Genomic DNA, 362,311 nt, shown 5'->3' on the forward strand with positions numbered 1-362,311 from the left:
GTAATGATGTAATCCTTGTCACATTACCCTTGCTTGATCTGTAAGGTTTGTCACAGGCGGGATGCGAGGCAGGACATGGCAGGCGAGGGCAAACGGGGCGAAAAGCTGATCATCGGGCAGCGTCTGAAGGTGCTGCGGCAATCGCTCGGGCTGACCCAGGCGCAGATGGCGAGTGAGCTTGGCGTCTCTGCCAGCTACATCACCCTGATCGAGGCCGACCAGCGCCCTGCCTCGGCGCAGTTTCTGATGAAACTCGCATCAATCTACGATCTGAATATCTCGGAACTCGCCCCGGCCAGTGACGCGCAGCTGGCCGCAGATTTCAACGCGGCGCTGAAAGATCCGCTCCTTCAGGCCGGGCAGATCCCGAAGGTCGAGATCGAGGCCGTGCTCCAGGCCTCGCCCCGGCTCGCACGCGCCTTCGTCCAGTTGCATGACCGCCACCGTGAGGCCGTCCTGCGCCCGATGGCGGATGACAACCCGCTGACCGATCGCGACAAGGTCGAGGTCCTCTCGGAAAGTTCGCGCCCGGCCGAGGCGGTGCGGGCCTGGTTCTACGCCCGCGGCAATCATGTCGACGCGCTCGACCGCGCCGCCGAGACGCTGGCGGCGGAATTGCAGCTCCACCGCAGCGAGCCGCATGTGGCGCTCTCGGCCCGGCTTTCGGCGCATGGCGTGCGAACCCGTATCCTGCCGGCGGATGTGATGGGCGGGCATCTCAGGCGGTTTGATCTGCATCGCAAGGAGCTGATGCTCTCTGAGCTGTTGCGCCAGTCAAGCCGGCGCTTTCAGATCGGCGTTCTGCTGGCGCGCCTGGAGCAGGAACCACTGATCGCGCGGCTCGTTGATGAGGCCGGGCTGACGGAGCCATCTGCTTTCACCCTGATGCGCGTCAGCCTTGCCAATTACTTCGCCGCAGCCCTGGTGATGCCCTATGCGCGTTTCCTCGGCGCCTGCGAAACAACGCGCTATGATGTCGAACTGTTGTCCCACCGCTTTGGCACCAGTTTCGAGCAGACGGCGCATCGCATGTCGACGCTGCAACGCGAGGGCGCGCGGGGCATCCCGTTCTTCTTCGTGCGGGTGGACCGCGCCGGGAACATCTCGAAACGCTTCTCGGCGGGGCGGTTCCCCTTCTCGCGCTTCGGCGGCACCTGCCCGCTCTGGAACATCCACGGCGCTTTCGAGACGCCCGATCAGGTACAGACGCAGCTGATCCGCATGCCCGAGGGCGCGAGCTATTTTTCGGTTGCGCGCACCGTGACCCGCGCAGGCGGCATGCAGGGGCAACCGGCGCAGCGGCTTGCGATCGGGCTTGGCTGCGATACCGCCTATGCGCCGCGGCTGATCTATGCGGATGGAATCGACCTTGTCAGATCGAAACCGGTTGAGATCGGGCTGAACTGCTATCTTTGCGAGCGTCGCGACTGCGCCGCCCGTGCCCATGCGCCGATCAACCGGCCGCTTGCGGTGAATGAACGCGAAAGAAGCCTCGCGATCTACCGCTTTGGCGAAGAGTAACATGCCGCCGGCATATCTCCGGCGGCATGATGATGTGATCTGATTATGCCGTCAGTTCTTTGCGGATGATCTCGGCACCGGCACCCAGAGCCTGCAATTTTGCCCTTGCGATATGGCGCGGCAGCGGTGCCATGCCGCAATTGGTACAGGGGCAAAGGTTTTCGGCATCTACGAATTGCAGCGCCTTGCGCAGCGTATTCGCCACTTCCTCCGGCGTCTCAACCCGTTCAGAAGCCACATCAATGGCCCCAACCATCACCTTCTTGCCCCGGATCAGGTCAATCAGATCCATCGGCACATGCGAATTATGGCATTCAAGCGAAACCATATCAATGCTTGACGCCTGCAGCTTCGGGAAGATCTTTTCATATTGGCGCCATTCGGTGCCGAGGGTCTTTTTCCAGTCCGTATTGGCCTTGATGCCGTAGCCATAGCAGATATGAACGGCGGTCTGGCATTTCAGGCCCTCAACCGCCCGCTCCAGTGTGGCAATCCCCCAGTCATTGACCTCATCGAAAAACACATTGAAAGCGGGCTCGTCAAACTGAATGATATCGACGCCTGCGGCTTCCAGTTCACGCGCCTCCTGATTCAGGATCGCAGCAAACTCCCAGGCAAGCTTTTCCCGGCTTTTGTAATGCGCATCATAGAGCGTGTCGATCATGGTCATCGGGCCGGGCAGCGCCCATTTGATCGGCTGATTCGTCTGCCGCCGCAGGAATTTTGCATCCTCGACAAAGACCGGTCTGCGGCGCGCCACGGCACCGGTGACGGTCGGCACGCTGGCATCATAACGATCCCGGATCCTGACGGTTTCTCGTTTCTCAAAGTCAACGCCTTCAAGATGTTCGATGAAAGTGGTGACGAAATGCTGACGGGTCTGTTCACCGTCGCTGACAATGTCGATGCCGGATTTCTGCTGATCGTCCAGCGCGAGGCGCAACGCATCCTGCCTGCCTTCGGCAAGCGTTGCCCCCTCAAGTTTCCAGGGCGACCAGAGTTTCTCGGGCTCGGCCAGCCAGGACGGTTTGGGAAGGCTGCCGGCAGTGGCAGTGGGGAGAAGTTTATTCATAGTGTGGAGCCTTTTATATTCTGTCAAAGCGCGAAACTGGCTGACCATTGCGAAAGCCTGGCCTGATACGGCCTGATAAAATGCTCTTCCGCGAATTTGGCCTGTTCCAGCGCCAGACGGCTGCGCTCTTCGCGGTCATAGACAATCCGCGTCAGAGAATAATCCTGATGCTTCAGGCTTGGGTGATAGCAGCTGCCCGCGGCGGCATTGGCGTTGTAGATTTCGGGGCGATAGATCTTCTGGAATGTCTCCATCATACTGATGGCGCTGATCATTTCCAGATTTGTATAATCAGCCAGAAGATCTCCCATGAAATAAAACGCCAGGGGGGCAACGGCGCCCGGCGGCATGAAACAGCGAACCGTCATGCCCATTTTTGCGAAATACCTGTCGGTCAGAGATGCTTCATCCTGCCTGTATTCAGCACCAAGAACAGGATGGGTGATATCGGTTCGAATATAGGTTCTGTTGCTTGATACGCTGAGACATATCACCGGTGTCTTGCTGAAGTTCCGGCGATAGACCTCAGATTTGACGAAACTCCTGAACAGATTTCCATGCAGGTCGCCAAAATCTTCCGGCTCGGTGAAGCCGGATTTTCCTTTGTTATGCTCCGGGAGCACTATGCTGAAATCATAATCCCGCACATAGGACGAGAAATTATTCCCCGCAGATCCATCAATGACATTGCCGATTTTGTGATCAAGGATGTTTGTCTTCAGAATTTCAATAATCGGAAACACACCCGCAGTTTCCGCATCCCCCATAGCCATATCGACGGATATGATCTCAACCCCGACGGAATACCGGTCACCTTTTGGGTTGTCCCAACCGGCCAGAGAATTGAATCTGTTGGTGATCATCGCCAGAGTGTTTCGCAAATTCTCGCGGCGGTGTGCCCCTCTGGCGAGATTGGCAAAATTGGTGGTGATGCGCGTATTTTCGGCCGGAATGTAATCCTCGTCGAAGCCAATCTTCGTAACCCTGAACGTGAAACCTTCTGTCATTGTGACATGCCTTCTGAGCGGCCTGAAAAGACAGGCCGGAAAACCACAGACACTCCGCGACGGATGTCGCGAAGCCGGCCCCGTGTGACAAATGTCACACGGGCCTTTGCAGTCACCTTTGCGGAACGGCCGCTCCCGACACGCCCACCGCGGCCGGAACAGGTGATCAATCCAGGCAGGTTTCCTGACTTGCGGGTCGTAACCTTGTCCGGCCTTCCCGGCGCAGAATGCGCGCCAGTGGCATTTCGGACAGGCTCGCCGCTCACAGTTGCGGGGGCAGCTCCGGATTTGGCATTGGCCTTACCGGATTCCCTTTTAACCGGGGCTTGCCCCCGGCACCTGAATCAATCGATAAAATCCTTTGGGGGCCCGGGAATGTCAACGATTTCAAAGGCAGATTATATTCATGAAAATCATGAGCGAAACCGGCAATGTAAGAGATCAGGTTCAGACGAAATTTTTTCAAAACACCCCTCGCGGCTGCACCTGTGCCGGAGCGTGCTTCTGCGCGCCAGGTGTATCTGAGGGAATTCATACGGTATTGTGTCGTTCCGGCGCATATTTAGCCGGTCTTTTTCACAGTTGGCGCAATCCGGTCAGCGAAATCACGAACTGTCCCTCGGACATCACCTGAAGCAGGCAGTCTGGCCCTCCGGTTTCAGGCCATATATGCTATAGCGCCTTGCATAGTCCTGCGATCTGACAGTCACGCAGAAGGATCTGCCTGTCTCGCTGTGGTCATCGACCTCCGTCCCGGCGTCTGAGCGGCTGGTCAATGTAAACCCGGCAGATTTGACCTGCGCTGCTCAGGGCGGTCTGGTGGCGCAAGCGGAAGGGGGCGCTACGGGGGCCCTGCGCGCGCCATAATCGCGGGCATTCCATGCGCCGCCACGGCGCCTGACACGACAACGCGACCGTTTACAGCGTCTTCAGACATATTTGCGATGCTCCGCGCGGCGCCGGTGAAATCTTTCTCGCCGTGTCTCTGGAATACAGCTAACATTTCCCCGGTCACGGGTATGTGATCCGTTGCCCGAATGGTTGTGGCACGGCTTACGATTGCAACAGGAGAACCGCAAATGGCGGAACAGGTGGCGGGGGCGGCCGACGCGGCTGCGCTTCACGGCGGCGGGGTCGATCTGACCACCATTGTCATTCTTCTGGCTGCGGCGGTGATCGCGGTGCCGCTGTTCAGGCGGCTCGGGCTTGGCTCGGTCCTGGGCTTTCTTGCCGCGGGGCTCTTGATCGGGCCATTCGGCCTCAGGGTGATCGAGGATGCCGAAGCGGTCATCCATGTCGCAGAACTCGGTGTTGTACTGTTTCTGTTTGTGATCGGGCTCGAGATGCAGCCCTCGCGGCTGTGGTCGATGCGCGGCGAGATTTTCGGGCTGGGGCTGATCCAGGTGGTCGGGGCCATCACGGTGCTGACCTGCGTCGGGCTGGCGCTTGGCTATCCGGCCTCGGCGAGCTTTGTCGCGGGCACCGGCTTTGTGCTGACCTCGACCGCGGTCGTCATGCAGATGCTGTCCGAGCGGCGGCAAATGGAGACCCCGGCCGGGCGGCGGATCATTTCGATCCTCCTGCTCGAGGATCTCGCCATCGTGCCGCTGCTGGCAATCGTCGCCTTTATCGCGCCTGGCGCCGAGGAAGCCACGATGATGGACCGGGTGCAGGACATCGGCGCCGGGCTTGGCTGTATCGTAGTGCTGGTTTTGGCCGGGCGCTATCTCCTTGATCCGATGTTTGGGTTTCTGGCGCGGTTTGGCGGGCGGGATGTGATGACGGCGGCCGCGTTGCTTGTCGTGCTGGCGGCGGCGCTTTTGATGCAGGCGGGCGGGCTTTCGATGGCGATGGGGGCTTTCCTCGCGGGCGTGCTCCTGTCGGAATCGAGCTATCGCCACCAGCTGGAAACCGATGTGGAGCCCTTCCGGGGCCTCTTGCTCGGCCTGTTTTTCATGGGGGTCGGGATGGCGCTGAACCTCACCGTGATCCGCGAGAATGCGGCGCTGATCGCCTTTTGCGTCCCCGTCTATATCATCCTGAAAATGCTGGTGATCTACAGCGTGGCCCGGCTTTTGAAAACGCCGGCACCCGAGGCGCGGGAACGCGCGGTCGTTATGGCCCAGGGCGGTGAATTTGCCTTCGTGCTCTATGGCACCGCGACACAGGTCGGGGTGTTGACGACGGAATGGAACGCGAACCTGACCGCGATTGTCATCTGCTCGATGGCACTGACCCCCCTGATGATGATCCTTTTTGACCGCTTTTCGCCGAAAGCCGTGGTTTCGATGGAAGGGGTCGAAGAAGCAAGCGGCCTGAACGCCAATATCCTGCTGATCGGCTTTGGCCGCTTTGGCCAGATGGTCAGCCAGCCGCTGCTGAAACGCGGCTATACGGTCTCGATCATCGATTCCGATGCGCAGGTGATCCGCGATGCGGCTGATTTCGGCTTCCGCGTCTGGTATGGCGATGGCACGCGCCTGGACATCCTCAGGAATGCCGGCGCGGCAGAGGCGAGCCTGATCGTCGCCGCCACCGATGACCGCGAGGCCACGCTGAAAATCGTCGAACTGGTGAAACACGAATTCCCGCTGGTGCCGGTCTTCGCCCGCGCCTGGGACCGGGAACATGCGGTTGCGCTGATGAAGGCAGATGCCGATTTCCAGATCCGTGAGACCCGCGATTCGGCGCTGGCTCTTGGCCACGCGGCACTGGTGCGGCTGGGCGACACCCCGGAAGAGGCCGATGATCTGATGCAGGATGTGCGGGCGAATGACATTCAGCGCCTCGCCATCGATTTCACCGAAGGCCTCGCGGCGGGTGCGGGCCTGATCCAGGGCAACAAGGATGCACCCTCGCATCACTGACGCGCCGGTTTACCCCTCGCGCAGTGTTGATCGGGGTTGATCGGACCCGCCGAGGGCCCGATCAAGGTCTTACTTGAAAATGTTCCCTTTATGTTCTATGTTCATCTTCATGAACAGAGGGGAGACCGCTATGGAAGCTGCCAGTTTCATCATGCCGGTGACGCCGCGCCAGATTGCCTATGCCCGCTCGCTGGCACTGCGCAACAAGACCCTCCTGCCCTGGGAGGTTCAGCAGGATCGCCGCAGTCTCAGCGCCTGGATCGAGGCGCAGGCGGGGCTGAAACCAGTGCAGGACAATCAGCCGACCTCGAAACAGGTCGCATTCGCCGAAAAGCTTGCCCGGATCAAACATCGCGCAGTGCCGGATGAATGCTTCCGCGACCGTCAGCTCCTGTCGCGCTGGATCGACAGCAACCGCTGAGATCTCAGCTGCCGCCCCCGGTGGCCAGCCCGAGAAAGGCGCGAAACACCCGGGCGGGGGGCGACAGCGCCCTGCCCTTCGACCAGCTCAGCCCGACATCCATGCTGGGCACCCCTTCGGCGACCGGGCGTTGTTCGATCCGCTGCCCTTCAAGCGACCAGGGCCGGTAGACCATATCGCTCAGGATGGTGACGCCCATGCCGCTCGCCACCATCGAGCGCACGGCTTCGACCGATGAAGTTTCGAAAATCACCCGGGGCCGGATGCCGAAACCTTGCCAGAACTTCGCCTGGGTGCGGTCGGCCTCATCCACCGTCAGCATGATATAGGGCTCGCGGATCACCGCCTCGACCGGCACCAGCGGCTCGGTCAGCAATGGGTGTTCAGTCGCCAGCCAGAGCCTGCGGCGCGAGCGGAACAAGGTCTCGAAATCCAGCTCCTCTTTATTGTCGAGGTTAGAGGTCAGCATCACCGCGATATCCAGATCGCCCGCCACAAGGGCAACCTCGATGGCCGGCCGTGGCATCTCATGCAATTCCAGCGTGATTCCGGGGTAAGACCGCCGGAACGCCGCCGCATGGCGCGCCATGAAATAGCCCGCCACCGTGTAGGACATGCCGAGGCGAAGCCGCCCCGTAGCGCCCGCCTCATCGCCAAGCGGACTGCGCACCGCATCCTCGACCGTGGCAAGGATTGTGCGGGCCCGCGAGAGGAACCGCGCCCCTTCGGGCGTCAGCACCATCCCCTTCGGGCTGCGCGACAAAAGCTTAACCCCAAGCCCGGCCTGCAAATCCTGGATCGCCGCGGTCACCGCCGATTGCGAGATATTCATTTCGATCGCAGCATGACTGATCTGCCCCGTCTCGGCGGCAGCGACGAAATATCTCAGCTGTTTCAGGGTCAGGGACATGCCCGGATTCTGTATCAGTTTTTCAGATATGCAATCGCGGAATTTCGTATTTGCCACAAAGGCCCGAGTCGCGCCACCATCCCTGAAAACCAATAGCAATACATAACACCAGGGAGGTGTGATGCCCGTCACGATCAATTGTGACATGGGTGAGAGCTTTGGGCTCTGGCGCATAGGTGACGATGCGGGGCTCATGCCGTTCATCGACATCGCCAATGTGGCCTGTGGCTTTCACGCCAGTGATTTCAATCACATGCGCATAACCGTGCAGCTTGCAAAGGCGCATGGTGTCAGGGTCGGCGCGCATCCTTCGCTGCCGGATCTGCAAGGTTTCGGGCGGCGCGAGATGAAGATCGGCCGCGAGGAAATGGCCAATGCGCTGATCTATCAGATCGGAGCGCTGGCGGGATTTCTGCGCGCGGAGGGGGTCGAACTCAACCATATCAAACCGCATGGCAGCCTCTTCGGCATGGCGGCGCGGCAGGAAGAAATCGCCCATGCGATTTGCGATGCGGCCGATATTTTCCAGGTGCCGGTTCTCGGCATGACCGGCACGCTGCATGAAACCGTCTATCCGGCGCGCGGCCATCGCATGATTGCCGAATTCTACGGCGATCTCGATTACCGCCCCGATGGCAGCCTGATCGTGACCCGCGAACATGACGCGAAAGACCCGGATGAGATGGCAAAACGCTGCCTGCGGGCCATCACCGAAGGCAAGGGCATCGCGACGGACGGCTCGTTCTTTCCGACCCGCTGCGAGACCATCTGCATCCATTCCGACACGCCCAATGCGGTCGACATCGCCCGCGCGGTGCGCGCCGTCCTCCAAACCCTTGTCTGAGAGGCAAACCCATGGCCCAGATCCTGTCCCCCCTGCCCGGCACGTTCTACCGCTCCGCCTCGCCTGACCAGCCGCCTTTCAAGGCCGATGGCGATGATGTGGCGGTCGGCGATGTGATCGGGCTGATCGAGGTGATGAAGAGCTTTCACGAGGTGAAATCCGATGTCGCCGGCAAGAATGTGCAATTCGTGACCGATAATGAAGAGCCGGTGATGGCCGGTGCCGTGCTCGCGGACCTGTCGTGATGATCCGCAAACTGCTGGTTGCCAATCGCGGTGAGATTGCTGTGCGGATCATCCGCGCGGCGCGGGATCTTGGCATCGCGACGGTTGCGGTCCATTCCGAAGCCGACCGCGACAGCCTGCATGTGCAGCTGGCCGATGAGGCGGTGAATATCGGGCCACCGGCGGCAAAGAAAAGCTACCTCTCGGTGTCTGCCATCCTGAAGGCCGCCAGCGATACCGGCGCCGATGCGGTGCATCCGGGCTATGGGTTTCTCGCCGAGAATGCCGATTTCGCCGATGCGGTGGTGGCCGATGGCCTGACCTGGGTCGGGCCGTCAGGCGCCGCGATCCGGCTGATGGGCGATAAGGTCTCGGCCCGGATCGCCGCAGACAAGGCGGGCGTGCCGGTGGTGCCGGGCTCGATGGGGCGGGTGGCCTCGATCATCGAGGCGCGTGACATCCTCAAAGAGACCGGTTTTCCGGTGATGATCAAGGCCGCCGCAGGTGGTGGCGGGCGCGGTATCCGCATCGCGAATGATCAGACGGAATTTGAAGCAGCCTTCCCCCAGGCCGCAGCCGAGGCGCTGGCCGCCTTTGGCGATGGCGGCCTCTATATGGAAAAGGTGATCGGCCAGGCGCGCCATATTGAGGTGCAGATCCTTGGTGACGGCGCCCGCGCGATCCATTGCTATGAGCGCGAATGCTCGTTGCAGCGTCGCCGTCAGAAGGTCTGGGAAGAGGCGCCCTCCATGGCGCTTTCGCCCGCGCTCAGGGCAGAGCTTTGCGCCAGCGCGGTGCGGCTGGCCGAGGCGGTGAACTATTCCGGCGCCGGTACGATTGAATACCTCTATGATGATGCCGCCGACCGGTTCTACTTCATCGAGATGAACACCCGTATCCAGGTGGAACATCCGGTGACCGAGATGATCACCGGCATCGACCTGGTGGCGGCAATGCTGCGGATCGCGGGGGGCGAAGCGCTCTGGATCAAGCAGCAGGATGTGCAGATCCGCGGCCATGCCATCGAGGTGCGGCTGAATGCCGAAGACCCCGCGAAGGGCTTTGCCCCCTTCCCCGGTACGATCTCGGACCTGCGCCTGCCCGGCGGGCCGGGGGTGCGCTTCGATTCCATGCTTTATGCGGGCTATACCGTTCCGCCATTTTACGACTCTCTGCTGGCGAAACTGATTGTCCATGCCGACAGCCGCGAGGCCGCCATCACCCGCCTCACCCGCGCTTTGTCCGAGACCAGGATCGAGGGCTGCAAGACCACGAAACCCCTGTTCCTCGCTCTGGCGGCTGACGCGTCGGTCCGCGCGGGCGCGTTCCACACCCGCTGGCTCGAAGGCTGGCTTGATGCAAATTCCGACCGGCTCAGCCCGGACACCTGATCAGGAGGGACCATGTCGATCCGTTTCAGCTTCGGGGGCGATGAGCATATTTTCGGCGAGGTTTCCGAAGGCATGTCGCTCGAATCCTTCTTCACCTCGCTCTCTATGACCAATGCGGTGCGGGAAGCGCAGATCAGCGGCGTGACCGAGATCTGCCCCGCCAATGCAAGCTTTCAGGTCAAATTCGACCCCGACCGCATCAAGCCAGCCGATCTGATGCGCGAGTTGCAGTCGATGGAGGCCGCTGCCGCCAGATCCGATGCCAGCCTGAAAACCCGCATCATCGAGATCCCGGTCCTTTACAATGACCCCTGGACCCATGAGACACTGATGCGCTTTCGCGAGCGCCACCAGGATCCGTCGAAAACCGACCTGGAATATGCGGCGGATGTGAACGGGCTCGGCACTGTCGGGAATTTCATCGAGGCGCATTCCAGCCAGCCCTGGTTCGTCTCGATGGTCGGCTTCGTCGCCGGGCTGCCGTTTCTTTACCAGATGGTCGAGCGCGAGCGTCAGCTCCAGGTTCCGAAATACCTCCGCCCCCGCACCGACACGCCGAAGCTGACGGTTGGGCATGGCGGGTGTTTTTCCTGCATCTATTCGGTGCGCGGCGCCGGTGGTTATCAGATGTTCGGTGTCACGCCGATGCCGATCTATGACCCGGCGCAAAAGGTGAATTACCTGAAGGACGAGATGTGCCTCTTCCGCCCCGGCGATATCGTGAAATGGAAGCCGGTGACCCGCGATCAGTATGACGCGGCGATCGAAGAGGTGGATGCGAACCGGTTCGAGCCGGTGATCCGCCAGACCAGTTTCAGCCTCTCGGAGTACAACAAGGATATGGCAGGCACCAAAGCCCGGCTGATGGAGGCGCTCAATGGCCGTTAAGATCATCAGCCCCGGCCTGTCGACCACCGTCCAGGACCTTGGCCGGCCCGGCTATTACCATCTCGGCATCCCGCTTTCGGGCGGCATGGACCGGTTTGCGCTGCGCGCCGCCAATATGCTGGTGGGCAATGACGAAAGCGCGGCTGTGCTCGAGGCCGTCTTCATGGGGCCGGAGGTGGAATTCACCACGGCTGCGACGGTCGCGGTCACCGGCGCCAGTTTGCCCCCCAAACTGAACGGCGCGGAACTCGCGACCTGGGAGGCTTTCCCGGTCAGACCCGGCGACCGGCTGTCCTTCGGCTTCCTGAAATCCGGCGCGCGGGTCTATATCGCGGTCTCGGGCGGCATTGATGTGCCCGTGACGCTGGGCTCGCGTTCGACCTATACGCTCGGCGCGCTTGGCGGGCATGAGGGGCGGGCGCTGAAAGCCGGCGACGAGTTGCCGCTTGGCGAGGGCACCGGCGGCAAGGGCACGGGCGGTAAGGGATCGCTACCCGAGGCGCTGCGCCGTCAGCCCGGCAATCCGGCGGAACTCAGGATGCTGCCGGGACTTTACTGGCACCGCATCACGGCGGAGGCGGGCAAACAGTTCTTTGCAGACACCTGGAAAGTCGCGCCCGAGGCGGACCGGATCGGCTATCGGTTCAAAGGCGGCACACCGCTGGATTTCGTGCCCCGCGAGCAGCCGTTCGGCGCGGGGTCGAACCCCTCGAACATCGTTGATGCCTGCTATCCTTACGGCTCGATCCAGGTCCCGGGCGGGACCGAACCCATCGTGCTGCACCGCGATGCGGTCTCGGGCGGCGGTTATATGATGCTGGGCTGTGTCATCTCGGCAGATATGGACCTGATCGGCCAGTTGCAGCCGCATTCTCCCGCGCGGTTCACCGAGGTCTCGATGGATCAGGCGCTGGCCGCGCGCCATGACCGTAAGGCGGCGCTGGCGCGGCTGCGCGCGCATCTCGGGCGCTGAGAGATGGAGCGGGGGCGCAATATGATCAACAGAGCCCCCGCCTCAACCGCGCCCGCGCGCCTCTTTCGGGGTCATGCCGAACCGGGCGCGAAAGGCGCGGGAAAACTGCGCCTGATCGGTGAACCCCCGCGTCCAGGCAATCTCGCCAATCGAGCGGCGGTCGCCAGGGGTCGCCAGATCCTCCTGCGCCGCCGTCAGCCGCATATCGCGGATCCAGGCGCCAAGCGTGGTGTTGGTGTCGCGCAGGACTTCATGCAGGTAACGCACCGAGATGCCGCAGCCCGCCGCCACCCTGTCCGGCCCAAGATCGGGGTCGTCGAGATGGCGGCGCACAAAGCCCTCGATCCGCATCAGATGACCGGCCCGGACCGAAGACACGCCCGATTGCATCACCCGGTCATCAGCCTGGATCGCCAGCGCCAGCAGATCCGCGAGCTGTCGTCCCACGGTCGAGCGGGTCTCCTCGCTCATCGCGTCGTAACGCGCCGGGATCAGATGGACCATATCGGTGAAAAACCCGCTCGCGCCATTGGTCGCGTCGAATTCCAGGCTGCAGAACCGGTCGGGCGCGCGGATGCGACCGCCGAGCATATCGGCCGTCACCTTCATCACCCAGAGGTCGGCCGGATCGTCATGGCTGAAATCATAGGGCTCATGGCTGCGTTCGATGAACCAGGCACCGGGATTGGCGCGGATCTCCTTGCCGCCCTGGCTGAACCGCACCTCGGAGCGCGCCGGAATGGTGATCAGATATTCCTCAGGCCCTGGCTCGCGGAAATGGCGCGGCAGGCGGCGGTAGAGGAGCGAGTCAGAGGTCAGGCGCGACAGCGAGACCTGGCCCAGCTGCCAGTTGGTGATCACCCCGTCAAAGGCCTCGGGGCGGCGGAAGGTCAGGTCGAGCGGAAAGTAGGCACGCGCGATGGTATCATGCCAGTGGCGGCTCCTGCCGGCAAGGTCGACCCCTTCGGTCGTGATGGTGGTTTTCATTATTGTGCTCCCCGTTGCGACCATCAGGCCATGGGGAAAACCACCTGTAAAGTGCGGCGTCTCAGACCGGCGATGCGGTGCACTCAGACGCAAAACTCCATGCGTCACCAGCAAAGACAGGGCGCAAAAAGCGGCATTAGCCTTTGCCCTACAGTGGTGCAACAGACGCCGCGTGACAGGGAGATCACTCGATTCGACCGGGCATTCCGCCCGAACGAAGTCCTGTTGCGTGGCCTCCAACGGGAGGTTCTGCAATGACGGATCCCACAGGCAAACAGGTCGAGGTTGACCCGATCACCCTTTCGGTGGTGCGCGGTATCCTTGAGACGACACAGCGCGAGATGACACTGTCTTTGGAAAAGACCGCGCGGTCTTCGGTCTTCAACCTGGCGCATGATTATTCGACGGCAGTCTTCAATCACCGGCCCGAGATGATCCTTCAGGGCCAGGATATTCCGATCCATCTCGGATCGCTGATCCCGGCGATGAAGGTGGTGGCGAAATATTTCGACGGAGAGATCAATGAGGGTGATCTTTTCATCCATAACGATCCGGCCTGGGGTGGCAGCCACGCGATCGACACCTGTTTCTACCGCCCGGTGTTCTGGCAAGGGCGGCTGAAATACTGGACCGTCTGCAAGGGCCATCTGACCGATGTCGGCGGGCCGGTTCCGGCGGGCTATAACCCGAACGCGAAAGAGATCTATGCCGAATGCCTGCGTATTCCGCCGGTCAAGATCTGGGATCGCGGTCAGCCACGCAAAGACGTGCTCAACATGATCCTGACCAATATGCGCGCGCGCCGCGATCAGGAGGGCGACTTCAACGCCCTGATCGGCGCCTGCCAGGTTGGCGAACGCGCGCTGATCCGGATGCTCGAGAAATACGGCGAAGCGCAGGTCGATGCCTGTATCGACATGCTTCTGAATATGGCCGAGAAACAGATGCGCAGCCTGATCTCTGACGTGCCCGATGGCAGTTATGAGGGGATGGCGATCCTCGAGGATGCCGGCCATGGCTATGGCGATTTCGAGATCCATGCGAAGGTCACCATCACCGGCGACAATTGCCATATCGCGATCTCGTCGCCGCCGCAGATCCCCTATTTCATCAACTCTTACGAAGGGAACAGCCATTCCGGCGTCTATCTCGGGCTGATGATGTTCGCACAGCTGCCGCCGCCCTATAATGAAGGGCTCTATCGCTGCGTCTCGGTCGATTTCGGCCCCAAAGGCACCATCTGCAACGCCCAGGAACCGGCGCCGCATATGAACTGCACCACGACGCCGATGGAGACGCTGACCGATGCGGTGCGTCTGGCGTTTGAAAAAGCCGTGCCGTCGAAGGTTTCCGCCTCCTGGGGGCACGCGAACGGGCTGAACATCGCGGGCTGGGACAAGCGCCATGATGAGGAATATGTCACCATGGTTCTCGCCACGATCATTTCGGGCGCGGGCGCCACGCCCAGCCAGGACGGCTGGCACGCCTGCGGGCCGGAATGCTGCTTCGGTGCGCTGACCTCCGGCGATGTCGAACTGCTGGAATACAGCTACCCGATCATCATCCACCGCTATTCGCTGATGGAAGACAGCGGCGGCGCGGGCAAGTTCCGCGGCGGGTCCGGCACCGCCTGGGAGGTGGAGCCTCTGAACAACGACATGACCTTCATCACCTTTGGCGAGGGACGCCGCATTCCGGCTGTGGGTGCAGCAGGTGCGGGATCGACCATTATCGACACCAAGGTCGGGCGGCTGGAACTGGTGAAGGACGGTGTTGAGACCACCATCCGCGAAAACATCATCGAGGTGATCAGACCCGGTGACCGCATCACCAACAAGAACCCGGGCGGCGGCGGCTATGGCGACCCGATGCTGCGCGCCGTCGAAAGCGTTGTGACGGATGTGAAAAACGGCCTCGTCTCGATCCGGGGCGCGAAGGAGGATTACGGCGTCATCATCTCTGACCCTGACACGCTGAGCGTGGATAGGGGTGCAACCGAAGCCCTGCGCGCGACCCGTCGTGCCCAGGCTGCGAAATAAGGGAGGATAAGGCTGTGAAATCTCAATACAGACTTGGCATCGACGCCGGCGGCACCTTCACCGATTTCGTGCTGGCCGACAGGTCCGGGCAGGTGCGGCTTTTCAAGGCGCTGTCCACGCCGCAGGATCCGACGCTCGCCATCAAAAACGGCCTCGCGATCATCGCGGAGGAGCTCGGCGTGCCCGCCGATCAGATCATCCCGAATTGCGATCTTTGTATCAATGGGACGACCGTCGGCCTTAACGCGCTGATCCAGCATAAGGGTGCGAAAACCGGGCTGATCTGCACCGCCGGCCATGAAGACAGCCTGGAAATCCGGCTGGGCCATAAGGAAGACGGTTATCGCTACGACCCGGAATATCCGCCCGCGACGATGCTGGTGCCGCGTTACCTGCGGCGCGGCGTCAGCGAACGCGTGCTTTCGGCGGGCGAAGTGCGAGTGCCCCTGAACGAGGCCGATATCCGGGCCGCCTGCGAGATCTTCCGCGCCGAAGGGATCAACACGGTGGCGATCAGTTTCGTCTGGTCGGTGCTGCATCCGGATCACGAACGCCGGGCCGGCGAGATCGTGCGCGAGATGATGCCCGGCGTGATCCTGACACTGGGGAGCGAGCTTTACCCCCAGGTGCGCGAATACACCCGCACCTCGACGGCAGTGGTGAATGCCTATCTCGCACCGATCATGAAACGTTATGTCGAGGCGGTGGACGGCTACTTCCGCTCGCTCGGCGCAAAGCAACCGGTGCGCTACTACCAGTCGAATGGCGGTCTCGCAGTTGGCCAGGTGATGACGGACCGGTCGGTCTATGCGATCAATTCCGGGCCAGCTTCGGCGCCGGTCGCGGGGCAATATGTCTGCGCGCCCTTTGGCAGGAAAGACGTGATCACCGTCGATATGGGGGGCACCTCTTTCGACATCACACTGACGAAAGACGGCTCGACCAATATCAACAAGAACATCGACTTCCTGCGTTACCGGATCGGGGTGCCGATGATCCAGGTCGAGACTTTGGGCGCCGGTGGCGGATCTGTCGGCTGGATCGACGAGATGGGGCTGATGCAGATGGGGCCGCAATCAGCGGGCTCCAGCCCCGGGCCGGCCTGTTACGGTCAGGGCGGGACCGAGCCGACGGTATCGGATGCGAACCTGGTGCTGGGCTATCTGAACCCCGAGGGCCTCGTGGGGGGCCGCCTGCCGCTGGATGCCGAAAAGGCCGCAGCGGCGGTGAAGACGCGGCTCGCGGACCCGCTGAATATGAGCCTGGAGCGCGCCGCCTATGGCATGTTCACCATCGTCAACGCCAATATGGTGAATGGCATCCGGCGGGTGACGGTTGAGCGCGGCTATGACCCGCGCGATTTCGTGCTGGTCGGTGCCGGAGGGGCGACAGCGGCGCATATCACGGCGCTGGCGGATGCGATCGGGATCGACACGATCGTGCTGCCGAAACTCGCCTCCGGGCTTTGCGCCTTTGGCCAGATCATCTCGGATGTGAAATACAACTACATGGCCACCTCGCCGTTGCGGCTGGATGCGACCGGCGCGCCCGCAAAGATCGACGCGCTGTTCGGCCAGATTGAGGCCCAGGGGCTGGAGCACCTGCGCTCTGACGGCTTTGATCAGACGACCAGCCGGGTCAAACGCAGCCTCGATATGCGCTATGTCGGCCAGGTCCATGAATGCACCGTGGAAATCGACACTTTTGTGGTCGATGACACCAGCATCGCGCGGATCAAAGACGCGTTCCACCGCCGCCATGAACAGCTCTACACCTATGCCGAGCCGCATTCGGTGGTCGAGGTCGTCAATATCGAAAGCACGGTTTACGGGCTGGTCGACAAACCGGCGCGGATGACGATTGCGGCGGGCAAAGGGGCCGACAGCGCGGTGAAATCCCACCGTGATGCGGTGTTCCGGGCAGACGGCAGCCGGGTGCAAACCCCGATCTATGACGGTGCGAAACTGGGCGCGGGCGACCGTATCACCGGCCCCGCCGTGATCGAGGAAATCACCACCACCATAGTCATCGAGCCGGGCTGGACGGCCAGTCTCGACCAAAGCGGGTCCTATCTGATCACCAAAGGGCCAGATCATCAAAGGAATGGGGCAAAATGAGCGAACTCAGCGCAGACGGGGTTTCGGTCGCCTTTGCAGGGCTGAAAGCCCTGTCAGAGGTCAGCCTTCAGCTCAGATCCGGTCAGATCCTCGGGCTGATCGGGCCGAATGGCGCGGGCAAGACCACCCTCGTCAATGTGCTGACGGGGTTTCAGGCCCCGACCTCTGGCGCTGTCCTTCTGGACGGCGCCAGCCTCTCGGGGCTTGAGGCGCATGAGCTGCGGCGGCGCGGCGTTGCCCGCACCTTCCAGGGCGGCCGGCTGTTTCGTGACCTGCCGGTGATCGACAATCTGGAAGTCACCGGACTTGGCCTCGGCCTGTCGCGCGCCGCCGCAATCCGCGAGGCCGGGGAGATGCTCGACTGGATCGGCATATCAGCCCTGGCCGACCGCATCGCCGGCACCCTGCCCTATACCGACGAGCGCCGCGTCGCCATTGGCCGCGCTTTGATGCGGGCGCCGGACTTCCTGTTGCTGGACGAACCTGCGGCCGGGATGAGTGCCGAGGAGGCCCGCGACCTCTCCGACCTGATCCGTCGCATCGCCCGCGAACGGGGCTGCGGTGTTTTGCTGATCGAGCATAATGTCGGCCTTGTTCTGGGGGTCTGTGACCATATCGTCGTGCTCGACTCCGGCGCCGTGATCGAGACTGGCCCGCCCGCCGCCATCCGCGCAAGCGAGAGGGTGCGCCACGCCTATATGGGCACCGCCGCCGATACCGGTCTGCCAGTTCAGGAGGCGCTGGTATGAGCCTGTTGAAGGTGTCGGATATCGGGGTGCGCTATTCCCGCCTGACCGCTGTCAGAAATGTCAGCTTCACCCTGGAAGAAGGCGAAGTGCTCTTTATCACCGGTCCGAACGGGGCGGGGAAAAGCTCGCTCCTGCGTGCGATTGCCGGGGTGACGCCGCCCGCCGGCGGCCGCATCGACTTTGCCGGGCGCGATATTACCGGACTTGTGCCAGAGACAATCGCGCGGCTTGGGCTGTCGATGGTGCCCGAGGGCCGCGATGTCTTCGCAAGCCTGACCATCGAGGAAAACCTGATGGTCGGCACCGGGATGCATTCGGGCGGGAACGGCTGGCGCGCCCGGGCGGCGGCGGAACTCGAGACGGTCTATGCGACCTTCCCGATCCTGAAAGAGCGCCGTCATTCCCAGGCCGGTCTGCTCTCGGGGGGACAACAGCAGATGCTGGTGATCGGGCGCGCGCTGATGACGCATCCGCGGCTGATCGCGATTGATGAGCCCTCACTCGGCCTCGCGCCGAACATCACCGATCAGGTTTACGAGCGCCTGATCGCTTTGCAGCAGGAACGCCGCCTGACGCTGCTGATCGTCGAGCAAAGCTCGACCCGCGCGATGCTGGTCGGGGGCCGCATGATGCTGATGCGGGGGGGCGAGATCGTGCTGGACGGTGACGCGCGCGCGCCTGGCAAAAGCGAGGCCATAGAGGCCGCCTATTTCGGATATGGAGAACAGGTATGAGCGCGCTTCAGATCATCTTCGACGCGCTGTCTCTGGGCTCGCTTTACGCGCTTGGCGCCCTGGGGATCGCGCTGATCTTCGGGGTGATGCGGCTGGTGAATTTCGCCCATGGCGATGTGATCGCCTTTTGCGTTTTCGCGCTTTTATGGCCCTCGGTCGATGCCATCGCCATTGTTTTCGCAGGCAATCTGCCCTGGTTCCTGCTGATCCCTTTCGTGCTGGCGATGGGAGCAGGGCTTTCGGTCCTTTGCGAACTGGTCGTCTTTCGCAGGTTTCGCAACACCAACCCGGCAACCATGATGATCGCCTCTTTCGCGCTTGGGTTTGTCATCCGCTATTTCCTGCTGATGCTGTTTTCCAGCCGGCCGAAATCCATCGCGCTGCTTCCTGAACTGAGCCAGCCGGTCACCGTCCTCGGTGCCCGCATGCCGCTGTTGCAGCTGATCACCATCCTCGTGACGGTGGGCGTTCTGCTTGGGCTGACCATCTTCCTGCGACGCACCCGCTTCGGGCTTGAGATGCGGGCGGCGGCCGAGAATTTCACCATGGCGCGGATGCTGGGTGTGCGCGCCAACCGGGTGATCATGGTCGCCTTCGCGCTGTCGGGGGCGCTGGCCGGGGCCATTGCGCTGATCCTCGGCAGCCAGACCGGCACCGCCAATATCGTGATGGGTGCCAATGTCATGCTGATGGCCTTTATCGCGACCGTGATCGGCGGCATGGGCAGCCTTGCCGGCGCGGTGCTTGCAGGCTTTTTGCTGGGCGCCACCGCGACGCTTTTGCAAGCACTTCTGCCCCCCGAGGCCCGCGCCTTCCGCGATGCCTTTGTCTATGGCGCGGTGATCCTTGTGCTGATCTTCCGCCCGCAGGGGATCCTGAGCGCAGGCGGCATGAAGGAAAGGGTGTAAGTCATGCGTCAGACCTCCTCCCTGACCATTTTGCGCAGATCCCTTGCGACCCCGGTGATCCTGATCCTGCTGCTCGTCGCCTTCGCGATCCTGTCCTGGGCGGTCGGGTCGCGCCCCTTCAACCAGACGATCATCGACATGCTGGTGCAGGTGACGCTGGTGACCGGGCTTTACATCTTCATCGGCAATTCGGGCGTGATCAGTTTCGGCCATGCCGCTTTTGCCTGCCTTGGCGGCTATGTCGTGGCCTGGACCACGATCAGACCGATAATGAAGAAAAACGCCATGCCCGGCCTGCCCGACTGGCTGATGAGCATGGAGATCGGCTGGTGGGCCGCCGCTGGCCTCGCCGCGCTCTGGGCCGCGCTCTGGGCAGGCATCTTCGGCGCAATCCTGATGCGGCTCTCCGGCATCGCCGCCTCGATTGCCACTTTCGCGATGCTCGCGATGATCAATGCGATCTATTCCAACTGGTCGGGCGTGACCGGCGGCACCTCGTCGATTGTCGGCATCCCGATCATCCGCTCGGTCTGGCCCTATCTGGGGGTCGCGAGCCTCGCCGTGATCGTGGCCTGGGCCTATTCGATCTCGCGCCAGGGGCTGATCCTCAGGGCCGCGCGCGACGAGCCGACCGCCGCCCGCGCCTCGGGCGTCGATATCCCCCGCGCGCGGCTGATCGCTTTCATCCTTTCCGGCGCGGTGATGGGCGCCGGCGGCGCCATGCTCGCGCTGTCGATCGGGGTGGTGACGCCGAACTCCTTCTATCTCGGGCTCACCTTCACCACGCTTTCGATGCTGGTGGTCGGCGGCATGGCGTCATTGTCGGGGGCGGTTCTGGGCGTGCTGATCCTGTCATCCCTGATCCAGGCTCTGCGCTGGCTCGAGGCGGGGGTGCAGATCGGTGACACGACCTTCGCGCTGCCCGGCGGCGTGCAGGAGATCGGGCTTGGCCTGGTGATGATCCTGATCCTGATGTTCCGCCCGGCTGGCATCATGGGCAACCGCGAATTGAACCTCCCCAGGCGGCGCTGACCGTGAGGGGCATGACAGGCGACGGCTGAACCGTCGCGATAACCCAAGCAACAGGGAGCCTGAAAATGAAAAAACTGATGACCATGCTGGCCGCGTCCACCTGCATTGCCGGCCCGGCACTGGCAGATGACGAGCGGATCGTGGTGGGCTTTGCCACCGCCCAGACCGGTTTCATGCAGGGCTATGACAAGCCCGCCGAAGACGCGGCGATGATCCGCATCAGGGAGATCAACGAGGCGGGCGGCCTTCTGGGCAAACAGATCGAGGTGGTGACCGCCGACACCAAAACCGATATGGCCGAAGGCGCGAAGGCCGGGCTTTCGGTCGTGGATCAGGGCGCGGATCTGGTCGTGGTCTCCTGCGATTATGACTTCGGCGCGCCTGCCGCACTTGCGGCGGAAAGCCTCGGGGTGATTTCCTTCTTCATCTGCGCGGAATCGGTGAAGGCAGGCATCCAGGGGGTCGGGCCGAACAGCTTTTCGGCCTCGGTTCTGGCACCGGTCCAGGGCGCGACCATGGCAGAATGGTCCTATAAGGAAAAAGGCGCACGGAGCTATTACCGCCTGCTCGACACCTGGACCGAATATAACAAAGGGATCTGTGACGGCTTTGACTGGATGCTGCCACAATTGCCGGAGGCAAAGCTGGTCGGCGAGGATACGTTCGTGAACGAGGATGCCTCCATCGCGGCACAGATCTCGCGGATCAAGGCGCTGCCGGAAGAGCCCGATGCGATCATGCTCTGCTCGATGATGCCGGGCTTTGTCTCGGCGGTGAAACAGATCCGCGCGGCGGGGATCAATTCGATGCTCCTGAACGGCTCGGGCGCCGATGGCAGCTACTGGATGTCGGCGGTGCCCGATCTGTCGAATTTCTACGTGCCGGCGCAGGGTTCGGTCTTCGGCGATGACCCGAGTGCCGATGTGAACGCCTTTGTGAAGAAATATGCAGAGGCCACCGGCGCGCCCCCCGCGACGCAATATACCTTCCCGGGCTATGTGATGATCGACGTCTGGGCAAAGGCGGTCGAGCGCGCCGGCACCACCGAGACCGCAGCCGTTGTCGCCGAGCTGGAGAAGATGAATGAAGAGCCGACCCTCTTCGGCCCGCGCACCTTCACCGCCGAGCTGCACCACCAGAACAAGGCCGAATATCGCATCATCGGCACCGAAAACGGCAAGCCGGCCGTGGTCGGCACCTGGACGATCTCGGAACCCGTGCCGCTGGATGCCCTGCTGAAATAGCCGCTTCTGCGGGCCGGAGCGCAGGCTTCGGCCCGAAATTTACGCAAAAGACCGAAGAAAGCCGGTATCCCCCCGGTTCCGGCTTCCCTTCGGATCGCAGCCGCGTTACCGTTATGTCAAATACCGGCAGCCACGCCCCGTTCTGATCGCGTTATCCACGCAGATCGGCGCGGGGTTTTTTGCATTTTTGGGGCGTGATGAAACGCAGCATCGATATCGGCATCCTGCAATCGCAGAGCGGCAATTACGCCGCCCTTTCGGTCATCAGCCGGGCAGGACTGTTGCGCGGCGTGGCCGAGGTCAATGCGAGCCCCGATTACGACCTGTGCTTCCGCGTCTGTGGGCGCGACCCCGAAGGCCGCACCGACCGCTATGCACCTTTGTGCCGCGAGATCCTGCGCGAAACCGGGGCGCGCCATATCTTCGGCTGTGTCACCTCGTCCAGCCGCAAAGAGGTGATCCCCGAGCTGGAACGCTTTGACGGCGTGCTCTGGTACCCGCTGCCCTATGAGGGGTTCGAGGCCTCGGAACGCGTGGCCTATCTGCATTCCTGCCCGAACCAGCATCTGCTGCCGCTGCTGGACTGGGCGCTGCCCGCGCTCGGGCGGCGCGGCTATCTGGTCGGCTCGAATTACATCTGGGGCTGGGAAATCGCGCAGATCGCGCGCGAACGGATCGCGGCGCTTGGCGGCGAGGTGGCGGGCGATCGCTATCTGGCGCTTGGGGATTGCGATTCCAGTCATATCATCAATGAGATCGCGGCTTTGCAGCCTGATTTCATCCTGAATTCCCTTGTCGGGGAAAGCGATTATGCCTTCCTGTCGCAGCTCCGGGATCTGCGCGACAGGACCGGGGCGCGGCTGCAGGTGCTGTCGTGCAATTTCACCGAATGCGAGATCGAAAGCAGCCAGGGCGGGGCCGAGGGTCTGATCGCGGCCGGCCCCTGGTTCGAGCCTGGCGAGGGGCGCGGCGGCTCGATTGCCGAGGTGGCGCGCCGCTCGGTACATGAGCTCGCGCGGCTGTTGCATGGCCGCCCCGGGGCCGAGCGGCTGAGCCTTGCAGACCTGCTTCGCGATGCGCCGGGCGCGGCGCGCTCCCGCCTCGATCCGACCCATTTCCACGCTGCGCAGCCGGTGGTGATCGCACAGATCCGGGAGGGGCGCTTTCACGAGATCCTGCGCCATGCGCCGCGCGCCGCCGACCCCTATCTGACCGCACGCGACCGGGATCTGCCCTCTGCCCCGATCTTGCGGGTGGTGTCATGACGCGGCTCCGCACCGAAAACCTCGGCAATGCGCTGGCCTTTGTGCTGCACCGGCCGCATCCCGCGATCCAGGGGCTGACGCGCCAGCTCCGGGTCATCGGGCTTGAGCTGCGCGAGGTCTGGCCCGATCTGCCTGCCGAGGCGATCAGTGCCGATTTCATCTTTTACGATGCCGATACCGGCCATGACGAGCAATTCCCCTGGGCGCCGGGGGCCTCGCCCATGCCGATGATCGCGCTGATCGGGTCCGAGGCACCGGGGCGGCTGAACTGGGCGCTGACCATGGGCGCCCATGCGCAGCTTCTGAAACCCGTGAGCGACAAGGGCGTCTATGCAGCGCTTCTGGTGGCGCGGGCGAATTACGACCGGGCGCGCGCCTCGGATGCGCTGATAGCGGATCTGGAAGACCGGCTTTCGGCGCGGCAGACCGTGGTCCAGGCCGTGATGATCTTCGTCCTGCGCGGCAAGTCCGAAGCCGAGGCCTATGAGCTTTTGCGCCAGACCGCCATGGCCTGGCGCGTCACCATCGAGATCGCTGCCGCAAGGCTGGTGGCCAATCACCGGGCGGAATCCCCGGGCAAAGAGGACCGCAAATGACCGCCGCTGCCCCTATCGCAACCGCGCCCGCCGACAAAGCGCCGTCGGTGCTGCGCCGCCTTTTGGGGCGCAAACTGGCGCTGTTCGGCTTTCTGATCATCGTGATCTGCGTCGGCGGCGCGGTCTTCGCCAACTGGCTGGCACCCTTCGATCCGAATGAGCAGTTTTTCGACGGCCTGACCCTCGAGGGCGCGCCGCTGCCGCCCGGACCGGTCTATTGGTTCGGAACCGACCTTCTGGGCCGCGATCTGCTGTCGCGGCTGTTATACGGCGCGCAGACCTCGCTGATCATCGGGCTGGTGGCCAATGGCGCGGCTTTGTTCATCGGCACGCTGGTCGGGGTCACCGCGGGCTATTTCCGGGGTGTCATCGGCACGGTCCTGATGCGGTTCACCGATCTGATGATGGCCTTTCCGGCGCTGTTGCTGGCGATTTGCCTGGCCGCGATCTTTCAGCCGTCTTTGTGGATCGTGGCCCTGGTGATCGCTTTCGTGAACTGGGTGCAGACCGCCCGTGTGGTCTTTACCCAGACCTCCTCGCTGGCCGAGCGCGATTTCATCGCGGCCGAAAAAACGCTGGGCGCCGGGCATGGACGGATCCTCTTTCGCCACATCCTGCCGCATCTTCTGCCCACGCTGATCGTCTGGGGCACATTGGGGATCTCGACCACCGTGCTTCTGGAGGCGACGTTGTCCTTCCTTGGCGTGGGTGTGCAGCCGCCGATCCCGTCCTGGGGCAATATCATCTTTGAAAACCAGACCTGGTTCCAGGCCGCGCCCTGGCTGGTGTTTATCCCCGGCGCCGCGATCCTTCTGCTCGCGCTCGCCTTCAACCTGGTCGGAGACGCTTTGCGTGACATTCTCGACCCGACACAACAGGGGCGCGACTGATGCTGGCCTATATCCTGCGCCGCCTTGCGCTCTCGGCGCTGATCCTCCTTGGGGTCTCGTTCATCACCTTCGTTCTGCTTTACGTGCTGCCCGCCGACCCGGTGCGCCAGATCGCGGGGCGGTCCGCCACCCCCGAAACGGTCGCAAGCATCCGGCGCCAGCTGGGCCTCGATCAGCCCTTCGTCGTGCAATATGGCCATTATCTGTGGAACCTGCTGCAAGGCGATCTGGGCAGGTCATATCTGCAAAAGACCGAAGTGGCGGCGCTGATCACCTCGCGCCTGCCTGCGACGCTCTTGCTGATGCTGGCGGCGATCACCTGCGAGCTCGTGATCGGCCTGACGCTTGGCGTCATCGCGGCGCTTTACCGGGGCCGCGCGCTCGACAATGTGCTGATGCTCTCAAGCTTTGTCACGGTATCCGCGCCGCAATTCGTGGTGGCGCTGCTGCTCCTTTATGTCTTCGCGGTCAAGCTTGGCTGGTTCCCGATCGGCGGCTATGGCACATTCGCGCATCTGGTGCTGCCGGCGCTGACTTTGGGGATCCTCGGTTCGGGCTGGTATGCGCGGATCATGCGGTCTTCGATGCTGGACGTGCTGCGCGCCGATTTCATCCGCACCGCCCGGGCCAAGGGTCTGGGGCGCGGGCGGATCATCCTTGGCCATGCCATCCCCAATGCCATCCTGCCGGTGATCGCCATGATCGGCATTGATATCGGCATCTTCATGTCCGGGATCGTGGTGGTGGAAAGCGTCTTTGGCTGGCCCGGCATCGGCCAGCTGGCCTGGCAGGCGATCCAGCGCGTCGACATCCCGATCATCATGGGCGTCACGCTTGTCTCGGCCTTTGCCATCGTGATCGGCAATCTGCTTGCCGACCTGATTTCCCCGCTTATCGACCCGCGCATCAAACTGCGCTGACCAAACCAACAGGAGAGAAACAATGAAAAAACTGATCCTTTCTACGGCCCTTGCCACCATGATGGCCATGAGCCCGACGCTGGCCGAGACCCCCACCCCGGGCGGCAATATGATCGTGACCTACAAAGACGATGTCGCGACGCTCGACCCGGCCATCGGCTATGACTGGCAGAACTGGTCGATGATCAAATCGGTCTTTGACGGGCTGATGGATTATGAGCCGGGCACCACCACGCTGCGCCCCGGTCTGGCCGAAAGCTACGAGATTTCCGAAGACGGGCTGACCTATACGTTCAAACTCCGCCCTGGCGTGAAGTTCCACAATGGCCGTGAGATGACCTCGGAAGACGTGGTCTACTCGATCAACCGCGTGGTGGATCCGGCAACGCAATCACCGGGCCAGGGTTTTTTCGGCATGATCGACGGCTTTGACGCCACCGCCGCTGACGGCTCGGCGCTGACCGGCGTTTCGGCGCCGGATGCCGCGACGGTGGTGTTCAGACTGTCGCGTCCCGATGCGACCTTCCTCCATGTCATGGCGCTGAACTTCTCTTATGTGGTGCCGAAAGAGGTGGTCGAGGCCGAGGGTGCCGATTTCGGCAAAAAGCCGGTCGGGACCGGCGCGTTTAAACTGACGGAATGGACGCTTGGCCAGCGCCTCGTCTTCGAGAAAAACGCGGATTACTGGATTTCAGGCGTTCCCTATCTCGACAGCTTCACGGTTGAGGTCGGCCAGGAGCCGGTCGTGGCGCTGTTGCGGGCGCAAAACGGCGAAGTGGATATTCCCGGCGACGGCATCCCGCCCGCGAAATTCGTCGAGGTGATGAGCGACCCGGCCCAGGCCGCGAATGTGGTCGAAGGCGGCCAGCTCCATACCGGCTATGTCACGATGAACGTCACCGCAGCCCCCTTTGACAGGGTCGAGGTGCGTCGCGCGGTCAATATGGCAATCAACAAGGACCGCATCGTCCAGGTGATCAATGGCCGTGCGGTTCCGGCGAACCAGCCTCTGCCGCCCTCGATGCCCGGCTATACCAAAGACTATGCGGGCTATGCCTATGACGTCGACGCGGCAAAGGCGCTGCTGAGCGAGGCCGGCTACGCAGACGGGTTCGAGACCGAGCTTTACGTGATGAACACCGATCCGAACCCGCGGATCGCGCAGGCGATCCAGCAGGATCTGAAGGCCATCGGCATCACCGCCAATATCCGCTCGCTCGCCCAGGCCAATGTGATCGAGGCCGGCGGCGCCGGTACCGCTCCGATGATCTGGTCCGGTGGCATGGCCTGGATCGCCGACTTCCCCGATCCCTCGAACTTCTACGGCCCGATCCTCGGCTGTGGCGGCGCGGTCGAAGGCGGCTGGAACTGGTCGAAATACTGCAATGCCGATCTCGACGCGCTGGCGGCGAAAGCCGACAGCACCGTTGATCCGGCGAAAGCGGATGAGCGCCTGAAACTCTGGTCCGATGTCTATATGGGCGTGATGGAAGATGCCCCCTGGGCGCCGGTGTTCAACGAACAGCGCTTTACGCTGAAATCGCCGCGTATGGGCGGGGCGGATGCGCTTTATGTCGATCCGGTCTCGATCCCGGTCAATTACGATTACGTCTATATCAAGGAGTGAGCACGGATCATGTGTAAGCACTGCAATCATACGATCCACGCCCATCAGCACCATTTCGGCTGGGACAATTCTTTCGCGCCCGCCCTGAAAGCCGCTCCGGGTGAGACGATCCTGTTCCAGTGCCTCGACAGTTCCGGGGGCCAGCTTGGCCCCCGCTCGACTGTCGCGGATGTGGCGGCGCTGGATTTTGGCAAGATCAACCCGGTCTCCGGGCCGGTCTTTGTCGATGGCGCAAAGCCGGGGGACGTGCTGAAGGTCACGATTGACAGCTTCACGCCGCAACAGCGCGACGGCGCAGGCTTTGGCTGGACCGCAAATATCCCGGGCTTCGGCCTTCTGACCGACCAGTTCGAAGAGCCGGCGCTGAATGTCTGGAAATTCGATGCGACCAGCCTGGAACCCGCCCTGTTCGGCCGTCACGCCCGTGTTCCGCTGAAACCCTTCGCCGGCACCATCGGCAATGCGCTGGCCGAGGCAGGGCATCATTCGATCGTGCCGCCGCGCCGGGTGGGCGGCAATCTCGACATCCGTGATCTGAGCGCCGGAACAACACTTTACCTGCCGGTCGAGGTCGAAGGCGCGCTGTTTTCCGTAGGGGACACCCATGCGGCCCAGGGCGATGGCGAGGTCTGCGGCACTGCGATTGAAAGCCCGTTCGATGTGGTACTGACCCTTGACCTGATCAAAGGCCAGCCGCTGAAAACCCCGCGCTTCACCACACCAGGGCCGGTCACGCGCCATCTTGACGCGAAAGGCTATGAAGCGACGACGGGCATCGGACCCGATCTCTGGACGGCGGCGAAGGATGCGGTTTCGGCGATGATCGACCTGCTCTGCGTGACGCAGAAACTCGAGCCGGTCGACGCCTATATGCTCTGTTCGGTCTGCGGCGATCTCAGAATCTCCGAGATTGTCGATATGCCGAATGTTGTGGTCAGCTTCTACTTCCCGCGTGCGGTTTTCGAATGACCATGCCCGCGCTTTCCCCCGCTGATGATGTGGTGCTTTCGCTGCGGGACCTAAAGGTCTCGGCACGCTCCGACCAGGGGCTGATCCCCCTTATCGAGGGACTGAGCCTTGAGCTCAGACGCGGCGAGACCCTGGCGATTGCGGGGGAAAGCGGCTCGGGGAAGTCGATCACCTCGCTCGCCATCATGGGGTTGTTGCCGCAGCCAGCGGTCAGGGTCACCGGCGGCACGATCCATCTGGGCGAGACCGAGCTGACCGGCCTTTCCGAGGCAAAGATGCAACGCCTGCGTGGTGCCCGGATCGCCATGATCTTTCAGGAGCCGATGACGGCCCTGAACCCGGTCATGTCCATCGGCCGCCAGCTGACCGAGGCGATCCGGGCGCATGAGGCGCTGTCGATGCGCGAGGCCCGCGCCCGTGCGCTTGAGGCGCTGAAGGCGGTGCGGCTGTCGCAGCCCGAGCGCAGGCTGGAGCAATTCCCGCATGAGCTTTCCGGGGGCATGCGGCAGCGCGTGATGATCGCCATGGCGATTGCGCTGAAACCCGATGTGCTGATCGCCGATGAGCCGACCACGGCGCTGGATGTGACGGTGCAGCGCGAAGTGCTGGATCTGATCCGCGATCTGCAACGCGATCTGGGCACGGCGGTCATTCTGATCACGCATGACATGGGCGTGGTCGCCGAAATGGCCGACCGGGTGATCGTGATGCAAAAGGGCCGGGTCGTAGAGACCGCCCCGACGATCGACCTCTTCGACGCCCCCCGCGAAACCTATACGCGTGAGCTGCTCGCCGCCGTGCCAAGGATCGGCGGGGGGCCGGCGCGGACCGCGACGGCGACAGAGGATGTGCTGGTGCGCTACCAGGACGTCTCGGTCCGCTTTCCGATCCGCCAGGGGTTGCTCGGTCGGGTGACGGCGCAGGTTCATGCGGTTGAACAGGTTTCGCTGGAGATTTTCAAAGGCGAGACGCTGTCGCTGGTCGGCGAATCCGGCTGCGGGAAATCGACCATGGCGCGGGCGCTGGTCGGTCTCGTGCCCCATAGCGGGCGGATCGAGGTCGCAGGCCGCGCATTGGCAGAGCTTGACGGACCCGCGCGCAAGGCGCTGCGCCGGGATTTGCAGATCGTCTTCCAGGACCCGATGGCGGCGCTTGATGCGCGGATGACGGTCGGCGAACTGATCCGCGAGCCGCTGCTGATCCATGGTATCGGCACGGCTGCAGAACAGCGCGCAAGGGTCTGTGACCTGCTGGAGCGGGTTGGTCTGACGGCTGCGGTCTATAATCGCTACCCGCATCAGTTTTCCGGCGGTCAGCGGCAGCGGATCTGCATCGCCCGCGCGCTGGCGCTGAAGCCGAAACTGATCGTCTGCGATGAAAGCGTCGCTGCGCTGGATGTGTCGATCCAGGCGAAGGTGCTGGAGCTGCTGCGCGATCTGCAGCGCGAGATGGGGGTGAGTTTCCTCTTCATCAGCCATGACATGGCGGTGGTCGAGAATGTCTCGGACCGGGTGGCGGTGATGTATCTTGGCCAGATTGTCGAGATGGGCTCGCGCGCGCAGCTGTTTGGCAACCCGCAGCACCCCTATACGCAGCGTCTTCTGGCCGCTGTGCCGGTGCCCGATCCGAAACGCCCGCGCGCGGCAGCGGCCCGCATGGCGGGCGAGATCCCGAGCCCGGTCTGGCCTTTGGGCCAGGGACCGGCCCGCGTGCGACTGGAAGATATCGGCGGCGGCCACCTCGTCGCGCGGTAAGCGCCGCGTTACGCCCCGCGCGCGCGCCGCGCCGCCTCTTGCAGCGCGGTAAAGACCTGAAAGCGCCGCTCATGCAGCGCTTTCACCCCGCCGCCCGCCGGCTGATGCGCCTCTCCGGGTGCGGACAATCCGGCCATGGCGGCGCGCATATCGGGGAAGAGCCCCCCCGCCACCGCGCCCAGCGTGGCCGAACCCAGCAGCACCGGCTCATCCGAGGCCGAGCCCATCACCACCCGCCCGGTGGCATCGGCCAGGATCTGGCGGATCAGCCGCGATTCCCCGGCGCCGCCGGAAATCACGATGTTTTCGACCCTGGCCCCGGCCGCATCCTGCACATCAAGGATCTGCCTGAGCCCGTAAGCCACGCCGCAGATCCCGGCGAGGTAAAGCGCCTCGAGATTTTCCAGGTCGCGCTCCATCCCGAGGCCGGCGATCACCGCGCGGGCATGCGGATCGGCATGGGGCGCGCGGTTGCCAAGGAATTCCGGCACCACATGCAGCTCCCCCGCCAGCGCTGCCGCCTGTGACAGATCAGGCGCGCGGGCAAGGATCCGCTGCGTCAGCCAGAGCGCCAGTGACTGGCCCCCGGCCTGGGCCTCCGCCCTGGCCCCGGCGCTTGCGGGGTGGAAGTCGAGCAGCTGGTCAATCGCCGCCCCCGCCGCCGACTGCCCGCCTTCGCTGAGCCAGAGTCCCGGAACCATGGCATTGAAATACGGGCCCCAGACCCCGGGCACGAAAACCGGCTCCGCGGTCGAGGTCATGGTGCAGGACGAGGTGCCGAAAACATAGGCCATATGGGTCAGGGGCGAGCCCTCGATCCCGACCGTGCCGATACCACCGGCATGGGCGTCAATCATCCCCGCCGCAACCGGCGTGCCGGGCGCAAGGCCGAGATCCGCCGCCGCCGCCGCCGTCAGCCCCTGGCCAAGGGCGGTTCCCGGCGGCACCACATGCGTCCCGATACGGGTGAACTGCTCATCGGCCAGCTCTTCCAGCCCGATCTGGCGGAAGTAAGACGGATCCCAGCGGTTTTCATGTGCCAGATAGGTCCATTTGCAGGTGACGGTACAGGTCGAACGCGCCTCATCCCCGGTCGCTTTCCAGGTCAGGAAATCCGCCAGATCAAAGAAATGCCGCGCGCCCGCGAAGACCTGCGGCCGGTTTTCTTTCAGCCATAAAAGCTTGGGCGTCTCCATCTCGGGCGAGATTTTGCCGCCGACATAGGCCAGAACCGCATGGCCCTGTGCGTTGATCCGTTCGGCCTGATCGACCGCGCGGTGATCCATCCAGACGATCACATCGCGCGCCGGGTCTTCCGACGGGCCCACGGGCAGCGACACGCCGCCCTCGCCCAGAACCACCAGCGAACAGGTCGCATCAAAGCCGATCCCGGCGACGAGGGCAGGATCTGCCCCCGCCATCACCTCGCGCACGGATTCTGCCACCGCTCCCCAGATCTGCGCGCTGGATTGTTCGACCATCGCCCCCGGCCCGCGCCAGAGCGTGATCTCGCGCTTTGCTGATGCGAGCAGGCGGCCGGTCTGGTCAAACAGCCCGGCACGGGCGCTGCCGGTGCCGACATCGACACCGATCAGATATTTGGGTTCGGTGGTCATGGCAGTGCCTCAGAGATCAAAGGTCGCGGGCAGGATCACCAGATCGCGGATCGTCACGGTCCGGGGACGGGTCAGCATGAAGAGAACCGCTTCCGCCACTTCTTTCGCCTGCATCAGGCTGCCATTGGCCAGCGCCTCATCCATCTTCGCTTTCGGCCAGGCATCCAGCAGCGCGGTCACGACCGGGCCGGGCAGCACCGCGCCGACCCTGACGCCATGCGGCGCGACCTGGCGGCGGGTGGCATGGACAAAGCCCTGAACCGCAAATTTCGAGGCGGTATAGACCGGCTCCCAGATCACCGGCACCACGCCCGCGACCGAGGAGGTGAAGAGGATATCCCCGGATTTCTGTGCGATCAGATGCGGCAGCACCGCATGGACAGACCGGAAAGCCGCGTTGATGTTCAGGTTCAGCATCCGGTCCCAGGCGTCGGGGTCGCCCTCGGCCACCGGACCGCCGATATAGGCGCCGGCATTGGCGTAGAAGACATCCAGCCGCCCGGCGAGTTCAAGGATCTTCGGCAGGATCGCCGAGACCTGTTTGCCATCCAGCAGATCCACGACCAAAGGCAGCGCATTCGGACCCATTTCGGCGCAAAGCTGCTTAAGCCGGTCTTCGGCGCGGTCAATCAGCACCACTTTCGCGCCGGCATCGACCAGGGTGCGGGCGCATTCCAGCCCGATCCCCGAGGCCGCTCCGGTGATCGCAACCACCTTGCCCTGCATTGATTCAGCCATTTCTTAACTCCTGTATATCAGTCCCGGCCACAGCCGTGTCTCAGCCGCGCCCATGGGTCGCACGCGACTGCCGGGCAAGGGAATCGACAATCACCGCTATGGCAAGCACAGCCCCGGTGATCATGTAACGCAGGCTCGACGACAGGTTCAGAAGCGTCAGCCCGTTGGAAATCGCCTGGATCACGATGATGCCCAAAAGCGCCGCCCAGGCAGAACCGCGCCCGCCAAAGAGCGATGTGCCCCCGATCACCGCCGCCGCAATGGCGTTGAGGTTCACATCCCCCGTTCCTGCCTGCTGGCTGGAAGAGGCAAGACGCCCTGCCGCCAGCACCCCGCCCAGAGCGGCCAGGGTGGAACACAGCATGAAGGCCGAATAGTAGATCCGCCGCACATTGATGCCCGACCGCCGCGCCGCCTCGCGGTTGCCGCCGACCGCGAAAAGCGAACGGCCCCATTTGGTGCGGGTCAGCGCATATTGCATCGCAACGACAAGGCCGACGAACAGCCCGAACATCCACGGCACGCCGCGGCCAAGGTTCAGATACCAGACCGCAAATTGCAGCGCCGCCGTCAGCACGACCGCCTTGATCAGCAAAAGGCTCAGCGGTATCGCGGTCAGCCCGGCGGCGCGGCGGCGTTTCGCGGTGTTCAGCCCGCCAAAGAGCACGACAAGCCCCGGGATCAGCGCGAGGCCATGCGACAGCCAGGCCGGCATGACCAGAAGCTGGCCAAAGGCCACCAGCGGCGAGGAAAACGGCAGGTTGATCGAGCCGGTCGGCCCAAGAATGTAAAGCTGCATCCCCAGAATGGCGAGAAGCCCCGCGAGGGTCGCCACGAAACTCGGCATGCCAAGCCTTGTATAAAGCGTGGCATAGACAAAGCCGATCACCATGCCCGCAAGCAAAGCCGCGCCAATTGCCACTGGCAAAGGCAGGCCCATATTCACCCAGATCACACCCACCAGGGCTGAGGCGAAACCGCTCATCGAGCCCACGGAAAGGTCGATCTCTCCCAGCATCAGCACGCAGACGATGCCAAGCGAGATCACCCCCACTGTCGCGCAGTCAAAAAGCAGGTTCACAAGGTTATTCGGCAGCAGGAACACCGGGTTCAGGCTGGAGAAAACCACCGAGATCACCACCAGCCCGACCGCGACCGGCAGGATGCCCAGATCGCCCGCCCGCACCCGGTCGATGAAGAGCCGCACCGCACCGGTAAGGCTGTCATCGTTTCTGACCCGCTCATCGGCGCGGTCAAGCGGTTTGGGGGCGAGTTTCACGTCACTCATGATGCTCCTCCGCCGCCTTGCGGCTTGCGCGGCGCGAGACCGCATTTTCCGACGCGCCGGTGATGGCGGCGACCAGCTCCTGGTTGCTGGACCCGGGCGTGAAGACCCCGCCGTTCTTCCCCAGCCTCAGCACCACGATCCGGTCCGCCACCGCGCGGACATCTTCCATATTATGGCTGATGACGATCACACCGAGCCCGCGCGCGCGCACCCGGTCGATCAGGTTCAGAACCTCGGCCGTCTGCGCCACGCCAAGCGCCGCCGTCGGCTCGTCCAGCATGATGATCTTCGGATCCGTCAGCAGCGAGCGCGCAATCGCCACCGTCTGGCGCTGCCCGCCCGAAAGCGAGGCGACGGGTTCGCGCACCGAAGGGATCCGCGCCGCAAGTTCACGCAGCAGCGTCCAGGCCCGGACCTCCATCTGCACCTCGTCAAGGCGCCAGGGGCTCAGCTCATGGCCGAGAAACAGGTTCGAGACGACATCGAGGTTTTCGCACAAAGCGAGGTCCTGGAAGACGGTTGCAATTCCCAGATCCAGCGCTTTGGCCGGGCTGTCGAGGGTCACGGGTTTCCCCATGAACCGCACCTCGCCCGCCGAGGGCTGATGCACCCCCGCCAGCACCTTCACCAGCGTCGATTTACCGGCACCATTATCGCCGACCAGCGCCACGACCTCACCGGCATGGACTTCGAGTTCGATATCGCTCAGTGCCGACACGGCCCCGAAATTCTTTGAAACACCTGTGAGCTGCAACAGCAGCTCCCCTTTCGGGGGATTGTCGTCACTCATCGCTGCACCTTCCGCAACAGAATGAGGCCCGACCGCCAGGGAGCGCGGCGGTCGGGCCAGAGCACGGGACCTTACTCGGTGATCCCAAGCGCCTTGCAGCCTTCGGCATATTCGCCGGTGCAGATCTGCTCAGCGGTCTGGATCCCCTTGTCGAAGATCTCGGCCTTGATGTTTTCCTTCGTCACCACGGCGGGAACGAAGAGCTCGGACGGCGTGTCATAAAGCGTGGTCTTTGCCTCGGGCGTCTCGCCATTGAGGAAGGTGACCGCGATATTCGCCGCAGCCGCCGCCACGATCTCGGAGGGTTTCGAGATCGTGTTATACTGGTCGCCCGAAATGATCAGCTGCAAGGCCGCGATGGTCGCGTCATTGCCAGTCACGGGGGGAACCGGGCTCACGCCGCCCGCCTTGAAGGCCGCAACCGCACCGCCGCCGGTGCCGTCATTCGCCGCGACCACGCCGGTAATTTCGGCGCCGAAACGGGTGATCTGGCCTGCCGCCCATTCCTGCGCCTTCGGCGGCGCCCAGTCGGGCGTGTCAAACTCGGCAAGCGTTTTGTAGGGCGATTCCTTCAGCGCGCGGTGGATGCCGTCGCGGATCAGGCCGGCTGCCGCATCGGTGGGCGAGCCGTTGATCTGCAACACCCCTGCCCCATCCGCGACGCCCGAGGCTTTCAGATGATCGGTCAGCGATTTCGCGATGGCGTAGCCAATGCCTTCATTGTCGAAAGACACATAGAAATCAGCCGGCGTTGCCGGGATCGGACGGTCATAGGCGATGACCTTGACGCCCTGTGCCTGCGCCAGCGTCACGAGGCCCGCTGCCGCCGCCGAGTCGACCGGATCCAGCACGATAACCTTAGCGCCCTGCGTCAGCAGCGCGTTGAACTGCTGCTGTTGCAGCGCCACATCGGCATTGGCGTTCTGGTAGATCACCTCGCAAGACGGGCAAAGCTTGTCCATCTCGGCCTTGAAGCCGGGGAAGTCATGCTCTTCATAGCGGGTCGAGGCCTGGTCGGGCATCAGGAAGCCCACCACACCCGAAGGCTCCGCCAGGGCAGCAGTACCAAGCAACATGGCCAGCGCTGTCGCCATTACGGGCGCCGTTGCGGGCAAGGCATGAAATTTCATCTCGTCTCTCCTCCACATGGGCGGGCGGCCCATGCCCCCGCTGATCGCCAACACGGCCAATCCTGCTCCGGAGGGTGAGGCCGACGAGGAGAAATGCGCCGCCAGAAAACACCGGTGATCCGGCGCATTTCTGACTTTGCTGATATCCTCCCCAGGCTCCCGAAACCGGGCCGGTGGCGCAGATTATTCGTGTTCCATCGGTGTAGCCCTCCTGCTCAACCGATGTAGCAAGAGGTTGTGTCAGCGCGTTGAAACTGTCAAGCTGCATTTCCAGGGAATGAGGAAACCGTGACAACACCCCGGCCAAAACCTGCGCCGACGCGTGCGCGGCGCACCACGATTTACGATCTGGCGGTGCTGGTGGGCGCTTCGCCGACGGCGGTCAGCGCGGTGCTGAACGGCACCTGGAAAAAGCGGCGCATCTCTGCCTCGCTCGCCGAACGCATCACCCGCACGGCCGAAGAACAGGGCTATGCGCTGAACCTTCAGGCCAGCGGCCTGCGGCGGGAAAAGTCGCGGCTGATCGGGATGATCGTGCCGAAATACGACAACCGCTATTTCGGGTCTATCGTTGAACGCTTCGAGGCGATGGCGCGCGCGCGCGAGCTTTTCCCCATCATTACCTGCACGATGCGCGACCCCGCGCTGGAGATTCAGGCCGCGCGCGAGATGATCTCGCATCAGGTCGATTGCCTGATTGCGACCGGCGCCACCGATCCCGACCGGATCACCGCGATCTGCGAGGCGGCGGGGGTGCGCTCGCTCAATCTCGATCTCCCCGGGAGCCGCGCGCCTTCGGTGATCTCGGATAATTTTGGCGGCGCGCTGGCACTGACACGGCGGATCCTTGCCGCCTCGGCCAGCCAGCGCCATCGCGGCGAGCCGATCCCCTTCATCGGCGGGCGGGCGAGCGATCACAACACATCCGAGCGGATCCGGGGCTTTCGTGCCGCCCATGAAGAGGCCGGGATCATCGTGGATGAGACGATGATTCTCGCCACCGGCTATGCGCCGGACCGGGCAATCACCGCGCTGGAAGTGCTGGCGAAGCGGCGTGGTCAGCTGCCGCGCGCCATATTCGTCAATTCGACCATCGCGCTGGAAGGCGTTTTGCACTGGACACGCTCCAGCGGGCATTTCGGCTCTGTCGCGCCGCATGTGGGCTGTTTCGACTGGGATCCGCTGGCGGCGGTGCTGACGGAAAATATCGTTATGGTGCAACAGGATGTGCCGGCGATGCTGGAGGCACTGTTCCGCCTGATCGACGCCGATGACCCTGCGCCGGGGCTGAGCGAGATCCCCACCCATTTCGCGCCGCAGCCCTTCGCGGGCACTGCCGCAACAGCAGGCGCCGACTGAGCGAACTGCCATGCAACACCGGCGCGCCATAAATCCCAGGGCCTCTTGTCAGGAAATACCGGGGCGGCTACCGCTTGCCCGGGAACAGACCCCTGTCCAACCAGCCAAGGGTGACCAGTCTTGGAAAAAAAGCGGCTCGGCGAACTCGTTGGCGCATTTATGACGCTGCGGCCCCGGCTTCTGGCCGTGGCCCAGGCGCGGCTGGGCAACCGCGCGCTGGCCGAAGACCTGGTCCAGGACACCTGGATCCGGCTGGAAACGGCACAAAGCGACAGCGGCATAGCGAATGCGGCGGGTTTCGTGTCTCAGGTCACCAAAAACGGCATCCGCGATCATTTCCGCAAGGAACGGCGCCGGGCAGAGATCGACGCCGAGGTGCAGGATCTGCTGTGGGAACAAACCGATGAGGTCTCGGCCGAGCGCGCCGTGATGGGGCGTGACATGCTGGCCCGGGTGCAGGCGGCACTGGAGGAACTCCCGGAAAAGACCCGGCGCATCTTTCTGTTGAACCGGATCGACGGGGTGCCGCATCGCAAGATTGCACAACGTCTCGAAATGAGCGACGAAGCCGTCTATTATCACATCCGCCGCGCGCTGGAGCATCTTGCCGATCTGCGCGACGCCATGAACGATTGATCCGCCTTGCCCGTGCCGGTCTGTTCCGGTGGGGTCGGGGCGCCAACGGGTTATCGCTGAGCCACAGGAATGAGTGACGCCGCCCCCCGGACCAAGGCCGATGCAAAGCTCGCCCGTGAGGCGCGGGACTGGGTCGTGCGCCTTGCCTCGGGCGAGGTGGCCCCCGCAGAGCTGCAACAGTTCCGCGCCTGGAAGGCACAGTCAGAGGCCCATGCCCGTGCCTTTGCCGGGGAACGCCGTTTCTGGCAAGAGCTTGATGGCCTGGGCGCCACACCCGGGCCCGTCCCGCTGGCGGCAAAACCTGCCGCAGCCCGGATCGGACGGCGCGGCTTTCTGGCCGGAGGCATCGCCGCAGGCGCCGGAGCATGGGCGCTGGATCTGCCGCATCGCTGGCAGGACTGGACCGCCGATCTTCATACCGGCTTTGGCGAGATGGCGGGGATGACTCTTCCCGATGGCACGATCGCCACGCTGAACACCGACAGCGCGCTGGCGCTGGAATTCACGCGGGGGCAGCGACAGGTCAGGCTCCTGCGCGGCGAGGCCGAGTTCCGGGTGCCGGCCGGAACCAGCCCCCTGCGGGTCACGGCGCTGAATGGCGTAACCGAGGCCCAGGCCAGCCTGTTCTCGGTCGGGCTTGCAGATCGCGAGGCGCGCGTCACGGTGTCTGAGGGCCAGGTGCGGGTCAGCGCCGCTCTGGGCCAGGCGCTCGATCTTGGCGCATCGGAACAGGCGGTCTATGGCGCGGGCCTGGCGGTGGCCGCGCTCGGCCCGATCGACCGCGAGATTGCCTTCGCCTGGCGCGAGGGGCGGATCATCTTTGAGGGCCGCCGCTTTGACCAGGCGGTGAGCGAACTCGCGCGTTATGTGCCCGAAAAGGTGATGCTCGGGCCCGGCGTTGATGCCGCCCTGCCGGTCAGCGCAGTCTTTTCGACCAGCGCCGCGCATGAAGCCATCGGGGCGCTGGCATTGACCCAGGACCTCTCGGTCAGGCGCATTCCGCAGGTCATGATCTTGCTGAGCTGAGCCGCCGCAGGCGCTCAATGCTCGGTCCGCAAAATTATTTCATTTTTGTCTTTAGGCAAAACCCGGCCTCACCCGTCACTGATAGGAAGGGTCCAGGCAGGCCAATACCCACGCTCTTCGCTTCGCCGGCCCCGGCAATGGGGTCCGTTGCAATGACAGAAAGGGTAAGGGTCTGATGCCTGCCAGTTTCCTCCATTTCCGGCGCGCGGCCGCGCGGCGCCTGACCGTTCTTTTCTCGGGGACTGCGCTCAGTCTTGGTGTGCTGGCAGGTGGCCCGGCGCTTATGATGCTGACCGCGCCTGCGGTCCTGGCGCAGAATGCGGCCACGCACCGGCTGGATATTGCGGCCAAGCCGCTGGGTCAGGCGCTGCGCGATCTGGCGCGGCAGACCGGGCTGCAGATCGCCTATCGGACCTCGGTCGCGGCGGGGACGCAGGCCCCGGCGATCAGCGGGACCATGTCGGCGGAACAGGCGCTGTCGCGACTTCTGGCAGGATCCGGGCTGAATTACAGCTTCACCGGCGCCACGACCGTGACCATTCTCGGCAGCGCCTCCGACGCCTCAGATGTCGGCGGCACTGTGGACGGCGCGCAGAACCTCGGGACGATCCTGCTGGTCACTGACCCGACCACCACAGAGGGCAGCAATTCCTATACCACGGGTGCCGCAACCGGCTCGACCGGCCTGCCGATGAGCCTGAAGGAAACGCCGCAATCGGTGAGCGTGATCACCAGTCAGCGGCTGAAAGACCAGAATCTCGGCACCACACAGCAGATGCTGTCCTACACGACCGGCGTGCATTCGGCGATTTTCGAGACCGACCGCGACAATACCTGGTCGCGCGGGCAATGGGTCTCCAGCTATATCGTGGATGGTGTGGTGATCGATGGCGGCATCGGCTTCATGTCCGGGGTTGGCCTGCAATCCTCGACCTCGACCTATGACCATGCCGAGGTGGTGCGCGGCGCGACCGGCCTGCTGACCGGCCCCGGCGACCCCTCTGCCGCCGTGCGGATGGAGCGCAAGAAGGCCACCGCAACCGAGCTGACCGGCAGCATTGAGACACGCTATGGCAGCTGGAACCGCATGGGTCTGGGGCTGGATGTCTCGAACAGGCTGAATGAAAGCGGGTCTTTGCGCGGGCGTCTGGTCGTCGACCTATACAGCGGCGACAGTTTCCGCGACCGATACAGCGTTGATAAACAAACGATCTATGGCACGCTGGCCTGGGATATAGATGACGCGACCACGCTGTCTTTCAGCTATGAACATCGCAATCACGACCCGAAGGGCTCGGAATGGAGCGCCTTCCCGACGCTCTTCGCTGATGGCACGCCGACGCTTTTCCCGCGCAACTGGTCGAGCGCGCCTTACTGGGCCTATTGGTCGAGCAAACAGGATATGGCAACGATCCGGGCCGATCATGATTTCGGCGGCGGCTGGACCGGCAATGCAACGCTGAGCGCCGTCACCCGCAGCTATTCGGCGGAAAATACCCGCTTCTATGGCCGCCCCGATCCGGTCACCGGCCTTGGCATGACGCTGTTTGCCCGCAAGGCCGAGGAATGGGCGCGCCAGATCGCGCTGGATGCCTCGGTCTCTGGCCCGGTCCAGGCCTTTGGCCGCGACCATACGCTGAATTTCGGCGTCCATGCCGGGCGTGACTGGGGCAAGGCCGATGATTACGACATCGTCGGCACCCAGCCCACGATGGGCAGCGTCTATGATTGGGACGGAAGCCTGCCCCGCCCGCAATTCACCCTGCCCCAGGCCGGGGAGTGGAAGAAAAAGGCGACCGAATATTCCGCCTATGGTGCGGCCCGGCTCTCGCTTGCCGATCCGCTGACCGCGATCCTCGGCTTGCGTTATACCGACTGGAGCGCGGATACCCGCAACTTCAGGGAATTCACCCCCTATTTTGGCCTCGTCTATGACGTGACCGAAGATGTTTCGGTCTTTGCCAGCTATACCCAGATCTTCAGACCGCAGAGCTATCGCGACATCAACCGCAATTATCTCGACCCGGTTCAGGGCAAAAGCGAAGAGGTCGGCATCAAAGGCGAATGGTATGAGGGGCGCCTGAACGCCTCGCTGTCCTACTACCGCACCTATCAGGACAATGTCGCGACCGGCGCCGAAGATGCCAGTGGCAATCCGGTCTATGTGCCCGGCAGCACCGATCAGGCCTATTACGGCGCGATGGGCCAGACCACGCGGGGCGTCGAGCTCGAGGTCTCGGGCGAGATCGCGCCCGGCTGGAACCTGTTCTTCGGTGCGGCGAAGATGAAGGCCACCAATCCCGATGGCAGCCAGGCCAACAGCTTCCTGCCGGAAAATACCCTGAAGATCTTCACCACGTACAATCTGCCGGGCGAACACAGCCAGTGGACCATCGGCGGCGGCGCGCGCTGGCAGAGCGAAAGCTGGAACAGGCTGGGCGTTCCGGGTGTCGGGTCGGTGCGGAATTCGCAGCGTTCTTTCGCGGTAGTGGATGCGATGCTGCGCTATGACATCAACGACAAATGGTCGGCACAGCTCAACATCAACAACCTCTTCGATGAGAGCTATTACCATTCCGCCAGCGTCGCAGGCGTCTATGGCGAGCCGCGCAATGCGATGTTCACCCTGACATCGCGCTTCTGATTCCAGGCCCCGGCGCTTGCCGCCGGGGCTTTCAGACCACTCGCAAAGGCAGATTTTCCATGACTTTTCTCTCACGCAGGGGGCTCGTGCTGGCAATGCTCCTCTTCACCGCATCGCCCCTGCTGGCCGAGGGCATTCCCCAGATGCAGCCGGCCGAATTCGCGCCCGCCGCCACCCGCACCAGCGCCATTCCCGGCGGCTATGAGGTGCTCTCGGTGCCCGAACTGGGCGCGGTGTTTGCCGCCTCGGTGCCGGATTTCACCGATGGCGCGGCGGGTGATGTCTATATGCTCGATGCAGACACCCTCGCCCCGATCCGGCGCATTCAGCTCAAACGCCGTCCCTTCGCGCTGGCGGTCGATCACGCGCGGGGCTTGCTTTACGCCGGCAATACCAAAGACGGATCCCTGTCGGTGATCGATGCGCGCAGCGGCCTGTTCCTGCGCATGATCCAGCTCGGGAAAACCGGAGCCAATGGCAAGATGGAACATACCCGCATGATCGAGGTCGATCAGGCAACGGGCCGCGTTTTTGTCACCGGCCCGACCGATGAGGGCATCGTCTGGATCATCGACGGCGCGACCGGCGAGGTCACCTCGCGCACCGATAAAGCCGTGATCTGGGCGGCGGGTCTGGCGTTTGACGGGCGTGACCGCCTCTATGTCGGAGGTGGCGGGGCCGAGGAAATCCTCGTCCTGAACGCGGAAACCGGCGAGAAGATCACCACCTTCTCGACCGGTGACACCGCCCCCGGCCAGGGCGATAAATCCGCGCATTTCATGGTGAACCTCTCGCTGGATGCGGCGGGTGGCCGGCTCTTTGCGGTCGACAGCCATGAGGGCAGGCTCTACGTCTTCAACACCGCTGATGGCAGTATTCTGGCCCAGGTGCCGATTGGTCCCGGCGCGCTGGATGTGATCTGGAACCCGCTGCGCGATGAGGCCTATGTCACCTGGTATGGCATCAACAGCCAGATACGCGACGGCACCGGCGGCATCACCGTGGTCAATACCAAAGACTACAGCGTCACCCGTGATCTCGCGGTCAAGACCTTCCCGAGCAATCTTGCGCTGGACGAGAGCGGCCAGGTCCTGTTCGCCTCGGTCTCGGAACCGTCGAATGACAAGCATCCGGATCATGCCCCGGGCACAATCGGATCGGTGATCCGGCTGGATCTGGCGATCCTTGGCGATCTGATGGCGGCGAAGACCCCCTGACCCCGACCGGAGGCCGCCCGCAGCCGCCCTGCCCTTACGCCCGCGCCTTTGGCGCGGGCCATGTCACTTCAGCGCAGCAGGGGAACAATTTTCCCGTCAGTAGCATGATACTACCCCCATGACCCGGTTCTGTCCTTTGCTGTGCGAAAGCAAGGAGACACTATGGCCCGGATGATTCATACCATGATCCGCGTGCTGGACGAAGCCCGTTCGCTCGCATTCTACGACCAGGCATTCGGCCTGAAAGTGGTGGAACGCCTCGATTTTGAGACCTTCACCCTGATCTATCTCGCCAATGCCGAAACCGGGTTCGAACTGGAACTGACCGTCAACAAGGGCCGTGTTGACCCCTATAACCTCGGCGATGGCTACGGCCATCTCGCGGTCTCGGTCACTGATGTGAATGCAGAACATGCGCGCCTGGAAGCTGCCGGCCTTGCCCCGCGCAAACTGGTCGATTTCGCGCCTGGCGGCGACGTCATCGCCCGGTTTTTCTTTATCGCCGATCCCGACGGTTACCAGATCGAAGTGCTGCAGCGCGCGGGGCGCTACCAATAATCTGAAACGGCAGCCCTGCGCGGAAGAGGAGCCGCGCCGGGAACTCCCAGCCGACTGAAAAAGCAAGGAGGAGACTATGACGACCCTGACCGCAAATCGCGGACTGAGGGGGAACGCCCTCACCCGTCGCCAGCTGATCTCGCGCAGCTTTGCCGCAAGCGCGGGAATGATCATCGGCGCGGGCTTTATCGCCGCCCCCGATGCCGCCTGGGCCTATGAGGCGACCACGCTGAAGCCCGAGACCATGGCCACGCTGGTGCGTATGGCCCGCGATATCTACCCCCATGACCGCATCGCCGATGAATTCTATGTCATTGCCGTCAAAGGCTATGACACGGCCGAAGCCGCCCCGGGGGTTGAAGCCGGGATTGCCGCGCTGAATGCCGCCGCGCAGGGCGCCGGACATGCGGATTACCTGTCCATCGGGTGGGAGGATGACCGGGTTGCCCTGCTGCGCGGGATGGAGAACTCCGCTTTCTTCCAGCAGATCCGCGGCGGCCTTGTGACGGGGCTTTATAACCAGAAGGCCGTCTGGCCGATCTTTGGCTATGAGGGTGAATCCTTCAGCCAGGGCGGTTATCTGCATCGCGGTTTTGACGATATCAGCTGGCTCTGAGGGGGGCGGATCAATGGTTGCGAAATTTGAACTGGACGACGATTCCGTCGTTCTGATCATCGGCACAGGCTCGGGCGGCGGTGTTCTGGCGAATGAACTGGCGCAAAAGGGCGTCAAGGTCGTCTCGCTGGAGGCCGGCGGGCGTTATATGCCCGAAGATTACATCAATGACGAATGGGACAGCTTTGCTCAGCTGGCCTGGACCGACACGCGCACCACATCGGGCGACTGGCGGGTGGCGAAGGATTTCTCGGGCCTGCCGGCCTGGATCGTCAAGGCCGTGGGCGGCACCTCGATCCACTGGGCAGGGGCGAGCCTGCGCTTCCAGGAGCATGAATGGAAGCCACGGACCAATTATGGCCATGTGACGGGGGCGAACCTGCTCGACTGGCCGATTGATGGCGCGGAAATGGCGCCCTGGTATGAAAAGGCCGAGACCAAACTTGGCGTGACCCGCACCGGCGACCGCCCGGGCCTGCCCGGCAACAACAATTACAAAGTGCTGGAAAAGGGCGCGAAGGCGCTTGGCTATAAGGAGGTCCATACCGGCCGCATGGCGATCAATTCGGTCGATTACGATGACCGTCTCGCCTGCCAGCAGACCGGGTTCTGTTTCCAGGGCTGCAAATGGGGCGCGAAATGGTCCTCGGCCTATACCGATATCCCGAAGGGTGAGGCGACCGGCAATCTTGAGGTCCGCGACCGCTGCCACGCGCTGAAGATCGAGCATGACGACAAAGGCCGCGTCACCGGCGTGCTTTATGCCGACAAGGATGGCAATCACCACTTCCAGAAGGCCCGCGTGGTCTGCGTGGCGGGCAATTCCATCGAAAGCCCCCGGATCCTTTTGAATTCGGCGTCTTCGATGTTCCCGGACGGGCTCGCGAATTCCTCGGGCCAGGTCGGACGCAACTATCTGCGCCATGTCACCGGATCGGTTTACGGCGTGTTTGAGAAGCCGGTGAAGATGTGGCGCGGCACCACCATGGCCGGGATCGTGCAGGACGAGGCACGCCTTGACCCCTCGCGCGGGTTCGTCGGCGGCTATGAGCTGGAGACCCTTGCGCTTGGCATTCCCTTCATGGCGGCCTTCCTTGATCCGGGCGGCTGGGGGCGCAGCTTCACCTCGGCGATGGATGGCTATGAGAACATGGCCGGGATGTGGATCGTGGGCGAGGATATGCCGCAGGAGACCAACCGCATCACGCTGTCGGCCACCGCTGTCGACCAGTTCGGCCTGCCCGCGCCGAATGTGCATTTCGATGATCACCCCAATGATATCGCGATGCGCAATCACGCCTATGCACGGGGCGAGGCGATCTACCGCGCCGCCGGGGCAACCCGCACCCTGCCGACGCCGCCCTATCCGTCGACGCATAACCTCGGCACCAACCGGATGTCGGAAAATCCGCGGGACGGCGTGGTGAACAAACACGGCCAAAGCCATGACATCCCGAACCTTTTCATCTCGGATGGCAGCCAGTTCACCTCCGGCGCGGCCGAGAACCCGACTTTGACCATCGTCGCCCTTGCGATCCGTCAGGCCGAGTTCATCGCCGGCGAGCTGTCGAAGCAGAACCTCTGAAAGAGAAAGGGCGGAACCTCGGTTCCGCCCTTTTCCTTACTCGCCCAGCGTTGCGAGATACGCCAGCAGATCCGCGCGTTCCTCGGGCTTTTTCAGCCCGGCAAAGGTCATCTTATTGCCCGGCAGCACGGTTTTCGGGGCCTCGATAAAGGCGTCGATCTCTTCCACCGTCCAGATATGGCCCTCTTCGCCCCAGGCCTTCATCGCGTTGGAATAGGCATAGCCCTCGACCGAGGCCGTCTTGCGCCCGATGATCCCGAAGAGATTCGGCCCGGCTTTCGGGGGCGCATCCGCCGCAAAGGCATGGCAGGCGAAGCATTTCTTCGCGACTTTCTCGCCCTGTTCCGCATCACCGGCAAAGGCGGCCTGAACGAGGAACAAAGACATCAACAGGGACAAAACGGGGGTCTTCACGGACAGCACTCCTGGCAAAAGCTCGGGCAATCGGGGGATCAGTGGGTCTGGCCGCAGCCGCAGCTGCCTTGCCAGTTGCGGGCGGTGGGCGTCTGGCCAAGCCCTGGGTTCAGGCTGTTGGTCGGATCGAGGCTCTGGTAAAATCCGGCCAGCTGCGGCGGCGCCTTGTAGAGATGCCCGACATTATGTTCCGCCGGGTATTGGGCGCCGCGCCGGTCCAGGATCTTCCACATCGCATGTTCCAGGCCAAGGCAATCGGTGCCCTTTTTCGCCACATAATCCTGATGGAAGACATGGCAAAAGAAATGCCCGTAATAGAGCTTGTGCGCGATCTGCACCTCAAGCTCCGGCGGCAGGGTTTCGACCCAGTCACGGTCGTTGCGCCGCAAAGCGATGTCGAGCGCGACAATATCCTCGACCTCGCGCTTATGCACGGCGCGGTAGCGGTTGGCAGCCCCGGCCACGGCAAAGCGGTGCAGGAAGGCGGCAGCGCCCTCGCTGGCCGTGGCCTCGAACATATCGCCACTGGTGGAAGGGAAGCGGCGCGCAAGGTAATCACGGGCCTCCGCGATGCCCTGGCCGCCCATCCGCAGAAAGAGGTGATGGTCAAAGCGCGCGCGAAAATCGCGCAGCCGGGACGGCAGATGGTTCGGGAAAAGCCGCGACAGCGCCTGCGCGATCCGGTCCGACAGCGTGGTGCCGAGGCCCAGCCGTTCGGTCCAGCCATCGATCTTTGATTTCAGCGCGAAGACGCCGGAAATGCGCTGCGTGCCAAGCCGGCGGATCAGAAGGAATGTATCCTTGCCGTAGCGCTCAGCAATATCCCAGGCGGTGCCGTGGATATATTCGCCGGCAACCGGCAGGCTGTTGAACCCGGCCAGCATATCGCGGCGGATCGTGGTCAGCTCATCCGGGTCATTGGTGCCGATGCAGAATACGGCGGTCTCGGTTTCGGCCTCGAATGTATCAAGCCGCACCGCAAAAACCGCGAGCCTGCCGGCCGATCCCGACGCCTCGTGCAACCGCCGCTGATCGGCATTGAACCGTGCCGGCGTGTCCGCATCAACGTCGCGGACATGGCCAGCATAGTCCCGGTCCGAGCCCCAGGCCTCGCCCGGAGCGGGTGCCGGCAGGTCGCCTGCTTCAACCCGTGCGAGGATCGTTTCGGGGTCATCGCCAAGATCAAAGCCCAGATGGTTGACCAGCACGACCGTGCCATCCGCCCGCACCTCGGCATAAAGCGCCATTTCGGTATAGGCCGGGCCGCGCCGGATCAGCGCGCCGCCCGAATTGTTGCAGATCCCCCCCAGCACCGAGGCGCCGATGCAGCTTGACCCGATCACCGAATGCGGCTCGCGGCCCAGAGGTTTCAGCGTGCGTTCCAGCCCGTCCAGCGTCGATCCGGGCAGACAGAGCACCTGTTTGCCAGCGTCGATCAGATGGATCCCCCGCAGCCGCATGACGCTGATCAGCACCACGGGGCGGTCATAACCATCCCCCCAGGGGGTCGATCCGCCGGTAAGGCCGGTATTTGCCGCCTGAAAGATCACCACCCGGCCCGCCGCGATCACGGCATTCAGGGCGCGCCACATCTCGATCAGAGATCCGGGGCAAAGCACCGCCTCGACCTGGCCGCCGCCATAGCGGATGCCGCGCGTGAAACGCCGCGTGGCCCGCGCGCCGGTCAGCACATGACCGGACCCGATCAGCTGACGCAGCCCTGCCAGCAGCTCACCCGTGTCGCGCATCTCTGTCTCCCACCCGGTTCCCGGCCGCCATCATGGCCCGGTCCGGTGCGGAATGGGTAGTATCATATTGTCCGCAAAGCGTTTTTGGGCCGGACGTTCTGCAACGGGCCTTATCAGGCCACAGCGCGGCTGACCGGCATCTGGGCGGCGCGGCGTGTTTCCATGCGCACCAGACAGGTGCAGCGCAAAAGCGAAGCGAAATTCCCCGGCTCGCCGTGGAACTCCAGCACCTCGCGATGCAGCGTCGAGAGAAACGCCCCGGTCGATTCCCCCTGTTCGCGGGCGATCTCGTCAAGGATCGTCCAGAACGCAGCCTCAAGCCGCACCGAGGTGCTTTGCCCGTTCAGGCGGATGCGGCGGGTGACCGGCACATAACGGTCCGGATCCTGCCTGGCGAATAATTCACACATCTGATCCGGTCCTCCTCCCGTTTGATGCTGCCTCAGTCTATGCCTGCCCGGGGCGGGGCGTCCAGCGCAGGAATCGGCAAAACCGCAATCTGGCCTGAACAAGACGCCATAAGACGCGGCCCTCAGTCAGGATGGATCCAGCGATACCCGATCCCGGCCTCGGTCCGGATCGCACTGGCATCAAAGCCTGCCAGGTCGAGCTTTTGCCGCAGCTGCCCGATAAAGACCCGCAGATAAACGATATCCTCGACATGCGCCGGCCCCCAGACCCTGAGCAGAAGCTGGCGATGGGTCACGATCCGGTCCGGCTGCTCCAAGAGCGCGAGCAACAGATCAAATTCTTTCGGGGTCAGTTTTACCGGAGCCCCCAGCACGGTAACCTCGCGCAGATCGCGCGACAGTGCGAGGCTGCCGCTGCGCAGCAAGGCTGCCGGCCCCGCCGTCCCGCCTGCGGCGGCGCGTCTTGGCCGCAATGTGGCACGCAACCGCGCCAGCAGCTCGCCAATGGCAAAGGGTTTGGCCACGAAATCATTGGCGCCCAGATCCAGCGCGAGGATCTTCTCCATCTCCTGATCATGGGCTGAAAGCACGATCACCGGCAGGTCCGAGCTGGCCCGGAGCTGCTCGATCACCGTCTTGCCGTTCATATCCGGCAGCCCGAGATCAAGCACCATCAGATCGGGCCTGTGCTGCGCAACCGCCTCCAGCGCGCCGGCACCGGTTGCGGCAAGGGTGGTGTCATAGCCTGATGCCGTCAGCGCATGAACAAGGAAGCGCTGGATCTGCGGCTCGTCATCGACCACGAGGATAAGCTGGCGCGCGGTCATATCGGGCCGCCCCCGCCCGCAGAGGCCGCCGGCAGGATCAGGGCGAGCCGCGCGCCGGGGCCGGGCCGGGCCTCCAGCCGTCCGCCAAGGAGCTGCGCGATCCCCTTGCAGATCGGCAGGCCGAGGCCGCTTTTCTCTTCGCCCCGGGTCAGATCGGGGGTGGCGAGCCAGGCCAGCACGGCCTCGGGCAGGCCTGGTCCCTGGTCCTGGACCTCCAGTCTGATATCGGGGCCGTCCGTTGCGCCGGTGACCAGAACCGGCCCCGGCGCATAGGCTTTCGCGTTTTCGATCAGGCTGAACACCACCTGTTCGACCAGCCCCGCCTCGGCCATCACAAGCGGCAGGTCGGGAAGATCGGCGGTGATCGCGGCGCCCGGAAAGGCGCGCTGCGCGCGACTGGCGGCGGCCCGGGCGCAATCCGCCGGTTCAACCGGGTGCAGCGCGACCGAAGCCCCCGTCAGCAGCCGCGTCATCTGCAACAGGTTTTCGACATAGCGCGCCAGCCGCGTGGCCTCTTCGGATGTGGCGCTCAGCAGATCTTCCTGGGCCTCGGGCGGCAGGCTGCCCCGCAGGTCGCGCAAAGTGGTGACCGATCCGAGAATGGTTGCAAGCGGCGTGCGCAGATCATGCGACAGCGACGAGAGCAGCGCGGCGCGCAGCGCCTGGCGGTCGGAAATCTCGCGCTCTTCACTGGCTTTTCGGCCCAGTTCCAGCCGCTCCAGCGCGGCACCGGCCTGGCGCAGCACATTGTCGATGGCCTGTTCGCGGTAGCCGGTATCGCGGTCGACGGCCTCGGGCAGCCGGTGCCCGATCGCATGGCGCGCCGCCGCGCCCAGAGGCAGCGGATGGAAGGTCAGATGCGACCCGGTCCAGCCATCGGCAATCGCCATCTCGACCCGGCCCCGGATCAGCGCCTGTTCCGCCGCCTGCAGATCCGCCTCGCGCGGCGTCAGGCTTCCCGGCGCCGGGACCAGCCCGGTGGCGCTGCGGCTCAGCAGCGCAACCGGCGCGTCAGAAAGGGTGGTCACATGGCGGATCACCGTGTCGAGGATCTGCCCCTCGCTGCCTGCCCGGCCAAGCGCACCGCTGGCCGAGGACAGGACCTCAAGCACCACCGCCCGGTCCCGCGCGCTGTCGACCTGTTCGCGCATTCGCCCGGCGAGGAACCCGGTCAGACCCGCCGCCGTCAGGAAAGCCAGCAATACAATCATATCCTGGGGCTGTGCCGCCATCAGGCTGAAATGCGGCTCGACGAAGAAGAAATTGAACACCGCCAGCGCCACCAGCGCCGAACCGAGTCCGGGCCAGAAGCCAAAAGCGGCGGCATTGACCAGGACCGCCATCAGCAATAGCAAAAGTGCGACGATCTCGCTCATCCAGCCGCGCGATGGCACCACAATCGCCGTCACCAGGACCAGCACCAGCACCGCCGCCAGGATCTGCTGCGGACGTTTCGACAGGGGACCGGCCGGACGCGGGCCGGAAACGGGAGGATCGACAAACACAGGCTCCATGTGCTGATCAAACCCTGGCCACCGGATTTGTCCACAATCTTTATGCGATCCTTATGCCGCCCGGCGCTTTCCCCATCGCTTCCTTACACGGCGAAGCACAGATCTGTGAAACCGTCACGAGGCTTCTGCCACAGCCCCGACGGACAGGAGAAAGACGATGCAGAATATTGCGCTGACCGCCGCGCCGGAAAAGCCGCACGACACGCCGCATGCCTCCCCTGGCGAAGGGCACAGCGCCCGCAAGCCCGCCATGGCGGCGCTTACCCTTGGCGTGCTTGGCGTGGTTTACGGCGATATCGGCACCTCGCCGCTCTATGCGCTGCGCGAGGCGATGGTGGCGAGCGGTGCCATTCCCGGCCATGTGCCGGCCGAGAATATCTTCGGGGTGATCTCGCTGATCATCTGGACGCTGACGCTGATTGTATCGGTGAAATATGTCGGCATCCTTTTGCGCGCCGATAATGACGGCGAGGGCGGCACGCTGTCGCTGCTGGCGCTGGCGCAGCGCGCGCTTGGCCAGATGCGCGGCCGCAGGGCGCTGATCCTCGTGGTGCTCGGGATCCTCGGCGCCGCACTGTTTTCCGGCGATGCGGTGATCACACCGGCGGTCTCGGTTCTGTCTGCCGTCGAAGGGCTGAAGCTGATCGCGCCGGGCACAGCGCCCTTTGTCGAGCCGGTTGCCATGGCGGTGATCATCCTGCTGTTCTGGGTGCAAAAACACGGCACCGATTTTGTGTCGCGCTTTTTCGGCCCCGTCATGCTTTTGTGGTTTCTGGTGCTGGCGGCGGGCGGGCTCTGGCGGCTTTGCGAGGCGCCTGAGGTGCTCTCTGCCCTGTCGCCACATCACGCTTTGCAGTTCCTGCTGGCGCATCAGGGTGTTGCGCTGGCAGTTCTGGGTTCGGTCTTTCTGGCCGTCACCGGGGCCGAGGCGCTTTACGCCGATATGGGCCATTTCGGTGCCAAACCCATCCGGATCGGCTGGTTTTACCTGACCTTCCCGGCTTTGGTGCTGAACTACCTTGGCCAGGGGGCCGAACTTCTGACCCGCCCCGAAGCCCTGGAAAGCCCGTTCTACCTTATGTTCCCGCCGCAGCTGCTGGTGCCGATGGTGGTGCTGGCGATGCTCGCCACGGTGATCGCCTCGCAGGCGGTGATCACCGGCGCGTTTTCCCTGGCGCAACAGGCGATCCAGCTCAGGCTTTTGCCGCGGCTGAAGATCCGCCAGACCTCCGAGGAACAACAGGGCCAGATCTACCTGCCGCTGATCAACGGGCTTTTGATGTTCGGGGTGCTGGCGCTGGTGCTGACCTTTGGCAGTTCCTCGGCGCTGGCGGCGGCTTACGGGATCTCGGTCTCGGGGGCGATGCTGGTGACCTCGCTTCTGGCCGTGGTGGTGGTGCGCTGGCACTGGCGCTGGCCGGTGATCGCCATCCTCGCCGTGATGGGCCCGCTGGTCGCGCTGGAAGTGGTTTTCTTTGGCTCGAACCTGATGAAGGTGGCGGATGGCGGCTATGTGCCGCTGGCCCTTGCCGGAGCACTGCTGGTCGTCATGCTGATCTGGCGGCGCGGCACTGCCATTGTCCAGGCGAAAGATGCCGAGGGGCAATTGCCGCTGGCGGCGCTGGTGACCAAGCTGGGCAGTGACCGCATTGCGAAGGTTCCGGGCACCGCCGTCTTCCTGACCGCCTCGCCCGAAAACGCGCCGGTTGCGCTTTTGCACAGTCTGAAACATTTTCGGGCGCTGCATGAGCAGAATATCATCCTCTCGATCGTCACCCGCGACCTGCCCCGGCTGAGCGATGAGACCAGGCTGAGATATGAAGAGATCGCCCCGGGCTTTCGCCGCATCATCCTGCAATATGGCTATGCCGAAGACCCGGATGTGCCGCGCGCCCTGATGCTGGCGCGGCAAAAGGGGCTGAAATTCGACATCATGTCGACCTCCTTCATCCTGTCGCGCCGCAGCCTGCGCCCGTCTGTGCGGCCCCGGATGCCGATGTGGCAGGCGCGGCTTTTCATCTGGATGTCGCGCAATGCCGCCAGCGCTCAGGATTATTTCCGCATTCCCGCCGGGCGTGTGGTCGAGATCGGCACCCAGGTGAGCCTCTGAAGTCTGCCTCTGACTGGCGCAGAGCTCCCGCCCGGCTTAAGTCTGGCTTAAGCCGGGCGCGGCATGGCCCGCCACGGTCCGCCGGAAAAATGGCCCGCCGGAAAAATGGGGAAGCGATGCGGCTCTTGATTGTCGAGGATGACGACCTTTTGCGCGACGGGCTCAGCGTCGGGCTGCGGCTGGCCGGGTTCTCGCCCGATGCCGTGGGGTCGGTGGCCGATGCCAGGGCGGCGCTGACGGCGGGAAGTTTCGAGGCGATGGTGCTGGATCTGATGCTGCCCGATGGCTCCGGTCTTGACCTTCTGCGCGAAATGCGGGCGGCGGAGAGCGATCTGCCGGTCCTTCTGCTGACCGCGCGCGACCGGCTCGAGGATAAGGTCGCGGGCCTTGATGCCGGCGCCGATGATTACCTTGGCAAACCGTTCGAGCTGGACGAGCTTGCGGCCCGGCTGCGCGCGATCCTCCGGCGCCGCCAGGGCCGGGCGGAAAGCCATCTCAGCTGGAACGGGTTTGTGCTCGACCCCGCCCGGATGCGCGGCACCATTGCCGGGCGCGAGGTGATCTTTCCCAATCGCGAATTCACCCTGATCCAGGCCCTGATGGAACGCCCCGGCGCGATCCTTGGAAAATCCTTCCTCGAAGACCGGCTTTATGGCTGGCAGGAAGAGGTCGGCTCGAACACGGTCGAAGTGCATATCCATAAGCTCCGCACCAAACTCGGCGCCGATTTCATCGAGACGGTGCGGGGCGCGGGATACCGGCTGGCCCCCGAGGGCGAGGTATGATGTCGTCGATCCGGATGCGGCTCTTCCTGATCCTGCTGGCGGCGACCGGGGCGGTCTGGCTCTCGGCGGTGGTCTGGATCCAGTATACCACCCGCACCGAGGTCAATCATGTGCTGGACCGGCGCCTTCAGGAATCGGCGCATATGGTGGCCTCGCTGATCGCGCGCAATGGCGGCGTTGTGGGAGAGGCAGTGGAAACGCTGGCCCATGCCCGCCCGCATATCCTGCCCGAAGACGGGCCCGAGGGCTATTCACGTGAGCTGATCTGCCAGGTCTGGGGCTTTGACGGCCGGCTGAAGAGCGAATCCGATGGCGCGCCGAAGACCCGGCTTGCCGATGATGCGGCAGGGTTTTCCGAGCGCGAGGTCGATGGCGAGACCTGGCGTGTCTATTCCCATATCGACCCCGAGATGGGCGTCCGTGTCATGGTCGGCGATGCGCTTTCGATGCGCGAGCGGCTGGTGCATGGGGTGATCCTTGGCCTGCTGGTGCCGGCTTTGGCCATTCTGCCGGTGCTGGCGGCGCTGATCTGGTTCGCGGTCGGGCGCGGCCTTGCGCCGCTTGACCGGCTGGCGCGGGGGCTGACGCTGCGCCCGGCGACCGATCTCTCGGCCATAGACCCCGCCCCCGGCCCGCGCGAATTGCGCCCGATGGTCACCGCCCTGAACGGGCTTTTTCGCCGGGTCGAGGCCGCACGAGAACGCGAACGCAGCTTTACCGCCTTTGCCGCGCATGAGCTTAAGACGCCGCTTGCCGGGCTGAAAACCCAGGCCCAGGTCGCGGTGATCGCCCCTGATGAGGCGACACGCAACCGCGCGCTGGCGCAGATCTCGACCGGGGTGGCCAGAACCGACCGTATGGTGCGCCAGCTTCTCGATATGACCGCCGCAGAGAATGCCGATGGCAGCGGGCCGGATCAGGATGGCGCGCGGCTCCTTGCCGATCTGGCCGAGGGGCTGCAGGGGCTGGCGGCACAGCGCGGCGTGGCGCTTGAGATCCGGGGCACAACCGGGCTCTGGCATACGGCGCATGCGATGCTGCTGGCGCCTGCTTTGCGCAATCTGATCGAGAATGCGATCCTCGCATCTCCTGCCGGTGGCATGGTCGAGGCAGGTCTTGCGCGCGCAGGTAATGAGGTGCGCTTCACCGTGCTGGATCGTGGCCCCGGCATCCCTGACGCCGACCGCGCCCATGTGACGGAACGGTTCTGGCGCGGCGCGTCCAGCCCTTCGGGCCAGGGCAGCGGGCTGGGCCTGGCCATCGTCGCGGCGGTGATGGAGCGGATGGGCGGCAGATTATGTCTCTCGCCCCGGGAGGGCGGCGGTGAGCGGGCAGAGTTGATCCTGCCCGCCTGAGCGGCCCGTTACCTGACCCGCCCGGTTATCTGACCGCTCTGATCAGATGATCCGCACGCGGGTGCCCACCGGCACCACGGCAAAGAGCTGTTCGATATGCTCATTGTAAAGCCCGACGCAGCCCGACGAGGACGGTCGCCCGATCTTGCGGGTGTCGTGGGTGCCGTGGATCAGATAGGCGGGCCAGCTGAGATACATCGCATGGGTGCCCAGCGGATTGTCCTTGCCCGGTGGCAGATAGGCCGGCAGCGAGGGGTCACGGCGGCGCATATCGGCGGTCGGCGTCCAGTCCGGCCCGACACGTTTGCGCACGACCTCGGTATAGCCGCGTTTCGTCAGCTCTTCGGTCAGCGGCACCGAAGTCGGGAACAGCCGGTAATCCTGGCCATTCCCCGACCAGTAATGCAGCGCACGCGAGCCGAAATCCGCGACGATGACACCCGAGCCGAGGCTGTCGAAATGGTCACGCCAGTCCTGCATCTGAAAGCCCGAGGAATTGTGCCGCGGATAGGCCGGCAGCGCCTGGGTTTCGGCGCGCAAAAGCCCGGGCGCCGCCAGGGCGGTTAGCCCGGCGGCGGCGGTCAGCAGGGCGCGGCGGCGGGTGGGGTTGGTGCTCATCTCGGTCTCCTTGGCAGGCATTCGGGGCATGAATTGGCGTCAGACACAGGCTTTAGGCCCATTGCCGCCCGGATCACCCGCCGCGCTTAACCGAAGCTTAAGCCTGCCGCCTCAGCGCACCACGATTTTGGCACCGATGGTCACTCTGGCGTGAAGATCGATGACATCCTGGTTCAGCATCCGGATGCAGCCGGCCGAAACCGCGCGCCCCACCGAGGTCGGATCATTGGTGCCATGCACCCGGTAATAGGTGTCGCGCCCATCCTTTTGCATATAAAGCGCCCGTGCGCCGAGCGGGTTCGAAATGCCGCCGGGCACGCCGTCCTTATATTTCAGGTAACGGCCCGGATTGCGCTTGACCATATCCGCGGTCGGAATCCAGCGCGGCCAGGCCTGTTTGCGGTCGATCACCGCATCCCCGCCGTCAAACCGCATCGCGTCGGGGCCAACCCCGACAGCATAGCGCAGCGCCTTGCCCTCGGGCATCACGAAATAAAGCGCGCGCGCCCCCTGATCGACGATGATGGTGCCAGGCGCCTCGCTGGTCTGGAATTCGACCACGCGGCGGACATGATCCGGGTTCATCTTTGCAGGGTCGATGCCGGCAATGATCTGGCCGCCATCTTCACGCGCGGCATACATCGCGGCGACATCACCGCTGACCGGTGCAAAGGCGATGCGCTTTTGCGCCTCGGCCCGTTCGGCTTCGGCCTTTGCTTCAGCGGCGGCAGCAGCGGCAACGGGATCGACAGGGATCGGCTCCACCGGCACACAGGCGGCAAAGGCAATAAGCGACAGCGCAAGGAAGGCGGCGCTGGACAGGTTCGGCATGGGACTACTCCGGTGGATTTCGCGCGGGTCTTGCCCGCATAGCTTAAGCAGAACTTAAATGCCTCAGGCCTGTCGCATCTGGGCGGCACGTGCGATCCATATGCCACAAAGCACGATCACCCCGCCAAGGGCCTGGCTCAGGGTCAGGGCCTCGTCCAGCACCGCCCAGGCCAGCAGCGCGGCAATGACCGGCTGGAGCAAAAGCGTCAGCGAGGAAAAGATCGCCGGCAGGAAGGCCAGTGCCCAGGCGATCAGGCTTTGGCCGCCGGCCTGGCTGATCCAGGACAGGCCGACCAGCACGCCCCAGCCCGCAAGCGTCAGGGGGATCAGGCTCGGGTCGGTGATCAGCGCGAAGGGGAAGACGGCGATCGCGGCGGCGGCGGTGCTCCAGAGCATGATCACGCCGGTGGCAAAGCGCTGCCGCGCCCGGCCAAGCATCAGGATATAGGCGGCGTAAAGCATGGCGGCGAAAATCGCGATACCGTCGCCCCTGAGATCGCCACCGCGCAAAGCCTCCGGCCCGCCCTTGAGCACAACAACCCCGACAATCGTGACTGCCAGCGCCAGGGCAAACAGCCGCCCCGGCGGTTTTTTCAGCACGATCCAGGCGAAAAGCGCCACGAAAACCGGCGCCATATTCACCAGGAGCGTCGAATTCGCGACCGACGTCAGATGCAGCGAGATATGCCAGGCCACCAGCTCGGCGCCAAGGATCACGCCGGGCAGGCTGATCTCGACCCGGTCGCGCAGGGTTTTCGGCTGCCCGGCACCGCTTGACCGGCCACCGCCCGCCATAAGCGCGAGCGGGATCAGCGCCAGCGCCAGCCGCCAGAAGGCGGTCGAGACCGAACCGACCTCAGACAGCCGCACCCAGATCGGCGAGCAGCCGATCAGCACGCCCCCCAAAAGCAGCCCCGGCAGGGCAAAGCGGGTCGGTTCGGTGGGGATTTGCATGGCGAAAGGGTCCGGATCCGGCGCTCCGACAGCGCCGCTGACCGCTTTGTCACTTGCCGCGCGGGCGAAGACAAGCCCGCTTGCCCGTCATGATTGCCGGGCTGATTGTCGTGAAACTGCTGCCCCGATGCTGCGCCCCTGTTACAATGCCTGGTCAGGTTCCGCCCATCTTCCCGATGAGGCATCCGGTCATGAAAAAACTCCTTCCCGCGCTGGCGCTGCTGGCAACCAGCACCGCAGCTTTCGCCAATCCGGTCCAGATCACCTGGTGGCACGGCATGGGTGGCGCCAATGAACAGGTGATCAATCAGGTCGCCGGGAAATTCAACGAGGCGCAATCCGCCTGCGCCATCACGCCGGTCTCGAAAGGCACCTATGAAGAAGCCCTCGCGTCCGGGATCGCGGCTTTCCGTTCGGGCGAGCAGCCGAATATCCTCCAGGTGTTTGACGCCGGTGCCGCCACCATCATCAATGCCAAAGGCGCCACTATCCCTGCCGAAGACCTGCTGATCCAGAATGGCCACAGCTTTGATCGCGATGCCTTTATCGACGGCATCCGCTATTTCTATGCCGATACTGAGGGCAAGTTCATCGGGATGCCGTTCAATTCCTCGGCGCCGATCATGTATCTGAACACCGGGGCTTTCGCGAAAGCGGGCGTCGAGGCGCCGAAGACCTGGGCCGAATTCGAAGCCGTCGCGCCGAAGCTGAAAGAGGCGGGCTATATCCCGCTGACCGCCAGCCAGCTGACCTGGCAGCTTTTCGAGAATTTCTACTCGCGCAACAACATCCAGATGGCCACGAACCAGAATGGCTATGACGGGTTCGGCGGCACCGAGCTGCGCGCTACCGCCCCTGAGATGATCGCCTTCTGGACCCGCCTCGCCGCCTGGCACAAAGACGGTCTCTTCGGCTTTTACGGCGCCGGCTGGGCCGACAACCAGAAGCCTTTCGAAGAGGGCAAGGTTGCGATGTGGATCGGATCTTCGGGCTCGTTCGGCGGGCTGTCGAAAACCGCGACCATGCCCTTCTCGGCCACCTTCATGCCCTGGGACGAGACCGCGTCGGATGGCAATAAATCCACCTTCATCGGCGGTGCGGCGCTGTTTGCCATGTCCGGCAAGCCCGATGACCAGAACAAATGCTCGGCGGATTTCTTCAACTTCCTGACCACGACCGATGTGCAGGCCTTCTACCACCAGGCCACCGGCTATGTGCCGATCACCAGGGCCGCCTATGAGAAATCAAAGGCCGATGGCTGGTATGAGGAGAACCCGGTCGCCGAAGTTGGCATCCTGCAATTGCTGGAGCCGCAGGGCGAATGGTCGAAAGGTTACCGGCTTGGCTTTTACCCGCAGATCCGCGTGATCGAAGAGCGCGAATTCAACAAGATCTTCTCGGGTGAGACAACCGTCGAAGACGCGTTCAAAGCCATCGAGACCGAAGGCAATGAGCTTCTCGCCCGTTTCTCGAAAACCTCGGGCTGATCATCGCGCATGACCGGCCGGGCCTGCTGTTTTGCGGGCCCGGCTTTCGCCGTTTCTTTCCACCCGCTTCTCTCCCCCTGTGAAAGCCCAAGATGCGTGACGCCACCCATCATCCCGCGCCCCCCGGTCTGATCCGGCGCTGGCTGAGCCGCCCCGGCCCCGCGCCCGAACCCGCAAAGCGGGTGCAATTCGACCAGCCGCTTTTGCCCTGGCTGTTCCTCGCGCCGCAGCTCGCGGTGATTTTCGTGTTTTTCTACTGGCCTTCGGTCCAGGCGATCACCTCGTCTTTCTATATCGAGGACCCGTTCGGGTTCGGGTCGACCTTTGTCGGCATCGACAATTACAAGGACGCGCTCGGCTCGCGCGAATATCAGCGGATCGCGGGGTTTACGGCGCTGTTCACCGTGCTGGTGACGGCGTTCTCGCTGGGCCTCGGGCTTCTCTTCGCGGTCAAGGCCGATAAGGTGATCCGGGGCCGCACCAGCTATCGCACCGCGCTGATTGCGGTCTATGCGATCGCGCCGCCGGTGGCCGGGCTGATGGGGATGATGCTGTTCGATCAGCATATCGGGCCTTTCGTGCGCCTCGCGGCCTGGTTCGGCTATGACATGAAGGTGGGCATCAATTACTGGGACACCGCCTTCGCGATGATCCTGGTTTCCGTGTGGAAACAGGTGCCCTACAACTTCATCTTCTTCCTCTCGGGCCTGCAAAGCATCCCGGCCAGCGTGCGCGAAGCCTCGGTGATCGATTGCCGCAACGGCTTTACCCGGTTCCGCACCGCGATCCTGCCATTGCTGGCGCCGACCGCGTTTTTCCTCCTGATCATCAACATCACCTATGCGCTGTTCGACACTTTCGCGGTGATCGATGTGATGGTGAAGGACAAGCCGGCGAACAACCCGATGACGCTGGTCTACAAGGTCTACAATGATGGCTTCCGCGGCAATGATATCGGCGGATCAGCGGCGCAATCGGTGATCCTGATGGTCATCGTGCTGGTGCTGACACTGATCCAGTTCCGCTGGCTGGAACGCCGCGTGCATTACGGGTGATGCGATGAACCGGATCAAACCCTTCGACCACATCATCCTCATCCTCGGCACACTCTTCATGTGCGTGCCGGTGCTGGTCGCAGTGATGACCTCGACCCATTCTGCGGTCGATATCCATATGAACGGCCTCTACCTCACCCCCGGCGATAACGCGGTCGGGACCTACCAGACCGTGCTGACCCGGCAGGGCGGCTTCACCGGCCAGGTGACTGGCCTGACGATGCTGATGAATTCGCTGATCCTCGGGATCGGGTTCGCGGTGGGCAAGATCGTGCTCTCGATGGCCGCCGCTTACGCCCTGGTCTATTTCCGCTTTCGGTTTGCGACTTTCCTCTTCTGGATCATCTTCACGACGCTTCTCCTGCCGCTGGAGGTCCGGATCATGCCCTCCTACCAGGTCATGTCCTCGCTGGGGCTTCTGAACAGCTATACCGGGCTGATCGTGCCGCTGCTGGCCTCGGCCACCGGCACCTTTTACTTCCGCCAGTTCTTCAAATCCGTCCCGGACGAATTGCTGGAGGCCGCGCGGATCGATGGCGCAGGCCCGTGGAAGTTCCTGATCGATATTCTGATCCCCTTGTCGAAAACCATGATGGCGGCGATCTTCATCATCATGTTCGTCTATGGCTGGAACCAGTATCTCTGGCCGATGCTGATGACGACCGAGGAACGGTTCTTCACCCTGATGCGCGGCATCAAGCAGATCCTCCAGGTCTGGATCGGTTCGCAGATCCCCGATTACAACGAAGCCTTCGCCCTTGCCGTTCTGGCCCTGCTGCCGCCCGTGATCGTGGTGGTGGTGTTCCAGCGCTGGTTCATCAGGGGCCTGACGGAAAGCGATAAATAATGGCCTCGATCACAATCACCGACGTCTCGAAAACCTATCCGGGGGCGAAGGCACCATCGGTATCGGGCATCAGTCTTGCGATCCGGGATGGCGAGCTCATCGTTCTGGTCGGCCCTTCGGGCTGCGGCAAATCCACCTTGCTGCGCATGGTGGCGGGGCTGGAAGACATCTCGGGCGGCGAGGTGAAGATCGGGGATCGCGTGGTGAACCGCATCGATCCCGCCGACCGCGATATCGCGATGGTGTTCCAGAATTACGCCCTCTACCCGCATATGACGGTGCGCGAGAATATGGCTTATGGGCTGAAGAACCGCCGCACGCCGGGACCCGAGATCGAGGCCCGCGTCACCGAGGCCGCCCGCATGCTGGAGCTCGGCCCCTATCTCGACCGCAAGCCCCGCGCGCTTTCGGGCGGACAGCGCCAGCGCGTCGCGATGGGCCGCGCGGTGGTGCGCCAGCCCTCGGCCTTCCTCTTTGACGAGCCGCTGTCGAACCTAGATGCGAAACTGCGGGTGACGATGCGCGGCGAGATCCGGCGGCTGCAAAAGCGGCTTGGCACCACCTCGCTTTATGTGACGCATGACCAGCTGGAAGCGATGACGCTTGCCGACCGGCTGGTGGTGCTGAACGAGGGCAGGATCGAACAGGTCGGTGCGCCGCTGGATATCTATCTGCGCCCGGCCTCGACCTTTGTCGCCTCTTTCATCGGTGCGCCGGCGATGAACCTGCTCGACGCGGAGCTCGACGGTGCACGGCTGCGCCTTGGCACATCGGTGATCGAGCTGGGGCAGCTGCCGGGCGCGAAGGGTGCCGTGACACTGGGGATCCGCGCCGAAGATCTGGTGCCATCGGCTACTGGCCTGCCCTTCCGCACCGATTTCATCGAAGAGCTGGGCGCGCAGCGTCTGGTGCATGGCCATATCGACGGCCAGCCGCTGGTGCTGACGCTTGATCCAGCCATGCAGATCGACAGTGAGATGCGGCTTTCGGTGGCGGCGGCAAAGCTGCATCTGTTCGAGACCAGCACCGGCAAACGCATCGCCACAGCCGCCCGCTCCGGGCTGGCCGTGCCGCAACCCGCATAATCAGGGCCGCATAATCACAACCGGACTATCAGAGCCCCTCGCGGCGCAGCACTTCGGCAATATAGGTGCGTTTCTCGGTTTCGAGTTCATCTGCGATCCCGACCTCTTCCAGAAAATCAAAGCCCTGAGAGGCCGCGATCAGCAAGAGCGACATCCGGCTGACGTCGAGATCCGCAGGAAAATCCCCCAAAGCCACCCCTTCGGTGAGGCTGGTGCAGATCTCATTGCGCATCTTGCCGACACCTTCGACTATCGCCACGCGCACCGCGGAATCGCGACGGGTTTCCCAGGCCTCGCTCCAGAGCCGTTCTGCGACCCTCAAAAGCGGATCGTCCTCGCCAAGGATCTGCGCCTTGCAGCCCGAAAGCACCGTGATCAGCCTTTCGCGCGGCGATAATTTGCGCAAGGCGGCGACGAGTTGCGGCTCCAGCCGGCTCCAGACCTCGCGCACGGCCTCGGCGCGCAGGGCTTCGGCCGAATCGAAATGGTGGTGAATCTGGCCGGGCGAACATTGCAGCTGGCAGGCGATCCGTCGCACCGTCGCCGCCGCAAGCCCTTCCTGCGCAACCAGTTCGACCACGGCATTCATGATCTGCTCACGCCGTTCCTCGCGCGACATATAGGCCAAATCATTGCCTCCGATTTCAGCATTTCATTCGTTTTAGCAGGTCATGGCGCAAAAACAAGCTGGACACGTGTTCAAGTTGGACATATGCCCAGAACAAACCTGACTCCTCCTCCCTGCTTTTCAGGACATCCTATGCCCGTTTCGATTTTCCGTGCCCTGGCCGTTGTTGCCGGCATATCCCTGCTCTCAACCACGTCCCTCCTGGCACAGGAGGGCGGGATGCCGCCGGCCTCGGTGGGTGTGGTGATGGTTCAGCCCGAAAGCATCCCCGTAACCTCCGAGCTTCCGGGTCGGGTCTCGGCCACGCAGGTGGCCGATGTCCGCCCGCGTGTGGGCGGCATCATCGAGACCCGGGTGTTCGAACAGGGCAGCCTTGTGACGGCGGGCGATGTGCTGTTCCGCCTTGACAGTGCCAGCTATGAAATCGCGGTCGAAGCGGCAAAGGCCTCTGTTGCCCGTGCCGAGGCCGTGCTGGCCGAGGCCGAGGCGACCGAGCGGCGCTATGCCTCGCTCAATGAGCGCAATATCACCAGCCAGGCCGAATTCGAGACGGCGACCGCAACGCGCCTCCAGGCCGCCGCCGCGCTGGCCGAAGCCAAAGCACAGCTGCGCGCCGCCGAGATCAACCTGAGCTATACCGAGGTCAAGGCGCCGATTTCGGGCCGTATCGGCCGCGCCCAGGTGACCGAAGGCGCGCTGGTTTCGGCCCAGGGCGAGGTGCTGACCACGATCCAGCAGCTTGACCCGGTCTATGCCGATATGCAGCAGCCGGTGTCTGAACTGCTGCGTCTGCGCCAGGCGCTGGATTCGGGCGAACTGACCCAGGTCGAGCCGGGCGCCGCCCGGGTGGTTCTTCTGCTGGATGACGGTTCGCAATATGCCCATCCCGGCAAGCTTTTGTTCGCCGAAGCCTCGGTCGAACGGTCTTCGGGCCAGGTGACGCTGCGGGCTGAATTCCCCAATCCGGATGGCATCCTGCTGCCGGGCATGTATGTGCGTGTCTCGGTCGAACAGGCCACCGAAGCGGCGGCCTTCGCCATTCCGGGCCAGGCGGTACAGCGCGATGCTTCGGGCAAGGCCATGGTCTATGTTGTGACCAATGGCGCAGCCGAGCTGCGCACGGTCGGCCTTGGCCGGTCGGTCGGCAACCGCGTCACCGTGCATGAGGGCCTGACTGCCGGCGATATGCTGATCGTTGACGGGTTCCAGAAAATGGGCCCCGGCGCGCCGGTTTCTCCGGTCTGCTGGGCAGACCCCTCGACCGGTGATACCCCCCCCGATGTCTGCGCAAAAGCGCTCGCTGCTCCGGCAGAAGCCAGCACGAACTGAGACCTGATCCATGGCAAAGTTTTTTATCGACAACCCGGTCCTTGCCTGGGTCATCGCGATCTTCATAACCTTGGCGGGGGCGCTGTCGCTGCCGATGCTGCCGGTCTCGCAATATCCTGATGTTGCGCCGCCGCAGGTCTCGATCTCGACCCGTTTCGCGGGCGCTTCGCCCGAAGATCTGTATCGGCAGGTCACCCAGCCCATCGAGGAAGAGCTGAACGGCATCCCCGGCATGCTCTACTTTCAGAGCACCTCGGAATCGACCGGCGCGGTGACCATCGACGTCACCTTCGAGGCCGGGACCGAAGTGGCCCAGGCCGTGGTCGACACGCAGAACCGTCTGCGCCGGGTCGAATCCGCCCTGCCGCAGCAGGTACAGCAACAGGGCGTTCTGGTCGAAGAGGCCGGCGCGGGCTTTCTGATGCTGGTGGCACTGACCGCGACACCGGACTCGGGTCTCGATGCCGTGGCCCTTGGCGACTATATTTCGCGCAATGTCGTCAACGAGTTGCGCCGTGTGCCCGGCGTCGGCCGTGCCCAGGTCTTCGCGACCGAACGCGCGCTTCGCGTCTGGATCGACCCGGCGAAACTGGTGGGTCTGGATCTTTCCGTGACCGACATCACCTCGGCCATTGCCGAACAGAACGCCCAGGTCGCGGCAGGTTCCATCGGCGCCGAACCCGCGCCCGAGGGCACCCAGATCCAGGCGACGCTGCTGGTGACCGGCCAGCTTTCCAACCCCGAGCAATTCGGCAATATCGTGCTGCGCTCGGCCGAAGGTGGCGGCCTGGTGCAGTTGAAAGACGTCGCGCGCATCGAGATCGATGCCGAGATGTATGCGTTCAAGACCTTCCTCAACGGTCAGGAAACCGCCGCCATCGGCATCCAGCTGTCGCCGACCGGCAATGCGCTGGACACCGCCAATGGTGTGCGCGACGTGATGGAACGCCTCGAGCCGCTCTTCCCCGAGGGGATCGGCTATGAGATCCCCTATGACACCACGCCCTTCGTCTCGGCCTCGATCCACAAAGTGGTGATGACGCTGCTGGAGGCCGTGGGTCTGGTCTTCGTCGTGATGTTCGTCTTCCTGCAGAATTTCCGCTATACCGTGATCCCGACCCTCGTGGTGCCGATCGCGCTGGCCGGGACGCTGGCGGTGATGCTGGCGGCGGGCTTCTCGATCAACGTGCTGACCATGTTCGCGATGATCCTTGCCATCGGTATTCTGGTCGATGACGCCATCGTGGTCGTCGAAAACGTCGAGCGGATCATGTCCGAAGAAGGGCTGCCGCCGAAAGAGGCCTCGAAAAAGGCAATGGGGCAGATTTCCGGCGCGATTGTCGGGATCACGCTGGCGCTGATGGCGGTGTTCATTCCGCTGGCCTTCTTCCCCGGCTCGGTCGGCATCATCTACCAGCAATTCTCGCTGACGATGGTTGTGTCGATCGCCTTCTCGGCCTTCCTTGCGCTGTCCTTGACACCGGCGCTGTGTGCAACCTTCCTCAAGCCGATCCCCAAAGGGCATGGTCATGCGAAACGCGGCCTCTTTGGCTGGTTCAACCGCAATTTCGACCGCGCCACCAAAGGCTATACCGGCGCGGTCGGCGGGCTGACGCGGCGTGCGGGGCGGATGATGATCATCTATGTCGCCCTGGTGGCGGGCCTTGGCTGGTTCTATGTCAAAATCCCGTCGGCTTTCCTGCCCGATGAGGATCAGGGCTTCCTGATCGCCAACCTCCAGGCCCCGCCCGGCGCCACCACCTACCGTCTGCGCGAAGTCACCAAACAGGCCGAAGGCTTTGCTCTTGGCATGGACGGCGTCGATTCCATTGTCGTGATCCAGGGCTTTTCCTTCTTTGGCCAGGGGCCGAATTCGGGCCTTGCCTTCGTGACCCTGAACGACTGGGCCGAGCGCAAGACGCCGGAGCTTTCGGCGCCGGGCCTTGCGGGTAAGCTTTCGGGAATGCTGTTCTCGATCCGCGATTCCATCGCTTTCGCGCTGTCGCCGCCGCCGATCCAGGGGCTGGGGACGAGTTCAGGCTTTGCCTTCCGGCTGCAGGACCGCGCCAATATGGGCAATGCGGCGCTGCAGGATGCGGCGAACCAGATCCTTGCCGGCGCAGCCGACAGCCCGATCCTTGGCCAGATGTATGTCGAAGGCCTTCCCGCCGGCCCGCAGCTCAGCCTGCGTGTCGACCGTGAAAAGGCCAATGCTTTCGGCGTGACCTTTGGCGAGATCAACCGCACCATCTCGGTCGCGCTTGGCTCGGGCTATGTGAATGACTTCCCGAATGAAGGGAAAATGCAGCGCGTCATGGTCCAGGCCGAGGCCTCAAGCCGGATGAACATCGAAGACGTGATGAAGATCAACGTCCGCAATGTGCAGGGCGGTATGGTGCCACTGTCATCCTTTGCCACCGCCGAATGGGGCTACGGCCCGACGCAGATCGTCGGCTATAACGGCTACCCCGCGCTGAGGATCAATGGCGAGGCGGCACCGGGCTATTCGTCAGGCGAGGCCATCGCCGAGATGGAGCGTCTGGCCGGCGAGCTTCCCACCGGTTTCGCCTATGAATGGACCGGCCAGTCGAAGCAGGAGATCGAAAGCGGCAGCCAGGCCCCGATGCTGATCGGCCTGTCGATCCTCTTCGTCTTCCTCTGCCTTGCCGGTCTTTACGGCAGCTGGTCGATCCCGCTCTCGGTCATGCTGATCGTCCCGATGGGCGCCATCGGTTCGGTCGCGGCGGTGATGTGGGCGGGGCTGTCAAATGACGTCTTCTTTACCGTGGGCCTGATCACGATTGTCGGGCTCTCGGCCAAGAACGCCATTCTGATCGTCGAGGTCGCGAAAGACCTGATCGCCGAAGGTCAGGAGCTGATGGCAGCCACCATCGAGGCCTGCCGTCTGCGCTTCCGCCCGATCCTGATGACGTCCCTTGCCTTCACCATGGGCGTCGTGCCGATGGCGATTGCGACCGGCCCTTCGGCGGCCAGCCAGAACGCCATCGGGATCAATGTGGTCGGCGGGATGATCGCGGCCACGGTCCTCGGTGTGCTCTTCGCGCCAATCTTCTTCGTCTTCGTGATGAAACTCTTCGGGACGCATAAACGTCTCAAAAAGACGGGTTCCGCCAATGATACCCAAGGATCTGTCCATCCGGCGGAATAACCCTGGCGGGGGCATGGCAGAGCATGCCCCCGTCGCTTTCTTTGCTTTCCCACTCCGGCCCCATAACAAAAAGACCGCATCCATGAGCAGCACCCAATTCCGGCCCCGCCTCGGGCGTTACCTCGCGATCCTGCCGCTGACGCTGGCGCTTTCGGCCTGTGTCACGACAGAATATACCGCGCCGACCGCAGACACCGCCGCCGCTTTCGCAACCGGCGCCCCTGCCCGCAGCGCCAATGGTGCCTGGTGGCTCAGCTTCCAGGACAGGACCATGGACGGGCTGATCACGACGGCCCTTGCGCGCAACCTCTCGATCCATGAGGCGGTCGCAGCGATTGACGAGGCAGGCGCCGGTGTGGCCGCTGCCCGCGCAGCCAGCCTGCCTCAGGCCAGCGCAGGTGCCGGCGCGACGCGGGGCGACAGCCAGGGATCGGGCGCGATCACGGAAAGCACTTCCGCGACGCTTTCGACCTCGTGGATGTTTGACATTTTCGGCGGCAACCGCTCGGCCCGCGCTGCGGCCATTGCCGAACTCGAGGCCTCGAAGCTTTCCGAAGAGGCCGCGCGCCGCGCTGTCACCGCCGCTGTGGCCACGACCTATATCGACCTGCGCTATTATCAGCAAAGCATCGCTTTGACCCGGCAAAGCATCAGCAGCCGGCGCGAGACGCTGCGCCTGACCCAGGACATGCTGGAAGTCGGCCAGGCCAGCCGCCTTGACGTGCTTCAGGCCGAACAGGCCGTGGCCCAGGCCGAAGCGAGCCTGCCTGTCCTCGAGACCGGGTTCGATCAGGCGGTGAACCGGCTCGCGACGCTGACGGCCTCGCGCACCGCCACTCTGCGCCCGCAGCTGCAAAAAGGCGGCGCGCAGCCCTCCGCGCGCTCGAAACCCTCGGTCGGCTTCCCGGCCGATGTGATCCGCGCCCGTCCCGATGTGCAGATTGCCGAGCGCGGTCTTGCTGCTGCTGTCGCGCGGATCGGTGTCGCCGAGGCAGAATTCTGGCCTTCGGTCAGCCTTTCGGGCTCGATCCGGCCGATGAATGTCAGGGGCGGCGGCGCCCCGACCTCCTGGTCGTTCGGCCCCGCGATCAACCTGCCGATCTTCACCGGCGGCGCCAACAGGGCCAATCTGAAAGCCGCAGAATCGCGGGCGGTCCAGGCCCATATCCGCTGGCAGGCCGAAGTGCTCGACGCGGTGGAAGAGGTCGAGAACGGCCTTTCCGCCTGGCGTCGCGGCGGCACCAATGTGGCGGCACAGCGCAAGCTGGTCTCGACCGCGCAAGAGACGGTGACACTGGCCCGCGATGCCTGGCAGGCCGGACAGACCGATTTCTTCACCGTGCTGGATGCCGAACGCACCGCGCTTACCGCGCGCACCGCGCTGGCGGGCGCCGTGCGGGATCAGGCAACGGCCTATGTTGCGGTCTCGATCGCGGCTGCCGCTCCGATGAAGTGAGGCGGGATCCGGGTTTTCATAGAGCTGTAACCGGGGTTATGGTTTCATAACCCCGGTACAGGCCCGCATTTCCGGCCTGTACCGGCCCCGGATGACCTGCGAAGTGGCCCTTAATGCGCCCTGCCCTGATCCTCGTGCTCGTGCTGGCGGTGCTGGCCTGCGCCCCGCGCCCCGGGGCAGATGTGCTTTTGCCCCTGGCTGAGGGTACCGTGCCCGACGCCACGACCCGGCGCGTCTGGATGGTCACCACCCGCGCCCGCGATCCGGTCAATGCCTGGAGTTTCGGCCCGGGCCGCGCCCCGGCCCCGAGCTATGGCTATTTCGACATCTCGGTCCCACCCGGCCATAAGCCCGGCGCGATTGAATGGCCGAAAGGGCGCCCTGATCCGGCGAAGGACTTTGTCACGCTCGACCAGGCCAGCCTGTCCGCGCGCGCACTTTTGCAGGATGTGGGCAAGGGCCAGACCGGGCTTTATATCCATGGCTTCAACACCTCTTTCCAGGAGGCGCTGTACCGCCTCGCCCAGCTTTCGGCCGATGCCCATCTTCCGGGCAATCCGGTGCTGTTCTCCTGGCCGTCCGAGGCCCATGTCGCGGGTTATATCGCCGATCGCGATGCGGCAGATTACGCGCGCTCGGCGCTGACGGGGCTCCTGTCGGATCTCACCCGCGGGCGGCGCAGCACCGAGCCGGTGATGGTGCTTGGTCATTCCATGGGCGGGCGCCTGACGATGGAGGCCTTGCGACAACTGAAACTTGAAGGCCGCAGCGATGTGCTGGACCGGCTGGAGGTGATCCTGGCCGCGCCCGATATCGATCTCGATGTGTTTCGCGAACAGATGGCGGTGATCGGGAAACTGAAGCATCCGCTGACGGTGCTGGTCTCATCCGATGACAAGGCACTGGCCTTTTCTGCGCGCCTGGCGGCACGGCGGGGAAGGCTCGGGATGGTCGATGTAGATGACCCCGCGATCCGCAAAATGGCGCAGCGGATGGGAATCCGCATCATTGATATCACCGATCTGCCCAGCGATGACCCGGCCCATAGCCGCTATGTCAGCCTTTTGTCCGGGGCAGGGGAAAACGTGGTGACCAATCTGTTTCAGGGGCTGCGCCAGGCCGGGGCCTTTGCCCTGGATCAGCTGGGGCTCTGATCCCCCTGCCCTGCCGCCAGGGGGCTGGCCCCGGGAAACGAGATTTCAACCCGCGCCATGCCATCCGCGATCCGGCGGGTGATGTCGGCCCCGATGGCCGAGGCCAGTTCTGCGCTGATCGTCAGACCCAGTCCGGTTCCCGTTGATCCCGGCCGTTTGGCAAAAGCCTGATCATGGAATTCCGTGCCGCTGGTCGGGTTTTCGATCAGCACTGTAACCCGGGCGCCCGGCGCTTCGCGGATCCGCAGCAACACCTGGCCGCTGCCATGCTCCACCGCATTCTCGATCAGATTGCGCAACAGGATCGCAAGCGCATCGGGATCGGCGGCAACCTGCACCGCCTCGAGATCGCCGTCATCGAACCGGATCTGCCCGGCCCCGGTCTCGCGCAGCAAAAGCCGGGTGATCCGGATCAGATCTGCCGGCCCGCGCCCAAGCCCCAGGCCCGCCTCGGAACGCGAGAGCTGCAAGAGCCGCTCCACCCGCCGCGTCAGCGCATCAAGCATCGGCAGCGTCGCGCGGGCATCGGCATCCTGCGAGAGATCAAGCCGGGCGCGGATCGCGGCGACCGGTGTGCGCAATTCATGCGAAGCATTGGCGATAAAGGCGCGTTCGGCGTCGCGCAGCGCACTGACGCGCGCGATATACTGGTTCAGCCCATGGGCCAGCGGATGCAGTTCATCGGGCAGCCCGGCCTCGGGCACCGGCGAAAGATCGGCGGGCGGCCGTCCTGCAATCCCGGCGGTCAGATCTTCCAGCGGCGCAAACCCCTTTGCCAGGCTCTGGCGCAGGCCCCAGACCAGCAGGAGGACCATCGGCAGGATCAGCACCAGAAAGGCCGAGGCCGCCTCAAGCATTTCCTCGCGCCGCCAGGCCTCATTATGGGCGACCTCGATCACGGCGTTTTCCGCCGTCACCCGCAGAACCCGCCAGCCATTCGCATTATGGAAACCATCACTGGCAAGCGCGGGCCAGGGTTCTGCCGGCACCGGATCCCCCGCCCGCAGGATCCGCAGCACCCGTTCGCCATTCCCGGGATCGACGCCGATATTGCGGGGGATCACCTGACCGGGGCTCGCCTCGATGTAAAGCACCGTGGTTTCCGCCATGGTCTGGAGCTCTTCATCCAGCATCTCATTGATTTCATGGTCCAGAAACAGCGTCGCCAGCGCAATCGCCCCAAGCCAGGCCAAAAGCACGAGCCACAGCACGCGCCGGGACAGACGGCGACGGATCGACCAGGATTTGCGGCCCGCGCCGCTCATGTCAGCACATATCCGAGGCCGCGCCTTGTCTCGATCATCCCGGCACCGATCTTTTGCCTGAGCCGCGAAATATAGACCTCGACCGCGTTCCCTTCGATGGTCGCGTCGAAATTATAGAGCGCTTCTTCCAGCGCGGGTTTTCCCAGCACCCGCCCCCGCGCGCCCAGAAGCGCGTCAAACAGCGCCCATTCGCGCGAGGTCAGGCGGATCTCCTCAGCGCCGCGCCAGAGCCGTGCCGCCGCGCGGTCGACCTCGATCCCGCCGATCTGCAACCGGGTCTCCGGCAGGAACTGCCCGCGCCGCGCATGGGCGCGGATGCGCGCCGACAGCTCGGCCAGATCAAAGGGTTTGACGACATAATCATCGGCACCGGCATCAAGCCCCGCGATCCGGTCGCTGATCTGGTCGAGCGCGGTCGCGATGATCACCGGCGTCCGGTCGCCCGCCCTGCGGCGCTCGCGCAGAACCGACAGGCCGGAACCATCGGGCAGGCCCAGATCGAGGATCACGCAGGCATAATCTCCGACCGCCAGCGCGGCCAGCGCGCCCGCGGCATCAGCGGCATGATCAACCGCATGGCCCGCAGCGCTCAGATGACGCAGCACGGAACCGGCGAGATCAGGGGAATCCTCGACAAGAAGCAGGCGCATATTGGCTGCATAGCCTGCGGCTGCGGCTGAGGCGAGAGAATTGCGGGCGCATCAGACACCTGCGCAGAAAAACGATTTCGCAGGCAAGGCTGCAAGCCAGGCGCAAGGTTCGGAGGCGACAAGCCGGGGATAAGTGGCCCGCATGTGGTCAATGTTTACCAGGACCCGGCCCCAGCCGGCGCCAGAAAGACAGGCATATGTCGCTTTTCGAATCCCTCCGGCGTCTTCCGCGCCCTGTTGTCCCGCATCTCGTGCTGAACGTCGCCGTGGCCTCCTTTGTGATGCTGGCGCTCAATCACGGCTTCTGGACGCGGCTGATGGCGGAATTTCCCGCCGCGCCCGGCCGGGTGGTGATGTTCGGCCTCGGGGTCTGGGCGCTGACGCTGCTGACGCTTGAACTGCTGGGCCCCGGGCGCCTGCAAAAGCCGGTGGCGGCGGTGCTGATCCTCCTCGCCGCCACCGCCAGCTATTATGAGCGCAATTTCGGCGTGCTGATCGACCGCGAGATGGTGCGCAATATCTTTGAGACCACGGTCACGGAATCGCGCCATCTGATCACGCTGCGGATGGCCGCCGAAATCTTTGTAACCGGCGTGCTGCCGGCAGCGCTGGTCTTCTGGCCGCGTGTCTGCCGTGTGGGGCTGGTGCATCAGCTCTGGCGCTGGCCCTTGGGCGTGGCCCTGAGCTTTGCGCTGATGACCGGCGCCTTGTTCAGCCATTACAAGGATTACTCGGCCATGCTGCGCGAACGTCATGACCTGATGGGGTCCTATCAGCCCGGCGCCAGCCTGACCGCCGGCATTCGCTATGCACGCGAGCAATGGAAGACCGCCGACCCCACCGCCGCGCCTTATGGCCGGGATGCGAAACCGGGCGAGGCGCTGGCGCGCGCAGACAAGCCCGTCTTGCTGGTGGTCTTTGTCGGAGAGACGGCGCGGGCGCAGAATTTCGGGCTCAACGGCTATGCGCGGAACACCACGTCGGAGCTCGCAAAGCGCGATGTGATCGCCTTTACCGATGCCTCCTCCTGCGGCACTTCGACTGCCGTGTCTGTGCCTTGCATGTTCTCGGGCCTCGGCAAGGCCAGCTACAGCCGCGAGGGCGCGCTTGGCCGCGAGAATCTGATGGACATCCTTGGCCATGCCGGGATCACCCCGCTTTGGGTCGACAATAATACCGGCGATCAGAATGTGGCCGGTCGCACCGGCTGGGCGCGGGTCGATGCCAGCCTTGCGCCCGAAGCCTGCGCGGTCGAATGCACGGATGAAGCACTTTTGCCGGTAATCCGCGACCAGCTGGCAAAGATCGACCGCGATACGGTGCTGGTTCTGCATATGATCGGCAGCCATGGCCCCGCCTATTACCTGCGCTACGGGCCGGAGCGCGCGGGCTTCGCCCCCGCCTGTGAGAGCGCGCAATTCTCGGATTGCACCGCAGAGGAGATCGTCAACGCCTATGACAATTCGATCCTCGAGACCGATCACGTCCTGGCCAGCACCATCGACATGCTGGCTGCGGCGCAGAATGTGATCCCGGCCATGGTCTTTATGTCGGACCATGGTGAATCACTGGGGGAAAACGGCCTCTACCTGCATGCCGCACCCTCGTTCATGGCGCCCGCCGAACAGACGAAAGTGCCCTTCGTCCTCTGGCTGGATCCGCGCTTCTCAGGCGCGATGGGGCTCGACACCACCTGCCTTGCGCAAGAGGCGGCACAGCCGGTCAGCCATGACAATTTCTTCCATACCGTGCTGGGGCTGATGGACATCAACACCTCGGCCCGTGACGCCGCGCTGGATCTGACCGCGCCCTGCCGCAACCCGGGCCTTATGTGAGGCGGATGCCATCGTCGCCGAAGACCAGTTCGGCCCCGGCGATGGCCTCCGCGAAATCGCGGTCATGGGTCACGGCAAGGATGGTGGTGCCCTGCGCCGCCTCGGCGCGGATCAGACGGATCACCTTTTGCCGGTTGATCCGGTCCAGCCCGCGCTGGATCTCGTCAAGCAGCAAAAGGCGCGGCCCATGTGCGATGGCCGAAGCCAGCGCGACCAGCCGTTTCTCGCCGGCATCAAGGTCAAGCGGATGCTGCGCCGCGAGGCCCGTAATCCCAAGCCTCTCCAGCGCCTGAGCGGCCAGCGCGGCGGGGTCGGGCAGGTAGAGATTGCGGGCAGTCAGCGCCACCTCGTCCTGAACCTTCGTGCGCAGGAAATGGCGGTCTGAGGATTGTGCGACCATGCCCGCAACCCGGGCCAGATCGCGGGCCTCCGGGCCTGCCGGATCGACACCCGCGACCGAGATCCTGCCCGCAAGCGGCTGTTCCAGCCCCGCGAAAAGCCGCAAAAGACTGCTTTTGCCGCGGCCGTTGGGGCCAAGCACCGCCACCACCGTCCCCGGGGCAAATCGCAGCGAAAGACGCTCGAAAAGCCGGGCCTGGCCGGGATAGCCGAAGCTCAGATCCTCTGCGATCACCGTATCTTCGCGCGTCATGCCGGTTGTCCTGCCAGAAAAATACGCTCGGGCAGCGGCGTCGCGAACAGCGCCTCGGTTGTCAGCGGGCCGTGCATCTCACCCTGATCCAGCAGCAAATGGCGATCGACAAGCCCTGCCATCCAGGATTGCCAGCCGATATCAAGGAAGATCACCGCCATCTCCCAGGGCAGGCTGCGCAGATGCCCGGCCAGGGCATCGCGGCTTTCGGCATCGAGATCGGTCATCGGCTCGTCCAGGATCAGCAGGCGCGGCCGCATCGCAAGCGCGCCGGCCAGCGCCGCGCGCTGCGTTTCACCCCCCGAGAGCCGGCGGCAATCGCGCTCTGCGAGATGGGTCAGGTTCAGGAAATGCAGGGCTTCTGCGGTGCGCGCACGGATCTCGGCCACCGGCAGGCCAAGGTTTTCCGGCCCGAATGCCACCTCTTCACGCAGGCTGTAGCCGCGCCCGCTGAGCTGCAGATGCGGCCGCTGCCCCACGATCTGCACAAGGCGCGCATGATCCGCGCGCGACATGGAATTCAGTGCCTCTCCCTGCCAGTAAAGCCCGCCCTCTGTTGTCAGAAACCCCGCAAGGCCGCGCGCCAGCGTGGTCTTGCCCATGCCGTTTCCGGCCAGGATCGAGAGCCGCTCTCCCGGCGCCAGGGCGAAAGACAACCCCCTGAACAAAGGGGGCTTGCCCGGCCAGGAAAAAGAAAGATCGCTTACGTTCAGCGCCATAGCAGCAAAAGCCCCAGTTGCAGCAGCGCCAGCGCCAGAAGGCCCCGGCGCAGCCAGATCTCGCGCGCCGTCTCTTCGACCGGGTCGATCAGCCCGCGCTTCGGGCTGGCGCGAAAGCCGCGCATCTCCAGCGCCTCGGCGCGGATCGGGGCTTCGGTGATCAGCCCGCGCACCAGCGGATTGACCATGCCAGCCAGCATCCGGAACCGTTCGCGCAGGGTGCTGCGCGCCGACAGGCCGCGCATCTGCAGACTGTCGCGGATCTGCCGCGCCTCCTGGCCGACGCTTTCCACCAGCGACAGCGGCGCCGTCAGCAGATAAGAGACCGAGGGTCTGACCCCTGCCCCGTCCAGCGCCCGCGCCAGATCTGAAGGGCGCGTGGTCATCACGAAAATCAGGCTCACCGACAGCAAAAGCGCCAGCCGCGAAAAGACCAGCAGCGCATAGCGCAGCCCTTCGGGGTAGCAGGCAAAGGGGCCGCAAATGCCGGGCGGCCCCCGCTCGATCAGGAAGCCATGCACGAGGCCAAGCGCGAGCCCGACCGGCGACATCAGAACCAGCAGCCGCAGCCCCAGGGCGCGACCAAAGCCAAGCCCTGCCGCCCCCGCCAGCGCAAGGCACAGCGCCCCCAGCAGCACCGGCGCCGGCCAGAGGGGCAGCATCGCTGCCACCACCGCCAGCACCGCAAGCCGCGTCAGCGGGCTGGCGCGCCGCCAGAGAGTGTCAGGGCCCGGCCTGTACATGGCAAAAGCCGCTCAGGCCCGGCTATGGGCGAGGAAGGGCCAGTCCGAGCTTGCCCGACCGGGCAGGCCGCGCACGATCCCCCAGACCAGCACCGCCGTCAGCACCTTATCGGCGATGTTCCAGCCCAGCACGGTGGTCAGCACCGAGGGGAACAGATCCTGGCCGAGCCTGAGCAGATAGGCGGTCAGGAAATCGGCGCCCGAGCCGGTGACGCCGCCGAAGAGGTAGATCCGGATCGGCACCGCGACAAAGGCGAGCGCGATGGTGATGATCACGCCGGACAGCGCCGCCTGCCAGATCTCGCGGAAAAAGCCCGCACGCGCCAGGAGGCCGGCGACCACCCCGATCACCAGCGCGACCGGGGCAAAGAAGGCGACAGTCGGCCCCTGGATCAGCCCCCAGAGCAGATTGGTCAGGAGCCCCGTCAGCCCGCCGATCACCGGCCCGGCCAGCACTGCCGCCAGCACGGTCCCGATCGAGTCGAGGAAGATCGGCAGTTTCAGAAACGAGGCCGTCTGGCCAAGCGCGATGTTCAGCGCAATACCGATGGCGGCCAGCACCAGATTGCGGGTGGAGAAAAGTCCGGATGTCATTGGGATGGCTCCTCGGGGTTGGGGCGGTGCGCATGGGTCCCGTCGGTCGCGGGGTGAATGACGAGTTCGTCATAACCGGACAGGGCGCAGGGTTCGCGGGTGAAAACCAGGTCATCAAGCAAAAGGACGGTGATCTCGGCGGTGGTATAGACCGCCGATTCCGACAGCAGATGGCCGCCAAAAGCGCGGCCCTCACCATCGGTTATGGTCAGATGCAGATGCTCGCCATCGGGGTCGATGGTTCCGGTCAGCGAGGTGATCTCGAAATGCCCCTCGTAAAGCGTGCCACCGGCTGTGTTCGCATGGCGGATCTGCACCCGGGTCAGGCTGCCGACGCAGGTGACGACCGAAATGGCGGCGGCCCCGCTATGGCGCTGAAAGGCATGGAGGGCGGCGATGAGATCGGCGCCGGGCGGCAGACGGAACACGCCAAAGCGGCCCCGCGAGATTCCGGATGTGTAAGGAAAGGCCGCGGCAGAGGCTGGCTGTGAAGACTGACGTGTCAAAATCGCTCCTGAAGATGCGGACTGCGGCATGGCCAGTGTAATATCGATAGTCGGGGCCTTGCCCTGACGGGGCGGTTATGCTGCCTTACTGCTGTGATGCTCGTCGAAGATGACAAATCTGTCAATTCTTCTAACATTCTGCAATTCAACAGGAATATTCTCTGACAGGGGCTTGTGGCAGCGGCTGTGACCCATTGCATTGCCGCGCCCGGGGGCTAGTATCGCGCCGATATGATCAAATGACAGGATCGGCCTATGTCTATCAGTCTCGCGCTGGCTCAGCCCGGCAGCAGTGAACCATCGCAACAGGACGGGGTGATTGTGCTTTTGCGCAATGGCAAGGGTGCTCTGGGCCCGAAAGCGGCCGCGCTGGATGCCGCGACCGGAGGGGCGATCAGCCGGGCGGCGCTGGCGCCGCGCTTTACCGGCAAGGCCGGGGACTGCATTGACCTGCTGGCGCCGCAGGGGCTGAAAGCGCGCCGGGTGGTGGTGCTGGATCTCGGGCCGGCGGATCAGCTTACGGGTCTGGTTGCCAGCCGCGCGGGCTCGGCGCTTGCGAAACATCTCGAGACCGAGGCAGAGACGGCAGCGCTGATGCTGTTTGAAACGGCACCCGCGGCGCTGGATGATGCCGGGGTGCTGGCGCAGATCGTGCTGGGGATGCGGCTTCAGAATTACCGCTTTGAACTGATGGCGAAGACGGAAAAGCCCTTTGATCTGGCGCTGACCGTCGAGGCGGCGGCGAGCCCTGCGCTGGCCCGCGGCGCCGCCCAGGCCGAAGGCGTCTGCCTGGCCCGCAGCCTGGTGAATTACCCGGCGAGCCATCTGAACCCGGACAATTTCGCCGATTTCCTGGGCCCGCTGCGCGAGGCCGGGATCGGGATCGAAGTGCTGGAACAGGCCGATCTCGAGCGGCTTGGCATGGGCGCGGTGCTGGCGGTCGGCAATGGTTCGGCCCGCCCGCCGCGGGTGATCGTGCTGACCTGGGCGGGGGCGGAAGGGCAGCCGCTCGCGCTGGTGGGCAAGGGCATGTGTTTTGATGCGGGCGGGCTTTGCATCAAGACCGGGCCGCAGATGTTCTCGATGAAAGGCGATATGGGCGGGGCGGCGGCTGTGATCGGCACCATGCTGGCGCTGGCGCGGCAGAAGGCGGCGGTGCATGTGGTCGGCGTGCTGGGCGTGGCGGAGAATATGCTCTCGGGCACGTCCTATAAGCCGGGCGATGTGGTCACCACCATGTCGGGCCGCACGGTCGAGGTGTTTGACACCGATTGCGAAGGCCGGATGGTGCTGGCCGATGTGCTGCATTACACCGCGACCCGGTTCAATCCGACAGCCATCGTCGATCTCGCGACCCTGACCTATTCGGTGATGCGCGGGCTTGGCCATGTCTTTGCCGGGCTTTTTGCCACCCATGACGCACTGGCCGATCCGCTGCTGGCCGCCGGCGAGGCGGTGGGCGAGCGGTTCTGGCGCCTGCCTCTTGACCCCGCCTATGATGAGAGCCTGATCTCACCGATTGCCGATTTGCGCCAGCATGGCCGGGATCTGGAGGATGGCGATGCTCCGGTGGCTGCGGCCTTCCTGAAGCATTTCGCGGAAGGGGTGCCCTATGTCCATCTCGACATCGCCGGGAAAGAGCTGATCGACGAGGATCGTCTGCATGCGCGGGCGGGCGGTGCTGGCTTTGGGGTGCAATTGCTGGAGGAATGGATTTCTTCCGGCGCGGCGGCGCGGTTCACGGCGGGCTGAGCTTCTGGCTGGCAGCCGGAGGGGTTTTGCACCCCTCCGGACCTCCCCGCAGAGTATTTGGATCAAGAGGAAAGGACGGGACGGGAGGGGGCGAAGCCCTCTGTCAGTTTTCCAGCATGACCAGGTGGCCCGGTGAGACTTCTTCGTAGCGCCGGGCTGGCGGTTTGAAGTCAAGGGGGCGGATCGGGGTTTTCAGCTCTTTGACCTGCTGGTTGCGGCGCAGATGGCGGCGCCCTGGATCGGGGACCGTGACCGCGCCGATCAGCTGGCGGGTATAGGCGTGGCGTGGGCGCTCCATGATTTCGGCGCGCGGGCCGATTTCGACGATCTCGCCCATATACATCACCGCGATCCGGTGGCTGACCCGTTCGACCACGGCGATGTCATGGCTGATGAACAGGAAAGCGATGCCGAGCCGGTCCTGGATATCGAGAAGCAGGTTCACCACCTGTGCCTTGACCGAGACATCCAGTGCCGAGACGGATTCATCCGCGATGATCAGTTTCGGGTCGAGCATCAGCGCGCGGGCGATACAGACGCGCTGACGCTGGCCGCCCGAAAACTCATGCGGGTAGCGTTCCAGCATGGCGCGGGTCAGGCCGACCTGTTCCATCAGCCTTGCGGCCTTTGCCCGGGCGTCAGTGGCGCTGCCCATCCGGTGTTCGGTGAAGGGTTCGACCAGCGCATCGCCCACCGTCATGCGGGGGTTCATACTCGCCAGCGGATCCTGCGGGATCATCTGGATCTCGCGCCGCCTGAGCCGCATCGCCTCGGGGCGGAGCGCGAAGAGCTCATCGCCGCCCATCTTCACCGAGCCGGTCGAGCGGTTGTTCAGCCGGATGATCGATTTGCCGGTTGTCGATTTGCCGCAACCGGATTCACCGACCAGCGAGAGGGTCTCGCCCGGGAAGATGCGGAAGGAGACGTTTTCCACCGCATGGATCTGCGCCACGCGGCGGTTGAACAATCCGCCGCGCATGTCAAACCGGGTGACGAGATTCTGGACGTCAAGGATCGGCGCGCGCATGTCCGGGCTGCTTTGCAGTGGCAGCGCCGCGCCTGCGATACCGCTGGACATATCGACCAGCGGGAAGCGCAGGGGCGCGGGCTTTCCGGTCATGCTGCCCAGCACCGGGACCGAGGCGAGCAGTGCCTTTGTATAAGGCTCGCGCGGGGCAGCGAAGATCTCTGCCGTCGGCCCCTGTTCGACCGACCGGCCGCGCAGCATCACAACGGTGCGGTCGGCCATTTCCGCCACCACCCCCATATCATGGGTGATGAACAGCATCGCCATACCATATTCGGCCTGGAGATCTTTCAAAAGGTCAAGGATCTCGCCCTGCACCGTCACATCCAGCGCCGTGGTCGGCTCATCCGCGATCAGGAGTTTCGGGCGCGAGGCCAGCGCCATCGCGATCATCACGCGCTGGCGCATGCCGCCGGAAAACGCATGCGGATAATCATCCATCCGCCGCGCCGCATTGGGGATGCGGACCCGTTCAAGAAGCGCAATCGCCTGTTTGCGCGCCTCGGCTTTTGGCATCGGATGATGCGAGGTCAGCGCCTCGATGATCTGATCGCCCACCCGGTAGATCGGGTGCAGCGAGGTCATCGGCTCCTGGAAGATCATCGCCGCCGCCTGGCCGCGAATATGGCGGATCATCCCCGCCTCATCCAGTTTCAGCACGTCATGGCCGGCCAGGCGGATCTCGCCCTCAACGCGCGAGGTGGCCGGGTCCAGAAGGCCCATGACCGAAAGCGAGGTCACGCTTTTGCCGGATCCGGATTCGCCGACCAGCGCCACGGTCTCGCCGGGGCTGATGTCGAAGGAAAGGCCCTCGATCACCGAGGTCCAGCTGTTGCGGGCGCCGAGGAATGAGACCGAGAGGTCGCGGATCGACAGGATCGGCGCGGTTGTTTCGGGTGTCACGGTCATGCGCGGCGCATCCTCGGGTCGATCAGCAGGCAAAGGAGGTCGACCACCGCATTGGCCACCACCACGAAGAAAGAGGCGTAAAGCACGGTCGCCATGATCATCGGCAGATCAAGCACTTTCAGCGCCTGATAGGTCAGCCGTCCGACACCGTTGATGCCAAAGACCACCTCGGTCAGAACGGCCGCGCCGCCAACCAGCACGCCGAAATCCATGCCGAACATGATGACGATCGGGATGATCGCGGAACGGGTCGCGTGTTTCAGCAGCACCTTACGCCCGGTGAGCCCCTTGGCGCGGGCGGTGCGGATGAAATCCTCCTGATAGGTCTCGATGATGCCGGTCCTCAGCATCCGGCCGTAAAGCCCGATATAGAGGAAGGCGAGCGTGAGCCAGGGGAAGACCATGGAACGGAACCAGAGGCCCGGATCCTGCGAAAACGGCGTATAGCCAAGCGCCGGAACCCAGGAAAACGCCCAGGTGTCATGCAGCCGGTTTTGTGTGACCAGATTGACCATCTCGCCGACCCAGAAGACCGGCATGGCCACCGCCATCATCGAGATCCCCATCAGGATCTTGTCGGGCCAGCGCCCACGGAACGCCGCCGCCGTGATACCCGTCAGAATACCGCCGAGCATCCACAGGATGGCTGCGCCCGAGACCAGTGACAGCGTTGCAGGTGCCGCCGCCATCACCGTCGGCACGATCTGCTGGCCCCGGTTGGCGAAAGAGGTCAGATCCCGGGTGATGAAGAGCTTCTCCATCATCAGCCCGTATTGAACGTAAAGCGGGCGGTCGAGGCCGAAGTCTTTGCGCACCGCCTCGATGGTTTCCTGCGCGGCATTGCGGCCCGCGATACGGGCGGCAGGGTCCGAGGCGGGGGTTGCGAAGAAGATCAGGAAGGTGATGACGGAGATCCCGAACATCACCACGACCATGCGCAGGAGCCGCTTGAGAATGGCTGCGATCATCTCAGCGCCCCCTTGCCGATTTCGGGTCGAGCACGTCGCGAAGCACATCCCCGAACAGGTTCAGGAGAAGCACAGTGACCATGATTGCGAAGCCCGGCGCCAGCGACACCCAGGGCCGCGAATACAAGAGCGTCTGCCCGTCCTGAAGGATTGTCCCCCAGCTGGCATTCGGCGGCTGCACGCCCACCGACAGGAAGGACAGCGAGCTTTCGGTCACGATATTCAGCGCCATCAGCATCGGCGCGAACACGATCAGCGTGGTCGAGACATTGGGCAGGATATGGCGCAGGAGGATCTTCCAGCGGCGGATGCCGAGCCCGCGCGCGGCCATGATGAATTCGGACTGATTGATCGCCATAACGCGGCCGCGAATGGGGCGGGCGACATAGGGCACATAGACGAGGCCGATGATCAGGATGGGCACGATCAGACTGCCCGAGGATATCTCGAACGGCCCGAGCGCGAAACTCTTGCCGATCATCACGATGGAAAGCGAGATCGCCAGCAAATAGACCGGAAAGGCCCAGATCATATCGATCAGGTTTGACAGAACGCCATCAACCACGCCGCCCGAATAGCCGGCGGCAATCCCGATGATCGCGGCGAAGAACAGGCAGATCAGCGTCGAGGCGCCGGCGATCAGCAGCGAATTGCGACCCCCGTAAAGCATCCGCGCTGCAACATCGCGGCCCTGACCATCGGCGCCCAGCATATATTGCGGCCCCCAGGTCGGCCCGATGGGCGTGACGCCAAGGCCAAGGCCCTCGGTCGATTGTTGCATCACAGGCGTGGGCTTGCCGTCGATTTTGATCTTTGCAGACAGGCCCGAGCGGAACGGATCCGTCCCCGAGACATGTTTCGCATAGACCGGCGCGAGCAAAGTCGCGACCACGATCAGCATCAGGAGCCCCGCGGAAATCATGGCGGTCGGGCTGGCGATCAGCCCCTGGAAGACCCGCTTCCAGGGACCGCGCCGCGCACCCGTCTCCTCCCCGGCGGCTGCCGCCGGGGAAAGAGCGTGACTGTCGGTTTCAGGCAACATCGCGAAAGGTCACTGAACCCAGGCCGTGCCGACCAGCCAATGGAACTGGCTGGTGAACTCGTAATTGCCAACACGGGCCGAGATCAGGTCGACATCTTTCGGGGTGAACATCGGGATCGCCGGGGCGAGCTTCATGAAGTCATAGTCGATATCGCCCCATTCCCTCAGCGCGGCCTCTTGATCGGTCGAACCAAGCGCCATCGCCGCTTTCATACGGTCATCAAGGCCCTTATCGCAGATCCCCGACATATTGACCGAGCTGTCCGAACCCGGCGTAAAGCTGTCGCAGCCGAAGAGAACATTGAGGAAGTTCGACGGTGCCGGGTAATCCTGATACCATTGCGTCACCGAGATCTGCACATTGTTATTGGTGTTCTGGATATAGGTGAACTGGATATCGCCCGAGATCGACTGCACGGTGGCGTCATAGCCAAGGTCGGTCAGCACGGTCTGCAGATAGGTGCCAACACCGCGCGAGGTCACGGAATCGTCGGTCACCACGGTGACTTTCTGACCCTTGGTGCCCGAAGCCTCAACCAGCTCCAGCGCCTTGTCCATATCGGGGGCAGACCAGAACTCGCCCGGATCGGCGGTATAGTCGCAGCGGTCGACATGGCCGGGCATATCCGGCGGCAGGATGGTGCAGACGGGGGTCGCCAGCGCCGGGCCGCCGAAGATCGAGACCAGCGCATCGCGGTCAACGGCGTAGTTGATCGCCTGACGGGCCTCGAGGCTGTTGAAAGGCGCGATATTGACGTTCAGCGGCGCATACCACCAGGCCACCAGCGGCGAGACGCGCAGCTGATCGGGATGCGAGACGCTGAGTTCCGCCAGACGGTCGGTCGGGACCGGCTCATACATGAAATCGGCCTGGCCATTCAGGATCGCATTGACCGCAGCCTCTTCGGTGCCGCCGAATGTGTATTCGATCCGGTCAACATAGCCCTTGGGCTGGGCCTCTTTGCTCCATTCCTGGAAATGCGGATTGCGCACCATGATCAGCGAGGCGTTCGGGTCATAGCTTTCGAACGCATAGGTGCCGGTGCCGGGGATCGGCTCATTGCCGGCATCTTTCGTGATCGTGTCGGCGGGCACGATCGAGGCATGCGGCACGGCGATCTTGTAGAGGAACTCGGCATCCGGGGCGACGAGGTTGATGGTGATGGTATTGGTCGCAGCATCCCCGATCACGCCGCCTTCCAGCGTGCAGGTAGCCGCCTCGGCGAGACACTTATCGGCACCGACGATACCATTATAGAAGCTGCCCGAGGTCGGGCTTGAAACCTTGAAGATGCGCTGGAACGAGGCCACGACGTCTTCGACCGTCAGATCCTTGCCATTCGAGAATTTGATCCCCTGGCGCAGCTTGAAGGTGTAGGTCTTGCCGTCATTCGACAGCACCGGCATGTCTTCCGCCAGATCCGGCACCACTTCGGCGCTTTCCGGCCCGTTGACCTTTTTGAACGCCATCAGACCATCATGGGTCCAGATGAACAGCGGCCAGTAACGCGCGGTATAATTGATCATCGGATCAAGGGTGCCCTCGGAGGAAACACCGAGAAGCTTGAGCGTGCCACCGTAATGGCTCTCATCGGCGAAGGCCGGCATCGCGGCGCCAAGCGCCAGCGCCGCCGTGCCACACAAAATCCGTCCGCGCATCCGCGACATCAGAGACAGCGATTCACTCATGGTAAGAGACTCCCTCGGGGTGAAATGGCGGTCATTGCCGCCGTGATGGGCCGGCCTTGAGGCCAGAGTTTAACAGGTTCAGCGGGCGGCGTCGCATTCCGCAAGGAAGGCGGCAACCAGAGTTATACAAGCGTCGAATTCCTCGACATGCGGCATATGGCTCGCATTCGGGAAGATATGCCAGCGGGTATCGGGAATATTCTCGGCGAAGGGTTGAATCGTCGCCGGGGTAGCCTCGTCATAGGCCCCGGATATAAGCAGCACCGGCACGGTGATCCTGTGGACCCGGTCGCTGACATCCCAGTCTTTCAGGCTGCCGGTGATGTGGAATTCATTCGGGCCGATCATCAGATTATAGACATGCGCATCTGCCGCCATCGCGCGATTGGTGCGCAGCACCTCCTCGGGCGCGGGGTCGAGACGGCAGACATGGCGGGCGTTGAAGGCTTTGGTCGCCAGGGCGTAATCGGGGTGATCGGTGGTGCCTGCGGCCTCATGCAGGTCAAGAACCGCCCGGACATCAGCCGGCAGATCCGCACGCAGCCGGGCAGTCTCGCTGATCCATATGGGCATCGAGGCCGGGCTGTCGGCGAGGATCAGCGACACAAGGCCAGGGGGCTGCGTCACGCCGAATTCGGCGCCCAGCATCCCGCCCCAGGACTGGCCAAGTAGATGATAGCGCGACAGCCCCAGATGCGCGATCAGGGTCCGGAGTTCATTGAGAAACAGATCGACCGTCCAGAAATCGGCCCCCTTTTCGGGCAGCCGCGTCGAATTGCCATTGCCGATCTGATCGTAATGGATGACGGCGCGCCCGGTTTCAGCAATCGCTGCGAAGCTTTCGACATAATCCCAGGTACAGCCCGGCCCGCCATGCGCCACGATCAGCGGCGGCAGGTCTGATCCCAGGTCACCGGCGATGCGATACCAGGTCTCATAAGGCCCGAAAGCAGCAAAGCCTTCGGTGATTTTCGCGGTTGTATACATGCCAGTTCCCCTCCGGTTATCCCGGAAAATCCCCTTCCGCCCTGCCAAATTCAGTCATGGCGGACATAGTCGAGCCCCCGCGCCAGCCAGCAGCCAAGGCCAAAGCCAGTCACCCGACCTGAAGCGTCGCGCCGGATCCGCAGCGTCCAGTCGCCCGGCGCCGGCGCATCCATCGCGCGCCTTGTGCGGATCAGCCAGGTATCGGGGCCGGCGGCCAGAACCGGCTCCATCCGCCCCGCGCCAAGCCGGCCGGAAAAGAGGGCAAAGACCGCCCCGTCCTGCGCCTCGAGCCGCAGCGAAGTGCCGGTTTCCGCGCAATGATACTGCCCCGCAATCTCTGCGCCATCGGCCGTTTCAAGCGGCGCAAGCGGCACCAGCAGAGTGTCGATATTGTCGCGCAACCGGCGCATATGCAGCCGGTCGCCCCGGCGTTCCAGCCGCACCTCCTCCGAGGCGAGGACGCCCGGTGCGGCCTGGTGCAGGGTCTCGGGCCCGGTGGCGAAATTCAGCTTCACCGCCGTAGCCGCCGGTTCCAGCCGCGCGATCAGCCCGGTCTCGGGGCAAAGCCACTGGCTCTCCCAGCCGGGCTCAACCGGCAGCGGCGCGGGCTCGGCCTGGCCAAGCGCCGCACGCATCAGAAAGAGCGCCGCATCATGGGCCGAGGCCTCGTGGTTGAACATCACCACCACCGAGATCCGCGCCTCAGCCGCATGGAAGCGCTGCGCCCGAAATCCCCGGAGCGCGCCGCCATGGCCGGTCAGCGCCACGCCGCCAAGCGTCTCATGCACGAGGCCAAAGCTGTAAAATGCGGGATTGCCATCGCTGAACGCGACCGGCGCCGAGAGGCGGCGATAGATCCCGTTTTCGTCGTCGCGCGTCGCGTCGATCCAGGCCTCATAGGCCAGCATATCATCAAGCGAAGCCGAGATCCCGGCATCCCCCACCCAGAAAACACCGTTATCCGCCGGGAAAAAACCGGTCGAATCAGTGCCTTCATAGCCGGTGACACCGTCTTCGGGCTGTCTGGTATCAGAGGTCAGGGTCGCGGTCTTCATCCCCGCCGGCCCCCAGATATGCTGATGATACAGATCAATCAGCGCACGACCATTCGCCTTGCGGATCAGTTCGGGCAAGAGGCGGAAGTTGCAGTTGCAATAGGAATAGCCGGTCCCGGGTGCGAAATGGCCCTTGCGGATCGCGGCGACCATCGGCACGGCCTCATCCTCCGAAAAGACCTGCTCGGCGGTCGCGCCCTCGACCACTGTCATCGCCCAGTAATCGCGCAGCCCCGACTGGTTGTGACACATCTGGCGGACCAGCGGGCGCGGGCTTTCCAGACCCGGAAGGAAGTCAGGCAGCACGGCGTCCAGCGCCTCGGGCGCCCCGAATTCCGCGAGAACCGCGCCACAGGTGAACTGTTTCGAGATCGAACAGATCGGCAGGCGTGTCGCCCGCGTCATGGGCTGATGGCGGTCCAGACTGGCATAGCCCCAGGCCCGCGCGGCCACCTCGCGCCCGTCCTGCAAGACAACCGCAACGCCTCCCGGCCCGGCAAAACGGCGCGGCAACAGATCGAGGGCTTTTGCAAGCGGGAGGGGAGAAGTGCTGGTCATGATCTGCGCATCTATTGCCGGAAACCGGCAGAGTTCAAGAGGGTGACTGCCGCCCTCCCGGTGCCCGCAGAGAAGGTTACGGCATCTCCTGCGACCAGGGAGAAATCGGCCATTGCCGAAATTGGATAGTCAGACCCGGAGGAGAGGCGAATAGTGGCCGGATCAAAATCAAAAAACTCGCATCCAACAGGGAAACATCACCATGAGGAAAACCTCTCCGCCACTGCTGATGAATCGCCGCCGCCTGCTGACCACCGGCGCCGTTGCTCTGGCTGCACCGGCTCTTCTGCCGCGCAGCGCCTTCAGCCAGACCCATAAGACCATCAAAATCGGCGGCGCGGTGCCGCTTTCCGGTCCGGTCGCCTATTGGGGCCACTCGACTGCCCAGGGCTTTACCGACGGGGCTGCCGTGATCAATGCCGCCGGCGGCGTCATGATCAATGGCGAGCCGCATATGCTTGAGGTCATCGACTATGACACCAAGGGCGAGGTCGCCGACAGCCGCGCCGCCACCCTGCGCCTCGTCGAGCAGGACAAGGTGAAATATGTCTATAGCCAGGCCGCCGCCTCGACGGTTGGCATGTTGCAGGTGACCGAACCCGCCGGCGTGTTGTCGATTGTCGCCTGCTGGGGCTATCTTGAGCTATTCGGCAAGGACTACCCGCTGCATTTCCGCGCCGAAATGTCGGATTATGAACAAGGGTTCGCCTACCTCCCCTTCATGCAGGAAAAATACGGCAAGGACGCACTGAAGACGGCCGCTTTCATTGGCCCGAATGACCAGGACGGCACCGATTGCCATGCCTCTTACAAGCGGCTGATGGATTATTACGGCATCACCCAGAAATCGGCCGAATTCTACAATTGGGAAGACACCGATTTCTATCCCATCGTCGCGAAGACCATTTCTGACCGGCCCGATTTTATCGTAACCTCGCCCTCGCCCCCCGGCATCACCGCCTCGATCGTCAAGGCAGCGCGCGAGCTGGGCTATACCGGCCCGATCTCGTCGCCGGCCGCGTCCGAAACCACGACGATCCTTGAGGTTGCGGGCGAACATGCCGACGGCGTCGTGCTGCCGGTGACCAATGTCTCGCCTTCGACCGACACACAGAAAGCCATCGAGAAGCGCTTTATGGACCGCTTTGGCACTTTCAACGCGCTGGCAGGCAACTATTCCTGGTGGATCTATTCGCTGAAAGCCGCCTGGGAGATGGCGGGCACCGCCGAAGACACCAAAGCCGTCGCCGAGGCGCTGGCGCAGGTGCAGCTGGATGACACCTATGTCGGCCATGTGAAATGGGGCGGCGAGAAGTCTTTCGGCGTGGCGCGCCAGGGCATTTACGACTGTTACACCACCACCATCGACAAGGGCGTGGCCCAGGTCGAAGACGTGCGATTCCCCGCCCTTCCCGACGATTACTGATCATTCTGGCAATGCTGCCGGCCCGGGGTGATCCGGGCCGGTAAAGGCGGCAGGCGCGGTCTGTCGTCTGTATTCTGTGCGGCCTCCGGAGTATTCCACGCATGAGCGACTTTCTGCAAATGGGCCTGACCGGCCTGAGCCTCGGCCTGATGTATGCGCTGATCGCCATCGGGTTGACGCTGATTTTCGGGGTGATGCGCATCATCCAATATGCGCATGGCGAGATGTTCATGCTGGGCGCCTTTGCCCTGTATTACTGGCATGCAGAGCTGGGCCTGCCCTATTGGGCGGGGGTGGCGTTTTCCGCCGGGCTGATCTTCTGCCTTGGCGCGGTCTTGCAGGTGGTGCTGTTCAAGCCCTTGCAGGGTAAGAACATTCTCTACTCGCTCGCGGTGTCTCTGGGATTGGTCCTGATCATCTCGGGCTCGGGTCAGCTCCTGTTCGGGACCACGACCAAGGGCATCCCTTCCGCTGTTTCCGGCGGCATGCTGATCGGCGGCGCCTATCTGTCCTATGAGCGGATCGTGATTTCGGCGGTTTCCATCGGGCTGATCATCGCGCTCTGGGCCTTCCTGCGCCATTCGGTCACCGGCTTTGCCATTCGCGCCGTGGCCGAAGACCCGCAGACCGCCGCATTGCAGGGGATCCGTACCGACCGCATCCACTGGATCGCCTTTGGCATCGGATCGGCCATGGCGGCGATTGCGGGCTGTATGATGGGCACGCTTCTGTCGATCGTGCCGACCATGGGCTTTCTGGCCACGATCAAGGCCTTCATGATCGTGATCATGGGGGGGCTCGGATCGGTGATCGGTGCGCTGGTTGGCGGGCTGATCCTTGGCATGATCGACTCGGTGATCACCACCACCATCTCGGGCGATATCGCGATCATCCTGAGCTTCGTGGTGATCTTCCTGATCCTCGTCTTCCGGCCCTCGGGGCTCTTTGGCCAGAACTGGGACTAAGGGGGCGATCATGGATAAATCAGACATCATCGCCAGGCCGAACCGCCTTGTCTGGGGCGGGCTCCTCGCCCTCGCCCTCGTCGCACCGGCGCTGGTCGGCTTCGACCTCTACATGATCCATGTCGGCATCACGATCAGCTTCAACGTGGCGCTGGCCACCAGCCTCTGGATGATCTGGTCGCTGGGCGTGATCTCTTTCGCCCATGCCGGTTTCATGGGGATCGGCGCCTATGCCTCGGCGCTGGTGCTGACGAAACTGGGGCTTTCGATGTGGTATGGCCTGTGGATCGGCGCCGCAGTCTCTGCGCTATTCGCCATGCTGATCGCGGTGCCCCTGATGCGGACGCGAGCGGTGTATTTCTTCATGGCCTCCTGGGCGGTGGGCGAGGTGATCAAACGCAACTTCGCCTATTTCAAGGATTTCTTCGGCGGCTGGGACGGGGTCTTCGACATCAAACCGCCGGTCCTCGACCTTGGCTTCCTGCAAATCGACTTTGCGAACCGCATCGCCTATTACTATCTGGCGCTGTTCTTCGTCTCGCTTACGGTCTGGATCATCTACCGCATGAACGCGTCGCGCACCGGCACGATCTGGTGGGCGATCCATGAAAACGAGCTGCTGGCGCAACATACCGGCATCAATGTCTTCCGCCAGAAGGTCGTCTGTTTCACCATCGCCTGCACCCTCGTCGGCGTGATCGGCGCGCTTTACGCGCATTACCAGACCTATATCAGCCCCAAAAGTTTCGACATCTGGAAGTCGGAATTCGCGCTGGTGCATCTGATCGTCGGCGGGCTGACCACAGTTGGCGGGCCGGTCGCGGGCGCGATCTCTCTGACCATGGTCGATGAGGCTTTGCGCGCGACCGGCTATTTCCGCACCATCTTCTTCGGTGTCGTGCTGATCGCCTCGGTCCTGCTTCTGCCAGGCGGGCTTGAGACGGTCCCCGCCCGTATCCGCAAGCTCTTCAACCGCAATTCGCAGAAGTGAGGCCTCGTCATGCATGAATTAGAGGCGCGTGGCCTTCAGATGAAATTCGGCGGGGTGACCGCGATTGCCGGCCTCGACCTGACGGTCGAGGAAGGTGAGATCCGCGGGCTGATCGGCCCGAATGGCGCCGGCAAGACCACGTTTTTCAACGCCTGTTCCGGGCGCTATCCGGTAACGGCCGGGGAAATCCGCTACCGGGGCCAGAAGATCAGCGGCATGAAACCGCATCAGATCGCGGCAGAGGGGCTGGTCAGGACCTTCCAGCATGTGACGCTGTTCAAACAGTTTTCCGTGCTGAAAAACGTGGTGGCCGGGAATTACCTCCATTCCCGCCATTCCTATTGGGGATCGCTGCTGCGCACCCGCAAAACGCGCGAGGCCGAGGCCGGATCGGTCGCCCGCGCGCGTGAAATCCTTGATTTCGTGGGGCTGGGGGCGCTGATGGATCAACAGGCCTCCACCCTGGCACATGGGCATCAGAAGATGCTCGGTATCGCCATCGCGCTGGCCGCCGAGCCGAAGATGCTGCTTCTCGACGAGCCCTGCGCCGGCATGAACAGCGATGAGAGCCGCGAGATGATCCATCTCGTCCGCCGCATCCGCGAAACCGGCATCACCATCATGCTGATCGAACATGACATGAAGGTGGTGATGGGGCTGTGCGACCGCATCACGGTCCTGAATTTCGGCAATGAGATCGCCGACGGCACGCCCGAAGCGGTGCGCGCCAATGCGCAGGTGCGCGAAGCCTATCTGGGGAGCCAGGCCCATGTTGCTTGAGATACGCGATCTGTGGGTCCATTACGGCAAGGTCGAGGCGGTCAAAGGCGTCTCGATGGCGCTGGAAGAGGGCGGCGTCATCACCCTGATCGGGGCGAATGGCGCGGGAAAAAGCTCGATCCTGAAGGCGGTTTCGGGGCTGGAAAAACCGTCGCGCGGCGAGGTGCGTTTCAATGGCCAGGTGATCACCGGGCGTCCCGCTCATGAGATCGTCGGCCTTGGCATCGTCAATGTCCCCGAAGGGCGCAAGCTCTTCAAGCTGATGACGGTGAAGGAAAATCTGCGTATCGGCGCCTATCTCGACAGCGACCGCGCGCGGATCGCAAAGGGGATCGAAGAGGTGTTCGACCGCTTCCCCATCCTGCGCGAGAAACAGAACCAGCCGGCGGGAAAGCTTTCGGGCGGGCAACAGCAGATGGTCGCAATCGGTCGGGCGCTGATGGCAAGGCCGAAGGTTCTTCTGATGGACGAGCCGTCGCTGGGCCTTTCGCCGGTGATGATCGACGAGATCGCGGCGCTGATCCGTGAATTGCGCGCCTCTGGCCTGTCGATCGTGCTGGTCGAACAGAATGCAAGCCTTGCGCTGCAGCTTTCCGATCATGGTTACGTGCTCGAAACCGGGGCGATTGCGCTGCAGGGCCGGTCCGCCGATCTGCTGACCGACCCCGAAGTCGCCCGCGCCTATCTCGGCGCCTGAGGAAAAGACGATGAATGATATTCCGCCCCCCGGCGACGATTTCGCGATGCTCGGCTATGTCGATCTCGACGGGCTGATCCGGGGCAAATACGCGACAAGTGCCAAGCTTAAATCCTGGCAGGAAAAGGGTGGTGCCTTTTGCTCGGTGGTGCTGGGCTGGGACAGCCGCGACGCGCTGTATCAGAACCGGCATACCGGCTGGCACACCGGCTATCATGATGACCCGATCCGGGTGGTGCCGGGGCCGGGCCGGGTGATGCCCGGCGACGGGCGGCGGTTTCACCTGGTCGAATATGCCGATGGGCCGGGCGCGGCCCTTTGCCCGCGCAGGCTGGCGGGGCGGGTGCTGGACGAGGCCCGCGCCATGGGATTCACCGCGCTGGCCGGGTTTGAATATGAATTCTACGTTTTTCGCGAAACACCCGCCTCGGCGCTGGCCAAGGGCTATCGCGGCCTCACCCCCCTGAGCCCGACAACCGGCGGCTATTCGGTGCAGCGGATGGCGGTCGAAGACGGGTTCTTCTCGGGGCTGATGGCACTGGCGCGTCAGCTGGGAACGCCGCTGGAGGCGATCCATCCCGAAGCCGGTGAAGGCGCCATGGAATTCGCCTTCACGCCGTCAGAACCGCTGGAAGGCGCCGATCGGGCGGCGATTTTCAAGGCGTTTTCAAGGGCCTGGGGCAATCAGAACGGCCTGAGCCTGTGCTATATGGCAAAACCGCTGAACGGCTTGCCCGGCTGCGGTGGCCATACGCATCTGTCTTTGTGGCAAGGGGAGCAGTCGGCCTTCTATGACCCTGACGGCGAAGGTGGCCTGTCGCAGACCGCGCGCCATTTCATCGCGGGCCAGCTGAAATACATGCCTGAACTGCTGGCGCTTTACGCCCCGACGATCAATTCCTTCACCCGCCTTGCGCCAGGGTTCTGGGCGCCGACCGGTGCGACCTGGGGTTTCGACAACCGCACCTGCAGCCTGCGCGTCGTCGGCGACAGCGCGAAGTCGATCCGGGTCGAGATGCGGCCCCCGGCGGCGGATGCGAACCCTTATCTGGTGCTGGCCGCCGCTTTGGCCTCGGGCCTGCAAGGGATCCGCGAAGGCCTCGACCCCGGCCCGGCGCTCAAAGGCAATGGCTATGAGGCGGACCTGCCACCCGAACGCCGCTTTCCGGCCTCTCTCGCCGAGGCCGCCGCCCGATTGCGTGGATCGGATATGGCGCGCGCCTGGTTTGGTGACGCCTTTACCGACCATTTCGCCACCTCACGCGAGGCAGAGGTCGCGGCACAACGCGCCTGGGTCTCGGACTGGGAACTGAACCGTTACTTTGAGATGATCTGATGACCTACGCCCTGACTGCCCGCTGGACCTACCCGACCACCATCCATGCCGGAGCCGGCAAGATCGCCGGTATTGGCGCCCATACCATTGCGGCAGGCATCCGGCGCCCGCTGGTTGTCACCGATAAGGGCCTGGCGCATCTGCCCTTTATCACCGCCGCGCTGGCGGCGCTGACAGCTGCCGGCCTTGCGCCCGCGCTGTTTTCCGATGTGCAGGGTAACCCGACCGATCTGAACCTCGAAGCCGGGATCGAAGCCTTCCGCAAAGGCGCGCATGACGGGGTGATCGTGATCGGCGGCGGCTCGGCGATGGATGTCGGCAAGCTGGTCGCGCTGATGGAGGGGCAGACCATTCCGGTCTGGGATCTCGAAGATATCGGCGACTGGTGGACCCGTGCCGATGCCAACCGTATCCATCCGATCATCGCGGTGCCGACCACCGCCGGGACCGGGTCCGAGGTCGGGCGGGCGGCGGTTCTCACCAACACGACCGACCATACCAAGAAGATCATCTTCCACCCGAAGATGCTGCCAGTCCTGGTGATCGGCGATCCGGAGCTGGCGCTCGGCCTGCCGCCCGCACTGACGGCGGCAACGGGCATGGACGCTTTCACCCATTGTTTCGAGACCTTCTGCGTCGAGAGCTTTCATCCGATGGCGGATGGTATCGCGCTGGAAGGCCTCAGGATTATCCGCGACGCCCTGCCGCGCGCGGTGAAGAACGGCCAGGATCTCGAGGCGCGGACGATGATGTTTGCCGCCGCGATGATGGGGGGCGTGGCGTTCCAGAAAGGTCTCGGCGCGGTGCATTCGCTGGCGCATCCGCTGGGGGCGATCCATGACATCCAGCATGGTCTCGCCAATGCGGTGATCCTGCCCTATGTGGTCGCCTTCAACCGCCCGGCGATTGAGGCGAAAGTCGCCCGTGTCGCGCATAGCCTTGAAATCGAAGGTGGTTTTGATGGGTTCATGGCCTGGCTCCTCGACTTCCGACGCGAGCTGGGCATCCCGCATACCCTGGCGGAACTTGGCGCGACGGCAGAGCGCGCGGATGAGATCGCCGCGAAAGCGCTGGCAGATCCTTCGACCGGGGCGAACCCGCGCAAAATGGATCAGGATGATTTCCGCCGCCTCTACCTCGCCGCGCTGAGCGGTGATCTCACGATTTCATAAGGGAGGAAGCCCGATGTTCACCAGCCTGAATGGACAAAGCGCCATCGTCACCGGCGCGTCAAAGGGCATCGGGCGCGGCATCGCCCGCGCACTGGCCGCAAGCGGTGCGCAAGTGACCCTGGTCGCGCGCGGCATTCCGGCGCTGGAGGCGGTGCGGGATGCCATCCTCGCGGATCTGCCGGGCGCGAAACTGCGGCTTGCCAGCTGCGACATTGCCGACTGGGCCGCCGTGAAAGCCATGGTCGATGAGGCGGCGGCAGCGCAGGGCGGGCTCGATATCCTCTGCGCCAATGGCGGCATCTATCCGCAGACGACGATGGAGGCGATGGAGCCTTCCGAATGGGATCAGGTCATGGCGGTGAACACGCGGTCTTCCTTTCTGGCCGTGAAAGCCGCGCAGCCGCATTTCCGGAAGGCGGGCGCGGGTCGCGTCGTGCTGACCTCGTCGATCACCGGCCCGATCACCGGCTATCGCGGCTGGACCCATTATGGCGCCTCCAAGGCGGCACAGCTTGGCTTCATGCGCTCCGCCGCGATGGAGCTGGCGAAGGATAAGGTCACCATCAACGCCGTTCTGCCCGGCAATATCATCACCGAAGGCTTCGAGGGCAACGGGCCGGAATACCTGGCCGCGATGGAGGCTTCGGTGCCGCTGGGGCGGCTTGGGACGGTCGATGACATCGCCAATGCGGTGCTGTTCCTCGCCTCGGATCTTGCCGGCTATATCACTGCGCAGACCATCGTGATCGATGGCGGCCAGGTGGTGCCGGAATCGCTCGATGCGATGGCATAGGAACAGACGCAGATGTCAGACACCGTTCAGGTCAATCGCTGGCGCCGCTATTCTGACTGGGACGAGCGCCCCTTGCGGCTGGATCGCTTCGCAAAGGAAGATCCGGCCAATGGCTTTGCCGCCTTCAAAAGCCCGGCCGATCCGAAACCGGGGCTGACGCTCAGCGGCGGCCGGATTGCCTCGATGGATGGCGTTCTGGCGCATGATTTCGACATGATAGACGCCTTTATCGCCGAATATCACCTCGACCCGGCCATCGCCCCCGAGGCGATGGCAATGGGTTCGGGCGAGGTCGCGCGGATGCTTGTCGATATGCATGTCCCGCGCGAGACGCTGGTGCGGCTGGCGCATGGCATGACGCCTGCAAAACTGGTCGATGTGGTGTCGCAGCTGAACGCGATGGAAATCGCCTTCGCCTATTCGAAAATGCGCCCCAGAAAGACCCCCGGCAACCAGGCCCATGTGACCAATGCGAAAGACGATCCGCTGCAACTGGCCGCCGATGCGGCGGTGGCGGCGGGGCATGGGTTTGACGAGGTCGAGACCACGATGCGCGTCGCCCGCTGCGCCTGGTCGAATGCGCTGGCCTGCCTCGTGGGGTCGTCGGTCGGCGAATGGGGGACCCTGTTCCAGTGTTCTTCGGAAGAGGCCGAAGAGCTGCGGATCGGCATGGCGGGCTTTACCTCTTACGCCGAAACCGTGTCGGTCTATGGCACAGAACGCAGCTTTACCGATGGCGATGATACGCCCTGGTCCAAGGCTTTCCTGGTGGCCGCCTATGCCTCGCGCGGGATCAAGGCGCGCTGTACCTCGGGCGGCGGGTCAGAACTGCTGATGGGGTATCACGAGGCGAAGTCGCTCTTGTATCTCGAAGCCCGCTGCCTGTGTCTGCAACGTGGCATGGGGGTGCAGGGCACCCAGAATGGTGGCATCGACGGCGCCCCGATCACCGCATCGATCGCAGGCGGCATGCGCGAGATGATGGCGGAAAACCTGCTCGCGGTCTGGCTGGATCTGGAATGCGCATCGGGAAATGACGCGCGCGCAACCGAATCGGAAATCCGCGTCGGCGCCAAGATCCTGCCCTATCTGATCGCGGGCTCGGACCTGATCTGCTCGGGCTTTGGCTCGATCCTGAAATATGACAATTCCTTTAACCCATCGCTGTTCAACGGCGAGGAGATGGAGGATTTCCTCACGCTGCAACGCGATTTCGAGGCCGATGGCGGGCTGACCCCAATCCCCGAAGCCGAGGCGCTGTCGCTGCGCATCCGGGCAGTCGGGGCGATTTCGGCAGTATTGGAAGAACTCGGGCTGGCATCACCGACAGAGGCGATGAAGACCAGCGTCATCGCGGCATCGGGCTCGCGCGAGACACAGACCTTTTCCACCGGCGAGACGGCGCGGATCTCGGAAGAAATCCAGGCGCGCGGCATCAATGTGATCGACGTGATTCAGGCGCTGGCAAAGCGCGGCTTCCACCCCGAGGCCGAAAATCTTTTGAAAATCGTCAAGCTGCGGGTCTCGGGCGATTACCTGCAGACCTCGTCGATCATCCGCCAGGGCCGTATCCTTTCGGCGGTCAATGACCCCAATGATTACGCGGGCCCCGGCACCGGCTATCGGATGACCGAGGCCCGCCGCGATGAGATCAACGAGATCCGCGACCTGATCGGCCAGTCCGAGGTGCTCTCGGACCAGGCCCGCCACCGGCGCGGCGAAAGCCGCCGCATCGCCTATGCGCCCCAGGGCGCGGCCCCGAAAGGCGCGGCCCCGCATGAGGTGGTGATCGGCATTTCGCCCGCCTTTGGCCTGCAACTTTACCAGACCACCGCCGGGCTGGCGCTCTCGGATGTGCTGGCGGCCCTGATCCGGGGCATCACCGCCGGGGGCGGCGTGGCGCGGATCCTCAGGATGCATCATACGGCGGATACGTCTTTTCTGGGGCTGACAGCGGCGGAAATGTCGGGTTCGGGCTTTGGCATCGGCATCCAGGCCAAGGGGACGGCGGTGATCCATCAGCGCGGCCGGATGCCGCATAACAATCTGGAACTCTTCTCGAACGCGCCGATCACCACCCTCGCGCATTATGAGAACATGGGCCGGAATGCCGCGCGATGGACCCATGGCGAACGCCCCGAGCCGGTCTCGGTGCCGACCGATGGCCAGGCCCTCGGGGCGCGGTTCCACGCCCAGGTCGCGCTGATCTATGCGATTGAAACCGGCCTGACCGATCCGAACCGCGCGCCCGAAGACATCACCGTGACCTTTCTGGATGCGGGCCCGGAGACAGGGGAAATGCCATGACCACCAGACCGACCCGCCCCCTGACACGGGCCGATTTCCCCCTGGCCGAGACCGCGCCCGAAAAGGTGCGGGGCGCACGCGGCAAGCCACTTGACGCGCTGACGCTGGACGCGGTGATGGCGGGCGAGGTCACCATCGAAGACCTGCGCATCACGCCGCAGGCGCTGCTGGCCCAGGCCGAGATTGCCCGTGACGCGGGCCGCGCGGCGCTGGCCGCGAATTTCGAACGCGCCGCCGAACTGGTCCATGTGCCGCAGGATCTCATCATGGAGACCTATGAGATGCTGCGGCCGGGGCGCGTGAAAGACAGCGCCACGCTGCGCGCCCGGGCCGCGATGCTGCGCCATGACCACGGCGCCGAAAAGCTGGCGGAGTTCCTCGAGACTGCCGCGATCCATTACCAGCGCCGCGGTCTGATGCCCGGCTGAAAGGAGGTCCGCGATGCGGCTTGACGGAAAAATCGCCTTTGTCACCGGGGCCGGATCGGGGATCGGGCGCGGCTCGGCCAAGGCGCTGGCCGGGGCGGGGGCGATGGTGGTGGTGACCGACCGCGATGGTGCCGCCGCCGGTCTGGTGGCCGCAGAGATCACCGCCTCCGGCCAGCGCGCCGAGGCGATGGCGCTCGACATGACCGACACGGCTGCGATCCGCGCAGCGATCCATGAGGTCATCACCCGCCACGGGCGCATCGACGTGCTGCATTCCCATGCCGGCATCCAGATCGAAGGCCGGCTCGATCAGGTGAGCCCGGATCAGATGGATGCTTCATGGGTGATGAATGTGCGTTCGCATTTCGTGGCGGCACAGGCGGTGATCACGCAGATGCAGGCGCAGAAAAGCGGCTCGATCATCATCACCGCCTCAAATTCCGGGGTGCAATATGATGCCGGGATGATCGCCTATGCGGTGACGAAACATGCCGCCGTCGCCATGGTGAAACAGATGGCGAAGGATTTCGCGAAAGACGGCATCCGGGTCAATGCGCTTTGCCCCGGTTTCATCGACACCCCGTTCAACGCCGGGTTTGAACGCCAGATGGGCGGGCGGGCCGGGCTTGAGGCCTATATCTCCACCGCGATCCCCGCCGGGCGTTTCGGCACGGTCGAAGAGGTCGCGGCGGCGGTGCTTTACCTCGCCTCGGACCAGTCGCGTTTCGTCACCGGTCTCGCGCTGGTCGCCGATGGGGGGGAATGTCTCTGACAGGGCACTGAAGACGTCGCTGAGCGCGACCGGTTTCCCGTTCCGGCTGCTTTCGGCATTCCGCTTCGGGTCCGGTGATGCCGGAAGGAGCACTGCCTGACAGGTGTTTTCCTGTCACGCAGCCCGCCACCGGGGCGACCGGAAGAGGGTCCTGGCAGTCATCGCCAGGATGAGGCGCGAGCGCCCCCTTTCGATGCCGCAACAGAGGGTCTGTGCCATGCCCCTGACGATTCTGATCCGGCCGGGGGCCTCTTCGATCCGTTTGCGCTGCCTGATCGACAGAGCATAACCTTGTGTCGCGTTGTATGGCCGTCGAACGTTGGATATCGCGGTTTCTGCGCAGCGCGCGGCGCGACGCGCGGCCTGGCGCCGGTCAGCGACAAACGCGACCGCATCGAAGCCCTTATCCGCCCCCGGGGTCAGCCGCCGGGGCGGATAAGGTAGCCCGTCGTCACCACCGCGGATCTGAATGAAAGTCTCCCCAGAGATGATGGTCTCGTGGCCAATGATTGACTGAAGGCCATTGAAGTCGGTGCGCCCGTCGACATCGGCCTCTCCGATGCAAGACTCCCACGCCTTTGCGAAGCGGCGCGCGGCTTTTGACTTAGCGCGCGCGGTTGGCACAATGCCAGTGCCGGTCAGCGCGGTCGCCAGTGCCATCTTCTTCAGCTTGGTGAGGCGTCGCAGGCGTCGCGACCGCTCGAACTGCCGCGTCGGTGCTGCCGCCTCGTGGCGCAAGTCGGGGAAACAGGCCTCGGTTTCCCCGGCCATGACGCGGTCGATCCGCGTGAGACGGTCTTGGTCGATTTCGGCCGACAGCTTGCGGGTCTGCCCGAACCCGGTCACGGGGCCGAGTTCGAGACTGGCATAGTCCGGGGGTCCGGGGGGTATTCGCTCAGCTTTTGATTTTCGCACCGCCGGGATCATACCAGGGACCGAACTGGACCCGTGCCGGATAGCGCTTCATCGCGACCTCGACCTCCCAGGTGCCTGTCTCAAGCCACTCCCTTTTGACACCATCGGGATGCGACACGTAGGCGAGGCCAAGCGAGGCGCCGACCCGGTGGCCATAGGCCCCGGACATCACCGATCCGACCAGTTCCCCGTCACGCGTCACCGGCTCGTAATGGAAAAGCATCGGCGCGTCGGCACCGCCTTCCAGCTGAACCTGCACAAGACGGCGGCGCACGGGGCCTTCGGATTTTTGCGCCAGCAGCGCGTCGCGGCCAATGAAGCCGCCCTCTTTCTCCAACGCCACAGCAAAGCCGAGACCGCCGTTATAAGGCGTGTCTTCCTCGCCGATGTCATGGCCCCAGTGCCGGTAGCCCTTTTCCATCCGGAGCGAGTTCAGCGCGAAATAGCCGGCGGGTTTCAGCCCGAGATCCCTGCCCGCCTCCGCCAGCACCTCCCAGACATGGCCTGCGAATTCCGCATCGATCAGCAGCTCGAACCCAAGTTCACCAACAAAGGTCAGGCGGCTTGCGCGCACCCTTGCATAGCCAAGATCGATCTCGCGCGAGGTGCCGAAGGGGAAGCCTTCGTTCGAGAAATCATCGGGCGAGAGCCGCGTGAGCAGTTCGCGCGATTTGGGGCCCATCACTGCCAGCATCGGCGTGGCCGAGGTGATGTCGCTGATATGGACGCGTGCCCCTTCGGGCAGATTGCGGCGGAACCAGCTGATGTCGCGGCGCTGCGATACGGCCACCGTGATCACAAGGAACTCGGTTTCAGAGACACGGATCACCGTTACATCGGCCTCTATCCCGCCCCGCGGGTTCAGCCATTGGGTATAGACGATCCTGCCGGTCTCAACATCGCAGTTTCCGGCGCAGATCCGGTTCAGCGCTGACAGCGCATCCGGCCCTTCGACGCGGTATTTCACGAAGCAGCTGTAATCAAAGACCGAGACATTTTCGGCGGTGTTACGGCATTCGGCGGCGACATTCTTAAACCAGCTGGGCTGGTGGTAGGAATACTCGATCGTCGCGAGCTCCTCGGGCGTGCCGAAAAAGCCGGGGCGCTCCCATCCGGCGAGTTCGGTCATGAAGGCGCCTGCCTCCAGCATCCGGTCGTGGAAGGGCGAGCGCCGCACACCGCGCGCGGTTTCAAACTGTTTGCCCGGCCAGTGCATGTCGAAAAGCGTGCCGATGGTCTCGACCGAGCGGTCTTCGAGATATTTGCGGTTGCGCTGGAATTTCTGCGTCCGGCGCACATCGACATCGATCAGCTCGACCGGCGGATGGCCATCGGCGATCCAGGAGGCCATCGATTTGCCGACCCCACCCGAGGACAGAATGCCGATCGAGTTGAAGCCGGTGGCCGAGAACAGGCCGCTGATCTCGGCGGTCTCGCCGAGGTGATAGCGGTTGTCGGGGGTAAAGGCTTCCGGGCCATTGAAGAACAGCTGGATCCCGGTTTTTTGCAGAACCGGCACCCGGTCCATCGCCATTTCAAGATAGGGGGAGATATGTTCGATATCTTCGGGGATCGCGTCAAAGCAGAAGCTTTCCGCGATACCTTTCTGACCCCAGGGTTTGGCGCCCGGCTCGAAAAAGCCGACCAGCAGCTTGCCGGCGTCTTCTTTGTAATAGCTCCACTCATCGGCCATGAACATGACCGGCAGATCGCGCTTAAGCTCGGGGATCGCCTCGGTCACGACATAGAAGTGCTCGGCCGCATGCAATGGCAGGGTGACACCGATATCTGCGGCCAGATCGCGCGACCACATGCCGCCGGTGATCACCACCTTCGCGGCGGCGATCGGGCCGAATTCGGTCATCACGCCAGAGGCGCGGCCATTCTCATGCAGAATTTTGGTGACGGTGACCCCTTCAAGGATCTTCGCGCCGCCCATCCTTGCGCCTTTGGCATAGGCCATGGTCACATCGGCGGGGTTCACCTGACCGTCATCAGGGAACCAGAAGCCGCCGACCAGCCCTTCGGTCGAGATCGGGTCCCAGCGTTCCTTTACGGCTTCGGGCGTCAGCGCCTCGACCGGCAGGCCGAAGTTGCGTCCCATCGAAGCGCCGCGCGCCAGCTCTTCATAGCGCGCCTGGGTTTTTGCCAGACGCAGCGACCCGTTGCGCTTGAAGCCGGTGGCCTGACCGGTTTCCTCTTCCAGCCGGCCAAAGAGCTCGCCGGTATATTGCGCGAGCTCGGTCATCCGCTGCGACGCGCGCAGCTGCGTCACCAGCCCGGCGGCATGCCAGGTGGTGCCGCAGGTCAGCTGTTTGCGTTCCAGCAGCACAACGTCGGTGATGCCGAGCTTCGTCAGGTGATAGGCGATCGAACAGCCGGCAATACCGCCGCCAATGATGACGACCTCTGCCTTCGATGGGATATGCATGCCAGGTCTCAGCGGTTGGTGTGGATATAGTCGGCCATCAGCGAGAGCATCTCGAACATGACGACCATGGCGTTTTGCGCGGTGACCTTGTTCGGATTGTCCTTGGTCGGGATCAGGCAGACCACGTCGCCACCGACCACATTCAGACCGCGCAGACCCTGGAGCATACGGACGGCCTCGCCGATCCGGATGCCGGGATAGCCAGGCTCCAGGTTCGATGCCCCCGGCGCGTCGCAGGGGTCAAGGCTGTCGAGATCGAAAGTGATGTAAACCGGGGTATCGCCGATCCGCTCACGCAGGATCTCGACCACGCCTTTCCAGCCGATCTCCTCGACCTCATCCATGCCGACGATCCGGTAGCCCAGCTCGTCCGAGGTGTTCAGCGAGCCGGCGGTTCCGACATTCGCACGGATGCCGATCTGGGTCGATCTGGAGGCATCGACATGGCCTTCCTCGACCAGATAAGCGCCCCAATGCGCCGCCGAGCGCTTGTTGCCCAGCCAGTGCGGCAGATGCATCAGCGTGTCGGTATGGCTGTCGAAATGCACCAAAGCCACTTTTTGGCCGCCGGTCAGCGAGGAATGCGCGCCGGCGCAGGCCTTGACCAGCGGTCCGGTGATCGAATGATCGCCCCCCATGGCGACAACGCGGGTGCCGGCTTTCTCGAACTGCGCCGCATAGGCCTCGATATGCTCAACCGAGACGTCATTGTTCATCGCTTCGGGCAGCGGGGTATCGCCGGCATCATTGATGGTGACGAGATCCCAGGGCGTGATCCCGAAGCGGCCATGGCTGCGGCGATAAAGGGCCGAGATATTCCGGACCGCGCGCGGGCCGAGATGCTGGTCGCGCTCGGTCGAGCCATTGCCGGAGCTGTGCGGCACGCCGATCAGGGCGATATCGGCAGCAGCGGGATCTTCGTTCCATTCGCAGCGGAAGAAGGTCGGGATACCATGCCAGTACCAGCGGCCCACATCCTTTTTGGCCTGTTCGATGTCGAAATCAGCCATGTCGTTCTCCTTGAGGGTATTGGGCATTGCCGGGGGCGCGTGGCCCCTGCCAGTCAGCCTGGCGGTCAATGCGAGATCTGTGAGAGGAAGGCGCGCGCCCGGTCAGATTTCGGCGCAGCAAAGAACTCTTCGGGCGGGGCCACTTCGATGATGCGACCGGCATCCATGAAGACAACGCGGTCCGCGACCTTGCGGGCAAACGCCATCTCATGGGTGACGCAGATCATGGTCATGCCCTCGGCCGCCAGCTCGCCCATTACATCCAGCACTTCGCCGACCATTTCCGGGTCAAGCGCCGATGTCGGCTCGTCAAACAGCATGACCTTGGGCTTCATGCACAGCGCGCGTGCGATGGCGACCCGCTGCTGCTGGCCGCCCGAGAGCTGGATCGGAAATTTCCAGGCCTGATCCAGGATATGGACCCGGGCGAGGTATTCCTCCGCCATCTTCCGCGCCTCGCGGTCGCTCACCCCGCTGGCGAGCTTTGGCGCGAGGATGCAGTTTTCCAGCACGGTGAGATGCGGGAAGAGATTGAAATTCTGGAACACCATGCCTGCGGTGCGCCGGACCTTCAGCACGTCTTTTGCCGCGCCCACCTCCAGCCCGTCGAGCCGGATTTCACCGCTGTCATGCGGCTCCAGATGGTTCACACAGCGGATCAGCGTGGATTTCCCCGAGCCCGACGGGCCACAGATCACCACTTTCTCTCCCTGGGCGATATCAAGGCTGACATCTTTCAGCGCGTGGAAGGCGCCGTAGTTCTTATTGACGTTTTTCAGGCTGATCATCTCTTACCACCCCCTGCTGCGGCGGGCTTCGGCCAGCACCGCGGCCTCGGTGCGGCTTGACCAGCGGAACCGGCGCTCGACCAGTTTTTGCAGGCCCATCAGGCTATAGACCATAACCAGATACCAGGTCAGTGCGACGGCGTAATATTCCGAGAACTGGAAGGTGCGCGCGACATTGATCTGGGTGACCGTCATCAGCTCCTGGAGCGAGATGATCGAGGCAAGCGAGGTCAGTTTCAACAGCGTGATGAATTCGTTCATCGTCGGCGGCAGCGCCACGCGCAGCGCCTGGGGCAGCATGATATAGCGGTAGATATGCGACCTCTTCAGGCCGATCGCCTGTCCTGCCGCCATCTGCCCGCCATCAACCGCCGAAAGCGCGGAACGGTTGATTTCGACCTGATAGGCGGATTCGTTCAGCGAAAGCGCGATCCAGGCTGCAAGGAAGGGCGTGAACCATTCCTCACGGAAGATCGGAAAGATCTGCGGCAGCGCGTTCCAGACGAACAAAAGCTGCAACAATGTCGGCACCGCCCGGAAAAAACCGACATAGGCGGTGATCAGTTTGCGCAGGGCCGAGGGTGGCCCGTTCAGAACCACCGCCAGCGGCAGCGCGATCAGGATCGCAGTCATATGCGCGGCGACGGTCAGCCCAAGCGTAAGCAATGCGCCGCGCAGGAAGGGCCATGAAAACAGGGCCTCCCAATAGGTTGAGGGATCGAAATTCATGGCCGTTCAGTCTTTGCCCTTATTCGCCGATGCCGTTCAGCTGGCCTGGCGAAAGGTTCCATTTCTCTACGATTTTCAGCAGTTCACCATTGGCGACCAGCGCCTTCACCGTCTCGCCGACCTTCGCGGTTTCGACATCATCCTTGCGCAAATAGACCGAGAAAGGTTCGAATACCTCGGCTGGCATGGTGAAAACCACTTCGAACTTGCCGGGATCCTGCATCTCGCGAAAGGCGATTTCGGTGTCCTGGGTCACGACATAGGCGGCACGCCCGACCAGCAATTGCTGGATCGCATCGCTTTGTTTCGGATACTGCTGGATCCTGGTCGGAGCATGGCCCGCAGCTTCCATCTCGGCATTCAGAGCTTCCATCCGGCCGGGATATGAGGTGCCGGATTGCACCGCGACGGTTTTGCCCGCCAGTTCGGCGATATCAGAGACGGCAGGTGCCCCTTTGCCCGCGATCAGCACGGTGGCCGTGTCAAGATAGGGCACGGCATTGAAGGTCTTCAGCCGGTCCTCACGCAGCACGGTGCCGGAAATCACCGCGTCGCAACGTCCGGCTTCGAGACTGGGCAGGAGGCCTGCAAAATCCATGCTGACAAAGCTGACGCCAACATCCCAATGCGCAGCCAGCGCCCGCGCCACATCAATATCGACGCCGCTCGGATCCTTGTCGGCAGCGTCCGCCATGAATTCCATTGGCGGGAAAGTCGGATCAACGCAGACCGAAAAACCGTCGGCGGCAAACTCTGGCACGGTCTGGGCGGCAAGCGGCGATGCAACTGCGACAATGGCTGCAGCCAACGCCCCCCGGGCCGGCATTTTCCGTTTTGCGGTGCGCGTAATCATGAAATTGCTCCCTGTTCTGATTTTCTCAGAGCGTGGAGTTGTTCCGCGATCCCGTCAACTGTAATTTCGCCATTTACGAACTTTTTTCTCCAATAACGTAATAAATTCGTTCACGCCGGAGGCGGCGTCATGATGAACACCGCTATCGTGGGAAAAGAAGAGGACGGGTTGCGAAAGCTGTGAAGACGTCTCGGGTCGAAAGTCAGGGAATCGCCCTGGTGAAGAATGGCCTCTTCGCCCTCAATATTCAGGGCAAGATCGCCACTGATGACCAAAACCAGCTCTTCCTCGGACCGCAGTGAATAGAGCTGATCGCCCGCAGTTCCCCCCGGCGCGATTTCCGACCAGATCGCCTGCATCTTTACCCCATGGCTGGGGGTGAGCAGGTGATCGGAAACGCCTATCCCGCCGAATTTGATCGGCTGCCGCGCCTCAGCCCGCACCAGAACATTCGGAGAGGGCGCGAAAAGGTCACCCACCGGCAGGCTCAGCGCGTCGCAAAGGCTGACAAGCGATGCCACCGAGGGGGAGGTTTTGTCGCGCTCGATATCGCTCAGGAAGCCCTTGGCGAGGCCGGTCTTTTGCGAAACATCGTTCAGGGTCAGATCAAGGGCCCTTCTGCGCGCCCGTAAGATCGCGCCGAACTGATGCACATCCCGCCGGGCAGCGCTTTCCATGATGTCAGTTGCTGCCTCTGCTCGTTCGGTGGGACCTCTGGCCATAGGGGAGATACTCCTTACAAATTTCGCTGACAACGAACAGGTTTCGGCGCAATTTCCCGCAACTGCAAGCCCTGCTGATCAGGAATCAGGATCGGGAACCATGATCTCCCCCGCCCGGGCAGGGGCCGCCGGTTGTCATCCCACGGCCCGGTCACCTGATTGCTGCGCAAACCATCTGCATTGATGATCGCATTGATGCGGTGGCGCCGCATGAGGATGAGTTTCGCCCCGGTGATGATATTGCTACGTTCCAGCTTCTCTTCTTTGCGCAAAGCGTCCAGTCGTTCCTGCCATGCGGAACGTGCCATCAGAAGCGGGCCGAGCAGCCCGAACGCCCGGTAAGGGCTTTGGCATAACAGTCCGGGCCCCGGCTCAGACAGCCCGGCCAGACCCGGGGGGCCACCTCTTTGACCTCGACAAAGACCACATCCCCCCCCGTCGGCAGGTTTTCAGGCCAGGGCCAGAGCGCCCCGACGTTGCGGCCGATCCGCTTCAGCCGCTTAACCAGATCATCGGCATCGGAATCCCGCGGGTGAAGCCCCAGGACTTTAAGGCTGCGCAGACTGCTGATCAGGCTGATCATCCTGCCTGTCGCTCTCTCCTGATGCTGGTCAACTTGTCGCCTGTCATTGATCCGCCCTGACGCGCCGGAACCGAGGTCTTGCGCAGCCTCAGCCGCTGGTCGTTCAGGTCGGGCGCTCCAGACAGGGGTCGGGCTTCACGGGCCGGACACCTTCGCGCCGGATGACGAAGGCACCCCTGTCATCGACGCAGCCAACCCGAGACACGCCTTCATCAAGAGATTCACCCCCCAACGGGGCCCGGTGCAGCGCAATGCGCAAAGCTCTGCGCCAGCCCGCTTTGCCCAGCCCGCCGAAACAGGCAAAGCTCAAACCCGGAATCTCGCGCGCGCTGGATAAAAGCCGGGACAAATGTCAGGGCGTCTGTGGATGCAGCTCAGAACATCGCGTCCTCCCTGTTTCCAGAATTGCCAGGCAAGGCGTCTGCTCGTCCAGGGGCTATTCAAATCCTGTCGCTGCGGCGCTGTCCGGTATTAAGTCACAGTGACAAGGCGAGCTATGCGCGGCCCCCGGCTTGTGCTGCGCTTCGAAGCTGGCGATTTGACCCTCCTCCCATGTCGGGACGCCCTGGGTCGGATCGCTGCAGCGGCCGGGATCGTTCGCGCGGACTGATTTCGACGGGGGAGGCATCATCATGCCAGGGGCCGGGTTACGCAGCAATGCCAATCCGGCCCGATACATATAGCTCCGTAAAGCAGGCCAGCAAGCAGGCCCAAACCAAAGATTGTTTGACAAACTATAGTATATATAGATACCCTTTGGTCATCCTGTGTCAGGATCTATTGCAGGGGCATCCGGTCAATGGCGATTTTTCCTCTGATGTGGCTCGCGGGCGCCGCAATCGCTGCTATCTGTTTTCTGACGGGCTTTGATCAGGTTCTGCTGATTCAGGGGATTGTGACCTTTCTCTATCTGCTGACACTCATTCGTTGGCGCCGCCGCACGCGCATGGGGCGTATTTCAGATAAGACACCCCACCCGCCGGAAGAGCCCGACCTGACGGATCCTGACGGGAGCGTCGCGTTTCACGAGACTTGCCGCCAGTTCGGCGGCGGTGCGCCGGATGATCTTCAGCCGAGGCTGCTGCGCAAGGCCATACAGATGGAGCAGCGCAAGCTTCGCCTTCAGGTCTCAACACTCTGATATCCGGGCGATTCAACCCGGTTGTGCCGAATATCAGATCTCACCTGACCAGTTGAAATCCGCATCTCTGTCAAGTTTGAGCAGCGCCATCAGGCAATGCTGGACATTATCCACCCGGATCTCGTTGTTATAGGTCTCGGTGCGCAATCCTCCCATGACCGCCTCGGGCCGGCTGATGTAGAAACCATCGACCCTCCTGTCGCGGAACTGCAACTGCCGGATCGCGCGCAAGCCGCGTCGCAAGGCTGTCGCGTAACGCTCTGCGCGTGCGCTGTCGCCGAGCCGCTGCGCCAGGCGCCAGGCGTCGGCAAGCCCTTCCATATAGACCCCGGTCGAGGAGGCATGCGGCGGCCCGAAATCCGGGCGTTCGGGATTGTAGAACCGGCCCTGGAAATCCGGATGCAGCCGCCCGCCCCATTGCTGCATATGCAAGATCCAGTCATTTCGGCTGAACACGAACGCCGCCAGCTCCGATGCACCGAGATCTTCCCAGAGCATGACACAGGCCTGGCTGTGCCAGGGAACGAAGGCCGGGTTCGGATCCGCCAGATGCCAGTCGCGATAATAGCGAAAACTGGTCATACAGCGGCGGGCCAGATCCGGATCGCGGGTCTTACGGTGCAGCGTCGCCAGAAACAGCAGCGCCTCACCCGGGTAGAAATTCTGATTGTCGTTGCGATCCGGCGGCTTCAGGAAAGTGCGAAAGGCGCCATCCTCCTGCCAGAGATGAAAGATGCCGGTGCAAAGCGCCGTAAAAGCTGCCTCATAGCCGGCAGGCTGGATGAGACCGGCCTCGCGAAACTCAAGGATCGCCAGTGCCGCCAGCGCCATGGCCCCGAGCTTTGCCTTGCCTTCGAAAATGATCATGCCGAGACCATCTTCTTCCGCGTAAAACCGGTCGAGGTTATAGGCCAGACTGGCCTGCGCGCCGGTGGCATCCGCGGGTGATCCGCTGCGCATCGCAATCCGGCCGAGCGCCACGGTGGCCATGAACTGGCGTATTGTATTATCTGCTTTCGACTCGGCGCCCCGGCTCGGCCAGTATTTATAGGTCATCCGGCCATCGGGGTGCAGATTTTGCCGCATCCATCCGATCAGCCCGTCAATCGTCTGCTGCAACAGAGGCGCATCAATTGTTTCCGCCGGCTGAATCTGCCCGCCGCGCCAGAGCCTGATGCATCTGTCTTCGGGAATAAGCAGCAGGAACTGATCGGCGCTGAAGCGGCGGATCCGGGCGGCCCGCGCATAGGCTTCGGGCGTGACGCGTTTCAGTTTCGCAAGCCGTTCAATCTCGCGAAGAGGCGCGCGGTTTGTGGCAATCGCACGGGTTGGCGCGACCCGTGTCAGCTTGCCGCCTGACAGGATCTCCATGCCGACAAGCCCGCGCAGGCTGTTCGGAAAGGCCGTGGCCAGCGCCTCCGGTGTGACGGGATGCCAGTCATGCGTCACGCAGATCTCCAGCGCATCCGGCTGCGGCGTCCCGGGAAGATCGGCCTGCGCCAGAGCGATGGCGGTCGCCAGATCCTCGGCCTCATACCAACCGGCTGCGATCTGACGTCCCGCGCAACGCCAGGCCAGCCAGACCGGCGCGCCTGGAACAAGGCCAAAGGTGTCCCTGCCATTGAAACTGTCAAGGACCTGAAGGTCAGACACCGTCGCGCTGGCCTGCATCATTTCTGTCACGAGAACGGTCCCTGTATTCTGTGTCGTCGTATTCTGTGTCTTCTGCACCAGCAGTCTTCCGACAAAATCCTGCCAGCTACAAATAAAATGAGCTGCCGCATGGGGGTGCGGCAGCTCAGTATCAGAAGCGGGGGGTTGTTCCGCTCCTGAGGGTGCTCCCGGTTACGAGAGCAGGGCGCCTGCGTGGCTGTCATCTTCCAGGAGGGTGCTGCTACCCCCGAAGAGACCACCAAGAAGGCCACCATTCCCGCCCAGCAGGCCACCGACAAGGCCGCCAACCAGACCATTATCTCCCAGCAAGCCGCCAACCAGGCCATCGTCGCCCAGCAGACCACCAACGAGGCCGTTGTCACCAAGGACCGGCTCCAGAAGACCGCCCAGGAGATCACCTTCACCGCCGAGGAGACCGCCCAGCAGGCCGTTGTCACCAAGGACCGGATCCAGAAGGCCACCGAGGAGATCACCTTCGCCGCCGAGAAGACCGCCGACCAGGCCGTGGTCACCAAGGATGCCGTCCAGCAGACCACCGCTTGCGCCACCCAACAGCCCGCCGAGGAGGCCACCGCCGCCCAGAAGACCACCAAGCAGGCCGGTATCCCCGAGCAGGCCACCCAACAGACCGCCGTCACCGCCCAGCAGGCCGCCGAGAAGACCGTCATCGCCGAGAACTGCGTCAAGGAGACCGCCGCCGTCACCGCCGAGGAGACCACCCAGCAGACCACCCTCGCCACCGAGGAGACCGCCCAGCAGACCACCCTCGCCGCCGAGGAGACCGCCCAGAAGACCACCCTCACCACCGAGGAGACCGCCCAACAGACCGCCTTCACCGCCCAGGAGACCACCAAGCAGGCCGTTCTCTCCGATGAGGCCGCCGAGCAGGCCACCGTCGCCGCCAACGACACCGCCGAGCAGGCCACCCAGCAGACCGTCATCCCCCAACAGATCGCCCAGAAGGCCGTCGAGCAAACCGGTCAGCAATCCGCCGCCGCCGCCTTCACCGCCCCCAAGGACACCTGCGAGCAGACCGTCGACCAGGGTCGAAACCGCACCAAGCACATCGCCGCTGGTCAGCCCTGTCACTGCGCCGTCAAGGCCGCCGAGCAGGTTCTCAAGCAGGTCCTGCACCCCTTCCAGGGCCTCGCCAACCAGGGCGCCTTCCTGCAGCAGGGCCGCATCAACCGCGGTGAGGACTGCGCCGAGCGCTCCGGCAACGTCGAGGCTGTCCAATGCGCCCAGGGCTTCGGCAAGACCAGCTGCCAGAGCCGCAGCCGCCACCGCGGTGCCGCCTTCCAGATGCGGGATCAGGCCACCGGCATCGCCGCTTGCCGGATCGCCGCCCAGGATACCCTCGACCAGAGCGGCCAGAAGGTTGCCTGCACCGGCCAGAGGCGTGCCGTTTTCAAGCCCTTCAAGCAGAGCTGCCAGCCCGGCTTCAACGCTGGAGACCAGCTCACCCACCGCGTCTCCGGCCGTGTCGAGCAGGCCATTCTCACCACCCAGAACGGCTGCAACCGTATCGAGCAGAGCGTTCACGGCCTGGTTCACATCGGCATTGCCGAGGCCATTCAGAGCGTCGCTGATGCCGTTCAGCAGGGCTGGAGCGATTGTGCTGACACCTTCGAGAACTTCGCCAAGAACCGAGTTCCCATCGCCATCGCCATCGCCATCGCCATCGCCGTCGCCATCGCCATCGCCATCGCCATCGCCGTCGCCGTCGCCATCGCCGTCGCCATCGCCGTCGCCATCGCCGTCGCCATCGCCATCGCCGTCGCCATCGCCATCGCCGTCGCCATCGCCGGGCGCGGCATTGCTGCTGCCCGAAGAGGCGAGGATCCCGATGCCAGCCAGGCCGGCGGCACCAAGCGCGATCATTTCCTCATTGCTCATGGCCGTGCCGATGCCATCGACAGCTTCTTCGACGGTCTGCGAATTGCCATCAACACCGCTGAACGTGCCATCTTCATAGAGCAGACGGCTCACTTCGCCATTCGGTCCTTTGACGAAGAAGTCAGTGATAATGATGCTTTTGCCGTCCACCAGCCGAACAACCAGGGTGTCGCCCTCACGGACGAATTTCTGTACCTGGTCCTGCCGGGCGGTCACCCGGAAGTCAGTGGGCTTGTCAGCGTTGATGCGAATGGGTCCCATCGTTCTTCGTCCTAGATTGGTTTGTTACGTTTGTTGGATCAGGCGGCGCTTTCTGCGCCCGCTGTCTCATGGATGTGCCGCAGCCCACTTCCGACTAGTGCGGCCCCCAGAACCGCAGCACATCCCGCCCCCTGGGCGATGAAGAGGGCGAGCAACCAGCCCCCGCCCAAAGCAAAAACAACCCCTGCCACAAGAATTTCCGTAAGCACCGCGAGAGCGAGTATAAAAATTATCATCTCATCATACCCTTGGTTGATTATGGCATCGTAGGGGTTAGCATGACGCTACGAAAGTATGTATGATTGATATTGGGTAGGTATGTCAATCAGGATGAGGGCAAGGACCCTGGCCGGGCAGCCCCTGGTGCTATCGGAATGCCCAGGATTTCCCTGCCCTGGTGGACATCTCTTGAAAATCGCCCGCATCCAGGGGTTCCTGGTTGTGATTTGCCTGATAAAACAACCTCAGGAAGAACAGTGCTTCCCGAAAAAGGAAACAATTGGCCCCTTGTCATTCGGTATTTTGCTGACACAAGCCGCCTGCAAGGGGCTGAGAGTTGAAGAATGAGCCGCGAAGAAACACATTCGGCAGATCTTAAGGAGTATGACGTGATTCCTCCCCAAGTGGTGCACCAGCCGGCACAGACCAAGGCGGATGCCGCCGGCAACATCCTGGATCTGCTCGCTGCGGTTATCGCGACCGACAGCCGCGCCACGGCAATATTTGCGGATAGTGGAGACCTCCTGCTTGCAAATGCAGTGGCGGGAGCCGCGAAAGTCGCGCAATGGCACAGGTTCGGCAGATCGGCGGATTGGGCAGGCGCACGCGATGAAGCGCAGACACGCGGAAGCTGCAGCGTCAGCCCCGGCCATGAAGAGACTGCGGATCTGCATGTCATTCCGGCGGAGAACGGGCTCGCCCGCTATTATCTGATGCGCGTCACCAGTGGCGCCATGTCTGCCGGGGACCGCTCGCTTTCAGAGCGCATCACCGATATGGCCCATGATCTGCGCGCGCCGCTGCAATCGCTGATCATTGCGGCGGACGGTCTCGCCGACGCCAAAACGCAGGATGGGCGAGAGGCCGAGCTTGGTTCGCTCGCACAGCTTGCCATTGATCAGGTCGCCAATCTGCTGGAAACGGTGCGGATGGACGGGGTATCGGCAGATACGGAACCGCGGGTCGATTTCGACCTGGTCGCCGTTGTGCGCGATACGGTCCGGTTGCTCGACCCGATCTGCCGGCGCAGCAATAACTTCATCCTGGCCGAGCTGCCCGAAGGTGAGGCCTGGCATAGCGGTGCGCCACATCTGTTGCGCGCGGTGCTGCAAAACCTGATCACCAACGCGAACCGTTTCAATATGAACGGCCCCATTACCGTAAGACTGAAAATCGCGGCCACCGAAGGCAGCTTTGAAAGTCTTGTAACGCTGGAAGTCGAGGATGTCGGACCAGGCTTTTCTGAGGCCGAGCGCAAGCTGGTGCTCAGCCCCGGCACCGGCGGACGGCCCCTCCCCCCGGGCAGCAAAGACGGGTATGGGCTTGGGCTTGGCATTGTGTCCCGGGCGGTCAGCCGCCTGCGCGGCCGGATCGAGCTGGGACAGGGCAAAGAACGTGGCGCCCTTTTCCGCATCACCTTTCCGCTTACCGGCGCCAGGGCGCGAGACGATCAGCGCGGGGATCAGAACACGGACCGTCCGGAATTTATCAGCCTTGCCGGGCTCAGGATCCTTGTCGTCGAGGACAATCCGGTAAATCTGGCAATCCTGTTGCGGACATTGACGGATGCCGGCGCGGAAGTTGAGGGCGTCGTCAACGGTATGGATGCGCTGCTGCGGGTCAGATCGAAAAGAGATCAGATCGATGTTGTGCTGCTGGACGTCACTTTGCCCGATATTGACGGGATCGAGGTGGCGCGCCAGATTCGCAGCGAGGAAAGCGCCGGAGAACATCTTCTTATCGTCGGGCTTACGGCGCATGTCGGCTCGGTGATCCACGGATCCGGCCTCGCCGCGGGGATGGATCATATCCTTATCAAACCCGTGCGCCCGTCGGAATTACGCCTCGCTCTCAGGGATGCGAAAGAAGGGACACGGCCCCGCCAACAGGCCATCAACAGAATGCAGACACCCGAGACCATGCTGAACAACGCCCTTGTCCTTGAACTGACCGGAGAAATGGGGCGCCCTGCAACGCTTGTCTTCATGCAGCGCGCGCTTGAAGAGGCGCGCGAGGTCTTTGACCTCGCCCGCAGTCCGGAAATTCCCGACAATCTGCGGGCACGGATCCATTCCGCGATCGGATCTGCCGGTCTTACCGGGCTGGCAGGGGTCGAATATGCCCTCCGGCGCCTGCAGATCGACGCGCGCGAGGGGCTATGCGATGCCGCAACGCTGGATCTTGCGGAAGAGATGGCACATAGTACGGAAGTTCGGCTGCAGCAGTTTGCAGCCGAAAGCTGACTGTAGTCCCGGTCATAAGTCTTAAGTTTTGTTCGACCGGCGAGGTCGCTGCCAAAAAAGAGAACCTGTTCAACCGCAGCGCCGGGGCGCTGCTTAAAGTCTTGACAATTTCCTCTTCTGAGCATGTGATTTTATGGACGTTTATCCAATCGTCGCAGTCGGCGGTATTCACCTGACAGGGCCACTCTGACAGGCAACGAGAGAGACATGATGAGTGAAAACAATCCGGCACCTGCGCCGCTCAGTGTGCTCATCGCCGATGACCATACCCTGATCCTCGAAATCATCGGCCTCGTGCTGGAGAACAGCCCGGATATCAGGCTCAGCACCGCGATCTCGATCGATGGCGCGATAGAACAACTGAAGAAAAACGGCGAATTCGACCTCATCCTGCTGGATCTCGACATGCCCGGGATGCATGGAGTCGAAACGCTGAAGCAGATCACCGCATTGAATGCGGGAAAGCCGGTCGGCATCATCACCGGCGGCCCTACGCCGCGTGTTGTCGATGAGATGACCCGGAATGGCGCGGCCGGTCTGGTTCCAAAGACCACTTCGATGAAAAGCCTCACAAATGCCATTCGCTTCATGGCGGCAGGAGAGCGCTACTTCCCGCTGGAGCTGATCCAGGAGAACAAGGCCACCCAGAAGGCTTTCGTCTCGCCCCTTTCAGACCGCGAGGTCTCGGTGCTCAATCTCCTGGCCGATGGCATGCCCAACCGGGAAATCGGCGAAAATCTCGGGCTGGCCGAAGCGACCGTCAAAATGCATGTGAAATCGATCTGCCGCAAACTGGGCGTCACAAACCGGACCCAGGCGGTTATCCAGGCGCGCAATCTGAAATTGGCCTGAACCCATTCTGTCCGGCGGCAGCGGCAGACCAGCTGCCGCTGCCGGATTTCTCAGAATGACGTGCTGAAACTGATACCGAAGCTCTGCCTGTCATCGCCATCCCGGTAATCGACCGGTTTGGCCACAAAGAGCGACACCGGTATATTGCCCAGATCAAGTGTCAGCGAAACTCCGACCGAGCTGCGGATATACTTTCCGTCATCGACAGTGCCGCCCAGCGTATCATCCAGCCCCCAGGCAGACCCGATATCCGCAAAGACGCCGACGCGCCCCGTGGTGCCAAGCAGCTGGTCAATCTCACGCTGCAACTCGACACTGGTCACATAGTAATTATTGGCGCCGAGGAACCAGTCGCCGTCCTTCGGGCCAATGCCACGCGGCGCGAAGCCCCTGAAATCGGCCCCACCGACGAAGAAGCGGTCAACCGCGCGCGTATTATGACCGTCCTGGCCGGAAACAATACCGCCGCGCAACCCGACCAGCAGCGATGTCTTCTCGGCCAGCGCAAAGCGCGCATCTGCCTCGATCCGGGTCTCATAGGTCTTCTGATCGGTGCCAAGCCCCCAGAAATACTGGTCCAGCGACAGCGAAAGCCCGGTCACAAAGCCAGCCCCGCCATTCTTCGAGGGGTTGGAGGAATAGCTGACGCCAAGACGGACATAGGGCGCATCAATGACCCCCATCTCACGGCCAAAAAGCACGCTGGAGCCCGCCGCCACATCCGACATATCGTCGCGACGATAGCCAACCCCCAGTTCGGCCCGGCCGCCCGAGGCAAAGGGCAGCGCCAGATAGGGCTCGACCAGCACCCGTTTTGCAACGAAGCCCTGATCACTGTAGCTGGTCTTGCGCATCTCGGTATCAATCCCGAAATCCAGATCGCCAAAGGCATCCGCGTGATAAAGCGATGTGCGGAATGACTGCACCTCTTCGGCGAACCGCAGATCAATCGAGCCAAAGGTGCCCGGGAACAGGTTGTAGCGTTCGAAGTAAAGGTTGAGCGTCGCGCCATCGCGGCTGTCATAGGCCAGACCGACCTCAACCCGGCCGGGGCGGTCATTCAGTTCGCTGACCTCGACCACAAGGGTCGCGCCCTCGCCCCGCACCTCGACGCTGCGAAACTGGCCGCTGCTCATCAGGCATTCCTGAACCGCGCTCATATCGGAGGAATCATACTCGCCCGCTACGACCTCACAGGCAGCCGCAATATCATCAGCGGCAATGAATTCGGCACCCCGGACCTCAACCGCCGAATAGGGCCGTGCCTGAAGGCTGCCGACAAAAACGGATCCGGCAGCCGCCGCGATCAGAACAGCAGGCGCGGCCCGTTGCAGGTTCAGGAAGACAGCCATCGGATATTCCCCTCAGTGGCAGCTGAAGATGAGATCGGGAATCGGCAGAGGGGATTCCCGCAATCCGACGTCTGATAAATCAATCACACGTTGTCTGCACCCGATTCCTGCCGCGTGTCAGGTGTAAATTGTCAGATCGTCAGAGTTTGATGGCAGAAATACGGGTGATGATCCCCAGATCAACGCCAAAGGTCTGCCCCAGCGACTGCACAAAGCTGCCCGCGAAATTATACGTCACCTGCACGGTGACAAAGCCATTCGCATCCGGCGCATCAGGGCAAGGCAGAACCGTCAGATCCGCCGGGTCAAGCAGCACCGATTGCCCGATCAGAACCCCCATCAGGATCTCGTCATCGGCCAGGGACTTGCAAACATCTGCGGGCGGCGTTGTGCGGCTCAGACGGCCGATGGATTGTCGCGCAAGTTCATGCGCCAGCTGCTGGACATCACTTGCCGTCGCAATCAGAAAACTCACGAAGACAATAAGGAAGAGAAAGGCGAGAAACAGCGGGAAGATAATCACAAATTCGATGGTGATCGCACCATCTTCGCGCTTCGCCCAGGACCTGGCGGCTCTGAAGAGATCCGGTTTCACGGTGTAAGCCCCGCCTGCGGTGTTTTTGCCGGAGGCAAATATCTTGCCCCCTTATCCGGCATGAAAACATCTGCCGGATAGGCAATCATAGCGGCAAGATTTCTGGCGGAGGCGCATCCCGCTTCACCGGGGCCACCTTTGCACGTCACATTTACCCCGGTCACCCGAACCACCCGGATGATCCCCTGCGGCTCTGATTGCGGCAATTCGCGCAGATCATCATCCTGGATAAAGCGGACCCGGGCAGGATAGGCGGCAAAAATCTGGCTGAGCGTCTTGCGCCGGCCTGCATCGCGTTCGGGCAGGCGGTTTTTGGGCACAGAAACCACCAGCGTATCCTGGCTGGTCAGACCCAGTTTATCCAGAAAGCTGCGGATCCGCTTTTGTTCGGCTGCCCCGATATCAGTCGAGCAGGACAGGAAGGAATAGGGCAGAACGGCCTCATGCGTTTGCGCAGAGAGACGCTCGGTCGGGCCTTGCGGCAATGCCGTGCCACAGGCTGCCAGAAGCCCTGCTGTCAGAAAGGGCGCGAGAATGCGGGTGACTCTGATCTGCACTGTCGGTTCCTATTGCAGCATGAACCCGCCCCGACGGACCTTTGACTGGCCCTTTTCGCCGGGACGGATCGTTTTGCTCATTTGTCCGGTCACAAGCTGCTCAATGGCACCACTTGCGGGCTTCAGCTCATCGACCGGAGTGCGCAGGTTGTTCGGGCTGGTCGGCTTCACCAGATAGGGGGTCACGATGATGACCAGTTCGGTTTCGCCCTTCTTAAAGCTCGAGGACCTGAACAGCGCCCCAAGGATCGGAAGATTGACGAGACCGGGGATACCGCTCAGCGATTGTGCGGTATCGGCCTGGAACATGCCGGCAATGGCAAAGCTCTGACCGCTGCCGAGCTCCACCGTGGTTGTCGCGCTGCGCTCGGACAGCGCGCGCCCGTCCGGAGAGGAATTGGCCTCATCAACTGCGCGCACCCTGGTGTTGATCTGCAGCTGGATCTGGTTCTGATCAAAGACGGTCGGGGTGAATTCAAGCTCGACACCGATGGATTCGAAGGTCGTCGAGATCTTTCCGTCCGCATCGGTGTTCCTGTAGGGGATCCGTCCCCCGGCCAGAAAGGTCGCCGCCTCACCGGAGCGGGCCGTCAGGTTCGGCTCAGACAGGATGGTGACCAGCCCGTTGCGCGCGAGGGCGTCCAGCACCAGGTTGATATTGCGGTTGCCCGCGCCGACACTTATGTCGACCCCTCCGGGGCGCGAAGAAACACGCGGCTGCCCGGCATCACGCGCGGCGGTCAGGCTGAGGCCGAGATCCTCGCTGATGGTGCGGGAGACTTCGGCGATCCGAACCTGAAGATTGACCTGAGAGGCCGCTTCAACTTCGAGCCGGTTGACGATGATTGCGCCATCGCCAAGCAATGCCGCCACCACATCGGCGGCGGTTTCGGCATCGGCGATGCTGCGCACGCGGCCACTGAGAAACACCGCGCCCTCGACCGTTTTCACCGAGACCGAGCCACCGCTGATCGAGCTTTGCGCGGCCGAGGCAAGCCGGGCGGCATCGATTCCGACAGAGATAGTGGTGCTGAGAATCTGCTCGTCATTCTCTCCCAGGACGAAGAGGTTGGACTCGCCGATATTGCGGCCGACGATGTAGAGATAGCGGGCCGATTGCAGATCAATCTCGGCAACGTCCGGATTGGAAAGGAAAACTGCGGTCGCAGGCTCTTCGAGCTTGATGAATTTCGCTTCGGAGACATTCAGGGAAAGCCCCCCGCGTCCCGCGCTCCAGACTTCCTGGGCAAAGCCCGGCGTCACTGCGGCAACGGTCAGAAAAAACGACATCACGGCCGAGAGCCCCATGCCTGCCATTAATCTTTCTCCCCCGCAGTCGCGTTATTACGCCGTTGTCTGTCACATCGTATCGGCCACAGCGCGATACGCGAATACCATAACGCGATATCCAGTGGGATTACAAATACCACTGGTTGTATCACCTACAATTAAATCACCGCAGCTGAGCGCGCAAAATCGGTCTCGTCAGATAGCTCAGCACCGAGCGCCGGCCTGATTCAATATCGACCTGCGCCACCATGCCGGGGCGGATCGGCAGTTCCTCGCCATTTCGTTCAAGGTAGCTTTTCTCGGTGGTGACCATCACCCGGTAGAAGGCCTGGATACCGTTTGCCGTTTCTTCTTCGACCGTATCACCGCTGATCTGCGAGACCGTCCCCCTCAGATCCCCATAGATCGAGAAATCATAGGCGGTGATCTTTACGCTCGCAGGCATTCCAGGCGCGATAAAGGCCACATCCCGCGGAGAAACCTTTGTCTCGATCATCAGCTGATCGTCGACAGGGGTCACTTCCATGATCGATTCGCCGGGCTGAACAACACCGCCCAGCGTGGTGATATTGACGTTGTTGACGCGCCCCGAAACCGGCGATCTGATCTCGGTCCGGTCAAGCTGGTCCTGTTTCTGGATCATCTGCTGCTCCAGCACCACAAGCCGCCCCTTTTTCGCAACCAGATCGCGGTAGGCTTCCTGCACATAGTTGTTGCGCAATTCGCTGATCCGCCCCTGCAGCTCGGCCTCCTGCTGCTGAAGACGCAGCAGATCGACCTTGCTCACCGATCCTTGTTTTGCCAGCGGCTCGGTGATGTCGATCTGGCCAATGATCGCGGCGCGTTCGGCCTCGGCGGCGGCGATGGATTCATTCAGCTTGGTGCGGCGGGCCTGAAACAGCCGCAGCTCATTGGCCCGGGCCTCGCCATCCGCAGCACCGCTGAATTCAATCTTGTCGCTTTCCATCACCTCGGCTTCGAGACGGGCGATTTCGGCCCGCAGCGTGTCGATCTCGGCAGTTGTTTCCAGAAAGGCCGAGCGAAACCGCGTCGCATCAATCCTGGCGATGATCTGCCCTTCCTGGACGATGTCACCTTCATGCACCAGCAGTTCCGACAGAATGCCGCCTTCGAGGCTCTGGATCGTCTGCATCCGGCGCAGAGGAACCACGGTTCCGTCGCCACGGGTGATTTCATTGATCTGCGCAAAAGCGGACCAGATCACCGCGATCAGCAGCGATGCCGACACAAGCCAGACCGTGTGCCGGGCCGTCACCATGGATTTACGGCGAAAGCTGCCGTCGAGATAATCAGGGTTGAAATCCGTCTGGGTCATTTGACAGCCTTCACCTGCTGGGTCGACGAGGCGCGCGCAAGATCCATGATCTTGCCAAGCGCATCATCATGCGCGATTGCGCCATCTTTCAGAACAACCGCGCGCTCTGTCAGCGCCAGCAGTTCCCGCTTATGCGTCGCAATGATCGCGGTGCGGCCTGCCAGCCAGGTTTTCAGGAATTGCACGACATGCTGTTCGGTCATGTGGTCAAATGCAGCCGTGGGCTCGTCCAGGATCACCACCCTCGGATCCTGCAAAATGATCCGGGCAAGGCCGATGGCCTGACGCTGCCCCCCCGAGACATTGGCATTGCTGTAAAGCGCCATATCGAGACCGCGGACATGGCGCCGGACATGGCGTCCCAGCCCGACGGCATCCAGCGCCTCGAACAGCTCGTCATCACTGTGAAGCCCGTGATCCAGCTGGAGGTTCTCGCGCAGAGTGCCCTGAAAGAGGGCCGCGCTTTGCGGCAGATAGCCGATCTGGCGGCGCCGGTCGATCGGATCGATCTGCGCCAGTGACAGGTTGTCGAGCAGAACCGAGCCCGATGCCGGATCTGTGAGCCCGGCGATCAGCCGCAGGAAGGTCGATTTGCCTGCGCCGTTGCCTCCCAGAAGCGCGATATGTTCGCCCGCTCTGATGGTGAGGCTTTTGATATTCAGAACCTCACCGCTTTCCTTGTCATGGGCATAGGTGGCATCCGTCACCTGATAGCTGCCGCCAATCTGCTGGGCGCGCAGATAATGGCGGTCCGCCGGGCGTTCGACCGGCATTTCCATAATCTTGTCCAGGTTGTCCATCGCGGCCCGGACCTGCTGCCAGCGGGTCAGAAGCCCGGCAACCTGCCCCAGCGGCGCCAGCGCCCGGCTGGTCAGAAGCGTGCAGGCGATCAGACTGCCGGTCGTCATATTGCCGGCCGAGATCTGATAGACCCCGACCACCACGACAAGCCCGTAGCAGAGCTGCTGCGTGGAAGCCGCAATCTGCATCAGGAATGTGGTCTGCTCGCGGGCCTTCACGCCGGTTTCGGCCATGGTCGCTGTCAGCTGCACATAGGCACGGTGCAGGCGCCCCTCGGCGCGCGCCGCCTTCACCGTTTCCAGATTGGAAACCGCCTCCAGCAGAAGGCCGTTCAGGGCAGCGCTTTCCCGGGTATTCTGGCGGGAGAGCGTTGCCAGCTTGCGCTGCATCAGAAGCCCCGGCCCTACCATCAGCACCCCGCCGAACAATACGACAAAGGCAACCGGGCCGCCGATATAGGCGATGATGCCGATAAAGATCAGCACGAAGGGAATGTCACAGATCGCCGAAACTGTGCCCGAGGTGAAAAACTCGCGTACGGTCGAGAAATCCCGGACCTGGTTGGCAAAGACCCCGGTCGAACGCGGCTGGTGCGACAGGCGAAGATTTGCGACCTGTTCAAACAGCCGTGCCGAGAGCGTCAGATCAAGATCACGCCCCGACAGGTCGATCAGCCGCGAGCGCATCATCCGCAGGACGAATTCCAGTAAAATGGCAAGACCGACACCGCTGGCCAGAATCCACAGCGTATCGAACACCTGGTTCGGCACGACACGGTCATAGACCTGCATCGAAAACATCGCAGTCGAGACCGCCAGCAGCGAGGCCACAAAGCTCGCAAGGAAAACATCCCGGTAGATGGACATGTTTCCAAGCACGGCACCGATGATCCAGTGCCGCCTGTCGGGATCGGTCTCGCCAAGCCGCTGCGAGACCACATCGACCGGTTTTGAGGCGAGGAAACGACCGCCATAGGCCTCTTCCAACTCGGCCCGGCTTTTATGCACGCGGCCGCCACCCGTCTCCGGCAGCACGAGGACAGCGCTGGTCTCATCCAGCTGTTCGAGCAGGGCGACTTCATTATCCTTGCCAAAGACAAGAACCGGCAGCGCTTCGGGCGGGATTGAGGAGAGCGGGCCGCTGGCAATCCGGCAGCTCAGATTTACACGGCGCAGGGCCCGCGCGCTTGCGGTGATGCTGAGACCGCCATGTGCCTCTCGCGGCAGGCCATCGCTCAGTCTTTCGACCGAAGCCGCAATACCATGCGCCCGACAAAGCTCTATCAGGCCGAGAACGAGCGCGTCCCTGTTGTCGCTGGCAGCCATACTGTCCCGCCTGAGTGCTGGAGGTCTTTAACGTTGGATCAACGGGTACCAAACAAAAGAGAGCCTAACATACCAACGGAGTGTGCTGCAGCATATTCCGTATGTTTGCGTTCTTTGTATGTCTCAATTTTGTCCATTTCGGCTTCGTAGTGATCGCGCCCCGTGGTCAGAAGGTCGATCAACTCTCTTTTCCCGCCGATAAACTGCTGCTCATAGGCGTCCAGAACCTCAGCCGCCCGGTCGAGCTGGCGCTGCTGCGAGGCCTCATTGCCCTGCAAAACGCGAATCTGTTCGACGTAAACCCGAACCGTATTCTGAAGATCGCGCTCTGCCGCTTTCAGCCGGGCTTCGGCTGCGGCCTTGTCCTGTTCAGCCGCGACCACTGCGCGTCCGCTGAAACTGCTGGAATTCAGGTCGACGCCCGCCGTGATTCCCACCGCGCCGCTGCGACCGCGCCCGCCGGTCAGGTCCTGGCGGCCCTGAGCCTGAAGGGTGATCTTCGGCTTGTTGGACGCCTTGGCTGCCTTGATCCCCTGAATTGCTATATCGAGATCGGCTTTCGCCTCGACATAGGCCGGAGCGATAACGACTGCCGCAATGATATTCGCGCTGGACGCAAACTGATCGGTGAAGGCAAGGTTCGGCGGAATGCCCGGATTGACCACCGGCTTACCCAAGAGGAATTCCAGCTGTGACGATGTGATCGTGCGATCCGCCTGCAACTGCGTCATCCGCTCTTCCGCACGGGCGATTTCCAGCAGCGCGCGTGCAATTTCGGAACTGTCCGAAAGCCCCGCCGAGACCCGGCTGCGCGAGAATCCTTCAATCCGGTTTGCGAAGTCGATATAGACCTGCGTTTTCGCGATCTTGAGATCGAGCGTTTCAAGTTCCAGATACAGTTCAGAGATCTCGAGGCTGAGATCCTCAACCGCCATTTTCAGCTGCGCCACGACCTTGATCCGGCTCAGCGAGGCGGCCGCGATCCTGCTTTTGACCAGCCCCCAGTCGATCAGAACCTGCGAGACAGTCACTGTCAGAGCCGGATCATCATCGGTCGTGCTGGTGGCCCCCGAAACACTGAGCTGGGGCCGCTTGCCGTCTTTCGCGATCTCGATATTGGTCGTTTCGCGCGCAACGGCGTGTTGCAGCGCCTCGACCGTCGGGTCGCGCTCGGTCCCGATCCTGACCGCCTCTTTCAGAGACTGAGCCAGAACCGGTGACACCAAAAACGCACCGACAAAAAATGCGAGAGCACCGGAACGGGCATGCCGGAACAGGGATGGAGCAAGGATCATGTACAAATGCGCCGGTCAGCCTTCCGGCGGGGTGTAGATCAGATCACCCATCAATGCCGAAAGAAAATCCGGGCCTGTGTCATGCAGCGTGCTGCCATCCGCCGCGTCGGCCAGCAGAGAAACAGGCGCGGAAGCCGTGTCGTCGGCAAACAGATCGGTCTCAGCGCGGTCCGGATCAAGAATGGCCGCAAGAAGATCCGCAATATCCGGGTCTGCCGGTGCAGCAGCGTCGACCGGGGTCGGTACCCCTTCCGCAACGGGTTCTTCTGTAACGGTTTCCTCCGGCACCGGCACCGGCACCGGCGCTGAAGCTGCCGCAGGTGCAGGTGCGACGTCATCGTCATTGCCGCCGCGGAGCATAATTCCAACGGCCGGGAACATAGAAGCCCCGAAAATTGCGCCGTCCATCGGCATGCCCGCAAAGAACGTGCCGCCACCGGCGTCTCCGCCTGCGGAGGACCCGGCATCCGCCGGTTCACCGCCCCCGACATTGACCTCGACCACGGTCTCACCGTCCCGAAGTGCGCCCGAAGGTTCCGGTGTCTGGGCTTTTTCCTCAACTTCCGCGACGGCGGTCTGCGCAGCAGGATCTGCCGGAACAAAGGGTTCCGGCGCAATCAGCCCGGTCACTTCGACCGCACCGGCCGATCCGCCATCACGCAGCCGGCTGTATTCTCCGGCAGGGCCGATGACGAAGAAATCCCTGATCATGACCTCCTGCCCGTCCAGGAGTGTAACTTTCAGATCCGCCCCGGATTTCTCGTAGAAGGCGACTCCGGCAGCGCCGCCACCGAAGTATACTTCGGACGGAACCGAGAGCCTGACATCATTCGAAACGCTGCGGGTCGCAGCACCGGACTGGCCGCTAGCCGCCGTAAATATCTCAACCATGGATATGGCCCTCCGGGGATTTTGTCACTGGCATAGGTCAGTCGGTCGATTCCCGCAATGCCATATAGAAGGCAAACCCGACACGCCTCTTACCCCGGTTCGCCTGATAAAAAGGCTGCCGCAAAGAGCGGCAGCCAAGAGCCGGAAACAGTAAGGCGGTTCCGCTTCCGGTAGATTCACTGCTTACCAACACCTATGGCCCGGCCACATATATCCGACCCACTTCAGGTTCCGTCACTGCTACCGACAGTTGTTTCTGCCAGATCTCGCTTAGCTTTTACCTGCATGATACAAACCTAAGAACTGATAAAGTAACTTTCGTATATGTCACTCGCCCGGACTTTGCAATATCCATCGACTCGAGGTGATGGACGTTCTGAAATCCGGCGATTAAACCTATAGTGGAATACAACTTATGAGGGCGGACATGTTTTCACGCTTGGCTGCGCTTCCGGCCATCCTGAGTGCATTGCTTGTGCTTTCCGGCTGCAGCCTGCCCGCTGTCATGGAAAAGCAACCACAGGGCGAAACCGAGCAGGTCGCCGAGGCTGCCTGGTCCATCGGGGATTATGAGGAAGCCGCCCGCCTGTTCGAGCTCGCCTCTGCCAGAAACCCGAAATCGGTGACCGCCCTGGTCGGGCTTGGAAAGTCCTATACTGCGCTGGCCCAGTACAACCGGGCACAGAATGCGCTTTTCAGGGCACGCGATCTGAACCGGCGCAATCCCGAGGTTCACAACCAGCTCGGCAATCTCTCGCTCCAGGAGATGCACCCCAAGACCGCCATCGAACATTTCGATGCAGCTCTGCGGATCGACCGGACCAATCTCGCGGCGCTTACCGGGAAAGCTGTCTCTCTTGACTACCTGTCACGCCATGCAGAAGCCCAGGAGGTCTACACGCGCGCCCTGCAGACCTGGCCGACCAACTTCCCCTTGCTGAGCAACTACGCCCTTTCCCAGGTGCTGGGCGGCAATATCGGCGCCGGGATGAAACTGATGGAGGAACTGCTGCGCGATCCTGCAAATGGCGACACCGTGCGCGCCAATCTGGCCATCGCCTATGCCCTGGACGGGCGCAGCCGGGATGCGAAAGCAATGTTGTCGGGCCTTATGTCTGATGCCGATATCGAGACGAGCCTGCGCCACTACGCGGCCGCACGGCAGGATTACCTTGCCGGTAAGCCGATCGGATACATGATCTTTCAGTAGAACAAGAGTTGCGTGACCTTACTTAGTATGTAGCGTACAGACGCCTGATCGGAATACCGCGCGAAATGATGTTTGCGCCTTCCGGAAACGTGAGGAGGGCCAGGTGACAAGATCAGTAAGATTTGCGACCGGCCAGAGTGGTGCCATCTCTGTCGACTGGCTGGTGCTGAGCGCAGCTGCGTTTGCGCTGGCTGCTGCTGCAATGGCGATCGTGAACAGCGGCGTTCTGGATCTGGCATCGGAAAAGCTCGCCCAGATCGTAGAGCATGCGGTTGACGAAGTCGGAAATGACACCACAGATAGAAAACTTAACTATACCCAGGGTTGCACGAAGCAATGCACGTCAAAATCATCGCACTGATCGCTTGCGGGATCGCCCTGGCTCTTGGCGGGGCGTTCGGCACCTTTCACTATACAAGGGCCCTGGAGCTCGAGCTTGTCGCGGCACGCAGCAGTTTACGCGCCTTTGGTGAGACTGTTGAGATACCGCTGGCGGCCCGCGACATCGCACCCGGCACCGTGCTGACTGCGGATAGCTTTGTTACAGCAAAAGTTCCGGTCAGCTATCTGCCCGGCAACATCCTGCAAGGTCTGCCCGTGGCAGCCGCGGGCGAGACCTTTGTGGCGCTGACCGCGCTGAAAGCCGGAAACGCGATATTCGATACAGACATTGCGATAACGGGCACCACGCCGGCAGGGGTGCTGCTGCCGGTCGGAAACGGTCGGATTTTTGCCATCACGCCGCGCAATCTGGCCGATTTCAGCGGCAAGCTTGCAGACGGTACCCGGGTCGACATTGTCTGGACCCAGGATATCGGCGCCGGGAAATCCGAGACCAGACTGATCGCGACCGGTTTGCGCGTCAGAACGCCGCCCGCAAACGGGCAGCCTGCCGGGGCAGTTTCAGCGCTTGCTGACAAGCTGTTGCTGGAAGGAGAGTTCACGGACGCCATTCGCGGGGTCGTGGCCAATCATCAGAGCGGCTTTATGAGCATCATCCTGTCGGATGGCAGCCGCAGCCTTGACGGTGATTTTGTGGTGTTTGGCCCGACCGACCTTGAGAAACTGCCGCTGGCGGTGCGCGCCTCCGGCACCCAGGACACAGGCGGCTCCTCCATACTCGGCAAGATCACCGGCGGGAACTCTTCCCGGGAGCGCTGTCCGACCGCAGTTATCAGGGGCGGTTCCAGATCGATTGCCGAAGTCCCATGCTGAGCAAACGTCGGACCACACAAGAAACGCGCCTTTGCTCGATCTGCGATGGCGTTGACGCCGTGATGCTTTTTGCGGCCTGGTTCTCGCGCATTCCACCCGGTGCGGTTCGCACGGATCTGTCTATGTCCGAGGCGCTCGACCATCTGCAACTGCATCGGGAAGACCGCTTCGACACCGTGGTTCTGGTCCCGAATGCCAGTAAGACGGCGCTGCCGCGCCTTTTGCAGGCGCTTGTGGAAGAGGCAGGCCGGCACACGGGCGAAGTGCTGGTGCTGCTGCCGCTGAAGTCGCGGTTGCAGATCCCGGATGCCGCGCGCAAAGGGTTTAAGGTTCTCTACGGCCCCCCCTTTACCGATACTGCCCCACCTGCCGGAGAGGACGCCCCCGCTGACAGGACAGCCGGGCCCGGATCAGACAGCGCAGCCGGTTCTGCACCGGCTTCAGGATTCTGGGGAAGGTTCCTCCCGCGCAAGGGGAAGAACAGGATATCCGTTCCCGCGCCGTCCGATCCTATAGTGCCGCCACCCGGACGCGACCTGCCTGACGCGCTGAAAACAATCATGGTGCTCCCCATCTGCGGCGGGGCGGGTGCGACAACAATCGCCGTCAATCTTGCCGCTGAACTGGCGCAGGCGCAGCAGGACCGCACTGTCTGCCTGATTGATCTCCACCTGCAATATGGCAATGTCGCAACCTATGCGGGCCTCACGGCGAATTCGCGCATTCTTGACGCCTATCGCGGTATTGAGGCGCTCGACTCTGATGCCTTCGACATGTGCCTGCGCAGCACCGCCCCAAACCTGCATATTTTCTCTGACCCGGGCGAGATCCTGCCGGTCGACGGGATCAATGCCGCACATCTGCGCCGCCTTATCGGGCTCGCCCGCAACAAGGCGGATCTGGTGATTGTTGATCTGCCGCATCAGCTTCCGGACTGGAGCGGGGCCGCCTTCGACCAGGCCTCTGTCATTCTGGCCCCTGCCCTGCTCGACGTTCGTTCCGCGCAGAACCTCGCGAAGCTGCAGGATCTTATCCGATCCGAAGGGCTGCCCGGAGGCAAATTCCGCTGCCTGCTCAACCGCGCGCCGCTGCGGCGGTCCCAGCTGTGGGAAGACGCCCGCGCCCGGTTTGAAAAGGACAATGAGTTCGGCGTGTTCAAAACCCTGCCCGACGGAGGAGATCCGGTTTCCATGGCCTGCAATGCCGGAATTCCCCTGGCGAGGCATGCGCCGGCGAATGTCTTTCGACTGGCGGTCCGCGACCTGGCCGCAGACATCCTTGCCAAGGCAGGGCCCCGAGAGCTGACCACGGCGGAGGCTGGCTGATGTTCCGTAAATTTCGCGACAGCAGACTTGCAGAGCAAAGCGAGGCTCCCCAGGAGAACCCGCTCAGCCATTTTCAGCCCGAAGCCGCGCTGCCGGCGGAAATTCCTTCGGCAGAGAACCAGGCCGCACGCCAGCGGCGGCGCAAGCTGACCGAGATCCGGCAGCAGGCCCATCAGCAATTGCTGGAGGTTCTCAACCTTTCCGCTTTGGTGCAGGCCTCGGAGGCAGATATCAAAGCCGAGATTGCCTCGGTCCTGAAAGCGGTCATCCCGTCGCAAAGTGTTGCGGTCAGCCGGTCCGACCGCGACAGCCTGGTCAATGATCTCTATTATGAGGTCATGGGGCTGGGGCCGCTGGAAATCCTGCTCAATGACGAGACCGTTTCGGATATTCTGATCAATGGCCCGGAGCAGGTTTTCATCGAACAGGGCGGGCTTCTGGAACTGACCGATGTGCAATTCCAGGACGAGGCCCATCTGCGCCGCATCCTGCAAAAGATCGTCGGCATGGTCGGGCGCCGGCTGGACGAATCCACCCCCTATGTCGATGCCCGGCTTCAGGATGGCTCACGCCTCAATGCCGTGATTTCCCCGATTGCGCTTGATGGCACGCTGGTTTCCATCCGGAAATTCCGCAAGGACAAGCTCAGCCTCGAACAGCTGACCTTTCTGGGCGCGATGAGCGAGAAGATGGCGATCTATCTGCGCGCCGCCGTTGCCTGCCGGCTGAATATCGTGATCTCGGGCGGGACCGGCTCGGGCAAGACCACGCTGATGAATGCGCTTTCGGCCTATATCGGCAAGCGCGAACGGATCATCACCGTCGAAGACACTGCCGAATTGCAGCTCCAGCAAAAACATGTCGGCCGGATGGAAAGCCGCCCGCCCAATATCGAAGGCAAAGGCGCCGTCACCCAGCGGGATTGTCTGCGCAATGCGCTCAGGATGCGCCCCGACCGGATCATCGTGGGCGAGACCCGTGGCGATGAGGTGATCGACATGCTGCAGGCGATGAACACCGGGCATGACGGCTCGATGACGACAATCCACGCCAACTCTGCCCGCGACGCCACCAGCCGGCTGGAGAACATGGTTGCCATGGCGGGGATCGAGATCCCCCTGACAGCTTTGCGGCGCCAGGTCGCCAGCGCGGTCAACCTGATCGTGCAGGTCAACCGTTTGCAGGATGGCAGCCGCAAAGTGACCTCGATCACCGAAGTGACGGGCTGCGAAGGCGATGTCCTCACCATGCAGGAGCTGTTCTATTTCGAACATAGCGGTGTGACCCCCGATGGCCGTGTCGAAGGGCATTTCGCCGCGACCGGGGTACGCTCGGACTCGTCCGACCGCTTCCGCCGCTGGGGGATCACCCTGCCGCCCGACCTTTACGGGGTGTGACAATGAGCCTTGCTCTCATTCTTTCGCTTTTGGTCGGAGCAGGGCTGGGGCTGATTGTCGTTGCAATTTGCTATAGCCGCGTGCTGCGCCGCCGCGCCTTTTTGCAAGCCGTCGTCGCGCGCTTTTCAGGCCGGTCCGCGACCGGCGGGGATGAGCCCGCACCGGATCAAGTGGCGCTGCGTCGCGACGGGCCGCCATCCTGGTGGCGTCCGCTGCTGCCCGGCAAATGGGACGACGTCAATATGGCCGCCTTCACCGCCGAAATGCGGCGGATTGCCCTTGTCCTGACGCTGACCATCACGACCCTGGTGATGATTTTGTTCAACGCGCTTCTGAACATCAATATCCTGATTGGCGCGGTGGCCGGGCTGCTGCTGTCAGCGGTCGTATGGTATTTCTGGATGAAGATGCGCAGCAACAAACGATTGCTCCGCATCGAAGAAGGTGTGCCCGAGGCGCTCGATATGATCGTGCGCTCGCTCCGGGTCGGTCTGCCGGTCAGCACCGCGCTCCAGGTTGTCGGCCAGGAGCTGATCGGTCCGCTGGCCGAAGAATTTGGCGAGACCTCGCGCCGGATCAGCTATGGCCAGGAACCGGTATCTGCTTTGCGCGAAATGGCAGATCGCTGCAAGAACCAGAGCCTGAGGTTTCTGGCTGCTGCTGTGGCGCTGCAATCCTCGACAGGTGGCAATCTGGCCGAAGTGCTTGAGCGTCTTTGCTCCATCGCGCGGGGCCGGCAACAGTTGCAGCGCAAAGTACGGTCGATCACAGCCGAAGCGAAGTGGTCGGGACGGTTCCTGTCCTTCTTCCCGATGGGCGCCACGGTGATGCTGCTGGCCATCAACCCGGACTATTTCTCCGAGATCTCTGACAAACCCTTCTTCATTCCCATGCTCTGCGTCGTCGCCGGCCTGTTGTTCATGAACATGCTGTTCATGCGCTGGCTCGTGAAGATCGAATAAGGCGGGTGACGGATATGACAGAGGGCATTGAATGATCGCTATCAGCTCCTGGATCCTGTTGGGAAGCTTCATCGGCTGCGCCCTGATGTTCGCGATGGCCCTTTTGTTGTTGCAGCGTGCCCCTGCGGCCCCTGCTGCGGCACCGGCGAAGCCTGTCCCGGATATGCCCCTTGTCATGGCCGAGTCAGAATCCGACAATTCCGAGCTTCGCAGACAGTTGTTCCAGGCCGGCTTTCATCACCCGAAAGCCGTGCGCTGGTTTCTTTACGCCAAGGTCGGTTTCGCGATTGTCGCGCTGCTTCTTTCGCTGATCCTGCTGCGTGTGATGCCGCAATTGCGGGATCTGGCGCCGCTGCCGCAACTGGGCTTCCAGCTGGTTATGGCGGTGCTGGGCTATTTCATACCCGTGATGATTGTTGACAGACGGCGCACCGCCTGGCTGAAGCGGATCGAGATCGCGCTGCCGGATGCGCTGGATTTCATGCTCATCTGCGTCGAGGCGGGGCAGTCCACCGATATCGCAGTTATGCGTGTCGCAGAGGAGCTGGCCCCGGTCCACCCGGACCTCTCCGCGGGCCTCGTCAACCTGACCGAAGCGCTGGCCGCAGGGGCCGACCGCCAGGAAGCCTGGCTGAAACTGGTTTATGAAACCGGCAATCAGGATCTTCGACAGCTGGCAACTATCATTCTGCAATCCTCGACCATGGGCACGCCGGTCGCCCAGACCCTGCGCGTGTTCAGCGCAGACCTCCGTGACCAGCGCGTCCGAAAAATAGAAGAACGTGCCAATATATTGCCGACCAAGATGACGCTCGGCACGATGATGTTTACCGTCCCGCCACTTTTGATCCTGCTGCTGGCCCCGGCCATCTACCGGATCGTCTCTTCATTCTGACCTGGACTGCGGACCTGACATAAATGCCAATGCCGACAACGCAAATCAGCCGCCACAAATTCCGCTGGATCTCCGCGCTCTGCCTGGTCCTCACGCCCGGCCTTGGAGCCCAGCTTGTATTGGGCGGACGCCCCATGCTTGCGGTCCCGGATCTGATGCTGACCAGCGTCATGGTCTGGTCAACCATCGTCCATTTTGTTCTGGCCGGGCTTTTCGTGGGACATGGTCGCGTGATCGGTCTCCCGACGGTCCTTGCCTCCCTTATCGGCATGGCCCTTTTGCCGGGAATGCCGCTTATGCCATGGCTCAGTTTCCCCAATACATCCGCCTATTCCGCCATCGAGACCCTTACCGCGATATTTTTCTGGTTTTCCGGCATCGGGGCGGTGCTGATCAGCAGGTCAGCCTGGGCGCTGATACCAAACCGGCTCAGCGGTTTCAGCCTGGCGCTTCGCAACCCGGTGCATCTGACGGCGACAGCGCTGGTTCTGGCCTGCTGCTTCCTGCTGGCCACGTCCTTGCGCCCGCTCATTGCCGGCGAGCTTCCCAGGCTGGCCTCGGTCTCGGGGGCCTTTGTTGACGCGCTTTACGCGCTGACCGCCGCGGCGCTGGCCCTGCAGGGGATGGAGGTTCTGCGTGAAGCCGATTCCGACAACCGCCCGGCGCCACTCATGGTGGTGCTCGCCTTTCTGAGCGCCCTTGCCGCCCTTGCCTTTGTCATGGCACTGCCCGAACTCGCGCCTTCCGGTCAGGTCGGGGGGGTCGGGACAGTGCTTCTCACCGCAACCCTGGCAAGTGTGGTCCTGTTCCGCCGCCCTGCCCTGCTGCTCTGGGCCGGCATCCTTCTGACTGCCGCAACCCTGGCCTTCAACGCCTCGCAAACGGTCGGAGGCCCGGTTCTGCAATCGGTGTTCCTGGTCCTGCTGATCGCGGTCCTTTTCAGCATCGGCCAGCCAACAGCCGGGGGCAACGATCCTGTGGGCAATGCAGGCCTGCCTCCGGTGGCCGTCACCCGGCAGTTCCACAAGGCGGCCCAGGCCTGGATCGTCCGCGTCAATCTTGACGACCGCACGCTGCGCTTTGCCGGTGGCAGCGGCGAGAGCCTTGGCTATGGCGACCTCGTCCGGTTCGACGAGGCTTTTTCCGGGTCGGATTTCTCGGGCCTGATCGACCTGGTCCAGGTGCTGCGCAGCGACAGCAAGCGCGCGGCCTCACCCGTCAGGATCCAGCTGACCCGTGGCGGAAAAGATCCTGAGAAGAACACAACTCCGCGGCTCATGACATTCGAAGCCCATGTGCTCAGCAAATCCGCCCCCGAAGCCTGGCTTGCACTGGTCAGCCAGGAGCGCGAAAAAGATCTGTCCGGCCGCCTCGCCCGTTACGAACAGCTGCTCGGCGAGGCGATCCTGCGCGAAGAGCGCCTGCTCTCCATCGCATCGCATGAATTGCGCACCCCGATCGCCATCCTCTCCATGCTGGGCGAAGAGCTCAAATCCGGCACCGACTGGGCAGATATCGGCGCGGGTTACGAAAGAACCCTGGACCGGATCATCGCAATTCTTGATGATCTTCGGGCGGGCAGTGGTACGGGCGCCAGCCATATCGCCAATGCCGGCTTTACCATCCGTGAGATGGCGCAACAGGTGCTCGACATCTTCTCGACGGTCGCGATCAGCAATGGGATCAATCTGACATTCACCCCCGGGAAGGACAGCGATACCCTTTTGCAAAGCGATCACAACCGGGTCTTCATCGCATTGTCAAAACTGGCCCATAATGCGATCATTCACTCCCGCGGCAGCGAAGTGACGATCGACGCCTTCGTGACCAGAGGGACCGAAGACGAGCGTATCGTGACCTGGCAGGTTGCGGATGACGGAATCGGCGTTGAACCCGACCGGCATGAGAAGATTTTCGAGCCCTTTGAATCCGGTGCAGACAATCCTGACGAACGGCCCGGTCTCGGGCTTTACACCGCCCGTAAAGCAATCCGGCTGATGGGCGGAGATCTGATCCTTAACGATGACGGCAATGGCAGCCGGTTTGTTCTGACCCATCCGGCCCGAATGGCACGCCACCTGGTACAGCCGGAGCAAAAGGTAATCTCCATGAATGACATCACTCCGCTTTATGAGGATCGCAGCGTCCTGCTGGTCGAGGATAACAAGCTGGTCGGCGAAATCACCGTAACCAGATTGCGCAAGCTGTTCAGGCAGGTTGACTGGGCGGAAAGCGGTGATGCCGGGCTGAAGCTGTTCCGCGAAAACAAATATGACATGGTGGTCGTCGACCAGTTGCTGCCGGGCCTGATCGGAAGCGAGCTGGTGCGCGAAATACGGCAGACCGAGAAAACCATGCCGATTATTGGAATCACGGCCTCGACGCTTGGGTCGGAATGCCGCGATCTGGAAGAGGCAGGCGCCAATTATGCACTTGAGAAGCCTCTCAGCTTCGGCCAGCTCAAAAGCCTCGCTGACGAGTTTTTCGGTGATGAGGCAAGGGCGGGGACATGACCTGACCCCGGCCGGTCAGCCGATAGCAAAGCCGCAAAAGCAGCTTTTTTCAGGAAATAATAAACTTAAGGTTGTATTCTTCAACTTTAAGCGTAGGACTTATTCGGGGGCGTAGATTTCGTGGTTTACGTGATGGCTGCGCTGAAACGATTTCTCACGGACGCCTCCGGCGCCCTGTCGATTCTTTTTGTCATTCTGATGCCCCTCCTGATGCTGATCGGTGGGGCGGCGACCGATGTTTCGCTTCTGAACGCGCAGAAAAGGTTTACCCAGTCTCAGGCTGACCTCGCCGCACTCAGTGCGTCACGCTATCTCCCGGATCCGGTGGCAACCCGCCAGGCCGCGCGGGAGGTTGTTTTGCACAATGGCAAATATGGGCAGATCACCCTTGCCGATTCCGATATCCTCATCGGACGCTATGATCCGGTCAGCGGCGTCTTCACGCAGGCGCCAAATCAGGTGCGGCCGGAATTCGCCAGCGCGGTTCACGTCGTTGTGCCATCACGGTTCCGCCCGTTTCTGCTGTCGCCGATCTTAAGCGACGAGAACATCATCATCAAACGGGCGGCGGTTGGGGTGCAGCGGGGAGTTGTTGCATTTACATTGCGCAACCGGCTCCTGTCTCTGCACACGGACCGCGCAATCCTCGGGCGGGTGCTGGGGCCATTGGGCCTTGGGCTGAATGCCGAAGTGCTTGGCTATATGGGCCTCGCCACCACGAAAATCAGCCTGAACAATCTGCTCGGCCTGATTGCCGGGACCGAGGTCGGGCTTGATGTGTTCAGCTTCAACGATGTTCTCAATCTCCAGGTCAGCCGTCTGGCTCTGCTGAACCATCTGGTGACGCTCGGCGGGCTTGCCAAGATCGATATTATCCCAACAGCTGTCGGGACCGGGCCGCTCACTCTGGGGCAGATCGTAGGGGCGTCTCCGGGCCTGCTGGGCCTCACCGCCGGTGATATCCTTCCTGACATCAAGCTGAATGTCTTTGATCTTGTGATGGCAATGGCCGGCCTGGCCGCAGACCCGAATCAGCGGCTGAGTGTAGACCTGCCGATCAATCTCGGGAATCTGGCGAATATTTCCGTCTCGCTTGGCCTGATCAGACCGCCGGTGATTGCCGTGGGCTATGTCGGAGACACACCGCCGCCGAAGGCCTCGGTGGCACAGGTGGATGCGCTGGTCCTGGCCAATGTTCTGGACCTCGGCGGAACCGGTCTTCTGCGCGTCGCACTGAATGTTGCGGCCGCTACAGCAACGGCCGTGCCGGTCAGTCTGAATTGCAGCGCCACGGCGCCTTCGGACCAGCTGGCCGTGTTCTCGGTCCAGACCGCGCCTGCGGAACTGGCCCTGAATGTGGGCCTGCTGGACAGCCGGGCCGGCGTAGACCCAAAGGATATGGAGAGAATAAAGGTCGGCGGCGGGACACAGCAGGTGGCAATCCGGCTGAGCGAACTTGGCAAACCGGTCCCTGTCAGAAATCCGCTGACACTTTCCGGCTTGCTCAGGGATACGTCCCGCTTTCTTGAAACCGTGAGAAAGGATCTGCAGGATCAGGTGAAAACGTGCGGCGGGCCGCTCGGCTTCCTGTTGTGCCCTCTGCTCGGGCTGGTCAACCTTACCCTTTCGGTGCTGCTCGGAGTCCTTGGCGCGCTTGTGGACAGCCTTGGAAAATTTCTCGCAGCGCTCGGCGTCGATGAATTCCTGCAATGGCTGCTGGATCTTCTGGGCATAGGGGTCGCGCAGGCAGATATCATTCTCGACAGCTATGCCTGTGGCGCAGCCCTCGCCCGGTAACGCCCGAACCCGTCCAGCCAGAAAGACCCGTTTGACCGCCCGCGCAGACCACGCGGGCGGTCTTCCGTTTTGGCAGGGCGCCGCGGCGCCACATTCTTGACGCAATCCGAAAAGAACCCGCCACAAAAAAGACAGACGGCCCAAGGATACATACTTTAGATAAATAAGACTCCAAAGAGCCGGATTATGTCCACAAGGAGAGGCCCGTGCTGAGACTGACCAAAAGCCATCAAGCAAGTGAGCGCCCCGCAGAGAGCGCGATGATTATGCGCGTTCCGCCTGCCCCGGAAGCCGAATCAAATGTGGCTTACAGTCTGAAAACCTCGTCGCTGATCGACGCGCCGCTCTGCCCCAAAGGTCTGATCCTGATGTGCGGGCAGATGGGCTCGCTCTCGCGCGATCTCAGCGACTGGTCGGACCGGATGCGGGCGGTGGTCATGGTGGTATCCGAGAACAGCATGACACTCGACTGGTTGCGGGAATATGCGCCGAAGCTTGATTTCCTGCTGGTCGATTCCGATTACCTTGGCGACACCGAGGCCACGATTGATTTCTGCATGCAGGTGCGCCGGGCGACGCCCAGGCTGCCGCTGGTGCTGGTCTCAAGCGAGATTCGGTCGCATGACTTCACCTGCGAGCGGATGATGGCCTGTGACGTGACGCTGAAACCTCCGCTGCTGCATACAGCCCTGACGCTGGGCGTGCAGGCGGCGTATCAGAACAACGATTACTACCAGACATCACGCTGAACGATGTGAGCCAGGCGGCCCCTGCAACAGGCATATCCTGACTGTGGATCCGGCGCCTGGCCTCTCAGACAAATCCCACAGACAAAATCCCACAGACAAAGCCCCGCTGCGCAGGAGCCAGCAGGGCCTTCGGTTTCCTTATCCATGTCAGGCAGGCGGGGTGTCAGACTGTTGTCACTCCCGCTGCGCCTGCCAGCCGATCCTCTGCTTACCAGCAGGCAAAGGCGAGCGAGGTCCTGGTGGGAGAGACTTCCTTCGCGACAACCCATGTGGCTTGCTGCTGTTTTGTCGCACAGGCCTGAGTTGCAAGTGGCTGAGCCGCAGACACGAGCCGTTCAAATGAAGTCCTGGCCGGGGCTTCAACAGAGATCCTGATCAGCTCGGCGTCCTTTTCAGCTGGCATGCCGGATACGCATCCGGAAACAAACATGCACCCGATTATGGCAAGTTTATACTTCACTGTGCAGCACCTCTCTGATTACATACTATGTGATATATCCATAGTACTTTATGGTCAATAATGTTCGAATTATAATCCGTTAGGTCATGTTGACATATGGCGGCGCCACAGCCTGATAGGGGCTATGCCGGCGAAGCCGGGGAAACTGTCTTTGATTTGTCGTAGCGGGTCGCCAGTCGCCGGCCGTACTCCAGCTTGCTGAACCAAAGCCCGACCAGGTTGCGCAAGGTGCAGACGTCCATGTCGACGACCTTGAAAGGCTACCGGTTCGTAATCATCCGGCGCAGGCCAGAGCCATGCGGCTCTGTCGATCAGGCTGTGTTTCCAGTTCCGGGGAAGACGTTCCGGCAGGCGTGACAGGGGCATTGCTGGCGTCCGGGCGAAGACATCAGCCAGCCATGCCTGGGCGATCCAGGTCATTCATCCTGGCGGTGACGGTCAGGGAATACAGGAAGGCAGCGCGTTCGCCGCCGCGCGATGATCCGGCGAAGAGCCAGGCCGTCCTGCCAGGGGCGACTTCGACATCCCGGCGCGTTCCGCCCGCAGCCGGTTGTGCAAATCCTCGATCATCGGGCGCACCCGCTGCTGACGGGCAGCGCAGCGGGCCGCAGCGCTCTGGCCATTGATCTCGCGCTCGAGAGCGAAGATGGCGTCGAAGCGATTGACGACTTCCAGCGCGTTCGGGGAGATCTCCTCTGCCACCTTTTGCCCTTTCGGGCCGTGGCTTTGATCTCCGCCAGGTCGAAGAACCTGCGCCGGGCATGGGACCAGCACAGCGCGCTGAGCACCAGCGCGGGCTCCCGCAAAGCCGCATCGACGACCTGCTGCCCGGGAATTTAGGGCCGTCAAGTTAAGCTGACCCTGCCGCCCACACACCGCTTACAGAGGATCTGTCACAGGGCCTTCCCGCATATCGGCATGGTTCAGAGCCATCTGCCGTCCCGACCGCACAAAAAAGGGCCGCATCAGATGCGGCCCAGGTCTCGGGATGCGCCTTGGTTACTGTCTTACCAGGTCCTCCATGCTCACATTCCCGCTGCAGGCGCGCGCTTCGGCGCGGGCCGCAACCAGAAATTCGCTGCGATCAGACGCACAGGCGAGGCAGATCGGCGCATGGCCGGCGGAAGGGTCGCGGTCCATCTCATGCGCGATATAGGCCTGATGGCAATGGTGGCAGCGGATGCGGGCCTGCCAGGGATCATCGACCTCCTTGCGGGGATCACCGGGCCGTTCCTCGACAAACCAGCTGCGTTGCGCGACCAACAGCGAGGCGGCATAGATCACCACCGCGATCCCCAGCGTGACCGGAGGCGCCCAGACCCCGCCGAAACTGCCGCCGAAGACCATCATCAGGCAGCCGGTGGCCGAGGCAATGACCCAGGCGCCAAGGCCGCCGGGATTGACCATCGGCACCCTGCCCGGCCTGAATTCCAGCTGATCCGCCCTTATGCCGCGCAGACTGCACCAGCCGATATGGGTCATGGCGACGCCCACCCAGGCCACGATGATCACGCCCTGGAATTGCAGCGTCAGCAGCAGATAGCCAAAGACATTGGTCAGCATCACAAGGAAAATGACCACCGTCATGATCCCGACCCAGACCGTGCGCGGCCAGGAGATCTTGAAGGCCCGCGCGAAGAAGTTCTGCATATTGGTCGAGGAAAGGTAGAAATTGATGGTGTTGATCCGGGTCTGACTGGCCCAGACCAGCAGCACGCCGAATGGCCCCATCAGAGCGACGATGCCGATGATCGCCGAGGTCTCGCTCAACTCGCCTTCAATCGGGATGGTGAAGGTGATGAACATGCCGACCGCGCCATTGATCAGCAGCGTGACCACATAGAAGGGAATGCCGAAGGTGATACGGCCATTGAACGGCGCGTCTTCCTTGCGGCCAAAGCGGGCGACATCCCAGGTCATCATCACCACGACCCAGACGCCCATATAGACCGTAAAGGCGAACCACCAGCCAGGGACGCCGACATCGACGCCGCCAACGGGCATCTGGGTCAGCCAGGCCCCGGAATATCCATGCTTGGCGGTCGCCCAGATCACACAGGCGACCAGTCCGAACACATAAAGCGGCAGCAGGATGCCATTGATCCGGTCAAGCCAGGTCCTGACACCGCGCATCACGAGGGGCGCGCTGTAGAGGCAGACGATGAAATACCAGAGGCTCATTGGGCCACCGAAGTAATCCTGCAGGGCAATGGCGACAATCGAGCCTTCGGCGATGGCATAATAGGTGATCGTGACCCCAAACAGCAGCGCGGCGAAGGTGGCGCCGACCTGGCCGAACACCGCGCGGGAAAACAGGGCGACGCTGGTGCCGCTGCGGGCGGCGAAGCGCGCTGCAATGCCGCAGAGGATGCCATAGACCACCGTTGAAAGCGCGATCCCGATCAGGGTGTTGATGGTGCCGACCGTCAGCGCGACCATACTGCCGACAACGACCCAGAACATCGCGCTCATCAGCCCGAACCAGGCCATCGAGAGCGAGAAGCGCGAACTTCGCCACGAGGGCGGCACGATATGCAGCGAAAAATCTTCCGCTGCGGCCTCGCGCAGCACCTCGGGCTCGTCATGGAAGATGATATCGGGGGCAGGATATGTTCTGGCAGGGCTCATGAATTCCAGCTCCTCATGGGGTTTCTCTGAAATCGGAAAACCGGCTGTAAGCAGAGAAAAGGCGTCGCCTGACGGGTCGTCAGGCCAGGTGCCACAAGTCATTCGCGAGCTGCCCTGACCAGGTTTCACACCTGGTCACTCAGGGCGGGCAGACTGGCGAAATCCCCTGAGGCCGCAGCGGAAAACCGGTATCCGTCTGAATTTGATGTCGTCTGGCAGATCCGTTCAGAAACAGGGCGGCGGATGATCGCGCCGCCCTGGGTAGTGATGCGTTTTTCAGGCGGCTGCTTTCAGCCGTTCGCCGGCCTCCTCGCTCAGCACGGCGAGCGTTTTGCCCCAATAGGGCAGGACGCGGCGTTTCATCATTTCGCGGAACTGGGCGGTTGTATTGGCGAGAAGCTCGCCATTGCCCCAGTCAAGGATGACGCCATATTGCCGGACACAGTCCATCTCGTTGAACTCGCCCGCGCGGTAGCGCGCCGCGACTTCGGCGGGATCGGCGTCAAGCCAGCCGGGGCGCTCGGCGGCGATCCGGGCGCGCTCGGCCTGGGTTGCGGCCTCGTCGACCTCATATTGCGCGAGATCGGCATCGACGACGCGGATGACCACGCCATAGTCGATCTGTGCCCGCCGGACGCTGACATATTCGTCGGCCACATCCTCGCAGACCAGCGCCGGATCGCGCAGCAAGGGGTCGCCCACGCCCCCTCCCCCGGCCGAAGGGCGGGTGAAGACATCATCAAGCTCGATCGGCAGGTTCGAGAAGATCGAGCCGAGATAGCGCTCGCGATCCGTGCCCTTGTTCAGCCAGACGCCATGCGGGATCGAGGGCAGACCGCCCCACATCCCCCAGGTGACCGAGCGCTCGCGGTCGCAGCAATACGAGACGACGATGCGTTCGCCCTCAAAGACCGAGCCGCCTTTCTCGGCGCCAAGCCCGCCGCGGGATTCGCCGGGTCCGGCGGAATCCTGCACGAAATCATGGCATTTGGTCAGAACGGGCGCGAGGCGCTCCTGGCCCTCCAGCGGCTGGATGCCGTATTGCGCGCCAAAGACAGGTGCAGTGGCGTTAAAGCCGTCGCGCCCGTTCCGGCCGCCCCAGCCGCCCGCCATCCAGTCATACCACATGAAATAGGGCTTGCCCTCGATCCTGGTATCCCTCCCGCCGACCAGCAGATATTCAAGGTTGAAGGCGCAGCCCATGGTGCGTTCGGGCATGATATCGGCCCAGAGCCCGAAGACCGAATTCATCAGTTTCTCGAACGGGCCGGAACAGAAACCGGCGCAGGGGCTGGGCCAGTTGGCATTCACCACCGTGCCCGGTTCGCCCACATTGACGGTGACCGCGCGGTAAAGCCCCGAGTTCAGCGGCAGATCCGGGAACTGGTACTTCGTTCCCGCCACGATCCCCGCGAAAGACCCGCCATAGGCCGCGTTGAGGAAGGTCGAGATCTGCGGATGCGAGCCGGAGAGGTCGTAATGGGCATGATTGCCCTCGATGGTGAACTTGATCTTAATCGGGATCAGGCCTTCTTCGAGCTTGGGATCCTGGTCGATATAATCCTCGGCATACCAGGTGCCGTCGGGCAGTTCGGCCAGGCGCTGACGCATCAGCACTTCGACCCAGTCCTGCACCTCGCGGAAGGCGATCTTGATCGTCTCGACACCATATTTGCCGCAAAGCCGCAGGATCTCGCGTTCGGCCACGGCGGTCGCCTCGGCCTGGGCCTGCATATCGCCGATCACATCGCCCGGGTTGCGGGTATTGTTGGCGATCATCTTCGCCACATCTTCCAGCCAGACACCCTTGCTCCAGACCCGGGTCGGCGTGATGCGCAGCCCCTCGCCCATATGGTCAAGTGCGGTGATGTTGAACGAGCCCGGCGTCGCCCCCCCCATATCGGCCCAGTGACCATTGGCCTGGGACCAGCCGATCAGCTCGCCCTCATAAAACATCGGGCGCAGGATGCGGGTATCGTTGAAATGGCTGCCGCCGCGGAACGGATCATTGATGATGAAGACGTCACCGGGATGGATATCGCCCGCGAAATCCTCGATCACTGCCTTGCAGGTGTAATGCAGCGTGCCGACATGGGCGGCGATATCGCCGGTGCCCTGCATCACCAGATTGCCCTCGGGATCGCTGAGGCCGGACGAAAAGTCGCGGCAATAGATCACGAAGGAATAGCAGGTGCGCAAAAGCTGCTCGGCCATCTGGTCAACGATATTGACGAAGGCGTTGCGCAGCACCTCGAAGGTGATCGGATCAAGCTGCGATTTGAACTCGGTCATCCGCTGTTCGGGCGGCGGCGGGAACTGGATGCCCTTGTCGGAAAGGCTGAGAGATTGTTTTTTGCCGGTCATGCCGGGATCCTCCTGATGTTGGGGGTGGGCGGGCGCTTATGCCGCGCCGAGCCGGATCTGGATGTTGAGCCATTCGTCGATATAGGCCTCGTCACCGGGCGGGATGACGGTGGTCGAATCGAGCTGGTCGATGACGGCGGGGCCCTTGATGGTGACGCCGGCCGGCAGGGTCTCGCGGTCGTAAAGCGCGGTGGTCAGCGCGGTCGGATGGTCGTGGAACCAGGCCTCGCGGGTGCCTTTGGGAACCGCTTTCGCATTGGGATCGATGGTGATCTTCGGGAAGGACGGCTTTGGCGTGACGCCGATGGCGCGCACCGTCAGGCGGTAGATCTCGACCGGGAAATCCTCGCGGCGGAAGTTATGCGCCTTTTCATATTCGCTGTGGAAAATCGCCAGCGGTTCCTCAACCGAGGTGATTTCCCCCGGCACCGGCACCGCGAGCGAGCGCCACTGCCCCCGGTAGCGCATATCGATAAAGCGCTGGAAGGTCATATCGCCCGCCTTCACGCCATCCCGTTCCAGACGGTCACGGCCTTCCAGCTCCAGCTTGCGGAACCCGGCCTCGACATCTGCGGGCTTCGCGCTGGCGGCATCCTCGAAATACATCTGGGTGACGTCATGCTGCACATCGACCAACATACAGCCCACCGCCGAAGTCACGCCGGGATTGGGCGGCACGATAACCACGGGGATGTTGAGTTCGCGCGCGATATCAACACCATGCAGCGGGCCCGCGCCCCCGAAAGCCACCAGCGCAAAGTCGCGCGGGTCATGGCCCCGGGCAATCGAGATCAGCCGCACCGCATCGGCCATATTGGCATTGGCAACGCGCAGGGTTGCCAGCGAGGCCTCGACCAGATCCAGCTTCAGCGGATCGGCGATCTTATGCATCGCCGTCAGCGCCGCATCGCGGTTGAGGGATTTCTTGCCCCCCGCCAGCGTGGTGCCGACCCGGCCAAGGATGATATTTGCATCCGTATTGGTCGGCTCAGTGCCGCCCGCCGCATAGCAGGCCGGCCCCGGCACCGATCCCGCCGATTGCGGCCCGTTGCGCAAAGACCCCGCCTTGTCGAGCCAGGAGATCGAGCCGCCGCCCGCGCCGATGGTCAGCACTTCGATCGAGGGGAAACAGATCGGATGGCCCCAGTCGACCTCCCATTTGTCGGTCATGCGGATATTGCCCGCCTCGGCCAGCGAGATATCCGCCGAGGTGCCGCCCATATCGAGCCCGATGGAGTTCTGATAGCCGCAAAGCTCGGCGAAATATTTGCTGGCGATGGCGCCGGCGGCGATGCCCGAGGCCGCAAGCCGCGCGGCATATTTCTCGGCCGTGGCCGGTGTCATCACCCCGCCGCCGGAATGGAGCAAAAGCACATCCGCCTCATAGCCCGCTTCCGAGGTTCTGCGCGCAATATCGCGGGCATAGGGGCGGATGATCGGGGCGAGAATGGTATTGGCGACCGTGGTCGAGAAACGGTCATCCTCAAAGATCTCGGGATGGGTTTCATGCGAGGTCGAGATTGCAATATCCGGCCCCAGAACTTCGGCGAGAATCTCCGCCATGCGCAATTCATGCGCGCCATTCACATAGGCATTGATGAAACAGACCGCGACCGCATGAACCTCGCGCTTTTTCAGGATCCGCGCAATTTCGCGGGCGGCCTCTTCATCCAGCGGTTCCAGAACCTCACCACGGAAATTGATCCGTTCTTTCACCGCAAACCGGTCACGGCGGCGCACATAAGGCGGCGTACCCTCTTTATAGGCATCCCAGGGGTCTTCGCGGGTGCCGCGCCCGATTTCCAGAACATCGCGGAACCCTTCGGTCGTCACCATGGCCACCGGCTTGAAATTGCGGGTGATCAGCGCATTGGTGGCCACCGTGGTGCCATGGGTGAAAAGCTCGACATCCGCCCAGTCGATATTGGCGGCCTCGGCGCCATTCATAATCGCATCAATCGGGTTCTTTGTGCTGGGAACCTTCGCAACCGTCTGATTGCCATGTTCATCCAGAACAAAGACATCCGTGAATGTCCCGCCAACATCAATGGCAAGGCGCGTGCGCGCCCGTTGCGGTGCCGGGCCCGCGCCCGCTCCGTCCATGCTCATCATGCAATTCCTTTGATTTGAGCCCCGCAATACGGTCCGCGTCATGCGGAGTCGCAATGCGAATGGCTGCATCTGTGTTTTATTCTGAGAGGGAGATTGTCACCCGCCGCATCCGGCATCTGGTGATTTGGCATTCTTTGTTGAATGCGCCCTATAAGACTACGCGATGAATATATGCATCTCCAAGTGATTTTTTACGAGGATGCAGTGGCAAAACAAGATTTGATTAATGCAGTTAAAACAAAGAGGTGATTTCTGCCGAACCGTGCTGCAGTGCAAAAACCAGCCTGGGTTTTCGAATTATACAGACGCATATTTCCGACATGGCTCAGCCATCGCATCGCCCGCCGGCAGCTCAGGAGGAAAAAACGAATCAGGCAGATTTGTCGGTCAGGCTTTCATCATGCGCAGCCGCCCCGGCAAGACAAAGCGCCTGCCAGTCCGGCTTATCGGAGAGCCTCATCGCGGCGCTGCTGTCGCTCCAGCCCAGGCGGATGAGAACCTCGCTGGAGATGGCTTCGACGGTGGTCCGCCGCTTCATCGCAAGTTCCCGCAAGACGGCGTAAGCCACCTTTTCCGGGTAACCTTCCGCCAGCATCACCGCCAGTTTCGCGCGTTCGACCATCCGGCAGGATTCCAGCCTGGCCTGCGCCCGTTCAAGGTTGAGGCTTATGCGCTGTTCCCGCCGGTGGTTGTTCACCGCAGCCAGCAGGTTTGTAAGAATCCCAAAGGGCCGTATCGGCAATCCGATCACGGCGTTGACCCGCATATGCAGCAGGCGGTCGATGGAAAGCGGGTTCTCGTAATCAATGACAGCGATGAGAACGGCAGAGGGGGTGTCGGCCTGCCAGTGAAATGTCTGACCGCTCTCGGTGACACGGTCGACCATCACGAAAACTATATCAATATCAGTTGGATAGTTCTGCGGCGGTGGCCATATTTCCTGGACCTGACAGCCTATTCTTTCCAGGTGCGATTTCAGCGCGAGGCCATCACTGTCCTGGGGCTGAACAAGCAGGAAGCTCAGGGATCTCAGATCCTTGATCAGAAAGGGCTGCTCTTTTTCGCTGGCAAAAGGCTCGCTTCGTCCTGGCCGCATTTCAGATCCTCTTCCCCGAAGAACGTTCACTGAATACGATTGTACAAGATCACTTGTCACCCACCGACAGGACGGCTCATTGCCTCAGCCCGGAGATCCGGGGCAAAGGTGTTGAGGGCGGTGCCGTATCGGATGAACCGCCCGCGTCACCGACAAATTCATAGGTCGTGCGATAGGGGTCCGGGCGGATGGCACAATTTGTCTCGGCAACGATTTCGAACTGGCCATCGTCGCGTGCCACCCCAACCTTGGGCCAGACATAGCAATGCGCGTTCAGGGCGTCGATGCTGACCAGCCCCTGCGGCGCGTCAAACGAGGCGCCAAGGATCCCTGACCGGATCGAACCGAGATTGTCCGGATCGCCGCCACGCATGGCATGGGCCACCACATGCGCCTGGGTATAGGCCGCGTCCCAGCACATATTCGCATAGGGCTCCTCCTGGCGCCGCGTCCTGAAACGCGCGAGGCAGGACTGGTTGGTCACATTTGACTGTGACGCGAAATAACTTGCAGCGGTGATATGACCAGCTGCTGCCGATGCTCCGATTTCCCGGATATCTGCCTCGCTTGTCGTCAGGCTCGCCACCATCATTCGTCTGGCATCGAGGCCATTCCCGACATAGGCCTCGTAGAAATTCCGGTTTGCCTCACCAACGAAGTTATTGAAGATTATATCAGGACTGGCTTTCCTGATCCTTCTGACAAGGGCGTCAAAGTGAATGGGAGTGGCCATATCGTCAAGATAGGTTTCACCCACAATCTCGCCACCTCCGGATCGGATCAGATCGCCCATGATACGCCCGGATTCGCGCGGCCATACGTAATCTGAACCAACAATGTAAAGCCGGGGCGCCGGATCTTTCAGAAGATAACGCGCCAGAAAAACGCTGTTCTGGTTTGGGACAGCGCCGAAATACACGATGTTCTCAGAATACTCAAAGCCCTCATATTGTGCGGCATAGCACAAAAGGGCCGACTGCCTGTCCACCACATTCAAAACCGCTTTGCGCTGGCTTGATGTGTAGCAGCCCAGAATGACCCGGACCTTATCTTCTGAAACAAGCCCCGCAGCCAGCTGCTGATAAGCCGATGGCTCGCCCATAGGGTCACGAATTACGGGGCACAGCTCGCGGCCATTGATACCGCCGCTGGCATTGATTTCTTCTATAGCGAATTCCGTCGCTGCAAGCATGCTGCGCTCGGTTACGGCAGTGCGGCCTGTTCCGGAAAACAGAACGCCTATATGAATCGGCTGGTCGCTTGTCATTCGGAGCAAACCTTTCCGGGGGGAGGAAACGGGCGATCGCATGCAATCACAAGCCCGCAGAACCGGGCAATGCTGGCCGGTTAAATGCGAGTGTAGGGGAGCACAAGTGACGGGTCAATATGGCATTGACGCGCGGCTGGCGCGGAATCACACCGGAAGTACAGGTAACCGATTTCTGTGGTGCCATGGGGGGAAGCCCATCTGGGTCAAAAGGGCTTTGGCGCCCGGAGCGGGATTCCGGCGGCGTTCATATGTCAGATGGCAGCCGGATCGGGACAATCTCCGTCACTGCGCGACACCGCCCATATGCCGTGTATTGTTCAGTTCGCCAGTGCGATAACGACCAGCAACCCCGTTCTTTCGCTCCATCAGTCCTGCGCGCCATGTGCCGGGCGTGGCCCCCCTGGACGCAGCCCCCAACACCTCCCCACCGGCTCGGGCTCAGGCGCTGAGGCCGGCGCGTCGCACAGGATCGCATCGGGCCATATTGCCAGCGCCCGGGCAATCGCAACCTGCTGTTGCTGACCGCCCGAGAGTCGGGTCGAGCGTTGGGCCGAACAGGCCCCTGCCCCGGTGCCGGGATCCAGCCGGTCAGGCAACGCCATGCCGTGATCGCGGGAAGCAGCAGCGGCCTCGACTTTCACTCAGATCTGACCCTCGGTCACATATTCCAGCGCGGTGCGATGCGGAAAGAGGTTGAAGCGCAGGACCACCATAGTGCCTCTGGTATGCAGCAGCCGGATCGCGGGGCCGCGCGCATCGACCTTTTCACCCGCAAAGGTGGTCTTGCCACTCGCATAGGTTTCCAGCCCGCTCACGCAGCGCATCATCATACCCCAACATGCCGACGGATTGCACGGCCCTTGGCTGGCCCTTATCCGCCGCCTCCGGGTCGATGCGGAACATTTCCCTGCACTGATCTATGAGGAGCGGTTGGCTTTTGGTGGCTTTTCCTCAGGCCGCGAGCGGAGCCCGGCTTGTGTTTACGCCTGCCGCTACGAGGGGAGCAATCGCCCGCCGCGCGGAGCTTTCACCTCGCATAGTGGGGTCGGCGATTGCTGAGGGCAGTGGTTCTGCCTCGAATGAATGCGCCGGGCACGGGAGCGCAGTGCCGCGTATGTACCTGCGGCGGAGTGCCCCCTGGAAATACCCCTGCCCTTCTGAAATAATCCACTTGTTATCAATACATTAACTTCTATCCGAGTGCCCGCGCCATTTCACGCATCACCCGCTCGACAATCTCTCGGGTGGCCGCGCGGCCTCCAAGCCGGATTGACCAGCCTTTCGCGTCTTCCTGCGCCTCAAGCCGGAACCCCGAAGGCGACAGCACCGGCGCCAGCACGTCCCGTTTCGGCCGTCCGCCGCGTTTCGGGTCTGCCACCTTTGGTGCCAGACCGGCCAGGGCCTGATCCAGAAGCGTCGCCTCTTCCTCGGGATTGGCTGGCGTGGTCAGGGCGAGTGCCTCGCGCAAGGCGCCCTCTGCGCCCTCGCGCAGCGCCGTGGCGAGCCGCAGCCCGTCCTTCTCACGCAACTGTTCGGGGAAGGAAAGCATATCGCCGAGCTCTTCGAAGATCAGCGCGAAGGAACGGATCTTTGACCGTTTCCCCTTCGAGGCCACCGGGAACAGCGCCTCAACCGCCGCCTCGACATTGGGGAAAGCACCTTGCTGCGCCGCCAGCACCGCGATGCGACCGCGCTCGAACTGGCTGAGACCGGCGCGGACCTCATTCTCTTCGACCATGGCGGCAATCGGCCCGCCAAGGGTCTCGGGGTCACGCAGCACCGCGCGGATGCGCTCGTAACGGCTGTCGCCGCTCAGCGCCCGGAGCGCCCGGACCGCCATCAGCCGCCGGTAGCCCGACAAAAGCCCGTAGCCCCCGGAGGGCAGCGCGAAGACCTCGACCGGCAGGCGGAGCCCGTTCTTCGCGATGGAAAGCTTCAGCTCCTCCATCTCCTCGGCCCCGATCGAGCTGCGGTCGCGCACCAGGGCATCGGCCTCGATCCCGTCGGTCGCAAGGTCGAGCATCACCAGCCCCTGCCCCTGCGCCTCGCGCCAGGCGCTGGCGTCCTGCCGGTCACGCGCGACCTCGGCCCGTTCGGCCGCCGGTCGTGGATCCAGCGCCGCCGCCGCTTCGGCCGCAACCGTGGCAATCGGGGCTACTGTCGGGCGCGGCAGCGAGGTTTCGCGGCGAAACTCTTCTTCAACGCGGTTGATGTCTTCGGCCGATGGCGGCACGAGCGTTCTGCGTTTTGCCATAGTCTCAGCCCTCCCCATCTGCAGTGGTGCCCGCTTTGGCCAGCTGTTGATCCCGCCACCAGGTGCCAAGGATCAGCTCTTTCACCTCGGCCCAGGTACGATCGAACGTCTCGCGCCCGCGCACCCAGGTGTCACGATTGTAATCGCGGTAATCGGTCTCATAGATGCCTGAAACCTGCTCGCCGGCCTGGCCGACCATGGCCGTCACCTCCTGGCGGTAGGTGGTCATGAAATCGCCAAACCAGGCCTGAACAACATTCGCCAGATCGGTCTGTTGCGCCGCATCGAACCGGGTGATCAGTGCCCGGACGGCATCCCATTCGAACCGCATCTCGGGCAGGCCCGAGCCACGTCGCGCCCGGTTCTCGCCTTCTTCGATCGAGGCGAAGGTGGAATAGATCATGTCGAAGAACCGCCCCGTCGAATCGAATTCGAGGAAGGACGCCCCGAGCGGTACCAGCAGGATATCGGCTGCCGCCAGCGCATTGATCGTCAGATAGCCAAGCGCCGGCGGGGTATCGAGCAGTACGAGATCATATTCATCCAGCAACCCGCCTTCCGTAAGCGCATTCGACAGCGCGTCCCAGAGCTGCCAGGATCTGAGCTGCATCCGCCAGACCGGCACCTGGAACTCGGCCCAGTACAGGTTCAGCTGCGCCCCGATCAGGTCGATATTCGGCCAATGGGTCTTTTGCACCAGGTTTCGCGGCGAAACCTTCAGCGCCTCGGTCAGAGTTTCATCAAAGGTAAACGGCGCGTCCCCATTGGCAACACGCACCTCGTTCTCCTCCTGCAGCCGCAGCGCATAGTCACGGGCGAGCAGCGGGAAGACCGTCTTCCATTCATCCTCGACCTTGCCGCCCATGATCGAGGTCATCGAGCCCTGGCTGTCGAGGTCGATCACCAGAACCTTATAGCCATCGAGCGCGGCGGACATGGCCAGATGTGCCGCGGTGGAGGTCTTGCCGACGCCGCCCTTGAAATTCGCAATGGCAACGACTTTGGCGGGCAGGCCCTCGGGGCGCCAGGCGCGGTATTCCCGCCCGCGCGCACCTTCGGCAGCGAAATGGTCGCGCAGCGCCAGCACCTCTTCGAGCGTGAACCATTTCGAGCCGCCCTCCCCTTCGCCCTGCGGCAGTTCCGGGTTGAGCCGCAGGACGCGCCGCAGATGGGCGGAATTGACCGGGATCAGATAGCGGCAGACTTCCCAGGTCGAGAACCGGCGCAGTCGCTTTTTGCCATCCGGCGCATAGCCCCGCTTCGCCAGATCATCGCGGCCCCGGCTGGCGAAAGCCGCGGCCTTGGCAAAGCGCGCGGTATCGATGGGATCCGCCAGCCTTGCCGCGGCCTGGGCCGGGTCGATGTTGAAATAGGGGGGGAGATCCGTCTTGCCCGGAAGCACTGGTTTCTGTGCCATTCTTTGCCTGTATGTTCGCAGTTTATGCTGATATTGCCCGAACTATGGCACATCATGGGCCAGAAGGGAATCATTCCTGTCCATCTGATCACTGATCTTTCTGGATTTTATCGGAAAGAGAGAACAAAGCAGTCTCTGTTTCATAATCTTTTTTCGCTTTAGAGTCTTTACCAGGTCACTAATCCTGCAAAAACAGTGTCTTCTGGCAGGATGGGTGCCCCGATACGGGGTGATGGGTATCCGGTTTCAGGACATTAGGTATCCGTTTGCGGGAAGAGAGGTGCCGATTCCCGGGCGAGGGCGGAGTTTTGTGGATAAGTGACCCATAAATGGCAGGCATAGAGCCTGTTTCTCCGAATCATCCACAGGCCGGACCCCGTTGGGCAGGGATGCTTCCTGCAAACGGATACCTTTCCCGAAGCGGCAGGATAGCTCAGGTTCCCGTTTACGGTTCGGCCTTCTGCCTGGCCCTGAGGGTTCCCGTCCGGTTCTTGCATTTGGATACCTTTTGCCGGATGATCCCGCCATAACAAGAGCGACAGACGGGATTCGGCGATGGGCCGGGCGTCTGCGCAATGACCGGATTACAGATCCGGCGCTGAGCGAGGGCAGGCCGATGCAGATCCCGGAACGGGTCACAGAAGACAGGGTTTCAGACAGGACCGGAACAGAGGACATTCCGCGTGACCGGCTGAGCGGGCCGCTCAGGCGCGGCGCGGTTAAAAAGCACGTGGCGGCGATCCATGTCTCGGGGAAGCTGAGCCTGCTTCAGCGCAAGCTGTCGAACGTGCTCCTGCTCAATGCCTATGACACCCTGACCTCGCAGCCGCGCCATCAGATCGATGCGCGCACGCTTTGCCTGATGATCGGCTATAATTCGAATGATATGGAGACGCTGAAAGCGTCTCTGCGCGGGCTGGCCGAGACGGTGGCGGAATGGGACATGCTTGACGCCGATGGTCAGCAGGAATGGGGGGTCTCGGCACTGCTGGCCTATGCAAAACTCAAGGGCGGCGTTTGCGAATATGCCTATTCGCCGGCGCTGGCGGAAAAGCTGCATGACCCCAAGGTATTCGCGCTGATCAATCTCAACATCCAGCGGCGGTTCACGTCGGGCCATGCGCTGGCGCTGTATGAGAATTGTTATCGCTTTATCCGCACCGGTTCGACCGGGTGGTGGTCGCTGGATATTTTCCGCCGGCTGATGGGGGTGGCGGACAGCCCCTATTATGATGAGTTCAAGCATCTGAACGCCAAGATCATCAAGCCTGCCGTGAGTGAGGTGAACAAGACGTCGAATATCGTGGTGACACCGGATTTTCGCAAAATGGGCCGTCAGGTGACGGAGATCCGGTTCCTGATTGCCGAGAACCCGCAGCTTGCGATCCTTGATATGGATGATGGCGAGGGGCATCGCAATTCAGATGCCTATGCGCGGCTCAGGGCGCTTGGGGTCTCGGACCGGCTGGCGCGTCAATGGATCCAGGAACATGGCGAGGATCATCTGCGCCAGAAGCTTGACTATGTGGCGGGGCAGGGCGGCGTAAGGAACGCGGTCGGCTATCTGTCGAAAGTGCTGAAGGAAGGCGCCGCGAAAGATGCGGCGGAGGTTTCGCCGCGAAACCTTACCGCAGCGGGCGCGCTTTCGCCGCGGGCGCAACGGCTCGCCAGGATCCAGGCGCTGGCCCAGGCGCGGACACCGACACAGCGTGATGCGGACCGCCGCCTGTTTCAGGCGCGGCTTGATGGCGCAGCCCGCGATGATTTTGAACGTCATGGCTGGATGTCGGCGCTGAACGCTGCGGCTATTCTTGTGTTTTGGGAAGAGGTCTCGCCCGGGGCCTTTGACGGTATCGCAGGAGGGGCGGAGTGAGCGCACGGTCTTTCATCTCGCGCGGGGTAGCCCATATCGACGTGCCGCATCAGGGGGCGCCGGTCTCGGTCGGGTTTGTGCTTTTGCCGCAATTCACCATGCTGGCTTTCACCTCGGCGGTGGAGCCTTTGCGGGTGGCAAACCAGCTGGCGGGGAAGACGCTGTTTGAATGGGCGGTCTGGTCGTCTGAGGGCGAGCAGGTCACGGCCTCGAACGGGATGCGGGTCGGGGTCGATGGCGGGCTGCCACCCGAGGCCCCTTCGGGCTATGTGCTGATCTGCGCCGGGACCGAGCCGGAGATGACCACCACGCGGCGGATGTCGGACTGGATCCGGGTGCAATGGCGGCGCGGCCGGACGGTTGGCAGTCTTTGCACCGGGGCCTATACGCTGGCGAAAGCGGGGATCCTCAAAGACCGGCAGTTCACGCTGCATTGGGAAAACATCCCCGGATTTGTCGAGACCTATCCGGAGCTCGAGCCGCTGCGCCGGGTGTTTTGCATCGACAACCGGGTGATCACCTGTGCCGGCGGCATCGCCTCGGCCGAACTGGTGGTCAAGCTGATCTCGGAACATTACGGGCCGGCTTTGGCGCAGGCGGTGATGGATATGTGCCTGCTGACCCATATGCGGCGCGAAAGCGATGATCAGATGACCTCGCTCGCGTCGCGGCTGGGCACGCGGAACGAGCATGTCGTCAAGGCCGTGGCCTGGCTGGAGGGGCGGCTGTCAGAGGATTTCCTGCTGGAGGAATGCGCCGATCATGTCGGTGTCACGCCGCGCCAGATCCAGCGGTTGTTCCGCCGCTATCTCGGCGTGACGCCGGTGCAATATCTGAACGGGCTGCGGCTGTCGCATGGCAGGCTTTTGCTGTCCGAGACCAATATGACGGTGATGGAAGTGGCCGTGGCCTGTGGCTATGTTTCCTCGTCGCATTTTGCGCGCAGCTTCCGGCAGAAATATGGGGTTTCGCCGAACAAGTATTCACATTTCCCCGGCGGCGCGCGCAGCGAACTGCCGGTATAGTCCGGGGCTGCACCCGCCACAGGGGGCAGAGGGCGAAGGGAAAAATCTGCTAAACCCGGTGATTACCGGACAGGGGTCGCAATTCTGCCACTGGTGTCGTAAATTGCGCTGTGACCTGGCAGAATATGCGCTGACTTCAGGAAAAAGGACTCACCGGCCGACAGAAGGGCAGGGCGGGAAACCGTCAGCATCCGGGACGACGTCGGACGGCATTATCCAATCTGCAGACATGCGCGGTATCGTCTGGAGATCCTTCAAACAAACCGCAACCGGGAGATGACCATGAAAAAATCCGTCGCAACTGTCGCGCTGTCGCTGGGGCTCGGCCTTGGCGCCACGGCGGCTTTCGCTGATTGCGGTGATGTGACCATCGCAAGCATGAACTGGCAGAGCGCCGAAGTGCTGGCAGCACTTGATGCGATCATCCTGTCCGAGGGCTATGGCTGCAACGCGACCGTGATTTCGGGCGATACTGTGCCGACCATCACCTCGATGGTGGAACGCGGCCAGCCCGATATCGCACCCGAAGGCTGGGTTGATCTCGTCCCGGAAGTGATCGCGCGCGGCACCGAAGAGGGCCGTCTGGTGAAAGGCGCGCTGGCGCTGTCGGATGGCGCGGTTCAGGGCTGGTGGATCCCGAAATATCTCGCGGATGCGAACCCGGATATCAAAACCATCGATGATGCGCTGGCGCATCCGGACCTGTTCCCCGATTCCGAAGACCCGTCCAAGGGCGCGGTCTTCAATGGCCCGCAGGGCTGGGGCGGCACGGTTGTGACCACGCAGCTTTTCAAGGCCTATGGCGGCGAAGAAAAAGGCTTCAAGCTGATCGACACCGGTTCGGCGGCGGGGCTCGACGGTTCCATCGCGCGGGCTTACGAGAACAAGCAGGGCTGGGTCGGCTATTACTGGGCCCCGACCGCGCTTCTCGGCAAATACGAAATGGTCAAGCTGGAGCATGGCGTCCCTTATGACGCCGAGGCCTGGACGTCGTGCAACGCGAATGCCGATTGCGCCGATCCGCAAAAGAATGACTGGCCGGGTGATACTGTCCAGACCATCATGACTTCGAAATTCGCCGAAACCGCCCCGGCGGATGTGAAGGCCTATCTCGACACCCGCTCCTGGTCGAATGCGACCGTCAACGGGCTGATGGCCTGGATGACCGACAATCAGGCGACCGGCGATGATGGCGCGCGTCATTTCCTCAAAGAGAATGAGGAGATCTGGACGAAATGGGTGAGCCCCGAGGCCGCGGAAAAGATCAAGGCCGCGCTCTGAGCCTCTGACCGGCGGCCGAGATGCCGCCGGATCCTGCCCGCGCCGGTTAACACCGGCGCGCGCGCATTCGTATCTTTTAAGATCAACAGGTCCGCTAAGGACCGGCCACCCGTTAATCACGGCATCTGACAGGGACACCAGGATGGATTGGCTGACCAAATTCCCCACCATGGAAACAAGCGCGCTGCGAGATCTGCGCAAGGGGATAGACGAGAATTTCCGCGCCTTTACCCGCGCCTGGGGCGATACATTCGAATGGCTCTTCGAGCCGCTGCGGCTGTTCCTGATCTGGTCCGAAAACCTGATGCTGAAGACACCCTGGCCGATTGTGCTGCTGGTGATCGCGCTGATCGCCTGGTTCGCCAGTCGCAGTTGGAAGATCACCGCCTTTGCGGTGGTCTCGCTGCTGGCGATCGGCTGGTTCGGCATGTGGGATGACACGATGCGGACCATCTCGATGATCTTCGTCTGCACGGTGGTGGCGATTGCGGTCGGGATCCCGGTCGGGATCCTGATGGCGCGGTCAAACCGGATGCAGTCGATTGTGAACCCGGTGCTGGACGTGATGCAGACCATGCCGAGCTTCGTCTATCTGATCCCGGTCGTCATGCTTCTGGGGATCGGCCGGGTGCCGGGGGTGATCGCGGTGGTGATCTATGCCATCCCGCCGATCATCCGCCTGACGAACCTTGGCATCCGCATGGTCGACAAGGATGTGCTCGAGGCGGCGGATGCCTTTGGCTCGTCTTCCTGGCAAAAGCTGAAAAACGTGCAGATGCCGCTGGCCCTGCCGACCATCATGGCCGGGATCAACCAGACGATCATGATGGCGCTGGCCATGGTGGTGATCGCGGCAATGATCGGGGTACAGGGGCTCGGTCAGCCGGTCCTGGCGGCGATCAACAACCAGTATTTCTCGATCGGGCTTTTCAATGGTTTTGCCATCGTCTGCATCGCCATAATCTTCGACCGCGTCAGCCAGGCTTACGGGCGCCGTCTGCAAAAGCATCTGGAGATCGTTCATGGGTGATACTTCCGCAATCGGCATCGAGATCCGCAAGCTTTACAAGATCTTCGGCCCGCATGCGGCTGATATGGTCGCCCGGGTCGAGGCGGGCATGACCAAGACCGAGCTGAATGAGAAACATGGCCATGTGCTCGGGCTGAAGGATATCAATATCTCGATGCCCGCCGGCGGTATCCAGGTGATCATGGGTCTTTCGGGGTCAGGGAAATCGACGCTGATCCGCCATATCAACCGGCTGATCGACCCGACGTCTGGCGAGGTGGTGGTCGGCGGCGATGATGTCGTCAGGATGAACCCGGATCAGTTGCGCCGGTTCCGGCGGCATCAGACGGCGATGGTGTTTCAGAAATTCGCACTGCTGCCGCACCGGAATGTGCTGGAAAACACCGTCTACGGGCTCGAGGTTCAGGGTCTGGACCGCGCGGATCAGGTGAAATCCGCGACCATGTGGCTGGAACGCGTCGGGCTGAAAGGGTTCGAGAAAAAATACCCCAACCAGCTTTCGGGCGGCATGCAGCAACGGGTGGGCCTCGCCCGCGCGCTGGCGAATGACGCGCCGATCCTTCTGATGGATGAGGCGTTTTCGGCGCTTGATCCGCTGATCCGGGTGGATATGCAGACGATCCTGCTGGATCTGCAAAAGGACATCCGCAAGACCATCGTCTTCATCACCCATGACCTTGACGAGGCGCTGCGGCTTGGCGACCGGATCGCGATCCTCAGGGATGGCAATATGGTGCAGCAGGGCACCGGCCAGGAGATCGTGATGTCGCCGGCTGACAGCTATATCGAAAGCTTCGTCGAACACGTCAATCGCGGCAGGGTGATCCGGGTCGAAACCGTGATGCAGACGGGGGCCGCGACCGAAGGGCTGGCATCCATTCCCGCTGAGGCGCTCCTGGAAGATGCGGCCAGGCAGCTGATCGCCAGCAATGCCGCCCGCCTTGCGGTGACCGATGCCGCCGGACGTCCGCTTGGCACTGTCGATATGGCGGCGATCACCAGGGGCATGTTCCCGAGCCAGACCGCCGCCTGATCTCATTTTCTGTCCTTAAATATCCCGGGGGAGGGGGCCGGATGGCCCCCTGGGGGCAGAGCCCCCGAACCCGGCTTCCAAACCCGCCCGGCTCAGCGGAAGACATCCACCGAGATGTAACTCCCGACACCGCCCTGGCCCCAGATCTGCGCCTGGACCACCGCGCCGCCATTGACGATGGCCGCGCGCGCGCCTTTGGTCATAGTGCCGCCCATCAGCATCTTCTCCATCGCATCGCGGTTCTTCACATCGCCGAAAAAGCTGTCCCATTCATCGCCGGGATCGCCCTTGCCGAATTTGTGGAAATTGGCCCGGTCCTGGCGCAGGATCTGCCAGGGCTGGCTGAGCCGCTTGCCCTTCGAATTCACCAGATCGGCGGGGCCGATAAAGGCGGTATATTCCTCCAGGAGGTCCTGGGCGGCGACTGGTGCGGCGAGGCCAGCCCCGAAAAGGGTCGCCACGACGGCAAGTGCAGGGAAACGCATCTTAGTGCTCCTGTCAGAAGGGGATCAGCTCAAGGTAAGGGTCAGTCGGGTCGCCCGCCCGTAAGCCGGGCGTAAACAATCAGTTCGGGCCGGTATTCGAAATGCATACCATCGAAATGGTGCCATTTGCCGCCCCAGATAAAGCCATAACGCTCCATCTCGCGCACCAGCGCCTCGGGATAGCGGTTGTCATAGGGCCCGACCTTGCCCTCCTGCGCGCCTGACCAGCGCCAGTAGCCGCCAAGCTCGGTGTTGAAATCGACCGCCATGCCGAAACTATGGCCCGAGAGCCGCGTGGTGCCCGCGATCACGCGCCAGTTGAAACTGCCGCCGATGGTCTGGAAATAGACATCCATCTCCGGCCCGAGCGCGTGGATCGCGGCCAGGGCGGCGCGCAGCTGCGTGGCCGCGCAGGTCTTTTCGGACATCATAAAGACGGCCTTCGCATCCCCCGGCCAGCGCACCTCTTCAAGCCCCGCTGCGGCCTCGGCTTTGCTGTTGCCGTAAAGCGCGCGGAAGAAGGGCTCATTGCGCGCGCGGCCCGGGTCGAACCAGGGCGCCTCGCGCAGGGTCAGATCAAAGGCCAGCGGATAGGTCTGCAGGAATTGCTCGGTGATACTGGCATCTTCCAGCCGTTCCTGCGGCGAGAGCGGCACATCCCCCTGGCCGGTCGGCAGCTTTTGCCCATCCGCGAGGGTCAGGGTCTGGCGGTTCGCGCTGACCTCCAGTCCCGGATAGGCAATCTCCAGCGCATCACTCCAGGGCAAATCAGCTTTGGCAGGCAATGCGGTGGTCAGAAAATCCCTGACCTCACAGGCCCCGGCAGGCCCGGCTGCCAGCAGGGCCAGAACCAGAAGAGCGCGCAAAGTCACCATGGGACCATCCTTTCCCTTGCCAGGGCCCTTACCCGGGCGAAACCTGACCCGAATTGCGTATCGTGGCAAGTCAGGAGAGCCAGACCTTACGCGGCCTCGGGATTGGCCCGGTTCCAGCGGATCGACGACCAGAGCGAGACCCCGATCAGCACCGCACCGCCAAGCCCGGTGATCACTTCGGGAATATGCACGATGGCCTGGAGATACATGATGACCGAGAGGATCAGGATCGCCCAGAAGGCCCCGTGTTCCAGGTAGCGGTACTCCGCCAGCGTGCCTTTCTCGACCAGCATGATGGTCATCGAGCGCACATACATCGCGCCGATTCCAAGGCCGATGGCGATGACAAAGAGGTTTTGCGACAAGGCGAAAGCCCCGATCACCCCGTCAAAGGAAAAGCTCGCATCCAGCACTTCGAGATAAAGAAACGCGCCGACGCCGCCCTTGGCCGCGCCTTCCAGCATCTCCTGGCTGCGGTCGAGAATGCCCCCCAGAACCTCGACCATCAGGAAGGTCAGAAGCCCCCAGATCGCAGCATGGAAGAAGGTATTCGACGCCGCAGGCCCAAGCGCGGGATCATTCTCGATGATCTTCGAAAAGATCATCATGAGCACCAGTACGAAGGCGATCTCGATCCCCTTGACTGACGAGAAACTCGCGGCTTTCTGCTCGATCCAGCGCACCCAGTGTACGTCTTTTTCATTGTCGAAAAAGAAAGACAGGCCGACCATCATCAGGAAGGTGCCGCCAAAGGCCGCGATGGGCAGATGGGCATCATGCATGATCTCGGCATAGCGTTCGGGCTGGCTCGCGGCCATCACAAGCGCGGTCCAGGGGCCGACATTGGCGGCGATCACCACGATCAGCAGCGGGAAGACGATCCGCATCCCGAAGACGGCGATGATAATGCCCCAGGTCAGAAAGCGGCGCTGCCAGAGCGGCGTCATATCCTTCAGCTTGTTGGCGTTCACAATCGCATTGTCGAAGGAGAGCGAGATTTCCAGCACCGCCAGAACCGAGACGATGAAGAAGACCTTCAGCGCCCCGAGCGTGGTATGTTCGGTGGAAAAGCCCAGCCAGAGCCCGAGGCCGAGCCCGATTGCCGTGACCACGAAAGCTGCGGTGAAATAGGACAGGGTCGTGCGTTCGGAAATGCCTGGGGCCGCCATCGGAGTCGCTCCTGAGAAAATCTCACATGTCTGTTAGCGCGGTGGCTGTGGCCGGGCCAGTGGGATTTTGCAGTGGCAGCATTGCGGATTCGTGGCCCAGGCAGCTTTGCGCCGGCGAAGGGGGCGGGCTCGTATTTGGACGGGGGCCACTGATAAGGGGGCCCGGCGGCCCCCTTATGTCGGTCTTGCCGTGATGGGATCAGCCGACGATGGTCGCCTCGGTCGCGGCGCGCAGCTCGGCCTCGCTGATGCCCGGGGCGCATTCGACGATCTTCAGCCCGCCCGGCACCACATCCAGCACCCCAAGGTTCGAGATGATGCGGTCGACCACCGATTTGCCGGTCAAAGGCAGGGTGCAGGCTTTCAGCACTTTCGACTCGCCCGCCTTATTGGTGTGGTCCATCACCACGACCACCCGGCCCACGCCCGCGACAAGGTCCATCGCGCCGCCCATGCCCTTCACAAGCTTGCCCGGGATCATCCAATTGGCGAGATCGCCGTTTTCCGCGACCTCCATCGCGCCAAGGATCGCCATGGCGATCTTGCCGCCACGGATCATCGCGAAGCTGGTGGCGCTGTCGAAAAACGCGGTTTGCGGCAGTTCGGTGATGGTCTGCTTGCCGGCATTGATCAGATCGGCGTCTTCCTCGCCCTCAAACGGGAAGGGGCCCATGCCGAGCATGCCGTTTTCCGATTGCAGCGTGACCTCGACACCCTCGGGGATGTAATTCGCGACGAGCGTCGGAATGCCGATGCCGAGGTTCACATACCAGCCGTCCTGGAGTTCCTGCGCCGCACGGGCGGCCATTTGGTTACGATCCCAGCCAGCCATCATGCCTGCTCCTTCTGGCGCACAGTGCGTTGTTCGATCCGCTTTTCATGGGCGCCCTGCACGATCTTTGTCACATAGATGCCGGGAAGGTGGACACTGTCGGGGTCCAATGCGCCAAGCGGTACGATTTCCTCGACCTCGGCGATGCAGACGCGGCCGCAGGTGGCGGCGGGGACATTGAAATTCCGCGCGGTCTTGCGGAAGACGAGATTGCCCGAAGGGTCGGCTTTCCAGGCTTTGACGATGGCGAGGTCGGCGACGAGGCCGCGTTCCAGGATATAGGTCTGGCCGTCGAAATCGTGATGTTCCTTGCCTTCCGCGATCACGGTGCCGACGCCGGTTTTGGTGTAGAAGCCGGGGATCCCGGCGCCGCCGGCGCGCATCCGCTCGGCAAGCGTGCCCTGCGGGTTGAATTCCAGTTCCAGCTCGCCCGAGAGATACTGGCGCATGAATTCGGCATTCTCGCCCACATAGGACGAGATCATCTTCTTCACCTGGCGGGTTTCGAGGAGTTGCCCGAGGCCGAAGCCGTCAACGCCCGCATTGTTCGAGGCGACGGTCAGCTCTCTGGTGCCCGCGTCGCGGATCGCGGCGATCAGCAGTTCCGGAATGCCACAAAGGCCAAAGCCACCGGCGGCGATCAGCATCCCGTCTTTCAGATGGCCGTCCAGCGCTTCGGCGGCGGTGTTGTATATCTTTTTTCCCATGATCCCTCTCCGGACTCTGGTCCGATCCCCGGTGATGCTGATGGATTGCAGGCCGGACCGGAATCCGTAGAAATACGTAGGTGCCCAGGTATAGAGAGACACCGATGCCGTCTTCTGCCCCCGATGACCTTGCCGCCCTGGCCTTTCTGCATGCGCCGGAAGCCACGCTGGTGCTGCGCGAGCGGGTGATCCGCCGCGCCAATCTGGCGGCGGGGCGGGTGTTCGGCTGGGACCCGGGCGCGCTTGAGGGCTGTTCGATGCGGGTGCTCTACCCTGGCGAGACCGATTTCGAGCGGCTGGGCCAGCGCGCGGAAGAGGCGCTGCGGCTGAAGCCGATGATCCGCGATGAACGTTTCATGCGCCGCCAGGACGGCCAGCTGGTCTGGATGGAGGGCAGGGGGGTGACGCTGACCCCGAAAGCACCGCATCGCCTGGCGATCTGGACCTATCGCGTGATCGAGACGGGCGCGGCGCCGGGCCTTCTGACGCCCGCCGAGATGCGGGTGGCGCGGCATATGGTCGGGGGGATGACGTCGAAAGAGATCGCGCGGGTGCTGGACTGCTCGCCCCGTACGGTCGAGGTGCACCGGGCCTCGATGATCCGCAAGCTCCGGGTCAGAAACAGTTTCGAGCTGATCCGCAGCCTGCTGGATTCCGGGGCGGCGCCGGTCGAGGCGGGATCAGAGGGCGGCCCTGAATCGTAAGAACAGTCCGGCCTGGCTGGAAATCGCGAGCCTGGGCCAAGCCTTGTTGCGATGGTCCTTCACCGCGCCTTCGCTGATTGCCAGGCGCAAAGCCAAGGCGGGGGCGATCTTTGGCGATGTCTTCATCGACACAAATGTCAGGGCGCGTCGCGGCGAGGCTGAGGCCAGGCGCCGCCATGTCACCGCCTGGGAGCCGGAGCGCAGTTCCGGGTTGGTCGGACCCTTCTGCGCGCCCTCTTGCGCCAGCGGCGCTTTCTGGCATCTGATCAGGCAACAGTCTGACAGGAGTTGCCGATGCCCGTGGTGCCGAAGAACTGGTTCATGCCCGCCGAGACCGCCCCCCAGGACCGGATCTGGATGGCTTTCCCGCGCGAAAGTGCCACGCTGGGCGAGGGCATGGTCGCGCGTGAGGCGGGCTATCGCGCCTGGGCCGATGTCGCATTGGCGATTGCGCCGTTTCAGCCGGTGACGATGATCGTCGATCCGACCGAGACCGCACGGGCGAAGGCGATGCTTGGCTCGGCCGTTGAGCTGGTCGAGCGCCCCATTGAGCATTTCTGGACCCGTGATTCCGGCCCGACTTTCGTGCAGGCGGCGGATGGGTCTATTGCGGCGGTCGATTGGATGTATAACGCCTGGGGCTCTGATGACCCGGCGGAATGGCAGAATGACCGGGGCCTCGCGCGCTTTATCGCCGGGCTGGCCGGGGTGCCGGTGGTGTCATCCCTGCTGGTCAATGAGGGCGGCGGCATCCATGTCGATGGCGAGGGCACCATGTTCGCGACGGAGACGGTGCAGCTGGATCCGCGCCGCAATCCTCTGGCCGAGCGCTCGCGGGTCGAGGCGGAATTCGCGCGCACGCTGGGCGTTGAAAAGGTGATCTGGCTGCCGCAGGGGCTCACGGGCGATTACTGGGAGTTCGGCACCAATGGCCATGTCGATATCGTTGCGACTTTCCCGAGCCCCGGCAAGGTGCTGCTGCATGATCAGCGCAATCCGGGCCATCCGGATCACAAGGTGATGGCCGATATCCGCGCGATCCTGGAGGGCGCGATGGATGCGAAGGGGCGCCGGCTTGAGATCATCGACGTGCCCGCGCCCGAAACCATTACGGACGCGCATGGGTTCAACGACTGGTCTTATATCAACCATCTGGTGCTGAATGGTGCCGTCATTGCCTGTGGCTTTGGCGAGCCGCGTGCCGATGCTGAGGCGGCTGAGATCCTTGGCGCGGCCTATCCCGGGCGCAAAGTGGTGACGGTCGATGCCCGCGAGATCTTTGCGCGCGGCGGCGGGGTGCATTGCATCACGCAACACCAGCCCGCCGCCCTTCAGGCCCCGGCACGGGCATGAACCTCCACGGCGCGAGCATTGCCGACCTGCGGGCGGGTCTTGAGGCTGGCAAGGTCACCTCGGTTGCACTGGTCGCAGGGTATCTGCGCCGCATCGCTGCCTATGACCGCAGCGGCATTTGTCTGAATGCCGTGCCGGTGCTGAACCCCGCGATGTTTGACGAGGCCCGCGCCTCTGATCTGCGCCGCGCGCGCGGCGAGACACTCGGGCCGCTCGACGGCATCCCCTATACCGCCAAGGACAGTTACAAGGTCAAAGGCCTGACGGTCGCGGCAGGCTCGCCCGCCTTTCGGGATCTGGTCGCGGGGGATGATGCTTTCGCGATCCGGCGGCTGCGGGCAGCAGGGGCGGTGCTGATCGGGCTGACCAATATGCCGCCAATGGCCAATGGCGGCATGCAGCGCGGGGTTTACGGGCGGGCGGAATCGCCCTGGAATGCCGCTTACCTGACAGCGGCTTTTGCCTCCGGCTCGTCAAACGGGTCGGGCAGCGCGACGGCGGCCTCTTTCGCAGCCTTCGGGCTGGGCGAGGAGACCTGGTCCTCGGGCCGCGCGCCGGCGGCGAATAACGGGCTTTGCGCGCTGACACCGTCGCGCGGGCTGATCTCGGTCCGGGGCAACTGGCCGCTGGTGCCGACGATGGATGTGGTGGTGCCACATACCCGCAGCATGGCGGATCTGCTGGAAGTGCTTGACGTGATCGTGGCCGATGATCCCGAGACGCGCGGCGATCTGTGGCGGGCGCAGGAATGGGTTGCGCTGCCGCGCCCGTCAGAGATCCGCCCGCCATCCTATCCGGCGCTGACGGCCTCGCTGACGGGCAGGCGTTTTGCGCTGCCGGCGATGTATGTGAACCAGGACGAAGAGGCCGGGACGGGGGACAGCCCGGGGATCGGCGGGCCAACCGGGCGGCGGATCGAGACCCGCGCTTCGGTCATTGCGCTGATGGACAGGGTGGTCGCGGCGCTGCGCGCGGCGGGGGCAGAGGTGGTGATCTCGGATTTCCCGCTGGTTTCCAATTACGAGGGCGACCGGAGGGGTGCGCCGAAGATCGGGACGCGGGGGTTTGTCTCGCCGGAATATCTCAGGCGAGAGATTGTCGACCTTTCGGTCTGGGCCTGGGATGATTTTCTGGCCGCCAATGGCGATCCGGGCCTCAACAGGCTGGCGCAGGTCGATGGCGCGGCGATCTTCCCGCAGCCCGACGGCGCGCTGCCCGACCGCTATACCGGCTTTGGCGATGATATTGCTGATTACCCTGCCCATGCGCGCGCGCATCCGATCGCGGATTTCCGCGAGATCCCGCATCTGGCGGAAGGGTTCCGGGGACTTGAGGAAACCCGAAAGCGCGATCTGGAAGACTGGATGGACAGGCATGGCTATGATGCGGTGATCTTTCCGGCGGTGGCGGATGTGGGACCGGCGGATGCCGATGTGGCCCCGGCCTCGGCGGATCTGGCCTGGCGCAATGGCACCTGGGTCGCGAATGGCAATCTCGCGATCCGGCATCTGGGTGTGCCGACGGTGACGCTTTCGATGGGGGTGATGGCGGATACCGGGATGCCGGCCGGGCTGACGCTTGCCGGCCGGGCCTGGGAGGACAGCAGGCTGCTGGCGTTTGCACGCGCGATGGAGCCGCTCCTGCCGCCGACCGGCCTCGCGCCCCGCATACCCGAATTGCCGCCGCTGCCGGTGCCGGGCCCCGCGCAGCGGCTGAAGCTGAGCGTTGCGGCAAGCGCCAGCGGGGCGGGGGAGGTGCGGCTGGAGATCCGCATCGAAACCGATGCGCCCCGGCTGCGCCTGACCGTCGATGGCGCGCAGGTGGAGCCCGTGGCAGTGCCGGATGGCTTTGCAGCCCTGGTCATCCTGCCCGAAAACACCCATCGCCACAGCGTATATGAGCCGCCCCATGGCCCCCTGGTGATTGCCGAGACGGCGACGCTTGCGGCCTTTGTCAGCGCTGGCTGAAAGCGCCACTTTTTCAGGAAAATCAGCCTGGCCGGACTGCGAATAGCATTTTGGTCAGAATTACGGTTTTCTTCTGTGATTACCGATGATAATTGTCAGGATAGATTTTGCGACAATTCGCGACAGATCCACGATCCGGCCTGTGCCGGAGATCCGGCCCATCCGCAGGCGCAGAACGCGCAGGCGGCGGGGCATAATGGAGGAGGCCTTCTGATGACATTCGCGCCCGGAAAATTTGCGGCTGGCATTGCGCTTGCGCTCGGGATCGGCTCGATGGCGGCGGCGGATACGCTGACCATCTATTCCGGCCGCGGCGAGGCGCTGGTTGCGCCGCTGATCGCACAATTCGAGGCAGAGACCGGCATCAAGACTGATGTGCGTTACGGCTCGACCTCGGAAATGGCGGCCTTGCTGCAGGAAGAGGGTGCCAACAGCCCGGCCGATCTGTTCTGGGCCCAGGATGCCGGCGCGCTTGGTGCTCTGGCCCCGGTCTTCGCAGAGCTGGCGGCGGGCGAGAATGAAAAAGTGCTCGAGGTCTTCCGCGATCCGTCGAACAAATGGGTGGCGACATCGGGCCGGACCCGGGTGCTGGTCTACTCGACCGAGCGGGTCGAGCCGGGTGCGCTGCCGGCGAAGATCACCGATCTGACCGATGCGAAATACAAGGGCCGCGTGGCCTGGGCGCCGACCAATGGTTCTTTCCAGGCCTTTGTCACGGCGTTCCGTCTGACCCATGGCGATGAGGCAACCAAGGCCTGGCTGGAAGGCATGATCGCCAATGACACCAAGGTTTACAAAAACAACGGCACCCAGATCGAAGCCATCGCCGCGGGCGAGGTCGATTATGGCCTTGTGAACAACTACTACCTGGGCCGCTATACCGCAAAGGATGACGCCTTCCCGGTCGATCAGGCGCATTTCGAAGCCGGTGATATCGGCAACCTGGTGCTGGTTGCGGGCGCGGGGATTGTCGGGACTTCGGCCAATAAAGAGAATGCGCAGAAGTTCATCGATTATCTGCTCTCGCCCGCCGCGCAGCAGTTCATCACGCTGCAGGGCAATGAATATCCGGTTGTCACCGGCGTGATCCCGCATGCGACGCTGGAAAGCCTTGAGGCGGTGCAGGCGATCAGCCCGAAGGTCGATGTGAACCAGATCGGTGATCTGGAAGGCACGCTCGCGCTGTTGCGTGAAGTCGGGCTGCTCTGAGCTTGACGGGCATCGCGACATCATCAGGGCGGGCGGGGCGCAGGCCTCGCCCGCCGCTTGCCTTGCTGCTTGCAGCGGGGCTTGTGGGCGTCGGCACCTGTCTGCCGGCGCTTTATCTGGTGATCCGCGCCTTCGGGGCCGAGCCGGCGCAACTGGCGGAGATCGTCTTCCGGTCGCGCAATCTGCTGCTTTTGGGCAATACACTTTCGCTGGTGGCGCTGGTGCTGGCGATCGGCACGCTGATCGCGCTTCCCATGGCCTGGCTGGTGACGCGCAGCGATCTGCGGGCGAAAGGGCTCGTCACATTTCTGATGGCGCTGCCGCTGGCGGTGCCGGGCTATGTGATGGCCTATGCGCTTTTGGGACTGTCGGGATATTACGGATTTGCGCGGGAATGGTTCGGGGTCTCGCTGCCGCCCCTGCACGGGCTTTGGGGGGCGGCTCTGTCGCTCGCGCTTTACACTTTCCCCTATATTTTCCTGAACCTGCGCGCAGCGTTTCTGGGGATGGATCCGGGGCTTGAGGAAAGCGCGGCCTCGCTGGGCCGCTCGCGGTCCGAGGTCTTGCGCCATATCGTGCTGCCGCAGCTCTGGCCGGCGCTGGTCTCGGCCTGGCTGGTCGTGGGGCTTTATGTGATCGGCGATTTCGGAGCCATCGCGCTGATGCGCTATGAGGTGTTTTCCTACGCGATTTACACGCAATATGCCGGGGCTTTCGACCGGACCTATGCCGCCTGGCTTTCGCTGATGCTTTTGGGCGTGGCGGGCCTGGCGCTTTATGCGCAGGCGCGGCTGACGCGGAGCCGCCGCTTTGCCCGGGTCGGGACCGGGGTGCAGCGGCGCGGGGTTCCGGTGCGGCTGGGTCTTTGGGCGGTTGCCGCCTGGGGCTGGGTCGTTCTGGTAAGCCTCGCTGCGCTCGGATTGCCTTTGGCGGTGCTGGGGCACTGGATGCGGCGCGGGATTGGCGAAATCGACTGGGCGATGCTGGGGCAGGCGGCGCTGAATTCGGGTCTGGCGGCGGCGGTGGTCGCCGGGCTGACGGTCGCGCTGGCGCTGCCGGTGGTTTTGCTGACGCTGCGCTGGCCCGGCTGGTTTGCCAGTGTGACCGACCGGCTGGCCTGGATGGGCTATGCGACGCCGCCGCTGGCCTTTGGCCTTGCGATGGTGTTCTTCACCCTTGCGGTCATTCCCTTTGCCTATCAGAGCCATGGTGTCCTGATCTTCGCCTGGGTGATGACCTTCCTCGCGCTGGCGCTCGGGCCTTTGCGGCTGGCGCTGATGCAGATCGGGACCAGGCCGGAAGAGGCGGCGCGCGCGCTCGGGGTCTCGCCGTTCCGGGCTTTTGCGCGCGTGACGCTGCCGCGTCTGAAAGGCCCGATGGTCGCGGCGGGCCTTCTGGTCTTTATCGCCGTGGTCAAGGAATTGCCGCTGAACTGGATGCTGGCGCCCACCGGCTGGCGCAGCCTTTCGACCACGGTCTTTGGCCGCACCGTCGAGGGCATGATGACCGAGGCCGCGCCATTCGCGCTTGCGATCATCCTGTTCTCGGCGTTTTTCGTCGGGCTGATCCTGAAATATGAAGGCGCCGGACGTAAGGAATTGGGAAGAAGATGACGGTTGAGCCCCTGCTGTCGCTTTCACATCTGAGCCGGTCTTTTGGCGCGGGCCAGGCCGTGGTCGATGATCTGTCACTGGATCTGGCCGCGGGCGAGATCCTTGCGCTGATCGGGCCTTCGGGCTGTGGCAAGACCACGACGCTCCGGATGGTTGCGGGGTTCGAGACCCCGGACCGGGGCCAGATCCGGCTGGCGGGGCGCGATATCACCGCGATTGCGCCGGAAAAGCGCTGCATCGGCATGGTGTTCCAGGACTATGCGCTTTTCCCGCATATGACCGTGGCGCAGAATGTGGCTTTTGGCGCCGCAGACCGGGCGTCCGCTACGGCGCAGCGCTTCCTCGATATGGTCGGGCTGGGCGATTTCGGGGCGCGTTACCCCGATGAGCTTTCCGGCGGCCAGCAGCAGCGCGTGGCGCTGGCACGCAGCTTTGCCGCCGCGCCGGCGGTGATCCTGCTGGATGAGCCGTTCTCGAACCTTGATGCCGCGCTGCGCGCCCGCACAAGGCGCGAGATCCGGGCGCTGTTGAAGGCGAGCGGCATCGGTATCCTCTTCGTCACCCATGACCAGGAAGAGGCGCTCAGTTTCGCCGACCGCGTCGCAGTGATGAAAGACGGGCGCCTGTTGCAATGTGGCCCGGCGGCTGAGGTCTATGACCGCCCCGCCGATCCCTTTGTCGCGGGGTTTCTGGGCCGCACCAATCTGATCACCGGCGAGGCGCGGGGCGAGAGTTGCGAAACCGTGCTGGGCCGGATCGCGCTGGAACGCCCGGCCAGCGGACCGATCGGCTTCTCGCTGCGTCCGGAACAGATCACTATTCGCGAGGCCGGGGCAGGCGAGGCCGCCCGGGGCCGCGTCACCTCGGTCGAATTCAAGGGGCATGATCTGACCTATTGGGTCGATTGCAACGGAACCGAGATCCAGGTCGATCAGATGGGCGGCCCGCGCCTGCCCGAGGGGGCTCCGGTGATGCTCTCGGTCGCGGGCAGGGTGGCGGCTTTCGGCTGAGAGGTCTTGACCATTCGGCGCTTCGGGTCCAGGCCATATCTTTGCCCCGAAGGCTGACAGAGTGAGACATGCTGCGTGAATTCCTGAGCTACTACCGGCCCTGGAAGACCCTGTTCTGGGTCGATTTCGGCTGTGCGGTCCTGTCGGGCCTGCTGGAGCTGGCCTTTCCGCTGGCGGTCCGGGGCTTTATCGATGTGCTGTTGCCGGCGGGGAACTGGTCCCTGACGCTGATCGCGGCGGCGGTGCTGATGGTGGTCTACCTGGTCAATACCGCGCTGATGGCAATTGTGACCTATTGGGGCCATATGCTCGGGATCAATATCGAGACCGAGATGCGCAGGCGCGCCTTCGACCATATCCAGAAACTCTCCTGGAGCTATTTCGACAAATCCCGCACCGGGCATCTGGTTTCCCGCGTGACCCGCGATCTGGAAGAGATCGGCGAGGTGGCGCATCACGGGCCCGAAGATCTGTTCATCGCGATCATGACCTTTATCGGGGCCTTCGCGCTGATGCTCTGGCTGCACCCGCCGCTTGCGATCATGACGGCGGTGATCGTGCCGGTGGCGGTGCTGGTCGTGTCGGTCTTTGGCGGGCGGATGACGGCGACCTGGCGCGCGATCTATTCCCGGGTCGCGAATTTCAACGTGCGGATGGAGGAGAATGTCGGCGGTATCCGCGTGGTTCAGGCCTTCGGCAACGAAGAGCATGAGAAAGCGCGCTTTGCGCATGACAATGCGATGTACCGGCGCACCAAACTTGACGCCTATAAGATCATGGCCGCGAGCCAGGCGCTGAATTATATCGGGATGCGCGGGGTCCAGGTGCTGATCATGGTCGCGGGCGCGGGCTATGTGCTGGAAGGCAGCCTGACGGCGGGTGGTTTCGTCGGCTTCCTGCTGCTCTCGTCGGTGTTCTTCCGCCCGCTGGAAAAGATCGCCGCCGTGCTGGAAACCTATCCCAAAGGCATCGCCGGGTTCCGCCGCTATCAGGAACTGCTCGCGACCGAGCCCGATATTGCCGATCTGCCCGATGCCCGCCCGGCGCCGGCGCTGAGCGGCGCGATGCGCTTTGATGCGGTGAATTTCGGCTATGATCCGGCGCGCCCGGTGCTGCGCGACATCACCTTCGACGTGCGCCCGGGCGAGACCCTGGCCTTTGTCGGCCCGTCAGGGGCGGGGAAGACCTCGCTTCTGGCTTTGCTGCCGCGGTTCTATGAGCCGGCCTCGGGGGCGATCACGCTTGATGGTCATGACATCACCGGCTTTACCCTCGACAGCCTGCGCCGCCAGATCGGGATCGTCAGCCAGGATGTTTATCTGTTCGGCGGCACGCTGCGCGAGAATATCGCCTATGGAAGGCTGGATGCGAGCGAGGCGGAGATCATCGCGGCGGCGGAACATGCGCAGCTTTCAGAGATGATCGCGCGGCTGCCGCAGGGTCTGGATACCATCGTCGGCGAACGTGGGGTGATGCTTTCGGGCGGCCAGAAGCAGCGCGTCGCCATCGCCCGGGTCTTCCTGAAGAACCCGCCGATCCTGATCCTCGACGAGGCGACCTCGGCACTGGATACCGAAACCGAACGCGAGATCCAGGCCGCGCTGGAGCGCCTGGCCGAGGGCCGCACCACGCTGGTGATCGCGCATCGGCTGGCGACGATTCGCGATGCCGACCGGATCATCGTGATGGAGGAAGGCCGCATCACCGAAACGGGCACACATGCCGAATTGTCGGTCAGTGGCGGGCGCTATGCGCGGCTTTCGGCGGCCTGAGCGCGCCCCGGTGCCTTGTCGCTGTTGATCGCGGAAAAACAGTGGCGTATTCCTTTTGTCGACATGAAAGGGATGCGCGCCGATGACAGCCAGCGAAACGCCTGCGGGGCAGGACCGTAAACGCGGCTCCGGCGTGCGGATGGTCTACGAATTGTTGCGCGACCAGATCCTCGATCTGGAACTGCCGCCAGGCTCTATCGTCGATGAGATCCAGCTGGCCGACCGCTTTGGCATGTCACGAACGCCGATCCGCGAGGCGCTGGTGCGGCTTGCGGCGGAAGGGCTGATCGACACGCTGCCGAACCGCTCGACCATGGTGTCGCAGATCGACTTCGCCAATCTTCACACCTTCTTCGACGCGCTGACGCTGATGTATCGTGTCACCACAAGGCTTGCGGCGGAATATCACACGGCGGAAGACCTCGACCGCATCCGCGCGCATCAGCGCGCCTATGAGGAACGCTGCGCGGCCGGGGACGAGATCGGCATGATCGCGACCAACCGCCAGTTCCACCAGACAATCGCCGAGGCCGGGCGCAACCGCTATTACCTCTCGCTGTTCAGCCGGTTGCTGGATGAGGGGCGCCGCCTGCTGCGGCTTTACTATTACAGCAGTTTCGAAGGCGATATGCCGGCGCTCTGGCTGCGCGAACATGAGCAGATGGTCACGGCGATTGCCGCCCGCGATATCGGTGCCGCCGATCAGGTTGCGCGCGCCCATGCCGATCAGATCATCCGGCAGATCCAGAAAGCGATCACCCGCGACCGCCGCCAGGACATATCCATCTGATTTTTCCGGGGGAGGCCAGGCTGCGCGCGGCTCTCCGCGTGAGTGGAATTTGTGTCGACAAATAAAATACAAACTCTATACTCACTACTGAACCACGGATTCGCGCCGCCAGACCTCTCGCGCGGCCCCAACAGAGGAACCAGCAAGATGAGCGATATCTTCACCGGCACCATCCCCGCCCTGATGACGCCCTGCAAAGCCGATCGCAGCCCCGACTTCGATGCGCTCGTGAAAAAGGCAAAAGAGCTTATCAGCCTCGGCATGTCCTCTGTGGTCTATTGCGGCTCGATGGGGGACTGGCCGCTCCTGACCGACGCGCAGCGTATGGAAGGCGTCGAGCGCCTCGTGCAGGCCGGGGTCAAAGTGATCGTCGGAACCGGTGCGATCAACACGGCTTCGGCCGTGGCCCTGGCAGAACATGCCGCAAAGGCCGGCGCGCATGGCCTCATGGTGATCCCGCGCGTCTTGTCGCGCGGCTCGGTCGCGGCGGCGCAAAAGGCGCATTTCAAGGCGATCCTCGCGGCCGCTCCGAATCTGCCGGCCGTGATCTATAACAGCCCCTATTACGGGTTCGAGACCAAAGCCGATCTCTTCTTCGCGCTGCGCGCCGAACACCCGAACCTGATCGGCTTCAAGGAATTCGGCGGCGATGCTGCGATGACCTATGCCGCCGAAAACATCACCTCGGCCGATGACGACGTCACCCTGATGATCGGCATCGATACTTCGGTCTTCCACGGCTATGTCAATGCGGGTGCGACCGGCGCGATCACCGGCATCGGCTGCGTGCTGCCGCGCGAGATCCTGACCCTTGGCAATCTGTGCAAGGCCGCCGCCACCGGCGATGTCAAAGCCCGCCGTCTGGCCAAAGAACTCGACACCGCCTTCTACGAGCTCGCCCGCGTCGATGGTGGCCCGGATCTGGTCCTCTTCTTCAAACATATGATGGTGCTGAAGGGGAACCCGGAATACGCGCTCCATTTCAACGAAGATGACAAACTGTCGCCGAGCCAGGCCGGTTTCATCGAAAAGCAACTGGTGCTGTTCGACACCTGGTATGCCGCCTGGTCGAAACTTGACGAAGTTAAGCCCTGGCTGGCCTGATCCGGACCGGCTTCGCAAAAAAGGGCGCTCCCGTGACAGGAGCGCCCTTCCTCATTTTCTGTCCTTAAATATCCCCGCCGGAGGCCTCCGGTCATGGCCTGCCATGACCGGACAACTGCCCTCAGCCCATCCGCTCCGACGCGTAAGACCCGGGCGAGGCCGGGAACACCACCGTCTTCTCGCCATTGATGAACACGCGGCCATGGACATGGGCATGGATCGCGCGGCTCAGGACCGAGGCCTCCACATCGCGGCCAAGGCTGACATAATCCTCGCCCGACTGGGCATGGGTGATGCGGACAATGTCCTGCTCGATGATCGGGCCCTCATCCAGATCGGCAGTGACGTAATGCGAGGTCGCCCCGATCAGCTTCACACCGCGTTCAAACGCCTGCTTGTAAGGATTGGCCCCTTTAAAGGACGGCAGGAAAGAATGGTGGATATTGATGATCCGCCCCGACATTTCGCGGCACATCTCATCTGAGAGCACCTGCATATAGCGCGCCAACACGATCAGCTCGGCGCCGGTTTCGCGCACCACCCGCATCTGTTCGGCCTCGGCCTGGGGTTTGTTCTCTTTGGTGACCCTGATGCAGTAATAGGGAATGTCCTGGTTCACCACGACCTTCTGGTAATCCATATGGTTCGAGATCACCGCCACGATCTCGATCGGCAGCGCCCCGATCTTCGAACGGTACAAGAGGTCATTCAGGCAATGGCCAAAGCGCGAGACCATGACGATGACCTTGCGTTTGGCGGCCTCGTCAAAGAAATCCGCTTCCATATCGAAGGGCCTGGCCACCGCGGCAAAGGCCTCGCGCAGGTCTTTCAGCGTTTTGCCCTCTTCGCTGCGAAAGCTCACGCGCATGAAGAAGCGGCCGGTATGGGCATCATCGAACTGGCTGGAATCGGTGATATTGCAGCCCTGACCGGCGAGGAAGGACGAGATGGCGGCAACGATGCCGCGGGTCGAGGAACAGGTGACGCGGAGGGCGAGTTTGGACATTGTCGATCTTCATGCCTGGAATATGGGAGGAGGGACGGCGACAGGCCGATGGGTGAAGAAGCGGCGGCGACAGGTCTCCGGGAGGGCGCCGGGAATGGGGGTCAGCCTATGCCCCGCGAGGCAGGGAATGTCATGCGAACATTCCGCTTTCCTGTATCAGAAAAGCGAAATGCCCAAAAAAAAGTCTGAAAAATTGTGGAAAGAAACCATCCAGGTGAAATTAGTTTCACCTGGATATGTGCGGCGCTGAGCCCCGAGCCTGCCGGGGCCGCAAGGTTTCAGACCGCGTCGAGGCCAAGGCGCTGGAATCGCTCCAGCTGGGCGATTTCATCGGCGCTGAGCGTGATGCCTGCCGCCGCTGATTCCGCCCTTGCGCGGAAGCGGCGCTGCGAGGGCAGGCGGGCGCCCTGACCGATGATCGCCTCAAACAACGTCTCGGCACGGGCGAAAGGATCGCCGGGGCGGCCCCTGGAAAAAGCCTCGGGCGAGAAGGCAAGGATCAGTTCGCCATGGCGCGGTGCCAGCGTGGTCGAGCCGAGGTAGTCGAGGACTTCGGGGCTGGTCAGGTCGCCAATCATGATCCCGGCCAGAAGCTCGATCATCGTCGAGATCGCCGATCCCTTATGGCCACCAAAGGGCAGCATGGCGCCGGCCAGCGCCGCTTCGGGATCGGTGGTCGGATTGCCGTCTTTGTCCAGCGCCCAGCCCTCGGGCAGGGCTTTGCCAGCGCGGCGATGCAGCTCCACCTCGCCGCGGGCCGCGACCGAGGTGGCGAAATCGAAGACATAGGGGTCGCCTGCGGGACGCGGCCAGCCAAAGGCAAAGGGGTTGGTGCCCAAAAGCGGATCGGTGCCGCCGGTGGGCGCGACGGTGGCATAGCTCGGGCACATCACCATCGCGGCAAGGCCATGGGTGGTGACCGCCTCGACCTCGGGCCAGAGCGCGGCGAGATGGGTGCAGTCATTGATCACCATCGCCGCCATGCCGAGCTTTTTCGCCCGGGCGGCCAGTTCCGGCAAAGCCAGCTCGAAGGCGGCATTGGCAAAGCCGCCCTGCGCATCGACCCGCACAAGTGCTGTGCCATCATCGGGCGCCAGAACCGGCACCGCCTGCGGGTTCACCTTGCCTGCCTTCACCGTGCGCAGCGTGCCCTCGATCCGGTAGATGCCATGCGATTTGCAATGGTCGCGTTCGCCCGCCGTCAGCACCCGCGCCATGGCGCCGGCCTGGGCCGGATTCATGCCGGCATGGGCAAAGACCTGCTCGATTCGGGCGCCGAGATCCTCGATCGAAAGGGGGGGGGTGGTCATCTCTGCTCTCCGTTTCGGTCCGTGATCTCAGGGATCGCGGGACAGCTCCTGGCTGTGCTGTTGGTCATGCCAATGGTCATTCTGGGCGCCTTTCGCGAGAATCGCCATCCCCGCAGGCAGGCATTCCGGCGGCCCTTCACCCTTGTTGCGTGTCAAAAACCCGGTCAGGCGCATGGGTTTTCAGGAAGACTGCCTGAATCGGCCCAAAACGCAGCCGGATCGCCTTCCATTCCCTGCTCTGACAGGTCTCTTGTATACTAATTGTATTTTTGATTTGCGTCGAGACCAATGACACATGATAGTGTGATGACGTGAATCAACAGCAAGAACAGCTCAGGGAGAGCCTGCATGAAATCCAAAGTCCTCGCCTTTGGCCTTACGGCGGCCACTGCTTTCGCCGGCCCGGCCATGGCCGACAAGCTTGACGACATCATCGCATCGGGCACGCTTCGCTGCGCAGTTGTCCTCGATTTCCCGCCGATGGGGTCGAAAGATGCTGACAACAATCCGATCGGCTTTGATGTCGATTACTGCAATGACCTTGCAGCCGCCCTTGGCGTCACCGCCGAGGTTGTCGAAACCACCTTCCCCGAGCGTATCCCGGCGCTGATGTCGGGCCGCGTTGATGTGGCCGTCGCTTCGACCTCGGACACGCTGGAGCGCGCCAAGACCGTTGGCGTTTCGATCCCCTATTATGCTTTCGAGAATGCCGTCGTCGCCCGCCCGGGTCTGGAAATGGCGTCCTGGGAAGACATGAAGGGCAAAGTTGTCGGCGCCACCGCCGGCACCTATGAGGCGATCTGGCTGGAAGGTCAGGTCAAGGCATGGGGCGCGGGCGAATTCCGTCCGTTCCAGAACCAGGCTGACGTTTTCCTGGCGCTGAGCCAGGGCCAGCTGGATGCGACGGTCGGCACGATGGAAGTCGCCAATGCCAACGTGGCTTCGGGCAATTTCGGCGACATCAAGGTCGTCGACAAGGCCCCGATGGTGCCGGACTATGTTGCGCTGATCACGCTGCGCGAAGAATATGGCCTGATCAACTACATGAACCTCTTCATCAACCAGCAGGTCCGCACCGGCCGTTACGCCGAGCTTTACAAGAAATGGGTTGGTGAGGGCGTTCCGGCGAACCTGACCATCACCGGCGTTTATCGCTGACACATCCGCCATACGCGGCGCGGGGGTGATCCCCGCGCCGTTCTCCGTTCAGTGACCGAGAGGCGGATATGTTCAATTACAGCTTTCGCTGGAATCAGGCGTTCCAATCGCTGCCTGATATGTTGCAAGGGGCGCTGGTGACTCTGGAAGTCGCAGTGCTTTCGATGATCCTTGGGATCCTTTTTGCGATTCTGCTCACCTCGTTCCGGCTCTCGGGCAATCGGGTGCTGCGCGGCATCACGACCACCTGGGTCGAAGTGGCGCGCAACACGCCGGCGCTTTTCCAGATCTATATGGCCTTTTTCGGTCTCGCCGGGCTTGGCATCGCGATCACTGGCTGGACGCAGCCGCATCTGGGCTTTGCCGTCGATCTGCGGCTCTCGCCCTATGTTGCGCTGCTCGCCGGGATCACGTTCAACAATGCCGGCTACCTGCATGAGAATTTCCGGGGTGCCCTGAAGGCGATCCCGGACACCCAGACCCGTTCGGCGCGGTCACTGGGCATGAGCGCGCCGCAGGCCTTTGGCTATGTGGTGATGCCGCAGATGCTCAGGATCTCTTTCCTGCCGATGACGAACCAGTTTGTCTGGGCCATCCTGATGACCTCGCTCGGCGCGGTGATCTCGATGAATTCGGATCTTTTTGGCGTCACCGACAATCTGGTGAAGATCAATTTCCGCACCTTCGAGATGTTCGCCATTGCCGCGGTCATTTTCTATGTGATGACCAAGATCGTCACGCTCTCCGCCCGGCTGATTGCAGCCCGGCTGTTCAGATATTGAGGGGAGCGGGACATGTTTGAAACAGCAATGACCGCCAAAGACTTCTGGATGCTGGTCCAGGGCGCCGGGATGACACTGCTTGTCACCGCTATCTCGGTCGCGATCGGGACCGTGGTCGGGGTGATCTGCGGCATCTTCCGCTTTCAGGCCGGGCCATGGTGGGCGATACCGGTGACTTTCGTGCTGGATGTGTGCCGTTCGGTGCCACTTCTGATCCAGCTCTCGCTGGCCTTCGCCTTTGTCACGGCGGTGCTGAAACTGCGGATCTCGGGCTTCTCGGTCGCCTGCGGGGTGCTTTCGCTCTACACTGCCGCCTATTGTTCGGAAATCGTGCGCGGCGCGCTGGAATCGGTGCCGCCGAATACGCGGCGCGCGGGCCGCTCGCTGGGGATGACCTGGCTGCAGGACATGCGCTATATCGCCCTGCCGCTGGCCAGCCGGGTCGCCCTTCCGTCCTGGATCGGGCTTTCGCTTGGCGTCATGAAGGACTCGGCCCTGATCTATGTGGTCAATGTGTCCGAACTGATGAAAAGCACCAAAGATCTGATCACCCGTCTGCAGGAGCCGCTTTTCCTGCTTCTGCTCTGCGGAGTGTTCTACTTTGTGATCAGCTTCCCCGTCGCCCGCTTCGGCAGCTATCTTGAAAAACGGTGGTCCAATGATTGAGATCGAAAAAGTCCGCAAAAGCTTTGGCCCGCTGGAAGTGCTTAAGGGCATCGACCTGACGGTGGCCAAAGGCGAGGTTCTGACCGTGATCGGCGGGTCGGGGTCGGGGAAATCGACGCTGCTGACCTGTATCAACGGGCTGGAGCCGATTGATTCCGGGCGTATCCTCGTCGACGGGGTCGAGGTTCACGCAAAATCCACGAATCTCAACAAGCTGCGCCAGAAGATCGGCATCGTGTTCCAGCAATGGAATGCCTTTCCGCATCTGACCGTGCTGGAAAACGTGATGCTGGCGCCCCGCAAGGTGCTGGGCCGTTCCAAAGCCGAGGCCGAGGCCGAGGCTGAGAAACAGCTGAAACATGTGGGCCTTGGCGATAAGCTCTCGGTCTATCCGGCGCGGCTTTCGGGCGGGCAGCAACAACGGATGGCGATTGCCCGGGCGCTCGCGATGGGGCCGTCTTACATGCTCTTCGATGAGGTCACTTCGGCGCTGGACCCGATGCTGGTGGGCGAGGTGCTCGACACGCTCCGTTTGCTGGCCTCGGAAGGCATGACGATGATCTGCGTCACCCATGAGATGAAATTCGCGCGTGAGGTTTCCGACCGCGTGGCCTTCTTCCATCAGGGCATCATGGCCGAGATCGCGCCGCCCGAAGAGCTGTTCGGCGCACCCAAGACCGCCGAGTTGGAGAAATTCCTCGCCGCCACTCATTAAGGCAGACGTAATATGCAGAACGAGACCGATGTGATTGTCATCGGGGCGGGCGTCGTGGGTCTTTCCGCGGCGCTTGCCATTCAGGCGCGGGGCCTGCGCGTCACGGTGATTGACCGCGAAGGTCCGGCGGCGGGTGCATCGGCCGGGAATGCCGGGGCTTTCGCCTTTACCGATATCCTGCCGCTGGCAAGCCCCGGAATCCTGCGCAAGGCGCCGAAATGGTTGCTCGACCCGCTGGGGCCCCTGTCGGTGCCGCCGTCTTATGCGCTGAAGATCGCGCCATGGATGTTTCGCTTCTGGCGCGCCTGTTCGCCCGCGCGGGTGAAACAGTCGACGGTCGCACAGACCGCGCTGATGGATCTGTCAAAGGCCGAGCTTGAGCCGTTTCTGACCCTTTCCGGCACGCTGTCGATGCTGGAGAAAAAGGGCAATCTTCAGGTCTATGAAAGCAAGGCCGAGCTTGACGCGAGCCTGCCTGGCTGGCGCGCGCGCGAAGAACACGGGATCGAATTCCGCCATATGGAGGCGGGCGAGATGGCCGGGATCCAGCCCGGTCTCAGCCCTCGTTTCACCCATGGCACTTTCACGCCGGGCTGGTTCTCGATCTCGGATCCGAAGCTCTACACCCTGGCGCTGGCCGACCGGTTCCGCGCCAATGGCGGTGTGCTGGAGCGCGACGAGGTCACCGGGATCCGGCCCCTGACCGAAGGCGCCGAAGTGCTTTCGCATGGGAAGATCCGCCATGCTGGGCATGTCGTGCTGGCGGCAGGGGCACATTCGCATCTGATCGCGCGTTCGGTCGGCGACCATATCCCGCTGGAAACAGAGCGTGGCTATAACACCACCCTGCCGCGCGGCGCGTTTGACCTGCGCACGCAAGTGACCTTTGGCGGCCATGGTTTCGTGGTCTCGCGCCTCTCCACCGGCATCCGTGTCGGCGGTGCGGTGGAGCTGGGCGGGTTGCACCGGCCGCCGAATTTCAGACGATCAGAGGCGATGCTGAAAAAGGCCGAAGCCTTCCTGCCGGGGCTGAAGCCCGAGGGCGGCGTGCAATGGATGGGTTTTCGCCCATCCCTGCCGGACAGCCTGCCGGCGATTGGCCGTTCGAAGAACTCGGCCCGCGTTGTTCACGCATTCGGTCATGGCCATCTCGGGCTGACGCAATCGGCCGGCACGGCGCGGCTGGTTGCCGAGCTTGTGACTGGCAACGCGCCCGCCATCGACATATCTGCCTTCTCTCCCCAACGCTTCTGAGGCTCATGATGAGTGTTCATACTTTCTCCTGCCTGGACGGGCATACCTGCGGCAATCCGGTGCGTCTGGTCTCGGGTGGCGGTCCGCGCCTGATCGGCAAGGACATGCTTGAGAAGCGCGCGCATTTCCTGCGCGAGTTCGACTGGATCCGCACCGGCCTGATGTTCGAGCCGCGGGGCCATGACATGATGTCGGGCTCGATCCTCTATCCGCCGACCCGCGACGATTGCGATGTGGCGGTGCTGTTCATCGAGACCTCGGGCTGCCTGCCGATGTGCGGCCATGGCACGATCGGCACGATCACCATGGGGATCGAGAACGGGCTGATCCAGCCGCGCTCGCCCGGAAAGCTGTCGATTGATGCACCTGCGGGCAAGGTCGATATCTCTTACCGCCAGGAGGGCCGTTTCGTCGAAGAGGTGCGGCTGACCAATGTGCCGGGCTTCCTTTACGCCGAAGGGCTGACGGCGGAGGTCGAGGGGCTGGGCGAGATCGTGGTCGATGTGGCCTATGGCGGCAATTTCTACGCCATTGTCGAGCCGCAGAAGAATTTCCGCGATATGGCCGATTTCACCGCCGGAGAGCTGATCGGCTTCTCGCCGAAGCTGCGTGCGGCGCTGAATGCGAAATATGAATTTGTGCATCCCGGCGACGCGCGGATCAACGGCTTGTCGCATATCCTCTGGACCGGCGTTCCGACCGTCGAGGGCGCCCATGCCCGCAACGCGGTGTTCTATGGCGACAAGGCGATTGACCGCTCGCCCTGCGGCACGGGCACCTCGGCCCGGATGGCGCAGCTGGCGGCAAAGGGCCGCCTGAGCGTTGGCGATGAGTTCTGGCATGAGAGCATCATCGGCTCGATCTTCAAGGGCCGGGTCGAGGCGACCTCTGACGCGGTGCCGGGCAAATCCGCGATCATTCCGTCGATCGGCGGCTGGGCGCGGCAGACCGGGATCAACACGATCTTCATCGATGAGCGTGACCCCTATGCCCATGGTTTCGTGGTGAAATGATGGGCTCGCGGTTCATTCTTGAGGGCAGGGCGAAGGGTCGCGTTCTGGCATCCGATGAGCCGCTGAGCTTCTGGGGCGGGGTCGATCCCGCGACGTCAAAGGTGATTGACGCGCATCACCCGCTGCATGGCGAGACGCTGGCGGGGCGGGTGCTGGTGATGCCGGGGACGCGGGGCTCCTGCACCGGGTCAGGGGTGCTGCTGGACATGGCGCTGAACGGGCTTGCGCCTGCGGCGCTGGTGTTTCGCGAGGCGGAAGATGTGGTGACGCTGGGCGCGATGATTGCGGCCGAGATGTTTGGTGTGGCGCTGCCGGTCCTGCGGCTGGAGCGCGCGGCCTTCGACACCGTCTCGCGTCTGGGTGAGGTGGCCGTCATTCCAGGGGCCATCGAGGCCCCGGGAATGACCCTGCCGGTCGCCTCTGCCGCGGGATCGGCGCTGGCCCTGACGGCGGCAGATCTGGCGATGCTTTCGGGCGCGGAAGGCGAGGCCGTGTCGCAGGCGATGCGCATCCTTGTTGCTATGGCGGCAAATCAGGGGGCGACGCGGCTGATCGATGTGACTCAGGGCCATATCGACGGCTGCATCTATGCGAGCCCCGCCAATCTGACCTTCGCGGCGAAGATGGCGGAGATGGGCGCGCGGGTGCGGGTGCCGACGACGATGAACGCGATTTCGGTCGACCGCGAGAACTGGCGTGCCCAGGGGGTGCCGGATCTGTTCGGCGCCCCGGCGCAGCGGCTTGCCGATGCCTATGTGGCCATGGGCTGCCGGCCGAGTTTCACCTGCGCGCCCTATCTGCTGGAGAGCGCTCCGGCCGAAGGCGAAGCCATTGGCTGGTCGGAAAGCAATGCGGTGATCTTTGCCAATTCCGTGCTGGGGGCGCGGACGGCGAAACACCCGGATTTCCTGGACCTCTTCATCGCCATGACCGGGCGTGCGCCACTGGCCGGCGTCTGTCTGGACGAGAACCGGGCGGCGCAGCGCATCATTGACGTGGCGGCGATTCCTGACGCGGATGATCTCTTCTGGCCTTTGCTGGGCTGGCTTGCGGGCCGCGCCTCGCCGGATCGGATCCCCTTGCTCAGAGGTGTGGGCGCGGCATCCCGCGAGCAGTTACAGGCACTGTGCGCGGCCTTTGGCACCACTTCGGCTGCACCGATGCTGCATGTCGAAGGGGTCACGCCCGAGGCGCATCTTATCGCACCCGATGCCGACAATGTCCGGATCACACGCAGCGATTTCGCCCGCGCCTGGGAGGAACTGAACCAGGGCGGCGAAGCGATCGACCTCATTGCCATCGGCAGCCCTCATGCCTCGCGCGAGGAATGCCGCGCCTTCGCGAAAGCGCTGAACGGTGGGCGGGTGCAGGTTCCGACCATCATCACCGCCGGGCGCCAGATCATTGCCGATCTGGCGGGCGAGGGCACGCTCGCAACCCTCGAAGCCGCCGGCGTTCAGGTGCTTCCCGATCTCTGCTGGTGTTCGATCTCCGAGCCGGTCTTCCCGCCCGCGACCCGCACGCTGATGACCAATTCCGGCAAATATGCCCATTACGGCCCAGGGCTCTCGGGCCGGCAGATCCGGTTCGACAGTCTCAGAACCTGTGCCGCTGCCGCCCTTACGGGCCATGCTGCCAAAACCCTTCCCCCCTGGCTTTCCTGAGGCTCCCCATGCGCTCGATCAAGACCATCCATGTGATTTCCGCCCATGCCGAGGGCGAGGTGGGCGATGTCATCGTGGGCGGCGTCCGCCCGCCGCCGGGGGACACGATCTGGGCCCAGTCGCGCTGGATCGCCGAAGATCAGACCCTCAGGAATTTCGTGCTGAACGAGCCGCGCGGCGGCGTCTTCCGCCATGTGAACCTGCTCGTGCCGCCAAAAGACCCGCGCGCCGATGCCGCCTTTATCATCATGGAGCCCGAGGATACGCCGCCGATGTCCGGCTCCAATTCGATCTGTGTCTCGACGGTCTTGCTTGATGGCGGCATCATCCCGATGGTCGAGCCGGAAACGCGCATGGTGCTGGAGGCGCCGGGCGGCCTCGTCCATGTCCGCGCCGAATGCCGCAACGGAAAGGCGGAACGGATCTTTGTCGAAAACCTGCCCTCTTTCGCGGAACGGCTGGATGCAAAGCTTGAAGTCGAGGGCCTTGGCACATTGACGGTCGATACCGCTTGGGGTGGCGACAGTTTCGTCTTTGTCGATGCCAAAGCGCTTGGCTTCAGCCTGACCCCTGACGAGGCGCATGATATCGCAAAGCTTGGGGTGAAAATCTCGGATGCCGGGACGGAACAGCTCGGCTTCCGCCACCCGACCAACCCGGACTGGACGCATTATTCCTTCTGCCTTTTCGCGGGCGAGGTCACGCGCCAGGGCAATGACCTGCGCGCCGGTGCTGCCGTGGCGATCCGGCCCGGCAAGGTTGACCGCTCGCCCACCGGGACCGCGCTTTCCGCGCGGATGGCGGTGCTGCATGCGCGCGGCCAGATGTCTGAGGCCGACCGTCTGACCACCGTCTCACTGATCGGGTCGGAGTTTCAGGGCCGCATCCTCGGCACCACCGATCTGGCGGGCACGGCGGCGATCCGGCCGGAAATCTCGGGGCGCGGCTGGGTCACCGGCATCCATCAGCATATGCTGGACCCATCTGACCCCTGGCCCGGCGGGTATCGGCTGTCGGACACCTGGGGCGCGCGCTGATCCGCATAACGCGTTGCTTTGCCATTGAAGCGGGCCGGGTTTGCCCATACTCAGGACATGTCGGTTTCCGCAAGGAATTGAAAGGGAATCCGTCATCCGCCTTTACAGGGGGATGAACCGGAACTGCCCCCGCAACTGTAGGCGGCGAGGGTCCGCGCGACAATGCCACTGTGGGAGAGCCCATGGGAAGGCTGCGCAGACCCCGTGACCCGCCAGTCAGGAGACCTGCCGACTCCTGTAACCAACTTGACCCGGACGGGGCGTCCGGGGAGGCGAGATATGATTTTGACCCGCAGATGCGCCACCGCATCCCGTGCCGCCAGCCTGCGCCATCCGCGCCGGGCCAGCTTTGTGCGTCGCGGTTTTCACGCTCTCCATCCGCTCCATCCCCCATCCCTCACGGAGATCCCGGATGCGATATTTCCCCAATACCCGTTTCTCGATGACCGCTTCACTGGCCGCGCTCTGCTTTGGCATGCCTGCTTTGGCCGAGACCGGCTATCCGCTCAAGCTGCAGAATTGCGGGATCGAGCTGAGCTTTGACAAGGCGCCGGAAAGTGCTGTGACCGTCGGCCAGGCGACGACCGAGATCCTTTACACGCTGGGACTTGGCGACAGGGTCGCGGGCACCTCGGTCTGGTTCACCGAAGTCCTGCCGGAGTTCAGAGAGCTGAACGAAGGCATCGGGCGGCTCGCGGATAATGACCCCTCCTTCGAGAGTGTTGTCGCGAAACGCCCCGGCATCGTGACCGTGCAATATGAATGGCATGTCGGCCCGCAAGGCATCGTGGCGACGCGCGAGCAATTCGCCGATCTCGGCATTCCGGCTTATGTCCTGCCGGCTGACTGCATCGGCAAGGACAATACCGCAGGCTCGGACGGCACCCGGCTGGAACCCTATACGATGGCGGGGATCTATCTCGGCATCGAAGAGCTGGCGACGATTTTCAACATCACCGACAAGGGCACAGAGGTGGTCGCTGATCTGAAAGCGCGCGAGGCGGCGGCGGTCGCGGCGGCGAAGGCGCTTGATCTGAAAGAGGCCTCGGCGGTGTTCTGGTTCTCGTCGGCCGAGATGGATATCGACCCCTATGTTGCCGGAAACGGCGGTGCTCCGGCCTGGATGATGGCGTCTCTGGGGCTGAAGAATGTGGTCGAAAGCCCCGAGGAATGGCCGGTCGTGTCCTGGGAAACCATCGCGCGGGCCAATCCCGATGTGATCGTGATTGCCCGCATGGACCGCCGCCGGTTCGAGGCGGATGATCATGAAAAGAAACTGGAATTCCTGAAGTCCGATCCGGTGGTAAGCCAGATGGAGGCGGTGAAGAATGGTCGCATCGTGATCATCGACGCGCATGCAATGGACCCGTCGATCCGCAATATCGCGGCGCTGGAAGAGCTGGCGGCGGCGCTGCCGGCCTTTGGTCTGAAGTGATCTGCCGGAGATGAAACGCCCGGCCACCCCTGTTGCGCTTGCCGCCCATGTCGCTTTGCGCGCCATGGCGGGGGTGGCTGTCCTTGCGCTCGCCGTTCTGACGGGCGTGATCCTTGGCGAGACGCCGCTGCCCTGGTCGACGGTCTGGGCGGCCCTGGCGAATAATCTCTGGAATGCCGGGCTGCCGGTCGACCCGATCGATCAGGGCATCATCTGGGCCTATCGGGTGCCGCGCACCCTGGTTGCCGCCGGATGCGGCGCGGGGCTGGCGCTGGCAGGTGTGGTTTTGCAGGCGCTGGTCAGAAACGCGCTGTCCGATCCTTACCTGCTGGGTGTCTCGGCGGGGGCATCGACCGGCGCGGTGGCGGTGACGATTATGGGCGTCGGCGCCGGGGCCATCGGGATCTCGGGGGGGGCCTTTCTGGGGGCAGCTCTGGCCTTTGGCCTTGTCGCGGCCCTGGCCCGCGCGGCGGGTGGCGGGCCGGCGCAGATGGTGCTTGCCGGGATCGCCGGATCGCAGCTTTTCAACGCGCTGACCTCTTTCTTCATCGCGAAATCCGCCAATGCCGAACAGGCGCGCGGCATCATGTTCTGGCTTTTGGGCAATCTTTCCGGCGTGCGCTGGCCCGATGTCACACTGGCCTTACCGGTCGCGGTCGCCGGGTTTCTTGCCTGTCTCTGGCATGCGCGCGCGCTGGATGCGTTTTCCTTTGGCTCGGATGCCGCCTCATCGCTGGGGATCGCGGTGCGCCGCGTGCAGATCGTGCTGATCGGCGCGGTGACCCTGATGACCGCGACGATGGTAAGCCTTGTCGGCTCCATCGGCTTTGTCGGCCTGGTGATCCCGCATGCGGCGCGGTTCCTTGTCGGCCCGCGCCACGGGCGGCTGATCCCGGCGGCGGCCCTGACCGGGGCCGTGTTCCTGATCGCGGCCGATGTGGTCTCGCGCATGTTGATCCCGGGCCAGGTGGTGCCGATCGGTGTGGTCACCGCGCTGGTGGGCGCGCCCGGCTTCGCGCTGATCCTGATCCGGGGGAGGGTGCGCGGATGAAGATCGCGGCGCATGATCTTGGCTGGGCCGCGCGCGGGCGCCCGATTGTCGAAGGGATCACCCTGGAGGTTGCCAGTGGCGAGACGCTCGGGCTGATCGGGCCGAACGGGTCGGGGAAATCGACGCTGCTGAAGCTCTTTGCCGGGATCGCGGCGCGGGCGCGCGGCACGGTCAGCCTGGACGGCACGGCCCTGTCGCGCATGAACCGGCGCGATATCGCGCGGCGCATCGCCTTTGTTGAACAACAGGCCCAGACCGCCGAGGCGCTGAGCGTGCGTGACGCGGTGGAACTGGGCCGCACGCCCTGGCTCTCGCCGCTTGCGCCTTTTGGCGCGCAGGATGCCGCGATCTGCGCCGAGGCGCTGGCGCGTGTCGGCATGGCAGATATGGCCACGCGGTCCTGGACCACGCTTTCGGGCGGCGAGCGTCAGCGCGTCCATATCGCCCGGGCCCTCGCGCAGCGCCCGCAGGTCATGCTGCTGGACGAGCCGACCAACCATCTTGATATCCATCATCAGCTTTCGCTGTTGCGGCTGGTCTCGGATCTGCCGGTGACGGTGGTGATTGCGCTGCATGATCTGAACCAGGCGCTTGGCTGCGACCGGCTGGCGGTGCTGGAGGGGGGCAGGCTTGCCGCCCTTGGCCCGCCGCGCGAGGTGCTCAGCGCCGACCGCCTCGCCCGCATTTTCCGCGTCGGGGCCAGGACGCTGACCGACCCGACCGACGGTGTCACGCAATTCCGTTTCCACTGCCTTGAGGATCAGCCATGAAATCCGCTCTCGCCGCCCTTTTTCTGATGATCGCGACGCCCGCGCTGGCTGAAACGCATGAGGTAGAGATGTATAACCGGTCGGAAAACGGACCGATGATCTATGAGCCCTCCTATCTGAAGATCGCCCCTGGCGATTCAGTGCGCTTTATCCCGACCCAGCCGAGCCATAATGCCGCAACCATTGACGATATGATCCCCGAAGGCGCCACGCCGTTCAGATCGAAGATCAATGAGGATTTCACGGTCACCTTCGACGTGCCGGGCGCTTACGGGATCAAATGTTCGCCGCATGTGGCGATGGGGATGGTGATGCTGATCCATGTCGGCGATGTGGCGGAAACCGTATTGCCCGAGACCCTGCCGGCACGTGCACGTGAGCGGTTCGAGACGATCCTGTCCGGGATTGAGAAGTGATCAATCACGATCTCGCCGAAGTGATCCGTGACTACTGGTCGCGCCGCTCGGAAACCTTTGACCAGGCCTTCGGCCATGCGATAGCGCCAGGGGCCGAGGCCGCCGCCTGGGCGCAGCCGATGCGCGATCATCTGCCGCCCGCGCCGGCGCGGATCATGGAACTGGCCTGCGGCACCGGCGAGATGACGCGGCTGATCCATGATCTGGGTCATGAGGTCACGGCGCTGGATTTTTCCGAGGCGATGCTGGCGGTGGCGCGCGCGAAACATGCGGGCAAGACGCGGCTGCGCTTTGTGCTGGCCGATGCGCAGGTCACGATGGAGCCCGATGCCAGTCAGGACGCGATCCTGTGCCGGCATCTGGTCTGGACGCTGACCCGGCCGGAAGAGGCTTTCGCCGACTGGTTTCGGGTGCTGAAACCCGGCGGGAGGCTTCTGGTCTATGATGGTGACTGGGCACAGCCCGCGCGTTCGGGCCGCTGGCCGGCGCGGGTGCTGGCGCTTTGGGAACGATTCTCGCCCGATCCGTTTTATGACGGCGCGATGGGCGCGCGCCATGCCGCGATCATGGCGGGGCTGCCTTTCGGCACCGGTCTGCGCTTTGAACTGCTGGTGCCGTTGCTGGAAAAGGCGGGGTTCACCGCCATCACGCGCCATTCGCATGAGCCGATTGCCAGGGCGCAACGGCGGGTCAACGGGCTGCGCAACCGGCTCAGGACCCGGGTTTATGACCGCTTTATCCTGACGGCGCAAAAGCCCGGCTGAGAGCGGTGGGGTCAGCCCTGGGGGTAAAGCCGTTCCGACCGGTCGAGATGCTTTTGCATGCGCTCTGCCGCGAGATCGGGGTCCTGGGCCGCGAGCGCATCGGTGATCGCCTCATGTTCCGCAAGCGTCACCGTCTCATGCCCCGACCAGTGCAGAAGCGTGTCGTGATGTTTGAAGAGCCAGCCCAGCATCGCATGCGACAGCGCCGTGATCACCGGATTGCCGAGGATCGCGGCCAGCGCCGTGTGAAAATCGATATCGGCGCGCATGAAGGCCGCCGTATCGCCAAGCGCCGCGCGCTGCAGGCCGACCAGCCCGCGCAGCCGCGCCACATCGGCAGGCGTCGCTTTGGTGGCGGTCATCCGGGCCAGCCCGGTCTCGAACAGCTTTCGCGCATCGCGCAGATGGCCGAGATTGCCCGGCTCTGCTGCGATCAGAAGGCTCGCGATATCATTGATCTGATGCAGCGCCAGATCCGGGTTCAGCGGATTGACGCGGCTGCGTTCGCCATGGGAAATCGTGATCAGCCCCTGGGTGTGGAGCTGCTGCAAAGCCTCGCGCACGGCGGGGCGGCCGACTCCCATCCGCGCCATCATCTCGCGCTCGGAGGGCAGGGCGTCGCCGGGGCGCAACTGACCCGAGGCGATCATGGCACGCAGTTGTTCGACCACCGAATCCGACAGCTTGCGCCGTGCGACCGGCGCGAGAGAAAGATCGGAAGAGCGGGGTTCTGGCTTCATGGCGGCCCTTATGTGGCGCTTTGGCGGAGGAATGGTCCGGCGCAGTGGACTGATGATATAATGACCTGGGCGGCAGGGAAAGCGCGGCCTCGTCCGGGGCCTGCAAAACGTCCGTGGCCTGCAAAACGGATGACAAAACCCGCTGACCGGTGCATGTAAGAAGCTGTTTCGAGGCGCGAGCCAGAGCGGAGAACAGCAGAATGAAGATCGCCGTCGCCGGGCTTGGCTATGTCGGATTGTCCAACGCCGTTTTGCTGGCGCGCCATCATGATGTCACAGCAGTCGATATCTCGGCCAGGCGGGTGGATCTGGTCAATGCGGGACATTCGCCCATCGCAGACAGCGATATCGAGGCGGCGCTGGCGGCAGGCGGGCTGCGGCTGAGTGCCACGGTCGATGCGTCGGCGGCCTGGGCAGATGCGGAATTTATCATCATCGCCACGCCGACCAATTACGATCCGGACACCAACTCTTTCGACACGTCGAGCGTCGAAGCGGTGATCGCGGATGTGATCCGCGTCAATCCCCTCGCAACCATCGTGGTCAAATCCACCGTGCCGGTCGGGTTCGTTGCCCGGATCCGCGCCGAATTGCACACAGAGCAGGTGATCTTCAGCCCGGAATTCCTGCGGGAGGGCCGTGCGCTTTACGACAATCTCCACCCTTCGCGGATCATCGTCGGCGAACGCTCGGACCGTGCCCGCCGCTTTGCCGGCCTGCTGCTGGAAGGCGCGGTCAGCAAGGATGTCGAGCTTCAGTTCACCGATCCGTCCGAGGCCGAGGCGATCAAGCTTTTCGCCAATACTTTCCTCGCGATGCGGGTCGCCTTTTTCAACGAGCTCGACAGCTATGCGCTGTCGCGCGATATGGACAGCCGCCAGATCATCGATGGCGTCTGCCTCGATCCGCGGATCGGCGCGCATTACAACAACCCCTCCTTCGGCTATGGCGGCTATTGCCTGCCGAAAGACACCAAACAGCTTCTGGCCAATTATTCCGAGGTGCCGCAGAATCTGATCGCGGCGATTGTCGATGCCAACCGCACCCGGAAGGATTACCTCGCGGACCGGATCATTGCGCTGAAACCGCAGGTGGTGGGCGTCTACCGGCTGGTGATGAAAGCGGGCTCTGACAATTTCCGCCAGAGCTCGATCCAGGGCATCATGAAACGGATCAAGGCGAAGGGGATCCGCGTCGTGGTCTTCGAGCCGGCACTGGAAGAGGCCGAGTTTTTCGGATCGAAAGTCGAACGCGATCTTGCGGCGTTCAAGGCGGGATCGGATCTGATCCTCGCAAACCGCCGGACGCCCGAACTCGGGGATGTCGGCGACAAGGTTTTTACCCGCGATCTTTTCGGCGCGGATTGAGGGCGGCGGGCATCGAAAAAGTGCCGGTGATGTCCCGCCACGGTCACCGGAATGCCGCGATCCTTTGCAATCTGTTGGTCAGCGTGGCGAAATGCGCCCCCAGTAAGCCCAGACAGAATGCCGGATATGCCAGGAAGAAAGGTCAATATGGCCCAGACAGATCAGAAGATAGCGCCGGTCCTGCTGTGCGGCGGTTCGGGGACGCGGCTCTGGCCCCTGTCGCGCAAGAGCTATCCCAAGCAATTCGCGCTGGAAAGCGGCGGGATGACCCTGTTTCAGGCCTCGGCCGCGCGGCTTTCGGGCGAGGGGAACGGGCTTTGCTTTACGGCGCCCCTGATCGTCACCGGCAGCGATTTCCGGTTTATCGTCACCGAGCAGCTGGCGGCGATCGGCACCGATCCGGGCCCGATCCTGATCGAGCCTGCGGCCCGCAACACTGCGCCTGCGGTGCTGGCCGCCGCGCTTTATCTGCATCAGAACGATCCCGAAGCGGTGGCGCTGGTCGCGCCTTCGGATCATGCGATCCCCGACAGCGCCGCCTTCCGCGCGGCTGTCGCACGCGGGATGGAGGCGCTTTCCCGGGGCCAGATCGTGACCTTCGGCATCACCCCGGACCGGGCCGAAACCGGCTATGGCTGGCTCGAACTGGCGACGGCATCAGAGGCGGGCGAGGCGGTGAAGCTCGGTCGTTTCGTCGAAAAGCCGGATGCTGCGCGCGCAACCACCATGTTAGAGGCGGGAAATTTCCTGTGGAATGCGGGGATCTTCCTGTTCCGCACTGCTGACCTGATCGCGGCCTATGAGAGTTTCGCCCCCGCGATGACGCTTGCCGTGCGCGAGGCGCTTGCGGGCGGCGTCAGCGATCTGGGCTTCCTGCGGCTCGCGGCGGCGCCCTGGGCGCAGATCGAGGATGTCTCGATTGACTATGCGGTGATGGAAAAGGCGGCGAATCTTTCCGTGGTGCCGTTCTCGGGCAGCTGGTCGGATCTTGGCGGCTGGGATGCGGTCTGGCGCGATGGCGGCCCGGATGCCGAGGGCAATGTGCTTGGCGGTCATTCAACTGCGATTGACTGCCGCAACACGCTTTTGCGCTCGGAATCCGATGCGGTCGAGCTGGTCGGGATTGGGCTGGACGGGCTGATCGCGGTGGCGATGCCCGACGCAGTGCTGGTCGCACGCGCCGACCGGGCGCAGGATGTGAAAAAGGCGGTGGCGGCGCTCAAGGCCAAGGGCGCGCGTCAGGCCGAGACGCTGCCGCGTGATTTCCGGCCCTGGGGCTGGTATGAGAGCCTCGTGGTCGGCGACCGGTTCCAGGTCAAGCGCATCCATGTCCATCCGGGCGCCGCGCTCTCGCTGCAATCGCATTTCCATCGGTCAGAGCATTGGATCGTGGTCGAGGGCACTGCGCGTGTCACCGTCGATGACGAGGTGACGCTGCTGACGGAGAACCAGTCGGTCTATGTGCCGCTCGGCTCGATCCACCGGATGGAGAACCCGGGCAAGGTGCCGATGGTGCTTATCGAAGTTCAGACCGGCAGCTATCTGGGCGAGGATGACATCATCCGCTACGAGGATGTCTATGCGCGGGGCCAGGGCGCGAAGGGCTGAGGACAGAAGTAAATCCGGACAGGTGCGGGTTCCGCTGCCTGCCCGGGCCAGGTCGGGCGGATCGCCCTCATCCTGCCTGCGGCAGCGGGGCGGCGCCTGACATCAGTGTTGCGGTGCGCTGCTTTCGCCAAAGCCATGCATACGCCGCGACCATTGCATGGCCACCATAAAGCCCTTGGTCGAAGGCAATATCACCAGCGCCAGGGGAATCACCGTCAGCGTCACGATCAGGCCGACAATGCCGGGCGTCAGGTCGGTATAGCTGAACAGACCATGGATCATGAACCCGGCGATATGGCAGATGATCAGCATGGTGATATAGGCCGGGCCGTCATCGGCCCTTTGATGCCAGAGTTCCTCGCCACAGGACGGGCATTGCCGTACCACCTTGAGATATGACGAGAAAATCGAGCCCTCACCGCAGGCCGGGCAGCGGCATATCAGGCCACGGCGGATCGCCTGTTTCAGCGGGCGTTCAGGAAGGTCTGCGGCGGAATGCGACGTATCGGTCATGCTGTCCTCGGGTCACGTAAGCCTGCGGGCGCTGCTGTTGGCCCGTTGCCAATGATGTAGGACAGTTTCATCATAAAGACAAGATCCCCGCAGTGTATGGGTCTGCGACGGAATGACCCATATACTCAGCCGGGATTGTGCGGATCGCGGCCCTTTGAGAGCCGGTGATAAGTGTCACGATGTCTGGTTTCCATCCTGAGATGGAAGAGCGAACTGCGCGCGGGGGCGGGGGCAGGGCGCCTGGCGCCGGGATGGCGCCGCCAGGCGCGCCAGAGGCGGCGCAAAAGCTCAGACACGCTGGCTCCAGAGCTGGCCATAGCGCTCCATCTCCCGATGTAAAAGGGCGCCGTGGCGGTCATACCAGTCGGTCACCGAGGTGAATTCACGAATATGCGCCTTGCCGCCGGATATTTCGACCACCGGCCAGTGTCCGACCAGGGCATTGGAAATGCCGAACAGGTCATCACCCCACCAGCGCGCGGGGCCGAAGACATGACGCAGTCCCCGACCCGATTTCATCGCCGCCAGCACAGCATCCGGCGCGGTGCTGTCGGCGGCCTCGGCCGCCGCCTTCCACAGATCCAGGATCGCGGCATATTGCCAGGAGACCGAACTCCACTGGCCCGGAAAGCGCGCCTCATATTCGGCATGAAACCGCGCCGGTTCGCGAAAGTTCACCTCGGGGGCGGCAAGGGCGGGGTCGTCGAAATCGGGGAACTGAAAGATCGCGCCTTCGAGGAAGTCCGGCGAGGTATGGGCGATGATGCGGTCGTGGAAATCCAGCGTGCAGGAGAGGATCTGGCCGCGAAACCCCTGGCGGTAAAGCTGTTCGCAGATCGGCAGGGTATAGTCGGGGTAACAGGTGTCGAGGCAGACGATCTCGGGCCCGCCCGACAGCATCCGTCGCACCAGCGGCTCAAAATCGCTGGTGGCAGGGTCGAAAAAGAACGGCTCATCGGTCATGCGGATCCCGGCGGCGGCAAAGGCGGCCAGGTATGTTGCGATCGAGGGCAGGCCGAACACATCATCCTGGGCGCAGATCGCGGCGGAGCGGAGCCCGGGGCGGTTCCGCGCCAGCCAGTCGACACCAGTGACATTATAGATCGGGTGGACCTCGGCCGGGGCGATGAGTGTCGTGGTCTCGGGGCTGAGATCAGAGGGCAGCAGGGTCGAGGCGAGCATCCCCGTCTCCTGCACCAGGGGCGCCGCCCCGGGCCAGGTGTCGCCTCCCAGCATCATGAGAAAGCTGACGCCATCGCGCCGGATCAGCTTTTGCGCGCCGACCCTCGCACGGGCCGGGTCATATTCATCATCGAAAGCCAGAATCTCGACCGGCAGCTGGCGCCCGCCAATGCGGATCCCGCCCGCCGCGTTGATCCATTCTGCCCAGAGCCGGCTGCCGTCCAGACCCGGTTGCCCCCAGGCGGCGACCGGGCCGCTCAGGGGGCCGAGAAAGCCGATCCGCACCCGGTCTTCCGCGGCCCCGGCGGCGCGCGGCCAGAGCCCTGCCGTCAGCGCGCTGACCGTAGCGCCCAGGGTTGCGGTGAGGATGTTGCGGCGGTTCGCGCCGCCAGGGCGGGGGCTTTTCAGCATGGCTGTCCGTTTCGGGGCTGCCAGCATCAGGGCAAAGGCCCGGTCTCAAGTCAAGTAATTTCACGCTCAGGAAACTGGGTGCCGGTTGTGCTGCGGAAATACCGGGCGGGGCCTAGTCCGGCTCTGACGAAAACACCGGCGCGAAATCGGCAGGGGCGAGGGTCGCATCGGCATCATAGCTGCGGATTGTCTCTGGCGTCACGGTGACGATGGCCGGGCCGGCATGGCGGATGTCAAGCTTGCCCTCAATCGCGCGGACCGCCATTTCCACCGCCAGCCGCCCCTGCAGAACCGGGAAATCGGAAGGGGCCGCCAGGATCTTGCCGCGCAGGATGCCGCGATGCACGGCATGGGTCATGTAATCCGAGACGATGCCGATATCGTCGCGCCCGCGCGCGCGCAGGATCGACACCGCCGCCTCGGCCATCGGGCCGGAGCCGACGAGGTAATCGGGCCAGGGCGCCGCCTCCAGCACATCCTCGATCAGAAGCACCTGTTCTTCGCGTCCGGTATCACCATGCCGCACCGTCGTGATCCGGGCGGAACTGCCCGCAAGCGCGGCCCGGAACCCCTCATCGACGAAACGCACCCAGCCCGCGCCTTCCGGCCCGGGAAACCAGGCGACCGAGACCGGTGCACTGCCTTTCGGGTGCCGCCTTGCCAGCGCGAGACCGGCGGCGGCGCCCATCTCGCGCCAAGGCACAGAGGCCTTGGCGCTGATGCCTTCGGGCGCGATATCATTTACCGCAGCGATCACCGGCATGGTCCGGGCGATCCGGGTCAGCGCCGGCGTCATCCCGTCGTAAGACACTGTGCCGATGATCAGCGCATCGGCCCCGGCGGCCACGCAGGCCTCGGCCTGTTCGATCTGGCGCGCGAGATTTGGATAGCCGCCGGCCTCATAGAGCGTGAAGCCGACACCGAGGCGCCGTGCCTCTTCTGCCATGCCGTGATTGACGCTGAGCCAGTAGGAATCCTTGAGATGCGGGTAGAGGATGCAAAGCTGCCAGGGCTGAGCGGCGTGATCCAGCGGCTGATAGCTGAGCGGATGGGTCGGGCTCGCGTCATCCATCGGGCGGTCATGGACCAGCAGGGACCAGGGTGCCCCGGTCGGCTCGGCGCGCAGCGCGCCGAACAACCCGCTAAGGGCAAAAATCACGCCTGTCACGGCAATGAGGGCGGCGGTCGGACGGGTCATATGCATTTTTCGGATGGCCTCGCGGCGGTTACGTGCCAGTTTCGGCGCAAATCCCAGGCAGGGAAAGAGGCGATTCAGGTGATGCAGGGCGATCTGGCGACAGGCGGGGGCAAAGGGGGCAGGGGGCTGGGCTCCCGGCTTCTGATGGCCTTTCTGGTCATCACCGGCCTGCCGCTGGCGGCGGCGCTGATCGGCTGGCTCGAACTCAGCGGCACGATCCGCGCCCAGGAAGAGGCCAGCGAGCGCACGATTCCCGCTTTGGCCGGGCTGCGCGGCTTTGCCGAATCCAGTGCCCGTATCGTGGCGCTGGCCCCGGAACTGGCCTTGGTGCAGACCGAGGCCGAGCGGCGCGAGCGTACTGCCTGGCTTTTTGATCAGGCGGATGTGCTGAACAGGCGGCTGGCGCCCTATCGGAACAGCGACCGCGAAGCGATCGCCGGGCTTGAGATCGCGATCCGCGATCTGCGCGGCGCGATTGGCGTGCTCGATCTGGTGGTGCAACGCCGCATTCTCGCGCGGCTTACCCTGCGCCAGCATATCGGCGAGGGCATCGCCGCCGCCGCCGAGCTTGGCGGCATTGCCGATACGATGGTCGCCAATGCCGAAGCCGCCGCATCGGCGACGATTTCCAGCCTTTACGAGATCGGCCCCGCCGGCGGAGAGGCGGGGTTTGCCGCCCTCGACAAGCTGATCGAGGTCGATCTGTTCCAGCTGAGCCTGATGTTCGAGATGCGCGCCCATGCCTCTGAACTGGGGCTCTTGCTCAACCGCCTCGCCACCGTGCCGGACCGGCCCTCAGGCGCGACCGAAGAGCTTGCGGGGCTGCGCCGGGTGATGGAGGAACGCCTCGCCATCGTTTCGCGCCGGGTGCAGACGATTGCCGATCCGGTACGGGCGAACCGGGCGCTGGCGCTTTTGACGGTGATCCGCGCCGGGGCGCCGCGCACGCCTGGCGCCAGGGCGCGCGGCGCCCCGGATATACTGGATGCGACCGCTGCGGTCCTGACGCTGGAGGGCCGCATCGCCTCGGCCGGGGATAGTGTGATCGAGGCAGTGGGGCGGATCGACAAGAGCACCGGGGTGCTGGCGGCCTCGGTAAGCGCGCGGGCGACCGAGGCCGGGACGGGCGTCCTGTCGGCGATCCGCTATGCGCAAAGCCTGCAGGCCTGGGGGGCGGTGACGGCGCTGATCATCTCGCTTGCGGTGTTCTGGTTCTATGTGCGCGGCAATATCTCGCGCCGGCTCGACCGGTTGTCTTTGTCGATGACGCGGCTGGCGGGGGGTGCAATCGGCGAGGAAATCCGGCCCCGGGGCCAGGATGAGATTGCGGCGATGGAACGCGCGGTGGCGGTGTTCCGCGCCCAGGCGATCCATAATGACGCGCTGGAGGAGGAGCGTGCGCGCCACCTCGATGAATTGCACCGGCACCGGAGTGAATTGCGCGACCTCGTTGACGAGCGGACCCATGCCCTGCGCGAAGAGGTCGCGGCGCATGAAATCGCCCGGGAAAAGGCAGAAGCGGCGGATCGCGCGAAATCGGAATTCCTCGCGATGATGAGCCACGAGATCCGCACGCCGATGAACGGGATGCAGGGGATGATCCGCTCGCTGCCGCGCGACGGGCTGACGCCGCAGCAGCTTGACCAGCTTTCGGCGCTGGAGCTGTCGGGCGAGCGGATGATGGGGATCCTCGGCGATATTCTCGATTTCATCCGGCCAGACCGCGATGAGGCGCGGGCGGCCAGCGCCGGTTTCTCGCTGCCGGATCTGGTTGCCGATGCGGAATGGCTGCTCAGGCCGGTGGCCGGGGAAAAGGGGCTCGCGCTGCAGATCACCCTGGCGCCGGATCTGCCCGGCCATGTGACCGGGGATCGCGGGCGGCTGCGGCAGATCCTTGTGAACCTTCTCTCAAATGCGATCCGATATACGCCCGGGGGCCAAGTGGCGCTGGCCGTGACCGCGACCCCGGCGGGGCCTGGCCGGGTGACTTTGCGCTTTCGGGTCAGCGATACCGGCCCCGGCATCGCGCCTGAGGCCCGCGAACGGATTTTCGAGCCGTTCGAGCGTGGCGAGGCACCCGCTGCGCGGCAATTCGGCGGCACCGGACTTGGGCTCGCGATCTGCCGGCGCTTTGCCGCGCAGATGGGCGGGCGGCTCTGGCTGGAAGAGGCGGCCCCGCCCGGCGCGATTTTTATGCTGGAACTGGAGTTGCCGGTCGCCGCAGCGCCCGCGCCCGCGCCTGTGATGGCCCCGGTCGATCTGCGGCCGCTGTCGCTGCTGGTGGTCGAGGATCACCCGATCAACCGCATGGTGGTGGCGGCGATCCTTACGCCGCTCGGGCATCGGTTGCAGATGGCCGAAACCGGGCTGGCGGCGGTCGATCTGGCGGCGGCGGGCGATTATGACGCCGTGCTGATGGATGTCGATCTGCCCGACATCTCCGGCACCGAGGCGCTCAGGCGCATTCGCGCGCTGCCTGATCCTGCCCGGGCTGACGTGCCGGTGATCGGGATCTCGGCCCATATCGCGGGCCGCGAAACCGAGGCGAGCCTTGAGGCCGGCATGGCGCTGATGCTGGCGAAACCGCTTTCCCCGCAGCGGCTTATGGCGGCGCTGGCGGATGTTTGTCGCCAGGGTGATCCGGTTTTGCAGGGCGCGCTGGCCGATCTGCCGCCCGATGTGGTGTCCGAACTGGCGGGGCTGTTTCTCAGCCGGCTTGACCTTGCGCTGCCCCTGATCCGCGCGGCAGCGGCGCGCGGCGATATGGCCACGCTCGCGCGGGAGGCGCATCAGCTGGCGGGCGCTGCGGCGAATTTCGATCTCGCCTCCCTGACCGGCTGCCTTCAGGAGACCGAGCGTGCCGCGCGGGCGGGCGGAGACCCGGGCCCGGCGCTGGAGCGGCTTGGCGCGCTGGTGGCCCGGGCGAAAACCGCGATGCGGGCGGATCTGGCGGCCTTGTCGGCTCAGTCCAGCGCGGCGGTGAACAAATAGCCTTCACCATGCGCGGTGGCGAGGATGCGGGGGCTGCGCGGGTCATCGCCAAGCTTGACCCGCAGCCTTTGCACCAGCACATCGACGCTGCGGATATTCACCCCGCTGCGGCGGGGCGAGATGGCCGATGCCAGCCGGTCGCGGTCCAGCACAAGGCCCGGAGCGGTGACGAAAACCCTGAGGAGTTCATATTCCGCGCGGGTCAGGGGGATCACGACCCCCTCTGGCCCGGTCAGCGCACGCGTCGCAAGGTCAAAGGTAAAGCCTTCAAACCGCAGCGATTTTCGCTCCAGCAGCCGCAGCGCCTGGGTGCGGCGTAGAAGGTTCTTGATCCGTGCCAGCAGCTCGCGCCGGTTGAAGGGCTTGCAGACATAATCATCGGCGCCAAGTTCCAGCCCGATGATACGGTCGACCTCGTCGGTGCGGCCCGAGATCAGGATGATGCCGATCTCTGAGCGCGCGCGCAGATCCCGGGTGATCTCCAGGCCGTCGCGACCCGAGAGGTTGATATCGACCAGCAGGAGATCGGGCGTGTCGCTCGCGAGCAGATATTCCGCCTCCTCGGCGGTATCGCATTCCGAGATCCGGTAGCCGAATCCCTCGAGATAGCTGGCCAGCGTTTTGCGGGTGACCGGCTCGTCCTCGACGATCAGGATATGCGCGGGCCGCGGACGCGGGCCTTGTGACGCAGATCGGGGGCTGGCGGTCATCTCGATCCTGGCCGGAATAGGGGATAGTTCTTTCTGTTAACAATCTTTCACAATTTAATCCAGCCTGTTCATCCTAAAGGGCTGACCCGGTAACAACCTCTGGCTAGCCTGAGGATCAGGAGAGGCCGAACCTCCCGACCACAGCCGCAGCGGGAAAACCCGCGCGGGCCTCACAACAGGGAAAAACCAGATGACCAGAACCAGCCGCCTGTCGCGGTCGGCAAGGCTTGCCCTTGCACCGATCTTTGTCGCCGCCAGCCTTGCAGGCGCGGCACAAGCCGAGGATTCCTCAGACCCGATCACCATTCCGATCCATAACTGGTCCAGCCAGATCGTCATGAGCCATGCCGTTGGCCAGATCTTCGAAGGCATGGGCAATTCCGTCGAATATGTCTCGACCGACAGCCAGGCGGTCTATGAAGCGATCCGGCTGGGCGATGCCGCGCTGGAGGTCGAGGTCTGGGAGGGCGCGTTCGGCGCCTCTTTCGATGCGGCGGTGGCGAAGGGTGGCATCCACGAGGCCGGCAACCACAATGCGGTAACGCGCGAAGACTGGTGGTATCCGCTCTGGACCAAAGAGGCCTGCCCGGGCCTGCCCGACTGGGAGGCGCTGAATGCCTGCGCCAGCGCCTTTGCTACGCCCGAAACCGGCGAGAAGGGGCGGTTTCTGGGTGGACCGGTCGACTGGCTGAAGCATGACGCGGAAAAGGTCAATGCGCTGTCGATGAATTTCACCGTGGTCAATGCCGGCTCGGCGGCGGCGCTCTGGGCGGAACTTGCGGCGGCGGAAAAGGACAAGACGCCGATCGTGCTCTTCAACTGGACCCCGAATTTCGCCGAAGCCGTCTGGCCGGGCGAATTCGTCGAATTCCCGAAATGGGAACCGGGCTGTGACACCGATCCTGCGGTCGGGCTGCATGCCGATAAGGTCTATGATTGCGGCAACCCCGCAGACGGCTATCTGAAGATCGCCGCCTGGGATGGGATGCCCGAAAAATGGCCGGCCGCCTATGCCGTCTTGCAAAAGATCAGCTTCACCAATCCGCAAATCGCGGAAATGGCCAAGCTGGTCGATGTCGACGGGATGGAGCCGGAAGATGCGGCGGCCGCATGGCTGAGCGCGAACGAGGCCATCTGGAAACCCTGGCTGGAATAAGCCCACAGGCTTTGTGACCCAAGGATAGCCTCTCAGGCCCGCCCCCGTTCTGGCGTTCAGGGGCGGGCTGCCTCAGCCCGGAGACCCGTATGACCGATATCCCGCCCCGCCCCGCCCCTGTCATCTCCTGCCGCAATGTCTGGAAAGTGTTCGGACCCCGCCCCGAGGCCGCGCTGGCGGCGTTGCGCGCTGATCCGGGCGCGCGCCCCGAAGGGCATGTGACGGCGGTGCATGATGTCTCCCTCGATATCATGCCTGGCGAGATGCTGGTGGTGATGGGGTTGTCGGGGTCCGGGAAGTCGACACTGGTCCGGTGCCTGTCGCGCCTCAATGAGATCACGGCGGGTGAGATCCTGATCGAGGGCCAGGATATCGGCAAGCTGAACGAGGCGGCGCTGATCGACCTCAGGCGCCGCAAGATGGGCATGGTGTTCCAGAGCTTTGGTCTGCTGCCGAACCGCAATGCGCTGGAAAACGTGGCATTTCCGTTAGAGATGCGCGGCCAGCCCCGGGCGGCGCGGATCGAGCGCGCCCGCGAAATGCTGGCGCTGGTGGGCCTTAAGGGCCGCGAGGGCTATTTCCCGCGCGAGCTGTCCGGGGGCCAGCAGCAGCGGGTCGGTATCGCACGCTCGCTCGCGGTCGAGCCGGATATCTGGTTCCTCGACGAGCCGTTTTCGGCGCTTGATCCACTGATCCGGCGCGAGATGCAGGATGAGTTCCTGCGGCTCAAGGGGATGCTGAAAAAGACCATCATCTTCATCACCCATGACTTCGACGAGGCGCTGCGCCTTGCCGACCGTATCGCGATCATGAAGGACGGGCGGGTCGAGCAGATCGACACGCCGGGCCGGATCGTGCTGCAACCCGCGACAGATTATGTCGCGCGCTTTACCGCCGAGATCGACCGCGCGCGGGTTTTGCATGTCTCGGGCCTTGCCGGCCCGGTGGCGGGCCGCGCCATCGAGGGGCCGGCGCTGCCCGGAGGCCAGACGCTGCGCGACCTCGCGCGCCGGCTGGTCAATGACAGCCGCGACTGGATCCCGGTGGCGGATGGCACCGGCCGTGTCACCGGTATGCTGGAGCGCCGCCACGCCCTTGATATCTTGCTGGGCGAAGCGGCATGAGCATGGTGGACCGGATCGACCTTTCGTCGTCTTCGCCCCGGCCGCATGCCGTCTGTCTGATGCTGGGCCTTGCAGCCGTGCTGATCCTTGGCCGCGATTTTCTGCCCGCAGAGCTGCTGCGCTTGCCGGATTGGCTGGTGGTGCCTTTCGCGCATTGGATCAACGCAGGGTTTGCCTTTCTGCGCGATGATCTGGGGCTGATGCAGGTCACCCGCGCCTTTGCCGCCATGCTGGAATGGCTGCTCGATGTGACGGCGAATATCCTTTACGGCAAGAACCGCTGGCCGAGGCTTGGCCCGCTGCCCTGGTCGGTGGTGGCGATCTCGATGGCGGCCCTTGGCTGGTGGCTCGGGGGATGGAAGCTTGCCGCGCTTGCGGGGGGCACATTCGTCTGGATCGCGGTTATGGGCCAGTGGCAATGGGCGATGGAGACACTTTCGGTCATCGTGGTTGCGGCGCCGTTCTCGGTGCTTGCCGGGCTGATCCTTGGCATTATGGCCTGGCGCTGGACGGCGGTGCAGCGGGTGCTGAACCCGATCCTGAATGTGGCGCAAAGCCTGCCGCATTTCGCCTATATGATCCCGGTTGTGGTTTTTATCGGGGTCGGCCCGAAAGCAGGGGCGATTGTCACCATCATCTTCTCGGTGCCGCCGATGATCCGGATGACCGGGCTGGGCCTGCGCAAAGTGCCCGAAGAGGTGATCGAGGCCGGCCGTATGTCCGGGGCCACGCCCTGGCAGCTTTTGACCCGGGTGCGGATCCCGACGGCACGCCGCGATATCCTGATCGGCGTCAACCAGGTGATCATGCAATGCCTTGCCATGGTGGTGCTCGCAAGCTTCATCGGCATGCCGGGGCTGGGGCAAAAGCTCTTGCAACTGTTGCAGGCGCTGAAGATCGGGCTTTCGGTCGAGATCGGCATCACCATTGTGCTGATCGCGGTGGTGCTTGACCGGCTGAGCCGGGCCTGGGCGAAACGTCAGCCGCTGCATCACGCAGAGGGGCTGTCCTGGGCGCGGCGTCACCCGGTTCTGCTGGTCTGGACGGTTGCGATTGCCCTGGCCTTTGCCCTGTCGCTGGTCTTTCCGCTGCTGGCCCAGGTGCCGCGCCGCGACGCGCTGAGCATTGCGGCTCCGGTCGATGCGCTGGTGGACTGGCTGATCCGGCTGGTCGATCCGGTCACCACCTGGCTCCGCTGGTTCCTGATCACCTGGGTGCTGATTCCGCTGCGCGATGCGATCCTGTGGCTGCCCTTCAGCGCGGTGCTGCTCGCGGTCGCGGCGGCGGGCTGGGCGGTCGGCGGCTGGAGATCGGCGCTGGTCATGCTGGGCTTCATCGGCGCCATCGCCCTTTCGGGCTGGTGGGACCGGGCCATGATCACCGTCTATATGGTCGGCTTCTCGGTCTTTCTGGCGACGCTGATCGGCTTTCCGCTGGGGATCTGGGCGTCAGCCTCCGAGACCCGCGCGAACCGGGTGCTGCTGGTCTGCGACTCGCTTCAGACCTTCCCGAGCTTCATCTACCTGATCCCGGTCGTGATGCTTTTCGGCGTCAATGACGTGGCCGTGGTGATGGCGGTGGTGACATTCGCGGCGGTGCCCCTGGTGCGCTACACGATCGAGGGGCTGCGCGGAGTTGCGCCGGAACTGATCGAGGCGGCGCATATGAGCGGCACGACAAGGCGACAGATGCTCTGGCATGTACAATTGCCGATGGCGGCGCCGGTGATGCTGGTGGGGGTGAACCAGTCGGTGATGTTCTCGCTGTTCATGGTGATCATCGCGGCCTTTATCGGCACCCAGGATCTGGGCCAGGAGCTGCAACGCGCGCTTTCGGCCAGCGATGTCGGCAAAGGGATGGTTCTGGGGCTGGCGGTTGCCTTCCTTGGCCTGGCGGTCGATCACCTGATCACCCGGCAGGCACAGCGGATGGGGACTGGGGCCGGCGGCTGACGCCGCCCCCTTTCCGCTTGCTGCGCGAGGCGGATGTCAGCCGTTGCGCCGTGACAGCGGTGATGCGGATGGATCAGATGGTTGCGAAGCGGCGGGATTGCGCCGCTTCGGGGGACGGGCCCCGGGACGGGCCAGGGCAGAGGGTCAGCTCTGGCTGCCGAACCGGCGCCAGGCCCAGGCCAGCGCCGCCATCACGGTGATGATCAGCCCATAGGTCAGCACTGTCGCATCCAGCCCGATCCGGGGAATGGCAAAGCCGGCCGCAACCACCGGCAGACCAAAGGCCAGGTAGCTCAGCGTGAACAGGGTGGCAAAGAGCTTGCCGCGCTCATCCGGTGGGCAAAGCGGCACGATGGTCCGCAAAGAGGCATAGAAACAGGTGCCGAACCCGGTACCTGCAAGTGTCAGCGCGATCAGGTACAGCGGCAGCACCCGGAGCCAGATCCCGGTCAGCGTCAGCGCTGTGCCAAGCGCCAGGGCGAAGGTGCCGTACAGCATCACCTGGCGCGGCGTGTAGCGGCGGGCAATGAAACAGGCCAGCGCGCCCATGCCGGACAAAAGCGTCACGACCAGCGCCTGGGTTACAAAGCTGGTGATCCCGAAAAACACCGAAATCACCGGCGCGCCCAGCGAGAGGTAAAGCCCTCCGGTCGCCCAGCCGGCAATGATGGCGGGTGTGCTCTGCCAGAAGGCCGCGCGGGTCTGCACCGGAATGCCCACCTGCGGACGCAAGGATTGCAAAAGTCCGGCATGACGCGGCGAGGTCTCGGGCATTTTCCACACGAGCGCCGCAAACCCCAGGCAGATCAGCGCGATCGCAAGAAAGACATCAAGGCGTGCGTCGATGGCATGTTCATCACCACACCGGCCAGCGGCGCCCCTGCTGCCATACCGGCCAGCGGGATGACCGAGTTGCAGACCTGGGCAAGGCCGGGGCGGCTTGCCGGTTCAAGATCGGTGACGGCGGCCGAGGCCGAGGTCAGCAACAGCGCGCAGCCAATGCCCTGGACCGCGCGGGCGATGAACAGACCCAGCGGCCCGCTGGCCAGCGCAAAGCCCAGCATTGAGCCCGCCAGCAGCACGAAGCCAAAGCTCAGCACCGGCCGCCGCCCGATATGATCCGAGGCCGAGCCGCCGGTCAGAAGCGTCGCCAGCAGCACAATCGCATAGACGGCAAATATCGCGGTCAGCGTCGTGGCCGAGAACCCCATCTCGCGTTGCAGCACCGGATAAAAAGGCGAGGGCGCGCTGGAGCTGGACATCATCACCCCTCCTGCCAGTGCCGCAATGATAAACCCCGCGCGGCGGCGGGAGGAGCTGGCAGGGCCCGGCTGGGCGGAAATGGTCATGGGGGGCTTTCGTGGACGTCGTCAGGGGGAAGTGGCCGGGCGGGCCGTAATGGTTCGATATTCTTCGAACGGATTTCTACTGACAAACCTGCAACTGTTCAACTATATTCGAACCATGGCCGATCAAGACAGTTTCACACCTCTCAGTCTTTACCACCCGCCCGGCGAGGATCTGGTTCTGACCGATATCCTTTTCGCGCTCAGCGACCCGGCACGCCTCGAGATCGTGCGCCAGATCGCCAGCGGCGCGCTGGAAATGGCGCAATGCCATCTCCAGAACCCGGATGCGCCGAAATCGACCAAATCGCATCATATGAAAGTGCTGCGCGAAGCGGGGGTAATGCGCAATGAACCGGCAGGGCGCGGGCGGCTTCTGAGCCTCAGGCTTGAAGATCTCGACCGGCGGTTTCCCGGGCTGATGCGGGCGGTTCTTGCCGAGAATCCGGGCTGATCGCTGCGGCTTACGGGTTGTCCGGCGGCGGAATGGCTGTGAAATGACGGGCGGGCCGGGCTTCCGCCGTCACAAAGATTGACCACAGCCAAAGCCTGCGCCTATCGTGAACCCATGGCCCCGGATCCGCGACGGGCCGGGAGAAACAATCGCACGGAAACCATCGGAGGGCTGGTTCGCTTTGCCCTGGATTTTCTGCCTGCGCGCCAGCCGCCATCGAAAGGGCCCGGTGCTGTGAGTAGCAATGTGCAATCCGTCAGGCACAGCGAGGATGTTCACCACCAGGCCACGCTGTTGCAGGCCTGGGAACAGGATTACATCCAGCTGCATGCCGGGGCCTTTACCGGCTCGCTCAGCACCTTCCGGCTGGGCGCGGCCCGGCTGTTTTCGGAACGGATGAACCGATCGGTCTTGCAGACCGGCGCGCTGCCCGCGGGGCGGCTGGCCTTTGGCCTGCCGGTCAGGGCAGGGGGGCGCAGCTGCATCTGCGGTGAAGAAGTCGGGCCGAACAGTCTTCTCGTTTTCTCCGGGCGGTCCGGGTTTGAATTCCTGTCGCCCGATATATTCGAATTTCTGGGCATCGAGATCGATGTGAACGGCTTTGCCGATCCGGTGTTCGAGGCGATGTTGCATCAGCTCGATACGGTCCTGTCCTCCGGGCGCCGCAGCCTGCCGATAGCAGGCGCCCGGGCCGCCAAGCTCGGGCGGCTCCTGCACGGGATCTTGCATGAAGAAGGGCTCGATCTGCGGCTGGAGGAACTGCCCGCTGCCGCCACCGCCTTCAGCCGCGGCCTTGTGGGCTGGATCCTTGACATGTTGCAGCCCGCCGGCACCGGTGAGGCGGGACGCAGCACCATCCGGCACTGGGACACGATCAATGCGATCCGCGCGCTGGTCGCCGATGGCCAGACCTGCCCGGTCTCGGTCGCAGAGCTGACGGTCGAGCTGGGGCTGTCGCGCCGCACCTTGCAGAATGCCTGCCAGGAGGTGGTTGGCCTCAGCCCGGTGCAATATCTGCGCGCGCTGCGGCTGTCTGAGGCGCGGCGGATGCTGCAAACAGACCGCCCCGTAACCGAAGCGGCAACGCAGTTCGGCTTTTGGCATCTCGGGTATTTCTCGCGCGATTACCGGCAGATGTTCGGCGAATTGCCCTCGGTCACCCGGGCCGGTGCGGTGCAGACCCTCCGTCGCCGCCAGTCAGGCCGCTGAAGCTGTCCTGTCCTGACCCGGGGTTCGGAACATTTTATTACCTTCCACAGGGCAAAAGCGGCGGTGGAGACGCGCCGCCCGCCGTTCGGTTACCTCGACTTTGAGGCGCCTGTCCCGGCGCGGCATCCGATGCGCAATATCCGGCAGGTGGTGAACGATGCACGGGCAGGCCTGGCTCATCCAGATCCTGCTCCACTCCGGGCGGCAGTTGATGGCGCAGAGGCATGATACCCCGGACAGTGAGGAAGCATCCACGCTTTCCGCCACCTTCCGCCAATACCTTCTGAGCCCTTGTTTCACTGGCTCAAATCGCTTGCGACGTTCCGTGGAGTTCCGCTGATGTTCACGGGAAGCCCGCGAAGAGCCTGACAGCCCGCATGGTGCAGACCGTCGCCAAGCCGGGAAAATACTTCGATGGGCATGGCCTATAATCTTAGGGTCGATCCGTCGGGAGGCAAGGTCTGGGTCCAGCGGATCGTGATCAATGGCAAGCGCTGCGAACTGGGAATGGGCCGCGTGGATTTCGTCACGCTGGCCGACGCGAGGCTCGCGGCCTTCGGCAATCGGAAGCTGGCCTGCGAGGGTGGTGATCCCCTTGGCGCCCGTCTTGGCGCCCGTCGATCCGCGCAGGAGGTGCTGACCTTCGAGGAGGCGGCGCGCAAGGTCCACGAGATCAACCTGCCGACCTGGAAGAGCCCGAAGCACGGCGACCAGTTCCTGAACACCCTTGCAACCTATGCCTTCCCGATCATCGGGAACACGCGGGCACCCGATGTGACCACTGCCGATGTGCTGGCAGTCCTGCAACCGATCTGGCTTGAGAAGGCCGAGACCGTCCGGCGGGTCAAGCAGCGGATCGGCACCGTGATGAAGTGGTGCATCGCCAAGGGATGGCGAAAGGATAATCCCGTTGATGCCGTGGATAAAGGGGTTGCGCCCACCGCAACCACCATCGTTCTTCCCGATCAGGGGGCTAACGGGAACGGCATCTATGGTGGACACCGGGGTGTCACGGTCCGGCTGCAGGGCATCGTCCGGGAGTTCCAGAACCTGCAGATGGACCGGGTTGCATGGTATGATCTGGACGGCATCAGCAATCACGCGGCGCCGTTCGATGCCCTGCCGCCCGATTATGCGGAGGGTGTCGACCGATTCTGCACGGTCACGGCGGCAGGCAACGATACCTGGAACGGGCACGGCCTCGGGTCGGTCGATGATCGCACCGATGGATACCCGAACATCAGCTGCCGCAATCTGTCCATAGCCCCCTATTCGGCATGGGCATGGGACGACAACAGGTCGTTCCATGAGAGTTCGAACGGGCGAGTCGACGGCGGCCTCTGCGAATTCGGCGGCTCGACCGGATCGGCCCCGGCACAGGGCGCTGAGGAGACCTGTTCTGGCACGGTGATGCGGCACAACGGCTGGCGCGGCCTCTTGCCCGAGGGCGATCCTGCCTATGTGGCAGATGCCGCGAATCTGGCGTTGCTGAATACTGAAGGAGACGATGGCAACGGCTGCTCTGTGCGCTGCCTCGGTGTAGTGGTCGGGGGGGGGGCGGCGTGGATTTGGCACATGGATCGGAGCCAAGCATCAACTCTGGCTGCAAAACACCGTAACCCGCGACTGCGGCGTTGCGCCGTTCGCCTCATCCGGCCCGGTCATCTGTCACGACAACCACCGGGATAATGGGTCCATCACGCTGAAACAGACCCAAACTGGCGGGCAAATCATCGGCCTGGCGGGAAGCGTTGTGCCTTAATCTGCACCGGCTGTTCCAGTGATACTCTGCCTCCCGCTTAAAAGTATCTGCGGCAGGGGCTGAGAAGATGGCCTCAAGGGAAGTCAGAGGGGGTTGCAACCCCCTCTGACACGGGGAACACCGCTAAGCCCCCCCGCCGGCCTGCCTACGCTTATGGCCGCTCCACCCTCGCGAGGGCGGCCCTCCTGGACCACAGCGAAATGAAAGAGTCACTGATTCCCGTCACCCCGGTTAAACCTGTCGCACCCTGGATGGGCGGATGCTGTGTGGAAACCGCTTGTCTGTGACAGTTGAACTCCGGTGTTTGATGGATCGCGCCGTATTTTCATGCCCCGTCTTTGGATTTCGGGAAACGGCTTTGCAGACCTGCTGTCTGACAGCAAATCTGGCGTCGGCGCGGTCGGATCGCTGGATCGGCCTGCCCGGTTCAACCGGTCGACGCTGGAACCGATGCTGGAGGATCTGCATATTCCATCGCCGGGAAGGGCAACACGCAAAAGCGGCTGAGTTGCTGATCCGTGGCGGCCTGGGGTGATCATCTGCCCCGATCCGCTCCGACCGCGCGTGGCAATGTCTGATGGGGGAATTCAATCCCTCTTCAACACCCGCCGCAAAGCGCTGCGAAGATGATCGAAACGGCCTGATCCTCGCAATCTTCGATCTCTTCCGAGCCGGCACCGGGCGCCTATCTGTCCAGTCCCTGCAATGGAGAAACGCCATGGAAAACGAGACCCGCGCCCGAGTGATCGCCGACGCCTGCAAAGCCGCAAGTGATCTTCTGTCACAGGCCGCCCCGCGCCTGATCAGACAGATCAACGATTGAAAAAGGGGCCATAAAAGGCCCCTTAAAACATCCATTAAACGAAAACTCGCCTGCTGCAATTTTGGCTGTCACGCCCTGCAAACTTCGTTGTCAGCTGTCAGTGACGACGCCTCAGGGCTGGCATTGTCAAATAATTCGATACCTTCCGCCATTGAGGCGTCAATCAGCGTTGAATTGTGCCCCCTGCTCGTCGCCCAAAAGGGCCCCTCTGGTGACCGGATGAGCCGGCCAGTGGTGGCGTAGTTTTCCAGCTGGCGCGGCCGGTCCGGAACGGCCGCGCCGGTGCAATTGAAGGGGGCCGATCCCGGTGCAGAGCGCCTTGCCCCCGCATCCAGACTCGCCCGGGCAGCATTCAGTACCTGCCGGGTGCTGCGCCTGGCTGCGCGCCTCAAGGGTGACGTGACTGAACAGCGAACTGCTTGTCGCGTCCGTCCCGCGCCTGCCGGCCTCCGCCGCGGAAGCTGACTCATGCTCTGAAGACCGGGTCGCAACAGGGCTGCTCCAGCGGCCCTGTAAACTATGGGTAAACTATGGCGCATTCAGCAGCCGGTCTGAAACTGGCGGGTGGAGACGCGGGCCGGCGGCGCCGCCCCGGGGGCAGCTTTGATACTGTTACAGCCCTGCGGCCTGGGTCAGATTGACCCTGAACCTGTCGCGCCGGCGCTGATAACGGCGGGTCATTTCGGCGCTGGCATGGCCGAGCTGCTTTTGCACATGGCGCTCATCGACTTCGGCAGAAGAGGCGAGGCCGGCGCGCAGGCTATGGCCGGAAAAGAGGGCGGGTCGCTCGGCCTCGGGCCGGTCGCCGCGCAATCCTGCGGCCTGGGCCGCGCGTTTGACAAGGCGGGCGATCTCGCGGTCATTCAGCCGCAGCGGCCCCGGTTCCTTGCCCTGGCCCGTGATGCGGCGGAACAGCGGTCCCCGCGAAATCCGCGCAAGGCGGAGCCACAGTTCCAGTGCCTCGACCGGGCAGGTGAGGGGCGAGGAGCCGCGCCCGATCTCGACCTCGCGCCAGCCGGTCTTGCCGCGCAGCCTGAGGAGAAGGCCGCCTGGCAGGACCTCGATCCAGCCCCGCCCGTCGCTGGTCTGGTCACGGCCCATATCGAGTCCGGTGATCTCAGAACGTCTGAGACCGCCGGCAAAGCCGATCAGCAGCATGGCACGGTCGCGCAGCCCCCGGAGCGTGGCGCGATTGCAGGTTTCCAGCATGGCGAGCAGATCCTCGGGCAGGATCGCCTCTTTCTGGCGCGGTGGTTCGGCATGGCTGTTGCGGATGCCGGCAAGAACGGTGGCGATATGGCGGTCGCGCCGGTCAAGCATCAGCCCGCGCTGCGTATAGGCCCAGACCAGCGCCGACAGCCGCCGCTCGATGGTTGAAACCGCGTTTTTCCGGCTGCCGACAGATTTCGCGCCGCTGGCGCAGGCGGTGATGTAAAGGCCAACCATCTGCGGATCGGGTGCAATGGGATCGAGGCCCTCGCGCCGGCACCAATCGGCAAAATGCTTCCAGTCCGCGGCATAGGCTTTGCGGGTATTGGCAGAGCTTGCGGCCTCGGCATAGCCGCGCGCGCGCTCTGCCAGATCGCGGAGTGCGAGCGGCTGGTGGTCGCGCAAGGCGGGGGAGGGGGCCTCGTCCGTCACGTGGGGTCCTCAGGGCGCTGGTGCTGTCCGTCTCGCCTGACAGCGGGCGGATTTAGGGCTGTTTGCGGGGTTCTGAATGGCTTTACCCTATCTGGGGGCATTCGGGCCGGGAGTTCAAGGCCATTGGCCGGCTGAGCAGATCGTCAGGGGAGCGCCTCGCTGCTTTTGACGCGGCGATTTTGGCGCGATGCGCCTCCCCCGGCGGCGATTGCTGAGTTACCGGTGATCATCGGAGGCCGACAGGCATTTGTTTTCGGGGTGGGCACATTGTCACCTCGCGCGAAGGAACGGCTCAGGCACAGGCGGTATTGTCGGTGACTCGCAAAAGCGGGCCAGATGTGGGGTTATGATGCGCTACGCCATTGTCAGAAACAGGTAATCAGATATCGTGGCGGACCGATGGCCAGAGGCAGTCAGGTGGTCTGAACCCTGGGATCAGCGCGGTTTTTCAGTGCTGAGGTGCAGGCCCGTGCCGAGGCATCGCCGGGCCGGGCTGCGGGGAGGTTCCAAAATAAGCCTGTCCGGGGCAAAACGCACTCAATTTCCATCCGGTGCTGCCACGCGACAGGTGCGGCGGTTAGTTTTCAGGGAACTGGCGTAAACCGCCGATATATGCGAGGCTGTGGCATGTCGCGTGCTCCGAAACCCTCCTCTATCCCCATGCCAGGCCCGCCTGCGCTGCCGCGCTGGATCCGGCAGGCTGTGGGTCGCGATGATATTGAAGCGGCGATGTTTTCTGCCGGCGCGGCGCTTGCTGCGCTGGATGTGGCAGCGCGCTCGGACGACCCGGTCGGCGCGCTGTGGCGCAAGCGGCTGGCGCTTGGGGCTGCGACGGCGGTTTCGGGGTTTGAGGGGCGGCGTGAAGGCGAGGCCCAGTTGCGCGATGCTTTCGCCCTGCGGCGTGTGGGGGATGATCCTGGCCCGGCGGGACGGATGCTGCTGGGCTGGCGCGCCCTTGGTGAGGCGCGGGCGCTGCGGTCGGCGGAATGGCCGGCGCGGCTGCCGGGGTTTTTCGATCTGCCGCCTGCGCTGGTCTCGGGGGGCCTGCAAGACGCTGGCGCCCGGTTTATCGGCCGCACACCGCCTTTGCGCTTTGCCGCGACTGCCGCGCGGGAGGTTCTGACGCTGGGTCCGGCCTGTCGCGGCCTTGCGCTCTGGCTGGCGGATGCGCTGCTGGCGCGGGCGCTTGGCTGGGAGCGTCCGGTGCCGTTGCTGGCGACACAGCTGCCGCGTGCGGCGTTTCGGCTCGAAGGGGAGGCCTGGCTGGCGGCCTGTGCGGAGGCCTGGGCGAAGGCGGCGGTTGCCGCGCATGATCTCTGGACCGGGCTTTTGCAGCGCGGGAACGCATTGCGCTCGGCGCCGTTGCGGCGGCCGGGAAAGGATACCGGCCAGATCATCGCCGCGCTTTTAAGCGAGGATGCGCTGATCGCCCGGGCGGGGGCCGAGGCCAGCGACCGCGCGGCGCGGCGGCTGTTTGACCGGCTCATCTCGCTGGGCCTGGTGCGCGAGCTGACCGGGCGGTCAAGCTTCCGGCTGTATGGGCTCTGAGATGGCGGATGCGCTGGAGACGCTGGATACCGAACTGGCGGCTTTGCCCCAGGCGCTGCGCTGGCGGGAATGGATGGCGCGGGTCGAGGCGGTGCTTTTTGCCGCATCCGGGCCGGTGACACGCGAGGTGCTTTTGCGGGTGGTCGGGCGGGACTGTCCGCTTGATCTCCTGATCGGGGATCTTGCGGCCGAGCTGAGCGGTCGCCCCTATGAGATCGCCCGCATCGCCGGCGGCTGGCAGTTCCGCACGCGGTCGCAATACGCGGCGGCGATCCGGGTGGCGTGTGGCGGCGAAGAGACCAGCCGCGACATGACCCGCAATGAGGCGCTGGTCCTGACCATCATCGCCTATATGCAGCCGGTGACGCGCGGCGGGATTGCGCGCCTGACCGGGCGCGAGGTCAGCCGCGATCTGATTGCCCGGCTGCACCGCCAGGCGCTGATCGCACGCGGGCCGCGCAGCCCGGAGCCTGGTGCGCCTTATACTTATGTCACCACGCCGGGCTTTCTGGCGCAATTCGGGCTGGAGACGCTGCGCGATCTGCCCGACCTTGAGGCGTTGGAGGATGCGGGGCTGCTGAAACCCCGCAATGATGTGGTGCTGGATCTGCCGGTCGCGGGGGAAGAGGCGGACTGAGCCGCCCCCCTTGCGATGGACCAGGGCCATGCAGCGCCTCGCCGATTGCCCGGGGCCGGGCCAGTGGTCACCCTGAATATGATCGGGACCGGCGATCTGATGGTGTTGAGCGGCATTGTTGCTTTTGGTTGTGTCTGTCCCTTTCGCGCCAGTCGTAAATGCATGCGAAGGGGCCCCGGTACCCCGATTGGTGTAGTGCCGTCCCGGGCATCCAGCCGTCTTCATCGGTGCGAGCCATACCCTGCGCGGCGCTGGCTGTGTTTCATACCCTGATGTCACGGAGGCCTTTGGCGGGGGGCCGTGCTGATCCCGCTCTGAACCATCCGTAAACTTCAGCATGATCTGTTGCAGGGAAGCTCCCGATTGCGCCCGGTTCTGTGCGGCGATGGCCGGATGGGTCAGGTTATCCATGCTTGCGGGCCCCATTGGTTCCGGTAACTATCACCTTGTCGTGAACTCTGGCCCGCCCTGTGAATTTCTAACTGCCCGACGGATGTTTGATATGCAGCGATTTGTTTATGCCGCCATTGCCGTGCTCATGAGCAGTACCACGCTTCTTGCGGCTGAATGTGATACGAAATTCGAGGCGGAGTTGCGGACCGCGACGGAAGGCATGCAGAAGCTCGACCAGGCGCGACGCCGGTTGCAGGCGCGCCTTGATGGCCAGCAATTCCGAATCGGCAAACTCGCACCAGAGGTGGATAGATCCGGTCTGTCTCCGGCGCCGGCCCTGTCCCAGGTCGTCTGGCCGGAGGTCGAGAATGGCGAAGGCTGCACGGTTGCGCCCGCGCGCCAGACCACGGCGGTGGTCGAGGTGACAGCGGCGCTTGATATCGCGAAGGGCGAGATCGAGGCGCGCGATTCGCAGCTGGCCGATCTTGAAAAGGGCGTGAAACCGGCGCCCGCCGTGGCGGCTCCGGTGCCAGAGGCGCCGCCGGTGACGGCTGAAACCCTGCCGGCCGGGCCGGAAGCGGTGGCCGGGGATCCGGCGCCTCAGGGCGCTGCTGCCACAGAAGACAGCGCAGAGATTGCGGCGGCGGCAAAACCGGCTGGTGACAGTGCCGCGACGGCACAGCGGCCCGAAGCCGCGCCCGAAGCCGCTCCGGAGGCTCCGGTCGTAGTGGCAGAGACGCCTGCAAAGGATGTGTCTGCGGATGCGGCGCCGGCAGAAGAAACACCGGATCCGGCGTCGGATGCCGCAAGCATCCAGACCGCCGGGGCCGACCCCGCGGCAGCGGCCGGAGACGATACCATGACCCGGGCCGAAGGCGAGGGTGACCGCGCGACCACGCCGGCGCCAGGGCCGATGCCGCTGACCGATCCTGAAAACCCGGAGGCCTTTATCCGCGTCATTGCGCAGCCGGGCATGCGCAGCTTTGACGCGCCGGGACGTGCCGATGGCGGAACCGAAGTGCCGGTTTTCACCACGCTTTATGTTTTCGAGCGTCGGGATGTCGATGGCGAAGCCTGGATGCGGATCGGGCGCACCATTCATCGCGGGCCGGAGGGCTGGGTCCGTGCCGATCAGGGCGTCGACTGGACCAGTATGCTGGTCATGCAATTCGCGCCGCGCGGCAAGCGCCAGCAGGTGCTGTTCTTTGAAGACGTCTCGGCGCTCAATTCGCTGGTTTCAAGCACGTTTTATCAACGCGAGGCATTGAAGCTATACGATTCCATTGCGGACCAGCGGGGTGAGCCCGAACCGGAATGGGACAGCCGGCTGGTCGCAATCGAGCCGCAAACGGCGGTGAGCTATGATTCCCGTCCCTATCTGCTGCCGATCCTCGACTGGCGCAGCGAGATGTTTGACGGGACCACCGACACGACGCTCGTGCGGGTGGCGGCGCTGCCGGCGGCGCCCTCGGGCACAATCGGGGCGCGCGACAGCGCGAGTTTCACGAACAGCGGTCGGCTGGCGGCGGAAAACAGCGGCGAATTCCGGGTCGGTGTGGTCTTTGTCATTGATACGACGATTTCGATGCGGCCCTTTATCGAGCGCACCCGCCAGGCGGTAGAATATTTCTATGACGCGTTCAGCGAATATGAATCCGCCGGCAATGTGTCTTTCGGGCTGGTCGGGTTTCGCGACAATATCGACCATAACCGCGAAGGGCTGGAATATGTGACGCGCATGTTCCAGGCGCTTGACCCCGATGTGCCGGCGCGCACCGTCCTGTCAAATATCGACCAGATCACCGAAGCGCGGGCCCCGACCAAAGGCTTTTCCGAGGATGCGATTGCGGGCCTTTCTGATGCGATCGACCAGAATGACTGGAGCCCGTACAATGCCCGGCTGATCGTGCTGGTCACCGATGCCTCGGCCCGGACCGGGGAAGGCACGGCGGATCCTGACATGACGCTGTCGCGGCTGCGGGAAAAGGCACGCCAGAACGGTATCGTGATTGTGCCTTTGCACCTGCTGACCCCGGAAAATGCCAAAGGCGATGCCGATATCGCGCGCGGGCAATATTCTGATCTGGCTGAAACCGGCGATATCAACAGCGACAAGTATATCGCGATCGACGCCACGGATGCTGAGAAATTCGCCCGCACCGTTGAAAGGCTCGCGACAGAAGTTGCCAGCAAGACGATGCTGGCCAATTCCGGGCAGCTGGTGCTTGACGAGGAGGATGAGCCGATCCCGGCGGATCTGACCGATCCCGAGGAAAAGATCGCGGCGGTGGTGACGAATGAGATCTTCCGTGCGCAGCTGGAAAGCCTTGGCCAGATCGACGAAGGGGCGGCGCCGGCCTTCCTCTCCGGCTGGGCCTCGGACCGCGACCTGACCTCGCCCGAGACCGAGACGCTCGAGGTTCAGGCCTTCCTCACGCGCAACCAGCTCTCGACGCTGGACAAGCGGCTGGCGGCAATCATCGAGGCCTTCCGCTCGGGCGGTGACAATCCGCAGACCTTCTTTGCCAATCTGCAAAAGCTGGCCGCCGAGACGGCGACGGATCCCGACAATATCCGCTCGGGCGACAGTTCCACCATCGAGGCGATCCTGCCTGCCTTCCTGAAGAACCTGCCCTATCGCAGTCAGGTGCTGAGCCTTGATCAGCGCTACTGGACCTCGATGTCGGTTTCCCAGCAGCAGGAGTTTATTGAAAGGCTCGAGGCCAAGCGCAGGATCTATCAGGATATCTTCAGCCAGACCAAAAACTGGGCCGATTTCGGGGCGGGTGATCCCGGGCTGGAGGCGACGCCGGTGCGCCTGATCCATCTGCCGTGAGGCGGGAGGATGGACCCGCTGCTGGCGCTTGAAGGGCTTAGTCTGCGCCGCCCGCCACGACAGGGCGCAAAGCCATGGCGGATGGAAGTGCCCGCCTTCACGCTGAGGCCCGGCGCGCGCATCGGGCTGATCGGCGAGAGCGGCTCGGGGAAAAGCACGCTGCTTGATCTGCTGGCGCTGATTTCGCGGCCCGCGGCGTTGCGGCATCTGTCGCTTGCGGGGGAAGATGTCACGCGGCTGGTTCAGCGCGGCATGGGCGGCGCGCTGGCGGCGCGGCGCAGTCGCCATATCGGCTATGTGCTGCAAGATGGCGGGCTCTTGCCCTATCTGACCATAGGCGGCAATGCGCGGCTGGCCCAGCGGCTAACGGGGCGCCGCGATCTGCCGCAGCTGGAAGAGATCGCCGGCCAGCTTGGCATCGCGGCCCAACTCGACAAACGGCCCGCCTGTCTCTCGGGCGGTCAGCGCCAGCGCGCCCAGGTGTTGCGCGGGCTGGCGACAGGGGCGCGGATCCTGCTGGCCGATGAGCCGACGGCGGCGCTCGATACCGACAACGCGCAGCGTACCCTCGCCGCGATTACCTCGGCGGCGGCGGGAACGGCCATGGTCGTCGCCAGCCACTGGCCGGACTTGCTGGCGCAGTTCGGCTTCGATCTGTGCCGGGTCCGGTTGCAGGAATATCCAGGTGAGCTGGTGGCCGAACTGATCCCGGAGGGATCGGTATGAGGCGGCTTCTTACGCTTTTCGGCCTCGCGCTGCGCGATCTTTTGCATGGCTGGCCCTCGACTTTGTGCCTGGTGGTGGCGGTTGCGGTGGCGCTGGTGCCGGTCTTGCTGCTGGGCGGGCTCAGCCAGGGTGTGGTTGAAAACACGCTGTCCCGGCTGCGGTCAGATCCGCGGATCCTCGAGCTGAAACTGGCCAATGACCGCGAGATTCCGCAGGACTGGTTCGACAGGATGGCGGGCGACAGCCGGGTCAGTTTCCTCCTGCCACGCGCACGCTACCTGGCGGCGACGGTGCGGCTGCGCGGTCCTGACAGCCGGGGTATCGCAGAGCCGCGCCTGATCCCGACGGCGGCGGGGGATCCGCTGCTGACCGGGCTGCCGGTGCCACAGGGCCTTGGCGAGACAGTGCTGACCGGGCGCATCGCCCTTGAGCTGAATGTCAGCGCAGGCGCAGAACTCGAGGTGATCATCCAGCGTCAGGTCGGTGAGGGGCGCGAGGCGGCGCGTCACCGGCTGAAGGTGCTGGCGGTTCTGCCCCGCGATCTGCTGCAAAGTGACGATATTTTCGTCGACCGCGATTTCGAGACGGCGGTGGAGCGCTGGCGCGAGGGATTCGCCGTGCCGGAGCTGGGCTGGGAGGCGGTGCCGGGCAAGGGGCTTGACGCGCCGGCGCGCTCTTTTGCCAGTTTCCGGCTCTATGCCGGTGATATCCGGGATGTTCCGGGCCTGCGCGATGATCTGATGACAGAGGGATTCGACATCACCACCCGCGCCGAAGAGATCGAAGCAGCGCTGGCGCTCGAGGCAGGGATCGGCTGGGTGTTCAGCGTGATCGGCAGTTTCACCGTGCTGGGTTTTGCGCTGACGCTGGGTCTGCACCTGGCGGCGGCGGCGATGGAGAAAGCGCGGGAAATCTCGCTCTTGCGGCTGATGGGGTTCGGCACGGGATCGGTGGCCGCGCTGCCATCGTTGCAGGGCGCGATGATCGCGCTTGCAGGGGCGGGTCTGGCGGCGGGAGGGGTGCTTGCCGCGCAGCCTTTCGTCAACCAGGCCCTGGAGGGGATCGGTGGGTTGCAGGGCGAGATCATGGCGCTGACGCCGGGTTTCGCAGGGCTTGCAGTGCTGATCGCCTGTGCGGCAGGGCTGATATCGGGCTGCGTTGCGGGCTGGCGGATCGCGCGGATGCAGATTGCAGAAGGGTTGCGCCATGACTGAACGGCTTATCGGCCTTGTGCTCGTGCTGATCGCAGCCCTGGCCTCTCCCCTGTGGGCACAGGTGCAGAACACCCCCGCGCCCTGGTGCCAGATCGACGATCCCGCCGCCTGGAGCGCGGCCCGGCGCGCTTTGATCGAGGCCGCAACCGAAGAGATCGGCGAAGTGCCCTGTCCTGAAACCGGCGCGGCCGGGATGCTGGCCGAAGAGATTGCGCTGCCGATGCCCTGCGGCCGGCATATGATGTTCCGCCGTGTCGATGTGCCCGCAACCCATCCGCTGGATCAGGTGGCGGGAAACTTTGGCCGGATCATTGATATTGCAGCGGAAACGCCACAATCGGTCTTGTCGAACAGCCCCTGGATCTCGCCTGTTTCGGGCGCGTTCAGCCTGACGGCCGATGGCAAGGCGGCGACCTCGGATCAGCTGGGCCAGCTTGGGGCCAGGGCCTATTATCTTGCGAAATACGAGCTGACCGAACCGCAATGGCGCGCCTTCGCCGATGGGTTGCTTGCGCTGGCGCCGGAGGACAGCCTCCTGGCTGATGCGCCGGCCTGCCTTGCCTATGACAGTGCGATCCGCGCCGGGGATCTGCGCCAGATCCAGGCGCAAGGCGGCCTCTCCTGGTTCGATGCGATCGCGTTCAGCCGCGCCTATACCAGCTGGATCATGGCGCTGGACCGCGACCGCGTGGCGCGGGGCGAGCCGCCGGTCATGCCCTGGGAACAGGGGGCGACCGGCTATCTGCGCCCACCCACCGAAGCGGAATGGGAATATGCGGCCCGCGGCGGCGCGACCTGGGTGACGGCGCAGAGCCGGTCAATCCGCTATTATTCAGTGAAAGATGCCAGCGGCAAAGTGCGCGAGCCGGATCTTAAGGAAATCTGTGCCGAGCCGCCCCGCAGCGATACGCCGCGCCTTGGGGCGGTGGGAACGCGGCTCCCGAATGTGCTCGGGCTTTATGACATGCTCTGCAATGCCGAAGAGATTGTCCTTGATCTGTTTCGTCCGACCCGGCCCGATGGGCTGGCCGGGCAGACCGGAGGCGTGGTCACCAAGGGCGGCAATTCGCTTTTCCTGCGCGATCAGAACACGGTCGGGCGACGGTCAGAGGCGGCAGCTTTGTTCACGACCTCGGGTGAGGGTGCTTCGCTTTCGATGGGCCTGCGGCTTGCCATCTCGGCGCCGGTTTTCCCGGGACGGCGCAATGCGGGGGCGGCGTTTTCCGAAGGCATACCGAACCAGCCCTTCGAGGACCAGCTGATGGCCGGGCGCGAGGAACTGCTGCAGGGCGGCGCCAGCATGGTCAGTCCGGATGGCGGTAAATTGTTGTCGGAAGAGATCGGGCGGCTCCGGCGCGAGATCGAAGAACGTGACATGTCGCGCGAGGAGCTGGGCCGCCAGACTGCGGAATTGCAGGTCCGGATCGACCGGCTCAGCGCCGATCTGGCGGTGAAGGACCGCGAGGCGGTGCTGTTCTCGATCCGCTCGGGTGTGGTCGCCGGCAATCTGATGGACCGGGTTGGGCGCAATGTCGCCAATGCGATGGACCAGCTGGCCGCGAATGAGGCGCAGCTGGGGTCTCAGGCCGAAAAACGCGAGCTGATCAGGCGCTTCCTCCAGCCAATTGCGGTTAATTCGAACCGGATTGACGAGGCGTTTGACCTTTATCTCCAGGTCCAGGTTGCGCTTGCCGCCCGCCCTGAACGCTATGCCGCCGACCGTATCAACGAGGTCGAGGTGCAGTTGCAGGCGGCGGGGCAGGGGACGCTGGGCGGCTCGCTTGATCTCTTTGAACGCCATCAGGTCGAGATCCGCAGGCAGCGCGGGCTGCTCACTGACGAGATGCGGCTGGGCTGGAAATACGACCTCGATACGACCCGGCGCGAACGTGAAGAAACCTATCCCAATTATCATTGATCTGATCTGAGGAGAAAACAAATGAAATTCAATGCAATGGCGCCTTTGCTTGGCGTATCCCGCGCCATGACCGCGATGGCGCTGGCCGGCCTCGTGCTGGCGGCAGGCTGTACCGAACAGATCGTTCTGGCCCCCGGCGCAGTTGATGCCAATGACGCCTGCGGCAAATATCTGACCGGAATTTCCGAGGCGCGTCAGACCGAGATCAACAAACAGGCGCAGAATGCGATGGCGGGCGCGGTCTTTGGTGCGATCCTTGGCGCGGCAGTTTCGAGCGGGGATGACCGGCTGCAAGGCGCACTCGCCGGGGCGGCGATCGGCGGGCTGACCGGCTTCTCGGCGACCTATTACCAGCAAAAACAAGCGAATGCGCGCGATGCGGCGACGCTTTTGGCCTCGGTCAACCAGGATGCCACGCGCGAACAGGCGCTGGTGACAAAGACCGGCGCGACTGTGGCCGAGCTGCGCCGCTGCCGCAGCGGTCAGACCGCGCAGCTGGCCGCCGGGATCAAATCGGGCAAGATCGACAAGGCGACGGGCCGCAAGGAACTCGCCGTGCTGAAAAAGCGGATCGCCACCGATAACAAGGTGATCTCGGCCACGTTCAACGGCATTGGCGAGCGGGTGGACAGCTATGTCGATGCGACGGCGGCCACGGCGGCGGTGTCGCGGGCTCAGGTGCTGGCGGCCTCGAATGCCTCGGCGCGCAGCGCGCGGGCGGCGACGCCGGCGGTGAGCAAAGTGACCACGAGCACCAAGAACATGGCGGCGCAGGATGCCAGGGCCAAGGCCGGGCTGGAAGCCAGCCTGAGCTCGATCGAAAAGCTGCTCGGATGAGGCGGGCCCGGCTCTTCGCGCCCGCCACGAAGGGCCGGCGCCATCAGCGGGCGAAGCCTCTGGCGGCGCTCGCAGTCGCGATCCTGACCATGGCGGTACCGGTGCCCGCCATGGCCGATATACCGGCGGAGGTGCTGCATGCCTTCGGGCTGAGACCGCCGGACCGGAATGCCGGGCGCGAGACGGCCGCGCTGCAGTCGGATCTTTTGTGGATCGGTCACTATTCGGGTCCAACTGACGGAATTCCCGGCAATGATCTGCGGGCTGCGATCCGCAGTTTCCAGGAGAGCCTCGGGCTGCGCAGCACCGGTGAGCTGACGCCGGATCAGCGGGAGATCCTGCGCAAACGGGCGTCGGCAACCTCGGTCGGGCAAAAGATCGAGGTCGAAACCTCGGACTGGACCGGGATCCGTATGGCGCTTCCCAAAGGGTTTTTCGGACCGCCGAAGGTCGCGGGAAGTGAGTTTCTCGACCTCACCTTTCCCAGCCTCGCGACGCTGAACTTCTCGCTGCAACAATCGCGGTGGGAAGAGGCGGTTTCGGCGGCGGCTTTTACCGATTACCTCATCGACAGCTTTAAGGAAAACGACAGCGACACAAAAATCCTCAGCCGCGATGTGGTCGGGGATATGGGCTATATGATGGCCGAGACAGGTGGAACCCGGGTCTATTTTGTCATTGCGACGCATCGTGGGGAAACGCGGTCCATCGCCATTTTTATCCCCGCTGAAAGCCATGCGGGCTTGCAGCCCCTGGTCCTGACCATGCTGGAATCGCTTGATCTTTTTGCCGGACCTGGGGTGTCGAAATCCGAACGCGAAGCGCGGCTGCGGGCCGGGGATTATCCCGGCGTCGACGACCAGCCGGTCTGGCTGCGCACGATGGTCGCGAATGGGTCGGGCTCGCTGGTCTCGACCGAAGGGCATATTCTGACCAACCATCATGTGATCGCCGGTTGCACCTCGCTGACCGTCAATGGCCGGCCGGCGCGGATGATCGGCGTGGATGTGCGCACGGACCTTGCCTTGATCCAGAGCGACCATTTCGCCAATCGCGAGCCGCTTTCCTTCCGGTCGGGCATGCCGGCTCTGGGGGAAAAGATCATCGCAATCGGCTATCCGGCGTTCCGGCTGATGCATGCGCAGAATGTGACCGATGGCATTATCTCGAGCCTGTCGGGGATAGAGGGGAATATCCTGCAGATGCAGGTTACGGCTCCGTTGCAGGGCGGAAATTCGGGCGGGCCCCTGCTGGACGCCTTTGGCCGCCAGGTCGCGGTGGTGGTATCGAAGCCAACCGCAGAACAGCATATGGAAAATGTCGCCTGGGTGATCCGGGGTGAGGTCGCGATGGAGTTTCTGGACCGCTACGACATCCGCTATATCCGGGACCGGGGTGCGCGGGCCGCGATGACGACCGAGGAGGTGGTGGCGCGACACCGGGGGCAGGCGCTCCGGATCGAATGCCATTGAGGTGGCCTGGGGCCGGTTGCTTCCCCGGATAACGGTGCCCGCGAGGATCTGGTTCACAATTTCTTTCATCGGGCCGCGCGGCCCGCATGGCCTCTTGCACTTTTGCGCTTACTGGATCACTCATCATACCAGTTGAGTGTGAGGAGAGAGAAGATGACCAGATTGGCCCTTTTCGGTGCCGGTGGAAAAATGGGGATGCGCCTGACGCGCAACCTGCTGTCCAGCGATTTCGATGTGACCTATGTCGAGGTCTCAGACGCCGGACGCCAGCGCGCGAAAGACGCATATGGTGTTGAATGCGTCGGCCCGGACGAGGCGGTCAAAAACGCCGAAGTCGTGGTGCTTGCCGTGCCCGATACCGCCATTGGCGCGGTCGCCCGCGATATCGTGCCGAAGCTGAACCCCGGCACGATGGTGGTTTGCCTGGACGCCGCGGCGCCATTTGCTGATCACCTCCCCGAGCGCGCCGATATCACCTATTTCGTGACCCATCCCTGCCACCCGCCGATCTTCAATGACGAATCCACTCCGGAAGGCCGCAAGGATCATTTCGGCGGCATCGCAGCGCAGCAAGGCGTGGTGAATGCGCTGATGCAGGGGCCGGAAGAGCACTATGCTCTGGGCGAGAAAGTCGCGAAAACCATCTACGCGCCGGTTGCCCGCAGCCACCGCGTCACGGTCGAGCAGATGGCCTATCTTGAACCAGGCCTCTCGGAAACTGTCTGTGCGTCGTTGCTGGTGGTGATGCGCGAGGCGATGGATGAGGTCATCAAGACCGGTGTGAGCTATGACTGCGCCCGCGACTTCCTGCTCGGCCATATGAACATCCTCGGCGCGGTGATCTTCGACGAGGTTCCGGGACAGTTCTCGGATGCCTGCAACAAGGCGATCGAATTCGGCAAGCCGGTGCTGATGCGTGACGACTGGAAGCGGGTTTTTGATTTCGAGGAGATCAAGGCCTCGATCATCCGCATCACCTGAAAAGGTGAAAGACCACCTGCCGCGCCCCGCCTCCTCCCCCCGGCGCGGCGGGTGCACCTCGTGACCGGGGAGGGGCGAGGAAGACCATGGCCCAGGACCAGATCCGCTTTCACTACCTGATCGAGACACCGGACGACCCCGAGCGGATGGCGGTGAAAATCGCGACCGATCAGTCGACCGGAACGTTTACCGATCTGCCGGGCGAGACCGCGGATGTGAAGGCGCGCTGCGCCGCGCGCGTGGTTTTGGTGACCGAACTGGAACCGGCGCAGGTCCCGGCCTGGCCGACCGATGCGCCCGGGCCGTTTCGCCGCGCCAATGTGGGGATCGACTTTCCGCTGGAAAGTATCGGGACGGATTTCGCCTCGCTGCAAACCATTGGGATCAATGCGCTTTATGCGACGCGTGGCCTGACGGGCGCGCGGCTTCTGGATATCGAATTGCCCCAGGCCTATGCGTCGCATCCCGGCCCGCAATTCGGGGTCGAGGGGTCTTACCGGCTCTGCGGCCTCGATTTTCCGGCAAAAACGCCGATCATTGCCTCGATCATCAAGCCGTCGCTGGGCCTTCTGCCCGAAGAGGTTGCGGGCATGGTGCGCGAGCTGTGCGAGGCGGGGGTTGATTTCATCAAGGATGATGAAAAGCTGACCTCGCCCGCTTATTCGCCCTTTGACGACCGGGTGGCGGCGATCATGCGGGTGATTGATGATCATGCGCAGAAGACCGGCAAAAAGGTGGTCTATGCCTTTGGTCTGTCTTCGGCTGATCCGGAAGAAATGCTGCGCCGCCATGATGTGGTGGTGAAACATGGCGGCCAGGCGGCGGTGGTCAATATCAATTCCATCGGCTATGGCGGCATGACGTTCTTGCGCCGCCGTTCACAGCTTGCGCTGCATGCACATCGGAATGGCTGGGATCTGATGACCCGCCACCCGGCGATTGGCATGGCGTTCCGGCCCTATCAGAAGATCTGGCGCCTGCTGGGTGTTGACCAGTTTCAGATCAACGGCATCGCCGCGAAATACTGGGAACCGGATGAAAGCTTCCTGCGCAGTTTCAAAGATATGGCCGAGCCGATTTTCTCGCCCTCGGACCGCGCATTGCCGGTTTGCGGGTCGGGGCAATGGGGCGGTCAGGCGACCGCGACATATCAGGGCACCGGCGGCGCGCTGGATCTGATGTATCTCGGCGGCGGCGGCATTCACGGCCATCCGATGGGGGCTGCGGGTGGTGTGCGCGCGATCCGCCAGGCCTGGGAGGCGGCGGCTTTGGGCATCGCGCTTGAGACCCATGCGCTGACCCATCCCGAACTCGCGGCCTCGCTGGCGAAATTCGGGAAGAAGTGATGTCGCAGGAATACGCGCTCGATTTCGCCTGGTATGGTGATGATTTCACCGGCGCCGCCGCCACGATGGAGGCGCTGGCCTTTGGCGGCCTGCCGGCGGTGCTGTTTCTGGAACCGCCGACCGCAGAACAGCTCGCCCGCTTTCCCGGGCTGCGCGGGGTGGGTGTTGCCTCGACCTCGCGCACGGAAAACCCTGACTGGATGCGGGAGAACCTGCCTGGGGCCTTCCGGGCGCTGGCGGATCTGGGCGCGCGGGTGATCCATTACAAGGTCTGCTCGACCCTCGATTCCGCACCGCATATCGGCAATATCGGATGCGCGCTTGAGATCGGGCTGGAGCTTTTTGACAATGCTTTCGTGCCGGTGGTGATCGCTGCGCCGCAGATGCGGCGGTATCAGGCCTTTGGGCATTTGTTTGCCGGGGTGGGTGCTCAGGTTCATCGGCTCGACCGCCATCCGGTGATGGCGCATCACCCGGTGACGCCGATGGATGAGGCCGATGTCGCGCTGCATCTGTCGCGCCAGACCGATGTGGCAATCGGCTGCCTGACGCTGGAGGATTACGCAAGCGGCGCGGATGCGGCGCTGGCCGCCCTGCTCGCCCGTGGCGTGCGGGCGGTGACTTTGGACGAGATGGATGCGGGGTCTGAGGCCGAGGCTGGCCGTCTGATCTGGCAGGTATCGGAACATGAACCCCTGTTCGCAATCGGCTCGCAAGGTGTGGAATATGCGGTGATCCGGCATCTGGTCGCGACAGGCCAGCATGTTTTGCCGCCGCCACCCACCAGTCGTGGGCGGGCTGAGGGGCCGGTCATGGTGGTCTCGGGATCGGTCTCGCCGATTACGGCGGCACAGATCGGCTGGGCGCGCGCGAACGGTTTCACCACTTTCGCGCTGGATGCGGCGGCGATGTGCCGGGGTGAGGATGTGGTGGCACCGTTGCGCGCAGCCGCCCTGGCCGCGCTGACGGCGGGCGAGGATGTGCTGGTCCATACCGCCGAGGGGCCGCAGGATCCGGGCGTGGCCGCTCTGGCGCAGGCGCTGGCGGAAACCGGCACCGATCCGGCGGCCTTCAATCAGCGCATTGGCGAGACGCTGGGCGCCTTGCTCGCGGGTCTGACGCGCGAGGCCGGGCTGAAACGGGTGGTGATCTCGGGCGGCGATACATCTGGTCATGCCACGCGGCAGATGGGGATCTTCGCGCTTGAGGCGCTGGCTCCAACCATTCCGGGCGCCTCGCTGTCGCGCGCCCATGCGGCGGGCGATTTCGACGGGCTGGAGATTGCGCTGAAAGGTGGTCAGATGGGCAGCGAGGATTACTTTGGCTGGATCCGCGAGGGGGGCGGCGCGCGCAGCTGACGCGCGCCGGCAAAGGTCAGGCCGGGATGCTCAGCCATGCGCGCGCGGCAGAGGAGCGCTGGATCGTCTCGACCAGGGTCTGGATCCTGAGGCCCGCGCGGAAATTGAAGGGCTCGGGCGCCTCGCCTGCGATGGCGCGGATATAGCCCTCGACCTCGATGGCTTTCAGATCGTTAAAGCCAAGCTGATGGCCTGGTGCCACGCAGAAACGCCCGTAAGGCGCATGATCCGGTGCGGCCTCGATCCGGCGGAAACCACGGCGGCCCGGGGCGTCATCGGTCGCGTAGAAATGCAGCTCGCTAAAGCGTTCCTGGCTGAAGGCCAGCGCGCCTTTGGTGCCGTAAACCTCGAAATCATGCTGCATCTTGCGGCCTGTCGCGATCCAGTTGCCCTCGACCGAACCCTGCGCACCGCTGGCGAAACGAACGAAGGCGCGGCCCACATCATCCACCTCGACGCGGCGGGTGCCACCTTTGCCATCGGGGCGGGATGGGATCAGCGTCAGGCAATCGCCCATCACCTCGGTGATCGGGCCGAGCAGGAATTCGGCTGTCGCCAGGGCATGGCTGCCGATATCGGCAAGCGCGCCGCCCCCCGCCGGGTCATGGCGGAAGGTCCAGGGCCCGTTCGGGTCAGCCATGTAATCCTCGGCGTGAAGACCGCGATAGCCCCGGATCTCGCCCAGCTCGCCACCCGCGATCATGTCGCGCGCCAGCCGCAGCATCGGGTTGCACAGATAGTTGAAGCCGACCTGGGTTTTCACCCCGGCCTTTTCGGCGGCCAGCGTCATCTCCAGCGCGTCTGTGGCAAGCGGCGCCAGCGGTTTCTCGCAATAGACATGTTTTCCGGCCGCAATCGCCGCCAGCGACATTTCCTTATGCAAAGCATTCGGCGCGGTGATCGAGATCAGGTCGATTTCCGGGTTTTTCACCAGGTCGCGCCAGTCGGTTGTCCAATGCGCGAAGCCCAGTTCGCGCGCGGCACGGGTGGCGGTTTCGACCGTCACATCGGCCACGGTGTGCAGCTCGAGGTCATAGGGCAGCTCGAATACTTTCGGCGCCGAGGTGAAGCCGAAGACATGGGCCTTGCCCATGAAGCCGGTGCCGATCAGGCCGATCCGGAGTTTGGGTTTATCCGTGATTTGATTAGCTGGCATTGGCGACATCCCGGTTGACGATAAGCTGCGGGTCGATGCTGCCCGCAAGGTAATTGACCGCATTCTCGATCGAGGAAACCGCCATTCGCGCCGCGCATTCGGCGGTGAGGCCGGCAATATGCGGTGACAGCACCGCATTGGGCAGATCGAACAGCGGAATATGCCGGGTAGGGGGTTCCTCGGCAAAGACATCCAGACCGGCGGCACCAATCTGGCCCGAGATCAGCGCCGCCGTCAGCGCGTCTTCATCGACCACTCCGCCGCGCGCGGTATTGGCGAGAACAACGCCGGGTTTCATCAGCGCGATCTCTGCGGCGCCAATGGTCGGGTGCTCGGCTTTCGGCACATGGACCGAGATGCAATCGGCCCAGGCCAGCGCCTCGGCGAGGGCGGTGACCTCGGCCACCGGGCCCTTCGGCCAGCCACTGCGCGAGAGCCAGGGGTCATAGGCGCGGATCTTCATGTCAAACCCCGCCGCCATTTTCGCCAGCCGCTGGCCGGTGCGGCCATAGCCGATGATCAGGAGGTTCTTGTCGGAAATCTCATGCGCTTCCAGCCGGTTGCGCCAGTTCCATTCGGACGGCTCGCGTACAGCGCGGTCGGCGAGCAGCACGCGTTTCGCGCCCGCGAGCAGCTGCATCATCGCATGTTCTGCAACCGAGACCGAATTGACATCGCCCACGATGGTCAGCGCGATGCCGCGCGCATTCAGCGCCGCAAGATCCACGGAATCGTAGCCGACCCCATGGCGCGAGACCACTTTCAGCCGCTCTGCTTTGGCGATGGTCGCGGCGGAAAGCGGCTGGGTGCGGATCACCAGCGCATCCGCCTTATGGATCAGCGCGGCGCAGGAAGGCTCGGAGACCTCTTCGACATAGTCGATGGTGAAGCCCTTCGTCTTCAGAACCTCCAGCAGCGCGGTGCCCGAAGGATGCAGCTTTCCGGCGATCAGGAGATGCGGCATCAATAGCCCCCTTTCGCGGCAATGGGGGCGGGGGCGGCACCGGTCAGATCACGCCATTTCGCGACCGAGGCCGATGCGGCGGCTGCCAGCAGCCGCGAGTCGCCGCCGACCGTGGTCAGATCGAACCCCCAGCCGATCGCACGGGCGGCGTAATCGGGAGTGCCGCAATGCAGGCAGGCCCGGATATTGTTTGCCTTGCAGACCGCGAGGATGTGCTGGATCAGCGCGATCAGCTCCGGCTCTTCGCGATCAAAGCCGATGGGGTGCTTTGTGCCGGTGGTGCCAAGCGTCAGATCGGCGGGGCCGATATAGATGCCGTCAAGGCCGGGGGTCGCGGCGATGGATTCAAGATTGTCGACACCGCCCTGGGTCTCGATCATCGCGAGCGCCAGCACCTGGTCATTCGCCGCCGACCCATAGCCACCATAAGCCACTGCCGCGCGGGTCGGGCCATAGCTGCGCTGCCCATGCGGCGGGTAGCGCGTGTAGCTGACGAATTCGGCGGCCTCGGCGGCGGAATTGACCATCGGGCAGATGATGCCCTGGGCGCCGGCATCCAGCGCCTTCATGATCGCGCCGGGCTCGCGCCAGGGCACGCGGACCATCGGCGTCACACCCGAGGCGCGCATCGCCTGCAGCATGGGCAGCACCGCCGTGTAGTCCAGCGCACCATGCTGCGCGTCGATTGTGATGCTGTCATAGCCCTGCGCCGCCATGATCTCGGCGGTGAAGGTGTTGCCGATCGAGAGCCAGCCATTGATGGCGGCGCGCCCTTCGGACCACTGTTGTTTCAGCCGGTTGGTGAACATGCCGGTTCCTTTATAAGCGCGATCTGGCCAGAACGGGGTTTAGTCAGAACAGGATTTGGGCGAGTTTGGTGTCGAGATAGTCGCGGATCCCTTCGGACCCGCCTTCGCGGCCCATGCCGGACTGGTTGGTGCCGCCGAAGGGCGCCTCGGAGGCTGCAAGGGCAAAGCTGTTGATCCCGACCATGCCGGATTTCAGCGCAGCCGTGACGCGCCGCGCGCGCTCGGGCGAGCGGGTGAAGGCATAGGCCGAAAGCCCCATGTCGGAGGCATTGGCGCGGGCGATGACCTCGTCTTCGCCCGAGAACCGGGTGATCGCGGCGATGGGGCCGAAGTTTTCCTCAGAAAAGACTCGCATCTCGTCGCGCACATCGGTCAGCACGGTCGGCTCGTAGAAATGGCCGGTGTTCAGATGGGCGGGGCGGCGACCGCCAAGTTTCAGGGTTGCGCCTGCGGTGAGCGCGTCGGCAACGATCGTTTCGATTTCTGAAAGGCGCCCGGCATTGATCAGGGGGCCCATGCCGGTTTCCGGGTCCATACCATCGCCCACTTTGATCTTTGCGGCGCGGGCGACAAAGCCCTCGACAAAGGCGTCATGCAGGCTTTCATGCACAAAGAAACGGTCGGCAGTCACACAGACCTGGCCCGCATTGGCGTATTTGGTCGCAACGGAAAGATCGAGCGCGGCCTCCAGATCGGCATCATCGAAGATGATCAGCGGCGCATTGCCGCCCAGCTCCATCGAGACCTTTTTCACGGTTTCCGCCGCGTCGCGGATCATCTGCTGACCCACCCGGGTCGAGCCAGTGAGCGAGACCTTGCGCACCCGCTCATCAGCCATGATCGGTGCATAGGTGTCGGCGGTTGATCCGACCACCAGCCCGACCGCGCCATCCGGCAGGCCAGCAGCGCGCAGGCAATCGACGATCACCATCGCCACGCCCGGGGTCTGCGACGACGGGCGCAGCACAACCGGGCAACCGGCGGCGAGCGCCGGTGCCAGCTTGCGCGCCGGCAAAGCTGCGGGGAAATTCCAGGCGGTAAAAGCGCCGACGATGCCGACCGGCTCATGGCTGATTTCGAACCGTCCGCCGGGCACCCGGCTGTCGACAATCCGGCCATAGATCCGCCGCGCCTCTTCAGCATACCAGCGGAACTGATCACAGGCGAGCACCCATTCCCGGCCTGCCTGGGCGATGGGCTTCCCGGTCTCGAGCGAGATCATCCGCGCGCCTTCATCGGCGCGGCGGATCATCTCATCGGCGGCGCGGTGCAGCGCGTCGGCACGGCCGAAACCGCCCATGGCACGCAACGGCCCCTGCGCCAGCGCCGCCGCATCCAGCGCCGCGCAAGTCTGCGCGACCGAGGCGAAAGCAACCGCGCCAAGAGAGACGCCGGAGACCGGAGAGTATACCTCTCCCGCGGTGGCGCCGGGGATCCAGGCGCCACCTGTGAACAGGCCGAAATTGTCGTACATGGGGTTACCCGATGTCTTTCGTGAGGATGGTGCGGCCTTCGGCCACTGATCTGATCGCGGCCTCGGCGAGGATCAGCGCCTGGCGACCGTCTTCAAAAGTCATCGGCGGCGCGATGCCGTTTTCGACCGCATCGACAAAGGCGCCAATCTCGGCGGCGAAGGCGTCGTCATAACGCTCGATGAAGAAGTTCAGGAGCGGCGGCGCGGCCTCGGTCTGTTCGGCGTTGAACAGGCGCACTTTGGTCATGGCGTGGTTTTCCGAGATCGCCATGCCTTTAGATCCGAAGGCCTCGACCCGCTGGTCATAGCCATAGACCGCGCGGCGCGAATTGTTGATGATCGCCTGCTTGCCAGAGGCGGTTTTCAGCACCACGGTGACAGTGTCGTAATCGCCAAGCTTTTCCATCAATCCGGGCTTCACGAGGCGCGAGCCGGTGGCGGAAACCTCGGTCACATCCTCGCCCAGCATGAAACGCGCCATGTCGAAATCATGAATCGTCATGTCGCGGAAGATGCCGCCCGAAACCTCCATATAGGCATCGGGTGCCATGTCGGGGTCGCGTGACGTGATGATGACCTGGTGCAGATCACCGATCTGGCCCGAGGCAATCGCAGCCTGCACGCCCCCATGGCCTTTGTCCATCCGGCGCACGAAGCCGAGCATGATCGGAACGCTTGTGCCTTTGATCTTTGCAGCGCAGGCATTGACGCGGGCGAGCGACAGATCAATCGGCTTTTCGCACAAAGCGGGCTTGCCGGCGGCGACCGCGGCCTCGATCAGATCGGCATGGGTGGCGGTCGAAGAGGCAATAAGAATTGCATCGACATCTTTCGACGCGATCAGCGCTTCGGCGCTGTCGAACCGGGTCACACCCAGTTTTTGGGCCACTTCGGCGGCAGATGGGGTATGAATATCATAGACACCGGCGAGTGTCGCACGCGGGTGTGCTGCGATGTTTTCGGCATGCATACGGCCAATTCGGCCCGTGCCGATTACTGCAATCCTGAGCATTGAGTCTCCTCCTCAACTTTGTTGCAATAATCATTGCTATGACGTTGCATTGTCAATATGCATTCCGTAAGCATTGAGAAAAGATACATCCGCAGGAGGAGGCGAGATGACCGGATCTACTGTGCGTCTGACTATGGCGCAGGCCCTTGTTCGTTACCTTTGCAGCCAGTTCACCGAGATTGACGGGCAGCGCGTTCCGCTTTTTGCAGGTGTTTTCGGTATCTTTGGCCATGGCAATGTGACCTGCCTGTCCGAAGCGCTGGAGACGGTGCAGGACCAGCTTCCGACCTGGCGCGGCCAGAATGAACAGTCGATGGCGCTGGCCGCGATTGGATTCGCGAAAGCCAAGCAGCGCCGTCAGCTGATGGTCGCGGCGACCTCGATCGGCCCTGGCGCGGCCAATATGATCACGGCGGCGGGTGTGGCGATGGCGAACCGCCTGCCGGTCCTGCTGATCGCGGGCGATACATTCGCGAACCGCATTCCCGACCCTGTGCTGCAACAGGTTGAACATTACAACAACCCGTCGATCACCGTGAATGACGCCTTCAAGCCGGTGGTGCGTTACTGGGATCGCATTGTTCTGCCGGAACAAATCATCCAGTCGCTGCCCCAGGCCGTGGCCGTGATGCTGGACCCCGCCGATTGCGGCCCGGCTTTCATCGGTCTGGCCCAGGACACCCAGGAAGTCGCCTACGATTACCCGGAAGTCTTCTTCGAGCCGAAGGTCTGGAAGATTCCCCGCCCGCGCCCCGACCGCGATTCGGTCGCCGCTGCTGTCGAAGTGCTGAAAGGCGCGAAACTGCCGCTGATCATCTCGGGCGGTGGCGTGCGCTACAGCCGTGCCGAACAGGCGCTGGCCGATTTCGCCGCCAAACGCGGCATCCCGGTTGTGGAAACCGTGGCGGGCAAGGGTGCTTTCACCCATGACCATCCGGTGCATATCGGGCCGGTGGGCATCCTCGGCTCGACCTCGGCGAATGAGCTGGCGCGGGAGGCGGATGTGATTCTCGCCATCGGCACCAGGTTGCAGGATTTCACCACGGGGTCGTGGACCGCGTTTTCGAAATCAGCGCAGTTCATCTCGCTGAACGCGGCGCGGTTCGATGCGATCAAGCACCGGGCGCTCTCGGTTGTGGGCGATGCGAAGGAGGGCATTCTGGAGCTCGACGCGGCTCTGGGCAGCTGGAAGGCTGACGCGGGACTCTTGCCGCGCGGCAAGAAGCTGTTTACCGAATGGAACAAGCTGCTCGACAGCCTGCAGGCCCCGACCGATGCAGCGGTGCCGTCCTATCAGCAGGTCGTCAATGTGGTGAATCAGGCAGCGCGCCCGGGTGATACGCTCGTCACTGCGGCCGGTGGTCTGCCGGGCGAGGTCGTCAAAGGCTGGCGCGTCAAAGACCCGCATACTTTCGACTGCGAATTCGGTTTCTCCTGCATGGGCTATGAGATCCCGGCGGGCTGGGGCGCCGCCATGGCGCAGGAAGGCCCGGGCGGCACTGGTGGCACGCCCATCGTGATGCTGGGCGACGGCACCTATATGATGGGCAACTCGGACATCTATTCGGCGGCGCTGACCGGCCATAAGATGATCGTGATCGTCTGCGATAATGGTGGCTATGCGGTGATCAACCGGTTGCAACAGGCCAAGGGCGTGCCGGGCTTCAACAACCTGTTGAAAGACTGTCGCATCCGCGACCGCAACAACCCGCTGCATGTCGATTTCGTGGCCCATGCCAAATCCATGGGCGCGGCGGCGAAACATGTCGAAAGCCTTGCCGATCTGCCTGCCGCCCTGGAATGGGCCTATGATCAGGACGGCGTGACGGTCCTGTCGATTGTCACCGACGCCTGGACCTGGACGCCGGGTGATGCCGACTGGGATGTCGGCGTGCCTGAGGTTTCGACCTTTGAATCGGTCCGCACCGCGCGGGCCAATCAGGAAAAAATTCGCAAACAACAGCGTATCGGGGTCTGATACCATGAAAGCGAAACTTGGAATTGCCCCGATTGCCTGGTGGAATGACGACCTCGCGGAACTGTCGGATGATGTGAGCCTTGAGGAATGTCTGCGCCAGGCCTCGGTCGCGGGCTTCACCGGTATGGAGACCGGCCGCCGCTTCCCGATGGATATGGCAGAGCTTGGGCCGATTCTCGACCGCTTCGGCATCTCGGTCTGTGGCGGCTGGTTCTCGGGCCTCTTGGTCGATGGTGATATCGAGGTCGAGAAGGACCGCATCGCGGAACAGATGGCCTTTTTCATCGCGGCCAAAGCGCCCTGCATTGTCTATGGCGAGACGGCGCGCTCGATCCAGGGCGTGCGCTCGGCACCGCTCGCGACAAAGGCGAAGCTGACTGAAACCGAGATGGCGGCTTACGGTCGCAAGATCAGCGACTTCGCCGACTGGTGCGCGAAACAGGGGATGCCGATCTCCTATCACCACCATATGGCGGCGGTGGTGGAGACCGAGCCGGAGATTGATCTCTTCCTGAAGCATTCTTCTGTGCCGCTCTTGTTTGATGCCGGTCACCTCGCCTTCGCGGGCGGCGATCTGATGCGGGTGATCGACAACCACCATGCGCGCTTCACCCATGTCCACACCAAGGACATCCGGCAATCGGTGATCGACGGCCTGGACCGTACGAAAGAGAGCTTCCTTGATGCGGTGATCAAAGGTGCCTTTACCGTGCCGGGCGATGGCTCGCTGGACTTTGAGGCGATTGTGAAAGCGCTGGCCCAGAAGGGCTATGAAGGCTGGTTCGTGGTCGAGGCAGAGCAGGATCCGAAAATCTCGCCGCCGCTGGAAATGGCAGTGAAGGGCCATAAAGAGCTGATGCGCGTCATGGCCGCCGCCGGCTATGAGGTGGCGAAATGAACCGGATCGACGGGAAAGTCGCGATTGTCACCGGCGGCACCCAGGGCCTTGGCGCGGCGATTGCCCGGCTCTTTGCCGAGGCCGGTGCCGCAGGCATCGTGATCGTCGGGCGCGGCGAGGAAAAAGGCCGCGCGGTCGCCAAGTCGATCTTTGACGCGACCGGCGTTCCGGTGGAACTGGTGCTGGCCGACCTCGGCAATATCGAGGATGTGGCGAAGATTGTCCCTGCGGCTGACAAGCGTTTCGGCCGGGTCGATATCCTCGTGAACGCGGCGGGCCTGACGGATCGCGGCAATATGCTCAACACCTCGCCGGAGCTTTTTGACCGCATGATCGCGGTCAATACCCGCGCGCCGTTCTTCCTGATCCAGGACGCGGCAAAGGTGATGATCCGCGAGGGGATCGAGGGCCGTGTGGTCAATATCGGTTCGATGTCGGGGCTGGCGGGCCAGCCTTTCCTCGCGCCCTATTCGACCTCGAAAGGTGCGCTTTCGACCCTGACCCGCCATGCCGGTTTCGCGCTGATGCGGCATAAGATCCATATCAACCAACTCGATATCGGCTGGATGAATTCGGATCATGAACGGGCGCTCGTGCTTTCGGAAACCGGTGACCCGGATTTCATCGACCGGGCGGCGGCGGCGAAACCCTTTGGCCGGATCCTCGACCCGAAAGAGGTGGCGCGCGCGGTGCTCTGGATGGCCTCGGATGATGGCGGCATGATGACAGGCGCGGTCATTCCCTTCGACCAGTCGGTCTATGGCGGCTATGACGACGCACCCGTGCCTGCGGGCGCGCTGGAGGGTTGAGCGATGCGCACGATCAAAGGACCAGGGATCTTTCTTGCGCAGTTTGCTGCGGATGACGCGCCCTATAATACGCTGCCGGGCCTCGCGGCCTGGGCGGCGGAGAAGGGTTTCAAGGGCGTGCAGATCCCGACCTGGGAGACGCGTCTGATCGATATGGAAAAGGCGGCGACCTCGGACGCTTACAGAGATGAGATCAAGGGCCTGCTGGCCGATCACGGGCTGGAAATCACCGAATTTGCTTCGCATATCACCGGCCAGCTGGTGGCGGCGCATCCCTGTCATGACGGGGTGCTGGATGCCTTTGCGCCCGCACATGTGCGTGGCAACCCTGCGCGCCGCCGCGCCTGGGCGGAAGAACAATTGCGTTTCGCGGCCCGCGCCTCGCAGCGGTTCGGGATCGACCGGCATGTGACCTTCTCGGGCGCGCTTTTATGGCCCTATCTCTACCCCTATCCGCAATGGCCCGAGGGGCTGGTCGAGGAAGGGTTTGACGAGCTTGCCCGCCGCTGGACGCCGATCCTCAATGATTTCGACGCGCATGGCGTGGATGTCTGCTACGAAATCCACCCGATGGAAGACCTGCATGACGGGCATTCCTGGGAGTATTTTCTGGGTAAAGTGAACAACCATCCCCGGGCCAATCTGATGTATGACCCAAGCCATCTGGTCCTGCAGGGCATGGATTATCTGAGTTTCATCGACCATTACCATGACCGCATACGCACCTTCCATGTGAAGGATGCCGAGTTCCGCCCCGATGGCAAATCCGGCGCCTATGGCGGCTATATGCCCTGGTCGAAACGCGCGGGCCGTTTCCGCAGCCCGGGCGATGGCCAGGTCGATTTCGGCGCCATTTTCACCAGATTGTCCACTTACGGCTTTGACGGCTGGGCGGTGCTGGAATGGGAATGTTTCATCAAAAACCCCGAAGACGGCGCGCGTGAGGGCGCTCAGTTCATCAGGGATCACATTATCCGCGTCTCGGACCGGGCCTTTGATGATTTCGTGAAATCCGGCGCGGACCGGGCAGCCAACCGGGCGATGCTCGGGCTGGGGGAAGCATGACGCGGCAATTGCGGCTTGGGATGATCGGCGGTGGTGAAGGGGCCTATATCGGCAATATCCACCGCCTGGCGGCACGGCTTGATGGCGCATGGGTGCTGGTGGCGGGGGCCTTTGACGCAGATCCCGCAAAGGGCCGGGCTTTCGCACAAAGCCAGGGCATCGCCCTGGATCGCAGCTACGGGACATATCAGGAGCTGATCGCGGGGGAGCTCGCCCGCGAGGACCGCGTCGATGCCGTCGCGATCTGTACGCCCAATTTCACCCATTATCCGATGGCGAAGGCGCTGATCGAGGCGGGCATTGCGGTGATCTGTGAAAAGCCGCTGACCGCCACGCTGGAAGAGGCCCTGGCGCTGGAGGAACTCGCCCGGGCGCGGGGTGTTTTCGTCGGCGTCACCTATACTTATTCCGGCTATCCGATGGTGCATGAGGCCCGCGCGCGGGTCGCGGCAGGTGAGATCGGCGCGGTCCGGACCGTGCAGGTCGAATATCCGCTGGAATGGATGGCGACGACGATTGAGGCTCAGGGCAATCCACAGGCCGCCTGGCGGACCGACCCGAAAAAGAACGGGCGCGGCGGCTCCATCGGCGATATCGGCACCCATGCCTATCACCTTGCGGGCTTTGTCACCGGGCTGCGACTGGAATCGCTGACCGCCGATCTTGCGACCTTTGTGAACGGTCGTTCGCTTGACGACAATGCGCATGTGATGCTGCGCTATGAGGGCGGCGCGCGCGGGCTTTTGTGGTCGAGCCAGGTCGCCATCGGCAATTCCAACGGTGTGCGGATCCGGGTCTTTGGTGGCAAGGGCTCGCTTGCCTGGTATCAGGAACAGCCCAATGAGCTGGTCCTGACCCCGCTTGAGGGCCGCGTGCAGACCATCAAGCGCGGCGCGGGCGATCTGTCACCGGCGGCGAAGGCGCGGACCCGTACGCCTCCGGGCCATCCCGAAGGCTATCTCGAGGCCTTCGCCAATCTCTATCTCGGTTTTGCCGAGGCGATCCGCGCCCGGGCAGAGGGCCGCGTGCCTGCGCCCATCGGCCAGGACCTGCCGCTGATCCAGGACGGGGTCAGGGGCGTCGCTTTTGTCGAGGCGGTTGTCGACAGCCATGAGGCCGAAGATCAGCCCTGGATCACGCCCGTCGCAGTTTGAGACCACGCGTTTGCCCCGGGGGAGGGGGTTTGTGAGATGACGAAAAAGCTGGATCTCGTGACCATTGGCCGGTCCTCCATTGACCTCTATGGGGCGCAGGTGGGTGGCCGGCTGGAAGATATGGGCGCGTTTCAGAAATATGTCGGCGGCTCCCCCACCAATATGGCGGTGGGGACGGCCCGGCTGGGGCTGAAACCGGCGCTGGTCACCCGGGTGGGCGATGAACATATGGGCCGGTTCCTGCGCGAAGAGCTGGCGCGCGAAGGCGTCGATACCCGCGGCGTGGTGACCGACCCGGAACGGCTGACGGCGCTGGTTTTGCTGGGGATCCGCGATGAGCATCAGTTCCCGCTGATCTTCTACCGTGAGAATTGCGCCGATATGGCGCTGTGCGAGGATGATATTGACGAGGCGCTGATCGCGGACACCCGCGCAGTGGTCGCGACCGGCACTCATCTTTCGCATCCGCGTACCAAGGCGGCGGTGCTGAAGGCGCTGGCGCTGGCCCGCCAGCATGGCGCGCGGACGGCGCTGGATATTGATTACCGCCCGAACCTCTGGGGCGTCGCGGGTCATGGGGACGGCGAGAGCCGTTTCGTCGAAAGCGCCGAGGTGACGGCCAAGCTGCAAACGACGCTGCATCTCTTTGATCTGATTGTCGGGACCGAGGAAGAGTTCCATATCGCGGGCGGTTCGACCGATACGATTGCGGCGCTTCGGGCCGTGCGCGCGCTCAGCAGCGCCACACTGGTCTGCAAACGCGGCGCGGCGGGGGCGGTGGCCTTTACCGGCGCGGTGCCCGACAGCCTCGATGCGGGCGAGACCGGGCCGGGGTTCCCGATCGAGGTGTTCAACGTGCTGGGCGCGGGGGACGGGTTCATGTCGGGCCTGCTGAAGGGCTGGCTGGATGATGAGAAATGGCCGCGCGCTCTGAAATATGCCAATGCCTGCGGGGCTTTCGCGGTGTCGCGCCATGGCTGTGCGCCGGCCTATCCTTCGCTGGCCGAACTGGAGTTCTTCCTGGATCGCGGTGTGACCCGCCCGGATCTGAGAAACGACGCAGCGCTGGAACAGATCCACTGGTCGACCAACCGCCGGGCGCTGCGGGGCGAAAGCCGGGGCAATCCGTGGCGGGATATCCGCGTCTTTGCTTTTGATCACCGGATGCAGCTGGAGCAGATGCAAGGCGCAACGCCGGCCAAAATCGGAGCCTTCAAAGAACTGTGCCTTCAGGCTGCGCAGGGCGTCCAGGCGGGCCGGCCGGGTTATGGCATCCTCTGCGACAACCGCCTCGGCAAGACCGCGCTGCATGCGACAGCGGGAACCGGGCTCTGGGTCGGACGTCCGGTGGAATGGCCGGGCTCGCGCCCCCTGAGCCTTGAGCCCGAGATCGGCGCGGATTACGGCGGGCTGGTCGAATGGCCGCTGGATCATGTGGTCAAGGTGCTGTGTTTCTGCCACCCTGATGACGATGCCGCGACCTGGGCGCAGCAGGAAGACGTGGTGAAACGTCTGTTTGCCGCAGCGCGCCGCAACCGGCTGGAATTCCTGCTCGAGGTGATCCCGTCCAAGGTGGCACCGGTCGATGACATGACCACGGCCAGGATCATCCGCCGCTTCTACGATCTGGGGATCTATCCTGACTGGTGGAAGCTCGAGCCGATGAAGAGCGCCGAGGCCTGGGCCAATGCCGTCGCCGCCATTGAGGATAACGACCCGAACACGCGCGGCATCGTGATCCTTGGCCTTGACGCGCCCGAGGCGGAGCTGGCCGCAAGCTTCCGCGTCGCGGCGGCGCAGCCGCTGGTCCGGGGCTTTGCGGTCGGACGGTCGATCTTTGGTGATGTGGCGCGGGCCTGGATGGAGGGTAAGGCGGATGACGCCGGGGCGGTCGCGGAGATGTCGGCGCGCTACAGCCGGCTGTGTGAGATCTGGGATCAGGCAAGGCGCGCCAGCGCCGGCTGATGCCCGCGCCCGCGCCAGTGACAGGAATCGTATCCATGAGCCAATTGCAACTGAAACCCTTCGGCACCACGGGCAAGGTGCATCAGGTCACCCCCGCTTCGGCCGGCTGGCGCTATGTCGGCTTTTCGCTCTATCGGCTGCGGCCCGGCGAGACGGCGGCGGAAGCGACCGGCAGTGATGAGGTGATCCTGGTCATGATCGAGGGCAAGGCCGCCTTCAGTGCCGCCGGTCAGGACTGGGGCCTGCTTGGCGAGCGGATGAATGTCTTTGAAAAGACCCCGCCGCACAGCCTTTATGTGCCGCCGGGGCAGGACTGGCGCGCGGTGGCCGAAACCGCCTGCACCATCGCGGTCTGTGCCGCGCCCGGCAAGGGCAATTACCCGGCGCGCCGGCTTGGCCCCGATGGCATCACCCTGACCGAGCGCGGATCGGGCTGCAATCTGCGGCTGGTGAACAATATCGCGATGGAGATGCATGACGTCTGTGACAGTCTGCTCGTCACCGAAGTTTATACCCCCGCTGGCAACTGGTCGTCTTACCCAAGCCACCGCCACGACGAGGATGATTTTCCCCGCATCACCTATCTCGAAGAGACCTATTACCACCGGTTGAACCCGGGCGATGGTTTTGCCTTTCAGCGCGTCTATACCGATGACGGGCAGTTTGATGAGGTCATGGCGGTGAAAGATGGCGATGTGGTGCTTGTTCCGCGCGGCCATCACCCCTGCGGCGCGCCCTACGGGTTCGAGCTCTACTACCTCAACGTCATGGCCGGCCCGCGCCGCAACTGGCGCTTTGTGGCGGACCCGGCGGTCGCATTCCTGATGAAGTGAGCCCTCGGCCATGAAAAAGGGCGCGGGATAAACCCCGCGCCCTCTCGCGTTTCGGACAGGTTCAGTAGGGGCTGTCGGGGAAGTAATATTCCGCCGCGTTCTCAGCCGTGATCAGCGGGCTGTCGAGCGTGTAGATGCCATGCACCGGCGATTGCACCGCATAGCGCGCGGCGGTGACGGTGATCGCGGGGATGATCAGGGTCGGCGGGTAGAAGATGTCAGCGTCGATCAGCGCGTCCCCATCCATGATCAGCTTGATCACCCGGTTCATCCCCGAGCCGCCCAGCAGCTTCATCCCCTCCGCACGGCCGGCCTGTTCGATGGCCGCTTTGGCGCCAAGCGCCGCGTCATCGTCACCGGCCCAGACCCCGTCGATCTGGGGGAAGCGGGTGAGGAAGTCCTGCATCACCTCAAACCCCTTATCGGGGTTCCAGTTGGCATATTGCATGTCGAGAACCTCGATCCCCGACCCTTCGAGGGCGGCGTTGAAGGCCTCGATGCGGATATTGTCGATGGCGGTCGGGATGCCGCGCATGACGACGATCTTGCCGCCATTGGGCAGCTTGCCCTTAAAGTAATCGGCGGCGATCTTGCCATATTGCGGGTTATTGCCGCCGACATAGAGATCTTCAACGCCCGGCTCGGACAGGCCACGGTCAACGGCGGTGATGAAGATGCCACGCGCCTTGGCGGCCTTGACCGGCTCGGTCAGCGGGTCGCTTTCCATCGGCAGGATTACCAGCGCAGTGATGCCCTGGGCGATCAGGTCTTCGACATTATTGACCTGGGCCTGGACATCGCCGGCGGTGGTCACCACGAAATCAAGCTGCGGGAAGGCGGCCTGCAAGGATTTGACGGTGCGCTCGGTGTGATAGTTCAGACCGCCGGTCCAGCCATGGGTCGCGGCCGGGATCGCGATGCCGATTTTCGCGACTTTTTCTTGTGCGCGGGCGGGCAGGGCGGCCAGCGGCAGCGCCATGCCTGCGGCCGATGCCACCAGCATATTGCGGCGGGAAAGGTGGGCTTTCATTGGGGGTCTCCTCCGGTTGAAAAACTCAGGTGCCGCTGCGCCGGCGTTGCAGCAGGACGGCGATGACGATGATGGTGCCCTGGAAGGCGCCATTGAGATGCGGGCTGAAATACGAGGTGAGGTTGAGGATATTCGCGACGAGGCCAAGGATCAGCACACCAACCACCGTGCCCCAGACCCGCCCATACCCGCCCGCCAGCGCCGTGCCGCCGATGATCACGGCGGCAATCGCCTCCAGCTCCCACAACATGCCGGTCGAGGGCGTGACGGCGCCAAGGCGCGGCACATAGATCAGCGTGGCGAGGCCCACGCAGGCGCCCTGCAGCACATAGGTCGCAAGCCGCACCCCATTCACCGGAATCGCGGAATAGCGCGAGACATCGGGGTTCGAGCCGATGGCCGTGACATGGCGGCCAAAGCGCATCCTTGTCATGACGAATTCACCGAGCGCGGCCAGCACCGCGAAGATGATCACCGGCACCGGGATCCCCAGCACCGCGCCATAATAGAGCCCGCGCCCGGCATCGCGCAGTGCGAAATCGAGCGAGATCGAGCCGCCATCCGACATCCAGGTCACCAGCGAACGCATGATCCCCATCGTGCCCAGCGTGACGATAAAGGCTTCGATCCGGGCGAAAACCACCAGCGAGCCGTTCAGAAGCCCGGCCAGCATCCCGATCACCAGCGCCAGCGTCATGCCGGTGATCAGCGCGGCCATCGGCGACATATGGGCGAGAAACCAGTTCATCCCCATGATGCCCAGCCCCGCCACCAGCGCGGCCATCGCGCCGACTGAGAGGTCCAGCCCGCGTGCGGTAATCACAAAGGTCGCGCCGATCGCGATGATCCCGATGATCGAGGACCTTGTCAGCACATTGAGGACATTCTCGGCGGTCAGAAAGGTCTCGCTGGACACGGCGCCGAGGATCACCAGCAGGATCAGCGCGATCAGCGGCCCGAGCTGGCCAATCCTCTGGCGCAGCGGCGTGGCGGCGGGGGCGAGGGTTGCGTCGCTCATGCGGGGATTTCCTTCTCTGTATCAGTGGAAAGGCCAAGGCCGAGGCGCAGGATATCGGCCTCGCTCACCTGGCCGCCCTCGGGCTGGCGGATGGTGCCTGCGATGCGACCGCGATCCATGACGAGGATGCGATGGGCAAGGCCGATCAGCTCGGGCAGTTCCGACGAGATCACGACAACGGCGCGGCCTTCGGCGGCGAGCCCGGCGATCAGGCGGTAGATCTGGGCCTTGGCGCCGATATCGACGCCGCGCGTCGGCTCGTCGAGGATGACGATATCCGGTTGGCTCGCCAGCGTCTTCGCCAGCAGCAGTTTCTGCTGATTGCCGCCCGAGAGCCGCCCCGCCGGGATCAGCGGATTGGCCGAGCGGATGTCGAATGTCTCGCGCGCCTTTGCATAGCGCGCGCGCTCGCCCGCCGGGTCAAGGAGCGGCCCGCCCGACAGGGCACCCAGCGTCAGATCGGCATTGACGATCTGGCTGGCCTCAAGCAGCAGACCCCGGCTTTTGCGGTCTTCGGTCAGATAGGCGATGCCCTTTGCCCAGGCCTCACGGCTTTTCGGCAGCGCCCGCGTCTCACCGCGCAGGGTAAAGCGGCGCGCGCGGGCGGGGCGCAGGCCCACAAGGCCCTCGAACATCTCGGTGCGGCCTGATCCGACCAGGCCTGCCACGCCGAGGATCTCGCCCGGATGGAGCGCAAAGTCCGCATCCCGCACCGGGGCGCCGATCTCGCGCGGCACGTCAAGCCCCTCGACCTCCAGGACAGGGGGGGCGACAGGCGCCGGGCTGCGGGGCAGGAAGAGGTCGGAGATTTCGCGCCCGACCATGGCGGTGGCGATGTCATGTTCTGAGACGTCTGAGGTGGGGCGGTCCATGGTGATGGTGCCATCGCGCAAAACCGTGACACGGTCGGCAATCTCGCGCACCTCGTCGAGCCGGTGCGAGGTGAAGATCACCGCGCCACCTGCCGCGCGGAAGGCGCGGATGCGGTCAAAAAGCGCGGCGGTTTCCTCGCGGCCCAGAACGGCGGTGGGTTCATCCATCAGCAACAGCGCGGGGCCCGCGCCAAAGGCCTTGGCAAGCTCAACCACCTGCCAGCTCGCCACCGGCAGATCGCGCATCGCGGCCTCGGGATGGATCTGCGCGCGCAAAAGCGTCAGCGCCGCCGCTGCCTGGTCGCGCATCTTGCGGCGATTGACCACGCCGAAGCGGCCCGGTTCGCGCCCGAGATGGATGTTTTCGGCGACATTCATATCAGGGATCAGCGCAAATTCCTGATGGACAAGCGTGATCCCCATCTTCTCAGCGCGGTGCAGATCGGCGGGAACCGGATTGCCCTGCCAGTGGACCGTGCCCGACCCCGGCGCCTGATAGCCGCCGATGATCCGCATCAATGTCGATTTTCCGGCGCCATTCTCACCCGCCAGCGCCACAACCTCGCCCGGACGCACCGCCAGGTCGATACCCGCAAGCACCCGGTTCGGCCCGTAGAAATGTGTAACATCGCGGATCTCAAGCCCGCCGCCCGTCGCAGATTGCTGCATGTCCTCCCCTTTCTCCCAGGCCGTGCGAGCGCGCCGCAAACCCTCTGCCGCTGATCAGCGCGCAGCTTTCACCGGCGCAAGAGGCGGAGCCCTTCGCGCTGAAATCAGGTAATTGGTGCGATCCCCCTCGGGTGTCAGAGCGGCTGCGACTTCCCCGGAACGCAGCGGTCTCTGACAGCCCCGGCATAGCAAGATCTCAAAGAATTGCAATACGGATTGCCAATGGTAAATACTGGCAATCCTGTGTTGCGATGCCGGCGATGGCAGGTCAGGGAAGGTCAGGGCCGCAAGGTGTCACAGCCCGACCTCAGCACGGAAGGCGGCAAGTTCGGCCGCGGTATCGGCGACGTTGTGATGTGGAGCGGGATAGGCGCCCTGGTTCACATCGGCGACAAATTCGCGGAAAGCCGAGATGCGTTCCGCCTGCAACCGCGCGAATTCGGCGGCGAAATTGCGGTAGCTTTTGGCGTGGCGCGGCTTATGGCCCGTGGTATAGCCCAGCACGTCTTCGGCAAAGAGATATTGCGCATCGGCATAGGGACCGGCGCCCATCCCGAGCATGACCAGCGGGGAGTTTTCGGTGATGATCTTCGCCACCCCGACCGGAACGACCTCAAGCTCGGCGCCGAAACAGCCGATCTCTTCCAGCCGTTTGACGTGATCCCAGACCGCGCGGGCGCTGGCGGCGGTCTTTCCGACCGCGCGGAAGCCACCGGTCCAGGTCGCTTGCGACGGGATCAGCCCGACATGGCCGACGACCGGCACGCGGTTGTCACAAAGCGCTTTCTGGATCTGCAGGGAGGCCGCGCAATAAAAGCAATCGCCGCCTATTTTGGTGAACTGAAAAGCGGCGCGCAGGTAATCCTCGGCGGTCACCAGGTCTCCGGCGGGGCCATAGGGCAGGCCGATCTGCACAAAGCAGTCACCCGCCGCCTCGCGCATCTCAGGCGTGAAATACTGCCCCTCGATCGACAGGAGGTCGACCCCCGCCGCTGCCGCCGCCGCCGCCTCATCGGGCGTGGTGACAAACAACATCGAGAGCTTGCGCCCCTGCGCCTTCATCGCGCGGATATCGGCAACGGTCGGTCTTGTGCTTTTCTGAACCATGATGTCCCCCGGGGATTTCTGTGCGTGATCTCAGTCGATCAGAATTTCGACCTGGCCGTTTTCAACCCGGGTCTGCCAGGTGTTGAGGTTCTTGCAGGCCGGCAGCCGCACCGCCTCGCCGCTTCGATAGTCGAACTGGCCGTTATGTTTGGGGCATTCGACAACGTAATCCATCACCAGCCCATCGGCGAGATGGATCGCCTCATGGGTGCAAAAGCCGTCGGTGCAGAAATAATCGTCATCGGGGCTGCGATAGATCGCATAGCTGCGACCGGCGTGATCCCAGCGGATCAGGTCTTCGGTGTCGATGTCATCGGCCGAACAGGCGGCAATCCAGGGCATGTCTTCTCCTCCAAAGATATCTGGCAATCGGGCGGGATGGGAGCGGGTGTCCGGCAGGGCTATTCGGCGGCGACCGGACGCGCCTGCGCGTCATAGCCTGCGATGCCGGGGGTGGGGGCACCAGGTTCCAGGTCGCCGTGATATTCGGCGCGGTAGGGCTGGGCGCTGGCGGGCAGCTCGCGCTTGACGAACCAGTCGGGGTTTTTGAACTGACGGATCAGGGTCGGGATGATCTCGCGGTAAGCCGACAGGATCGAGGGATGCGCGGGTGGCATGTCATGTTTCACCAGCTCATGCATCCGGGGCAGCGCGTGATAGGGCACCATCGGGAACATGTGATGTTCGACATGGAAATTCATGTTCCAGTAGATGAAGCGCGAGATGGGGTTCACATAGACGGTGCGCGAATTCAGCCGGTGGTCGAGCACGTTTTCCGCCAGGCCCAGATGCTGCATGTAGCCGGTCATCACCATATGCCAGCTGCCAAAAAGGATCGGCAGACCCACGACCATGAAGGGCAGGATCGACTGCATCCAGAAGGCCAGCGCCGCGACGCCCAGATAGATCACCGCCCAGATCCGGGCGATCAGGAAGGCGCGTTTGCGCTCGGGCTCCGGCACGAAGGATTTCGTGGTTTCGGGCATATAGCCGGCGATCAGCTGCAACGTGGTTTTTGCATTGCCCCAAAGCTCGAAGATCCCGAAGAAATTCAGGATCAGCCGGGCGACGACCGCCGGGCGCATTGCGATGATCTCGGGGTCATGGCCGACGATGATCGTGTCGGTGTGGTGGCGGGTATGGCTCCACCGCCAGGTCACCGGATTGCGCATCATGCAAAAACAGGCGACCTGATAAACCGCATCATTCATCCAGCGGGTTTTGAACGCGGTGCCATGACCGCATTCATGCCAGCGTGAGTCCATCGCCGAGGCATAGAGCACGCCGTAAATCAGCCAGAAGGGCGCCGACCACCAGGACGGCCAGAGCCAGATCCCCGCGCCCGCCGAGGCGATCATCACGCTGAAAAGGATGATCGTGTCGCGGATCGCGGGCTGATCCGACCGTGTCATCAGCTCTTTCATCACCTTGCGCGGCAGGTCGGTGTGATACCACTGCGCCGAGACGAGACCGATCTCCTCGGCCAGCCTGGCATCGCGCCCAAGCAGCGCGTAATCGCGGTTGGTATGGCTCATGACGTGATTCCCCTCCGGCACAGCGACGGTATCTGACCTCAGACCTGCGGCCTCTCCCGATCGTATTGCAACGAAAATTGCCGTTTTTCAGATTCGTTTATTGCAATTCACATCAGAATGATGATGGGTAATGATGGTTTTTGATGGATTTTGCCGATGCGCAAACGTGTGACGATCACCGATCTTGCCCAGGCCGCCGGGGTTTCCACCGCGACCGTCGACCGGGTGCTGAACGGGCGCAGCACGGTCAGGCCGGCGACGGCGATGCATGTGCTTGAGGTCGCCCGCGAGATGGGGTTTCACGCCGCGCCGCTGCTGGAGAAACGCCTGATCGGTGAAAAGGAAAGCCTGACCATCGGGCTGGTGCTTTTGCCGACCGAGCCGGAATTTTACCGCCAGTTCCAGGCCGAGGCCGAGGCGGCAGCCCTTGCGGAAACCGGCCTGCGGCTCCGTATCGTCACCGAATATGCCGCCAATTCCAGCCCCGCCGCCAGTGTTGCCGCGCTGGAACGGCTGGCGCCGAAAGTGCAGGTGATCGGCCTGGTCGCGGTGGATCACCCGCGGGTGACCGAGACGGTGGCCGATCTGCGTGCAAAAGGCATCCCGGTGATCGCGCTTTTATCCGACCTGGCCCAGGGGGTGCGCCATGCCTGTCTGGGGGTCAATAATCTCAAGGTCGGGCGGGTGGCGGCGGCGATGCTGGCGCGGGGCGTGCCGAAAGGGGCAGGGGGCGCGCTCGCGCTGTTTGTCGGCGGCCAGCTCTGGCATGGGCATGAGCTGCGCGAGACCGGGTTTCGCAGCTATATCCGCCGTGAGCGGCCGGATCTGGTCCTGCTCGATACCCAGATCAATCTCGACACCGATGATCTGACCTATGAGGCGGCAATTGCGCTGATGGCGCGGCACAAATCGCTTTGCGGCATCTATTGCTGCGGCGGCGGGCGCAATGGCGTGATCCGCGCGGTGCGCGAAGAGCGCCGCCATGGCGAGATCGACGTGATCGCCAATGAACTGACCGAGACCACCAGGCGCGCGATGGCCGAGGGCATCGTCTCGCTGGTGATCGACACGCCATTGCGCGAGATCTGCGCCTCGCTGGTCACCCTCGCCCGTCAGGCGGTCAGGGGCGAGGCGGTGGCGGAGGGCCGGGGCCAGGTTTTCCTGCCAATGCGGCTGATCCTGCCCGAGAGCATCTGACGGCGGCGGGCTGCAATGGGCCCTGAGCCTGCCGCCAGGAAGCAGGATTGAGCGGGCTTTGCGGCGGATCGAATCAAAGGCCGGGATGTGCCGGGCCCGGTTTTCTGCAAGGAAAATTGCAAAACCGCAATCGAAGCCCCCGCTGCTGCCCTGCGGGTGGCTTTCCTCGGGTAAGGTCGGAAAATTCAAATTCTCCAAAAAGATACATCATTTTTTCAGGTCAGAACCCCGCCCGCGCGCCAGATGCATCCGTTCGGATCAGGGCAGATTTCTGAATTAAAGGTTGACACACTCAAATTTCTGCAATCAATATTGCTAAAGTAATCAGGTTGCAATTTTACAGAAGCAGACAACCGGCATCGCGTGGAGGACGCGGGGCCGGCACGGTCGGCTGATGTCTTGCCGCCTGATCCGACAGGTCGACGGTGAAGGGAGAGCATCGTGAAGGATTTGGTCCCCGAGATCAGTCTTGAAGAGTTTCGCGCTCAGGTGGAGACGGTGACCACCATCGAGCATTGCCCCTCGGCCATCGCCATTGAAAAGAATATTCCGATCTATGATGGCGCGCGTGTCAGCGCAGAGATTTCACGCGAATGGGCGCGGGTGATCGGCGAGGGCGCCGGGGTTTTCGTGGTCAAAAACGCCTTTGCCGACAGGGGCGCGATTGATGCGGCCTCGGATGCGTTCCGCGCCATCATCGCGCATGAGCGTGAGACCGGCGTCGCGGCAGGCGATCATTTCGCCAAGGCCGGTGCCAATGACCGGATCTGGAACAGCCTGCAAAAGCTTTGCCTGCATGATCCGGCGGTTTATGCGCGCTATATGGCCAATCCGGTGATTGATATTGCCTGCCGCGCCTGGCTTGGGCCGGGCTATCAGATCGCGACCCAGGTGAACCAGGTCCGCCCCGGCGGCAAGGCCCAGGCGCCGCATCGCGACTATCACCTCGGTTTCATGTCGCCGGATCAGATGGCGCAATATCCGGATCATATCCACGCCACCGGCCCGACGCTGATCCTGCAAGGCGGTGTCGCGCATTGCGATATGCCGGTCGAGAGCGGCACCACGAAACTGCTGCCGCATTCGCAGCGCTTCCTGCAGGGCTATATCGCGGCGACCCGGCCGGAATTCCGCGACTATTTCGAGGCGGCCCATGTCCAGCTGCCGCTGGAAAAGGGCGATGCGATCTTTTTCAGCCCGGCTTTGTTCCATGCGGCGGGCGAGAACAAGACCACCGATGTCGTGCGGATGGTCAACCTGATCCAGACGGCAAGCGCATTCGCCCGCCATATGGAGGCGATCGACCGCACCGCCATGTGCCGCGCGGTTTTCCCGCATCTCGCAGCGCTGTCAGCCGAGGGCCGGCATGCGGTGATCGCGGCCACGGCGGATGGCTATCCCTTCCCGACCAATCTCGACACCGATCCGCCGATTGGCGGTCTTGCGCCTGAAACCCAGCAGGATCTGCTGGCGCGCGCGGTGTCTGAGGGCTGGGACGCCACAAGGCTCGACGCGGCGCTGGACGCGCAGGAGGCAAAACGCCGACCCTAACACCTGACAAACCAGAATCCGCCATGGCTTCCGGCGGTCACAGAGGGAAGCCGCAAAGGGAGGACTACCACAATGAAATCAATGCTGAGATCGGTCGCAATCGGGGCGGTTCTTGCGGTGACCGCTATGGTCAGCTCTGCAAAGGCAGAAGGCGAGCAATTCGTCTGGATCAGCCATGGCCCGGACAGCGACAGCTGGTTCAACGTGATCAAGAATGCGATCAAGATCACCAATGAGCAGATGGGCGTGAACACCGAATACCGCAATCCGGCAACCGGCGATCTTGCCGATATGGCGCGGATCGTACAGCAGGCCGCCGCCGCCGATGTTGACGGTATCATTGTCACCATCGCCGATTACAATGTGCTGGAAGGCCCGATCAAGGACGCCGTCGCCAAGGGGATCCCGGTCGTCACCGTGAACTCGGGCACCGTCGAGGAAAGCAAGAAGCTTGGCGCGCTGCTCCATGTCGGCCAGCCGGAATATGAGGCGGGTCTCGGCGCCGGTCAGCGCGCGAAAGAGGCCGGGATCACCACCTTCCTTTGCGTGAACCACTATATCACCAACCCGCAATCGGTGGAACGTTGCCGTGGCTTTGCGGACGGGATCGGCCAGGAACTTGGCAGCCAGATGATCGACTCGGGCATGGACCCGTCGGAAGTCGCGAATAAGGTCAAAGCCTATCTGACCGCAAACCCCGATACCGGCGCGATCCTGACCCTTGGTCCGAATTCGGCCGAGCCGTCGATCCGTGCGGTCAAGGAACTTGGCCTCGATGGCGAAATCTATTTCGGCACCTTTGACCTTTCTGCCGAAATTTCGGCGGGCATCAAGGATGGCACCATCAATTTCGCCATTGACCAGCAGCCTTTCCTGCAGGGTTCGGTGCCGATCCAGGTCCTGACCGCCTATGTCCGCTACGGCGTGGCACCGTCGAACTCGGTCTTCACGGGTCCGGGCTTCGTCACCAAAGAGAATATCGACTTCGTCGAGTCGCTCGCCGGCGAATATCGCTGATCTGGTGCAGGGCCGGGGCCCAAAACGCACCCGGCCCGTTTTACCTGTGGGGATTATCCAAATGACAGAAGCCGTCCAGGCTCAAAAAGACGAGCGCGTCAAAACCGTCTCGCCCTGGCGCCGCGCGCTGATCCGGCCCGAGCTGGGCGGCATTTGCGGCACCATCCTTGTCTTCCTTCTCTTCGGGGCAATTGCCGGCGATTCCGGCATGTTCAAAGCCGAAGGGATCATGAACTGGACCGTGGTCTCCGCGCAGTTCATGATCATCGCGGTCGGCGCCTGCCTCCTGATGATCGCGGGCGAATTCGACCTTTCGACCGGCTCGATGATCGGCTTTTCCGGCACGGTCATGGCGATCCTCTCGGTTCATATGGGCTGGCCGCTCTGGGCGGCAATCCTGTTCACCTTTGGCTTTTGCATGCTGATCGGCGCGCTGAATGGCTGGCTCGTGGTCAAGACCGGGCTGCCTTCCTTCATCGTGACGCTGGCGTTTCTCTTCATCCTGCGGGGTCTGACCATCTGGGGCTCGGTCTATTTCACCCGCCAGACCATCATCGGTGGCGTGGGTGAAAAAGCCCAAAGCGACTGGCTTGCGCCGGTTTTTGGCGGCAAGATCCTGACCGGATTTTTCACCTGGATGGGCGAGGCGGGCTGGATCGCGACCTTCACCCGGGGCTCTCGTGCCGGGCAGCCGGTGGTTGACGGCATCCCGATGCTGGTCGTCTGGGCGCTGGCGCTGGTGATCCTGGGCCATCTGCTGCTGACCCGCACCAGGTTCGGCAACTGGATCTTTGCCGCCGGCGGTGACGCCCAGGCCGCGCGCTATGTCGGTGTGCCGGTGAACCGGGTGAAAATCTCGATGTTCATGTTCTCGGCCTTCTGCGCCACGGTCTTCGCCACCTGCCAGGTGATGGAATTCGGCTCGGCCGCAGCTGACCGCGGGATGCTGAAAGAATTCGAGGCAATCATCTGCGTGGTGATCGGGGGCGCGCTTCTGACCGGCGGCTATGGATCGGTGATCGGCGCGGCTTTGGGCGCTGTGATCTTCGGGGTCGTGCAACAGGGCCTGTTCTTTGCCAATGCCGAAAGCTCGCTGTTCCGGGTCTTCCTTGGCGCCATCCTTTTGGTCGCCGTGATCATGAACACCTATATCCGCCGCATCATCACGGGAGAACGCTGATGACGACTCCAATCGTGGAAATGCGCAATATCAAGAAGAACTTCGGCCATGTAATCGCGCTGAACGGGGTGTCCTTTGATGTGAAGGCGGGTGAATGCCATTGCCTGCTGGGCGATAACGGCGCCGGGAAATCGACCTTCATCAAGACGATGTCGGGGGTTCACCGGCCCTCTTCGGGCACGATGGTGATCGAGGGGAAACCCGTCACCTTTGAATCCCCGCGTGACGCTATGGGGGCGGGCATCGCCACCGTCTACCAGGATCTCGCGATGATCCCGCTGATGTCGGTGGTGCGCAACTTCTGGATGGGGCGTGAGCCCGAGAAAGGCATCTGGCCCTTCCGCAATCTCGATATGAAAAAGGCCGAAGAGGTCACCATGTCCGAGATGAAGAAGATGGGGATCAACCTGCGCGGCCCGGATCAGGCGGTGGGCACCCTTTCCGGGGGCGAACGCCAGACCGTCGCCATTGCCCGCGCCGTCTATTTCGGGGCGAAAGTGCTGATCCTTGACGAGCCGACCTCGGCTCTGGGCGTGCGCCAGACCGCGAATGTGCTGGGCACCATCGACCGGGTCAGGAAGCAGGGCATCGGCGTTGTGTTCATCACCCATAACGTGCGCCATGCCATGGCGGTGGGGGATCGTTTCACCGTGCTGAACCGGGGCCAGACTTTGGGCACCGCGACCAAGGGCGATGTCGATGCTGCGCGCCTCCAGGATATGATGGCGGGCGGGCAGGAGCTGGCCGAGCTGGAATCCTCGCTGGGCGGCACGATTTAAGGAAAAGCGATGAGCTTTACGGACAGAAGCAATCTGCGTCAGCCCCCTCTGGGGCGGCGCCTTCGCCTTGGCTTTGTGGGCGGCGGGCGGGGCGGGCTTGTGGGCAGCTGGCATTTCTCGGGCGCGCGGCTTTCGAACCATTTCGATGTCGTGGCCGGGGCACTGTCTTCCCGCCCCGACACTGCGGCGCTCTCAGCCGCCGACTGGGTGATCCCGGCGGATCGCAGCTATACCGATTACCGCGAAATGGCGCGGGCCGAGGCCGCCCGCCCTGACGGGATCGACGCGGTGGCGATCTGCACCCCGAATGACAGCCATGCGGCGGTGGCGATTGCCTTTCTCGAGGCCGGGATCGACGTGATCCTGGATAAGCCGATGACGGCGATGCTGCCGGATGCCGAGGCGCTGGTGGCAGTGCAGCAAAAGACCGGCGTCAGCCTGACTATGACCTATCCGTTCTCGCATCACGCCATGGTGCGGCAGGCCCGCGCTTTGGTCGATGAAGGGGCGCTAGGCCGCATCGCCCAGGTACATGTCGAATATCTCCAGGACTGGAACCTGGCGGCGCAGCCCGAGAGTGGCGCGCCCTGGCGGCAGGATCCCAAACGGGTGGGCCGCAGCTCGATCGTGGGCGATATCGGGACCCATGCCTATCACCTGCTGCACAGCGTGACGGGCCTCGACGTGGCCAGTCTGCGTGCCGATATGTTCACCTGTGGCGGCGCGAAACCGCAGCCGGATACCGCCCATATCGGGCTGAAGCTCAGCAATGGTGCGCCCGCGACGATGCAGCTTTCCAATGCGGCGGTGGGGCAATATTGCGCGCTGCGGATCCGGGTCTGGGGCGACAAGGGCGCGCTGGACTGGGATCAGGAAAAGCCCGAAGAGCTGCGTTTCACCCCTGCCGAGGCCGAAGAGCGTATCTTCCGCAGGGGTGCCGCCCAGGGCATCCGCCCGGCAGCCGAAGCTCTGATCCATCTGCCGCGCGGCCATGGCGAGACGCTGACCGATGCCTGGGCCAATCTTTACGCCGAGGCCGGGATCGTGATTGCCGCCCGCCGCTCAGGGCGCGATCTGGGTCAGGCCTCGACCAGGCTCTCCGGTGTCGCAGACGGGCTCAGAGGCATGGATTTTGTCGAAGCCTGCGCCGACAGCCATGAGGCGGGCGGCATCTGGACCCAGATGGCGGATCGCGACTGATCCGCCGCTTTCATGTGGCCCGCTCCCTGGTCACATGATGGCCCGGCGTTCCCCCGCGCCGGGCCAGGCTTTTGATATGGTGACGAAATGCCGATCCTTGACACGCCTGCCGCGCTGATCGCCACCCTGATCGCGGTGATCCTTGTCGGGCTGTCAAAGGGTGGTCTTGGCGGCATGAGCCTTCTGGGCGTGCCGATCATGGCGATGGTGATGTCGCCGGTGACGGCGGCCGCGATCCTGCTGCCGGTGCTGGTGGTGATGGATGTGGTCAGCGTCGCGAGCTGGCGCAAATGGGTCGACTGGCGGCTGATTGCGCTTTTGATGCCCGGGGCGCTGGCGGGGATCGGCATTGGCTGGTTCACCGCCGAGATGGTCTCGGATGCCGTGGTGCGGCTGATTGTGGGCGTGGTGTCTGCCGCTTTCGTGCTGCGCGTCCTCGCGCAGCATCTGATGCGGCGCGAGGTGCAGCCGCGCGGTCAGCGCCCGGCCCAGGCGCAGTTCTGGGCCGCGATCGCGGGCTATACCAGCTTTGTCGCCCATGCCGGTGCGCCGCCATTGCAGATCTATATGATGCCGCTGAAGCTGGATCCGAAGCTTTACACCGGCACTTTGGTGATGTTCTTCGCGATCACCAATGCGCTGAAACTGATCCCCTATTTCGCGCTTGGCCAGTTCGGGGCCGAAAACCTCACCGCCTCGGCGCTGCTTTTGCCGCTTGCGGTTGTCTCGACCTGGGCAGGGGCCTGGGCCGTCCGGCGGATGCGGGCCGATATCTTCTATCAGCTGACCTATGTCTCGGTCGCCCTGGTCGCGGTCAAGCTGATCTGGGACGGGATCGCGGGGATTTAAGTCCCGGTCACGGTCGGAATACGGGGCGCCTCGACATTTTGCTGCACCCGCGCTGCCACCGCGACCGTCAGCGCCTGCGCCAGACACATTGGCGCCGCCAGCGAGCGCGAGAAGGTGTAATCATGTTCCGGCACCGGAAACAGCACGGTCGCCGATTTCGCCAGTGGTGACAGCGTGCTGTCCGAGATCGCCACGATCCCCACTCCGCGCGCGCCCGCCTCTTCGACGATGGACACGACCTCTTTCGCATAGAACCGGAACGAGACTGCCATCAGAACATCCTTCGGCCCCATGGTGCGGGCGACATAGGTCGAAAGACCGCCTGCGGAATCGAGGAGGATGCAGCGTTTGCCGATCATGGTCAGCTGGTAGCGCATCAGCTCCACCACCGGGAGCGAGCGCATCTGACCCACAAGGTAGACCGTCTCGGCCTCCTGGAAGAGGGTCGCGGCCTGGACCAGATCTTCCTGGCGGATATCGTTCAGCATTTCCTGCAATGAGGCGATATCGCGCACCACCAGATCGCTGAGGAAGCTCAGCTCTGAGCGCCCGCCCGAGGTGTGCAGCTCGGTTTCCAGCAGCTTGACCCGGGCCTCGAACCCCGGCGCAGCGGTTGCAAGGCGGCGCTGGAACAGCGCCTGCAGCTCTTTAAAGCCCTTATATCCCAGGGCCTGGGCAAAGCGCACAAAGCTGGACGCATGGATGCCACAGCGCTCGGCAATCGCATTGACCGATTGCACCGCGACCTCATTGGGGTTCTGGGTCAGGAAAACCGAGATCCGCTGATAGGTCTTGCTCATCTGATCATGGCGCTCATGGATGAGGCGGATCAGCTCTTCATAGTCTTTCGGCGGCGTCATATCGGTCATGCGGAGGTCTCCCGCCAGCATTTTGCAACAGGTTTTGCAAAAATCCAAGAGCCATTGCAGATCTGGCAGCCGCGATGCGGCGCCCCGACCACAGCCGGGGCGCCGTTGTTCTTGCGGTATTATTGCGCCGGCGTCAGGCGCCAGAGATTGTCGCCGGTCGGATCGTCTTCGCCGCGCGCCTTGTTCACCGCCCAGATCCGGCCCTGGCCATCGGCGCGGAGCTGGTTGGTCGCGTTGCCGGCGTCCAGATTGGCGAGGATTTCGCCCTGTCCATTGACCACAGTGATCGTGCCCGCGCCGCGATTGGCGATATAGGCGGCTTTCGAGACCGCGTCATAGGTGACGTTCAGCGGCTGCGCGCCGACCGCCACATCATGGATCACCTCGCCTTTGGCGACATCGACCACCAGCACATTGTCCGATTGCTGCGAGACAACGAAGGCAAGGCCCTGGGCCGCGTCATAGGCCACACCAGCGGCGCCTTTGGCCCCGGGCAGCGCGATCACTTTGACATCGCCCGATTTCAGATCGATCACGGCAAGCTCATTGGTGCTCATCGAAACATTGACCAGGATGCCCGAGGTCGGGTCGATATCCAGCGCCATCGCCGACCATGCGCCGCCGCGCTCGCCCGAAGTGATGGTGATCGGTGCCAGCTTCTCCAGCGTTGCGGTGTCGAACACTTCGATATTGCCGGTGCGGGTGGCCGAGGCATAGGCCCGGCCATTCGCCTCGTCGATCACCACATCGCGGGCATGGTTGACCGAGCCCGGCGCGAATTGCCGGACCAGCGAAAGGTCGGATTGCTTATAGACCGAAATGGTGTCCTGCCGGGTGTTTGTGACCCAGACGTTGCCATTCACATCATCCACACCCACGCCGTAAACCGCAAAAAGCCCGGCATCTTCGCCATTTTCACGCGCGGGCGCTGCTTCGGGTGTGACCTGGGCCAGCTGTTCCAGCGTATTGGCATCGAGCTTGGTCAGCGCCGATTGTCTGACCGGCGGGCGGCCGACCGCCGAGGTCACGAACACCGCATCCGAGGCTTTCGAATAGGCCACCTGATAGAGGCCGCGCGTCACCGGACCATTGGCGATGGTGAATTTATCCGCGCCCGAGAGCGGCACTTCGGGCGAGATTTTCAGCGTCACCACCTCGGCGGCGGCGGGCTTCTCGGCAATGACCAGGATCGGCTGCAACCCGGTTGCGGCATCGGCATCGACGTCAAGCTCAAAGCTGAATGCGCCTTCGGCATCGACCAGCAGCGGGCCGTCGGCGTTCAGGACATTGGGGCCGCGCATCAGGGTGATTTCCTGATCGGGGATCAGCCCTTCGCCCGAAATGGTGACCTTGCTGCCAGTATAGACCGGTGCGCCGCGCTCGGAGCTGGCGGCGCTGACGCGGCCCTGGAAATCCCGGACCGGGGTGAAGACGCTATCGGCTGAGACCGGGCCGGCCAGCAGAATCGCAAGGGTCGAGGCGCTGAGAAGCGGGCGGAATGCTTTGGAAAACATGATGTTTCTTTCTGACAAGAGGGTGCCCGGCCGGATTATCCGGCCGGGACATTTGCATCGCTCAGAAGGATTTGGTCAGGCCGACATAGAAGGCACGGCCGGGCTCGTTGAAGGTGTTCGACCCACCGCTGGTCTCGGTGCGGTAGATTTTCTTGTCCAGGAGGTTGGTCACACCGGCGGTCATGCGGGCGGTCTCGGTGACATCCCAGTTCATGCCGATATTGAACAGGGTGTAGCCGCCGCGCTCATTGGGGTCGGTGGTGACCGCATTGGACACAGAGCTGATCGCCGAAGGCTGGATCGGGCCGTAATGGGTGGCGCCGAGCGAGAAGCCCAGATCGTCACGGGCCTGCCAGTCAAGCGTGGCATTGATCGTGTAATCGGGGACCAGCGAAAGCGGCTGGCCGGTCGATTTGATCTTCGAGTCGATCATATAGGTGACATTGGTGTTCAGCGAGATCGTGTCGCTGAGCCGGGTGGCAAAATTGCCCTCGATCCCCTCGACCACAGCCGGCCCGGTGTTTTCCCAGCGGAACAGGCGGTTGGTGGTGGCGCCGGGGTTTTCCTGGATCTGGCCCGACTGGATCTTGTTCTTATAGTCATTGTGGAAATAGGTCAGGCTGGCATTGATGCCGTTATCGCCCTCATAGGCGAAACCGATTTCCTTGTTGACGCTGATTTCGGGGTCAAGATCGGGATTGCCGACCACAAAACAGGGGCCGGTCAGACGCACACCATTGACCCAGGGGCAGCCATTGCCGTTGGTCGTATAGACATAGCCCGGGTTCAGCTGGAACACGTTCGGCGTCTTGAAGGCGCGGGCGATGCCGAGCTTCATCTTCCATTCATCACTGAAACGGTATTCAGCATTCAGGCTGGGCGAGGCATTGCCGCCAAAATCGCTGGAATAGTCGTAGCGCAGGCCGGGGGTGATGATCAGATTGTCCGACCATTCGATATTCGCTTCGGCATAAAGCCCGATGCGGTTCATCGTGAGCACCGGGTCACGGCTGGCGGCATTGTTGATCAGCGTCGGGTCGGTGATGGTGCCGGGCAGGCTGGTGACGATCGAGACCGGATCGTCGATCTTTTCACGGCGGAATTCACCGCCCAGCGTCACCGTCGCGCCACGGCCGAAAAGATGCATCGGCAGGATCCATTCCGACTTGGCGGTGATGTTCTCCAGCGTGATGGTGCGGAAGGCAAAGCTGTCATTGATGCCATCGCCATCGGCATCGGCACAATAGCTGATCCGGCCCTCGCCTGCTCCGGCGACGCCTTCACAAAGCCGCGTATTGGTGGTGTTTTCCAGCTGGATAAAGCTGTTCGACGTGCCGAAATCATAGTCGCCGCGATGGGTGATCGCGAAGGTACGGCGGTACATCTTATTGGTTTCGGTGCCGATAAGCCCCAGGTAATCCTCGACGATATGGGGCTGGGTGGCCGAGTTCGCCGGCCAGCTGCCAAGCTGCGAGTCGCCGGCGAATTTATTGCCCTGGCGCGAGAAATTCATCTCGAAATCCAGCTCGTGGTTCTCGGCGACCTTCCAGGTGGCCAGCGCGCCGATATCCTTATTCGAAACACCTTCTTTACCGGCCAGAGGTGTCCCGCCGGTCGCGGTCGGCGGGTTGAGATCGGCCGCATCACCATTGGTCTTGTTATAGCCGCCGAAGATCCGCAGGCTGAGCCTCTCGCCCACCGGCCCTGCCAGCATGAAGGAGCCGCGATAGCTGTCGCCTTCCTTGCTGTTATTGGGCGCGGTGTAATGCAGCCCGACCTGACCGGTAAAACTGTCAGGGCGTTTGGTCACGATATTGACCACACCGCCCGAAGCACCCGAGCCGTAGCGCGCTGCCGCCGGGCCGCGAATGACTTCGATCCGCTCGATCAGCTCTGCCGGAACCCAGTTGGAATCGCCCCGGGTGTCGCGCTCGCCATTGCGGCCCATCTTGACCGCATTGCGCGAATTGACCGGTTTGCCGTCGATCAGGATCAGGGTGTTTTCCGGCCCCATGCCGCGCAGGTCGATCTGGCGCTGGTTGCCGCGCTGCCCGGACGCCGAGGCCCCTGTCAGGTTGACGCCCGGCATCTTGCGCACGACTTCCGAGATGTCATTCATCACCGGGGTTTTTGCCAGATCTTCGGCGGTGATGGTCGAGACGCCGAGCGCCTGTTTGATCTGGTCTTCGGCCGAGAGAACGATGGTGCCAAGTTCGACCGCCTCGTCCTCTTCCGTGCCCGACTGGGCAAGGGCCGGGGTCACCGAAAAACCGGTGGAAAGCAGCAGAAACAGCGCCGTGCAGGATGCAAGGCGCGATGAATGGGACTGCATCACAAGACTCCGTGGAATCGGGGTTTCTGGCTGGCTGAATGCGGGCTTTGGCCCGGTTCATGCCGCGACACCCGGGCGGGGCAAGCCGTTTGCGACAGAACTGTCGCGAACTGTCTCTGGCTGACGGGTTTCGCCGGGATTGTCCTGGAAATTCAGTCAGGAATGTGACAACCTCGCCACGTTGTCCGGGCCGGTGGTCGGGTTTACTATGGGTTTGGCTCCGGTCGGAGGAATCTCCTGGACATCATTCCGGAAGCCGAGGCTCCGGGGGCCCCTGGCGAATGCAGAAGACATCCATACCGAAACTGCTGGTGGTCGATGACGCCGCCGATATCCGCGATCCGCTTTGCCACTATCTCGCGAAGAACGGGGTGGAAGCGGTTGGCGCCGCATCGGCGGATGAGGCGCGGGCGGTTTTGCACGATGAAACGATCAGCCTCATCATCCTTGATCTGATGATGCCGGGCGAAGACGGGTTAAGTTTTTACCGCGCGCTGATGAACAGCAGCACCGGGGCGCGCATTCCGGTGATCATGCTGACGGCGCTGCACAGTGACGCCAATAAGATCCGGGGCCTCGATCTGGGCGCTGATGATTATGTGACCAAACCCTTTAATCCGCGCGAGCTGTTGTCGCGCATTCATGCCGTTTTGCGGCGGGGCAGCCTCGCAAAACCCGGGCCGGCGCGGGAAAGACGGCGTTTTGCCGGGATCGTGCATGATCCTCAGCTACAGGCGGTGCTGCTGCCCGACGGGGCCGAGGTCGGGCTGACCTCGGGCGAGAACCGGCTGCTTGAGGCGCTGCTTGATCATGCGGGCGGCGTCCTGAGCCGCGAGGACATCGCAAAGCTGATCAGCCGAAAGGGGGATACGACGACGATGCGTGCCGCCGACAATTGCATTTTCCGGCTGCGGCGCAAGCTTGGGGACAATGCGCGGGCGCCGAAGATCCTCCTGACCGACTGGGGTGGCGGCTACCGGATCGTGGACGATGTCCGGCCGGACGGCTGAGATATGCGGCTTCGTCTTCCTGACAGCATCCATGGCCGTTTCGCGCTTTTGCTGATTGCCTCGCTGCTGTTTTGCAATGTCGCCGCCGCCTGGCTTCTGGCGCAGGAAGGGTCGGCCTTTGACCAGGCGATCCGGGTGCAGCATGATATGGGCCGTCTCGTCGCGCTGATCGACACGATTGAAGAGACCGACCGCGAGACCGGCGAGGCGATCGTCACCCGCTCGATGACCGGCTATACCCGTTTTTCCATCGAACCTGACCCGCTGACCCGCAATGCAGGGGATGAGCTGGGTGATATCGCCGATGAGATCCGCCGTGCGCTGCCGAACCATGTGATCCTGGTGGCCCGGCCCGTCACCCGGCAAAGCGCCGACCTGCGCAGCCCGGCGCTTCTGATCATCTCGGTCCAGCTGGCCAAGGGCGTGCGTCAGGGGGAATGGCTCAATTCACTGGTCTATCCGCTGGGACTCTCGAATGTCTGGCGGCAGAAATCGACGTTTTTCATCCCGCTGATCGCCTCGCTTTCGGTGGCCCTGGCGATCGGGCTTTTCTTCCTGAACCAGATGACGCGCCCGCTGCAAAAGCTGGCCGCTGCGTCGCTGGCAGCAGGGCGGGGGGATCATTCGGTGCGCCTGACCGAAACCGGCCCGCGTGAGATCCGCGATGCGGCGACGTCGTTCAACACGATGCAAAGCCAGATCGCCGCATTTGAAGAGGACCGGCGACGGATGCTGGCGTCAGTCGGCCATGACCTGCGCACGCCGATCACCAGCCTGCGGTTGCGTGTCGAAGGGGTAGATGAGGATGCGCTGCGCCTGCCGATGATCCGCATCCTCGAAGATATGACGGTGATGACCGATGATATCCTGCGCTACACCACCGGGGCCGGGCCGGAAGAAGAGCGCCGCGAGACCGATCTGCGCGAGGTGCTGGCCGATCTTTGCGCGGGGGCGGGGGTACATCTCGCGGCGCATGAGCCGGTGATCGCTCCGGTGCAGGAGGTGGCGATCCGCCGCGCCGTTGGCAATCTGATCGACAATGCGCAGCGCTATGCGGGCTCGGCCCGGGTGAGCCTTGACCGGAGCCGGGGCGGGGCGGTGATTACGGTCAGCGATCGTGGCCCGGGGATCCCGCAGAACCGGCTTGCCGATGTATTGCACCCTTTCGTCCGCGGCGAGGAAAGCCGTTCACGCGAGACCGGCGGCATTGGCCTCGGCCTCGCGATCACCCGCAAGATCGTCGCGGCGCATGGCGGCACGATGGTGCTGAGGAACCGGGCAGGCGGCGGCCTGGAGGTGGAATTGCTGTTGCCCTCCGGCCCGGTTCAGCCGGGTTTGGCGGGCTGAGCCCTTCGCGGGACGGAAATCAGCTTTTGCCCCCAAACAGCCGGGCCCAGAATCCCGGTGGTTTTCCGGCTTCGGCATCCGCCGCAGGTGCGGCAGGCTGGCTGCGGGCGGCGCGGCGTTGGCCCGCTTTCACCTCAAGCGCGGCCCGGCCCGCATCGCTCAGCCGGTAGCGCCGCGCGGTGACGATGCGCAACAGGCCAAGATCGGTCAGCCGTTCGGCCAGGGCGACCACCTCTTCGCCACGCGGATCGTCTTTCAGCGACAGGATCCCGCCCGGCGCGGATTGTGCTTCGGCAAGCAAAGCCCTCTGGGGCGCAGAGAGGCCCTGTTCCGTCATAGCTGACCTGTCATGGCGCGCCGCCTGTTCCCTGACATCTTCCCCCCGGCTTCTGCCTTGCCGCCGAGTTTACCCCAATGCGGCACGAACAGCAGTGCAAATCTCGATGAGCGGCGCGCGAGGCGCACAGGCAGTGTCGAAACCACGCCCTGGCCCTGCGGCAGCCTGTTGGGGTAATTGATCGTATTGGTCTTGCGCCGCATACTCCGCTGCACGCGTCCGGGCCGCTTTCGCGCCCGCCGCCGAGGGGCGCTGCTCTGTCTCGGGCAGACCGGTGGTGAAGATCGATGAAGAGAACCCCGCGCCAAAGGCATTTCGATCGGCGCCGGGCGGATCCAGAAGGTGGCATCGCCTTCGACACGCCCCCGCGCGCCGCCGGTCACCTGGCCACCAGGCGCGGCGGCGGCGACAATGCGCTTTTGCATCGCGTCAAACGCGGCGTGGTCAGTCAGCGGCCCGGCCAGCGGCGCAGAGGTCAGGCGGGTCCGATGGAGACCGGGACCCAGGCCTTGCGCTGCCCGGGAAGCAGTGCCGGTGCGATGCGCTCCTGCACAAAGAGCCGCCTGAGCGTGGTAGAGCGCTGCCCGGCTGTTCAGATTGCCGGAACCACCTCTCATGCGACGCGAGCGCTGGCAGCGTAGTCTCTCTGACGGTTTCCAGATCACCGCATTGCCGCAAACCAGGGCCAGCACGGTGTTCCTGGATCAGGTCTGATAATCGGGTGCCGGGGCGTCTGGTCGCGATGACCAGACCATCAGGCAGGCGCGACAGGCCGATCGAAGAAGCGCAAATGTCGGTCATCTCCCGGACCTCGCCCAGCCCTGCAGAGGAGATCTTGCCCGCCCGGATTGAAACCAGCCGTCTGGGGTCTGCTTTTGGCGCGCGCGGTTCTTCGCCCAAAAGTGGCACCAGTTCGTCGCAGCAGGCGCGCGGTTTCTTCGCCGGTGACCAGCGAGAATGACGCAAGGCTGCCGCCGGTACAAAGTACCGGATCGAGCCTCAGGCGGGTCAGAAAGGCGGCGGCTGAGCCAGAGCGCCCGCCCGGGTCTTGTGCCGAGCCGGGCTGAGGTGAGGCCTTTGCGGAGTGATCCACTGCGGTTCGGCCCCGTCAGGGTTCACTTTCCCCCGGGCCGCCCGCAAGGCGTGAGATGCCGGCGAAGATCTGCTGCCAGGCGGCGTCATCCAGCCCGATCAGCCCAAAGCTCCTGAGGAAAAACACCCCTTCGCTGGCGAGAAAGGCAATGGCGGCGTCGCGGTCTTCGGGGCGGCTGACATCTAGCCCGCCCAGCCGCCTGTCATACCAGGCCCGGGTTTCCGCCACCTGGTCCGGGCTTTGGAAAATCGCGGTCATCATCATGGCCGAGCGGGCGAAATCGGCATCGGCCGCCGCGACATTGGCGCGGACATGGCTTTGGATCACCGCCTGCGGCGTCGGGTCAGGGCCAAGGCCGCCCAGCACATCGGTCTCGAAACTGTCCGACCAGCGGTCGACCATGGCGCGGATCAGGTTCTCTTTGGTGCCAAAGGCATATTGCACGCCACCGCGGGTGACCCCGGCGGCTTTGGCCAGAGCGCCAAAGCTCAGTCCCGCCGCGCCTTCAGCCGCGACAATCGCTTCGGCCGCATCAAGCAGTTTTTCTCGGTCTATGCTGCGCGGACGTCCCGACATCCTGGCTCTTTCGTTTCAATGCAGTTGTATTTATATTGCAGCCGGGGCGCATGACGCCCTCACCGAGTAACGGATCCTTCCGATGTCTGCCGCCAATCGCTGGCTTGTTCTTGCCATTATCTCAAGTGCTCTGTTCCTGATCGTCATCGATATGACGGTTCTCTATACCGCATTGCCGCGCCTGACCCATGATCTCGGTGCTACGGCAACCGAGAAACTCTGGATCGTCAATGCCTATCCGCTGGTCGTCGCCGGGCTTTTGCCGGGGCTGGGGACGCTCGGCGACCGGCTGGGCCATAAGCAGATGTTCCTTGCGGGATTGAGCGTCTTCGGTCTCGCCTCGGTGGTCGCCGCCTTTTCGCCCACGCCTGCGATGCTGATCTTCGCGAGGGTGCTGCTGGCGCTTGGGGCCGCGATGATGATGCCGGCCACGCTGTCTTTGATCCGGCTGACCTTCACCGATGAGAAAGAGCGCGCATTCGCCATCGGCATCTGGGCGGCGGTCGCCTCGGGGGGGGCGGCGCTTGGGCCGGTGGTGGGCGGCGTGCTGCTGGAATGGTTCTGGTGGGGCTCGGTCTTCCTGATCAATGTGCCGGTGGTGATCCTGGCGCTGATCAGCGGCGCAATGCTCCTGAAGCGGCGTCCGGGCAATCCGGACAGCCCCTGGGATCTGGCCGGTTCGGTCCAGGTGATGGTCGGGCTGGTCGGTCTCGTCTTTGCCATCAAGGAACTTGCCAAACGCGAGCCGGATCTGCTGGCGCTGGCGCTTTCGGCGGGGATCGGGGCGCTGGCCATGTGGATCTTCCTGCGCCGCCAGCTGCGCGCGACGCGACCGCTGATCGATTTCAGCCTGTTCCGCAATGCCCGGTTTTCGGCCGGTGTGGTGACGGCGCTGACCGCTTCGGCGGCGCTGATCGGGTTCGAACTGGTGTTCAGCCAGCGTCTGCAGCTGGTCGACGGGCTCTCTCCGCTGGAAGCCGGGCTGCTGATCCTGCCGATCCCGCTGGCCTCGTTCCTGTCCGGGCCGCTGACCGGGCTGGCGCTGCCGCGTCTTGGCGCGTCACGGGTGCTCTGGGGGTCGCTTCTGTTGTCGGGCTTCGCGCTGGCGGGTTATCTGGCGCTGCATCAGGGGCCAGCCTGGGCCTGGCTTGCGGCGCTGACGGTGATGGGTTTCGGGATCGGCGCGGCGATGACCGGCGCGTCGGTCGCGATCATGCTTTCGGCGCCGGAAGAGCGGGCGGGCATGGCGGCCTCGGTCGAGGAAGTGTCCTATGAGCTGGGCGGCGCCCTTGGCGTTGCGCTGCTGGGCAGCCTGATGTCGGCGCTTTACACCCGCAGCCTCGTTCTGCCCGAAGGCATCGCCATCGCAAACGAGGCGCGCGACAGTCTCGACGAGGCGCTGATCCTTGCAGCCAGCCTGCCGGGGCGCGAGGCCGATCAGGTGATCACCCTGGCCCGCGCGGCCTTTGAACAGGCCTTCACCGGGGTCACCCTCGCGGCCATTCTTGCCCTGATCCTTGCGGGGCTGGTGATCCGCCACAAGACCCGCGACGAGGCTGCCGCAGAAAGGGGCGAAGAGATCCGCCCGCATGCCTGACCGACTGGCCCGGCGCGGCGCCTGCTGCCGCGTCGGCAATCTGCCGCAATTCTGTCGAATTGTAATCATAAGGGGAGGATAGATGTTACGGGCCGCTGTGTTCTCTGGCGGTCTTCCTCGTGTGGAACCCTCACCATGCCAACGTATAACGGTTCGAACGGCAATGACGCCCTTACGGGCAGTAACAGCGCCGATACGCTTAACGGCCGCGCGGGAAACGACACGCTCTACGGCGGGGCTGGCAATGACGTTCTGAACGGCGAGGCCGGCGATGATCTTCTCTATGGCGGCGCGGGCAATGACTCGCTCTATGGCGGCGATGGGGCGGATACTCTGGCCGGCGGCGAGGGCGCGGACTACCTGAGCGGCGGCGCCGGCCTTGATATCGTTGATTATTCGGCCTCCAACGCGGCGGTGAATGTCAACCTGACGACCTGGACTGGCTCGGGAGGCCATGCTGCCGGCGACACTTATGCAGGCGTGGATGGCATTGTCGGGTCCAGCTACGACGATACGCTGATCGGTTATGACGAGATGGGGACCGGGGCCGATTCCTATACGAACCATATCAGCGGCGGCGCCGGAAACGACAGTATCGAGGGCCGCGGCGGCGACGATTCGCTTTATGGCGGCACCGGCAATGACACGATTTACGGCGGCACCGGCAATGATACGGTCGAGGGCGGCGAGGGCAATGATACGCTCTATGGCGATGCCGATAACGACATTGTCCGCGGCGATGGCGGCAGCGATCTGATCTATGGCGGCGCCGGCAATGACACAGCCTTTGGCGGTGACGGCAATGATGTTCTCTATGGCGATGCCGGGAATGATACGCTTTACGGTGATGCCGGCGATGACCGGCTTTACGGCGGCGCGGGGGCTGATCAGCTTTATGGCGGCGCGGGCAGCGACTCGCTTTACGCCGATGGCGGCAATGACACGCTTTATGGCGGTGTCGGCAATGACGTCTTTTATATCAATACCACGACCGGGCAGATTCTGATCGCCGATTTCGGCACCGGCAATACCGGGGCGATCAATGACGGCAACAGCCTCAACAATGACTTCGTCGACCTGACCGCCTATTACAATCACGCGGCGCTGGACGCCTGGAATGCCGCGCATCCCGGCCAGACCTATGGCAATCCACTGCAATGGATGCGCGCCGATCTGGCGGATGGGGTGCTGAACGCGGTCGCGGGCGGGCTGCGGATCCAGAATGGCGGCGCCACGGTCGACGCCATGGCGCTGAACACCGAAACGACCGGTGTGATCTGTTTCACGCGCGGCACCAGGATTGCGACGCCCAGGGGCGAAATTGCGGTCGAAGATCTGGTGGCGGGCGATCTGGTGCTGACGCTGGATCACGGGCCGCAGGTGCTGCGCTGGATCGGTTCGCGCCAGGTGAGCGCGCCGCAGATGCAGGCAGATCCGGGGCTGCGCCCGGTCCGGCTCCGGGCAGGAGCGCTTGGCAATGGTCTGCCGCTGCGCGATCTTATCGTGTCGCAGCAGCACCGGTTTTTGATGTCCTCGCGCATTGTCAGCCATCTTTTCGCGCGCGAGGGGATCTTGCTTGCGGCAAAGCATATGAGCGGCTTTGACGGGATTGCGATCTGCGAGGATGCGTCAGAGACCGAATATTTCCATCTGCTGTTTGATGCTCATGAAGTGATCCACGCCGAAGGGGCGGCGGCGGAATCCTTCCTGCCCGGGTCTGAGGCGCAGAAAATGCTGCGCCCCGGCGCGCTGGCCGAGATCCTGGCGGTTCTGCCAGGGCTTGCCACGCGCCTGCCCGATCCGGCGCGGCGGCTGCTGAACGGCCGCGAGGGCCGCGATCTGGTGCGGCGCCATCTCCGGCATGGGCTTTGTGCCTGTGATCAGATGCAAGGCGCTGCCCCGGAGATGCGGCACAGCGCCTGAGAAATGCCTGGCTCAGCCGGCGGCGCGGAATTCCAGCCGTCCGGCGATCCAGATCGCGATGATCGAACAGACTGCCCCGGACAGCAGGTATAGACCGGCAGCCGGCAGCCCAAGCGCCGAGGCCAGGAACAGCGCGGTGATGGGCGCGAAACCGGCGCCAAACATCCATGCCAGGTCCGAGACGATGGCCGAGCCGGTATAGCGGTTCTTGGCCCCGAACAGCGCACCGACCGCGCCCGAGCTTTGCCCGAAGCTCAGCCCCAGAATGGTCCAGCCCAGCAGCAGATAGACCACCTCTCCGCTGCGCCCGCCCGACAAAAGCACCGGTGCCGCGATGGCGAAAAGCCCGATCAGAACGGCGGTGGCCTGCAACAGCCGACGCCGTCCGAATGTATCGGCAAGCCAGCCGGAAAGGATCACCGCAAGGATCCCGTTCGCGGCCGCTCCGGCATCAAGCAGCAGATATTCTCCAATGGTTTCATCGGTGTAAAGGTTGATCCAGGACAGCGGGAACACGGTCACCATATGGAACATCGCGAATGTGGCCAGCGGCACAAAAATGCCGAGAATCACGGTGCTGCCATCTTCGCGCAGCGTCTGGCCCACCGGGGTCGGCTGCAATTCGCGTGAGGTATAGAGCGCCTGGAATTCATGCGAGGCGACGATGCGCAGCCGCGCGAACAGCGCCACCACATTGACCGCGAAGGCCACAAAGAACGGATAGCGCCAGCCAAATTCCATGAAATCCTGCAGGCTGAGGCTGTGGAGCAGATAGGCGAACAGCAATGTCGCGACGATCAGCCCGATCGGCGCCCCCAGCTGCGGCACCATTGCGTAAAGCCCGCGCTGATGTTCTGGCGCGTTCATCGCCAGCAGCGACGGCATCCCGTCCCAGGCGCCGGCCAGCGCCAGGCCCTGACAGATCCGCAGCACAGCCAGAATGACCACCGACCAGATCCCGACCGTGTCATAAGAGGGCAGAAGCCCCATCGCCACCGTGGCCGTGCCCATCATGAAAAGTGCGATGGTCAGTTTTGCCACCCGCCCGATCTGCCGGTCGAGCCACATGAACAAAAGCGAGCCGATGGGGCGTGCGACAAAGGCCAGCGCCAGCAGGCCAAAGGACATGAGCGTGCCCGAAAGCGGATCGGTGAAGGAAAACACCAGTTTCGGGAAGACGATCACCGCCGCGATGGCAAAGACGAAGAAATCGAAAAACTCTGACGCGCGGCCGATGATGACGCCGACCGCGATGTCAGAAGGCGACACGGAATGGATCGCTTCGTTGCTGGTATTGCTGCGGCCAGTTGCGGAAGGGTTCGGCATCTGAATGGGGTCCCGGCTGGTTCAGGAATTGGGCAGGATCAGAAGCGCCGGATCTGCCCCGGCCCCCTTTTGCAGGGGTCGCGGTGGGGCGCCTGTACTCACTTGCCCCTGAATAAGGTTTATCCGGCATATGGCAAAACGCCGCATGTTCTGCGCCGCCGCATGACGTTAGGCGAGAGAGGCCCGGGGGCCTGGCAGTCAGGCCCGCCCAGCGTGACCACTTCGGCAGATGAAGGCAGTCATATGAAATCATTTATAAAATCCCCGGCGACTCTTCTGATGATCGCGGTTCTGGCACTGGCGGGATGCAAGGCAGAAGTGCTGGCCCCGGCAGGAGACGTCGCCGCGCGGCAGCGCGATCTGCTGGTGCAGACAACGCTTCTGATGCTTCTCATCATCGTGCCGGTGATGTTGCTCACGCTGTTTTTCGCATGGAAATATCGCAGCAAAAACAAAGAGGCAGACTATCAGCCCGACTGGGATCATTCGACCAAACTCGAGCTGGTGATCTGGGCTGTGCCGCTTTTGCTGATCATCTGTCTGGGCGCGCTGACCTGGGTGGGGACCCATCTTCTGGATCCTTACCGGCCGCTTGATCGCGTAGATGTGAACACCCCCGTCACCGAAGACCACGAGACCCTGAAGGTCGAAGTGGTCGCGCTCGACTGGAAATGGCTGTTCATCTACCCCGATCAGGGGATCGCCACGGTGAACCGCCTTGTGGTGCCCGAAGATACGCCGGTTGAATTCAGCCTGACCTCATCCACGGTGATGAATGCCTTCTACATTCCCGCCATGGCCGGGATGATCTATGCCATGCCGGGGATGGAGACCAAGCTCCATGGCGTGCTGAACGAGCAGGGCGATTACAAAGGCATCGCCTCGCATTATTCCGGCGCCGGGTTTTCGGGGATGCATTTCGTGACCACGGTGACCGATCAGGCCGGGTTTGACGGCTTTGTCTCCGAGACGAAGGCGGCGGGCGGGATGCTTGACCGCGACACCTATCTGGCGCTCGCGGCCCCAAGCCAGAACGAGCCGCCGCGTGGTTATGCCGGGGTTGATCCGGTGCTGTTCGCGCGGGTCGTCAATATCTGTGTCGAAGAGGGAAAGATCTGCGTCGCCGAAATGATGCAGATCGACGCCGCAGGCGGCGCGGGGCGTGCCGGCGTCCTCAATCTGATGCCGAGATATGCCAGCGCCGATGGCCGCAGCCTCGCGATCCCGGTGCTCGGCGGCAATGCCAATATGATCCAGGGATTCTGTGGCCCGGATGAAGAAGCCCGGATGCTGAGCCAGCGCGTCGTCATCGCGCCGCGCGAAGTGACCGCGCCCGGCCCGATGCGCGGTGCCGGTCTGACACCGCCGTCAGGCCTTTTCGGCCGGGCCAACACCCAGTTCAGCCAGATCGCGCCGGAACCGGCTGCGGGCGAAGATTTCTGAAAGGACGCTGAGAAATGGCAGATGCGCCGGGCGCTCAGCCCACAACCTTTCTTCTGGGCCGCCTGAACTGGGAGGCCATTCCGAAAGACCCGATCATCTGGGTCACATTTGCCGGCGTTGTGCTGGGCGGCCTCGTGCTGCTGGCCGCGCTGACGAAGTTCAGGCTCTGGGGCTATCTCTGGAAAGAGTGGTTCACATCGGTCGATCACAAGAAGATCGGCATCATGTATATCATCCTCGCGCTGATCATGTTCGTGCGGGGCTTTGCCGATGCGCTGATGATGCGGCTGCAACAGGTCTGGGCCTTTGGCGGCTCTGAAGGCTATCTGAACAGCCACCATTACGATCAGGTCTTCACCGCCCATGGTGTGATCATGATCTTCTTCGTGGCGATGCCTTTCATCACCGGGCTGATGAACTACCTCGTGCCCCTGCAGATCGGGGCACGCGATGTGTCCTTCCCCTTCCTGAACAATTTCTCGTTCTGGATGACGGTGGGCGGCGCAGTGATCACCATGGCATCCCTGTTCATCGGGGAATTTGCACAGACCGGGTGGCTGGCCTTCCCGCCGCTGTCAGGGCTGCAATCAAGCCCCTATGTCGGTGTCGATTATTACATCTGGGGCCTGCAGGTCGCGGGTGTGGGGACCACGCTGTCGGGTATCAACCTGTTGATCACGATCCTGAAAATGCGCGCGCCCGGCATGACCCTGATGCGGATGCCGATTTTCACCTGGACCTCGCTTTGCGCCAATATCCTGATCGTGGCCTCCTTCCCGATCCTGACGATGACGCTGATCCTTCTGACGCTGGACCGCTATCTCGGCACTGCCTTCTTCACCAATGAAGCGGGCGGCAATGCGATGATGTATGTCAACCTGATCTGGATCTGGGGCCATCCCGAGGTCTATATCCTGATCCTGCCGCTGTTCGGCGTGTTCTCGGAAGTCACCTCGACCTTTTCGGGAAAGCGGCTCTTTGGCTACTCGTCGATGGTCTATGCGACGATCTGTATCACGATCCTGAGCTACCTCGTCTGGCTGCACCACTTCTTCACGATGGGGTCGGGGGCGAGCGTCAACTCCTTCTTCGGGATCACCACGATGATCATCTCGATCCCGACCGGGGCCAAGCTCTTCAACTGGCTCTTCACCATGTATAAGGGCCGCATCCGGTATGAGCTTCCGATGATGTGGACCATCGCCTTCATGCTGACCTTCACGGTGGGCGGCATGACGGGCGTGCTGCTGGCCGTGCCGCCGGCGGATTTCGTGCTGCACAACTCGCTTTTCCTGGTGGCGCATTTCCACAATGTGATTATCGGCGGCGTGCTGTTCGGCCTGTTTGCCGCGATCAACTTCTGGTGGCCCAAGGCCTTTGGCTACAAGCTGAATGTCTTCTGGGGCAAGGTCTCGTTCTGGTTCTGGGTTGTGGGGTTCTGGATGGCCTTCATGCCGCTTTATGTGCTGGGGCTGATGGGCGTCACCCGCCGTCTGCGCGTCTTCGATGACCCGTCTTACCAGATCTGGTTCGGCGTTGCGGCCTTTGGCGCGGTGCTGATTGCCATCGGGATCGCGGCGATGTTCGTGCAGATGGGTATCTCGATCTGGAAGCGGGGCGACCCTGCGATGCGCGACGAGACCGGCGATCCCTGGGACGGCCGCACGCTGGAATGGGCGACCTCTTCACCGCCGCCGGATTACAACTTTGCCTATACGCCGGTCAGCCACGGGCTTGACACCTGGTGGGATATGAAACGCGAGGGGGCCGCGCGCCCGACCGGCAAATATCACGCCATCCACATGCCGAAAAACACCGGCACGGGTGTGGTGCTTTCGGCGATTGCGACCGTCTTCGGCATGGCGATGATCTGGTATATCTGGTGGCTCGCGATCCTGTCCTTCGGGGCACTGGTCGTGGTCGCGATCTGGCATACTTTCAACTACAACCGCGACTTCTACATCCCGGTCTCTGAGATCGAGGCGAAAGAGGCCGCGCGCACCAGACAGCTGCAAGCAGCGGCGGGGAGCTGAGCGATGAGCGTTTTTTCACCCGCCAACCCCGCCGCGATCTATGCGCAAAACAACCCTGAGGCGGTCGCGAAATACTGGGATCAGTCTGAACATCACCCGGAAGAGGGGGCGTCGACCCCCCTCGGATTCTGGGTCTATCTGATGTCCGACTGCCTGATGTTCGCGGTGCTTTTCGCGGTCTATGGGGTGCTTGGCACCTCTTATGCCGCGGGGCCGGGGCCGAAGGTGCTGTTTGATCTGAACCTTGTCGCGATCAATACGGCGATGCTTCTCTTCTCGTCGATCACCTTCGGCTTTGCGATGCTTTCGATGTATGCCGGGCAGAAGGGGCGGATGCTGAGCTGGCTCTTTGCCACGCTGCTCTTCGGCCTCGCCTTTCTCGGGATCGAGATTTACGAGTTTTACCACCTGATCCATGAGGGCGCGGGTCCTGGCCGCTCTGCCTTCCTGTCGTCTTTCTTCGCGCTGGTCGGCACCCATGGGCTGCACGTCACCTTCGGGTCAATCTGGCTGGTGACCATGATGGTGCAACTGTCTGTCAAAGGCATCACCGGGCCGAATATCCGCCGGATGAGCTGCCTGTCGATGTTCTGGCACTTCCTTGACGTCATCTGGATCGGCGTTTTCACCTTTGTCTATCTGCTGGGGATGATCTGATGGGCGCGCATCACGACACGCATGGCCAAAGCGGGGGCCAGGATCATGGGCATGGCAGCCATGCCAGCTATATCAAGGGCTTTATCCTGTCGGTCCTCCTGACTGCGATCCCCTTTGCGGTGGTCATGACCGGCGGTTTTGAGAGCCGGCTTGCGACCATCGCGCTGATCGTGGGTTTCGCGGTGGTGCAGATCATCGTCCATATGATCTATTTCCTGCATATGACCACCAGGCACGAGGAAGGCTGGACCATGATGTCCACCATCTTCACGCTGATCGTGGTGGTGATCATGCTCGCGGGCTCGATCTGGGTCATGTATCATATGAACACCAATATGATGCCGCAGATGAACCACGAGGCCTTGCAGGGTTTCGGGTCGTGACGGCCCGGCGCAGCGGCGCGGCGGGTATCGTCGCGCTGCTGCTGGCGGCGCTGGTCTTTGCCGGGCTGATCGGGCTGGGCGTCTGGCAGGTCCAGCGCCTGGCCTGGAAGACAGATCTGATCGCCCGGACCGAAGCACGGCTGATGGCAAAGCCGGTGCCCCCCCCGGGGGCGGCGGATTTCGCGGCGATTGAGGCGCCGGAATATATGCGCCTTGCGCTGACGGGCCAGTATCTCGAAATGCCATCGACCCTGGTGCAGGCGCTCACGGTGCAGGGGCGCGGCTTTTGGGTCGTGAGCCCTTTCATCAGCTATGATGGCCAGTTCATCCTGATCAATCGCGGCTTTATCCCCGAAGCCGCCCGCGACATGCTGCCCGCCCCGCCCCGGGGCGAACAGCGCCTCACCGGGCTTTTGCGGTTAAGCCAGCCCGATGGCGCTTTCCTGCGCTCAAATGATCCGGCATCGGGCCGTTGGTTCTCGCGCGATGTCCTGGCGATTGCGGGGTCTTTGGGGCTGCCCCAGGTGGCGCCCTGGTTCCTCGATCTGGGGCAGCCGGGCGATGCGGCGGCGCCGGGCACGCTGCCGGTGCCGGGGCTGACGGTGGTAGAGTTCCGAAACAGCCATCTCGGCTATGCGGCCACCTGGTTCGCGCTGGCGGGGATATGGGCTTTTGGCCTGTTCATGCTGTGGCGACCAGAGCGCAAAGCAACTCTATAGCGCGCAGTTATACTTCGTGTGCAGCAGGATCTGCGAGGCCGCAGGCTGCACCGTGACACCCCGCGCCGCATCGCGGATCCAGAGCGCGGCCTGGGAAAGCTCGGCGGTGAAATCATGCGAGATCACGAAATCCATCACGCCGCTGCTCAGGAGATCGCGGGAATGCGGCGTCAGTTCATGACCCACGAAAACCGGATCACGGTCGCGGCCAAGCGCCTCCAGCGCCCAGGCGATGCCGCGATTGGCGCCGGCGACATTATAGATCGCCAGCGGCACGCCATGCTCGCGGAAATGGCTGATCAGCTGCTGATGCGTGGTCTCGGGGTCGTCATTGGCGATCACCTGTTCCTGAATGCGCAGATGCGGAAAATCGCTGCGCAATACGCGGCGAAAGCCCATCACGCGTTCTTTCTGACAGCGGAATGGCACGCTTGAGACGATGAGGATGCTGGCGCGGCTTTGCGAGAGGCGGCTGCCGATCAGCAAAGCCGCCACGCTGCCGGCGGCATATTGGTCATTGCCGACATAGGCGGCGCGGCGCGAGCTGGGCAGATCGCTGGTCAGGCAGACCACTGGCACGCCCTGGTGGCCCAGTTTGCGCAGCGCTGCATTGATCGCCGGATGTTCGCGCGCGACCACGATCACCCCGTCCGACCCGCTGCCACCCTGTTCGATCTGGCGGGCGAAAAGCGCCGGATCGGCCTCGCGGGTGGTCAGATAAAAGCCACTGATCCGCACGCCGGGAAGCGAGCGGTTCACCGCATCGGCGGCCGCATCCATCGCGGCGTTGAAGCTTGTGCCGGATTCGCAGAACAGCCGCAGATCCAGCGCCTCCTCGCGGCCCTGGTTTTCCTGGCTGAGCTTGTCGAGCGCCGCCACAACCCGGTTGCGGGTCTTTTCCCGCACCCCCGGCCGGTTGTTCAGCACGCGGTCGACCGTTGCAGGCCCAAGACCGGAAAGCCGCGCAACCTCTTTTACCGTTGGGCCTTTCCAGCCCTGAATGCGGGAATTTTCCGTCATTTCCGCCCCCCTCTGCCGCCCAAAGCCACCCGAAAACTGATGCGACATCAAATGATGTGATTTGCATCAGAAACAGCCGTTCAATCATCTTTCGCAACTTTGCCATGATTGCAATATTCATTGCACCCTTGGAGGAGGAGAAAAGATGATGACGTTCAAAGGCTGGATTCTGGCCGCGACCGCGCTTGCGACCACCGCCCTCACGGCGACCCTTCCCGACGCCGCCATGGCGCAAGATGGTGAAAAACTGCGCTTCGTCGTGGTCTCGCATATCGGGTCCAACGATCCGAATATGAACTGGCTGACCATGGCGATGGAGGAATTCGGCAAGAAATACCCCGATGTGGAAGCCGAATATATCTCGACCAACAATTATTCGATCCAGGAACATGTGCGGCTGCTGGAACAGGCGATTGCCACCCGGCCCGACGGGATCGCAGTGCCGATCGTCAGCCCGGACGCGTTTGAAGGCCCGCTGCGCCGCGCCATCGAATCCGGGATCCCGGTTGTCGCCTTCAACATCGCCGATGGCCGCCCCGAGGGCGAGCGCATTCCCTATGTCACTTATGTCGGTGGCGACGAGCTGCTGACTGGCCGCAAGCTGGGCGAATATGCCCTGTCGCAGGTCGAGGCCGGTGTGGTCCCCGCGCCGACCCGGGTGGTCTGCGCCAGCCATGACAGCGCGCATGAGGGGCTGAAAAAGCGGTGCGCCGGGATGCGTGAAGTGATGGAGGCGTCGGGCGCAAAATTCGACGAGTTGTTCATCGGGGCCGAACCCGCGACCGCGCGCAACACGCTGCAATCATATCTCTCGGCCAATACCGACACCAATTACATCTTCACCGTGGCCGGCTGGTCGGCACCCTGGGCCTGGGGGGTGGCGAATGAGATGGGGCTTTCGCCCGATGTCGATATGGAGGGCGTGACCGTTCTGACCGTCGATGAAGGCCCGGTCTCGATTGAGGGTGTCCGTCAGGGGCATGTGCTTGCCACCAACAGCCAGGGCTTCTGGCTGCAGGGCTATGCGCCGCTGGAATGGCTCTACTGGAATGTAAAACACGGTTATGCGCCGCAGCAGGACATTCTGACCGGCCCGATCATCATCACCAAAGAAAACGCTGACAAATGGTCTGATCTGGTCCGCAGCGTCTTTGGCGAAGAGGCCTATAACCAGCAAAACACCTGGTAATTCTGGTGCCACTGCCGGCCGGGGGGCGTCTCCCGGCCAGTCCTGCCAACGCGCCGCATATGCCCGCCTGCCAGAGGAAGATCCTCATGCAAACCCCCCTGCAAGCTCTCGTCCGGAGCCAGAGTTTCGGCGCCGTGATCGGTGTCGTGCTGATGCTTGCCGTCTTCAGCATTGTTGACTTCTCTGGCTGGTGGCGCAGCCAGACGCTGGCGAATGTGGCGCATTTCTCGGCCATACTCGGCCTTGTTGCGATGGGCCAGGCGCTGGTGATCATCACAAAGGAAATCGACCTCTCTGTCGGGTCGGTCTATGGGCTCACGGGCGTCGCCTTCATCACTTTCGAGCCGCAATATGGGGTCGGAGGCGCCATTATCCTCGCGCTGCTGATCGCGGCGCTGGTGGGGGCGGTCCAGGGCCTGCTGGTTGTGAAGGGAAAGCTTCCTTCGATGATCGTGACGCTGGGCGGTCTCTTTGCCGCGCGCGGGCTGATCTATGTCTGGACCGGCGGCTCGGTGAACAATTTCTCCCAAGCGGCGCGCATCAACCCGCTGACCCGGCTGTTCGGCGGCGAGCTTTTCGGGATCGAGGCGGCGATTTTCTGGATGATCGGCCTCTGTATCGCGCTGAACATCATGCTCTGGGGCACAAGGTTCGGGAACCGGCTGCTGGCGACCGGCGGCGCACAGGACAGTGCGGAATCGCGCGGCGTCAGATCGGATCACGTCAAGATCGCCACTTTCACCCTTTGCGCGCTCCTGGCCGGTTTCGCGGGGATCGTGACACTCGCCGACAAGCCGCAGACCCATGTGACGCTGGGCGATCTGATGGAGCTGGAGGCGATTGCCGCAGCCGTGATCGGCGGCTGCCTCCTGTCAGGTGGCCGCGGCTCGCTGGTCGGCGCGGTGCTGGGTGCCTTTATCATCACGAGCTTCCGCTACGAGCTGATTGCGCTTGGCGCGCCGTCCTCCTGGTTCATCACCTTTGTCGGCGTGGTCCTGATCGTCGCCGTCATTTTCAACCAGTCCCTTGCCCGCCGGGCAGGGCATTCTGTCTGACCCGAAAGGATCCTCCCATGTCCGGCACTCCGCTGATCCAGGTCAAAAACCTCCAGCTTTACTTCGGGGCCTTTCACGCGCTGAAAAACGTCTCACTCGATTTCAATGCGGGCGAGCTGATCGGCCTTGTGGGTGACAATGGCGCGGGCAAGACCACGCTGATCCGCGTGCTTTGCGGCATCCATAAACCGACCTCGGGCGAGGTCTGGTTCAATGGCGAGCGCGTGGAAAAATTCCACCCGAAACTCGCCATCGACCAGGGGATCGAGACCATCCAGCAATCGGTCGGCCTTTGCGACAACCTTTCGATTGCGCGCAATTTCTACCTTGGCCGTGAACCGGTGCGCCGGATCTTCGGCATCCCGATCCTCGATTTCAAAAAGATGCGCGAGATGTCGACCAGGGTGATCCGTGAATTCGGATTGCGCGACAATGTCTCGGCCGATGACGAGGTCGAGCGGCTTTCGGGGGGGGAACGCCAGTCGGTGAAAATTGGCCGCGCGGTCGAATTCAAGAACCGCGTTGTCATCATGGATGAGCCCACGAACCACCTTTCGGTGCGCGAGCGCGAACATGTCAATGAACTGGCCGTGGCCCTCAAAGAACAGGGCCTGCTGGTGATCTATATCACCCATGACATCTTCCAGGTCCACAAGCTCGCCGACCGCATCATCATCATGGAAAACGGCGAAAAGATCGAAGACGCCGCGACCAGCGCCATGACCGCCGACGCGCTGGAGGAAGTCATTCGCCAGGGCGGCCGCAAGGTCGAAAAGCGGGAGGCCGTCTGATGGCGGCGCAGGGATTTAAGCGCCTGGTGCGGCGCCATTCCGAGATCGGCATCTTCCTGATCGCGGGCCTCCTGGTCGTTTTCTTCGCCACCAGTTCCGATGGCCGCTGGGCCAATCTCTATAATTTCGCCACGATTTTGCAGGTTACGGCGACGCTGGGTCTGATGACCCTGGGCGTGGCGCTGGTGATCGGCACCGGCGAGATCGACATTTCGGTCGGATCGACCTTCGGCATGGGCGCGCTGGTCTACCTCTGGCTGGCGCTCAGGATCGACCCGGCAATTGCGATGCTGGCGGCGGTGACGGTGGGCGGGCTGATCGGCGCTTTCAACGGCTGGCTGATCACGAAAACCGGCACGCCTTCGCTGATCATCACGCTCGGGTCATTGATGATCTTTCGTGGCATCGCCATCGCGCTGACCGACGGGTTTTCCTTTTCGATCCCCTATGCGGCGCGGGGGGGATTTACCTATTGGCTCTTCGGCGGCGGCGATATTCTTGGCTTCAACACGGGCCTGATCTGGCTGCTGGTGAGCCTCGTGGTCCTGATGATCCTGCTGCGCGCCACGCCCTTCGGCAATCGACTGCTGGCGGTTGGCGGCTCGGCCGCAAGTGCCCATTCACGCGGCGTCCGGGTAGACCGGATCAAATTCTCGGCCTTCGTGATCTGCGGGCTGCTTGCGGGCCTCGCCGGAGGGCTTGAGGCCGGCAAGCTCGGCTTTGCCGATGGCTCGATGGGCCGGCTGATGGAGTTGCAGGCGATTGCCTCCTGCGTGTTGGGCGGTTGTCTGCTGGCGGGCGGGCGGGTGTCGCTGCCGGGCGCGCTGATGGGGGCCTTTGTGCTGTCGTCGATCCAGTCCTATCTGGTGGTGATGGGGGTCAGGCCGCAATGGTTCATCCTCACGCTGGGGGTGATCGTGGTGGCGGCAGCGCTTGGCGACCGGCTGCTGCGGCAATGGGCTGTGAAACGGTAGGGATGACACAGATGGTTGTAAGAATTGGGATCATCGGCGCAGGGGTGATGGGCGCGGATCATGCAAAGATCTTCGCCGAGGATCTGGCGGGGACGGAATTGCGGCTGATCGTTGATGCCGATCCGGCCCGCGCCCGCTCACTTGCCGACCGCTGCGGCGCAGAGGCCGGTACCGACCCCGGGGCACTGATCGCAAGACCGGATATTGACGCGGTGCTGATCGCCAGCCCCGATTTCACCCATGCGCCCTTGACGCTGGCCTGTCTGAAAGCCGGCAAGGCGGTTCTGTGCGAAAAGCCACTGTCGCCTTTATCCGTCGAATGCCTGCAGGTGATGCAGGCCGAAGAGGCGGGAGGCGTGCAGCGGGTGCAGCTTGGCTTCATGCGCCGCTTTGACCAGTCTTACCAGGAGATGCGCGCGGCGCTTTGCGACGGGCTGATCGGGCGCGCGGTGATGATGCACAACTTCCACCGCAATGTCGAAAACCCGGCCGCCGGTTTCACCGCCGATATGGCGATCACCAATTCCGCGCCGCATGAATTCGACGTGGCTCGTTTCGTGCTGGGAGCGGATTATGTCGCCGTGACGGCCTTCTCGCCGCACCTCGCGAGCGGCAAGGTCGGCCCCGTGGTGATGGTGCTGGAAACGGATCAGGGCCAGGTCGTCACCATCGAGGTCAATAACAACGCCGCCTATGGCTATGACGTGCGCGGTGAGCTGGTCGGGGAAACCGGTGCGGTTTCGCTTTCTGCCCCGCTGCATTCGCGCATCGACTGCGGCTTGCAACAGGTCACCACCTATGCCGCCGACTGGCGCCCGCGCTTTGCCGAGGCCTATCGCCGCCAGAACCGCGCTTTCATCGACTTTGTCCGCAGCGGGGTCTTCCCGGCGGATGGGGCCAGTGCCTGGGATGGATATGCCGCCTCGGTGATTGCCGAAGCCGGGGTGAGATCGCTGAAAGAGGGGCGACGGGTTGTCGTCGAAATGATCGCGCAGCCGGAATTCTACCGCAAAAGGACAGACTGACCATGAAGCTTGGTTTCGTAACGGACAGCCTCGGCGGTGACAGCTTTGAGGGCGTGCTGGAGACCGCCGCCCGTCTCGGCGTCGCGGGGCTGGAGGTCAATACCGGCGGCTGGTCGACCGCGCCGCATTTCGACCTTGCGCTGATGGCGCGCGATGCGGGCGCGCGCAAGGCCTTCCTGAAGGCATTTGCAGATCGCGGGCTGGAGCTGATCTGCCTGAATGCAAACGGCAATCCGCTGCATCCGACCGAGCCGCATCAGGCGGAATGCCTGCGCGACACCATCCGTATCGCGGGCGATATGGGGATCACGAAGATTGTGACCATGTCGGGTCTTCCGGCCGGGCGCGAGGGCGATCTGATGCCGAACTGGGTTGTGGCAAGCTGGCCGCCCGAGATGCAAAAGATCCTCGAATGGCAATGGCAGGAAAAGCTGATCCCGTTCTGGAGCGAGATATCTGATCTGGCGACAGCCTCGGGCGTGTCGCAGATCGCGCTCGAGATGCATGGCAATCAATGCGTCTATAACGTGCCGTCGCTTCTGAAGCTGCGCGAGGCGGTCGGGCCGGTGATCGGTGCCAATCTCGACCCGAGCCATCTGTTCTGGATGGGGGCCGACCCGCTGGCCGCAGCCGGGGCGCTCGGTGAGGCGATCTTTCATGTCCATGCCAAGGATACCTTCCTCAACGCGCCGAAACAGGCCACGACCAGCCTGCTGGAAAACGGCGGTCTGATGGATATTCCGGCGCGCAGCTGGTCGTATATCACGCTTGGTTTCGGCCATGGTGAGGAGTGGTGGCGGCACTTCTGCTACCGGCTGAAGATGGCGGGTTACGATGGCTGGCTTTCGATCGAGCATGAGGATGTGCTGCTGAATTCGCTCGAAGGGCTCGAGAAATCCATCACGCTTTTGCGCAATGTGATGCCCGCGCGCGATGCGGATTTCCGGCCTCAGGCGATCTGACCGCCCGGGATCCGGGCGCTTCTTTCCCCGGCCGGGCTGCTCCCTTTGCCCGACCCATGGCGGGGGCCTGTGCTTCACCGGCCCCCGCTGCCCGCCCCGGATTGCCCGCCAATGGGGGGTGGTGATGGTTCCGGCTCCGGACGGTCAGACCGGTTTGGTATGAGGCGGGGGCGCAGGTGGTGCATCCGGCCTCTGACCGCGCCCCTGGCTGAACCTCAACCGGATTCCGGCAAGCCCTTTGGGAAAAAGGATCACGCAGCCCGCCAGTACAAGCCCGATGCCGATCTCGCGCCAGTCGGACACTTCGCGCAGCCCCTCATCGGCCCACATCAGCAGCGCGGCCCCGATCAGGGGTCCCCAGGTGGTGCCAAGCCCGCCGACCACGATCATCGCAAGGATGAAGAGCAGCATTGCAAAAGCGAAGGCGGTCGGTCCGACCACGCCGAAATGCGCGGCATGAAAGGCGCCGGCAAGGCCGGTGAAAAAGGCGGAAAGACCAAAGACCCAGAGCTGATAGCGCATCCTCGACACGCCACGGGCCAGCGCGAGGCCGGGATTGTCGCGCAGGCCCCGGAAGGCCAGGCCCAGCGGGCCATGGATGATCGCGATGCAGAAAAGCTGTGCGGCAAGCAGCAGCACCAGCCCGGTATAGTAATGCCCGACATACCATTTCGAGCCGAGCAGATCTCGGAACCCCAGATCCCCGAACCGTGAAAAGCCGCGCGCGCCGCCGAACAAAGGCAGGCAGCCCGAGGCGGGGGTGGTGAAACAGGCGGTGTCATTCACGACCAGAAGATACATGACTTGGCCGATCGCCAGCGTCAGCAGCGCCACATAGGGGCCTTTCAGCCGCAGGCAGGCAAAGCCGATCACCAGCGAGACCCCAACCGTCACCAGGGCCGCCAGCAGCATCGCAGCAGGCAGCATCAGCCCGATATAATAGGCCAGCATCGCAGTGGCATAGGCGCCGACCGCGAAGAGCGCCATCTGCGCCAGTGAAAAGATCCCCGCAACGCCGAGGACAAGGTTCCACTGGCTCGCCACCACCGCCCATATGAAAAACACCGTCAGCTGCGTCAGCACATAGCGGGTGCCGGTCAAAAGCGGCACCGCCAGCATCAGCAGAAACAGCACCAGCGCAATCACGACATCGCGTCTGACAGGAGACCGGATCATAGCCGCACCACTTCTTTCTGGCCAAAGACGCCCTGCGGTCTCCAGATCAGCACCGCGATTACAAGGCACAGAAGGATCGCGAAGGCATATTGCACGCCGAAAATGTATTGGATGACTGCCTCAAGCATGCCGATGGCAAAGGCGGTCAGCGCGGCACCCGGCACATTCCCCAGCCCCGCCACGACACAGATGATAAAGGCCTTCAGCATCGGGTCCGCCCCCATATTCGGCAACAGCCCCGACATTGACGAGATCATGATCCCTGACAGTGCTGCCAATGCGCCCGACAGCATCAGGATCGTGAGGTAGATCCGGCGGATCGGCACCCCCATCAGCTGCGCCGCATCGCGGTTCATCGAGGTCGCCCGGATCGCCCGCCCAAGGCGCGAGCGGTTCAGCATTCCCGCCACCAGCACCAGCATCAGAAGCGCGGTGCCAAAGATCAGCGCATTTTGCCAGGGCAGGTTGACCTGGCCGAGCATGATACCGCCTTCCAGCTTCAGGCTCTGCGCCTGGGGTTGCGGGCCGAAAAGCTTGAGGATCACGCTTTCCAGCATCAGCCCGATGCCGATGGTGGCGATGAAAATGCGGGTCTCGAACCCTTCGCCGCCCAGCATCGGCCGCGCGGCGGCGACAAAGATCAGCCCGCCCGCCAGCGAACCCGCCGCCATTGCGGCCAGTGCGGCCAGCGGTGCAGGCCAGCCCATCGCCTGCATCGCCCACATCGCGATATAGCCGCCAAGCGCCAGCAGACCGCCTTGCGCCATGTTCAGCATGTTCAGCGCGCCGAAGATCAGCGCAAGACCAATGGTCGAGACCGCATAGACCGCGCCCAAAGTCAGGCCGGAAATCAGGATCTGGGTTGCAACATCCATGGCTCAGCCCCCCAGATATGTGGCGAAGATTTCCGGCGATGACAGGAATTCCTGCCCCGTTCCCGACCAGGCAATGGCGCCATTGTCGAGAAGATGCATCCGGTCGGCCATATCGGCGATGCGGATGGCGTTTTCCTCGACCACCAGAATGGTGCGCCCCGATTTCGCCAGCGCCTGCACCAGTTCATAGATCTGGTCGATCACGATGGGGGCAAGCCCGAGGGAGGGCTCATCAAGCATCAGGATCCGCCCGCCCGCCATCAGCCCGCGCCCGATCCCGACCATGCGCCGTTCCCCGCCGGAAAGGGTAGAGGCGGTCTGGGTCTGACGGTCGCGCAGTTTCGGCAGCAGCGTGAAGACCTCATCAAGGCGGCGCGCCTCGTCGCGCGCGGCTTCGGGAAGGTAGGCGCCCATCCTGAGATTATCGAGCACCGACATGCCCGGAAACAGGAGATCGCCCTGCGGTACATGGATGATGCCCGCCGCGACGATGCGGTCGGGCCGCGCGCGGGTCAGCGCCTTGCCGTCAAGGCGGATCTCTCCGGCGCGCGCCCGGGCAAGGCCCGAAATCGCGCGCAGCACCGTGGTTTTCCCATGCCCGTTCGGGCCGACAAGGGCCGCGAATTCGCCCTCTTTGATCGTCAGCGAAATGCCCCGGATCACCCGCTGCACACCATAAGCGACTTCGAGACCGCTGATTTCCAGAAGGCTCATGCGCCCCCCCTCCCGAGATGACCGCGCAGCCGCTCGGATGCGCCGGCCCCCAGATAGACATCGACCACGGTGGCATCTTCGACCAGCCCGCCGGGCGGGCCCTCGAATATCTTCTCACCGTGATGGAGGATCATGACGCGTTCGGACAGGCCGACGAGGAAGCGCATCACATGCTCGATCAGGATGATCGTCACGCCGCGCGCTTTCAGGCGGCGGACGCAGTCCATGATCACATCGGTCTCGGCATGGGTCAGGCCGCCGACCGGTTCATCCATCAGGAGGATCTTCGGATCGGTCGCCAGCGCCGAGGCGATCATCAGAAGCTTGCGGTCGATCACAGGCGCCTGTCCGGCCAGGGTTCCCGCACGCGGCCCGAGGCCCACGAAGTCCAGCGCCTGATCGGCGGCATCGCGCACCTCACGCGAAAGCCGCAGCCCGGGCATCGCCCGCGCGCGCCGCCCGAATTGTGCCGCCAGCCGCACATTGTCGCGCAAGGACATGGAGTCAAAGGCCGCATTCAGCTGAAAGGTCCGCGCAAGGCCGCGCTGACAGATGCGATCGGGGGCGTCAGCGGTGATCTCTTCGCCCGCCAGCAGGACCCGCCCCGCCGTTGCAGGTGAAAGCCCGGAAAGCACGTCAAACAGCGTGGTCTTGCCTGCGCCATTCGGCCCGCCGATCCCCAGCACCTCGCCGCGCCGGACCGTGAAGTCCAGCGCGTTGACGGCTTTCAGCGCGCCATATTGTTTGGTCACCCGCTCGCAGGCGAGGATCGGCTCGGACACGGTCATTTCAGCCAGGACGGTTTCACATAGGGGCCGGTTGCATAGGGCCAGGGCGCGATCAGCTTGCCGCCGACGCCTGCATCCTGGATCTGCAGGAACTGATGCGGCATGCCAAGCGAGGGGTCGTTGACCTCGGTCGGGAAGGCGCGGGCGGCGTTGTTTGCCGGGTTCATCCGGGTGGTACCGCAGACACCGCGATAGATGAGGTTTCGCATCCGGTCGGCGACCAGGCGGTTCTGATCTGGATTGTCCGGCTCTCCCGATCCGCCCGCCAGCGCCGCGCCCACGGCCCAGAGATACGCGCCGTCATAGGGCTGCGCGCCGGAATTATGCCCGGCAGTCTCGCCAAAGCGTTCTTTGTAGCGTTTCTCGAAATCGAGCCCGATCTCATCCTGAAGATCGCCCACCAGGGTGGCATAGATCACCCCTTCCGAGGCCTTGCCGGCAATCTCGCGGAAGGCGGGAACCATCGGGCCATATTGCATATAGATCAGCGAATTCGTGGGGTTGGGGGCGAATTGCACCATGAATTGCGCCAGATCGGCGGGGAAGAAATGGGTGATGCAGATCACTGCCGGCGGGTCTTCGCGCAGTTTCGCGAGCGTCGGCCCCCATTCCGAGATCGGCACGGAAACCGTCTCGAACATGGAAATCTCCCAGCCATATTCGGCGGCGCGTTCCTTGACGCCATTGGCGATATTCGCGGCATAGACGCCCGCCGAAAGGATCACCGCCATCTTGTTGTTCGGACGGGTGAATTCCTTATTCGCTTCGAGCGATTTGAGGAAGTCGAGGAAACCCGGCCCATACCAGTATTCCGCAGCACAGCCCTGGAAGGAGCCGAAATAGCGTTCGGGGTCGGATTCAATGAGGCTCGTATGGCCCAAAGTCGCATCGTAATGCACATAGATGATGCCGCTGTCGGCGATCACATCGGGGATCGCCGAGCCCGAGCCGACATTATAGCCGTTGATCACCGCATGGACGCCGTAGCGGTCGATCAGACGCTGTACGGCCTGGACATTGGTCGCGTCACCCATCTGCTTGGTGTCTTCGAACTGAGGCTCCAGCGGGCGGCCCAGAATACCGCCAAGCGCGTTGATCTCGTCACAGGCCATGATCAGACCGTTGCGAAATTCGACCCCGTCAGCGGCGGCGAAATCGGTGAGGGGGGCCGCCTGGCCGACCGGGATCGCGCTTCCCTGCGCGCGGGCGCCGTCATTCATGCCCGCAAGCATCGCGCCCGCCGCGCCGCCAAAGCCCGCGACGCCCTTGAGGAAAGTCCGCCGCCCGGGGATCACATTGGGGGCTGCCAGTTTCAGCGTTTTCATGATCATTTCCCTGTTGTTTTATATGTGTTTTTATTTGATCGCGTCGAGCAGGGCCGCCGCCCCGGCAATCATCGCGGCCTGATGTGGCTGCAATTCCTGCTGGCCCCAGCCTGCATGTTCGGCCCAGGGGTCGCTGACATGGGTGCGGATCCCACTCATTTCCTCGAGCACCGCAAGGCCACAATAAGGGGCATACATCGCCGAATAACCGCCCTCATGCGACATCAGGAGGCGCCCGCCGCAAAGCCGGTCGGCAGCCTCCATCAGCATGGCGGTCATCTGGCGATAGCCTTCCGATGTCACCATCATCCGCCCCATCGGATCGACCGCGCAGGCGTCAAACCCTGAAGGCACCACGATCAGATCGGGCCTGTAGCGCTCAAGCGCGGGCAGGACGACACGGCGGAAGGCCTCGAGATAGGCGCCGTTGCCACAGCCCGGCGGCAGCGGGATATTGAGATTGTAGCCCTCGCCCTTGCCGGTGCCGCGCTCGGAATGCAGGCCCGAATGGGTCGGGTAGAGCCGGTCCTGATGCAGCGAGATCGTCAGCACATCGCCGCTGTCATAAAACGCGTCCTGGGTGCCATTGCCGTGATGGACATCCCAGTCGACCGTCGCGACCCGGCCCAGGCCATGCGTCGCCTGGGCATGCATGATCGCCACCGGCACATTGCCGAAAAGGCAGAACCCCATGCCGATATTGCGCTCGGCGTGATGTCCCGGCGGGCGCACCAGGGCATAGGCATTCTGCACCTGGCCCGTCAGCACCGCATCCATCGCGGCAATCGTGCCGCCCGCCGCCAGCAGCGCGATATCGAAACTTCCGGCGCCAAGCGGCGTCAGGTATGAGGCATCGCCCCAGCCCGCCTCGCTGATCGCTTTGATCTTCGCGATATGGTCGCGGGTGTGAAAGCGGGCGATCTCATCCTCGGTCGCGGGGCGCGGCTTGATCGGCGCGAGGTAATCCAGCAGGCCAGAGACCTCGAGCAGATTGCGGATCCGCCGCTTGGTCTCGTGGTTTTCGACATGTTCGCCAGGCTGCACCGTCAGGCCTGGCGGGAAAACCAGGTTCCAGTTCTGGGTATTATGCCAGTGATACAGCTCATGCGACACGAGGCCGGTGGTCATCGCGCGTTTCTCCCGCCTGGATATTCCGTGCAGGAGGCTAGGCGAGAGGGCAGGGCTTGTGCGCCTCCCTTAGGGGTGGGGGGGACAAAAAATCTTCACCACCCTTTCGGGTGGGGGCCCGCCTGGTTCCCCTTGGCCGACAAGGCCAGCACTGCCTGGATGCGGCTGGAGACACCGAGCTTGGAGAAGATATTCTTCAGATGCCATTTGACGGTATCCATCGAAATCGCAAGCTGTTCGGAAATCTCGCGGTTCGAAGCCCCGGCCTGCAAGGCCGCCGCGACCTCGGCCTCTTTGGGCGACAGGAGCGGTGACGCGGCCTGGACCTGTGGCCCGGTTGCAGTTGCAAAGGGAGACAGCCGGGAATGAAGGCCCGTGACAAAGGCGGAAAGCGCCACATCGCGCGACCAGGACGGGATGCGCGGCCTTGCCCAGTCGATCACCCGCGCCAGCGCTGCACCCTCATCGAGCAGGCTGCGCAGCGCACCCTGACGAAAGGCGGTCTCGACCGCTTCCGAGATCGCATTCAGCGCCGCCATGCGTTCGCCGGCGTTCAGCGCGGCGATGGCGTTCACCGCCTGAACCTGCACCAGCCGTCTGAGCCGCCCCGAATAGCGCAGTCGCCCGACGATGCGGGTCAGACGCTCATGCGCGGCGGCGGGATTGTCTTCGGCGATCAGAACCCTGGAAAGCGCGATCTGTTCCATCTCATGCGCGGTCGAAGGTGCGCCAGGGCTCTCACAGCTGTCCTCGCTGACGCCGCGCGCCATCAGCACACCCCGCGCCAGCGCCGCATTGCCGCCGGCCAGCAAGAGCCGCACATGGTCATTCAGCGCCGATGCGACCAGCCTGCGGTAATGGTTGCGGGTGCCGGAAACCTCGGCCTCCGACAGGATCGCGATGGCCCGGGTCGTCTCGCCCCGCGCCGCCGACAGCCGCGCGGCAGAGAGGCGCACCGTCATCTCATGGACCACCAGGCCAAAAGCCTCCATCTCGCCGCGATGGTCGGCCAGGTGTCGCGCTGCGGCGTCGAGATCGTCGCTTTCATAGGCAAGCTCGGCCTGGAAGACCGCCGCCATCGCCTCGGCATAAGATCCCGCGCCAAGCGCCTCGCGGGCCATCCCGGCGCCAGAGGCGAAATGCTGCCGCGCGATCTGCAGATTGCCGGCGGATTTCTCGATCAGCCCGAGGATCAGCTCGGAATAGGCCATGCCAAAGACCGATCCCGCCTGTTCATGTGCCGCGCGGCCCCGGCTGCAGGCGAGGCGCGCGGGGCCAAGGCTGCCCAGCGAATATTCGCAAAACCCGAGCACATTGTTCAGCGTGCCGCGCAGGAAATGTTCCTGACGTGGCAGGCCGGGCAATAAGGCCTGCGCCATCCGCCGCGCCCGGGCAGAGCGTTCTCCGGCAGAAAGCGCGCCGACCCCCAGCACCTGCATCTCGGCCCAGAGCGCGGCATGGGTCTCGCGCGGCAAAGCTGCGTCAGACTGCATCTGACGCAGAAGATCGCGGGCGGCGCGCACGCAGGTCAGCGCCCGGCGTGGGGCGCTGGAATGGAAATAGACCCAGGCCTGGGCCAGCAACAGACGCGGGCGGCTGTCATTCACCCCCGGCGGCAGCCGTTCAAGCCAGGCGCGCAGCCGGGTGATCTGGCCGAGCTTGACCGCCGCCATGCAGCAGGTCTCGACCAGTTCCGCCGCGCGCAGCGTATCGCCTGCCGCAAGGGCATAATGCACGGCGTCGATTTCCATCCCGCGCGCCGAAAGGCAATCGGCGGCGGCGCGGTTCAGCGCCGGGGCCAGTTCAGCGGTGCGGGGCAGGCTGCGCAAGAGATCGGCAAAGAGGTGATGATAGCGGAAGGTCGTGCGCGAGGGCGTCAGCGCCACAAGGAACAGGTTCGCCTGGTCAATCCGCCGGATCATCGCCGCCGCATCCTGATGCCCGGTGACCCGCGCCGCAAGATCGGCATCGAACCATTCCAGCACCGCGCTGCGGCTGAGGAAATCCATCATATCGGCGGGCAGCCGCGACAGAACCTCCTGGCCCAGAAAGGCGGCAATATCACCGCCTGCCCCGGAAAACCGCGCCAGAAAGCCGGGTCGGTCACCTTCCTCATGCATCGCGAGACCGGCGAGTTGCAGCGCCGCGATCCAGCCCTCGGTCCGGGAATGGAGCGTCGTCAGCTCTGCGGGCTCCATCGTGAGCCCGAGGCTTTCATGCAGGAAATCCGCCGTCTCGGCCCGCGAGAAGCGCAGGGCGCTGTCGGGGATGCGGACCAGCTGGCCGCGCGCCCGCAGATGCGCCAGATGCAAAGGCGGATCGCTGCGCGAGATCAGCACGATATGGAGCCGGGGGGGCGCGTGGTCGATCAGCGATTGCAGGAAGGCGAGCGCTTCCGCAGAGGTCAGGCGGTGGAGATCATCGAGCACGAGGACCAGCGGTCGCCCCGCTGCCAGAATTGCCGCCACAAGGGCCGCCAGCGCACCGGTCGCAGACAGGGATTCCGAGGTGGTGAGATTTTGCAGCGCCATATCGGGCGCGGGCAAGGCGCGCCCGACCGCGCGGATCAGATGCAGGATGAACGACCTGCCACTGTCGGCCATCGGATCCAGCGAAAGCCAGGCGAAACCCGTCTCCTCAAGCCCGGCGCCCCATTGCGCCACCAATGTCGATTTTCCAAAGCCCGCCGGCGCGCGCAGGACCGTCAGCGGATGCGCCAGCGCCTGATCCATCAGCGCAAGGGCCGCCTCGCGGCGCAAGAGCGTCGACCGAAGGTGCGGGGGGTGAATCTTGGTGTCTATAACGGTCGCCATGTGCCGCAGTCCGGCGGGAATGCCGGCATTTGTCAACCTCGGCCAGGGGGCTGCGTCCAGCCGGGGCATTACAACCACTGGCAAGAAAGACACATTCCTGATGGGAAAATAAGCAAATGCCCTATGCACTGCCTGAAAAGGCGCATCTGGCCCTTGGAATTCCCGCATCCTGCGCTATTTCAGCCGGGCAACCCTTGCGCTTTTGCCTCGCCCGCCGGTCTTTGACCGCCGTGGACAGGCGGCCTCCGGCAGCAGTCAGCCAGAAATCCGGCCTCATTCTCCACCATCCCGCGATGGGAGAGGGGGCTTTGCGCGCGAAAAGGGGCCGTCATGGGCAAGAACGAGTTTATCGGCAAGTCTTCGGCGGCGGCTGGCGGCTGGGGCGCGCTGAAAAGCTGTGGCAAGCGGTTGCTTGCGACCGGCAACCCCCTGGCCGGCGCCCGGACCATGCTCAGGGCGAACCAGCCCGACGGATTTGACTGCCCGGGCTGCGCCTGGGGCGACCCGGAACATGGCTCTTCGTTTGAATTTTGCGAAAACGGCGTCAAGGCAGTGGCCTGGGAGGCGACGCAAAAGCGTGTCACGCCCGATTTCTTTGCCGCCCATAGCGTGTCTGAGCTGCGCACCTGGTCGGATTTCGAGCTGGAACATCAGGGGCGCCTGACCCATCCGATGGTCTATGATGCGGCCAGCGACCGCTATCGCCAGACCAGCTGGGACGAGGCCTTCACCGCCATCGGTGCAGCTTTGAACGCGCTGGATGATCCGGACCGGGCGGAATTCTACACGTCGGGGCGGGCCTCGAATGAGGCGGCGTTTCTGTACCAGCTTTTCGTGCGGCTTTACGGCACCAACAACTTCCCCGATTGTTCCAATATGTGCCATGAGGCCTCGGGGGTTGCGCTGACCGAAGCGATCGGAATCGGCAAGGGCACTGTGCTGCTGGAGGATTTCGAAGCGGCGGATGCGATTTTCGTGATCGGGCAAAACCCCGGCACCAATCACCCGCGTATGCTCGCCGATCTGCGGAAGGCGACCGCGCGGGGTGCGAAAGTGGTGGTCTTCAACCCGCTGAAAGAAAAGGGTCTTCAGCGCTTTGCCGATCCGCAGAACAAGCTGGAAATGATCTTTGGCGGGTCAGAGCCGACCTCGACCGATTACTATCAGCCGCGCCTTGGCGGCGATATGGCGGCGGTCAGGGGCATGGCGAAACTGGTCTTCGCGGCGGAAGCTGAGGCCCTGTCCGAAGGGCGCCCTTCGGTGATCGACCACGCCTTTATCGCAGAACATTGCCACGGATTCGAGGCCTGGAAGGCCGAGGTCGATGCCACCTCCTGGGATCAGATTCTCGGACAGTCCGGCCTGACGCTGGAGGAAATCACCCGCGCGGCCGGGGTCTATCTGGCCGCAGATAAGGTGATCTGCACCTGGGCGATGGGGGTCACGCAGCACCGTCATTCGGTCGCGACGATCCGCGAGATCGCCAGTCTGATGTTCCTGCGCGGCAATATCGGGCGGCCCGGCACGGGGCTTTGCCCGGTGCGCGGCCATTCCAACGTCCAGGGCGACCGCACGGTCGGGATCAATGAGAAAGCCCCGAAAGCACTGATCGATGCGCTGGAGCGCGAGATCGGTGTGAAAATGCCCCGCGCGCGCGGGCATAATGTGGTCGAGGCCATTGGCGCCATGATCTCGGGCCGGGCCAGGGCTTTCATCGGGCTTGGCGGCAATTTCGCGCGCGCGACGCCGGACAGTGATCTGGTGGCAAAGATCCTGCAAAGCCTCGATCTGACCGTGCATGTCGCGACCAAGCTGAACCATTCGCATCTGCTTCCGGGGCGGCTGTCTTACATCCTCCCCTGTCTTGGCCGCACAGAAATCGACAGGAATTCCAAAGGCATCCGTCAGATCGTCACGGTCGAGGATTCGATGAGCATGGTGCATGGCTCGGGCGGGATCAACATGCCTGCCTCGAAAGAGCTGAAATCCGAAGTGGCGATTGTCGCGGGAATAGCGGCGGCGACGGTCGGATCGGAACATGTCGACTGGGCGGGCCTTGCCGATGACAATGACCGGATCCGCGACCTGATCGCCCGCGTGTTGCCGGCCTTTGGCGATTACAACACAGCCGTGCGGCAAAAGCGCGGCTTCTGGCTGAGGAACCCGGCATCGGAGCGGGAGTTCAACACCGCCACCGGACGTGCGAATTTCTTCCCCGACCGGCTTCCCGATCAGACCGAATGGCAGCAGGCGGGGCCGGGGCGGCTTGTCCTTCAGACCTTCCGCTCGCATGACCAGTACAACACCACGATCTATGGCATGGATGACCGCTATCGCGGCGTCTATGGCGAGCGGCGGGTGATTTTTATCAACCGCGAAGACCTTGCCCGGCTGGGGCACGGCGCGGGAGATCTGGTCGATCTGACCAGCGAAGCAGCGGATGGTAAGATCCGCAGGGCCAATGGCTTCCGCCTCGTGCCCTATGACATTCCGCAGGGCTGCATCGCCGGCTATTACCCCGAACTGAACCTTCTGGTGCCACATGACGCCTGGGGCGAGGACAGTTTCACGCCGGTTTCCAAGTCGATCCTCGTGACGCTGCACCCGCAATGAGCACCGGGGCCGATCCCCGGGAAGAGCGCTTCATCGCGCTCTGCGAGGCGGTTGCCGGGCGGGGGCCATCGATGATGGCGGCGATGTTGCTGGTCACGGCGCATATGGGGATCTGTTCCGACAGCCGCAGTTTCGCACGGGTTTTCGGGGTCGAACATGCCCTGGTGTTGCGCGAACTGGTCGCGATGGAGGTCGAGACGCGGCTGGTGACGATCCTGCGTCGCGACCGCAGCCAGCGGGTGCATTATGCGCCCGGCGAGGCCGCAGAAGATCTGCTTTCCCATGCCGAAGCCGCCATTGCGGTCTGACAGAGCCTCAGATTTCCAGCACCGGCCCGCCATAGGCCAGCACATAGCTGTCCTGAGACAAAAGGCGCATCCCTTCCGCCGCCGCCTGGGCGACCAGCAGCCGGTCGAACGGGTCACGATGCAGCGGCGGCAGGGTCGAGAGTGCGAGGATATGTCGCCCTTCGACGGTCAGCTCCTCATAGCCCGCCGACAGGAGGCCGGCCCTGAGCACCCCCGGATCGGTGCGGAAATCCGGGAGGTCAAGGCCGCGCTTGATCGCCACTTCCCACAGGCTGGCGACGCTGAACCAGAGCCGGTTCGCCGGATCCTCGATCAGTGCCAGCGCCCGGGCCGGGATCAGATCCGGGCGCGCCGCCACCCAGAGCAGGTAATGGGTATCGAGCAGCAGATTCACGGCTGAGAACCTGCATCATCCTCAAAGAGGCCACGGATCAGATCGGCATCGCGGTGGTCGAAATCATCGGGCACGTCGATCTGCCCGGCGAGAAAGCCGGTGCGGCGCGGCGCATCCGTCTCGATCATCACCACTTTGACCAGCGGCTTGCCGGCGCGGGCGATGATAAAGGGCTCTCCCTGCACCGCCTCTTCGACGAGGCGCGAGAGATGTGTCTTGGCTTCATGCATATTGACGGTTTTCATCTCGGCACCCCGATCTGACTTAGTCTGTTAAACTTAGTCTGTTTTTTGTTTTGTGACAAGCTGTGTGTGCCAGCCTCACAGAACCATTGCCGCAGGCCTTCTGCCCTTCTATCATTTCGCGTGACAGTGCCGCTGCAGTCTGAGCTGCGGCCAGCCGATGAAAGGCGCGACTGTGACATTGTACAACCGCCCCCCCGAGGTTCAGAATTTCATTGATGTGACGCTGGCGCTGATGGCAGATCTGGCTGCGACCCCCGAGGCAAAAGCGGCGCTCGCGGGCATCCGCGACGGCGTGAAGCGGGTCGATCCGCAGGCCCCGCGCAGCCCCGGCCGGCAACCCGCCTGCGCGCATCTCGGGGCCGCGCTTGCCCATGCCGCGCAAACCCCGCAGCTCGCCCCGCTTTGCGCGGCGCTGGAGGCCGCCGAGCCGCATCTCGAATGGACGGGCGAAGAGCGCAATGGCCTTGCCTCCGGGAGCTATGCCGAAATCACGCTTCTGGGCCCGGGTGGACATGAAGAGCGGCGCGATGTCTGGCTGGGCCTGTCACTGCTGGCGCCGCATGTGCGCTACCCCGATCACAACCATGCGCCGGAAGAGGTCTATCTGGCGCTGTCCGAGGGCGATTTCTGGCGCGAAACCTCTGGCTGGTTCACCCCCGGAACCGGCGGCACCTTTTACAACCAGCCCTCGGTCCGGCACGCGATGCGGTCCGGCGAGGCGCCTTTGCTGGCGATCTGGGCGCTCAGGCGTGTCTGACACGGTGCTGCTGCCATGAGCGGGGCCAGTGAGTCGCAGCGCCTGCCAGTGCTGCCGCGGGAAATGCTGGTGCCGCCGCGGTTCGAGGCGCCGACCTGGGGGCTGGTTCTGCTGTGCTATGGCGGCTGGCTGGCGGCGGGGCTCTGGCTCTGGCCGGTCCTGCCCTGGCTTGCGCTGATCGTGATGGGCGTTGCGGTGGCGCTGCAATCCTCACTGGCGCATGAGGTGCTGCACGGTCATCCGACCCGGAACGCAGGGTTGAATGAGGCCCTGGTCTGGCTGCCGATCGGCATTTTCTACGCCTATCGCAGCTATAGGCTGACCCATCTTCAGCACCATAATGACGAGCGCCTGACCGACCCCTATGATGATCCCGAAAGCTACTATGTTGCGCTTTTCACCTGGGCGCGGATGCCCGGAGTGTTGCGGCTGGTGCTGCGGGTCAACAATACGCTGCTCGGGCGGGTGGTGATTGGCCCATGGGTTGCGGTGATCGGTTTCACCCTGGCAGAGGCGCGCCGGATACTGGCGGGTGACGCCAGGACCCGCAACGCCTGGGCGCATCATCTGGCGGGGCTGGCGGTGGTTCTGCCCCTTATTCAGTTCGGGATGGGCATTCCGGTCTGGCTCTATCTCCTGGGGCCGGGCTGGATCGGGCTCGGGCTGATCGCGATCCGCAGCTATTGCGAACACCAATGGGCCGAAGACCCGAACGGGCGGACGATCATCGTCGAAAGCTCGCTCCTCGCGCCGCTGTTTTTGTTCAACAACCTGCATTTCGTGCATCACAAACTGCCGCGCGTGCCGTGGTATCGGCTGCCCGGGGCCTATCGCGCCGCAAGGGAGGAGTGGCAGAGATTGAATGGCGGCTATGTTTTCCCCAGTTATTACAGCATATTGCGCGCCTATGCCTGGCGGGTGAAGGAAAATATCCCGCATCCCGCCTGGCGGCGGGAGGAGACAGGCGGTGCAGAATCGGGCAGAGATGACAAAGGCGTCTGAACCGGGCCGCCCCGCCGCCTATTGGTTCTGGTCTGGCCTGCCCGGACGGGATGCCATGCTGTCCCAGCTGACAGAGTTCCGTGATGCCGGGTTCAGCCGCATCTATATCCAGGCGCGGCCTTCGATGCCCTTGTCGCTTTACCTCTCGGACGGGTTTCTCGCGGCCTACCGTGACGCTGTGGAAATCATGGGCAGGCTCGGGCTGAAGGCGGGGCTTTACGATGACTATGCCTGGACCAGTGGTCAGGCGGGGGGACGTGTGGTCGATGGCGCGGATCACCTGCGCGAACGTCATCTTTTCTGGGCCGTCAGCACCCGGGCCGAGGCGCATATTTCCGGGATCACCGCGACGCTTGGCGCCAGCCTCGGCCCGGCGGTGCGCGACTGGATCCATGAGGGCGGCCATCCGGTCTGCACCGATTGGGATCTGGTCGCGGCAGTGGTTCTTCACCCCGATAGCCGTATCGAGGAGGGGGTGGCGCAGCTTACGGCGACGGGCGAGACCGGCGCCACGGCGCGGATCGACGACCTTCCAGAGGGCGCGCGCTGGATCCTTTTTGCTGCAACCCGCATCGCCAGCTCGCGGGTGATCAATTATCTGCTGCCCGAAGCCGGTCAGCGCTTTGTCGAGCGCGGGCTGGAGCCCTTTGCGACCGTACTGGCAGGGTTGATCCCCGACGTGGTGGATCAGCTGTTTTTCGACCAGCCCGCCCCGGTTCTGTACCGCTGGTACGAGGCCGAGGGGAACCTGCTGAACAGCTTCCTGTGGTCTGAAGACCTCGCCGCCGGCATTGCGGCGCGGGGGGCGATCGGTCCGCAACTGGCCGCGCTGCTCTTTGACACCGGGCCCGGGACCTCTGCCACGCGCAGCCATATCTGGCGTCTCTATACAAGGCTGATCGGCGAGGCGTTTTTCGCGCCGGTCCGGGCGTTTTGCGATCGCAACGGCCTTGCGCTGACCGGGCATGAGATCTTGCCGCATGTCGCCTCCTTCGCGCTGAATGGCGGGTTTTCCTCGATTGATCCGCGTGTGGCGCTGGCGGCGGATTTCTTCGGGATGGACGCCTGGCGCGATATCACGGCGGTCGATGCCAATAACCTCGGCCCGCAGCTGGCGCCGATGCTGGGGGACAGTATCGCCCGCGCCTCCGGCCGGCGCGGCTGTCTGACCGAGCTTTATCTGACAGCGGAGCGCAGCGAGACCCGTGCCGCCGGACAATGGGAGATTACACCCGCCGCCCTGCGCGCGCAGATGATCCGGCTGCATCTCCTGGGCGCGGGCCAGGTGATCCTGCATGCGCTTTATGCCGATGCGGGCGACGGGCGCTGTGAGCCGCTGGCCAATATGCGCTTTGATTTTGCGCCGGGCTATAATCTGCAACCCTGGTGGGGGGTGATGCGGGCGCTGAATGACGAGATCACCGGGCTTGCGGGGTTTCTCGCGGGCGCTGTGCCGCAGGCCCAGGTCGCGCTTTTCTACCCTTACGAGACCGCCCTGACCGAAGGGCCGCGCCATGATCATGCCCGGCTGTTTGGCGCCTGGGCCGAGGCGCTGTGGCAGCTTGGTCAGCCGCCGCTGATCCTTGACGAGGCGGGTCTTCAGCGCATCACCCCGGGCGCCAATGGGCCGAAGCTTTATGGCAGCCGCCTTGCGGCCCTCGTGCTGCCGGCGGTCACGGGCTTTGCCGATCCGGCAAGTCAGGCCCGCATTGATGCGCTGCCGCTGCCGGTCTGGCGCGGCGCGCCGGATCTGCCCTTGCTGCAGCGCTTCCTCGCTGACGAAGGGCCGGTGGTCACGCCTGAGCCCGGTCTGGCCCGTGATCTGGTCTCCCATCTGGCCGGGCGCGATGCGACGGGTGCATGGCGTCTGGTTCTGTTCAACGACAGTGGGGCGCCGCTCCGGGCGCAAGTCAGCCTCGCGGGCGGGTTTTACCACAGTGATGCGCCGGAGGCACTCGCCGCGCTTGATCTTTACCTCGAACCGCAGGAATTGCGCTGTCTGCGGCTGCGCGAGGCCGGCTTGCCCGAAGATCCGGCCAGGACGCTGACCGAGCCTGTGCCGCGCTGGCATCGCGAATTGCTCGACAGCGGCTGGACCCTGCAAACCCGGGGCGGGGCGCGTCGGATCAACGTTCACCGGGGCTGGCAGGATCAGGGCGACGCGGATTTCTCGGGCATCGGGATCTATGAGACCCGTTTCACCCTGGCAAAGCCTGCCGCGCCGCTGCTGGAATTGCCGGGCCTGGCCTGCGCGGCGCAGGTCTTTGTTGACGGGTGCCATATCGGCCGGATCTGGCACCCGCCCTGCCGGCTTGCCCTCGGCACGCTGGATGTGGGCATGCATCATCTCAGGCTTGAGATTGCCAATACCGCCGCGAACCGCTTCTATGCCGGCACCCCCTGGCAGGGCGCGCTCTGGCCCGATGCTTCGGGGCTGACCGCGCCGCCTGTGCTGCTGACGCCCGTTTCGTGAGGCCCCGATGTCGATGACCACGACCCTGCCGCTGTCGCGGCTCTGGTTCACCTGGGGCGAGCGGCCCGCCGAGATGATCTTCCAGCCGCTCGGGCTCAGGGTGACGCCGGTCCTTTATTCGACAAGGGCGCGCAAGACCTCGCTGATCGAGCCACGGGCGGATGTGGTGCGGCTGGGGCCGCATCGGACAGATGGTGGCTTCGCGGGGCTCGAGACCGATTTCGCCGGCACAAGGATCGGGTTTCAGGCGGGAACCACTGATCCTTTCATGGTCCGTGGCGCCTGGGAGGCGCACGAGACCGGCGAATGGGGGGCGAGGTTCTGGGTGGTGCTGGCGATATCCGCCGAGGGGGCGGATGCGCGGTTCGACAAGGCGGCGGGGGCGGTGCTGATCCGCATCGGCCATCGCTGGGCCGCGATTGTCAGCCGCGATCCGGCGATTGTCGTATCCGGCCATCAGGATCTGGGCGCTTTGCGTGAGGATCTGGAAGAGAACGGCTATTTCAGCCTTGAAAGCCGGGCTGACGCCGCCCCTTTGCTGGCATTGCGCTTCAATCTCGACATGATGCGAGACGGCGCCTGGGCGGCGGCGGTGGCCGACAGCGAAGCCCTCGCTGTGGCGGGGGCAAAAGCGGCTCTGGCCGCACCCGCGCCTGTGCCCGGGTCGCTGCATGAGGGCGCGGCCGCCGGTGCGCTGGAGGCCCTTCGCGACATCACCGGCTGGAACACGGTCTGGGACACCGAAAATCATCGCCCCTATACCAAAGTGACGCGGATCTGGAATCTCGGGCGCTACGCGGTCTGGTATAATGACCAATGCTATGCCGCGCTGCTGGCGGGTGTGCTGGACCCCGATCTTGCGCGGCAGAATATGGCAGTGGCGCATGGCGGCGCTACGCCGCAGGGGAATATCGCCTGTATCGTGACATCGAACGACGCCTGGGTGGATCGCAGCCAGCCGCCGCTTGGCGCGCTGGTGGCCTGGTCGCTGTTCCTGCGCCTGGGCGAGCGTTCGCTTCTGTCGGCGCAATATGAGATTTTGCTGAGAAACCATCGCTGGTGGCGGCTGGAACGCGACCCGGATCAGTCCGGGCTGATCTCTTGCGGGTCGTCGGATGTGGGCGCGGCCCTGTATCAGGGCACCCATTTCGGCGCCCGGAATGAGACGGGGATGGACAACAGCGCCACCCATGACGAGGCCGTCTGGCAGGCAGAGAGCCGCAGCCTCTCGACCTGGGATCTGGGGCTGAATTGCGTGGTCGCGCTGGATGCCGAGGTGCTTTCGCTGATCGCGGCTGAGCTGGGCGATACCGCCACCGCGACGGAAATGCGCGAACTGGCCGGGACGCATCGCCGGCTGATCCGCGAAAAGCTCTGGGATGAAAGCCGCCAGATCTTTGCCAACCGCCAGCGCGGCGGGGCATTTGTGAAATCGCTGTCGCCGACCAGCTTTTACCCGCTTTTATGCGGCGCGGCGGATGCCGGCCAGCAGGCGGCCCTGATGCGGCATCTTGAGGATCCGGAGACCTTCCGCAGCCCCTGGCCCTTGCCCAATGCCACCCGCGACGATCCGGCTTATCAGGACAATGTCTATTGGCGCGGGCGGATCTGGCCCAATGTGAATTACCTTGTCTGGCTGGGCCTGCACCGCGCCGGCGAGACCACGCGCGCCGCGCGTCTCGCCGCGGAAAGCCTCGCGCTTTTCCGCAGGAACTGGGACGAGGCGCGGATCGCGGGCGAGAATTACAACCCCGAAACCGGCGAGGTGCTCGACCAGGGCGATGCCGATGGGTTTTACATCTGGGCGGGGCTGTTGCCACTGATGGCGGTCGAGGAAATCTGCGGCTTTTCCCCCTGGACCGGGTGGAGCCTGCAAAACGGGCCCGATTGCCGGATGGGTCCGCTGGAAAGCCCGCTTGGGCCGGTGGTGGTGAGCCGGGCAGGGGGGGTGCTGACGCTGTCAGACCCGGCGGGTCAGGCGCGGCTGGTCAGCGATATCGCGGGTCCGCTCAGACATATTCGCTTTGGCGAGGGCTGTTTCAGCTGCGAAATTCCCGCTTGCGAGGCCGGCCGCCTGAGCCTGCCGCAGATCCGGAGGCCGGATGTGCTGGCGGTCGAGCTGGATGGCGCCCCGCTGCATCAGGGCCCCGGCGATGGCCCCTTGCAGCTGAGCCTGTCGGCGGCAAGACCGGCCCGGCTTTCGATCTGGTTTCGCAACACCCGGCATGGTGCTTGACAGGGACGGAGTTGCGCTGTCCCTTGCGGGGCAAGATCGCAGGAAGATCAGAGGCCCGGAGCCGTTCGCGCCCGCATGGCCTTCAGGGAGGGAGACGGGACATGAGACTCAGCAGACGCGCAATGGTGCAACTGATGGGCGGCACGGTGCTGGCAACGACGCTGCTGGGGCCGCGCCGCGCGCTGGCGGCGACGAAGATCACCGTGCTGAACTGGCAGGGCTACGGCACCGACGAGAAATGGGCGCTTGAGGCCTTTACCGCGGCGACCGGCATCGAGGTCGTGCATGACTATTTCAATTCCGAAGCCGAGATGATCACCAAACTGGCGACCAATCCCGGCGCCTATGATGTGGTGCTGATCAACTCGGCCCGGATCGCGCAGGCGGCGGGGCAGGGGCTGATCCAGCCGGTCGATTTCGCAAAGATCCCAAATGCGACGGGCCTCGCGCCGAAGCTCAAAGACCATGACAATATGCAATATGAGGGTGAGACCTTCGGCTGCGCCTGGGTCTGGGGGATGAACGGGCTGGGCGTCCGGGATGGCAAGACCGATCCCGACAGCTACGCCGCGCTGGCAGACCCGGCCTGGGCGGGCAAGGTCGCGCTGTTCGATGATGCGGTGACCGCTGTGGGCCTTGGCGCACTGGCGACCGGTCAGGACATGAATGACCCGAAAGATCTGGAGGCGGTGAAAACCTTCCTGCAATCGGTGCGCCCGAACCTGCACAATCTCTGGACCTCGGAAGATCAGTGGAACAAGGCTTTCGCCGCGAATGAGTTCGATCTGTCGGTCGCCTGGTCGGGCGGCGTGGTGCGCTCGTTCCGCAATGGCGGTCTGCCGGTGCATTTCGTGGTGCCGAAAGAGGGCGCGATCGGCTGGCTCGACGGGCTCGCCGTGCCGACCACCGCGCCGGATGTCGATGCCGCCCATGCATTCATCAATTACATGATCGACCCGGAGTTCTATTTCCGCTGGGCGACCGAGGTCGGCGCGCCGGCTTCGGCCAATGTCGATGCCATGGCGAAACTGCCCGAGGATGATCTGATGAAACAGGTCCATAAGGCGGAATATATCGACACGATGTCGATCATGTCGGCCTTGCCCGATGAACGCCGCGATGCGTTCAACGCGCTCTGGCAGGAAATGAAGGCCTATTACGCCGCGAAATGAGCGCAGGCCCCGCCACCACAGCCCCCGCCCTGAACATGGGCGGGAGGCGACTGCCGCCCTGGGTTGCGACCACGGCGCTTTTGCTGCCGGCCTATGGCTGGCTGATGATCGCGATCTTCCTGCCGCTCGGCGCGATGTTCCTGTTTTCCTTCATGACAGCCACACCCATCGGCACTAAGGAAATCGGCTACACGTTTGATCAGTATAAAATATTTTTCACCCAGCCCTATATGTGGCAGGTCGCCTCCTGGACCTTCCAGATCGCCTTTGCCACCACGCTGATCTGCGCGGTGACCGGGTTTCTGGCCGCGTTGGCGCTGGCGCGGTCCGGTCTCGGGCGGTCGCAATGGGTGTTTCTGATCCTGATCCTGCTGCCATTCTGGACCAATGGGCTGGTGCGGATCTTTTCCTGGACCATGGTGATCCGCGAAGGCGGGTTCCTTGACGCGGTCGTCCAGTTTATCCTGCCCGAGGCCGCATCGGTCGGCTTCCTCTATTCGCGCCCGGCCATCGTGCTGGGCCTGGTGCATGGCTATCTGCCCTATATGGTCCTGACCTGCTATATCGCGATCTCGACCATCGATGACGCGATTGTCGAGGCGGCGGAAAGTCTTGGCGCGCGGTGGTGGACGATCCTTGGCCGCATCCTGATCCCGATGGCAGCGCCTGGCCTGATCGCCGGTTCGGTGCTGATTTTTGTGCCGGTGGTGGGCGCGTTCATGGAGCCGCGCATCCTTGGCGGCCCGCAGGGCGTGACACTGGGCACCGTGATCGAGGACAGTTTCACGCAAGGCTTCAACTGGCCACAAGGGGCCGCGCTTTCCTTCATGCTGCTCGCGGTGGTGCTGGCAATTTTCGCGACCTTCTCCGGCGTGTTGCGCCGCAATGCGGAGTTGTGAGCGGATGAAAGCCTTTGGTCGCGTCTATCTCTGCCTGTTGATCTTCTTTCTCTACCTGCCCATCGGCGTGATGATCGCGATGGGCTTCAACGCCTCGCCCTATTACCAGCTGCCATTTGAATTCTCGACCCGCTGGTGGCATGAGCTGTGGCAGAATGCCGAGCTGCTCGAGGCCGGTAAGAACTCGGTCATCGTGGCCATAATCGTGACGCTGATCGCGACGCCGGTCGGCACCGCTGCCGCCGTGGCGTTGCACAGGCGCGAGTTTCCGGGCCGCAACTTCCTGCGCGTGATGTTGCTTCCGCCCATCGCCATCCCCTGGCTGATCACCGGCACCGCTATGCTGGTGATGTTCTACTGGAGCGGCATCGGTCGCGGCTTTCACGCCATGCTGATCGGGCATGTCGCGCTGGCCATTCCATACGTTGTGCTTGTGGTCTCGACGGGCCTGCAAACCATCCGCCAGGATCTCGAAGAGGCCGCGATGAGCCTGGGCGCCACGCCGCTCTTCGCCTTTTTCCGGGTGACTTTGCCGCTCTTGACCCCCTCGATCATCGGCGCGGCGCTGTTTGCCTTCGCGGTCTCGCTCGATCAGTTCGTGATCTCCTATTTCCTGGCCACGCCCGGCTATACGACGCTGCCGGTGAAAATCTATTCCGCGATCCGCAAGGGCTTCACCCCCGATATCAACATCATCTCGACGGTGCTTTTGCTCGCTTCGATGGCGCTGGTGCTGATCTATTTCATCTTCTCGAAGTTCGGAGCGAAAGATGTCCGACGTTAAGCTGACGGGCATCGCCAAATCCTATGGCGGCAGCCCCGTTCTGACCGATATCACCGTCGATTTCCCATCGGGGAGCTTTACCAGCCTTCTGGGCCCGTCCGGCTCGGGGAAGACGACGCTTCTGAGGATCATCGCGGGCTTCATCACGCCCGAGGCGGGCCAGGTGACGATTGGCGGCGAAGACGTCACCCGCATCCCGGTCTGGGCGCGCAATATCGGCATGGTGTTCCAGAGCTACGCGCTGTTCCCGCATATGAACGTGAGGGACAATGTCGCCTTCGGCCTTGGCCGGCGCGGGGTCAAAGGCGCCGAGGCAAAGCGCCGTGTTGACGAGGCGCTGGAGATGGTGCGGCTGCCGGGCTTTGCCGAGCGCCTGCCGAAACAGCTTTCCGGCGGCCAGCAGCAGCGTGTTGCGATGGCCCGGGCGATTGTGACCGGGCCGAAGGTGCTTTTGCTGGATGAGCCGCTTTCTGCGCTGGACCGGCGGCTCAGACAGGAGATGCAGGTCGAGCTTCTGAGCCTGCAACGCGAGATCGGTGTCACGACGATCTTCGTGACCCATGACCAGGAAGAGGCGCTGACCCTGTCGGATCAGGTGGCGATCCTCGACCGTGGCCGCATCGTGCAGATGGGGGCACCGGCGGCGATCTATGAACGGCCCGCCACCCGCTTTGCCGCCGAATTCCTTGGCGATGCCAATTTCTTTGCCGGTCTGGTAGAAGGTGGCGCGATCACCGTCGCGGCGCACCGCATCAGCGCGCCGGGCCTGCCCGAGGGCCGTGAGGTGACACTGGCGGTCAGGCCTGAAAAGATCAGCCTTGATGCGACCCATGAAAACCAGGTGCGGGCGAAGGTGCTGAACGCGATCTATGCGGGCGCCAACCTGACCTATCTGATGGAAGGGCCGGGCGGCCAGCGGCTGAAGGTCTTTGCGCAAAACAGCGACGGGGTGATCCTGCCCAACGGCGCCGAGGTCACGCTCAGCTGGCCCGCCGCGCATACGATCCTGGTGGAGGGCTGAGATGCGCGATATGCTTCATATGGTCATCGACATGCAGCGCCTGTTTGATGAGGAAACCGTCTGGCACACGCCGATGCTGCGCGAGGTGCTGCCGAATGTCGTGCGGCTTTGCGAGGGCTTTCGCGGCCATAACGCTTTCGCGCGGTTTGTCGTGCCCGAGACGGCGGAGGCCGCCACCGGCACCTGGGCGCGCTATTATCAACGCTGGGATATGCTGACCGGCGAAAAGATCGACCCTGCTCTGCTGGAACTGGTGGCGGAATTGCAGCCCTTTGCGGCGAAGGCGCTGGTGATCGACAAGCTGGTCTATTCGCCGTTCAAGGTCGCGGGCGTGACCGAGAGGCTATTCGCCGATGGCGTGCGCCATATCGTGTTTTCCGGGGTGGAAACCGATGTCTGCGTGCTTGCGGCGGTGATGGATGCGATGGATCTGGGCTTTGACGTGACGATTGCCACCGATGCCGTCGGCAGTTCCGCCCGCGAGGCGCATGAGGCGGCGCTGCGCCTGATCTATCCGCGCTGCGAGGATCAGATCCGGCTGGCGACGACTGACCAGATCCTCAGCGAAAGATAGCCCGCCCCGTGCCTTCGGGGCGGGCCTGTTTCAATGCGGCGCTTTCGACAGTCGCTGCACCACTGCGATGAAGCGGTCGACCTCATCGCGCGTGTTGTAGAACGCCAGAGAGGGCCGCACGGTCGTCTCCAGCCCGAAGCGGCGCAGGATCGGCTGCGCGCAATGGTGGCCGGTGCGCACCGCGATGCCTTCTTCATTCAGCGCAACGCCGACATCATGCGTGGTGTAGCCCTCCAGCGTGAAGGAGAGCACCGAAGCCTTGTCGCGCGCCGTGCCAATCAGCCGCACACCTTTGATGGGCCGCAGAAGATGGGTCGCGTAATCGAGCAGCTCATGCTCGTAGCGGCCGATATTTTCGATCCCCCAGCCCTCGACATATTCCAGCGCGGCACCAAGGCCGACCGCATCGGCGATGTTCCCGGTCCCGGCCTCGAACTTATTCGGCGCGGGCTGAAAGCGGGTGCGCTCGAAGGTGACATCCTCGATCATATTGCCGCCGCCTTGCCAGGGCGGCATATCGTCAAGGATCTCGGCCCTTGCCCAGACCGCGCCGATGCCGGTCGGCCCGAAAATCTTATGGCCGGAGAAGACAAAGAAATCCGCGCCGATATCCTGCACATCGACCCGCATATGGCTGATCGACTGCGCGCCATCGACCAGCGCTTTTGCGCCATTCCGATGCGCCAGATCGACGATCTCTTTCACCGGCACCACGGTGCCAAGCGCGTTCGAGACCTGGGTCACGGAAACCAGCTTCACCTTCGGCCCGAGCAGACGCTGATATTCCGAAAGGATCACCTGGCCATCCGCATCAACCGGGATCACCCTGATCTTCGCGCCAACCGCCCAGGCGAGCTGCTGCCAGGGCACGATATTCGCGTGATGTTCGAGGTTCGAGACGATGATCTCATCGCCCTCGCTGATATTCTTTGCGCCCTAGGATTTGGCGATCAGGTTGATCGCCTCGGTGGTGCCCCGGGTAAAGATCACCTCATTCACCGAAGGCGCATTGATGAAGTGCCGCACGGTTTCGCGTGCCTTTTCATAGGCATCGGTGGCGCGGGCGGCCAGCTCATGCGCGGCGCGGTGGATGTTCGAATTCTCATGCTCGTAGAAATACGAGACCCGTTCGATCACCTGGCGCGGTTTCTGCGTGGTGGCTGCATTGTCGAACCAGACGAGTTGCCGCCCGTTCACCCGCTCCTGCAGGATCGGGAAGTCGCGACGCACGGCATGGACGTCAAAAGCCCCGCGCTGCGGCTGGCTTGCCGGGGCCGGACGCGCGGGCGCCCGGTTGTCTGCGAGCAGTGCACGCAAATCATCCGCGCCGGGGAGGCCGAAGCTGCGGGCGGAAACCAGATCCTCGCGCGGCATATCCGGCGCTTTGGACTGGGGCGCGTAGGGCGTGGCATCGGCGAGGAAGTAGAAGGGCGATGCGCTGTCCGTTGTGGGCGCTGCACGCGGAGAGACCTGCGGCACGCCGAGCGAATGCCCCCCGAACCGGCCGTTCAATGCGGGTGGCACGATGGCGGCATAGTCAGGCAGACCATTCACGGCCGCCGCTTTCGGGGCGAGCGAGGGCGTTGAGGCCAGCACTGCCGCGCCGTCCTGCGGATTGGCTGGCGCGGCATTTGCCCCGGGCGCGAAGGCCCCGGGCAAAGCGGGGCCATTTGCGAGCGGCCCGGGCGAAAAGCCCGTCGGCTGCGGATTAGCAGGCACCGGGTTTGACGGCAAATGCCCCCCAAAAGCGGGAGCCCCATTCCCCGCAGCACCCGGAAGCGCTGCGAAGAATTGCGAGGCGAGGCTCGTCAGGGCAGCCACATCGGGCAGACCCTGCGGCACGACATCCGGCGCGGGCAGCGGGTTACTTATAGGTGTCGGGATAGTCATGGAACTTGCCGATCTCCACATCATCCAGCACGGCCAGGGCATCCGGCGATTGCACGACGAGGCTGCAATAAAGGCTGATCAGGTAGGATGCGATCGCCGAGCGGTTGATCCCCATGAAGCGCACCGAAAGCCCTGGCGCCTGTTCGCCTGCAAGGCCCGGCTGATAAAGGCCGACCACACCCTGGCGCTTGTCGCCCACCCGGATCAGGAGGATCTTGGTCTTGCCATCGACCACCGGCACCTTGTCAGAAGGGATGATCGGAATGCCGCGCCAGGCCAGGAATTGCGAGCCGAACAGCGACACGGTCGGCGGTGGTACACCGCGCCGGGTGCATTCGCGGCCAAAGGCGGCAATCGCATCGGGATGGGTCAGGAAGAAGGCGGGCTCTTTCCAGACTTTCGCGATCAGCAGGTCGAGATCATCCGGGGTCGGCGCGCCGGTCAGCGGGTAATTCACCTGATCGGGATGGACATTGGCCAGCAACCCGTAATCCGGGTTGTTGATCAGCTGGCCTTCCTGGGTTTCCTTGATCGTCTCGATCGCCAGGCGCAGCTGCTCTTTGACCTGGTCAAACGGGCTGGAATAGAGATCCGAGATCCGCGTGTGGACATCGACAATGGTCGAGACGCCATTCAGGAAATATTCACGCGGCGCCTCGTCATAATCGACAAAGGTCTGCGGGAGCTCAGACTCGTCTTCCCGCGCGGTGCAGGCGACATGCACATCCTGCGGGTTTTTGACCGTGTTGAGCCGGTAGATCCCGGCCTCGACCGGCAGCCATTGCAAGAGATGGACAAGCCAGCGCGGGCTGATTGTCGAAAGGATCGGAACGGTTTTGGTGGCATTTGCAAGCTGCCGGGCGGCGTTGTCGCCAAGCGCAGATTGCGGGGAGAGATCGGCCATAAGGCGCTCCGCTTGAGGGGGTGGGGGAGGAGGTGGTGTGAAACTATGTTCTCTTTTGTATATTTTTGGTGGAATAAACTTCCAATTCAATCAGTTTTTGTAGAATATTTTGCCATAAACGGGAGGGGATTCAGGCAATTTTGGCATGTCCGTTCTCTGGCTGTTCCCGCGATTGCGATCTGGCCTGCGACACCATGCTCCAGGCCGGAACATCGCCGGTGATCCAGACATTGCCGCCAAGGACCGAGCCCTGACCAATGGTCACCCGGCCCAGCACCGTGGCGCCGGAATAGATCACCACATCGTCTTCGATGATCGGATGGCGCGGCAGGCCCTTGACCACATTGCCCTGCATATCGGTGGGAAAGCTTTTGGCGCCCAGCGTCACGCCCTGGAACAGCTGCACCCGGTCGCCGATGATGGCGGTGGCCCCGATCACGGTGCCGGTGCCGTGGTCGATGAAAAAGCTCTCGCCGATACGGGCGCCGGGATGGATATCGATGCCGGTCTCGCCATGGGCCATCTCGGCAATCAGCCGCGCGATCAGCGGCAGGCCAAGGGTGAAAAGCCGATGCGCGAGCCGATGGTTGATCAGGGCGCGCAGCCCCGGATAGCACAAAAGCACCTCATCAACCCCGCGTGCAGCCGGATCGGCGCGGAAGGCGGCGACGACATCGGTGTCGAGGATCCGGCGGATCCCGGCCAAGCTCTGGATGAATTCGGCGACGATGGCCGGGGCGGCATCGGGCGAAGGCGCAGCCCCGGGGCCAAGATAGCGGCGCGCCCAGTCAAGCTCGCGCGCGGTTTCGCGGGTCAGGTCCTGCGCGGCGCGCGCCAGGGTGACTGCAATGAACTCATTCTCGTTCTCCTGGCGCAGATCGGCCGGGCCAAGCCGCATCGGGAACAAAACCGCCCGCAGATCGGTGACAATCGCCGCGACACGCTCGGGTGAGGGCAATTCTCGCGGCCCCGCTTCTTCAAGGCGCAGATGTGAGACGCGCCAGTCATGGCGGGCTTCGGCGAGGCCGGCGACGGTCGCCGAAATATCGTCCGCGAAACCGGTATGGTCGCGGGCAGGGATGGGCATTGCTGTCTCCGTAAAACCAGGGATGGCGTGGCCGGGGAACCGGGGGGAGCCGGGGGGGGGGCGGCCGGAAGGGCGTCGTTTTAATCCTGGTGCCAGGGCAGGCCGTGAAAGCGCCAGCCGTCGGCGGTGCCGCGCTGGCCAGCAGCATCCAGCTCGCCCTCGAAGCCTTCGGCCACGCTGAAGGCCTGGGTCCAGCCGGCTTTGGTCAAAGCCCCGGCCGCCAGCGCCGATCGTTTGCCGCTGCGACAGATAAGCAGGAGCCGCACCGTTTTATCCGGCACCAGCGCCGCCACCTGGCGGGTGAAATGCGGGTTGCGGTTCATCGCAGTTCCGGTCGCCCAGGCGACATGCAGCGTGCCGGGAACGCGCCCGACATAGGCGCGCTCTTCCACTGTGCGCACATCGAGGATCACCGCCTCGCCGCGCGAGACAAGATCCCAGGCAGTGCGGGGCGCGATGACCCCGGCAAAGCCATCCTGCGCCACGGGAACCGCGGAAAAGCTGGTATCGGCACGAAGATTCATCATCACACTCCCAGTTTTCTGGCCCTGGCTGCGGGATCCGCAAACCGCCGGGCCGGGCCCGCAACAGGATCAGGATAGCGCTGGAAATCCCCGGTCAGGAACAGGTTTTCGCCCCGTTTTGCCAAAGGGCGCCAAACTTGGAACAGGCCGATTGCGGCGCCTGCGGAAGAGATAAAATTTCTCTTCCGCAGGCGCCTTTTGGGGAAGGGGCGATCTGCGGCTGCCTGGAGCTGCGCAGGCCTCAGCGCCGGAAATTCCCGCGAATCTGTGGCAAAACCGTTGGATGAGTCCCGTCGGGCGCGCTCAGCCCGGAGCGACCCGCAACATCGGGCGCGCCTGGGTGACCATCGCGCCAGGGGCCACGTCTTCCAAAAGCCAGACGCCGCCGCCGATTACCGCGCCCTGGCCGACCGTGATCCGGCCAAGGATCGTCGCCCCGGCATAGATCACCACATCATCGCCGATCTGCGGATGGCGCGGCTGCCCTTTGACCAGCGCCCCGGTGCCATCGTCCTGGAAGCTCTTGGCACCCAGCGTCACCTGTTGATAAAGCCGCACATTGCGCCCGATCACCGCTGTCTCGCCGATCACCACACCGGTGCCGTGGTCGATGAAAAACGCCGGCCCGATTTTTGCGCCGGGATGGATGTCGATCCCGGTCACGGAATGCGAATGCTCGGCCATGATGCGGGCGATCATGCGGATGCCGGCACGGCTCAGCTCATGCGCGATGCGGTGATGCAGGATCGCGGCCACACCGGGAAAGCAAAAGGCGACCTCGTCAAGGCTCATCGCGGAAGGGTCGCCCTGCCAGGCCGCGAGGATATCGGTGTCATGCAGATCGCGGATGATCACCAGCCGTTCAAGGAAGGCGCGGGACAGCGCCTCGCCCCGGGCGCGCGCCGCTGCCGCTTCGGCATCGGGGGCCAGCATCAGCTCGGTGATGACAAGATCGGCAAGGCGCAGACGGATCGAGGCCAGCATCTGCGCGATGAAGGTATCCGTGGCCTCGGGCGCGAGGTCCTGGGGGCCGAAATGGCGCGGGTAAAGCGTCGCGACGATATCGTTCAGCAGTTTGATGATGGCGCGTTTCGAGAGCAGGCGCGGCGTCGGGCGCCCGTGATACCGCCGCTGCTGCGAGACGATGCGCAAAAGGCGCAGGCGTTCGGTCAGGCGGGCGATCAGCGCGGCGTCATCCGCCGCCGCCTCGTCACCGATGGTTTCCCCCGGGGCTCCGTCCATCGAACTCTCCGTCACTGGCACTGTGCGCGCTGCGCCGGATGGCTAACGAATGTGCCCCCCGCTGCCAATGGAAGGATCTTTTCTTCTTTGCGCCTTTGGGAGAAGGGATTTCTCCCGTCCTTCCGGGCCGAGTGCACGGGACCAGTCGGTCGGCGGGGCTGTTGCCCCGGTCAGCCGCCCGGGACGCTGCAGAATCCCGAGTGCGGCGCCCGCGTTCAGCAGGCCCGCAATCTGCGGGCTGATCCGCTGCTGCGCGCGCAACGCCGTCAGTCCCGGCAGGCCCGAGAGCAGGAACAGCCCGAAATGGAGATCATAAATCCCGATCCGCCACAAAAGCGGCGCCATGATCAGCCCGGCATCGCTTTCCGGCGCCGTCTTTGGGGCGAGAGGTTCCAGCGCGCGCAACTCCTGGCGCAGGGCGTAGATGGTCAGGTCCAGATCAGCCGGAAAGGCCGCAGGGTCGATTGCCGCCAGCCGCGCCTGGGCGGATTGCATGGCCCCGAGCAATGGCAGGGCAGTTCCGGGCATATCCGGCAGCGCGGCGAGCAAGGCGGCGGCATCATGCAAGGGCACCGGATCCGCGTCGGGCGCAAAGAGCGCCGGCAGCGGGCCGCATTCATCGCGCAGGACAGGCAGCTGCCGCGCCCGCAGCACAAGCTGCACCGCATCGGCCAGGGCATGATCTGCCGGGGCGATCAAGCGCCAGGGTTTACGCATGGCGAGACGCTCCGGCGGGTTTCGGAATCAAGGCGACGGCTCTCACCGGTGGCCAGCGCGAGGCGGGCATTCCAGGCCGCAAAGCCTGCCACCAGGATCAGATCGGTGATTTCCTGATCATCAAGCTTTTCCTCCTCCAGTGTCCAGAAGACCTGGCGGCTGGCTCTGACCGGGATCGCCGCCAGCGCCGAGGCTGCCGCGATCACGCCACCAGAGCGGCCCCCGAGCGGGCTTGGCAGCCCCTCTTCCAGCAGGACCTCGACCTCGCGCTTGCGCCTGAGGCCGGCAGCGGCGCGACGGGCATGGGCGGCGGCGGTGAAAAAACAGCCGATGCGGCGCGCGACGGCGGTGGCCGCGAGGTCGCGCTCACCCTGGGCGAGTCCGGCACCACGGCGGCGGGCGAGAAATTCCGCTGACGCTGTAAGGACGGGCCCCGCATCCCCGGTCAGCACGGCAGGCAGAAAGGCAACCGGCTCTGTCTCGACCGCCGGCAGCTGGATCGGCGTCGGGATTGCCGTCTGCGCGGCTTTGCGGGGCCGCCATTCGTGGCGACGGCTGGTAAAACGGTCCGGCAGGCGGGAGGCGGGCGGCTCAGTGGACGGTGTCCCGCAGGGGGCCACGCCCTGGCCCGGAATCCCCGGTTCGGGCAGCATTGGGTCAGCCATAGGCAAACCCGGCGGGCCGGTCCTGGGCGGTCGTGCCTGTGCGCTGAAGATGGCGGGCATGCGCATAGGCCCTGAGGCCACTGACCACCGGGCTCAGCGCACCGATCCAGGCAATCAGCCGGTTAAGATCCAGCGTCTCGGCGGGCAGCCAGTCGGCCCGCTCCAGCGCCTCATCTGCCGCGGGCGTGATGTCGCGCGGGTGCAGCGTCACCAGATGCGCATGTTCCAGCGCCGCCGACAGGCGCCCCCCAAGCCGCAGCCGCAGCGGCGGATCGGCGCGCCAGGCCGGCCCGTCCAGATCCTCGGCCGAAAGCGGGCCAGGGGGCCAGGTGCCGTAAGGCCCGGGCAGAGCCGCGTTCTCCGCCTCTTCCGCAATCAGGAGAGCAAGCTCGCTGTCCGCCGCCTGAAGCAGTACGTGAAGATGGGTGCTGACCGCTTCTTCGCCATGCAGATGCGCGGTGAAAGCGGCAATCGCCAGCGCCTCGGCCCGCGCGGCGCCGCTATGACGCAAGAGATCCTGATAGCCCGATTCAAGGCCCGCCAGCAGTTCTGGCCGGTTGCGCAAGGCGCGCAGGATCGGGCTGCCCGGCGGCACCGACGCCAGACGTTCGGCAAGGGTTGGCCGATGCAGCCAGGGTTCGTGGCGGGACATAATTCTTCCTCTCGCATCCGGGAACAGGCGGGTCTGAAGGCAGTCTTGCATAAACACGATAAAATAAGACGTGTTTATTTCGGGCAGGCAGAGAAGAAGCGCGCGGCGGGGGCGGGTCTTAGGGGGAAATTCGCCCTCCATCACGCGAGGGGCGCGCGCAAACAGCTGGGGCGCGGGAGAATCACCTTCCCCCGCGCCCCTTTCGCGTTGCGCCGTTTTCAGCGGTCTCAGTTCCAGTCGTGGCGCGGCGGCTTCACGCCGTTCAGCGCCCAGTTGCCCACGAGGTGGTATTTCCAGCGTACCGGATCATGCAGCGTATGGACGCGCGCATTGCGCCAGTGGCGGTCAAAGGCGTGTTTTCGCAAGGAAGACCTGGTGCCGCCCAGCTCGAACAGCCGGTTGGTGGCTTCGATCGCGACCTCGGTTGTCAGCACTTTGGCCTTGGCCACTGCGACTGAGGCAAGCGCCACATTCTCCTCATCCGGCGCCGGTTTCGCAGCATCGAGCACCCTTCCCGCGCGCTCCAGCAATGCCTCGGCGGCGGATTGACGGATCTCCAGTTCGCCGATCCTGAGGATGGTCAGCGGGTCTTCCGAAGCGCGTTCGACCCCGGCATCGATCCAGGGACGGGCGTGCTCGCGCACAAAGGCGATGGTGTCCTCCAGCGCGGCGCGCGCAATGCCCGCATCAATTGCCGCAGTGGTGATCTGCGCGAAAGGGCCGGCAAGGGTCGGGGTCTCGTAGGATTTGTAACTCGGGATCAGGTTGAAATCCTGCACCCGTAGGCGCTCCAGCAGCACCGTGCCACTGGATGTGGTGCGCTGGCCGATACTGTCCCAGTCATCGACCACCACGAGCCCCGGCGTCTCACGCGCGACAAAGGCCAGCTGTGCGCGATCCTGATCATCCAGCGCCAGCACGCCGAGGTAATGGGCGTAAAGCGAGCCGGTGCAATAGCCTTTGCGGCCCGAAATCAGGTAGCCTTCGCCGTCACGGGTGAGGCGGGTTTGCAGATCGGCCACGTTCTTGCCGCCGGTCTCGGACAGCGCATTGGCGAAGCGATGACCTTGCAGCACGAGGCCGAAATAATGCCGCTTCTGCTCTTCCGTCCCTTGCAGTCGCAGGTCTTCGAGGAGGCAATAATGGTTCTGCGGGATCTGCCCCAGCGACGGATCCGCAGCCGAGATGATCGCGATGACTTCGGCGAGTGTCGCGTAAGACACCTCGGCCCCGCCATAGGCTTTGGGCACCTGAATGCCCCAAAGGCCGGAATTCGAGAAATGGTCGACCACTTCAGCGGGGACCTGGCAGGTGGCGTCGCGCTCTGCCGCGCCGGGGCGCAGGAAGGCCGCAACCTCATGCGCGATCCGGATTGCCTCTGCATCATCGCGGATCACATGGGCGGCGGGCGGGTTGATCGGGTAATTCGCCGAGAGGGTCATGCTTTGGTTGCCTTCACATTGCCGCCATGGCCGCCGCCGCCAAAGACGGCGGGCGCGCCGAAGGACGGGCGCAGCGGAGCGGTCGCCGGTCTGATGCCAAGTTCGGGGAACAAAAGTTCCGCGACCGTATAGGCCTCTTCCAGATGCGGGTAACCCGAAGCGATCACGGTATCGATGCCGATCTCCTGGTATTCGCGCAGCCGTGCGGCGACCGTTGCGGGAGATCCCACCAGCGCTGTGCCCGCACCCGAGCGCACGAGGCCCACGCCCGCCCAGAGGTTCGGCGAAACCTCAAGCCGGTCGCGGCGGCCCTCATGCAGGCGGCGCATCCTCTCCTGACCCACCGAATCCGACTGGGTTTTCTGCACCGCCTGGGCATTGGCAATGGTCTCATCCGAGAGATGCGAGATCAGGCGGTCGGCGGCGGCCCAGGCCTCCTCATCGGTTTCCCGCACGATGAAATGCAGCCTTATGCCGAATGTGACCTCGCGGCCCTTTGCCGCCGCCGCCGCGCGCACCGCTTTGACTTTTTCGGCCACCTGGGCAGGGGGCTCGCCCCAGGTCAGGTATTTCTCGACATAATCGCCGGCAAAATCATGTGCGGCCTCGGACGACCCCCCGAAATACAAAGGCGGGCGCGGTTCCTGGAAGGGCGGCAGGCCCAGCTTTGCATGATGGGCCTTGATATGTTTGCCGTCGAGATGCGCCTCGCCGGTTTCGAGCAGGCTGTTGAAGACGTCGAAAAACTCGCGCGCATGGGCATAGCGCTCGTCATGCGGCAGGAAGATGCCGTCCCCCGCCAGCTCTGCCGGCGCGCCGCCAACCACGATATTCAGCAAAAGCCGCCCGCGCGACAGCCGGTCGAGCGTCGAGGCCAGTCGCGCGTAATAGGCCGGAGACGCGGTGCCCGGGCGCACGGCGACAAGGAATTTCAGCCGTTCGGTATGGGCGGCCAGGTCGGCCGCGAGGATGAAGCTTTCCTCGCAGGCGACCGAGGTTGGGATCAGCACGCCGGAATAGCCTAAGCCATCCGCCGCCCGGGCGATCTGGCGGAAGTAATCCGGGTCGCCGGGCCGCGCGCGCAGGTCGCTGCCCAGATAGGCACCATCGCCGGAGGAAGGGATGAACCACAGGAAATCCAGCGGTTTTTTCGGGTTGGTCATGTGAGGCTCCGGCGGGGTGAGTGAGAAGATGTCTCCTGCCAGAGGTAACCCTGGCAGGAGACGGACGGCGCGCAGGCATGAGGAGGTTACGCGCCCCGTCTTTTCGGGTTTGTATGCGCGCGAAGGCGTCAGAAGGCGGGGAAGATCTGGCCCTTGTAACGGTCAAGGATGAACTGGCGGGTCTCGTCGCTGTTCAGCGCTTTGGCGAGGATCTTGATGCGCGGATCCTCGGTGTCACCGGGGCGGGTCACGAGATATTCGCTCCAGACGTTATGACCGTCCCGGCCATTGTCGATGAACAGCGCCTTGTCGATATCGAGACCGGCCTCGAAGACGTAGTTGCCGTTCAGCGCGCCCAGATCGACCTCGTTCAGCGCACGCGGCAAAAGCGCGGATTCCAGCTCGACGATATCGAGGTTTTTCGGGTTCTCGGAGATATCCTTCAGCCCCGGCAGCGGGTCATCGGGCGAGGTCAGCGATTTGAATTCGCCCAGTTTGATCAGGCCCAGCTGTTGCAGGAGCAAGAGCCCGCGCCCGCCATTGACCGGGTCATTCGGGATCGCGACTTTCGCACCATCCTGCAACTCATCAAGCGATGCGATCTTGGTCGAATAGGCGACATAGGGCTCGATATGGACCGGCACGATGACGGTCAGATTGTCGCCGCGCTCGCGGTTCCATTCGTTGAGGAAGGGGCGATACTGGTAGTAATTGCCGTCAAGCTCGCCCGAAACCAGCTGCGCATTGGGCTGGATGTAATCGGTGAAGACGCGGATATCGAGGTCGATGCCTTCTTTCGCGACAATGGGTTTCACGAATTCGAGGATCTCGGCATGGGGGATGGCGGTGGCGCCGATCACCAGGTTTTCCTGTGCCTGACCCGCGCCTGCAAGGCCGAAGGCGGCGGCGGCGGCAAAGACCAGGGTTTTCAGTTTTGACATGGAATTATCCTTTGGAATGAAGCGGTTCAACGGCGCGTGAAACGGGTGACGAGGCTGTTCCCCGAGGCCTGGATCAGTTGCACCAGCAAAATGAGGACCACGACGCAGATCAGCATGATCTCGGTCTGGAAGCGGTGATAGCCGTAGCGGATCGCCAGATCGCCGAGGCCCCCGCCGCCAATGGCGCCCGACATCGCGGTGTAATCCACAAGAACAATCGCGGTGACGGTGACGGCGGCGATCAACCCGGGCAGGGCCTCGGGGAGGACCGCGCGAAAGATGGTCTGGGCAGGCGAGGCGCCCATGGCAAGGCTCGCCTCGATCACGCCGCGATCCACCTCACGAAGCGCGGTCTCCACCAGGCGTGCGAAGAAGGGCGAGGTGCCGACGACCAGAGGAAAGATCACGCCGCGAATGCCCAGCGAGGTGCCGGTGATCAGCACGGTAACCGGCATCAGCACGATCAGCAGGATGATGAATGGCACCGAGCGGATGATGTTCAGCACGAATGACAGCGCGCCATAGCCGATGGGCCTTGCGAAAGGCTGCCCCTTGCCGGTGACGAACAGCAGGATACCCAGCGGCAGCCCGATCAGTATCGTCAGCGACAGCGAGATGCCGACCATGGTCAATGTCTGGCCGAGCGCGGTGCCGATATCGGCCCAGTTGATCCGGTCAAACCACATGGAGATGCCTTTCGCGTTCGCCGCCATGTTCTGCGCCACGCTCTGCGCCATGCTCCGCGACCGTCGGGCCGCCGCCGATCAGCTCGACCGTGACGCCCGAGGCGCGCAGGGCCGCCACTGCCGCCCCGCCATTGCCACCCGACAAAGCCACCGCGAATTGCGCATAGGGCGTCGTGCGGATATGGCCGACACGGCCGCCGAGAATGGCGAAATCGCTGCCGAAATCGCGGGCGATGCGCCCGAGGATCGGCTGATGTGCCGTGGCGCCGGTCAGGGTCAGCCGCAGGAGCTGGCCCGTCGCCTGTGTGGCGGGAACCGCATTGTCCCCTTCGGCCTCGCGCACCAGGGCGCGGGTCACGGGATGGGCGGGATGCAGGAAAACCGTCGTGACCGGGCCTTCCTCGACCACGCGGCCTTTCTCCAGCACGGCCACCCGGTCACAGGCGCGGCGGATCACCTCCATCTCATGGGTGATCATAACAATGGTGACGCCAAGCTCGCGGTTGATTTCCTGCAGAAGATCCAGCACCTGGCCGGTGGTCTGCGGATCAAGCGCGCTGGTCGCCTCGTCGCATAAAAGCACCTTCGGGTCATTCGCCAGCGCGCGGGCAATGCCGACGCGCTGTTTTTGCCCCCCCGAAAGCTCGCGCGGGTATTTCTGCGCGTGATCCGCCAGGCCGACCCGCTCCAGCAGCGCCGCAACCTTTGCGGTGATCTCTGCCCGGCTCAGCCGCCCGGCCAGCTCCAGCGGATACGCGACATTCTTTGCCACCGTCCGCCCGCTGAGCAGGTTGAAATGCTGGAACACCATGCCGATCGAGCGGCGCAGATCGCTTAGCGCAGTTCCTTTCGCATCGGTGACCCGCGCGCCATCGATCACCACCTCACCCGAGGAGGGGCGCTCAAGCAGGTTGATCAGCCGCACAAGTGTCGATTTCCCGGCGCCTGACGCCCCGATGATGCCGTAAATCTCGCCCCGGCCGACCGAAAGATCGATGCCGTGCAGCGCAGGCGCCGCGCCGCGCTTTGAGGCAAAGCTCTTGGTGACCGCCTCAAGACGTATCATTCTGCGGCACTGCGGGCTGCGGCCTCGGCCAGTTTCACCGCCTCGATATCGCGGTAGCGTTCGGCCGGGTGGTTGACGGGCAGATAGGGGCCGGCGCCGAACAGCTTTTCGCGCAGGGTTCCGGGCTTATATTCGGTCGGATAGGCGCCGCGCTTTTGCAGCTCGGGCACCACCAGATCGACCACATCTTCAAACGAGCCCGGCGTTACCGCATAGGCGATGTTGAAACCATCGACATCGGTTTCCGCCACCCAGTCCTGCAAAATATCGGCGATCTGCGCCGGAGAGCCGACAAAGACCGGACCCTGGCCGCCGATGCCGCCGTATTTTGCCAGCTCATCCACGGTCCAGACCTTGTCCTTGCCGCCAAAGGCATCCAGCATGGAATGGATCGCATTGGTCTCAACCTTGCGGATCACTTCGCCGGGCTGGTAAGCGCCGAAATCGACCCCGCTCCAGCCCGACATGAAGACCAGCGAGCCCTCATATGAGATGTACTTGCTGTAATCCTCGAATTTGGCGCGGGCCTTTTCCTCGGTTTCATCGGTGATGATCGTGATCAGCGTATAGACATAGATCTGTTTCGGATCGCGGCCCTCTGCCGCCGCGCGGGCGCGGATATCGGCGACATAGGCCTTCAGCAGCGCCTTGGACGGCGCGCCGACGAAGACGCATTCCGCATGGGCCGCCGCGAAAGCCTTGCCCGGGCCCGAGGCGCCGGCCTGGTAGATCAGCGGCGTGCGTTGCGGCGACGGTTCGGTCAGCCCATAACCTGGCACCTCGAAATATTTGCCCTTATGGCCGATTTCATGAACCTTTGCCGGATCGGCGAAAACGCGGCCTTCGGCGTCTTTGACAACCGCGCCTTCCTCCCAGCTGCCTTCCAGCAGCTTGTAGATCACTTCGAGATATTCCGAGGCGACCTCATAGCGGTTGTCATGCTTTTTCAGCCCGCCCTGGCCGATGTTCTTCGCGCCGCTCTCCAGGTAAGAGGTCACGATGTTCCAGCCCACGCGCCCCTTCGAGTGGTGATCCGCCGTCGCGATACGGCGGGCGAAGGTATAGGGGTGCTCGAATGAGGTTGAGGCAGTGATCCCGATCCCCAGATGTTCGGTCGCCAGCGCAATCGGCGCGGCGAGCTGGATCGGGTCATTCACCGGGATCTGGGCGCCATTCCGGATCGCGCCCTCGTTATTCCCTTTATAGACATCATAATATCCGATCACATCGGCGATGAAGATACCGTCGAAAATGCCGCGTTCCAGCGTGCGGGCCAGATCCTGCCAGTAGTCGAGATCCTTGTATTTTACCGACCGATCGGTCGGATGCGCCCAGAGACCGGGCGACTGATGGCCGACGCAGTTCATGTCAAAGGCGTTGAAACGGATCTGGCGGGTCATCTTGCAGTCTCTCATCTGATCGGCGGTCGGATCGGCAGGGGGATGCCGGGCAGCCGGTTAAACACGACATGTTGTGCCGTGATTACCGCGCCTGAGGGGCCGGAGGCGATTCCAAAGCCCGCCCCTCAAAGAGAAGGATCTCCTGGTAAGGCCGCCCTGTGCAGCCTGGATTTTCTTTGCCAAGGGCATCGCTTTTTTCGATGTCTTATGTTTTTCAATAGGTTGCTCTGAAACAGCGGACCAGAGACTCAGGGCCGGATTTCCACGGCACCAGGCGGCCTCGCCCCCGGATTTGCCCCGCAAAGGGGAAGGGTATTCCCCGTCAGGAGAATAGTTTTCCCTAAGGGGGGAGGGCAACAGTGGCCGTCTTCTGCGCAGAAAAGGCCTTTGGAATGGCCGGAGGGGCGCTGACCCTCGTATAACTCAGCCTCAGATCTGACGGGGTACGCCCCTCAGGCCATAGTACTCACCGCCCCACATCGCCCAGGAAGTCGCGACATGAGCCACCCGATCGAGGATACCCCGCCAAGTCAGGCCAACCCTCCCGCCAGCCCTGAGATCTTCTGGTTCCTGCCGACCTCGGGCGATACGCGCTATCTGGGCACTTCGGATTTCAGCCGCCCGCCCGAGAATGGCTATATCCGCCAGATCGCGATCACGGCCGACCGGCTGGGCTATGACGGGCTTTTGATCCCCACGGGCGCAAGCTGCCAGGACCCCTGGGTGACGGCGGCGAGCCTGATTGCCGAGACGAAGCAGATTAAACTTCTGGTCGCGCTGCGCACCTCGATCATGGGGCCGACGGCCTCGGCCCGCCAGGCGGCGACGCTGGATCAGGCACTTGGCGGCCGGCTTTTGCTGAATGTGGTGCCGGGCGGCGATGCGACCGAGCTCGCGGCGGATGGCGTCTTTCTGAAACATGACGAAAGGTATGAGGCGGCGGATGAATTTCTGACCGTCTGGCGCCGGATCCTTGCGACCGATGCGCCGGTCTCGTTCAAGGGCAAGCATCTCAGCGTCGAGAATGCGCGGAATTTTCACCCCCCGGTGCAGCGGCCCTATCCGCCTTTGTATTTCGGAGGCTCATCGCCGGCAGCGCATGACCTCGCCGGGAAACATGTCGATGCCTATCTGACCTGGGGCGAGCCGCCCGAAGCCGTGGCCGAAAAGATCGCCGATGTGCGGGCGCGGGCTGCAAAGCACGGGCGTCAGGTCCGGTTTGGCGTGCGCCTGCATGTGATCGCGCGCGAGACCGAAGAGGAGGCCTGGGCCGATGCCGACCGGCTGATCTCGCATCTCTCGGATGAGGATATCGCGGCGTCCCAGACCAATATGTCGAAGATGGACAGTCACGGCCAGGCCCGGATGCAGGCGCTGCATGGCGGGCGCCGCGACCGGCTGGTGGTGGGGCCGAACCTCTGGGCAGGGGTTGGCCTTGTGCGCGGCGGGGCGGGCACGGCTTTGGTTGGCAATCCGCAGCAGATTGTCGACCGGTTGCGCGAATATCAGGCGCTCGGGGTCGATACATTCGTGCTGTCGGGCTATCCGCATCTGGAAGAGTCCATCCGTTTTGCCGAACTGGTCTTTCCGCTTCTGGGCAGGTCTGCCGTGACCGAACGCAGCGCCCAGACCGGCGGGGCCTTTGACATCCGCGCGCGTGCTTCGGCCAGCTGAGAGGGGCCCTGAAATGACCGAACAGCGCCCGATCGCCGCCCCTGAAGGGCGGCATGTCGCCATCGTGGGGGCAGGGCTTTCCGGATCGGCGCTGGCCTGGCATCTGGCCCGGCTGAGCCCCGACGACACACTGCGCATCACCCTGATCGACCCGAGGCCCGAGCCTGGCGGGGGGCTCGCCTATTCCACACCCGACCCGGACCACCGTCTGAACGTGCCGCATGTGAAGATGACACTCGACACCTCCGAGCCGGATCACTATGCGCGCTGGCTGGCATCAGACGCCGCGCCTGCCTTTGCGGCGGATGCGCTGCGCCCTGACGGTGCGATTTTCACACCGCGCGCGGTGTTTGGCGCCTATGTGCTGGCGCATTTGCAACCCTTTCTCGATGCCGGTCGGATCGTGCATCTGCAAAGCCGGGCTGTCAGGGCCGCGCGCACCGCTGGCCGCTGGCAGATCGGGCTAGAGGACGGGCGCGTGATCCGGGCCGATGAGCTGGTGCTTGCGGCCACCCATCCCGGCCCCGGCCTGCCGCGCGGGTTTGAGGCCCTCGCCGGGACGTCCGCGCTGATCGCCGACCCCTATCTGCCTGCTGCGCTGGACGGGATCGGCCCGGAGGAAGAGCTGTTGATCATCGGCTCGGGCCTGACCGGAGCCGATATTGTCGCGAGCCTGATGCGGCGCAACCACAAGGGGCGGATCCGGCTTTTATCGCGCTCGGGGCGCCGCTCGCAGCCGCATGGGCCGGTCCAGGACGAGGGCAGCGCCGATTTCACCTTTGATCCTCCGGTCACGGCACTGGCGCTTTTGCGCCGTATCCGGGCCGAGCTGGCGATTGCCGCAAAGGCCGGGCTGACCTGGCATCCGGTCTTTGACCGGCTGCGGGGCCAGGGCCCGCGGATCTGGGCCGCGCTGCCGCTGCCCGAGCGCCGGCGGCTGTTGCGCCATCTGCGCGGGCTCTGGGATATCCACCGGTTCCGTATTGCGCCGCAGACCCATGCAAGCCTGCTCGCAGCCGAGCGGTCAGGCCAGCTGGTCGCGCTGGCCGGCCGCGTGACGGGGCTTGAGCGTGAAGGCGCGCGGCTGCGCATCAGCCTGCGGCTGCGCCGGGGCGGCGCGCTATGCTTCACGGCGGATCGGGTGATCCTTGCCACGGGACCAGCACATGGGGCAGTCACCGCAACCAACCCGCTTTACGCCGATCTTGCGCGTCAGGGGCTGATTGCGGTCGATCCGCTTGGGCTTGGCCTTTCGGCGACAACAGAGGGGGAGGCGATTGATGCAAAAGGCCAGCCGCAAAGCGATCTTCTGATAGCCGGGCCGCTGGCCCGCGCCGCTGTGGGCGAACTAATGGGGGTGCCCGAGGTTACCGCCTGGGCCGAAAAGCTGGCGGCAAAGCTGGCACAGGCGCCGGTCCCCGCCTGACCAAAGTCCCTGCCTGACCGCAGTCTCTGCCTGAGCGCAGCTATGATCTGAAAACGCCCCGGAATTCCGGGGCGTTTTGCGTTTTACAGTTCAGTTCCAGGGATGGCGCGGCGGGTTGACGCCATTCAGGTAGTAATTGCCGACATGGTAGAATTTCCAGCGCACCGGATCATGCAGCGTATGGGTGCGGGCATTGCGCCAATGCCGGTCCAGCGCGTGCTGCGCCAGCGTCGAGCGGGTGCCGCCCAGCTCAAACAGCTTGTTGGTCGCGTCAATCGCCACCTGAGTGGTCAGCACCTTGGCTTCGGCGGTCTTGATCGTTGCGTCGGTCACGTTTTCTTCGGTCGGATCGGCAAGGCCCCGGTCGATGGCACGCCCGGCAATCTCGAGCAGCGCATCCGCGGCGTGAAGGTGGATTTTCAGCGTGCCAATGGCCTGAATCGTATAGGGATCCTCGCCCGCGGTCTCTTTGCCGCTGTCGATCCAGGGCCGGCTTTGGGTGGTCACAAAGCGGATCGTCTCGTCGATCGCATTGCGCGCGATACCGGCATCAATCGCGGCCTGAATGATCTGCGAGATCGGCCCCTGCACCGTCGGCACCACCGAAACATCCTGGAGTTTGACCGCGCGCGCCTTCGGGACCCGCACATTTTCCAGCCGGACCGAACCGGAGCCAGTGGTGCGCTGGCCAAAGCTTGACCAGTTATTGGTGATGGTCAGCCCTCTGGTTTCGCGGTCGGCAAAGACGAGATAAGCACCGTCATCCCCGATCGAGACAATTGGCACGATATGCGACAGGAGTGCGCCGGTGGTGTAGAATTTCTCGCCATTCACCACGGCCTCATCGCCCTCGAAACTGACGCGGGTCTTGAAATCGACGACATTTTTGCCGCCGAATTCCGAGAAGGCATTGCCAAAGCGCAGCCCCTGCAACGCCCAGCCAAAGATCTCACGTTTTTCGGCATCGGTTGCGTCAATGTCGATCAGCCCGAGAATGGCGATATGGTTCTGCGCGATCTGCGCCACCGACGGATCGCCTGAGGCGACAATCGCAATCACTTTCGCAAGCGTGGCATAGGACAGACCCGGTCCGCCATATTCCTGCGGCACGATGATCGACCAGAGGCCGCTTTGCGAGTAAAGGTCCAGCTCGCGCAGCGGCAAAAGCCCCTCGCGGTCGCGCAGCGCTGCGTCCTTCGCCAGCTCTGCCGCCAGCTCTGTCGCGACGCGGATCGCATCCGCTTCGTCCTTCAGCACATAGGCCGGCTGGGACGGGCGCGGGCGGGCGGGTACCGGGTCATCGGAATTGACACGCGGATGCAGGGTATAGTCGATCTGGTTCCCGGTCAGAGAGCCCATGGCGGTTCCTTTTTCACAGCAGGGTCCGGACCCGATGCCAGATAAGGGCAAATGGTCAAGACATTGATATATCAATAATTTGCTGATGAAATCTGCCCGCAATCCGGGTGTCGGGCAAGCCGCGCCCGTTCTCTTCCGCGCGCCTGCGCGGGCGGTTTCTTCTTTGATAGGACCCGCTGCGAGAGAGTTGTTTCCCCCGCAGCGTCCGATGGTGAATCAGTCCGGGCGCGCCGGCTCAGACCTCCTGATCATGGGAGGGCCTGTCCCAGAGATTGACGCCGCCCTCGACCGCATGCAGATCGATCTCGGCCAGCTCTTCCGGGCTGAAATCCAGGTTCTCCAGCGCCGCGACATTTTCCGCAACCTGTGCCGCGCTCGAAGCCCCGATCAGGGTCGAGGTCACGCGCGGATCGCGCAGGGCCCAGGCCAGCGCCAGTTGCGCAAGGCTCTGGCCACGCCGCTTCGCGATCTCATTCAGCGCCCGGGCGCGGGCGAGGTTTTCGTCGCTGAGATGTTCCGGGCGCAGCGAGCCGCCGCCCGCCCGGTTCACCCGCGCATCTTCGGGGATGCCGTTCAGATATTTGCCGGTCAAAAGCCCCTGCGCCAGCGCGGTGAAGGCAATGATCCCGGTGCCGGTCGCTTCGGCGGTATCGAGAAGATCCTTTTCAATCCAGCGGTTGAACAGGTTGTAAGAGGGCTGGTTGATCAGAAGCGGCACCTGGCGGTCACGCAGAAGCGCTGCGATCTCGCGGGTTTTCGCGCCGGAATAGGACGAGACGCCGATATAAAGCGCCTTTCCCTGTTTCACCGCCGTCGCCAGCGCATCCGCCGTCTCTTCCAGCGGCGTTTTTGCGTCGAACCGGTGCGAATAGAAGATATCGACATAGTCGACGCCCAGCCGTTTCAGGCTCTGATCAAGGCTCGACAGCATGTATTTTCGCGAGCCGCCGCCCTGACCGTAAGGGCCGGGCCACATATCCCAGCCGGCCTTGGTCGAGAGGATCAGCTCATCGCGATGCGCCGCCAGATCCTCGCGCAGGATACGGCCGAAATTGATCTCGGCCGCGCCATAGGGAGGGCCATAATTATTGGCGAGATCGAAATGGGTGATGCCGTGATCAAAGGCGCTGAAGACGATTTCGCGCTGCGTCTCAAGCGGGGTTGTATCGCCAAAATTATGCCAGAGCCCCAGCGAGAGAGCCGGCAATTGCAGGCCGCTTTTGCCAGTATAGCGGTATTTCGCACGGTTGTTGTCATAGCGGTCGGCGGCGGGGATATAGCTCATCTCGGGCTCCGGAGATCTGCGGCCAGCTGCCCCGTCCGGCACAGCCAGGACCGGGCAAATGTCGGTTTACACATCTGGGCCATTCCTATCGCTCCGGGCCCGCAATGGCCATTGGTTTTGACACGTCCCGGTGCGAAACCTGCCTCGCCGCGCGCGCTGTCACTGGCCGGGCGGGCGATATGCCAGACACCCCGGGAGGCGCGGAACTGTAACCAGCAGGGTAAGCGCAACCACCCCCTCGCGCCGGTTATCGCTACACTTGCGCGCAGGATTGCGTTTCAGATTCTCAGACCTCTTCGCGTCTCCTCTTCTGCTGCCAGGCGAACCCGGTGGGAGACAGCCTCCCGTTCCTCGTATGCTTTTGTTTCGGATTGCAGACCATCCCGTTGCACTCGAACACGTCCTGCCCAGCCTCTTCGCATGCCCGGCAGAATCTGCGCCTGATCCTTTCACGACAGAGCAGGTCCAAGAAACGTTCGGCGACTCATCCCGGAGCGGAGCGGGGGGCTGGTCGGGCGCCGGGATCTTCATTAGAAACGGCTGATCCCAGAAATGATCGCGAGACACTGTCAGATTTCGACATTCAGATTCGAACCGGGATGGAGATACTTCTGATGCCTGACCACAGCTTCATCGTCCCGGCCGGCCCGTTTCGGTTTGTTGCTCTGGATGTCGAGACGGCCAATTCGGATCCGGGGAGCATCTGCCAGATCGGCATCGCCTGCGTCGGACATGACGGCTCGGTGACCGTGTTCAGCACTCTGATTGATCCGGTGCAGAGTTTCGCGGGGTTCAATGTGCAACTGCACGGGATCGGACCCGACCAGGTGGTGGGCGCCCCGAGTTTTCCCGAGGTGATGCCGCTGATTTCACCGCTTCTTGAGGCGCATCTCATCATCCAGCACAGCACCTTTGACAGCAGGGCCATCAGTGGCGCATGCCGTGCCGGGGGGCTTCCCGATCCTGGCTGGCGATGGGCGAACAGTGTGACGATCGCCCGCCGGGCCTGGCCGGAATTCTGTGGCAATGGCGGCCATGGCCTTGGCCATCTGAAAAAGGCCCTGACGCTTGACTTTGCCCATCATGACGCCGGCGAGGACGCAAAGGCCGCGGCAATGGTGGTCTTGCGGGCGGAGGCACAGACCGGATTGTCGCTGGAGGAGCTGATTTCGGCTCCGCGCAGGCCGCCGGCCCGCAGGCACGGGAACCTCAGCTCCAGGCAGGATGTCAAGGTGGAGCAAGCTTAGCAGCACAGCCGGCGGGGCGCGCGCGGATCAGCTTGCAGCGGCTGAAAACGACCGGTCCTGCCCAGGCCTTTTCGGGTCTGTTCGGGATCGTCAAGGTCCTGGGCGGAGCCTGGCTGGTCTGTCTTGGCAGGGAGCGTGACCTGCTGCTCCTGTGACGCCAAACCCAGCCGGCTTGTTTCAGGAGGTGTCACCCGTCGCGACTTTCAGGCGGCGGCGCCGCAGACGGGCGCCAGGCGGGGTCGAGGGTCAGGGGTTTTGCCCTGCGACTATGGCAACCCCGGACCACCGGCCCGCGCGCCGGTCCTGGTGGTCTCCCTGTCCCGAGGACCGGATCCCTGATAAGGTGGGGGCGGTCGCACATACAGCTAATCTGACCGGGCGGTCAAAATTTATGCGGCGGAGGGGCTGTCTCTTGCGCCAGGCGCATGGCAAAAGACGAAACCGTTGACTTGCGGGCCTGGGGCTCTCACCACTGGAGAGAGCAACAGGATCAGCCACAGGGGGCCATCATGACCAGGGATCTTCGTCTTTCACGCCGCTTTCTTCTGCAATCGGGGGTGATCCTCGGAGCGTCCTCGCTGCCTTTGCTGCGGCCTGCCTATGCGGCAACGCCGGTCAGGGTCGCGGGCGTGCATGGCTCGCCGGTGGAAAACGCCTGGAATTCGGTGCTGCATAAGGCGCTTCTGGAGGCGGCGGCCGATGGCACCATCGAATACACCTTCTCGGAAGGGATTTCAGCCACCGACTACCCGCGCGCGATGCGGGAATATGCCGAAGCCGGCAATCAGCTGATCATCGGCGAGACCTTCCCGGTCGAGCGTCAGGGCCGCGAGGTTGCTGCCGATTACCCGGATACCGCCTTTGCCATGGGCTCGTCCGGCGGGCCGGAAGGGGATAATTTCGGCACATTCGGCACCTGGAATTATGACGGCGCCTATCTCGCGGGCATGCTTGCCGGCAAGATGACAAAGTCGAATGTGGTGGGGTCTGTCGGTGCTATCCCGATCCCGGAAATCAACCTTCTGATCAATGCCTTCGCCGAGGGCGTCAAGGCGGTGAATCCCGAGGCGAAACATCTCGTCGCCTGGATCGGCACCTTCTTTGACCCGCCGAAAGCCCGCGAGGCCGGGCTTGCGATGATCGATGCCGGCGCGGATATCCTCTTTGGCGAGCGGATTGGCACGGCGGATGCAGCGAAAGAGCGCGGCATCAGGGCGATTGGGTCGCTGATCGACTATACGCCGATGTATCCCGACACGGTTTTCGCCAATGCGCTCTGGGGCTTCCGTCCGATCCTGAACGCGATTGTGGCCGATGTGGCGGCGGGCAATCCGACCGGCAAGGACTATACCGCCTTCGGCCTGATGAAAGAGGGCGGCAGCGATATTTCCTATGTGACCGGTGTGGCGTCTTCCGAGGCAGAGGCCGAGATGGAGAAGGTCCGGGCCGAGATCAAGGCCGGCAGTTTCACCGTGCCGCAAAACTTCGACGAGCCGAAGTAAACCCGGATGGGATCCGATGCGACAGCTTTGGCCTCGGCGATTCGCCGGGGCCATCTGACGGCGGCGGAGGCGATGGAAGCCTCTTTCGCGCTTGCAGAGGCACGCGCGGATCTTGGCGCGCTGGCACATCTGAACAAGCCGCGCGGGCGGGCGCTGGCAGGTGAATTCGACGCGCTTCCCGGCAATGCGCCGCAGCGATATGCGGCCTTTGGCGGCGTGCCGCTGGTGGTCAAGGATCTCGGCGCGCCGTTTCTGGGCTTTCCGGTCTGTGCCGGATCGGCATTGTTTTCGCGGGATGGCCTCGGCGAACACAGCCAGCTGGCCGCAAGGTTCCGGGCGGCGGGGCTTTGCCCTTTCGCGCTGACAACGGTGCCGGAATTTGGCCTTTCTCTGGCCTCGGAGCCGGCGGTCGGGCCGGTGGCGAAGAACCCGCTGGACCCGCAGCTCTCGCCCGGCGGGTCTTCGGGCGGGGCCGCGGTGGCGGTGGCGGCGGGGATCGCGGCGATTGCCCATGCGACCGATGCGGGCGGCTCGATCCGGGTGCCGGCGGCGGCCTGCGGACTTGTCGGGCTGAAGCCCGGGCGCGGATCGGTGCCGGGCGGCCCGGGCTTTGGCAACCATCTCGGCGGCATCGCAAGCGAGCTGGCGATCTGCCGCTCGGTCCGCGATGCGGAGGCGATCTTTGCCGCCGCGACCATCGGCGGCGTCCATGGGCCTTTCGCCAGCCCCTTGCTGGAAGAGGCGAAATCCGGCCCCCTGACCATCGGGCTTGTCACTGATATGGGCCCGGACTGGCCGGTCGATGAGGCGAGGGTGGAGGCGGTCGAGGCGGCGGCGCGGGTTCTGGCCCGGAACGGCCACCGCATCCGCCCGCTGGAGGGCGAGATGGTGACGGACCTTGCCGCCCGCAGCGGGCGTATCTTTGCCGATATTGTCTCGATCAATCTCGCGGAACTCTCGTCGCGGCTGGATTTCGCCCAGGCCGAACAGATGACCCGGGCGGTGGTGGCGCGGGGACTTGGTCTGACGGCAAGCGCGCTCTGGGCCAGCCTGAACGAGATGGTCTATGTCGCGCGCGATCTGTGGCGGATCTTTGACGGGGTGGACCTGCTGCTGACGCCGATGCTGTCCGGGCCACCGCTGCCCGCCGGATCCTTTCCGACCGGTCATTCGGATACGGATCTGCATTTCGACCGGATGGCGCGTTTCGCGCCGCTGGCGAGCCTTGCAAATATCTCTGGCGCGCCCGCGATCACGCTGCCTTTCGGCGCCGATGCGGCTGGGCTGCCGCTGCCGGTGCAGCTGATTGCGCCGATGGGGCAGGAGCGGCTGCTTTTGTCCATCGCCGCCCGGCTTGAGGTCGAAGAGCGCTGGACCCATCCCTTTGCCGTCGCGGGGCTGACATGAGTGAAACCGTTCTCGACATCTCCCAGGTCAGCAAAAGGTTCGGCGCGACGCTGGCGAATGACACTATTTCGCTGAGCCTTGAACGCGGTGAGATCATCGCGCTTCTGGGCGAGAATGGCGCAGGCAAGACGACGCTGATGTCGATGCTCTTCGGCCATTATACCCCTGATTCCGGTCATATTTCGGTGATGGGACGGGTGCTGCCGCCGGGGCGGCCCAAAGCCGCGATCCGCGCAGGCATCGGCATGGTGCATCAGCATTTCTCGCTGGCCCCCAATCTTTCCGTGCTGGAAAATGTGATGACCGGCACCGAGAGCCTCTGGCGCCCGTGGTCTGACCGGGCAAAGGGCCGGGCGCGGCTCATGGAGATTTCCGCGCGTTTTGGGCTGAAGGTCAGCCCCGATGCGCGGCTTGGTGATCTGTCGGTGGGTGAGCAGCAGCGGGTCGAGATCCTCAAGGCGCTTTACAATGATGCGAAGATCCTCGTGCTGGATGAGCCGACCGCTGTTCTAACCAATGTCGAGGCCGAACATATGTTCGGAAACCTAAAGGATATGGCGCGGCAGGGGCTTTCGATCATCTTCATCTCGCATAAGCTTGACGAGGTGATGGCGACCGCTGACCGGATCGTGGTGCTGCGCGGCGGGCGTGTGGTGGCAGAGCGCCGGGCGGTCGAGACCTCAAAGGCGGAACTTGCCGGGCTGATGGTCGGGCGTGAGGTGAAGCGGCCTCTGCGCGAGCCGGCCACCCCGGGTGCGGTGGTGCTGGAGGCAAAAGCCGTCACCCTGCGCGAGGGCGGCGTCGAGCGGCTGAAAGCGGTCGATTTCCATCTGCGCGCGGGCGAGGTGCTGGGGATCATCGGGGTCTCGGGCAATGGCCAGGCGGCGCTGGCGCGGCTGACCGGGGGGCTTGCGCGGCGCAGCGCCGGCGAGATCACGTTGTTTGGCCAGCCGGTCGGCGATCTCTCGGTGCGCGAGGTGGTGGGCGCCGGGATCGGCCGCATTCCCGAGGACCGCAACCATGATGGCGTCATTGGCGAGATGGCGATCTGGGAAAATGGGGTGCTGGAACGGCTGCCGGAATTCACTCGGGGCGGCCTTGTGGACCGCAAGGCGGGGATGGAATTCGCACGCCGGATCATCGAGGGCTTCGACGTACGCGGGGGCACGCCTGCGAGCCGGATCCGGCTCTTGTCGGGGGGCAATATGCAAAAGCTGATCCTCGGGCGGAACCTGATCGAACATCCCAAAATCCTGATCGCCGCGCAGCCGGCACGGGGCCTCGACGAGGGCGCGGTGGCGGCGGTGCATGAGCGCATCCTTGCCGCGCGTCGCGCGGGGACGGCGGTGCTTCTGATCTCGGAAGATCTTGATGAGGTCATGGCGCTTGCAGACCGCATTCAGGCGATCACCGGCGGCCGCCTGTCGCCGCCGGTCCGCCCGGAAGGGATCAATGCGCGGCAGCTTGGCCTGATGATGGCCGGCGAATGGGGAGCGGCAGAACATGCGGTTTGAACGGCGCGAACATATCCCGCCGGCGCTGGCGGTGCTGACGCCCCTGATCGCGGTCGCGATTTCGCTGGCGCTTGCGGGCGGGCTGATCGCGCTTGCGGGTGCGCCGGTTCTGACCGCGTTTGGCAAGATCATCACCGGGGCCTTCGGCTCGAAACTCGCGGTGACGGAGACTCTGGCGCGTACTGCGCCGCTGATCCTGACCGGCCTCGCCGCGGCGGTCGCCTTTCGCGCCCGGCTGTGGAATATCGGGGCAGAGGGGCAGCTTTACCTTGGCGCTATCGCCGTGGCGGCGGCGAGCGCGCATCTGTTCGGCGGGTTGCCGGGGGTGGTGCAGATCCCGCTTCTGTTCGTGACCGGCGCGCTGGCGGGGATGGTCCTCCTGCTGATCCCGCTCTGGCTCCGGCTGCGGTTCCAGGTGGATGAGGTGGTGACGACGCTGCTTCTGAACTTCGTGGCGCTTTTGTTTGTCTCGATGCTGATCGACACGGTGCTGAAAGACCCTCTCGCATTCGGCTGGCCGCAATCGGTTCCGGTCGCCTCGCAGGCCGAACTGCCAAAGATCATCCCGCGCTCGCGCCTCCATATCGGGCTTCTGGTTGCGGTTGTGCTGGCCTTTGTGGTGCATTTCATCCAGTCGCGCACGGCTTTCGGGCTGCAATCGAGGGCGGCGGGGCTGAACCCTTCGGGCGCCGCTTTCGCGGGTGTGCCGCTGGGACGGACGCTGCTGCTGGTCGCGATGCTGTCGGGGGGGCTGGCCGGGCTGGCCGGCGCGGTCGAGGTGATGGGGATCACCTCTTATGTCACGACCGAGCTGTCGCCCGGGTATGGCTATTCGGGGATCGTGGTCGCGATGCTTGCCGGGCTGAACCCGCTGGGCGTGGTTCTGGCGGCTTTGTTTACGGCGGTGATGTTTGTCGGCGCCGATGCCATGAGCCGCTCGCTCGCGGTGCCGTCTTACATCGCCGACGTGACGGTGGCGCTGTCTTTGCTGACCATGCTGGTTGCGATTTTCTTCACCCAATACAGGATCCGCAGATGAGCGATATTCTCGATATCCTCGCCTCGGCAGGACTTTGGGCGGCGGTTCTCAGGATCGCCACGCCGCTGATCTTCGCCACGCTCGGCGCGCTGTTATGCGAGCGGGCGGGCGTTCTGAACCTTGGCATCGAAGGGATCATGACCTTTGGTGCGATGATCGGCTGGTTCGCGGTCTGGAATGGGGCCGATCTCTGGACCGGGCTCTTTGTTGCGGCTTTGTCGGGGATGGTGTTCGGGGCGCTGCATGCCGCACTTACGGTGACGCTGGGGCTGTCGCAGCATGTCTCGGGGCTGGGCGTTACGCTCTTCGCCTCGTCCTTCAGCTATTATCTCTTTCGCCTGCTGGTCCCGGTCGAGGGCACGCCGCCGAAGATCATCCCTTTCCAGCCGCTGCATATTCCGGTGCTCTCCGATCTGCCGTTTCTTGGTCAGGCCGTCTTTACCCAGACCGCGCCGACCTGGCTCGCGATTGTGCTGGCGCTCGCCCTGGCCTTCACCCTTTTCCGCACGCCCCTTGGCCTTGCGATCCGCATGACCGGCGAGAACCCGCATGCCGCCGAGTCCCAGGGCATCAACCCGATGGTGATACGCTATGGCGCGGTGATCGCCGGATCGGCGCTGATGGCAATGGGGGGCGCGTTCCTCACACTTTCCGCCTTTGACAGTTTCATCCCGACCATGGTCCAGGGCCGTGGCTGGATCTGCATCGCGCTGGTGGTCTTCGCCTCCTGGCGGCCGGGGCGGGCGCTGGCGGGCGCGCTTCTCTTCGCGTTTTTCGACGCCTTCCAGTTGCGGCTGCAAACCGTTATGGGCGGCGCGCTGCCCTATCAGCTTTTCCTGATGGTGCCCTTCGTGCTGTCGATCCTCGCGCTTGCGGTGATGGCGCGTCGCGCGCGGGTGCCACAGGCATTGATGCAACCCTATCGGCGCGGCGAGCGTTAAGGAGTGACCATGTTCGACACCATCATCCGGGGCGCCAATCTGCCCGATGGCCGCGACGGCTATGATATCGGCATCCGTAAGGGAGAGATCGCGGCGGTGGAAAAGCAGCTGCCCGCCGAAGCCGGTGAAGTGATCGACGCCGCTGGCCGTCTGGTCTCGCCCGCGTTTTGTGACCCGCATTTCCACATGGATGCGACGCTCTCGCTGGGGCTGCCACGCATGAATGCTTCCGGCACGCTGCTTGAAGGGATCGCGCTCTGGGGCGAGCTCCGGCCCAGGCTGACCCGTGAGGCGCTGGTCGAACGTGCGCTGCGCTATTGTGATCTGGCGGTTTCCCAGGGGCTTTTGCATATCCGCACCCATGTCGACACCTCTGACCCCCGCCTGGTGACCGCCGAGGCGATGCTTGAGGTCCAGGACCGGGTAAAGGACTATATCGACCTTCAGCTCGTGGCCTTCCCGCAGGATGGCTATTACCGCATTCCCGAAGGGGTGAAAGCGCTGGAGCGCGCGCTGGATATGGGCGTGGGCATCGTCGGTGGCATCCCGCATTTCGAACGCACGATGGAGGAGGGGCGGCTCTCGCTGGAAGCCCAGTTCCGTATCGCGGCGGATCGCGGCCTGCCGGTCGATATACATTGCGACGAGACCGATGATCCGCTTTCGCGCCATGTCGAAACCATGGCCGCGCTGACCATCCGCTTCGGGTTGCAGGGCCGGGTGAATGGCTCGCATCTGACCTCGATGCATTCGATGGACAATTATTATGTGTCGAAACTGATCCCGCTGATCGCCGAGGCGCAGATGACTGCGACGCCGAACCCGCTGATCAATATTATGCTCCAGGGCCGGCATGACAGCTATCCGAAACGGCGCGGCATGACGCGGGTGCGCGAGCTGATGGCGGCAGGTGTCAATGTCTCGCTGGGCCAGGATTGCTGCATGGATCCCTGGTATTCGATGGGCTCGGGCGACATGCTCGAGGTTGCCCATATGGCGGTGCATGTCGGACAGATGGGCGGGATCGCCGAGAAACATCAGATCTTTGATGCGGTGACGGTCAATTCGGCAAAGACCATGGGGCTTGACGGCTACGGGCTTTCGCCCGGATGCAAGGCCAATCTCGTGATCCTTCAGGCGGCGGATGTAACCGAGGCGATAAGGCTGAAACCAACCCGGCTTTACGTGTTGCGCGAGGGGCGCGTGATCAGCCGCACCGCGCCGCGCCTGCCATCATTGTCGCTGCCCGGTCGCCCGGCGCAGATCGATCCGGGCCTTGATTACCTGCCGCCCGGCAAGGGCTGAGACGCTCCGGCAACGCCGCCTGCCAGCAGCCTTTCGCGCAGATGCAGCGCGAGCGGTGACAGCGGGCGGCGTTTGAGATCAAGCAGGTAATAGCGCGAGACGCGGATATCATTGGCGGTTGGCAAGACCAGAAAACCGGCATTGAGCGGCGGGCGGATCAGCAGTTCCGCCACCTCGTCCGACAAAGGCGCGATGGCATCTGATTGCGCCAGATAGGCGAGCGTCAGCAGGGTCGAGGGGCTGTTCACCACATTTGCGGGCTCCGAGAGGCCAAGCGCGGCGAATGCCGCCAGCGCCGCCTCGCGGATCGGTGCCCCGCGTTGCTGCATGATCCATTCGTAGGTTTGCAGCTCGGCCAGCGTCACCACCGGCGCGCGGGAAAGCGGATGCCCGAGCCGCACCATCAGCGCCACTTTCTCATCCTGCAAGGGCAGGATGTTGAAATCGCGGCTGTCGAATTCCGGCAGGATCCGTGCCAGCACGAAATCCATCTCGCCCGCCGCCAGATGGGTCAGGAGATCGCGGGATGGCAGCACATCCACGGTGATATCGGCTGTTGGCGCGGCCTCTTTCACCTCGCGCACCGCCGTTACCAGATAGCGCACCGCAGGCCCTGTCACTGCCCCCACCCGGACCGACCCGCCATGCCCATCGCTGAGATTGCGCAGCTCGGTCGCCATCGACCCCATCTCGCGCAGGATCACACGCGCCCGGCGCAGCACCGCGAGGCCTGCCTCGGTCGGCTCCATCCCCTTGGGCAGGCGGAAGAACAGCGGGGTGCCGATCTGACGCTCGGTCTCGGCCAGCATCCGCGAGGCCGCAGGCTGGGTCATGCCCACCGTCTCGGCTGCCAGCTGCAACTGGCCGCTCTCGGCGATCTCATGGATCAGCCGCAGCTGGCCTGTCTTCAGCATCAGACGAGACTTGGAGAGGGACATAACAATTCCGGTATGCAGACTGCCTGAGATGTCATTTTACCATCATATGGAGGGAAGGCTAGTCTTTCCGCCAGACCGTTGGAGGACGGCACAACACGGGAATCGCCCTGCCGGACCTGTGCCGCGGCGATACCGAAAGGGAGGAAGACATGAAGTTCAAAGCAGCCACGGTCGCATTGGCGGTCGGTGCCTCGTTCCTTGCATTCGGGGCCATGGCCGAAACCATCGGTATCGCCATGCCGACGAAATCCTCGGCCCGTTGGATCGGCGACGGCAATTCCATGGTCGAGCAGTTCAAGGCCGCCGGTTACGACACCGATTTGCAATATGCCGAAGATGATATCCCGAACCAGCTTGCCCAGATCGAGAACATGATCGCCAAGGGCGTTGACGTGCTGGTGATTGCCTCCATCGATGGCACCACGCTGTCGAATGCGCTGGAAAATGCTTCGGCTGCCGGCATCAAGGTCATCGCCTATGACCGTCTGATCCGCGACACCGATGCGGTCAGCTATTATGCCACCTTTGATAATTTCAAAGTGGGCGTGCAGCAGGCGTCGAGCCTGGTGAAGGGCCTGAAAGAGCGTTTCCCGGACCAGAAGCCCTGGAATGTCGAGCTGTTCGGCGGCTCGCCTGACGACAATAACGCTTTCTTCTTCTATGATGGTGCGATGTCGGTCTTGCAGCCGCTGATCGATGACGGCTCCATCGTGATCGGTTCCGGCCAGGTCGGTATGGACAAGGTCGGGACCCTGCGTTGGGACGGTGCCGTGGCGCAGTCGCGGATGGATAACATCCTCTCGGCCAATTATAACGACAAGACCGTTCATGGCGTTCTCTCGCCCTATGACGGGCTGTCGATCGGCATCCTCTCGTCGCTGAAAGGCGTGGGGTATGGGTCGGGCGATCTGGCGATGCCGATCGTCTCGGGTCAGGATGCGGAACTGCCCTCGGTCAAGTCGATCCTCGCAGGTGAGCAATATTCGACCGTCTTCAAGGACACCCGCGAGCTGGCGCGCGTCACCGTTGGCATGGTCGATTCCATGCTGAAAGGCGGCGAGCCGGAGATCAACGACACCACCACCTATAATAACGGTGTCAAAGTGGTGCCGTCTTACCTGCTGGAGCCGGTCGCGGTGGATGCCTCGAACTGGGAAGAAGTGCTGGTTGGTTCGGGCTACTACAAAAAAGAAGACGTTCAGTAAGCCTCAGATCCGCAGCCACTGACCGCGCCGCCTCCGTCCCTGAAAAAGGGTCCTCCCCGGAGCCGCCGGCGCGGTCACCTCCCCCCGAACCCCGGAGAATACCCATGACCGCGCTTCTGGAAATGCGCCGCATCGGCAAGAGCTTTCCCGGTGTGAAAGCGCTGGATCAGGTTAATCTGACAGTCGAGGCGGGCGAGATTCACGCGATCTGTGGGGAAAACGGCGCGGGTAAATCCACCCTGATGAAGGTGCTGTCGGGTGTCTACCCTGCCGGTACTTACGAGGGCGAGATCCATTACGATGATGCGCTTGCCAGCTTTCGCTCGATCCGCGACAGCGAGGCCAAGGGCATCATCATCATCCACCAGGAACTGGCGCTGGTGCCGCTTTTGTCGATTGCCGAGAATATGTTTCTCGGCAATGAGGTCGCCTCGCGCGGTGTAATCAACTGGGCGGATGCCTGGGCGCGGACCTCAAAGCTTTTGGCCAAGGTCGGCCTGCGCGAGAACCCGCAGGTGCCGGTGGGCAAGCTGGGCGTTGGCAAGCAACAGCTGATCGAGATCGCGAAGGCGCTGGCGAAAGATGTGCGTCTCCTGATCCTGGATGAGCCGACCGCCGCTTTGCAGGAAAATGACAGCGCGAAACTGCTGGATCTGATGCTGGAGCTGAAGGCCCAGGGTGTGACCCAGATCATCATCAGCCATAAGCTGAACGAGATCCGCCGGGTCGCCGACCGCGTGACCGTGATCCGCGACGGCACCACGGTCTCGACCATGACGAAAGACGAGATCACCGAAGACCGTATCATCCGCGATATGGTCGGGCGCGATATGGAAAACCGCTACCCCGCCCGCACCCCGAAGATCGGCGAAGTGCTGATGGAGGTGAAGGGCTGGAACGTGACGCATCCCGAACAGCCGCGCCAGGTGATCTCTGATGCGGGTTTCACCGTGCGCCGGGGCGAGATCCTCGGGATTGCCGGGCTGATGGGATCGGGGCGCACAGAACTCGCGATGAGCCTTTTCGGCCGTTCATGGGGCAGGAACATCACCGGCGAGGTCCGGATCAAGGGTGAAAAGGCTGATCTTTCAAGCGTTTCCGCCGCGATCCACGCCGGGCTTGCCTATGTCACCGAAGACCGCAAGAGCCTCGGCCTGATCCTGCCCGAGCCGATTGCGAAGAATGTCAGCCTCGCCAATCTGAGCGGCATTGCCGAGCGCGGCGTGCTGTCGAGGGGGCGTGAGGCCCAGGTGGCCGAAGGCTACCGCCGCGCGATGCGGATCCGCACGCCCTCGGTCTATCAGCAGGTCGGCAATCTTTCCGGCGGCAATCAGCAAAAGGTGGTGCTGTCGAAATGGCTCTTTACCGAGCCCGATGTGCTGATCCTGGACGAGCCCACGCGCGGCATCGATGTCGGCGCGAAATACGAAATTTACAACATCATGAATGATCTCGCCGCCCAGGGGCGCGGCGTGGTGATGATCAGTTCGGAAATGCCCGAGATCCTTGGGATGTGCGACCGGATCTGCGTGATGAATGAGGGCCGGATCATCGGCGAGCTGAGCCGCGACGAGGCCAGCCAGGAAGCGATCATGGCGATGATTCTGAGAGATGGGATTCTGAGGGATGGGATCCTGCGCGATGGCGCAGCAAACGGGGAAAGAGTGGCCTGATGTCGGAAGAAAAGGGAATTCGCGCGCATCTCGGCGGGCATTTACGCGAAAACGGCATGTTGCTGGCGCTGCTGGCGATTGTGGCCTTTTTCACCATCCTGTTGCAGCTGCGCGAGCAACCGGTCAATTTCCTGCAACCGCTGAATATTGCGAACCTCTTCCTGCAAAACGGCCATGTGATCATCCTGGCTCTGGGGATGCTGCTGGTGATTGTCGCCGGGCATATTGACCTCTCGGTCGGCTCGGTCGCGGCCTTTACCGGCGCCTTTGCCGCATGGGCGATTGTGACGCTTGGCCTGCCGGTCTGGCTGGCGGTGCCGATGACGCTTGTGGTGGGGGGGCTGATCGGCGCGGCCCAGGGCTATTGGGTGGCCTATTGGCGGATCCCGTCCTTCATCGTGACGCTGGCGGGGATGCTGGTGTTTCGCGGCGCCACCATGTGGATGCTGGCGGGCCAGAATATCGGCCCCTTCCCGCGCGAATTCCAGTTCATGGCCAATGGCTATCTGCCTGACCTGACCGGGATCGGCAAACCGCATGGACTGACGCTGATCCTTTCGGCGGCGGCGATCATGGTGCTGGTCTGGCTGGGGCTGCGCGCCCGGGCCCGCGATGCGGGCTTCGGCATCGCCCCCGAGCCGATGGGTTTTTTCACCACCCGCATGGTGGTGCTGACGCTGGCCATTGGCTTTGTCGGCTGGCAGCTGGCAAGTTTCCGCGGCTTTCCGGTCGTTATGGTGATCCTGGTCGTATTGACGGTGATCTATGCGTTTTTCACCGAAAACACCGTCGCGGGCCGCCGTATCTATGCGCTTGGCGGCAATGAGAAAGCGACGAAACTTTCAGGCATCCGCACCGAACGCATGGTCTTCCTGTGCTTTGTGAATATGGGCGTACTGGCGTCCCTTGCGGGGATGATCGTGACGGCGCGGCTGAATTCCGCGACGCCCAAAGCGGGGATGGGGTTCGAGCTCGACGCCATCGCCTCGGTCTTTATCGGCGGCGCGGCAATGTCGGGCGGCTCGGGGACCATCATCGGCGTCGTGATCGGTGCGCTGATCATGGGCGTGATGAATATGGGCATGTCGATGATGTCGCTGGGCATCGACTACCAGCAGATGATCAAGGGCCTCGTGCTGCTCGCAGCGGTCTGGTTCGACATTTACAACAAGCAAAAACGGGGCTGAACCGATGTTCCTCTCGCAAATCCGCCATGAAGACGGCAGCCGCGCGGTTGTGTTCCGCCAGGGCGATGCCGCGCATATCCTGCCGGGCGTGACCTCGGTGGTGGAGCTGGCCGGGGCCGCGATTACTGCCAGGCGCAGCCTCGCCGCCGAGGCGATCTCGCGCGGAACCGGCGAGGCGGTTGATCTGGCGGCAGCGCTGGCCGAGGGCCGGGTGCTTTTGCCGGTCGATCACGCCGACCCGGCGCATCTGCATCTGACCGGCACCGGGCTGACGCATCTGGGGTCTGCGGCCACCCGCGACGCGATGCATGCCAAAGCCGACCCCGACACGCTGACCGACAGCATGAAGATGTTCCGCATGGGGCTGGAGGGCGGCAAGCCCGCTGAGGGCCGCATCGGGGTGCAACCGGAATGGTTCTACAAGGGCAATGGTTACAACGCGGTTGCACCGGGTGCGGCGCTGGTCTCGCCGCGTTGCGCGCTGGATGCGGGCGAAGAGCCCGAGGTCGCAGGCCTCTATCTGATCGGCGAAGATGGCACGCCCTACCGGCTTGGCTGGGCTCTGGCGAATGAGTTTTCCGACCATGTGACCGAGCGCGGCAATTACCTCTGGCTGGCGCATTCGAAACTGCGTCCTGCAAGCTATGGCCCCGAGATGCGCCTGGGCGATCTGCCGCAGGACATCCAGGGCACCAGCCGCATCCTGCGGGGCGGTGCTGCGATCTGGGAAAAGCCCTTCCTCTCGGGTGAAGCGAATATGTCCCATTCGGTGGCGAACCTCGAACATCACCATTTCAAATATGATCTCTTCCGCCAGCCCGGCGATGTGCATGTGCATTTCTTCGGCACCGCCACGCTGAGCTTTGCCGATGGCATTCGCACCGAGCAGGGCGATGTCTGGCAAATCTCGGCGCCGGGCTTTGGCGCCGCCCTCGAGAACCCGCTTGACCAGCACCCGGCCGAAACCGGGCCGGTCAAAGTCACCCCTCTCTGAAAGACGCGTCCCATGTCTGAGAAACCCGAATTCAAGCCAGCACCCTGGCCCCGCAAGCTCCGGTCAACCCATTGGTATAGCGGCACTTCGCGCGATACGATCTATCATCGCGGCTGGATGAAGAACCAGGGCTATCCGCATGACCTGTTCGATGGCCGCCCCATTATCGGCATCATGAACACCTGGTCGGAGCTGACGCCCTGCAACGGCCATCTGCGCGATCTGGCGGAAAAGGTGAAGGCGGGGATCTGGGAGGCCGGCGGCTTCCCGGTCGAGGTGCCGGTGTTTTCGGCCAGCGAGAACACCTTCCGCCCGACCGCGATGATGTATCGCAATATCGCCGCCATGGCGGTTGAGGAACAGATGCGCGGCCAGCCGATTGACGGCGCGGTGCTGCTGGTGGGTTGCGACAAGACCACGCCATCCCTGCTGATGGGCGCGGCCTCGACCGATATTCCGTCGATTGTCGTCACCGGCGGGCCGATGCTGAACGGCTATTTCCGGGGCGAGCGGGTGGGGTCTGGCACCCATCTGTGGAAATTCTCCGAGGCCGTGAAGGCAGGCGAGATGACCCAGGAGGATTTCCTCGAGGCCGAGGCCTCGATGAGCCGCTCGACCGGTACCTGCAACACGATGGGCACCGCTTCGACGATGGCCTCGATGGCCGAGGCGCTCGGCATGGCCTTGTCGGGCAATGCCGCAATTCCGGCGGTGGACAGTCGCCGCCGTGTCATGGCGCAGATGTCGGGGCGCCGCATCGTGCAGATGGTCAAGGATGACCTGAAACCCTCTGACATCATGACCAAAGAGGCGTTTGAAAACGCGATCCGCACCAATGGCGCGATTGGCGGATCCACCAATGCCGTGGTGCATTTGCTGGCGATTGCAGGCCGGGTTGGCGTTGATCTGACGCTGGATGACTGGGACCGTTGCGGGCGCGATGTCGCGACCATTGTGAACCTGATGCCTTCGGGCAAATATCTCATGGAAGAATTCTTCTATGCCGGCGGTCTGCCGGTGGTGCTGAAATGGCTCGGCGAGGCCGGCAAACTGCATAAAGACGCGCTGACCGTCTCGGGCGAGACGATCTGGGATGAGGTCAAAGACGTCCGCAACTGGAACGAGGATGTAATCCTTCCGGCCGACAAGCCGCTGACGGCCCAGGGCGGCATCGCAGTGGTGAAGGGCAATCTGGCACCGAAAGGGGCGGTGCTGAAGCCTTCGGCGGCAAGCGCACATCTTCTGACCCATCGTGGCCGCGCGGTGGTGTTTGAAGACATCGACGACTACAAGGCCAGGATCGGTGACGAGGCACTCGACATTGACGAGACCTGCGTCATGGTGCTGAAAAACTGCGGGCCCAGGGGCTATCCCGGCATGGCCGAGGTCGGCAATATGGGCCTGCCGCCCAAGGTTCTGCGCAAGGGGATCACCGATATGGTGCGGATCTCTGACGCGCGGATGTCGGGAACGGCTTATGGCACCGTGGTGCTGCATACCTCGCCCGAGGCGGCAGCCGGAGGCCCGCTGGCGGTGGTCCGCAACGGCGATATGATCTCGCTGGATGTGCCGAACCGCGCCCTCACGCTGGAGATATCGGATGAGGAACTGGCGGCACGGCTGGCGGAATGGCAGCCTCCGGCAGAGCAACCGGCCTCGGGCTATGCCTGGCTGCATCACACCCATGTGCAGGGCGCGGATACCGGCGCGGATCTTGATTTCCTCAGGGGCTCGCGGGGCCGCGACGTGGGTAAGGACAGCCATTGATGAAAATTGCATTGGTTGGCATCGGAAAGATCGCGCTCGACCAGCATGTGCCGGCGCTGAACGCGAGCCCGGACTGGGAGCTGGCGGCAACAGTCTCGCGGTCCGGGACCGTCCCGGGGGTCGAGGCCTTCACGCGGATCGAAGACATGCTGGCGGCGCGGCCCGATATCGGGGTCGTTTCGCTGGCACTGCCGCCGGTGCCGCGCTTTGCGGTGGCCGAGGCGGCGCTGAAAGCGGGTCGCCATGTGATGCTTGAAAAGCCACCGGGCGCCAGCCTTGCCGAGGTCCAGGCGCTGGAACGGCTGGCCACCGAACAGGGCGTCACGCTCTATACCAGCTGGCATTCGCGTGAGGCCGAAGCGGTCGCGGCGGCGAAGGCCTGGCTTAAGGGCAAGACCGTGAAAAGCGGCCATATCACCTGGCGCGAGGATGCCCGCAAATGGCACCCCGGCCAGGACTGGATTTTTGAGGCCGGTGGCATGGGGGTGTTTGATCCCGGCATCAACGCGCTTTCGATCCTGACCGAGATCCTGCCGATGCCGGTGCATCTGACCGGGGCGGAGCTGGATTTCCCTTCCAACCGGGCCGCCCCGATTGCCGCGCGGCTGCGTTTCGCGCAAGCGATCACCGCCGATTTCGATTTCCGCCAGGAAGGGCCGCAGACCTGGGATATGGAATTTATCACCGACCAGGGCGATATCGCGCTGCGGATGGGTGGCAACCTTCTGGAAATCAACGGGAAACCGGCAGGGGGCGAGAATACGATCATGGGGGAATATCCAGCGCTTTATGCGCGGATGGCGGGCCTCGTGCGCAGCAAAACATCCGATATCGACCTGCGCCCGATGATGCTGGTGGCCGATGCGTTCACGCTCGGTCAGCATAACCGGGTCGAGGCATTTGAATTCTGACCCCGCCCCTTTTGCGCGCGGGCAGCAATAGCCGGAAGAGGACCGGCTTTCATTTCAACGGGAGGGAAAGACATGACTGTTAAGACTTTGCTGGCAGGTGCCGCCATTGTCGCGCTTGGGGCCGGGGCCGCTATGGCCGATGGTAAGGTGATCGGCTTCTCGCAGATCGGCTCGGAATCGGGCTGGCGCGCGGCGGAGACCTCGCTGACCAAATCGCAATCGGAAGAGCGCGGCTATCAGCTGCAATTCTCGGATGCGCAGCAAAAGCAGGAAAATCAGATCGCGGCTTTGCGGTCTTTCATCGCCCAGGGCGTTGATGCGATCCTGATCGCGCCGGTCGTCGCCACCGGCTGGGATGCGGTGCTGCAAGAGGCCAAAGAGGCCGAGATCCCGGTTGTCCTGCTGGACCGTATGGTCGACAGCGACCCCTCGCTTTACCTGACCGCTGTCGGTTCGAACCTGGTGCATGAGGGCGAAGTGGCCGGCAAATGGCTCGCAGACACCGTTGGCGACAAAGACTGCCGCATTGTCGAGCTGCAAGGCACCACCGGCTCTTCGCCCGCCATCGACCGCAAAAAGGGTTTTGAGCAGGGCATCTCAGGCCATGCGAATCTGAGCATCGTGCAAAGCCAGACCGGCGACTTCACCCGTTCGCTTGGCAAGGAAGTCATGGAAAGCTTCCTCCAGGCTGAAAATGGCGGCAAGGATATCTGCGCGCTCTACGCCCATAATGACGATATGGCGGTCGGCGCGATCCAGGCGATCAGGGAAGCCGGTCTGAAGCCGGGCACCGATATCCTGGTGGTGTCCATCGACGGGGTTCCGGATATCTTCAAGGCGATGGCCGATGGCGAAGCCAATGCGACCGTCGAGCTGACCCCGAACATGGCAGGCCCGGCCTATGACGCGCTGGAAGCCTTCTGGAAAGACGGCACCGAACCGGCCAAGTTCATCCAGACCGAGTCGAAGCTTTATACCCAGTCGGATGATCCGGCCGGTCAATATGAGGCCCGCAAGGATCTGGGTTACTGATTGCCTTCGGGTGGGCCGGAACCTGGCCCGCCCCTCTTTCGCAGGAAAGACCTTTGGGATGACGCTCCTCTCCATTCGCGCGCTGACCAAGACCTTCCCCGGCACGAAAGCGCTGGACGGGGTGAATTTCGACCTGCGCGCCGGTGAGGTCCATGCGCTGCTGGGCGAGAATGGCGCGGGGAAATCAACGCTGATCAAATGTCTGACCGGCGCCTATCAGCGCGATGCGGGCGTGATCACGCTGGACGGGGTCGCGATTGCGCCGCGCTCAACCGTCGAGGCGCAGGATCTGGGCATCGGCACGGTCTATCAGGAGGTCAATCTCGCCCCAAATCTGACGGTGGCGCAGAACCTTTTATTCGGGCGCGAGCCGAAACGTTTCGGCCTGATTTCGTCGCGTGCGATGCGGGGCGAGGCGAAGGCGATCCTCGCGCAATATGGCCTTGATCTGAATGTCGACCGCGATCTGGGCAGCTATTCTGTGGCGATCCGCCAGATCATCGCGATTGCACGGGCGGTGTCTTTGTCGGGGAAGGTGCTGATCCTTGACGAACCGACCGCGAGCCTCGATGCGAGCGAGGTGCGGATGGTGTTTGACGTGGTGCGGTCCTTGCGGGCGCGCGGCCTCGGGATCGTGTTCGTCTCGCATTTTCTGGATCAGGTTTTTGATCTGACCGACCGGGTCACGGTGCTCAGGAATGGCCAATATGTGACGACCGAAGACACGGCACGCCTGAACCGCGTCAGGCTGATCGAACATATGCTGGGCCGCACGCTGGAAGATCAGGTGCTGCATTCGCGCCCGGCTGATCGCGGCCCGCGCCCCGAAATGCTGCAATTCCAGGGCTTTGGCCGCCGTGGCGCGGTGGAGCCCTTTGATCTGACCGTGGGCGAGGGCGAGGTGATCGGCCTTGCCGGTCTGCTCGGATCGGGGCGCAGCGAAAGCGCCGAGGCGCTATTCGGGCTGAAACCCGCGACAAGCGGCGAGGCGAAGGACAAGACGGGCAAGCTCGACCTGACCTCGCCGTCGCGCGCGATCGCGGCGGGGTTTGGCTTCGCGCCGGAGGATCGCAAGACCGGTGGCATCATTGCCGATCTCTCAATCCGCGAGAATATCATTCTGGGCCTCCAGGCGCGGCGCGGCTGGGCAAGGCCGATCCCGCGCGCGGAACAAAACCGCATCGCGGATGATTATATCAAGCGGCTCGATATCCGCACCTCGGGGCGCGAAAAACGCATCGGCGAGCTGTCGGGCGGCAATCAGCAAAAGGCGGTGCTGGCGCGCTGGCTGGCGATGAATCCGCGCTTTCTGATCCTGGATGAACCCACACGCGGCATCGATGTCGGCGCCCATGCCGAGATCCTGCATCTGATCCATGAGCTGGTGGCCAAAGGCATGTCTTTGCTGGTGATCTCATCCGAACTTGACGAGCTGGTGGCGGTGGCGGACCGGGTGATCGTCTTGCGGGACCGCCGTCATATTGCCGAACTCAAAGGCGATGAGGTCTCGGGAGAGCGGATCATGCGCGCCATCGCCGGCGCGGAGGGGGGCTGATGGCGGATCTGCTGAAACGTATCGCGCCGCAGCTGATCGCGCTGGCCGCCCTGATGGCGCTGGTCTCGGTGTTCTATCCGGGGTTCCTGTCGGTCAGCTATAGTGACGGGCGGCTGGTCGGGCCGGTGATCGATATTCTGAAACGCTCGGCCCCGGTGGCGCTGCTCGCGGTGGGGATGACGCTGGTGATCGCGACGCGCGGCATTGACCTGTCGGTGGGCACGATCATGGCGATTTGCGGCGCGGTGGCGGCTTTCGGGATTTCGGCGGGCTATGGGCTGCCGCTTTCCCTGGCGCTGGCGCTGCTGGCGGGGCTGGCGGCGGGGCTGTGGAATGGCGCTTTGGTGGCGATTGTCGGGGTGCAGCCCTTTGTCGCAACGCTGATCCTGATGACCATGGGGCGCGGCATCGCGCAGCTGATCACGGAAGGCCGCATCCTCACCTTCACCGACCCGGCTTTTGCCTTTGTCGGATCCGGCACCTTCCTCGGTCTGCCGGTGCCGGCCTGGATCTGGTTTGCCACTGCCGTTCTGGTCACGGTGCTGATGCGGCGCACCGCGCTTGGCCTCTTGATCGAGGCGGTGGGCATCAACCGCGCAGCCTCGCGCGTGGCGGGGGTCAATGCGACCGTTCTCCTGATCGCAGTCTATATGGCGATGGGGCTATGCGCGGCGCTCGCCGGGCTGATCGTCACGGCGGATATTCGCGGCGCGGACGCCAATAATGCCGGCCTCTGGCTGGAGCTTGACGCCATCCTTGCCGTGGTGATCGGGGGCAATTCGCTGCTCGGAGGGCGGTTCTCCATCGCGGCCTCGGTGATTGGGGCGCTGATCATCCAGACGATTTCCTCGGGCATCCGGCTTGCGGGCTTTCCGTCGGAATATAACCTCGTGATCAAGGCGGTGCTGGTTCTGGTCATCCTGGTGCTGCAATCGCCGAGGATCGCGCGCGAATGGGCCTTCTGGCGCGAGGAATTGCGCCGCGGCCAAGCGCCAAAAGGAGCCGGCCAATGAATTCCCGCGCGCTGCCGCTTTATGTCACCATCGCGATTTTCCTGATCGGCTGGGTGATCTGCTGGCTGCAATTCCCGAATATGCTCTCGACGCGGGTGATCGGTAACCTGCTGACAGATAATGCCTATCTCGGCATCGTGGCCGTTGGGATGACCCTGGTGATCCTGTCCGGCGGCATCGACCTTTCGGTCGGATCGGTGATTGCCTTTTCGGGCGTGTTCATCGCCGTGGTGCTGCGCGACACGGACCTGCATCCGCTGGTGGTCTTCGCGGTCCTGCTGGGTCTGACCACGGCTTATGGCGCGGCGATGGGCTGGCTGATCGACCGGCTGGCGATGCCTGCCTTTATCGTCACGCTCGCCGGCATGTTCCTCGCGCGTGGAGCCGCCTATCTCTTGTCGATTGAATCGGTGCCGATCACGCATGAGTTTTACCAGTCGCTCACCAGCGCCTATTGGCTGATGCCCGGCAAGGGGCGGCTGACGCTGATCGGGGTGCTGATGCTGGCGACCTTCGCCATCGGCATTGTGGTGGCCCATAAGACCCGCTTTGGCGCCTCGGTCTATGCGCTTGGCGGCGGTGAGGCGACGGCGCGGCTGATGGGGGTGCGCCAGGGCCGGACCACCGTGCTGGTCTATGCCTTTTCCGGGCTGATGTCGGGCCTCGCCGGGATCGTCTTTTCGGTCTATACCGGCTCGGGCTATTCGCTGGCGACGGTCGGGACGGAACTGACCGCCATCGCCGCCGTGGTGATCGGCGGCACGCTGTTGACCGGTGGCGCGGGCTATATGTTCGGCACGCTGATCGGTGTTCTGACCATGGGGCTGATCCAGACCTATATCGTGTTTGACGGCTCGCTTTCCTCCTGGTGGACGCGGATCGTGATCGGCCTCTTGCTGCTGGTCTTCATCCTTTTGCAAAAGGGCCTTGTGAAACTCTCCGAGGCGCGGCTGGCGGGAGGCCAGGCATGATCCAATTCGACACCCGTATTTGTGAGCTGGGCGAAGGCGCCTTCTGGCACCCGGAACGTAAGCAGTTCTTCTGGTTCGATATTCTGAACCGGCGGCTTTTGACTTCGGGGCGCGACTGGCGGTTCGACCGCATGGTTTCCGCCGCCGCCTGGATTGATGCCGACCGGCTGCTGATCGCCAGCGAAACCGGGCTGCTGACCCTTGATCTGGAGACCGGCGCGATAGCTGATCTGATCGCCGTCGAGGCCGACCGGCCCGACACAAGGTCGAATGACGGGAGGGCCGATCGTCAGGGTGGCTTCTGGTTTGGCACCATGGGCAAGCGCGCCGAGACCGGAGCGGGGTCGATCTATCGCTTTTATCGCGGCCAGGTCACGCGGCTGTTTGCCGATATCTCGATCCCCAATGCGATTTGTTTCGCGCCTGACGGGCGGCTGGCCTATTTCGCCGACACCGCGCTTGCACTGGTCTGGGCGCAGCCGCTGGATGCCGACGGCTGGCCGGTCGGAGAGCGCCGCATCTTCCTCGACCTGAATGCCGAGGGGCTGAACCCCGATGGTGCGGTCACCGACAGTGAGGGCGGGATCTGGATCGCGAAATGGGGCGCGGGGGCGGTGATGCGCTACCTCCCCGATGGAAGCCGTGCCCAGGAGATCGCGGTTGGCGGTCAACACGCCTCCTGCCCGGCCTTTGGCGGTGCCGATCTGGGTGACCTGCTGGTCACCACCGCGCGCGAGGGCATCAGGGCGCCCGACCAGCATCAGGGTCTGCCCTGGCTGGTCCGCCCCGGTGTGAAAGGCCTGGCAGAGCCGGGAGTGATCCTGAAATGAGGTCTGAGATTTTCGGCCACCTTCCCGATGGCCGTCCGGTCAAAGCGGTGCGGCTGCGCGGGGCAAAGCTCTCGGCGACGCTTTTGACCATGGGGGCGACGGTGCAGGATCTGCGGATGGAGGGCTTCGCACATCCTCTGGTGCTGGGGTTCCCGACGCTTGCCCCCTATTTTGGCGAGGGCCTTTATGTCGGCGCCCTGGTCGGGCGGGTTGCCAACCGGATCGGGGGGGGCCGGTTCACGCTTGACGGGCATGAGATCCGGGTCGATGCCAATGAAGGCGGCAATCTTCTCCATGGCGGCAGTGATGGCATTCACCACCACATATGGGATATCGAAGATCTGGGTGCAGAACATGTGGTATTCACCCTGGATCTCGCCGATGGGCATATGGGCTTTCCCGGGCGGCTTACGATCCGCGCCGAAATCTCAGTTGCGGGCGATGCGCTGAGCTTTGATCTTGAGGCCCGAAGTGATGCGGCGACACCGGTAAGCCTCGCGCATCACGGCTATTTCTGCCTTGATGACAGCGGCGATATTCGGGGCCACCGGCTTAAGGTTGCGGCGGATCACTGGTTGCCGGTCGATGCCGCGCGGATCCCGACCGGTGAGATCGCGCCGGTCGACGGCACCGCATTCGATTTCCGCGCAACGCGCGTGATCAGCCCGGCGGGCTATGATCACAACCTGTGCCTCTCGGCCCGCCGCGAGGCGCTGCGCTCTGTGGGCCGGCTCGAAGGTCAAAGCGGCCTCCTTATGGAGATCGGGACCACCGAGCCGGGTCTGCAGATCTATGACGGGCGGCACTTCACCGGAACCCTCGGGCTGGACGGGCGGAGTTACGCCAGCTATGCCGGGATCGCCCTGGAAACCCAGGGCTGGCCGGATGCGGTCAACCATCCGGCGTTTCCGGACACGATCCTGCGACCAGGCGAGATCTGGCGCGCGCTTACACGGTACAGGTTTTACGAATGACCGCGCTGATCGCCATCGACTGGGGGACCACCAGTTTCCGCGCCTGGGCGCTTGGGCCGGCGGGCGAGGTTCTCGCGGCGACCGAAGCAGGGCAGGGGATTCTCGCCGTGCCGGGCGCCGATTTCGATCGGGCCTTTGAAACGGCGCTGGCGCCCTGGCTGGGCGCGGGCGTGCCGGTGATTGCCGCCGGCATGATCACCAGCCGCAATGGCTGGGTTGAGACGCCCTATCTGCCGCTGCCGCTGGATGCGGCGGCACTTGCCGGAGCCCTGGTGGAACATCGCACGCAAGGCGGCCAGCAGATCCATTTCGTGACTGGCGCGGTGTCGGACCCGGAGGGCGATCTTCCCGATGTGATGCGCGGCGAAGAGACCGAGGTGATCGGCCAGATCGCAGCCGGCGGCGGTGACGGCGTCTACGTCCTGCCGGGAACCCACAGCAAATGGGTACGGGTCGAAGAAGGGCAGATCCGTGGCCTGAGCACCTGCATGACCGGTGAGACATTTGCGGTCCTGCGCCAGCATTCGATCCTCGGGCGGCTTATCGCGCCGGGGGTGGGTTCAGAGGCGGCTTTCCTGCGCGGGGTCGGGGCCGCGAAAGCCCCGGGCGCGTTGATGGCGCGGGCCTTCTCGGCCCGCAGCCTAGTGCTGATGGGGCGGCTCGCGCCGGAAGAGATCGCCGATTACCTCTCGGGGCTGCTGATCGGTGATGAGATCCGGGCCGGGCTGCAAGGCCTGGCTGACGGAACAAGGGTGACCCTGATCGGGCGCGGCGATCTGGCGGGGCGCTATGCCCGCGCCTTCGCGGCGTTCGGGGTGACAGCGACGGTTGCCTCCGAAGGCATGAACCGGCGCGGGCTTTTTGAAATCGCGAAACGCGGAGGGCTGATCTGATGATGGAGTTTGCAACGGCGTTCAAGGCCTGTCCGCTGGTGGCGATCCTGCGGGGCATCCGCCCGGATGAGGCGCTGGCCCATGTTGGTGAACTGGTCGGGGCTGGCTTTACCCTGATCGAGGTGCCGCTGAACTCGCCCGCGGCGCTGGAGAGCATCGCTGCGCTGAGTGCGGCTTTCGGAACCCGCGCGATCATCGGGGCCGGCACCGTGCTGACCGCCACCGATGTTGAAACTGTGGTAAAAGCCGGCGGCAGGCTGATCGTCGCGCCGAATATCGACCCTGGCGTGGCAGCCGCAACCCGTGCGGCCGGTCTGGTCTATGGCCCCGGTGTCGCCACTCCGACCGAAGCCTTTGCCGCCATCCATGCCGGGGCGCATTTTCTGAAGCTCTTTCCCGCCGAGATCATCCCGCCGGTCGCCGTCAGGGCGCTCCGGGCGGTGATCCCGGCCTCGGTGCCAATGCTGGCGGTGGGAGGGATCTCGCCCGCGACCATGGCCCCCTATTTTGCTGCGGGCGCGAGTGGTTTTGGCCTTGGATCGGGGCTGTATCGCCCGGGCCAAAGCGCGGCCTCGACCGGCACACAGGCGCGCGATTATATCGCCGCATTGCCAGGCTGATCAGATTCGGGTGCTCCCTTGCGCTCTTTGATCGGGATTTGAGTCTTCAGCCCTGTTTCAGAGACTATGACCGGTGAACCGGACAGCTCTGCCACAATTTGGAAACATTACACGTGAGGGCCGCTTTTAGGCTTGCGTTAACAGATTGGAGGGCGCAACCGTTCAACTTGTACGACTGTCTTACTCTGAACCGGGAAAAGGGATCATGACGGAGCTCATCGACCTGAGCGAGGTTGCCGGCCAGGCCGGTAAATTCGACTGCTTCCTTGAACAGGTGCGGGATCGCTTTGGATTCGATCATGTTGCCTATCTGGGGTCAAACCCGGTTGCCGGCACGATGCATGGCTATGTCACCTATCCTGAAGAGTGGAAGCGCCATTATACCCAACAGGCCTATCACCTGATTGATCCGACCCTGCGGATCGCGCAGCGCAGCATCGCACCGATCGACTGGTCGCGGATCGAACAAAGCGAGAATTTTCGCGTTGTTTTCTGTGCTGCGCGGGAATTCGGGATTTCGGACCGTGGGGTAACAATCCCGGTGCGCGGGCCTTTTGGTGATACCGGGATGCTCAGCGTGACGCGCGACACCGGAGATCAGGAATGGCATTCGATGATCGCCGAGCATATCGGAGATCTGCAATCGATCGCCGTGCATATGCATGACGCCGTGATGAATTCCGATGCGTTTTCCAATGTCCTGCGCCGCACGCCGCTGTCTTCGCGTGAGGTGGAAATTTTGCAATGGACCGCTGCCGGCAAGACCCAGCAGGACATCGCAGATATCCTGAATATTTCGCATCGTACCGTCGAAGTGCATCTGCGCTCGGCGCGCGAGAAGCTTTTTTCGCTGACCACAGCCCAGGCCATCGCAAGGGCAATTGCACAACATCTGATCTATCCGATCTGATACAGCGCGGGGCGCGACCCCATTGACCGCCAGGGCAGGAGCCCGTGGCGGAGCATGCCGTTTTTCTGGCGTGAAAAGGCAGAAAAAATCTTCATAAGTACGGGATTCCCCGAGTATCGGGCGGCACAACCAGTGGTTAACGTCTGAGGACATGTGACAATGGGGGTTGCCATGATCATCGTAATCGACGCCGTAAACAAACATCTGTTTGAAGATGTTCTTGACGATATGTACCGGCTGCGTGCCCGGGTTTTCAGTGACCGTCTGGGTTGGGACGTGAGTATCGAACAAGGGCGCGAAATCGATCGCTTTGATCATCTCGACCCGCTCTACCTCGTAGGGCTGGATACCGAGGGCGAGGTCATTTCCTGTGTGCGCCTGCTGCAGACCACCGGCCCGCATATGCTGTCGGATGTGTTCAGCGAGATCCTTGACGGCGAGGCACCGCTGCGGTCGTCGAGGATCTGGGAATCGACCCGTTTCTGCGTCGATACCGCCCGGCTGTCGCGGGAAGGGGCGGATACCACGGTGTCGCGCGCCACTTGCGAGCTGATGGTCGCCACGCTCGAGACCTGCCGGAATGCGGGTATCTCGGACATCATCACGGTGATCGATCCGGTGATGAACCGGGTGCTCAAGCGCTCGGACAATGCGCCTTATGACTATGTCGGCACCGTCAAGCCGATGGGCAAGGTTTCGGCTCTGGCCGCCCTGCTCGATTGTACGGATGAGCGGATCGACCGGGTTCGCAATTTCGCGGCGCTGCATGGCAATGTGGTGCTGAGTGATGCGGCGGCACTGGAGCTCAGGCCAGTGACTGCCCAACACGGGCTGAAGAACAGAGAGGTGACAGTGCTCCCCGGTCAAACCGGCTCTGCTGCCCTCAGCCCGGTGATCGGCCTGGGTCACGTTCCAGGATGATCGGCGACGGTCACTGCTGGAATCCCTGTCCCGGTGGTGACCGTAACCCTTTCTGCACCTGGTGCAGGTGAATGCAATCGACCACCCCCCGCCGATAGGGCGAAGGGGTTCGGACGGAAACAGGAGGTCAGGCGATGGCTGTAATCGCAATCGTGGCCGGTGGCGTTATTGGGTTGATACATGGGCTGATTGGCCTTGTGACAGGGCTGGGTGTTGGAGCGGCCCTGCTGGTCTGGATCGTCGCGGGTACTTTGTCGGCGCTGCTGATCTTCCGACAGTTCCTGACGGGGGAGGCCGGCAATCGTCCCGACCGACAGATGGATGCGGTCTATGACGACCTGCTGTCGCTTGGCGAAGATGAGATCCGCCGCGCGTCACTGGCGGCGACAGATGCGTCCAGCATGTCGCGGCTGGTCAGGATCTATGCCGAGCGTGACGCACAGATTGCTTCGGCGCGGGAATATCGCCGGGTCAATCGCTGAACCAGCCTGGCTGGCCCTATGTGCGGCCGGCCAGTTCTTCTGAAATCCGGTTCTTCTGAACGGCTGTCGCTCTGAAATCCTGCTTCGCTGAAGCGCGGCGAAAGCGCTCAGTTCCGGCGCCGAAAGATCCGTGCTGCCGATTGCAGCACCAGTTTGCCATCGGTGCAGGCACCGGCGCAGCGAACATAGGCCAGCGAAAGGGCCGTCCGCTCACTTTCGCTCAGACTTTGGCCTGCGGGATGAAATGCATCCGGAGTGACAATCCCGGGACGCACCGCAAGCAGCCGGTTATCGGGTTTCTCCCGCCGGTCCGTGGCCGCAACTGCGACCGCGCGCGGCCCGATAAAGGACATGTCCCCGCGCAGCACATTCAGCACCTGTGGCAGAAGATTGAGCCCGGTTGACAGCAGGGCCGCGCCAAGCGGCGTCAGATGTCCCGCATCCGCAGCATTGGCGTGCAACAGATCCGCTGCCGAAAGGTCCCCCCGGATCACGCGAAAGCGGTATTGCCGGAAGATGCGCCCGTTCAGGCCGAGACAGCTCAGCCGCATCAGGGCAGGGCCGCCGGAGCCCAGTCGGATCGCAACGGCGATCATCAGCATCATCGGCAGGGTGATGGGCAAAGTGATCAAAGCGAGTGCGAAGTCGCACAGGCGCTTCACCCCCCTGCGGTTTGGGAAATTTGCAACCCCGGAAGGGGATTCGCTCGAGGACATGAATGATTCTCGCCGGGTGACTCTGTGAATTTTATTTCAGACAATAGGTGATGAGTAATTCCACATCGGAAGAATTGCAATTTATATGACGGTCTTCGCTGGAAACAGTTTTTTCCTGGTTAACAGGTCTTTGGAAGATTGAACCCGGATTTCGGGATCTGCGCCGATCCGCGCCTGCGTCAGCCGCTTTCTGCGCAGGCGAGACCAGGGGCAGAGAAATTCCACTCTGTTCCTATAGGGGAAACGATGAAATTTCTGTTTGCAAGTGACATCTTGGAACAATATTCCGGTTTTGGCTGGTAATCTGGAACCGAATTGGTGCTGGATGGTTGCCGTTGGTACCTCAGCCAGGGCTGGCCAGCTGATCATGATGCCAACACAAGACGGACCCGATATGAGCTATACCCCTGCGACCCGAGCCGAACCCTTCGCGCGCGAGGAAGGCTGGCGCGATGTGCTGGTGATCGGCGGCGGCGCGAGCGGGGTGCTTTTTGCCGCGAATCTGTTGCGCCAGAACACCGATCTCAGGGTCACCGTGGTTGAGGGGCGGCATCTTCTGGGCTGCGGAATCGCCTATTCCACCAGTGATCCGGACCATCTGCTGAACACCCGCGTCCATAATATGAGTGCCTATCCCGATGAGTCGGATCATTTTCTGCACTGGCTCGAGGAAAACGCGGCCGGCAGTTATGACAGCGAAAGCTTCGTCGGACGCGCCACCTATGGCAGTTATCTCTCCTGCCTGCTGGCGCCCTGGACGGCATCGGGGCGGCTGGTCTGTATCAAGGCCGATTGTCTCGGGATCAGCGAGCGCGAGGGCGGCGTGAAGGCCGAGCTGGATGACGGGCGGCAGCTGAAAGGCGCCTATGCGGTGCTTGCGACCGGGCATGTGGTCCCGAAGGAAGACCCATCCGGGCTGATCTCGGGCGCCTGGTCGGTCAATACGCCGCCGGGTGACGGGGCGCCGGTTCTGATCATCGGCACCGGGCTTTCGATGGTAGATCAGGTGCTTTCGCTGGAACGGGCCGGGCATCAGGGCCAGATCATCGCAATCTCGCGGCGCGGGCTGTTGCCGCGCGCCCATGGTCCGGGGGCGGCGCTGAAGATCGCGACCGAAACAGTGCCTCTGGGGGCACCGGTCAGCCGGCTGCTGGCCTGGCTGCGCGGCCTCGTGGCGGATGCAGTGGCCGAAGGTGGCGCATGGCGGTCTGCGGTCGACGGGATCCGGCCTTATGTCAGCCTGATCTGGCAGAATATGGATCTGGACCAGCGCCGGCGTTTCCTGCGCCATGCCGCCACCTGGTGGGAGGTGCATCGCCATCGCATCCCGCCGGCCTCTGCCGCGCGGCTTGAGGCTGCGATGAAAGCGGGGCGGCTGAAGATCGAACGCGCCGGCTTTATCCGGGCCGAACCGGCGGGGTCTGACGCGGTGACCGCCGTCATCCAGCCGCGTGGTGCGGCGGGCCCGGCGCGGCTGGAGGTGGGGCGGATCATTGACTGTCGTGGCATCCGCAATGACCCGGAAAAGAACGCCTCGCCATTGATGGCAGGGCTCTTGGCGGATGGGGCGGCGCGCGTTGATCCTTTGCGCATCGGCTTCGAGGTCTCGCCCGAGGCGCGGCTGATCGGGCGGGATGGCGCGGCCTCTGACCGGCTTTTCGCGCTTGGTCCGGTTTCGCGCGCCATGTTCTGGGAGATCACCGCGATCCCCGACATCCGCGTGCAGGCCGGCCAGATGGCGCGCTATATCGCGGCAAAGGAAAACGCTGCCGCCCGCTGAGACCCGGTGGTCTGAGCGGGGACCGGTCAGTCGCGCCGGTTGTGGGAAGCGAGGAAGGTCTTGGCGATCAGGGCGATGATCGCGATCATCGTCAGGGTCGAGGCCGCCGCAAAAGCCGCCACGGAGGTATTCATCTCATTGTACAGAAGCTCGATCTGCAATGGCAGCGTATTGGTCTGCCCGGCCACCCGGCCCGAAACGACCGAGACCCCGCCGAACTCGCCCACCGCGCGCGCGGCACACAGCACCGCGCCATAGAGCAGCGCCCAGCGGATCCCCGGCAATGTGACATAGCGGAAGACCTGCCAGCCTTTCGCGCCCAGCGTCACGGCGGCTTCTTCCTGTTCCGAGCCTTTCGCCAGCATCAGAGGCAGCACTTCGCGCGCGACAAAGGGGGCGGTGACGAAAAGGGTGACCAGCACGATCCCCGGCAGGGCGAAAAGCACGGTGATGTCATGTTCGCGCAGGAAAGGGCCGAGGAAACCCTGGCGGCCGTAAAGCAGCAGGTAGCAGATGCCCGCGATGATCGGCGAGATCGAAAAGGGGATCTCGACAATGGTCATCAAAAGCCCGCGCCCCGGAAAGCGGAAACGTGCAATAGCCCAGGCGACCGCGATGCCGAAAGCAACGTTGACCGGCACCACGATGACGGTGACGATCACCGTCAGCCAGATCGCATGCAGCGTGTCGGGCGTGGTGATCGCGGCCCAATAGCCGCCAATCCCGGCTGCGAAAGCGCGCCAGAAGATATAGACCAGGGGGGCCGCGATCAGGAAGGCGGTGCTGACCAGCGCCAGTGCGATCAGCACCCGCGCGGTCCAGCGCTCGCCCGCATTGGCGGCACGGCGGCCGGCTGCGATCTGGTCATGGGCGTTCATCGGGGTCACGGTCATTTGCCACCCTCGCGGTAGCGCGCGGCGCGGATCTGGAACAGGTTTGAGATCAGCAGCAGCAAGAGCGCGAAGACCAGCAGGATCAGCGCAATCACCGAGGCGCCGCGATAATCATATTCCTGCAGCCGGATAAAAGCGAGGAGCGAGGCGATCTCGGTCTTGCCGGGCAGGTTGCCCGCGATAAAGACCACCGCACCAAATTCCCCCATCGACCGCGCCATCGACACCGTGCAACCCCCGAGCCAGGCTGGCAGGATCGCGGGCAGGATCACCTTTGAAAATGTCTGCCAGGGCGTGGCGCCAAGGGTCTTTGCGGCTTCCTCCAGCGCGGGGTCGAGGTCTTCCAGCACCGGCTGCACCGCGCGCACCACGAAGGGCACCGAGGTGAAGGTCATCGCGATGATGATCCCGGGCAGCGCATAAACGACCTGGATGCCCATGGCTTCCAGCGGGCCGCCAAACCAGCCGGTCGAGGCGAAAAGCGAGGTCAGCGCGAGGCCCGCCACGGCGGTGGGCAATGCGAAGGGAATATCCATCATCGCGTCAAGGAAGGCACGGCCACGAAACTCGTAGCGCGTCAGCACCCAGGCCATCAACAGCCCGTAAAACGCATTGATCACCGTCGCAATCGCCGCCGCCAGCACCGTGACCCGCAACGCGTCGAGTGTGCGGGCCGAGGTGAGAATGCGCACGAACCTGTCCCAGCCGATCCCCGCGCCCGAAATCACCAGGGCGATGATCGGGATCAGGATGATCACGCTGACATAAAGAAGCGTGGTGCCGAGGCTCAGTGCGAACCCCGGCAGAACACGCTTTGGCCTGATGCGGACAGAAGCGACGGTCATGGGCAGATCAGTTCTCGAAAACCTGGTCGAGAATGCCGCCTTCGTCGAAATGCTTGGCCTTGATCTCGGCCCAGCCGCCCAGCACGTCGACGGTCAGCAGTTTGACCTCGGGGAATTGTGCCGCAACTTCAGCCGCCACATCCTTATCGGTGACGCGGAAGTTCTGCGCTGCCAGAACGCGCTGCGCTTCGGGGGTGTAGAGCCAGTTCAGATAGGCGGTCGCAACCTCGACGGTGCCGTTCTTTTCAGCGTTTTCCCTGACCAGCGCGACCGGGAAGGCCGCGAAGAGGCTGGTGCCGGGGGTCACACGCTCAAGGCCCGGATACTGGGCGACGATGCCGGCGGTTTCGGCCTCGAAGGTGATCAGAACGTCCCCGATATTGCGCTCGGCAAAGGTCTGGGAGGAGGCGCGCGCGCCGGTGTCGAAGACCGGAACGTTGGACAGAAGCTTCTTCACGAAGTCATTGGCCTTGGCCTCATCGCCGCCATTGGCTTCCAGCGCGAAAGCATAGGCCGCGAGATAGGTATAGCGCGCATTGCCCGAGGTGCGCGGATTGGCGAAGACCGGCTGCACATCGTCGCGCACCAGATCGCTCCAGTCCTTGATGCCTTTCGGATTGCCTTCGCGCACCACGAAAGCGGGCAGCGAATAATAGGGCGAGGCGCCATTCGGGAAGGCATTGCGCCAGTCGGCATCAACGAGGCCGCCATCGACCAGCACGTCGATATCGGTCTCCTGGTTGAAGGTCACGACATCGGCGTTCAGACCTTCAAGGATCGCGCGGGCCTGGGCCGAAGAGCCGCCATGGCTCTGATCGACGGTGACATCGCGGCCGGTGGTTTCTTTCCAGGTTTTGGCAAAGACCGGGTTCAGCGCTTCGAACAGCTCGCGACCGATATCATAGCTGACATTGAGGATCTTGTCCTGGGCCAGCGCCGGAGCGGCTGCCAGAACCACAACCGCCGCAGCGGTGCGCAGCGAAGAGATCAGGCTCATTTCTGTTTCTCCTTAAGGGGAATAGCATTAATTTCAGAGGGCTGCCCCGCCTGGCCGCGCTGGCCGGGAGGCGTTTCGGTAAAAATGGTGCCGGTCTCGACCCGCAGCGTGACGCTTTGCCCTGCCGAGAGGTTCGGGGCCGCGCGGCGCAGGATCTCGACCGCAATGTCCTGACCTTCGGGCCCGGTCAGCACCGGGCGCAGCAGGGCGCCGGTCGAGGTCACCTGTTTTACCCGCCACAGCCCGGCAGGGTCGGGCACCGGCGTCAGATCGGCGGGGCGCACGAACAGGGTCGCCGCCCCATCGGGCAAAGCGCGGCGCTCAATCCGGGCAGTGTCGATCCCGGGCGCCGTCGCGCGGCCCGCAGCAATCCGCACCGGCAATTCGATGGTTGCCCCCATGAACCGCGCCACGAAAGGCGAGGCGGGGTGGTCATGGATCTGGTCGGCGGTGCCGATCTGTTCGATCCGGCCTTCGCCCATGATCACCACCCGGTCGGCGAGCTCGAAGGCCTCGTCCTGATCATGGGTGACGAAAATCGTCGTGGTCTCTGATGCATCATGCACAGACCGCAGCCAGGATCGCAGATCGCGGCGCACGGCGGCATCCAGCGCGCCGAACGGCTCGTCAAGAAGCAGGACGCGGGGGTCAATCGCCAGCGCCCGGCCAAGCGCGACACGCTGGCGTTGCCCGCCCGAGAGCTGGCCGGGAAGCCGGTCTGCCAGATGCGGGATCTGCAGGAATTGCAGGAGTTCGGTGACCTTGCGTGCGATCACCGCCTTGCCCGGGCGTTCGGCCCTGGGCCGGACCGTCATCCCGAAGGCGATATTGTCGCGCACCGACATATGCGGGAACAAGGCGTAGTGCTGAAAGACGAAACCGATGCGGCGGTCGCGCGCGGCGATCGACAGCCAGTCGGCGCCATCGACCTCAAGCCGGCCGGAATCGGGCCAGTCGAGACCGGCGATGATGCGCAGCAGCGTGGTCTTGCCCGAGCCCGACGGGCCGAGCAGGGCGATCAGCTCTTTATCCTCGACCGCGATGTCGATGCCTTTCAGCACCTCATTGCGGCCAAAGCTCTTGCGCAGCTGGGCGATTTCAATGGCCATTGCCGACTCCGGTTTCAGCACCCCTGATTGCACCGACCCGCGCCACTAAGCAAGGAACGCCAGGGCCGGAAACCGGCAAGGGAAGAGAATGGTTTTCTCCTGCAAAGGGGGTTACGGGGGAGGGAAGCACCGGTTTGTTCCCATTTCGCCAATATTGCCCCGACCGCAGCCCGCCGGGCCATGATGGCGTTCTTTTATGCGAAAGCGGGGCAGGGAAGGGCATGATACTCGACCATTGTTGTCGTTATTTGATAGCGGCTGCGACAGGCTGGCACAAGATCACAGTTCGGCGGGAAACCACGTTCTGCTTTCGCAATCCGGCGGTGTGAGAGAATTTCATTCTTCCGCCGCGTGACCACCTGACTTGACCAAAGGGGCTTTGGGATGCTAGCGAACCCCCCGACGACGCGCCGATTTGAAGCTCAGATTGCGGGCGCGAAAGAAATGCAGCTAAAGCGGAGGCGCCTCTGGCCCTTCGGTAACCTGAAGGAGGGGCCCATGGCCAAAACCGCCACTGCGTGCGATTTCGCGATCCCTGTCGACTCGATCAACAGCCTGCGCGCCAGTTTCCCCGGCATCTCGCTGATTTTCGAGATCGACCTTGCCGTCGAGGATTGCTGGGACGGGCTGGAGCATCTTGCCGGTGAGTTCCGCCGGGCGGGGGCGCGGCTGCGGCTTTTGCGCGCCACCCAAAGCGGGGTGATTTCCTGTACCGTGGTCGATGGCGGCAGCGATCTGAGCCAGCTTGCGCAAAGCTTTGCATCGGCGCGGGGGGTCTCGGTCTCGGGCTGGACGACCCGGATCCAATACGACTGATCCGCCCCGGTTCAGCCGCTGTGCCAGGGACTGAGGCTTTCACGAAAATTCGCGGCGATGGCGGTGTAGCTTTGTCTGCGCGGCGCGTCACGGCGCCAGACCATGGTGAGATTGCGCGTCAGCACCGCCCCGGACAGCGGGCGGGCGACCACAAGCTGTTCGCGCAAAACCTCGGACCGGATATAAAGCGCGGGCAGAAGCGAGATCCCCATCCCCGCCGCGACCATCTGGCGCAAAGTATCCAGCGTGGTGCCCTCGTAATCCCGGGCAAGCCGCGCCCCGGCCCAGCTGCACAGCCGCGTCGCCGCGCGTCTGAGCGCCGGCCCGCCGTCAAAGCCCAGCACCGTCTCGCCCGCAAGATCGGCGGGTGCGATCTCGCTTTGTCCGGCGAGGCGGTGATCGGCCGGGATCACCGCAAGCAGCGGCTCGGTGATCAGGGGCGCCTGTTCCACATCCTCGCGCCGCAGGTCCTCGCCCAGCAAGATCACATCGAACGTGCCGTCAAGCAGTTGACGGATCAGGGTTTCCGTTCGCTCCTCGCGCACATGGACCCGCATTTCGGGCCAGGCGGCGCGCAGGCCGGGCATCGCGACCGACAGCACATAGGCCCCCACCGTCTGCACCACCCCGATCCTGAGCGAGGCCTGGGGCGCATCGGGATCCCCCCTGCGCGCGACCTCGCGGATATCCTCGATGCGGTCGATCACCTCACGCGCACGCCGCGCCACATCGCGGCCGACGGGCGTCAGGCTGACCCGGGCACGGCTGCGTTCGACCAGCTGCGCGCCAAGGCGCTCCTCCAGCGCCCGCAGCTGCATCGACAGCGTTGGTTGCGCCACATTGCACAGCTCGGCGGCGCGGCTGAAATTCAGCTGGTCCGCGACGGCGACGAGGTATCTGAGCTGTTGGAGCGTGGGCATCGCCGAAGTTTAGGCGCGGGCGGGGCGGCTGGCAATCGTACAGACGGGCCGGGCCATTCTGACGGATTTGTGACATGCCCTAACCAGGATCCTGCGGGCCACAGGCGTCCTTGCTGTGACGGCCGGAACTTCACCTGCCGGTGCTGCAACTCTGTCGCGGAGCCGCCAATGGCCATGGCGCTTTCCTTTACGGCAAGGACAGAGCCGCGGGGAACCCCGCCGGCTCCTGGTTGCGTTTGGCCGAAAAATAGTGCTGTTCTCGCGGCGTATACGGTTGCGAAGCGTAGGATGATGCGTCACGGCGAGAGGTCTTTGCCCCAAAGCGAGGCCGCAAGCGACAGGGCCGTTCAGGCCCAGGCGGGCGAAACAGGGGTCGGCGGGAGCCGGGCCGCGACACATGCTGCCGGTCTGGTTACACAGGCGCCGGGATCTGACACGACAACCGGAACCGATCCCCTGGTCGAAAGGGCGCGCGCCGGTGATGCCGGTGCTTTCGAGCTGCTGTTGTCGCGCCATTACACTTTTATCTTCCGCGTCGCCTGCCGCTGGACCGGCAATCGCGCCGATGCCGAGGATGTGACGCAGACCATCTGCATGCGGCTTGCCACGACGATCCGCAGCTTTGACGGCCGCGCCTCCTTCCAGGGCTGGCTTTACCGTGTGACGCTTAATGCGGTGCGCGACCAGCAGCGTGCCGGCGCGCGGCGGGGCCGTCTGGTGGCGGCGGCGTCGCTTCTGACCGATGATTTCAGCAAGGGCGATCAGGAGGATGCGCTGCATGTCGCCGATATCTGGCGTGCAGTGCGGGCCTTGCCCGAAAAACAACGCGATGCGATCCTGCTGGTGCATGGAGAAGGCCTGGCCCAGGCCGAAGCCGCCCGCATCATGGGCTGCAAAGAGGTGACGGTGTCCTGGCATATCCACCAGGCCCGCAAAGCGCTGAGGGGGGTGTTGTGACCAGCTGCCGCGACCCCCGTGATACGGCCCCGACCGATCCGCTGGACCGTCTGGCGGATCTGGCCCTGCCTGATCCTGATCCGGCGCTGATGCAGGCCGATATCGCCCGCGCGCGCGAGCGTTTTGTCGCCGCCGGCCTCTCGGCTGCTGCAAGCGAGCCATCATTAATCGCGCGCTGGCTCTCGCCCTTGCGGCTCGGCATGGCGGGGTCGGCGGCGACGGCCAGTGTGATGGCGGCCTTCCTTCTGCTGCCCCAGGGACAGCTGCCATTGGCGCAGATGCCGGATGGATCGGACCGCAAAACTGTTGCGGCCGAAGGCGCGGCGCCCGAAGACGAGCATGCCGTGGCGCAAAGCGATATGGCGCCGGATGCTGTGCCCGCGCCCGCTCCAGCAACGGCTGCGTCCAGATCTGCGGCGGCCGCGCCGCGCGATGTGACGATCCCCGTAGCGCCGCTGCCTGAGCCGGATTATCCACCCCTCGCCGCTGCGCCGCCCGCAAGCGGGGGCAATGGGTCGGCCCGCCCGGCTTACGAAGCTGCAGCGGAAGCGATTGCCAGTGCCGCGCCAGCGGCGCCTTCGAGAACCCTGCCACGCCTTGGGGCGAAGCCACGCCATGCCCCGGGCGATGCGGCGCTGGTGGATCTGGCTCTGCCAGAGGAGGAAGCGGAGTTCTCCGGCTCGCTCAGTTTTTCGCTGTCCGGGGATCAGGACGGGCTTTTCCTTGACCGAGAGGAAGGCCGGCTTGCGATTCCGGTCTGGGAAACGGCGCCGGGCATGACAATCCAGATGACCGATGTCTATCTCTTGCCCGCGCGGCGCGGCTTCCCGCAGATTCTGATGATGAAGGGTCAGCTGGGCGACCAGGAGCCCTGGCAGATCTTCCGGGTCAGCGCGGATGCTGTGACCTTTGACAAGGTGATCACCGACCTGGTCAAACCGGCGCGCAGCCCCGGTCAGGTCGAGGCAATCCTGAACCGCCTGCCACCACCGGACTGAGCAGAGCTCCCGTCACCCGGGGCAGGAAGCCTGAGACCTGAGGCCTGAGACCCCGGGCCGGACAGGGACGGGTCCTCGCTTCAGCGAAACAGGCTGCGGGTTCTGGCCGACCCGGTCACTTTTGCAGCGCCCGGCAGCGAGACTCCGCTGCGGCGCAGAAGCGGAAAGCGCGGCTGGCGCAGCGGCGCCTGGTTGCGGAGCGTTTTGTTGAGGCGCTCTTCCAGCAGCGCCTGAAGGTCAGCTTCAATGGCCCTGGTGAAATCGGGCCGGGCCTCTGATGATTGATCCGAGGTGGTAAACCCGCTCAGGAGGGCAAAGCAAAGATTGCCGGAGATCACATAGGTCATCATCACTGCGATAAAGCCCCCCTCCAGGAGCCAGACCAGCACCGATGCTGCCAGGGCAGCAAATCCGCTGAGGATAATCACGATTGCGACCATGATACGTCTCTTCTTCGAAGGCACGGCGTTGCAGCATTCTGCCACAACTCAACCACGGGTAGTTGGGACGGCAAATCAGGCAAAAACGGGGCAAAGTCCTGGTTAATTCGTGCAGGGCGGGTGATCTCTTCCCGGAAGCGGTGCGATAAAACGCCACGCCTGCGCAGACGCGGGGGCGCGAACAGGGAACTGTGCCGGGGTCAGGCGGTCAATATGGGCAGGGTGATTTCCTGCTCCATCCCGCCGCCCATGCGGTTGCGGATTGCTATCGCTCCGCCGAAACGCGACAGGATCTCAAATGCGATGGCAAGGCCCGGCCCGGCACCTGGCTGCACTTTCTGCCGCCCCGGATCGACGCGGAAGAACGGTTCAAACACGCGGTCGATCAGCGATTCGGGGATGCCTGGCCCGTGATGCTGGATGGTAGCCACCGTCATTGCGCCCTCGGGCCCGAGGCTGACCGTGCCGCCGCCGCCATGGGTGGCGGCGTTTGTCATCAGGTTGCGCAGCGCCCGTTTCAGCGCCAGCGGCCCGGCGCTGACCATGACCGGCATCATTCCCGCCAGGATCATCTGCAGGCCGATCCCGCCCATCTCCAGGGCGGCCTCCTCCATCAGCCCGATCGGGCGGCTGAGGCGGCAGGCAGCATACCAGGAGACCGCAACCGACCCCACCACGATCATCGCAATCCAGATGTCGAGGATCAGCCAGCGACCCTCGGACGGGGCGGGGTCGGGAACGGGGGTCAGAAGCCAGCCCCCGCCCGGCAGCGCGACCGAAGCGGTGAGAAGGTTTCCGTCTCGGCTGACAAGGATCCGGCGCTTTGGACCGGTGCGCAGGAGTGCAAGCGTGCGGAAGATGCTCATCCGTTCCAGCACCTCGCCCCGGCGGGCCGCCCGCGACCTGCCCTCCCGCCGCCCCCCGCCGCGCCCCGGCCTGAGTGACCCGCGCCCGTTCCGTTATCTGGTCCCTGCCGGTTTCGCCGGGGCCAGGCTCTCAGTCGCAATTTCTTCGCCGAAAGGACCAACACCATGCGCCGTCTGATAGCGCTTGCCAGCGCGGCTGTCATTGCCCTCGCAACCCTCCCTGCTTTCGCGCAGAGCCGCGCCCGCACTGCCTGCCTGACGGATCAGGCCCATTGCACCGGCATGGGGCCGGGCGGCGGTCCGAAACCCTCGCAAAAGGCGCCCCCGAGCAGGGCTGCGGCGCGGCAGTATGGCGGCCAGACGGTTGCTAAAGAGCAAGATAAAACAAAGCCCGCCCATGCCCACCCGCAAAAAGGCGTCAGCGCGCGGGGGGCCAGCCTTTCCGACGCGCCTCGGCCAGCCGTTTTCAGCCGCCGGCGCGGGGCCAGGAATATCGTGTTGTCGCAGATCATCCGGTGCTGGCCGACAGCCAGACCCTGCGCGTCGTCGCGGTGAGCGGGCTTTTGTCCTCGCTTTTGCACTGACTCGGTCTGATCTGGCCCCATCCCGAGGCAGGATGATGAAACCTGGTGGCTCAGTCGCCGGCCTGACCGCGCTCGCCGATCCTGGTGGATTGAACTGGTATCTTCGCGCGGCAAAGCGCCGGTCCTTATGCCGACTTTTGCGAAGGCCTGAACCAGGATCACCGCCAAAATCCGCGACCGGCCGAGCGCCGGCAGATCGATGGTGACCGGCATCGAAAGACCCGGCCCATATCGGGCCAGACCCGAATGAGGCCGCCGCCGGTGTTCCGAGGTCCGAAGGTGAAGCGGCTCTCGTATCATCGCCCTAACATTCGATCCGTGGTAGCTCACGCAGTTTCGCATGCTGAAAAGAGGGCACAACCGTATTTCTGCGCGTCGATCTGGCCATCTTTACCGGCGGTCCCGTGGTGTAGCTGCTGCGGTCTGGTGCTGGCCCATGGCGCGACAATCCCGCTTCCGCGCTTTCGGGCGGCCATCAGCCGCGGACCGGCTTTTCGATGCCGTCGGGTATCCCGGCCTTCCTGTGCCCGAGGCTGATCGGAATCACCTTCGGCTGCCAGACGGTCCGCGCGGCCACGCACCGGAGCGCATCACGCCCGGGAAATTCCGCTCTTGCGGGCAGTGAGTTGCGCATTTGCGCGGTTTGCTGCGCCGGAATGCCGCGACGCGACGAATATTATTCTTCCCCTCTTTGCAGCCGATCCTGCCCATGGGGCCATGATCGGACAGTAGCAATCTGCTGCAAATGCGGGCCTTCAGAAAACAACGCCTCTGTTCTCGGCATTCCACTGTCCCGGACAGGAGACCCGCGCGGAGGCCCGCGAAAGAAATCCACTGCGGTTTGTCTGAATTTGGAATGGCCTGGTGCGGTGTTCGGGCTTTATCACGACGGCACTTGTCGGGATTGAGGAAAGCTTTATGTCCGAACTTCATATCGTGGGTCTTGCGGGGAATATCACCGCGCCGTCGAAAACACGTGCGCTGGTCGGGCAGGCGCTGGATCTGGCCGGGGCCGGGTTGCATGCGCGCACGACCCTGTTCGACATCGCCGATTTCGGCGAGGATCTGGGCCGGGCGCGGCGCGCCGATGACCTCAGCCCGCAGGCGCGGCAAAACCTCGATACGCTTTTGAATGCCGATGCGCTGATCGTCGCGACGCCAATCTACAAGGGCTCTTACCCCGGGCTTTTCAAACACCTGATCGACCTGATCGACCCTGCCGCGCTGCTGCGCAAGCCGGTGCTGATCGCCGCGACCGGCGGGGGCGAGAAACATGCGCTGGCGGTGGAACATCAGCTGCGGCCGTTATTTGCCTTTTTCGAGGCCCGGGTGCTCTCGACCGCCGTGCATGTCTCGGACCGCGATTTCAGCGAGGGACAGCTGGTATCGGACCCGGCGCTGAACCGGCTCGCCCGGGCCATTGACGAATTCACCACGATTTTCCCCGCTGCCGCGCGGATCCGCGCCGCCGCAGAATAAGCCGCCGCCAAATAACCCGTCTCGCCGGATAACCCGTTGCACAGGGGCTGCACATGACCTCCGATCCCG

General features: G+C 63.5%; 314 protein-coding genes, 4 pseudogenes and 2 riboswitches. Of the genes and pseudogenes, 187 read left to right on the forward strand and 131 right to left on the reverse strand.

The window, feature by feature from the left end:
• The first annotated feature begins 75 nt into the window (after positions 1-75).
• Positions 76-1,521, forward strand: coding sequence for a short-chain fatty acyl-CoA regulator family protein (locus tag JC607_RS00005; protein WP_198834887.1), 1,446 nt, complete (start codon positions 76-78; stop codon positions 1,519-1,521).
• A 43-nt stretch (positions 1,522-1,564) separates the two neighbouring features.
• Here the strand turns inward: JC607_RS00005 and JC607_RS00010 are convergent, their stop codons facing one another.
• Together JC607_RS00010 and JC607_RS00015 are read right to left on the reverse strand one after the other, a co-directional pair.
• Positions 1,565-2,593, reverse strand: a complete 1,029-nt coding sequence (locus tag JC607_RS00010) for a methionine synthase (RefSeq protein WP_198834888.1) — start codon at positions 2,591-2,593, stop codon at positions 1,565-1,567.
• Between the two features lie 23 nt (positions 2,594-2,616).
• Positions 2,617-3,600, reverse strand: coding sequence for a DUF1852 domain-containing protein (locus JC607_RS00015; protein ID WP_198834889.1), 984 nt, complete (start codon positions 3,598-3,600; stop codon positions 2,617-2,619).
• A 156-nt stretch (positions 3,601-3,756) separates the two neighbouring features.
• Positions 3,757-3,958, reverse strand: a riboswitch (cobalamin riboswitch).
• Positions 3,959-4,679: 721 nt separating this feature from the next.
• On the opposite strand from JC607_RS00015, the gene JC607_RS00020 reads away from it, so the two are divergent.
• Positions 4,680-6,467 carry a monovalent cation:proton antiporter-2 (CPA2) family protein gene (locus JC607_RS00020; protein ID WP_198834890.1) on the forward strand — a complete coding sequence of 596 codons (1,788 nt, stop codon included), beginning with the start codon at positions 4,680-4,682 and terminating at the stop codon, positions 6,465-6,467.
• 130 nt (positions 6,468-6,597) lie between these two features.
• Positions 6,598-6,888, forward strand: a complete 291-nt coding sequence (locus JC607_RS00025) for a hypothetical protein (protein ID WP_092902324.1) — start codon at positions 6,598-6,600, stop codon at positions 6,886-6,888.
• A 4-nt stretch (positions 6,889-6,892) separates the two neighbouring features.
• On the opposite strand, the gene JC607_RS00030 is transcribed toward JC607_RS00025, so the two are convergent.
• Positions 6,893-7,798 carry a LysR family transcriptional regulator gene (locus tag JC607_RS00030; protein WP_198834891.1) on the reverse strand — a complete coding sequence of 302 codons (906 nt, stop codon included), beginning with the start codon at positions 7,796-7,798 and terminating at the stop codon, positions 6,893-6,895.
• A 121-nt stretch (positions 7,799-7,919) separates the two neighbouring features.
• Between JC607_RS00030 and JC607_RS00035 the strand changes: the two genes are divergently transcribed.
• The 5 genes from JC607_RS00035 to JC607_RS00055 are packed head-to-tail and all read left to right on the forward strand — an operon-like array spanning position 7,920 to position 12,118.
• Positions 7,920-8,642 carry a LamB/YcsF family protein gene (locus JC607_RS00035; RefSeq protein ID WP_198834892.1) on the forward strand — a complete coding sequence of 241 codons (723 nt, stop codon included), beginning with the start codon at positions 7,920-7,922 and terminating at the stop codon, positions 8,640-8,642.
• Between the two features lie 11 nt (positions 8,643-8,653).
• Complete coding sequence (locus JC607_RS00040; RefSeq protein ID WP_198834893.1) at positions 8,654-8,887, forward strand: acetyl-CoA carboxylase; 234 nt, start codon at positions 8,654-8,656, stop codon at positions 8,885-8,887.
• Complete coding sequence (locus tag JC607_RS00045) at positions 8,884-10,257, forward strand: acetyl-CoA carboxylase biotin carboxylase subunit (protein WP_198834894.1); 1,374 nt, start codon at positions 8,884-8,886, stop codon at positions 10,255-10,257. Before JC607_RS00040 ends, JC607_RS00045 begins: the two co-directional genes overlap by 4 nt.
• Before the next feature lie 12 nt (positions 10,258-10,269).
• A complete protein-coding gene (locus tag JC607_RS00050; RefSeq protein ID WP_198834895.1) occupies positions 10,270-11,145 on the forward strand; it encodes an allophanate hydrolase subunit 1 in 876 nt (291 codons plus the stop codon).
• Positions 11,135-12,118, forward strand: coding sequence for a biotin-dependent carboxyltransferase family protein (locus JC607_RS00055; protein WP_198834896.1), 984 nt, complete (start codon positions 11,135-11,137; stop codon positions 12,116-12,118). Before JC607_RS00050 ends, JC607_RS00055 begins: the two co-directional genes overlap by 11 nt.
• Positions 12,119-12,160: 42 nt before the next feature.
• Here JC607_RS00055 and JC607_RS00060 read toward each other — a convergent pair whose 3' ends face one another.
• Positions 12,161-13,105, reverse strand: coding sequence for an AraC family transcriptional regulator (locus JC607_RS00060; protein WP_198834897.1), 945 nt, complete (start codon positions 13,103-13,105; stop codon positions 12,161-12,163).
• Between the two features lie 254 nt (positions 13,106-13,359).
• Here JC607_RS00060 and JC607_RS00065 point away from each other — a divergent pair, with 254 nt between their 5' ends.
• The 14 genes from JC607_RS00065 (at position 13,360) to JC607_RS00130 (ending at position 29,949) form a co-directional block, all read left to right on the forward strand.
• Positions 13,360-15,144 carry a hydantoinase B/oxoprolinase family protein gene (locus JC607_RS00065; protein ID WP_198834898.1) on the forward strand — a complete coding sequence of 595 codons (1,785 nt, stop codon included), beginning with the start codon at positions 13,360-13,362 and terminating at the stop codon, positions 15,142-15,144.
• A 14-nt stretch (positions 15,145-15,158) separates the two neighbouring features.
• Positions 15,159-17,261: a hydantoinase/oxoprolinase family protein gene (locus tag JC607_RS25905; protein WP_370584708.1), complete on the forward strand. Its 2,103-nt coding sequence runs from the start codon at positions 15,159-15,161 to the stop codon at positions 17,259-17,261.
• Positions 17,258-18,010 (forward strand): ABC transporter ATP-binding protein, encoded by a 753-nt coding sequence (locus tag JC607_RS00075; protein WP_198834899.1) that lies wholly within the window; start codon positions 17,258-17,260, stop codon positions 18,008-18,010. The genes JC607_RS25905 and JC607_RS00075 overlap by 4 nt, the downstream gene beginning before the upstream one ends.
• Complete coding sequence (locus JC607_RS00080; protein WP_198834900.1) at positions 18,007-18,744, forward strand: ABC transporter ATP-binding protein; 738 nt, start codon at positions 18,007-18,009, stop codon at positions 18,742-18,744. Before JC607_RS00075 ends, JC607_RS00080 begins: the two co-directional genes overlap by 4 nt.
• The gene (locus JC607_RS00085) at positions 18,741-19,652 is read left to right on the forward strand and encodes a branched-chain amino acid ABC transporter permease (protein ID WP_198834901.1); all 912 of its coding nucleotides are present in this window, start codon (positions 18,741-18,743) and stop codon (positions 19,650-19,652) included. The genes JC607_RS00080 and JC607_RS00085 overlap by 4 nt, the downstream gene beginning before the upstream one ends.
• A gap of 3 nt (positions 19,653-19,655) precedes the next feature.
• The gene (locus JC607_RS00090) at positions 19,656-20,684 is read left to right on the forward strand and encodes a branched-chain amino acid ABC transporter permease (protein ID WP_198834902.1); all 1,029 of its coding nucleotides are present in this window, start codon (positions 19,656-19,658) and stop codon (positions 20,682-20,684) included.
• A gap of 65 nt (positions 20,685-20,749) precedes the next feature.
• Complete coding sequence (locus JC607_RS00095) at positions 20,750-21,928, forward strand: ABC transporter substrate-binding protein (protein WP_198834903.1); 1,179 nt, start codon at positions 20,750-20,752, stop codon at positions 21,926-21,928.
• Between the two features lie 197 nt (positions 21,929-22,125).
• Positions 22,126-23,193, forward strand: coding sequence for a transporter substrate-binding protein (locus tag JC607_RS00100; protein WP_198834904.1), 1,068 nt, complete (start codon positions 22,126-22,128; stop codon positions 23,191-23,193).
• Positions 23,190-23,789 (forward strand): ANTAR domain-containing response regulator, encoded by a 600-nt coding sequence (locus JC607_RS00105; protein ID WP_198834905.1) that lies wholly within the window; start codon positions 23,190-23,192, stop codon positions 23,787-23,789. Before JC607_RS00100 ends, JC607_RS00105 begins: the two co-directional genes overlap by 4 nt.
• On the forward strand, positions 23,786-24,679 hold the full coding sequence (locus tag JC607_RS00110) for an ABC transporter permease (RefSeq protein WP_198834906.1): 894 nt from the start codon (positions 23,786-23,788) through the stop codon (positions 24,677-24,679). The genes JC607_RS00105 and JC607_RS00110 overlap by 4 nt, the downstream gene beginning before the upstream one ends.
• Positions 24,679-25,599 (forward strand): ABC transporter permease, encoded by a 921-nt coding sequence (locus JC607_RS00115; RefSeq protein ID WP_198834907.1) that lies wholly within the window; start codon positions 24,679-24,681, stop codon positions 25,597-25,599. Before JC607_RS00110 ends, JC607_RS00115 begins: the two co-directional genes overlap by 1 nt.
• 22 nt (positions 25,600-25,621) lie before the next feature.
• On the forward strand, positions 25,622-27,226 hold the full coding sequence (locus JC607_RS00120) for an ABC transporter substrate-binding protein (protein WP_198834908.1): 1,605 nt from the start codon (positions 25,622-25,624) through the stop codon (positions 27,224-27,226).
• 9 nt (positions 27,227-27,235) lie between these two features.
• A complete protein-coding gene (locus JC607_RS00125) occupies positions 27,236-28,195 on the forward strand; it encodes an acetamidase/formamidase family protein (protein ID WP_198834909.1) in 960 nt (319 codons plus the stop codon).
• Positions 28,192-29,949 (forward strand): ABC transporter ATP-binding protein, encoded by a 1,758-nt coding sequence (locus JC607_RS00130; protein WP_198834910.1) that lies wholly within the window; start codon positions 28,192-28,194, stop codon positions 29,947-29,949. The genes JC607_RS00125 and JC607_RS00130 overlap by 4 nt, the downstream gene beginning before the upstream one ends.
• Before the next feature lie 8 nt (positions 29,950-29,957).
• Here the strand turns inward: JC607_RS00130 and JC607_RS00135 are convergent, their stop codons facing one another.
• The 5 genes from JC607_RS00135 to JC607_RS00155 all read right to left on the reverse strand — a co-directional run bounded on the left by JC607_RS00135 (position 29,958) and on the right by JC607_RS00155 (position 35,511).
• A complete protein-coding gene (locus tag JC607_RS00135; RefSeq protein ID WP_198834911.1) occupies positions 29,958-31,565 on the reverse strand; it encodes an FGGY-family carbohydrate kinase in 1,608 nt (535 codons plus the stop codon).
• Between the two features lie 9 nt (positions 31,566-31,574).
• Complete coding sequence (locus JC607_RS00140) at positions 31,575-32,303, reverse strand: SDR family oxidoreductase (protein ID WP_198834912.1); 729 nt, start codon at positions 32,301-32,303, stop codon at positions 31,575-31,577.
• Positions 32,304-32,343: 40 nt separating this feature from the next.
• Positions 32,344-33,591, reverse strand: a complete 1,248-nt coding sequence (locus JC607_RS00145) for a sugar ABC transporter permease (RefSeq protein WP_198834913.1) — start codon at positions 33,589-33,591, stop codon at positions 32,344-32,346.
• On the reverse strand, positions 33,584-34,381 hold the full coding sequence (locus JC607_RS00150; protein WP_198834914.1) for an ATP-binding cassette domain-containing protein: 798 nt from the start codon (positions 34,379-34,381) through the stop codon (positions 33,584-33,586). Before JC607_RS00150 ends, JC607_RS00145 begins: the two co-directional genes overlap by 8 nt.
• Positions 34,382-34,452: 71 nt before the next feature.
• A complete protein-coding gene (locus JC607_RS00155; protein WP_233092505.1) occupies positions 34,453-35,511 on the reverse strand; it encodes a sugar ABC transporter substrate-binding protein in 1,059 nt (352 codons plus the stop codon).
• A gap of 288 nt (positions 35,512-35,799) precedes the next feature.
• On the opposite strand from JC607_RS00155, the gene JC607_RS00160 reads away from it, so the two are divergent.
• The 8 genes from JC607_RS00160 (at position 35,800) to JC607_RS00195 (ending at position 45,152) form a co-directional block, all read left to right on the forward strand.
• Positions 35,800-36,870, forward strand: coding sequence for a substrate-binding domain-containing protein (locus JC607_RS00160; protein ID WP_198834915.1), 1,071 nt, complete (start codon positions 35,800-35,802; stop codon positions 36,868-36,870).
• Between the two features lie 159 nt (positions 36,871-37,029).
• Positions 37,030-37,506 (forward strand): RNA polymerase sigma factor, encoded by a 477-nt coding sequence (locus JC607_RS00165; protein WP_198834916.1) that lies wholly within the window; start codon positions 37,030-37,032, stop codon positions 37,504-37,506.
• Positions 37,507-37,575: 69 nt separating this feature from the next.
• The gene (locus JC607_RS00170) at positions 37,576-38,532 is read left to right on the forward strand and encodes a FecR domain-containing protein (RefSeq protein ID WP_198834917.1); all 957 of its coding nucleotides are present in this window, start codon (positions 37,576-37,578) and stop codon (positions 38,530-38,532) included.
• Positions 38,533-38,707: 175 nt separating this feature from the next.
• A complete protein-coding gene (locus JC607_RS00175) occupies positions 38,708-41,176 on the forward strand; it encodes a TonB-dependent receptor (protein WP_198834918.1) in 2,469 nt (822 codons plus the stop codon).
• A gap of 59 nt (positions 41,177-41,235) precedes the next feature.
• On the forward strand, positions 41,236-42,393 hold the full coding sequence (locus tag JC607_RS00180; RefSeq protein ID WP_198834919.1) for a YncE family protein: 1,158 nt from the start codon (positions 41,236-41,238) through the stop codon (positions 42,391-42,393).
• A 162-nt stretch (positions 42,394-42,555) separates the two neighbouring features.
• Positions 42,556-42,951: a VOC family protein gene (locus tag JC607_RS00185; RefSeq protein WP_198834920.1), complete on the forward strand. Its 396-nt coding sequence runs from the start codon at positions 42,556-42,558 to the stop codon at positions 42,949-42,951.
• Between the two features lie 76 nt (positions 42,952-43,027).
• Positions 43,028-43,567, forward strand: coding sequence for a Twin-arginine translocation pathway signal (locus JC607_RS00190; protein WP_198834921.1), 540 nt, complete (start codon positions 43,028-43,030; stop codon positions 43,565-43,567).
• Between the two features lie 13 nt (positions 43,568-43,580).
• Positions 43,581-45,152: a GMC family oxidoreductase gene (locus JC607_RS00195; protein WP_198834922.1), complete on the forward strand. Its 1,572-nt coding sequence runs from the start codon at positions 43,581-43,583 to the stop codon at positions 45,150-45,152.
• 36 nt (positions 45,153-45,188) lie between these two features.
• On the opposite strand, the gene JC607_RS00200 is transcribed toward JC607_RS00195, so the two are convergent.
• The 5 genes from JC607_RS00200 to JC607_RS00220 all read right to left on the reverse strand — a co-directional run bounded on the left by JC607_RS00200 (position 45,189) and on the right by JC607_RS00220 (position 50,065).
• Positions 45,189-45,566, reverse strand: coding sequence for a cytochrome c family protein (locus JC607_RS00200; RefSeq protein WP_370584709.1), 378 nt, complete (start codon positions 45,564-45,566; stop codon positions 45,189-45,191).
• A 38-nt stretch (positions 45,567-45,604) separates the two neighbouring features.
• Entirely contained in the window at positions 45,605-47,314 is a 1,710-nt protein-coding gene (gene dld, locus JC607_RS00205) for a D-lactate dehydrogenase (protein WP_198834923.1), read from the reverse strand.
• A gap of 113 nt (positions 47,315-47,427) precedes the next feature.
• On the reverse strand, positions 47,428-47,724 hold the full coding sequence (locus JC607_RS00210; protein WP_092902274.1) for a ribbon-helix-helix domain-containing protein: 297 nt from the start codon (positions 47,722-47,724) through the stop codon (positions 47,428-47,430).
• Between the two features lie 122 nt (positions 47,725-47,846).
• The gene (locus JC607_RS00215) at positions 47,847-48,551 is read right to left on the reverse strand and encodes a response regulator transcription factor (RefSeq protein WP_198834924.1); all 705 of its coding nucleotides are present in this window, start codon (positions 48,549-48,551) and stop codon (positions 47,847-47,849) included.
• On the reverse strand, positions 48,548-50,065 hold the full coding sequence (locus JC607_RS00220) for a DUF4118 domain-containing protein (protein WP_198834925.1): 1,518 nt from the start codon (positions 50,063-50,065) through the stop codon (positions 48,548-48,550). Before JC607_RS00220 ends, JC607_RS00215 begins: the two co-directional genes overlap by 4 nt.
• 157 nt (positions 50,066-50,222) lie before the next feature.
• Here JC607_RS00220 and JC607_RS00225 point away from each other — a divergent pair, with 157 nt between their 5' ends.
• The 3 genes from JC607_RS00225 to JC607_RS00235 all read left to right on the forward strand — a co-directional run bounded on the left by JC607_RS00225 (position 50,223) and on the right by JC607_RS00235 (position 54,315).
• Positions 50,223-52,175 (forward strand): potassium transporter Kup, encoded by a 1,953-nt coding sequence (locus JC607_RS00225; protein ID WP_198834926.1) that lies wholly within the window; start codon positions 50,223-50,225, stop codon positions 52,173-52,175.
• 116 nt (positions 52,176-52,291) lie between these two features.
• Positions 52,292-52,960, forward strand: coding sequence for a response regulator (locus JC607_RS00230; protein WP_198834927.1), 669 nt, complete (start codon positions 52,292-52,294; stop codon positions 52,958-52,960).
• Entirely contained in the window at positions 52,960-54,315 is a 1,356-nt protein-coding gene (locus tag JC607_RS00235; RefSeq protein ID WP_198835175.1) for an ATP-binding protein, read from the forward strand. Before JC607_RS00230 ends, JC607_RS00235 begins: the two co-directional genes overlap by 1 nt.
• A 42-nt stretch (positions 54,316-54,357) precedes the next feature.
• On the opposite strand, the gene JC607_RS00240 is transcribed toward JC607_RS00235, so the two are convergent.
• The 3 genes from JC607_RS00240 to JC607_RS00250 all read right to left on the reverse strand — a co-directional run bounded on the left by JC607_RS00240 (position 54,358) and on the right by JC607_RS00250 (position 56,718).
• Positions 54,358-54,933 (reverse strand): L,D-transpeptidase, encoded by a 576-nt coding sequence (locus JC607_RS00240; RefSeq protein ID WP_092902264.1) that lies wholly within the window; start codon positions 54,931-54,933, stop codon positions 54,358-54,360.
• Positions 54,934-55,044: 111 nt separating this feature from the next.
• Complete coding sequence (locus JC607_RS00245) at positions 55,045-55,764, reverse strand: L,D-transpeptidase (RefSeq protein ID WP_198834928.1); 720 nt, start codon at positions 55,762-55,764, stop codon at positions 55,045-55,047.
• 63 nt (positions 55,765-55,827) lie between these two features.
• Positions 55,828-56,718 carry a DMT family transporter gene (locus tag JC607_RS00250; RefSeq protein WP_198834929.1) on the reverse strand — a complete coding sequence of 297 codons (891 nt, stop codon included), beginning with the start codon at positions 56,716-56,718 and terminating at the stop codon, positions 55,828-55,830.
• A 191-nt stretch (positions 56,719-56,909) separates the two neighbouring features.
• On the opposite strand from JC607_RS00250, the gene JC607_RS00255 reads away from it, so the two are divergent.
• From JC607_RS00255 to ugpC, 4 genes are all read left to right on the forward strand, one after another.
• Positions 56,910-58,205 carry an extracellular solute-binding protein gene (locus JC607_RS00255; protein WP_198834930.1) on the forward strand — a complete coding sequence of 432 codons (1,296 nt, stop codon included), beginning with the start codon at positions 56,910-56,912 and terminating at the stop codon, positions 58,203-58,205.
• Positions 58,206-58,297: 92 nt separating this feature from the next.
• Positions 58,298-59,260 (forward strand): carbohydrate ABC transporter permease, encoded by a 963-nt coding sequence (locus JC607_RS00260; RefSeq protein ID WP_198834931.1) that lies wholly within the window; start codon positions 58,298-58,300, stop codon positions 59,258-59,260.
• A gap of 4 nt (positions 59,261-59,264) precedes the next feature.
• Positions 59,265-60,107 (forward strand): ABC transporter permease subunit, encoded by an 843-nt coding sequence (locus tag JC607_RS00265; protein WP_198834932.1) that lies wholly within the window; start codon positions 59,265-59,267, stop codon positions 60,105-60,107.
• Positions 60,107-61,192, forward strand: a complete 1,086-nt coding sequence (gene ugpC, locus JC607_RS00270; RefSeq protein WP_198834933.1) for a sn-glycerol-3-phosphate ABC transporter ATP-binding protein UgpC — start codon at positions 60,107-60,109, stop codon at positions 61,190-61,192. The genes JC607_RS00265 and ugpC overlap by 1 nt, the downstream gene beginning before the upstream one ends.
• A 28-nt stretch (positions 61,193-61,220) precedes the next feature.
• On the opposite strand, the gene JC607_RS00275 is transcribed toward ugpC, so the two are convergent.
• Complete coding sequence (locus JC607_RS00275; RefSeq protein ID WP_233092537.1) at positions 61,221-61,811, reverse strand: TetR family transcriptional regulator; 591 nt, start codon at positions 61,809-61,811, stop codon at positions 61,221-61,223.
• A gap of 141 nt (positions 61,812-61,952) precedes the next feature.
• Here JC607_RS00275 and JC607_RS00280 point away from each other — a divergent pair, with 141 nt between their 5' ends.
• From JC607_RS00280 to JC607_RS00295, 4 genes are all read left to right on the forward strand, one after another.
• Complete coding sequence (locus JC607_RS00280; RefSeq protein ID WP_198834935.1) at positions 61,953-63,149, forward strand: efflux RND transporter periplasmic adaptor subunit; 1,197 nt, start codon at positions 61,953-61,955, stop codon at positions 63,147-63,149.
• Between the two features lie 10 nt (positions 63,150-63,159).
• Positions 63,160-66,318 carry an efflux RND transporter permease subunit gene (locus tag JC607_RS00285; RefSeq protein WP_198834936.1) on the forward strand — a complete coding sequence of 1,053 codons (3,159 nt, stop codon included), beginning with the start codon at positions 63,160-63,162 and terminating at the stop codon, positions 66,316-66,318.
• 82 nt (positions 66,319-66,400) lie between these two features.
• Positions 66,401-67,774: an efflux transporter outer membrane subunit gene (locus JC607_RS00290; RefSeq protein ID WP_198834937.1), complete on the forward strand. Its 1,374-nt coding sequence runs from the start codon at positions 66,401-66,403 to the stop codon at positions 67,772-67,774.
• Between the two features lie 113 nt (positions 67,775-67,887).
• Entirely contained in the window at positions 67,888-68,928 is a 1,041-nt protein-coding gene (locus tag JC607_RS00295) for an alpha/beta hydrolase (RefSeq protein ID WP_198834938.1), read from the forward strand.
• Here the strand turns inward: JC607_RS00295 and JC607_RS00300 are convergent.
• Together JC607_RS00300 and JC607_RS00305 are read right to left on the reverse strand one after the other, a co-directional pair.
• Positions 68,913-70,193 carry a HAMP domain-containing sensor histidine kinase gene (locus JC607_RS00300; protein ID WP_198834939.1) on the reverse strand — a complete coding sequence of 427 codons (1,281 nt, stop codon included), beginning with the start codon at positions 70,191-70,193 and terminating at the stop codon, positions 68,913-68,915. The two genes, JC607_RS00295 and JC607_RS00300, sit on opposite strands and share 16 nt — an antisense overlap.
• Positions 70,190-70,843: a response regulator transcription factor gene (locus tag JC607_RS00305; protein WP_198834940.1), complete on the reverse strand. Its 654-nt coding sequence runs from the start codon at positions 70,841-70,843 to the stop codon at positions 70,190-70,192. Before JC607_RS00305 ends, JC607_RS00300 begins: the two co-directional genes overlap by 4 nt.
• Positions 70,844-71,040: 197 nt before the next feature.
• Here JC607_RS00305 and JC607_RS00310 point away from each other — a divergent pair, with 197 nt between their 5' ends.
• The gene (locus tag JC607_RS00310; RefSeq protein ID WP_198834941.1) at positions 71,041-72,678 is read left to right on the forward strand and encodes a phosphoethanolamine transferase; all 1,638 of its coding nucleotides are present in this window, start codon (positions 71,041-71,043) and stop codon (positions 72,676-72,678) included.
• Here JC607_RS00310 and JC607_RS00315 read toward each other — a convergent pair.
• From JC607_RS00315 to JC607_RS00335, 5 genes are read right to left on the reverse strand one after another with little or no spacing between them, the layout of a single operon-like run.
• Positions 72,671-73,330, reverse strand: coding sequence for an ABC transporter ATP-binding protein (locus tag JC607_RS00315; RefSeq protein WP_198834942.1), 660 nt, complete (start codon positions 73,328-73,330; stop codon positions 72,671-72,673). The genes JC607_RS00310 and JC607_RS00315 overlap by 8 nt on opposite strands.
• A complete protein-coding gene (locus tag JC607_RS00320; protein ID WP_198834943.1) occupies positions 73,327-73,986 on the reverse strand; it encodes an energy-coupling factor ABC transporter ATP-binding protein in 660 nt (219 codons plus the stop codon). Before JC607_RS00320 ends, JC607_RS00315 begins: the two co-directional genes overlap by 4 nt.
• A 53-nt stretch (positions 73,987-74,039) precedes the next feature.
• Positions 74,040-74,792 carry an energy-coupling factor transporter transmembrane component T gene (locus JC607_RS00325; protein WP_198834944.1) on the reverse strand — a complete coding sequence of 251 codons (753 nt, stop codon included), beginning with the start codon at positions 74,790-74,792 and terminating at the stop codon, positions 74,040-74,042.
• Between the two features lie 12 nt (positions 74,793-74,804).
• The gene (locus JC607_RS00330; protein ID WP_198834945.1) at positions 74,805-75,386 is read right to left on the reverse strand and encodes an ECF transporter S component; all 582 of its coding nucleotides are present in this window, start codon (positions 75,384-75,386) and stop codon (positions 74,805-74,807) included.
• Positions 75,383-75,892 (reverse strand): PPC domain-containing DNA-binding protein, encoded by a 510-nt coding sequence (locus JC607_RS00335; protein ID WP_198834946.1) that lies wholly within the window; start codon positions 75,890-75,892, stop codon positions 75,383-75,385. The genes JC607_RS00330 and JC607_RS00335 overlap by 4 nt, the downstream gene beginning before the upstream one ends.
• Positions 75,893-76,147: 255 nt before the next feature.
• Here JC607_RS00335 and JC607_RS00340 point away from each other — a divergent pair, with 255 nt between their 5' ends.
• Complete coding sequence (locus tag JC607_RS00340) at positions 76,148-77,644, forward strand: leucyl aminopeptidase (protein WP_198834947.1); 1,497 nt, start codon at positions 76,148-76,150, stop codon at positions 77,642-77,644.
• Positions 77,645-77,747: 103 nt separating this feature from the next.
• Here the strand turns inward: JC607_RS00340 and JC607_RS00345 are convergent, their stop codons facing one another.
• From JC607_RS00345 to JC607_RS00370, 6 genes are all read right to left on the reverse strand, one after another.
• Positions 77,748-79,580 carry an ABC transporter ATP-binding protein gene (locus tag JC607_RS00345; protein WP_198834948.1) on the reverse strand — a complete coding sequence of 611 codons (1,833 nt, stop codon included), beginning with the start codon at positions 79,578-79,580 and terminating at the stop codon, positions 77,748-77,750.
• Positions 79,577-80,548 (reverse strand): ABC transporter permease, encoded by a 972-nt coding sequence (locus tag JC607_RS00350; RefSeq protein WP_198834949.1) that lies wholly within the window; start codon positions 80,546-80,548, stop codon positions 79,577-79,579. Before JC607_RS00350 ends, JC607_RS00345 begins: the two co-directional genes overlap by 4 nt.
• Before the next feature lies 1 nt (position 80,549).
• Positions 80,550-81,590: an ABC transporter permease gene (locus JC607_RS00355; protein ID WP_198834950.1), complete on the reverse strand. Its 1,041-nt coding sequence runs from the start codon at positions 81,588-81,590 to the stop codon at positions 80,550-80,552.
• Between the two features lie 9 nt (positions 81,591-81,599).
• Entirely contained in the window at positions 81,600-83,279 is a 1,680-nt protein-coding gene (locus JC607_RS00360) for an ABC transporter substrate-binding protein (protein ID WP_198834951.1), read from the reverse strand.
• A 78-nt stretch (positions 83,280-83,357) separates the two neighbouring features.
• Positions 83,358-84,266, reverse strand: a complete 909-nt coding sequence (locus tag JC607_RS00365; protein ID WP_198834952.1) for a proline iminopeptidase-family hydrolase — start codon at positions 84,264-84,266, stop codon at positions 83,358-83,360.
• Between the two features lie 50 nt (positions 84,267-84,316).
• Positions 84,317-85,879: a D-aminopeptidase gene (locus tag JC607_RS00370; protein ID WP_198834953.1), complete on the reverse strand. Its 1,563-nt coding sequence runs from the start codon at positions 85,877-85,879 to the stop codon at positions 84,317-84,319.
• A 202-nt stretch (positions 85,880-86,081) separates the two neighbouring features.
• Between JC607_RS00370 and JC607_RS00375 the strand changes: the two genes are divergently transcribed.
• The 11 genes from JC607_RS00375 (at position 86,082) to JC607_RS00425 (ending at position 97,546) form a co-directional block, all read left to right on the forward strand.
• A complete protein-coding gene (locus JC607_RS00375) occupies positions 86,082-87,305 on the forward strand; it encodes an ABC transporter substrate-binding protein (RefSeq protein ID WP_198834954.1) in 1,224 nt (407 codons plus the stop codon).
• A 101-nt stretch (positions 87,306-87,406) separates the two neighbouring features.
• A complete protein-coding gene (locus JC607_RS00380) occupies positions 87,407-88,270 on the forward strand; it encodes a branched-chain amino acid ABC transporter permease (RefSeq protein ID WP_198834955.1) in 864 nt (287 codons plus the stop codon).
• 10 nt (positions 88,271-88,280) lie between these two features.
• Positions 88,281-89,261, forward strand: coding sequence for a branched-chain amino acid ABC transporter permease (locus JC607_RS00385; protein ID WP_198834956.1), 981 nt, complete (start codon positions 88,281-88,283; stop codon positions 89,259-89,261).
• Positions 89,262-89,270: 9 nt separating this feature from the next.
• Positions 89,271-90,041, forward strand: coding sequence for an ABC transporter ATP-binding protein (locus JC607_RS00390; RefSeq protein ID WP_198834957.1), 771 nt, complete (start codon positions 89,271-89,273; stop codon positions 90,039-90,041).
• Positions 90,031-90,738, forward strand: coding sequence for an ABC transporter ATP-binding protein (locus JC607_RS00395; protein ID WP_198834958.1), 708 nt, complete (start codon positions 90,031-90,033; stop codon positions 90,736-90,738). Before JC607_RS00390 ends, JC607_RS00395 begins: the two co-directional genes overlap by 11 nt.
• Before the next feature lie 10 nt (positions 90,739-90,748).
• Positions 90,749-92,074: a glutamine synthetase family protein gene (locus JC607_RS00400; RefSeq protein WP_198834959.1), complete on the forward strand. Its 1,326-nt coding sequence runs from the start codon at positions 90,749-90,751 to the stop codon at positions 92,072-92,074.
• A complete protein-coding gene (locus JC607_RS00405; protein WP_198834960.1) occupies positions 92,074-93,246 on the forward strand; it encodes an iron-containing alcohol dehydrogenase in 1,173 nt (390 codons plus the stop codon). Before JC607_RS00400 ends, JC607_RS00405 begins: the two co-directional genes overlap by 1 nt.
• Before the next feature lie 13 nt (positions 93,247-93,259).
• Positions 93,260-94,039: a 3-oxoacyl-ACP reductase FabG gene (fabG, locus tag JC607_RS00410; RefSeq protein ID WP_198834961.1), complete on the forward strand. Its 780-nt coding sequence runs from the start codon at positions 93,260-93,262 to the stop codon at positions 94,037-94,039.
• A gap of 12 nt (positions 94,040-94,051) precedes the next feature.
• A complete protein-coding gene (locus JC607_RS00415; protein WP_198834962.1) occupies positions 94,052-96,346 on the forward strand; it encodes a propanediol/glycerol family dehydratase large subunit in 2,295 nt (764 codons plus the stop codon).
• Entirely contained in the window at positions 96,343-96,774 is a 432-nt protein-coding gene (locus JC607_RS00420) for a diol dehydratase small subunit (protein ID WP_198834963.1), read from the forward strand. The genes JC607_RS00415 and JC607_RS00420 overlap by 4 nt, the downstream gene beginning before the upstream one ends.
• Positions 96,775-96,787: 13 nt before the next feature.
• Complete coding sequence (locus JC607_RS00425) at positions 96,788-97,546, forward strand: SDR family NAD(P)-dependent oxidoreductase (RefSeq protein ID WP_198834964.1); 759 nt, start codon at positions 96,788-96,790, stop codon at positions 97,544-97,546.
• A gap of 114 nt (positions 97,547-97,660) precedes the next feature.
• Here the strand turns inward: JC607_RS00425 and JC607_RS00430 are convergent, their stop codons facing one another.
• The 9 genes from JC607_RS00430 to JC607_RS00470 all read right to left on the reverse strand — a co-directional run bounded on the left by JC607_RS00430 (position 97,661) and on the right by JC607_RS00470 (position 105,577).
• Positions 97,661-98,473: a phage portal protein gene (locus JC607_RS00430; protein ID WP_198835197.1), complete on the reverse strand. Its 813-nt coding sequence runs from the start codon at positions 98,471-98,473 to the stop codon at positions 97,661-97,663.
• Complete coding sequence (locus tag JC607_RS00435) at positions 98,442-100,892, reverse strand: FAD-dependent oxidoreductase (protein WP_198834965.1); 2,451 nt, start codon at positions 100,890-100,892, stop codon at positions 98,442-98,444. The genes JC607_RS00430 and JC607_RS00435 overlap by 32 nt, the downstream gene beginning before the upstream one ends.
• Positions 100,893-100,900: 8 nt before the next feature.
• Positions 100,901-101,902, reverse strand: a complete 1,002-nt coding sequence (locus JC607_RS00440; protein ID WP_198834966.1) for an arginase family protein — start codon at positions 101,900-101,902, stop codon at positions 100,901-100,903.
• Between the two features lie 65 nt (positions 101,903-101,967).
• On the reverse strand, positions 101,968-102,690 hold the full coding sequence (locus JC607_RS00445) for an amino acid ABC transporter ATP-binding protein (RefSeq protein WP_198834967.1): 723 nt from the start codon (positions 102,688-102,690) through the stop codon (positions 101,968-101,970).
• Between the two features lie 3 nt (positions 102,691-102,693).
• Positions 102,694-103,419: an amino acid ABC transporter permease gene (locus JC607_RS00450; protein WP_198834968.1), complete on the reverse strand. Its 726-nt coding sequence runs from the start codon at positions 103,417-103,419 to the stop codon at positions 102,694-102,696.
• 19 nt (positions 103,420-103,438) lie between these two features.
• A complete protein-coding gene (locus JC607_RS00455) occupies positions 103,439-104,272 on the reverse strand; it encodes a transporter substrate-binding domain-containing protein (RefSeq protein WP_198834969.1) in 834 nt (277 codons plus the stop codon).
• 110 nt (positions 104,273-104,382) lie between these two features.
• The gene (locus tag JC607_RS00460) at positions 104,383-104,949 is read right to left on the reverse strand and encodes a cupin domain-containing protein (protein ID WP_198834970.1); all 567 of its coding nucleotides are present in this window, start codon (positions 104,947-104,949) and stop codon (positions 104,383-104,385) included.
• Between the two features lie 59 nt (positions 104,950-105,008).
• The gene (locus tag JC607_RS00465) at positions 105,009-105,302 is read right to left on the reverse strand and encodes a hypothetical protein (protein ID WP_198834971.1); all 294 of its coding nucleotides are present in this window, start codon (positions 105,300-105,302) and stop codon (positions 105,009-105,011) included.
• Positions 105,302-105,577 carry a hypothetical protein gene (locus JC607_RS00470; protein ID WP_198834972.1) on the reverse strand — a complete coding sequence of 92 codons (276 nt, stop codon included), beginning with the start codon at positions 105,575-105,577 and terminating at the stop codon, positions 105,302-105,304. Before JC607_RS00470 ends, JC607_RS00465 begins: the two co-directional genes overlap by 1 nt.
• 799 nt (positions 105,578-106,376) lie before the next feature.
• Here JC607_RS00470 and JC607_RS00475 point away from each other — a divergent pair.
• Positions 106,377-106,718 carry a hypothetical protein gene (locus JC607_RS00475; protein WP_198834973.1) on the forward strand — a complete coding sequence of 114 codons (342 nt, stop codon included), beginning with the start codon at positions 106,377-106,379 and terminating at the stop codon, positions 106,716-106,718.
• Positions 106,719-106,751: 33 nt separating this feature from the next.
• Here JC607_RS00475 and JC607_RS00480 read toward each other — a convergent pair whose 3' ends face one another.
• Complete coding sequence (locus JC607_RS00480) at positions 106,752-108,401, reverse strand: hypothetical protein (protein ID WP_198834974.1); 1,650 nt, start codon at positions 108,399-108,401, stop codon at positions 106,752-106,754.
• Positions 108,402-108,584: 183 nt separating this feature from the next.
• Here JC607_RS00480 and JC607_RS00485 point away from each other — a divergent pair, with 183 nt between their 5' ends.
• The 4 genes from JC607_RS00485 (at position 108,585) to JC607_RS00500 (ending at position 113,863) form a co-directional block, all read left to right on the forward strand.
• Positions 108,585-110,564, forward strand: coding sequence for a hypothetical protein (locus JC607_RS00485; RefSeq protein WP_198834975.1), 1,980 nt, complete (start codon positions 108,585-108,587; stop codon positions 110,562-110,564).
• Between the two features lie 393 nt (positions 110,565-110,957).
• Complete coding sequence (locus JC607_RS00490) at positions 110,958-111,116, forward strand: hypothetical protein (protein WP_198834976.1); 159 nt, start codon at positions 110,958-110,960, stop codon at positions 111,114-111,116.
• 41 nt (positions 111,117-111,157) lie between these two features.
• Positions 111,158-113,011, forward strand: coding sequence for a response regulator (locus tag JC607_RS25265; protein WP_198834977.1), 1,854 nt, complete (start codon positions 111,158-111,160; stop codon positions 113,009-113,011).
• Positions 113,012-113,218: 207 nt separating this feature from the next.
• Positions 113,219-113,863: a response regulator gene (locus JC607_RS00500; RefSeq protein WP_370584710.1), complete on the forward strand. Its 645-nt coding sequence runs from the start codon at positions 113,219-113,221 to the stop codon at positions 113,861-113,863.
• A gap of 50 nt (positions 113,864-113,913) precedes the next feature.
• Here JC607_RS00500 and JC607_RS00505 read toward each other — a convergent pair whose 3' ends face one another.
• From JC607_RS00505 to JC607_RS00540, 8 genes are all read right to left on the reverse strand, one after another.
• Positions 113,914-115,215, reverse strand: coding sequence for a BamA/TamA family outer membrane protein (locus JC607_RS00505; RefSeq protein WP_198834978.1), 1,302 nt, complete (start codon positions 115,213-115,215; stop codon positions 113,914-113,916).
• A gap of 139 nt (positions 115,216-115,354) precedes the next feature.
• Entirely contained in the window at positions 115,355-115,810 is a 456-nt protein-coding gene (locus tag JC607_RS00510) for a TadE/TadG family type IV pilus assembly protein (RefSeq protein ID WP_198834979.1), read from the reverse strand.
• The gene (locus tag JC607_RS00515) at positions 115,807-116,367 is read right to left on the reverse strand and encodes a hypothetical protein (RefSeq protein ID WP_198834980.1); all 561 of its coding nucleotides are present in this window, start codon (positions 116,365-116,367) and stop codon (positions 115,807-115,809) included. The genes JC607_RS00510 and JC607_RS00515 overlap by 4 nt, the downstream gene beginning before the upstream one ends.
• Before the next feature lie 9 nt (positions 116,368-116,376).
• Positions 116,377-117,684 (reverse strand): type II and III secretion system protein family protein, encoded by a 1,308-nt coding sequence (locus JC607_RS00520; protein ID WP_198834981.1) that lies wholly within the window; start codon positions 117,682-117,684, stop codon positions 116,377-116,379.
• Positions 117,685-117,820: 136 nt separating this feature from the next.
• Complete coding sequence (locus tag JC607_RS00525; RefSeq protein ID WP_198834982.1) at positions 117,821-118,993, reverse strand: HlyD family efflux transporter periplasmic adaptor subunit; 1,173 nt, start codon at positions 118,991-118,993, stop codon at positions 117,821-117,823.
• Positions 118,990-121,119 (reverse strand): type I secretion system permease/ATPase, encoded by a 2,130-nt coding sequence (locus tag JC607_RS00530; protein ID WP_198834983.1) that lies wholly within the window; start codon positions 121,117-121,119, stop codon positions 118,990-118,992. The genes JC607_RS00525 and JC607_RS00530 overlap by 4 nt, the downstream gene beginning before the upstream one ends.
• A gap of 38 nt (positions 121,120-121,157) precedes the next feature.
• Positions 121,158-122,342 carry a TolC family protein gene (locus JC607_RS00535; RefSeq protein WP_198834984.1) on the reverse strand — a complete coding sequence of 395 codons (1,185 nt, stop codon included), beginning with the start codon at positions 122,340-122,342 and terminating at the stop codon, positions 121,158-121,160.
• Positions 122,343-122,429: 87 nt separating this feature from the next.
• Positions 122,430-123,305 carry a hypothetical protein gene (locus tag JC607_RS00540; protein ID WP_198834985.1) on the reverse strand — a complete coding sequence of 292 codons (876 nt, stop codon included), beginning with the start codon at positions 123,303-123,305 and terminating at the stop codon, positions 122,430-122,432.
• 427 nt (positions 123,306-123,732) lie between these two features.
• On the opposite strand from JC607_RS00540, the gene JC607_RS00545 reads away from it, so the two are divergent.
• From JC607_RS00545 to JC607_RS00590, 10 genes are all read left to right on the forward strand, one after another.
• Complete coding sequence (locus tag JC607_RS00545) at positions 123,733-124,515, forward strand: tetratricopeptide repeat protein (RefSeq protein WP_198834986.1); 783 nt, start codon at positions 123,733-123,735, stop codon at positions 124,513-124,515.
• Positions 124,516-124,618: 103 nt separating this feature from the next.
• Positions 124,619-124,876 (forward strand): hypothetical protein, encoded by a 258-nt coding sequence (locus JC607_RS00550; RefSeq protein WP_198834987.1) that lies wholly within the window; start codon positions 124,619-124,621, stop codon positions 124,874-124,876.
• A complete protein-coding gene (locus JC607_RS00555) occupies positions 124,852-125,730 on the forward strand; it encodes an SAF domain-containing protein (protein ID WP_198834988.1) in 879 nt (292 codons plus the stop codon). The genes JC607_RS00550 and JC607_RS00555 overlap by 25 nt, the downstream gene beginning before the upstream one ends.
• On the forward strand, positions 125,724-127,055 hold the full coding sequence (locus tag JC607_RS00560) for an AAA family ATPase (RefSeq protein ID WP_198834989.1): 1,332 nt from the start codon (positions 125,724-125,726) through the stop codon (positions 127,053-127,055). Before JC607_RS00555 ends, JC607_RS00560 begins: the two co-directional genes overlap by 7 nt.
• Complete coding sequence (locus JC607_RS00565; protein ID WP_198834990.1) at positions 127,055-128,452, forward strand: CpaF family protein; 1,398 nt, start codon at positions 127,055-127,057, stop codon at positions 128,450-128,452. The genes JC607_RS00560 and JC607_RS00565 overlap by 1 nt, the downstream gene beginning before the upstream one ends.
• 2 nt (positions 128,453-128,454) lie before the next feature.
• Positions 128,455-129,414 carry a type II secretion system F family protein gene (locus tag JC607_RS00570; protein WP_198834991.1) on the forward strand — a complete coding sequence of 320 codons (960 nt, stop codon included), beginning with the start codon at positions 128,455-128,457 and terminating at the stop codon, positions 129,412-129,414.
• 31 nt (positions 129,415-129,445) lie between these two features.
• Positions 129,446-130,309: a type II secretion system F family protein gene (locus JC607_RS00575; RefSeq protein ID WP_198834992.1), complete on the forward strand. Its 864-nt coding sequence runs from the start codon at positions 129,446-129,448 to the stop codon at positions 130,307-130,309.
• 134 nt (positions 130,310-130,443) lie between these two features.
• Positions 130,444-132,822 carry a hybrid sensor histidine kinase/response regulator gene (locus tag JC607_RS00580; RefSeq protein WP_198834993.1) on the forward strand — a complete coding sequence of 793 codons (2,379 nt, stop codon included), beginning with the start codon at positions 130,444-130,446 and terminating at the stop codon, positions 132,820-132,822.
• Between the two features lie 132 nt (positions 132,823-132,954).
• Positions 132,955-134,619 carry a pilus assembly protein TadG-related protein gene (locus tag JC607_RS00585; protein ID WP_198834994.1) on the forward strand — a complete coding sequence of 555 codons (1,665 nt, stop codon included), beginning with the start codon at positions 132,955-132,957 and terminating at the stop codon, positions 134,617-134,619.
• Positions 134,620-134,879: 260 nt separating this feature from the next.
• Positions 134,880-135,368: a hypothetical protein gene (locus tag JC607_RS00590; RefSeq protein ID WP_198834995.1), complete on the forward strand. Its 489-nt coding sequence runs from the start codon at positions 134,880-134,882 to the stop codon at positions 135,366-135,368.
• A 544-nt stretch (positions 135,369-135,912) separates the two neighbouring features.
• Here the strand turns inward: JC607_RS00590 and JC607_RS25910 are convergent.
• The 12 genes and pseudogenes from JC607_RS25910 to JC607_RS00640 all read right to left on the reverse strand — a co-directional run.
• A pseudogene (locus JC607_RS25910) lies at positions 135,913-136,082 on the reverse strand (IS5/IS1182 family transposase); the annotation flags it as partial.
• Between the two features lie 73 nt (positions 136,083-136,155).
• A pseudogene (locus JC607_RS25270) lies at positions 136,156-136,631 on the reverse strand (transposase); the annotation flags it as partial.
• Positions 136,632-136,827: 196 nt separating this feature from the next.
• Complete coding sequence (locus JC607_RS00600) at positions 136,828-138,456, reverse strand: cytosine permease (protein ID WP_198834997.1); 1,629 nt, start codon at positions 138,454-138,456, stop codon at positions 136,828-136,830.
• Between the two features lie 276 nt (positions 138,457-138,732).
• Positions 138,733-140,820: a hydantoinase B/oxoprolinase family protein gene (locus JC607_RS00605; protein ID WP_233092507.1), complete on the reverse strand. Its 2,088-nt coding sequence runs from the start codon at positions 140,818-140,820 to the stop codon at positions 138,733-138,735.
• A 36-nt stretch (positions 140,821-140,856) separates the two neighbouring features.
• Positions 140,857-142,929 carry a hydantoinase/oxoprolinase family protein gene (locus tag JC607_RS00610; protein WP_233092508.1) on the reverse strand — a complete coding sequence of 691 codons (2,073 nt, stop codon included), beginning with the start codon at positions 142,927-142,929 and terminating at the stop codon, positions 140,857-140,859.
• Positions 142,930-143,302: 373 nt separating this feature from the next.
• The gene (locus JC607_RS00615) at positions 143,303-144,028 is read right to left on the reverse strand and encodes an ANTAR domain-containing response regulator (RefSeq protein ID WP_198834998.1); all 726 of its coding nucleotides are present in this window, start codon (positions 144,026-144,028) and stop codon (positions 143,303-143,305) included.
• 76 nt (positions 144,029-144,104) lie between these two features.
• Positions 144,105-145,337, reverse strand: coding sequence for a transporter substrate-binding domain-containing protein (locus JC607_RS00620; protein ID WP_370584713.1), 1,233 nt, complete (start codon positions 145,335-145,337; stop codon positions 144,105-144,107).
• A gap of 326 nt (positions 145,338-145,663) precedes the next feature.
• Positions 145,664-145,939, reverse strand: a complete 276-nt coding sequence (locus tag JC607_RS00625) for an ATP-binding cassette domain-containing protein (protein ID WP_198835198.1) — start codon at positions 145,937-145,939, stop codon at positions 145,664-145,666.
• A complete protein-coding gene (locus JC607_RS00630) occupies positions 145,940-146,113 on the reverse strand; it encodes a hypothetical protein (RefSeq protein WP_198835000.1) in 174 nt (57 codons plus the stop codon). It abuts the gene before it with no gap.
• 136 nt (positions 146,114-146,249) lie between these two features.
• A pseudogene (locus JC607_RS25915) lies at positions 146,250-146,372 on the reverse strand (IS3 family transposase); the annotation flags it as partial.
• 118 nt (positions 146,373-146,490) lie between these two features.
• Entirely contained in the window at positions 146,491-147,552 is a 1,062-nt protein-coding gene (locus JC607_RS00635) for a ParB N-terminal domain-containing protein (RefSeq protein ID WP_198835001.1), read from the reverse strand.
• A gap of 4 nt (positions 147,553-147,556) precedes the next feature.
• A complete protein-coding gene (locus JC607_RS00640) occupies positions 147,557-148,969 on the reverse strand; it encodes an AAA family ATPase (RefSeq protein WP_198835002.1) in 1,413 nt (470 codons plus the stop codon).
• A 616-nt stretch (positions 148,970-149,585) separates the two neighbouring features.
• Here JC607_RS00640 and JC607_RS00645 point away from each other — a divergent pair.
• From JC607_RS00645 to JC607_RS00665, 5 genes are all read left to right on the forward strand, one after another.
• Positions 149,586-150,842, forward strand: coding sequence for a replication initiation protein (locus JC607_RS00645; RefSeq protein ID WP_198835003.1), 1,257 nt, complete (start codon positions 149,586-149,588; stop codon positions 150,840-150,842).
• Positions 150,839-151,867: a GlxA family transcriptional regulator gene (locus JC607_RS00650; protein ID WP_370584714.1), complete on the forward strand. Its 1,029-nt coding sequence runs from the start codon at positions 150,839-150,841 to the stop codon at positions 151,865-151,867. The genes JC607_RS00645 and JC607_RS00650 overlap by 4 nt, the downstream gene beginning before the upstream one ends.
• Before the next feature lie 282 nt (positions 151,868-152,149).
• Complete coding sequence (locus JC607_RS00655) at positions 152,150-153,148, forward strand: ABC transporter substrate-binding protein (RefSeq protein ID WP_198835004.1); 999 nt, start codon at positions 152,150-152,152, stop codon at positions 153,146-153,148.
• A 142-nt stretch (positions 153,149-153,290) separates the two neighbouring features.
• The gene (locus JC607_RS00660; protein ID WP_198835005.1) at positions 153,291-154,178 is read left to right on the forward strand and encodes a proline/glycine betaine ABC transporter permease; all 888 of its coding nucleotides are present in this window, start codon (positions 153,291-153,293) and stop codon (positions 154,176-154,178) included.
• Positions 154,171-155,211, forward strand: a complete 1,041-nt coding sequence (locus JC607_RS00665; RefSeq protein WP_198835006.1) for a glycine betaine/L-proline ABC transporter ATP-binding protein — start codon at positions 154,171-154,173, stop codon at positions 155,209-155,211. Before JC607_RS00660 ends, JC607_RS00665 begins: the two co-directional genes overlap by 8 nt.
• Positions 155,212-155,303: 92 nt before the next feature.
• On the opposite strand, the gene JC607_RS00670 is transcribed toward JC607_RS00665, so the two are convergent.
• The 5 genes from JC607_RS00670 to JC607_RS00690 form a co-directional block, all read right to left on the reverse strand.
• On the reverse strand, positions 155,304-155,696 hold the full coding sequence (locus JC607_RS00670; protein ID WP_198835007.1) for a hypothetical protein: 393 nt from the start codon (positions 155,694-155,696) through the stop codon (positions 155,304-155,306).
• A gap of 41 nt (positions 155,697-155,737) precedes the next feature.
• Positions 155,738-156,571 carry a M15 family metallopeptidase gene (locus JC607_RS00675; protein WP_198835008.1) on the reverse strand — a complete coding sequence of 278 codons (834 nt, stop codon included), beginning with the start codon at positions 156,569-156,571 and terminating at the stop codon, positions 155,738-155,740.
• An 86-nt stretch (positions 156,572-156,657) separates the two neighbouring features.
• Positions 156,658-157,740: a DUF475 domain-containing protein gene (locus JC607_RS00680; protein WP_198835009.1), complete on the reverse strand. Its 1,083-nt coding sequence runs from the start codon at positions 157,738-157,740 to the stop codon at positions 156,658-156,660.
• 199 nt (positions 157,741-157,939) lie between these two features.
• Positions 157,940-158,572: a 3-oxoacid CoA-transferase subunit B gene (locus tag JC607_RS00685; RefSeq protein ID WP_198835010.1), complete on the reverse strand. Its 633-nt coding sequence runs from the start codon at positions 158,570-158,572 to the stop codon at positions 157,940-157,942.
• Entirely contained in the window at positions 158,572-159,279 is a 708-nt protein-coding gene (locus tag JC607_RS00690; RefSeq protein ID WP_198835011.1) for a CoA transferase subunit A, read from the reverse strand. Before JC607_RS00690 ends, JC607_RS00685 begins: the two co-directional genes overlap by 1 nt.
• Positions 159,280-159,383: 104 nt before the next feature.
• On the opposite strand from JC607_RS00690, the gene JC607_RS00695 reads away from it, so the two are divergent.
• The 9 genes from JC607_RS00695 to JC607_RS00735 all read left to right on the forward strand — a co-directional run bounded on the left by JC607_RS00695 (position 159,384) and on the right by JC607_RS00735 (position 170,801).
• Positions 159,384-159,983 carry a LuxR C-terminal-related transcriptional regulator gene (locus JC607_RS00695; RefSeq protein ID WP_198835012.1) on the forward strand — a complete coding sequence of 200 codons (600 nt, stop codon included), beginning with the start codon at positions 159,384-159,386 and terminating at the stop codon, positions 159,981-159,983.
• A gap of 294 nt (positions 159,984-160,277) precedes the next feature.
• A complete protein-coding gene (locus JC607_RS00700) occupies positions 160,278-161,336 on the forward strand; it encodes an agmatine/peptidylarginine deiminase (protein WP_198835013.1) in 1,059 nt (352 codons plus the stop codon).
• The gene (locus JC607_RS00705) at positions 161,333-163,303 is read left to right on the forward strand and encodes an amidase (RefSeq protein ID WP_198835014.1); all 1,971 of its coding nucleotides are present in this window, start codon (positions 161,333-161,335) and stop codon (positions 163,301-163,303) included. Before JC607_RS00700 ends, JC607_RS00705 begins: the two co-directional genes overlap by 4 nt.
• 213 nt (positions 163,304-163,516) lie before the next feature.
• Entirely contained in the window at positions 163,517-164,512 is a 996-nt protein-coding gene (locus JC607_RS00710) for an iron ABC transporter substrate-binding protein (RefSeq protein WP_198835015.1), read from the forward strand.
• A 62-nt stretch (positions 164,513-164,574) separates the two neighbouring features.
• The gene (locus tag JC607_RS00715) at positions 164,575-166,125 is read left to right on the forward strand and encodes an iron ABC transporter permease (RefSeq protein ID WP_233092510.1); all 1,551 of its coding nucleotides are present in this window, start codon (positions 164,575-164,577) and stop codon (positions 166,123-166,125) included.
• Positions 166,122-167,135, forward strand: a complete 1,014-nt coding sequence (locus tag JC607_RS00720; RefSeq protein ID WP_198835016.1) for an ABC transporter ATP-binding protein — start codon at positions 166,122-166,124, stop codon at positions 167,133-167,135. Before JC607_RS00715 ends, JC607_RS00720 begins: the two co-directional genes overlap by 4 nt.
• A gap of 68 nt (positions 167,136-167,203) precedes the next feature.
• The gene (locus tag JC607_RS00725; protein WP_198835017.1) at positions 167,204-168,907 is read left to right on the forward strand and encodes an ABC transporter ATP-binding protein; all 1,704 of its coding nucleotides are present in this window, start codon (positions 167,204-167,206) and stop codon (positions 168,905-168,907) included.
• An 82-nt stretch (positions 168,908-168,989) separates the two neighbouring features.
• Complete coding sequence (locus JC607_RS00730) at positions 168,990-169,697, forward strand: GntR family transcriptional regulator (RefSeq protein WP_198835018.1); 708 nt, start codon at positions 168,990-168,992, stop codon at positions 169,695-169,697.
• Positions 169,698-169,844: 147 nt separating this feature from the next.
• Complete coding sequence (locus JC607_RS00735) at positions 169,845-170,801, forward strand: dihydrodipicolinate synthase family protein (RefSeq protein ID WP_198835019.1); 957 nt, start codon at positions 169,845-169,847, stop codon at positions 170,799-170,801.
• A 121-nt stretch (positions 170,802-170,922) separates the two neighbouring features.
• On the opposite strand, the gene purU is transcribed toward JC607_RS00735, so the two are convergent.
• On the reverse strand, positions 170,923-171,807 hold the full coding sequence (purU, locus tag JC607_RS00740) for a formyltetrahydrofolate deformylase (RefSeq protein WP_198835020.1): 885 nt from the start codon (positions 171,805-171,807) through the stop codon (positions 170,923-170,925).
• Positions 171,808-172,085: 278 nt separating this feature from the next.
• Positions 172,086-173,117 carry an Ldh family oxidoreductase gene (locus JC607_RS00745; protein WP_198835021.1) on the reverse strand — a complete coding sequence of 344 codons (1,032 nt, stop codon included), beginning with the start codon at positions 173,115-173,117 and terminating at the stop codon, positions 172,086-172,088.
• A gap of 348 nt (positions 173,118-173,465) precedes the next feature.
• On the opposite strand from JC607_RS00745, the gene JC607_RS00750 reads away from it, so the two are divergent.
• The 13 genes from JC607_RS00750 (at position 173,466) to JC607_RS00810 (ending at position 185,842) form a co-directional block, all read left to right on the forward strand.
• Positions 173,466-174,275, forward strand: a complete 810-nt coding sequence (locus JC607_RS00750) for a transporter substrate-binding domain-containing protein (protein ID WP_198835022.1) — start codon at positions 173,466-173,468, stop codon at positions 174,273-174,275.
• Between the two features lie 68 nt (positions 174,276-174,343).
• Complete coding sequence (locus tag JC607_RS00755) at positions 174,344-175,057, forward strand: amino acid ABC transporter permease (protein WP_198835023.1); 714 nt, start codon at positions 174,344-174,346, stop codon at positions 175,055-175,057.
• Between the two features lie 12 nt (positions 175,058-175,069).
• Entirely contained in the window at positions 175,070-175,723 is a 654-nt protein-coding gene (locus tag JC607_RS00760; protein ID WP_198835024.1) for an amino acid ABC transporter permease, read from the forward strand.
• Positions 175,716-176,438 carry an amino acid ABC transporter ATP-binding protein gene (locus JC607_RS00765; protein WP_198835025.1) on the forward strand — a complete coding sequence of 241 codons (723 nt, stop codon included), beginning with the start codon at positions 175,716-175,718 and terminating at the stop codon, positions 176,436-176,438. The genes JC607_RS00760 and JC607_RS00765 overlap by 8 nt, the downstream gene beginning before the upstream one ends.
• A 12-nt stretch (positions 176,439-176,450) precedes the next feature.
• Positions 176,451-177,692, forward strand: a complete 1,242-nt coding sequence (locus tag JC607_RS00770; protein WP_198835026.1) for an FAD-binding oxidoreductase — start codon at positions 176,451-176,453, stop codon at positions 177,690-177,692.
• Positions 177,693-177,700: 8 nt separating this feature from the next.
• The gene (locus JC607_RS00775; RefSeq protein ID WP_198835027.1) at positions 177,701-178,705 is read left to right on the forward strand and encodes a 4-hydroxyproline epimerase; all 1,005 of its coding nucleotides are present in this window, start codon (positions 177,701-177,703) and stop codon (positions 178,703-178,705) included.
• Positions 178,705-180,369, forward strand: coding sequence for an aconitase X (locus JC607_RS00780; protein WP_233092511.1), 1,665 nt, complete (start codon positions 178,705-178,707; stop codon positions 180,367-180,369). The genes JC607_RS00775 and JC607_RS00780 overlap by 1 nt, the downstream gene beginning before the upstream one ends.
• An 8-nt stretch (positions 180,370-180,377) precedes the next feature.
• Positions 180,378-181,406, forward strand: coding sequence for a proline racemase family protein (locus JC607_RS00785; RefSeq protein ID WP_198835029.1), 1,029 nt, complete (start codon positions 180,378-180,380; stop codon positions 181,404-181,406).
• Positions 181,407-181,450: 44 nt separating this feature from the next.
• Positions 181,451-181,654: riboswitch (cobalamin riboswitch) on the forward strand.
• Positions 181,655-181,848: 194 nt separating this feature from the next.
• Positions 181,849-182,841 carry an ABC transporter substrate-binding protein gene (locus JC607_RS00790; protein ID WP_198835181.1) on the forward strand — a complete coding sequence of 331 codons (993 nt, stop codon included), beginning with the start codon at positions 181,849-181,851 and terminating at the stop codon, positions 182,839-182,841.
• Between the two features lie 64 nt (positions 182,842-182,905).
• The gene (locus JC607_RS00795) at positions 182,906-183,892 is read left to right on the forward strand and encodes a FecCD family ABC transporter permease (protein ID WP_370584723.1); all 987 of its coding nucleotides are present in this window, start codon (positions 182,906-182,908) and stop codon (positions 183,890-183,892) included.
• Positions 183,889-184,662, forward strand: a complete 774-nt coding sequence (locus tag JC607_RS00800) for an ABC transporter ATP-binding protein (RefSeq protein ID WP_198835031.1) — start codon at positions 183,889-183,891, stop codon at positions 184,660-184,662. Before JC607_RS00795 ends, JC607_RS00800 begins: the two co-directional genes overlap by 4 nt.
• The gene (locus JC607_RS00805; protein WP_198835032.1) at positions 184,659-185,078 is read left to right on the forward strand and encodes a pseudoazurin; all 420 of its coding nucleotides are present in this window, start codon (positions 184,659-184,661) and stop codon (positions 185,076-185,078) included. Before JC607_RS00800 ends, JC607_RS00805 begins: the two co-directional genes overlap by 4 nt.
• Positions 185,075-185,842 (forward strand): class I SAM-dependent methyltransferase, encoded by a 768-nt coding sequence (locus JC607_RS00810; protein WP_198835033.1) that lies wholly within the window; start codon positions 185,075-185,077, stop codon positions 185,840-185,842. The genes JC607_RS00805 and JC607_RS00810 overlap by 4 nt, the downstream gene beginning before the upstream one ends.
• A gap of 11 nt (positions 185,843-185,853) precedes the next feature.
• On the opposite strand, the gene nanR is transcribed toward JC607_RS00810, so the two are convergent.
• Positions 185,854-186,582, reverse strand: coding sequence for a transcriptional regulator NanR (nanR, locus tag JC607_RS00815; RefSeq protein WP_198835034.1), 729 nt, complete (start codon positions 186,580-186,582; stop codon positions 185,854-185,856).
• Between the two features lie 200 nt (positions 186,583-186,782).
• Between nanR and JC607_RS00820 the strand changes: the two genes are divergently transcribed.
• Both JC607_RS00820 and JC607_RS00825 read left to right on the forward strand, forming a co-directional pair.
• Entirely contained in the window at positions 186,783-187,949 is a 1,167-nt protein-coding gene (locus JC607_RS00820; protein ID WP_198835035.1) for a nucleotide sugar dehydrogenase, read from the forward strand.
• Positions 187,950-188,096: 147 nt separating this feature from the next.
• On the forward strand, positions 188,097-189,557 hold the full coding sequence (locus tag JC607_RS00825) for a mannose-1-phosphate guanylyltransferase/mannose-6-phosphate isomerase (protein WP_198835036.1): 1,461 nt from the start codon (positions 188,097-188,099) through the stop codon (positions 189,555-189,557).
• A 102-nt stretch (positions 189,558-189,659) separates the two neighbouring features.
• On the opposite strand, the gene JC607_RS00830 is transcribed toward JC607_RS00825, so the two are convergent.
• The 4 genes from JC607_RS00830 to torT form a co-directional block, all read right to left on the reverse strand.
• Complete coding sequence (locus tag JC607_RS00830) at positions 189,660-190,070, reverse strand: DUF983 domain-containing protein (RefSeq protein ID WP_198835037.1); 411 nt, start codon at positions 190,068-190,070, stop codon at positions 189,660-189,662.
• A 125-nt stretch (positions 190,071-190,195) separates the two neighbouring features.
• Positions 190,196-190,387 (reverse strand): hypothetical protein, encoded by a 192-nt coding sequence (locus tag JC607_RS00835; RefSeq protein ID WP_198835038.1) that lies wholly within the window; start codon positions 190,385-190,387, stop codon positions 190,196-190,198.
• On the reverse strand, positions 190,359-191,663 hold the full coding sequence (locus JC607_RS00840) for an ABC transporter substrate-binding protein (protein WP_198835039.1): 1,305 nt from the start codon (positions 191,661-191,663) through the stop codon (positions 190,359-190,361). The genes JC607_RS00835 and JC607_RS00840 overlap by 29 nt, the downstream gene beginning before the upstream one ends.
• Before the next feature lie 112 nt (positions 191,664-191,775).
• Complete coding sequence (torT, locus tag JC607_RS00845) at positions 191,776-192,861, reverse strand: TMAO reductase system periplasmic protein TorT (RefSeq protein WP_233092512.1); 1,086 nt, start codon at positions 192,859-192,861, stop codon at positions 191,776-191,778.
• Between torT and JC607_RS00850 the strand changes: the two genes are divergently transcribed.
• Positions 192,862-195,852: an ATP-binding protein gene (locus tag JC607_RS00850; protein ID WP_198835040.1), complete on the forward strand. Its 2,991-nt coding sequence runs from the start codon at positions 192,862-192,864 to the stop codon at positions 195,850-195,852. It begins immediately after the preceding gene.
• Here JC607_RS00850 and JC607_RS00855 read toward each other — a convergent pair.
• Positions 195,825-196,562 carry a response regulator gene (locus tag JC607_RS00855; RefSeq protein WP_198835041.1) on the reverse strand — a complete coding sequence of 246 codons (738 nt, stop codon included), beginning with the start codon at positions 196,560-196,562 and terminating at the stop codon, positions 195,825-195,827. The two genes, JC607_RS00850 and JC607_RS00855, sit on opposite strands and share 28 nt — an antisense overlap.
• Before the next feature lie 190 nt (positions 196,563-196,752).
• On the opposite strand from JC607_RS00855, the gene JC607_RS00860 reads away from it, so the two are divergent.
• From JC607_RS00860 to JC607_RS00870, 3 genes are all read left to right on the forward strand, one after another.
• Positions 196,753-197,718 (forward strand): ABC transporter substrate-binding protein, encoded by a 966-nt coding sequence (locus JC607_RS00860; protein ID WP_198835042.1) that lies wholly within the window; start codon positions 196,753-196,755, stop codon positions 197,716-197,718.
• Between the two features lie 89 nt (positions 197,719-197,807).
• The gene (locus JC607_RS00865) at positions 197,808-198,842 is read left to right on the forward strand and encodes a glycine betaine/L-proline ABC transporter ATP-binding protein (RefSeq protein ID WP_198835043.1); all 1,035 of its coding nucleotides are present in this window, start codon (positions 197,808-197,810) and stop codon (positions 198,840-198,842) included.
• A gap of 2 nt (positions 198,843-198,844) precedes the next feature.
• Positions 198,845-200,794 carry an ABC transporter permease gene (locus JC607_RS00870; protein WP_370584724.1) on the forward strand — a complete coding sequence of 650 codons (1,950 nt, stop codon included), beginning with the start codon at positions 198,845-198,847 and terminating at the stop codon, positions 200,792-200,794.
• A 144-nt stretch (positions 200,795-200,938) separates the two neighbouring features.
• Here the strand turns inward: JC607_RS00870 and JC607_RS00875 are convergent, their stop codons facing one another.
• On the reverse strand, positions 200,939-201,568 hold the full coding sequence (locus JC607_RS00875) for a hypothetical protein (protein WP_198835045.1): 630 nt from the start codon (positions 201,566-201,568) through the stop codon (positions 200,939-200,941).
• A 32-nt stretch (positions 201,569-201,600) separates the two neighbouring features.
• Entirely contained in the window at positions 201,601-202,056 is a 456-nt protein-coding gene (locus JC607_RS00880) for an MFS transporter (protein WP_198835046.1), read from the reverse strand.
• A gap of 202 nt (positions 202,057-202,258) precedes the next feature.
• Between JC607_RS00880 and JC607_RS00885 the strand changes: the two genes are divergently transcribed.
• The 3 genes from JC607_RS00885 (at position 202,259) to JC607_RS00895 (ending at position 205,492) form a co-directional block, all read left to right on the forward strand.
• A complete protein-coding gene (locus JC607_RS00885; protein ID WP_198835047.1) occupies positions 202,259-202,594 on the forward strand; it encodes a helix-turn-helix transcriptional regulator in 336 nt (111 codons plus the stop codon).
• 246 nt (positions 202,595-202,840) lie between these two features.
• Positions 202,841-203,803, forward strand: a complete 963-nt coding sequence (locus tag JC607_RS25920; RefSeq protein ID WP_198835048.1) for a helix-turn-helix domain-containing protein — start codon at positions 202,841-202,843, stop codon at positions 203,801-203,803.
• 414 nt (positions 203,804-204,217) lie between these two features.
• Entirely contained in the window at positions 204,218-205,492 is a 1,275-nt protein-coding gene (locus JC607_RS00895; RefSeq protein ID WP_198835049.1) for a DUF4102 domain-containing protein, read from the forward strand.
• A 1,508-nt stretch (positions 205,493-207,000) separates the two neighbouring features.
• On the opposite strand, the gene JC607_RS00900 is transcribed toward JC607_RS00895, so the two are convergent.
• Positions 207,001-208,029 carry a tyrosine-type recombinase/integrase gene (locus JC607_RS00900; protein ID WP_198835050.1) on the reverse strand — a complete coding sequence of 343 codons (1,029 nt, stop codon included), beginning with the start codon at positions 208,027-208,029 and terminating at the stop codon, positions 207,001-207,003.
• Positions 208,030-208,656: 627 nt separating this feature from the next.
• On the opposite strand from JC607_RS00900, the gene JC607_RS00905 reads away from it, so the two are divergent.
• The 11 genes from JC607_RS00905 (at position 208,657) to JC607_RS00955 (ending at position 223,295) form a co-directional block, all read left to right on the forward strand.
• Positions 208,657-209,577, forward strand: coding sequence for a DUF1403 family protein (locus JC607_RS00905; RefSeq protein ID WP_198835051.1), 921 nt, complete (start codon positions 208,657-208,659; stop codon positions 209,575-209,577).
• A gap of 1 nt (position 209,578) precedes the next feature.
• Positions 209,579-210,214, forward strand: a complete 636-nt coding sequence (locus tag JC607_RS00910) for an SMC-Scp complex subunit ScpB (RefSeq protein ID WP_198835052.1) — start codon at positions 209,579-209,581, stop codon at positions 210,212-210,214.
• Positions 210,215-210,716: 502 nt separating this feature from the next.
• Complete coding sequence (locus JC607_RS00915; protein ID WP_198835053.1) at positions 210,717-213,443, forward strand: vWA domain-containing protein; 2,727 nt, start codon at positions 210,717-210,719, stop codon at positions 213,441-213,443.
• Positions 213,444-213,452: 9 nt separating this feature from the next.
• Positions 213,453-214,169 (forward strand): ABC transporter ATP-binding protein, encoded by a 717-nt coding sequence (locus JC607_RS00920; protein ID WP_198835054.1) that lies wholly within the window; start codon positions 213,453-213,455, stop codon positions 214,167-214,169.
• Entirely contained in the window at positions 214,166-215,383 is a 1,218-nt protein-coding gene (locus JC607_RS00925) for an ABC transporter permease (RefSeq protein ID WP_198835055.1), read from the forward strand. Before JC607_RS00920 ends, JC607_RS00925 begins: the two co-directional genes overlap by 4 nt.
• A complete protein-coding gene (locus JC607_RS00930) occupies positions 215,376-217,301 on the forward strand; it encodes an SUMF1/EgtB/PvdO family nonheme iron enzyme (RefSeq protein ID WP_198835056.1) in 1,926 nt (641 codons plus the stop codon). The genes JC607_RS00925 and JC607_RS00930 overlap by 8 nt, the downstream gene beginning before the upstream one ends.
• 21 nt (positions 217,302-217,322) lie before the next feature.
• Positions 217,323-218,138 carry a glycine zipper 2TM domain-containing protein gene (locus tag JC607_RS00935; RefSeq protein WP_233092513.1) on the forward strand — a complete coding sequence of 272 codons (816 nt, stop codon included), beginning with the start codon at positions 217,323-217,325 and terminating at the stop codon, positions 218,136-218,138.
• Positions 218,135-219,610, forward strand: coding sequence for a serine protease (locus tag JC607_RS00940; RefSeq protein WP_198835057.1), 1,476 nt, complete (start codon positions 218,135-218,137; stop codon positions 219,608-219,610). The genes JC607_RS00935 and JC607_RS00940 overlap by 4 nt, the downstream gene beginning before the upstream one ends.
• 153 nt (positions 219,611-219,763) lie before the next feature.
• The gene (locus tag JC607_RS00945) at positions 219,764-220,591 is read left to right on the forward strand and encodes a phosphogluconate dehydrogenase C-terminal domain-containing protein (RefSeq protein ID WP_198835058.1); all 828 of its coding nucleotides are present in this window, start codon (positions 219,764-219,766) and stop codon (positions 220,589-220,591) included.
• Between the two features lie 86 nt (positions 220,592-220,677).
• Positions 220,678-221,937: a RuBisCO large subunit C-terminal-like domain-containing protein gene (locus JC607_RS00950; protein WP_198835059.1), complete on the forward strand. Its 1,260-nt coding sequence runs from the start codon at positions 220,678-220,680 to the stop codon at positions 221,935-221,937.
• Complete coding sequence (locus tag JC607_RS00955; protein WP_198835060.1) at positions 221,937-223,295, forward strand: four-carbon acid sugar kinase family protein; 1,359 nt, start codon at positions 221,937-221,939, stop codon at positions 223,293-223,295. The genes JC607_RS00950 and JC607_RS00955 overlap by 1 nt, the downstream gene beginning before the upstream one ends.
• A gap of 16 nt (positions 223,296-223,311) precedes the next feature.
• Here the strand turns inward: JC607_RS00955 and JC607_RS00960 are convergent, their stop codons facing one another.
• Genes JC607_RS00960 through iolG form a run of 5 tightly spaced genes read right to left on the reverse strand, consistent with a single transcriptional unit; the run spans position 223,312 to position 228,710 of the window.
• Positions 223,312-224,451: a Gfo/Idh/MocA family protein gene (locus JC607_RS00960; RefSeq protein WP_233092514.1), complete on the reverse strand. Its 1,140-nt coding sequence runs from the start codon at positions 224,449-224,451 to the stop codon at positions 223,312-223,314.
• Positions 224,441-225,415, reverse strand: a complete 975-nt coding sequence (locus tag JC607_RS00965) for a hydroxyacid dehydrogenase (RefSeq protein WP_198835061.1) — start codon at positions 225,413-225,415, stop codon at positions 224,441-224,443. The genes JC607_RS00960 and JC607_RS00965 overlap by 11 nt, the downstream gene beginning before the upstream one ends.
• Positions 225,415-226,224 carry an HpcH/HpaI aldolase/citrate lyase family protein gene (locus JC607_RS00970; protein WP_198835062.1) on the reverse strand — a complete coding sequence of 270 codons (810 nt, stop codon included), beginning with the start codon at positions 226,222-226,224 and terminating at the stop codon, positions 225,415-225,417. Before JC607_RS00970 ends, JC607_RS00965 begins: the two co-directional genes overlap by 1 nt.
• A gap of 43 nt (positions 226,225-226,267) precedes the next feature.
• A complete protein-coding gene (locus tag JC607_RS00975; RefSeq protein WP_198835063.1) occupies positions 226,268-227,698 on the reverse strand; it encodes an NAD-dependent succinate-semialdehyde dehydrogenase in 1,431 nt (476 codons plus the stop codon).
• A 4-nt stretch (positions 227,699-227,702) separates the two neighbouring features.
• Positions 227,703-228,710, reverse strand: a complete 1,008-nt coding sequence (iolG, locus tag JC607_RS00980) for an inositol 2-dehydrogenase (protein WP_198835064.1) — start codon at positions 228,708-228,710, stop codon at positions 227,703-227,705.
• 106 nt (positions 228,711-228,816) lie between these two features.
• Between iolG and iolD the strand changes: the two genes are divergently transcribed.
• From iolD to iolB, 7 genes are read left to right on the forward strand one after another with little or no spacing between them, the layout of a single operon-like run.
• Positions 228,817-230,688, forward strand: a complete 1,872-nt coding sequence (iolD, locus tag JC607_RS00985; protein ID WP_198835065.1) for a 3D-(3,5/4)-trihydroxycyclohexane-1,2-dione acylhydrolase (decyclizing) — start codon at positions 228,817-228,819, stop codon at positions 230,686-230,688.
• Positions 230,689-230,692: 4 nt separating this feature from the next.
• On the forward strand, positions 230,693-231,586 hold the full coding sequence (gene iolE, locus JC607_RS00990) for a myo-inosose-2 dehydratase (protein WP_198835066.1): 894 nt from the start codon (positions 230,693-230,695) through the stop codon (positions 231,584-231,586).
• On the forward strand, positions 231,583-232,395 hold the full coding sequence (locus JC607_RS00995; RefSeq protein ID WP_198835067.1) for an SDR family oxidoreductase: 813 nt from the start codon (positions 231,583-231,585) through the stop codon (positions 232,393-232,395). The genes iolE and JC607_RS00995 overlap by 4 nt, the downstream gene beginning before the upstream one ends.
• 3 nt (positions 232,396-232,398) lie before the next feature.
• Positions 232,399-233,460: a sugar phosphate isomerase/epimerase gene (locus JC607_RS01000; RefSeq protein ID WP_198835068.1), complete on the forward strand. Its 1,062-nt coding sequence runs from the start codon at positions 232,399-232,401 to the stop codon at positions 233,458-233,460.
• 20 nt (positions 233,461-233,480) lie between these two features.
• Entirely contained in the window at positions 233,481-234,614 is a 1,134-nt protein-coding gene (locus JC607_RS01005) for a Gfo/Idh/MocA family protein (protein ID WP_198835185.1), read from the forward strand.
• Between the two features lie 36 nt (positions 234,615-234,650).
• Complete coding sequence (iolC, locus tag JC607_RS01010) at positions 234,651-236,579, forward strand: 5-dehydro-2-deoxygluconokinase (RefSeq protein ID WP_198835069.1); 1,929 nt, start codon at positions 234,651-234,653, stop codon at positions 236,577-236,579.
• 35 nt (positions 236,580-236,614) lie between these two features.
• Positions 236,615-237,412, forward strand: a complete 798-nt coding sequence (gene iolB / locus JC607_RS01015; RefSeq protein WP_198835070.1) for a 5-deoxy-glucuronate isomerase — start codon at positions 236,615-236,617, stop codon at positions 237,410-237,412.
• Between the two features lie 61 nt (positions 237,413-237,473).
• On the opposite strand, the gene JC607_RS01020 is transcribed toward iolB, so the two are convergent.
• The 6 genes from JC607_RS01020 to JC607_RS01045 form a co-directional block, all read right to left on the reverse strand.
• Entirely contained in the window at positions 237,474-238,442 is a 969-nt protein-coding gene (locus JC607_RS01020) for a substrate-binding domain-containing protein (protein ID WP_198835071.1), read from the reverse strand.
• Between the two features lie 25 nt (positions 238,443-238,467).
• On the reverse strand, positions 238,468-239,460 hold the full coding sequence (locus JC607_RS01025; RefSeq protein WP_198835072.1) for an ABC transporter permease: 993 nt from the start codon (positions 239,458-239,460) through the stop codon (positions 238,468-238,470).
• Positions 239,457-241,001, reverse strand: a complete 1,545-nt coding sequence (locus JC607_RS01030; protein ID WP_198835073.1) for a sugar ABC transporter ATP-binding protein — start codon at positions 240,999-241,001, stop codon at positions 239,457-239,459. The genes JC607_RS01025 and JC607_RS01030 overlap by 4 nt, the downstream gene beginning before the upstream one ends.
• Before the next feature lie 294 nt (positions 241,002-241,295).
• The gene (locus tag JC607_RS01035) at positions 241,296-242,108 is read right to left on the reverse strand and encodes a 3-methyl-2-oxobutanoate hydroxymethyltransferase (protein ID WP_198835074.1); all 813 of its coding nucleotides are present in this window, start codon (positions 242,106-242,108) and stop codon (positions 241,296-241,298) included.
• Between the two features lie 30 nt (positions 242,109-242,138).
• Positions 242,139-242,450 carry a MocE family 2Fe-2S type ferredoxin gene (locus tag JC607_RS01040; RefSeq protein WP_198835075.1) on the reverse strand — a complete coding sequence of 104 codons (312 nt, stop codon included), beginning with the start codon at positions 242,448-242,450 and terminating at the stop codon, positions 242,139-242,141.
• Positions 242,451-242,509: 59 nt separating this feature from the next.
• Complete coding sequence (locus JC607_RS01045) at positions 242,510-243,643, reverse strand: fatty acid desaturase family protein (protein WP_198835076.1); 1,134 nt, start codon at positions 243,641-243,643, stop codon at positions 242,510-242,512.
• A 156-nt stretch (positions 243,644-243,799) separates the two neighbouring features.
• Here JC607_RS01045 and JC607_RS01050 point away from each other — a divergent pair, with 156 nt between their 5' ends.
• From JC607_RS01050 to JC607_RS01080, 7 genes are all read left to right on the forward strand, one after another.
• Positions 243,800-244,840: a LacI family DNA-binding transcriptional regulator gene (locus JC607_RS01050; RefSeq protein WP_198835077.1), complete on the forward strand. Its 1,041-nt coding sequence runs from the start codon at positions 243,800-243,802 to the stop codon at positions 244,838-244,840.
• Between the two features lie 441 nt (positions 244,841-245,281).
• The gene (locus tag JC607_RS01055; protein WP_370584718.1) at positions 245,282-246,391 is read left to right on the forward strand and encodes a phytanoyl-CoA dioxygenase family protein; all 1,110 of its coding nucleotides are present in this window, start codon (positions 245,282-245,284) and stop codon (positions 246,389-246,391) included.
• A gap of 72 nt (positions 246,392-246,463) precedes the next feature.
• A complete protein-coding gene (locus JC607_RS01060) occupies positions 246,464-247,408 on the forward strand; it encodes a sugar ABC transporter substrate-binding protein (protein WP_198835078.1) in 945 nt (314 codons plus the stop codon).
• Positions 247,409-247,469: 61 nt separating this feature from the next.
• Positions 247,470-248,588, forward strand: coding sequence for an ABC transporter permease (locus tag JC607_RS01065; protein WP_198835079.1), 1,119 nt, complete (start codon positions 247,470-247,472; stop codon positions 248,586-248,588).
• A complete protein-coding gene (locus JC607_RS01070; RefSeq protein ID WP_198835080.1) occupies positions 248,588-249,367 on the forward strand; it encodes an ATP-binding cassette domain-containing protein in 780 nt (259 codons plus the stop codon). Before JC607_RS01065 ends, JC607_RS01070 begins: the two co-directional genes overlap by 1 nt.
• Positions 249,368-249,376: 9 nt before the next feature.
• Positions 249,377-250,567: a Gfo/Idh/MocA family protein gene (locus JC607_RS01075; protein ID WP_198835081.1), complete on the forward strand. Its 1,191-nt coding sequence runs from the start codon at positions 249,377-249,379 to the stop codon at positions 250,565-250,567.
• An 87-nt stretch (positions 250,568-250,654) separates the two neighbouring features.
• On the forward strand, positions 250,655-251,416 hold the full coding sequence (locus JC607_RS01080; protein WP_198835082.1) for a sulfite exporter TauE/SafE family protein: 762 nt from the start codon (positions 250,655-250,657) through the stop codon (positions 251,414-251,416).
• On the opposite strand, the gene JC607_RS01085 is transcribed toward JC607_RS01080, so the two are convergent.
• The 3 genes from JC607_RS01085 to JC607_RS01095 form a co-directional block, all read right to left on the reverse strand.
• Positions 251,413-252,285, reverse strand: coding sequence for a MurR/RpiR family transcriptional regulator (locus JC607_RS01085; RefSeq protein WP_198835083.1), 873 nt, complete (start codon positions 252,283-252,285; stop codon positions 251,413-251,415). The genes JC607_RS01080 and JC607_RS01085 overlap by 4 nt on opposite strands.
• A 119-nt stretch (positions 252,286-252,404) precedes the next feature.
• Positions 252,405-253,799 carry a YncE family protein gene (locus JC607_RS01090; RefSeq protein ID WP_233092516.1) on the reverse strand — a complete coding sequence of 465 codons (1,395 nt, stop codon included), beginning with the start codon at positions 253,797-253,799 and terminating at the stop codon, positions 252,405-252,407.
• 61 nt (positions 253,800-253,860) lie between these two features.
• Positions 253,861-256,131, reverse strand: coding sequence for a FepA family TonB-dependent siderophore receptor (locus JC607_RS01095; RefSeq protein ID WP_198835084.1), 2,271 nt, complete (start codon positions 256,129-256,131; stop codon positions 253,861-253,863).
• 281 nt (positions 256,132-256,412) lie between these two features.
• On the opposite strand from JC607_RS01095, the gene JC607_RS01100 reads away from it, so the two are divergent.
• Positions 256,413-257,141 (forward strand): response regulator transcription factor, encoded by a 729-nt coding sequence (locus tag JC607_RS01100; protein ID WP_198835085.1) that lies wholly within the window; start codon positions 256,413-256,415, stop codon positions 257,139-257,141.
• A gap of 3 nt (positions 257,142-257,144) precedes the next feature.
• Positions 257,145-258,488 carry an ATP-binding protein gene (locus JC607_RS01105; RefSeq protein WP_198835086.1) on the forward strand — a complete coding sequence of 448 codons (1,344 nt, stop codon included), beginning with the start codon at positions 257,145-257,147 and terminating at the stop codon, positions 258,486-258,488.
• A gap of 19 nt (positions 258,489-258,507) precedes the next feature.
• On the opposite strand, the gene JC607_RS01110 is transcribed toward JC607_RS01105, so the two are convergent.
• From JC607_RS01110 to JC607_RS01120, 3 genes are all read right to left on the reverse strand, one after another.
• Positions 258,508-258,825: a hypothetical protein gene (locus JC607_RS01110; protein ID WP_198835087.1), complete on the reverse strand. Its 318-nt coding sequence runs from the start codon at positions 258,823-258,825 to the stop codon at positions 258,508-258,510.
• On the reverse strand, positions 258,822-259,028 hold the full coding sequence (locus JC607_RS01115; protein ID WP_198835088.1) for a hypothetical protein: 207 nt from the start codon (positions 259,026-259,028) through the stop codon (positions 258,822-258,824). Before JC607_RS01115 ends, JC607_RS01110 begins: the two co-directional genes overlap by 4 nt.
• A gap of 905 nt (positions 259,029-259,933) precedes the next feature.
• Positions 259,934-260,494 carry a TetR/AcrR family transcriptional regulator gene (locus JC607_RS01120; RefSeq protein ID WP_198835089.1) on the reverse strand — a complete coding sequence of 187 codons (561 nt, stop codon included), beginning with the start codon at positions 260,492-260,494 and terminating at the stop codon, positions 259,934-259,936.
• Positions 260,495-260,576: 82 nt separating this feature from the next.
• On the opposite strand from JC607_RS01120, the gene JC607_RS01125 reads away from it, so the two are divergent.
• Together JC607_RS01125 and JC607_RS01130 are read left to right on the forward strand one after the other, a co-directional pair.
• Positions 260,577-262,091 (forward strand): MFS transporter, encoded by a 1,515-nt coding sequence (locus JC607_RS01125; RefSeq protein ID WP_198835090.1) that lies wholly within the window; start codon positions 260,577-260,579, stop codon positions 262,089-262,091.
• 135 nt (positions 262,092-262,226) lie between these two features.
• Positions 262,227-264,014, forward strand: coding sequence for a Hint domain-containing protein (locus JC607_RS01130; protein ID WP_198835091.1), 1,788 nt, complete (start codon positions 262,227-262,229; stop codon positions 264,012-264,014).
• Positions 264,015-264,026: 12 nt separating this feature from the next.
• Here JC607_RS01130 and JC607_RS01135 read toward each other — a convergent pair whose 3' ends face one another.
• Positions 264,027-265,340, reverse strand: a complete 1,314-nt coding sequence (locus tag JC607_RS01135; RefSeq protein ID WP_198835092.1) for an MFS transporter — start codon at positions 265,338-265,340, stop codon at positions 264,027-264,029.
• A gap of 243 nt (positions 265,341-265,583) precedes the next feature.
• Between JC607_RS01135 and cyoA the strand changes: the two genes are divergently transcribed.
• Genes cyoA through JC607_RS01160 form a run of 5 tightly spaced genes read left to right on the forward strand, consistent with a single transcriptional unit; the run spans position 265,584 to position 270,575 of the window.
• Entirely contained in the window at positions 265,584-266,783 is a 1,200-nt protein-coding gene (cyoA, locus tag JC607_RS01140) for a ubiquinol oxidase subunit II (RefSeq protein WP_198835093.1), read from the forward strand.
• 14 nt (positions 266,784-266,797) lie between these two features.
• Positions 266,798-268,816: a cytochrome o ubiquinol oxidase subunit I gene (cyoB, locus tag JC607_RS01145; protein ID WP_198835094.1), complete on the forward strand. Its 2,019-nt coding sequence runs from the start codon at positions 266,798-266,800 to the stop codon at positions 268,814-268,816.
• A 3-nt stretch (positions 268,817-268,819) separates the two neighbouring features.
• A complete protein-coding gene (cyoC, locus tag JC607_RS01150) occupies positions 268,820-269,473 on the forward strand; it encodes a cytochrome o ubiquinol oxidase subunit III (RefSeq protein WP_198835095.1) in 654 nt (217 codons plus the stop codon).
• Positions 269,473-269,856, forward strand: a complete 384-nt coding sequence (cyoD, locus tag JC607_RS01155) for a cytochrome o ubiquinol oxidase subunit IV (RefSeq protein ID WP_198835096.1) — start codon at positions 269,473-269,475, stop codon at positions 269,854-269,856. Before cyoC ends, cyoD begins: the two co-directional genes overlap by 1 nt.
• Complete coding sequence (locus JC607_RS01160) at positions 269,853-270,575, forward strand: SURF1 family protein (RefSeq protein ID WP_370584719.1); 723 nt, start codon at positions 269,853-269,855, stop codon at positions 270,573-270,575. Before cyoD ends, JC607_RS01160 begins: the two co-directional genes overlap by 4 nt.
• Here JC607_RS01160 and JC607_RS01165 read toward each other — a convergent pair.
• The gene (locus JC607_RS01165; RefSeq protein ID WP_198835097.1) at positions 270,570-271,595 is read right to left on the reverse strand and encodes a LacI family DNA-binding transcriptional regulator; all 1,026 of its coding nucleotides are present in this window, start codon (positions 271,593-271,595) and stop codon (positions 270,570-270,572) included. The two genes, JC607_RS01160 and JC607_RS01165, sit on opposite strands and share 6 nt — an antisense overlap.
• A gap of 145 nt (positions 271,596-271,740) precedes the next feature.
• Here JC607_RS01165 and JC607_RS01170 point away from each other — a divergent pair, with 145 nt between their 5' ends.
• From JC607_RS01170 to JC607_RS01195, 6 genes are all read left to right on the forward strand, one after another.
• Positions 271,741-272,784: a sugar ABC transporter substrate-binding protein gene (locus JC607_RS01170; protein WP_233092518.1), complete on the forward strand. Its 1,044-nt coding sequence runs from the start codon at positions 271,741-271,743 to the stop codon at positions 272,782-272,784.
• An 86-nt stretch (positions 272,785-272,870) separates the two neighbouring features.
• Positions 272,871-273,839 (forward strand): ABC transporter permease, encoded by a 969-nt coding sequence (locus JC607_RS01175; RefSeq protein ID WP_233092519.1) that lies wholly within the window; start codon positions 272,871-272,873, stop codon positions 273,837-273,839.
• 17 nt (positions 273,840-273,856) lie between these two features.
• The gene (locus JC607_RS01180) at positions 273,857-274,630 is read left to right on the forward strand and encodes an ATP-binding cassette domain-containing protein (protein ID WP_198835098.1); all 774 of its coding nucleotides are present in this window, start codon (positions 273,857-273,859) and stop codon (positions 274,628-274,630) included.
• Positions 274,630-275,604 (forward strand): ABC transporter permease, encoded by a 975-nt coding sequence (locus JC607_RS01185; RefSeq protein ID WP_198835099.1) that lies wholly within the window; start codon positions 274,630-274,632, stop codon positions 275,602-275,604. The genes JC607_RS01180 and JC607_RS01185 overlap by 1 nt, the downstream gene beginning before the upstream one ends.
• 11 nt (positions 275,605-275,615) lie before the next feature.
• On the forward strand, positions 275,616-276,629 hold the full coding sequence (locus JC607_RS01190) for a Gfo/Idh/MocA family oxidoreductase (RefSeq protein WP_198835100.1): 1,014 nt from the start codon (positions 275,616-275,618) through the stop codon (positions 276,627-276,629).
• A gap of 2 nt (positions 276,630-276,631) precedes the next feature.
• On the forward strand, positions 276,632-277,591 hold the full coding sequence (locus JC607_RS01195; protein WP_198835101.1) for a sugar phosphate isomerase/epimerase: 960 nt from the start codon (positions 276,632-276,634) through the stop codon (positions 277,589-277,591).
• A gap of 144 nt (positions 277,592-277,735) precedes the next feature.
• Here the strand turns inward: JC607_RS01195 and JC607_RS01200 are convergent, their stop codons facing one another.
• The 7 genes from JC607_RS01200 to JC607_RS01230 all read right to left on the reverse strand — a co-directional run bounded on the left by JC607_RS01200 (position 277,736) and on the right by JC607_RS01230 (position 286,410).
• The gene (locus tag JC607_RS01200; RefSeq protein ID WP_198835102.1) at positions 277,736-278,767 is read right to left on the reverse strand and encodes a branched-chain amino acid ABC transporter permease; all 1,032 of its coding nucleotides are present in this window, start codon (positions 278,765-278,767) and stop codon (positions 277,736-277,738) included.
• Positions 278,764-279,642 carry a branched-chain amino acid ABC transporter permease gene (locus tag JC607_RS01205; protein WP_198835103.1) on the reverse strand — a complete coding sequence of 293 codons (879 nt, stop codon included), beginning with the start codon at positions 279,640-279,642 and terminating at the stop codon, positions 278,764-278,766. Before JC607_RS01205 ends, JC607_RS01200 begins: the two co-directional genes overlap by 4 nt.
• A gap of 3 nt (positions 279,643-279,645) precedes the next feature.
• Entirely contained in the window at positions 279,646-280,356 is a 711-nt protein-coding gene (locus JC607_RS01210; protein WP_198835104.1) for an ABC transporter ATP-binding protein, read from the reverse strand.
• Positions 280,353-281,138, reverse strand: a complete 786-nt coding sequence (locus JC607_RS01215) for an ABC transporter ATP-binding protein (protein ID WP_370584721.1) — start codon at positions 281,136-281,138, stop codon at positions 280,353-280,355. Before JC607_RS01215 ends, JC607_RS01210 begins: the two co-directional genes overlap by 4 nt.
• 2 nt (positions 281,139-281,140) lie before the next feature.
• On the reverse strand, positions 281,141-282,469 hold the full coding sequence (locus JC607_RS01220) for an ABC transporter substrate-binding protein (RefSeq protein WP_198835106.1): 1,329 nt from the start codon (positions 282,467-282,469) through the stop codon (positions 281,141-281,143).
• Between the two features lie 30 nt (positions 282,470-282,499).
• Positions 282,500-283,597 carry a class II histone deacetylase gene (locus JC607_RS01225; protein WP_198835107.1) on the reverse strand — a complete coding sequence of 366 codons (1,098 nt, stop codon included), beginning with the start codon at positions 283,595-283,597 and terminating at the stop codon, positions 282,500-282,502.
• A gap of 95 nt (positions 283,598-283,692) precedes the next feature.
• Positions 283,693-286,410: a LuxR C-terminal-related transcriptional regulator gene (locus tag JC607_RS01230; RefSeq protein ID WP_198835108.1), complete on the reverse strand. Its 2,718-nt coding sequence runs from the start codon at positions 286,408-286,410 to the stop codon at positions 283,693-283,695.
• Positions 286,411-286,740: 330 nt separating this feature from the next.
• On the opposite strand from JC607_RS01230, the gene JC607_RS01235 reads away from it, so the two are divergent.
• Together JC607_RS01235 and JC607_RS01240 are read left to right on the forward strand one after the other, a co-directional pair.
• Positions 286,741-289,023, forward strand: coding sequence for an FdhF/YdeP family oxidoreductase (locus tag JC607_RS01235; RefSeq protein ID WP_198835109.1), 2,283 nt, complete (start codon positions 286,741-286,743; stop codon positions 289,021-289,023).
• A complete protein-coding gene (locus JC607_RS01240; protein ID WP_198835110.1) occupies positions 289,020-289,331 on the forward strand; it encodes a hypothetical protein in 312 nt (103 codons plus the stop codon). The genes JC607_RS01235 and JC607_RS01240 overlap by 4 nt, the downstream gene beginning before the upstream one ends.
• Positions 289,332-289,338: 7 nt before the next feature.
• Here the strand turns inward: JC607_RS01240 and JC607_RS01245 are convergent, their stop codons facing one another.
• Both JC607_RS01245 and JC607_RS01250 read right to left on the reverse strand, forming a co-directional pair.
• On the reverse strand, positions 289,339-289,725 hold the full coding sequence (locus JC607_RS01245; RefSeq protein ID WP_198835111.1) for a type II toxin-antitoxin system VapC family toxin: 387 nt from the start codon (positions 289,723-289,725) through the stop codon (positions 289,339-289,341).
• A complete protein-coding gene (locus JC607_RS01250; protein WP_198835112.1) occupies positions 289,722-289,970 on the reverse strand; it encodes a type II toxin-antitoxin system Phd/YefM family antitoxin in 249 nt (82 codons plus the stop codon). Before JC607_RS01250 ends, JC607_RS01245 begins: the two co-directional genes overlap by 4 nt.
• Positions 289,971-290,127: 157 nt before the next feature.
• Between JC607_RS01250 and JC607_RS01255 the strand changes: the two genes are divergently transcribed.
• From JC607_RS01255 to JC607_RS01295, 9 genes are all read left to right on the forward strand, one after another.
• The gene (locus JC607_RS01255) at positions 290,128-290,727 is read left to right on the forward strand and encodes a dimethylsulfonioproprionate lyase family protein (RefSeq protein ID WP_233092521.1); all 600 of its coding nucleotides are present in this window, start codon (positions 290,128-290,130) and stop codon (positions 290,725-290,727) included.
• Positions 290,728-290,742: 15 nt separating this feature from the next.
• Positions 290,743-291,729 carry a fatty acid desaturase gene (locus JC607_RS01260; protein ID WP_233092523.1) on the forward strand — a complete coding sequence of 329 codons (987 nt, stop codon included), beginning with the start codon at positions 290,743-290,745 and terminating at the stop codon, positions 291,727-291,729.
• Entirely contained in the window at positions 291,713-294,202 is a 2,490-nt protein-coding gene (locus tag JC607_RS01265) for a hypothetical protein (RefSeq protein WP_198835113.1), read from the forward strand. Before JC607_RS01260 ends, JC607_RS01265 begins: the two co-directional genes overlap by 17 nt.
• A gap of 7 nt (positions 294,203-294,209) precedes the next feature.
• Positions 294,210-296,438: a trehalase family glycosidase gene (locus JC607_RS01270; protein ID WP_198835114.1), complete on the forward strand. Its 2,229-nt coding sequence runs from the start codon at positions 294,210-294,212 to the stop codon at positions 296,436-296,438.
• Between the two features lie 101 nt (positions 296,439-296,539).
• Complete coding sequence (locus JC607_RS01275) at positions 296,540-297,610, forward strand: PotD/PotF family extracellular solute-binding protein (protein ID WP_198835115.1); 1,071 nt, start codon at positions 296,540-296,542, stop codon at positions 297,608-297,610.
• A complete protein-coding gene (locus JC607_RS01280) occupies positions 297,607-298,509 on the forward strand; it encodes an ABC transporter permease (protein WP_233092525.1) in 903 nt (300 codons plus the stop codon). The genes JC607_RS01275 and JC607_RS01280 overlap by 4 nt, the downstream gene beginning before the upstream one ends.
• Before the next feature lie 4 nt (positions 298,510-298,513).
• Positions 298,514-299,293, forward strand: a complete 780-nt coding sequence (locus JC607_RS01285; RefSeq protein ID WP_233092526.1) for an ABC transporter permease — start codon at positions 298,514-298,516, stop codon at positions 299,291-299,293.
• Positions 299,280-300,314, forward strand: a complete 1,035-nt coding sequence (locus tag JC607_RS01290) for an ABC transporter ATP-binding protein (protein WP_198835117.1) — start codon at positions 299,280-299,282, stop codon at positions 300,312-300,314. Before JC607_RS01285 ends, JC607_RS01290 begins: the two co-directional genes overlap by 14 nt.
• Position 300,315: 1 nt before the next feature.
• Positions 300,316-300,888, forward strand: a complete 573-nt coding sequence (locus JC607_RS01295) for an isochorismatase family cysteine hydrolase (protein WP_198835118.1) — start codon at positions 300,316-300,318, stop codon at positions 300,886-300,888.
• A 30-nt stretch (positions 300,889-300,918) separates the two neighbouring features.
• Here the strand turns inward: JC607_RS01295 and JC607_RS01300 are convergent.
• The 14 genes and pseudogenes from JC607_RS01300 to JC607_RS01365 all read right to left on the reverse strand — a co-directional run bounded on the left by JC607_RS01300 (position 300,919) and on the right by JC607_RS01365 (position 315,267).
• A pseudogene (locus JC607_RS01300) lies at positions 300,919-302,820 on the reverse strand (family 2A encapsulin nanocompartment cargo protein cysteine desulfurase).
• Entirely contained in the window at positions 302,753-303,682 is a 930-nt protein-coding gene (locus JC607_RS01305) for a family 2A encapsulin nanocompartment shell protein (RefSeq protein WP_198835119.1), read from the reverse strand. Before JC607_RS01305 ends, JC607_RS01300 begins: the two are co-directional and overlap by 68 nt.
• A 130-nt stretch (positions 303,683-303,812) precedes the next feature.
• Positions 303,813-304,769 (reverse strand): serine O-acetyltransferase EpsC, encoded by a 957-nt coding sequence (gene epsC, locus JC607_RS01310; protein ID WP_198835120.1) that lies wholly within the window; start codon positions 304,767-304,769, stop codon positions 303,813-303,815.
• Positions 304,770-304,849: 80 nt separating this feature from the next.
• On the reverse strand, positions 304,850-305,296 hold the full coding sequence (locus tag JC607_RS01315) for a rhodanese-like domain-containing protein (protein ID WP_198835121.1): 447 nt from the start codon (positions 305,294-305,296) through the stop codon (positions 304,850-304,852).
• Positions 305,297-305,596: 300 nt separating this feature from the next.
• Positions 305,597-306,535 carry a serine O-acetyltransferase gene (locus JC607_RS01320; RefSeq protein ID WP_198835122.1) on the reverse strand — a complete coding sequence of 313 codons (939 nt, stop codon included), beginning with the start codon at positions 306,533-306,535 and terminating at the stop codon, positions 305,597-305,599.
• A 42-nt stretch (positions 306,536-306,577) separates the two neighbouring features.
• A complete protein-coding gene (locus JC607_RS01325; RefSeq protein WP_198835123.1) occupies positions 306,578-307,252 on the reverse strand; it encodes a hypothetical protein in 675 nt (224 codons plus the stop codon).
• Positions 307,231-307,917 (reverse strand): hypothetical protein, encoded by a 687-nt coding sequence (locus JC607_RS01330; protein WP_198835124.1) that lies wholly within the window; start codon positions 307,915-307,917, stop codon positions 307,231-307,233. The genes JC607_RS01325 and JC607_RS01330 overlap by 22 nt, the downstream gene beginning before the upstream one ends.
• On the reverse strand, positions 307,910-308,569 hold the full coding sequence (locus tag JC607_RS01335) for a hypothetical protein (RefSeq protein ID WP_198835125.1): 660 nt from the start codon (positions 308,567-308,569) through the stop codon (positions 307,910-307,912). Before JC607_RS01335 ends, JC607_RS01330 begins: the two co-directional genes overlap by 8 nt.
• Before the next feature lie 227 nt (positions 308,570-308,796).
• The gene (locus tag JC607_RS01340; RefSeq protein WP_198835126.1) at positions 308,797-310,011 is read right to left on the reverse strand and encodes an SfnB family sulfur acquisition oxidoreductase; all 1,215 of its coding nucleotides are present in this window, start codon (positions 310,009-310,011) and stop codon (positions 308,797-308,799) included.
• On the reverse strand, positions 310,008-311,174 hold the full coding sequence (gene ssuD, locus JC607_RS01345) for an FMNH2-dependent alkanesulfonate monooxygenase (RefSeq protein WP_198835127.1): 1,167 nt from the start codon (positions 311,172-311,174) through the stop codon (positions 310,008-310,010). Before ssuD (JC607_RS01345) ends, JC607_RS01340 begins: the two co-directional genes overlap by 4 nt.
• 128 nt (positions 311,175-311,302) lie before the next feature.
• Entirely contained in the window at positions 311,303-312,115 is an 813-nt protein-coding gene (locus JC607_RS01350) for a MetQ/NlpA family ABC transporter substrate-binding protein (RefSeq protein ID WP_198835128.1), read from the reverse strand.
• A gap of 26 nt (positions 312,116-312,141) precedes the next feature.
• Positions 312,142-312,852 carry a methionine ABC transporter permease gene (locus JC607_RS01355; RefSeq protein WP_233092528.1) on the reverse strand — a complete coding sequence of 237 codons (711 nt, stop codon included), beginning with the start codon at positions 312,850-312,852 and terminating at the stop codon, positions 312,142-312,144.
• Complete coding sequence (locus JC607_RS01360) at positions 312,791-313,867, reverse strand: methionine ABC transporter ATP-binding protein (RefSeq protein ID WP_198835129.1); 1,077 nt, start codon at positions 313,865-313,867, stop codon at positions 312,791-312,793. The genes JC607_RS01355 and JC607_RS01360 overlap by 62 nt, the downstream gene beginning before the upstream one ends.
• Positions 313,864-315,267 (reverse strand): LLM class flavin-dependent oxidoreductase, encoded by a 1,404-nt coding sequence (locus JC607_RS01365; protein WP_198835130.1) that lies wholly within the window; start codon positions 315,265-315,267, stop codon positions 313,864-313,866. The genes JC607_RS01360 and JC607_RS01365 overlap by 4 nt, the downstream gene beginning before the upstream one ends.
• Positions 315,268-315,765: 498 nt before the next feature.
• Between JC607_RS01365 and ssuD (JC607_RS01370) the strand changes: the two genes are divergently transcribed.
• Positions 315,766-316,941 (forward strand): FMNH2-dependent alkanesulfonate monooxygenase, encoded by a 1,176-nt coding sequence (gene ssuD / locus JC607_RS01370; RefSeq protein WP_198835131.1) that lies wholly within the window; start codon positions 315,766-315,768, stop codon positions 316,939-316,941.
• Between the two features lie 13 nt (positions 316,942-316,954).
• Positions 316,955-318,367: an FAD/NAD(P)-binding protein gene (locus JC607_RS01375; protein WP_198835132.1), complete on the forward strand. Its 1,413-nt coding sequence runs from the start codon at positions 316,955-316,957 to the stop codon at positions 318,365-318,367.
• Positions 318,368-318,457: 90 nt separating this feature from the next.
• Here the strand turns inward: JC607_RS01375 and JC607_RS01380 are convergent, their stop codons facing one another.
• Both JC607_RS01380 and mgrA read right to left on the reverse strand, forming a co-directional pair.
• Positions 318,458-319,726: an SfnB family sulfur acquisition oxidoreductase gene (locus tag JC607_RS01380; RefSeq protein WP_198835133.1), complete on the reverse strand. Its 1,269-nt coding sequence runs from the start codon at positions 319,724-319,726 to the stop codon at positions 318,458-318,460.
• A 235-nt stretch (positions 319,727-319,961) separates the two neighbouring features.
• Positions 319,962-321,011, reverse strand: a complete 1,050-nt coding sequence (gene mgrA, locus JC607_RS01385; protein ID WP_198835134.1) for an L-glyceraldehyde 3-phosphate reductase — start codon at positions 321,009-321,011, stop codon at positions 319,962-319,964.
• A gap of 614 nt (positions 321,012-321,625) precedes the next feature.
• Between mgrA and JC607_RS01390 the strand changes: the two genes are divergently transcribed.
• The 7 genes from JC607_RS01390 (at position 321,626) to JC607_RS01420 (ending at position 329,966) form a co-directional block, all read left to right on the forward strand.
• A complete protein-coding gene (locus JC607_RS01390; RefSeq protein ID WP_198835135.1) occupies positions 321,626-322,258 on the forward strand; it encodes a 3'-5' exonuclease in 633 nt (210 codons plus the stop codon).
• Between the two features lie 509 nt (positions 322,259-322,767).
• Positions 322,768-323,760 carry a BMP family protein gene (locus JC607_RS01395; RefSeq protein WP_198835136.1) on the forward strand — a complete coding sequence of 331 codons (993 nt, stop codon included), beginning with the start codon at positions 322,768-322,770 and terminating at the stop codon, positions 323,758-323,760.
• A gap of 6 nt (positions 323,761-323,766) precedes the next feature.
• On the forward strand, positions 323,767-325,167 hold the full coding sequence (locus JC607_RS01400; protein ID WP_198835137.1) for an amidase: 1,401 nt from the start codon (positions 323,767-323,769) through the stop codon (positions 325,165-325,167).
• Positions 325,164-326,681 (forward strand): ABC transporter ATP-binding protein, encoded by a 1,518-nt coding sequence (locus JC607_RS01405; RefSeq protein WP_198835138.1) that lies wholly within the window; start codon positions 325,164-325,166, stop codon positions 326,679-326,681. Before JC607_RS01400 ends, JC607_RS01405 begins: the two co-directional genes overlap by 4 nt.
• Positions 326,671-327,720: an ABC transporter permease gene (locus JC607_RS01410; protein ID WP_198835139.1), complete on the forward strand. Its 1,050-nt coding sequence runs from the start codon at positions 326,671-326,673 to the stop codon at positions 327,718-327,720. Before JC607_RS01405 ends, JC607_RS01410 begins: the two co-directional genes overlap by 11 nt.
• The gene (locus tag JC607_RS01415) at positions 327,717-328,661 is read left to right on the forward strand and encodes an ABC transporter permease (RefSeq protein WP_198835140.1); all 945 of its coding nucleotides are present in this window, start codon (positions 327,717-327,719) and stop codon (positions 328,659-328,661) included. Before JC607_RS01410 ends, JC607_RS01415 begins: the two co-directional genes overlap by 4 nt.
• 9 nt (positions 328,662-328,670) lie before the next feature.
• Positions 328,671-329,966 carry an amidohydrolase family protein gene (locus JC607_RS01420; RefSeq protein WP_198835141.1) on the forward strand — a complete coding sequence of 432 codons (1,296 nt, stop codon included), beginning with the start codon at positions 328,671-328,673 and terminating at the stop codon, positions 329,964-329,966.
• Here JC607_RS01420 and JC607_RS01425 read toward each other — a convergent pair.
• Positions 329,942-330,904 (reverse strand): LysR family transcriptional regulator, encoded by a 963-nt coding sequence (locus JC607_RS01425; RefSeq protein ID WP_198835142.1) that lies wholly within the window; start codon positions 330,902-330,904, stop codon positions 329,942-329,944. The two genes, JC607_RS01420 and JC607_RS01425, sit on opposite strands and share 25 nt — an antisense overlap.
• A 149-nt stretch (positions 330,905-331,053) precedes the next feature.
• Here JC607_RS01425 and chvE point away from each other — a divergent pair, with 149 nt between their 5' ends.
• The 17 genes from chvE to JC607_RS01510 all read left to right on the forward strand — a co-directional run bounded on the left by chvE (position 331,054) and on the right by JC607_RS01510 (position 348,842).
• Positions 331,054-332,109 (forward strand): multiple monosaccharide ABC transporter substrate-binding protein, encoded by a 1,056-nt coding sequence (chvE, locus tag JC607_RS01430; protein ID WP_198835143.1) that lies wholly within the window; start codon positions 331,054-331,056, stop codon positions 332,107-332,109.
• A 104-nt stretch (positions 332,110-332,213) separates the two neighbouring features.
• The gene (mmsA, locus tag JC607_RS01435; protein ID WP_198835144.1) at positions 332,214-333,782 is read left to right on the forward strand and encodes a multiple monosaccharide ABC transporter ATP-binding protein; all 1,569 of its coding nucleotides are present in this window, start codon (positions 332,214-332,216) and stop codon (positions 333,780-333,782) included.
• On the forward strand, positions 333,782-334,969 hold the full coding sequence (gene mmsB, locus JC607_RS01440) for a multiple monosaccharide ABC transporter permease (protein ID WP_198835145.1): 1,188 nt from the start codon (positions 333,782-333,784) through the stop codon (positions 334,967-334,969). Before mmsA ends, mmsB begins: the two co-directional genes overlap by 1 nt.
• Positions 334,970-334,973: 4 nt before the next feature.
• Complete coding sequence (gene araD1 / locus JC607_RS01445) at positions 334,974-335,963, forward strand: AraD1 family protein (RefSeq protein ID WP_198835146.1); 990 nt, start codon at positions 334,974-334,976, stop codon at positions 335,961-335,963.
• Between the two features lie 12 nt (positions 335,964-335,975).
• On the forward strand, positions 335,976-337,730 hold the full coding sequence (gene araD, locus JC607_RS01450) for an L-arabinonate dehydratase (RefSeq protein WP_198835147.1): 1,755 nt from the start codon (positions 335,976-335,978) through the stop codon (positions 337,728-337,730).
• A complete protein-coding gene (locus tag JC607_RS01455; RefSeq protein ID WP_198835148.1) occupies positions 337,730-338,641 on the forward strand; it encodes a Gfo/Idh/MocA family protein in 912 nt (303 codons plus the stop codon). Before araD ends, JC607_RS01455 begins: the two co-directional genes overlap by 1 nt.
• A gap of 72 nt (positions 338,642-338,713) precedes the next feature.
• Positions 338,714-339,673 (forward strand): galactofuranose ABC transporter, galactofuranose-binding protein YtfQ, encoded by a 960-nt coding sequence (ytfQ, locus tag JC607_RS01460; RefSeq protein ID WP_198835149.1) that lies wholly within the window; start codon positions 338,714-338,716, stop codon positions 339,671-339,673.
• A 58-nt stretch (positions 339,674-339,731) separates the two neighbouring features.
• The gene (locus JC607_RS01465; RefSeq protein ID WP_198835150.1) at positions 339,732-341,228 is read left to right on the forward strand and encodes a sugar ABC transporter ATP-binding protein; all 1,497 of its coding nucleotides are present in this window, start codon (positions 339,732-339,734) and stop codon (positions 341,226-341,228) included.
• On the forward strand, positions 341,228-342,241 hold the full coding sequence (locus JC607_RS01470; RefSeq protein WP_198835151.1) for an ABC transporter permease: 1,014 nt from the start codon (positions 341,228-341,230) through the stop codon (positions 342,239-342,241). Before JC607_RS01465 ends, JC607_RS01470 begins: the two co-directional genes overlap by 1 nt.
• Positions 342,238-343,212, forward strand: coding sequence for a galactofuranose ABC transporter, permease protein YjfF (yjfF, locus tag JC607_RS01475; RefSeq protein WP_198835152.1), 975 nt, complete (start codon positions 342,238-342,240; stop codon positions 343,210-343,212). Before JC607_RS01470 ends, yjfF begins: the two co-directional genes overlap by 4 nt.
• Positions 343,209-344,042, forward strand: coding sequence for an SMP-30/gluconolactonase/LRE family protein (locus tag JC607_RS01480; RefSeq protein ID WP_198835153.1), 834 nt, complete (start codon positions 343,209-343,211; stop codon positions 344,040-344,042). Before yjfF ends, JC607_RS01480 begins: the two co-directional genes overlap by 4 nt.
• Complete coding sequence (locus tag JC607_RS01485) at positions 344,039-345,016, forward strand: aldose epimerase family protein (RefSeq protein WP_198835154.1); 978 nt, start codon at positions 344,039-344,041, stop codon at positions 345,014-345,016. Before JC607_RS01480 ends, JC607_RS01485 begins: the two co-directional genes overlap by 4 nt.
• Positions 345,013-345,909, forward strand: a complete 897-nt coding sequence (locus tag JC607_RS01490; RefSeq protein ID WP_198835155.1) for a 2-dehydro-3-deoxygalactonokinase — start codon at positions 345,013-345,015, stop codon at positions 345,907-345,909. The genes JC607_RS01485 and JC607_RS01490 overlap by 4 nt, the downstream gene beginning before the upstream one ends.
• Positions 345,909-346,529 carry a 2-dehydro-3-deoxy-6-phosphogalactonate aldolase gene (locus JC607_RS01495; RefSeq protein ID WP_233092530.1) on the forward strand — a complete coding sequence of 207 codons (621 nt, stop codon included), beginning with the start codon at positions 345,909-345,911 and terminating at the stop codon, positions 346,527-346,529. The genes JC607_RS01490 and JC607_RS01495 overlap by 1 nt, the downstream gene beginning before the upstream one ends.
• Positions 346,530-346,734: 205 nt before the next feature.
• On the forward strand, positions 346,735-347,439 hold the full coding sequence (locus JC607_RS01500) for a LuxR family transcriptional regulator (RefSeq protein WP_198835156.1): 705 nt from the start codon (positions 346,735-346,737) through the stop codon (positions 347,437-347,439).
• Positions 347,440-347,610: 171 nt separating this feature from the next.
• Positions 347,611-348,360, forward strand: coding sequence for an acyl-homoserine-lactone synthase (locus tag JC607_RS01505; protein ID WP_198835157.1), 750 nt, complete (start codon positions 347,611-347,613; stop codon positions 348,358-348,360).
• 134 nt (positions 348,361-348,494) lie between these two features.
• On the forward strand, positions 348,495-348,842 hold the full coding sequence (locus JC607_RS01510) for a hypothetical protein (protein WP_198835158.1): 348 nt from the start codon (positions 348,495-348,497) through the stop codon (positions 348,840-348,842).
• 107 nt (positions 348,843-348,949) lie between these two features.
• On the opposite strand, the gene JC607_RS01515 is transcribed toward JC607_RS01510, so the two are convergent.
• Entirely contained in the window at positions 348,950-349,558 is a 609-nt protein-coding gene (locus JC607_RS01515; RefSeq protein ID WP_198835159.1) for a sugar transferase, read from the reverse strand.
• A 394-nt stretch (positions 349,559-349,952) separates the two neighbouring features.
• Here JC607_RS01515 and JC607_RS01520 point away from each other — a divergent pair, with 394 nt between their 5' ends.
• Complete coding sequence (locus JC607_RS01520; RefSeq protein ID WP_198835160.1) at positions 349,953-351,338, forward strand: FAD/NAD(P)-binding protein; 1,386 nt, start codon at positions 349,953-349,955, stop codon at positions 351,336-351,338.
• A gap of 26 nt (positions 351,339-351,364) precedes the next feature.
• On the opposite strand, the gene cysW is transcribed toward JC607_RS01520, so the two are convergent.
• Genes cysW through JC607_RS01540 form a run of 4 tightly spaced genes read right to left on the reverse strand, consistent with a single transcriptional unit; the run spans position 351,365 to position 355,182 of the window.
• Positions 351,365-352,231: a sulfate ABC transporter permease subunit CysW gene (gene cysW / locus JC607_RS01525; protein WP_233092532.1), complete on the reverse strand. Its 867-nt coding sequence runs from the start codon at positions 352,229-352,231 to the stop codon at positions 351,365-351,367.
• On the reverse strand, positions 352,228-353,076 hold the full coding sequence (cysT, locus tag JC607_RS01530; protein ID WP_198835161.1) for a sulfate ABC transporter permease subunit CysT: 849 nt from the start codon (positions 353,074-353,076) through the stop codon (positions 352,228-352,230). The genes cysW and cysT overlap by 4 nt, the downstream gene beginning before the upstream one ends.
• A 7-nt stretch (positions 353,077-353,083) precedes the next feature.
• Complete coding sequence (locus JC607_RS01535) at positions 353,084-354,064, reverse strand: sulfate ABC transporter substrate-binding protein (protein WP_370584725.1); 981 nt, start codon at positions 354,062-354,064, stop codon at positions 353,084-353,086.
• Between the two features lie 5 nt (positions 354,065-354,069).
• Positions 354,070-355,182 (reverse strand): sulfate/molybdate ABC transporter ATP-binding protein, encoded by a 1,113-nt coding sequence (locus tag JC607_RS01540; protein ID WP_198835163.1) that lies wholly within the window; start codon positions 355,180-355,182, stop codon positions 354,070-354,072.
• A 498-nt stretch (positions 355,183-355,680) separates the two neighbouring features.
• On the opposite strand from JC607_RS01540, the gene JC607_RS01545 reads away from it, so the two are divergent.
• Positions 355,681-355,998 (forward strand): hypothetical protein, encoded by a 318-nt coding sequence (locus JC607_RS01545; RefSeq protein WP_198835164.1) that lies wholly within the window; start codon positions 355,681-355,683, stop codon positions 355,996-355,998.
• A gap of 11 nt (positions 355,999-356,009) precedes the next feature.
• Here the strand turns inward: JC607_RS01545 and JC607_RS01550 are convergent, their stop codons facing one another.
• Positions 356,010-356,918 carry a LysR substrate-binding domain-containing protein gene (locus JC607_RS01550; RefSeq protein WP_198835165.1) on the reverse strand — a complete coding sequence of 303 codons (909 nt, stop codon included), beginning with the start codon at positions 356,916-356,918 and terminating at the stop codon, positions 356,010-356,012.
• Positions 356,919-357,206: 288 nt separating this feature from the next.
• Here JC607_RS01550 and JC607_RS01555 point away from each other — a divergent pair, with 288 nt between their 5' ends.
• Together JC607_RS01555 and JC607_RS01560 are read left to right on the forward strand one after the other, a co-directional pair.
• On the forward strand, positions 357,207-357,875 hold the full coding sequence (locus JC607_RS01555) for an RNA polymerase sigma factor (protein ID WP_198835166.1): 669 nt from the start codon (positions 357,207-357,209) through the stop codon (positions 357,873-357,875).
• A complete protein-coding gene (locus tag JC607_RS01560) occupies positions 357,872-358,873 on the forward strand; it encodes a hypothetical protein (RefSeq protein ID WP_198835167.1) in 1,002 nt (333 codons plus the stop codon). The genes JC607_RS01555 and JC607_RS01560 overlap by 4 nt, the downstream gene beginning before the upstream one ends.
• A gap of 80 nt (positions 358,874-358,953) precedes the next feature.
• Here JC607_RS01560 and JC607_RS01565 read toward each other — a convergent pair whose 3' ends face one another.
• The 3 genes from JC607_RS01565 to JC607_RS01575 form a co-directional block, all read right to left on the reverse strand.
• Positions 358,954-359,313, reverse strand: a complete 360-nt coding sequence (locus tag JC607_RS01565) for a hypothetical protein (protein WP_198835168.1) — start codon at positions 359,311-359,313, stop codon at positions 358,954-358,956.
• Between the two features lie 200 nt (positions 359,314-359,513).
• Positions 359,514-360,179 (reverse strand): ATP-binding protein, encoded by a 666-nt coding sequence (locus JC607_RS01570; RefSeq protein ID WP_198835169.1) that lies wholly within the window; start codon positions 360,177-360,179, stop codon positions 359,514-359,516.
• Between the two features lie 263 nt (positions 360,180-360,442).
• Positions 360,443-360,976, reverse strand: coding sequence for a hypothetical protein (locus tag JC607_RS01575; protein WP_198835170.1), 534 nt, complete (start codon positions 360,974-360,976; stop codon positions 360,443-360,445).
• A gap of 705 nt (positions 360,977-361,681) precedes the next feature.
• Here JC607_RS01575 and JC607_RS01580 point away from each other — a divergent pair.
• On the forward strand, positions 361,682-362,242 hold the full coding sequence (locus JC607_RS01580; protein WP_198835171.1) for an NAD(P)H-dependent oxidoreductase: 561 nt from the start codon (positions 361,682-361,684) through the stop codon (positions 362,240-362,242).
• Positions 362,243-362,311 lie beyond the last annotated feature (69 nt).

It is taken from the genome of Paracoccus sp. IB05 (genome assembly GCF_016405985.1).
Taxonomy (GTDB): Bacteria; Pseudomonadota; Alphaproteobacteria; order Rhodobacterales; family Rhodobacteraceae; genus Pseudogemmobacter.

Excerpts from the sequence above, each read along its gene's own strand:
- JC607_RS00005 (WP_198834887.1), top strand. The coding sequence starts at position 76 with ATGGCAGGCGAGGGCAAACGGGGCGAAAAGCTGATCATCGGGCAGCGT.
- JC607_RS00010 (WP_198834888.1), bottom strand. The coding sequence starts at position 2,593 with ATGAATAAACTTCTCCCCACTGCCACTGCCGGCAGCCTTCCCAAACCG.
- JC607_RS00015 (WP_198834889.1), bottom strand. The coding sequence starts at position 3,600 with ATGACAGAAGGTTTCACGTTCAGGGTTACGAAGATTGGCTTCGACGAG.
- JC607_RS00020 (WP_198834890.1), top strand. The coding sequence starts at position 4,680 with ATGGCGGAACAGGTGGCGGGGGCGGCCGACGCGGCTGCGCTTCACGGC.
- JC607_RS00025 (WP_092902324.1), top strand. The coding sequence starts at position 6,598 with ATGGAAGCTGCCAGTTTCATCATGCCGGTGACGCCGCGCCAGATTGCC.
- JC607_RS00030 (WP_198834891.1), bottom strand. The coding sequence starts at position 7,798 with ATGTCCCTGACCCTGAAACAGCTGAGATATTTCGTCGCTGCCGCCGAG.
- JC607_RS00035 (WP_198834892.1), top strand. The coding sequence starts at position 7,920 with ATGCCCGTCACGATCAATTGTGACATGGGTGAGAGCTTTGGGCTCTGG.
- JC607_RS00040 (WP_198834893.1), top strand. The coding sequence starts at position 8,654 with ATGGCCCAGATCCTGTCCCCCCTGCCCGGCACGTTCTACCGCTCCGCC.
- JC607_RS00050 (WP_198834895.1), top strand. The coding sequence starts at position 10,270 with ATGTCGATCCGTTTCAGCTTCGGGGGCGATGAGCATATTTTCGGCGAG.
- JC607_RS00055 (WP_198834896.1), top strand. The coding sequence starts at position 11,135 with ATGGCCGTTAAGATCATCAGCCCCGGCCTGTCGACCACCGTCCAGGAC.
- JC607_RS00060 (WP_198834897.1), bottom strand. The coding sequence starts at position 13,105 with ATGAAAACCACCATCACGACCGAAGGGGTCGACCTTGCCGGCAGGAGC.
- JC607_RS00065 (WP_198834898.1), top strand. The coding sequence starts at position 13,360 with ATGACGGATCCCACAGGCAAACAGGTCGAGGTTGACCCGATCACCCTT.
- JC607_RS00075 (WP_198834899.1), top strand. The coding sequence starts at position 17,258 with ATGAGCGAACTCAGCGCAGACGGGGTTTCGGTCGCCTTTGCAGGGCTG.
- JC607_RS00080 (WP_198834900.1), top strand. The coding sequence starts at position 18,007 with ATGAGCCTGTTGAAGGTGTCGGATATCGGGGTGCGCTATTCCCGCCTG.
- JC607_RS00085 (WP_198834901.1), top strand. The coding sequence starts at position 18,741 with ATGAGCGCGCTTCAGATCATCTTCGACGCGCTGTCTCTGGGCTCGCTT.
- JC607_RS00090 (WP_198834902.1), top strand. The coding sequence starts at position 19,656 with ATGCGTCAGACCTCCTCCCTGACCATTTTGCGCAGATCCCTTGCGACC.
- JC607_RS00095 (WP_198834903.1), top strand. The coding sequence starts at position 20,750 with ATGAAAAAACTGATGACCATGCTGGCCGCGTCCACCTGCATTGCCGGC.
- JC607_RS00100 (WP_198834904.1), top strand. The coding sequence starts at position 22,126 with ATGAAACGCAGCATCGATATCGGCATCCTGCAATCGCAGAGCGGCAAT.
- JC607_RS00105 (WP_198834905.1), top strand. The coding sequence starts at position 23,190 with ATGACGCGGCTCCGCACCGAAAACCTCGGCAATGCGCTGGCCTTTGTG.
- JC607_RS00110 (WP_198834906.1), top strand. The coding sequence starts at position 23,786 with ATGACCGCCGCTGCCCCTATCGCAACCGCGCCCGCCGACAAAGCGCCG.
- JC607_RS00115 (WP_198834907.1), top strand. The coding sequence starts at position 24,679 with ATGCTGGCCTATATCCTGCGCCGCCTTGCGCTCTCGGCGCTGATCCTC.
- JC607_RS00120 (WP_198834908.1), top strand. The coding sequence starts at position 25,622 with ATGAAAAAACTGATCCTTTCTACGGCCCTTGCCACCATGATGGCCATG.
- JC607_RS00125 (WP_198834909.1), top strand. The coding sequence starts at position 27,236 with ATGTGTAAGCACTGCAATCATACGATCCACGCCCATCAGCACCATTTC.
- JC607_RS00130 (WP_198834910.1), top strand. The coding sequence starts at position 28,192 with ATGACCATGCCCGCGCTTTCCCCCGCTGATGATGTGGTGCTTTCGCTG.
- JC607_RS00135 (WP_198834911.1), bottom strand. The coding sequence starts at position 31,565 with ATGACCACCGAACCCAAATATCTGATCGGTGTCGATGTCGGCACCGGC.
- JC607_RS00140 (WP_198834912.1), bottom strand. The coding sequence starts at position 32,303 with ATGGCTGAATCAATGCAGGGCAAGGTGGTTGCGATCACCGGAGCGGCC.
- JC607_RS00145 (WP_198834913.1), bottom strand. The coding sequence starts at position 33,591 with ATGAGTGACGTGAAACTCGCCCCCAAACCGCTTGACCGCGCCGATGAG.
- JC607_RS00150 (WP_198834914.1), bottom strand. The coding sequence starts at position 34,381 with ATGAGTGACGACAATCCCCCGAAAGGGGAGCTGCTGTTGCAGCTCACA.
- JC607_RS00155 (WP_233092505.1), bottom strand. The coding sequence starts at position 35,511 with ATGAAATTTCATGCCTTGCCCGCAACGGCGCCCGTAATGGCGACAGCG.
- JC607_RS00165 (WP_198834916.1), top strand. The coding sequence starts at position 37,030 with ATGACGCTGCGGCCCCGGCTTCTGGCCGTGGCCCAGGCGCGGCTGGGC.
- JC607_RS00170 (WP_198834917.1), top strand. The coding sequence starts at position 37,576 with ATGAGTGACGCCGCCCCCCGGACCAAGGCCGATGCAAAGCTCGCCCGT.
- JC607_RS00175 (WP_198834918.1), top strand. The coding sequence starts at position 38,708 with ATGCCTGCCAGTTTCCTCCATTTCCGGCGCGCGGCCGCGCGGCGCCTG.
- JC607_RS00180 (WP_198834919.1), top strand. The coding sequence starts at position 41,236 with ATGACTTTTCTCTCACGCAGGGGGCTCGTGCTGGCAATGCTCCTCTTC.
- JC607_RS00185 (WP_198834920.1), top strand. The coding sequence starts at position 42,556 with ATGGCCCGGATGATTCATACCATGATCCGCGTGCTGGACGAAGCCCGT.
- JC607_RS00190 (WP_198834921.1), top strand. The coding sequence starts at position 43,028 with ATGACGACCCTGACCGCAAATCGCGGACTGAGGGGGAACGCCCTCACC.
- JC607_RS00195 (WP_198834922.1), top strand. The coding sequence starts at position 43,581 with ATGGTTGCGAAATTTGAACTGGACGACGATTCCGTCGTTCTGATCATC.
- dld (WP_198834923.1), bottom strand. The coding sequence starts at position 47,314 with ATGCGCGACACGGGTGAGCTGCTGGCAGGGCTGCGTCAGCTGATCGGG.
- JC607_RS00210 (WP_092902274.1), bottom strand. The coding sequence starts at position 47,724 with ATGTGTGAATTATTCGCCAGGCAGGATCCGGACCGTTATGTGCCGGTC.
- JC607_RS00215 (WP_198834924.1), bottom strand. The coding sequence starts at position 48,551 with ATGACCGCGCGCCAGCTTATCCTCGTGGTCGATGACGAGCCGCAGATC.
- JC607_RS00220 (WP_198834925.1), bottom strand. The coding sequence starts at position 50,065 with ATGGAGCCTGTGTTTGTCGATCCTCCCGTTTCCGGCCCGCGTCCGGCC.
- JC607_RS00225 (WP_198834926.1), top strand. The coding sequence starts at position 50,223 with ATGCAGAATATTGCGCTGACCGCCGCGCCGGAAAAGCCGCACGACACG.
- JC607_RS00230 (WP_198834927.1), top strand. The coding sequence starts at position 52,292 with ATGCGGCTCTTGATTGTCGAGGATGACGACCTTTTGCGCGACGGGCTC.
- JC607_RS00235 (WP_198835175.1), top strand. The coding sequence starts at position 52,960 with ATGTCGTCGATCCGGATGCGGCTCTTCCTGATCCTGCTGGCGGCGACC.
- JC607_RS00240 (WP_092902264.1), bottom strand. The coding sequence starts at position 54,933 with ATGAGCACCAACCCCACCCGCCGCCGCGCCCTGCTGACCGCCGCCGCC.
- JC607_RS00245 (WP_198834928.1), bottom strand. The coding sequence starts at position 55,764 with ATGCCGAACCTGTCCAGCGCCGCCTTCCTTGCGCTGTCGCTTATTGCC.
- JC607_RS00250 (WP_198834929.1), bottom strand. The coding sequence starts at position 56,718 with ATGCAAATCCCCACCGAACCGACCCGCTTTGCCCTGCCGGGGCTGCTT.
- JC607_RS00255 (WP_198834930.1), top strand. The coding sequence starts at position 56,910 with ATGAAAAAACTCCTTCCCGCGCTGGCGCTGCTGGCAACCAGCACCGCA.
- JC607_RS00260 (WP_198834931.1), top strand. The coding sequence starts at position 58,298 with ATGCGTGACGCCACCCATCATCCCGCGCCCCCCGGTCTGATCCGGCGC.
- JC607_RS00265 (WP_198834932.1), top strand. The coding sequence starts at position 59,265 with ATGAACCGGATCAAACCCTTCGACCACATCATCCTCATCCTCGGCACA.
- ugpC (WP_198834933.1), top strand. The coding sequence starts at position 60,107 with ATGGCCTCGATCACAATCACCGACGTCTCGAAAACCTATCCGGGGGCG.
- JC607_RS00275 (WP_233092537.1), bottom strand. The coding sequence starts at position 61,811 with ATGTCGCGCGAGGAACGGCGTGAGCAGATCATGAATGCCGTGGTCGAA.
- JC607_RS00280 (WP_198834935.1), top strand. The coding sequence starts at position 61,953 with ATGCCCGTTTCGATTTTCCGTGCCCTGGCCGTTGTTGCCGGCATATCC.
- JC607_RS00285 (WP_198834936.1), top strand. The coding sequence starts at position 63,160 with ATGGCAAAGTTTTTTATCGACAACCCGGTCCTTGCCTGGGTCATCGCG.
- JC607_RS00290 (WP_198834937.1), top strand. The coding sequence starts at position 66,401 with ATGAGCAGCACCCAATTCCGGCCCCGCCTCGGGCGTTACCTCGCGATC.
- JC607_RS00295 (WP_198834938.1), top strand. The coding sequence starts at position 67,888 with ATGCGCCCTGCCCTGATCCTCGTGCTCGTGCTGGCGGTGCTGGCCTGC.
- JC607_RS00300 (WP_198834939.1), bottom strand. The coding sequence starts at position 70,193 with ATGAGCGGCGCGGGCCGCAAATCCTGGTCGATCCGTCGCCGTCTGTCC.
- JC607_RS00305 (WP_198834940.1), bottom strand. The coding sequence starts at position 70,843 with ATGCGCCTGCTTCTTGTCGAGGATTCCCCTGATCTCGCCGGTTCCGTG.
- JC607_RS00310 (WP_198834941.1), top strand. The coding sequence starts at position 71,041 with ATGTCGCTTTTCGAATCCCTCCGGCGTCTTCCGCGCCCTGTTGTCCCG.
- JC607_RS00315 (WP_198834942.1), bottom strand. The coding sequence starts at position 73,330 with ATGACGCGCGAAGATACGGTGATCGCAGAGGATCTGAGCTTCGGCTAT.
- JC607_RS00325 (WP_198834944.1), bottom strand. The coding sequence starts at position 74,792 with ATGTACAGGCCGGGCCCTGACACTCTCTGGCGGCGCGCCAGCCCGCTG.
- JC607_RS00330 (WP_198834945.1), bottom strand. The coding sequence starts at position 75,386 with ATGACATCCGGACTTTTCTCCACCCGCAATCTGGTGCTGGCCGCCATC.
- JC607_RS00340 (WP_198834947.1), top strand. The coding sequence starts at position 76,148 with ATGTCTATCAGTCTCGCGCTGGCTCAGCCCGGCAGCAGTGAACCATCG.
- JC607_RS00345 (WP_198834948.1), bottom strand. The coding sequence starts at position 79,580 with ATGACCGTGACACCCGAAACAACCGCGCCGATCCTGTCGATCCGCGAC.
- JC607_RS00350 (WP_198834949.1), bottom strand. The coding sequence starts at position 80,548 with ATGATCGCAGCCATTCTCAAGCGGCTCCTGCGCATGGTCGTGGTGATG.
- JC607_RS00355 (WP_198834950.1), bottom strand. The coding sequence starts at position 81,590 with ATGTTGCCTGAAACCGACAGTCACGCTCTTTCCCCGGCGGCAGCCGCC.
- JC607_RS00360 (WP_198834951.1), bottom strand. The coding sequence starts at position 83,279 with ATGAGTGAATCGCTGTCTCTGATGTCGCGGATGCGCGGACGGATTTTG.
- JC607_RS00365 (WP_198834952.1), bottom strand. The coding sequence starts at position 84,266 with ATGTATACAACCGCGAAAATCACCGAAGGCTTTGCTGCTTTCGGGCCT.
- JC607_RS00370 (WP_198834953.1), bottom strand. The coding sequence starts at position 85,879 with ATGACCAGCACTTCTCCCCTCCCGCTTGCAAAAGCCCTCGATCTGTTG.
- JC607_RS00375 (WP_198834954.1), top strand. The coding sequence starts at position 86,082 with ATGAGGAAAACCTCTCCGCCACTGCTGATGAATCGCCGCCGCCTGCTG.
- JC607_RS00380 (WP_198834955.1), top strand. The coding sequence starts at position 87,407 with ATGAGCGACTTTCTGCAAATGGGCCTGACCGGCCTGAGCCTCGGCCTG.
- JC607_RS00385 (WP_198834956.1), top strand. The coding sequence starts at position 88,281 with ATGGATAAATCAGACATCATCGCCAGGCCGAACCGCCTTGTCTGGGGC.
- JC607_RS00390 (WP_198834957.1), top strand. The coding sequence starts at position 89,271 with ATGCATGAATTAGAGGCGCGTGGCCTTCAGATGAAATTCGGCGGGGTG.
- JC607_RS00395 (WP_198834958.1), top strand. The coding sequence starts at position 90,031 with ATGTTGCTTGAGATACGCGATCTGTGGGTCCATTACGGCAAGGTCGAG.
- JC607_RS00400 (WP_198834959.1), top strand. The coding sequence starts at position 90,749 with ATGAATGATATTCCGCCCCCCGGCGACGATTTCGCGATGCTCGGCTAT.
- JC607_RS00405 (WP_198834960.1), top strand. The coding sequence starts at position 92,074 with ATGACCTACGCCCTGACTGCCCGCTGGACCTACCCGACCACCATCCAT.
- fabG (WP_198834961.1), top strand. The coding sequence starts at position 93,260 with ATGTTCACCAGCCTGAATGGACAAAGCGCCATCGTCACCGGCGCGTCA.
- JC607_RS00415 (WP_198834962.1), top strand. The coding sequence starts at position 94,052 with ATGTCAGACACCGTTCAGGTCAATCGCTGGCGCCGCTATTCTGACTGG.
- JC607_RS00420 (WP_198834963.1), top strand. The coding sequence starts at position 96,343 with ATGACCACCAGACCGACCCGCCCCCTGACACGGGCCGATTTCCCCCTG.
- JC607_RS00425 (WP_198834964.1), top strand. The coding sequence starts at position 96,788 with ATGCGGCTTGACGGAAAAATCGCCTTTGTCACCGGGGCCGGATCGGGG.
- JC607_RS00430 (WP_198835197.1), bottom strand. The coding sequence starts at position 98,473 with ATGATCCCGGCGGTGCGAAAATCAAAAGCTGAGCGAATACCCCCCGGA.
- JC607_RS00435 (WP_198834965.1), bottom strand. The coding sequence starts at position 100,892 with ATGCATATCCCATCGAAGGCAGAGGTCGTCATCATTGGCGGCGGTATT.
- JC607_RS00440 (WP_198834966.1), bottom strand. The coding sequence starts at position 101,902 with ATGGCTGATTTCGACATCGAACAGGCCAAAAAGGATGTGGGCCGCTGG.
- JC607_RS00445 (WP_198834967.1), bottom strand. The coding sequence starts at position 102,690 with ATGATCAGCCTGAAAAACGTCAATAAGAACTACGGCGCCTTCCACGCG.
- JC607_RS00450 (WP_198834968.1), bottom strand. The coding sequence starts at position 103,419 with ATGAATTTCGATCCCTCAACCTATTGGGAGGCCCTGTTTTCATGGCCC.
- JC607_RS00455 (WP_198834969.1), bottom strand. The coding sequence starts at position 104,272 with ATGATTACGCGCACCGCAAAACGGAAAATGCCGGCCCGGGGGGCGTTG.
- JC607_RS00460 (WP_198834970.1), bottom strand. The coding sequence starts at position 104,949 with ATGGAAAGCGCTGCCCGGCGGGATGTGCATCAGTTCGGCGCGATCTTA.
- JC607_RS00465 (WP_198834971.1), bottom strand. The coding sequence starts at position 105,302 with ATGGCACGTTCCGCATGGCAGGAACGACTGGACGCTTTGCGCAAAGAA.
- JC607_RS00470 (WP_198834972.1), bottom strand. The coding sequence starts at position 105,577 with ATGATCAGCCTGATCAGCAGTCTGCGCAGCCTTAAAGTCCTGGGGCTT.
- JC607_RS00475 (WP_198834973.1), top strand. The coding sequence starts at position 106,377 with ATGGCGATTTTTCCTCTGATGTGGCTCGCGGGCGCCGCAATCGCTGCT.
- JC607_RS00500 (WP_370584710.1), top strand. The coding sequence starts at position 113,219 with ATGATGAGTGAAAACAATCCGGCACCTGCGCCGCTCAGTGTGCTCATC.
- JC607_RS00505 (WP_198834978.1), bottom strand. The coding sequence starts at position 115,215 with ATGGCTGTCTTCCTGAACCTGCAACGGGCCGCGCCTGCTGTTCTGATC.
- JC607_RS00520 (WP_198834981.1), bottom strand. The coding sequence starts at position 117,684 with ATGGCAGGCATGGGGCTCTCGGCCGTGATGTCGTTTTTTCTGACCGTT.
- JC607_RS00525 (WP_198834982.1), bottom strand. The coding sequence starts at position 118,993 with ATGACCCAGACGGATTTCAACCCTGATTATCTCGACGGCAGCTTTCGC.
- JC607_RS00530 (WP_198834983.1), bottom strand. The coding sequence starts at position 121,119 with ATGGCTGCCAGCGACAACAGGGACGCGCTCGTTCTCGGCCTGATAGAG.
- JC607_RS00540 (WP_198834985.1), bottom strand. The coding sequence starts at position 123,305 with ATGGTTGAGATATTTACGGCGGCTAGCGGCCAGTCCGGTGCTGCGACC.
- JC607_RS00545 (WP_198834986.1), top strand. The coding sequence starts at position 123,733 with ATGTTTTCACGCTTGGCTGCGCTTCCGGCCATCCTGAGTGCATTGCTT.
- JC607_RS00555 (WP_198834988.1), top strand. The coding sequence starts at position 124,852 with ATGCACGTCAAAATCATCGCACTGATCGCTTGCGGGATCGCCCTGGCT.
- JC607_RS00560 (WP_198834989.1), top strand. The coding sequence starts at position 125,724 with ATGCTGAGCAAACGTCGGACCACACAAGAAACGCGCCTTTGCTCGATC.
- JC607_RS00565 (WP_198834990.1), top strand. The coding sequence starts at position 127,055 with ATGTTCCGTAAATTTCGCGACAGCAGACTTGCAGAGCAAAGCGAGGCT.
- JC607_RS00570 (WP_198834991.1), top strand. The coding sequence starts at position 128,455 with ATGAGCCTTGCTCTCATTCTTTCGCTTTTGGTCGGAGCAGGGCTGGGG.
- JC607_RS00575 (WP_198834992.1), top strand. The coding sequence starts at position 129,446 with ATGATCGCTATCAGCTCCTGGATCCTGTTGGGAAGCTTCATCGGCTGC.
- JC607_RS00580 (WP_198834993.1), top strand. The coding sequence starts at position 130,444 with ATGCTTGCGGTCCCGGATCTGATGCTGACCAGCGTCATGGTCTGGTCA.
- JC607_RS00585 (WP_198834994.1), top strand. The coding sequence starts at position 132,955 with ATGGCTGCGCTGAAACGATTTCTCACGGACGCCTCCGGCGCCCTGTCG.
- JC607_RS00590 (WP_198834995.1), top strand. The coding sequence starts at position 134,880 with ATGATTATGCGCGTTCCGCCTGCCCCGGAAGCCGAATCAAATGTGGCT.
- JC607_RS00600 (WP_198834997.1), bottom strand. The coding sequence starts at position 138,456 with ATGAGCCCTGCCAGAACATATCCTGCCCCCGATATCATCTTCCATGAC.
- JC607_RS00605 (WP_233092507.1), bottom strand. The coding sequence starts at position 140,820 with ATGACCGGCAAAAAACAATCTCTCAGCCTTTCCGACAAGGGCATCCAG.
- JC607_RS00610 (WP_233092508.1), bottom strand. The coding sequence starts at position 142,929 with ATGAGCATGGACGGAGCGGGCGCGGGCCCGGCACCGCAACGGGCGCGC.
- JC607_RS00615 (WP_198834998.1), bottom strand. The coding sequence starts at position 144,028 with ATGCGGCCAGGACGAAGCGAGCCTTTTGCCAGCGAAAAAGAGCAGCCC.
- JC607_RS00620 (WP_370584713.1), bottom strand. The coding sequence starts at position 145,337 with ATGCGATCGCCCGTTTCCTCCCCCCGGAAAGGTTTGCTCCGAATGACA.
- JC607_RS00635 (WP_198835001.1), bottom strand. The coding sequence starts at position 147,552 with ATGGCAAAACGCAGAACGCTCGTGCCGCCATCGGCCGAAGACATCAAC.
- JC607_RS00640 (WP_198835002.1), bottom strand. The coding sequence starts at position 148,969 with ATGGCACAGAAACCAGTGCTTCCGGGCAAGACGGATCTCCCCCCCTAT.
- JC607_RS00645 (WP_198835003.1), top strand. The coding sequence starts at position 149,586 with ATGCAGATCCCGGAACGGGTCACAGAAGACAGGGTTTCAGACAGGACC.
- JC607_RS00655 (WP_198835004.1), top strand. The coding sequence starts at position 152,150 with ATGAAAAAATCCGTCGCAACTGTCGCGCTGTCGCTGGGGCTCGGCCTT.
- JC607_RS00660 (WP_198835005.1), top strand. The coding sequence starts at position 153,291 with ATGGATTGGCTGACCAAATTCCCCACCATGGAAACAAGCGCGCTGCGA.
- JC607_RS00665 (WP_198835006.1), top strand. The coding sequence starts at position 154,171 with ATGGGTGATACTTCCGCAATCGGCATCGAGATCCGCAAGCTTTACAAG.
- JC607_RS00670 (WP_198835007.1), bottom strand. The coding sequence starts at position 155,696 with ATGCGTTTCCCTGCACTTGCCGTCGTGGCGACCCTTTTCGGGGCTGGC.
- JC607_RS00675 (WP_198835008.1), bottom strand. The coding sequence starts at position 156,571 with ATGGTGACTTTGCGCGCTCTTCTGGTTCTGGCCCTGCTGGCAGCCGGG.
- JC607_RS00680 (WP_198835009.1), bottom strand. The coding sequence starts at position 157,740 with ATGGCGGCCCCAGGCATTTCCGAACGCACGACCCTGTCCTATTTCACC.
- JC607_RS00685 (WP_198835010.1), bottom strand. The coding sequence starts at position 158,572 with ATGGCTGGCTGGGATCGTAACCAAATGGCCGCCCGTGCGGCGCAGGAA.
- JC607_RS00690 (WP_198835011.1), bottom strand. The coding sequence starts at position 159,279 with ATGGGAAAAAAGATATACAACACCGCCGCCGAAGCGCTGGACGGCCAT.
- JC607_RS00695 (WP_198835012.1), top strand. The coding sequence starts at position 159,384 with ATGCCGTCTTCTGCCCCCGATGACCTTGCCGCCCTGGCCTTTCTGCAT.
- JC607_RS00700 (WP_198835013.1), top strand. The coding sequence starts at position 160,278 with ATGCCCGTGGTGCCGAAGAACTGGTTCATGCCCGCCGAGACCGCCCCC.
- JC607_RS00705 (WP_198835014.1), top strand. The coding sequence starts at position 161,333 with ATGAACCTCCACGGCGCGAGCATTGCCGACCTGCGGGCGGGTCTTGAG.
- JC607_RS00710 (WP_198835015.1), top strand. The coding sequence starts at position 163,517 with ATGACATTCGCGCCCGGAAAATTTGCGGCTGGCATTGCGCTTGCGCTC.
- JC607_RS00720 (WP_198835016.1), top strand. The coding sequence starts at position 166,122 with ATGACGGTTGAGCCCCTGCTGTCGCTTTCACATCTGAGCCGGTCTTTT.
- JC607_RS00725 (WP_198835017.1), top strand. The coding sequence starts at position 167,204 with ATGCTGCGTGAATTCCTGAGCTACTACCGGCCCTGGAAGACCCTGTTC.
- JC607_RS00730 (WP_198835018.1), top strand. The coding sequence starts at position 168,990 with ATGACAGCCAGCGAAACGCCTGCGGGGCAGGACCGTAAACGCGGCTCC.
- JC607_RS00735 (WP_198835019.1), top strand. The coding sequence starts at position 169,845 with ATGAGCGATATCTTCACCGGCACCATCCCCGCCCTGATGACGCCCTGC.
- purU (WP_198835020.1), bottom strand. The coding sequence starts at position 171,807 with ATGTCCAAACTCGCCCTCCGCGTCACCTGTTCCTCGACCCGCGGCATC.
- JC607_RS00745 (WP_198835021.1), bottom strand. The coding sequence starts at position 173,117 with ATGACCACCCCCCCCCTTTCGATCGAGGATCTCGGCGCCCGAATCGAG.
- JC607_RS00750 (WP_198835022.1), top strand. The coding sequence starts at position 173,466 with ATGAAATCCAAAGTCCTCGCCTTTGGCCTTACGGCGGCCACTGCTTTC.
- JC607_RS00755 (WP_198835023.1), top strand. The coding sequence starts at position 174,344 with ATGTTCAATTACAGCTTTCGCTGGAATCAGGCGTTCCAATCGCTGCCT.
- JC607_RS00760 (WP_198835024.1), top strand. The coding sequence starts at position 175,070 with ATGTTTGAAACAGCAATGACCGCCAAAGACTTCTGGATGCTGGTCCAG.
- JC607_RS00765 (WP_198835025.1), top strand. The coding sequence starts at position 175,716 with ATGATTGAGATCGAAAAAGTCCGCAAAAGCTTTGGCCCGCTGGAAGTG.
- JC607_RS00770 (WP_198835026.1), top strand. The coding sequence starts at position 176,451 with ATGCAGAACGAGACCGATGTGATTGTCATCGGGGCGGGCGTCGTGGGT.
- JC607_RS00775 (WP_198835027.1), top strand. The coding sequence starts at position 177,701 with ATGAGTGTTCATACTTTCTCCTGCCTGGACGGGCATACCTGCGGCAAT.
- JC607_RS00780 (WP_233092511.1), top strand. The coding sequence starts at position 178,705 with ATGGGCTCGCGGTTCATTCTTGAGGGCAGGGCGAAGGGTCGCGTTCTG.
- JC607_RS00785 (WP_198835029.1), top strand. The coding sequence starts at position 180,378 with ATGCGCTCGATCAAGACCATCCATGTGATTTCCGCCCATGCCGAGGGC.
- JC607_RS00790 (WP_198835181.1), top strand. The coding sequence starts at position 181,849 with ATGACCGCTTCACTGGCCGCGCTCTGCTTTGGCATGCCTGCTTTGGCC.
- JC607_RS00795 (WP_370584723.1), top strand. The coding sequence starts at position 182,906 with ATGGCGGGGGTGGCTGTCCTTGCGCTCGCCGTTCTGACGGGCGTGATC.
- JC607_RS00800 (WP_198835031.1), top strand. The coding sequence starts at position 183,889 with ATGAAGATCGCGGCGCATGATCTTGGCTGGGCCGCGCGCGGGCGCCCG.
- JC607_RS00805 (WP_198835032.1), top strand. The coding sequence starts at position 184,659 with ATGAAATCCGCTCTCGCCGCCCTTTTTCTGATGATCGCGACGCCCGCG.
- nanR (WP_198835034.1), bottom strand. The coding sequence starts at position 186,582 with ATGAAGCCAGAACCCCGCTCTTCCGATCTTTCTCTCGCGCCGGTCGCA.
- JC607_RS00820 (WP_198835035.1), top strand. The coding sequence starts at position 186,783 with ATGAAGATCGCCGTCGCCGGGCTTGGCTATGTCGGATTGTCCAACGCC.
- JC607_RS00825 (WP_198835036.1), top strand. The coding sequence starts at position 188,097 with ATGGCCCAGACAGATCAGAAGATAGCGCCGGTCCTGCTGTGCGGCGGT.
- JC607_RS00830 (WP_198835037.1), bottom strand. The coding sequence starts at position 190,070 with ATGACCGATACGTCGCATTCCGCCGCAGACCTTCCTGAACGCCCGCTG.
- JC607_RS00835 (WP_198835038.1), bottom strand. The coding sequence starts at position 190,387 with ATGGCCAGCTCTGGAGCCAGCGTGTCTGAGCTTTTGCGCCGCCTCTGG.
- JC607_RS00840 (WP_198835039.1), bottom strand. The coding sequence starts at position 191,663 with ATGCTGAAAAGCCCCCGCCCTGGCGGCGCGAACCGCCGCAACATCCTC.
- torT (WP_233092512.1), bottom strand. The coding sequence starts at position 192,861 with ATGACCCGTCCGACCGCCGCCCTCATTGCCGTGACAGGCGTGATTTTT.
- JC607_RS00850 (WP_198835040.1), top strand. The coding sequence starts at position 192,862 with ATGCATTTTTCGGATGGCCTCGCGGCGGTTACGTGCCAGTTTCGGCGC.
- JC607_RS00855 (WP_198835041.1), bottom strand. The coding sequence starts at position 196,562 with ATGACCGCCAGCCCCCGATCTGCGTCACAAGGCCCGCGTCCGCGGCCC.
- JC607_RS00860 (WP_198835042.1), top strand. The coding sequence starts at position 196,753 with ATGACCAGAACCAGCCGCCTGTCGCGGTCGGCAAGGCTTGCCCTTGCA.
- JC607_RS00865 (WP_198835043.1), top strand. The coding sequence starts at position 197,808 with ATGACCGATATCCCGCCCCGCCCCGCCCCTGTCATCTCCTGCCGCAAT.
- JC607_RS00870 (WP_370584724.1), top strand. The coding sequence starts at position 198,845 with ATGGTGGACCGGATCGACCTTTCGTCGTCTTCGCCCCGGCCGCATGCC.
- JC607_RS00875 (WP_198835045.1), bottom strand. The coding sequence starts at position 201,568 with ATGCCCGAGACCTCGCCGCGTCATGCCGGACTTTTGCAATCCTTGCGT.
- JC607_RS00880 (WP_198835046.1), bottom strand. The coding sequence starts at position 202,056 with ATGTCCAGCTCCAGCGCGCCCTCGCCTTTTTATCCGGTGCTGCAACGC.
- JC607_RS00885 (WP_198835047.1), top strand. The coding sequence starts at position 202,259 with ATGGCCGATCAAGACAGTTTCACACCTCTCAGTCTTTACCACCCGCCC.
- JC607_RS00895 (WP_198835049.1), top strand. The coding sequence starts at position 204,218 with ATGGGCATGGCCTATAATCTTAGGGTCGATCCGTCGGGAGGCAAGGTC.
- JC607_RS00905 (WP_198835051.1), top strand. The coding sequence starts at position 208,657 with ATGTCGCGTGCTCCGAAACCCTCCTCTATCCCCATGCCAGGCCCGCCT.
- JC607_RS00910 (WP_198835052.1), top strand. The coding sequence starts at position 209,579 with ATGGCGGATGCGCTGGAGACGCTGGATACCGAACTGGCGGCTTTGCCC.
- JC607_RS00915 (WP_198835053.1), top strand. The coding sequence starts at position 210,717 with ATGCAGCGATTTGTTTATGCCGCCATTGCCGTGCTCATGAGCAGTACC.
- JC607_RS00920 (WP_198835054.1), top strand. The coding sequence starts at position 213,453 with ATGGACCCGCTGCTGGCGCTTGAAGGGCTTAGTCTGCGCCGCCCGCCA.
- JC607_RS00925 (WP_198835055.1), top strand. The coding sequence starts at position 214,166 with ATGAGGCGGCTTCTTACGCTTTTCGGCCTCGCGCTGCGCGATCTTTTG.
- JC607_RS00930 (WP_198835056.1), top strand. The coding sequence starts at position 215,376 with ATGACTGAACGGCTTATCGGCCTTGTGCTCGTGCTGATCGCAGCCCTG.
- JC607_RS00935 (WP_233092513.1), top strand. The coding sequence starts at position 217,323 with ATGAAATTCAATGCAATGGCGCCTTTGCTTGGCGTATCCCGCGCCATG.
- JC607_RS00940 (WP_198835057.1), top strand. The coding sequence starts at position 218,135 with ATGAGGCGGGCCCGGCTCTTCGCGCCCGCCACGAAGGGCCGGCGCCAT.
- JC607_RS00945 (WP_198835058.1), top strand. The coding sequence starts at position 219,764 with ATGACCAGATTGGCCCTTTTCGGTGCCGGTGGAAAAATGGGGATGCGC.
- JC607_RS00950 (WP_198835059.1), top strand. The coding sequence starts at position 220,678 with ATGGCCCAGGACCAGATCCGCTTTCACTACCTGATCGAGACACCGGAC.
- JC607_RS00955 (WP_198835060.1), top strand. The coding sequence starts at position 221,937 with ATGTCGCAGGAATACGCGCTCGATTTCGCCTGGTATGGTGATGATTTC.
- JC607_RS00960 (WP_233092514.1), bottom strand. The coding sequence starts at position 224,451 with ATGCCAGCTAATCAAATCACGGATAAACCCAAACTCCGGATCGGCCTG.
- JC607_RS00965 (WP_198835061.1), bottom strand. The coding sequence starts at position 225,415 with ATGCCGCATCTCCTGATCGCCGGAAAGCTGCATCCTTCGGGCACCGCG.
- JC607_RS00970 (WP_198835062.1), bottom strand. The coding sequence starts at position 226,224 with ATGTTCACCAACCGGCTGAAACAACAGTGGTCCGAAGGGCGCGCCGCC.
- JC607_RS00975 (WP_198835063.1), bottom strand. The coding sequence starts at position 227,698 with ATGTACGACAATTTCGGCCTGTTCACAGGTGGCGCCTGGATCCCCGGC.
- iolG (WP_198835064.1), bottom strand. The coding sequence starts at position 228,710 with ATGCTCAGGATTGCAGTAATCGGCACGGGCCGAATTGGCCGTATGCAT.
- iolD (WP_198835065.1), top strand. The coding sequence starts at position 228,817 with ATGACCGGATCTACTGTGCGTCTGACTATGGCGCAGGCCCTTGTTCGT.
- iolE (WP_198835066.1), top strand. The coding sequence starts at position 230,693 with ATGAAAGCGAAACTTGGAATTGCCCCGATTGCCTGGTGGAATGACGAC.
- JC607_RS00995 (WP_198835067.1), top strand. The coding sequence starts at position 231,583 with ATGAACCGGATCGACGGGAAAGTCGCGATTGTCACCGGCGGCACCCAG.
- JC607_RS01000 (WP_198835068.1), top strand. The coding sequence starts at position 232,399 with ATGCGCACGATCAAAGGACCAGGGATCTTTCTTGCGCAGTTTGCTGCG.
- JC607_RS01005 (WP_198835185.1), top strand. The coding sequence starts at position 233,481 with ATGATCGGCGGTGGTGAAGGGGCCTATATCGGCAATATCCACCGCCTG.
- iolC (WP_198835069.1), top strand. The coding sequence starts at position 234,651 with ATGACGAAAAAGCTGGATCTCGTGACCATTGGCCGGTCCTCCATTGAC.
- iolB (WP_198835070.1), top strand. The coding sequence starts at position 236,615 with ATGAGCCAATTGCAACTGAAACCCTTCGGCACCACGGGCAAGGTGCAT.
- JC607_RS01020 (WP_198835071.1), bottom strand. The coding sequence starts at position 238,442 with ATGAAAGCCCACCTTTCCCGCCGCAATATGCTGGTGGCATCGGCCGCA.
- JC607_RS01025 (WP_198835072.1), bottom strand. The coding sequence starts at position 239,460 with ATGAGCGACGCAACCCTCGCCCCCGCCGCCACGCCGCTGCGCCAGAGG.
- JC607_RS01030 (WP_198835073.1), bottom strand. The coding sequence starts at position 241,001 with ATGCAGCAATCTGCGACGGGCGGCGGGCTTGAGATCCGCGATGTTACA.
- JC607_RS01035 (WP_198835074.1), bottom strand. The coding sequence starts at position 242,108 with ATGGTTCAGAAAAGCACAAGACCGACCGTTGCCGATATCCGCGCGATG.
- JC607_RS01040 (WP_198835075.1), bottom strand. The coding sequence starts at position 242,450 with ATGCCCTGGATTGCCGCCTGTTCGGCCGATGACATCGACACCGAAGAC.
- JC607_RS01045 (WP_198835076.1), bottom strand. The coding sequence starts at position 243,643 with ATGAGCCATACCAACCGCGATTACGCGCTGCTTGGGCGCGATGCCAGG.
- JC607_RS01050 (WP_198835077.1), top strand. The coding sequence starts at position 243,800 with ATGCGCAAACGTGTGACGATCACCGATCTTGCCCAGGCCGCCGGGGTT.
- JC607_RS01060 (WP_198835078.1), top strand. The coding sequence starts at position 246,464 with ATGAAATCAATGCTGAGATCGGTCGCAATCGGGGCGGTTCTTGCGGTG.
- JC607_RS01065 (WP_198835079.1), top strand. The coding sequence starts at position 247,470 with ATGACAGAAGCCGTCCAGGCTCAAAAAGACGAGCGCGTCAAAACCGTC.
- JC607_RS01070 (WP_198835080.1), top strand. The coding sequence starts at position 248,588 with ATGACGACTCCAATCGTGGAAATGCGCAATATCAAGAAGAACTTCGGC.
- JC607_RS01075 (WP_198835081.1), top strand. The coding sequence starts at position 249,377 with ATGAGCTTTACGGACAGAAGCAATCTGCGTCAGCCCCCTCTGGGGCGG.
- JC607_RS01080 (WP_198835082.1), top strand. The coding sequence starts at position 250,655 with ATGCCGATCCTTGACACGCCTGCCGCGCTGATCGCCACCCTGATCGCG.
- JC607_RS01085 (WP_198835083.1), bottom strand. The coding sequence starts at position 252,285 with ATGACCGATATGACGCCGCCGAAAGACTATGAAGAGCTGATCCGCCTC.
- JC607_RS01090 (WP_233092516.1), bottom strand. The coding sequence starts at position 253,799 with ATGTTTTCCAAAGCATTCCGCCCGCTTCTCAGCGCCTCGACCCTTGCG.
- JC607_RS01095 (WP_198835084.1), bottom strand. The coding sequence starts at position 256,131 with ATGCAGTCCCATTCATCGCGCCTTGCATCCTGCACGGCGCTGTTTCTG.
- JC607_RS01100 (WP_198835085.1), top strand. The coding sequence starts at position 256,413 with ATGCAGAAGACATCCATACCGAAACTGCTGGTGGTCGATGACGCCGCC.
- JC607_RS01105 (WP_198835086.1), top strand. The coding sequence starts at position 257,145 with ATGCGGCTTCGTCTTCCTGACAGCATCCATGGCCGTTTCGCGCTTTTG.
- JC607_RS01110 (WP_198835087.1), bottom strand. The coding sequence starts at position 258,825 with ATGACGGAACAGGGCCTCTCTGCGCCCCAGAGGGCTTTGCTTGCCGAA.
- JC607_RS01115 (WP_198835088.1), bottom strand. The coding sequence starts at position 259,028 with ATGCGGCGCAAGACCAATACGATCAATTACCCCAACAGGCTGCCGCAG.
- JC607_RS01120 (WP_198835089.1), bottom strand. The coding sequence starts at position 260,494 with ATGTCGGGACGTCCGCGCAGCATAGACCGAGAAAAACTGCTTGATGCG.
- JC607_RS01125 (WP_198835090.1), top strand. The coding sequence starts at position 260,577 with ATGTCTGCCGCCAATCGCTGGCTTGTTCTTGCCATTATCTCAAGTGCT.
- JC607_RS01130 (WP_198835091.1), top strand. The coding sequence starts at position 262,227 with ATGCCAACGTATAACGGTTCGAACGGCAATGACGCCCTTACGGGCAGT.
- JC607_RS01135 (WP_198835092.1), bottom strand. The coding sequence starts at position 265,340 with ATGCCGAACCCTTCCGCAACTGGCCGCAGCAATACCAGCAACGAAGCG.
- cyoA (WP_198835093.1), top strand. The coding sequence starts at position 265,584 with ATGAAATCATTTATAAAATCCCCGGCGACTCTTCTGATGATCGCGGTT.
- cyoB (WP_198835094.1), top strand. The coding sequence starts at position 266,798 with ATGGCAGATGCGCCGGGCGCTCAGCCCACAACCTTTCTTCTGGGCCGC.
- cyoC (WP_198835095.1), top strand. The coding sequence starts at position 268,820 with ATGAGCGTTTTTTCACCCGCCAACCCCGCCGCGATCTATGCGCAAAAC.
- cyoD (WP_198835096.1), top strand. The coding sequence starts at position 269,473 with ATGGGCGCGCATCACGACACGCATGGCCAAAGCGGGGGCCAGGATCAT.
- JC607_RS01165 (WP_198835097.1), bottom strand. The coding sequence starts at position 271,595 with ATGACGGAAAATTCCCGCATTCAGGGCTGGAAAGGCCCAACGGTAAAA.
- JC607_RS01170 (WP_233092518.1), top strand. The coding sequence starts at position 271,741 with ATGATGACGTTCAAAGGCTGGATTCTGGCCGCGACCGCGCTTGCGACC.
- JC607_RS01175 (WP_233092519.1), top strand. The coding sequence starts at position 272,871 with ATGCAAACCCCCCTGCAAGCTCTCGTCCGGAGCCAGAGTTTCGGCGCC.
- JC607_RS01180 (WP_198835098.1), top strand. The coding sequence starts at position 273,857 with ATGTCCGGCACTCCGCTGATCCAGGTCAAAAACCTCCAGCTTTACTTC.
- JC607_RS01185 (WP_198835099.1), top strand. The coding sequence starts at position 274,630 with ATGGCGGCGCAGGGATTTAAGCGCCTGGTGCGGCGCCATTCCGAGATC.
- JC607_RS01190 (WP_198835100.1), top strand. The coding sequence starts at position 275,616 with ATGGTTGTAAGAATTGGGATCATCGGCGCAGGGGTGATGGGCGCGGAT.
- JC607_RS01195 (WP_198835101.1), top strand. The coding sequence starts at position 276,632 with ATGAAGCTTGGTTTCGTAACGGACAGCCTCGGCGGTGACAGCTTTGAG.
- JC607_RS01200 (WP_198835102.1), bottom strand. The coding sequence starts at position 278,767 with ATGATCCGGTCTCCTGTCAGACGCGATGTCGTGATTGCGCTGGTGCTG.
- JC607_RS01205 (WP_198835103.1), bottom strand. The coding sequence starts at position 279,642 with ATGGATGTTGCAACCCAGATCCTGATTTCCGGCCTGACTTTGGGCGCG.
- JC607_RS01210 (WP_198835104.1), bottom strand. The coding sequence starts at position 280,356 with ATGAGCCTTCTGGAAATCAGCGGTCTCGAAGTCGCTTATGGTGTGCAG.
- JC607_RS01220 (WP_198835106.1), bottom strand. The coding sequence starts at position 282,469 with ATGAAAACGCTGAAACTGGCAGCCCCCAATGTGATCCCCGGGCGGCGG.
- JC607_RS01225 (WP_198835107.1), bottom strand. The coding sequence starts at position 283,597 with ATGACCACCGGCCTCGTGTCGCATGAGCTGTATCACTGGCATAATACC.
- JC607_RS01230 (WP_198835108.1), bottom strand. The coding sequence starts at position 286,410 with ATGGCGACCGTTATAGACACCAAGATTCACCCCCCGCACCTTCGGTCG.
- JC607_RS01235 (WP_198835109.1), top strand. The coding sequence starts at position 286,741 with ATGGGCAAGAACGAGTTTATCGGCAAGTCTTCGGCGGCGGCTGGCGGC.
- JC607_RS01240 (WP_198835110.1), top strand. The coding sequence starts at position 289,020 with ATGAGCACCGGGGCCGATCCCCGGGAAGAGCGCTTCATCGCGCTCTGC.
- JC607_RS01250 (WP_198835112.1), bottom strand. The coding sequence starts at position 289,970 with ATGAAAACCGTCAATATGCATGAAGCCAAGACACATCTCTCGCGCCTC.
- JC607_RS01255 (WP_233092521.1), top strand. The coding sequence starts at position 290,128 with ATGAAAGGCGCGACTGTGACATTGTACAACCGCCCCCCCGAGGTTCAG.
- JC607_RS01260 (WP_233092523.1), top strand. The coding sequence starts at position 290,743 with ATGAGCGGGGCCAGTGAGTCGCAGCGCCTGCCAGTGCTGCCGCGGGAA.
- JC607_RS01265 (WP_198835113.1), top strand. The coding sequence starts at position 291,713 with ATGACAAAGGCGTCTGAACCGGGCCGCCCCGCCGCCTATTGGTTCTGG.
- JC607_RS01270 (WP_198835114.1), top strand. The coding sequence starts at position 294,210 with ATGTCGATGACCACGACCCTGCCGCTGTCGCGGCTCTGGTTCACCTGG.
- JC607_RS01275 (WP_198835115.1), top strand. The coding sequence starts at position 296,540 with ATGAGACTCAGCAGACGCGCAATGGTGCAACTGATGGGCGGCACGGTG.
- JC607_RS01280 (WP_233092525.1), top strand. The coding sequence starts at position 297,607 with ATGAGCGCAGGCCCCGCCACCACAGCCCCCGCCCTGAACATGGGCGGG.
- JC607_RS01285 (WP_233092526.1), top strand. The coding sequence starts at position 298,514 with ATGAAAGCCTTTGGTCGCGTCTATCTCTGCCTGTTGATCTTCTTTCTC.
- JC607_RS01290 (WP_198835117.1), top strand. The coding sequence starts at position 299,280 with ATGTCCGACGTTAAGCTGACGGGCATCGCCAAATCCTATGGCGGCAGC.
- JC607_RS01295 (WP_198835118.1), top strand. The coding sequence starts at position 300,316 with ATGCGCGATATGCTTCATATGGTCATCGACATGCAGCGCCTGTTTGAT.
- JC607_RS01305 (WP_198835119.1), bottom strand. The coding sequence starts at position 303,682 with ATGGCCGATCTCTCCCCGCAATCTGCGCTTGGCGACAACGCCGCCCGG.
- epsC (WP_198835120.1), bottom strand. The coding sequence starts at position 304,769 with ATGCCCATCCCTGCCCGCGACCATACCGGTTTCGCGGACGATATTTCG.
- JC607_RS01315 (WP_198835121.1), bottom strand. The coding sequence starts at position 305,296 with ATGATGAATCTTCGTGCCGATACCAGCTTTTCCGCGGTTCCCGTGGCG.
- JC607_RS01320 (WP_198835122.1), bottom strand. The coding sequence starts at position 306,535 with ATGGACGGAGCCCCGGGGGAAACCATCGGTGACGAGGCGGCGGCGGAT.
- JC607_RS01325 (WP_198835123.1), bottom strand. The coding sequence starts at position 307,252 with ATGCGTAAACCCTGGCGCTTGATCGCCCCGGCAGATCATGCCCTGGCC.
- JC607_RS01330 (WP_198835124.1), bottom strand. The coding sequence starts at position 307,917 with ATGGCTGACCCAATGCTGCCCGAACCGGGGATTCCGGGCCAGGGCGTG.
- JC607_RS01335 (WP_198835125.1), bottom strand. The coding sequence starts at position 308,569 with ATGTCCCGCCACGAACCCTGGCTGCATCGGCCAACCCTTGCCGAACGT.
- JC607_RS01340 (WP_198835126.1), bottom strand. The coding sequence starts at position 310,011 with ATGACCCTCTCGGCGAATTACCCGATCAACCCGCCCGCCGCCCATGTG.
- ssuD (WP_198835127.1), bottom strand. The coding sequence starts at position 311,174 with ATGACCAACCCGAAAAAACCGCTGGATTTCCTGTGGTTCATCCCTTCC.
- JC607_RS01350 (WP_198835128.1), bottom strand. The coding sequence starts at position 312,115 with ATGTCAAAACTGAAAACCCTGGTCTTTGCCGCCGCCGCCGCCTTCGGC.
- JC607_RS01355 (WP_233092528.1), bottom strand. The coding sequence starts at position 312,852 with ATGGCGCAGAGCGTGGCGCAGAACATGGCGGCGAACGCGAAAGGCATC.
- JC607_RS01360 (WP_198835129.1), bottom strand. The coding sequence starts at position 313,867 with ATGATACGTCTTGAGGCGGTCACCAAGAGCTTTGCCTCAAAGCGCGGC.
- JC607_RS01365 (WP_198835130.1), bottom strand. The coding sequence starts at position 315,267 with ATGACCCGCCAGATCCGTTTCAACGCCTTTGACATGAACTGCGTCGGC.
- ssuD (WP_198835131.1), top strand. The coding sequence starts at position 315,766 with ATGAGCCACCCGATCGAGGATACCCCGCCAAGTCAGGCCAACCCTCCC.
- JC607_RS01375 (WP_198835132.1), top strand. The coding sequence starts at position 316,955 with ATGACCGAACAGCGCCCGATCGCCGCCCCTGAAGGGCGGCATGTCGCC.
- JC607_RS01380 (WP_198835133.1), bottom strand. The coding sequence starts at position 319,726 with ATGGGCTCTCTGACCGGGAACCAGATCGACTATACCCTGCATCCGCGT.
- mgrA (WP_198835134.1), bottom strand. The coding sequence starts at position 321,011 with ATGAGCTATATCCCCGCCGCCGACCGCTATGACAACAACCGTGCGAAA.
- JC607_RS01390 (WP_198835135.1), top strand. The coding sequence starts at position 321,626 with ATGCCTGACCACAGCTTCATCGTCCCGGCCGGCCCGTTTCGGTTTGTT.
- JC607_RS01395 (WP_198835136.1), top strand. The coding sequence starts at position 322,768 with ATGACCAGGGATCTTCGTCTTTCACGCCGCTTTCTTCTGCAATCGGGG.
- JC607_RS01400 (WP_198835137.1), top strand. The coding sequence starts at position 323,767 with ATGGGATCCGATGCGACAGCTTTGGCCTCGGCGATTCGCCGGGGCCAT.
- JC607_RS01405 (WP_198835138.1), top strand. The coding sequence starts at position 325,164 with ATGAGTGAAACCGTTCTCGACATCTCCCAGGTCAGCAAAAGGTTCGGC.
- JC607_RS01410 (WP_198835139.1), top strand. The coding sequence starts at position 326,671 with ATGCGGTTTGAACGGCGCGAACATATCCCGCCGGCGCTGGCGGTGCTG.
- JC607_RS01415 (WP_198835140.1), top strand. The coding sequence starts at position 327,717 with ATGAGCGATATTCTCGATATCCTCGCCTCGGCAGGACTTTGGGCGGCG.
- JC607_RS01420 (WP_198835141.1), top strand. The coding sequence starts at position 328,671 with ATGTTCGACACCATCATCCGGGGCGCCAATCTGCCCGATGGCCGCGAC.
- JC607_RS01425 (WP_198835142.1), bottom strand. The coding sequence starts at position 330,904 with ATGTCCCTCTCCAAGTCTCGTCTGATGCTGAAGACAGGCCAGCTGCGG.
- chvE (WP_198835143.1), top strand. The coding sequence starts at position 331,054 with ATGAAGTTCAAAGCAGCCACGGTCGCATTGGCGGTCGGTGCCTCGTTC.
- mmsA (WP_198835144.1), top strand. The coding sequence starts at position 332,214 with ATGACCGCGCTTCTGGAAATGCGCCGCATCGGCAAGAGCTTTCCCGGT.
- mmsB (WP_198835145.1), top strand. The coding sequence starts at position 333,782 with ATGTCGGAAGAAAAGGGAATTCGCGCGCATCTCGGCGGGCATTTACGC.
- araD1 (WP_198835146.1), top strand. The coding sequence starts at position 334,974 with ATGTTCCTCTCGCAAATCCGCCATGAAGACGGCAGCCGCGCGGTTGTG.
- araD (WP_198835147.1), top strand. The coding sequence starts at position 335,976 with ATGTCTGAGAAACCCGAATTCAAGCCAGCACCCTGGCCCCGCAAGCTC.
- JC607_RS01455 (WP_198835148.1), top strand. The coding sequence starts at position 337,730 with ATGAAAATTGCATTGGTTGGCATCGGAAAGATCGCGCTCGACCAGCAT.
- ytfQ (WP_198835149.1), top strand. The coding sequence starts at position 338,714 with ATGACTGTTAAGACTTTGCTGGCAGGTGCCGCCATTGTCGCGCTTGGG.
- JC607_RS01465 (WP_198835150.1), top strand. The coding sequence starts at position 339,732 with ATGACGCTCCTCTCCATTCGCGCGCTGACCAAGACCTTCCCCGGCACG.
- JC607_RS01470 (WP_198835151.1), top strand. The coding sequence starts at position 341,228 with ATGGCGGATCTGCTGAAACGTATCGCGCCGCAGCTGATCGCGCTGGCC.
- yjfF (WP_198835152.1), top strand. The coding sequence starts at position 342,238 with ATGAATTCCCGCGCGCTGCCGCTTTATGTCACCATCGCGATTTTCCTG.
- JC607_RS01480 (WP_198835153.1), top strand. The coding sequence starts at position 343,209 with ATGATCCAATTCGACACCCGTATTTGTGAGCTGGGCGAAGGCGCCTTC.
- JC607_RS01485 (WP_198835154.1), top strand. The coding sequence starts at position 344,039 with ATGAGGTCTGAGATTTTCGGCCACCTTCCCGATGGCCGTCCGGTCAAA.
- JC607_RS01490 (WP_198835155.1), top strand. The coding sequence starts at position 345,013 with ATGACCGCGCTGATCGCCATCGACTGGGGGACCACCAGTTTCCGCGCC.
- JC607_RS01495 (WP_233092530.1), top strand. The coding sequence starts at position 345,909 with ATGATGGAGTTTGCAACGGCGTTCAAGGCCTGTCCGCTGGTGGCGATC.
- JC607_RS01500 (WP_198835156.1), top strand. The coding sequence starts at position 346,735 with ATGACGGAGCTCATCGACCTGAGCGAGGTTGCCGGCCAGGCCGGTAAA.
- JC607_RS01505 (WP_198835157.1), top strand. The coding sequence starts at position 347,611 with ATGATCATCGTAATCGACGCCGTAAACAAACATCTGTTTGAAGATGTT.
- JC607_RS01510 (WP_198835158.1), top strand. The coding sequence starts at position 348,495 with ATGGCTGTAATCGCAATCGTGGCCGGTGGCGTTATTGGGTTGATACAT.
- JC607_RS01515 (WP_198835159.1), bottom strand. The coding sequence starts at position 349,558 with ATGTCCTCGAGCGAATCCCCTTCCGGGGTTGCAAATTTCCCAAACCGC.
- JC607_RS01520 (WP_198835160.1), top strand. The coding sequence starts at position 349,953 with ATGAGCTATACCCCTGCGACCCGAGCCGAACCCTTCGCGCGCGAGGAA.
- cysW (WP_233092532.1), bottom strand. The coding sequence starts at position 352,231 with ATGACCGTGACCCCGATGAACGCCCATGACCAGATCGCAGCCGGCCGC.
- cysT (WP_198835161.1), bottom strand. The coding sequence starts at position 353,076 with ATGACCGTCGCTTCTGTCCGCATCAGGCCAAAGCGTGTTCTGCCGGGG.
- JC607_RS01540 (WP_198835163.1), bottom strand. The coding sequence starts at position 355,182 with ATGGCCATTGAAATCGCCCAGCTGCGCAAGAGCTTTGGCCGCAATGAG.
- JC607_RS01545 (WP_198835164.1), top strand. The coding sequence starts at position 355,681 with ATGGCCAAAACCGCCACTGCGTGCGATTTCGCGATCCCTGTCGACTCG.
- JC607_RS01550 (WP_198835165.1), bottom strand. The coding sequence starts at position 356,918 with ATGCCCACGCTCCAACAGCTCAGATACCTCGTCGCCGTCGCGGACCAG.
- JC607_RS01555 (WP_198835166.1), top strand. The coding sequence starts at position 357,207 with ATGATGCGTCACGGCGAGAGGTCTTTGCCCCAAAGCGAGGCCGCAAGC.
- JC607_RS01565 (WP_198835168.1), bottom strand. The coding sequence starts at position 359,313 with ATGGTCGCAATCGTGATTATCCTCAGCGGATTTGCTGCCCTGGCAGCA.
- JC607_RS01570 (WP_198835169.1), bottom strand. The coding sequence starts at position 360,179 with ATGAGCATCTTCCGCACGCTTGCACTCCTGCGCACCGGTCCAAAGCGC.
- JC607_RS01575 (WP_198835170.1), bottom strand. The coding sequence starts at position 360,976 with ATGCCGGTCACCATCGATCTGCCGGCGCTCGGCCGGTCGCGGATTTTG.
- JC607_RS01580 (WP_198835171.1), top strand. The coding sequence starts at position 361,682 with ATGTCCGAACTTCATATCGTGGGTCTTGCGGGGAATATCACCGCGCCG.